This window comes from Arthrobacter sp. DNA4, assembly GCF_024362385.1.
Taxonomy (GTDB): Bacteria; Actinomycetota; Actinomycetes; order Actinomycetales; family Micrococcaceae; genus Arthrobacter.
On the sequence record NZ_CP101466.1, the window covers coordinates 2047308 to 2505968 of the forward strand.

Below are 458661 nucleotides of genomic sequence, written 5' to 3' on the forward strand. Positions count from 1 at the left end.
TGCTGCATAGCGGCTACGTCCACCACTTTGAGGTTGACCTTGATGCCTACCTTCTTCAGCTGCTGGGCGATGAGTTCATCCTCGGCCTTGGTGGAGGGGACGTAAGGGTTGGGCGTGAGCGTGAACTCGAGGGTCTTGCCGTCCTTGGCGCGGTACCCATCGGAACCCTTGGTCCAGCCGGCCTCGTCCAGCACCTTGTTGGCCTTCCCGGGGTCGAACTTGAAAGAGTCGCTGAAGTCGCCGGCTTCGGGGACGTTGCCCTGGATGAATGTGGTGGCGGCGTTCCAGTCGTCCGTGTAGACCGTCTTTCGGATCTCTTCGCGGTCGATGCCGTGCTGGATGGCTTGGCGGACGGCGAGTTCGTTGGTGGGGAAGGCCGTGGTGTTCACCTGGAATCCGTCGACGAAACCAAGATAGCGGGGCGTGCCGACGGTGAAGCCCTGGGCCTTGAGGGATTCAATTTCCTGCGGCTCTACGTTGAAGGCGACATCCGCCTGGCCGGAAACCACAGTGGAAGTGCGGACCGAGGTGTCCTTGATGACCTTGTAGGTAAGGGTGTCCAGACGTGCCGGGCCGGTGTGGCCGAGTGCCGCCGGGCCCCAGTTGTAGTCTTTGCGCTTCTCGAGCACGTAGCTGTCGCCCTGCTTCCACGACTTGACCACGAACGGACCGCTGCCGATTTCCTGGCTGAGGTCCGCCTGGGCTTCGACCGGCAAAGCCAGGGTCTTGGGGGAGAGGAGAATGCAGCCGTGGTAGGCCAGTGTGGCAATGAAGCCGAGGGCCGGGGAGGAGAAGCTGACCTTGACTGTTTTCGGATCGGTGGCTTCGGCGGATACGAAGTTGGTGGAGGGGAACAGGCCGACCTTGCTGATGCCGCGGGCAGAGTCACCCTTTGCCCAGGCGTTCAGGTTGGCAACCACGGCTGCCGCGTCCAGCGGGGTCCCATCGGAGAAGGTCACACCTTCCTTCAGGTGCAGGACAAAGTCCTTGGCACCGTTAAGTTCCTCCCACTTCTCGGCAACCCACGGGCTGAGCTCACCCCTCTCATTGACGTAGACCAGCTTGTCCGTGATCTGGCCCCAAAGGTTGCCCTCGTAGCTGGAGATTGCGGTCTTGCTGGGGACCCAGCCGGTGTCGTAGCCCTGGATCAGGAAGGTGATGTTGCCGCCCTCCACCGGTGTTCCGCCGTTCGCGGCGGTGCTGGCCGCAGGGCCGCCGCAGGCAGTGATCAGGGCAGAGGTGGACAGGGCGCCCAGACCCGCGAGGAAGGCGCGCCTGCGGAATTCAGGGGTGTTGAACGAGTTCATGGAGTGCTCCTGGATGCGTTTGGGGGACTGCGTGGGGTTGTTTTGGGGTTTCCTGGCCGGTCCTAGATGGCCTTGCCCGGATTAAGCAGCTGTTGGGGGTCGATCGCTGCTTTGATGGCGTGTTGGAGTTCGCGGCTTCGCGGGGACAGTTCAAGCGCGGCCCATTCCTTCTTGATGGTGCCCACGCCGTGTTCACCGGTGACGGTTCCGCCAAGCGAAAGCGCCACCTTGACGAGTTCAGTGGATGCTTCCAGCAGGGCGGCTGGTGGGTTGAGGCCGTCGTCGGGCGTTTTGTCCAAGGTGATGAGTGGGTGAAGGTTCCCGTCGCCGGCGTGGGACACCGCAGAAATGTCGACTCCGAACCGGGCTTCGAGCGCTGGAAAAGCGGCGTAGACCTTGCCTAGTTGGGACTTTGGCACGGCGATGTCCTCGCCGATGTACCACTTTTCCGACGGGAGTCCTCGGCCGCTGCGCCGCAGTTCCCAAAGCCGCACAGCGTCGTCGTCCGCTTCCACAGTGACCCGTCCGGCCACGGCGGCCAGGGCGGTTGCGAGGTCTGCGGCTTGGTCGTCGATGCCGTAACCGTCCAGCTCGATCAGGATCAACGCGGCGCCGCGGTCACGAAGGGTGGTGCCGGAGTGCGCGTCGATGTTTTGAAGGCTCGGGGTATCGAAGAACTCGATCGCGGCCGGGCGTACCTGTGAAAGTGTGATTGCGGCGAGACCTGCCGTTCCCTCTTCGGTGCTGTCGAAGAAGGCGCTCACAGTCTTGCGCGCCACAGGGATGGGTCGCAGCCTCACCGTTGCGCTTACGACGACGCCCAGGATGCCCTCGGAACCGACAAACAGCGAGGTCAGGTCCAGGCCGGTGACGCCCTTGATGGAGCGGTGACCGACAGTGATGAGACTTCCGTCGGCGAGTACGACGTCGAGTGACAGGACCGATTCACGGGTCACCCCGTACTTGGCGCACCGAAGTCCGCCGGCGTTGGTGGCAATATTGCCGCCGATTGAGGAAATGTCGAAACTAGCGGGATCCGGTGCATAGAAAAGGTTGTAGGGTTCGAGGTGTTTGTTGAGTTCTGCGTTGATAACGCCCGGTTCAACTACTGCTACTTCATCCAGTGGGGAAACTTCGATAATGCGATTGAGTTTTTCCGTGGAAATGACCACTTGGTGTGGCGTAGCAGTTGCACCCCCCGAGAGACCGCTGCCGGCACCGCGGGGGACCACCGTGATGCCGAGTTCCGCGGCGAGCTTCACGGCCTGCTGCACGTCGGCTGCTGTCGCAGGAAGCACGACGGCGGGACCTTCCGTTTGCGCTGTAGAGGCGGTTTTGGCGGTGGCGGCGTCGTGGCTGTAGCGGGTTGTCTGCGGGCCAGGTTTGATGACCTCGATATTTTGCAGCTGCCCAAGGTAGGCGTGGATGGTTGATGCCTCGGTTTGCTGGATTGTCATGCCGGTTTCTTTCTGTCCGGGTGCATGACAAGACAGAGGTTCCCTGCAGCGAAGCACCCAAAGGCTTTGATGATTATCCCGGCCTGCTAAATGGCTGGGTCATTAGAAATTACCTGCCTTCGGAATTCGGATGCGAGTTCCGTGAAACTTCGATAAACAGTTCTCAACAGGGCGACGCGGTGATTCCATTTTCGTTATATCGCGACGATTTAGGACGCCATGTTTCCTTGTGGGTGCACGCAAAACGTCATGTGACGGGGCCCAAGCCGACTGGATCGCTGTGCGCTTATGAGCGTGCTTTACAAGGGGGGCTATCGCGTTAGGAAGATCGACACATGACGCTCGCAGTCATCGTTGTAGACGGACGCGGTGTGGACCTCGGGCGGTGAACAGAGGCTGGAAGGGCCATACATGAACAAGCTGCCTGTTATGGCCTTCTCCTTCTTGCGGTCCATTGCGATCTTCTAGGTAACGCCGACAATGGAGACTCTGTCAGCCTCGACAGGGCGTAACTTGCTCAAAAGTAGGAGTGTGCACATTGTCCACACTCTCCGCTTCTGATTCGGTGATTCTTCCGTCGGACTGGCTCGAATTCCGCATATTTTCGCCGGTTCCCAGTGTTTGCAATGGCTGGAATGTAGTTCGAGTCCCACCTCGGGCACAGTGTTTACGCAGGTCAGAAGCCTTTTGGCTTTTTACTGTTGACAAAGCTTGACTTTTCGGAGTTTTTAGACGGAACAATCTATCGCGTCGAGGGTAGGAGATGTCGCTGGAGAAGAGATCACTAGGCAGAGCACGTCAGGCGTTACTCGAAAACTTGCGTCCGAGTTCCGCTCTGGGTGAGAGCTGCAATCAGGGCACGCGGTCATACACTGCATGGAGCCGTCCCCCGCTGCGAACCTCGACAGTGGTCCGATTTAGGAACCCGGGTAACGGGACCTTCGGATTCGTGATGTCGAACGGATCGGGAAAACCACAAAACCATCGGACCTCACGACAGGGCTCGCCTTCCGCGCAGATTTGCTTTACGTCCCCAACTAAGGGCTCCGGAGTGCTCGGTTCAAATGCGTTTGCTCGCCCTGGACGGCTGCAACACTCTCTTCAATCACCGAACCATGCTTGTTCTCCCTTGGGAGTAGGAAAGTACGGCGCCCAGTGATGTCGAGCGCAGTTCACCAGCGCTGTGTTCTATGTCCGACGAAGCGTGATGGCCCGCACTCGTTAGGGTCACGTCGTGGCGTCGTCAATCAATCCGATGGGGGCTGATCTGCTCGCTCTATTGCCAAATTCGGCACATAATCGTTCAAGTGCCGGTGGATTGCCAGTCGCTTGCCTTGGGTATGCTTCCATAAATTTGCGCATTTCTCGCTTTCGCAAGTGCATTCTAGGAATATGGCAGTATCCGGCCCCTAGTTCTCCGCCCCCCAATCGACCACGAGCCAAGCGTCGCGAAGCGCGTGCTCAGGATCGAACAACGAGACGCTCCAGATCCCCACAAAAGAGGGCAGCGGTGCCTTGCTTAGCTCGGTGCTGCGCAGGTCTCCGATGATGGGATCGAGGTTGTCCACTGTATCGGGTGCGTGGTCCGGCCCGGCGATTTTTACATCCTCGGCGGACAGGGCGAGGAGGCGCGCACCTAGCACCGCAGGCTGAGGGTGCACGACTCGGCTCCAGAAGGGGAAATGCGCCCGCGTTAATTCAAGGCGAAGCGGCCGGAATCCGCCGTCGTTGGGCGCCGCTCGCCATGCCGCCCATGCATTGGGAAAGTCGTGGCGCAACGAGAACAAGCGGTGGGAGGCAGTCGCCTGCCCCGCGTCGATCCGCGCGCGCAGGTCCTCCATCGCCTTCGCACGTAATGCTTGGCCGCCCTCGCGGGCGGTGTAGCGCAGGTGCAGCACGACGTCCGAGATGGTCGTGTAGTCGAACTGGGTGGGCTCGCCCGCACTCGGGTCAGCCGGCAATGAGATGTTCCAGCTGCTGATCGCGCCGGAGTTCTCGAAGGGGAGGTAGCGCTCGTCGCGCAGGTTGGTCTCGAAGAGGCCAGGGTCGTTCTGGCCGGAGCTCGCGACGATGGATGTGACGGGGGCGAGGTCGTCGCTGAAGCGGTCGTCCTCCACTCCCACCTCCCGGGCGAACTCGCGCTCGCCGAGGGTCGCGGTGGTGCGGACGCTGCTGCGGGTGAGCGTGAGGGTGGCGTTCACGCCGGCGTACGGCCCGGTGACGCACGGGACGCTGACGGCGACGGACTTCAGGCGGCGGAAGTAGTGGCTCGGGCCGTCGAGGGTGAACACGTCCTCGGTGAGGTCGAGGTGGCAGCGGCCGGTCGTGCGCAGCTCGAGCAGGGCGCCCGGGTCGAGCTGGAGGAGGCTGACGTGCTTGGTCAGCTCGTACTCGCGGCGGTTCAGGTCGAGGGCCGCCAGTTGCATCCGCTTGATGTCGAGGGCCAGCCGCTCGCCGGCGAGCAGGCCCTCCTTGCCGTCCAGGTAGCTGAACCGCAGGTAGCGCAACGACGGGTCGCCGATCTCGTGCCCGAGCGCCCGCTCCGCGCGCTTAGCGGCGTCGAAGGCGAGCTCGAAGCACTGCGCGTAGAGCCCGCGGACCTCCCTGCTCAACCAGGTGTAGAGCGACTTGCCGGTGATCTTGCCGGTGCGGTCGGTGCCGTTCTCGTTGAGGAAGGCATCCATCGCCCGGGTCTGGGTGAGCTGGGTGCGGTGGTTGCGCAGCTCGAGGTCGGCGGCGGCGGTGCGCAGCTGGGCGGCGCGCAACTGCTTGAGGGTCTGGTTGATCTCGGCGGCGGCGAGGTTCGACTGGTATTGCCAGTCGCGCTCGCGGCGGGCGAGGCCGTCGATCCGGGAGGCGCGGCGGGCCTCGAAGTTGAGGCGGTCGGCGACGCCGCGGGCGGCGGTGGCTCCGGCCTGGAACCCGCTGCCGACGTTCTGCCCGCCGAACGAGGTCGCTCCGCCCATGCCCCACGGCTCGGCCGACACCTCGAACTGCGGCACGACGGCCGCGGCGGAGCCGAGTGTTCCGAGCACGGCGCCGATGTCGCTGGACAGCTGCGCGAACTCCAGGAACATGGTCTCGCGCACCTCGTGCGAGCTGAGCTTGTGGCCGCCCATGAGGAAGCCGGCCGCGTCGGCGAACGCGTCGGTGGCGATGTCGACGTCGATCTCGCGCGCGGCCATCGACGCCTCCACCTCCTTCAGGCGCTGCTTGACGAGAGCGGTGAGGTCCAGGTCGGAGAGGTCGGGCAGCGCCTTCTCGATCTCGGCGTCCGCGCGCCCGAGTTGTCGCTCGAAGAAGGTGTACCTGGCCTTGGCGGAGGCGAGGCCCTCGCGCAGCGCCTCGCTCGTCTTCAGCGCCTCCTGCGCCTGCGCGTACTTGACCTGCTCGGCCAGCTCCAGCAGCGCGATCTCCTGCTTGGACCGCAGCAGGGCGAGGGCTTCGCCATCCTGCTTCTCCAGTGCGCCGAGCAGGGCGGCGCCGAGCGACTTCACCTCGGCGGCCAGATCGGCGGCGCGGTCGGCGAGCACGGTGAAGCGGACGAGCGGCAGCGGCTGGTGCAGCCCGCCCACCGCGGACGCCACATCCAATCCAGCCGCGGTGGCGCGCACGAGCAGGGCCGGATCGATCGGCGGCTCGAACAGCGCGAGTTTGCGGAAGACGCCGCTCAGGCTGAGCGAGTTGCGGATCTTGAAGAGCCGGTCCGCAACGGTGTCCCAGTAGCCCATCAGCTTGTCGTTGCGCGGCACGCAGAAATAGAGCGCCTGGCCGAGCGAGCGGATCACCGCGGTCTGCGGGCTGCCGGTCCCGACGTCGGCGGGAGGGAGGGGCATGAGGTCGTACGGGATCTCGGCCTCCATCGTACGCATCACGGTGCCGAACTGCTTCAGGTCGGCCCGGAGGTTCGCGTAGGTCGAGGGCTTCACCGTGCCCTTCGCGGGCACCGCCTGCGGACGCGGCCCCAGGATGGACGCGGCGAGCATGTACAGGTTCAGGGCCTCGTCGATCGCCTCGCCCGTGTCCTGCCGGAACAGCGAGTCCCCCCAGGCGATGAGGTTGTCGAGGTACGCCATGACCGTGCGGTACATGTACGCGGATACCCGGAAGCGCGCCACCACATCCGGCCGGAAGGGCGCGCGCTGCCACGCGGCAACCGTGTTGGCCGTCTCTTCGGCGAGGTCGGGATCGGTGCCGGAGGCGAGGTTCACCAGCAGCTGCTCGACCTTGGCGACATCGGTGGACTGGAACGGGCGCACCTTCCAGAACCGCTCCGGGGTGGGCCCGTCGGAGTCGTCGGTCGGGTCGAAGATGTAGTGCAGCCAGCGCTGCGCCTCCGCGTAGTGCTGGTTGCGGCTGAGGTGCAGGGCCATGGTCAGCGGCGCATGGAAGAACAGTTCCCAGTTGTAGAGCGAGTACGCGCCGGCGGTGCTGAAGTCGAGGTCGCGCACCGGGCGCGGCCGGTCGACGAGCGCGGTCGGTGCGTAGGGCGTGAGGAGATCGGAGTACAGCACCGGCTGCGGGAGCGCGCGCTGCAGCGTGGCGGGCGCCGCATCCGGGAGGGTGACCACGGTCTCTCGAGCCAGCACGACCGTCGTATTCACGGGCAGCGTGCCGTCCGCGCCGCTGAAGAGCGTGACCCCGACCGTGCCGGCAAGCGTCAGCAGGGTCTCGGCGGCGAGGAACGCGGCTGCGCGCAGCGCGAGCACGGTGCCGGGAGCAGGAGTCGCGGGGAGCGCGTTCACGAGCACGGCGAGCGCGCCGCCGTCGGCCGTTCCGGACCCGGCGGCGCGGACGCGCAGGCGCATCCCGGCGGCGAGCGCGATGCTCCCGCCGGCGGCGAGGGCGATCTGCGTCTCGGCGGTGAGTGTCAGCGTCGCTCCGGCGGGGACGGGCAGCGCGGTCCCGGCGGGGAGGGCGACGCGGACGCTCTCCGGCAGCGACATCCCTCCGCCGACGTACTCGGTGTCGGCGGACTGGAGCGACGGGAGGCCGTTGCGCATCATCCGGGCGAGCAGCGGCCCGACGTAGGGGTGGGAGTGCAGGCCGACGCGGTAGGAGATGTCGCGCTCCTGGACGACGAAGTACTTGGTCTCGGTGGTGGTGACGTACCGCTGCGCGTGGAAGACGGTCGCCTGGTCGAGCAGGGTGTGCATGTGCGCCGTGACGGCGCTGGTGGTGATCATCCTCACAGCTCCTAGCGGGTCGCGCCGAAGATGCCGGCGCCGGAGAGGAGATCGCTGCCGATGCCGGCGATCCCGTGCAGGGTGGGGTTGAGGCCGGCAGCGCCGACCAGGACGACACCGGTCCCGAGCGTCGTCGCGTCGACTGTCGCGGCGGGCGCGGTGGTGAGGAGCACCTGGTCTGTGCCCAGACCGCTTCCGGCGGCGACGGGGACGGTGACCGCCCCGTGGGCGGAGGCGACATCGGCCGCCTGGACGAGCTGCACGTCGAGTGCGCCGCGCTCGCCGACGACCTGGCCGTCGAAGAGGAGGCCGGTGCCGGCGTTGGTGATCCAGTCGCGCCCCTCGGGCTGTGTCAGCACCGAGTACGGCAGCCCGCTGTGGAAGACCTGGTCGATCGGGTCGACCACCCAGTCGCCGGGTTTGACGGGGACGACCTTGGGCACGCGCGGCTTGACGAGCTCCGTCCACCAGCGGTCGTCATCGAGCCAGTCCGGTCGCGGGCTGCCGGGCACGGGCGTGGTGGTCACCCACTCCTGCCACTCCTCGATGGTGCGCTCGGTGACCTCCGGCTCCAGGAAGAGCGTGGTGTTGCGGTCCGCGAAGAAGGCGGGTTTCATCAGGCTCTCGATCTCGCCGATGCCCGCGGCGATCGCCGCCTGGACGGCCGCCGGGTCGTCCGCATCCTCATACGCTTCGGCGGAGACGCCCAGCGTGATGAGGTTGTTGACGGGCAGGAGGGTGTACTGCCCCGTCGCTCCGAGAACGTCGAGCGTCACGGGCAGGTCGGGGGCAGGCTCAGAGCTGATCCGGGTGCGGATGCTGACGGAGAGCGTGCCAGAGGTGCCGATGTACGCGGTCGGCCGCACTTTGCCCGGATCCGTCCCGACGAGGAACGGCGTGGAGGGGCGGGGTCGTGCCGCCGTCGGCTCGGGCGGGCTGTTGCGGCTGGTGAGGTGCAGAGCCTTGTTGAACGGCGCGCCCAGGTTGAGGTAGACACCCGCGGTCGCGAGGGTCGCGGCGGTTTCGGTCCCGAGCGGCGGATCCGGGATGACCGTTACCCACACCGGGATGGACGCGGTGCTGAATCCCGCGCCGACGGTCACGCGGAGGCGGCGGTCCTCCGGCACCTCGTAGCCGGCGGTGCGCGGCGTGCTCCAGGCGCCCTCGACCAGCTCGCTCCAGTGCAGCTGGGCCTCGATCGTGAGGTTGACGGTCGGCAGCGTGATCGGTTTGCTGGTGTCGACGGAGGCGGCGCCCGCGGGCGAGCCCTGCTCGAGGAAGGTGACCCAGAACAGGAACAGCCGGTCGCGCCACACCACCGGCATGAGGTGGTTCCCCTCGATGGCCACGTCGATCGGCTCCCACGCCGACCAGAGCCGGTTCGCGTATCGCCGTGCGAAGTACTTGTGGGGTTGCGAGAACGTGCGGCCGATCACATGCAGGGTGTTGCGGGTGAAGTCGACGTCGTCCTCCAGGTGCATCGCGACGATGTCGAGCCTGGCCAGCTCCTCCAGCTGGCGCAGGTAGGAGAGGAACGCGTCCTCGACGATCTCGGGCGAGACGTCGTTGGCGAGCAGCTTGCCCTCGAGCTCGGTGAACAGGTGCGACTTGTCGCTGCGGAACTCGGGCTCCAGCCAGTTCTCTGGGAAGAGCCAGATCTTACGGTTGGCTTCCCACACCCGGTAGCGCTTCATCCACTCCCACTGCTCGGCGTTCACGATGGCCGACGGGTGCACCCGCGCCTCGAGGTTGAGCAGGATGCGGGTGATGAAGAGCTGGACGCTGCCGAGCGCCGCCCGGATGCGGGACGTGGTCAGCACCGGCTCGCTGAGCGGGTCGAGCAGCAAGAGTTCGTAGAGCTGCTCCACCCGCGACAGGGACTCGGCGTGCAGGACGAAGGCCACGAGGGCGTCGCGCTGGCGGGAGCGGAGTTGATCGGAGACGGGCTTCACCGCGGTGGTCCAGGTGGTGTCGTCGTAGTTGGCCTTGACCGTCTCGCGGATGTCGGCGGCGAGGGCCGCGCGGCCGGTGTCGTCGGCGGTCAGGTGGACGACCCCTGTCCAATTGCGCAGCCGATCGGGCGTTGTCCCGAAGCGCGCGGCGAGGGCGAGCACCTCCCACAGCCGGCGGAGCGTCAGGTCGTCGTCGATTACGGGTCCTGCGGGCCACAGCAGTGCGGCCGCAGCGATCTCGTCGGGCATGCGCCGCAGCAGGGCGGCGAGCAGCTCGGTGACGTGCGGCCACGGGTCTGCGGGCGCCGCCGCCGCTTCGAAGACGTCGATGAGTTCGCCCGGGCCGGCACCGAGCTCTGCGCGGAGGGATGCGTAGCCGGCGAGACGGAGGACGGCCGCGAACCGGTCGCGCGCCGCCGCCAGTTCGGCCGGGGAGTCGCCGACGGGCGCGGTGGGCAGGCCGCCCAGGTCGAGCCCGCCGAACTGCGCCGGGTGGGAGAGCAGGTGGCGTGCCTCGCGCAGGTCGAGGTTCAGGGCGGTGAGCAGCGATGCGGCCGAGCGCACCCGGGTCAGCGTCACGAGGGCCTGGTCGAGGGCGCTCGCCGGGTAGAGCCGGAGACTGCCGAACGGCGCGCTGGGAGCAGCGGCCGAGTGCACCAGGACGCGGGCGCGACCTCCTGCGAGCTGTGTCGCGGTGACGTCGAAGCGATACGGCACGCCCGCGTCCAGCTGGACGAACTCGTCCGGCCCTGTGCCCAGCACGGAGTCGTCGACCGCCGCCGTCCCGTCGAGGAACAGCGGATCGGACAGGTGCGGGAACGACAGCTGTGCACTCGCTCCCGCCTTCGCGAGCTCGATCGTGAAGCGGTTCGGTCCCGAGCGGTCCACGACGAGCGTTCCGGTGACTCGCATGCTGTTAGCGGCGGGCAGCGGGTCGCCCGCACTGTCGGTCGCGGCGCGGGCTGCCGTATCGGCATCGCCGACCAGCGACGGGGTGTCCTGGCGGGGCCCGGTGCCGTCGGCGCTCGGGAAGAAGTCGCCGTCGACGCCTGACTGTGCCAGGGACGTCAGGGTCGGCAGCACCGGTCGGCCGCCGACCGCGAGGACCGCCGGATCGGTGAGCAGTGCTGTCACGAGGTCGGCGTCCGCGTCGAGGGCGCGGGCGAGCGTGCCCGCGATGAGCTCGGTGGCCTGGCTGCGCAAGCGGGCCTCGGCGAACGCCGCCGCGGTGCGCGCACGACGGGAGGCGGTGGCGGCCGCGAGGAGGTCCGCGTTGGCGGCCGCCTTCTCGGCGAGCTGTTCGGCCGTGTCGGTGGGGAGGGGTGCGACGAGTCCGGGGACGGGCTCGAACAGTCCGGGGTAGTCGGACGCTGCCAGGAATCCCGTCGTCGCGCCGCCGCCGAGATCGCGCTGCAGCAGCTCGGTGTCGAAGAAGTCCTGAGTGGAGGGCGTGAGCGGTTCCGCGCCGCGCAGCATCTTGAGCAGGCGAGCGACGACGGGCGCGCCAAGGGACTGGCCGAGCAGCTCGGCGAGCCACTGCTCGGTGATGGCGCTCGCGTCGGCCGGCACGGCGGCGGCGGAGCGCAGGGCGCGCAGCTGGTCAGCGAGGCCGGTGATCAGCAGGGCGTCGCGGGCAGGATCGGGCTGGTCGGCGCCGGCCGTGCCGGCCGGGTCGAGCCGTCCGCGCAGCAGCCGGTCGAGCATCCCGACGTCGAGGTCGATCTCGGCGAGCCGCGCGGCGACGTCGACGAACGCGAGCGTCCCGCTGTACGGGTGGTCCTCGGCGAGGTCGTCGAGCGGTCCGGGCTCCACGCCGTCGAACGGGTCGAGGGCGCTGAGCGCGCTGAGCACGATGAGGTCGTCCACCGGTCGATGCATGGCCTTGGCGAGGAGGGCGTGACGGGCGAGGGTGGACACGTTCTCGAGCGTCAGGGGAGCGGTGTCGAGGGAGGTGCCTGCGTCGGCGAGGATCGCGGCCACCTGCGCGGCGCTCAGGCCGAGCGCTCCCTGCACGGCGGGGAGGTGCCCGGCGATCAGCCCGAACTCGGGGGGCTTGCCCTCGCCCTGCGCCGCGACCCAGGCCGGTGCGAGATAGTCGCCGAACGGGTGGTCGAAGACCGTGTCGAGGCCGGCGACCCTGCGGGTGAGGAACAGCGCGGCGTACGGGGAGCGGGCCCCGCGCACCGGGAGCGGCCCCCACAGGGTGAGCAGCGAGAGGCGCTTGGAGGCGGGGAGCTCGAGCGTCGCCGCGAGACTGACCAGGTGGGCGAGGTAGACGATCGCGGTGCGCAGCGGTCGGTCGGCGAAGACCAGCCGGCCGTCGGCATCGGTCGGCGTGAGGGCGCCGAGTGCGGTGTCCAGCTCCACGATCGACCAGCCCAGCCGCCGCCACAGCCGCACGAACCAGCTCAGCCGGACGAAGACGGCGGGGTCGGCGGCGGTGCCGTCGGCGTGCTGCAGGATGGTCCGGTCGAAGTCCGCACCGGTGTCGGGATCGGCGAGCACCAGGATCTGGTCCTGGGGCACATCGGCGAGGCGGTCGCGGACCTGCTGCGCAGTGATCCCGTACGCCGACGCGTAGGCGTCGATCCGGGCGGCGAACGCGGCGAGTTCGGTCAGGCGGTTCCAGTCGTCCACGCTCAGCGCCTTCTTGCGAGCCTGCTGAGCCGCGGTCAGGCCGTCGCCGAGCAGGTCGGACTCGGTGGAGAGGAAGGTCTGGTTCGCCGGGTCGAGGAACCAGCGGACGGTGCTCATCGCGGCGGGCAGTGCGGCGAGCAGAGGCTCCCGCGCAAATCCCGGGTTCACAAACCCGGTCTGGACGAGGTCCACCAGCTCGCGGTAGCTGATTCCGAGCCGGCGGGAGAGCGCCTTCGCCGAGTTCAGGTCGATGCGCTGGCCGGTGTCGGGATCGGTGGCGGCGGTCGTGGCGGCGCCCTCGTCCGGGTAGCCGTACAGCGTCCACCAGGCGGTCAGCGGATCCGGGTCGGTCAGCAGTGCCAGCTCGGGCGCGCTCAGCTCGAGCTGTTCGGCGAAGACGGCGACGCGGTCGTAGGCGGCGGCCGGGTCGATGAGCGCGTCGGTCGGGCGGAAGGTGTCGAGCAGCTCGGCGAGGGGCGCCTCGGCGTGCGCGGCGAAACGGCGGACGGTCTCCGTCCACAGGTCGAACGGCAGCCCGACGGGATAGACGGCCTCGCGCAGCGCGCGGTACGCGCCGGTCAGCACGTTCGCCGGCTCGGCCAGCAGGGACTCGGTGGCCGCGTCGCCGGTGTCGTGCACCGCGTCGGCGGCGAGCGCCCCGTGGGCGACCCGGTACTCCAGGATCTCGTTCACCAGGTCGATGTAGGGCAGCTCGGTGTTGGTGTTGGCGCAGTCGAGCTGCAGCTGCGGGAGGTCGGGGCGCCGGGCGACGAGCTCGTCGTAGGGGTTGCGGAACTTGTCGGTGTACGGGCTTCCGGTCCGCTCCTCCCACTCGGCCAGGAAGTTCGCCCAGGCGGCGGGCTCGCCCTCGCAGAACGCGAGCAGATCGACCAGGTAGGCGGCCGGGCTCAGCACGGAACGGCAGTGCTCGCACTCGCAGAAGTCGAGGGAGCCGAACAGCGACTCCATGGTCGGGTACCCCTTGAGGGACTCCTTCAGCCGGCTGACCTCGGCCGTGCGGGCGGGGGCGCCGCCGGAGATCGCCAGCAGCTCGGGGTCGCTGTCGACCTTCTTCACGACGCCGAACAGGTTGTACGACATCGCGGAGACCTGGTGCGCCTTGCGCCACACCAGCCGGGTCTCGGCGGCAGCCGGCTTGCGGCCGAACCGGTCGAGGTACGCCTTCTCGTACAGGCGCGAGAAGGCGTCGTAGGCGAGAGACGTCACGTCGTAGGAGGAGGTCAGGCCGAGGTCGAGCAACACGGCCATCGCGTCGTTGCCCGGTGTGATCTGGTACACCCGGTGCAGCGTCTTCACCGTCTCGGTGGCGGCAGCCCGCTCGTCGTCGCCGAGGCCGGCGATCGCGAGTCCAGAGGAGGCCAGATCGGACGTCTCCAGGTACGAGGTGACGGACTGCGCGCCGAGCTGGAACCCGGTCTGGGCGAGGGCGTCGAGCAGCTTCACGGTGGGCGCCGCGGACGGGCCGACGGGGAGGTCGCCCGCGTCGATCATCCTCGTCACCACCTGGGTGGGGTAGCTGATCCGCACCTTGCGCGCCATGTCCTCCGCGTATGCACCGAGCCGTGCCTCCACGTCGTCCCCGCCGTACGAAGCGGGGATGAGGGCGTCGAGTGCGGCGTCGTCGGCGGCGAGGTCGCGCACGGTCTGCGTCCACTGGTCGGCCCGGTAGAATCCCTCGGCGACCAGGGCGGCGGGGCTGGTCAGAGTCTGGTCGGCGCCCGGTGCGCCCTCGGAGAGCCTGCCCATGAGAGCCGTGGTCACCGGAGCGCTGTTGCTTACCAGGTAGGCGAGTTTGCCCTGCCACTGCAGGCGGGCGACAGTCGGCTCGTCGACGTTCTCGGCCCGCGCCGCATCCCAAAGGTCGCCGCCGTGCGCGCGGTCGGTTTGGGCGAAGAACGCGCGGGCGAACCGCGCCGCGTTTTCGTCGTCCGCCGCCGCGCCCAGGAGTTCGCCGTAGGTGCCGCTCGAGCCGGGCACGGGAGTGGCCAGCCGGGTGGTGTCGGCGAACTGCTGGAAGGAGGCGACCGCCTCCCGCACCGCCGCGTCGTCGAGATCGACGATTCCGCGCTCGCGCAGCTTCCCGAGGGCGTGGCCGACCGTGTCGGGCGAGAGCTGGGCGAGGGAGCCGTCGTCGGTGGGGATGCCCGCGCGGAAGAGTCCGTACAGCGCTTCGGCGGGCAGGCCGCTGCGCTCGCTCACGCGCTGCGCGTTGACGGCGAGGGCGGTGAGGCGCGCATCCCATCCGGTGCTGGTCGCGAGGCCGGTGAGGTCTCGACGGTCAGGGGCCTCGCTTGCCTTCGTCAGCGCGGCGGGATCGCCGATGAGCGGGATGATGTCGCCGAGCAGTCGCCGGTATTCGCCGGCCGCAGGCGCGAGTCCCGCCGGAGCCAGTAGATCGACGCGGGCGGAGGAGAGGGCGCTGACGGCGTCGAGCGGCGTCGAGAGCACCGTCTCGCCGCCGTCCGCTCCGACGCCGCGTACCTCGACGCTCCAGCCGCGAGGCCCCGGGTCGTACTGCATCCGGTAGCCGCCGGCGTCGTCCGTCGTCGTCTCGGTGACGAGGGTGCTGGTGCCGCCGAACCCTCGGCGGTACAGGCGCAGCGCGAGGCCGGAGGCCGGCAAGCCGGACGCCAGCAGGACCGTTCCCGCGAGGGTGCGTGTGGTCGGGCGCTGCTCCGGCGTGGGCTCCTCGTCGAACGCGCCGAGCCGTTCGAGCTCGGCGTTGAGGGCCTCCGCGGTCGGGTCGTCGACCGAGCCGTGCGCCTCGATGCGGTGGCGCTCCTGGAACAGCGACACGGCTTTCGCGGTGCCGTCGCCGTACGCGCTGCGGCGCGCCTCCCGTTTCAGGAGGGCGGTGAGCTGATCGACGTCGGGCGCGGGGAGGTCGAGGGCTCCGTGTTCGAGGAGCAGCAGCAGACCCTGCTGCAGGTCGGCGACGGCGGCGCCGGTGCTGCCGGCCTCGAGGCCGGGGACGATGCGGTTCATGGTGACCTCGCTCGGTGCTAGAGGTATCTGTCTGCTCCATAGAGCAGGGGGAGGATGGCGCGGTTGTCGCCCGTCGCCAGTGCGGCGCGTTCATCCGCGTCGCAGTCGTCGTAGAGCGCGGCCAGACGCGCCCGGTCGGTGAGCTCGTTGCGGTGGACGATGCGCGAGCTGCTCGCCGCGAGCTCGGCCATACGGGCGACGGCGTGGTCGCGGCGCTCGGTCTCGTCGGCGGCGCGCAGGGTGGCGGAGGCGGTGGCGAGGTCGTCGCGCAGGCTCGCCCCCGCTCTTGGAAGCCAGGTGCCGAGGAGGCCGCCGAGGGACAGCGCGACCACCTCCTCGAACGGGACGGCGCGGACGTCCGCGTCGACGTAGGTCAGGCCGTCGAGCGCATCCCACGCGTCCAGCAGCGCGTGGACGAGCGCGGCCGTCGACTCCGGCGTGCCGGGGCTCCTCCGCCCGGTGAGGAGGGTGAGGGCACCCCACGGGGTGCGGCCCAGCCGGTGGCGCACGCTGTCGGCGTCCATCGCCGGATCGGCGGGCGATACTGCCGCCCCCGCCCACGCGTCCGCCACCGCGCCCGCCCCCGCGCCCGCCCGGGCCGCAGCGAGCGCCGCGCCGAGGAAGTCCGCGGCGATGTACGCCCGCGGTCCCGTCCGCGCCGGATCGAGGTCGGCACTCGCCCCCACGAACACAACGTCCCCCTGCCCGACCGCTCGTGTGGGGATGTCGGCCTTGCAGCCGGACGCGACCCATTCCTCCCCGGCGTGGCGCGCGGCGACCAGGGCGCCCGCGTCTCCGCTGCGCCACGTCCACAGCGGGAACCCGACGGCGTTCACAAACCCGGCCTGATCGTCGGGGGCGGCGTTCCGCCGGGCGGCGGCAGCATCCACGGAGGCGGGACGTTGGCGGGCGGCGCGGGCACGGGCGCCGGCGGGGGAGGGGGCGGAGGCGTGACCGGCCGGATCCCCGGAGCGGGCGCCGGCACACCGGGACGCGGGGCGAGATTCGTGCGCAGCTGGCTCATCATCGCGCTCATGATCACGGTGGAGGCGATGGCTCCGACGATGGACTGCACGGTGTTGGTGATCTCCATCGTCTTGAACAGCGTCTGGCGCCGGCCGAGACCCCGCTCGACCTCGTCGTGCACCTCCTTGCCGAGCGCCTGGGCGTCGGCCTCGGTGATGTCGACCCACTGCCCTTCGCCGGCCTCTTTGATCTCATCGCGGTCGGTCTTGGAGGTCTTCTGCCACTTGTACAGGATGACGCCGTCCTCCGTGGTCTTCCACACCAGTCGCCAGACGGCACGGCCGCCCTGGAACTGCACGGCCAGCTGCCCGCTGGCACCCTGCCCGAGAAGGAACGGATACTTCGCCGGCCCGGATCGCCCGCGCCCGCCCGGGGGGACGCCCATCCCCTTGTTGAGCCAGCTCTGGTAGTCCTTCACCTCCTTGCGCGCGTCCGCCTCGCCCTGGCTGTTCCAGGGTTTGATCTCGAACACCTCGCGGCTGTCGACGTTGGTGATGTCGGGCTTGGCGTTCTGCTCGCTCGCCGACAGGCGCGACGGATCGCCGATCTCGGCATCGGTCAGGATCGTGGAGATCGGGATGTAGTTGGTGTAGATCCCGTCCTTCTCGTTCAGGTGCGACCCTTCGTAGTGATAGGCGATCAGCCGGTGCGCGGCGACGCCGAGGAACCACATGAACGGCTGATTCCCCGGCCGCCCTGGCGCGATGTAATACGCCTCGATCGCCCGGCCGTCCTGATCGCGGAGCGTGATCGGGTTGCCGCCTGCATACACGTAGACGTTCAGCCCGTCGGCCGTCTCAGTCGGGTCGGGACTCAGCCAGCGGCCCAGCCAGGGTGCGTAGTAGCGCACTCCGATCGAGACCAGCCCCGTCGCATCCCTCCGCTTGCCCAGCCAGCGGTCGCGTTTGGCGGTCTCGAGCGCGTTGCGTGCCGCCGCGTAGGACGTGCCGCCGTACGGGAAGTACTCCTCGTACGAGATCACGGCCGCATCCGCCGCCAGTTCGAGCGTCGTCGAGCCGAGGTGGTTGCGGTACTGGTGCCGCACGAGCTGAGACGGTCCGGCGTCCGCTCCGGAGGTCCGGGTCTCGACCAGGGCGACCGTGTCCTCGCCGATGTCGATGCGCAGGGTCTCCCGCACGGCCGTGGCAGTGCCGTCGGCTGCCAGCTCGCGGTCGATCTCGAGCCCGGGCAGCAGAATGCGCTCCGCACGTGGGGTGGGATCGGCGCCCGCCGCGGCCGCCCGGTCGACGGTCAGCCGGGTGCGCAGGCCGTCGCCGTCGTAGGAGTAGTACGTGATCTCGGGCAGAGCGCCCGGGACGACGACCACCTGCTGCCCGGTGCTCGCCAGCCGGTCGCCGAGGTCCCACCGCATGGTGGCCAGTTGGGGGAGCGCGGTCGTCTCGCCGCCGGGGCCGTATGCGCAGCGCTCCGCCCACGTCGCGGGGTCCGCAGCGGCCGGTCCCGTCGCCGACAGCCGGTTACCGCTGCGGGCGGGCTCCAGCACGGACGGCTCGTCGTACGCGTAGCCCTGCCGCCAACCCCCGCTCGCGGTCGCGTGGGCGATCTCGGCGAGGTTGCCCACGGCGTCGTACCGGTACGTCTCGGTGTACGTCACGAGCGCGTTGCCGTCGCCGGGATGCACGAGACCGGTGCGCGGCGCATCCGACGGACCGGGCGGGGTCGGCGGCCCGGCCACCCCTCCCACCAGTCCCGCGTGCTCGCGCCCGGTCGCGGTGACGAGCCGGTAGAGGTGGTCGTAGCCGTAGTCGGCGCCGGGCTCCACCCGCCGGTTGCGGAAGAAGACGACATTCGCGAGGTCGGCGGTGTCGCGGATGCGAGTGACGTTCCCCGCCGGGTCGTGCGTGTAGGCGAGCGCCTGGACGACCTGCTGGTCGGCGGGATACCCGGATCGAATGGTGGTCAGCGACGCCAAGCGCGTGCTCCGGGGGTCGTAGCGGTACTCGGTGACCGTTCCGTTGCCGCGCTCGCGGCGGAGCATCCGGCCGGACGCGTCGTAGTCGGTCCCGGTCACGACGTGGAGGCCGGCGGCATCGGGGTCGAGCAGCCCGGCGGGCGGTGCCGCCACATGCAGCCACACGTCGAGCCGTTCGAGGAGCCCTCCTGCGCCGTGACCGTAGCGCAGGACGCAGGTGGCCATCCCCGCGCTCGCCGGCGTGGTCGTCTGCACGGGGCGCCCGATCGCGTCGTACCAGGTGCGTTTGCGGTACTCGCCTGGTTCCAGCAGCGGTTCCGCGCCCGCGGCGACGGCCGCAGCGGTGGTCGCCGCGGCGGTCGGCGACCAGTCCGGCAGGTCGCGGTAGGCGCGTGCTGTCCGGTGCACCTGCTCGGTGATGTCGCCCTGGTGGTCGTAGTGGCTGTTCTCGCGCATCCCGGAGCTGTCGTACACGCGGTAGATCCGGCCGGCGGCGTTCGCGCGGGCGACACCCTCTCCGTAGACCCAGCGCTGCAGCAGCACCTCGGTCCCGCCCGCCGGCCGCGCGAACAGGTGGGTGGGCCGCCGGGCGGCATCGTAGAGCCAGCGCATCCTCACGCCGTGCGCGTCGAGCGTCCGTGCGGGATGCCCGTCCGCGGCAGGGAGGGTCAGGTGGCGTCCGGAGTCCATCGTGGCACGCACGAGCGTGCGGCCCAGACCGTCGAGGCCGTTGCGCGCCACCGCACCCGAGCGCACCACCTGCTCGACCACCGTCCGGCCGAGCGGATCGACGACGGCGAGCGGGCGTCCCGCCAGGTCGACCGCCATCCGGCTGGCCAGAACGCCGTCCGGACCGGCGTCCGCGAGCGCCGCGCACAGTCCGCCCGCCGCATCCAGCAGGCTGACCGCGGGCGTCCCCGCCAGAAGGGATGCCTTGGTCGCGGCGTCCTGCTCGGCCGCCACATCGGCGGGCGTCTCGCCCACGTCGCCGTCCAGGCGTCGGCGGCGCCACGAGACGTACGCGTCCGGCGCATCCCCCAGCAGGCGCGAGAGCGCGGGGCCGACGACCGGATCGGTGCGGTAGTCCTCCGCGGTCACCGTGTCCACGCGGTCCCAGCTCTCCTGACGCCAGGCCGCGATGACCGTCTTCTCCCAGGTGTCGTCGGGATGGAGGCGCCCGATCACCCGGCGCAGCGGGTCGCGCACGACCGTGGTCGCGAATCCCACCCGGCGGTCGCTCTCGAAGCGGTGACCGGCGCTGAAGAACGGCTCGAAGGTCTGCGCCGGGTCGCCCGCACGGTCGAGGATCACCCAGCTCGATCCGACCCAGCGCTCGGCGACCGCGCCGCCGTCGGCGAGAGGTCCGGCCTCGGCCTGCGTCTTGCGCTGCACCTCGTTGCCGAGCCCGTCGATGTGCGCGACGGCGATCTGCAGATCGGCGCCCGCCGGGTCGTCCGGAGCATGCTGGCGGCGGTTCAGCTGGACAGTGCAGACCGGCGTCGGGAACGGGTCGTCGCGGGTCCGGAGGAAGGCGGTCCGGTCGGAGACCGTCCGGGAGGTGGCGGCCTCGATGGCCGCGCCCGTGCCGTCGAGCGCGGTCGAGATCGCAACGATGTCGGCCTCGGCGAGATCGGGCTCGAAGCCCGCGAGGGAGTCGCCGGTCGGCTCGGCGGCGGTGCCGAGAAGTGCCACGCCGACCGGCAGGCCTAGGGCGTCGAAGGCGGCCTCGCTCCGCGAGCCCGAGGGTTCCGTCACCTGACGCGGTCCCAGCACGCGGAAGTCCAGCAGCGCGCGGCTGACGTTCCCCACCGGGTCGGTGGAGCTGACACGCAGCAGATCGCAGGGGTCGTACTCGATGCTGCCGACCCCGCCGAAGGCATCCACGAGCCGCCGCGGGAGGAAGAAGTGGGTTGTGGCGCTTTGCAGCTCCGTCGCGGGGGGATCGGCCGGATCGGCGGTGTAGCCGACCTCGCCCTGCGGGGCCCACCATCCCGTCTCCCCGTCCAGCCGCACGTAGCCCGCGTCGCCCAGCGCTGCCGCGTCGGCCAGCTCACCGAGCACGTCCTGAGCCTGACCGCCGGTCAGGGCGAGCACGTACTCCTGGCCGGGAAGCGCGCGCGCCTCGAGCGTGCCGGGCGGGAGCAGCGTGGTCAGGTCGTCGCTGCGGTAGCGGAGGATGCGATCCTCGGTCACGCGCCAGCCCGCAGCCGGCCCCGGGCGCAGCGGATCGAGGTCGCGCTCCGGGAGGCGGTCGCCGTCCGCGGGCGCGGCGACGGCGGCCGTCCATGCCGTCTGCGCGTCGTCCCAAGTGGTGAGGCCGGAGGCCGGGAGTCCGGGCCAGTACAGGGCGGCGACCGTCGTGCGTGCGGGCAGCGGCGCCCGATACGTGTCGGGGAAGAGCGCCGGGTCGACGAGGGGATCGGTGTACCCGGCGGCCGTCGCGCGCAGCACGGGCGTGGCCTGCAGCGCGACGGCGACCGCGGCGTCGGCGGGGGAGAGACCGGGCTCGGGATGCGGCGAGCGTCGCCCGTACGCGACTGACAGCGCGCGTCGCACCGCGCCGAAGTCGTCCACCTCCAGTGTGAAGTCGTGCCGGACGCGGGGATCGCCGGCCTCGCGCTCGTACGTCGCCGTCAGTGACTCCCGCGCGATCGCGCGGGTGACGGCCGGCCGAGCGGCGTCGCCCGCCTGCAGCTCGCGCGCCGAGAACACGCTCTGCACCACCTGGTACGGGATGCCCTCTCGCGCGCTCCCGTCGAGCCCGTACACCTCCGTCTGCAGCACCCGCCCGCGCAGCGCCCGGAGACTCGTGCCCGCCGGCGCCTCCTTGCGGCTCAGCGTTCCGTCCGGGTCGCCCTCCCAGCCCTGGCCCGCGGGCCAGTCTCCCGGGAGCGGGCTGTCGCCGCAGTGGTGCCAGGTGCGGGTCAGCGTGGGTGGGCGCCAGGGCGTCGCGGCATCCTCGTCCATCCGCTCGTCGGCCTCGATCGTCTCGACCATCCCGAAGCCGGCGAACTCGCGTTCCTCACGGTCGAAACAGCCTTCGTGATAGCGGTAGGTCGACGTGAAGCGCGTGCGCCCGACGAGATCGTGCACGTCGACGCGCTCGACCACGTGCACGCAGAACGGCAGCCGGGTCGTCCACGTCCGGCCCGCCATTCGGTCCGCCACTGCGAAGCGCGTGCTCGGGGCGTAAGCGACCTCCGTCCGGCTGCCGAGATTGTCGGTCGTGCCGACGAGCAGGTGCGGCTTCTCGGCGAGCAGCTGCACGTACCGCAGAGCGCGGCCCTGTGCGCCCGCGAGCGGCGACGACCAAACCAGTGCCGCCGTCCCGGTGCCGAGCAGATCGAGCACCTGGACGTCCGCGCTGTCGTCCGCAGACGGGAAGGCGAGCTGCACCGGGTCGCCCCAGCCGTTGCCCGACTGGTTGAACACGAGCCGGACGCCCTCGCGGTGCAGGTACACCAGGTCTGTCGTCCCCGAGCCGTCGATGTCGGCCAGGCGCACGCGACGCGGGTCGAAGTGTTCGGCGTCGTCGAGCAAGGGCGCGCGATCCATCGTCACCTTGGATCCGAACCGACCCCGGCCGAGGTTCGGCCAATAGCAGACCTCCCCGGCGCGGATACGGACCAGATCGGCCATCCCGTCGCCGGACATGTCTGCGAGCGCCAGCTCGTTCAGCTGGTCGCCGAAGCCTCCCGACGGGCCCTGCTCCTCGTCGGCGGGGAGGTCGACGCTCAGGCGCTCGCCGAAACCCGCCTCTCCGAGCGACGGGTGCCACCAGAGCCGGTCCCCGGCTGACACCAGAGCGTCCGCGCGCGCATCCCCGTCGAGGTCCACCAGCCGGAGGGACGGGTCGTCGCCGGGAACCGGCAGCACCGAGGTGAACGGCCGGTGCGCCTCCCAGGACTCGTCCTCGTCATGCTCGAAGAGGCCGGCGAGCGGTCCCTCCAGCTCGACGAGGTCGGGCAGCCCGTCGCCGGCGAGGTCCAGGATGCGGACGCCGCCTGCCCGGAGGGAGGGCAGATTCGCGACGGGAGCCGCGGCCGAGAACGCCGCCCGCGGCGCGCTGAGCGGACTCTCGTTGCGCAGGTAGTACCAGGCACCCGGTTCGCGGCGGAGCAGACCGGGGATGCCCTCCCCGTGCAGATCCGCCCATTCGAAGCCGAGGAGTCCAGCTGGGATGCCGCTGGAGTCGGTCTCCAGCTCGCGGACCTGCGGATCCAGTCGCGGCTCGCTGTAAGTGAACTCGACCGGCGGCAGCGACCGGCTCACATAGCCCGCGCCGTCACGACGGTGCCCGTGCTGGGTGACCGAGCGTAGCGAGCTGTAGACCGGGGCATCGACCGTCCCCGCGGCTATGTCTCCGGTATAGGCGAGCTCTAACGAGCGCACCAAGCCGTCATAGCCCGGCCCGTGCGGGGTGTCCGGTATGTGATGAAACATAAGGAAGCGGCGACACAGCCGCGTCGTACGCACCTCGAACCCGGCACGGTAGGTCGAGAACGGATCAGCCCGCATGAGCCAGTCGCCCCCGTCGCCGGGCTCAGGCGCGTTGGCGTCGTGCTCCCCATAGTCGAGCACAAGCTCAAACAGCCACTCTTGTGCGTCGAGGTCAGTGGACGAGACGAATCGGGGGCGACGGCCGGCGTCGTCGAGGAACGGTTTGCGATTGCCATAGCGGATCGACTTTAGGTACCTGTTAACCGTTCGTCGGCTGTCATCGCGATCGCCGCGATTCGCCTCGCTTGCGAGGCTGAGCAGGACGCCTGTACCGTCGTCGGCACGGTAGGTGTAGGCAATCACGTTGCCCCGGTCGTCGCGGCTGTAGCTCAGTAGCCAGCTGAATACCCGGGAGGGATCGGCGGGGTCGCTGATACGCGAGGCGGCATCGGCACCGTAGGTGTTGTGGATGTTCTCTGCCGTCAGCACCCGCCAGTGCGTGTCGCCATCGTCGCGGATCCACCGCTCGATGCGAACGGGGCGGTCCTCGACACGGGCACGGAACCTGGTAATGGAGTACCCGGCCTGCGTTTGGGTGTCGGGCGGAGCGGGGATCGGGACGAGGTCTTCCGATCCTGTGAGGAAAAACGTGTCGCCGTCGTTGTAGAGGGGAAGTCCACGATCCGTGCGGCGGGAGATGAACGGAGTGTGGACCGCCCAGCCAAAACCGAACGGGCCGTTGCCGCCTGCGCTATCATAATCGAGTGCCAAAGCGGGGCCGAATCCGGCGCGCCCAGGACTCGTGGGAATCGGTATCGTGAACGTGCCTGTTCCTGTCGCCACGTTGCTGGCGAACTTTTCGCCCATGGGCCGGATCGCACCGCCGCCTTTGGGCAGGCTGACCGGGGGTCCGAGTGGGCCCGCTGGACCCGGGTCGAGGGACGACACCCCCGCAGCGCCGTAGTCCGGAGCCGTCTTCAAGACGCTCGCCCCTGTTGCCCATGAGCGCTGCTGCCGGACTTGATCTGGCATCATGTCTCCCCTCAAAGCCGGTGTAAGCCCGCCTACGGCTCATGGATAGCTTTCTCTGTCAATCCGTCCAGCTCCATGTCAGTTCACTTCTCAATAGCGAGCCCGAACGCCTCGATTGACGGGTCCGTCAAACGAGAAGTCGTACTTTTGCTGGCGGCTTCACGTGCCAGTATCGGCACACGTCCGTTACGGCGGCGTTACCGATGCCAAGTTCGCGTCCCAGCAGAGGCTCCCGTGCCTGTTACTCCAGATGCATGGCCTCTTGCTGGCGCCCACGGGTCGGGGAGCGACGTCGGACCGCAGCCCAAACGCAGGACATTTTGTTGAGGGACTAAGCCCTCTGCAGTCGGGAGACTCCCGGCAGGCGGGGTCTAGACGATATGTAGCAGGAAGTGGCCGGTCCTGGGGCGTGCTAGCCCCCGGCGTGTCTGGTCCTTCTGAAGGCTATTGTCGCCGGACCGTATCTGGGAGCGTCCAGCTTTTTCGTGGTGCTCTCCGGGCGGGGAATGGTGGATGCTCCGGATCCTGTTTCCGGCGCTGACGCCTGTGTCAGAAGGCCCAAAAAGTGTGATCCAGTGGGGCTGGAACCTCATTTTCAAAGCAAGACGCGGGTTGCCTGCCACACTTGGCGGACAGGTAGAGCCACATTTGAAATTGGGAGGTTCCAGCTATGTTTGGGCGTCAACCGTATCCGCCGCAGCTTCGCCGTTTGTGGGGGACAGGGCAAGCCTTCCGCCTACGTTGCAATCCCTGGCTGCGGCGCCCTCTTCAGTAAGCATTACGAGCTGCAGGGAGCCCCTCTCAGCGCCAACTTTACATGAAGTCGGCTATCAGCTTTGAAGGTCGCAGAGTTGACGTTTGTAGGTGACCTGAAAAGCTTCCTTACAGCCGAGATGCAACGCCTACGACCTGCCCGCACCAACTTCCCCACCGATTCGTAAGCGGCGAATCTCGACAGGAAATCGATCGCGAATCGACTGGCTAGCTTCTCGGGGATTGTGATCTCGACACCGATGACCCCTGATGCTCGACTGAACGCCAAGACGTTGAGGAAGGATATTAGGTCGTCCGGGGTGACCCCCACCGTTTCGCATCCATTGATGAATACGAGGGGGTTGGGACTCGCTCATCGCACCTTCCAGTTGAATAGGTCCGAGGGAATTAGCCGTTGCTTGCGGCCGACGCCCAACCATACGTCGTTCTTTTCTCGGCCCCCATGACAATAGAAGTACACCAGGTGGAGATATGGTCGCTTCAACATCGAGCCGATCTCGACTCGGTCACTACGCACCTCAGTGTGGTAAGCCCGTATGGCTTCCACGTCGGTCTGATGGCTATGTAGCTGTTGTAGGTCCTCGCTGACTGGAGCTCATGCTGCCGAAGGCGTTTGCCCAAAGTCGTTAACGCCGGCAGCGAAGCTAGGAGTCAGTGCTGCCAGCGACCAGTTGGTAGTCGAATTGCCTCGTCGGTGCCCGGCCACCGAGGGATTGATAGCAGCACCAGTTGCAAGCCCTCGTACCCAGTGGTCCGAAATTGAAAAGTAGTGCCCGCCGGTATGTCCACGGCCACGCCGGGCCAAAGCAGGTCTACCCTTTCGGGTCCCTCCGGATCCGATCGCCAGACTTCTCCGTGCCCTCCTACCACGTACCAAACTTCGTAAATTGAACGGTGTCGAACAGGGAATGAACACATTCCTGGGCGCAAAATGCAGTGAGCCAAACTGCCGTTCTCAACTCCGCCCAGCAGTCGTATCTCGGAGTTATCTGGAGCGGTGTAGTCCGGGTGACGAGGGAGGTCCCCCGAGAGCCAGTAATCCTCACTCAGCTCGCTAGCCGGTGAAACGCCGGCCGCCCCGACCGACCAGGGCCCCGTATCGACGATGTTGAAGAGTTCGCGACGCCAAGACGGCAGCACGACGACGAGGAATACCAAGGAAGTCCCTTGGTTGGCTCGGTATTGAAACTGTGTACCACGCGGCATCCAGACAAACCTTCCAGGACGTAAGGCGATGATTCCCTCCCGCCCTTGATACCGGCGCCAGATCTCTCCCGAGCCCCCGAGCACAAAGTAGCCCTCGTCCAGCTCCGGAAGCTCATGTGTGGGCGCCACCTCACCGGCCGGACAGACAGCGTGCGTGAGATCACCGCCGCTGGACTTGAGGATGTAGCGGATTTCCGCTCCACCGCCCGGTGACACAGAGTCCGGAGGGCCTGCGAGCACCTGACGAGCGAACTTCACTCAGTCCACCTGCCTCCCGCCATAATCCTTGAGCCTTTCCAGATATCATGCTCCCGCTCGGGTGTTTTTGCCAGGAGATTGAGGAGTTGACCTGTAGCGGTTGCAGGAGGAACGGGAAAGGGACGTCTCCTCGACGACGCCGCTCATCTCGTTTCCACCTGGGTGGCGGGCTGCACTGCCCGACACCCGCTCGACTTCTCGACTGCGCGATGAGTCGGCACCTTAGGTAGGCCCCGTTTGAGGGGAAATCGAGTAGCCGGTGCTCGGGGCTTCCTTCTGGACCTCGTCCGGTGCTACTTTTGGCGCATCGCACGTCATAAGCTGCGCGAACCGGGGCTTAAATAGTTGATGTATCTCCCATCTCTGGATGGAGGTCAGAGATGACGCGCCCGAGCGCGGCTCGAACAGGAAGTGGCTACCGCCGCCAGAACAGCGGCATGAACATCCGTCACGGCAGAGCATGCACCAGGAACTGTAAAGAGCCGGTTAACTCCCATTTACATGACGCTGGGTACCGATAGGGGAGTGTCTTGGCCGATACCCTTTGCGCGGGGGGACCCGATGGCGACCTTGGTGTTCCGTGGCTGAGCGCGCGGAGTGCTGCCTTATCAGTCCTTTCGTAGAAAACCTGTCACCCCCGCGATCAGAAGCGCAGACAGCGCCCAACCTGCGCTCTTGATGGCTCCAAACAAGAGCGGGAGCCAAGTGTTCTCAGTTATCCGCCAAGCTTGGGATTGCCCTGTTGGGACAGGAGGAAGCGCAGTATCGACGGCGATGAGTTGCGGGCTGAAAGGGGGGTACTCTGTCGGCGGTGGCTGGCTGGTGCCGTCTACTCGGACAGTCTTCTCCGCTCCATCGATTGTTATCACTCTTGAAGATACACGAGTGTCACTGGGAGTGAAGCTAGCAGCATTTGTGGAAGCGAGAACGTAAACCAGGCCCCATAAAGCGGCCAGCCATAACAATACGAGAAGCGGATAATAGCCATAACCTACCAGCCAGGAATAGGCGACCCTGCGACCCTTGTGCCAGCCCTGAGATGTCCTAGTGAGGTGGGCAGCTGCCTTGTGACGGAGCCATCTTCCATCGTCCGGTTGGCCAATTTGATCGTAGGCGTGCGCTAGCTCTTTCCATGGTTGGAGAGAAGCGGACGATCCATGGTCAACGGGGATGCCGTTGAGCCACCCGAACGCAACCTTGCGGTCGGTACGCAGAGATCCATGAAGCATTCCCAGTTTCCACCCGACGGCCCTGGCTATCTTTGGCAGGCAATCTCTTGTTGGCCCTTCAGCAGGCGTGAACATGTTTTGAACTTCCGTGCTGGTGAAGTTGATCCCACCTTCTACGGAAAGTCCCGGAGAAAGACGTAGAGACTCTACGACGGCGGAAGAAAAATCGATGGCCGCCCCCGGCGGTTCCGCGTCAAAGTATGCATTTCTCATCGTCACATCGAAGAGCAGTGATCCAGCGGCATCAAGCATTCCTATGAATCGGCAGTGCTCGAGGCGAAGGCGGCTTACGATCGTCGAGCGTGAGATATCCAGGGAGCGTCGGGTATTAGTGGCACAGATGTAGACTCCAGATAGATCGAGGGGGCCACCTACATTTAGACCCGCAGCACGTATCGATCCCGAGGCACATAGTCCTATAAGTGAAGCCCTGCTTACCACAACGGCTCGGGACAGGTTGAGGGCCAGGGTCCGGTTCCCCTTGAGCACTGCCGCTTCCAGGATCAGCTGTCCAAACTTAGTGTCTGCTGCCGTAAAGCTGCCCGAGACTTGAATCCTTCGACATATGGCGGTTCCTGTGATTTCGGCGCGCGACAGTTCTATTGCTGTACCACGGTCGGAGAATTTTGCTGCAGAGAAATCTAGATGACCGATTTTTGCTGCGAAGAGATGTGCAGTACCTTTGCACTCGCTTTCGTTCAGGAGCAGGCTTCCTCGTATTACCGTTCTAGCCAAATTCAACACTCGGCCAGACCCACAGCCGTTGAACTCAGCGCCGCTGAGTATCAATTCCGCGAAATTGGTGTCAGCTGCCTGAACGCTTCCCTCAACCCGCAACTTTTCTGAGAAGGCGGTGCCCTTGACGCTGCAGCCCGACATTTCGATGGCGGTACCGGAACCCGCTTGGATGACGGTGTTTCTTAGATTGAGCTGGCCAAAAATGGCCCCGTGAACCGAGATGGTGCCATCGGAGTGCAAGAAGTTGAGGTTAGCTCGCCCTTTCACTTTGGCGTCGGAAAGGTTCAGCGTCTCAAGACTCGGGTTCACGAGCTTCGCGCAGGCTATGTCCATGCCGTTCATCGTGGCGCCGCGGGCAACGACCGAGCCGTGAATGCGCGAGTCGTCCAGGACTAGGTCGCCGGACAGGGCTGCACCATCGAGTTGAAGGGCAACCCCGTTATGGGGAAGAAGCCTGGCCTTTCTCATTTTGACATCGCCGGCGTGCAGGCTTCGTGCTTCAATCGTCGCGAAGGACGTCAATCTCGTGAAATCAACATCGGATTGAACAGAAGCGGCCATTAACCGTATTCCCGGGAGGCTTGAGTTAGTAATAGATAATCCAGGTGCTGTTGCGCCTTCGAAGGAGGGAGCGCATTCAAACTTGCACCTATCGAAGTGGAGGCGACAGCGCAGAGAAGCGTGGTCAAAGTTGAGGGTGCCGGTAATTACCGCTCTACAGATGTTCATTCCTTTGGGGTCTACCTGCAGGTTCGGCGATAGGAGAGCTGTTCGTATCGCCTCTGCGGGGATTCTGAGCCACCGGCCGGTCTGGCTGGATGCGCCTATGGGTTCGCCAGACCTTACAGCCTCACAGCATCGTTGAACCCAATCCTGTCCCTCGGTCATAACGTCACCTCTGTGACCTGTTCGTATTCCCTGGAACGTTTCTTATCGAAAAGGTTCTGTTCAATCTGCGCCCAAGGCTATAGCCTTTGTTCTTGGCGAAAACGAGGCATTGATGAAGCGGAGCCCTATCAATCTCTCGTTCCCCGGATTTGGGTAGCAAAGCGTCCATGGGTCTGTTGTAACGCCAAAGTGTTACTGCCGCGTTACTGTCGGGTTCCATCCGGCAATGGCCCTGTTTCCTCGTCCGGCACCGGTATCCCGGTGGGCTTGGAGTGGCCACATACTCGATAGGAGCATCCCTTGGCCTCGAGCGAACTGTATTCCTTCTCTTAAATGAAGTTGGGACTGACACGGGCCGGGGCGTCGCTCTACATAAGCGCCAGCAGAAGAAGAAGCCTGCCTGTTTGGCAACATTCTTACGTAATCTCCATTTGGCTGCGTCCAATGAGCCGGGATGTGGACCTGCTCACACGCTCAACTGTGACTGTAAGAAGGCCGCTTCTCGCGCTCGGTTGACGATGAAATAGAGTCGTCGACCTCAGTCCTTTTGGGATTGACCTAACAGTACTTTCCAGGAAAGTTGTTGCCACCCACAAGGGGCCATCACCGCCAACTCGAGCAACGCCAGGCTCCACTTTGAGCAGGCGGCCTCGGGTAAAGAGGTGCTCCCTACCTAGGCGCTCCACTTCCTTCCATGGGTACGCGCGGCGGTCGAATGCGGCCCAAAGGGAGGCGATCCCCCGGAAGTAAAGACACTTCTCGGTTCAGCAGCCCAGGGTCTTGAAAAACAACAGAGCTCTTCAGACCCGGCAGCCCTGCTCGGTGAGTCTGGTCCAATTAGCGAAGCGTGCATTCCAGACAAGGGCGGGTACCGGTTTGGTACCATGAGGTCATGGCTATGAATCTCCGTGTTCCTGAAGACCTCGATCGGCGGCTGGAGAAGTTGGCTGCCGAGGAACATACGTCCAAGTCCGCGCTTCTGTTGCAGGGGGCCGAGTTGGTTCTGCAGCGTCACGCCCGCCGGCGTGAAATCAGTGAGGGCCTCGATTTTGTCATGAGTCATGATGCTGAGTTGCTGAAGCGCCTTGAGGACGCGTGACAGCGTACCTGGACATTGAGGATGCGCTTCAAGTAGTCGATCGGCACGGCTTTCATATCCGTGATGTCGGCTTGTTGGCCTCGGCACTGGCCAGGCCGGCGGCAACTGTCATGGGCGCGGAGGCTTATCCGGAACTAGCCGTGAAGGCGGCAGCCTTGTTGGAGTCGGTCGCCCGGTTCCATCCACTCATTGATGGAAACAAACGGACGGCGTGGACGCTCATGGTGCTGCTGCTCTGGATCAACGGTTACCGGCATGCCTTCACGACAAATGAGGGCTTCGACCTCGTCGTCGGAGTCGCCGCGGGCACCATCGACTTGCTGGACTCTGCCGCCCAAATTTCCGGGCATTTGCAGCCCCGGTAGTCCTTTAACTCTACTGAACCGGGGTATGGGCAATGTCCACACTTTTCGTCTTGGACTTCCTCGTACAGCCCTCGGACTGCTTCGGATTCCGCATGTTTTCGCGGGTTCCCAGTGTTTTCAAGGGTTGGAATGTAGTTCGAGTCCCACCTCGGGCACGACAGATTCCCTCGTCAGAGGCGTTTTTGCTTTGACGTGTTGACAAAGCTTGTGGTCGCGTCGCTCTGACGGCTCGGGGTACGGGCTTTGGCCTGGCTGCCGCGATGGCTTGTTCAGGTGTGTGGGATGGCGGGTTCAAGTCTCTGGCTGGAGAGCCTTCCGCCTGCTGGGAGTGGGTTCTTGCGTTTCCTCGTTCCGGTTTTGTTGGGTGGGCCGTTGGTGGCCTACATCTATTCATGGGCCGGGGGAGTAGGAACTACATGACCGTGGGGAGAATGCTCCGCAGGACGTATTGGAAGGCGGCACCGCCAATTGTCGCCACCTTGAACGGCTCCTTTTATGGGTTTACCATTTCTTCTCTGCTGCGAACAGAGACGGTATTTAAGGTCGCGAGTGCCATGGCGAAGAATCCTTTCGGGCATCGGACCCATGAATCGAGAAAGCGTGAGAAGACCCGTGGGCATCACGGGCTGCATCTTACGGAGTGGCTAAGGCGTGGGGACGAGGGCATTGAATGTGCCTACAGCAGCATTTTCCTCACCCAGCATGACCGGCTTCTTGCCCCCGAGCGCACATGCATTCAGGGGCACGAGATCCGGCCGGGGCAGGACCACTGCTCGCACGGGCATCCAGTCGGATAAGAGCTTAGATACTTTCTCATGGCCAACGCGCACAGCCGGTCCAGGGTCTCGTTAAGGGTGGATTGGATTTGGCCGCTTAGGAGTTCACGCTTGTTCTCGGTGGACTTGTCCTCCAGCGGGGTGGGCAGTGGTGGTGTCGTGCCGGTCATCGCGGCCTGTTAGCGCCCGTCTGCGCTGCTGGCTGCCACAGTCGCGTAGCCCCAGAAGAGTCCCTGACTCATGTACCGTGACTGGTTTGAGCAGCCGTCCGCGTGCTCCCACACACCTAGTCCGCAGGGCGCGAAGTCGGGACTTGCCTTCATTTTTAGAGATGCCGCGAAATTGCCCGCCCTTGGAAGATGCTTACCATGAGGAGGTTGACGTCTGCCATCGTGGAGACCGCGCCTCCGTGGATCTCCGGTGAAAAAGATGTTGTCGGTGGTGTCGACCAACTCACCGTGGATGGAGACGTAGCCGTACAGAAGCCCAGTTTTGTGTGGGTCGGTCCAGGCTGGTGTGCTTCAAGCCGTGAGGATCAAAAACCTCTTCCCTCATGACCTGAACGAAGGGCTTGTGCCGCGGTGTCTGGACGAGGAGGCCGAGCGCAAAGTAGTTCGTGTTCGAGTACTTGAAAAGACCCCCCGCTTGATTCATCCCAGGGGAGGGTCCCGGCCAGGTTCAAACCACGCTCCATCCGTCTGAGAAGCACAGTGGCGGATACTGCGCCCTCGTCCATAAACACCTGGAGCTGACCTTCCAGGGAAGCAAAGGAGTTCGGCGAGCTTGATGACGGTGCGGGCTCATCGGTGGAATACGTACCCGGCATTCGCGTACCGCTTCATCGCCGACGAGCTCCCGGAGAAGGAAATCATGGCGGGCGAAAACAGGGTCCAGCACGTGTGCAGTTAAAAAGGTCCTAAAGGGGGCCGCGGAGAGACACCTGGCTGAGGAGCGCCGTAACCGCCTATCCATGATGGAGCCCATCCTGCCATGGCCGCCGCCCCACGGCCGGTGAGGAGCCGAGCCCTGCTACCGGCACGCTGCGCTCCAACGAGTATCGGCGTCCGCCGGCGCGGCCGTCTACTGGGTCAAGTGCTGTCCGTCGCAGGGCTCAGCCCGCCCTAGCTGCTCCTCACGCCTTCGACGGCTTTTGGTTGTTGCCCACGCTACGGTTGGGCATTGTCATGTCGGGGCGCATGGCTGAGATGTAGGTGGTGTAGCTCCACGTCAGGTTCGCATGCTGCGCTCATAGCCGGTGCCCCGTCGAACTGCTCGGAGAGCTCCAGGTGGTCCCACCGGAAGCTCCGTGAAAGCAAGCCCAAACCCAACGCCAATGCGCGCGACCACCGCTGCCGCCGCCTCTCCGCCGTGGGAGGCCAGTTCTGCTGCCTCGCAACAGCGTAGGGCAAACGGGGGCTCACTTATCAGCCGGCAGGGTCGGCGGCGTGGATGGCGGCGATCTGCCTTTGAGGCCCGTGATCGAACCAGGCGTCGAAGACTTCGAACAGTTGCGTAGACGTGGTGTCGCGGCGCCGATACAAGCGATGTGGTCTTTCCGCACCAGACAATTCTGGGCGTCCAGAAGCGGTGTCCCAACCGAAGAACCCAAGCAGCAGGTATTCGTTGTTCAGGAGGATCCCATGCACGGCAGGTAGATAACTATAGGCGTTCACTACCACCTCGTACCGTGGATCGGAGAACTGTTCTCGGACCCGCTGGAGAGTGTGATCGACCTCTGTTCCCCAGTGGCCAGGGTAGACGTCTGCGAAAGGCCCTGCATTATCGACTACGTTAAGAGTGATCCGGATCCGCTTTGCCGACGAGGCCTTGCAAATTGTTGGCAAGACTTGGCGGACGGTCGTCCACCCAGTCGCTGCGATGACATGAATATCTGTGACCTCGCGGTCATGCTCAACATATTTGGACAGTTCAGGCACTGCCTCCAGCGCTGTTGTGTAGGCTCCTGTGAAGCTCTCCAAACCCTGTTTTTCGAGATTCTGAAGCGACTGTATACCGAAGGCTAAGAGAACTCCGATAGCAGCCGGAAGGAGACCGTCTTTCACGGGCCCTAAGAATGAATCCAGATACAACACCGCCACAACGATGGCGATCGACGCGTAGACCAGTGGCAGGCGAAGCCGCTCATAGGCTACCTTCAACATGAGCAGGGGGCTTCTTGATGTGTCCTTACCAGCCATCGCGTTACCTTCCACTGAGCCACTGTCAGGACTGGCGCAATTATTCAATCAAGGAAGCGTTATCGAGGCGTTACCGGTCCACCTCGACGTCCAGATACTGTTGGCACTTGAGGAGGCTGTCCCAACAGGCTGCTTGTCGGACGAAAGGTGGGGTAGTTTGTCCACACGCGTACACGCGCCCGAACTGTTGGGTTTGGCCAGGGGAGCGCCCAGGCATGCTGCGCAACAGGCCGCGGCCGCGCTCCCATGGCGGATGTGTCGCCTGGAGCTGCACACCTGAATCCGCCCGGGCACTCAAGGCGAGTTCAGGTGCTAAGCGCAACACCCTGAATTCTGTGGGGTGTCGTCGATGGGCAGACCATTGTCGTCGCTGAGTGTTCGTTCAGAGTTCTGGGGATGGGCTGGACGCGGGGCTGTCGGTAGCCGTCGCGACGCGGGCCGCGGGGGTGTCGCGTCCGACTGGGTACCGGTGGTTGAGCGACCATCAAAAGGTGTTGAAATCCCCGGTTCAGAACCTCAGTGTGCCCCGTGCAGGGCTCTTGTCGTTGCGTGAGCGGGAAGAGATCGGTTTCCGGCTCACCCAGGGCCGTGGAGTGCGTCGTATCGCTGCCATTCTAGGCCGAGCTTCGTCCAAGATCAGTCGGGATGTCGCGAGGAACCGGATCATTGACCGGCATTCGCCGTCGCTCGTGCAGGAGCAGGGGTGGGCTCGTGCCCGCGGGCGTGGGCCCGGGAAGTTGGACACGTTAGCGTTGCGTAAAAAGGTGACCCTGATGCTCACCGACCGGTTCAGCCCTGAACAGGTCACTGGTCAACTCAAGGTGGAGCATCCGGACCATCCGGAGATGCAGGTGTCACACGAAACGACCTATCAGGCCCTCTACCTCCAGAGCCGCCGATTGTTGCGCCTGGAAGTTGCGACGACGCTGCGGTCCGGACGGGTGAGTCGGCGCATGGAAACGCTAGAACGCCTCGCCCGCAACGGTTCCGGGAGAGGGTGATGATCCTTCTTGTGGACAAGCTCGACTACCGCGTCATTGCCCATTGGGTGAAGTCCATGATGGCCAAGGGCAAGGCACCGAAGACGATCCACAACATCCATGGTCTGATTTCGACTGCGATGAACACCGCCGAGATGCTGGGCTACATTACTCGTAATCCCTGCCGCGGCGTGCAGCTGCCGAATATTGAAAAGGCCGAGGACGAGGCGATGTTCCGAACGCAATGCCGAGTACAGGCTCATCATGGAGGGGACGGGGGAGGGGTACAAGGCTTTCACGGACTTCCTGGTCATGACCGGCATCCGCATTGGAGAAGCCACCGCATTGGCCGTGGCGGACGTGGACCTGCTGTCCAAACCGCATACTGCGCGGATCAACAAGGCGTGGAAGCGGGATGGGCAGAACCAGTTTTATGTTGGGCCGACCAAGAGCGGGGTTGGTAAGAGGACCATCGGGCTGAACCCGGCGTTGGTGGAGCTGTTGATCCCGCTGGTGGCGAGCAGGCCCGGAAAGGATCTGGTGTTCACGACACCCATGGGTGGCCCGGATCGTCCACAACCTCTACTGGGCCGACTACTGGGTCCCGCTGTCCACACGCCCCAAGCAGTCGGCCAAAAGCCCACGGATCCATGACCTCCGCCACACGCATGCGTCCTGGCTGATGTGTGGCATGACAGCCGCCGAGCACTGAACGGACCTAGTTCTTGGACGCGGTCCACGGGTAATCTGCCTGCACATCGATGTGAACCGGGAGCAATAGCGGAGCTTCATGCAATTTGCCAGGCCTGCCGAGGCACATCGACGATACGGTCCGCCGCCCAAAAGGGGCAACGCAGTCATTCGATTTGTAGAGCGTACCTGCCCCATTGAGGACTATGCGGTTGCTTTCGGGTTCCACGCTCCACGCAGTGCTTTTTGTGAAAACGCTCGTCATCGCCTGCAACCCGAAGACAAACTCTCGAACTTCTGTCACCGGCGCATGGTTAGCTGCCCCTGCTCGCCGCCCAAGCACAGGAGTCACTCTTGGGAGGCGCCTTCAGGCGTGCCACGGCAGAGGCGTGCGGCGAGGCTTGTTCTGCCAAAGCGGATGTGGAGGTTGTCCGCGCCTAGCCTGCCTTACATGGGACGGCCGTGAGGGCTTGAACCCAGGATCCGTTGTCAGGCGCACAGGGCAGGACTGCTGTCGTGCATGTTTGGTTTGACAGACCAATGTATGTCGGGGCTTCTGCACACGGGGTACAAAGCACGGTAACGGCGTACGGTTAAAACTTAGCGGTCACGAAGGTGACTCGCCTTTCTCACTGTCAGTACTATGTTGGCCTTGCACCTTCATCCTTGCGAATAGGGTCTCAATCTCATCTTTGAAGCCCTTTACCAACCAGTCGCTCATGGCGCTATCGATCTGTTCCTGGTAATGCCGCCCTGTTAGAGGCCATTGTTGTAGCAACTGGGGGTTCTGTAATGCAGCAGAACGCGCCTTGTCGCGACTCTGAACCTGCTTTTCATATTTTGCTTTGAAAAGCGTATATGCCTTGTATCTTTCGTCGTTGGATATGCCCGCTGGAACAGCGGATCCGCCATGGAATGGATCATCGTTCATGGTCTTACCTATACTCGGCAACCGACATTGGGATTGATTTCTGATCGCATTTCACTCCGTGCCGCGCGGAGTTAGAGGGCGGTTGTGAGGGTACGCAACTGTGCTTGTCGGCTAAATCAATTGCAGTTATGGAATAATCAAGACTTGGCCAATAGAGAGCGCTTGAGGAGCAGGCACGCTATTTTCGTTAGCTTGTAGTATCTCAGGCCAGCGTGTCGGGTCGCCATACATTTTAGCGGCAATTGACCACAGGGTGTCTCCTTCAATAACAGTGTACGTTTTTCCGGAAGGCTGCTGCGGAATTACAGCTCCCACATCGTCTGTATTGGGAGGTAATTGAGGCATAAGCTGGAGCATCCACCCGACCACCTGCAGGCCGCTATGTGTGAGCTGGCCATGGCCATCGTCGGCTACCCGAAACGGGCCGATCGAAACCGCGGAGAGTGCGTTCCTCCGGTCTTCGTCGGACCACGGTGCTTGGATGCTGAGTTTGCGCAGTATCACGAATGCTATCGAAATCAGTGTCAGATTTCCCGGGCTACCTCCCGCAGTTAATTCACCCTTGCTGTGACCCGGGACGTACCAGGATGTGTCGTTTATGAAGGTATCGACGTACCAGGGTCGCTTGACACTAACCAGACAGTATTCGAATGAAACACTCATTTTGTCTGTGCGGACGATGTCCGTGGGCGTGTTTTCTTCTATGATCTGCTGGACTTGTAATCTCCTAGGTATGTCAAGGCCGACAAACCGGTCGGCAAGACGATGGCTTAGGACACTCGTGCTTTCGCTTTCCGCGTCCGCTTCATTAGGTAGGGCAACGCCGGTCCTGTGGTCTCGAATCCTGAGGCTGTCAGGAAGTGCTCCGGCGACGCCTGCGCGCGCGTTCAGCAGGCTGTGCGGCACGACTGATCGAAGGGACGCCGGCGTGCCGGAGAGATGCCCTGCCGCTTCTGGAAAATCTACGTCGTGCGGCTTATAGGCAGAGGCGGGCGATTCCTCCAGTTCCATGACATGTGCGAGGAATTGCTCGTCGGGCCTGAATCTCCAGAGTATCTTCTTGCCCGCGTCCCCCTTCGGTCCGCCCTCCTCTTTGCCCCCGATATCGAACGATGCGCTTGTCCACACCTCATCGTTTTCAGGATCGAACCAGTTTTCAGGGGTTGCCTCGGCAGGGTGGAACTCCTGCAAAAGCCCCTTGCTGGATTCCAGAGTCATCGATGTCCAAAGCAAGTTTGCCCGAGCCTTTAATTTACTAAAAGTACTGATTACGGACTCGGTAAGTTCTTGCGTGGCCCCCTTAGGAATATAGGGCCGAGACGGCGCGACTAGACGATCAAAGTAAGTGCTGTCTATCGAGTCTGCCGTCAGCACCACATTTATCCCATCCCCCACATCAACCGGAAGACGATTTACGAGCTCTGACAGCTCCTCTCGAGCAAGAGCGGAACTGTATGCCACGGGATCGCCGGGGTCGATGAAGTCCTTCTCGGAAATAACCGAACCGACTTTATCGAATCTGAAAAAAACCGGGCTGGTCTCGTCTGTCTCAAAGCGATTGATGAAATATGCACTAAGAGCCTGGTGCACGGAATCCAGTGATAAGGACATGTCGCTACTTCTCCAATGCTGGTCTCTAGGGGTGTACCGGTGTTGTCCCAGCATCTGCTGGTACCGGGTTTTGCAGATAGTCCTTTCCGTTTTTGCGTGGCGCAGCGGGATTTATTTGTGAGACGTAGCCCACCAGCTGGATACCGGGGACTTGAAGACCTTCAGATTCGTTATCAGTCGAAGCGTCAAAGGAATGGTTGCTGGATCCGTAGTGGCCGCTGATGGAGAACGGGCCGTACCCGAAACTTGCCGAGACATTTGTACTTGAGGTCTTTGATTCCCATTGAGACTTCCAGTCATCCCACTTTATTCGAAGGTCCTTAATCAGGATAAGGCTGGTAACAACTGAAGGTAGAAATGCCGGTTCTTTCCCGGCTGGTAGCTCCTGTGCCATAGTTCCGTTAGATATAGTGTTTGCTGGGTAGTCGCCAAACAGGAACCAGTTATCCAGGTTCAGCAGTGAAGTATCCATCCAGGGTCGGAAGATGTCCACTACCGCGTACATAAATGAAATATCAAGATTATTCGTCTGCATATCCATTGACGCCTGCTGCTGAGAATGATCCAGATTTGCGCCGGCGCTCCAAAGTCCCACGCTGAACCCCCCTCCTCCACCGTAGGAGGTACTGGACGCTTTGTAGTCAGTTTGAGAATGAAAGTCTGTGCTGGTGTATTCATTCCAGCCAGTATCATCATCAGGATCCGCCCAACTAGAAGGCAACATGGTGGTGAAGGGTATCAATCCCACGCCTGGAAAGTCGAACAGATTATCATTCAGTTTCTTCTTGGCTCTGCCGATTAAGGCTATTGCGGGGTCTGTTCCTCGCGCGGAAAGTATGGCTATGGCGTCATCAATTTCTTGTTTATGACCGAAGCTTTGCCAGCGGTCCATTGCCTCATCCACTTCATCATGGTATGGCCGCCCTTCAATGGGCCACATTTGCTTCTTCTTCGGGTCCGTGAAGGCCGCTGCGTAGGCTTTGTTGTACGCTTTGACCTTGCTCCGGTACTCATCCTGGTATTCTAAGTATTTGTCATAATGCTTAGTCGGATCGCCTTCTGCGTCCATTAGTTTTGCTGTCGCTGCATCATATGCTGCTTGTAGTTCTGGCGCGAGTTGGAGATCGGAAGGAACTCCGTTTGCGCCAGTTATGATGGCCCACCAAGAATCACTTACTTTGCTTGCGCCGGGCATCACCGAGTAATTCGCGTTGAGATTTAACTTACTATCAGTCAGCATGAAGCCATTGACATAGGCGCGTTGAGATTTTGAGATGTTTGCCAAAAGTGCATCGTCATACACTTTTTGCGGATCCAGTGAGCCACTGCTCGTCTTCGGGGCATTACTGGGATCGGTGTTGGTAAGCGTTGCAGGCACGTTTTTTCCTAGGTTTCCGCCGTCCGGTCCCCAAGGGTTATCGAAGTCCTCCTTACGTATAGGCAGACCAATACTGCGGAAAGCTACAAAGTAACCCTCCTGCATCTTTTTTGTGCTTTCATCCAGTCCTACGGCCTTCAATTCGAGGTCTTTCAGTATCTTGAATACGTCCGGCATGGCGACATCCTTGAGCTAAGGAGCGAGCATGCGCCCTCCTTGGCTTATTGAAGACAATCTAGAGGGAGGGTCCTGCATGATGGCTCGGTTTCTGATGGTGAAGGACGCTAGATCCTTCGACAAGACATCTTGGGCTCCGCAGTGTTATTGCCGCGTTACTGCGTCATGTGCAGGTGGAGATGTGCGGGCCCCAGGTGCGGAACCACGTGCAAGTTTCAATTGTGGCGCTGCCCGCTCAGCGCCCGTCTAGTTAGTCGCAAGCAAGAGGCCGCCATTCTTCAGCCGGGAGTTACAACAGATTGCATCAGGGGAACTTCAGGACATACGGCGCCAGTGCGGGTGCGCCAAAGAGCTGAAGAACTAGAGCACTGACGAGGTATCGGAATCCTGGGGCCGAGGAAGTGACAGGAACAGGCACCCATGTGAGACCTGCAACGGAATGACAAGTGGCAAGGCTAGTTGTACTGCCCGGGCAGGTTGGTTAAGCGGCTGATGGGCGAGTGGCCTCCGATTGCGGTGTGGGGCCTGTGGTGATTGTAGTGGTGCAGCCATGCCGGGAGGGCGTTTCTGCGGGCTGATTCGGTGGCGTAGAAGCGTTTGAATGCCCATCCGTCGGCGAGGGTTCGGTGGAAGCGTTCAATCTTTCCGTTGGTCTGGGGGTGGTAGGGCCGGGTCTTCTTTGCCTTGATATCCAGCTCGCGGCAGGTGTCCCCGTCAGAGGTGTGATTTGTAGGCCGCCCCGTTGTCGGAGAGAACCCGCTCGACGGTGACGCCGCGGGCGGCGAACCAGGACACAGCCCTTTTCAGGACTGCTACTGCGGTGGCTGCTGTTTCATCGCCGTGGCTCTGCATAGGCGACCCGGGAGTGGTCGTCGATGACCGTGTGGACGTAGGCGGTCCCGATCAGCGGCTCGCGGTTTCTGCTGCGCGGCTTATCCGGGGTTCCTGCCCGGTTCCGGCCTCCTTGCTGCTTACCGACGTAACGCCAGCCGCCGCCGTCGGGGATGTTGCCGAGCTTCTTCACATCGACATGGATCATCGCTCCGGGAGTTTCATGTTCGTAGCGGCGGATGACTTCTCCGGTGCGCTTGTCCACGTGATGAAGGCGGTTCAGCCGGCACCGGACCAAGACCGCGTGCACCGTCGAGGCAGGCATGGCCAGTTTCGCTCCGATCGCGACCGGTCCCAGCCGCTGCTTCCAGCGCAGGTGCACAACTTTGCGCACCAGCTGCTGCGGCGTCCGGTTCGCCACCCTGTAAGGGCGGGAGGACCTGTCAGCCATACCTGCCTCACCCATCGCGGCGTAACGGGCCGCCCACCGTTTCGCGGTCGGCCAGGAACAGTTGAACTGCTCGGCAGCCCGGGATACCGGCCAGCCGTGGTCCACGACCAGACGCGTGACGCGTAAACGTTGGCGTGGAGTCAAAGCGGCATTAGCGTGGGACATGAGGACCTCCTGGTCGCTGCAGCGGTTGTCTAAGCAACTCCACTGTGCAACCGGAGGTCCTCACCTTTGGCTCAACGACTCCAGCGAGTCATCACATTCACCGAACCAACGTCCCTGGGCAGTACAGCTAGTCCTGCTTCTGGTATGCCTTCAGCGCATTTTGTGCGTAGCTACGCCTTTGACGAAAGACCTCTTGCACGCGAGAGTCACCTCGCGGCAGCCTACGGCCGCCCTCGAGGATGGACCCCGGGACCTCGAAACTGTAGACAATCTCATCGCAAGCGTCGTCCACCGTGGTTTCGGCTGCAACCAAAACGTCGCGCACGCGCGAGTATGAGGTCTCCAACTCTTGCTGTAGGTAGTCCACCTGCGCGTCCATATCAAACAAGATGTCTGCTCCGAGCACTAGTCCAGCAAACTCGTGGGAAAACAGGCCCGTTCGGCGAGCGGGGGATGTCCATTGTGCCAGTCCTACGCCAGGTTTGGCTGGCCCTTCTTGCTTGGACGAGTTGCGAGCCATGATCTCCTGCGCCGTGAAGTCCCGCGGAACTCCGGAGAAGTCGCGCGACCGCATCGGCGTACTTGAGGAACTACCTTCTACCCTGTTAGGAATAACCCCCGACTCGGCCCATAAGTTACCGACCAATCCGGCAGCCCCACTGGTCGGATACTCATAGGTCTCGACCAACAGTTGCATAACGTGATACATCCGTTCATTCCCCGGTCGGGTCGCCCAATCGATAGTAGGTCCAGGGTTTGCAGGTACCGGCTCGGCCGACTCCGTTTCAAGTTCACCCCAGGTTGCAGGGCCCGCAATTCCGTCCGCGGAAAGGCCATGTTCCAACTGAAAGACCTTAACAGCTCCTTCGGTCTTGTCGCCAAAAATTCCGTCCACCGGACCCGGATCATAACCGGCGGTAGACAGTAGCTGCTGTAGATCCTTTACATCCAGACCGGATGAACCGTGACTAAGAGTCGGTCTTGACATCGCTTCTTACCTTCCAATGGCACTTGAATTGTCATAGGTGAGTGTCATGAGCCCCGTCGCTCCCTCAGCAAGGTGCGCTGCGCTTTAGTTTTACCCTGCTGTAGCCCAGCGGAGCGTCGAAGGCCTTGTGTTCGAGCTCACGGGAGGAATGTTTGCCCTTCTTTTTGTGGGGCCTTTCTTTGACCAAAATCTATAGCGATGGCGGTCATGTATTCCAGCTTGGAGGGCAGAGACATCAAAATCAGCCTCCCTGATGAATTCCACTCCAGGAATGATGGCCAGCCCGACAGCGCCGGCGTGGCCCGGAATCTTTCGAGCGATTTCGGCAAGGTCGGCGGAAGTATAGGTTTGCGGAGAGATTTGCTTGGCTGTCCCGGGTCAGTCCGCCACCTCAGCTTGTCGTTGCGCCTCTTTCAGATGAGCTGGAAACCGCCTGCGGATGATCTAATGGCATAGGGTTTCGCCTGGACTATGGGACGGCTCCTGGCTGTTGCCCAGCTACGCCCAATGGGCGGCTACATGGAGTCGTCCCAGGCCGCGAGGAACACTTGATCCATGCGGTTCTCCTGGCCTAGCAACGTAGGGGTCTGCTGAAGATTCAGGATGTTCAACATGTCATCTCGCAGAGCATCGACGAGTTCCCAATAGCTAGTCTGCTGATTCGTGGCATTGATACAATCGAGCAGCGCCGCCGTCAGACCGCCATGACCCTCCGCGCCGACGCTATCAGCGTCGACTTCATCGTACCGGCACGCTGCGAGGACGGTTGCCTTAGATTGCGGAACAAAGCTCTTGTTATCATCGACACTGCAGACGACCCCGTTACCGTCACCTGCAACATTGCTGACATTGCCGTCCATGCCCGTCGCTTCGGGCGGCAGGACCACTCCACATGGGATGACTGTATTCATGAGATTTACGCACATATCGATGAGATTAGACGTGTAATCGCCGGACCGAAGTCTCCCATCCGGTGATATTTGGGACAGCCCCCCAGAGTGGCAGCAATCCATGATGAGCGTGAAGTTGACGGTAGAAGGTTCGAGGCTGCTTACTAGCCTGTACAAGTCCTTGTCGGTTATGTAGTCGCCGCTATACGGGACAATGCAGTCATAAAAGCGGTAGTTCGCCGGGTCGTTGTAGTCATCAGGGTTAGAGGGTAGGCGGCCCCCGTGTCCTGCATAGCAGAAGGTGGCGACGTCTCCCGCGCCTGACGCGGTAAGCATTTCACCAACCGCCGCCATAATGGCTTCGCCGCTGGCCTGAGAGTCTGTCAGAAGGACCGTGCTGTCGAAGCCAAAGGCACCACGTAGGAGGCCGTCAAGAGAGCTGGCATCCGCAAGGCAGCCGCCGAGGTTCGGCCACATAAAGTACTTCGTTGCTGGCTGCTGGCTGTAGTCATTGATGCCGACGATGACTGCGCGCTTGGTCATCTGAACCACTTCTCTGTTTGGCTGGAGGGAATTCAACGTTTACGGCGAACTTGTGAAGAATAGGGAATAGGGCTACAAGCCAGATGTAAAACCGCGGGCGTTACTCTTGCGTTACCGTTGGCGCGGATAATATGCCTTCTCGAACCGCCGGTCGTGGGCCAGCGGCAAGAGACAATCTAGCGGGAACAGACAAAACAGACCGGCGAGGCGAGCTTGGCCGTCATCTGATGAAAGACGACCTCCGGCTTGCCGCCCTGCTTCCCGTCATACCGCTGCTTGTTGCCCTAACAGTGCTTGCTCACTGATCTGAGCGCGTCCTGTCCCTTGGCCGTGACGCTTCCCCGAAAGGGTGCAGCGGGGTACCTCTAACATGGCTTGTCGGCAGGAGATTGCCGTTCTGGCATCTCTAGCGGCCTTTCAGAAAGCAGGACGGGGTGTTTTTAACCCATTAGGTAGGCGCTTGGGGTCTTTAGGAGTTTGGTCTCTCGCCTGAGCAAATTAGGGGAGAAAGGCTCATTGACAGCGCTCATCGGAATGAGGATCCTCTTGTTACCAGTCCGACTATCGGAACGGACCCAAGCGAGATCAGGTTCCTATGAATGCCGATGGTAATGTGAAATTAGAACTGGATTTGCTGCGGTCGTGGCAATTGCGGCGGGACTCCGTACCTGTGCATATTGCAGCCAGGCAGCAGCGGGTCATCGCTGCCTTGGCCCTCCGGGGGCCTTGCCTTCGAAGCTTTCTCATTGGACTCCTGTGGCCCGAAAGTCCGGAAGGGAAGGCGCGAGAGAGTTTGAGGGTCAGCGTGCATCTAGTCTCGCGACAGGTTCCCGGCTTGATCGTGAATGACGGCCCGGTGCTGTCCCTCAGCGGCAGTGTTGATGTTGACCTCCACAGGCTTAGCTCCCGTATCAGGGCTGCAAGGGAAAGCCCGATGATGGTACAGGATGATCTTCTTGTGTTGCGCGCATGCCGCCACGCCAGCCTGCTTCCGGGCTGGTACGAGGACTGGGCACTGTTCGAGCAGGAGCGGCTGCGGCAGGACCTCCTTCATGCTTTGACGGTAATTTCCCGGAAGTGCCTGGTTGCTGGAGATTTAGAAAGGGGCGTACAGGCAGCTGAAGCAGCGTTGGAAATCGAGCCCCTTTACGAGGAAGCCGTTCGGGAGTTAATCGCCGCCGAGCTAAACCGGGGCAACACCTTCGCCGCGCTTCGAACTTACGAGCGCTTTCGCTGGCGCTTGGAAGAGGAACTGGGCCTCGTGCCATCCGAATCCATACGCGCTCTTATTGCTGACAAGACTCGGGGACGGCCAGTCCCAGTAAGGGGGAATTAGTTGCGATCACTGAATCCCGTCTGGGCGGCAATCCAACGCGTGACCACTTGCAGGACCTCGGCCGGGCCGGCGGTAGCGACCACATGCTTAATCTCCGAGGAGTACCCGTAGGTTACACGGGATCTAAACTTTTGGGGGTGACCTTGCTCATGCCATGTCCGTATAACCAACACGCCGTCGGAGTGGCCTGTCTCATCCTTGTCGTCTTGTTTGTCAAGGCTATCCCACTCGTCCTCGTCCACTGCGTGGCTCTCCCTTCCGATAAGTTGGCTTTGCCCACCGGAGGGGTGGGTTGTGGCTCTAAAACGTTCGCCTGATCGCGCGTCGTTCCTTTACGAGGCGCTGATTTCTTGTTGTCCTGATCCTGCCTCATCACGATCAGTGGTGCGCCTTGTCTTGGCGAAAGATTGACGCAAGATTGCTGGTCCGTGAACTTCTTGTCGAACTGGCCGGGGACGCCCCTGAACTGTGAGAAGGGCCTGGGCCGGTACCCAATTCAACGGACCTGCATGCGGTAATGGTGGTAACAGGAGAGCGTTTTTTCCACGCAATGGGTTCCGAAGCGAATGCCAATAACCCCCATTTTAGGGGTCGCTTGAGGCCTCGACGATCCGTCACCGTCACAACTGCGCTGGGCCGGTTCTCCTCGTTTGCCGCACGGTTGTTCTCTCGCTGAATACACGTTTTCCTCGCCTTGATTGAAGGCCTCACCTACGCGAATCACCATTCGGGTTTGCCTTGAGCGATCACGGCGTTGGCCAAGTGACGCAACGGGAAACCAGGGACTCCCTGCTTACGAGGTGATCAGTTGATCTTTGGCGACGGGATGCCCAGCCCCGAAAGCCATCAAGAGGCCCCAATGACATGGCTGCGATCGTCGGCAAGTCACCCCAAACTGCTCCAGCTGCAGCGCAGTTGTGCAAGCCCGAAGCCCAAGGGGCTGGAAATTTGAGCGGCAAGCCCAAGTCGCTTGCAGGAGCGCTTAGTGAAAAAGATAAACCCCCTTTCTGGATCGTACCCCGTTAACCAGTACCCTCAGGGCTTCCATCTTTGCCCTGGGCGGTGTTACTTTTGCCGCAACGCGTGTCAGAACTGCAGAGCCAGGGACGTGTGTAGCCGTCTTAATGCGTGGCTGGATGGAGGCATAATGGAGGCATTCAATGGACCTCTGGTCTCGACCCGCCGAGAGGACAGCTCCCGCGTGGCACCAGTCATTGGTGTCTACCTCTCAGGGCACGAGGCGCTCGGCGTGATCACCGGCCCCAAGGAACTTCTGCCGAAGGGTGGCGGGCGCACTAAAGCTCTGATTGCAGACAAAAGCGTCTCAGGAGTTGTAGCTGCGACTGACACCGTGGTGAAGGGGCTTGTGTCTCGTATCCCAAATGGAAATCGACACGGTGTCGAAATCGGTGTAGCCCTGAGTGGTCATCTCGATCCATCGACTGGCAGAGTAGTGCATTCGAGCGACTTTCGAGAGCGGGAGCGTTCCTGGTTTGACGTTCCGCTGTCCATGCGAGTAGCCGAGAGCACGGGCTTCCCTACGCATTTGATCAATGACGCAAATGCCTTGGCCATAGACAGCCATTACACCGCTCGGCAAGGGATGAGCAATTTTGCGTCAGTTCTCGTAGGGGAGTTTGGACTCGGGTGCGGCCTCATTGTAAATGGGAACCTAGTTTTGGGGGAAAACGGTGTATCCGGAGAAATCGGACATATTCCAGTAGCGTTGGGTCAGCCGCAGCTTTGCCGGTGCGGCGGCAGTTATTGCCTCGAGCGGATTGTAACTAGGGCGGCAATTGAGGCCAAACTGGCCGACGTCTTCGCGACTGAGGAACCGGACCCGGAGGTGATCGGAGCCGCAGGCCTAAAGATATACGAGGATGCCGGTCATGCACTTGGGATCGCGCTAGTGGTCCTGATCAACCTCCTAAACCCAAGCGCCATAGCCATACACGCGCCTGACGATCTCCTCGACGTACCGGCATTCATAGAGGAAGCCCAGACGACTGCGAAGCGCTGCTCGTTCTCGAATGTGGGAGCCTCCTGCAACATCTTCACCCGCCGCCTGGAACCTATCGGCATCGCCCGAGGCGCGGCTGTCTATGTTCAGTCGCTCCGGCAACCTGTAGATGCGTAAGATCTCAATGATCTCATCGAAATTAACAGTGCACCCAGACGCAGGCCGTGTCCGAGGCGGACGGCATAGGCACTCCTAGACTCTGGCCACTGGAACTCAAGCAAGCCGTCGTCCCGCTGCCACTTTTGAGCCTCTTTCTTTTCAGTAATCTAAAAGCTTGGTAGCCCAATGATGTTACGTCTGATGCCTTTCTTCGGTAATTAGTGCTTGACTGGCCCGGCTAACGCGAGCTATCGTTGTTAGGTAACGATAGGAGTAACCCCATGAGTCGACGTGATGATGTTTCCCAGGCCCGGAGCGCGGGTATCGAGGCCGCCAACGAGAACAACCGTGCCTTTCCTCTTGATCCGAGCCGTGGGGTCATGCTCTTCATCGGGGAGCCTCCTTCAGGAACGGAGACGGTAGCAGGGGTAAGCGCCCCGGAAACTTCGGACCCTGAGCAGCTTGCGACCCGGCTGCGTCGTGCCACGGCTACTGCAGCTCGCATTGAACGCGTCGGTGAACGGCTTAGGCTGAACGTCGAGCAATTTCTTGAGGCGATGGAAGCGGTGGCGGACGCGCACCCTGCCGTGGATGCCGCTGGTGATCCCACCAGTCATTTGTCTGCCCATGAGGAGGCCACATTGCGGGAGATGGGACTCTTGCGCAGCGCTCCACCAGCTGGTGCAACCCGCCCATCCACTTTGGCTGCCTTGCGGTACGGTGAATTGCTTGTGCGCACCCTCACGGTCAAGGAAGCCGCGGTACGGCTTGGGGTGACCGAGGGTCGCATCCGGCAGCGCCTAAATGAGCGATCGCTTTATGGCATTTCCACGAGCCAGGGCTGGCGGCTGCCCGAGTTTCAGTTTGCGGAGCATGGGGCTCTGCCCGGTATTGAGCGTGTGCTGCCTGCCCTTAATGCTGGATTACACCCGCTTGCAGTTGAGGGTTTCTTCACTCGGAGCCAGCCGGACCTGGAATTTGAAGGGGAAGCTGTTTCACCGGTGGAGTGGTTGGCAGCAGGGGGAGACCCAACGGTAGTTGCTGAACTCGCCAACGATCTGCTCCGTACCGCGTGAGTACTTGGCCCCCGGATGTTTCCCGGTTCCCTTTACTGACTGACGATTACGTCCGTACCCTTCCTTCAGGGCTCCTGGTCGGCCGAATCTTTTTCGCCGAGGGAGATTACCCAACGTCATGGAACGCCTTCCGAACATACGGTCCTACGCGCAGCCGTTTTGATCATCACCCGCCACCGCCCAAAGACCACCCGGTTCGGGGAATTCTCTACGCCGCTCCCTTGGTAACTGACGTAGATGGGGAACTTGTATCTCCTTTGGACACGGCCCTCGCGGAGGTCTTTGGGCCCATCGGCACAGTGGACACCAAGCTAGCTGCACCACACTTCGTTGGGTTCAGATTGTCGCGTGACATCAAATCACTTGATCTTGTCGACTCAAACTGGGTGACTGTCGCCGGGGCCACGGCTTCGCTGTTCAGCGGACCTCGCACCGGTACACGCGACTGGGCACGTGCCATTTATCGACATTACAAGGATCCGCTGGATGGGCTCTTTTATGGCTCATCGTATATGCCCAGGGGCCGTTCCGTTGCGCTATTTGAGCGCGCCAGAAACGGGTTGACTCATGCCGAAATCCTTCTGCCCCTTTCGGCGGCCGGATTGAGGGCCGATCTCGAAGCTGCCTGTTCTAGGCTCGGCTTCGGACTCCTATAGAAAACTGGCAATTAGGTCGACATAAACACGTGGAGTGATTGACCAGGGGCCTCATCAGATCATCCTGCCGTCCGCCGCACCCCCTGCCACAGGGGCAACCAATGACACTAAGTCACGGTGCTGTGCTCATCGTCGGTGGTCGCCGAGACGTGTATGAACCGCCAGTCCCTCATCGCGCTGGCATTTCAAAGTAGCAGCCACCGCGGCCTATCCTGCCATCCCACCTGCTCCCTGACCTGTCATTGCCGCATCACCAACGACACCTGCGACTCCAGCCGCAGTACCCTGCGCGCCGTCCTAGGTTGTGCTGCGTTTAGTTGCCCGCCGTTTAGTTTCACCACCACCTTATTGGCAGCGACCAAGGTGACTGCGATTTCACCCCAGAGCCCGAAAAGGCACTTTCGTTCTTGACTGGCCCGGCTAACGCGAGCTATCGTTGTTAGGTAACGATAGGAGTAACCCCATGAGTCGACGTGATGATGTTCCCCAGGCCCGGAGCGCGGGTATCGAGGCCGCCAACGAGAACAACCGTGCCTTTCCTCTTGATCCGAGCCGTGGGGTCATGCTCTTCATCGGGGAGCCTCCTTCAGGAACGGAGACGGTAGCAGGGGTAAGCGCCCCGGAAACTTCGGACCCTGAGCAGCTTGCGACCCGGCTGCGTCGTGCCACGGCTACTGCAGCTCGCATTGAACGCGTCGGTGAACGGCTTAGGCTGAACGTCGAGCAATTTCTTGAGGCGATGGAAACGGTGGCGGACGCGCACCCTGCCGTGGATGCCGCTGGTGATCCCACCAGTCATTTGTCTGCCCATGAGGAGGCCACATTGCGGGAGATGGGACTCTTGCGCAGCGCTCCACCAGCTGGTGCAACCCGCCCATCCGCTTTGGCTGCCTTGCGGTACGGTGAATTGCTTGTGCGCACCCTCACGGTCAAGGAAGCCGCGGTACGGCTTGGGGTGACCGAGGGTCGCATCCGGCAGCGCCTAAATGAGCGATCGCTTTATGGCATTTCCACGAGCCAGGGCTGGCGGCTGCCCGAGTTTCAGTTTGCGGAGCATGGGGCTCTGCCCGGTATTGAGCGTGTGCTGCCTGCCCTTAATGCTGGATTACACCCGCTTGCAGTTGAGGGTTTCTTCACTCGGAGCCAGCCGGACCTGGAATTTGAAGGGGAAGCTGTTTCACCGGTGGAGTGGTTGGCAGCAGGGGAGACCCAACGGTAGTTGCTGAACTCGCCAACGATCTGCTCCGTACCGCGTGAGCTTACTCGGCCTAGAATGAAGACTGCGTCAGCGTCGCGCCTTTGCTCTGCGATCACCTACAGGGTCCGCCCAGGGCGTTGTCCGAGGGCTTGACTGATTGCCTTAGCGAACGCTCCGGAACGGGCACGACCATGCCGGTCGATGTGCTTCCTGCAGGTTATCCGCCCCGGCTGATGATGAGCGCTTCGCGATTAAGCAGCACGGAGCATAACCTCCGTGCTTGGCTCCGCTTCCATTGGTACCAGCGGAGCTACAACGGCGTCTTCTTCAACTCCCAGGGCCCCAAAATCGTAGATATCAACTACCAGTAAGTAGCACTCACCCTGTTCATGGACCTTCAATGGAATTCACACAGCGCGGGGGAGGTCCACTGAGGGCTGGCTACTGGCACTCCCGTTGGAAACCTGCGGAAGCCTTGATGGAAAACTGCCCTTGGCAGGTGGTCTGTGCATGTACTCTAACCGCAATATCACTACGTCCTGGGGGATCCGATGACCGATAGCTACCCTCCGGTGCCGCCGGCACCGCAGCAGCCCAACAGCCAGCCCTTCTCCGCTCCCGGCCCGTTCCAGGGTCAGCCGTACAACTCGGCACCGCCGATGCCGTATCAGGAGCAGCCCTACCCGCAGCAGCCGTATCAGCAGCAGCCCTACGGACAGCCCCAGTACGCTTCCTACCCTCCCCAGCAGTACGCGCCGCAGTGGGGGCAGACGGCGCCCCGGCTCAAGTCTTCCGGTTTCCGCGTGGCCGCCGGCATCGTCGGCATCGTCCTGGGCTTCTTCCTGCTGATCGCCTCCATCGTCGCCTCCTCCTACAACGGCTTCGGCGGGTTCCTCCTCCTTGTCTCGGCCCTGGGCAACATCACCTCGGGCATCGTGCTCCTGGCCATGCAGCGCGGGCGAGGCCGCGGCGCACCCATCACTGCCATCAGCTTCGCGGGGTTCGCCCTTCTCGTCTCATTCCTGTCCACCACGTACATCGGGGCTGGCGCCATGGTCTTCGCCATCCTGTTGGGCACCCCGGTCCTCGTCGTCATGGGCATGGGCCTCTCCCGAGAAATGAAGGCTCCGTAACCGAGCTACGCGAAAGCTCAACTGCGGAAGGCGGGGTGAAGTTGACCAGATTGTTCGGGACGGTGGGAGTTCCAAGCCGCAATCGACTGAATCCTGCATTTGGGATTAACTGCTACTCGCACCGGTCGCCGATCCCCGAGTCTCAAGCAGCGGGGGGCGCACCAACATCACACTCTTGAAACTGGGGGACATGAAGTACTACCTCTCTGCCTTTTTGGCAGCTACAGTTCTGGCCACTCTTACGGCCTGTGGCGGGTCAGCGCAGACGGCACCTTCCACCTCGTCATCGGGCCCGACGCAAAGCGCCCTTTCCTTGACCGTGCCCGATGTGGCCGGAACAAAGTTCCAAGAGACCCGCGGGACCGTCCTGAAAGAATTTAAGGTCACCATCGTGGGCAGTGACGGCCAGAAATGGACGTCGTCCTACCCGGACAAGACTGTAGGAATTTTATCGACAGACCCGGCCGCTGGGACTGTCACGGGCAGCCGCGATCTTCTGGTCAAACTTGACGTGACTGAAAACGAAATGGAAGAGAGTGCCTCCGCAGCACGGGCTACCGCACAGGCGGCAGCCAAGGAGGCGGCTGATGCTGCCGAGCTGGCAAACAGGTATCGATTCACATGTGGGCCTAACCCGTATAGCACAACGGGCGTGAATGTCTACAGCTCTCTGAAGGAGGTGTGGGCCAGCAAGCACTATGCTCGGTCCGATACCTGCACCACCCAGATTGATGGTGTCTACGCCGATTCCAAGCCGGCGGTGCTGCCAAGCGAACAGGCCATCGTGGACGTAGTGGCATCTAGCGGGGGAGACGCCAGCGGCGCCCCGGCCCAAACCTTCGACAAGGTGCTCAGGCTCTGTGCCAAACCGCCCGCGGACTTCGCGGACCAGGTCTATGCCAAACCGGAGTGGAAGAAGGCTCAGGCGAAGGCTGCCCTGGCGCTGTGCCCGGATGCTCCTCACGCCGCCATGCTCCAAGAAGTCGTGACTGCAGTGAAGGTTTCCGACGGCACCCACATCGTCGGAAAGGAGATGGATCCTGGAACGTACAGGACCAAGACGAGCGCCAAAGATTGCTATTGGTCTCGCACGACCGGCGGCGGCAGCGTTATTGCCAATGACTTCGTAGGTTTTGCACCTGACGGTGTCACCGTGACCGTCTATTCGGGCGAAGGCTTCGAGTCCCAGCGGTGCGGTGTCTGGACGAAGATCGGCTAGAGCGACTGACAAAAATAGGGTCCCAGTCCGTTAATACTGGTGAACTGGTCCCCGGAAGTTGGACTGGCTAAATAAGAGCCTAAGCCGCGAGGGCCTGGGTCCGGTATTGCACCGGGCTCAGGCCCTTGAGCTTTGTCGAGATTCTTTCGGTGTTGTACCAGCGGATGTATTCATGCAGTGCCGCTGTCAAGGCGTCGGTGCTGAGGTATCGCACGTGATGGAAGAGCTCTTCCTTGAGGTGGCCGAAGAAGTTTTCCATCACGGCGTTGTCGTAGCACTTGCCCTTGCGTGACATCGACTGGCTCGCGCCGGATCCCTGTAAGAGTTTTCGCCACAAGGTGTGCTGGTACTGGAATCCCTGGATGCTCTCCTAAGTGTCAAGCGGCGTTTCGGTGTCGTCTGGTGTTCGGGACGATGTGCTGGCGGCCGGGGTTGAGAACGAAGTAGACCTCGTGGGCGAGGTACCGCTTCAGGCAGCGGATGATCTCCATCTTAGAGTGCCCCTCGGCGGTCTTTTTCGCCACGTATGCCTGCGTTCTTGGGTCGATCCTTATCCGGCTGATAACCGCGAGGTGCAGGGCGCGGTTGGCTTGGCGGTCGCCGCCGCGGTTGAGTCGGTGCCGTTGTGTCATTCCAGAGGACGCGGGCAGCGGTGAAACGCCGCAGAGCATTGCGAATGCGGCTTCGGATTTCATCCGTTCGGGGTTGTCACCGGCCGTCACGAGGAACTGTCCGGCGACTTCAATGCCGATTCCGACGCGTTCGAGGAGTTTGGGTGCGAGGGCTTCGACGATGGGGTTGATGAGCTCGTCCAGATCGGTTATCTCGTCGGTGAGTTCCAGGTAGCGGCGGGCCAGGGACTTCATCGAGACCCGGTATGCGGTGACGGGGTCGGTCGCGTTTGATACGTCAGGCCGCCATGCAGCCAGGGTACGAATGAGCTGCATCCGGGTCAGGTGGCGGACTTGGTCGCGAAGTACCTCCGGAGCGGAGACGATCGACATCCGAAGGAGCTGCAGGGTGCTGCGGCGCTCCCGGACCGCGTGGGCGCGGGTGACGCGCAGCACGCGCAGGGCTTCGACGGCTCCGTCCTTGCTTTTTGGGATGCTGGTGCGCTTACCATGCAGTGCGGCGCGGGCTGCATTGATCGCGTCCAGATCGTCGTCCTTGCCTTTGCGGCGGCGATCGGAGCGGTCAGGCCGGTCGACCTCCAGGATCATGACGCCGGCTTTGGCGAGGTGTCGGGTCAGGCCGGCACCGTAGGATCCGGTGCCTTCGACTCCGATCCGGGCCAGGTCACCGAACTCACCGATCCAGGCGAGCATCGCCCGGTAGCCGGTGCGTGTTGTTGGGAAGCTCCTGGTGCCCAACACTGTTTCTCCCGCGTCGATGACGGCGGCGACGTGGAGTTCTTTGTGTGTGTCGACGCCGGCGAAGACAGGTGTCGGTGCCTCGTCCGCGTCGCTGGTTGCGGGAGTTCTGGTCATGTCGTTTTCCTCCGGTCCATCCGGTGTGCAAGGGGCACGGCCCCGCGCGTCGACCGACCGGCGGACAAGACAGTGATGAGCACCCTTGGCGCAGGCTCTCCTTAGGTCACTCCGGCGGCGAGGCGTAGCGCCTCACCGGGTACGCCTCGGGGACTGACAGATCCGGGGAAAGACAAAAAGCTGTCGATCGGAGTGAGAGTCAAGAACCCCGGGGGCGCACTCGGCACCAGTATCCTGTCGCATCCATCACTGTGCGAGTCAAGGACCGTCCGGGAATACCGGTACGGACAGTCTCACTGTCCGAATGCACGAGCGGCTGCTGACCTTCCTCAAGGCAGGCAAGGGCCTGGCGCAGCGAACTGTTGGTGAGTTCCAGAGTTGGAGACGGGCTGATCGAGTAGGAGATGATCTGCCGGTCGAAAAGATCCATGACCGGCGAGAGATAGAGCTTACGGTCGCCCACGCTGAACTCCGTCACATCCGTTACCCACTTCCGGTTCGGGGCATCAGCCTCGAATTCCCGGTTCAACACGTTCGGAGCAACCCGGCCCTGCTCGCCCTGGTAGGAGTTGTAACGCTTCTTCCGCCGGACCTTGCACACCAGGGCCAGGGACCGCATGAGCTTCAGAACGGTCTTTTTCGCGACCGTCCACCCTTGCTTGACCATCTCGGTGTGGACTCGCCGGTGCCCGTACCGGCCATGGTTCTTCTCGAAAATTTCCCTGACAGCGGCCTTGATGGACTCCTGCGGATCAGCGCCCTGGATGCGCGCCTGATGATAGAAAAACGTGGACCTGAGCTGCTGCCTGCAGCAGGACCGGAAGCGGGAAGTCAGCCTTGAGGGCGATGAGGGCTTGGACCTTCACCGTCGTTCCTGCGCCCTCAAGGCCCGTAATTTTCCCAGGTAAGCCACTTCCGCCCGCAACCGTTCGTTCTCCCGCCGCAACCGCTCCAGTTCCGATACCTCGGCCGGCTGCGCGGCACCGGGGTGCCTTAGGCCTGCCCTTGGGCTTGGACCGCAACGCGTCCGGGCCCTCGCGGCGATACGCACGGACCCACGTCTTCAGTAGCGTGGGCGAGGACAAACCAACCTCCGCCGCGAGATCCGGGGCAGTCTCACCGGCGATAAACCGTTCAACCAGCGCGAGCTTGAATTCGAACGAGTACACCTGTTTCGTCGGCTTGGCCACCAGCGCTCCTCGACCATGGATCTTCCACCGCCGATAGAGAACCCTTACCGGCGGGCGGGACACCCCCAGCAACGTCGCTGCCGCACTATCCGCGATGCCCTTCTCAAACCACGATACAGCGGCATCACGCTGAAACTCAGACAACGAACTACGTGCATGCATAAAACTGCTCCCCGGAAGTCGGAACTGAATTTCTCAGTCCAACTTCCGGGGAGCAGTTCACTCGGACGGGGACTTCTTCGTTAAGCTCTTGCCGTTTAGGATCCTCCACCGGACGGTGGCCTACTTCGAATCTCAGCCCGGATTGGCTTGGTATCAGTTTGGTTCCAGTAAGAAAGCAGCTGGGAATTCCGCTGGAGGCGGGATTATGCTTCGGCAATGGGGAACCTGGAAGAACGGAAAGTCCCGCCGCGCTGGATGAATTGGTTATGGCTGGTTGCGGCGATCCCGCTTGGGTCGGGTGTCGCATGGATAGTCAGAAACTTCAGCCCGATAGCTCCCGATGCGTTGGCCGTGCCTGTAGCCTGCGTCGTGGTCTTTACTATGGCGATAGCCGTTTCGTCTCGCAACAGCGACAAAAGGTTGAACGGCAACGAGCCCTCCCGCCCCTCAGGGTCGCGGCTCGAGTGAATCGCTAGAGGGCCTATCCGCTTGGTACCGAGTGCGCTCGGTAGAGGATCCTTCACCGGACGCCGCACCGTCGCAATCGGTAAATTCCACTGCTGGCATCATGACACTGAGAACACTTCAAGCGCCTTCGGCCAAAGGACTATATAACGTTGTTCATCTACCGGCCTGTATGCCGCCCGTACGCTGGCCCATCGCTTGTCAGTGCTCAGCGATGTCCTCGCGTGATCAAAGGCTTCCAGTGGTCGGTCGGTTTCAATGAAGATGTTCATCTCGCCGGCGCCAAAGTCGTGCCCGTCTACGACGCCGCATTCATCCGGAAGATCAGACTGAAGCAGATCCTCCATCGAGATAAGCGCATCAAAGTCATTCTCAGATGTTGCTGGCCACTGCAAAACCAAGATGTATTTCCGGAATCCCTGTTCGTTGGACATCGCACCATGCTGAGCATTCGCCATGTCTGGAGTCTTTCACCTCTTGTCTTGACATCGGTAGCTGCCGGGCGTCGACCGCGCACCTGACTTTGAGTCGTCCCATAGGGATGGCTGCCAGTGGACCTATGCGGCGAGCAACTGAGCACAATACTGTACCGGGCTCAAACCCTTGAGCTTCGTGGAAATTCTTTCGGTGTTGTACCAATGCATGTACTCGTGCAGTTTGGTGTGGCGGCCTTGGCGTCCTGATATCGCTCTGGTCGTTGAGTTGGTTCGTCGTTCTAAAAGGGGAGCAGTTGCTGGGTTGAGGGGAGCTGGAGTGCAACTTGGGCAACCGGCGTCGGGCCCGCAAACTTCGTTCGGCTGAAGGAGCAGTCAGGTTGGGGGGAAGTTTCCGGTTGCCGCGGACGGCGCGGAAGCGCCCTGGTTGCGCGGAGGACGCGCCCAGCTATCGGGCCCTTCAGAACCACTATGCTGGCGTCCGAGTTCGTGGCCCGCCCATCGTTTTCGCAGCTAGGGGGGGTGGTGATCGGTGCACGAATTCGCCCAGAAGAGGACCAGCCGAGTTCGAGAAATTGGCCCCAGTGGTGGGTGTGGACAATGTCCACACTTTTCGTAGCGGAGTGCCTCGTACCGCCCGCGAAATGCTTCGGATTCCGCATGTTTTCGCGGGTTCCTAGTGTTTACAAGGGCTGGAATGTAGTTCGAGTCCCACCTCGGGCACAGTGTTTTCCCAGGTCAAGTGCCTATTGGCCCCAGTAGTGTTGACGAAGCTTAACATTTTCCCGCTTCGGGTGTCCGCCCGACATTGATAAGTAGCATCCGGCCGCCCCGTGTAGGGCTGCATGCTGCCGCCGACTCTGCAACGTGCCGTAGCTTTCTGGCTGCCGGTCCGATGTGTGGTGCATGACTAGGCCTTTTCTGGAGGCGATAGAGGTCGCTGGCACAAGCGCCGTGTTGCGACACGCTTTCAGGCACCTCAAGCCCAGGCCGTCGTCGCGTTTGAGCTGCATTCGGTTCCGGGTGCACTGGAGCGTCGCGTCGGCGACACGCAGAAGACCGGCACGGAGAATGAAGCGCCCGTTGAAGCCTGCGCCCCAAGAGTCTCGAAACCGCGGGAATTGGTACACACGGGCGCGAGGCGCGGCAAGTATCCCGCAACTTTGTTTGTTGGGCAGTTGCGCTCCCGCGGGGTGTCGGATTTCAACGTTTCCGCCAAGAGGTGACTCTGTGCGGCGGCATCGCAGCCTTTAGTGTGCCCCTCGCTCAAGATCTGATAGTTCAGATTCCAGTTGCTGGGTCAGGGTCCGAAGGCGGCGGATGTGCTCTTGGGAGACGCCTCCGGGCTGGGTTGTAACTTGTGCGTCGACATCGAAAACCGTGTTGGGGCTGTGCCAGACGTTGAACCACTCGAGGCCATGGCCGAGAGCGTCGCGGGTAACGCCTTGAAGCAGCAGCAGCGGTTCGCGCGTGTTGATGTTGAGCTTCCCGGCCACGTCGGTATCCGCTGAGACTGCCTGTACTTGGCGGGGTCCGCCGGCGGGGTGGTAGCCGTGGTCCCGCATCAGGCTCAACAGAGACGCATCTTCCAGCAGTTCGACGGTGAAGTGCGGGAAGAAGTCGCGAGGGACCCAGGTCCGCATGAATGCCACGGGAAGGTCGTCGAGGTAGCGGACCCGTTCGATTTTCCAGGTGTTGGTGGTGTTGAGGGCCTCGATGCCTTACCAGGGAGGCTCGGCCGGTTCCACGGTGAGGACGTGGGTGCGCAGGCGCTGGCCGTGTGCTGCGGCCTGTTCGTCCAGGCCACCCGCGCGCTGGACATGCCGGCGGAGGACTGGTGTAGCGGCTACGACGCTGCCGCGGCCGCGCTGGCGGCGAATCAGGCCCAGGTCAGCGAGGCCGGACAACGCCTGGCGTACCACGCTGCGGGAGACGCCGAACTGTCTTTGCAGTTCCTCTTCGGTGGGTAGCGAAGAGCCTGGGGAAAGTCCCATGTCCACGATTTGCCGGTGCAGGATGTCCCGGATTTGGGCGTGGAGAGGGCCCCCGCCTTCCCGGTTCAGAGGGCTGCTGCGTCCCGCCTGCTCCGCCGCTGACTCTGTTGATTCCACGCTCACATTGGCTCCTCTGTCGCTGTGCACATCTTAGCCCTCACGTTGGTTGCGCGGCGGCGGTTCAGTGTGGTGGGGCGGCCTTGACGTGATCCGCACCACCTATTATTGTACGTATCAAAGGTACGTACAACTTTGTTCCCGAATCACAGAAGATGCCGTGAAGCGAAGTCCCGAGTCACCTGCTTGAGCCGTCATCGGCGCGTGAGCGAAGTGAAAGTACCTGCAGGTGACAGTCGGATACGTAAGTTTCAAAACCCCACATTGGAGAGTTCCATGCGTGACCCGCGCTCGGTGCGTTGCACCTACTATCTAGAATCTGAAATTGACCCGGAAAAGGCCGCCGCCATCATGGCTTACGAACAGTCGAGCGGCACCTTCCTGCCCGTGCCGGGCGAATCCGCCCGGATCCGGGAACGGCACGCCGCACGGATATCGGATGTCCAGGAACTCGGCTTTTGCCGCCCCTCCCTGCCATCACGGGCGAACCCGGAAAAGGTCCGCGCAGCACTGGTCACCGTTGATTTCCCCATGGAGAACGTCGGCACCGACCTGGCAACGCTGCAGACAGCCATCGCAGGCAATCTCTTCGAACTCGGCGACCTATACGCCTGCCGCCTTCAGGACATCCAGCTGCCGGAGGACTTCATCGCCGCCCACCCCGGCCCCGCCTTCGGTATCGAGGGGACCCGCAAACTCATCAGCGACGTCCAGGGCGTCCTGGTCGGCACCATCGTCAAGCCCAACGTCGGGCTTTCCGAAGAGGAATTCCGACTGGTTGTCCGGGACCTGGCCATGGCGTCCATCGACCTGATCAAGGACGATGAACTCATGACTGACCCGGCCTATCTGCCGCTGGAACGCAGGGTCGCAGTCGCCACCGAAGAGATCCGGGCCGCCGAGCAGGTCACCGGCCACTCAACCATGTACGCCTTCAACATCACCGGTGACCTCGCAGGCCTGCAAAAACGCCACGACCTGGTCGTCGAGGCCGGCGGCCGCTGCGTAATGCTGAACATCCCTGTCATGGGGCTGCCCGCCCTGGCAATGCTGCGCAGCTTCGCCGAGGTTCCCATCCACGGCCACCGGGCCGGTCTCGCGGCCTCCATGAGGTCCAAGGCCCTCGGCATGGATTACCAGGTCTGGCAGCAAATGGCCCGCCTGGCCGTCGCCGACCACCTGCACGCCAGCGGACTGGGCAGCAAGTTCTACGAACTCGACGAAGAAGTGGCCTCTAACATCCGCAGCCTGCTCGCCCCTCTCGGACAGACCATCGCACCGCTGCCCGTGTTGTCGTCCGGGCAGAACGTCACCACCCCGGGGCCCACATTCGAAGCAGTAGGATCCACCGACCTGATGATGCTTGCCGGAGGCGGGGTCGCTGCCCACCCGGACGGACCAGGAGCCGGGGTCCAGAGCCTTCGCCAGGCCTGGGAAGCAGCCGTAGACGGAGTGCCGCTGCAGAGCGCAGCGGACACGCTCGCCCACACGGGGGACGAGGCTCTCCTGCACGCAGTCCAGACATTTGCGAAAGGTGCCTGAGATGCCCGCTTTCGGTTTTGTCGCCGACGACCTCACCGGAGCCGCCGATGTCCTCGCCCAAGCCCACCGTTATGGGCTCGAAGCCGCGCTGGTCATCGGGGACGCCCCACTGCCCACGGACACCGACGTCGTCGGGTTCGCCGGGCCGGCCCGTTCCCTGTCCGGCACAGCCTTCGACAACCTTGTCACCCGCGACCTTGCAGGCATCGCCACGCTGAACCTGGAGGTACTGCTCTACAAGGTCTGCTCCACCTTCGACAGCTCCACCACCATCGGGAGCATCGGCCGCGGTATCCAACTGCTCCACGAGCAGTTCCCGCTGCACGGACCAATCCCGGTAGTGCCAGCCCAACCCGCTTTCGGCCGATACACCGCTTTCAGCAACCACTACGCAACCTACGCCGGCCAGATCTACCGTCTGGACCGTCACCCGGTCATGTCCCGCCACCCTTCCACGCCCATGTCCGAAGCGGACCTGCGTCAGGTCCTGGCCGAACAGCTCGGCGGCGACAAGGTACCGGGGGCCATCCATCTGCCGGCTTATGACGACGGAACCTTCAAGGACGCCTGGGCGGACCGGCGGCGGGAACCCGGGGCGCAGGCCTTCGTGGTCGACGCCGTCGACGAACACCACATGGACGCCGTCGCAGAAGCGCTCACCCGCGAGGAACACGGTCACGGTCCCTCGATCGTGGTCGGATCCGGTGGCATCATGGCCGCGCTGGCCCGGTCCATCTCGGAGCAGGCCGCACGCAACCCCGGCCCGCAGAAGCCCTCGGGACCGGTACTGGCCGTCAGCGCCTCAGCCTCCAGCACCACAGCGGAGCAGATCAACGACGCAACCTCCCATGGCTGGGAGGACGTCCCGGTCCCTGCCGAGCTGCTGCAGCGCGACGACACCGCCCTGATTGCCGCCCTGGACGAGCGGGTTTCCGCCGCGCTCCGGGCCGGGCGCAACGTCGTCGTTCACACCACCCGCGGCGCGGCAGACCCACGCTACGGGGCAAGCACCCCAGTGGACGCCGGCTACGTCGGCACCTTGATCGGCGGCCTTGCCGCCCGCATGGCCGATGCCGGACTCACCCGGGACATCGCCGTCTGTGGCGGCGATACCTCCAGCCACGCCCTCATCGCCATGGGCGTCCGCCAACTGCGGGTCTCCGACCAGTTCGTCACCGCCGGCCCCATCCTTCGCGCCGATGGTGCCTCCGCCGTCGGCGGATGCCGGCTGCTGCTCAAAGGCGGACAGGTCGGACCCACCGACATCCTGCGCGGCTTCGCTTACCAGCTCCCCAGCTAACACCCCAAACTTTTCTTCCACGCATCAAGAACCAACGAAAGGCGGCCCCCATGCGGGCAGTAGTCAAAAACGCAGCCGAACGAGGCGTCACTTACGTCACCGACGCCGGCGACCCCAAGGCAACAGAAGGTTCCGTCGTCATCGAAGTCGGCGCGGCCTCCCTGTGCGGCACCGACCGCGAACTCTACGAATGGACCCCCTCAGCCCAGGCCTTTAACCTCAACCTCCCGGTCATCCTCGGCCACGAAGGCGCAGGAACCATCGTCGAGGTCGGCCCCGGCGTCACCGGCCTAAACGTCGGTGACCAGGTCGCCCTCGAAAGCCACCTGACCTGCGGCCAGTGCTTCCCCTGCCGCACCGGCGACGCCCATACCTGCGAACGCACCGGCATCCTCGGCATGCACATCGACGGTGTCTTCGCCGAATACGCCGCCGTCCCGCAGGACATCTGCGTCAAGCTCCCCACCGGCCTGTCCCTCGAATCCGGGGCCCTGCTCGAAGCCGCCGGCGTCGCCGTCCACGCCATCCAGCGCGCCAACTACTCCGTCGCAGGCCGGGCAGTGCTCGTCAGCGGCGCAGGCCCGGTCGGGCTCGTCGTCGTGAACCTGGCACTGCTCATGGGCGCCTCCCACGTCATCGCCGTCGACCCCAACCCCTACCGCCGCGCACAAGCCGAAAAGCTCGGAGCGACTGCCCTGCACCCGAACGACGGCATTGTCGAGCGCTGCCGTGAACTGACCGGGCGGCGCGGCGGCTTCGACGTCGCCTTCGAATGCTCCGGAGCCCCCGGTACCCTGACCGCTCTCTTCGAAGCCGTGCGCCGGGAAGCTACCGTCATCACCGTCGGACACCCCAGCCGCCCGGCCGAGGTCGACATCGCCGCCTACATCAACAAAAAGGGCATCACCCTGCGCGGCATCTTCGGCCGCAGGCTCTGGGAAACCTGGGAACAAAGCCTGTTGCTGCTGGACTCCGGAAAGCTCGAGCTCGACTGGCTCATCACCCACCGCAAGAAGCTCAGCGAAATTGACGACGCCGTGGAGCTTCTCACCGGCGACGCCTGCAAAGTCCTGCTCATCCCTGGCCTCGGCTAACCCCACAAGCAACGGAACTGACGGTCCGAACCGCAGTTCCCAACCACTCAGCTGTTCAATAGGAGAAATCAATGTCGATTCCCATCAAGAAAGCTCTGGAGAAGGTCCCCGGCGGGATGATGCTGGTGCCCCTCGGCATCGGTGCCGTCATTCATACCCTGGCCCCGGACGCAGGTAAGTTCTTTGGCTCCTTCACAGGGGCCTTCTTCACCGGCCTGGCTCCGCTGCTGGCCGTGTTCTTCGTCTGCCTCGGCGCCACACTCGAGGTCAAATCCACGCCCTACATCCTCAAAAAGGGCGGAGTGCTCCTCGGCTCAAAAATTCTCTTCGCGATCCTCATCGGCGTCATCGCAGGCCGCTTCCTCGGCGAGGCCCCCATCGACTCCGGAATTCTCGCCGGCCTGTCCACCCTCGCACTCGTCGCTGCCCTGAACGACACCAACGGCGGGCTCTACATCTCCCTCATGGGCCAGTTCGGCCGCAAACGCGACGCCGGCGCCTACTCCATCCTGTCCCTGGAATCCGGCCCATTCCTGACCATGGTCACCCTGGGCATCGCCGGCCTGTCCGCATTCCCCTGGCAGGCACTCGTCGGCGCCATCCTCCCGCTGGCACTGGGCATGCTCCTCGGGAACCTCGATAAAAACATGCGGCATCTCCTGGCCCCGCTGGTACCGGCCATGGTGCCGTTCCTGGGACTAGCCCTCGGCCTGACCATCAACCTCAACGCCGTCGTAGAAGCGGGCCTGCTCGGCATCGCCCTCGGCCTGTTCGTGGTCTTCGTCGGCGGAGCAGTGCTGCTCCTCGCCGACAAACTCACCGGCGGCGATGGCGTAGCCGGCCTCGCGGCAGCAACCACAGCCGGCAACGCAGCGCTTGTCCCTGCCATCATCGCCACAGCCAACCCCGTCTACGCCCCGGCCGCTGACCACGCCACCGTCCTCGTCGCAGCATCAGTCGTCGTCTCCGCTGTGCTCTGCCCGATCGTGACCTCAGCATGGGCAAAGCGGCTTCAGAAAAAGGCCCGTCTCCAGGACAGCGAAGTCAACGCCCCCGAGCAGGAGTCCCCAGCCCCGAAGCATGTAGGGAGTACCCCAGAACTGACCTAGCAGTACTAAAGGAAATGGACGGGGCGTGCACAATGCACGCCCCGTTTCCCTATATCCGTACTCGCCAAGGAACTCTGCTTACCAATGTGGCAGCCAGGTCCTGAAGCGTCCGAACCGAAGCACCGCGACATGCTGGAAGCAACTTACGAAAGGAGCAACGATGATTGCCGAACTACAAATGGCCGATCTGCCAACGGTCACAGCCGGAGCCCACCCCCTGAGCTATCACAACTGGATACACCTCAACCCCGGCGACAGAATCATCGTCAAAAGGAGTGGATTCGCACCCGAACACGGCAGCGTAGACGAAATCAGTGAGGATGCCAGTTACTTCTGGGTCTGGATCGACGGCCACAGCCGAATCCTGATCTTCCACGGCGACGGATCAGCCATACACAAACAGCTTGGCTAGCCTTCCACCTCCCGCAGTGAAGATTCCGTCAGCCCCAGCACGTCACTATCACCCCGATTTGGAGGTGTGGAGACTGTCCACACTTACGGCCGCGGATCGACTCGTACTGCCTGCGGATGGGCCCGTATTCCCTAAGTTTGCTTGACAGCAGCAGGTCTTCGGGCCTATTTGCTCGGGGCTGCTGCGATAACAGTGATCAGGATGGCAAAGGACGACGGCGGGAATCCCGCCGTCGTCCTTTGTTTGGTTTTCAGGCTCTATAAGCCCATTGTGCGAGCAGCCGCCCGTCGTCGTACTTTTGGACGGCCAGTCCTGGGCCGTGGTAGCTCATTCCGGCAAGAGGGTTGTGGTGGTCATAGGTGAAGGCGATCAACGGCCCGTGCGATGTGACTTCCTGCAGGTGAAACCGGGTTTGTCCCGCCCCTTGCGGGCCAGGGCGCTGACTTCCTCGAGGCCTCGGTATGTCCTGTCGAGTTCGACGATGGTGTATTGAACGTCGTCGTGGAAAGTGGAAATCAGGGGTTCCGGGTTCCGGTTGTTGTAGGCCGCCATCACGGTCCGGACTGTCTCGGAAAGGGTGCTCACTACTGGACACCTGCTTTCCCTTGAGGTGCCGGTTCCAGGGCGGTGTCACGCCCTTCGTCGATGTGTTCCGGGTTCGTCCGGGTGCTGGGGATGGCAAGGGCAGCCAGTGCCCCGGCTACCGCCACGCCTGCGATGAACAGGAGGGGAACGATGACATTGCCGGTCCAGTCCTGGCCGAGCCCCATGACGTAGGGGCCAAGGAAGGACCCTATGGATCCCACGGTGTTGATAAGCGCGATGCCCGCGGCGGCCGCCGTCATGCCCTTGAGCTGGAGGTTGGTGACTGCCCAGATGATGGGGCCGGTTGCGGTGAAGAGCGCACTGGCAAGTGAGATGCCGATAAGGGTGGGGGCTAGCTGGTCGCCGGTGGCCACGCTGGCGACGAGTCCCAGTGCGGCCAGTACCATGCCCGTGACCAGTACCCGCCGGTGTGCCTGGCTGCTGTCGCAGTAGATGCCAAGGGCGATGGTCGCCACGACAGCGACTGCGAACGGGACCGAGGACAGGTACCCGATCGTCATGACATCGGTCACTCCGGTGTTTTTGATGATGGTGGGTATCCAGAACACGACGGCGTAGATGCCAATGTAGTTGGCTGCCAGGATAAAGCCGAGGAGCCAGATCCTTTTGTTGGTGACGGCCTTCTTGAACTGTTTTGAGGCCTTTTCACGTGCGCCGGCGGGGCCGAGGCTTGCCGCGATGGCAACCTTTTCCTCCGTGGTGAGCCAGGCGGCGTCCTTCGGCGTGCTGGTGACGGAAAAGAAGAAGATAATGCCAAGGAGGGCGGCCGGGATGCCCTGGATTATGAAGAGCCACTGCCAGCCTGCCATACCGGCGAGTCCCCCCAGGCTGGACATGACCCAGCCGGACAGGGGGCCGACGAACATGCTGCCGATGGGTCCTGCGATGACCAGCAGTGCCAGGGCCTGGGCGAGGCGTTTTCGTGGGAACCACTGGGACAGGAAGTAGACCATGCCTGGGTAAAAGCCCGCTTCTGCGATGCCCAGGAAGACCCGGGCAGTGTAGAACTGTTCAGTGTTTTGGACGAAGCCGGTAGCGATGGTGACGACGCCCCAGGTGACCATGATGCGGGCGATCCAAACTTTTGCGCCGACGCGTTCGAGGATCATGTTGCTGGGCACTTCAAAGAAGATATAGGCGAGGAAGAAGATGCCCGCGCCGAGGCCGTAGGCCGCGGCCGAGAGCCCGATGTCGGCACTCATTTCGAGTTTGGCGAAGCCGATGTTGACCCGGTCGATGATGGCTACGGCGTAGCAGATGGAGGCCAGGGGCAGGATTCGCCAGGCGAGCTTTTTGTAGAGGGTGGTTGGCAGGTCCCCGGTGCCTTCAGAAGCGGTGTTGTGGGTGTACGTCATTGTACGGACTCTTTCACTCGTCGGTGGTGGTGTTGGTTGGGTGCAGGGCGGGGAATGTCCACCAGGTGTCGGGTTGCCACTTTGCCGTTTCCCATGCCTGCCGTTGTTGCTGCCGGGGGTCCGGGACCACTGTCGGGGTGGTGTTCAGCAACATTGTCCAGCGTTCTGTTTGCCGGTATTCCGGCCAGAAGGGCAGATCGGCGCTTTCGGGTTTTCCGTGGTGGATGAAGCTTGTCCACGCCTGCCGGATTCCTGATGCCAGAGTCTGCAATGCCGGATCTGCCCCCTCGAGTCCAATGTCCCAAACGAAGGGAACATCGGCTCCATGGAACCCCCACTTCTCCTTTGGGTAGCCGGGGCTGGGGGCATCGAAGCGGTAGCGCCAGCAGGACGCATTGTCGGACTGGCTGTCGAGCAGCCGAATGGTGGGGATGCCGTACCGTTCGTCCGCCATGACAGTGCAGTGAAGTTGGCGCTCGTCCGCCCCCGGGAATGTGCATCGGTAGGTATCCAGCACGTGCTCCCCTTCGTCGCCAAAGATTTCACGGAGAACGCGTGGTGACTGTTCCGATGCACTCGGGTCGGCGAGGTCATAGCTCCCGGCCTCGTTGGCTGTCACGCTTACCATGATGTTGATCCCCTTGGCAAGGCCCTTGGCGAAGGCGTGGACGGGGGCTTCGGGGAGGACTGTCCCATCAACGGTTGGGCGCCAGACCCAGGTTGCCCGGACCCCGGCGGCAATCTCCTGCTGCGCGGCGAGGATGACGTCAACGGGCATTGTCAGGAGCTCTGCGGCGTTCGCCGGGCTAAGGCCCAGGGTGCGAAGCAGCCCGAGGGTGACCTGTTCAGCGGTGTCCGGGGTGTTGAGATGCTCACCGCCACTTTGGATAATTCCGCGCTGGAACAGACCTTCGGCCATTGGCGAGGCCATTAGATTAGCCACACTTTTGGCCCCGGCGGAAACGCCGGCGATGGTGATGCGCGAAGGATCGCCCCCGAATGCGGCCACGTTGTCCCGGACCCATTTCAGCGCAGCGATCTGGTCCAGCAACCCTGCGTTTGCGGACGAGGCGTACTGCTCTCCAAGGAGGTGGTCCAGCTTCAGGAAGCCGAGGGCCCCCAGCCGGTAGTTGACGGTGACCACGATGATGCCTTCGAGGGCTAGGGCCGTCCCGTCGCCGATGAAGTTGGCTCCTGATCCCCAGGTGTATCCGCCGCCGTGGAACCAGACCAGAACCGGGCAGGGCGAGTCCGTCGGTTGGGCCTGTGCGGTGATATTGAGGAAGAGGCAGTCCTCACCCATGGGCGAGTCATCGTCCGACGGCGTTGCCCCGCCAGGCGGGACGAGCTCGGTGGCGAGCACTTGCGGGGCGCGCGTGGGAAACCGGTCCACATCCAGGATGCCCTCCCAATGCTCTGGTGGCTGGGGAGCCAGCCACCGCAGGGGCCCCGTCGGGGGAGAGGCGTACCGGATCCCGCGCCAGCTGATGGTGCCGTCCTTGATGACGCCGCGTACTGCCCCCTGACGCGTAGTTGCCACAGTCTCTGACATTGCTTTTCCTTCGGTCGGTGTTGATTTCGTCAACAATCGTGTGCTGCGTCACGTGTTTCCGGCAACAATTTTCGAGATAAGTGGAAGAATCAGCCAAAAGTGTGGCGGGAAGTCTAGAATCGGAGGTGACGATGACGTCGTGACAGGAGCGGGACATGGATGTGCTGGACGAGCTCGACCAACGGATTGTCGGCGCCCTGCAGGTTGACGGGCGCGCTTCATGGGCGAAAGTGGCCGCGGCGTTGGGCGAGGCTGAACGGACGGTGGCGCGGAGGGGCTCCGAGCTCCTACGGGACGGGCGGGTGCGGATACGCGCGTTGCCCAATCCGAGCCGCTTCAGGCATCTGGAACAGTTTGTGCTGAAGGTTGCCTGCAATCCCGGCGCGGCCGTCATCGCCGCTGCCGCCCTCGCGCGGCGGCCGGAGACCTTGTACACCTACATCCTCACCGGTTCCGCGGATTGCGCGGCGGAGCTTTCCAGCCCTGCTTCCAAGTTTGCAGAACTGTTGATCCGGGACATAGGGAGCATCCCGGGCGTTAGATCGGCCGCCACGTATCCCGTCCTCAGCTATCCCAGAACGATGCACCAGTGGAATCCCGGCGTCCTGACGCCGGAAGAAATTGAGGTGATGGGCGGAACCCGCTACTCGGAGGCACCGACCGCCCTGGAACACGTGGAGCAACTGGGCAAAGAGGACCGGCAACTTCTCAGGGCACTGGAACGCGATGGCCGCGCCAGTTACGAGGAACTGGCGCGCATCACGGGACTCTCGGTGCAGACGACCCAGCGCAGGGTGGAGCGGATGCGGCGCGAGGGGACACTGTTCATCCGTGCAGTCTTCGAGCCTGCGCTGCTCGGATTGCCGGTAGAGGTGCTCCTATGGGTCAAAGTGCCGTTTCCGGAACTGGACCGCGTGGAAGCGGAAATGCTTCCTTCCCCGTCAGTCCGGTACGCCGCGGTCCTCGCCGGTGACTTCCAGCTTGTTGTCGATGCCGTCTTTCCCAGCCGCGCCGCACTTTCCACATACCTGAAAGGCTCAGAATGGGCCGCCCGGGCCCAGGCCATCGAGCCGGCTGTGGTGATAGACGCCCTAAAACGCAGCGGAACAATGGCACTGTCGTTCGGCGAAGACCTCGGCGGGTACAGCTCCTGACGCGTGGGTCGCCCTCGTGGTGTCTTTGAAAAGCGCGCGCCGGATGTTCACGGCTCGCTTTTCACTGGCTTATTGCGTCGTTCCTGCCGCTACTGCGGGACCTTCGCCAGCGTTTCCTGCTCTGCGGCGATGGTGGTGTTGTCGCCGTGGCCGGTGCGGACCACGGTCTGAGCCGGGAGCGTCAGCAGGCGTTCGCGGATGGACTTCAGGATGGTGGGGTAGTCGCTGTAGGACCGGCCGGTGGCACCCGGGCCGCCGTTGAACAGCGTGTCCCCGGTGAACACGGTCCCTTCGCTTTCGAGGTAGAAGCAGGTGGATCCCGGGGAGTGGCCGGGCGTGTGGATGGCCTTCAGCGTTGCCCCGCCCACCTCGAACACGTCCCCGTCGGAGTGGTAGCGGTCCGGCTTGGCGTCAGGGTAGACCTGCTCCCACAGCACCAGGTCCTCCTGGTTCAGGAGGATCGGTGCTCCCAGCGCGTCTGCGACCTCCCGGGCGGCACCGATGTGGTCGTTGTGCGCGTGGGTCAGCAGGATGGCCTTGACCTTGCGGCTGCGGACCTGGTTGATGATCGCGGCGGCGTCGTGGGGCGCATCGATGATGACGCATTCCTCGTCGTTGCCCACGATCCAGACGTTGTTGTCCACATCCCAGGTGCCGCCGTCGAGCGAGAACGTGCCCGAGGTAACCAGGTTCTCAATGGTGGCGCTCATGCCCGCGCCCCCGCCGGCTGGACCTCGACGACAGAGCGCAGCACTTTGCCCTCATGCATCCGTCCGAAGGCCTCCTCCACCTGGTCGATGGTGATGCGCTCGGACACGAACGCGTCCAGGTCCAGGTTGCCCTGCTTGTAGTGGGACACCAGCATCGGGAAGTCCCGGGAGGGCAGGCAGTCCCCGTACCAGGAGGACTTCAGCGACCCGCCGCGGCCAAAGACATCCAGCAGCGGCAGTTCCAGCGTCATCTCCGGCGTCGGCACACCCACCAGGACCACGCGGTAAGCAAGGTCGCGGGCGTAGAACGCCTGCTTGTACGTTTCGGGACGGCCGACGGCGTCAATCACCACGTCGGCGCCGTTGCCTCCGGTGAGGGCGCGGATGGCCTCCACCGCGTCCTCCTGCTTGGAGTTCACGCCATGGGTGGCGCCGAGGGACTTGGCCATCTCAATCTTGTTGTCGTCTATGTCAACGGCGATGATCGTCGTCGCACCCGCCAGCTTCGCGCCGGCGATCGCGGCGATGCCCACGCCGCCGCAGCCGATCACTGCCACGGACTCGCCGCGCTTGACCTCGCCGGTGTTGATAGCGGCACCGATGCCGGCCATGATGCCGCAGCCCAGCAGGCCCACCGCGGCCGCGTCGACGTCGGGGTCCACCTTGGTGCACTGCCCCGCGGCCACCAGCGTCTTTTCAGCGAAGGCACCGATGCCCAGGGCGGGAGAGAGGACCGTTCCGTCCTCCAGGGTCATCTTCTGGGTGGCGTTGTGGGTGTTGAAGCAGTACTGCGGCTGGCCCTTGGCGCACGCCCGGCACTGGCCGCACACCGCGCGCCAGTTCAGGATGACCCGGTCGCCGGGGGCCACCGAGGTGACGTCCGGGCCGACGGCGCTGACAACGCCGGTGGCCTCATGGCCCAGCAGGTACGGGAAATCATCGCCGATGCCGCCCTGCTTGTAGTGCAGGTCCGTGTGGCAGACACCGCAGGTCAGGATGTCCACGAGCGCCTCCCCCGGGCCCGGATCCGGCACCAGGATGGTCTCCAGCGACACCGGAGCGTTCTTTTCCTTAACCACTACTGCTTGGACTGTATGGGCCATGAGGCTGTGTTCCTTCGTTTGTGTTCTTGCTGTTGAACCGGCGGATCAGATGTCTTCGGTGCCGAGATGCCAGATTCTGTGGGTCCCGACGCTGAGGAGCTGGCGGTCACCACTGGAGAGTCTGCGGACCCAGATCACGCCGATGTCTGCTGCTGTTTCTTCTACTTGGAGCCCGTCCTGGTAGAAGAGGTCTTCTGAAACGGCGACCCTGTCGCCGGTCTGGAGCATGGACCAGTCCTCTACTTCAACTGCATGGGTGTGGCGGTTCATGGAATCCTCCGCAATATCGCTTGGCACTACCGGTAGCTGTATCAAGCAGGTGGCCCTCAGCCTTGGCCTTCCGCGGTGGGGGCACCGCTCGCGGCGGTGCCCCCACCGGTCAGTGGTGTTTCAGCCGTTGATGACCTGGGGCACGCCGAGGTGTTTGAGTCCTTCGACGCCGAATTCGAGCCCGTAGCCGGATTGTTTTGCGCCACCGAAAGGGATACGTGGGTCGACGGCGCCGTGCTTGTTGATCCAGACGGTGCCGGCCTGGATGCGCGTTGCGACGTCACGTGCCGTTGCCGGGTCGGAGGACCAGACGGAGGCGCCGAGGCCGACGTCGAGGGCGTTGGCTTTCTCGATTGCTTCGTCGATGGTGCTGTAGCGGATGATGGGCAGGGCGGGGCCGAATTGTTCTTCGGCGACGAGCGGGTTGTCGTTGTCGATGTCGGCCACAAGGGTGGTGGGGTAGAAGTAGCCGGGCTGGTCAGTGTCCGGGTTGCCGCCGAGGAGGACGCGGGCCCCGGACGCTTTGGCGGCCTCCACGAGGTTCGCGACGATCTCGTACTGTGCCTTGTTCTGCAGCGGTCCCAGGACGTTGTTTTCGTCCAGGCCGTTACCCATTGGCATGGCCTTGGCCACGTTGGTGAGTTCGTCGCAGACGGCGTCGTAGATGTCGTCGTGGACGTAGAGGCGTTTCAGGGCAGCGCAGGTTTGGCCGGTGTTGATGAAGGCACCCCAGAACAGACCTTCGGCGATGGCCTTCGGGTCAGCGTCGGGCAGGACGATGCCGGCGTCGTTTCCTCCCAGTTCCAGGGTGAGCCGCTTGACGGTGTCCGCGGAGGACTTGATGATCGCTTTGCCCGTGGCGGTGGAGCCGGTAAACATGACCTTCCCGATGGCGGGGTGGGAGGCGAGGGCTTCGCCGACGTCGCGGCCGCCGGAGACCACGGTGAGGAGACCGGATGGCAGGGCTTCGTTGATGGTTTCGACGAGGGCAAGCACGCTGAGCGGGGTGTATTCGGAGGGTTTGACCACTACGGCGTTGCCCATTCTCAGCGCGGGGGCGACCTGCCATACGACGATCATCATGGGCCAGTTCCATGGTCCGATGGCCCCGACGACGCCGATGGGCCGGTAGTGCAGTTCGGCACGGGTTTCACCGTCATCGACCAGGGTTTCTGCTTCGAGCGGGGTCCCGGCGGCGGCGCGGAGCCAGGCGGCGCAGGCGCCGACTTCGAAGCGGGCGTTGGGGCCGTTCAGCGGTTTGCCTTGCTCGCGGGAGAGCAGCTGGGCGAGTTCTTCCGCGCGGGCTTCGATGGCGTCGGCGGCCTTCAGCAGTGCGGCGGACCGTGCCTCGTGACCGAGTGTGGCCCACGCCGGTTGGGCGTCAACGGCCACGTCGATGGCGCGCTGCAGGTCCGCGACTGTGTGGACGGGCGCTTCGCCGACGGGTTCACCGGTGGCGGGATTGAAGATGGTCCGGGCAGCAACGGAGCCCTCGGTCAGGACGGGTGTGGTGTTCATGGCATTCTCCTCATTGAGTGGTTAGTTGTTGTTCCGTGCAGATCCGGATGGTCACCGTTGGTTTTGATCAGTTGGGCTATTGCGGGTTGCCAGTGACAGGCGGAGTTGCTCGATCATGTGTTGGGCGTCCTTGAGTTCGAAGACGAGCGGTGGCCTCATTTTGAGGACGTTTTCGTGGCGACCGATCTTTCCGATGAGAACGCCGCGGGAACGCATCTCTTCCGTGAGTGCCTTGGTGGCGGCAGGGTCCGGCGTCGCATCGTCGGGATTGACGATCTCCAGGCCAAAGAAGAGGCCCCGGCCGCGTACGCTCTTGATCCTGGGGTTGCCCTTGGCGAGGGCTGCGAGTTCGTCAGCGATGAACTTGCCGAGTTGGTGCGCATTTTCAACAAGCCCGTTCTCTTCCATGACCTGCAGCACAGCAAGACCGGCTGCGGACGAGACGGGGTTTCCAGCAAATGTGTTGAAGTAGGTGTTGTTTTCCCCGAATTCCTCCATCAGTGCTTGTGTGGTGATGACGCCGCCTACGGGGTGGCCGTTGCCCATCGGCTTGCCAAGTGTCACCAGATCAGGGGTGGTGCCGAAAGCCTGGTGGCCCCACATGTGGTTGCCGGTCCGTCCGAAGCCTGACTGGACCTCGTCCGCGATGATCAGTCCATGCGGCGGCCGGACCCGGTCGGTGACTGCCTCTATGTAGCCGTCGGGGGTCTGCAGGAGTCCTTCGGTTGAGAACAGCGGGTCATACAGGATGGCTGAGACTCCGTAGCCTTCGGCCTGGAGCGAGGAGATGGCTGCGTCGACGTCGCGCAGCGCTTCCTGGAGGAGGCGCTTTCGTTTAGCCGGTGTCAGCCCTGCTGCGTCCGGAATACGAAGGGGGCGTACGTGGGCGCCGAGGGGTTCTTTGACCTGGAGGCCGGTGGTCAATTCGGCAAGGGTCGTGGTGTTGCCGTGGTAGCTGTGGTCCGAGATAAGGATGCCGGTGTTGCCGGTGTGTTGCCGTGCGATTCGCAGCGCGAGCTCGTTTGCTTCCGATCCGCTGTTGGTGAAAAATACCCGCTCCAAGGGGGAATCGAAGAGCGCCAGCAGCTTTTCGGCGTACTCAACGACGCGTGAGTTGAGGTACCTCGTGTGGAGGTTGACGGTCTGCAGCTGGGCTGTGATTGCTTCGCGGACGACAGGGTTGGAGTGTCCGACGTGGGGAACGTTGTTGTAGACATCAAGGTAGGTCTTGCCGGTTGCGTCGTGGACCCACACGCCTTCGCTTACCACGATTTCCAGGGGAGTGGCATAGAACAGCGGGGAGTGGCGCCCGATGGTGCGTTCGCGGCGGTCAACGAGGCTTTCCTGAAGGCGCGCGTCGGGCGCCGGTTCTGTGGCTGTTTCGAGTGTCATTGCTGTCCTTGGCCGTTGGTGCGGATTTGAGTCCGGAACATGAGTCGGTGGGTGTTGCCGGGGTCGGACGGTCGATGGTAAGCCCTGGCAACCGGTTAGAGGGCGTTGGCGCCGGCAGTAGCGACCAGGTGGTCGTTTTCCACGGTGCTGCCGCTGACACCGATGGCGCCGATGGTGACCCCGTCTTTGGTCAGTGGGATGCCTCCGGGAAAGGAGATCAGGCCGCCATTGGATACTTCGATGTTGAACAGCGGTCCGCCGGGCTGCGAGATGGAGCCGATGTCTCCGGTGGGCATGTCGAAGTAACGGGCCGTGCGTGCCTTTTTGATGGCGATGTCGATACTGCCGAGCCACGCACCGTCCATGCGGGTGAAGGCCTTGAGGTTTCCGCCGGCGTCTACCACGGCAATGTTCATCAGGGTTTCCGAGGACAGGGCTGCCTCTCGTGCTGCTTCAACTATTTTGTGTGCTTCTTGCTGCGTGATGTCGTTCATCTGTTGCTCCGAAATCTTTTCCTGTTTAAGGGCGTAGTTGTATTGACTGGCGTAGAGCCAGCCCTGGTTAGGTGCTAACGCGCGCGGGGGTTTTGTTAGACGAGAGCTGCCGGTTTTGCGGCTGCCTTTATTAAGTCGGGGAAGTCAGGGGCTGTTATTTCAGTGATCAACCCTTCCCAACAGGTACGCAGTTCCCCTGCGTAGTCGGCGTCGTCGTTGGGTGCGGCGTTGCCCATTGCGGTGATCCACAGTCCGCTGTTGGACCAATGAGCCACCGCCATGAAGAGCCTGGCGCGGGCCATTTTTACTGGGTCAGTGTTGCCGAAGTAGGCTTCGAAGAGTGCCTGTGCCTTGTCTTTCCCGAATCCGTTTTGCGCTGCAATAAATCCGATCTCGTAGCACGGGTCCGAGTTGCCGGCGAGGTCCCAGTCGATAATGTTGTAGGTCATTAAGGAGGTGTCCTTGATGATGTTTGCATCCCAAATGTCCAGATGGCAGGGAACAAACTGGGAAGGATCCAGGGCCAGGACGGTCTCCAGACGGTCCATCAGGGCCTGGATGGCTGACGTTCCGGGCGGCAGCTCGATACCTTGTCTTCTGGCGGCCTCCATCCTTTGTCGGGCCAGGTTGAAGGGGTTGATGTCGTTGAGGAAGCGGCGGCCGGAGTGATGAAGCCGGTGAAGGGCAGGGACGAGTCGGGTGACGGAGTCATCGTCGTCGCTTAGCCTCGGGTGGCCTCCCGGAACAAAGTCGAGGGCCAGCGCCAAGGGTTCGTTTGAGACTGTTATGACGGGCGCGCCTACGCCGATCTCGGCGGCAATTCTCGTGTTTTCCAGAACCACGTGGGCAGCGGGCAGAACTCCTACCGTTTCCCAGTAGTTGTTCCAGAGCTTGACGACGCAGCGACGGGAACCGTCCTCGACGAGGTAGTTCTTATGGGCCTGGCCGCCGGAGAGGGAATGTGCGGTGACGTGACAGCCACCCCAGTCGGGGTTCGTCGAAAGCACCGCCTTAATGCTGGTGATTTCGGTATCAGGGACGATGGTCATTAGGATTGGATGTCCTTCGATGTTCGAATGCAGGTGCACTGTGTTGGGGTCGGAGGGGGTCCTGGCTGCACTGTTCGCACTGTTTAACGAGCTCCCACAAGCTCTGTAACGGTGCGGTCAGGACGTCTGCCGGTGTCACGGTTTATGCCTTTGCTGTGGCGAAGCGTGAAGGCAGGAACAGGTTTGTTTCTGGACGGGAAATGCCGTCGACATGATCAGCCAGCATTTCACCAACAACCGCTGCATAGCGGAACCCTCGGCCCATGTCTCCGGTGCCGATGACGACATTGGACGACTCCGGGTGTCCACCGATAACCCAATGGCCGTCCTCCACCTCAGACCACATGCATACGGTGGTAGATACCGGGTTGGTGTCGATGTCCGGGAGCCTGGCGCTGAGGACTTCCTGGATCCGTTCGAGGTCTCCGGGCCTGAGGTCCTGGCTGAGGTCCTCGGGATCGATCCAGTTTCCCTTCCCGGGGACAGAGAACTTCCATTCACCGTTAGGCTCGGAGCAACCGTAAGCCGGTGCCTCGTCCGATCCCGGGGGCTTGGCGAAGTAGATGGCCGGCTTCGGTGGCCCGTCCTGGCGGAAATTGGCCAGCACCTGACGGTCCACTTTGTAGGGCAGATCCAGTTGCATCAAATGGTTGGCGCGGGCACCCACGGTGACGACGACCTTGTCGGCTGAATAGTTACCCTGATCGGTGCTCACGACGATGCCCGAAGCGCTCTCATCCCAGCCTTGAACCGCTTCTCCCGTGCGCAGGGTTGCGCCGAGCCGGCGAGCCTCCGACTGCAGGGCCTTGATGGCGGGGTGAACGAGGGCAACGGTGCCGTTTGGCTCCCATACGGCGACTTCGTCGTCATCAATGGTGGCCCAAGGGAACCGCTTCCGTGCTGTCGAAGCGTCAAGGGCGTGGTACTCAAAATCGGACGCGCCTAGGGAGGCCACCGTTTTGTCGAACCACATTGATCCGGGTTCGCCGACGAACACAGTTCCCGAACGTTCCAACAGACGGGTCCCGGTTTTCGCGGCCAACTCGTCCCACAACTCAAAGGTCCGCTTTGTGAAGGTGGTGTACTGGGCTCCTGCACTGCTGGATTGCCGGGCCAGCCGTGTGGCGCCTCCGTGCGAGCCGTGCATGTGTGGCGGTGCGAACTTATCCAGGCCGAGCACGGACTTGCCGCGGGCTGCCAAGTGCCACGCCGCCGATGAGCCCCAGGGGCCCAGTCCAATTACGATGACGTCGTAGTGTTGTGTTGACACAAATTCCTCCGTTAGTGGTTTTCGAACCCTTGGCGGGTCAGACAGTGGCTCGTACTAGAAGTCCGTCCATGAGTAGCCGGATAGCCGTGACGGCTTACTCGGCGTCCTCCGGCTTACGTGCAGCAGCAGCCCCGGCAGCGCGGATTGCCCCGGTGATGGTTGCGGCCAAGGCTTCGGTGGGCGCGTCCTCAGGCAAAGTGCGTCTGTCTTTGGCATCCTTTAGATCGCGCGCGATGAGCTCTTCGAAAGAGCGGGAAGTCGAGCCCATGACGTCCGAGAGGGCCGACACCAGGTCCGGTCCCATCACCCCGTAGAACCTGCCTTTGGGCTCCTTTGTCGCCTCCACCAGCGCGGTGGCCAACGCCGTGATTCTTGCGGCGGGGTCCGTGAGGGGATCCCGCAGGCTGATGCCGCGTACGTACACTGCGTCGGCGATCCGCATATACACCTCGCGAACAATTTCGTCCCTTCCGCCGGGGAAGTGGGCATAAATGGTCCCCCTTGAAATACCCGCCTGCTGGCTAAGAACCTCGAGCGCGGTAGAGGCGTACCCCTCCGAACTCAGCAGCTCAGCTGCGGTGTCCAGGATGTCGCCGCGGGTTCTCATACGGTTTCGTTCCCGAAGGGAGAGGGGCTTGTTGGAGGCGCTCATTTCTGGTCCTTCGTGTGGGGTGCTGGTGATCTGCTTCACATGATTGCACATCGGATCCTAAAAGTGAACAGTCTGTGCAAACTTTGAAAAGGGGGTCCGCGGCCGCTCTGGAGCGGTTGAAAACATTGAACACTATGCCTAAGTTCTGAACTAGTCATGCAACAAATATTTAACTTGTTCTATTGCAGTACGAAACATTCAGTGTTTACCTTTTATGTATGAAACAGGTCACACCAGGCTTGGCTGGCCCTAACTGCCTTGAGGGCGTCCGGAACTTCCGAAGCCTCGGGGGACTGCCAGCGCACGGAGGATCCCGTGTGGCTGAAGGCCTGGTGTACCGGAGTGGACACTTCGGATACTCGACAGCCCCGGATCGTCAAAGGCTGGCGGCGGCACGCCTGCACTTCATGGATCTGCGAAGTCCTTGGGAATCCGAAACCGAAGACCGTTGCGTGCCTGCGCTAACGGCTGTACAAACGCCACTACAGGCTAAAGACAGCAGGGACGCGTGGCTGTGGTCTGCGGTTCGCGAAGGTCGCGTGAGCGAGCTTGGCAGGGCCCTTACGGCAGTGCGGGCTGAAGAGGCAATGCACCGGCTCTATGCCCGTGACATAGCAGGCAACCCACCGGTATTTGCCAATTTCCTTCAGTCATTGGCTCGAGTTGAGCTGCCTGTCGTCGTCCACTGCTCGGCTGGGAAGGACAGAACCGGATGGGCAATAGCCATCCTTTTGACCATCCTGGGGGTACCTGAAACCGCGATCCTCGAAGACTACGTTCAGAGTTCATTACCGGAGAACCAATACCTCATCAGAGACTCAGCGGGCAGCGTCACCAGCATCGACAAGCACCTGCGAACAGTCATCACACCCTTGCTGGAAGCGCGGCAAGGGTACCTCGAAGCCGCATGGCACAGCGTGGAGCACGCCTGGGGATCACGTCACTCCTACTTGGAAGACGGACTCGGCATCACTCCGGCGCTCACAAACAAACTCAAGGCACGGCTCCTCGTCTGAGGAAGCCCGAACACGGCTACGGCCATTATCTGCCCGAAAGAGAAAATCCATGATTGATAATGTCAGCGAGTTGCCGGCAACGACGCCGTCCAGCACACCTGTCCAACCGCAAGCAGGCCATCTCCGCTCAAATAAACTCGGCGTCTTCGCCATCGCCTTCTTCGTCATCGCAGCGGCGGCCCCCATGGCGGCTGTCGTCGGTACGGGTCCCGTGGTCTTTGCTGCGGTTGGACCTGCAGCCCCATTGATCTATGCGATCGCCGCACTGCTCATCGCACTCTTCGCCGTCGGATACCTACGCATGAGCAGGCATGTCACCAACGCCGGCGGCTTTGTCGCCTACATCGCCAAAGGCCTCGGTACACCCTGGGCCACCGCAGGAGCTGGTCTGGCGCTGCTGATGTACCTCAGCCTGCAGGTCGGGCTGTGGTCACAGTTCGGCGTCTTCGCCGGGCAGTTGCTGGAGAGCATCACGGGACTCTCCGTGCCCCCGCTCGTCTGGATCGTCGCGTTGCTCGTCATCACCACGGCACTCACCATGCGGGGCGTCGACACGAGCATCCGACTCTTGGCCGTCCTCATCATCGGCGAAACCCTCGTCGTTGCTGCTCTGGTTATTGTGCTCGTTGCCAGCAAGGGGCCGGGAGTCTTCACATTCTCCGGCTTCACCGCTGAGAACCTCTTCAGCCCGGGCCTGGGCATTGCATTGCTGTTCGCCTTCCTGTGCTTCACCAGCTTCGAAGCAACCGTGGTGTTCTCGGAAGAAGCAATCAACCCCCGCAAGACCATCCCGCGGGCCCTCTACGCCGTAATCGCCTTTGTCGGAATTTTTTACACGCTCTCCATCTGGGTTATCGGAGGGGCCATCGGGGTGGACAACATCCAACAGGCGGCAACGGATGACCCTGCAGGATTCATCTTCAACCTCGCCTCCGAAGGCGGAGGGAGCGTCTTGAGCATGGCCATGCAGGTCCTCGTCGTGACCAGTTACCTGGCCATGCTGCTGGGCCTGATGAACATGTTCGCCCGCTACCTTTTCGCCCTCAGCCGTGCCGGAGTCCTGCCGGCCAGGCTGGCCACCGTTTCCAAGGATGGGAGTCCCGCCACCGCAGCCCTGTCCAACGGCGTGGCCGTCGGCATCGTCGTGGTTACCTTCCTAGTCCTAGGCGCAGACCCACTGACCGTCGTGTTCGCCTGGTTCAGCGCCCTGGCAACGGCAGCCTTCATCACCATCCTCATCGTGGCGTCCGTATCCATCGTCGTGTTCTTCGTCCGAACCAAAGACAACGCCAGTATCTGGGCGACGAAGATCGCCCCCACGCTCTCCACCCTGATCCTTTCCTACATCGGGTACGTGACGATCGAGAACTACGACTCCCTCATTGGGCCTGACAACGCCGCCGCGAAGTGGCTGCTCATGCTCATTCCAGCGGTGATGCTCGCCGGCCTGGTGTTCGGCAAGAGCAAGCGCGATATCGACTACGCCAAAGAAGTTATCTAAAACGATTACCGTGCTGCCGCCTCCCGGGCGGCAGCACGGTAATTCGTTTCCTCCAGGACCACAACGTATTCACGAGGTGGCCCAGTGGTATGCCCGCATCGTCTTTGAAGTCTGACGATCGGTCCTCCACGAGTAAGCGAAAGCACACACCTTCGAAACAGAACCGGGAGATCAGAATGACCCCCAAAAATCAGTTGCAGTTATTACCGGCGGAGGAACCGGAATAGGAGCCGCCACTGCCGCAACACTCCGGGGCCAAGGGTGGGAAGTTGTCGTCTGCGGACGCCGCCCAGAAGCTGTAAGCCGAGTCGCTGACATGACCGGCGCCCGCGCTGTCGTCGCGGATGTTGCTTCCGCTTCCGACATGGAACGGCTGGTCGCCGATACCGTGGAGCAACTCGGCGCTATTAACGGCCTCGTACTGAATGCCGGAATTGTCCGCGCCGGGAGTGCCGGCGAGCTGTCCGATGAAGACTGGAACGCCATGGTCAGCACCAACCTCACCGGGCCCTTCCTACTAGTCCGTGCCGCCTTGCCGCACCTGATCAAAGCCAGCGGCTCGATCGTAGGGGTGGCCTCAGCAGCAGCGCTTCGCGCGACGGCTGGAATCGCGGGCTACGACGCCACGAAGGCCGGCCTTGCCATGTTGATGCAATCCATCGCGGTCGATTACGGACCGCTCGGGGTGCGCGCCAACGCGGTATGTCCTGGCTGGACCCGGACGGAAATGGCGGATATGGAGATGGGCGAATTTGCTGAACACAGCGGCATCCATCGCGAGGAAGCCTACAGCCTTGCCACTGCGTTCGTCCCCAGTCGGCGCCCGGCCGCGTCCTCCGAGGCCGCCGATGTCATTGCCTGGCTGCTCTCCGATCAGGCCTCGTACGTTAATGCAGCCACGATCCCGGTGGATGGGGGACTGATCGCGGTCGAACCCGGAGCCATCGCCTTCGACCCCCGTGTCAGTATCGGCACCGCTGCCGTAGACGGACCCACCCCGGCGATGCAGGCAATTCCTGACTAAGCGCTACAGTCCGTCTTTCAGGTGTTACTTGAAAAGAGGAGTGTGGACATTGTCCACACTCTTCCCTTCGGATCCGATGATACTGCCGACGGACTGCTCCGGATTCCGCATGTTTCCGCGGATTCCTAGTGTTTGCAGGGGCTGGAATGTAGTTCGAGTCCCACCTCGGGCACGACGTATTCCCTCGTCAGGGGCGATTTTGCTTTGACGTGTGTACATAGCTTGCGGTCGCGTCGTCTGACGGGTTGGGCTGCGGGCTGTGGTCTGGCTGCCGCGGAGCCTATTCAGGTGTGTGGGTGGCGGGTTCAAGTCCCTGGCTGGTGGGCCTTCCGCCTGCCGCAGTAGGGTTTCCTGCGTTACCTCCTTCCGGTCATGTTGGGTGGGTCCAGAGGGGCCCACACCTATTCATGGGGCGGGGGAGCGGGGACGACATGACTTCGGAGATCGCGCCAAAGAGCGCCCCGGGAGTCGGTCTTACGGCGTGCCCACAAGAGTCGCGCCCGAGGTTTGTCCTGCCAAAGAGGGTGGACAGTGTCCACACTTACGTCTGCTTTATCGAAGGCCGAGTGAACTTGAGTCCGATGTCAGTTGGGGCCCCCAACACGTGGTCTTCGGGTGCCCTCCGCGGGTGCAAGAGGCAGTCAGGCCAGGTCTCGCCTGCCGCCTCTATGCCTCGAAACGCTAGGGATTTGAGGCACTGAGGTTTCGAGACAGCGGCGACCGGCCATGTCCGCAACCTTAAGTCTCGGAGTACGGCCGGGGGCGCTGGTTTTCCTGTTTTATCTGTTTCGGAGTTCTGCTTGTTCCGTCAGCGAAGGAGATGGCTCAGCGGTGCCTTACGGGGGCCGTGGATCACACATGCGCGGAAGCCTCTGCTTCTGAAGCTTCGTCCCACTGAGCCTCAAGCGACGACTGGGTCTGTGTAGGCGCCTTCGGCATGGTGCTGTGACGGATGACCGGGGTGCGGGGCGTGTCGTCGAAGATTAGCCGTGTGACGTCGGCGCGGGCGTAGTGGCCTGCGGGGTCGACGGTGTTCTTGGCAAGGTCGATGTCCGCCAGGTCGAGGTCAGCGTAAACGATGCCTTCCTCGGTGGGGTCCAGAGGCTCTGTGATGAGGCTGGAGTGCGGACCGTACACTCGGGCGTAACCACCGCCGCCTGTGTAGACGGGCGTGGGTCCTCCGTCTGCTGTTGGGAACTTTAGGGCTCCGTCATCGGACATGATTTGCGTGGCGGTGATCACGAAGGCGCTGCCTTCGAGGGCGTATGTCTGGGAGCAGGCCATGATGGATTCGGGGCTCAGCGCCGGCACGTTGCCCAGGATTCCGAGGCAGGGCCAGCCGGCGACGTGGATCTGTTCGTTCTGCGCGTACATGGCATATTGTCAGCGGCTGGAGGTGTTCGAAGCGCTGTAAGGCCCCAACCCGGCCCAACGGCGTGTCGAGGACTTTGATGCTGCTGCCGTCGCCTTCGCCGAACAGTGTCCGCTCTGCATGGGTGGGCTTGGGCTTTCGTGAGCACGGCCAGCTGAGGACACTCGCCAGGATGGATGGCCGGTATCTTTCCACCGAGGTCGCGGGCGGGTTCACTGGCCGCGTTATCGGGCTGGCGGCAACCAGTGGCAGCGTTATCACCGAACGGTTCGAATACAACCATCGCGACTAGCACGGCCATGCTTGGTTCTTCGTGCCGGCGTGCTGTGCCGATGATCGGCTCCGCCGGGACGTGGTCGTCACAGAGAACTGGCGACACTGACCAAAGACAGAACGCCACCTATCGGCAAATTCCACAAGGTATGCGTCAGGTGGTTTCTGCCCTGACGGTGTTGGTGATGCTGCCAATCCCTTCCACGCTCACGGTGATGGTGTCACCGTCTTTGAGGAACAGTTGGGGGTCACGGCGGTATCCGACTCCGGCTGGTGTGCCGGTGAGGATGACGTCCCCGGGTTCCAGGGTGGTGAATTCGGAGATGGTGGCGATGAGTGTGGGGATGCTGAAGATCAGGTGGGAGAGGTCCGATTTTTGGACGACTTCCCCGTTCAGGTTGGTGCTGATGCCGGCCTTGCTGATGTCGGTTTCTGCCGGGGTGACGATGTGCGGGCCGAGCGGGGTGGTGTTGTCCCAGATCTTGCCCTGCAGCCATTGGCGGGACTTGTTCTGGAAGTCGCGCATGGTGACGTCGTTGGAGACGCAGTAGCCAAGGATGTGGTCCATGGCGTTGTGTTCGGTGATGCGGCGGCCTGTCTTGCCGATGATGACGGCGAGTTCGCCCTCGAAGTCGACTTGGGTGGATTCCGGGGGAAGGATGATGTTGTCGGCGGGTCCTATGAGGGTGGATGTGTACTTGGGGAAGAGGACGGGAAAGGTGGCCGTGCTGGTGTCGTCGGCATGGTCTTTGTAGTTCAGGCCCACGCAGAGGATCTTGCCGGCCTTTGGTGACGCCGCGCGCAGGGTGACTTCGGACAGGGGAACCCGTGATTCCCTCAGGCGGGCGGCACTGGCAAGGAGATCGGCGGTTGTTTCCGGTCCGATGTCGGTGAGCCCGGCCAGCGGGATGAGGTGTTCGCCGTGAACTTCGCCAAGGTAGTTGTGACCCTTGTATCGGTAGTTTGCGTAGGCCATTCGTTCTCTCTTCAGATCTTGGTTGCTGATTACGGCGGTGGGCGGACGTGCCGGACGGTAGCAGTTGTTCATCAGCGGCATCCGTGCCGCTTCGGTCCCCTTGGGCGCAGGCCCTAACCTGCCGGCTGCACTCCGAAGGCGACGGCGAGTTTCATGATCTTCTCGGCGCGGCCCAGGCGGGGCAGGTCGGAGCCGTCGCGGATGACGCGGCCGTTGGCTTCGAAGTCGTTCATGAAGTCGGTGGCCCAGGCGACGTCCGACGGCGTGGGGCTGATGACCTCGTTGATGACCGGTGTTTGGTCGATGGCCAGGCAGAGCTTGCCGGTCATGCCCATCATCACGGTGATGCCGGTCTGCTCGCGCAGGATGGGATGGTTGGTGCCGACGGTGGGGCCGTCGATGGGGCCGGGGAGGTTGCCGACGCGGCTGGCGACGACGAGCTTGGCGCGCGGGTAGGCCATGGCGTCGGGGGTGGCGGCCATGCCCGTGTCGCGGCGGAAGTCACCGGAGCCGAAGGCCAGGCGGAACGCGCCCTGGGCCTTGGCGATGTGGTTGGCTTCCTCGATGCCGAGCGCGGATTCCACCAGCGGGATCACGGGCGTCTTGCCGTCCATGCGGTGGTAGCTCTCGGTCACCTGGTCCGCGGATTCGGTCTTGGCGAGCATGACTCCCAGCAGGCCGGGCGTGCCGCGGAGACCGGCGAGGTCATCGGCCCAGAACGGGCTGGTGGCGTCGTTGATCCGGACCCAGGCCTTGCCACCGGCGGTCAGCCAGTCGATGACGTTGTTCCGGGCCTGGTCCTTCTGCGACGGGTCCACCGCGTCTTCAATATCCAGGATGATCGAATCGGCACGGGAGACGGCCGACTGGTCGAAGAGCTCCGGCTTCATGGCATTGACCAGCAGCCAGGAACGGGCGATCTCTGCAGGGATATTGCGTTCCGGAATGAAGCCCGGAAGCACATTGCCTGGCACCGGGGTGGAGTAGGAGGTGTCTTCGGTGCTTTGGGGCATGTAGGTGGGCTGCGTCATGGGTCTCCGTGCTAGGCCAAGTGCGGGGATGGTGCTGTCGATGTCAACCGGTGGCAGAGCCCGGCATCCACGGTTCCGGTGCGGATGATGTGGTCGTGCTGGAGGATCTGGACGGTCTCTCCGATGAGCCGGCGCCAGTGGAGGTGCTGGCGGAGCATGATCCGCTCTCCGAAGGCGGGTGTGCGCCCGTTGCTGGGGCCAGTCGAGGGGGTCATGATGTCGTCAGGGCCGATGCCACTGCTTTGCCCAGTTCCTCTGTGGTGGCATTGCCGCCCATGTCCGGTGTGAGTGCCTGATGTCCGTTGGCGAGCACGGTTTCCATGGCGGTGGTGATGGCGGCGGCGGCTTTGGGTTGTCCCAGGTGGTCCAGCATCATGGCGGCGCACCAGATCTGGCCGATGGGGTTGGCGATGCCTTTGCCGGCGATGTCCGGGGCGGACCCGTGGACGGGTTCGAAGAGGCTGGGGAATTTGCGTTCGGGGTTGATGTTTCCGCTGGGTGCGATGCCGATGGTTCCGGTGCAGGCCGGTCCGAGGTCGGAGAGGATGTCGCCGAAGAGGTTGCTGGCGACGACGACGTCGAACCAGTCGGGGTGCATGACGAAGTTCGCGGCCAGGATGTCGATGTGGTACTTGTCGACCTCCAGATCGACGAAGCCCTTGGCCATGGCTTCCACGCGTTCGTCCCAGTAGGGCATGGTGATGGAGATGCCGTTGCTCTTCGTGGCGGAGGTCAGGTGCTTCTTGGGCCGGCTCTGGGCGAGCTCGAAGGCGTACTTGAGGATGCGGTCCACGCCGGTGCGGGTCATGACGGTTTCCTGGACCACTGTTTCGCGGTCGGTGTCTTCGAAGATTTTCCCGCCGATACTGGAGTATTCGCCTTCGGTGTTTTCGCGCACGACATAGAAGTCGACGTCGCCCGGGTCCCGCCCGGTGAGGGGGCTGGGCACCCCGGGAAGGAGCTTGACCGGGCGGAGGCTGACGTACTGGTCGAAATGGCGTCGGAACTGCAGGAGGCTTCCCCACAGCGAGACGTGGTCGGGGACCACGTCGGGCCAGCCGACGGCGCCGAAGAAGATGGAGTCGAACTGGTTTAGTTCCTCGAACCACCCGTCGGGCAGCATTTTCCCGTGCCGGGTGTAGTAGTCAGCCGAGGCGTAATCGAAGTGCTCGTATTTGAGGTTGAGGTCGAAGGCGGCGGCTGCGGCGTCCAGGACGCGCAGTCCTTCGGGTACGACTTCGGTGCCGATTCCGTCTCCGGGAATGACTGCGATGCGGTGGGGTTTCGACATCAGGGAACCTTCTTCTTCTTTGTCGGTGTTTGGGGTTAGCGGTCGACCGGGTGGGCCGGTTCGCGGTTTTCGAGGACGTCGATGACGGCGTGTGCGGCTGCCAGCCCGGCCCGTGCCCGTGCCTCGATCGTTTGTCCGGCGAGGTGGGAGGTGATGAGCACATTCTCCAGGCCGCGTAGGGGGCTGTCGTCGGGTAGGGGTTCGCTCTCGAGTACGTCCAGTGCGGCGCCGGCGATAGTGCCGTCGGAGAGTGCTTTGGCCAAGGCTTGTTCGTCCACGAGGGAGCCGCGGGCGGTGTTGATAAGGACTGCGGTGGGTTTCATTCTTTGCAGCCGGGGCGCGTCGATGAGTTTGCCGGAGCTTTGGCCTGCGCGGGTGTGCAGGGAGAGGTAGTCGGCGTTGGCGATGACGGTGTCGAGATCCGTGTAGTGGAACGTGGTGTTTGCTGGGTCTGGGTGGGCGGTGTTGACCAGGACGTTCATGCCGAGCGCTGCGCCCAGGCTTGCCGTGGCGCGTCCGCTGGGCCCGTAGCCGACTATTCCCAGGGTGGAACCTCGGAGCTCATGGCCGGCTTCCCGGGGCCAGCCGCCTTGGCGGACGGCGGTGGTGACCTCCAGGAGGCGGCGTGCGGACATGATGATCAGTCCGATGGCCAGTTCGGCGACCGAGTGGTGGTTTGTTGCGGGGGCGTTGCAGACCCTGATTCCTTGTGCGGCCGCGGCCTCGACGTCGATGGAGTCGTATCCCACGCCGCTGCGGGCGATGACTTTCAGGGATGCGGCGGCGGAGAGCATGTCGGCGGTGACCGGTTCGCTGGCGAGGATGGCTCCGGAGATGCCGTCGAACAGTGAGCGGCGTTCCTCCAGTGTCCGTGAGCCTCTGGACGGTGCGTAGACGGGTTCCAGGCCATGGTCGCGGAGGAGGTCGTAGACGGTATCTCCGGCGTGCAGGTAGTCGGTAGTGATGAGTATGCGCCGGGCCATGGTGTGGTGTTCCTCGTCGGTATAGCGGTGGGCTGGTGCTGGGTGAAGTGCACAATGGGCAGGGCCGCCGCCCCGGGGAGAGAGGCGGCCCTGTCAGGGTTTAGTGGGCGTCGACCGTCTCGCTCTCGACGTGGTCGGCCGTCCTTGCAGGAAGTTCGTTTTTCTTTCGACCCGATGCGTGTATCACGTTGCGGGCCTGTGCCAGGTCGAAGTCTTTCTCCCATTTGCCGACGACGACTGTTGCCAGCACGTTGCCGATGACGTTGATGAAGACGCGGCCTTCGTTCAGGAGGCGGTCAACACCGACGATGAGGGCGAGGGCCGCGGTGGGGATGGCGCTGACGGCTCCGAGGGAGCCGGCGAGCACGATGAAGGCTCCGCCGGCGACGCCGGCTGTTCCCTTGCTGGAAATCATCATGATGCCGACCATGGCCAGTTGCTGTTCCCAGGAGAGGTTGATCCCGACGGCCTGAGCCAGGAAGACGGATGCCATGGTGAGGTAGATCGCGGATCCGTCGAGGTTGAAGGAGAACGCGGATGGGATGACGATGCCGACGGTCGGCTTGCCGACGCCCATGTTTTCGAGCTTCTTCATGACCTGCGGGAGCACGGCCTCGCTGGAGCATGTTGCCAGGGCGATCAGGAGCTCGTCTTTGAAGTAGCGCATGACGGTGAAGATGTTCAGGCCGCAGGTCCGGGCGATGATGCCGAGGACGACGAGGACGTAAACGATGCATGTGGCGGTGAAGAGCAGGATGAGGAAGCCGAGCTGCTGAAGGTTGGTGGCCCCGTACTTGGCCACGGTGGCGGCAAGGGCGCCGAAGGTGCCGATGGGTGCCAGGCGCATGAGCCAGCCAACGATCCGGAAAATAACGGTGGATAGGGCGCGGATGCCGCCGGTGAGCAGGACGCCGGATTCGCCCGAGAGGTTCAGTGCTGCGCCGAAGACGATGGAGACCAGGAGGGCGGCCGGGATGGCGCTGCTGGTGAGGGCGCCGAAGAAGGATGCCGGGATGAGGCTGTTGACGAACTCGATGCCGTCAAAGCTCTTGCCGGCGCCCGGGATCTTGTCGGCGTTCAGCTTGGAGACGTCGATGTTCATGCCTTGGCCGGGGTGGAAGACGTTCGCCACGACCAAGCCGATGAGCATCGAAATCAGGGAAAGGACGATGAAGTAGCCGAGGGCTTTGAGGCCGATTCGTCCTGCCTTGCGGAGGCTGTCCATTGACGCAACGCCGAGGGTCACGACGCAGAAGACGACCGGGATGATGATCATCTTGACCAGTGCGATGAACCAGTCGCTCAGCGGGGTCAGCTGCGAGCCGACCTGCGGGATGAAGATACCGACGAGGATGCCGAGGACTCCACCCAGGAGCACCTGGAACCAGAGTTCGCGGATCAGGCGCCCGAACCGAGAGAGCTGTTTGGGTGGGTGTGGGGAATGCTGGTGGTGCTGCATGGTGTGGGAAGACATCTTGGGTGCTCCTTTGCACGTCAGACAGAGAAGTTTGGGGTGGTTGCCTGGTCCCGGGCAGTTCTGCTGCCCGGGACAAGACAGGTGTGGGTGGTTTACTCGTGCAGTCCGCGCAGGACCTTGTAGAACTCGGCTTTGCCTTCCAGGCCGATGCCGGGAAGGTCGCCGGGGGCTACGCGGCTGTTGACGATGACTGCGTCGTCGGTAAAGCCGCCGGTGGGCTGGAATTCGCCGGGGTAGGACTCGTTGCCGCCGAGCTTGAGGGCTGCGGCGATGTGCAGGGAGAACTGGTGTCCGCCGTGCGGGATGCAGCGGCGGGAGGACCAGCCGTGCTGGGCAAGCATGTCCTGGATGCGGCGGTATTCGGTGAGGCCGTAGCTCAGGGCCGGGTCGACCTGGATGAAGTCGCGGTCCGGGCGCATGCCGCCGTAGCGGACCAGGTTCCGTGCGTCCTGGAGGGAGAACAGGTTCTCGCCGGTCGCGATCGGGTTCTTGTAGTGCTCGGAAAGGGTGGCGTTGAGGGCGTAGTCCAGCGGGTCGCCGACTTCTTCGTACCAGAACAGTCCGTACTTATCGATGGCTTTTCCATATTCCAGGGCGGTGTCCAGGTCGAATTTGCCGTTGACGTCCACCATGAGGCGGGAAGCATCGCCGTCGAGGACGTCGATGACGGCTTCGATGCGGCGGAGGTCCTCCGCCAGGTCGGCGCCGCCGATCTTCATCTTGACAATGTTGTAGCCCTGGTCGAGGAAGCCGCGCATTTCGTTCTGCAGGTCTTCCAGCGTCTTGCCGGGGGCGTAGTAGCCGCCGGCGGCATAAACGAAGACGTCCTTGTCCGGATTGCCGTCACCGTAGTGGTCCGAGATCCAGCGGTACAAGGGGACACCGGCGATCTTTGCGGCGAGGTCGTGCAGCGCCATGTCGGCCACACCCACGGCGACCGACCGTTCGCCGTGGCCACCGGGCTTTTCGTTGGACATCATGATGTCCCACGCCTTCTCCGGTGACAGTTCGCCGTTCTCATCCATGAGGTCCTCGGCAGGAGCATCCAGCAGGCGCGGCAGGATGCGGTCCTGCAGGATGCCCGTAGCGTTGTAGCGGCCGTTGGAGTTGAAGCCGTAGCCAACCAGGGGCTTGCCATCGACGAACACGTCGCTGACCACGGCGATGATCGTGCAGTCCATCTTGGTGAAGTCAATGAACGCATTCCGGATGGAGGAACTGATGGGGATAGAGCCGTTCGGGTCGATACCATCTGGCCGAGCATCAGGTGTTGTTTAGTAGCGAATATCTTATAAGACGATGAATCGAGGTTAGCTGGCCGTGAGCGCGGGCACAAGCCCGTGGCGAAATTTCTTATAAGATGCTGCCAGAAGGGCTACACTTGGAGGGGCGGGGGCAACGCTCCCGCAGATTTGGAGCGGCAGATGAGTACCAACGTCTTTTCGAGTAAGGGCAGCCTGGCGTACAGCGAACTACGCCAGATGATCCTCTCCGGCGCCTTAGCCCCCGGCTCGCGTATTTCCCAATACGAGTTGGCCGAGAACATGCAGATGAGCATCACCCCCCTGCGTGAAGCCATCCGTCGGCTCTCGAGCGAGGGGCTGATCACGATGGACACCCACCGCGACTCGAAGGTTGCCGACATGAGCGCCGCCGAAGCCCGCGAGCTGCTGGAAGTCCGCCTCTCGCTGGAGCCGTCCGCAACGGAACTGGCCGCCTACCGCCGGACCGACGCTGATGTCGCCATCATCCGGGCGGCCGCCGAAAAACTGCTCCCTGTAACACGCGTGTGGGGAGAGGACGCCATCATTGCTCATCGCGACTTCCACCGCGCCGTCTACACTGCTTCTCACAACGCGACCCTGATCAAGCTCCTGGATGACCTCTGGGACAAGTCCGACCGCTACCGGCGCATCGGCCTGGAGCTGCCTTCCGCTGACGAGCCCCGCACCATTGACCTGAACCAGCACCACCGAATCCTTGAACTCGTCACCGCGGGAGACGGGCCCGGAGCGGCGGAACTCGCTCGTACCCACATCGCCAACAGCCTCACAGCATCGGTGACCGGTGCCCTGCAGGAGCGGGAGAACGAATCCTCATCCGACCTTGAGAGAACCGCCTAAATCTCCGCCGGCTTTTGGTACGAGCTTCCACATTTGCAGCGTCATCTGGGGTGACATTCAGTACCGTGAAAACGCCGCCACATAGCGCCGCAAGTCGCACGCAGTAGTGGTCTCCGAATCGCTTTGGGGAAACACGCAACAACTCGCGCGCGCGATCGCAGCCGGAATCGGCGAAGGCGCCGACGTGGTCGACGCAGGCTCAGCACCGGGCGCACTGGACTCCAACCTGGATCTCTTGGTGGTAGGTGGTCGAACCGACGCTTTCTCCATGTCAACCGGGGCGACACGCGAGTCAGCGAAGCAATAGGCTGCAGAGCACATCCCAGCAGGCGGCATTTGGGAGTGGATCGAAGCGCACGCCTCGCCTGGTCGCCCTGTTCCTGTACTGACGTTCGATACGCGAGTCGTTGGCCCTCGGTTGCCCGGGTCTGCCGCGAAGAAGGCGATGAAACGCCTTGTCTCGCTTGGATTCCGACCCATCGTGAAGCCCGCGACCTTCGGCGTGCACGGTTATGCATGCCCGGTCGCCGACGGTGAGCTCGAACGCGCCAACGTTGGGGACGGAGCTCGCGGGCCTCGCGTCCCGTAGCTGAGCTTACGGGCCGAGGCGTGCCATCGGGCCGCCTATGGCACGCACAGATGCGAAGCTGAGCGTGTCCGCTAGTCTTTCGATATGGATACCGGCCCGTACCGCTCAGAGGCGGCGGTTGAACGACGCGGAACGTCGCTTTTCATGGCGTCCTTTGGTATTGCCCTGCTCGTCACTCTGGCCAGCCTGCTCGGGCTGCTTGCTTCTTGGCCGTATCAGAAGGAAACCGAGAACTGGCTCCTGCAGGCCCGAGGGCAAGACCTCGGCAATCTTCTGGCGGTTGTCGTTCTCGTCTGGAGTGCGACCAGGATACGCACAGGCTCAATGGGAGCGACGCAACTCTGGGTCGGTACCTTGTTCTATCTGCTGTATGCCTACATCGTGTATGCCTTTGCCGTGCACTTCGGTCGCCTGTTTCTTGTGTACGTCGCTATTCTCGGCTCTGTCTTCTACACCTTGATCGCTGGGCTCTCTACTAGGGTGCGCCCGGCGGCATACCCTCACGGCGCCGCACGGGCATTCGCTGCGTGGGTCCTGATCGGCACCGGCGCACTCTTTGCCCTGCTGTGGCTGAGCGAATTAGCTCCAGCAACCATTTCAGGGCAGCCACCGCCCAGCCTGGAAGTAGCCGGGCTTATCGTGAACCCGGTCCATGTCATTGACTTGTCTCTGGTCCTGCCGGGCATGGTCATCATCGGAGTGCTCGCGCTGCGCGGGAACCCGACGGGGTTGTTCTTGACAGTGCCCGCGTTAGTTTTTTCCGTGCTGATGGGATTGAGCATCATCGCCGCCATGGCGTTGATCGTCAGGAGCGGGGATACGAGCGCATTTGTTCCCATGGCGATGGTTTGTCTTGTTGTCGGCGCCAGCCTCGCAGCCGCCATCGCCTATTGGCGTCAGATTCCAGTTCATAGGTCGTAACCGAGGTCGTAACGTGAGGTGGGTAACATCCTCCTAACGCTACGACCAGACGAGGCACGGAGATTCATCGGAGGGACCAGACCGAGAACGACGATGCGCGCAGTCCTCACCGCGCATTCAACCGGGGAACCGGTGGTCTTGGTATCGCGGCTCCGGCGAGCCTGGTCTCCACACGACGGTTTCGCTATGGCCTCTCCTAACCCCACCCCGACCTCTGCAGTCCCCCCGAGGGTGCGTCGGAGCAGGGAAATTGTCCTCTCCACCTCTCTTGAACTGGTGGACGCTGAAGGCCTGGATGCCTTGACGATGCGACGGCTGGGCCAGGAACCCGGGCGGGACCCGATGAGCCTCCACCGCTACGCCGCCAACCGCACCGCCCTGCAGGATGGTGTCGCTGAAACAGTCCTCAATGAATTGGCGATCTTTGCCGATGACCCGGACTGGCAGGCACAGCTGCGCAAATCGCCCACGACCTGCGGCTTCTGCCCTGCGGCATCCCAACGTCGTCCCGCTGCTGGTCACCCGGCCACTGTCCACACCGTTGGGTCTGCACCCACTGGGCACCATCCGGCCCCTCGAACAGATCCTGGCACTGCTCATAGACGCCGGTTTTACCCCCGCCGACGCCCTCCACGTCTACCGGACGTACTAGGGATTCCTCTACGGGCACATTCGGAACGAACTGCAGGAATACGTTGCGGACCCGAACGAAAACGAAGCCATCCTCCGCCTCGGATTCCACCGGCTGCCGGCAAAAGACTTCCCACACCTGCGCGCCCTGGGACCCGTCCTCGCTGAGTATGACGGCGACCTTGAGCTGGACCAGGGACTGAGCATCCTCCTCCCCGGCCTCGCCACGCAACTTTCCGGCTCCAGTCCAAGGGTCGCCGACCAAAATACACAGCTACGGTTCCGACGAACAAAGCATGTTTCCAGAGCTCACAGGATTGGGCGTCCGTTGGCGCGGCGGGCTGGGAGGGCCGGGGCGCACCGCCGCAGAGCTCCCAACCCGAGTGCTACAGGAGACGGCCTTTGTCTTCCACTAGCGATATGTCCTAGGAGGCGTGTAGTTACCGGTTGCCGGGTTTTGCATGGCGTTGGAGGCGAGCAGTTGAACGATGGCTTGCAGTTCCTTGCGGAGATTGCCGCCATCCGCTGCCGAATGAGTCAATACTGTGCGGTCCACTTCACGGGCCTCGCTGATCACCCGGGCGCCGAGGTCGGTGATGGAGACGACCTGGCTTCTGCGGTCGGAAGGGCTGGGCTGTCGGCGGATGTAGGCCCATGCCTCCAGGCGGGTCAAGGTCTTGCCCATTGTCTGGTTCTGGACACGGACCCTTTGGGCAATTTTCGCCTGGCTCATGGGCTCCTCGGCTCTGGATAGTACATCGAGGGCTATCACTCCGGCGTGGGTGAGCCCGGCATGGGCCAGTTTCTCGTTCCATGAATGTTCGACGAGCCTGGCCGCGGTTGATAGGAGGCGGCCGGTAGGCCAGGAATTCATGTCGGGCATGAGCGGAGTATAGACCTTCGGCCTGCACGGGGCCTGGACGTGGTGTTCAGGGTGAAGTGGAAGCCTGGGGTGCGGAGCCTGCGAAGGCACCATTCCCTAATCGGTTTGGAGATGCGGGGGATCAGAAGCGACTCTCAGGAAGTCGTCTAGCCGAGTGCGGCGATTCAAAGGCAATGCCATAGGTCGTGTCGCTGCAGCAGCTCGGCGGAGGCCCCCCTTTGCGGCTAGGCGCCCGCTCTTCGACAGCCATGAAGGCCACTGTGAGGGACCGAAGTATTGAAGCGGTCCTTCGGGGCCACGAGCAGCGGATTAGTCCTCGCGCTGCTCGAACTCCGCATCAAGCTCGTAGTGGCGGAACTCGGTCTCCGGGTGAGACTCACCATCGGTCACGATTTCGTGGTCGATTTGGCGTTGGACCTGGCTGTCGAGAACCTGCAGTTTCTCGTCTTTTAGTGTTTCCAGATCCTCGGGAAACGGGTCGGCAGGGGTGATGCGCAGATTGCTTGACATTGGTGTCCCTTTCACTAGCGGCACTCCATTTCATCGGACACCCGCAACGAGAGTATTTTAGTCGAGCCCGTCAGGTCCACGCGCCTGAGTTGGCAGAAGCCTTAGTCAGACCAAGCTTGGTTGGCTGGCGAGGATGTAGTCCAGAGCGGCCGGACCGGTCATTCGAAGTCCCGGCCGTATGCACCGGTCGTCGTTGGCGCGTCGTTCGTGGATGCCCTGCTGGAACATCGCCGCCCAAAACGATTCGCAGGGGCCGGGGATTTGTGCTTGCAGTGCGCACCAGCTCAGGTACACGCCGTAGAACTGGTCTTCCGTGAGTATGTGGTCATCGGCCGCATCGGCGGCAATGCATTCCTGAACAAAACGGGCGTAGTCCGGGGTTTCCATTTCTAATGGCTCCTGTTCCTTCAACGGAATGGTGGATAAAGGGGCTGCAGCATCTTGGAACCGCCAAGAGAACGGAGAACAATGTCCGCGGATAACGAAACGTCAGGGGGCGATCGGGACCTCACCTCCGTGGTCTCGGATGAGGGAAGCAGCCATGCGTTTGGCGAAGACCGCTGACTCCCGGTCTCCCTCGACCGCTGAAATAATCGAACCCTTTGTCAGGATGTGGCAAGAGCGGGCGAAAATGTCGGGTTGTTCAAGGCCGGCCTCCACGGCCAGGGCCCGTATGAACACCCGGACCTGCGCTAAATACTCGATGGATGCAATTCCCAGTGGGTGGGCGGGGCCCATTTCCAGCATGGTGCTGACGAAGGCGCAGGCCTGGAAGTCATCCTGGCGGAACCACCCATCCAGGACATCAAAAATAGCCAATATCCGGCCAGCGGGGTTCGCGGTCCGCCTTCCGGTGTCGGCGATGATCGCCTCAACGGTCAGGTCCTGGTGGCAGCGCTCCAGGTAGGCAAGGACCAGTTCATCCTTTGACGTGAAGTGCGTGTAGAACGTGGCTTTGGCGACCCCGGCCCTTGAGATCAACTCATTGATGCCGACATCGCGGATGCCCCGGTGTAGGAACAGCTCGTAAGCGGCGTCCAGGATGCGTTCCCTGGCGCTACCAGAGGCCCTCCGCGGGGGAGCAGAGGCGAGATCATCGACGGCGGTCGGTAAGTCATATGTGTGGACCATCGCCAGCAGACACTACACGAAAACCAGACAGACAAGTCAGTACGCCCGAAGCTGAAGCCGGGCCCCGGCTCCCATGAACAAGCCGGTGCCGATCGCACCGCCGATGACGGTCACCTGGGTCCGGCGGGGCTTGGGGTCTTGTGGTAGCCCTGTTCCTCGCTGGAAAAGTCGGGGACGGCACTGGCGACGTCGCCGGTGAGTTCCCGCTCATTTTCCATTCGGGGCCAACGCGATAATGAGGCTGGCTGCCGGGCCGTGCAAGGAAAGCGACAGCTTAGTCTCGAGGCCAAGTCTTCCCTTTTCCGGCGTCTACGTCCGGTTTGAGCGTACCCAAGGAACATCAGGGTCCTAATTCACTGGGATTCGGGAGGGCAATGTGATGGGCACTAGATAGGGAGTAGAGGTGTCGGGCTGCCTGTCCAAGCTCTTCACCACGCTTTCCAGCTCCACCGGATGGGGAGACGCAAGCGTGCAACTGCAGAGCAGGGCCAGCTGGCTGGCCCTAAGTCCGGCGCCAAGGACCCCTGCTGATCGTATTGGCTCTGCTTCGTTGGCTGCTGCGTGGGCTTGTCGGGTTTGGCCTCACTTTGAGATAGCCGAAAGGCATATCCTGGGTCGCTGTCACAGAGTTCGGACCTATTTCAGGGGCGAGGGGTGTTTGATCCCCATCGGCTCGGCGGTGCCCGCGGTGACTGGGGCCGGTTTCCCTGAGTATGGGGACGGTGGGTGGATGCCCTGGTAGCTGTGCCGCCTGCCCATTCAGACGGCAGCCATTTCTGCAGTGTTTGATAAGGACTCGAGTGCAGTTCGACGCTTCCACTGCGTTTATGGAGATGTGATCCGACGCCGCCACCGAAGGTGTTGGCGCTGTAGGAGACGACCTCCCGAAGCGGGACTCCCAAGGGGTAGGGTGTGCCCTAGCCGACGAAGGAGCCATGATGAGCTACAAATATCGAACTGTTCGGGTTCGCGGTACGGAGCTGGTCGGAACAATTGCCAGGAAGCACGGGGGTGCGGCTGAAATCTACGAAACTTCCAAAGACTTGAGCACATCAGTAGTTCCGGTGTTCTTCGAGGCAACGGGCGAGATCCGTTTCTTCGACAGGTCAGTACTGGAGGACGTTGTGGCGCCATCCACATAGCTCTCCGGATACCGGGCCGGCCATGCCGGGCTGGCGTGTGGGACACATTTCAGGGGCAAATGGGGGCGTGGACAACGTCGACACTTCCACCGTCGAAGTGGGTCGCACACCGGTTGGACTGTTTAGGATTCCACATGTTTTCCGGAGTTTCCGGTGTTTTCCAGGGTTTGAATGTAGTTCGTGTCCCACCTAGGGCACAGCATATCCCCTCGTCAGAGGGGTTTTTGCTTTTAACGCGGTGACAAAGATTGTGGTGGCGTCACTCACACGGGGTTGGTTCGCCGGCTGTGGCCTGGCCGTCGCGTGGCCTATCCAGGTGTGTGGGTGGCGGGGTCAAGTCCCTGGCTGGTGGGTTTTCCGCCTGCTGTCACAGGGTCCTTGCAGTGCCTCGTTTCCGTTCCTTCGGGTTAGCTCGGTGGCACGCACCTGTCGACGGCACGGGGCTGTGGGTGCGACATGACGCACCTCCGTGACTCGGAACGGACTTGGGAGGCCGCTATTGTTACCCGGGGGAGTTGCGGTGAGTGTTGGTCCGGCCGAATGAGGTGTGAAAAGTCCACACTTATGTCTTCCTTATTGGAGTGCCTGTAGGCCCCGGTCAATTGTCAGGGTTGGGCATATGAAATTCTGCCACCCTTGTCAGAAAAGAAAGGCCAGACGGCATTACGGGCGGAACACGAAGACCTCTTAGTCGTTGGCGGTGTGTAACGGCCACCAAGACTAAGAGGTCTTCACGTATTCACGACGTAACGAATGTTGCGCCCCGTACAGCCAGTTCGCGATCAGCTCAGGGGCGGATTACCCGTCACATCTGCATTCCAGGCTAACCAGCGAGGCCGTGGGTAGCTGTAGCTGTGCCCGCGGACACGGTCGCGGCCGTGAGGACGGCCGTCTCCCGCTCACTCTGCTGCACCTCGTCGAGTTCCTTGAGCGTGTACTTTTTGGTCTCCTTCGCGGTGAGGGCTGAGATCCCTGCCAGGACCATGAACCCGAGCGCGACCATGGACGGGCCGACCCAATCTTTCAGATCGGGGCCAGCGAGTGCTGTCGAGAGTACGGGGCCGATGACGCCCGAAATGGCGAAGCCGATCTGGGTGCCAAGGGCGAGCCCGGAGACGCGCAGCCGGCCGGGGAACATCTCGGCGAAGAACGCGGGCCAGGACGCATTAACCATTGAGTAGAAGAGGGAGTAGTTGACGATGCCAAACAGGAAGATCAGCGACCAGTTGCCGGTCGTGATTGACCAGAGGTAGGGCACCATCGTGATTCCTACGCCGCCCGTTGCGATGAGGAACATCGTTTTGCGGCCGATCTTGTCCACAAGGAATCCTGCCAGGGGCGTGATTCCGAGGGCGATCACTGCCGAGACTGTGGTCGTCAGGAGCATGGTCGGCTTATCCAGCTTGTATCCGGCGGTCCCGAACGCCACCGAGAAGGTCTGCATCATGTAGCTTGTGCCCGCGATGAGCGCACAGAATACGATCCGCAGCACCGCGCGCCAGTGGAAGCGCAAAAGGTGCCTGAGGGGGGCGACGTTCACCTTGGCGGTCTGGACCTTTACGAACTCAGGCGGCTCCTGGATGTGGCGGCGGATCAGGTATGCAGCGACGACTACGACGGCAGAGGCCCAGAATGGAAGCCGCCAACCCCAACTCAGCAACTGCTCCGAGGGCATGGCTGCGATCGGGATGAAGACCAGCAGTGTGAGCAGCGTGCCGGAGGAGGATCCCAACGTGGTGAAGCTCGCAAGGAAGCCGCGTCGGCCCTCGGAAGCATGCTCCAGGCTCATGGTGATGGCACTGGGCTGCTCGCCGGAAAGGCACAGTCCTTGGATGACGCGGATCAGCACGAGCAGGATCGGAGCAAGAGGACCGATTTGGGCGTACGTGGGCAGGCACCCGATCAGGAAGGTACAGCCGCCGATGCCGAACAGCGTGATCATCATGACGAACTTGCGGCCGCGGCGGTCACCCAGCGGCCCCAGGATGAGAGAGCCGAGCGGGCGTACCGCGTAGCCGACCGCGAAGGTGACCATGGCGAGCAGCACGCTGATGCCCTGGGGGAGCTCGGGCGAGAAGAAGAGGACGTTCAGAATCAACGCGGACGAGGTGCCGTACACGGCGAAGTCGTAGTACTCCAGCGTCGTGCCGATCCAGGCCGCGACCGCGGCCCTGACCGGGGTCTTCTTCGGAAGTAAGGTTTCAGTCATTTCGTCTCCGTGGGTGATTGGGTGAACACCGGCTGCCGCTACACCTGGGCTCTGGGAAAGAGATTTCGAGTGGAATATCCGGTTGGTCCTGCTGTGAGCTCTCTCGCAAGTCGTGTTTACGGCTTTGCGGACCGGCCCCAGACATCAAGTTAACGTTTGCGGTGTGGGTCACACAAAGTCCGCTTTTATGTACCTACATAGCGATTCGTTATGGCATAGAGGCGAAGAACGGGAGGCCTTGGACAACAGGAAGCTCGACGTGGTTCCCTAACGAAGAGGGTTTGACGAGGGGCGACTATTTCCACGACGCTGCACCGCTTCCTCCACCAATTCGGACATCCACGCTCGGTGTCCCCGGTGAAGGGCCATCCCCGGGGGTAGTCCCTGGACGGACGGGACTGAGCCGGCGATGTCGATGGTGATGCGGCCATTGCCAAGCGGGGCGTTGGAGATGTGCAGGTCCCCGAAGGATTCGGGGAGGACGGGATCGAGCCACACGCCGCCGGCAGACACGACCGGGTCGTAGCGCATCAGGCTGGACACGATCTGGATGGGTGCGGTGGCTGCCCATGCCTGAGGCGAGCAGGCGGTGGGGTAGGGAACGGGAGTGGCGAGGTGGTCCCGGCTGAAGCCGCAGAACAGTTCCGGGAGGCGGCCGTCGGAGAACTCTGTCGCGTCCATCATCCCGGTGGCGATTTTCTGCGCTTCGGCGACGAAGCCGTACCGGAGGAGCCCCGCCGTGATGATGGCGTTGTCGTGGGGCCAAACGGACCCGTTGTGGTAGCTGGCCGGGTTGTAGGCGCCCATGTTGCTGGCCAGGGTGCGTACGCCCCAGCCGCTGAACATTTCCGGTGACATCAGGTGCGCGGCGACTTGCGGTGCTTTGTCTTCGTCGATCAGACCTTGAAGCAGGCAGTGCCCCATGTTCGAGGCACAGGCATCAACCTGCCGTTTCCTGCCGTCTAGCGCGATGGCGTAGTACCCTCGCTCCGGGATCCAGAATTGCTCGTTGAACTGCTTCTTCAGCCGGGCAGCGCGATCGGTGAGGTCGTTGCCCAATGCCATGTCACCGGCCTCGTAGGCCAGCCATGCCCGTGACAGGTAGGCGACGTAGACGTAGGCCTGTACCTCGCAGAGCGCGATTGGTGGCTCGGCCAGGCTGCCGTCGGCAAAGTTGATGCCGTCCCAGGAGTCTTTCCAGCCTTGATTGACCAGCCCCTGATCGTTGAGCCGTTGGTACTCGACGAAGCCGTCGCCGTCCTTGTCGCCGTAGTTCACGATCCAGTCCAGTGCGCGGTCGGCGTGGGGCAGCAGGGCCTTGATGGTGTCCGCGGCGAATCCCCAACGACTGACCGCACCGAGCACCATCAGGAACAGGGGAGTGGCGTCCACGCTGCCGTAGTAGTTCGACTTGCCGCCCAGGGACAGGCCGCTGGAGACGTCGAGCCGTACCTCGTGGAGGATCTTGCCGGGTTCCTCTTCCGTCATGGGGTCCACCACGGTGCCTTGGCGATCGGCGAGGGTCTGGAGTGTGCCCAGGGCCAGCGAAGGGTCTACCGGCAAAGCCATCACCGAGGCCCACAAGGAGTCCCTTCCAAACAGGGTCATGAACCAGGGCGCCCCGGCGGCGACGACGACGCGCTCCGGATGGTCGGGGTCCTCGATCCGCAGAGCGCCCAGGTCGTCATAACTGCGGCGCAGGGTCCGTTCCACGGAGCGGTTGGCTACCTGCAGTTCGGGGATTTTCGCAACCCACTCCCGCCGGCGGCGGTCTCGGGGGGACAGGCTATCCCCCTCGGAATGGGCGAAAGCCGGTGCGTGGGCTCCATCGTTGGTGGGCAGAACGGTCAGGACTGTGCTCCATTGCCCATGAGCGGGTACGGACACCCGATACTGGACGGTGTTACCGGAAATGTCGGCACCAGGTACGTGGATGGCGGTGCCTTTGCGGACGTCCTGCCAACTGGCCCGAATGGTGAGCATCCCGTCGTCGGCTTCCCGTGTTTGCTCCCACTGTCGCCGGATACGTGCCTCCTTCACCTCGAAGAGGTCCGCGTAGTCGGCCCCCGTTTCCAGAACGATGAGGCACTCAGCCGGCTCCTGGGAGTAGTTCTGGACGGTGAGCTGCTCCTGGAGGCCGGCCCCGACTTCCGCAGCCGTTCCACGATAAGTGGGCTGTCCGCGTAGCCGTCGGACCGGGGGATCCTTGCAACAAATGCGGCACGGAACGGCTCCTTTGTCTCCGCTGTGAGTGGTTCAAGCGCCTGTCCATTCACGGTGAGTCGCCAGGCAGAAAGGATCCTGACGTCGGCCACGAAGAGGCCGTGCGGACGGTCGGCCTGAATATCCCCGTTGGACGACGAAATACAGAAGGATGAGCCCTCGACCAACGTCACAGAGCCAGCCCCTAGTGGACCGGCCGCCGTATCCGCATTCCACCCCGCCATTCTGGCCTCCTCCGCGACCACCGAAGCGCCGCACAAGCAGACACCGTGCTCGCCGCGGCCTCTTCGAAATGACGCTACGCTTGGTTGCCAGTCGCCGCCAGAGCGGAGGCGTGAAGTAAGCCGGAACTCGTCTACGCCGGCGTTCGCCAGGGACAACGGGGTGAAGGACGGCGGGCAGCGGATCAGCCGGGACGATCCTTGCGGCTAGGCCACGCGCAAGCCCACGCCCCTGGTCACTTTGCGGATCTCGTCGGACTTCAGGCCGCTTGCCCCGGCAAGTTGGTAGTCGTCAAGCAGTCGGGATTTCCTGGCCAGGGCCAGTACCTGCGTGCGTTGTTCCTCTGCGGCACTCCGGGTGCCCTCGGCTGCCGCCAACTCCGCGGCCAATCCTGCAATGAGGTCCAGATGGCGGTTTCGGGTTTGGCCCGACGGGTACAGCTCGCCGCGTGCCAGCGCGGCAGACCGGATACTGGCGGCAGGCAGGCCCGCGGCCTTTGCGACGGCGGCAACCTTCACGCCGTCGCACACGGCCTGGGCAACGCAGTCACCCAGCTCGGCGGTGAGGGCACGCACCCGGCTGGACCGGAGCGCGATAGTCGTCCGCAGTTGGGCCAGCATGGCCAGCGCTTGTTGGGCGCGGGCAGTAGCGGGGTCCGGCTTCGGCACGCCCCGGTACCGGTAGGCGGCCACGCCGGCACCGCCCGTCCCGGTGCCGGCCGTACGCGCAAGTATCCGTTCCTGAATCTCTCTACTGGGCACCTTTGCTCCTTGTCTTTCGTTGGTGGTGTTTCCATGTCAACGCGGCTTCCCAGCAGCAGGGGCACCTTTCCCGCGGTTTGTCCCGGCGGTCTGGAAGGAACGTGCCGGGGGCCGGCGCTGTGCCTTCCTCAGGTCTCTCCACCCTGCAGGTTACGCCGCGGGCAAGCCCGCCAGGCAATACCGAAAGTGCATGGAGCAATACGCGAAAGTTCTGGCCTGCCCCGTCATAAGGGCTGCTTATCTGTCCACGCACTTTAGGTCTTATCCAAGAGCATGGTTCCTTCCCTAGGCTCGAATGAACCACCCTCATCCGTACCGGAAGCCTGGAAGAGAACATGCCTGAATTCGTGCCCGCATCCCGCGTTACCCGTATCAAATCCTCACCCAGCGTTGCCGCGGCGGCACGCGTGCGGGAGCTCAAGGCCGAGGGCCGCCGGATCCTGGACCTGACGGTCGGCGAGCCGGATTTTGATACACCGCAGCACATCAAGGACGCTGCCATCGCAGCCATCGGCCGGGGTGAAACCAAATACACGTCGGTGACTGGGACGCCCGAATTGCAAAAGGCCATCCTGCAGACGCTGCAGCGCAAAACCGGCCAGCAGTACACGCCGGGTGAGATCACCATCGGCGGCGGCGGGAAGCAGGTCATCTTCACCGCATTCATGGCCACCCTGGACCAAGGCGACGAGGTTGTCATCCCCGCACCCTACTGGGTCTCCTACCCGGACATGGTGCTCGCCAACGAAGGCACCCCTGTGATCGTTTCCTGCGGCGAGGATACTGGCTTCAAGCTCACCCCCACGGCCCTGGCAGGGGCACTGACGGAGCGCACCAAGTGGGTCATCCTCAATACCCCCTCCAACCCCACAGGAGCGGTGTACTCCCGTGAGGAACTGGCCGCACTGGCGGCCGTCCTCAAGGACCATCCGGCCGTCTACGTCCTCACGGATGAAATCTACGACGAGATCCACTTCGGCGAAGAGCACACCACCAGCCTGGTGGCCGTTGCCCCTGAGCTCAAGGACCGTGTGCTGGTTACGAATGGCGTCTCCAAGGCCTATGCCATGACGGGCTGGCGCTTGGGCTATGCCGGTGGGCCGGGGCCCTTGGTGGCTGCCATCAACAAGCTGCAGTCCCAGATGTCCTCCTGCCCGTCTTCCATCAGCCAGGCAGCTGCTGCCGCGGCTCTTACCGGAGACCAGGCATTCGTCCACGAAAGCGTGAACGTGTACCGCGAACGGCGCGATGCGGCAATCAGCGGGCTGAACGCCGTCAAGGGCCTGCAATGCGCGACGCCGGATGGCGCCTTTTACGCCTACGTCAACTGTGCCGGGGTCATCGGCAAGACGACCCCCGATGGCAAGCAGATCACCAACGACGAGGACTTCACGCTGTACCTGCTGGAAGCAGCCTCTGTTGCCGTTATCCAGGGTTCGGCCTACGGGCTAAGCCCCTACTTCCGGATCTCCTACGCCACCGGGCTGCCGGTGATCGAGGAATCCATTGCCGCCATCGAAAAGGCCGTCACGGCGCTGGCCTGACCCAACCTTCCCCTTGCCTACTCTTTCCAACAACAGGAGCTCCCCATGATCCACGTCAAAACGAAATTCGACCGGCCCTCGGAGGACGCCATTCAGCGCCTTTCCAAGTTTTCCTCCGCCACAGTGCATGAAGCACAGGGCCGCAAGGGCGCCCTGAGCTCCAGGATTAAGCCCATCGACCGCAGCATGTCCTTTTGCGGACCCGCCGTCACCGTGGTCTGTGCACCCCGGGACAACCTGATGCTCCAGGTGGCCATCCACTATGCGCAGAAGGGCGATGTTGTCCTGGTGTCCGCCGGTGAGTACGAAGAGGCGGGGACTTTCGGCGATGTGCTGGGCAACGCCATGAAGGCAAAGGGCCTGGCCGGTATGGTCACGGACTCCGGCGTCCGCGACACCAAGGACCTGATCGAACTTGGATTGCCGGTGTTCTCCGGCAGTATCTGCATCAAGGGGACGGTCAAGGAAACCATTGGGCCCATCAACCATCCACTGGTGTTTGGTGATGAGATTGTCTACCCGGGCGATGTCCTCCTGGGTGACGCCGACGGTGTGGTGGTGGTCCGCAAGGATGAGATCGAGCAAGTCATCAAGCTGTCGCAGGCACGCGTTGACGCGGAGGACGACCTCATTCGCCGCTACAAGGAAGGGGGGACCACCATCGAGTTGTGCAAACTGACGGATGTGCTGAAGGCGAAGGGCCTGCTGGTCGAGGATGCTGAACTGCAACCTGCGATGTAGCTCCTGCGTTGCTGCGTAACTGCCGTCATGACTCCTTCGTTGTGACGACAGTTACGCAGCAACTCTCTGTTAAAACCAAGAGGCCCGGGTTCCTTTCGGAACTCCGGGCTTTGCCTCTTGCTGCCCCCGTGCGGCCGGGTACTGGCTTAGTTCATACCGGGCAGGAGGTAGGCGGGCGGACCCACCTGAGAGTCGTCCAGGTACCACATGGTGGAGCCGTTTTTGCCCGGCGGCATCATGCTGCCCTCAAACACGAATACCGGCTCCGCGGACGGGCCGTCCTCCGGCCGCCAGAAGCCGTTGGTGGGGCAGTGTGAACCGGTGCTTGCTTTGAGCTGGATTCTTCTTTCCGCTGTTTTCCGGTATCGCAGGCTGGTGATCTTTTTCATGGTGGGCTCCGGGAATTTATTGCCGAGGTGAACGCTGTTTCAGCGGACCTTTATGGCTTTTATCCTAGAACTTCGGTTAAGCCTTGAATAAGACAAAACAAAAGTGCCCTGATAAGCCGCCCTTATGATGCCCTCCGGTCACTGACCGGGAATGGGCGGGTATTTGCTGCGGAGCATTTCCTGGAGCATTTCCTTCAGTACCAGCAGGACCGCTGAACCGGCTTCGGACAGGGGCTCATGGTCCGGGGTGCACAGTGCGATTTTGCACTGCAGTGCGGGTTCGACGATCCGCAGGACCCGGAAGTCCTCCTCGTGGAACAGGGCATCCGCGGCCGACTTTGGCAGGATGGTTGCCCCGAGGTCCGTGCGCAGCAGTCGGGTGAGGGACGGGACCGATTCCACTTCACCCACCAGCTTCAGCTCCAGGCCCTTGCCTTCGATGCCTTTCTGAACCACCTGCCGCAGCGTGTGGATTTGTTCGGGCAGGAAGAGCCCAACCGTGGCCACCTCTTCGAGCGTGATGCTGTCGGCGTCCCCAGCTACCGGAAGCTCCCGCCGGGAGTTAACAATCAGGTACAGGTCCTCGACGATGAGGGTGGTGAACTGCACCCCGCGGATCGGTCCGGGTTCATAGATGAGGGCCATGTCCAGCCTGCCGTTCTTGATGGCCTCGCTGAGCACACCACCGTAGATCTCGGTCAGGTGCAGCACGATGTCCGGGTAGCGCCGGCCCACCTCGCTGATGATCCGCGGGGTAAGGCTGGACGCCATGCTGTACGGCGCAATGGCAATGGAGACGCGGCCCGAGGGGGCAGCGCCGGAGGCTGCAACGTCGATTCTGGCCTGCTCTACCAGCCGCAGGATGGTCTGCGCGTGCCGGTACAGGGTGTGGCCGGTCGCCGTGGGCTCCACGCCCTGCTTGCTCCGGATCAGGAGCCGCTGTTTCAGCTCCGTTTCCAGGGCAGACACCTGCTGGCTCAGCGCGGGCTGGGCCACGTGGAGGGCGGCGGCCGCCTTGGTGATGCTTCCTGAGTCGACGATCTTGACGAAGTACGCCAGCTTCCGGGTGTCCATAGCGCTCCTCTTTTCCGGCGGGGACGGCACAGCATGCGGGGTCATACGTTGGCGCTATGGCGGGACAGGCATTACGTCTTTGTGTGATCCTAGTCTCGGGCATAGGTTAATTACAGATGACTTTCCAATGACCAAGACATTCTATCCCCGCCAAGCCATCGCCGATTTTGATGACTGCATATGTTTCTTGCATAGGCGGGGAAAGAATTTATTGGCCGCACGATTTTTACAGCTACGAAACAAGGCGTACATTCTTTGGGCACGCGCCAATAGCGCCGGTGAAGGTCATAGCTGTTCCCTATAGGGAGATACCGCATTCGTCTTTGTGTAGCTCAAATTCCGATGCCACACTTATTTACACCCGCAGTACCCGGCAGAGAAAGGCCCGTAATGCCCACAGTCGATCTCGTAGCGGATCTTGGTGAAGGTTTTGGAGCCTACTCGATCGGTGACGACAAAGCCCTGCTGGAGATCGTGTCCAGCGCCAACATCGCCTGCGGCTTCCACGCAGGGGACCCCGCCATCATGGACGCCACGGTGGCCGAATGTATCCGAAGGGGAGTCGGCATCGGCGCCCATCCGAGCTTCCCGGACCTCCGCGGCTTCGGCCGCCGGGCAATGGACCTCACCGCTGACGAGGTCCGCACCGACGTCATCTACCAGCTGGGAGCCCTGTCAGCGTTTGCCGCCTACCACGGCGGTTCCGTCTCCCACCTTGCCCCGCATGGCCGCCTGGGCAACCTGGTGGCGACACGCGCCGATTATGCAGGAGCCGTAGCGGATGCCGCCGTGCGCGTGGATCCCGCCCTGATCATCCTGGCGCAGGATGGTGAACTCGCCACCGCCGCCGCGGAGCGCGGCCTGCGGGTGGCCATCGTCGGCATCGCGGACCGCGCCTACCAGGATGACGGCACACTGGTGCCGCGCAGCCAGCCCGGCGCCGTGATCCATGACCCCGCCGTCATCGTCGAGCGCACCGTGCGGATGGTACGTGAGGGACTGATCGAGACTGCCTCTGGCAGGGACATCGCCATCCAGGCAGACACGGTGCTGCTGCATGGTGACAACCCTGGCGCCGTCGAACTGGCCCGCCTGATCCGCAGCGAACTGATTGCCGCGGGCGTCACCATCGCCCCGTTGGCAGAGGTGCTCGCCGCAAAGCAGAAGGTGTCCTGACGATGGCCGCAACGACAACGCCGACAGCCCTGGATATTTTCGAATCCGGAGACGCCGCCCTGCGGCTGGTGGCACGGTCCGGTGATGCGGAAGCGAACTGGGCCACGGTGCACTCCCTGGCTGGCTGGCTGGCCACGGCCGGCGTCGACGGAATTTACGGCGCCGTTCCCACCTACGACTCGGTCCTGGTGGAATTCGACCCCTACGTCACCTCAGCCCGGCAGGTCCGGGCGTTCGTCCTCCTGGGAATGCGCCAGCTGGACTTCACCGGCCCCGCACCACGGGAACCGCGCCGCTTCGAGGTTCCCGTGGTGTACGGCGGCGACTACGGGCCCGACCTGGACCGCGTGGCGGACCACCAGGGCCTGAACGTTGAGGACGTCATCGCCCGGCATACGGCCAAGACCTACGTCATCCGCTGCCTGGGCGCGCCGGCAGGATCTCCCATGATGGACGGACCCGACTTCCCGGTCCCCGTGCCCAGGCTCAAGGACCCACGGCTGTCCGTTCCCGCAGGTGCGGTGTCAGTTGCCGGACGCCAGGCAGTGATCGCGCCCGCAGTGGCTCCGGGTGGCTGGTGCGTCATCGGGCAGACCCCTTTAACAGTCCTGGACGCGGCACGCGAACCCCTGGTGCCCTATGTTCCGGGTGACGAACTGCGCTTCTACCGCATTCCCGCGGAGGACTTCGGAAACTTCACGGGGAAGTTCCTGGAGGCCCGGCCATGACCGGCTCGCTGATTATCCTTCAGCCTGGCCACTCCGTGGTCACCGACCTCGGCCGGACGAAAGGCCCGGCGTTCGGGCTGCCCGTTAACGGCGCCCTGGACCAGTACTCCGCCAAAGCCGCAAACATCCTTGCCGGCAACGAAGACAACGACCCGCTACTGGAACTCACCGCGCTGGACTTCCGGATGCGCGCCACCACCGACCTGCTGATCGCCGTCACCGGAGCGCCCCTGGACCTCACCGTGGGCGGCCGCGAATGCCCGCAATGGGAGCCGGTGTCCGTCCGGGCCGGCGAAGTCGTGGCCGTTCGGGGAATCCGGACGGGACTGCGCGCCTACATCGCCGTCCACGGATCCTTCACGGTCCCCAGCCTGCTGGGCAGCTGTGCCCCTGACACTGTGGTGGGCTTCGGGTTGAAGCTCGTGGAGGGCTTCCGCCTGGAAACCCGGAAGACCACAGCGCCCATCACCCAGCCGCACTTTGGCCTGCCGCTGTTCCGGCTGGGCCTCACCAAACCCGCCTTCACCACCAATCCGGTCATCGATGTCACGGACGGGCCGGACGTGGCGGAATTTGGTGACACGGCGGACCTGCTGTTCACCACGCAGTACACCGTGAGCCCCCGCAGCAACCACATTGGGCTGCGGCTCGGTGGTGCCCTTCCTGAGCGTCAGCTCACGTCCGAAGTGCTCTCCCGCGGTGTTCCGGTCGGGGCCATCGAGATCCCGTCCCGCGCGGAACTGCTGGTGCTGCACCGGGGACGCGGCGTGACGGCGGGCTACCCGGTCCTGGCCGTGGTCACGAGCCGCTCACTGGACGTCCTGGCGCAAGCCAGACCTGGACACACCGTCACCTTCAGAAAGACATCCGTTGCTGAGGCAACAGCCATGCACCGCGCCGCCTGCCTTGAACTGGACAGGCTCCGGAACACTATCAACACAGTCTTCGGACTCCTCGGCATCGGCGCCGGTCAGCGCTGGCATGAACTCAGCCCAGCGTCAGGAGCCTGAACATCATGAACGCTTTTTCCACCGCCAAGGACCGCGCCCACAAACCGCTGCGCGATCCCTAACCCCTGCCAACCGGGGCTCCTGCGTCCGACCCCTTGCCGGACACAAGAGCCCGCCCGAATTCCACCACTTTGGAGTACCAATGCCTTTTTCCGACTACACCACCGCCCTCGTCACCGGAGCTTCCACCGGCATGGGCGCCGCCATCGCCGAACGGCTGGCCAAGCGCGGCCTTACCGTCCATGCGGTGGCCCGCAACGAGGAACGCCTCACCGAGCTTGCCGACCGCACCGGAGCAGTCCCGCATGTGGTGGACCTGACCGACACCGCCGCCCTGACCGCCGTCGTCAATGACCTGAAAGTGGACGTCCTGGTGAACTGCGCCGGCGTCTCCAGGCCGGGCAACATCCTGGATTCCTCCGAGCAGGACATCGACGAACTCATCGACGTCAACCTCCGCGGGCTCCTGCAGCTCACCCGGCTGGTCCTGCCCGGCATGGTGGAACGGGACCTCGGCCACGTGGTCAACATCAGCTCCATCGCGGGCATCTACAACTTCTACGGCCACACCGTTTACCACGCCACCAAGGCCGCAGTGCACCAAATTTCCCGGCAGCTCCGCAACGACACCGTGGGCAAGCGGATCCGCGTCACCGAAATCTGCCCCGGCCGCGTGGAAACCGAGATCTTTGGCCGCAACATGGGCGGCAGCCCCGAGGCCATGGAAGAAGCCTGGCAAACGTACTACGAGGGCTACGAGTCGCTGACCACCGACGACATCGTCAACGCCCTGGACTACGCCATCGAAACCCCGCGCCACGTCAACGTGGGCATGCTGGAACTCATGCCCACCTTCCAGGTCCCCGGCGGCCTCACCTTCGACCGTCGCGGGGACTCCGACTAAAGCCGCCCGCGACGCCCAAACCCGGGAACTACCTTTCCACCGCCCAACCGATAGGCCCTCAAGATGCAGTTAGTACGAACCGTTAGTTTCCCCGAACCCCAGCTCCTGGCTGACCTCTCACCACTCCCCGAAGGCCTGCGGGGCGTGGTGTGGGACATGAAGGACGAACCGCGGGAGGAACTGGGTGACATCGACGGCGTCATCCTGCCCTACATCGACGCGGGGGCAGTGATGGGTTCCCTGGCCAAGGTTCCGAACCTTAAGTTCGTGCAGACCCAGTCAACAGGGTACGACGGCGTCCGCGAGGCTGCGGGGCCGGGCGCCGCAGTGGCAAACGCCTCAGGCGTCCACGCAGCTGCCACGGCCGAGCTGGCCGTGGGGCTCATCCTGGCCAAGCTGCGCGGCATTGACCAGGCCGTCAAGGACCAGCAGATTGAAAGCTGGAAGCCGCAGCGCCGCCAGTCCCTGGCCGACCGCAAGGTCCTGCTGCTGGGCATCGGCGGGATCGGCAAGGAACTGGCCCGCCGTCTCGAGCCCTTCGAAGTCACCGTGACCCGGGTGGGAAGCACGGCCCGCACGGACGCCGACGGGCAGGTCCACGGCCCGGACGAACTGGTGGCCCTCGCCGCCGGCCACGACATCCTGGTCTCCGTCCTCCCGCTGAACGACAAGACCCACCACCTGGTGGGCCGGGACGTCCTGGCCGCCCTGCCAAACGGCGCCCTCGTGGTGAATGTGGGCCGCGGCGCCGTGGTGGACACGGACGCCCTGACCCGGGAAGTGGCGTCCGGCCGCCTGCAGTGCGCCATCGACGTCGTCGATCCCGAACCGCTGCCCGCCGGCCACCCGCTGTGGTCGGCGGAAAACGCCCTCATCACCCCTCACATTGGCGGTAATGCCTCAGCCTTCGAACCACGGATCCTCAAACTCCTGAAGCGCCAGCTCGAGGCCCTCGCCGCCGGCGAAACCCCCGCCAACCTCGTCCAGCAGGGGCCGTTCGCATGAGCGCGTTGTTTGACCTGACGGGCCGTGTTGCCCTGGTGACGGGTTCGAGCAGGGGTATCGGTTCGGCGCTTGCGCGGGCGTTGGCCGACGCCGGAGCAACAGTGGTGCTGAACGGCATCAGCGAGGAGCGGCTCAAGGCTGCCGCGGCGGCAATGGCGGCTGATTTTCCGCCGGGCCGGATCCACAGCATTGCCTTCGACGTGACCGACGACGGCGCCGCCGCCCGCAGCATCCGCTGGATCGAAGAGAACGTGGGTCCGCTGGAGATCCTGGTGAACAATGCCGGGATCCAGCACCGCGTCCCCATGCTGGATCTCGATGTGGCCGACTGGGAACGCGTCCTCTCCACGGACCTCACCAGCGCCTTCCTGGTGGGCCGCGAAGCCGCCCGGCACATGATCACCCGGGGCCGCGGCAAGATCATCAACATCTGCTCTGTCCAGGCCGACCTGGCCCGCCCCACCATCGCCCCGTACATCGCGGCCAAAGGCGGACTGCGCAATCTCACCCGCGCCATGACCGCAGAATGGGCCGCCTCAGGGCTGCAGATCAACGCCGTCGCTCCCGGCTACATCCACACCGAAATGACCCAGAACCTGGTGGATGACGAGGAGTTCAACTCCTGGATCCTCGGCAGGACACCCGCGCACCGCTGGGGCACCGTGGAGGATCTGGCCGGACCCGTGGTGTGGCTGGCCTCGGACGGCTCCAACTTCGTGAACGGGCAGACCATCTTCATCGATGGCGGAATGACGGTGGTGGTCTGATGGCTTCAATCACCGAGGAACTCCCGGCAACCGGCCCGGCCCTGGTGGCCCATGCCGCCGGCGACCTGCGCATCGACGAGGTCCCGCTGCCCCAACCCGCCCCGGATGAGGCGGTAGTGGAGGTCCGGTACGGCGGCATCTGCGGCTCGGACCTGCACTACTGGCTGCACGGCGCGGCCGGGGAGTCCATCCTGAAGGCCCCGCTCGTCCTGGGCCACGAAATCTCCGGGACCGTGGTCCGGGCCGCGGCCAACGGTACCGGCCCGGAGGCCGGGACCGCAGTCGCCGTCCACCCCGCCACCCCGGGCCCAGGCGCGGCAAAATACCCGGCGGGCCGGCCGAACCTGTCCCCTGGCTGCACGTACCTTGGCAGCGCGGCCCGCTACCCGCACACGGACGGGGCGTTCAGCCGCTACGTGACGCTGCCGGTACAGATGCTCCGGGCGCTGCCCAAGGGCGTGGACCTGCGCACCGCGGCACTTATCGAGCCCGCGTCCGTGGCCTGGCACGCAGTGTCGCGCGCCGGTGACGTCAAGGGCAAGACCGCGCTGGTCATCGGCTCCGGCCCCATCGGCGCCCTCACCGTCGCAGTCCTCAAACGCGCCGGCGCCGCCCGGATCACCGCCGTCGACCTCCATCCCAAGCCGCTGGAAATCGCCACGGCCGTGGGCGCGGACCAGGTCATCAACGCCGCGGACACCGAAGCCATCGCCGCCGTGGAGGCCGACGTCGTGATCGAATCCTCCGGCAACCATCACGGGCTGGCCTCGGCCATCCGCGGCGCGGTGCGCGGCGGCACCGTAGTCATGGTCGGCCTGCTGCCTACCGGCATGCAGCCGGTGCCCATCTCGCTGGCGATCACCCGCGAACTGCAGCTGCTCGGCTCGTTCCGCTTCAACAACGAGATCGACAACGTCATCGCCGCCCTCGCCGACGGGTCCCTGCACATCGAGCCCGTCATCACCCACGAATACCCCCTCGCGGAGGCGTTGTACGCCTTCGAAATCGCCAAAGACTCCACAACCTCCGGCAAAGTCCTCCTCAGCTTCGGGGAACCAGGGGGAGACCAGTGAGCGGGAAGCTGGCGCCACTGGTAGTGATGGGCGTTTCCGGGTGCGGCAAGTCCACAGTCGGGGCTTGGCTGGGCCAACAACTGGGGATGCCGTTCTATGACGGGGACGACTTCCACCCCGCAGCCAACAAGCAGAAGATGGCCGCTGGGGTTCCGCTGACGGACACGGACCGGGAGCCATGGCTGGGCCGCGTGGGGGAGTTGCTTGCAGGGAAGGACGCCAGCGGCGCGGGAGTCCCGCCGATTGTGGCCTGTTCGGCACTGAAGCGCCGGTACAGGGACTTGTTGCGCAGCTACGCCCCGGATGTTGTCTTCATCCATTTGGTTGGCACTCCCGACACTATCGGCGCCAGGATGGACGCCCGTTCCCATGAGTTCATGCCGCGCACGCTGCTCGACTCCCAGTTCGCCGCGCTGGAGGAGCTGGAAGCGGACGAGGCCCATGTGCTGGGCGACATCACCCAGCCCTTGGACGTCCTGGTGGAGTCGCTCAAGCTGAAGCTGAAGTCTGCGGATGCGGTCACGGTTGGGCCAAAGGCGACGCTTCCGGGAGCCGCCCAAACTGCCTGAAATCGGAGAGGGTTCCCTCCCCGGCTCAGGCCGCTGGAATCTGCGCCTCACTCCGCGCCGCTACCTCCTCACGAGCCTCTCTCCCACCCGTATGGCCGTGCCGAATGGGCCAAAAGCTGCGGCCGGGAGGGTATTCCCGGGTGCCCCAGGACCAGACCTGGCTAACACTACGCACGGCACGGCATCATTGCGGTGCCTAGCCTTTGGGATCTTTCTGCCCGACTTATGGTGTGCATGTGCTGGGCAGCCTCCTGGAGATGGAAGTAAGTTTGCTGGCCGGTTCACACTCTTCGTTCGGGTCGTCCGAGAACCGCACAGTCCAGGCTGCTTCGAGTGCTGTGACCCTGGGTCAGATCGAAGCCCCTGGCTGGCACCTTGAGCACGCTGGTTATGTCTTCGTGGAAACCGGGTCCACTTCTACTAACCGTGTGCTGGCAACTGGATAGGGCGTGGTCACCAAGGGGCATGTCGCCGGAATCTATCTGTTCAGGCGTGTGGAGCAGCAGAAGATCTGAGGCCGCTGAACCGTAATAGAGGTGCTTCGGCCGTGAGGCCAGCCCTACCGGAGGGGCTGTCAAGGGGTTGTCCCCCCTTAATCACATTTGCAGAGACCAATAGCGGGCGTTCCGTCAGACTGAACAGCCTACCGTGAGAGCTAAAGAAAAGAGTGTGGACAATGTCCACATTCTGGGCTGCGGACCAAGTCTTACCGCCCTCGAACCGCCCGGTTTCCGTATGTTTTCGGGGGTTCCCAGTGCTTGCAAGGCTCGTTTAGCGGGACCCATCTGGAGGACCAGCCGAGCCAGTAGGAGCTGCGGATCCATTCCTCACGAACAGGCACTTTACCGTGGGTCAATCCGCCCTCCAGATGCAGCCGGTACAGTTCCGCGTCAGTTCCGACAGCCAGGCCTTTGTCGGGAAACAGGACCCAGCCGAAGACCGAAGTGCGGTACCTCCGGTGGCCGCTGTAGGTCTCCAGGGGCAGGGGATGGATGTCGCGGGCCTGGGCGGTCTGGACGAACTCAATCAGCCGGCGCCTGTATGCCTGTTGCCGTTCCGCCTCATCGGAGTCGTGCGCCAGGGCACGGTGGCGCTCCATTGGTCTGTCCGGGTCCTCGGGAAGTCCCATGGCCGCGTAATTCCACAACCGGTGCCGCCTGTGTACCGGTAAATGCCCCTTGTATCCGCCTGGATGGCATGGGCCACAGGTTGGGCTCGCTTGTTTCAGGAAGGGGTCGGCTACCTCCTGCGGTCAAGGAACCAGGAGGCGTCCATGTCCGGTGCGGGCTGGTGTCGGAGCCTTTTGACCAGGGCGATGAACGGCAGCAGCAGCAATTGCAGAACCCCGCCAGAGATCAGCAGTGCGACGAGCAAAACGATGACCGGCAGGTAGAGGAGGAACACCCCGCCCATTGCGGCAATGTAGCTTACCGTGTAGCTGAGGATGGTCCCGGTATCCATGCTTGCTTCCTAATGCTGGTGCGGACGGGGGATTCTCTGGGGCCTCAGTCGGCGGCGCGGCACCGGGTTGTGCCCTGTTACGGGCGGGACCCGTCGCCATGGCTTGTGTGGCCGATAGCTGGTGAGCCCCGGGGACGGGGGAGCCGTGGCGACCGCTGAGGACCCTTTCCTGCGGTGGCGCAGCGTCAGGAGAACAATCAGGGTCAGGCCGATCCACACGAAGGCTACAACGAAGATCAGCGCCACCATCTGGGCCGGGCTCATGACGGGACTGTCTGAAGAAGCGCGTGATGCACGAGCGGAAGGATGGATGCTGGGTTATGGTCAGCGTTGGTCATGGTGCCCCGGCTCTGGGTGGCTACCGTTGGGCTGACTGCATAACTCGGTAGGTCAAGTGTCCGCCCATCGCTCCGGGGCGGCAAGGGCACCAGGCCTGGACACCGCCCCGTTACCAAACTGCGGCTTTAGTGACGGACTGGGGACTCCGCGGGCCCAGCATGCGATCATCAGCCGCGCAGTGGCGGCGCCGCCTGCGCGGGTCCAAGGGCCAACCGGACCAGTGGAATGACGGGAAGCAGGAACAGGCCCAGGCCCGAGATCGGGTAGATGGCGTTGAACGTGAAAATAATCAAGCCCAGCACCAGCAGTCCCAGGAAATTCAGCAGCTGGATGGGCTTTGGCTGTGGCCTTCCGGTTGTGGCATAGCCCAGCTCGACCGATGACTCCAGGTACGCTCCGGGGAGTATGACACTCGCGCCGGTGTCCCGCCGTCGAGCCAGCAGCGAGCCGTCGCGACGAATAATCTGTTGGACGTCGAACAGCGTGCCATTGCTCACGAAATTACCGTCAGTGTCGACTAGCTTTCGGTTATTTCCGCGGGCGATGACCGTGTCACCGGAACCGGCTCGTAGGCCATCGCTGAGAAGCAATGTGTGCTCGGGATCCACTTCACCCTGGGCAACCCGGTCCGCCTGCGCCCGTTCCTTGAGCAAGCCGACCGTTTCATTGTCGGCGCCGATGAGGATGGACGACTTTCCTGCCCGAGTATCTGCCTGCCACGCGAGGTACGCCTTGTCAGCCATATCCAGGTAGCTACCGTGCCGGATCCGCCCATGTCGGGCGTAATCGGCAATGGCTGAGTACTCACCCTTCTCACCGACAGCAGCCAGGCGAAAGAGGCCGTATACGCCTACGACTCCTGGGGACTGACCACCACCAGCACCGGAACCCAAGCCGGTACCATCCCGTGGCAATAGGCCGGCGGAAACAACGACACCACCGGCAACCGCATCAAATTCGGTGCCCGCTGCTACAACCCCTACCGCGGACGCTTCACCCAACCCAACCCCTCCGGACAAGAACAAACCGCTACTCTTACGCTGCCTGCAACCCAATCAACAGCACCGACCCAACAGGTCTCGTCACGCAGGAACGTATTCGGCAGCGGGTGTAACGGGGTTCAACTTGTTCGTCGCTGTTGCGGCAGCAGCGGCAGCGACGGTGGTTACTGGAGGAGCAGCCCTTGCCACAGTGGGCGTTGCAATCGGAACCTATGGAACGGCGTCTTTTGAGGAATCGGAGCGGCAGCAGCACGCAGGAACTAAAGAAGAGTTATTGGAGAAAGGAATCAGCATGACTGATCTAGGTTCCGCGCAAATGCGCTGAGTGCTTGGGCTGGTTCTAGCTATAAGTGGAGTTCTGGCGGCCTTGTTTTCGGTTGCGTGGATCTTCTGCCGGCGTGGGGTTTGGGCTGACAAAGCCGGGCGGGTTCGCTGGTGTAGGCGGCAAAGAGCAGTGACGTGGCGGTGGTATCGGACGTGAGGTAATGCGCGACCGTCCGAGCATAATTTGGGGTAGCGAGGGGCCCATAGCGACTGGAACCGGCCGTCACCGCACGCAATGGGTATCGACTCACGAGGCGTGGGGATACGGGAATGCCGTGTGCACCGGCAATAAGGGACGCAGGGGAGACCCTTTCCGGGCGGTTGGCTGCAGGGGAAGCGCGGTGTTCCGGCGGCTCAGTTGCTGGTAACGGAGTAGCCAGGGGAGGTGACTGCCTCACGGACAACGGCAATGTTGGCTTGAGCGTTGACAACCAGACGCGAACGGCCGCCGCGGACGAGCTCAACAGATGCCGGTGCCACACCTTCGAGTGCCGAGACCGCCTTCTCCACAGTCTGGACACAGTTCCGCAGTTTAGGCCTTCAGACGCCCCGCGGCCTGTCACGATTGGGTGTCGAGGTAGTCCAATATCGCCTGTGCAGTTTCTTTCGGGGCGCTCATGTGGGGGCAGTGCCCGGTGGCCTGAAGCTGCACCAGGGTGCTGTGTTCCAGGTTCTTGTGCAGGTAGGCGCCCACTTCGGGCGGGGCAAGGCGATCGTTGGAGCATTGCAGAATAAGGCAGTTGGTGTGCAGTTTTCCAAGTTCAGGCCGGGTGTCGGAGAAGAAAGTTACTTCGGCGAAGTGCCGTGCGATGGCCGGAGTTGTCCGGCAGAAGCTGGCCCGCAGGTCCTCCGCTAATTCCGGCTCTTGTGGGTTGCCCATGACGATGGGGGCTAGAGCCGCGGCCCAGGCAAAAAGATCGCTGTCCAAAGATGCCAGCAGGCCCTCGATGTCTTCCCGCGAGAAACCGCCGACATAGCCGTCGTACGGGTCGTTGGTATGACGGGGTGATGGAGCAAGCAGGATCAGGTGCGAAAACCTTGTTGGTTCCTGCGCTGCGGCGACCACGGCGATCATCGTGCTGACACTATGTCCGACCAGGATGACGTCCTCAAGTTCGAGGGCGGCGCAAATTTCCAGCAGATCCGTCGCATACCCGTTCAGGGACCCGTACTTCTCCCAGTCATAGGCGCTGATGTCGGAGTGTCCTGCGCCAACATGGTCAAAAAGCACCAGCCGGTAGTAATTCATGAAGTAGGGGAGCAGCTTCTGCCACATGGTCTGATCGCAGCCGAAGCCGTGGGCAAACATCAATACAGGCCCGTCCTCCCGGCCCAATAAGGTGACGTTGTTTCGGGCGATTACCGCAGCATCTGCTTTGACCACATTCTCACTGACCCTCACGTGGGGTGGCATTTCTTCCCAGACTATCCACGGAAAATAGAGAAATCCTAGGCTCCAGCCACTATGACGTCCAAGGGCCGCCTGCTGATTGCGTGACTTCGGCCCCTACAAGCGTCGCTGGCCGCGCGCCAAGGTCCCATTTATTGCACGGCTCTTCACTAGGCCCTCGCTAAGGCGGACCACGAGTCGAAGGGATTACCGTGCATAAGTGCCATCCTGCCCCAGCCGGCTTTGAGCTCCTCCATCTGACGGCGGTGGGCAACGTGCTGGTGCCGGACCTGAGGCTAGTGTGCCGCTGACTTCTTCAGCTCCTGCAGGATTTCCAGTTGGATGCGGTTGATGGATATCAGGAGTTCAATCTCTTCTTTGGCCTCGGTGTTGGTGTCGTAATCGTGTTGGGCCATGGCCGCGGCGATCGCGTCCTGTCGTTTCGCGGCGATGAGCAGAATTGCGCCTTGGAGACCTGCCAGCATGGAAAGCAGAAGGTTCAGGAGAATATATGGGTATGGGTCCCACGCGTTCGAGGCGAGCGCCCAGGTATTAATGGCGGCCCAGACGAGCATGAAGCCGATGAAGCCCGAAACGAAGGGCCAGCTCCCCATCCCATTGCGCATGATGTCAGCAGCGCGTTGTCCCCTGCTTAGCGTGGCTTTGTGTTTGTCGTGCCAGGTTTTCTGTTGGTGGCTCATGACTCAGCGTAGACCTGGACAGGGAGTGCTGCGGCCCGACCTGATCTTAAGAGGGAGCTGCCAGGACGGCCTTCATGCGTCGGCGGTGGTGGCGGAACAAGAATTCAGTGGCGACGCAGCCCAGGAACGCGATTGCAGCAGGAGCTGCAAGGTGTTCCCCGGCAAATGGAGTGAGGTCGAAGAATTCTTGGATAGGGGGCACCGTCACAATGATCGTAAGCGCAACGTACATAGCACCAATGATCAACACGCGCCACACATTCAGAGGCCGGGATAGGACCACCAGCACCCACAGGGCAATCAATGTCAGCACAACCACGGACATGGTCCGAACCGTGGTGCCGGTACCGTAACCGCCTGCCAGGGACAAGGCATTGATGCTTAAGACGGCCAGGCAGATGATGAGGCCTGCGGGTATGGCAAAGGACAGTGAGCGCTTCAGGAATCCGGCCTGGTAGCGGGTGGCATTGGGCATCAGGGCGAGGAAGAAAGCCGGGATCCCGATGGTGATTCCGTCCGTTGCCGAGAGCTGCCGCGGCAGGAATGGAAACCCCCAGAGCAGAGCCCCGAAGGTAACGGAGAGAAGGACCGCATAGGCGGTTTTGGTGAGGAACAGCATCGAAACCCGTTCGATATTGGCGATGACCCTCCTGCCTTCCGCGACAACATTCGGAAGCCTGTCGAACCGGCCATCAAGCAAAACCAGCTGTGAAACTGCCTTGGTCGCAGCTGCGGCTGAATCCATGGCGATTCCCAGGTCGGATTCCTTTAGCGCCAGCGCGTCATTAACGCCGTCACCGGTCATGGCGACGACGTGTCCCCGTCTTTGCAGCGCCTGGACCATTTCCTTTTTCTGGGCTGGAGTGACCCTGCCGAAAACGGTTTGGCGCTCCATGATATCGGCCAGTTCTTCCGGGTCTTGCGGCAGTTGACGGGCGTCGAATCCACCGTCGGATACCACGCCGACTTCGCGTGCAACCGCGGCGACCGTTCGGGGATCGTCTCCGGAAATGATCTTGACTTTGACGCCTTGGTCCGAGAAGTACGACAGGGTCTGCGCTGCATCCGGGCGGACTTTCTCCCGAAAGGTCAGGAGAACAACGGGAGCAGGAACGGGCGGAAGCGCTGCTTCGTCCCCGTCCAACCCGGAAGCTGCCACGCCTGAATGGGCCAGGACCAGCGTCCTTAAGCCAGTGGCGGCGAGCACGGATGCGGCGCCAAGTGCACGATCTGCGGCGGCGGTACCCGCGGCAAGGACAATTTCCGGTGCTCCCAACAACCAAGTCCCGGCGACAGAGGTGCCGGAGGGGAAGCTGACCGCACTCCATTTCCTGGCGGAGGAAAAGGGGACGGAGGAGAGAGGGAGCAGGGTGCCGTCATCCCGGAAGCCCGCTTGGAGGCACCGGGCGGTTGCGTTGCCGTTCGGATCTGCCCCGAACCAGCCGAGTACTCGCTCCCAGCCCGGCGGTGGGGGTTCGCCGAAATCGTGAGCCGAATCAAAAACGATCCTGCCCGCGGTGAGGGTGCCGGTCTTATCCAGGCACAGCACGTCCACCCGGGCCAGCCCCTCCACCGCGGCCAGCTCCTGGATGAGCACCTTTTGGCGCGCCAACCTGACCGCACCCACGGCGAAAGCAACACTGGTCATAAGCACCAGGCCCAAAGGAATCATGGCGATAACGCTCGCCACGGCGCCGATGGAGGCAGTTTGCCAGCTTCCGGTCGCGATGGCCTGCTGCCAGCCGCCCTGGCCCTGCATCTGACCGTTAATAACGATGGCCATAATGGGCACCAATGCGAATGTGATCCATCGCAGGATCCGGTTCAAAGCCTGACGGATTTCAGATTGGACCAGCGAGAAGCGCTTGGCTTCAGCAGTCAGCCTGCTCGCGTAGGACTGCGCGCCTACCCGGATAACGCGGGCCCTGCCCTGTCCGGTAACGATGCTGGAACCGGAGAGAACTTCAGTGCCGACGCCCTTTTGCACCGCGTCGGATTCACCCGTCAAAAGTGACTCATCCACTTCCAGGCCGGTTTCGTCAATCACGACAGCGTCCGCAGGGGCCTGGTCTCCCGCGCGGAGTACCAGGATGTCGTCGAGTACGACGCTCTCGACGCCAATCTCCTGAACAACCCCGCCCCGGATCACCCGGGCCCGCGGGGACGTCAGGACGGCGAGGTTATCGAGCGACTTCTTGGCCTTGTATTCCTGCACCACTCCGATCAGGGCGTTGCTGACGGCCGCGAATCCAAACAGTGCATCCCGCCATTGGCCAAGCAGCATGAGCAACAGGAAGCTGGCGGCGACAATCGCATTGAAAAGAGTCAGGACGTTGGAGCGGATAATGTCCCAGGCGCTTCGGCTGGAAGGATTGGTGACAAGGTTGGTCAAGTGCCCGTCGATGCGCAGGGCAACCTCGTCGGCCGAAAGTCCCTCAGCCTGGGGCTTGGCCGCCTGCCGGAAGACAGTACGGTCCTGTTTGGTCATTCCGCCCTTCCCGCCTGACGAACAATGGACAGCAATCGGGATCATGCCCGAACCGCGTTTAACGTGCACCGACGCCCAAGACGGTGGCCGGAAGGCCCGCCGGGTGGAGAGAACCGGATGTTCACTCACGACGCCCGGGATACCGAGTCTAGCCCCTGAAGCGCAGGTCGGACCCGGCTGACATCTTCCGAGGTGCTCTCAGTGGGCCGGGCGCCAAGCTGCACCCGCGCAGGCCCTAAGCTCTCACCCAGACGGCGCGGGGCCTCCAAACGACGCGGTGGCGTCCCAGGCATCATCGGCGCCGGTACCAGAATCTTCACCGCCCTCGCTGACCTTGGCAGCAGGGCGGTCTGCACTGTTGTTGAGGCAGGCAACGCCAATGACCAGCACCGAAGCCTGCCCGTGCTGCCGAACTGGAAACTGTCCGCGTGGCCGGGCCGGCTGTTGGGTCCAGGACGCGCCGTCGAAGGACTCCGGACCGCCTCGACATGTTTGTCTTCGACGATGCTCCGGTAGGCGCCGAATTGGCGGTTCACTCATGTGGCATAGGACTTGATATTCGCGCCCCGGGGCGCTGGACACGTTGATTCTCGAAAAGACATTGCCCGGGGCTCGGACGCAGTCCGTCGAAACCGCTGACTGCGTAACGGATCCGATAGGGAACTGTGAACTCGTCGTTAATCAGCGCCTGAGGTTCACGATTCCAAGGCCATTGGCTGGACCAATTCATCGCTGTGCTCTAGACCAGCATGCGCGTAGTACCGCTTAATAGCGAACGGGCCATCCTTAACGGCTACTGGCTGGAGGTAGTTACGGCTGCTGGACGGAGCCGAATGGCAGCCGGGGATGTGGAGACTTGTTTCCTTTCCCGACGATCGGTCGAGGCTGTCTCTCATTCTGCGGCAGAGCGTTTAGCGATACCAGGCGACGATGCATCCAAGGTTGGAAGCGAGTGTCCCAGTTCACGGTGGTGGGCATCCGCTTGACAGTCCCCCTTACGGCTTTCCGGACTGGCTGCTGGGGCCGTCTGGTCGCGCCTACTGATCAGGACCTGCGCGGAGGCCTGAAGAATTACAGGCTCCACAAGGTCATTGCCGCGTCCGTGCCTCTCCCTCCTCATTCGCGAGACTACGCTCTCCACGGTGTCTTCATCACATACCATGCACCCAGGTCCGGTGACGTCAGCCTCTGAACCACCCAGACTTTTCAGGTACAGCATGAATTGTTCAGAGCTGGACTGGTTGGAGTTCATGCACTCTCCCTGAGGGTAGTTGCGCGGCATGTGCCTGCACACCCCACACTAGGCGCGGGCAACCGCGTTGCACATGAAGTTCTCCAAGAAGATCGTTCCTGGAACTTTATTTCGTCCGCAGGTACTCTGGCGCAGCCGAGGGGCTCCCAAAGGCGCATAGTTGGACGATGGCAACTTTTGATAGCCGGAGTTTTTACACCCGTGGTGACTCCTTCAGCGTTGGGGATTCACGAGAACACGTCGAGCGGGCGCTCTTGGACTTTGGGGCCACGGATGTTCTTTTCAATCAACGCGGGCGCCTCGGCGCCATCGCGTTCAGGGCCTGCGGAAGACAGTTCCGCATCCTCATCTCTTTACCGCAGCCTCATGGAATTCCCGCTGTACAAGGTGACGTCTCGGCGGTCCCTGGCCGGGAAGTTACAACAAAAGCCCTGGAACTCGTCGCGCGAAGGTTTTGGCACGCTTTCGCCTTGTCGACAGACGCCAAACTCGCAGCGGTGGCCGCCGGTGTTGCTACGCTCGAATCAGAATTTCTCGCCCATGTGGTTCTCCCGGGGAACCATACCGTGATCGAGGAACTGGAACCAGCCATCGCGTCTGCCTACCAGTCCGGACAGGGTCCCTTAATCGGCAATGCTGCTGCGCGGGGCCCCGATCAGATGTACTGATCAGGGGATGATGACACTAATGGCTTCGTGGTTTTCGAGCACGCAGCGCGCCCGGGGTAGTAGTCCCAGCTCTTTCGCCGGTCCGGGGTCATCACAGCTGGCGCGCTACACGCGAAGGCGGACAACCGGCCGTCCAAGGCGGGCTACAGGGTGACGTAGCCTTCAGGCGGGCCGTGGGGAGTGCGGGTAGTCCGGTTCCCGTTGCTGGAACTGCAGCACGTCCTGGTTCAGGATCACGCCGTCGCGGATTTCGATCGCGCGGCTGATGGTTTCGTTTCCTGCCCAGGCAGTGGGACCGGAGATCACGGTTTCCAGGAAGGGCAGCAGGGCTTCGCTGATTTCCCAACTGGAGGACTTCCAGAGGCAGGAGGGGCGGTGGCCCACCGCGTAGTAATTGATGTGGTCACCCACGGTGAACATTGGCTCACATCCACGATCAGGCTGCCGGGCCGGAAAGCGTCCAGGTCCTCGGTCCGAAGGTAGGTCAAGGGTGCGTTGGGGTTTTGCAAAGTGCAGTTGACCACCATGTCGCTTTCGGCCAAGAACGGAGCCAACAGGACCCGCCCGCGTTCGGTGATGACCTCGCTGAGGAACGGCGCTTTGGGGTCGTGATCGAACTGGACAATCCGCACCGAATAGATGGGCGAACCCACGGCCGCCACCCCGCGGTTGGTCAGGACTTGGACGTCATGAATGCCGTGGGCGTTGAGGGCGGTGATGGCACCCCGTGCGGTCGCGCCGAAGCCTATGACGACGGCGCTGAGTCTCGGGCCGTAGTCTCCGGTGGAGCCGGTCAGGGCCGGGGAGTGAAGCACGGAGCAGTAGCCGGTCAGTTCGTTGTTTTTGTGGAACACGTGCAGCCCGAATCCGCCGTCGCTGGCCCAGTGGTTCATCGCCTCGAAGGCGATCAGCGTGAGCTTCTTATCGGTTGCCATCTGGGTGATGGCGCGGTCCTGGACGCAGTGCGGCCAACCCCAAAGGACCTGCCCGTCGCGGAGCTCCGCGGAGGACGATGTCTGCTTCCGCCAGCAGTCGTGCGCGGGACGACCCGTCCGACGAGTGGCGCCAGATGGGAGTCCGAGACGCCGAAACGCTCGCCGTAGCCTTCCTCAAAAATGAGGTGCTGCCGGATATCGGGGGCGATGCGCTTCAAATGCAGGGGGTGTATGGGAAGGCGCCGCTCATCGGGTTTCCGGGTGCTGGAGAAGATGCCGAGGGTCAGGTGCTCGCTCATACCGGTCACTTCTTTTCCGGCTTGTCGACTTGGCTGCTAGGCCCTTGTCTGCTGAGCTGGGGGTGCCGCGGCGGCCTTCTTGTCGGCTCGTTTCTCCTTGATGGTCTTGGCGGATTTCTTGGCTGCGGTTTGGCGGGGGGATTTGTCAGCCACGAGCCTACGCCAAGGCCTACAGCTCAGAAGCCGAACGGCAATCCTGCTACCCGGACTTCATCGAGTACTACAATCAGCGCAGGCCCCACACCGCACTCAAAGGCGCCTCCCCCGCCAGTCGTGTCACCAACCAACCGGGTTAGTACAGCTAGACGGTGGATTCCAAACCAGAAACGTAAGTGGCAATAGTCACTCAATTGTTCGTTCCTGGCGTGCGCCTGCTCAACTGGCCCGAGCATGTCCGAAATGTGTCTACCCCGGCCCGTCAGGAAGTTCTCCGCCCTGGCGCGCAAATATGCCGGTACATGGTTGATGGGCCCCATTCGGTGAACGAAGTGAGGATGGACTTCTCGTTCCGTGTTGGTCTCTTCGGCTCGGGTGAAAGTAACTCTGCCGACTTCATCCTCAGCAACTACATCGAGAATGTACGTGCTTCGGCAGGGAACGTCGTTTCTGCGCTGGCGATCAGAGGGCCGTATATCTACGTTCCCCAAATGTAGAGGAGCTCCTGCCGAAACAGCGACTCGCCGACGTCGAGAAGCGCCCTTAGATGCTTGCCGCCTGACGGTCTGCGGAGACCCTCGTGAGGAAGTCCTCGACTACGGCCGCGAACTCGTCAGGCCGTTCGATCTGCGGCATGTGTCCGGTCTTGGCGAAGACGTGCGACTCGGCGCGGGGCAGCGCCGCGGCGGCCGCTTCAAGGTGGCTGAACGGCAGGATGTGGTCGTGGTCGCCCCACACCACCAGCGCCGGAACGTCGGACTTGGCGAGCGCTCCGATCAGAGCTGCGCGCCACTCGGCCCGGACACCGGAGACCGTTCCCAGGTCGCGGGCGACGTCGAGCAGCGTCCGGCGGTGCGCCTCCCGCTGCGACAGGGCGAGCGCGTGGCCGATGCGGTCGTCCGTGACCAGCGCTTTGTCGTAGAAGAGCGACTGGACGGTCCGGCGTGATGCTTTCTCGTCGGGCCGCAGGAGCAGGGCCGCGAGCGGGCGGACCGAAAGGAGGCGAAGGACCAGTGCCACTTCCTTGCCGAATCCGGCGCTGTTGGCCAGCACGAGCGCGGAGACGCGGTCCGGATGGTCGGCGGCCAGCTTCATGGCTACGGCACCGCCGAGTGAGTTGCCCATCACGGGCAGCGGCCCGGAAACCCCGACGGCGTCCAGGAAAGCCGGCAGGATCCCGGCCAGCTTCGCGAGCGTCGTCGTGCCGGGGAGCCGTTCGGAGTACGCGAAGCCGGGAAGGTCGACGCTGTAGACCGTGTGGCGGTCCGAGAGCCGCTCGTGCTGTTCGTTCCAGTCCTCGAGGCTCTGGCCGATGCCGTGGAGCAGGAGGACCGGATCCCCGCTGCCGGTCCTCCGGTAGCGCAGGCGTGTCCCCGCGACGGTGACATGGCTCGTTCCCGGCAGCGCGAGGGCATCCCTGGCCGGGGTCGCGGGTTGCCGGACGGTTTCCCGCACCGGCTGCCCGCGCTACCGAACCGGACGTGGTCGGTCAGCCTGCCCGCCCGGAGCAGGGCGAAGTCGCGGAAGTAGTTCTGGTGCAGCCGCCACGGCGAGCCTGCGCCCTGCCGGGGCAGTTGGTCGGCGCCGCGGAAAATGTAGCCGGCCTTCAGGTCGATCAGTGAGGACAGCGTGCCGTTGGCGACGTCGGCGGGTGCCACGGGTACCACCCACTGGAGGTTCCTGCGGTCGAGCTGCTTGATCAGCCTGCAGATATAGCCGGCGACCAGGTCCGCCTTCAGAGTCCAGGACGCGTTGGTGTAGCCGATGGTGAGGGCGAAATTCGGGACGCCCTCCAGCATCATGCCCTTGTAGGTGAGGGTTCTGCCGACGTCCACGGGCTCGCCGTCGACGGAGAGCTTCATGCCGCCGATCACCAGCAAGTTCAGTCCCGTCGCCGTGACAATGACGTCGGCGGGCAGCGATGTGCCGGAGATCAGGTCAATCCCGTCCGGGGTGATCCGGGAGATCGTGTCGGTCACGATCCCGGCAGTGCCGGCACTGATGGCCCGGTACAGGTCCCCGTTGGGGATCGCACAGACCCGCTGGTCCCACGGCTGGTACGACGGGGCCAGGTGCGTGTCCACCGGGAAGCCCGCCGGCAGTTTGGCTGTTGCCGACTTGCGCAGGATCGCCTTCATCGTCTCCGGCCGCCGTCGGCTGAGCTGGTAGGTGAACATGGAGAAGAGAATGTTCTTGAAGCGTACGACGTCGTACGCCAGTTGCGCGGGCAGCTTGCCCCGGAGGCGGTCGGCCAGGTGGTCCCGCGCGGGCACGGGGGCGATGTAGGTGGGGGAGCGCTGCAGCATCGTCACCTTGGCCGCCGACTTTGCCATGGACGGCACCAGCGTCACGGCCGTGGCGCCGCTGCCGATGACCACCACCTGCTTTCCCTCATAATCGAGGTCGGCTTACCAGTGCTGCGGGTGGACGATCGTTCCGGCAAAGGTGTCGGCCCCGTCGATGGCCGGGGTGAAGCCCTCGTCATAGCGGTAGTAGCCGGAACAGACGGACAGGAACGAGCAGGTGAAGGTGACCGGCTCGGGGGAGGAGGCGGTGTCGCCGGACCGGAACTCGCCGCCGGAGGTGTGGACCGCCGTCACGGTCCACAGTGCGGTTTCGCTTGACCATGCGGCGGACATGACCCGGGTGTTTAGCCGGATACGCGGCGCCAGGCCCTCGTCGGCGACCGTTGCCTCGATGTACTCGCGGATGGACTCGCCGTCCGCGATCGCCTTGGCGCCGGCCCAGTGCCGGAAGGAGTAGCCGAGCGTGTACATGTCGCTGTCGGACCGGATCCCGGGGTACCGGAACAGGTCCCAGGTCCCCCCGACGGCGTTCCGCGACTCCAGTACGGTGAAGGTTTTTCCGGGTACCTCGCGCTTCAGCCGGCTGGCGAAACCCACGCCGCTCAGCCCGGCGCCGACAATCAACACATCCACGTGCTCGCTCATGCCGCCAAGTTATCGACTTAATGTTGAGATAGTCAACACTGTGTTGAGAGCCGCGGCTAGGATGGGCGCATGGCTCAAAGAGGAAGACGCAGTGCGAGGGTTTCGGGTGATGAGCGGCAGGACGCAATCCTGGTCACCGCGGAGGCACTCCTGGCCAGCCGTGCCTTTGACGAGGTCTCCATCGAGGATCTGGCCCGGGGTGCCGGCATTTCGCGCCCCACGTTCTACTTCTACTTCCCCTCGAAAGATGCCGTGCTGCTGGCCCTGCTGGACCGGGTCATCACCGAGGTTGAGCACCGGGTGGGGCACCTGCCGCGCGATTTCGAGAGCGACCCCGCGGGTGCGTGGACCCGTTCCATCGGAATGTTCGTTGAGGTGTTTGTCTCGCACCGCGCTGTGTCGACCGCCGCCATCGGGGCGCGCGCCCGCAACGACGAGGTGCGCGGGCTGTGGTCCAGATCAATGCAGTCCTGGGTCGACTTCTCAACCGACGTCATCCGTGCCGAGCAGGCCCGCGGTGCCGCGCCGGCGGGCATCGACGCGCACGACCTCGCGGTGAGCCTGAACCTGATGAACGAACGGGTCATTACCGCTGTCCTCAACCGGGAGAGTCCCGCCATCGCGGAGACCGCCGCCCTGGACGTTCTGTCAACCATCTGGATCCGCAGTATTTACGGGTCCGAAAACCCGGGCAGCCGCTAAGGCCCGCGCCGAAAGGAAAACGATAATGCCCTCCATCAAGACGCTCACCGTGCTCGGCACCGGAGTGCTCGGCTCCCAGATCGCCTTCCAGGCCGCATTCCACGGTTTCGCGGTCACCGCCTACGACGTCGACGAGGACGCGCTTGCCAAGGCGCGGGACCGTTTCACCCGCCTCGCCGGCATCTACCGGGCACAGGCAGCCGGCACCTCCGGGGGCAAGACCGAAGCAGCCCTGGCAAACCTCCGCCTCACCGCAGACCTCGGGGACGCCGTCGTCGACGCGGACCTCGTGATCGAAGCCGTTCCCGAACTGCTGGAACTCAAACGCGTCGCCTACCGCAAGCTCGCGGAGCTGGCGCCGGTCAAGTCCATCTTCGCGACTAACTCGTCCACCCTGCTGCCCAGTGACTTGAAAGACTTCACCGGACGCCCGGACCGTTTCCTCGCGCTCCATTACGCCAACAACATCTGGGCGCAGAACATCGCTGAGGTCATGGGCACCGCGGAGACGGACCCGGCGGTGTTCGCCGCTGTCGTCGACTTTGCCCGGAACAGCGGACTGGAACCCATCGAGATCAAGAAGGAGAAGGCCGGCTACGTCCTGAACTCGCTGCTGGTTCCGCTGCTGAACGCGGCCGCCGGCCTGCTGCTGCAGGGCGTCGCCGACCCGCACACCATTGACAAGACCTGGCGCATCGCCACGGGGGCCCCGAGCGGACCGTTCCAGATCTACGACGTCGTCGGCCTCACCACGGCGTACAACATTGCCTCGGCCTCGCCGGATGCCGGTTCCCAGGCGTTCGCCCAGTACCTAAAGGAGCACTACATTGACCAGGGCAAGCTGGGCGTCGCCTCGGGGGAGGGCTTCTACAAGTACTGAGCCGCGGACCTTAAGTGTTCATTTCATTCGGCCTTGTTCGATTCTGGTGTAGTAGCCGCGCTGACATCCGATGCGCGGATACTTCCTCCCCACGTGGCTCGTGGGCCTGGCCTAGAGGGGCCCACGAGCAGTCAACTCGAGTTATTCCTGTGTCAACCCCGAAACGTCGGGGGCTGGGGGCTACTGCTGAAGGGTCGGCCGGACGACGAGCTCATTGATGTCGACATTTGCTGGCTGCGCGACGGCAAAGGCGATAACGTCGGCCACAGCTGTAGCGGGAATCCCGAACTGTTCGGCTGCGGCGTGGGCAGCCGCCCGGACTTCGGGACTGCCGCCCCGGTCCGTTAGTTCAGTCAGCGTGAAGCCGGGCGAAACCACGGTTACGCGCACGTCGGTGTTCTCCTGGCGGAGCCCTTCGGAGAAGGCCCGGACGGCGTATTTTGTAGCGCAGTAGATTGCTGCGGTCGGGTCAACGCGCAGGCCAGCGACTGAGGCGACATTGATGATGTGACCTGCCCGCCGGGACCGCATGCCGGGTAAAGCACTTGCCACACCATGAAGTACGCCGCGCAGATTCACATCGATCATGGAGTTCCACTCTTCGATGCGCAGATCATGCACGGGGGACAACGGCATCACACCCGCGTTGTTCACGAGAACGTCGACTGGACCAAAGCGCTCTTCGGCGGCTTTCACGAAATCCTTGAAGTCGGCAAGGTCTGTTACGTCGAGCCGGCGGCACTCTGCCTGGCCTCCATTGCGCTGGATGTCAGCCACGAGGGTCCGCAGTGAATCCTCACGCCGCGCGCCGAGGAATACCCTGTGGCCCTGGGCCGCCAGCGCGCCAGCAGTGGCTGCCCCGATGCCACTGCTGGCACCTGTGACGATGATGTTCTTTTGGTTTTCATGGTTCATGTTTTGATACTCATTCACTTGAGGATGCGGGAAAGGACAGGTCTGCCTGGGAGTGCCGCACCTTGTCAGTACTTTCCAATGGTTTGATGGCTGCTTACAGCAAGAATGAGCCTGCCCGTGACGGTCCGTGATTCCATTTGTGCGTGTGCTTCGGCAGCTTCTTCCAACGGGAGCACGCTCACCGGGAGGGTCAGCTGACCGCTTGCGATGAGAGGCAGGACAGTTCGTCCGGCGGCTGCCCCGCGTTTGGGATTTTCGGAGAGCGCCAGCCCGGCGCTGAAGCCCAGGATGCCGATGTTGCTGCGCCAGATCCTGTTGGTGTCGACCATGGTGCCCCCGTCCTGTGCGGCGCTGCCGACGACAAGCATGCGTGCATGCTGTGCGATGACGTCCAGTGTGGTGAGGCGCTGCTCTCCTCCTACGGGGTCGATAACGAGATCGAACGCTTCGTCGTGGAGTGCGTCGGGAAATTCGTCGGAGACAATGACACGGTCCAGCCCGAGAGACATAGCAGCTTCAGCCTTGTCCCTGGTGCGGACGGTACCAACTACCCGGCTGGCTCCGAGCATGCGGGCGACGGCGGGAAACGCGGAGGCGAGGCCGCCAATGACGCCGTGGACCAGCACGCGGGATCCGGCACGGATGTTGCCCAGCTCGGTCAGTGCCATATAGGCGGTCGCGGCGTTGCCAAGTCCCGCGACGACCTGGACCGGATCAGCGCCGGATCCTTCGAGTGAGACGACCAGCGCGGCCGGGGCGGCTACGACTTCTGCGTATCCTCCGCTGTTCGGAAGGGTCACCGTTGCGACGTGCTCACCGATCGAGAGACCGGTAACCCCTTCCCCGAGGGCGCGGACCGTCCCGGTGACTTCGAGTCCCGGTACATAGCTGGGCTTGGGGACGTAGTCGAGGTCGGCGAATATTCCTCGGCGGATGATGGCATCGATGAGGCCCACGGCTGCGTACTGGACGTCAATCGTTATTTCCCCCGCGGCCGTCTCGGGAGTGGGAAGGTGGACTTCCTGGATGACTTCGGGGCCGCCGTAGGCCGTGCTCGACATGCTTTTCATTGTGGTTGTCCTATCGGTGTTGGTTCTCGCCGGCATTGCTTAGACGTGCTCTGGCACGGTGCGTAACGACAGCTGGTTCCTGTAGTCCTGCGCCAGGTCCTGCAGCTGTTCGTCCGTCAGGTCACGTACGCCGTGAAGGATGAAGGGGCTCAGCCATTGCATTCCGAGCCGGCGGGCTGTGGCCTGCAGGGGGATGAGGATGTCGTTGTAGTCCCACCCGTGGAAGCCTTCCGGGGAGTAAGCCTCCCCGGCGCCGCCGGTGCTGGTGGCGACCCGGAGTGTTTTGCCTGCAAGTGCTCCGGGTGCTCCGGTGCCGTAGGCCCAGCCGCGGACAAGCACCTCGTCGAGCCAGGTTTTGAGGAATGCTGGAGGGGCGTACCAGTGGGTTGGGTATTGCAGGACGATGTTCTCGGCCGCTTCCACCGCGGCCCGCTCGGCAGCGAGGTCGATGTGGCCGTCGGGGTAGAGGCGTCTCAGGTCGTGCACAGTAAGACCCGGTGCATCCTCGAGCGCGGTTGCCAGAGCCCTGTTGATACGGGAAGTGGAAAGGTCGGGATGGTCCAGAAGGACCAGAGTCTTGTGATGTACAGCTGTCATGGTCGTGGTTCCATTTCATTGGCGGGGAAGCCGCAGCAGGGTGTGGACAGCGGTCGGTTCCACACCCTCCTGTCGGGTGCCAGGGCTGGGTTACTTGTTCAGGAAGCGGAGCAGGATTTCGTTGATCTCGCCACTGTGCGTCCAGAGCATGCCGTGCGGGGCGCCTTCGATCTCCACGTACTCAGCGGAGGGAACACACTTGGTGAACTGTCGGCCTGTTGCGCCTATTGGGAGGATGGGTCCTCCGTTCCGTGGACAATCAGGGCCGGGACGGTGATCTTCCCGACGTCGGCACGGAAGTCCGTTAGCCACGAGTCGACGACAGCGAACGAGGCGTACCAGGAGGAGCGGGCCGCAACGTTCCATGCGCTGCGCAGGGCTTCCTCGCTGAGACGACTTCCAAGGAAGGTGTCGGTGTTGAAGAAATCCTCATAGAAACGGGCGAACCAGGCGTAGCGGTCTTCGGTGGCGGCGTTGCGGATGCCGTCGAACACTGAGGAAGGAACGCCGGTGGCGTTGTCCTCGGTTTGCAGGAGGAATGGTTCGAGGGAAGCAAGGAACGCTGCCTTGGCTATCCGTGCCTCGCCGTAAGTGCGGATGTACCGTCCCACTTCGCCGGTGCCCATCGAGAAGCCAACCAGGACGACCTTCTGCAGGTCCAAGGTTTCGAGGACGGTGTTGAGGTCTGCGGCGAAGGTGTCGTAGTCGTAGCCGGTGGTCGGTTTGCTTGACTTGCCGAAGCCCCGGCGGTCGTAGGTGATGACGCGGTAGCCGGCCTTCAGGAGGGCTGCGCTTTGTTTCTCCCATGACCCGCCATCCAGCGGGTAGCCATGGATCAGGACAACCGGCTGCCCCGTGCCGTGGTCCTCATAGTAAAGCTCGACGTCCGTGCTGTTTTCCATACCGACTTTGATGAAAGCCATAATTCTGTTTCTTTTCTTGAGGGGAGAACGAACGGTGGTTCTCCAGCTGTCTGCACATCGAATTGAGAGATGTGGCTGGTAAGGGCTGGCTGTCCGGTTCGACGAGGGCGCATTACCCAAGCAGATGCGTCACTGAACCTTCAGGCCGGTTACTTGTCCCGAACGGGTGCTTTTTCGGCCAGTTCGGTCCGGGTCAGCGGATGGCCATCGATGGACTCGTAGAGGCCCTTGGAACGTGCGAGGCCGTCCATCAGGCTGGCTGGTCCCCGGAAGGGAAGACCGCCGATGTGCCAACCGTCAGTGTGCAGTTCTTCGATGAGGACCCAGACGACCTCGCGGAAAGCTTCGGACCCTTCGAACTGCACCATTACGTCGGTCAGTGCTGCCGCCATACGGTGCTTTTCGTCTTCGGTGAATACCCCGTCGACGAGCTTGACGTTTACGAAGGGCATGGCCTTCTCCTTTTGTTGTGGGTGCTCCGGTTTGCCCCGGTACGTCAAGCATCGTTCCTGGAAGGAATCAGCGGACCCGCTGATTCCGTCAGGAAACCCACAATTAGCGTCAGGCTGTAGAAGTTACGTGGGGAGGTGTGCGGTGCCGTCGTGGCGCGGCGTGAGGCGCTCAAGATATAGGGAGGGACTCATTCCGACTTTTTGCGTGAAAACGCGCCTCAATGTCTCTGCACTTCCGAATCCGGTTGCGGCTGCCGTTGTGGCAACAGTAGCTCCGCGTTGGAGCATTGCCTGCGCGGCTTCGATGCGTACCTTTTCGACATACCGTGCTGGACTGGTCCGGGTTGCCTCTTGGAACCTGCGGGTAAGGCTGCTGGCGCTGAGATTTGTCATGGCGGCCATGGCGTCGATCGAGTAGTCGGCGGCTGGCTCAGCTGTGATGCGGTCCAGCAGTTCCCTTAGGACGTGGTCCCGGGAAGTGCTCGCACCGACGGCCACGGAGCGCTGTGATTGGCCGCCGGGCCGTTGGTTGAATATGACCATTTGCCGAACGACGGCGCGGGCTACGTCCGGACCATAGTCGTCCTCAACCATGAACAACGCCAGATCCACGCCGGAACTGATGCCAGCGGAAGTGATGATCGGATCATCCTGTACAAACAACGCATCGGGGACCACGTTAACCAGGGGAAATGACTTTCTGAACCGCTCGACCTGGGTCCAGTGCGTTGTCGCGTTCCGGTAGTTCAACAAACCCGCGTGCGCCAGGAGAAAAGCACCAGTGCAAACGGATGCAATCCTTTTGGCATCGTTCGTCAGTTGGGCAACGGCGTCGACCAGTTCCTGCTCGAAAGGCTTGGCCACCATGCCGTAGGCCCCAGGAACGAGCACTGTGTCCAGGGCACCTGCCCGCGCGGCGGTGGTTTCCACCATCAGATAGTGGCCGTTTGCAGCCCGTTTGGCTTGGCCGTCCGCTGAAACCATAACCGTCTTATAGTCGGCGCCAAAGGCATTGGCATGATGGAACACGTCAGCTGGCCCGGCGACGTCCATCATCGTGACGTTGTCGTGAACCAGGAACCCGATGGTTCTGCCACGTTCACTCACTTCTCACCGCAGTTCTCGCATCCGGCGCTGCACACGCCTACAAACACTCGTTTGGGCGCCTTTCCCATCATGAATGCTGAACCCATAAGTTCGCAACGGCTCGACCAGAAGCTAGAAAGCAGGATTAACCCCCTGGCCGCGGCTTGTGCCCAGGTGAGCCTGCAGCAGCCCACCGGGCCAGGAGGATGGAGGTGCCTTCTCCGGGTTGCGCAGTGCCTGGTCAACGACTCTCTGGCCCAGGCACTGCTCGATCATCAGCCGGGGATACGTCGCTTGGACCTCGGAACGGTGCTTATCCGCGCGAGGCAGCAGGGTGTCGTCCCCGAAGTCGGCCCGAACGCCAAGGCGGAGGTACCTTGCCACCGGTCCCCGGCGTTCAGCGATCTGAGGTGAGGTGTGTAGCGCAATCGCTTCCCAGACCGAGTCAACCCGGGTGGCTTCCCATCCGTGGGTGGTCAGGAACGCCGCGGCCGCGTCCGCGCCTTCGACTTCAAACCGCTGCGGGCCGTCATACTCATCAGCGGTCCCGGCATCGTGGAAGAGGGAAGCGATCCGCAGAGCTGCCACATCAACAGCGCAGCCCTCACCGACAGCGATGGCTCGGGCGTACTCGAACACCCGCGCGCTGTGGTTGAAGATGGGCGGCTGCAAGAGCTGAACCAAAAAATCCTCGGCAGCAGCAAGTACGGCGTCCTCGGTATCCGGGGGAGTGGACCCTCTTGTGCCTGAGTTCGTCATGTATCTTCCTTTTCGTTGCTGCGGGGTCGGCGTGTCACTCATCATCATGGACTACCCAAACCAAACAGTCTGAAGATCGTCGGACACTTCGCCTAGCGGGGTAATTCTTAGCGTAAAGGAGTCCTCGCCTTGCGCCGCCAAGGACCGCGGAGAGGCTCCGCCACCTGTCCAGGGCGAGCGTACATTGGGAAGGTGGCGCCAAATCAGGCTTTCAGCCAATACCTGCAGCCCCGTCGGGGGCTTGTTAGCCCGGAAGACGTTGGTCTCGGCTTTGGCCGGTGTCGGGTCCCGGATTTTCGGCGTGAAGAGGTCGCAGGACTGGCGGGAATCAGCGTCGATTATTGTGTGTGGCTCGAGCAGTGAAAAGACCACCACCCGTCACCGCAGATCCTCGATGCCCTTGCCCGGGCCCTTCGCCTGGATCCACCCTCGACCCTGCATCTACACCGCTTGGCGCACCCCGGCTTCGTGCAGGACCGCTTCATGAACGTCCCCGCTGCCAATCCATTGGCAGTCGCCCTGTCACCCAGGAACAAAGTGGGGACCAACGTGCTCCGAGACGCGTTTCTGGGCCCTGCCGAGCGGGAGCTTTACGAAGACTGAAAACAGGTCATCGCGGTGACCATCGCAGGCTTGTGGGCCTCGGTGGGTGAGCGGGTCAAGGACCCCGCGCTTGAGGCGCTGGTCTCTGACCTGTCAAAGAGCAGTCCCTACCTCCTGCCATTGTGGGGCCGCCACGATGTGCGCCCGAAAGTGGCAGGGAAACCTCTTCTGCACCATCCACTGGTGGGAGACATGGGGCTCTTCCACGAAAAACTCGCAGTTACCTGCACCGACGGGCACCTTCTGGTCGTTCATCCGGGACATCGCGGAGCTAACAGGCCTGGACCTGGACCAGCTCATCGCGGTCGACAGAATGCCCATCGCCCGGACGTTGGGGGCTGCGCCCGTGGGCTCCACCTGGCCGGAACTGGGAGTCTTCGGGGACCTCGATCTGGACTTTGACCTGAGGAGCCAGGGCAGCCCCCGACAGCGCAGGCGGAAGCGTGCAGTTGGGGTGTTCACAGCCACGGCGGCAGGGGCATGTCCAACCGGGTCAGGAGCCTGTTGAGCGTGTCTTCGACGAAGGTGTCCAGTGGTTCAGCGACGTCTTCTTCTGCCATTATTGCCCGCACTTCCTGCGGGGAGATGTCCTTGCCCAGGACCAAGGCGGCCCACCCCGAGAAGTTCTCGGATTCGTCAGCCAGGTCCACGGGGTCATGGTCGTTTGGGTCGTCGAAATAGTCACGGGGCTGGAAACCCAGAAAGAAGCGTCCGGTGGCTGAGCCTGAGGGCTGGTATTCGATGGTGGCAATGTCACTGTCGTAAACGGAGACCCGCAGTTCCCAGTCGTTGCCACCGTCGCTGTTCATCCATTGGCCTGACCTATAGGCGGATGATTCAAAGTTGCCCACTGGTTCCCCTTGTCACCGGAGTGGTCTTCTGGCTCTCCATTCGGCTGTTGACGCCCCGTCGCTGCCTGCCCTGCTGCCGCTCGGGGATGCGCTCATTCAACTGCTGCTCCTTGGCTGCATCCTCAAGGTTGCCACAATAAGTGCCGATGATGGACGAAATCCCTTCCGCCGCATCCAATGGTCTTCCTGGAGTGTCCCTAACGACACGCCCGGGGTTCCTCCCCGGACGAGCCAGGTCAAGGGGGACCTTTATGGGCACAATCCCTGTCGCAGCCGAGGAAGCACCAAGCGCGACAGCATCCAATAACCTGGTGCCTGTTCCAGCTCCACCATAGTCACGGCTGGAAAGCCCAAGCATCGTCCAACAGGCTTCGTTTTCCGCTTGTCGGCAACACCAAGTGCAGCAGGTGATCCGCGATCCCGCCGCCTTGCAAGTGCTCGGTCTTCCTGGGTTCCGTAGTCCTCGCTGACCGTGGCGGTGACTGTGCTGGTCTCCGTCCCGAGAACCCTGTCAAAAAGCCCCAAAGGCCCTTCCCAGGCTCTTCCGGTGGGCCTAGCCTGTCCCCACCACCATCCACAGGAGGCATCAATGCGGACAGCAAAACCACTGACGGAATCCGAGCAGGTTCATCGTCTTTCCGAGAACCTCATGACGCAGCTGGCCAAGGGCAGAGAATGGGCCACCCCTGGCGTCCAAGCAGCCCTCCAGAGAGCGGTAGCCGGACTCGATACCGGCATCGAATCTGCCTCCCCGCGGCTCCAGGCGCTGTTGCGGCGGTTGGCGGATGAACTAGCCGTCAGCGTGGAAACCATCACTCCCAGGGTCCATGAACAACTGAGGCGGGTCGGGCCACAAGCTGCTGCGCCGGTCCCGATCGAGACCAGGAAGTCCCCGTCCCGGATCTGGTGGTTGATCGCAGGATTCGCCGCCGCTGGAGCCGGGGCAGCCGTGTGGCGGTCCATGAAGGCTTCCAAGCCCGAATCATCACCATGGGTCAACACCGAGGAACTGAAAGCCAACCGCACTGATCCCAACGTCGATGCAGACCTGGCTTCCGGCCGGATGTAGAAGCATGTTCCGGGGGAGTAAGCAAAACGATCCGGGCGCTGTCACGGCACCCAGCCACCTAACAGCAGACCCGCAGCTTCACAGAATCATCAGCGATCCCAGGGGTCCTGACGCGGTTACCTCCAGCCTGTCCAATGAGGAACTGGCGCAGGTGCTGGATGCTCTTTACCGAAGCCTTGATACTCCTGCGCCTGAGCCGGGGACTGTCTATTGGTACGAAGCGTGCCTTGAGGAGAGTCTGCGCAGGCATGGGCGGGAACGGACGCGATCGGATGAGGAGTCATCGCGCACATGAAACGCCCCCGGAAGGAGAAGTTCACTTCCGGGGGCACTGTTCACACTGCCAGGGCAGGCGGGTAAGCCTGCTTTAGGCTGTTGGCGTCGGTCGTCGTCGATGCCGTTTGTGTCGATGTGTTCCTTGCGGACTTCTTCGCTGACGGTTTCCTCGTCGCGGACCACGTCCTTGTCCGGCCGAACGCGCTCGACGGGGACGGTTTCTCCTTTGAAAACGGGAAAGGCGCGCCCCGTTCGCTGAGCACGCCCTTCACTCGAGTGACGCGATTCCCTACCGTGTACAAGCCACGGCTGAACGGCGCTAACGGAGATTCTGTCAACCTGCCGATTCGGGGAACTGACAGAAAACTCCTGCCAGACGGGCACACACGCTCTCATGGCATCGCTAAAACTGCGAAATCCCGCTAAGGCCCCTGATCAATGATTCTGACCTGCGCAGGCTACGTGGCCCTGGCTTGACGAAGGTACTTATTGATCGTTTCACGGCTGATGCCGTAGTCGCGGCCCAGGACGGCCCGGAACAGGGTTCTCAGCGCGATTCATGAGTTCGGCTGCCCGTTCGGGGGTCAGGGCCATCTTCCGCCAATTCTGGGCTCCCTGCTGCTTCGACTGGCCAATCTTTCTCGCTGCCGTTCCCTGATCAGGGAACGTTCGAACTGGGCGAAGGTGCCCATGACGGAGAGCAGGTTGGCCACGGGGGAGTCCTCGCCGGCGAAGACCAGGCTTTCCTTCACGAACTCGGCCCGTACACCTCTGGGCGTGAGGCCTTGGAACGAGAGCTCTGCAGGGCAGGTCGCTGGTTTGTGGCAATTGATCCATAGATCGTCGGCGCAGTCGTGGCTTCGCTACAAAATGACCGTCGAGAGGGCTCTGTAGCCTTCTTCGGAGGACCCGACCACCATTCACAGGAGGAACCATGAGCCACCAGACGACCTCGACGTCGGCACCGCGCCGCCCCGCCGAGAACAACCCCCGCACGCCGCGTCCATTGTGGGATGCGCAGTCGCTGGCGCTTATCTCCGTGTTCGCAGCGTTGATCGCGGCCTCGGCGATCATCCCCGGCATTCCCGTGGGCGGCTTCGGGGTGCCGATCACGCTGCAGACCCTCGCCATCATGGTGACGGGCCTCGTCCTTGGCGGATCACGTGCCGCCGCAGCGGTAGCGCTCTACCTGCTCCTTGCGTTCGCCGGGCTGCCGATCTTCTCGGGCGGCCGGGCTGGCCTGGCCGTCCTCGCCGGCGGATCCGCCGGATACATCGTGGGGTTCCTCCTCGCCGCCCTGCTCGTTGGCATAGCCGCCGAGCAAATCATCCGGCGCCTCCCCGCCAAACGGCGCGGCCTTTGGCTCTTCCTCGCCGCGGTCGTGGTCACCGTGGTCGCATCGCACCTGCTCGGCGTACTCGGCATGATGGTCATCCTCAAGCTGTCATGGCAGGCTGCCTTCGCCAGTGACCTCATCTTCTACCCGGGCGACATCCTGAAGGACGCACTGGCATCCGCTGCCGCGGTAGCCGTCCACAGGGCCTTCCCCGACATCCTCGTGCGCCGAGTGAAGTAAGCGAGGCCTGAGCATGGCTATGAGGATCTTCGGGAAGACCGTAGACGACCAAACCCGCTGCATTCACTATCACACTGACGTAGATGTGATAGCCATAAAGTTCAAGTGCTGTCTTCGGTACTATCCCTGCCATCTCTGTCACGAGGAGGAGGCAGACCACCCGACCCAAACATGGCCAAGGAACGAGTGGGCAGAGCCAGCAGTGCTGTGCGGTGTATGCAAAGGCGAGATGTCCATAAACGCTTATCTGGCGACCACATCGTGCCCCAACTGTGCCGCTCGACTGAACGAGCGGTGTGCCGCCCACAGGCATTTTTACTTCCAGAGCTGAACGGAACCGCTTTCAGCAGCTCTACGGGACGGCGTCCACGAGTCGCTAATCCCCTTCTGCTCGTTCTGATTAATAGCCGATAATGAAGATTTTGTCAGCCAAAGCTGGGGGAGAGGCCCGCTCGCGGGGCGCGCTTTTTGAAGAGTTAGCTAGCGCGGCTTGTTTGCGTCGCATTTGCCGTTCGGCCCTCCTGGAATAGCGTGCGACGCACAACGCGGAAACCTTTGGACTGCATCCTCGTCGTTGTCAGGAAGTGACTGTATCGCCGTGGCGGTGGGCTACCTTCCAATGGCCGTCCTCGCGCCGGTAGATCTGGGTTGCCCGGAGGGTGTAGCTCCGCGGCTCGCCGTCTACGGAGGCGGAGGTGTGCTCCAGGCCGGCGGTGTAGGCAATGTCCCCGACCACGTCGTACGCCATCAGCTCGAAGCGGTAGGAAGTGCAGTTGGAGAACTGTCTGGCGAGACCGGTGAACAGGTCATCGAGCTCCTGCCGACCCAGCGCGTTGCGCCAGGCGCCAAGGACGCTCACGGGCTCATTGCGGGACCAAATGGCTCGGCGTGGTCCGGCGTCGCCGTTGTGGAGCGCCAATTCCGCCTCGTAAAGGGTCGACCGTACCCAGGCCAGAAAGTCATCGGAGTCAGCCATGTCTCAGTATGCTCCCGGCCACGGGCGACGGGAAGAGACGGACAGATTGAGGATCGATAGTTACTGTCGCCATTGCCTGGCGCTAGCTTAGCGGCACCGAACAGGGCCCGTATGCGGAATCAATCGTTCAGGACCGGCCACTGGCCTGCCGCCCGTGAAGATCCCGCAGGTATTCGCCAGGCTCACAGCACGTCCGAGACTAGTGACAGCGTAGGAAATCGACGCAGACAGAAAGACCCGCCAAAACCAGCCCGCAGGACCCTCAGCGGGCAGTTGAAACCAGCTCTTTCCGGGTTCCTTCCCCATCAATTTGAATGCCGGTAATGGCGAGTCCGTAAAGGTTGCTTAGCGCCTCGACGATCCTTCACCCCTGCTCGACGGCGGGGACTCACTCCGTGGCGGCGACCCCGAGGTCCGCGGCGTGGCCGCTGATAGTGCGGGCCAGGTCGATGTCGCGGCTGGTAATCCCGCCGACGTCGTGGCTCGAGAGCGTGACGCCGACCTCGGGGTAGGTAAGCGTGAGGTCAGGGTGGTGGTTGGCCTCCTCGGCGGAGGCGCCGATGCGGTTCACGAGCTCCAGCCCGGTGGAGAACTTCCGGGTCCTGAAGGTGGCGGCGAGGGCCTCGCCGGTCACGCGCCACCCCGTGAGCCCGGCCTCGGCGAGCTCGGCGGCGGACAGCTTCCGTTGGGGATCAGTCATAGTGCCATCATGACTCCGGAGGGCCGCCGTGGGCTACCCCGGGAGGCGCCACGCCTCCCCGGGTGATGGCCGGCGGGCCACTGCGGGTAAGACTCCGCACTGGGCGGGGATAACACTGTCGCACCCTGGGTGGGGGAACGGGCCAGTCACGATGCCAGGCGCGTCCTTCTCTGGGCCCCCAGACCCTATGCAAAGGGGGCCTAGAGCGTACTTTCCGTCAATTAGCCGTTGAGAGCTGGTCTGGTAGCGGTGCCGTCGGGGTGGAATTGTTGACCGGCTACCGTTTTCGGAGCTACGGGGTGGTGGTGACGGGCTAATGAATTCGCCCAGAAGACGACCATCTGAGTTCGAGAGTTTGGCGCCTGGGAGGGTGTGGACAATGTCCGCACTTTTCGTATCGGAGTGCCTCGTACCGCCGTCGAACTGACCCGGATTTTGTAGGCTTTCAGGAGTTCCGCATATGTTTTAAGGTCGGGAATGTAGTTCGAGTCCCACCTCGGGCAGAGTGTTTCCGCAAGCCAGCGGCTATGCACCTGGTCAGTCACGCTCCATATGAATGGTGACTTCATAGGAATCTGGGCCTTCCGGAGATGCATCGATACAAAGTGATTCCCGGCTTACTCCAGCAGTCGCGGTCCTGACGCACCCCACAGACCGTTCCAGGGCGGGGCCTCCCTTTCCGGACGTCATCCCGAACCTGCTTGCCGCACTTTCAATGCTGACCTTATGAGTCACGGACCATCGTGCGTTCAGCCGCAAACAGGATGTGTCAATGGAGAGACATCCGGGATCCACCTTGGGGTCGAAGCGGAAGACCTCCACCCAATCATGCTCCGGTACGTTGTCCGCGCGGGCCCTCATGGCACTCGCCTTTTCTTCCTGGGAGCCGCCACCACCATTAATCTCCTGGGCCAGTGCCGAGCATCCCGCGAAGACAAGAATGCACAGTAGGGCTACTGACAGCCCGACTCCGCCGAGGATCCATCCAAGCCAGCTATTCTTAGGCGGCGGAGGCCCCGGCCAGCCTGGCTGAGGGTATCCGTACGGCTGGTGCTGATACTGGACCTGGGGAGAATGGCGCGGCTGAGGGGGATGGGCTGGCTGCTGCTGGTCTGAATTCACTTCAGCACCCCAGTGAGGACCGGCCGCGGCCGCCGGAAGAGGAAGCCAGCCTTGTGGGAGGCGGCCGTGCTCCCGTGCGGTCCAGATGTCTGCTGGAGGTCCGGTGATGAATCCGGGTGGCCTGAAGACTACTCATCGTCTTGGCTTGAGGGACGGGGTGTTAGGTCCGCGCTGCCGCCGCATCATCAGCTTTTTGGGCTTCCGCACCCCCAGCGCCATGGTAAGCCCGGGTCCGCGACCGCCGTCGGGCCTTCGCCAAGGACACCAGCAGGATCACCACGGTACCCATCCAGGCAAATCCGGTGAGGAACACCAGACCGATCGACACTAAGGGGTGCATATCCAGAGCATAGGACCACGCGGCTGGGACATCCGGGTGAAACTCCGCACCATCGGCGCCGGGATCTGCACGGGCAGGCGCGGGCGGTTGCCGTCCTGGCAATGGACACAGAAAAGGCGCGCCCCGTTCGCTGAGCGCGCCTTTCCCTTGATCCGGTCAGTGCTTGAAAGCATCCTTGACCTTTTCGCCGGCCTGCTTCAAGTCACCCTTGGCCTGGTCTGCCTGGCCTTCGGCCCGCAGGCTCTCATCGCCGCTGGCTGCGCCGGCAGCTTCCTTGGCCTTGCCGCCCGCCTTCTCGGCAGCGTTATCAATCTTGTCACCCAGTCCCATGGTCTTACCTCCTGTGGTGTGGCAGCCGTTCGCATTCGGCTGCATCCATAGTAAGCATGCTTAGGTTCCCCATTTCAAGTGTTGTCACTGCCTGCGGCCAAGGCACCCACACCTGGATCACCACCGCCCAGCTCTCCGCCTACGTGCGGGCCGAGGTGCGCCATCCCATGGCCGACGGCACGGCGAGCAACGGGACCAATATGGGAACGACGCTGCTGCTGGGTCCAACGGCAGCATTGACCAACCCGATCTTCCTCGGCGCCAAATAGGGGTCGATAGGCGGAAAAGGCCCTAGGGCCGGGTCCTGCGAGGGACCGGCCCCAGAACCTTCTTCAGCTGTTGGGCTCCCTTATTGCTGCGCCGGGAGTGGGGCCCTGAGGGTGTCGGTATTGGAGGTTAGATAATTGTGTACCTCATGGAAAGTCAGTTTCGGGGGTGCCGCAAAGCCCAGTTCCATGCTGAGAGGTCCGATCTTCTCCTGGGCGAAGGCGTCGAACTGCTCACGGCTTTCCCAGACATCGGTGACTTGGAATCCTTTATCCGTAGCCGTGGCCCAGTGGGATATCGAACCTGCGGGACCGGCGCCGCCGGGCGTCAAGCCCATTTTCTTGTTGATCTCGTCATATTGTTCAAGCGTCGACCCGTCGAACTCCATGATGATTGCGACTGCCATGATCTTCTCCTTCTTGGGTCGGGTCCGTTTTTTGCAGACGCGCGGGTGGATGGCCTGCCACGTCCGGCAAGGCGAATATAGAACCCCTTGCATGGGGCTTATATACGCAATTCTGCGCATCGCGGGTGCGGACCAAATGGGGTAGCCCCCTACAACTGGCAAACCCTTGAATGTGCTGAATTCCGGCCCCTAGCCTTGAAAAACGAACCATTCGTTTATGGTGGGCAGAACAATGGATGCTGTTGGTGACCTTGCTTACGAACTCGTCCGGCTGCCGGACCGCGGGACCTATCTGAAAGCGGCCAGCGAGCTCCTGTCGAAGCTTTTCCCCTGCGATGGGCTGGCATGGAATGAGCTGGATATGCAGCAGGTCCGAGCGGAGGTCTACGCCCGCCCCGGGAACCACCCGTTCGGTGATCTTGCCCGGAAACTGCTTGAAATCCGAAACGACCATCCGCTCGTCACAAGCGACGTAGGCGATTCCATGGCCGGCGTGTGGCGCCCGCGGCGCCTCAGCGACATTGTTTCCGACCGGGAGTTCTACGAATCGAGGCTTTATCGTGAAGGCTTCCGGGAGATGCGGATTAACCGACAATTGTCGCTACGGACGGCACAGGCGGGCCCCGGAATATTGCACAGTTGGGTCATGAACCGCTGGAATCATGATTTCAGCGACAGGGAAATGGACCTTGCCAGGGAAATCCAGCCTGTGCTGTGCCTCCTCGACACGGCCTATTCACAGCCGCCAACTGCAACGAACAATCCGTGGCGTGCCGACGAGTTCGGTCTGACGGACCGCGAGGCAGAGATCCTTGCGCTTGTGGCGCAAGGCCTGAAAAGCACAGCTGTCGGCCACCTGCTGGGAATCAGCCCGCGGACTGTGTCCAAACACCTGGAACATTCCTACTCGAAGCTCCGGTGCACCAACCGCGTGGACGCCGTCAGGCTGTTTACAGCGGCCCCCAGCAAGGCCCCGGGTACCGGTAACTTCAGCGTCCCGGCGTGAGCCGCGCATCCCCGTTGCGCCGGTCAACCCACATGAATGCCGGGCCTGGCCGCCTTGTCAGGTTCCGTCTCGCGGAGGATTTCCCGCACCAGCGGAGGCGTATCGCCCTGGCCAAGGAACAGGTAGCGCATGAGGTGGTTGACCGGGCTGCCCTCAGACCATTCGAAGTAGCACTGCGGCATGACCCCGGTCGAGTCCCGGAGGGCCAGCAGGACTGCTGCGATGGCGTTCGGCACGGCGGGGGACTGCACGCGGAGGACCCGGTAGCCGTCAACCTCGATGCCCTCGACCCGGAGCGTGTGGCTGAATTCCGAGGGGTCGGATATCTCAACTTCCAGGAAGATGACGTCGGCGGGGCCGGGGACGGGGTTCAGCCCGCGCTGCTCGAACTCCTTCTCGGCGTATTCCGTCCCGTCCCCGGTCTGGCGTTTGTTCGCGATGATGTGGAGTTCCCGGTCGTACGCGATGGAATCGGTAATGAACTGGCGTGCGGGTTGGTCGAATTCGATGGTGTCGACCCGCAGTTCGGTGGTCCGGGTAACGCGGGAGACCAGGGAGACAGCGATGATGCCGCCGATGAAGAACGCGGAGATAAGGAGGCCGTCCGGCTTTTCGATGACGTTATCGGCCAAGGCGTAAAGCAGGATCAGGGTCAGTACGGTGAAGCCCACGGCGCTGGCCCGGCTGCGACGCCGGATGGCCGAGACGGTGACGGCGACCGCCCCCGAGACCATCATGGCCAGGATCCCTGTGGCGTAGGCACCGGCTTGGGCGTTCACGTCCGCCTTGAAGGCGATCGTGATGCCGATGCTCACCACGGTGTAGACCAGCACAACAGGCCTGACGGCGCGGCCCCACTCGGGCGCCATGCCATAGGCGGGCAGGTAGCGGGGCACGATGTTGATGAGCCCGGCCATTGCAGACGCGCCGGCGAACCAGAGGATCAAGGCGCTGGAGATGTCATAGACGGTGCCGAATCCGGCGCCGAAGAGTTCGTGGGCCAGGAATGCCAAGGCCCGTCCGTTGGCTTGGCCGCCGTCCTGGAACTCGCTGGGCGGGATCATGACGGTGGTCAGGAAGCTGGTGGACATGAGGTAGACGCTCATGATCAGTGCAGCGGTGGTGAGCAGCTTGCGGGTATTCCTGACCCGTGAAGCCATGACGTCGTCCGGCGTGCTTCCGGAGGACTTGATCAGCGGCATCATGGAAACCCCGGTTTCGAACCCTGACAGGCCCAGGACCAGCAACGGGAAGGCGATGATGGCCGGGCTGACCAGCCCCATCGGGCCGCCGCCACTGGAGAGCAGCCGGTCTGTCCAGCTTACCACCAGGGACGGGTCGGCCGCGAGGTGAATGAATCCGGCCACCACGACGGCGGCGTTAAGCAGCAGGTAGATGGCAACCAGCGGGATGGCGACCCCGACGGCTTCATTGAATCCCAGCAGGAACACTCCGCCCAAAATCAGCAGCAGGACCACCGTGATGATTACTGCTCCGCCTTTGAGGGCTTCGGGGATCAAGGGGTTTTCCAGCAGGTGGACTGAGGCGTCGGCGCCCGAGAGCGTGATGGTAATGATCCACGAGGTTGCCACGAAGCCCAGGAGCAGCAGGACGAAGAACTTGCCGCGCCAGAATGGCAGTAGTTTCTCCAGCATGGCCACCGATCCTTGACCATGGGGGCTTTCCTGGGCGACCCTGCGGTACATGGGCAGCATACCCAGCAGTGTCAGGGCCACGATCAGCAAAGTGGCCAGCGGCGACAGCGCCCCAGCGGCCAGGGCTGCAATGCCGGGCAGGTAGGACAGTGTGGAGAAGTAGTCGACGCCGGTCAGGCACATGACCTTCCACCAGGCGTTGGGCTTGTGGTCCTCCTTGGCCTCCGGGCCGCTGGGAGCCACCTGGTTGGCGAGCAGCCAGCGCACCAGAGGATTGCGGTCCGGGCCAGGTGCCTGCTTGAGGTCAACATGCGCGGGGACGACGTGGTCAGAGGGGGTTGTCATCGGGTCTTTCCCTTGGGATCTGGAACCACGGGCCCGAAGCGGAGCCCATGGAGCCGGGCAGGACTGGTTCGGATCGCCGGACCTAAGCTGCTCTTACCCGGCGGTCAGGAGTTCCAGACACTATAGAGTGGCATGTTGTTTTGGGGCTGGCGGAGTGCAGTGCCGGAAACCAGGCTCGGCTCCACGGGCAAGCTGCTTGGTTGGCAGAAGAGTCTTCAGTGCGGTGCACCCTAGCGATGGCATTCCAAGAGCCACGCCGAATCCACCTGGGCTTCCGGGAGGTGCCACAGTCTCCTGACCAGGATGGCGAACGGCAACAGCTGGAGCATCCCGCCTGCGAGAAGCAGGGCAACGAGCAGGAGGATGTCCGGAAGGTAGAGGAGGAAGACGCCGGCGATTGCGGCGAAATATCCGGCGATGAACCCGAGGGTCGTCCTGGTATCCATGATTGCTCCCAAGAACTGGTCACCCGCACTGGGTGATGGACAGTGTTCTGTTGGCGGCCCGGCTCTGTGCAGTACGGAACCGCACTCGCTGGGCGATGCTGCCCGTGGTGGATGACTTCACCGGCGGACTTTTCTGAGCCTCAACCTGCGTCTCGGTCCAGGGCTTTGGCCTGTGACGGAACGGACCCGGCGCCATGGCCTGTGGTGCCGGGGAGCGGTGGCGGCAGGGGGAGGTGGCGCGGAAGCCACGAGTGATGAACTTCTCCTGCGGCGGCGCAACTTCAGGAGGACGAAGACAGTCCCGCCAACCCACATGAAGGCGGCGCCGAGAATCAGAAAGACGGCCTCAACTGTGTTCACGGCTGTTACTTCGGGGAACTTCGGATTGCACCAGCGCCAGCGTGAGCGGGGGCTGAAGATCAATGCTGGTCTTGGGAAGGTGCATACTTTGGAGATGAAATTTACCACTACCCTTCGAGGGAGCGGCAACAAGGTGGGCATCGAGGTTCCCGAGGACGTCGTTCGGGCGCTTGATGCCGGAAAGCGGCCGCCCGTGGTCGTGACTCTCAACGGAAAGAGTTACCGCAGTACCGTCGCGGTGATGGGCGGGCTCAACATGATCGGGCTCAGCGCCGCCAACCGGGAGCTTACCGGTACGTCGGCCGGGGAAGTCGTGGAGGTGGACCTGGAGTTGGACACCCAGCCGCGGAGCGTCGACGTTCCGGCAGACCTTGCCGCCGCCTTGGATTCCGACCCCGAAGCGAAAGCTTTCTACCAAACGCTGAGCTACAGCAGCCAGCGCCGCTACGTGGAACCGATTGCAGTGTCTAAGACCGCAGAGACGCGGTCACGCCGGATCGCAAAGGTTGTAAGTGACCTGAAGGCCCGCAGAAAGTAGGACCATTAGGGCCGTCGCGGTTTAAATGCAGTGAAACGAACTTTCAGTGCTGGCGGGTTCTTAGTGAGGATGTTGCTGAGGGGCGGGTGCCGGAGGCCGCAGGACAACTGCGCAGTGGGCGAAGTGCCCCGGACCTCCGGCTTCCCTTTGCTTCCTACTAAGCCTTCACATAGCCGTTGGGGTTCAGCACGAACTTTGTCGCCGCTCCGGCGTCAAATTCGGCATAGCCGCGGGGGGCATCTTCGAGCGGGATGGCCTTGGCGTTGACGGCCTTTGCAATCTGGACCTTGTCATGGAGGATGGCCATCATCAGTTGACGGTTGTACTTCATCACCGGGCACTGGCCCGTAGTGAAGGACAAGGACTTCGCCCAGCCGGTGCCCAAGGACAGTGAGAGGGAGCCGTGCTTGGCTGCTTCATCAATTCCACCGGGATCCCCGGTCACGTAAAGGCCGGGAATGCCAAGGGCGCCGCCGGCGGCCGTGATGTCCATAAGGGAATTCAGGACGGTGGCAGGCGCCTCGTGGGAGGCATCCTTTCCGTGGCCGCGGGCTTCGAAGCCGACGGCGTCCACGCCACAGTCCACCTCGGGAACCCCCAGGATCTGTTCAATCTGTTCCTTCGGGTCGCCCTTCGTCACGTTGACGGTTTCGCAGCCGAACGACCTCGCCTGCGCCAGGCGGTCTTCATTCATGTCGCCCACAATCACGACGGCGGCGCCAAGGAGCTGCGCGCCTACGGCCGCAGCAAGGCCCACCGGTCCGGCGCCTGCCACGTAAACGGTGGAGCCAACACCGACGCCGGCGGTCACGGCCCCGTGGAAGCCGGTGGGGAAGATGTCCGAGAGCATGGTCAGGTCCAGGATCTTTTCCAGGGCCTGGTCCCGGTCCGGGAAGCGCAGCAGGTTCCAGTCGGCGTAGGGGACCAGTACATACTCGGCCTGTCCGCCCACCCAGCCTCCCATGTCGACGTAGCCGTAGGCGCTGCCCGGGCGGTCCGGGTTGACGTTCAGGCAGATGCCGGTCTTTCGTTCCTTGCAATTTCGGCAGCGGCCGCAGGAGATATTGAACGGCACGGAGACAATGTCGCCCACTTTGATGAATTCGACGTCGGGCCCCACCTCCACCACTTCGCCAGTGATTTCGTGGCCAAGGACCAGGTTCTGCGGAGCGGTGGTGCGCCCCCGGACCATGTGCTGGTCCGAGCCGCAGATGTTGGTGGTCACCGTGCGGAGGATCGCGCCATGGGGTACCTTGCGGCCAACGTTCGCCGGGTTTACGCCCGGGCCGTCCTTGAGTTCGAACGTCGGATAGTCCGTGTCGATGATTTCGACGACGCCGGGTTCCTTGTAGGCAACTGCTCTGTTTCCTGACATGGTCACTTCCTTATCGGTAGGTGTTGCGGGGCGTGTGGAGAAGCCGGGATATCCGGTCATGGACGTTGGACTCCATGCCGGGCGGGTCTGGGATGGAGCAAAGTGCTGTCCCGGGGATGGCCGCGGGTAGTAGGGGAAGGCGCGGAGGGGGTGTGCAATTACCAACCCCCTCAACGATATATTCGGGCTACGTCGACTGATATACCAGGCTGGTGTCAGCGTATACGGGGTATTACTGCAGGTCAACAGGGTTTGGGTACTTGCTGCGGCGTCCTTCACCAGCCGGAGCGCGCGACCCCCGGGTCATGAGGGGCGGTGTTCGTTCTGTGTTTCAGGCAGCGCCGGATGGCAGGCATGCCCTGAGCGTCAAAGTTCACCCAACTCCTCAGGCGGGGACTGCCTGCCCCACGCTGCGTCGGGTCTTTCCGTTCAGCATTGCGGCTTCACAGGTCGTCTTCCGGGCGGGCGGCGAGGATCCGCTTGGCGTTGGTCTGCAGGATGCTGAGTGACTCCTGGATCAGGGGGGATCCGATACTCCCTCGGCGCGCGACAGCCACGATCCGCCGGACGGGCCGCCCTTTGCCGGTTATGCGCAGCCGGACCACGTTCTCTGCGCTATGGAGAGGCGCCAGTCGTGGCAGCAGGCCCACGCCCAGCCCCGCACCCACGAAAGCGATCTGGGTCTCCCACTCCACAGCCTCGTGGGCAATCCGCGGGGTCACTCCAACTGCGGTGAACGCGGCCGTGAAAAGGGCGTGGTAAGTGGAACCGGCGGCTTCGGTGATCCAGGGTTCCGAGGCCAATTCTTCAAGCGTCACAGTTTCCCGCGATGAGAACGGATGGTCGGACGGAATGATCACGTCAAGGGGATCGTCGAGCAGAACGGTCTGCTCGAAGCGCAAATCATCGTCGCTGTAGGTGTTGGACTGCATGGCGACTATGACCGCAAGATCGATCCGCTCGGCCACCAGCAAATCGAAGCAGCGGGCCGGGTTGGCTTCGAGTACCTGTACCTCCAACTGGGGGCGCGTGGAGCGGAGGGTGGCGGCCAGAGGGGCGAGCAACTGCGCGGCAGCTGTGGAAAATCCACCGAGGCCGAAACGGGACTGTACTTGGTCGCCGGCTTCCATTGCCGCCGCGCGCAGGCTCTCCCAATCCGCGATGAGGGTGTCCGAACCCGCCACGATGAAGCGGCCTGTGGCGGTCAGCCGGACACCCCGGCCGTCCTTCGTCAGCAGCTGCAAACCGAGCACGCGCTGGAGCTCACGCAGTTGGGCTGAGACTGCGGAAGGAGAGTAGCCCGTAAGCTCCGCGGTTCCGCTGACAGTGCCGCATCTGGCGAATACGCGAAGCGTTATAAGCCGTGGATCAATCATGCATCCATTGTGCACGGTTATCCGCTGATTCTTGCGCTTTTGTTGCAGACCCGGCAGCCCTAATGTGACTACAACGACTTTTGGCGACGGGCTGCGGAAACGCAACCCTTGTCTACGCAAACCAGCACACTCACCCACGCCTCTCGGGAGAAAAACCATGACTGCTCCAGTGCACCAGCCCCTCAACGCACGCGGAAAACTCGCTTCATCCTTGCCTGCAGAGCAGCTGGCGGAGATCACTGAGTTGTTTGCATTGCGTCGCACGGGATATTCACTCGACGCCCCTTTCTATACGGACTCCACGATTTTCAAAATCGACATGGAAGCCATCTTTGGCCAGCACTGGATTTTTGCAGCGAGCACCGCTGAACTTCCGGAGCCCGGCGACTACGTCACGGTCGACTATGGGCCCTACTCGCTGATCGTGCTGCGCAACGACGATGGCGGCGTGAACGTCCTGCACAACGTGTGCCGGCACCGCGGTGCCCGCGTCCTGACTGAACCCACCGGGTCAACGGGAAACCTGGTTTGCGGATACCACTCCTGGACTTATTCACCCAGCGGCGATCTGATCCACGCCTCGGCACCGGGAGAAACGAAGTTCGATAAGAGCTGCTTCGGGCTCAAGCGGGCCCACGGCCGCGAGGTGGCTGGGCTTATCTTCGTATGCATCGCTGACGAGCCGCCGACCGACTTCGATGAAACCTCAAAAATCTTTGAGCCCTACCTCGCGCCCCACGATCTGTCGAAGACGAAAATTGCCTACCAGCAGAACATCATCGAAGAGGGCAACTGGAAGCTCGTCATGGAGAACAACCGTGAGTGCTACCACTGCGACGGCCACCCTGAGCTCGCCTGCTCGCTCTTCCCCACCTGGGGCCTCACCGAGGGCCTCATCCCGGCCCACCTTGAGGAAGTATGGGACCGGAACAAGCAGGCGCAGTCATCCCTTGAGGAGCGCTGCCGCCGCTATGGTCTTCCCTACGAGGTGGTCGAGGAGCTTGACACCCGCATCGCGGGCATCCGCATCTCCCGCGAATCACTCGACGGAGAGGGCGAATCATTCTCTCCGGACGGCCGCAGGCTCTCCAAGAAGCTGCTCGGCGATCTGCCGGACTTCCGGCTTGGCCGATGCTCGATGCACCTGCAGCCCAACAGCTGGTTCCACTTCCTGGGCGACCACGTCATCACGTTCGGCGTCTTCCCCATCAACGAGCACCAGTCACTGGTACGCACCACCTGGCTGGTAGCGGACGACGCCGAAGAAGGCGTCGATTACGACCTCGAGAAGCTCACGTACACCTGGAAGCAGACAAACCTGCAGGACAAGGCGTTTGTTGAGCTCTGCCAGCAGGGTGCCGGGAGCCCCGCCTACCAGCCCGGCCCCTACATGAAGAGCGAATACCAGGTCGAGGCTTTCATTAACTGGTACGTACAGCGTGTGCAGGAGCACCTGGCATGACGGAACTCCTTATCGAGACACCGGTCCGGGAACCCCAGCGCATCCGCGGTCTTGAAATGCCGTGGAACAGGGTGATGGGCAGCACTGAAGCGCCCGCCCGCGCCGCCCGTGCCTTGGGGCCCTGGCATCCGCAGGAGTTCATGGCGGAATGCGTCGAGACCATCCCCGAGGCCGGCGGCATGATGACGTTAGTGTTCCGCCGCTGCGACGGTGCGCCCCTGGCGTTCCGTGCGGGCCAGTACGTAAACATTGCCTTCCCGGTGAACGGTGAGGAGCACGAGCCGGTGGACCGCAGCTACTCGCTGTCCAGTTCGCCCACGGAACCGTGGACCTTCAGCGTCACCGTCAAACGCGACCCGGGCGGACTGGTGTCGCCGTGGGTGCACGACAATGTCAGGCCCGGCACTGTCCTGGACATGCTGGGACCCGTGGGGGCCTTCCACCTGCCGGATGCCGACCGGCGCGCGCGCTACCTCTTCCTGGCCGCGGGCGCGGGCATCACCCCCATCATGTCGATGCTGCGGACCATTCACTCGCTGCCCGGGACCGCCAACGTGGTGGTGCTCTACCACGGCGCCGAAGCCGGCGGCTTTGCCTTCCACCGGGAGCTGGCCTATATCGCTTCCGTTGACCCGCGCGTCAAGGTTTTCTATGCCCTGGGCGACCGCGGCAGGCCTGAGGAGTGGGAGGGCTTCAGCGGACGGCTGAGCTCGGCAATGATCGAGGAGGTGGCCCCCGACGCCAACGGCCGACAGGTCTACGCCTGCGGCCCGGAGGGTTACCTGAACACCGCTACTGAACTGCTCAAGAAGGTGGGCGTCGACGACACCTCGATTTATATGGAGTTCTTCTCCGGAGATCGCAAAACCCTCCTTGAATACCAGGCAGAGATCGCACTGGCATCGGACATCGCGGAGGAAATTGCCGAGGAAATCGCAGACTCGGCTGAGGACTACTACGAAAGCCAGCCCTCAGCGTTCGGGCTATACGAACCCGGCTATGACGCTGAGGGTACCTTGAAGGCATCCGGGCTGCCGCTGGAAATTGTCGAGCCGGAGGCGCCCTCGAGCGAAGCCGGTAAGGGTACTTCAGAGGCGGATTCCGCGGCCCCGTCCCCCGATGCGTCAAGCTTTGACACCGTGGGGACGGGAAGCCTCACCCTTTCCTTCATGCGCACCGGCATCAATGTACGGATCGACCCCGAAGAACACATCCTGGGTGCGGCCCAGCGCGCGGGCGTCCGGATCGGTGCTAACTGCAAGGAAGGCATGTGCGGCTCGTGCAAGGTGGTCAAGCTTTCGGGTGAGGTCGAAATGAACCACCAGGGCGGAATACGGAAGCGGGAAATCGATGCTGGCAAGTTCTTGCCCTGCTGTTCCACCGCTCAGACGGATCTGGTGATTGATGCCTAGAAGTACTGGCCGGTCGGGGCTCATTTAGCCGCCAAAGGGGCCCCGACTGCGCCATATCTGCAAAGCGGCCCAGGTGTTCCAACAGATTCTGATGCCGCCATGGATGCCGAAAGCCTCTGACACGGCACCGGATACCGTGTTTGTGTTGATGGCATGAAAACGAGTCATGCCGCCCTTCGGGCGGTGAAAGCCTTCCACACAGCCGCCTGGTTCAGCATCGAGGCCTGCATGGTCTATTTGCTCTATGCCGGATTCCGCGGCGAGACCGGCAGGCGGGCGGCCATGGCTGCTGCAGTTGTGGGCGGGGAGACCCTGGTCTTCGTCGTGAACGGCTTCCGCTGCCCCCTGACGCCGCTCGCGCAACGCCTGGGTGATGCCCGCGGGTCCGTTACCGACATTTACCTGCCGCGATGGTTCGCCCATAACCTGCTTACCATCCACGTACCCCTTATCGTCCTCGCGGTGGCCCTGCATCGAAGAAATTTCAGGAATCTGCGCGCAGGGCAGCCCAGGCCTGGAAGCCGCCAATGAGGTCGGTCGCACGGCGCAAACCCAGCCGCTGCAGGGTATGTGCAGCCAGGCTGGAGCTGTAGCCCTCATTGCAGACCACCACTATCCGCCGGGTGGGGTCGTCAGCGATGGGGAGCCGGTGGGGGCAGGAAGGGTCGAGCCGCCACTCCAAAACGTTTCGGTCAATAACCACCGCACCCGGTAGATCGCCGTCGCGGTCCCGCTGGTCAACGGGCCGGGTGTCAACGACAAGTGCGCCCGCGGCCATCTCCTTCTCAAGGTCTGATGGCTGGACCCGCTCGAGCCCGGCGCGGCTCTCGAGCAGCAGTTGGTCAATTGTAAGAGGTTCATGCGAACTGCCCGGATCTGAACTGCATGGGCAGGCTGCGGTGCCGTCCTTGACGATATGAGGCTGATCCACCGGGTTCCTCGCTTTACCTTCTGGTCGGTTGGCGTTCCGCGATGCAGCGGAACGTCGCTCAATTCCTAAGGTATGGGCAGAGCCACGGTCAACATGCTTCCGCCCTGCGACCGCGGCGCTGATTGTGGCGGAGCGCGGGGCGCTCTTCCTGGTGGGAGCGTTCGACGGCGCCCGCTGCTCTAAAGGGCGCGGCCGTCCCCGCGCCGTGGCAAAAGGCTGCCCAGGCGGCCGGGCGCCCGGGCAGCTTATTCCACGACCGCAGATCAACTGACTTTTCCGGCATGCCTTTTCTGGGGTTCGTGCCCGTGGCCCCCGGCCACCGGCCTGTCGCCTCCGCGGCGCAGGGTCAGCATCACCAGGCCGGCGGCGAGCAGGCAGCATGCCAGGAAGATGGACGTGGCCAGGAAACTGCCGTGCGTAAGATCCTGCAGATACCCTCCGACATAGGGCCCGACGAATCCGCCGAGGTTACCTACTGCATTGATCAGCCCCATGGCGGTGCTTACCACGGCGACCGGCATGGCACGGGATGCGGAGGCCCAGAAGGGGCCGTCGTATGCCAAAGCTCCCGCGACGGCGACGCTGATCAGGGTGACAGCAAGGAACGGAAGATTGTCCCCTGTTGCCACCGAGACGACCAGGGCGACGGCACCGATGGCCATCGACAGCAGCACGTGCGTGGAGTACCGGCCGGAACGGTCGGCTGCTTTGGCGTTGTACCAAAGGCCGAACATCGCCAAAACATAAGGAATCGCAGTGATCAGGCCGACCTCTATGGAGGACCCGGAGGTGATCGTCTTGATCACGTGGGGGAGCCAGATGTTGATGCCGTAGAAGCCGATCTGGATGAGGAAGTACACCAGGGTCAGGCGCCACACCACTGCGTTGGACAGGACATGGCGCAGGCCGAGCTTTTCCTGCTGGGGATGGGCCGCAGCGTCGGCAGCCAACCCTTTCTCGATGTACTCGCGTTCCTGCACCGAGCACCACTTCGCTTCACGCGGGTGATCGGCGATCAGGGACCACCACAGGGGTGCGGCGATGATGAACGGGAAGATGCCTTCGATGATGAACAGCCACCGCCAGTCCGAGAAAGAGAGGATCCACCCGGAGAGGGGCGCAGTGATGATTGACGCGATGGCGATGTTCATCATCCAGAACGCATAGGCCCGGGCCCGTTCGGCGGCGGGGAACCAGTGGCTGATCAGGACAAGGATGGCGGGCCAGATCCCGGCCTCTGCGACGCCAAGGAAGAAGCGCACCACGAGCAGCTGGGTGAAGTCCTGGATGAATCCGGAAAGGACGGCCAGCACGCCCCACACGAGCACCATGATGCCCACAAATTTCTTGGCACTCCAGTGCTCGGCCAGATGGCCGCCCGGTATCTGCAGGACGAGGTAGCCGATAAAGAAGATCCCGGCGGCCAGTCCCTGTTGGGCCGCGTCGATGCCCAGGTCCTGGTGGAGTCCATTGAGGGCGAACCCGATGTTGGTTCTGTCCATGAACGAGATGATGTAGACGATGATTGCGACAGGGATCAGCCTCTTCCACCGGGCATTGCCCACTGCCGGCGCTGACGTGACGTTGTATGCCATCGGATTTGCTCCTTCGCAATATGGCTTATGGGTAGCACCCCAGCATGCTGTTGCTCTTCCGCGGTCCCAGGGGTCCGGCATTACGTACAGGACGCAAGGATCAGGACTCTTTCAGGAAGCCGGCAGCGGGGCGGCGAATCCGGGGACCGTCAGTGGTCCTCCCATATGGACCACTCTTTTATTGAATAGCAACTGTTGCGCAAACGCAAGAGTTAACCTGGGCCGCCTGTCAGCCTGTTCTTTCGCGGGCTGGCCGGTCACCGGACTGATGGGAGCCGGGCAAGGGCGTGTCGCTGCAGCCCGGCCGCCCATGGCCGAGTTGCAGGGCGCAGTGAATAAGGGGGAAGTGGCTGAAAGCCTGCGGGGTGTTTCCAAGTTGACGATGGTTCCGCGGGTCCCATTCTTCACTGAGCAGGCCTACGTCATTGCGTAGTGCGAGCAGGCGTTCAAACAGTTCCGTGGCCTGGCCGCGGCGGCCGATCCCCAACAGCGCGTCCACCAGCCAGAAGGAACAGGCCAGGAATACGCCTTCGGTACCGGGCAGCCCATCATTGGCCGCTTCGGGGTGGTAGCGCAGGACGAAGCCGTCCTGCGTGAGGTTTTTCTGGATTGCCTCAACGGTGCCCGTGACGCGTGGATGGTCGTGCGGAAGAAACCCGACCCGGGGGATGAGCAGCAGGCTGGCGTCGAGTTCGGTGCTGCCATAGGACTGGACGAAGGTGTTTTGTTTCTCATTAAAGGCGTGGGTCATGACGTCATCGTGGATGTGCGTGCGCAGCGCGGCCCAGCGGTCCCGGGGACCTGGCAGCCCGAACTGCTGCACTCCTTTGACCATCCGGTCCGCAGCCACCCAGGCCATGACCTTTGAGTGGGTGAAGTTGCGGCGCGGGCCGCGCATTTCCCACAGGCCGTTGTCCGGCTGGTCCCATGCCCCTTCAAGGTATTCCATGAGGGCCACCTGGATGTCCCAGGAGTCATCAAGGGCGCCCGCAGGGGCAGCGGCCCGGGTGAGGGCCAGGCCATCGAGTACTTCACCCCACACGTCCAGTTGCAGTTGCGGCGCCGCTGCGTTTCCTGTCCGCACTGGCTTGGAGCCTTCGAATCCCCCCAGCCACGGCAGTTCCGTTTCCGGCAGGCGGCGTGTCCCGTCCAGCCCGTACATGATTTGCAGGTCGGCTGGATCACCGGCGACTGCCCGCAGCAGCCATTCCCGCCAGGCAGCGGCTTCCTCGGTATACCCGCAGGCGAGCAAGGACTGCAGCGTCAGGGTGGCGTCCCGGAGCCAGCAGAAGCGGTAGTCCCAGTTGCGGCTTCCCCCGGGGTCTTCGGGCAGGGAGGTTGTGGGGGCTGCGACGATCCCGCCAGTAGGTGCGAAGATCAGTGCTTTAAGCGTGATGAGGGACCGTTCCACGGCGTCCTGGTAGTCGCCTGACATGGTGTTGCGGCTGATCCACTGATCCCAAAACGCCTGGGTAACGGCCAGGGCGCGTTCAGGGTCGGTCCGGTCCGGGACCGGCTTATAGCTGTGGGCCCAGCGCAGGACGAATGGGATCCGGTCTCCGGCTTTGACCGTGAACTCGCTGATGGTCCGCATGTCCTCGCCCTTCAGCGGAGCGGGGGTAGTGAGGTAGGCGGCGTCCGGTCCTGCGACGGCACTGATGCCGTGGTCCATGCGGCGGACCCACGGAATGATCCGTCCGTAGTCGAAGCGCAGCAGCAGTTCCCCTTTCATGGGGACGCTCCCTTTCAGGCCCTCCACAATGCGGATCATGTCTACTGAATCATCGCGGGCGGGCATGAAATCCGTCACCCTGACGCTTCCCCCTGGAGTGTCCCATTCCGTCTCCAGGATCAGGGTCCCGGGCCGGTAGCGGCGCCTGGTGCAGTTGCCCGCACCGGCCGGTGCCAGGAGCCAGCGTCCCGCCTCCGGGGAGTCCAGCAGGGCCGCGAAGCAGGCCGGCGAATCGAAATTGGGCAGGCACATCCAGTCTATGGATCCGCTGCGGCCCACCAGGGCAGCAGTATGCAGATCGCCCACCATCGCATAGTCGCTGATCTCTGGCATCAGGCGCTTTCCTGCACATATTCCGGTAACGGTGGTTCGGCCGGTCCACCTCGCGGGTTCTTCATGGGTGAGTCCTTTCCGTGTGTGTCCGGCTCCCTCGCAGCGGGTCGCTTCGGCGCCGGCGGGCGTGTCACTGGACCCGGTATTTCCCGGCCTCTGCCGCGCGCAAGGCGAGCCCGTTGCCAGGGCCGTCGCCCGGGCTCAGTGACCCGCCCGCGGGATCCAGCGTTCCGTCGAAGAAGAGATTCTCAATGCGGACGTGGTCGTGGAACCACTCCAAATGCCGGAAGTTGGGAGTGGCGGCGGCGACGGCGGCGCTGAGGTGGGGAGCGCAGTGGCCTGATACTTCCAGCCCGTGGGCAGCGGCCAGGGCAGCGATGCGGAACCATTCGCTGATGCCGCCGCACCGGCTGACGTCCGCCTGAAGGCAGTCGACGGCATCGGCGGCACACATGCGCTGGAAGTAGGGGAGCCCGGTGCCGTATTCACCGGCGGCAACGTCCGCTTCCACGGCGTCCCGGACCACCCGCAGCCCGGCCAGATGGTCGCTGGAGACCGGTTCCTCAAACCAGGTCACGTTCTCCGCATCAACCTCGCGCATGACGCGGACGGCCTGCTTGGCGGTGTAGGCGCCGTTGGCGTCGACAAAAAGTTCCGTGTCAGGGCCGACGGCGGCACGCGCCTGGCGGATGCGCGCCAGGTCCCGTGGCACGTTCGTTCCGTTGTCCTGGCCGATCTTGATCTTCACGCGCGGGATCTGCTGGCCCTGGGTCCAGCCTTCGAGCTGGTTCCGCAGCTGTTCGTCCGAATAGCTGGTGAAGCCGCCGCTGCCATAGATGGCCACTTGGTCGCGTACCGCACCGAGCAGCTGGTGCAGCGGCAGGTCCAGGAGGCGGGCCTTCAGGTCCCAGAGCGCGCAGTCGACGGCGGACACGGCATAGGACGCCAGCCCCGTACTTCCGGGGTTCCGCACCGCACGTGCCATCGCCCACGCCGCGGCCGGCACGGCGAGAGCATCCACGCCCAGGACGGCGGGGCCGAGGAGTTCCTCCACCAGGGCGGCTGCCGCCGCGGGTGCGTAGGTCCAGCCCATGCCGGTCTTCCCGCCCGCTGCTGCCTGGACCAGCACCATGGTGGTGGACTCCCACCAGAACGTGCCGTCCGCTTCCGGGCCGTCCGTAGGCACCGTGTAGGCGGCGGCCTGGACTGCGGTGACGGGCGCTTCGGCACTGGCCAAGGGTCAGCCCTCCTTGTGCGGGAGGAATTCCTGGATCTTTGTCTTGACCCCTTCTTTCACCACACCCCAGGCGCTGTCGTCGCCTTTGACCATTGCCTCGGCGGTCTTGCGGGCCTGCTCCAGGGTGGCGTGCGGGGGGATTGGCGGGATGTCGGGATCGGTGCGGACATCCAAAAGTGTGGGCCTGTCCGCGGCAAGGGCTTTCTCCCAGGCCGGTCCGACGTCGTCGGGATTATCCACGTGGATTCCCTGCAGCCCCAGGCTGTCCGCGAAACCGGCGTAGTCGACGTCGGGCAGCGCCTGGGACTCGCGGAAGGCGGGTACGCCGCCCATGGCGCGCATTTCCCAGGTGACCTGGTTCAGGTCGTTGTTATGCAGGACAGCCACGACCAGGCGTGGATCGTCCCATTCACGCCAGTAGTGTTTGACCGTGATGAGCTCTGCGAGCCCGTTCATCTGCATGGCGCCATCTCCGGCGAAGGCGATGGCGGGCCGGTCGGGATGGGCGAACTTGGCGCCGATGGCGTATGGGACACCGGGTCCCATGGTGGCAAGGTTGCCGGACAGCGAGCCGCGCACCGAACCGTGGAATTTCAGCTGCCGCGCATACCAGTTGGCCGACGAGCCCGAATCGGCACTCAGCATGGCGTTGTCCGGAAGCCGGGTGGAAAGTTCAGCAAACAGTCGCATGGGGTTGACGGGATCGGCGCTGACCATAGCCTCGTCGTGCATGGTTTCCCACCAGCGGCTGATGGATGCTTCGAGGCCCTCTTGCCAGGACCTGTCCTTCTTGCGGTCCAGGTGCGGGATCAGCGCCCGCAAGGCGGTGCCGGCGTCCGCGACGATGTTGAACTCGTTGGTGTAGCGCAGGCCGATCATTTTGGGGTCGACATCGATCTGGACACCCCGCGCCTGCCCCGGTTCGGGCAGGAACTGCGTGTAGGGAAAGCTGGATCCCACAGTGAGCAGCGTGTCGCAGTCCCGCATCATCTCGTAGCTGGGGCGCGTCCCCAGCAAACCAATGGAGCCCGTGACATACGGCAGGTCATCCGGGAGGGAGTCCTTGCCCAGCAGCGCCTTGGCCACGCCCGCGCCCAGCAGTTCAGCCACTTCCCGGACCTCATTTGCCGCGCCGCGCGCGCCCTGACCGATGAGGACAGCCACTTTTGTCCCCTCGTTCAGGAGCTGCGCGGCGCCCCGGATGGATGCGCTGTCCGGCTGGATGTCGGGCCAGTGGATTCCCAGGCTGGAAGGCACCATCTTGAACTCGTGGGTGGGCGGGGCATAGTCGAGTTCCTGGACATCGGCGGGGATAATCACGGCGGTGGGAGCCCGCTGTGCATCCGCGATCCGGATGGCCCGGTCGATGACGTTGGGCAGCTGCTGGGGAACGGTGACCATCTGGACGTAGTCCGACGCTACGTCCTTGAACAGGGTCAGCAGGTCAACTTCCTGCTGGTAAGACCCGCCCATGGCGCTCCGTGCCGTCTGTCCCACGACGGCCACCACCGGAACATGGTCCAGTTTGGCGTCGTACAGGCCGTTGAGCAGGTGGATGGCCCCAGGGCCCGAGGTGGCCATGCAGACGGCCGGGCGCCCGCCGAACTTGGCATAGCCCACGGCCTCGAAGGCCGCCATCTCTTCGTGCCGGGCCTGGATGAATTTCGGCTGGTTTCCCGCCTTGCCGAAGGCGGCGAGGATACCGTTGATGCCGTCTCCGGGGAAGCCGAAGACCTTGTCCACGCCCCACTCGGCCAAGCGGGAGAGCAGGTAGTCAGCCACTGTTGTTGCCATGATCAGTCTTCCTTCGTGCTCATCGGGGCACCCCTGCGGGCACCTTGGATCAGGTCGCGGGCGGCCCGGGCCGCCAGGGCCATGATGGTCAGGGCGGGGTTCGCGCTGCCCTGCGTGGGCAGGACGCTGCCGTCGGTGACCAGCAGGTTGGGTACCGCGAAACTCCGCAGGTTGCGGTCCACAACTCCATCCCGCTCGCCGGCGGCCATCCGGGCACCACCCACCAAATGTGCGTAGCGGTTGATGGTGATCACTTCTTCCGCTCCCGCCGCGGTCAGGATCTGCTCCATGACCTTTTGCGCTGCGGACATCAGCTGCCGGTCGTTGTCGCACTGGCTGTAGCTGAAGCAGGCCACCGGGATGCCGTTGCGGTCCGTCTCGTCCGCCAGGGTCACCCGGTTTTCCTTCAGGGGGAGGAACTCGCAGAGGGCCCCAAGGCAGGCCCAATGCGGGTAGTCGCTCATGTAGCGGCGCAGCGCAGCACCCCAGTGTCCCTGCGCCGCAACATGTTCCGCCCAGGTGATGGGAAGGGGGGAAACGGTCTGGATGGAGAAGCCACGCTTGTACGGTTGTGCCGGGTCTGTCTCGTAGAACTCCTCCGTGCTGACCTCCGGGGGCGGGGCCTTCCACATCCGTACTTCGGCCTGGAACCGTCCGGCCGTCTGCGGCGCCCCCTGGACCATCAGGTAGCGGCCCACCTGGTCGAAGTCGTTGCACATCCCATCCGGGAACCGCGGTGACGTGGAGTTCAGCAGCAGCCTGGGCGTTTCGATCGAGTAGCTTACCACGGCCACCATTCGGGCGCGCTGGAACCTGTGCACGCCCCCTTGGACGTACTCGACGCCGGTCGCCAGGCCGGTGGACTCGTCGAACCCTACGCGGGTGGCCATGGAATCGGCCCGGATTTCGGCGCCGTGGGCCAGGGCGTCCGGGACATGGGTGATCAGGGGAGAGGCTTTGGCATTGACCTTGCAGCCTTGGAGGCAGAAGCCGCGGTAAATGCAGTGCGGGCGGTTGCCGAAGCGGCCGTTGGCGATGGCCACCGGCCCCACCTTTGCGGTGATGCCGCAGGCGTTGGCGCCTCTCAGGAACAGCTCCCCGTTGCCGGACAGAGGGTGTGGCCGGTGGGGGTAGCTGTGCGGGTCGCCCCACGGCCAATGCTCTCCGGAGACCGGCAGTTCGGCCTCGATGTCCTCGTAGAACTCCCGGAGTCCGGCGTACTCAAGCGGCCAGTCGGCGCCTACTCCGTCCGCGCTGAACGTGTGGAAGTCACTCGGATGGAACCGGGGAGTGTAGCCAGCGAAATGAACCATGGAGCCGCCTACTCCCCGGCCCGAATTGTTCGAGCCCAGCGGAACAGGATCCTTCCCGGTGATGACCCGCGGCTCGGTCCAGTAGAGATGGTGGGAGCCGGCCTCGTCGCTGACCCAGTCCTCTTCGGGGTCCCAGAACGGCCCTGCGTCCAGGCCCACGGCCCGCCACCCGGCCCGTGCGAGTCGCTGGAGCAGTGTAGCGCCACCGGCACCGCAGCCCACGATGACAATGTCCACCTCGTCGTCCTCGCGGAAACGGCGCATGTCAGCGCGCAGGCGCTGGTTGCTGCCGGGCCCGGCGGGCAGCAACCACGCCGACTCGTTGCGCCTGCGCAGGCTGTTCACCGGCCGGTCCTTCGGGTGGGGTCTGCACCAGGTTGGACGTCGCGCACTTCGAATGGCTCCAGCCGGTCCACCCCGAGGTTTTTGTAGCCGCGGGGGTACGCAGGGCCTGCAAAGCCGATCTCGTCCCAGGCCAGGGGGTGGGAGTAGAACGCGGTGCAGGCGTACCGGGTCCACAGGCTCCAGACCCGGTCGGCGGGGAGGCCGTGCCAGAGGCCCTGCTCCAGGTCACAGATGTCCTGCAGCAGTCCGGCCTGCCTCTCGCGGCTGAGCTGGGCGAAGGTGCAGTCTTCGCGGGAGCGGGCCTCCTGGTCGAGCGCTGCCAGGGAGGCGCGCCATGCCTCGCCGTCGCGGGGCATGTTGTCATAGTGCCAGCCGTCTGTCTGCTCCTCGGCCAGGCGGGCGTCCACCATGTTCACCAGCGGCACCCGCGGCTCCGCATCCTGGTCAAGCAACTGGTCCAGGAGCGCACGCGCCGCTGCCTCCTCCTCCGGGGTGAAGAAGCGCACGTCCGGAGGCAGCGCCATCCTTGACTGCACGACGGCGGCCGTCACCGGATCCCAATGCCGCACCTGCGCAAGGGTGCTGAAGCCCGGATACCGGCCGCCGCCGTCATCCTCGGCCAGGGGGAGCGCGCTCACGGCTCCCGCCTCAGGATCGACGCCAGGACACCCATGCCGCCCACCATGGTGACCAGCAGCGGTGCAAACAGGGGCGGCCCCATCTCCAGGTTGTAGCGCAGGTTGGACAGGCCCCCGGGCTTCTGCCGGATACCCTGCAAGTGAAGCCAGGTGCCCTGCAGGCCGTTCACCACGATGGCAGCGCTGGCCAGCGGAAGCGCCGTCTTGGCCATGCGGCGGCTGAAGACTGCGGCCACTCCTGCCGCTGCGCCCACCGGGCCCAGGGCCACGGGGGCCCACATCCACTTGTTGCCGAAACTTGCCTTGTCATGCTCAAGGAAGATCTCCGCGGCGGTCACCAGGGCGCCTGCCGCCGTCAATGCGGAGAGGGAACGTTCAAAGCGGCCCGTTTGTACGTTTCTGATCAGCCGGTCGATGCCGTTGACTGTTCCCGCCACGGTACGTTCTGCCTGGTGTGTTCTCACGATTCTCCTTACTGATGGGATTCCCCGCCTGGATCCAGTGGAACCTTCAAACTTTGCGGGAAAGCAACTATCGGAGGAAACTGGTGCGCATGGATGCAGCTGATGGGTCTGACCCAATCCCGGAACCGTCGAGTCGGGAAGTGGAGGCAGTGCTGCGCGCTGCGGACACCCTTCTGGGTGTTGTGGCCCGGTCAGTTGCCGAGGTTGAGGACGTGGTGAACACGCCGCAGCTGCGGGTGCTGGTCCTCATCCACACCCGCGGACCGCAGAACCTCGGCGGGGTGGCCGCTGAACTTGGGGTGCATGCTTCCAACGCCACCCGCATCTGCGACCGCCTCGTCGCGGCTGACCTGCTCGAGCGGCGCGAAGACCCGGCAGACCGGCGGTACGTCCGGCTGGAGCTGACCCCAAAGGGAAAATCTCTGGTGGATTCCGTGCTGGACCACCGGCGGCAGGCGATCGCGGAGGTTATCTCGAGGATGCCGTCAGGTCGCCGTCCGGCACTGGCTGCTGCACTGGAGGCCTTCGCCGCTGCCGCCGGTGGCCAGGGCACCTCCGACGGACGCTTTACCTTGGGAGTAAGCACGTAAACTGACCGGATTATGCTGCCGCAAGCCATGCTTACATTGAACTCCGATAGTTGCGGTGGCGCAATAGTTGGCGGTTTGCTTTTGACTGGTTCTTCTTCCCTGGCAGCATGCCGGCGAAAGGCACTCAAAGCGGTCTGATGCCCCACTCGCCGGTGTGGGATTGCCCGGGCTCAAGGATGATCAGGCCTTCACCGGAGTTAAAGGCGTCAGGGGCGCATGTCATGGGTTCCACTCCCAGACCCGTGCGCCGCCTGTCCAGCTGTGGGAGGGTGTCCCCGGTGAAGATTTCCAGGTACGGATAGGACTCATCCACCCACAGCTCGACACCTCCGGAGCGGTCCGGCCGCAGGATTTTTACCCTGGCCCGTCCGTCCGCATCACGCGTCAGGTCCGTATAGGCAACATCGATGTGCCGACCTCCCAGCTGCTGGAGTTCCCGCAGGTCGTACTCTGTGCCATCCACGCGCTCATGGCCGGTGGGGATGCCGTGTTCGTCAACCGGCAGGAAGGTGCGCCCGGGCACCTGCACCAGGCCGGCGTTGATGGCGCCCGCGGGCCCGGAACCGGTACTGAGGTAGGGATGCGCCCCCGTTCCGAACGGGCAGGAGGATGCACTGCGGTTGACGACTGTGGTCCGCACGCTCAAGCCGTGATCGCCGAGCTCATAATCCAGCCTGGCATCGAGAACCCACGGCCAGCCCTGGCAGGCGTGAAGGGTATAGGTGAAGGAAATCCTGTCCTTCACATGCTCCACGGCCGGGACGTCCCAGTTCCGCCAGCGGGTCAGGCCATGGATTGCCCCGCCTTTGTCCGGCTCACTCAGGTCCAGCTGAAACTCCTTGCCGTCCCACTCGTACCTGCCGTCCTTGACTCTGTTGGGCCAAGGAATCAGGGACTGCCCGCGCGCGCCCGTGCACATGTCGTCCGGCCCGTACCCATCCAACAGGTTCCGGCCGTCGCACAAGTACGCGCGAAGGGCGCCCCCCACTTCGGTCAGCATGACACTTTGCCGGCCGGCGGTGATTTCATACTGTCGGCCCGAGGGAAGCCAGCGTGCTGCCCCTGGGCCGTCCGGCGCTTGCCCCGCATTCATGGTGGTCCCCCTTCAGTCCAGCAGCTCGAGGACGACCTTGACGTCGTCGGGTTGGTGGCCGAAAGCCTCACGGAAGCTTTCCAGCGGAAGCCTGCGGCTGATGAGGCGGCGCAGCCAGTCACGGTCCGCTTTCGCCAGGGCCTGCGCTCCGGCGTCGTAATGGCGGCGGTTGGCGTTGACGCTGCCGAACACCACGCCGTTCATGAGCACCTCCTCCCGGTTGAGGGCCCCGACGTCCACTTTCGTCTGTTTCCCGGTTCCCGAGACGCCGGTGAGGCAGGTGATGGCATCCTGGTCCCGGCAGGTGAGGGCATCAAGAACCACCGGTGTGACTCCCGTGCATTCGACCAGGACGTCGGGCTTGAGGCCCGATTCCGGGAGGGGTTCGCGGTGGTAGGTGGCGCCCAAGTCGCGGACAAGCTGTGGCTTGGGGCCCTCGGTGACGACGTCGAAGACGTGGACGTCCAGGCCCTGTTGGACCCCCACCAGTGCCGCGAGCAGCCCGACGGGCCCCGCTCCGGTAACCACGGCGGTGTGGGGATCGAAAAAGGCCCGCTGCCCGATCCTGTTGATCTGTTCCCAGGCCTTGGCGACGATGGTGGTGGGCTCCAGGAGGACGCCCACGTCCTCCATCCCGGGATCGAGTTTCACCATTGCATCGGGGTCCGCGCGCCAATGCTGCCGCGCGAAACCGTCGAGGCCCTTGATCCCGTGCTCGGTGTATTTCCCGTTCAGGCACATGTCCCATTCCCCGGCGGCGCAGGCCTTGCACGGTTCCGGGTCAGGCCTGCGGACAATGCCCACCACCAGGTCTCCCTTTGCCAGGCCGGAATCCGGGGGAGCGTCGAGCACCCGGCCCAGGTTCTCGTGCCCCAGTACCAGGAAGTCCTGGCCGGGCGGCGCTTCCCCGTATTCCGCCGCGATGATCTCGCTGTCGGTTCCACAGAGTCCCACGGCCAGCGCCTCCACCAGCACCTGGCCCTCGCTGGTAAGCGGCTCCGGTATATCGCGGAGGTGGATTGAGTCCTTTTTTCCAGGTGTAACTGCCAGTGCACGCATCGTCTCTCCTCAAGCGGAAGGTCCGTACTGCCAGTCTCACCCATTACTTGCGCATGCGCAATAATCATCGAGTGGCAAAGGCGTCGGCGACGTCCGTGACGTCCGCTTCCTTTGGGCCGGGGCGGGAATACCAGAACGTGCTCTTGCCTTGTTATGAGTGAGGCGCCCACCGCAGGCTGCCTCGCTCGAAAGGACCCCCTTGCCCGTAGCTTTCATTCCATTCACCATGCATGCCTCTGCCCGGCATGACCACCGGCGCACCTTCCGCACCGACATCGAACGCTTGACCGACGGACATCTCCGGTCAACGCCGCTGGACGTACTCAGGTCGACGAACACCCAGGCTGTGTTCCGCGGCGCCGTTCCAAAAGGCGCACATACCGCCACTGATGCCAGCCTCGCCAAGTACCTCCAGGACCGTCTCGCCAGCGAGAACATCCACCTGGATCTCAGCGTCAGCATCGAGCGGTAAAACACATTTGCGACGCCCGGCCGCCGGGCGTACGGAACGGCCATTGCGGCACCGGAACCTCCGGGACCTGCAATGGCCGTTTTCCTTGTTGGGACGGCAACCGGCCGCCGGCGTTCCGGCTGCGCAGGTCCGTGCAGGCTCTCCTGCCGCCTACCGGCCCAGGCGGGACCTCCCCGCGGGACACGCCCAACCTTGTCCTGTTGCTCCCGCCGTCGTCTGGGATATGCTCCAGAAATGGCACCGCGAAGTTTTCTTCAATGGCCGGTCGTCCGTCAGCTAAGCACGGGCGACCTGTTGGGCCGTGGGCCGTCGGTGACGTCGGCCAAGACAAAAGCAATAGCCCCCCGGACCGCCACTGCCGACCGCGTCGTGCAGAGCGTGTGCCCTTACTGCGCCGTTGGATGTGGACAGCGTGTCTACGTCAAGGACGAGAAGGTCGTCCAGATCGAGGGAGATCCGGACTCGCCGATTTCGCGCGGCCGCCTGTGCCCCAAGGGCTCTGCGAGTGAACAGTTGGTCAACTCGCCCGGCCGGCAGACCAAAGTGCTTTACCGTGCGCCCCGTTCCACGGAGTGGCAGCGCCTGGACCTGGCGACGGCCGTCGAGATGGTGGCCGACCGGTTCATCGAGACGCGCCGCAGGACCTGGCAGCAGGAAGACGACCAAGGCCGGCTGTTGCGCCGCACCATGGGCATCGCCTCACTGGGCGGCGCAACCCTGGACAACGAAGAAAACTACCTGATCAAGAAGCTCTTCACAGCCGCAGGGGCGGTGCAGACCGAGAACCAGGCCCGCATATGACACTCCGCCACGGTTCCCAGTTTGGGAGCCTCGTTTGGACGCGGTGGTGCTACGCAATCACTGCAGGACATGGCCAACGCCGACTGCATCGTCATCCAGGGTTCCAACATGGCCGAGTGCCATCCCGTGGGGTACCAATGGGTGGCGGAGGCTAAGGCCCGCGGAGCGAAGGTCATCCATATCGACCCCCGCTTCACGCGGACGTCGGCGGTCTCGGATAAGCACATCCCTATCCGTGCGGGTTCTGACGTCGTGCTGCTTGGTGCGCTCATCAACTACGTGATCACCAACGATCTCTGGTTCAAGGAGTATGTCAGCGCCTACACGAACGCTGCCACGCTGGTCCATGCCGACTACCGCGACGCTGAGGACCTGGGCGGACTGTTCTCCGGCTTCGACCCGGAAAAGGGCGCCTACGACACATCCTCCTGGGCCTATGCCGAGAAGGGGGAGGGCGCCATCGACGAGCCGGGACCCGGTTCCGAACATGGCGCCGATGCCACGGCGCGCGCCGCCGGCCACGCCTTTGGCAGTGGCGGGCCACCCCTGGAGCACGCCGAAGTGCAGCGGGACGACACGCTCGAGGATCCACGGACCGTTTTCCAGATCGTGAAGCGGCACTACGCCCGCTACACGGCGGAGATGGTGCAGGACATGTGCGGCATCAGCGTCGCCGACTTCGAGTATTTGGCCCGTACCATCACGGAAAACTCGGGACGCGACCGGACCACCTGCTTCGCCTACGCGGTCGGCTGGACCCAGCACTCCCTGGGGGCGCAGTTCATCAGGGCCGCCGCCATCCTGCAGCTCCTGCTCGGAAACGTCGGACGCCCGGGCGGCGGCATCATGGCCTTGCGGGGCCACGCCAGCATCCAGGGTTCCACGGACATCCCCACCCTGTTCAACCTCCTGCCCGGGTACCTCCCAATGCCCAGCGCCGGACGCCATGACAGCCTCGAGGAATACCTGTCCGTTATTGGGTCGAAACAGCAGAAGGGCTTCTGGGCAGACGCCGATGCCTACACCATCAGCCTCCTGAAGGCCTGGTGGGGCGACGCTGCCACGGAAGACAACGACTGGGCCTACGACTACCTGCCCAGGCTGACCGGAGCTCACGGCACGTACGAGACAGTGATGGGCATGCTCGATGACGAAGTCGAGGGCTACTTTATCCTTGGCCAAAACCCGGCAGTGGGCTCCGCCCACGGCCGGATGCAGCGCCTCGCCATGTCCCATTTGAAGTGGCTTGTGGTGCGTGACCTGAACCTCATCGAGTCCGCCACCTGGTGGAAGGACGGCCCGGAGATCGAATCCGGCGAACTGCGCACTGAGGACATCGAAACCGAGGTGTTCTTCCTGCCCGCCGCGACCCACGTGGAGAAGGCCGGCTCCTTCACCCAGACCCAGCGGCTGCTGCAGTGGCGGCACCAGGCAGTGGCCCCGCCGGGGGAGTGCCAAAGCGAACTGCAGTTCTTCTACGAGCTGGGCCAACGGATCCGCGAGAAGCTCGCCGATTCGGAGGACGAACGCGACCGGCCGCTGCTCGACCTGACGTGGGACTATCCCACCGACGAGCACGGTGACCCGGACGCCGAAGCGGTGCTTGCCGAGATCAACGGCCGTCACGTGACCGGTCCGGACGCCGGAAAGCCCGTTTCCGCATACACGGAACTCCGCGCCGACGGTTCCACGGCGGCCGGCTGCTGGATCTACACCGGCGTGTACGCTGACGGTTTCAACCACGCCGCCAACCGCAAGCCGGGCCGGGAGCAGGGACCGGCGGCTCCGGAATGGGGCTGGGCATGGCCCGCCAACCGCCGGATCCTCTACAACCGCGCGTCCGCCGATCCCGCCGGCAAACCGTGGAGCGAGCGGAAGAAATACATCTGGTGGGACCAGGAGCAGGGTAAATGGGTCGGAGACGACATTCCGGACTTCCCGATCGACCGGGCACCGGGCAGCAAGCCCGATCCCTCCGTGGGTGGACCGGCCGCGCTCAGCGGAGACGATCCGTTCATCATGCAGGCCGACGGCAAGGGCTGGTTGTTCGCGCCGAAGGGCCTGTTGGACGGCCCCCTTCCCACCCACTACGAGGCCCAGGAATCACCGGTGGCCAACGCGCTGTACCCGCAACAGCAAAGTCCTGCGCGGCTGGTGTTCCCCCGTGCGGACAACCTCAGCGCGCCCAGCGCCGGCACCAGCGGGGCGGACGTTTACCCGTTTGTCTTCACCACGTACCGGCTCACGGAGCACCATACGGCGGGCGGGATGAGCCGCTGGCTCCCGTACCTGTCGGAGCTGCAGCCGGAGATGTTCTGCGAGGTGTCGCCTGAACTGGCAGCTGAGCGCGGACTGGAACCGTACGGGTGGGCCACCATCATTTCGCCCCGCTCTGCCATCGAGGCGAAGGTGCTTGTGACGGACCGCATGAGGCCGCTGGCAGTTGGCGGCCACACCGTGCACCAGATCGGTCTGCCCTACCACTGGGGCGTGGGCAGCAACGCGGTGGTCAGCGGTGACGCGGCCAACGACCTGCTGGGTGTGACGCTGGACCCCAACGTCCAGATCCAGGAATCCAAGGTGGCCTCCTGCGACATCCGTCCGGGCCGCCGCCCGCGTGGCGAAGAACTCCTCGCCCTGGTTGCCGAGTACCAGACGAGGGCCGGTCTGACCCCCGAGACCGGTAACCAAGCGGTCACCGACCCCGCGGCGGAAGGCATTGATCCTCGGGGGAAAGATGGCGACGCCGATGGTGGGCCGGGATGATGAGCGTCATCGTCGGGCACATACATTGACCGGCCCGGAACGCTGTCTGCCGGCAGCGTTCCGGGTATCGACGCGACGTTGGAGAACTAGATGGGCCAGCTGTCCGGACCGACCGACCCCACCGCCGATGCCCATTGGGAGCACAACCATCCGCGCAAGGGGTTCTTTACCGACACCTCGATCTGTATCGGCTGCAAGGCCTGCGAGGTCGCCTGCAAGGAATGGAACCACAACCCGCAGGACGGCAACCTGGAACTGCTCGGATCCTCCTACGACAACACCGGATCCCTGGGCGCCAGCACCTGGCGGCATGTTGCCTTCATCGAGCAAGGCCAGGACCGCATCGTCGAGGCACGGGAATCGGGCCGGGCCCTGGTCAGCCTCGGCATGCCCCGCATCGGTCCCCCCACCCCCGCAGCGTCCGCCCCGGCGGATCTGGCGGAGGCGGACACCACGCCGCCTGACACAGCAGACTTCCGCTGGCTGATGTCCTCTGACGTCTGCAAGCATTGCACCCACGCCGGGTGCCTTGACGTATGCCCCACGGGAGCGCTGTTCCGGACCGAGTTCGGCACCGTGGTGGTTCAGGACGACGTCTGCAACGGCTGCGGAACGTGCGTGGCCGGGTGCCCCTTCGGCGTGATCGAGCGCCGCAGTAACGGCACAGTGAAGGTGGCCACCAGCAGGGAAGACCAGCACGCCGGGCATCCCGACGTCCCCAACGTAGGCATCGCCCAGAAGTGCACCCTCTGCTACGACCGGCTGGTGGCCGACGAGACGCCCGCCTGCGCCAAGGCCTGCCCGACGACGTCCATCAAGTTCGGCGACCACGACGACATGGTGGAGGCAGCCCGGGAACGGGTTGCCGACCTGCACGCCAAAGGCCTCACCGAGGCAAGGCTTTACGGTGCGAACGAAAATGACGGCGTCGGCGGAACCGGCTCCGTCTTCCTGCTGCTCGATGAACCGGAGGTCTACGGACTTCCGCCGGACCCGCGCGTACCCACAGCTGATCTGCCAACGATGTACCGGCGGGCCGGGATGGCGGTAGCAGGCATGGCCGCCGCCGCTGCGCTGGCCTTCCTGGGAGGACGCGCGTGACACTTTCCGAGTTCGATAGTTTCCGGCCAGCAGAGCCCGCACGCCGCCGTCGGGAGGGCGGCAAGCGGGGGACGGGCCGCCGCCGGGACAACGGTGACGGCTCCCGGGAAATGCCGATGGTGCCCGAGCCGGAATTCACCTCGTACTACGGCCGTTCCGTAGTGAAACCTGCTCCCTGGGGCGACGACGTGGCGATCTACCTCTTCCTGGGTGGCGTGGCAGCCGGTTCGGCCCTCCTGGGCGCCGGCGGCCAACTGACCGGACGCCCGGCGCTGCGCAGGAACGCCCGGCTGGGCGCCCTGGCAGCGGTGAGCGCTGGTGCGGTTGCCTTGGTGAAGGACCTGGGCTTACCGGAGCGTTTCCTGCACATGCTGCGGACTTTCAAGGTCACCTCCCCGATGAGTGTGGGCTCGTGGATCCTCAGCGCATTCAGCGCCGGCGCCGGCGTCTCGGCCGTGGCGGAAATCGACCGGATGAGCGGCGACCGGCTGCCGCTGGGTCCGTTGCGCAAGGTGCTGCGCGCTGTGGAAGGACCGGCAGGCATCGAAGCTGCGGTGTTCGCCGGGCCGCTGGCGGCGTACACGGCCGTCCTGCTCGGTGACACAGCCACACCGACGTGGAACGCGGCCCACGAGGAATTGCCTTTCGTTTTCGTGAGTTCGGCCTGCCTCGCGTCTGCCGGGCTCGCCATGGTCACCACGCCGGTGCGCGAGACGGGTCCTGCGCGGAAACTGGCCGTGCTCGGCGTCCTGGGAGATGTCGTGGCCATGAAGGTGATGGAGCACCGGATGGACCCGGTGGCCGCGGAACCACTGCACCACGGCAAGGCCGGCGCCATGCTGAAGTGGAGCGAGCGGTTGGCCGTGGCCGGCGGCCTGGGCACACTGCTGGGCGGACGAAACCGGATGGTCGCCGCCGCTTCGGGGCTGGCACTGCTGACCGCCTCGGCCCTGACCCGGTTTGGTGTGTTCGAGGCAGGGCTCGCCTCTGCCAGGGACCCGCGGTACACCATCGAACCGCAGAAGAACCGGCTCGCAGCCCGCCGCGCCGCCGGTGTTACCGGCGACGCAATCACCACCGGCAGCTGAGGCAGCTGCCGGGTTTCAGCGGATCTGAATACCCTGCCCCGCAGTGGTATGGCCGATTACGGGGTGGCCCGGCAGCTCGCCCACCACCAGCAGGCCGCCGGACGTCTGCGCATCGGCCAGCAGCAGCAGATCATCCTCGGTGATGCCCGGTGCGGCCTCCAGGTGCGGACGTACCCAGTCGAGGTTGCGCCGGGTCCCGCCCGAGACGAAGCCGTCCTGGAGTGCCTCGCGGGCTCCATCGATCAGCGGTACGGCTTTCAGGTCGATGACGGCGCCCACTTCCGAGGCGCGGACCATCTTGTAAAGGTGCCCCAGCAGGCCAAAACCGGTTACGTCAGTGGCTGCACGAACGCCGGCGGCCACCGCCGCCTCGGAGGCGTCGCGGTTCAGTGCCGCCATCGTCTCCACGGCTTCGGCAAACACCTCACCGGTCTGCTTGTGCCGGTTATTGAGGAGACCGACGCCGAGTGGCTTGGTCAGAGTGATGGGCAAACCCGGCCGGGCGGCGTCGTTGCGCAGCAAGCGGTCGGGATGGGCGACGCCGGTGACGGCCATGCCGTACTTGGGCTCCGGATCATCAATGGAGTGCCCGCCGAGCACGGGGCACCCCGCCTGGGACGCCACGCTCAGGCCACCGCGCAGGACCTCGGTCATCAATTCCATCGGCAGGACGCCGCGGGGCCAGCCGACGAGGTTGATCGCCGTGACGGGCTTACCGCCCATGGCGTAGATGTCCGACAGGGCATTGGCGGCGGCAATGCGGCCCCAGTCATATGCATCGTTGACAACGGGGGTGAAAAAGTCGGCGGTGGTCAGGACCGCAAGATCATCGCGCACCAGGACCGCCGCAGCGTCGTCGCCGCTGTCAAGGCCCACAAGGACCTCCGCGCCGGGTTGGCCGATGAGGCCACGGACCGCATCTTCGAGTTCGCCGGGAGGAATTTTGCACGCGCAGCCGCCGCCGTGGGCATAGTCGGTGAGCCGGAATGCGCCGGTGGCACCATGATCGAGTTGCTGGACTGACATCTGAGCCTCATTCACCCGCCCAGCGTACCCTCCAAGGCAACCCTGCTATATTGAGGCGCGGTGGCGTCCGGGTCCTGGTGGGCCCCCCGGTCTTCAAAACCGGTGAGGCTGAGCATCTCGGCCTGGCGGGTTCGATTCCCGTCCGCCACCGCCAACTTTCGGCAGCGAATGCCGCGATATGAGGAGGGCTGTGGACCACGTCGATCCCCGGCGCCTGATTCCCCGCACAAATGACCTGCTGGCCTTGCCTGCCGTCCGCGAAGCCCGCACCCGGCTGAACGAGCGCGTCATCCGCGAACTTGTCCGGGACGTCCAGGAGCAGGCCCGGCGCGGCGGGCTGCCCCCCGGCCAGGTGGAACCGGCCCTGCTGGCGGCCGTCGCTGCGCGTGCGGCAACCACCCTGCGCCCGGTGCTGAACGCCACCGGCGTCATCGTCCACACAAACCTTGGGCGCGCCCCTCTTTCTGAAGGTGCAGTGGAAGCTCTCGTCGCGGCCAGCGGCTACGTCGATGTGGAGCTGGACCTGTCAGACGGCAGCCGCTCCCGCCGGGGCGCCGGTGCCCGGGCGGCACTGCTGGCCGCCTGTCCCGCCGCCGAGGACGCACTGGTGGTCAACAACGGAGCCGCGGCGCTGGTGCTGGCCACGACAGCCTTCGCCGCTGGCCGGGAAGTGGTGGTGAGCCGCGGCGAACTCGTTGAAATTGGTGCCGGATTCAGGCTGACGGACCTGATGGAATCCACCGGTGCCAGGCTTCGCGAGGTGGGCACCACCAACCGAACGCACCTGCACGACTACGCCGGAGCCCTCGGTCCTGACACCGGATGCGTCCTAAAGGTCCATCCAAGCAACTTCCGGGTTGACGGTTTTACCTCAGCTGTTCCCATCAATGAGCTGAGCCGCCTGGCCTCGGCCAACGGCGTCCCCCTCGTGGCCGACCTGGGCAGCGGACTGCTGGCCCCCGACCCGTTCCTGCCGGATGAACCGGATGCCGCCTCCGCCCTGGCGAGCGGCGCCGACGTCGTCATCGCCAGCGGGGACAAACTCCTGGGCGGCCCCCAGGCGGGGTTGCTGCTGGGCCGCAAGGAGGTCATCGCCCGGCTGGCCCGCCACCCGCTCGCCCGCGCCGTCAGGGCAGACAAACTTGTCCTCGCCGCCCTGGAAGCAACGGTTGCGGGCGGGCCGCCGCCCGTCGTGCAGGCGCTGCACACCGACGTCGGGCAGTTACGCGGCCGTACGGACCGGCTTGCCCGGGAACTGGGCGTACCCGTGGTCCCGCATGACGGCAGGGTAGGGGGTGGCGGCGCCCCCGGCGTACCCCTGCCCGGGTGGGCACTCCGGCTCCCCGAAGGACTTGCGCGTCCCCTGCGGACCGGCGACCCGGCCGTGCTGCCGCGCGTCCACGACGGCTCCTGCCTGGTCGATCTGCGCTGCGTGCCCGAAAAGGACGATGACCGGATTGTCGAGGCGGTACGGCGTGCCCTGGCAACCCTTGATGTTGCGGATGCAGGGAGGGCGGGCTGAACCGTGCACGTCATTGCCACAGCCGGGCACGTCGATTCCGGTAAAAGCACACTGGTCCGCGCCCTCACCGGCATGGAGCCCGACCGCTGGGAGGAAGAACGGCGCCGCGGGCTGACCATTGACCTGGGGTATGCCTGGACCACGCTGCCGTCCGGACAGGACGTGGCGTTCGTCGATGTACCGGGCCACGAACGTTTCCTGGGCAACATGCTCGCCGGCATCGGACCTGCGCCGGTGGTCTGCTTCGTGGTGGCCGCCGACGAAGGCTGGCAGGCGCAGTCGAGCGACCACCGGGACGCCGTCGCTGCACTGGGCATTGAACACGGCGTCGTGGTGCTGAGCCGCGCGGACCGGGCATCCGGGCAGCGGGTTGCGGAGGTGCTCGCGCGGACCCGAACGGAACTGGCCGGGACCGGCCTGCAGGACGCGCCCGCAGTAGCTGTATCCGCCATCGACGGCACGGGCCTGGCTGACCTGCGTGCAGCGCTCGACGGCGTACTGGCCAACGTGCCTCATCCCACCACGGATGGGCGGGTCCGGTTGTGGGTGGACCGTTCGTTCACCATCACCGGTTCCGGGACGGTGGTGACCGGGACACTGGCAGCAGGAACGCTCGCCCAGGGTGACCGGCTGGAACTGATCGGCCACGTCGATTCCCGGCCGGTGGTGGTCCGTGGCCTGCAAAGCCGGGACACCTCGTACGCCTCGGTGGAACCGGTCAGCCGGGTGGCGCTGAACCTGCGCGACGTTGCCGCAACGGATATCCGCCGCGGTGACGCGCTGGTTACCCCGGACGCATGGCCCACCACAGCAGTGGTGGGAATCCAGCGCACCACCGGGGTGGCCTACACCGAGGTCCCGGAACAGCTCATGGTGCACGTTGGCACGGCGTCCGTGCCGGCCCGGCTGCGCCCCTTCGGCGCCGACCATGCCCGGCTGGTCCTCGACAGGCACCTGCCCCTCGTCCTGGGGGACCGCCTGGTGCTGCGCGATCCCGGAAGCCGTTCGGTGCTGGGCGGCGCGCGTATCCTCGATGCCGACCCACCGGCCTTGCGGCGGCGCGGTGACGGCGCCCACTGGGCGGAGCGTCTTGCAGGAATGGACCCCGCCGGAGACGTACTGTCAGAGGTTGCAGCCCGCAGGGCTGTGCAGGCGGAACACCTGCGCCGGCTAGGACTGCTGCCCGGGCATGACGCGGAGGCACCCGCCGGCGTACAGGTCATCGAGGACTGGTGGGTGCACGCTCCCGTCCTTGAGGCCTGGCAGCATCAGCTGCGCACCGCGGTCCAGGCGCTGCAGGAGCGGGACGCCCTGGCCCCAGGCCTTTCCATGGGTGCGGCGCGGGACCTGCTCACGTTGCCCGACGAGAAGCTGCTTTCCCACGTCATCCGCGGTGCCGGCCTGGAACAGGACGGCGGACACGTCCGGCTGCCTGGCAGCCAGGGCAACCTTGGTCCCATCGAGCGGCAATCGCCACACTGGAGGGCAGGCTCAGCGCGGATGCCTTCCGTGCCCCCGAAGCCGATGAGCTGGCGGCACTCGGCCTCGGTGCCCGCGAGCTCGCAGCCGCTGAACGCACCGGGCGCCTGCTGCGCCTGCGCGACGGGGTGGTGCTGCTGCCCACCGCCCCGGCGCTTGCCATGCGCACCCTCGCCACTTGGACCAGCCCTTCACCACGAGCCAGGCCCGCCAGGCGCTGGGCACAACACGCCGGATCGCGGTTCCGCTGCTGGAGCACCTGGATTCGCGCGGCTGGACCAAGAGGCTGGATGCAGGACACCGCACGGTGGTGCGCTGACCCGCCGTCGGCCAGGAAGAGCGGTGCCCGGCCTACTGAGGGTTAGGCAGGGTCCGCTGCCTGCACGTGGTGCAGGATGTCGTCCACGACCCGGGAAAGCGGCGCGGTGGCGTCGATCGGAATGCCGCCCGGCGGGATCTCTTCCCGTGTTCCGTGCAGGTGTTCGATCAGCTGCCGCTCCGCCGGCTGCCCTCCCCATTCGTCTGCCGGACGCTGGTCGAGGCGCCGCCTCAATGTGCCCAGGTCCACCTCAAGGACGAAGACGCCGTCGAACAGATCGATGAACTTGGCGAGGTTTCTCGACCCGCCGCAGAAGAACGTCACCGCGTCCCGCTGGTCTGCTGCCTCGGCCCGGACGTCGGCGACTCTCCAGATGTGGTGCCTGTGCACAGCGACGCCGGTGACGCCCCCCAAGGGTTCGCCGGTTTCCGGATCACCCTGATAGGCAAGTTCACGGTCTCCGTTGATGGCGTGGTAGCCGCGCCGCCGCAATTCGTTGCAGACCGCGGTCTTGCCCGTGCCCGAGCCGCCCTCGATAAGGTAATTCTTCCTGCCCATGCCTGATGGTACCGATGAGGGAGAGCCCGGAATGGTTTGATTGGTCAGTGCTCCGTGTAAAACGCTTTGTGGCCCTTAGCCTGTTCGTGGTCTGCGCGAGCGCAGTTTTCTCGTTCTGGCTGCTGGGCCAGCCCGGCGCCGGAGCCCGTACGGCCGTTTTCCTGCCCCCGCGTGCGGGAGCCAAGCTTCAGCCGGGGCCCGATGGCATCGCCACCGCCGTGAACGTCACGCGAAGCCCGGACGCCGAGTGGCTTGGCACGGCTGCCGCCCACACCGGAATCCCTGCACCGGCGCTGCGTGCCTATGTCAATGCGGCCCTTGCCGCCAATGAATCCGCTCCGAAGTGTGGCATCGGCTGGAACACGCTCGCCGCCGTCGGCTTCGTCGAATCAGCCCACGGCACGTACGGTGGCGGCAGCTTGAGCCCCGCCGGCCAGGCCAGCGGCCCGATCGTGGGCCCCAGCCTCAACGGCGCGGGATTCGCCGCCATAGCCGACACCGACGGCGGCGCCCTGGACGGCGACGCGAGTTGGGACCACGCGGTGGGACCGATGCAGTTCATTCCCTCCACATGGCGGATCGCAGGCAGGGACGGGAATGGAGACGGGGCGGCGGACCCGTTCAACATCGATGACGCCGCCCTCAGTGCGGCCACGTATCTTTGCGGCCACGGGCGCGACCTCACCACAGCGCAGGGCTGGACAGCTGCCATTTACGCCTACAACCAGTCCGACGCCTACATCCGCCAGGTGAGCTCCCAGGCCACCTCCTACGCCGCGAAAACGGGCACCGCCGGTTGACTGGATCCCGCGGCGTCCCCGGATCCGTTCCACGGGCCGGTCAGGCAGGCTGCCAGGTGACGGGAAGTTCCTTCAGCCCGTAAACGATGCTGCTGTCCATCCGCTCCAGTTGCGCTCCGGGAGCCACGGAAAGTCCCGGGAGACGGGACAGCAGCGCTTCCAGCGCAATCCTTGCCTCGAGCCGGGCGAGCGGTGCCCCGAGGCAAAAGTGGATGCCATGGCCGAACGCCAGGTGCCTGTTGGGGTTGCGGTCCACATCGAACTCGGACGCCCGGTGGAACTGCTGCTCGTCACGGTTGGCCGAGCCGATCCAGGCAACGATTGGAGCACCGGCGGGAATCAGTTGGTCACCCACGACGGTGTCCGCCACCGCCACCCGGTACATGGACTGCACCGGCGACCGAAAGCGGAGCACTTCTTCGAGGGCCGCGGGAAGCAAGGCCGGCTCGTCGATGAGCCGCTGGAGGGCGCCGGGAGACTCCGTCAGGCACAAAACGGCGTTGCCGATCAGATTGGTGGTGGTCTCGTTGCCGGCTACCAGCAGCAGGGCACAAAACCCGAGCAGTTCGGGCACCGTCAGTTTGTGCCCGTCAATCTCCGCGGACAGCAGGCTGCTGATGAGGTCCGTGCCGGGAGGGCTCCTGCGCTGGTCGATCAGGGCAAGGAAGTACTCGACCATCTCCGAAGTGGTGGAGTCCTGCGTTTCGCCGGCGGGGAGGGTCCGCGTCTGGCTGACAATCACGTCAGACCAGTGCTTGAAGCGCTCGCGGTCCTCGCTGGGGATGCCCATCAGCTCGGAGATGACGATGACCGGCAACGGGTAGGCAAGGTCCTTGATCAGGTCAGCGCTTCCCTTGCCGCTGATCTCCGCCAGGAGCTCGTCGGTGAGTCCGGCGATGCGGGGAGCCAGCGCGTCAACAGCCTTGGGCGTGAAGGCCTGCGTAACCAGCGAGCGTAACTGGCGGTGCCTCGGGGGATCGGTGGTGATCAGGCTGGACGCGAACAATTGCCCGGTGCCGGAGGGATTGTCACCACCCATGCGCGACGAGAACGTTGCGTGTTCGGACAACACCCGCTGGACGTCGTCGTACCGGAACACGTGCCAGCTCCCTGACTGGTCATCCTGGAAGACGGGGGCCGTTGCCCGCATGCGTTCATACTGCGGAAAGGGATCAAGCGGGTATTGGGCGGACTGGGTGACATCCATGGTGGCCTCCCTGCTCACCTGGCGCCGTGCGGTCCACGGACGGCGCCAGGCCGTCAAATGACTGACCGTAGAACCTCGATCCTAGCCAAAGCGTTTCCCTGCGTCACCACGATGTCGTAAATGCCGGCGCTTCCTGGTGGACTCCCGGCCCCGGGGTGCGCCTGCCAGTCGCCGGCGTTCGCGCCTGGCGGCAAACCAGATGGCGGCAACCATGACTCCCAACACGTCCGCGAAACCCAGGATGGCCTCCCACGGCATTTGGATGGAACTGCCCCGCAGGTTGTTGTAAAAGGATCCGAGGGGAAGAAGCAGGGGCCAGAGGACGATCAAGTTCCGGACAACGCAGTAGGCCACCGCGTAAACCACGCCGAGGCCGAAGAGGAAGAGCATTTCCTGCGCGTCCATTCCGTAGCCGACATGGTAGGCCGCATAAAGGGCAGCCGCCCCGGCCACCCCTGCTATCGGGCCGAAGCTCGCTTCCAGGCGCGCCTGGATGAAGCCCCGGAAGAATACGGCCTCAAAGAATCCCACGGTGATCGCCAAGGCTGCCAGGGGCACCCAATCGACCGGCCTGGGAAGTGGGTATCCCCACAGCGTGATGGCGAACTGCACGGCGGCAAGGATGAGCCCCAAGGCGACTGCCTGGCGCAGGTTGGCGCGGCCGATGCCCAATTCGGCCAAAGCCCTGCGGCGGATCCATGTGGTGTAGGCGAGCGGGCCGAGGACGCCGAGGAGCATGCTTACCGCGAAGCAAAGGAACAATCCGAGTGTGTTTCCCTGGGTAAAGACCCTGAAAGCCAGCCAGAAGAGGGCCACAACACCCACATACAATGTGGCAACGGCGCCCACGTCGCGCCAGTCCGGATGTCCGGTCCAACGAGGCCGGGACATGGGCATGACGAGCGCCAGAACCAGTGCTGCGAGCGGGACGCCGACGCCGTAAACAGTAGGGTTTCCCAGCGCGAGCAGCAGGATTGCGCCCACGAGGAATACCGGCCACGCGTACCTTGGCAGGAGCTGGGCCGTTCCACTCAAGTTCGTTCCCGACATGGCTCCCCACTCCACATAACTGCCTGGTTCATGGCTCAAGTCTTCTCCCAGCCGGTGGCCGTCCGTAGGGGCCAAGGGCCCAACTGAACCCACGACGTACGGCCAGTGAGCGGCCTAAGCCAACCGGGCGCCGGTTTTTGTGGTAGCGATGAGGGGTCCCCTAAGGTTATTGCTCGATGAAAGCCCCTGAAGATACATCCGGTCAGTCGCCCGCCATCTCCCCGCGTGGACCCGTGTTTGTCGACGCGTCAGGCCGCCGGCTCCGGCGGGTCAAGATGATCGGCCTCGGGGTCGTCGGGCTTGTAGCGGCATACGTCATCCTCGTACTGGCCGCCTTCATCGGCGGGTCAGGATCCTCGGCACCATTCCTTCCCCTGCCGGCCGCCGCCGGACCCCGCGATACGCCAACAAGTCCGCCCTCTGCCGATCCTCGGGCCGCCTGACCGGGCCCGCCGTTCCGGTTGTTGAGCAGTCGCCGCGGCCGTCCCGGTGCCCGTCTCTGCTGTTACTGCCGTACCTCCGGCGGAGGGCGCCGCCGTCGTGCCCGCTGCGCCCGCCGCCCCCGCCGCTGCTCCTGCCCCGGCTCCGGCCGCCGCCCCCGCAGCCCCCGGAACGTCGGGAACCGCCACCGGCTCCGGTGCAACCGCCCCCGGCTCCAGCGGAACAGCGCCGGGCTCCAGCACGACCGCCCCCGGCGCGAGCGGCTCGGCGCCGGGCCAGGCCACACGGCCCACCGCCCCCGCGCACCAGTAACATGACCCGCCGGAATAAAGGTTCCCGACCCGCCGCAAGCAACGTCCCCGCTACTGTCAGGGCGCATTGGTTTGTCCTTCTCGCCACCCTGATGGCCCTGGGGCTCGCCCTGGCCGTGCAGGGATACATCCATCATCTGGGCGGAGCGCCCGGGGACTCTTTGCCGGCGGACACAGCCGCAGGCGCCGTCCCCACAACGCTCTCGCACGGCGGCCCCGTGGTGGATTCGCGCGGCGGCTCCGTGACAACCGTCAGCCCGCCGGACCGGACCATCGCCCTGACCTTCGACGACGGCCCGGACCCGGTTTGGACGCCCCGCATCCTGGACGTACTCCGGGAACACCACGTCCATGCCACCTTCTTCGTCGTTGGTTCCGCGGCGGTGGACCACCCGGACCTGGTGCGCCGCATGGTGGCGGAAGGCCACGAAGTGGGTGTCCACACGCTGACCCACACCGACCTTGGCACAGCCCCGGACTGGCGCCGCGAACTGGAGGTGCAGGGCGGACAGGATGCGATTGTCGGAGTGACGGGCCAAGCGGCTTCCCTGCTGCGCCCGCCTTACACCGCCGGCAACAGCGCCATTACGAACGGCATGTGGTCCGCGCTCCATGGAATGGCGGACGAGGGCTACCTCACCGTGCTCAGCAGCCTGGACAGCGAGGACTGGCAGACCCCGGGCACCAAAGCCATCGAAGCCAACCTGACCCCGTCGGGGCCGCAGGGGCAGGTGGTCCTGATGCACGACGGCGGCGGAGACAGGGAACAGACCGTCGCCGCGCTGGACTCCGCCCTGTCGCGCTTCTCCGCACAGGGGTACAAGGTCACAACGGTCGGGGAAGCCGTGGGCGTGGACAGCATGCGCCCCGCTTCCAGCGTTGAACAGCTGCGCGGCTCTGCCCTGGTCTGGGGGATCCGCCTCAGCGATTTCGTCGTCTGGGCGATCTCCTTGGGGCTCGTCGCCGCCGGCGTCGTGACTTTCCTCCGTGCCGTCCTGGTGATGTTCTTCGCAGCACGCCACAGCCGTGCTGCACGCCGCCTCCCCGGTTCGGGACGTGGTAAGCGCCGCGTCGACGTGATGGTGGGGCCCGTGGTGACTGAAGCGGCGACCGTGATTGTCCCGGCCTATAACGAATCCGCGGGAATTGAAGCCGCCGTCCTGTCGATCCTTGCCTCCACGCACCCGGTCGAGGTCATCGTTGTGGACGACGGGTCCACCGACGGGACGGCGGACATCGTGGAGGCCCTCGACCTGCCTGGCGTCACCGTCATCCGCAAGGAGAACGGCGGCAAACCGTCCGCGCTGAACGCAGGGATCCAGGCCGCCAGCCACGACCTTGTGGTCATGGTGGACGGCGACACGGTCTTCGAGCCTGATACGGTACGTGCCCTCATCCAGCCGTTTACCGATCCCCGGGTGGGAGCGATTTCCGGCAACACCAAGGTGGCCAACCGGGGCGGCATCCTCGGCGCATGGCAGCACATCGAGTACGTCGTAGGGTTCAACCTTGACCGCAGGCTGTTCGACGTCGCCGAATGCATGCCCACCGTCCCCGGGGCCATTGGTGCCTTCCGGATTGAGGCCCTCCGCAATGTCGGGGGCGTCAGCGACGACACACTCGCCGAGGACACCGACCTGACCATGGCACTGTGCCGGGACGGCTGGCGGGTGGTGTACCAGGAGGACGCACGGGCCTGGACGGAGGCACCCGCCACCCTTGGCGCCCTGTGGCGACAGCGGTACCGCTGGTGCTACGGCACCCTCCAGGCAATGTGGAAGCACCGGGGTGCCGTGGTTCAGGGAGGTGCGGTAGCAAGCTTGGCGGCGTGGACTGGGCTACCTGCTGGTACTGCAGGTGCTGCTTCCCCTCTTCGCGCCCATCGTCGACGTCTTTGCCCTCTACGGCCTGATCTTCCTGGACCCGCTGCGGATCGGGGCTCTGTGGCTGCTCTTCCTGGCGGTCCAGTTGCTCATGGCCGCCTACGCGTTCCGGCTCGACAAGGAACGGCTGGGACCGCTCTGGACACTCCCGCTGCAGCAGTTCGTCTACCGGCAGCTCATGTACCTGGTGGTCATCCAGGCCGTTGTCACGGCAGTTGCCGGAGTCCACCTTCGCTGGCACCGGATGGAGAGGTACGGCAGCCTGCGCGTCCCGCAGACCCAAAGCCAGGGCTAGGGTAAGTTCGGGCCCATGGAATGTGTCGTGATCTACAGCTTGCGTGAGGGCGTGGACAGATCCACGGTCATGGACGTCTACCCCCGCCACAAGGCGTACTACGAGGCTTTCCGGGCCGCCGGGGGAGGACTGCTCGCCCTTGGCCCCTTGCAGTCCCCGGAGCCCGGCCTGAGCTCGCTGGGCATCTTCACGTCGTACGGGGAGGCCGAACGTTTCATTGCCGGTGATCCCTTCGTGACGGAGGGTCTCGCGGACCCTAAGCTGCTCGAATGGAACGCCGTGCACCTGGCGTAGGCGGGCATGGCAAACAACCTGGACGGCGAAGGGGCTTTCTCATGGGTGACGGACTGACGACGGGCGTGCTGGAGCGCCTGTACACCGGCACGGTGTGGGCGGAGGGTCCATTGTGGGTGCCGTCGTCGCAGACGGTGCGGTGGAGCGATATCCCCAACGACCGCATTCTCGAGTTCCACCCGGACACCGGGATGACGCAGGAATACGCGACCGGCGTGGAGTTCACCAATGGCCGTACCCTCGACGCCGACGGCAGCGTTGTGCAGTGCAGCCACGGCCGGCGCCGGGTGGAGCGCGACCGCGACGGGACCGTCACCGGCCTGGTCGACTCCTTCCAGGGCCACCGGCTGAATTCACCCAACGACGTGGTGATTGCCCGCGACGCCGGCATCTGGTTCACGGACCCGCCCTACGGGATCCTTCCGGGAACAAAGGAAGGGCATGAGGGCGAGCAGGAATACGGGGGCTGCCATGTGTTCCGCTTCGACCCCGCCTCCGGAACGTTGACCCCTGTGGTGACCGACCTCGTGCATCCCAACGGACTGGCCTTCTCGCCTGACGAATCCATCCTCTACGTTGCGGACACGGTAAGCAGCGCCTACGGCGTCCCGCTGCGGATCGCCACCTACGCTGTGCGCGACGGCCACTGCAGCGCCAGGACCGGCACGCTCGAGTTGGAGGACGGCCACGCGGCCGACGGGTTGCGGGTGGACGTCGAGGGAAGGATCTGGACCTCGGCCGGCCCCTCCGTGCGGATTTACTCACCGTCCTTCAAACTCCTGGGCACCATCCCCGTGCCGGAGACCGTCTCCAACCTGTGCTTTGGCGGTCCCGACGGGCAGGACCTCTACCTGACCGCGACCACCAGCCTGTACCGGATCCGCACCACCACCACGGACGCGGCCGCACGCAACCATCCCACCGACCGCAACTGAACGCGAGGACACACCATGCAGCACCGGACACTGGGCCACAGCGGCACCGTCGTCACCAGCTTCGCGCTGGGCACCATGACCTTCGGCGCGGAAGCGACCGAAGAAACATCCCACGACATCCTGGACAGCTACTTCGAAGCGGGCGGCAATTTCATCGACACCGCCGACGTCTACAGCTCGGGAGTGTCCGAGGAAATCATCGGCCGCTGGAGGGCCCGGCGTCCCGGCCTGCGGGACACTGCGGTGATTGCCACCAAGGGGCGTTTTCCCATGGGGACGGCACCGAACGACGTCGGAACATCCCGGCGGCACCTGACCCGCACCCTGGATGATTCGCTCCGCCGCCTGGGCGTGGAGCAGATCGACCTCTACCAGATGCACGCGTGGGACCCCATCACCCCCGTGGAGGAAACCCTCCGGTTCCTGGAAGATGCCGTGACCCGCGGCAAGATCGCCTACTACGGCTTCTCGAACTTCCTGGGCTGGCAGCTCACCAAGGCTGTCCATGTTGCCCGCAGCCAGGGGTGGAACCCGCCGGTCAGCCTGCAGCCGCAATACAGCCTCCTGGTCAGGGACATCGAGTTCGAGATCGTGCCGGCCGCCCTTGACGCGGGAATCGGCCTGTTGCCGTGGTCGCCCCTGGGCGGCGGATGGTTGTCGGGCAAGTACAGGCGTGACCAGAGTCCCTCCGGAGCAACCCGTTTGGGGGAGAACCCCGAACGCGGCATGGAAGCCTGGAAGGCACGCAACGACAATCCTCGCACCTGGACGGTCATCGAAGCCGTGGAAGGCATCGCGGCCGACCACGGCGTGAGCCCCTCCCAGGTCGCCCTGGCCTGGCTGGTAGACCGGCCTGCCGTAACGTCCGTGATCCTGGGTGCCCGGTCCACAGAGCAACTTGCGGACAACCTGGCGGCCGCCGACCTGAGCCTCAGTGCGGACGAAGTCCACCGGCTCACCGAGGCCAGCCGGTCAGAGGCAGGGGTGTATCCCTACGGACCCATGGCCGAGGAGCAGCGCAGCCGCAAAATGGAGGGCGGAAGGTAGCCCCACCCCGGGAGGGGACGCCGCCGGGCCTCACTGATCGTGCTTCAACACGTCCGGCAGCTCCTCCACGTACACCGTTTGCGGCGGGTCGAAATAGATCACCAGCACTTCCGCGCCCACCGGATAATCGCTTTTCTTGTCGAATGGATGCGCGTGGAAGGCCATGGTGCCGCCAAGGTAGGGCAGCATGACTTCGCCGATGGTGCCCGGGCCGATACGCCCGGTTACCCGGCCGATCTTCCCGGTCAGGCTCCGGTCAATGTTCCTGCGGATCATGACGTGGCTGGAGTTCCTACGCGCCCGGCGCCTTGGGCTGGCGCTTGGCGTCTTCACCCTTCCGGAGCGCCGATGCGAGCGCCGGCAGGTAGTCGCCTGCCTGTGCCAGGATTCCGCCCAGCATCTTGTTGACGCCCTCGCCGCCGTTCAGCACGGTCATGTGGCCAACATGGGAGAACGGCTCGGCCGCTGCGGCGATGATGGCCGGCATGTTCTCGGCGAGCTGCTGGGAGATAACCGCGTCCTGGTTGGTACCGAGTGCTTCGGCGCGGGCCTTGATGCCGTCCGCCTCGGCCAGCGCCTTGGCCTTGATTGCAGACGCCGCGGCGTCACCTTTTGCCCTGGTCGCCGCGGCTTCGGCCTCGCCCGTGACCTTGGTGGCTCCCGCGGCGGCAGCCGCGGCGGTGGCGTTGGCCTGGGCCTGGAGCTCCGTCCGGCGGGCATTCGCCTGGGCCTCAAGCTCCGTCCGGCGTGCCAGTGCCTCAGCGGCGCTGATGTCTGCCGATTTCTGGCCCTCCGCATCGGTGCGTTTGGCGTAGGCTTTCGCGTCCGCGGGTTTCCGGATGCTGGTCTGCAGCTTCTGCTCTTCCCGGTCCGCCTCAAGCTTGGCGACTTCGGTTTCCTGCACCACCACCTGCTGCCGCGCCGTGGCCTCGGCCAGCGGGCCGGCCTGGGCGGCATTGGCGCGGGCGCGTTCGGCGTTGGCCTGCGCCACTGACTGCCGGATGGCCGAGACGCTCTGCGCATCCGCGATCAGGGCCGCCGCCTCCGCCTCCTTTTCCGCCGCCTCCCGGTTACGGGTGGCCTCCGCGATCCGGGCCTCCATCTTTACTTGGGCGATATGGGGCTTTGCGATGTTCTGGATGTAGCCGGTGGGGTCCTGCAGGTCCTTGATCTGCAGCGAGTCCACCACAAGGCCCAGCTTCTCCATCTCCACGCCGCTGGCGCCGCGGACCTGCGACGCGAGCTTGTCCCGCTCGCGGATGATCTCCTCCATCGTCATGCTGCCAATAATGGAACGCAGGTGGCCCTCGAAGACGTTGTATACCTGGCTTTCCATCTTTGGTTGCTGGCCCAGGAAGCGGCGGGCGGCATTGGCGATAAAAGGCGGCGCGTCCCCAATCTTGTAAATGACGACGCCCTCCACAACGACCTGGATTCCCTGTGAGGTGACGCATGAAACCTTGAGCTCGGTTTCATTCAGGGTCAGTGACAGGGGCCGCACGGTCTGGAGGCCGGGAAGGACCAGGGCACCCTTGCCCGTGACGATTTTGAAATCCATTCCTTCCCGGGTTTCCAGGGTTCCCCGGGTCAGCCCGGAAATGATCAGGGCCTCGTTTGGCTCAGCCACCTTCCACATCAGCTTCGTGGCAACCCAAATGAAACCAACGGCAAACAGCACTCCGAGAATAATGGCGATAAGTGGAAAGAACGGTGCAAAGTCCGGCATGGCCAGGTCCTTTCGACGCCGCAAACGGCATCACGGTAAAAACCCCAATAAATGCAGCCGTCCAATCACCCGACCAATGAAAGTGCCGTCAATTCCGGTGCACCTGGTAAGCTGTTGTAGACAGTCTGATTGGGCCCCGCCCAAGAGTCCAGAGCCGTGCCGATATTTGCCTGCGGCAACGGAATAAGGCGTACGACGGCGGCACCTGGCATCCGCCGCCGCCCGCGGCCGGGAAGCCGTTGACATGGGCAACTACTGCTCGCACGATGGGAAGACGAACCGCAATGCGGGTCCAGCGCCTGGTTTCACTATTCCTTATCCTTGTTTTGCCGTTCAAACCGGGCGTTCTACTACATCTGACCAATGGAGTGATGATGAGTATTCAAGGAGTGACCCGGGAGCAGGCCGTCAGGCGCGCCACCGTGGCAAGCGTGGTGGGCACCACCATCGAGTGGTATGACTTCTTCCTCTACGGGACTGCCGCCGCACTGGTGTTTCCCCAGCTGTTCTTCCCGGGCCAGGTGGCCTTTGCCGGTGTGCTGGCCGCATTCGGCACCCAGTTCGTCGGCTTTGTGGCCAGGCCAATCGGCGCCGCCATTTTCGGCCATTTCGGTGACCGGATCGGCCGCAAGACAACACTCATGGCCACGCTGTTCCTGATGGCGTTCGGAACGGTACTGATCGGCTGTCTTCCGACATACCAAAGCATCGGCGTGGCCGCGCCGGTACTGCTGGTGGTCCTCCGCATCATCCAGGGCATCGGCGTGGGCGGTGAATGGGGCGGTTCGGTCCTCCTGAGCATGGAATGGGGCGACCCGAACCGCCGCGGCCTGTCCGCTTCCTGGCCGCAGATCGGAGTGCCACTGGGCCTGGTGCTGTCCACCGGCGTCGTCAGGATCACCACAGCCGCCACCGGCACTGACGGATTCGTTGCCTACGGCTGGCGGATCCCGTTCATTTTGAGCATCATCCTGATCGGCGTGGGCCTGTTCGTCCGGCTCCGCGTCATCGAGAGCCCGGAGTTCGACGCGGTCCGGAAGTCGAACAAGGTGGTGCGGGCCCCGATCATCGAGGTGATCCGGCGCCAGCCCAAGGAAATCCTCCTTTCCGCCCTGGTGCGTACATCGGAGCAGGCTCCGTTCTACCTGTTCATTACCTTCGTAATTACCTACGCCACCAAGCAGCTGAAGCTGGACAGCAACTCAATCCTTGATGACACACTGATCGCGGCCGCACTCGGGCTGATCAGTGTTCCCCTGTTCGGGCGCCTTTCAGACCGTTTCGGCCGTCGCCGCGTGTATGGAACCGGCATCGTGCTGACGGCGCTGTTCGCTTTCCCCTATTTTGGGCTGCTCAACACCAGGGACGCCCTGTGGGTTGGTGTTGCCGTCGTGGTCAGCCTGATCCTGCACGACATCCAGTACGGGCCGCAGGCCGCCTTGATCGCCGAAAGTTTTGACACCGACATCCGCTACACGGGCGCCGGTCTGGGGTACCAACTGGCCAGCGTCGTCGCCGGTGGTCCCGCGCCCCTCATTGCCGCCGCCCTGCTGGCGACCTATGGGAACTCGACGTCGATCTCGCTGTACATCATCCTCTGCTGCGTGATCGCCATGGCCGCCCTGGTCTTCCTGCCGAGGGCCAAGGGAGCCCTGGCCAAGGATGCCGCTGCCGCCGCCACGCCAGGAAGCCCGTAGGACCGGATGCGGACAGACTTCGATCCTGAACAACTGGGTCCGCGGGACTTCTACAAATTCCTCACGTCCGTGGTGGTTCCGCGGCCCATCGCCTGGGTTTCGAGCACCTCCCCGGCGGGGGTGGACAACCTGGCGCCCCATTCGTTCTTCACGGTCGCCTCGGTGGACCCCCCGATCATCCAGTTCACCTCCGTGGGCGAAAAGGATTCGCTGCGGAATATCGAGGCAACCGGGGAGTTCGTAGTGAACCTCGCCCCGGCAGCGCTGATCCAGGAGGTCAACGCCACCGGGACCAACTTCAGCGCAGATGTGAGCGAATTCGACGCCGCCGGCCTGGCCCGTGAGCCCAGTGCTGCGGTCCGGCCGCCCAGGGTTAAGGAGTCTCCGGCTGTTCTGGAATGCTCGCTTCACCAGACCTTGCGGATGGGCGACTGCGTCCTGGTGTTCGGGCTGGTGGTGCACGCGTCCGTCTCATCCCAGGTGCTCAGCGGCAACCACCCGGAGGTGGCCCGGCTTGATCCGCTGTCCAGGCTTGGCGGGGACGAATGGGGGAGCCTGGGCCCCGTCCACCACCTGCCTCGGATCCGGGCATCGCAATGGCCTGGCCCGTTCACACCGCGGGCCACGGGAGACAGGACGCGTGATACCCCGGATGGATGACGAATCAGGGTCTGTTGCGACGCTTTCTATTGGCAGCGGGGAACGGCTCAATGCCCTCGGCCTGAAGGACTGGCAGGAGCTGCGGCTCGCCGTCCACCGTCTGGCAGCGGTCCCTTCACTCCGCGCCGTCGTTGTGCGGGGCAGGGGAGGGGTGTTCTGTTCCGGCTTTGACGTCCGCGAATGGGAGGGAGCGCCAGACAGCGAGGTCAACCAGACATTCGGCATCATCGAAGCAGCGCTGCAGGCGCTCGAGGACCTGCCCGTTCCCACCGTGGCTGTCGTTGAGGGGGTGGCCGCCGGTGCCGGCTGCCAGTTGGCCCTCGCCTGCGACCTCCAGCTGCTCACCGCCTCAGCCCGCATCGGGATGCCCGTGGCACGCCTTGGACTGCTGGTGCCGGCAACCTTCGCAACCCGCATGGCATTGCGCGTCGGCCCCTCCCGCAGCAAGGACCTCCTTTACGCGGGCCGTATGTTGACCGCGCGCCAGGCGTGGGACATGGGGCTGGTCACCACCCTGGCCCCGGACGACAACGCGGATGCTGCGCTCGCTGCGGTCCTCGACCCGTGGAAGGGAGCCTCAGCGGCCTCCCTGAGGGCATCGAAGGCAGCGGTGGACGAGGGCCTGCGCCTGCTGACGGAAACCGGCCGCCGCGCACCACAGGGACCGGCGGTGGATCCCCATGAGTTCCGGAGCCGGGTCTCAGGCTTTCTCCATCGCCGCCGGGGCAGCCTGTAGCCCGGCTCGGCCGGCGCCGAGGATGCCGGGTCCGGACTAGGACGGGTCGGGTGGCTCCAGGACGGTGATGTCCAGCGGCATCCTGTTTGCACGGCGCAGGCGGCCGCCCAGCACGTTGCGCAGGCCGTGCGTGACCATCCGCCGCCGGGTCAGGAACCGGAATTCCGCGGCATCTGAGGTCACCAGGTCCAGGATCGGTAGCGCCGCCTCACGCGGGGCCTGTCCCCACAGCCCGACCACCACCTGCAGGCCCGTGAGGCGCTGCTCGTACCCTGCCTGCGACGCCACACGCCCCAGGAGTTGGGTCTCCACCAGTCCTGGGTTCATGCCGTGCACCCGGACGCCGGTGCCTTTGGTTTCCAGCCGCAGGGTCTCCGTGAACTGGCGGACCCACCGTTTGCTCGATGCGTAGGCGTTCTGCAGGGCCACCGGACCGCGGTCGCCCTGGCCGTACAGGTTGACCAGGTCGCCATGGCCCTGACCCAGGAACACAGGCAACGCCATCCTGGCACCATGGAACGTGCCAAGGACGTTGGTGCGAACCACTCGCGTGAAGTCATCGATGGGTGTCGACGCCGTGGGCCCGAAAACCCCGGAGGTGCCGGCGTTGTTGACCCAGATGTCCAAGGTCCCCCGGGCCAGGGCCTCGTCCCGGAGCGCCTCAACGTCTCCCGGTTCGGCGGTGTCGCAGCGCTTCCCGGAAGCCGCGATCCCTTCAGCACGCAGGCGCCGGACGGCGGCAGCAACGCCGTCGTCCGCCCTGGCTGCCAGCACCACCTCTGCGCCGTGCAGGCCCAGGACCCGGGCCATTTCAAACCCCAGCCCGCGCGAAGAGCCGGTCACCACCGCCACGCGGCCGCGAAGGACATCGTGGGTGGGCACCGCCCGTCGGGTACGCATTCCTCTGTCCTACGCCCCCGCACGCACGGGGGCAAGAGGGGCCGCCCTAGCGGTCCTTGCCGGCGGACGCGGCCTGCAGTGCTGCGGCGAGGTAAGGGGCCGTGCGGCTGCTGCGGGAACGGGCGACGGCGGCCGGGTCACCGGCGGCGACGATCGTGCCGCCGGCATCGCCACCAGCGGGTCCAAGGTCCATGACCCAGTCGGCGTCGGCCACCACGTCCATGGCGTGTTCCACCACGATTACGGTGTTCCCGGCGTCCACCAGGCGGTTCAACTGCGCCATCAGGAGCTGGACGTCGGCAGGGTGCAGCCCCGTCGTGGGCTCATCCAGGAGGTAAAGGGTGTGCCCGCGCCGGGCCCGCTGCAGTTCGGTGGCCAGCTTGATCCGCTGCGCCTCGCCGCCGGAAAGTTCGGTGGCGGGCTGGCCCAGCCGCAGGTAGCCCAGGCCCACTTCCTGGAGGGTCTGCAAGGACCGTGCGGCCGCGGGAACCCCGGCCAGGAAATCGGCCGCGGCATTGACCGTCATGCCCAGTACTTCCGCGATGTTCCTGCCCTGGTAGGTGACCTCCAGGGTCGCAGGGTTGTATCGGGTGCCGCCGCACTCCGGGCACGGGCCGTAACTGCCGGGAAGGAACAGCAGTTCCACGGCCACGAATCCTTCGCCCTGGCAGGTCTCGCACCGTCCACCGGCCACATTGAAGGAAAAGCGTCCGGGGCCGAACCCGCGGCTCCTGGCGGCATCGGTGGCGGCGAATTCCTTGCGGACGGCATCGAACAGCCCCGTGTAGGTGGCCAGGTTGGACCGCGGCGTGCGTCCGATCGGTTTCTGGTCCACTTTCACCAGGCGGTCGATCCGTTCCAGCCCGGAGACGTGCCCCACGGTCAGTGGTCCGCCCTGTTCCTCGACGTCGTCGTCCGGCTCCCCGGCGGGTGTGGCGGTACCGGCCTCACCGGTGCCGTGGAGTGCGGCTCCGGCAACGTCGGCGAGGACCCGGCTGACCAGCGTGGATTTCCCGGAACCCGAGACGCCCGTGACCGCTGTCAGGACGCCGAGCGGAAAGGCGGCGTCCAGGTCCCGCAGGTTGTGGCGGCTGACGCCCCGCAGTTCCAGCCAGCCGGAGGGTTCCCGCAGGGAATCCGTGCCCGCGCCCTCAGTTGCCGCCCCTGTTTCTTTCGCACCTGTTGCGCCGGGGAACAGGAACGGACGCGTTACCGACTCCGGTACCTCATCGAGGCCCTGCACGGGCCCGCTGTACAGCACCTCTCCGCCGTCCTCGCCGGCCCTGGGTCCAACATCCACAACCCAGTCAGCCCGGCGGACCATGTCCATGTTGTGTTCCACCACGAACACGGAGTTTCCCGACGATTTGAGCTGGTCCAGGACGGCCAGGAGGGGTTCGGCGTCGGCCGGATGAAGACCCGCCGACGGCTCATCCAGCACGTAGATCACGCCGAACAATCCCGACCTGAGCTGGGTGGCGATCCGGAGGCGCTGCATTTCCCCCGGCGAGAGCGTGGGCGTGGCCCGTCCCAGCGCCAGGTACCCCAGGCCCAGTTCCAGCAGTACGTTGATGCGCTGCAGCAGGTCGCGGGTGATGGCCACAGCCACCTCATTGGACTCGGAGGACTGCTTGCGGGACGCGGTTCCCGCTGTGGCCAGCCTGGTGGTGGGGCGGATGATGTCCGCGAGTTCGGTTATGGGCACCGCGTTGAGCCCGGCGATGGTCTGCCCTGCGAAGGTCACCGCGAGGGCCTCGGGCCTGAGCCCGGTTCCACTGCACCGCGGGCAGGGCCCGGTTTCCATGAAGCGCAGCACCTTTTCCCTCATGGCGGGGCTTTTGGAGTCGAGCAGCGTGTGCATGACGTAGCTCCTGGCGCTCCAGAACCGGCCCTTGTAAGGTTTGGCAACCCGGTCCCGCTGCGGCGTTACTTCCACCACCGGCTGTTCTTCGGTGAAGAGGATCCAGTCCCGCTGTTTCCGGGGCAACTGCCGCCACGGGATGTCCACGTCGTAGCCCAGGTGGGTCAGGATGTCGCGCAGGTTCTTGCCCTGCCACGCCCCGGGCCAGGCGGCAATCGCCCCGTCGCGGATGCTCAGGGACGTGTCCGGAACCAGGGATGCCTCACTGACGGTGTGGGCGGTGCCCAGGCCGTGGCACTCCGGGCAGGCGCCCGCCGCGGTGTTGGGGGAGAAGGCATCCGAGTCCAGCGGCGCTGCGCCCTCCGGGTAGCTGCCGGCACGGGAGAACAGCATGCGCAGCGAATTGGACAGCGTGGTGACGGTCCCCACGGTGGACCTGGAGGTCGCCGTTCCCCGGCGCTGTTGGAGTGCGACGGCGGGCGGCAGCCCGGTGATCAGGTCCACCTTGGGGTTGTGGCCCTGCTGGATGAGGCGGCGGGCGTAGGGCGCCACTGATTCGAAGAACCGCCGCTGCGCCTCCGCGTAGATGGTGCCGAAGGCCAGGGACGACTTGCCGGAACCGGAAACCCCGGTGAACGCCACGATCGCATCCCGCGGCACATCCACACTGACGTTCCGCAGGTTGTTTTCGCGGGCGCCGCGCACGCGGACGAACCCGTCTTCCGCGTGGTCGGCCGTGGGTTCGGAGATGTTCAGCTCGGTCAGTTCATCAAAGTTCTGTTTGGCATGCACCGCTTCGACTGTAGTAGCCAACAGTGCGTGGCCGGAACTTTCCCGGACCTGTCGGGACGGCGCGGACGGATTTACACTGAAGCATTCCGCGGCGCAGGCATGCGAAGCCGGCGGCGGAACAGGACATCAACTACATATGTGGAAGGGCTTACCATGGGCAACGCGTCGCAGGGAGCTAATAGGGCAGTATCCGAGGCGGCCTCGGCGGGCCGCAGCCCGGCAGTTCGCGTGCTGGCCCGTGCCGGATATGTCTTCATTGGCCTGCTCCATATCCTGATTGGCGCCATCGCCCTGCAGTTGACCCGGGGCCAGGGTGGAGAAGCTGATCAGTCCGGGGCCCTGGGAAGCCTGGCATCCAAGCCGGGGGGCGGGATCCTGCTCTGGGCCGGCGCTGTTGCCTGTGCGGCGCTTGCCCTCTGGATGCTCAGCGAGGCTGCTTTTGGGGCGCGCACCGAGCCGGATTCCAAGAAGAAACTGAAGAAAGCTGCCGGTGCTGCGGGGAAAGCTGTGATTTTCGCTTTCCTTGCCTTTACCTTCGGAGTCTTTGCCGCCGGGGGCAGCAAGAACTCCAGCCAGTCGGCCAGCGATTTCACCGCAAAGCTGATGGGAGCGCCCGCCGGGGTGGTGCTTCTGGTGGTGCTGGGGCTGGCGATCATTGCAGGCGGCGTCCTTTACGCCTACCGGGGCGTTTCCAGGAAGTTCATGAAGGACCTGCAGGACCCTGGCAACGCACGGACCGCCGTGGAATGGCTGGGCATCATCGGTTACGCAGCCAAGGGTGTGGTGCTCGCCGTCGTGGGTGTCCTGGTCATCGTGGCGGCAGTAACCGCCGATCCGTCCAAATCCTCCGGCCTCGACGGCGGCTTGAAGACCCTCGGCGCACAGCCCTACGGCGGGTTCCTCCTCGCCGCCATCGCCGCGGGCCTCATTTGCTACGGCGTGTACTCGATGGCCCGGGCGCGGTACGGGAAGTTCTAGGCGCGGTACGGAAAGTTCCACCCACGGCAGGGGACGCTCCAGGCGTCCGGGACCTGAGAACTGCCAGCGCTTCCGCCAGCGGGGCGCCCAGGGCGGGGCCGTGGCCGGGAAGGACAGCCGCGGATTCCATGCCGGCCAGGTTCTGCAGGGCGGCCAGCGCGGCGGCCGGATTTTCGTGGTACATCGGGTGCAGCATCTGCGGTCCGGAAATCCGGCTGATCGGGTGGCCGCTGACAAAGCAGTCGCCCACGGCGATGGCACCAGCCCCGGGCAGGTGGATGGCTGCATTGCCTGGCGTATGGCCGGGCATGGGTACGGCAACGGGCCGCCCAGGCAGGGCCCGGAGCCTGGCAGCGTCCCACGCTTCGGCCGCCGGCACTGGCTTGGCACCCAGGGCGCCCGCCCTGATGACGTGCACCATCCAGCGGAAGATGCGCGGCCTCCAGGCGCGGCGGATGACCTGGCCAAAGGTGACCTGGTGCTTCTCCTTTCCCTGAACGTGGGCCAGTTCCCCGGGGGCGCACAGGACCGGGGTTCCGAATGACTCCGAAAAGAAGGCGGCGGAGCCCGTGTGGTCCACGTGTCCATGCGTGATCAGCAGTGCAAGGGCGTCGCCCGGTTCCAGGCCCAGGTGGCGGATCGACGCAAGGGCGTTGCTGCGGTCACCGGGGTAGCCGCTGTCAATGAGGATGAACCCGGAAGGGTCCTGCACCACGATCCAGTTGGAGGCCGGCCCTTCGGCGAAGTAGACGCCGGGCGCCTGCTCGGAAACACTGGTTGCGGGGTTCCACCCGGTTGCCTGCCGCTGCACGGATACAGCGTAGCCCCGGCTTCAGTGCAGCCCGGTAGACACCGGCATCGACCCCGCACGGCGGCAAGCAGGGTACCTAATGCCCTAAAGGTTCCTGTGCAGTCGCTGTGCATCCTGTTGATCCTGGTCACCTTGGCCCTAAAGTATTCCCACAATTGCCTACGATGGGACACGGACAAGTAGATAAACGGCCGCGGTCAGTTCCCCGGCCACCCGGAAATTCCAGGCGGGAGGAGGTGCCATGCAGGACAGTGCGCTGCTGCACGGGCATCCCGGGCTGGTGACTGCCGGTGTCGCTGCCCTCCTCCTGGCCGTGACGTCGGGAAGTGCAGCCCGGACCCAGCCCCCGGCCACGGCGGCGCCCCCGGTCCGCGTTGTGGTGGTGGGGGACTCTCTGAGCACCGGTCACGGCACGTCGCCGCAGCAGGCGTGGCCGGCGTTGATGCGCACGGACCCGGAGGTGGCGGGCCTTGAGGTGGTCAACGCAGCCGAGGACGGAAGCGGTTACCTCAGCCTGGGCGACTACAACGGAACCTTCGGCACCCAGGTGGATGATTACGTCACCCCGGACACCGGGATCGTGGTCTTTTTCGGTTCGGAGAACGACCTCGGCTACGCCTCTGCCGACGTCGGCGACGCGGCCCTGGCCGCCATGGACAGGGCAGAAGCCCTTGCCCCGGACGCCAGGATCATCGTGGTGGGGCCGCCGTCGTACACAACGGACCCTGACCCCGGGCTCCTGGATATCAGCGACCAACTCAAGACTGCCACTGCGCGGGCGGGCGGTGAGTACGTGGACCCGATCGCCGAGGGCTGGATCAGCGATGACTTTGATGACCTGATTGGCCCGGACGGCGACCACCCCACAGTGCTGGGGCAGCATTACCTGCTGGACCACATCGGGGCGCACCTTGAGCAGGCTGCACCGGCGGCCGCAGCCGCACTGGAAGCGCGCCAGGACGCGCACAGGCCCGCCGCCTGAACCTGGGACCCCTGAACTCCCGCCATCCACGCCTGGGACGCCCACATCTGGGACGCCTGGACTTCGCTGCCTAGACCAGCGGCCAGGGGTAGCGCCTGCCGGTGTGGTCAACGGGCAGCACCATCTCCTGCAGCATTCGCTGGACCCGGCGTTGAAGGGCAACCATCTCGCCGGGATGGAGCAGCGCTGCCACGTCAGCCGGAACAGTGTCCGCCAGAGGACTGATGTCCGCCAGCAGGTTGTCCGGAATCGGGTCGCCGGCGAAGTCCCAGATCACCGTGCGCAATTTGAAGGCAGCGGAAAAGCACAGGCCGTGGTCAATGCCCCAGATGCGGCCGTCCGCTCCGCGCAGGACATGCCCGCTTTTGCGGTCCGTGTTGTTAGCCACGTAGTCGAACAGGGCCATCCGGGCCAGCTCGTCGTGCGTTTCCGGGGAGTCCGCATACAGGGTGAAGTAGTGCTCCTCGTGGTCGCCCTCAATGAACCATTGCAGCGACCCCACGCCAAGCGGGGCATCCGTGCGGACCACCGTGGCCGGCACCATTCCCCAGCCCAGCGCTTCGCTCAGCAGGTACGCGGCGCGCTCCCGGCGGTACAGGCCGGCGTCGAAATCCGCCAGCGGCCGCTCTCCTGCCTCCGGCTTGTAGACGGCCCAGGCGGAATCGTCACCGCAGGAAAGCTCCGCGAGGAACGTGGCATTGCTGCCGCTCATGATGCGGCCCAGCAACTCCACGCGGCCCTCGGTGAGGAGGGTCAGCTCCCGCCCGGACACCGCATGCCCCGTGCCGCCGCGTCCCGCGGCGAGTCGTTCCCTGCCGGTCCGGATGGCATCACGGCGACCTCAGCCCGCTCAGGGGCTCCGACATCGAATTCACCGTGAGCACCGCCGGCGCCTGGCCGTCGGCATAGGAGATCACCGAGACCGACGCCGGGCTGATCATGATCCGCTGGAACAGGTCCAGGTGGGTGCCCAGCGCGTGGGCCACGGCCGCCTTAATGGGATCGGCATGGGAGAAACAGACCACGACGCCACCACGGTGGGCCGCCCGAAGATCCTCCAGCGTCCCAACCATCCGCGCCTGCATTCCGGAAAAGCCCTCGCCATTGGGGAAGCGGAACGCCGACGGGTTGTGCTGGACAGTCTGCCACTCCGGCAGGCCCGCAAGCCCGGCGAGCGCGGCACCGGTCCAGTCACCGAAATCGCATTCCAAAAGCCCGGCTTCTTCCTTGACCGTCCGGCCGGTGCGGGCGGCCGTAGGCTCCGCTGTCTCCCGTGCCCGCTCCAGGGGTGACGAATACAGCCCGTCGACGGGCAGGCCCGCAAGGCGTTCGGCAACAGCTTCAGCCTGCGTGCGGCCGCGCTCGGAAAGATGCAGGCCAGGGGCCCGCCCCGGCAGGACGGTGCCAGTGGTGGGCGTCTCGCCGTGCCGCACCAGGAGGATCAATGTGTTCTGTGTCATTGGGTCTAAGCGTAGCCGCGCGGGGAGCGGCAAGCGGTACCCGCGGGCGCAGGAATCTGGAGGAATCTATCGATTAGCCGCAGGGCGGGGATTACCGTAGAGGAGTGACTGATCGCCCCGATATCTACACCGTTGGTGAACTGCGCGCGGCAGGATACGTCCACAAGGACCTGCGGCACGAAATCCGCGACAACCTCCTCGCCGCCCTGGCTGCGGGACGTGACCCCTGGCCGGGCCTGTACGGCTTCAGCCGGACGGTGATTCCGCAGCTCGAGCGCGCCCTGCTCGCCGGCCATGACGTTGTCCTGCTGGGTGAGCGCGGGCAGGGCAAGACCCGCCTGCTCCGCACCCTGGCCGGACTGCTGGACGAGTGGTCGCCGGTGATCGAGGATTCGGAGCTGAACGAGCATCCCTTTGAACCGATCACCGAACAGTCCCGTGCCCGGGCACTGACGGAGGGGGACCGGCTGCGGGTGGCCTGGCGGCACCGTTCGGAGCGCTACGTGGAGAAGCTCGCCACACCGGACACGTCGGTCGCTGACCTGATCGGTGACGTGGATCCGATGCGGGTGGCCGAGGGCCGCCGCCTGGGGGACCCGGAAACCATCCACTACGGGCTGATCCCACGCTCCAACCGCGGCATCATCGCCATCAACGAGCTCCCGGACCTGGCTGAACGCATCCAGGTGGCCATGCTCAACGTCATGGAGGAACGGGACATCCAGATCCGCGGCTACGTCCTGCGGCTCCCGCTCGACGTGCTGGTGGTGGCATCAGCAAACCCGGAGGACTACACCAACCGCGGGCGCATCATCACACCCCTGAAGGACCGCTTCGGTGCGGAGATCCGGACCCACTACCCCATCGAACTGGAAGACGAAGTAGCGGTGATCCGGCAGGAGGGCCGGCTCGTTGCGGACGTCCCGCCGTTCATCCTGGAGATCCTGGCCCGGTATACCCGGGCGCTCCGCGAGTCGCCTGCCATCAACCAGACTTCCGGCGTTTCGGCCCGCTTCGCCATTGCCGGGGCGGAGACGGTGGCCGCGGCGGCACTGCGGCGGGCCAGCCTGCGGGGGGAGGAGCAGGCGGTGGCACGCATCATCGACCTGGAGCCCGCCGTGGAGGTGCTGACGGGCAAGATCGAGTTCGAATCCGGCGAGGAAGGGCGGGAACAGGGTGTCCTGGACCACCTCCTGCGCACCGCCACTGCGGAAGCTGTCCGGGCGCACTTCCAGGGTTTGGACATGGGGCCGCTCGTGGCCGCCCTGGATGGGCACCGGACCGTCACCACGGGTGAACAGGTCACGGCGCAGGAGTTCCTGGGCAACCTTCCGTCGCTGAACGGCTCGGGCCTCTACGACGAAATCGGGCGGCGCCTGGGTGCGGCCAATGACGGACAACTCGCCGCCGCCGTCGAACTGGCCCTTGAAGGGCTGTACCTGGGCCGCCGGATCTCCAAGGAATCCGATGACGAGGAAACCATCTACGGTTAGGCACAGGAGGCACCATGGCCATCCACAAGCGGTCCGCCAAGTACGGCCGGTATACCGGCGGCCCGGACCCGCTCGCCCCACCCGTCGACCTGGCCGAGGCGCTTGACGCCGTCGCCGAAGACGTGATGGCCGTCTACTCGCCCCGCCACGCCCTGCAGGAATTCCTGCGGCGCGGGGGCCGGAACCGGGACGGGCTGGATGACCTTGCCCGGCGCGTCCAGCAGCGGCGCCGCGACCTGCTCAGCCGGCACCGGCTGGACGGCACCCTGGACGAAGTAAAGAAACTCCTTGACACCGCCGTGCTGGAGGAGCGTAAGCAACTGGCCCGGGACGCCATGATGGACAATACCGACCGCGCCTTCCGGGAAATGCAGCTGCAGAACCTCCCGCCCTCCACAGCTGCGGCGGTCAATGAGCTGGCATCCTACGACTGGCAGTCAGGCCCCGCCAGGGAAGCCTACGACCGGATCAAGGACCTCCTGGGCCGCGAAGTCCTCGAGCAGCGCTTCGCCGGCATGAAGCAGGCGCTGGAGAGCGCCACCGATGAGGACCGGCAGGCAGTGAATGACATGCTCCGGGACCTGAACGAGCTACTGGGCAACCACCGGCGCGGGGAGGATACCGACGCCGACTTCCAGGACTTCATGGCCAAACACGGCCAGTTCTTTCCGGAGAACCCGGAGTCGGTGGAAGAGCTGGTGGACGCCCTCGCCCAGCGCGCCGCCGCCGCCCAGCGGCTCCTGCAGTCGATGTCCCCGGAGCAGCGCGATGAGCTGATGCGGCTCTCCGCCCAGGCCTTCGGCTCGCCCGAACTGATGGCCCAGCTCAGCGAACTCGATGCGACCCTCCAGGCCCTCCGCCCGGGGGAGGACTGGACAGGCTCGGAACGGTTCGAAGGGCAGGAAGGCCTGGGACTGGGCGATGGCACCGGGGTGCTTCAGGACCTCGCCGAACTCGACGAACTGTCCGAACAGCTCTCCCAGTCCTACAACGGCTCCCGGCTCGATGACCTGGACCTGGACGCGCTTACCCGGCAGCTTGGCGAAAATGCCGCCGTTAGTGCCCGGACCCTCGCGGAGATCGAGCGCGCCATGCAGGACGGCGGCTTGTTGCGGCGCGGCACCGACGGTGACCTCAGGCTGTCCCCGCAGGCCATGCGGCGGCTCGGGAAGTCCCTGCTCCGTGATGCTGCCAGGCAGCTGTCCGGCAGGCAGGGAAGCAGGGACACCAGGATGGCCGGGGCCGCAGGAGAACAGACGGGTTCGAGCCGGCAGTGGGAGTTCGGGGACGCCGAGCCGTGGGATGTCACCCGTACCATGACCAATGCCATCCGGCGCACCATGGCCGACGGCGGTGACCCGGCCCGTGGACTGCGCCTCGCTGTCGGCGACATCGAGGTATCGGAGACGGAGGCCCGCACGCAGGCCGCGGTTGCCCTGCTGGTGGACGTGTCCTTCTCCATGGCTGCAGAAGGGCGGTGGGTTCCCATGAAGCGGACCGCGCTCGCACTGCACCACCTGGTGTCAACCCGCTTCCGCGGTGACCGGCTGGAGCTGATCACCTTTGGCCGTTACGCACAGTCCATGGACATCGGAGAACTTACGGCGCTGCCCGCCCTCCGCGAACAGGGAACCAACCTGCACCACGGCCTTCTGTTGGTAAGCCGGTTCTTCCGCCGGCACCCCTCCATGCAGCCCGTCCTGCTGGTGGTCACCGACGGCGAGCCCACGGCGCACCTCCTGCCGGACGGGGACTCCTGGTTCAACTGGCCGCCGGACGCAGAGACCATCCGCGCCACGGTTGCCGAACTGGACCGCCTTGGCCGCGCCGGCGTCCAGGCCACTTTCTTCCGCCTGGGCAACGACCCCGGCCTGGAGCGGTTCATCCAGCGGATGGCGCGGCGGATCGACGGCCGCGTTGTGGCGCCCGAAGTGGGCGGCCTTGGAGCTGCCGTGGTGGGGGAGTACCTGCGCGCCCACGTCCGCAGCGCCTACGCCGACGGCGACTGGGAGGTTTAGCCTTTGGCGTCCAGTCCGGCCTGCGAGATGAGCTCGGTCAGCCAGGGCCGGTGTTCGCGGTGGAACGTCAAGCCCTCCGGCAAGCCCTGCACCGCAGGTTCGCCGTCTCTGATGTCGATGGTGATGCGGCCGCTACCAGGGAGCGTTGGTGATGTGCAGGTTCCCGTATGACTGGGGCAGCGCCGGATCCATCCAGAAGCCACCGCGGGAGACGTGGGCGTCGTACCGCATCAGGCAGGTGATCAGCATGATCGGCGCGGTGGCCGCCCAGGCCTGCGGGGAGCAGGCCGTGGGGTATGGCACCGGCTCGGCCACCTGCTCCCGGCTGAAGCCACAGAACAACTCCGGCAGCCGGCCGCCGGAAAAATCCGCGGCTTCGAGCAGGGCGGTGGCGATGCGCTGCGCCTCCTCGACGAATCCGTACCGCATCAGTCCGGCCGCAATAATGGCATTGTCATGCGGCCATACTGAACCGTTGTGGTAACTGGCAGGGTTGTAGGCCCCCATATCTGAGGCGAGGGTCCGGACACCCCAGCCACTGAACATCTCCGGCGACATTAGGCGTTCAGCCACCAGCGGCACCTTGTCATCGTCAACGATGCCGTGCCACAGGCACTGCCCCATATTCGAGGCGCAGGCATCAACCGGGCGTTTGCGGCCGTCCAGGGCTACGGCGAAGTAGCCACGTTCCGGCAACCAGAATTCCTCGTTGAACCTTTTCTTCAACTGCGCCGCCTCGGCGGTGAGCCGGGCAGCCAACGGCGCCTCCCCGCCGTCGTACGCCATCCATGCCCGGGACAGCAACGCTGAGTAGACCAGGGCCTGCACCTCGCAAAGCGCGATGGGCGGCTCGGCAATGGTTCCGTCCGCGAAATTGATCCCGTCCCAGGAGTCCTTCCACCCCTGGTTGATAAGGCCCTGGTCGTTGAGGCGCTGGTACTCAACGAACCCGTCGCCGTCCTTGTCGCCGTAGGTCCTGACCCAGTCCAGGGCCCGGTCGGCGTTGGGCAGGAGGGCGGCTATGGCGTCCTTTCCGAACCCCCAGCGGCTGACCGATGCCAAGGTCATCACAAACTGCGGGGTGGCGTCCACGCTGCCGTAGTAGACGGATTTGCCGCCGAGCGCCAGCCCGGAGGACACGCCCAACCGGACTTCGTGCAGGATCTTCCCGGGTTCCTCCTCGCTCATCGGGTCCACCACCTTGCCTTGCCGGTCCGCCAGCGTCTGCAGGGTGCCCAGGCCCAGGGACGGGTCCACGGGCAGCGCCATCTCCGAAGCCCACAGCGAATCACGCCCGAACAGGGTCATGAACCATGGTGCGCCGGCGGCCACCACTATCCGTTCCGGATGCTCGGGGTCCTCGATCCGGAGCGCTCCGAGGTCGTCATAGCTCCGCCGCAGCGTGCGTTCAATGGACCGGTTCGCCATCTGCAGCCTGGGGATTTTGGCGACCCATTCCTGGTGCCGCCGGTCACTCGGTGACACCCCGTGCCCGGCGGGGCGCGAAACGTTGTGCTGCCCTGCCGGTGCCACGCTCAACCGCGTGCTCCACTGGCCGTATCCGGGAACCACGGCGCGGTATGTGAGTGCCCCGGGGGAGGCGACGGCGCCGCGTCCCCTGACCAGGACAGCTTTCCGCAGGTCCTGCCAGGCCGCGCTGATAATCAGGGAATCGCCGTCGGCTCCGCGGGTGACGTCCCACCGCCGCTGGACCCTCGCCTCCTTCACCTCGAACAGATCGGCGAAGTCCGAGTCGACGGCCACGGAGATGCTGCATTCAACGGGGTTGCCGGAATAGTTGCGGATCGTAATCTCCTCAACCACTCCGGCCGCCACTTCCCGCAGCCGCTCCACGATCAAGGGGCTGTCCGCGTACCCGTCGGCCCGGGGAACGCGGCCAATGAACAGTGCCCGGTAGGGTTCCTTCGTCTCCGCCGCCAACGGCTCAAGTGGCTGGCCGTTCACCGTCATGCTCCACCCCGACAGGATGCGGGTGTCCTCATGGAAGACGCCGTGGGGCAGTTCCGGGTGGATATCACCATTGGCTGCGGAGATACAAAAACATGAGCCCTCGACCAGGGTCACGGTCCCTGCCCCCACAGGCCCTGCCGCTGTGTCTGCATTCCATCCAGCCATGTCCGCTCCTTAGACGGCTACGACGGTTCCGGCGCAATAGACGCTACGCCTGCGGCAGGGCTGATGAAAGGGCCCGACCCTTGTACCGCCGCCCTGGCGGGCATAGCATTGCCGCCAGATCAACGCCGATCAGTCCAAGGAGCCGGTCATGGGAGCCACACCTGCCGAACCGTCCCAGGCACCCCTGATGGTGGACCTGATCATTTCGCTGGACGGTTACGCCTCCGCAGAGGGCTGGCCGGGGTGGTGGGGACTGGAGGGTCCCGAATACCTTGCCTGGCTGGACCAGGAATCGGCGAAGAACTACACCTTCCTCCTGGGCGCGAAAACGTACCGGTTGATGTACGGCATGTCCGCGCAGGCCGCGGCGGACCGGTCCGGTTTTTCCGAGGAGGAGGGCGCCAGCCTCACGGGGCTGTCCGCCGTACCGAAAATCGTGTTCTCTTCCTCGCTGCAGTCTCCCCTGGACTGGCCGAACTCGACCCTGGTAACCGGGGACGCGGTTGACGCGGTCCGCGAGCTGAAGCGTAGGGGAACGGAGCCCCTGAGTACCTTGGGCAGCATCAGCCTGGCCCGGTCGTTGCTGGTGGCGGGCCTCGTGGACCGGTTCCGTCTGGTGGTTTTCCCCGTCATTACCGGCGCCACCGGGCGCGAGCGGATCTTCGATGGATATCCTGACGTCCGGCTGGACATGGTGCAGAGCAGGACGTTCGACGGCAGGCTCCAGCTGCTGGAGTACGTTCCCACGGTACTCACCGGCCCGCCCGGCACCGGGCAACCGTGACCGGTGCCCTTAGCACCCCGACGTCCGGCTGAACCGTAGTCAGCATTTCCGGTTCGAGCAGGCAGGCCGGGTCCTCCTGGGACTGGGAATCACCGCGCAGTCGTTCCAGGCGCCACGGCGGAGGTCGCGGCTGCTGCCCGGCCGGCCGTTTCCATGTGAGGATCGAGGTATGCCCCAGCGCCTCATGCTGCTCGACACTGCCTCCCTGTACTTCCGCGCCTTCTACGGCCTGCCGGACACCATCCGCCGACCGGACGGCACGCCGGTCAATGCCGTCCGCGGGCTGCTGGACATGATCGCCCGGCTCAGTACCGATTACGGGGCCACCCACCTGGTGGCCTGCTGGGATGATGACTGGCGGCCGCAGTGGCGGGTTGACCTGATCCCCACCTACAAAGCCCACCGGGTGGCCCGTGCAGTCCCGGGCGGCACGGACGTGGAAGTGGTGCCTGAGGGCCTGGAGGCGCAGCTGCCCATGATCCGCCGCGTGCTGGAGTTGGCGGGCATCGCCATTGTGGGGGCAGCAGAGCATGAGGCCGACGACGTCGTGGGCACCTATGCCAGCCGTGCCGGCCTTCCTGTGGATGTCGTCACGGGCGACCGGGATCTTTTCCAGGTGTGCGACGACGACCGTGGGGTCCGGGTGATCTACACGGCCCGCGGCATGAAGAACCTCGAAGCCATCACCGAAGAAACCGTCGTGGCCAAGTACAAGGTCCTCCCGCAGCAGTACGCCGATTACGCCACGCTGCGCGGCGACGCGTCCGACGGCTTGCCCGGCGTGGGCGGGATCGGCGAGAAGACGGCGGCATCCCTGCTGCTCAAGTACGGCACCCTGGAACGGCTGCTGGCGGCGGCGGAAGACGACGACGGCGGCGTGTCCAGTCCTGTCCGGGCCAAACTCTCCGCCGCCGGCGCGTACCTCGAAGCAGCTCCCGCCGTCGTCCGCCTGGTGCGCGACCTCGAGCTGCCCACGCTTGAGCAGGCGGGTGCCCTGCTGAAGCCGGTGACGGGTGACCGGCGCGCCGAACTTGAGCGGCTGGCCATCGACTGGAACCTCGGCGGCTCTGTCCGCCGCCTGCTCGCCGCGCTGGACCAGCGGACGCAGCCGGCATAAGGGCCTGGCCCCGATGACGCCGGATGTACGGCCGTGACCTTTCGTTGCGGTACGCGTCCGCGTGTTTCGGGCGGCTTGAGCGGGCCGCTTGGCTGATGGTTTGGTGAGGTAACGCTCCAGATGAGAGGCCACTCCATGACAGTCACTTCAGATCTTGCTCCCCGCCGGCTTCGGGATATCTTCGGAACATTCGCCAGCGGCCTGACCGTGGTCACCGGTTCCACCCCCGGCGGGCCCGTGGGTTTCACCTGCCAGTCCTTTGCCTCACTGTCGCTGGACCCGGCGCTCGTGACCTTCAGCCCGGCACGCACATCGAGCACGTGGCCCGTGCTGCGCAGGGCCGGTTCATTCACCGTCAACATCCTCCCCGCGGAACACCAGCACCTCGCCGGACAGTTTGCCCGCCCGGGAACGGACAAGTTCGCGGGCGTCGCGCACGCCCCCTCGCCGCTGGGGAATCCGGTGCTGGAGAACGCGCTCGCCTGGATCGACTGCGACCTCCATGCAGAGTACGACGGCGGTGACCACACTATTGTGGTGGCTGCCGTGCGGCACCTCCACGCGCGGGGCGACGCCGAGCCCCTGCTGTTCTTCAAGGGCCGGTACGCCGGTCTCGCGCCGGCCGGGCACCTGCTCGAAACGGCGGGCTGATTCCGGCCCCCGCCTCCGCACTCTTGCTTCCGGCCCATGTGGTAGTAAGCTTACTGAGCATTACTAGTAAGCTTGCTGATTAAATGGGATGGGAGCAGGAGCCATGGGCGCAATATTCGGTACGGCCCTGTCACTGGCGCTGACCTTGGGCGGTGCTGCGGTGGCGGCGGCAGGTGGCCCCGGGGCGGCCCAGCACTACCTGGCTTACCACGTGCTGCTCGGGGTTGGCATTGGCCTGCTGATCGCCACTGCCCTCCGAACTGCAGCCCGTATCCTCATGGCGCGGCCGGCCCCTCCGGTGCGCGTGGCTGCGGTGCCGACGCCCGCAGTTGATACCGCCACTGTCACGGTCCTGCCCGTGCGTTCCGCGTCCACCCTTCCGATGCGGGGCAGGCATGCGGCCTGACCCGGAGAAACCGGCCGGACCCGCTCCGGCGCGGGCGTCCACTCCCGTACCCCGCCGCCGGGTCCGCGCCCTGATTATCCTGTGCTGCGCCTTGGTCGCAGCCCTTGTCGCGGGAGCGGCAGCCGCCCGCCCGGGCGGCACGGACGACGACGTACTGCGCGGTTTCCAGATCCGCGTGCTGAGCATCAGCCAGGCTGCCTCGGAGAACAGGATGGACGGGGCGCTGGCCGCCTTGCAGGCGCTCGAAAAAGACCTCGGCGAAGCCGCGGCGGCAGGCCGTGTTTCGGCTGCCCGCTACCGCGGCATCGAGGACGCGCTTTCGGCCGTCCGGGCGGACATCGCCACGGAGGTGGCAGCTGCGTCCGCCCCGGCAGCGCCGGCCCCGGACGGCGCCGCCCCTGCGCCTGCCCCTGCCCTGGCAGACACCGCCGGGACCGGGCCCAGCCCGGTGGCCCCAGTTGTCGAGGCCGTCGCTCCGGCACCTGCCCCCGCCCCGGAAGCGCCCGGTTCACAACGGTCGGACACCGCAAAGGAAGCCAAAGGCAAGGGCAGGAGCCAAGGCAAACCCTGAGCGCGGCGGAGGAGTGCTTCCCCGTCAGGGCAGAATGGACGGATGATTCCTCCTGACGGCAACCCCGCCGCGGCGCTTTCGACCTTGCTGCCATCGGTGCCGGTCTAGCCTTCCAAGGCTCCCTGCCCGCACTGCGGCAGGCGTTGAAAAGCGGCGCCGCCGTTGTCCAGGCTCCGCCGGGAACCGGCAAAACCACGCTTGTTCCGCCGCTGCTCGCCAATTTGTATGGCCAGTCCGGCCGCGTCATCGTCACCCAGCCCCGCAGGGTTGCCGCCCGGGCCGCCGCCCGCCGCCTCTCCGCCCTGGACGGCAGCGGCCTGGCTTACCGCGTGGGCTACACGGTCCGGGGGGAACGCCAGGCGGGCCCGGCCACCCGGGTTGAGTTTGTCACCCCGGGCATCCTGCTGCGACGCCTGCTGGCAGATCCCGCGCTTGACGGGACGGCCGCCGTCGTCCTGGACGAAGTGCACGAGCGCGGGCTGGAAACGGACCTCCTGGTCGGCATGATCGCGGAGGTCCGTGCGCTGCGCGGCGACCTCGCCGTCGTCGCCATGTCCGCCACGCTGGACGCAACCCGGTTCGCGGCACTGCTGGCCGATTCCGACGGCGGTGGCCCGGCGCCCGTGGTCGGCTGTGCTTCAGTGAATTATCCGCTGGAAGTGCAGTGGCTCCCGGCACCGGCGGCGCGGCTGGACGCCAGGGGAGTGGCGCCTGCCTTCCTGGACCACGTTGCAGCGGCAGCGGCGGACGCCCACGCACGTGCGCTCACCGCGGACAACGCAGTGGATGCCCTCGTGTTCCTTCCGGGCGCCAGGGAAGTCTCGCACGTGGCCGCGGCGCTCCGCGGCCGGCTGGGCCGGAGCGTAGAGGTGCTCGAACTTCACGGCCAGGTGGCGGCATCGGAGCAGGACCGGGCTGTGTCGGGGCGGAATCCTGGAGATCCTCCGCGGATCATTGTCTCGACCCATCTTGCCGAGTCCTCCCTGACGGTGCCTGGCGTCCGGCTGGTGGTCGATTCCGGCCTGACCCGCGAACCGCGGCGTGACTCAGGCCGCGGCATGAGCGGGCTGGTCACGGTTTCCTGCTCCCGGGCGTCGGCAGACCAACGCGCCGGCCGCGCCGCACGGCAGGGCCCGGGGAGGGTGGTCCGCTGCTACACCCAGCAGGCCTACGGTGCGGCTCCGGCCCACGTCACCCCGGAAATCAACGTGGCGGACCTGACCGGCGCCGCCCTCACCCTTGCCTGTTGGGGAGCGCCCGGCGGGAAGGGACTCATGCTTCCGGACGCGCCGCCGCGCCTGGCCATGGACGACGCCGTCGAGGTGCTCCGGGAACTGGGCGCGGTATCGGACGACGGGCAGGTGACGGCCGCGGGCCGGGTCCTCGCCGCCATCCCCGCCGATCCACGGCTGGCCCGGGCACTGCTCGACGGCGGCGCCTCCACCGGCCACCGGCTCGCCGCCGAAGTGGTGGCCGCGGTCTCCGGAGACCACCGCGCACCTGGCGGCGACCTGCCCAGGCTGCTGGCGCAGCTCCGTGCGGACAAGGGCCCGGCGGGAAGGCGCTGGGCGGAAGAGTCCAGGCGGCTGGCTGCCATGGCGCAGCGGACGGGCGCGGTCGCCCTGCCGGATTCCCCCAGCGCCGCGGATTCCCCCAGCGCCGCGGGGAACCCCGACGCGGTGGGCGCCGTCGTCGCCCTCGCGTTTCCCGACCGCATAGCCCGCCGCGTGCCGGGCAGCGAGGGGGCAGGACAGTACCTGCTGACATCCGGCACCCGGGCAGGACTGCCCGCGGGCAGCACGTTGTCAGGCCACGAGTGGCTGGCCGTGGCCGAAGTGTCCCGGGCCTCGGGCCGGGACGCAGGGGGCACCGGCGCCGTGATCCGGGCCGCCGCGCCCCTGGCCGCCGCCATGGCCGAAACAGCGGCGTCGCACCTGCTGGCAGACACGGTGGAAGCGGACTTCAGCGGAGGCCGGCTGAGTGCGCGCAGGACACGGCGGCTGGGTGCCATCGTGCTCTCGGCCACACCGGTGCGCCCCAGCGCCGAACAGGGACGGAGGGCTGTGGCGGTTGCGTTGCAGTCCCAGGGGCTGGCGGCCCTGCCATGGTCGACGGCGGCGGCTTCCTTCCGGCGCAGGCTCGCATTCCTGCACCGCCAGCTGGGAGAGCCCTGGCCGGATGTGTCGGACACCGCGCTGCTGGAGCGGCTGGAAGAGTGGCTGGGGCCCGAACTGGAGGACCTTGCGGCCGGGAAACCGGTGGGCTCCCTTGACCTGGCGGACCCCTTGCGCCGCCTCCTGCCCTGGCCGGAAGCTGCCCGGCTGGGTGAGCTGGCCCCCGAAAGCCTTCAAGTCCCCAGCGGCTCCCGCATCCGGATCGATTACCCGGAACCCGGCGATGATGGTGCGGCGCCCGTCGTTGCCGTGAAACTGCAGGAGTGTTTCGGACTCGCCGAATCCCCGCGGCTGGTGGACGGCCGTGTCCCGGTGCTGTTCCACCTGCTCTCCCCGGCCCGGCGGCCCCTCGCCGTGACGGATGACCTGACCTCTTTCTGGTCCGGCCCGTACACCCAGGTCCGGGGCGAAATGCGCGGCCGCTACCCCAAACACCCCTGGCCCGAGGACCCCTGGTTAGCCCCCGCCACCGCACGCGCCAAGCAACGCAGGTAGCCGTGCTCCGGGCGCCCCTGTCATGAGGCGGACCGGCATGTGCGGGGAGGACCGCCTCCTTAGCTGTGCGCTGCGATGAACGCGGCCACAGGAGCTGCCAGGGATGCACCCACTTCCCCGGCCGGTCGCTTCTTTCCCGCCACCGCGAAGGAGTGGTCACCGCCCTCCGCCCACTGGAGCACGGCGTTGGGCCCGATCCGGGAGACGACATCCTCAAGGATCCCCGGTGTGGCAAACGTGTCCCGGGTTCCCTGCAGGAACAGCATCGGGGTGCCCAGCCCGTACAGGTGCTCATCCCGGAGCTTCTCCGGCTTCCCGGGAGCATGCAGGGGATAACCCAGGTAGACCAGCCCCGCCACGTCCATGCCTTCGGCTGCAGCCATGGAGGCCATCCTCCCCCCGAACGACTTGCCTGCCGCCCACACGGGGCCGCGGTCACCGTGGGCGTCTGCCTGCGCCCGCGCGGCGGCCACGGCGGCCCGCCAGGCGGCGATGGCCATGGGAGGACGGTCAGGGAACTTCCGCCCTGCCTCCCGGTAGGGGAAATTGAAGCGCAGGGTGGCCAGGCCCAGGCTGTTCAGGGCATCGGTGAAGCCGTGAAGGAAAGGGTGCTCCATGCCGGCACCAGCGCCGTGTGCCACCACCACGGTGGCGGTGGGCTCTGCGGGGCGGGCATAGACGGCGGAAAACGAGGCGTCCCCCACGGCGACGGTGAGCTGCTCATCGGATGCTGGCATGGCTCCATCATGCCGGAGGGTGGCGGATGTACCCATCCCCGCCGGTGGCGGGGTGTACGTTGTCCCCATGGCGAGTGAACAGACCACCATTACCGTGCAAGGCCCCAACGGACCGCGCGACATGCGCATTTCCAGTCCCAGCCGCGTTCTCTGGCCGGACCTGGGTCTCACCAAACTGGATTTGGTGAAGTACATCTGTGATGTGGGGGAGGCATTCATCGCCGCGAACGGCGACCGGCCCGTGGCGCTCCAGCGGTTCTCCGGCAACATCGACGGCGAACAGTTCTTCTCCAAGAACCCGCCCAAGGGCACGCCGGAGTTCATCCGCTCCGTCAAAGTGGTCTACCCCAGTGCGAGGTCCCACCCCCAACTGGTTTTCGACGAGCCTGCCGCAGCCGTGTGGGCCGTCCAGATGAACACCGTGGTGTTCCATCCCTGGCCCTCGCGGGCAGAAAACACTGACAACCCGGACCAGCTGCGGATCGACCTCGACCCGCAGCCCGGCACCGATTTCGACGACGCTGTCCCCGCTGCCCTGGTGCTGAAGGAAGTCCTGGCCGAGGCCGGGCTCACCTGCTTCATCAAAACCTCCGGGAACCGGGGCCTGCACGTTTACGCCCCGATCGAACCCACCCGCGAGTTCCTGGACGTCCGCCACGCCGTCATTGCTGCGGCCCGGGAAGTGGAACGGCGCATCCCGGACAAGGTGACCACCGCCTGGTGGAAGGAAGAACGCGGCCGGCGGGTATTCCTGGACTTCAACCAGGCCAACCGCGACCGCACCATCGCCGGAGCCTACAGTCCGCGGGCCCTCCCGCACGCCCCCGTGTCCTGCCCCCTGGGCTGGGATGAACTGGAATCGGCGGATCCGAAGAACTTCACCATCCTTACCGTGCCGGAGCGGCTGAAGACGGTGGGTGACCCGTGGGCGGACTTCAGTGCCGCTCCCGGCACCATCGACACCCTGCTGCAGTGGTGGGACCGTGACTGCAAGGCCGGCCTGGGAGAACTGCCCTTCCCGCCCGACTACCCCAAGATGCCGGGCGAACCGCCGCGGGTGCAGCCCAGCAGGGCACGCAAGCAGGACTGACCCGCTGCCCCGGCCGGCGGGTGGTCACTCGAAGCGGGACGGATCGCCCATTCCGCGGCGCACCACCTCGGCCACCCCGCTGGAGAAGTCGACAACGGTGGTGGGCTCGGCGCCGCAGTCGCCGGCGTCGATCACGGCATCCACCTGGTGGTCCAGGCGTTCCTTGATCTCCCAGCCCACGGTCAGCGGTTCCTCCTCGTCCGGCAGCAGCAGGGTGCTGGACAGCAGCGGCTCGCCCAGTTCGGCGAGCAGCGCCTGGACCACACGGTTGTCCGGGATGCGCACCCCCACCGTCTTCTTCTTGGGGTGGAGCAGCCGCTTGGGAACCTCCTTGGTGGCGGGCAGGATGAAGGTGTAGCTGCCCGGCGTGACGGCCTTGATGCTCCGGAAAACGTCGTTGCCGATGTTCACGAACTGTCCCAACTGCGCGAAATCCCGGCAAACCAGCGTGAAGTGGTGCTTGTCATCCAGGTGCCGGATGCTCCTGATCCGGTCCAGGGCCTCCCGGTTTCCCATCTGTGCCCCCAGCGCGTAGCAGGAGTCCGTGGGGTAGGCGATCAGGCCGCCGTCGCGGATGATCTTCACTGCCTGCGCGATGGCGCGTGGCTGGGGGTCGTGGGGATGAACGTCAAAGAATCTGGCCATCCCCCGAGCCTACGTTCCCGGGGGCCGCACCGCACCATGTTCCTACGGCGGCGGCTGGCGTTGGGTGGTGCGCGTTGGTGGGAGAATATGCGTCATGGCTAGGGAACGCATCGTCATCGGCCTCAACGGCAGCGACGACGGAGACCTCCTGGTGCACCGGGCCGCCAAGCTCCTTGAGCGGGCCGGCGGGGGCGAAATCCTGGCCATCCACGTCCGGACGCCCTCCGGCGCCGGGAGCGAATCGCCCCACGCACTCGAGTCCCAGCGGCGGCAGGTGGCGGAGCTGGGCGGAAGCTACCATGCACTGTCCGCCGGTGACGTGTCCGCGGCCCTCCTGGACTACGCCCGGGCTTCGCGCGCCACGCACATCCTTGTCGGGCAGAGCCGCCGCAGGTTTACTGTCCTGTCCGGTGGAAGCGTGGAAGCCAGGGTTGTGCGCGGGGCAGGGGACATCGACGTCCAGGTGGTGCCCCGGCCCGCGGCGGCCAGGACCCGCAGACGCCGCACCGGGCTGGGGCGGCGCAGGGTCATGGCCGGTTTCGCGCTCGCCGCCGTCCTGCCCGCGGGCCTGCAGTTGCTGCTTGCAGTCTTTGACCACAGCGTTGCCACGGCGGCACTGCTGCAACTGGCCGGTGCGGTTGCCGTAGCCCTGGTTGGCGGCTTGTGGCCGGCGGTTGCCGGTGCGCTGTGGAGCAGCCTGCTGGTGAACTATTTCTCCACCCCGCCGCTGTATGACCTTGCCATCCGTGACCCACAGGATGTCCTGTCCCTGGCGGTATTCGCCGGCGTGGCCGTAGCGGTGGCAGGGGTGGTGGACCGATCCGCCCGGCGGTCCAAGGAGGCATCAACGTCGCGGGCCGAGGCAGCCACGCTGGCCGACCTGGCCCTGGCCGCATCCCGTGAGGAGGACAACCTCAAAGGCCTGCTCGCGGAAGCGGTCAGCGTCTTCGGTGCCGACGGTGCCGCCGTCGTCACCCGCCGGGCCCCGTCCGGGGTAGTGGCAGAGCGCGGAGCAGCGGCGGAGGGCGGGTCCGTTGCCCGGAATGGGTCCGCGAATGAGGCGACGCCCGGCAGTGTGATGGTTGACGGCTTGATGGTGGACGACGCCGGGTGGGCTGACGACGCCGGGTGGGCTGACGACGGCGGGTTGGCTGGCGACGGCGGGGCGGGCCCTGGGCGCGGCGCATGGCAGGTGATCGCCGCGGCCGGGGATGCGACCGGCTGGCCGGTGATGCCGGGTGCTCCCGGAACCACGGTTGAACCGGTGGACGGGGAAACGTTCCTGGTGCTGGCGGGCCGTGTGGTTCCGCCGTCCGGGCGGCGGCTCCTGGCAGCCTTCGCAGTGCACGTCAAAGCGCAGCTCGAACGCCGGCAGCTGGCCGCAACCAGGAATGAAATCCTCCGCCTCGCCGAGGGCAACGTCATGCGGACCGCCATTCTCCGGGCCGTCTCCCACGACCTTCGAACGCCCCTGGCCGGCATCAAACTGGCCGCCGGGGGACTGCTGCAGAACGGCGTCTCCTACACCCGGGCAGAGCAGCAGGACCTGCTGGAGACCATCGACGCCTGCACCGACCGGCTGGACCTGCTGGTGGGCAATCTCCTGGACATGTCACGCATTACCGCCCAGTCGGTGGAACCCCTGCTGGGTCCGGTCCGCTGGACCGAGGTGGTGGACGCCGCCCTCCGCGGACTGCCGGCAGGGGCGGTGACGGTGGCGCTGCCTCCGAACATGCCACCCGTTGACGCCGATCCCGGCCTGCTGGAGCGGGTGGTCGCCAACATCCTGGAGAACGCGCTGAAATACGCCGCTGGAAGCCGTGTGGTGGTGGCGGGCGGTCCGGACGGCAACGTCCTTGGCGGCCATCCCTGCGGTGAACTGCAGATTATCGACCACGGCCCCGGGGTTCCTGCCCGCAAGGTGGTGGACATGTTCAGGCCTTTCCAGCGGCTCGACGACCGGTCCCAGTCCACCGGCATAGGGCTCGGCCTGTCAGTGGCCCAGGGCTTCATCCAGTCCATGCGGGGCACGCTTACAGCTGCCGAAACCCCCGGCGGCGGCCTGACCATGGTGATCCGGCTGCCCCTCTCCACCGGCATCCCGGCCGGTACCCCGGCTGGTGGGTTCCCAGGCAGCAGCGAGCCCACCACCGCGGCGGGCCAGCCATGACCGCCAACCACGCCGGCACCAAAGCCGGGGGCCTGCCCGCTGCAGCGCGGGTACTGGTCATCGACGACGATCCGCACCTCCTCAAGGCCCTTCGGATCACGCTTGCCGCGCACGGCTACGCCGTGGACACGGCCGTGGACGGCGCCTCCGCCCTTGCCGCGGCCTCGCGCCAGGCACCGGATCTGCTGGTCCTTGACCTCGGGTTGCCGGACATGGACGGGACCGAAGTCCTGCGGAACCTTCGCCGCTGGAGCGCCGCGCCGGTGCTGGTCCTGTCCGCCCGCCACGGGCCCCCGGACAAGGTGGGCGCACTGGACGCCGGCGCCGACGACTACATCACCAAACCATTCGGGCTTGATGAACTGCTGGCACGGCTGCGTGCCCTGCTGCGCAGGGTGCCGGAGCCTCAATCCCGCCCCGTGGTCAGCTCCGCCGGGTTCACCGTTGACCTTGTGGCCCGGCAGGTCCTGCGTGCCGGGCAGCCGGTAAGGCTCACCCCCACGGAGTGGAGCATCCTCGAAATCCTGGTCCGGAACCCGTCCCGGCTGATCTCGCAGCAGCAGTTGCTGTCCGAGGTCTGGGGGCCGTCCTACCGGAAGGAGGTCAACTACCTCCGCGTCTACATGGCCCAGCTGAGAAGGAAGCTGGAGGAGGACCCCGGCAACCCGCGGCACCTGCTGACCCAAGCCGGGGCAGGCTACCGTTTCGTACCCTGAAACGAGGGGTGAACAGGGGAGTCTTCCCCTACCCGCCCGCCGCCGGATGGGGCAGGATGTTGAGTGCCCCAGTCCCGGCCGCAGCAGTCCCGGCCCCTGTGAAGGAGATCCTGCCATGCCAACAATCCTCAATCCCTACATCAGCTTCCGTGACAATGCCCGCGATGCCATGAACTTCTACCAGTCCGTCTTCGGCGGCGAACTCACGCTCAGCACGTTCGCCGACTTCCAGGCCAGCGAGGACCCCGCGGAAGCGGAAAAGATCATGCACGGCATCCTGACCACCACCCAGGGCCTGGTTCTCATGGGCGCTGACACCCCGAACAGCATGGAGTACCACCCGGGGTCCTCCATTTCCATCTCGCTCAGCGGCGATGACGAGGTGGAGCTCCGCGGGTACTACGAGAAGCTGAGTGGCGATGGGGGAGCGGTGACCGTTCCCATGGAGAAGGCGCCATGGGGTGACGTTTTTGGCATGTGCACGGACCGGTTCGGTGTCGCCTGGCTGGTCAACGTCAACGCAGCCCGGGCGACGGCGGCACCCTGACCCCCGGGTGGGCGGCGGGCCGGCCGGACTGCTGCCTGACCGCCCGCCGGTGCCGTCCCTTGCTTTCCCACCCCGGGCCCGCTCCTTCAAGGCCGGGCCCGCTCTGTAAGGACGGCCCCAGTCCTTGAGGCACGGGCTTGGGACTGCGAGGATTAACGGGTGAGGTCCTTCATGGAGTTCCTGTCCGACAAATGGTGGATGGTGTTTCCACTGATGGCGTTCGCGGGCCGGTGGGCAGGCGGCTGGCGGCGCGCGGGAGAACGACGGCACCGGCGCCGGGTTGAACTGTACGAGCTCAAGAACCAGGCACTGGAGGCAGAGAAGGCTTCCGCTGCCGAGGTGCAGGCCCTAATGGCCACACACGACGCCACCAACCGCCGGTGGCTCGAGTACGAGCTCGACGTGGGCAAGCTCATCGACTTCCCACTCATGACCGATGTCCGTGAACCGCTCACCGTGGCCTTCCTTCGCGCCAAGCGGGACGCCGATGGCCAGCGCCCCGTCTCGCCCGGGGACCTTCGGTCCGCGTCCGGACTGGAGGCCTACCGGCAGGCGGTCAACAACTATGCCGTGGCCCTCGATGTTGCCGAGCGCGAAGCCCGCCGCATCCGGGACAGCAGGTTCAGCGGACCCGAGCGTGAACGGCTGGCCACGGCCCGCAAGCTGCTGATGCTCGCCGAGGACCAGGCGGCTACCCCGGCGGAACGGCAGGCAGCCTACAAACGGGCCCGGCGCGAGCTGGACGGCCTCATCGTCCTCCCTGACGTCACCCTGGCCGCCCTTGAGGGAAAGATCGCCCCGGAGCTGGATGCGGGCCCCCGCCCGGCACAGTTCCACCAGGGTTGAAGCAGCCGCGGGGTTGCGCCGTGGGCTGCACGCTTTACCTGGACGTCGACGGCGTGGTCTGCCCGTTCGGCCCCCAGGGAACCACCGGCTGGGGTTCCCCCTGGCAGCAGGCCGACGCCGGGCTGTTGCCCGTCACGTTCGCAGCTGAACTCGTTGCGGGGCTGAACACCCTGGCCCTGACCCCCGGGCTGCGTTGTGTCTGGCTCACCAGCTGGGAGGAACTGGCGCCCCAATACCTGTGTCCCGCCGTCGGGCTGAAGGGCAGCCGCTGGCCGTACCTGAGCGCGGACGGGGCGGCCGGTGGGACCGGCTGGTGGAAACTAAGGGCCATCCAGGATGACGTCGAAAGCACCGGGCCCGAAGCCGTCGCCTGGGTGGATGACCAGTTGGCGTTCGAGGCAGAAGCGCAGCGCTGGGCACGGTTCCTGGGCAGGCGGATCCTTACCGTCTCGCCCCATCCCCGGCGCGGAATCACGCCCGCCGAACTGGACCGGATCCACTCTTTCCTGGCGCAGCCCGTGTTTTGACCTCATGCCGGGGACGCGTACGATCGATAAGGTTTCCCGCCGGTTGTGCCAGCGCCGCAAGTCATTCCACGCAAACAGCTGGTGAACTATGCTGTCCAAGGCAGCCTGGTAGGAGAAACTGCTGAACGTCGACTCTGCAGATTGGGCAACAGGTGGATATCACCTTCATGGTGGCGCTGGTCATTGGACTGGCACTATTTTTCGACTTCACGAACGGCTTCCATGACACCGCGAACGCCATGGCAACGCCCATCGCAACCGGTGCCATCAAGCCCAAGACGGCGGTGGCCCTGGCGGCCGTCCTGAACCTGGTGGGCGCCTTCCTGTCCACCGAGGTGGCCAAGACAGTGTCCGGCGGCATCATCCGCGAAGGCTCCGGCGGAGTACAAATCACGCCGGAGATCATCTTTGCCGGTTTGATGGGAGCGGTTCTGTGGAACATGATCACGTGGTTGAAGGGCCTGCCGTCCAGCTCCTCCCACGCCCTCTTTGGCGGCCTGATCGGTGCCGCGGTGGTCGGGGCAGGATTCAGCTCCGTCAATTTCGAGAGCCTGCTCCAGAAAGTCATTCTTCCGGCGGTCTTCGCCCCCGTGATTGCCGGCCTCGCCGCCTACGTCTGTACCCGGCTGGCCTATGCCCTCACAGCACGCCACGATCCTGAAACCGGCACCAAGCTCACCCAGAAGCGCGGTGGCTTCCGTACCGGCCAGATCTTCACGTCCAGCCTGGTGGCCCTGGCCCACGGAACCAACGACGCGCAGAAGACCATGGGCATCATCACGCTGGTCCTGATCGCTGCCGGCAGCCAGACGCCCGGCTCCGGTCCCCAGCTCTGGGTGATCACCGCCTGCGCCCTGGCCATCGCAGTCGGAACCTACGCCGGCGGATGGCGCATCATCCGCACCATGGGTTCGGGCCTGACCGAGGTCAAGCCGGCGCAGGGTTTCGCGGCTGAGACCAGTACCGCCTCCGCCATTCTTGCTTCCTCGCACCTTGGCTTTGCCCTCTCCACCACCCAGGTGGCTTCGGGATCCGTCATCGGTTCAGGAATGGGACGGCGCGGCACCACCGTCCGCTGGAACATGGTGGGCAAAATCGCGCTGGGATGGCTCTTCACTCTTCCGGCCGCCGGCATCGTCGGCGCCCTGACCGCCCTGCTGGTGAAGACCGGCGTCGTGGGTGTCCTCATCGCGGCCATCGCCGGCACCGGGGCAGTACTGTTCATGTTCTTCTACTCACGCAAGTCCTCCGTCAGCCACCAGAACGCCGTCGAGGTCGAGGAAGCCGGACAGGCTGTCCGGTTCGCCAAGAAGAAGGCCATGGCCCGTGCCCGGGCCGAAGCAAAAGCCAAAGCGCAGGCCGACGCCAAAGCCAGGAATTCCAAGGAGAATCAGCGATGAAATGGTTGGAACTCCTGACCGTTGCAGGCACCACCCTCGTATCCGCGGCAATCGTGGTGACCCTCTACTCGCTCGGGGTCCGGTTCACCGCCATTGCCGCTGACGCCGAGCAGACGTCCCCCGGGGTCAAGCGCTCTTTTGCCTACGTATGCTTTGGGCTCTGCGTCGTGGCCGTCCTCTTCGGGCTGTACCTGATCATCCCGTACTTCTCCAAGTAGCCGCATCCAAAGGCTAGGCTGGGGCCATGCAGCGCATCCAGTACTTTGTGGCAGCGTCCCTTGACGGTTTCATTGCCACGTCCACGGACGACCTTGGCTGGCTGCTCCAGTTCGACGGCTTTGAGGGCGGAGCTGACAGCTACAACGACTTCATGGCCGCGGTGGGCTGCATCGTCATGGGCGGGGAAACCTACGCCTGGCTGATGGAGCATGAGCCCGGCGCGTGGCCGTATTCCGGCACGCCCTGCTACGTCTTCACGCACCACGAACACCGGGCGCCGGACGGGGCGGACATCACGTTTGTCCGCGGCGACGTGCGGGAGTTCATCGCAGACTTCCGGCAGGCAGCGGGAGGCCTGAACATCTGGGTGGTGGGCGGCGGCAACCTTGCGGCCCAGTTCGCCGATGAAGCCCTTTTGGACGAGATCATCCTCTCCGTCATCCCCGTGGTGCTGGGTGAGGGGAAACGGCTGCTGCCGATGAAGGGCCCCACCCCGCCGCTCGAGCTGGCTGCTTCCCGCACGCTGGGCCGGGGCATCGTCGAACTGCGCTACCTGCTGCTGCGCCCCGGGGCGGACCCGCAGTCCTGATCCGCTGCCTCAGCCGGCGTTGTCGCGGAGCATGTTGGTGATCCGGGCGGTTGACAGGCGCCGGCCCCGGGAGTCCGTCATGACGATCTCGTGGGTGGCCAGGGTCCTGCCCAGGTGGATCGCCGTGCAGGTACCCGTCACCAGGCCCTCAGCGATGGACCGGTGATGCGTGGCGTTGACCTCAATGCCGACGGCGTGGCGTCCCGGTCCTGCATGCATGCCTGCGGCGAAGGAGCCAAGGGTTTCCGCCAGCACCACGTGCGCGCCGCCATGCAGGATCCCCGCAACCTGGGTGTTGCCCTCAACCGGCATCGTGGCGACAGTGCGTTCCGGGCTCATTTCCAGGAAATGGATTCCCATCTTGACCACCAGGGCGCCGACACCGAAAGCGCCCAGCCAGTCATGCATATGGTCGGGAATCCCGGCGGCTGTCAGCTCTTCGGCGAAAGCGCCCGGCGTGAAATTGTCTGTCATGGCAACTAGGCTGGCACCTGTGAGTGAAACAACCAAACCGGCCCCTTTTCCGTCCCAGGCCATCGACGAGGGTGCTGCCGTGCAGCCTTCGTCCCCCGTCCGCAGGCCTGCTGCAAAGGCCGCTGCCCCCGCCGCCGGTGGGTCTGTTTCAGCTACCGAAGCTCCGGTCATTCCCATCACCGGCCAGCCCCGGCTGCTGGTCCTCGACGGCCACTCGATGGCATTCCGGGCCTTCTTCGCCCTGCCGGCGGACAAGTTCTCCACCTCGAACGGCCAGCACACCAACGCCATCCACGGCTTCACCTCCATGCTGATCAACCTCATCAAGGAGCAGCAGCCCACCCACATCGCCGTGGCGTTCGACGTCTCCGATGAATCCACCCACCGCAAGACCGAGTACAGCGAGTACAAGGGCGGCCGGAACGAAACCCCGCGGGAGATGAGCGGCCAGATCGACCTCATCGGCCAGGTCATGGAGGCCTGGGGCATCAAGACCATCAAGATGCCCGGCTACGAGGCCGATGACATCCTTGCCACCCTCGCCGCGATGGGTGAGAAGGCAGGCTTCGAGGTTTTGCTCGTCTCCGGCGACCGGGACGCCTTCCAGCTCATCACGGACAACGTGTTCGTGCTGTATCCGCGCAAGGGTGTCAGCGACATCCCGCGGATGGATGCCGCCGCCATCGAGGCAAAGTACTTCGTCAGCCCGTCCCGCTACTCCGATCTCGCCGCACTCGTGGGGGAGACGGCGGACAACCTTCCCGGCGTGCCCGGCGTCGGACCCAAGACGGCGGCCAAATGGATCAACCTCTACGGCGGCCTCGAAGGCGTCCTGGAGCACCTCGATTCCATCGGCGGCAAGGTGGGCGACGCCCTGCGGGAGAACGTTGACGCCGTCAAGCGCAACCGCCGGCTGAACCAGCTCCACACCGACCTCGCCCTCCCCGTCACCCTGGACGACCTCTACCAACCGCGCCCGGACCAGGCCGCCATCGAGGACCTCTTCGACCAGCTTGAGTTCAAGGCCATCCGGGGCCGGTTGTTTGCCCTGTACGGAGACGCCGACACCCCGGCCGCCGAACGGGAAAGCATCGAAACCCCGGACTACAGCACCCCCGCCAACGCCGCTGAGCTGGCCGCCTTCCTGGCTGCCGGCGCAGGGCAGCGGTCCGCCCTCGCCGTCGACCTCGTCCCCGGCCGGATCGGTGAGGACGCCGACGCATTGGCCATCGTCCGCGGCGACGCCGCCGTCTATGTGGAGCTCGCCGGCCAGGACGCGGAAACCGAGAACGTGCTGGCCGCGTGGCTGCGCGATCCTGAAGCACCCAAGGTGATGCACGGCTTCAAGGCCGCGCTCAAGGCGCTCACGGCCCGCGGCCTGGAACTGGAGGGCGTGGTGGATGACACTTCCATCTCCGGCTACCTCATCCAGCCGGACCGCCGCACCTACGAACTCGCCGAACTCGCCCAGCACCACCTCAACGTGGGCATACCCGCCGCCACGGCCAAGGCGGGGCAGCTTGAGCTCTCCTTCGACGGCGATGACACCGCCGCCGCCGACGCCCTGGTCCAGGCCGGCGCCGTGGTGCTGGCCCTGAGCCGCTTCTTCGAGGACGAACTCAAGGACCGCCGGGCCGAGGAACTGCTGTCCACCCTTGAGCTGCCTGTCAGCCGCGTGCTGGCGGACATGGAACTCGCCGGCATTGCGATCGACATGGACAAGATGGACGACCAGCTTGCCGATCTTGCCCGGGTCATCGACCAGGCACAGGAACAGGCGTTCGCCGCGATCGGCCACGAGGTCAACCTGGGCTCGCCCAAGCAGCTGCAGACCGTCCTGTTCGACGAACTGCAGCTCCCCAAGACCAAGAAGATCAAGTCCGGCTACACCACCGACGCCGCGTCCCTGAAGAACCTGCTGGAAAAGACCGGGCACGAGTTCCTGGTGCAGCTCATGGCGCACCGGGAGGCCGCCAAGCTGCGGCAGATGATCGAGTCGCTGAAGAAGTCCGTGGCGGAAGACGGCCGCATCCACACCACCTATGCCCAGAACGTCGCGGCCACCGGCCGGATCTCGTCCAACAACCCCAACCTGCAGAACATCCCCATCCGCAGCGAGGAGGGCCGGCGCGTGCGCGGCATCTTCGTGGTCAGCGACGGGTACGAGTGCCTGCTCTCCGCGGACTACTCGCAGATCGAGATGCGCATCATGGCACACCTCTCCGGCGACGAAGGCCTGATCCAGGCGTACAGGGACGGCGAGGACCTGCACCGGTTCGTCGGCTCCAACATCTTCCACGTCCCCACCGACCAAGTCACCAGCGCCATGCGATCCAAGGTCAAGGCCATGTCCTACGGCCTTGCCTACGGCCTGACGTCCTTCGGCCTGTCCAAGCAGCTCGAGATTTCCGTCGATGAAGCCCGCACCCTCATGAAGGACTACTTCGACCGCTTCGGCGCCGTCCGCGACTACCTCCGGGGAGTGGTGGACCAGGCCCGGGTGGATGGCTACACGGCCACCATCGAGGGCCGCCGCCGCTACCTGCCGGACCTCACCAGCACGGACCGCCAGCTGCGCGAGAATGCCGAGCGCATCGCACTCAACAGCCCCATCCAGGGCTCCGCAGCGGACATCATCAAGCGCGCCATGCTGGGTGTCCACGCCGAACTGCAGGCCCAGGGCCTGAAATCCCGGATGCTGCTCCAGGTCCACGACGAACTGGTCCTCGAGGTCGCCGCGGGCGAACGCGCCGCCGTTGAGAAGCTGGTCACCGAGCAGATGGGTGCCGCCGCCGACCTCAGCGTGCCGCTGGAAGTCCAGATCGGCGTCGGGCCCAGCTGGTACGACGCCGGACACTAGGGCCCGGCCCGTTAACCAGCAGGAATGTTTGTGCTGGTCAGGTGCCGGATTCATAACTAGGCTCGGGTAAATGGGTGATCTGAGCGGAAACTATGAAATCCGGCGCTTCGAGCCGGCTGCCAAAGAGGATCCTGCCTACCCGCAGACCGTCGACTGGATGCGGGCCGTTGCCTTCGGGTTCCATGATGCGCGCCGCAGCGACGAACGGGTGGACCGGGGCATCGGGATGCAGCGCGCCGACGGGCGGGTGATGACCGGCGCCTACCAGGCAGGGCCAGTGGCCGACCACGCCCTGGGAGCCCACGTCCCGGTGGCAACCTTCGGTACCTTCAATAAGACAATGAACATCGGCTTCGGCCGGATGCTCGACACCCGGCTGGTCACGGCCGTGACGGTCCGGACGTCACACCGGCGTAGGGGACTGCTGCGCCGGATGATGGCAGAGGAGCTGAGCCTGGCCCGCCGGGAGGGGCTGGCGATGGCGGCATTGACCGCGTCGGAGGCCTCGATTTACAGCAGGTTCGGTTTCGGGGTGGCCACCCGGGAGCAGTCAATCAAGGTCGACACCAGCCGCCGCTTCGTCCTCAACCACCACGCCACGGGCCGGGTGGAGGTGGCCGATCCCAAGGTCCTCCTCGACCTGGCGCCGAAGGTCTTTGAGCAGCTGCACCGCCTCACGCCCGGTTCGATCGGGCGCCACGAGTTCTACCGCCAGCTCGCGTCCGGATCCATCAGCCGGGCCGAGGACGAGGACCCCAAGGTCAAAGTTGCGCTGCACTATGGACCAGACGGCGCGGTCGATGGCTACGTCTCCTACAAGTTCGCAGGCTGGGACGCCCGGCCGTACACCATGGAAGTGGTGGACCTGGTGGCAGCCACCGACCACGCCTACCTGGAGCTCTGGCAGTACCTTGGCGCCATCGACCTGGTCGAGAGCGTCACGTGGGAAGAAGCAATGGTCGATGATCCGCTGCCATGGGCGCTCGAGGACTCCCGCTGCGTTGAAGCCTCCGAGCCCCGGGACATGCTCTGGCTCCGGATCCTGGACGTCCCTGAGGCCCTGGCGGCCCGGCACTACCCCTCGGACGGAAGGCTCGTCCTGGAGGTGGGGGACCCGTTGGGCTTCACGGCAGGAACGTTCGTGCTGGAGGTCGACGGCGGCCAGGCCGCCGTCGAACGTGCCGGCGCGGGGGAGCGGCCCGACCTGGCCATGGATGTCTCCGCGCTGTCCTCGATCTACCTCGGCGGCGTCTGCCCGGTGACACTGGCGGCAGCGGGGAAGATTTCCGAACACGCAAAAGGTGCCGCATTCAGGGCGCGGCAGATGTTCGCTGTGGAACGGGCCACGCACTGCATGACCCACTTCTGATACCGCGCGCCAGCTGCACGTTCCCCCTCCGCCGCCGCTTTGACCCCGATTGCCGGCAGCGACTAGAATAAACGGGCGTGTACCACGTGCACGCGCTTGCGGTCCTCTGCGGACTGCATTGAAAAGCAATCCACAAATCAGGATGACCCGGGGAATCCATCGGATTCACCGAGAATCGCGCCTGCGTTCCATAACGCGGGCGCGCCGGTTTGCCTGACCGACTAACTATCCACAACGGAGCCCCTACTACATGACCATCACCTCCACCGAGAAGCCCGGTACCCCCGTCGTCGCGATTAACGACATCGGTACCGCTGAGGACTTCCTCGCAGCTGTCGACGCCACCATCAAGTACTTCAACGACGGAGATCTCGTCGAGGGTACCGTCGTCAAGGTCGACCGCGATGAAGTCCTGCTCGACATCGGTTACAAGACCGAAGGTGTCATCCCCTCCCGCGAGCTGTCCATCAAGCACGACGTTGATCCCGGGGACGTCGTCTCCGTTGGCGATCAGGTCGAAGCCCTGGTGCTCACCAAGGAAGACAAAGAAGGCCGTCTGATCCTCTCCAAGAAGCGTGCTCAGTACGAGCGCGCCTGGGGCGACATCGAGAAGGTCAAGGAAGAAGACGGTGTCGTCACCGGTACCGTCATCGAGGTTGTCAAGGGTGGTCTTATCCTCGACATCGGCCTGCGCGGCTTCCTGCCCGCATCCCTCGTCGAGATGCGCCGTGTGCGCGACCTTGCTCCGTACATCGGTCAGCAGATCGAAGCCAAGATCATCGAGCTGGACAAGAACCGCAACAACGTTGTGCTGTCCCGCCGTGCATGGCTCGAGCAGACCCAGTCCGAGGTCCGCTCCACGTTCCTCAACAAGCTGGAAAAGGGCCAGGTCCGTCCCGGCGTCGTTTCCTCCATCGTCAACTTTGGTGCCTTCGTGGACCTGGGCGGCGTAGACGGCCTCGTCCACGTTTCCGAGCTCTCCTGGAAGCACATCGACCACCCGTCCGAGGTTGTCGAAGTTGGCCAGGAAGTCACCGTCGAGGTTCTCGAGGTCGACCTGGACCGCGAGCGCGTCTCCCTGTCGCTCAAGGCTACGCAGGAAGATCCGTGGCAGACCTTCGCCCGCACCCACGCCCTCGGCCAGGTTGTTCCGGGTAAGGTCACCAAGCTGGTTCCGTTCGGTGCGTTCGTCCGCGTCGAAGACGGCATCGAAGGCCTGGTCCACATCTCCGAGCTCGCCGTGCGCCACGTTGAGCTGGCCGAGCAGGTTGTCTCCGTTGGTGACGAACTGTTCGTCAAGGTCATCGACATCGACCTCGAGCGCCGCCGCATCTCGCTGTCCCTCAAGCAGGCCAACGAGGGCGTCGACGCCGACAGCACCGAATTCGATCCCGCTCTGTACGGCATGGCCGCAGAGTACGACGAAGAGGGCAACTACAAGTACCCCGAGGGCTTCGACCCCGAGTCCAACGAATGGCTCGAGGGCTACGAGAACCAGCGCGCAGCCTGGGAGCAGCAGTACGCTGACGCCCAGACCCGTTGGGAAGCCCACAAGAAGCAGGTTGCCCAGCACGCTGCCGACGACGCTGCAGCTGCAACGTCCGGCGACAGCGACTCGGGCGCAACCAGCTACTCCTCCGAGCCTGCTGCCACCGATTCCGGTGCCGGCACCCTGGCTTCGGACGAGGCACTTGCTGCCCTGCGTGAGAAGCTGACCGGCAACTAATTGCCGCCGGCCCGGACTTCCCGGGCTGACACAGTGGGCCCCCGCGAAAGCGGGGGCCCACTGTGCTTTAACGCGCCTGCTGTGCTTTAGGAGCAATAGGGGCCTTACGCCCTGACCGCCGTCTGGACGGGTCCCCGCCTCCGCGCTAAAGGTCGACGACGGCGAGGACCGTCCCGTCGTCGTCGTGCGTCAGTGCCGCGCCTGCTGCCGTGAGCAGCCGCTGGGCGCCCAAGTTCCCGGACAGGGTACGCGCGGTGACGCGTTTCAGGCCCGCCCGGCGGGCCTCCGCCAGGACGAGGTCCAGGGCGGCACCGCCGATCCCCCGGGAACGGAAGCTCCGGCCAAGCCAGATGCCGGTTTCCGCAGAGGGGATTTCAGCCGCGGGGTCGCGCTTGAGCCTGATAGAGCCGGCGATGTGGGGACCCTTGAAGACAGCCCAGGACTTTTCCGCCGCAGGTCCGTCCAGTCCTGCGGCTGCAGCGCGGTGATAACCGTAGAACCAGGCCGTGCGCTCCAGGTTCCAGCCGGGGCCTCCCAGCGGGGGTGCCACTTCATCGGGGGAGGCGTCGCGCTTGGCCAATTGGAGCAGCCGGTCCGCCACGGCCTCGTCGACGTCCGCCAGGGTCACATCAGTCGAGGGGCTCATCAATCCATTCCGTTCCGCCGGGAGTGAGCCCGGCGGACCCTGCCGTCAGCTGCAGCAGGCGGTCGGACGCGGCGGCGATGGCGTCAGCATTGTCAGCCACCGCAATCCGCAGCACCGTGTGCCGGTCCTGGTAGCTGGTGTCCGCCATGACCATGCCTGCGGCGCGCAGATCGTTCTCAAGCCGCCCCGCTGCCGCGTGCGGCACCGCCGTGGAACAGATCCGCCGCCTGCTGCGCCGGACAAGGGGTGCCAGGTCAAGGGCTGCGGAGACTGATTCGGAATACGCGCGGACCAGGCCACCCGCGCCGAGCAGGACGCCGCCGAAATAGCGGACGACGACGGCACTGATGTCGCTGAGGTCAGTCACCCCGGGGGCCGTTTCCCTTTTCAGCAGGGCTTCGAGCATGGGGATGCCGGCAGTCCCGGCGGGTTCGCCGTCGTCGCTGGAACGCTGGACGGTCCGGTCCGGCCCGATGACGAACGCCGAGCAGTGGTGGCGGGCATCGTGGAATTCGCGGCGAAGGCCGGTCACGAGATCGCGGGCCGCGTCTTCCGTGCCCGCCCTCCGGAGAACCGTGATGAACCTGGAGCGCTTGATCTCAAGTTCATGCCGGAAGTCCCCGCCCGCTGCCAGCGTGCTGTAGGAGGTGGCCCGGCTCTGCGCCTCTGCTGCTGGTTCTGCCGGTTTCCGCACCGGTTCAGTCTAAAGGACCCGGGTATGGGGGCTTAGGACTCATGACAGTGGAGGGTGTGGCCCCGAGAATTGAGCCATGTCCATACCTGTAACCATGTCCAGGCGAGGGAAACCGCGGCGGCTTGCCCTGCCAGCGGTGGTGCTTGCGGGGGTGGTGGCCCCGGCTGTGTGGTTCCCGAGGTACTACCTGCGCTGGGGCGCGACGGATGCGGAGGCAAACGGTGGCCTGCCAGGCGACGATTTCCTCCCGGTTGCTGACCTGCAGTCAACGCGGGCGGTCACCATCAAAGCCCCGGCGCATCGGGTCTGGCCCTGGTTGGCGCAGATGGGCCAGGGCCGGGGCGGACTTTACAGTTACGACGTCCTGGACAACCTCGCCGGCCTCGATATACACAGCGCGGACCGGATTCATCCCGAGTGGCAGGACATCAAAGCCGGCGACCGGTTTCACCTGGCACCGGATCCGTCCGCCGACCTGGAGGTGGGCGCCGTAGACCTTGGAAGCTCATTCGTCCTTCGAGTCCCGCCGGGCTCACCCGGCCCCTTCGACTTCTCCTGGGCGTTCGTCCTGCGGCCGCAGCCCGACGGCACCACCCGGTTGCTGGTCCGTGAGCGATATGCCTACCGCAGATGGTGGACGCTGCTCATGGTCGAGGCCGTGGAGATCGCGAGCTTCGTGATGTCCCGCCGAATGCTCCAGGGGATCAGGGACCGCGCCGAGAGCAGAGTCTAAGCCCTTGCGGCGGTGTGTGGATTCCGGCCCCCTGTGCCGTGCACCTCGGGAGGAATTCAGATGGTCGACCTGCCCCCACCCCGTTCGTGGCACGTGCCCGGCGGCTGATGCCGAAAGTGGATGCTTTGACGATTCCCGGTGCCGAACACGATTTGCCTGTCTCGAAGCCGGAACCCGTGGATGAGCTCATCATGGAGTTCCTGGCTGATGGCCGGGACTGTCCGGCTTTTGGCCCTAATGTGGGGGTGTGCTGAAGATCGGGTTGACGGGCGGGATCGCCTCAGGGAAGTCGGTGGTTGCCGCGCGGCTGCAGGAACGCGGCGCCGTGTTGGTGGATGCGGATGCGCTGGCCAGGGAGGTGGTTGAGCCCGGGACCGAAGGGCTGGAGCGCATCGTGGGGGAGTTTGGCGAAGGAATGCTCGGCGACGGCGGACGGCTTGACCGCGCGCGTCTCGGGGCGGCGGTGTTCGGCAATCCTGAGCGCCTCGCCGCTTTGAACGCCATCGTCCATCCCCTGGTGCGCGCCCGCGCCGCCGCCATCACGGCAGCAGCCCCCGCTGACGCCGTGGTGGTCCAGGACATTCCCCTCCTGGTAGAGACCGGCCAGGGGTCCGCTTTCCACCTGGTGGTGGTGGTGGATGCGCCGGACGACGTGCGGCTGCAGCGCATGCTCGAGCACCGGGGAATGACCGCGGAAGCAGCGCGTGCCCGGATGGACGCCCAGGCCACGCGCCAGGACCGGCTGGCCGCTGCCGACGCGGTCCTGGACAACTCCGGTACCGTTCAGCACCTGCTGGACCAGGTGGACCGGCTTTGGGATGAGCGCCTGGTGCCCTTCGCCCGCAACCTGGTGGCGGGGAAACGCGCACCCCGGAACGGGGGACCGGTCCTGGAACCGTACCGGACGGACTGGGCGCAGCAGGCGGCCAGGATAGCGGCACGGCTGGTGGCGGCCGCACCCGGGCTCATCCTGGCCGTGGACCACATCGGCTCCACATCTGTTTCCGGCCTGGCGGCGAAGGACGTCATCGACCTGCAGGTGACGGTGCCTGACCTTGCGGTGGCGGCCACAATTGCACCGCTCCTGGCCGCAGCAGGCTTTCCGGCAGTACGGGACGTAGAATCCGACACTCCAAAGCCCAATGCTCCGGACCCGGCAGCATGGTTGAAGCGGTTCCATGCCAATGCGGACCCGTGCCGCGCCGTCAACGTCCACGTCCGGGCGGCCGGTTCGGCCGGATGGCGCTTCGCGCTGATGTTCCGCGACTGGCTGCGGAACGATCCCTCCGCGCTCCGGCTGTACGCAGCGCACAAGGCTGACCTCGCGGCCCGGCACGCCGGTGCGGGGACCACCAGGTCCTACGCGGAGGCGAAGGAACCGTGGTTCACGGATGTCGCGTGGCCCCTGATGGCTGCGTGGGCCGAGGCAACCGGGTGGGAACCGCCGTCGTACGCGTCCTGACACCGGTCCGCGCACCGGCCGATGTTCGCCGGTAACGGACGGGGCCGTCCAGTGTCGGTGCCCGGCTGTAAATTAGATCCATGAGCCTTGCGCAGGAAATCAACCGTGTTGTAGCGCCCTTCGAAGTCATCAGCGAATTCAAGCCCGCGGGAGACCAGCTTACCGCCATTGCGGAGCTGACCGAGCGCATCAACAACGGTGAGAAGGACGTGGTGCTCCTCGGTGCCACGGGTACCGGTAAGAGCGCCACCACCGCATGGCTCATCGAACAGGTGCAGCGCCCCACCCTGGTGATGGTGCAGAACAAGACCCTCGCCGCCCAGCTGGCCAACGAGTTCCGGGAACTCCTGCCCAACAACGCGGTGGAGTACTTCGTTTCGTACTACGACTACTACCAGCCCGAAGCGTACGTGGCACAGACGGACACCTTCATCGAGAAGGATTCCTCCATCAACGAGGAAGTGGAACGCCTCCGCCACTCCGCCACCAACGCGCTGCTGACGCGCCGGGATGTGATCGTGGTGGCCACCGTGTCCTGCATCTACGGCCTGGGAACCCCCGAGGAATACATTTCCGGCATGGTCACCCTCCGAAAGGGTGCCGAAATGAACCGGGACGACCTCCTCCGCAAGTTCGTCTCCATGCAGTATGCCCGCAACGACATGGACTTCCACCGCGGCACCTTCCGGGTGCGCGGCGACACCGTGGAAATCATTCCGATGTACGAGGAACTGGCCATCAGGATCGAGTTCTTCGGCGACGAGATCGAGAACATCCACACGCTCCACCCGCTCACCGGCGAGGTCATCCGCGACGAGGAAGAGATGTACGTCTTCCCGGCTTCCCACTATGTGGCCGGCCCGGAACGGATGGCACGGGCCATCAAACGGATCGAGGATGAACTGGCAGACCGGCTGAAGGTGCTGGAAAGCCAGAACAAGCTGGTTGAAGCGCAGCGCCTGCGGATGCGCACCACGTACGACCTCGAAATGATGCAGCAGATGGGGTTCTGCAACGGCATCGAGAACTACTCGGCGCACATTGACGGCCGCGGGCCCGGCACCGCGCCGCACTGCCTGCTCGACTACTTCCCGGACGACTTCCTGCTGGTGGTGGACGAGTCCCACGTGACCATTCCCCAGATTGGCGCCATGTACGAAGGCGACATGTCCCGCAAACGGAACCTGGTGGACTTCGGCTTCCGGTTGCCTTCCGCCATGGACAACCGGCCGCTGAAGTGGGACGAGTTCCTGGAACGCGTGGGCCAGACCGTCTACCTCTCCGCCACCCCCGGCAAGTATGAGCTGGGCAAAGCAGACGGCTTCGTCCAGCAGATCATCCGTCCCACCGGCCTGGTGGATCCCGAGGTGGTGGTCAAGCCCACCAAGGGGCAGATCGATGACCTCCTCGGCGAGATCAAGACCCGGGTGGAGAAAAATGAGCGCGTCCTGGTGACCACGCTGACCAAACGCATGGCGGAGGACCTCACCGACTACCTGCTGGGCCACGGCGTGAAAGTCGAATACCTGCACTCCGACGTCGACACCCTGCGGCGCGTGGAACTCCTGCGTGAACTGCGGTTGGGATCTTTCGACGTCCTGGTGGGCATCAACCTTCTCCGTGAGGGCCTGGACCTTCCCGAGGTGTCCCTGGTCAGCATCCTGGACGCGGACAAGGAAGGCTTCCTGCGCTCCTCCACCTCGCTGATCCAGACCATCGGACGTGCCGCCCGCAACGTCTCCGGCCAGGTGCACATGTACGCAGACCGGATCACCGACTCCATGGCCAACGCCATTGACGAAACCAACCGGCGCCGCGCCATCCAGGTCGCGTACAACAAGGAACATGGCGTCGATCCCCAACCGCTGCGGAAGAAGATCGCCGACATCACGGACCAGTTGGCCAAGGAAGACGCCGATACCGATGCGCTGCTGGGCAGCTTCGACTACGGCAAGGGCAAACGCGGCATCACAGGGGCAAACAAAGCCGGGGCCAAGAAGGGCGCGGCCCAGGTCCGTTCCGACGGGCTGGCGGCCGCACCGGCGGAGGACCTGGTGGGCCTGATCGAGCAGCTGACGGAACAGATGCATGGCGCGGCGGCCGAGCTGCAGTTCGAGGTGGCGGCGCGGATCCGCGACGAGGTCAGCGAGCTGAAGAAGGAGCTGCGGCAGATGCAGGCGGCAGGCCACGCCTGACGTCCGCGGCCGGGTACCCGGCTGGGGTACAGTTAAAGCACGTAGGGGAGTATCCCAAGCGCTACGATCGTCAACACGCAGGGCACAGCTGCCCCGCCGGGCGTAGCGGGCCGCCACATCAGCACCAAGTGCACAGGCAGGCCGGAGAGACTTACACCACTTTGTGTACCCCGCGAAAGGCTGCCCTGTGCTCGACTTGCCCGTATGGTTCGAGGTTGGCTCATTTGCCGTCCTCGGCCTGATTCTCCTGATCGATCTCCTCCTGGTAGTGCGGCGCCCGCACGAGCCGTCCATGAAGGAGGCCGGTCTGTGGGTGGCCTTCTACGTCACCCTTGCCCTGGCCTTCGCCGGCGCCATGTTCGCCTTCACCGGCCCCGAATTCGGCAGCCAGTTCGTTGCCGGCTGGGTCACGGAGTACAGCCTCAGCATCGACAACCTGTTCGTGTTCATCATCATCATGGCCAGGTTCTCCGTGCCGAGGAAGTACCAGCAGGAAGTCTTGATGGTGGGCATCATCATCGCGCTCATCCTGCGCGGCATCTTCATCATGCTGGGTGCCATTGTCATCGAGCAGTTCAGCTGGGTCTTCTACATCTTCGGCGCATTCCTGCTGTGGACAGCCTGGAAGCAGGCCCAGGACGAAGGCGAAGAGGAAGAGGACCGCGAGAACCCGCTGATTGCGAAGATCCGCAAGGTCATCCCGATGTCGGAGAAGTTCGACGGCGGCAAGCTGCGTACCGTAGTCAACGGCAAGAAGGTCTTCACCCCCATGGTGATCGTCTTCATCACCATCGGCCTCACGGACCTGCTGTTCGCAGTTGACTCCATCCCCGCGATCTTCGGCCTGACCCAGAGCCCCTTCATTGTCTTCACCGCCAACCTGTTCGCCCTGATGGGCCTGCGGCAGCTGTACTTCCTGCTGGGTGGCCTGATGAACCGGCTCATCTACCTCAAGCACGCCCTGTCCTTCATCCTGGCGTTCATCGGCATCAAGCTTGTCCTGCACGCCATGCACGTCAACGAGCTACCCTTCATCAACGGCGGACAGCACATCGAGTGGGCACCTGAGATCCCCACCTTCGTCTCACTCGCCGTGATTGTGGGCACCATCATCGTCGCCGTCGTCGCCAGCCTGCTCAGCTCCAAGGCCCAGGCCGCCAAGGTGGATCCGCGGCTTGAAGAGGACGCCCGGAAGAGCCACAGCGACGCCGAGTAGGCGCGCCCCGGCGCATTCCCCTCCGGTAATCCCGGCCGCCTGGGCGGCCGGGATTACCCCTTTAAGCCTCCGCAGCACGGACGGTTTCCGCCTCCACCGTGGTCTGGGCTGTAACAGCTCCTGTTCGCCGGTCTTCGCCCGGATCCGCTGCTGCTGGCACGGCGGCTTGCCGCGGCCAGCCGTCCTGGCCGCCGCCGTCGTCACCCGCACCTCACACCGGCGGTCAGCGGCCGCCTGAGCGGGCCATGCCCAGGAGGCGGGCGAAGATCCTCTCGCCGTCGTCGGCGATCCCGTCATGGTGGAAGTCGGCAGTCTCCCAGACCTGCAGCCCGCGCACCGCAGCTGCCGTGCGCAGGGAAAGGTCCCGGTCAACGTAGATATCGTGCGAGTAGACCGCCGCTGCCACGGGAACGGTGTTGGCGGCCAGCACTTCCGGGTCATACAGCGGCTTCCAGTCCTGCTTTGCGGCGAGCAGGTCGGCCACCTCCCGCAGCGGCTGGAGGGCCGGGTCCTGCTCGAAGTACCACGGGTACACCATTTCGCCGGTCAGCAGCAGCGGTTCGGCGTCGGGCCTGAACCAGGGGTTCTCCCGGAGCATGCGCCAGGCTGACCAGTTGGTGGCCTGCTCCTGGCCGTAAATGGATTCATGCATGAGGGCGTACAGCGGGTTTGAACGCCGCGAGACCACACCCTGGAGCTGCTCCAGGAAAGTGTCGGACAGCCTGGGGCCACCCGCGGTGTCCACGAATGCGTCCTCCAGCAGGTAATGCAGGCTGTCCACCCGGGTGTTGCCGCCCAGGAATGCGCTTACCATCTGGAACCGCTCCACGGTGAGGGGGCTGCCGTCGGGCAGGAGTTCCGGTGTGCAGCGCAGGTGGCGGGCAATCCGCTCCACCGCATCCCGGTCCTCCGGATACCAGCCGAAGTATTCGTCGTTCCGTGCCGCTACGCGCTGGAAGGTGGCCCGGTACACGTCGTCCGCGCTGCCCGTGAGAGGTGCCAGGCCGCCAGTGATGAGGGCTTCGCGCAGTCCTTCGGGGGCGAAGGACAGGTATGTCAGGGCGCAGAAGCCGCCATAGCTTTGGCCGTAGATGGTCCAGGCGGGTGATTCCAGGGCACGGCGGATCAGCTCCGCGTCCGCCACGATCGAATCGGCCCTGAAATGCTCCAGGTAGGCAGCCTGTTCGGCAGCGGACCCGCGGGCGGGCAAGGTCCTGCGGTCGACGGGCGTCGAGAGCCCGGTGCCGCGCTGGTCCAGCATCAGGATGCGGAAGTCCTGCGCTGCGGCCTTGCTCCAGCCGCCCAGGGAGCCCCATCTGTTGCCGCGGCCGCCCGGGCCGCCCTGCAGGAAAAGGAGCCAGGGCAGCTGTGCGGCCGCCTCCGCGCTGTGCGCCGCCGAGACATACTCGCGGGCGAACACCGTGATGGTCTCTGCGGAGCCGTCGGGCGGTGCGGAATGGTCCAGGGGGACCGTGAAGTAGTGCTCCACGGTGCGCATGCCACGGAATTCGTGCGTTGCCCTGACCTCATGGCCCGCAGCGGGGACCGCTGCCCGGCGCACGTCAGCCCTGGGCATGGGCGGAAAGGGAGCCGCGGGAGGCCGCACATCCAAACTGGTCCAGCGCCTCCCCGGTGAGCCGGAAAGTGGACCACCCGTCCATGGGGCGGGCACCAAGGCGGCGGTAGAAATTGATGGAGGGCTCGTTCCAGTCCAGTACACTCCATTCCACGCGTGCGTAGCCGTTCTCCACGGCGATAGCGGCAAGGTGCTGCAGCAGGGCCTTGCCATGCCCTTCTCCCCGTGCCTCCGGGCTGACGTAAAGGTCTTCCAGGTAGATCCCGTGGACGCCTTCCCATGTGGAGTAGTTCAGGAACCACAACGCAAAGCCCTGCACGGTGCCTGCCGCGTCCTCTGCCATGGCAGCGAAGATCCGTGGGTTGTCGCCGAACAGGGCCTGCTCCAGCAATTCCGGTGTGTTCCGGACGGCGTCGGGTTCCTTCTCGTAATGCGCCAGTTCGTGGATCATGCGGAGGATGGCGGGAACATCGTGCCGGGTTGCGGGGCGGATTACACTCATTGTTCGAGCTTACCGCCGGGTCCGGCGGTACCGCCGCAGGCAGGGGAAGGGCTGGTCCGGGGCTAGAGCCGGTTCACATCCGTCACCCTCACCACGGCTGTTCCGGTCGCGTCGGAGTCCGCCAGGTCCACCTCCGCCGAGATGCCCCAGTCATGGTTGGCCGCCGGGTCGTCGAAGATCTGGCGGACCTTCCAGGTCCCCGGTTCTTCGGTGATGATGAGCAGGCCGGGACCCCGCGCATCCGGTCCCGTCCCGATGTCGTCGTGTTCGTCGAAGTAGTCGTCCAGCGCATCTTCCCAGCGCTCGGCACCCCAGCCGGAGCCGGCGTCGAGCTCTCCCAGCGCGGTGGCGTCCTCGTCGGCGAAAAGTTCCACGCGGCGGAACATCTCGTTGCGCACCATCACCCGGAACGCGCGGATGTTCGAGGTGAGCGACGGCGGCGGGGGCGGCGGCGCGTCGTGGGGCGTGGGCGCCGCACCGGACGCCAGCTCCTCCCACTCGTCCAGCAGGCTGGAGTCCACCTGCCGGACCAGCTCACCCAGCCAGGCCACAAGGTCTTCGAGGTCCTCCCGGAGCATGTCCTGGGGAACGGTTTGGCGCAGCGCTTTGAAGGCATCAGCGAGGTACCGCAGGACGATGCCTTCGGACCTGGCCAGGCCGTAGAACTGGACGAATTCGCCAAAGTTCATGGCGCGCTCGTACATGTCGCGGACCACGGACTTGGGGGCGAGCTCAAAGTCGCCCACCCACGGTGCGGCCTTCCGGTACACCTCGAACGCTTCGCCCAGGATATCGGCGAGCGGCTGGGGGTAGGTGACCTCGTCCAGCATGGCCATCCGCTGGTCATACTCGATGCCGTCGGCCTTCATGGCGGCCACGGCCTCCCCGCGGGCCTTCTTTTGCTGCGCCGACAGGATCTGCCGCGGCTTCTCCAGGGTCGCCTCTATGACGGACACCACGTCCAGGGCGTACGACGGCGACTCCGGGTCAAGGAGGTCCAGTGCGGCAAGTGCGAAGGGGGAGAGTGGCTGGTTCAGGGCGAAGTTCGGCTGCAGGTGCACCGTCAGGCGGACCGTGCGGCCATCTGGCCCCTGCTCCTCCGGCGGGATCCGTTCGATGACTTCGGCGGCGAGGAGTTCGCGGTAGATGCCCAGCGCCTTCTTCATGAGCCGCAGCTGGGAGGAGCGCGGCTCGTGGTTTTCCGTGAGCAGCCGCCTGGCCGCGGCGAAGGGGTCGCCGGGCCGTTCCATCAGGTTCATCAGCATGGCGTGCGTTACCGTGAAGCTTGACGTCAGGGGGTCGGGGACAGATTCCACCAGCCGCTTGAAGGTGGGCTCACCCCAGGAAACAAAACCCTCGGGCGGCTTTTTCTTGACCACCTGGCGGAGTTTCTTCTGGTCGTCACCGAACTTGGCCGTGGCCTTCGCCATGGCCTTGACGTTCTCGACCACGTGCTCGGGTGCCTGCACCACCACCGTCCCGGCGGTGTCATAGCCCGCCCTGCCGGCCCGGCCCGCAATCTGGTGGAACTCACGTGAGTTGAGCAGGCGGGTGCGGACGCCGTCGTACTTGCTCAGGGCGGTGAGCAGCACGGTACGTATGGGGACGTTGATACCCACGCCCAGCGTGTCCGTCCCGCAGATCACCTTCAATAGTCCTGCCTGGGCCAGCTGCTCCACCAGCCGTCGGTACTTGGGCAGCATGCCGGCGTGGTGTACGCCGATTCCGTGCCGCACCAGCCGGTTCAGCGTCTTGCCAAACCCGGCGGCGAACCGGAAATTGGCAATGAGCTCTGCGATCCGGTCCTTTTCCTCCCGGGTGCACACGTTGATGCTCATCAGGTTCTGGGCACGGTCAATCGCCTCAAGCTGGCTGAAGTGCACCACATAGACCGGCACCTGCTTCGTGGAGAGCAGTTCCTCCAGCGTCTCGTGGACCGGGGTCTGGTGGTAGTAGTAGTGCAGCGGAATGGGCCGCTCGGCAGAACTCACCGTGGTGGTGGCCCGGCCCGTCAGCGACGTCAGCCCCTCCTCGAAGCGGCTGACGTCACCCAGGGTGGCGGACATCAGCAGGAACTGTGCCTGCGGAAGCTCCAGGAGCGGGACCTGCCAGGCCCAGCCGCGCTGCGGGTCGGAGTAGAAATGGAACTCGTCCATGATCACTGCGCCGAGTTCGGCTGCAGCGCCCTCCCGCAATGCGATGTTGGCCAGGATTTCCGCGGTGCAGCAGATGATGGGTGCATCCTGGTTGACCCCGGAGTCACCGGTGATCATGCCCACGTTCTCCGCGCCGAAAATGTCGCAGAGCGCAAAGAACTTTTCGGACACCAGCGCCTTGATCGGGGCGGTGTAGTAGCTCCGCCGTCCCTGGGCCATGGCCTGGAAGTGCGCGGCGATCGCCACCAGCGACTTCCCGGACCCCGTGGGCGTGGCCAGGATGACGTTCGCGCCCGTTGCCAGCTCCATGATGGCTTCGTCCTGGGCCGGGTACAGCGACAGGCCGCGGGTTTCCGTCCACTCCACGAACCGGGTGTAAAGGGCGTCGGGGTCGACGGCGGCGGTGTTGGGGACGGACAGATCGCTCAGCTGGTCAACGAGTTTCATTGACTTAAACCTTAGTGCCACGTTGCGGGCGAATCAGGCGGTCCGGCCGGGTTAGGCTACGCCTGGCCGCCGTGCATGCCAGAACCTGGAGAAAATCATGAAATGGGACCCCGCAAAGTACGTCAAATTCGATGACCACCGGAACAGGCCGTTCTTCGACCTGACTGGCCGGATCCATGCTGACCGCCCCGTGCGGGTGGTCGACCTTGGCTGCGGGCCGGGGAACCTGACAGCTGCCCTGGCCGAACGCTGGCCCGGCGCCCAGGTGGTTGGCCTGGATTCCTCCGCGGAGATGTTGGCAAAGGCCGCCCCGCTGGCGCAGGCATTCCCCGCCCTGAGGTTCGAACATGCCGACATCGCCGAATGGATGCCCACTGGGGAGACAGACGTCGTGGTGAGCAACGCAGCCCTGCAGTGGGTGCCGGACCACCAGGACCTGATGCGCAGGTGGCTGAAGGCCCTCCGCCCGGGAGCCTGGTTCGCCATGCAGGTGCCGGGCAACTTCAACGCCCCCTCGCATTCCCTGATGCGGGAACTCGCGGCGTCCGACCGTTGGGCGGCCAAGCTGGGCGGCGTGCTGCGCGGCGGGGAGTCGGTGGGGGAGCCCGCGGACTACCTGGGCATCCTGCTCGACGCCGGCTGTGCGGCGGATGCCTGGGAAACGAGCTACCAGCAGGTCCTGCAGGGGCCCGACCCCGTGCTGGAGTGGGTCCGCGGCACGGCACTGCGGCCGGTTATGGCCGTCCTTCGCGACGACGACGCCAGGCATTTCGAAGCGGAGTACGCAGCCGCCCTCCGGGAGGCCTACCCCCAGGGGGCGCACGGCACCGTATTTCCATTCCGGCGGATCTTTGCCGTGGGCCGCAAGGAGGAGTAGGGGCCCGGACGCCGTGTTTTCCAGCACGTCACAGGACATGACAGCGCCTGAAAGTGATCTGGCTTACAATGGCCACTGTGCTTTGGGGTCAAGCCGCTGGCCCCCTCTTCGGCCGTAGGCATCTGCAGGGGGTATTTTGCTGGTCGGACTCTTAAAGCGGCAGCTTGCCGGCAAACACGCGCAGTTGTGGGCGATCGTTGTGCTCCAGCTTGTCCAGGCAGGCGCGAACTTGTTGCTGCCTACCGTGAACGCGGCCATCATCGATGACGGGATCGTGGCGGGCAAGCCCGACGTGATCTCACGGCTCGGCATGCTCATGGCCGCCATCGCCGTGGTCCAGGCAGCCTCCGCCATCGCGGCGGGCTACCTCGGAGCCGTCGTTGCCATGAGTATCGGGCACCGGCTGCGGGCAGAGGTGTTCAGCCGGATCCAGACGCTGTCCTCCCAGGACGTGGCCCTGTTCGGAACCCAAAGCCTGACCACCCGCGCCACGAACGATGTCCAGCAGATCCAGGCGTTCGCCCTGCTTGTCTTCACCATGCTCTTCGCGGGGCCGGCCATGGGCATCGGCGGGATAGTGCTGGCCGTCCAGCAGGACGTGGTGCTGTCCGTCGTCGTCATCGTCATCGTGCCCCTGCTGCTGCTGATCATGTATCTGATCGTCCGCCGGCTCATTCCGCTCTACCGGGAGGGCCAGGAACTGCTGGACCGGTCCGGCGGCATCCTGCGCGAACAGATCATCGGTGTGGATGTGATCCGCGCCTTCGTCCGCCAGGGCCATGAAGGGCGGCGTTTCGCGGCGGTCAACGCACGGTTGACCGCCAACAACCTCCGATCGGCGCTCCTGGTGGCCGGGATGCTGCCGATGATCATGCTGGTGGTCAACACCAGTTCGGTTGCCGTGGTGTGGTTCGGGGGCCACCGTATCCAGTCAGGACTCATGAACCTCGGAGCGCTCACGGCGTTCATCGCCTACATCATGCAGATCCTGCTGGCAATCATGATGTCCATGTATGTGCTGATGACGGCGCCGCGGGCAGCCGTCTGCGCCGAACGTATCCAGGCGGTGCTGGACACCGAGCCCTCCGTCACCAGTCCGGCCGGGCCGCAGCAGCTCCGGCCCGACCTGTCACAGCCGGCAACCCTGGCCTTCCACGGCGTTGGCTTCTCCTACCCGGGAGCAGAAGCTCCCGTGCTTGCGGACATCAGCTTTACCGCGGCTCCCGGTACCACCACCGCAATCGTGGGCGCAACCGGGAGCGGCAAGACCACGCTGCTGAACCTGATTCCACGGTTCCTCGACCCCACCCAGGGCCGCATCTTGCTGGCCGGCCACGACATTTGGGACCTGCCCCTGGACCAGCTGCGCGCAGCGATGGCCATCGTGCCCCAGCATTCCCACCTGTTCACCGGCACTATCGCCGACAACCTGCGGATGGCCGCGCCTGGGGCCACGGACGGGGAACTGTGGACGGCCCTGGAAACGGCGCAGACCATGCGGTTCATGGATGACCTCCCGCTGGGTCTTGCCACTCCCGTGGGCCAGGGAGGCGCCAGCCTGTCCGGCGGGCAGCGGCAAAGGCTGTGCATCGCCCGGGCGTTGTTGCGAAAGGCGCCCCTCTACCTGTTTGACGACAGCTTCTCCGCCCTCGACTACGACACGGACACCAGGCTGCGGCAGGCCCTGGAACAGGCGCTCGCCGCCGCGACGGTGGTCATCGTGGCCGAGCGCATTTCAGCCGTGGAGGACGCGGACCTCATCCTGGTGCTCGACGACGGCCGCCTCGTTGCGCAGGGAACGCACCGGGAGTTGCTGGAAACGTCCGCCACCTACCGCGAGATTGCAGAATCCCAGCTCGCGCTGGACGGCACGCTGTGACGGCTGGGGAAGAAGCCGGGGAAACGGCGTACAGGTTCTGGCCAACGGCCGACAGGCTCCTCGGCCTCCTGCGCCCCTTCCGGCTCCAGATGCTCGGAGCGGTGGGATCCACCTGTGCCTTTGCCGTCCTCAACGTCGCGGCACCCAAGTACCTCGGTGATGCCACCGACGAGGTGGTGGAGGGCGTCCTCCAGGGCAGCCTGGACCAACGCCTCGGAGCCCTCCTGGCAGCCGTGGCGACGATGTACGTCTTTGCTTCCCTGTTCAACTGGGTCCAGGGCGCGTTGACCGCCCGGGCCGTGCAGGGGCTCATGTACCGCCTGCGCGCGTCGGTGGAGGACAAGCTGCACCGGCTGCCCTCCACCTACTTCCGCGAACGCTCCCGCGGTGACGTGCTGAGCCGTGCCACCAACGACATCGACAACATCGCCCAGGCCCTGAACCAGGTCCTGACCCAGCTCATCGTGTCGGTCCTGATGCTGTGCGGCTCGCTGGCCATGATGCTGTGGATCTCACCGCTGCTCGCGGCCATCGCCATTGCCACCGTCCCCGTCTCCACATTGATCACGGTCCTGGTGGCCAGGCGGTCCCAGGAGCATTTTGCCCGGCAGTGGAAGGAGACCGGGGAACTGAACAGCCACGTGGAGGAATTCATCAGTGGCCACGAAGTCATCAAGGCTTTCGGCCGGCAGGAACAGGCGGCGGACGTCTTCACCCGCAGCAATGGACGCCTGGCGCGGGCGGCAGCCAAGGCGCAGTACTCAGCCGGGGTGGTCCAGCCACTGATGGTGCTGATGTCCAACCTCAACTACATCGCGGTTGCCGTGGTGGGGGCCCTGCAGGTCATCGCAGGCGCCATGACCATCGGGGGAGTCCAGGCCTTCATCCAGTTCAGCCGGCTGTTCACCCAGCCGGTGGGCCAGATCGGCGGGCTGTTGAACGTCATGCAGTCGTGCGCGGCGTCGGCCGCCAGGGTATTCGTCCTCCTGGACGCCGGCGAAGACCCGCCGGAGCCGGGCGGGCAGGGTGCCGCCACCCCGGCCGGCGGCCGCATAACCTTCCATGACGTCACCTTCGGCTACCCCGGATCCGTGCCCGCCGTCCGCAACCTCACCTTCACCGTGGAGCCGGGGCAGGCAGTAGCCATCGTGGGACACACCGGCGCAGGCAAGAGCACCGTGGTGAATCTCCTCATGCGGTTCCTGGAACCCTCATCCGGCGTGATCACCATGGGCGGGCAGGACATTGCCGCAATTCCCCGGGACCAGTTGCGGGCGCAGTTCGGTGTGGTCCTCCAGGATTCCTGGCTCTTCGACGGCAGCATCCGCGAAAATATCGCCTACGGCCTGCCTGGCGCGCCGGATGCTGCCATCGTCGCTGCCGCTGAGGCCACCCACGCGGACCGCTTCATCAGGTCGCTGCCCCACGGATACGGAACGGTGCTGGAAAACGGCGGGGAGCCGCTCAGCCAGGGCCAGCGGCAACTGCTCACCATCGCCCGGGCGCAGCTTGCGGGGCGGGCCGTCCTGGTCCTGGACGAAGCAACCAGTTCCGTGGATTCCAGGACGGAATTGCTCATCCGCCAGGCGATGCAGAGGCTCCGCCACGGACGGACGAGCTTCATGATCGCCCACCGTTTGTCCACTATCCGCAACGCTGATCTAATTCTCGTCATGGACCACGGACGCATCGTTGAGCAGGGTACGCATGCAAGCCTGCTTGCCGCCAACAGTTACTACGCCAAGCTGTACAACGCCCAGTTTGCCGAACGGGACGGCAGGGCAGAGGTCCTGGAGAACGGCCTGTGAGCGCCGCCGGAGAGTTTCCCGGTTCCTGGCGGCCCAATCCGGCCAGCAGCGTGGCGCTGTTCGAACAGCTGCGGCTCCAGGTCATCCATCTGGCGGACAACGGCGCCCTGGCGCCGGGTACCAGGCTCCCTGCGGTGCGGGCCCTTGCAGAGAAACTCGACGTCGCCCCGCACACCGTGGCAAGGGCGTACAAGGAACTGGAGGCGGCCGGCATCGTTGCCACCCGGGGACGCAACGGGACCGTGGTCTCGGCACGTGACGAGAGGCTGGGTGGCCTGTCCGAGGCCGCTGCCGCCTATGCCGCCGTCGCCAAATCCCAGGGCGCCAGCTTCGCCGAGGCCGTGAAACTCCTGGCCGCCGCCTACGATGTTCCCTGAGGGCGGAACCGTCGATGTTCGAAAAAGTTTTCGATTAGCATTATGGGGTGCCTAAAGCCTTAGCTGAAGAAACCCCTGCCCCCGCCACCTCCCTCGCCGTCCCCCCTGCTGCCTCCCTGCAGCGTCCGGACCTCTCCCGCCTCGTGGTGAAGGGCGCGCGGGAGCACAACCTGCGCAACGTGGACCTCGACCTGCCGCGTGATGCCATGATCGTCTTCACCGGCCTCTCGGGCTCCGGGAAGTCCTCGCTGGCATTCGACACCATTTTCGCCGAAGGCCAGCGGCGCTACGTTGAATCCCTCTCCGCTTACGCACGCCAGTTCCTGGGCCAGGTGGACAAGCCTGACGTCGATTTCATCGAAGGCCTCTCCCCGGCGGTCTCCATCGACCAGAAATCCACCAGCAAGAACCCCCGGTCAACGGTGGGCACCATCACCGAAATCTACGACTACATGCGACTGTTGTGGGCGCGTGTTGGCAGGCCGCACTGCCCGGTCTGCGGCGAGCCGGTGTCCAAGCAGACCCCGCAGCAGATCGTGGACCAGCTCCTTGAACTCGACGAGGGCACACGCTTCCAGGTCCTGGCACCGGTGGTGCGCGGACGCAAGGGCGAGTTCGTGGACCTCTTCAAGGAACTGACGGCAAAGGGATATTCGCGGGCACGGGTGGACGGCAACCTGGTCCAGCTGAGCGATCCTCCCAAGCTCGGCAAGCAGTTCAAGCACACCATCGAAGTAGTAGTGGACCGCCTGGTGGTCAAGGAAGGCATCAGCCAACGGCTCACGGACTCCATCGAAACAGCCCTTGGGCTGTCCGAGGGCCGCGTCCTGGCCGAATTCGTGGACCTCGAAGCCGATGCGCCGGGACGGATCCGGGCGTTCTCCGAAAACCTTGCATGCCCCAACGAGCACCCGCTCGCCATCGATGAGATCGAGCCCCGCTCGTTCTCATTCAACAACCCGTTCGGCGCCTGCGCCGCCTGCAGTGGAATCGGCACCCGGCTTGAGGTTGATGAGGAACTCATCGTGCCCAACCCGGAGCTGTCCCTGTCGGAGGGCGCCATCGCACCATGGTCGCTGGGCACGGCCACCACCGAATACTGGAACCGGCTCCTGGAAGGCCTGGCCAAGGAAGTGGGCTTCTCCATGGCCACGCCGTGGGAGAAGCTGGGCAAGGATGTACGCCAGACCATCCTGCATGGCAAGGACCACAAGGTGGTGGTGCAGTACCGCAACCGCTTTGGCCGCGAACGCAAGTACAGCACCGGGTTCGAAGGCGCCATCCAGTACGTCCACCGCAAGCACGGCGAGACCGATTCGGACTGGGCCCGCGACCGCTACGAGGAATACATGCGGCAGGTTCCCTGCCCCGCCTGCAACGGCGCACGCCTCAACCCGGCATCCTTGTCGGTGCTGATCAACGGCAAGTCCATCGCCGAGGTGGCCGCGCTGCCCATGCGGGATTGCGCGGAGTTCCTGAACAACCTGGTGTTGACCGGGCGCGAAGCCCAGATCGCCCACCAGGTCCTCAAGGAGATCCAGGCCCGCCTGACGTTCCTCCTGGACGTTGGACTGGAGTACCTCAACCTCGAGCGTCCGTCCGCCACCCTCTCCGGCGGCGAAGCGCAGCGCATCAGGCTCGCCACCCAGATCGGGTCCGGCCTGGTGGGCGTCCTCTACGTCCTGGACGAACCCTCCATCGGCCTGCACCAGCGGGACAACCGCCGGCTGATCGAAACCCTCACCCGGCTCCGCGACATGGGAAACACCCTCATCGTCGTGGAGCACGACGAAGACACCATCCACGTTGCTGACTGGATCGTGGACATCGGACCCGGCGCCGGCGAGCACGGCGGCCAGGTTGTCCACTCCGGGACCTACAAGGAGCTGCTGGACAACAAGGAATCGCTGACCGGCGACTACCTGTCCGGCCGCAAGGCCATCGAGGTACCGAAGAAACGCCGTAAATACGACAAAAAGCGTGAGATCAAAGTGGTGGGCGCGCGGGAGAACAACCTCCTGAACGTCGACGCAGCCTTCCCGCTGGGACTCTTCACCGCGGTGACCGGCGTGAGTGGTTCGGGCAAATCCACGCTCGTCAACGAGATCCTCTACAAGGTGCTGGCGAACAAACTCAACGGGGCCAAGCAGGTGGCGGGCCGGCACAAGACCGTGCAGGGCCTGGAACACCTGGACAAGGTGGTCCACGTGGACCAGAGCCCCATCGGCCGTACCCCGCGGTCCAACCCGGCCACGTACACGGGCGTGTTCGACAACATCCGCAAGCTCTTCGCCGAGACCACCGAAGCAAAGGTGCGTGGCTACCTTCCCGGGCGGTTCTCCTTCAACGTCAAGGGCGGACGCTGCGAGGCATGCTCCGGTGACGGCACGCTGAAGATCGAGATGAACTTCCTGCCGGACGTCTACGTGCCGTGCGAGGTGTGCCACGGTGCCCGCTACAACCGGGAAACCCTGGAGGTGCATTACAAGGGCAAGACCATCGCCGACGTCCTCAACATGCCCATCGAGGAGGGCGCGGAGTTCTTTGCGGCGTTCTCACCCATCGCACGCCACCTGAACACCCTGGTGGACGTGGGACTGGGCTACGTCCGCCTGGGCCAGCTTACCACCACCCTCTCCGGCGGTGAGGCGCAACGGGTCAAGCTTGCGGCAGAACTGCAGAAGCGGTCCAACGGCCGCAGCATCTACGTCCTGGACGAGCCAACAACAGGCCTGCACTTCGAGGACATCCGGAAGCTGCTCATGGTCCTGCAGGGGCTGGTGGACAAGGGCAACACGGTGATCACCATCGAACACAACCTGGACGTCATCAAGAGCGCCGACTGGCTGGTGGACCTCGGGCCGGACGGCGGCTCCGGCGGCGGCCAGATCGTCGCGGCGGGAACGCCGGAGCAGGTGGCCAAGTCCTCCACCAGCCACACCGGAAAGTTCCTGGCCGAAATACTCGGCTGACCGACGGAAACCGCATGGAAGTATTCCTGGACGGGAATGCGAGTTTCAGGCATTCCTGCTGTCGTGAGAAACTAACCCGGTGACTTCAACAACAGTGCCCGTGATCTTTGACCTGGACGGCACTCTTGTCGATCCGGCCGGTGGAATAACTGAAGGGATTGCCTCAGCCCTCCGCGGGCTGGGGCTCCCGGTTCCCGGCCAGGACCTGCTCGATTCGATGATTGGCCCCAAGCTGAGCGATTCCCTGCTCAACGTGGCAAACGTGCCCGCGGAGCGCGTGGAAGAGGTGGTCCACCGGTACCGCGAACACTACGTCGCCAGGGGAATTGCCCAGAGCCGGCTCTACCCCGGTATCCGGGAAATCCTGGAATCCTTCGCGGCGGCGGGACGCCCCGTTGCTGTGGCAACGCAAAAACCCCAGCGGCTGGCGCATAAAGTCCTGGCACACCACGGCATCGACGGCCTCTTCCACGGCATCCACGGCTCTGCCGACGACGAAACGCTGGTGGAAGGCGTCCCCCTGGGCAAGACCCAGATCATCGCCGCCGCCCTGAGGGACCTGGACACCCAGCACGCCATTATGGTGGGCGACCGCGCCCAGGACGTGTCCGGTGCCATCGCCAACGGGCTGGACTGCATTGGAGTTGTCTGGGGATTCGCGCCCGACGGGGAGCTGGAGGAAGCCGGATCCGTGGCGGTCGTCAGCACGGGCGAGGAACTGGTAGCGGTCATCGAGCGGCTGCAGGCGGTCCACACCGCGGCCATGAGCGGGGTGGTCAACGATGGAAATGTTTGATGCCGTCCGCTGGACCACGCGCAACCTGATCGCCGGCACCTGCCGGCCCACCGTCGTCGGACTCGAAAACGTCCCTTCCGATGGCCCCTTTATCGTGGCACCCAACCACCTGTCCTTCTTCGACAGCGTGATCGTCCAGGCCCTGATGCCGCGGCCGGTTGCCTTCTTTGCCAAGGCCGAGTACTTCACCACGGGCGGCGTCAAGGGCAAGGTCATGAAAGCCTTTTTCGAATCCGTCGGCTCCATCCCCGTGGAGCGGGGTGAGCAGGCAGCCAGCGTCCAGGCACTGAAAACCCTGCTGGACATCCTGGAGTCCGGCCGCGGCATCGGCATCTACCCCGAGGGCACGCGCTCCCGCGACGGCATCCTCTACCGGGGACGCACCGGCGTCGGCTGGCTGGCCCTCACCACCGGGGCGCCCGTGATCCCCGTCGGGCTGATCGGGACCGAAAAGCTTCAGCGTGCTTACGAAAAAGGGGTCAAGCCGCAGCACTTCACCATGAAGGTGGGGGAGCCGCTGTACTTCGACAAGACGGGACCGGACCACTCACTGCCGGCCCGCCGCGAGGTCACGGACAGGATCATGGACGCAATCGCCGGCCTCAGCGGCCAGGAGCGCTCCGCCAGTTACAACCAGAGCAAGTCCGCCGAGTAACCGGAAACCGCCGCACGCAGGCCCGGACCGGGTCTGGATGCTCCGGTTGGCATGGAGAGCCGGCGCGACTCAGTAGACTTGATAGGTGGCAAATCCAGCAAGTTACCGGCCCAAAACCGGTGAAATCCCCACCAACCCGGGCGTCTACCGGTTCCGTGATCCGCACGGCCGGGTCATCTACGTGGGCAAAGCCAAAAGCCTCCGGTCCCGGCTGAACTCCTACTTCGCCAACCCGGCGGGGCTGCTGCCCAAGACCTATGCGATGGTCCACGCGGCCAGCAGCGTCGAGTGGACCGTGGTGGGCAGCGAACTCGAATCGCTGCAGTTGGAATACACCTGGATCAAGGAATTCAAGCCGCGCTTCAACGTGGTGTTCCGGGATGACAAGACGTATCCCTACCTGGCCGTGACCATGAGCGAAAAGTACCCGCGGGTGCAGGTCATGCGCGGCGACAAACGGAAAGGGACCCGCTATTTCGGCCCCTACACCGCCTGCGCCATCCGGGAGACCATGGACACCCTGCTCCGGGTCTTCCCCGTCCGGAGCTGCAGCGCCGGCGTCTTCAAGCGGGCCGAGGCAAGCGGCCGGCCCTGCCTGCTGGGCTACATCGACAAGTGCTCCGCGCCGTGCGTCGGACGGATTTCGCCGGAGGACCACCGGGCACTGGCCGACGATTTCTGTGCCTTCATGGGCGGCGAAGCCAAACGCTTCATCAATAAGCTGGAAAAGCAGATGGGCGACGCCGTGGCGAAGCTCGACTACGAGCACGCAGCCCGGCTGCGTGACGACATCACCGCGCTGCGGAAGGTATTCGAACGCAACGCCGTGGTGCTCTCCGAGGACACCGATGCCGACGTCTTCGCCCTGCACGAAGACGAGCTCGAAGCCGCCGTCCAGGTGTTCCACGTCCGCGGCGGCAGGATCCGAGGCCAGCGCGGCTGGGTAGTCGAAAAAGTGGAGGACTTCACCACCCCGGACCTGGTGGAGCACCTGCTGCAGCAGGTCTACGGGGAGGACGGCGACACGCACGGCCGGCTGCCCCGTGAAGTCCTGGTGCCGGTGGCCCCCAGCAACCAGGAAGACCTGGCCAATTGGCTGGGCGGGATCCGCGGCGCCAAAGTGGACATCCGGGTGCCGCAGCGCGGTGACAAGGCGGCACTGATGTCCACTGTGCGCGAGAATGCCGAACACGCATTGAAGCTTCACAAGACACGGCGGGCAGGTGACATCACTGTCAGGTCGCAGGCCCTCCAGGAGCTGCAGGAAGCCCTGGACCTTCCGGTTCCCCTGCTCCGGATCGAATGCTTCGACGTCTCCCACGTCCAGGGCACCAACGTCGTGGCTTCCATGGTGGTGGTGGAGGACGGGCTGCCCAAGAAGTCCGACTACCGCAAGTTCTCCATCACCGGCCCCGCGGCCGCTGATGACACCGCCGCCATGCACGACGTCCTGACGCGCAGGTTCCGCCACTACCTCCAGGACAAGTCGGCGCAGGTGGACGAATCCGTGCTGGAAGCTGACGGCCCGGAGGCGGCACCGGGCGCGGAGGTGCTGGACAGCACCACGCCGGCGCCAAAGGCCAAGTTCGCCTACCCGCCCAACCTGGTGGTGGTGGACGGCGGCCAGCCGCAGGTGAACGCGGCCGCCCGTGCACTCAAGGACCTCGGGATCGACGACGTCTACGTCGTGGGGCTCGCCAAACGCCTGGAGGAAGTCTGGCTTCCGGACAGCGACTTCCCGGTGATCCTTCCCCGGACCTCGCAGGGACTCTACCTGCTCCAGCGGATCCGCGACGAGGCCCACCGCTTTGCCATCACTTTCCACCGGCAGAAGCGCGGCAAGGCCATGACGGTGTCGGCACTGGACGCCGTCCCGGGCCTGGGCGCCTCCAAGCGGAAAGCCCTGCTGGCGCACTTTGGATCCGTCAAGGGCGTGAAGGCCGCCACGGTGGAGGAGCTCGCAGAGGCGAAGGGCATTGGCCCTGCCCTGGCCGGGGCCATCGTCAACCACTTCGCGGCGGAGGGGGCCGAGGCCGTGACCGTGCCCGCGATCAACATGACCACCGGCGAAATCATTGAAACTTAGCTAGGGTAAAGGACGGGGCAGTGCCACAGCGGCGGCCCCGGGAACAACGAGGAAACGGGGCAGGCTTCATGGCAGACACGACCGCGGGATCCGGAGCGGGCCACGACGGGCTGGAGCCCGTCAAGCCGCTCGAAGCGGAACTGCTGGTGGTCACCGGGATGTCCGGCGCCGGACGGAGCACCGCCGCGGACGCGCTGGAGGACCACGGCTGGTACGTCGTGGAGAACCTGCCGCCGCAGATGCTGGGAACGCTCGCGGAGCTGGTCTCGCACGCCCCGCAGTCGATTCCCCGGCTGGCAGTGGTGATCGACGTCCGCAGCAAGGGCCTCTTCGCGGATATCCGTGCAGCCCTGGGGGCATTGGCCGCCAGCGGTGTGACCTTCCGCGTCCTGTTCCTCGACGCCAGCGACAACGTCCTGGTCCGGAGGTTCGAACAGGGCTTACGCCCGCACCCCCTGCAGGGCGGCGGGCGCATCCTTGACGGCATTGCCGCCGAACGTGAGCTGCTGCAGGAACTGCGCGACAGCTCCGACGTCGTCCTCGACACCTCCAACTACAACGTCCACGGGCTGGCCACGGCCATCACGGAACTGTTCAGTGAAACCGGCCCGGTGGCCCTGCGGCTCAACGTCATGAGCTTCGGCTTCAAGTACGGCCTGCCGGTCGATGCCAACTATGTGGCCGACGTCAGGTTCATCCCCAACCCCCACTGGGTGCCGCAGCTGCGCCCGCAGACCGGCCTGGACAAGGACGTCAGCGACTACGTCCTGGAGGCCGAGGGCGTCAAGAACTTCGTGGACCGCTACGTCCTGGCCCTGGAACCCGTCCTGGAGGGATACCGCCGGGAGAACAAGCACTACGCCACCATCGCCGTCGGCTGCACGGGCGGCAAGCACCGCTCCGTCGCCGTCGCGGTTGAACTCTCCAAGAAACTCGCGCAGTATCCGCGGGTCACGGTGACCACCGCGCACCGGGATCTGGGCCGCGAATAATGGCCCTGTTCACCGGAGCCCTGCCCCTGGTGCCGCCCGCCACCGGCAAGGGCTCGGGCCAGCAGGACAAGGGCCCCAACGTGGTGGCTTTGGGCGGCGGGCACGGCCTGGCGGCCTCGCTGTCCGCGCTGCGCCTGCTCACCTCCGAACTCACCGCGGTGGTCACGGTGGCGGACGACGGCGGCTCCTCCGGGCGTCTTCGCGAGGAGTACGGCGTCCTTCCGCCGGGAGACCTCCGGATGGCCCTGTCCGCGCTCTGCGATGACACCGACTGGGGCCGCACCTGGCGCGACGTCATGCAGCACCGGTTCCGTGCCGGGAAGGGGCCCGGCGGTTCGCTGGACGAGCACGCCATGGGCAACCTCCTGATCGTCACCCTGTGGGAGCTGCTGGGCGATACCGTTGCCGGGCTCAAATGGGCCGGCGCCCTGCTCGGCGCCCGCGGCCAGGTGCTGCCCATGTCCACGGTCCCGCTCACCATCGAAGGCGACGTCCGCGTCACCGCACCCGACGGTGGAACTGCCCTCCACACCATCCACGGCCAGGCACGCTGTGCCGTGGCCGGCTCGCTGGAGGAGGTCCGGCTCCTCCCCGAAGCTGCACCTGCCTGCACCGACGCACTGACGGCAATCGAACTGGCGGACTGGGTGGTCCTGGGCCCCGGCTCCTGGTACACGTCAGTCCTTCCGCACCTGCTCCTCCCGGAGATGCGGCAGGCACTGTGCAGCACCCCTGCCAAACGCTGCCTCACCATGAACCTCGCCACGGACACCAAGGAAACCAGCGGCATGTCGGCGGCCGACCACCTCCACGTCCTCCGGCGCTACGCCCCCGAGTTCAGCGTGGACGTGGTCCTGGCCGATCCCGCGTCGGTACCGGACCGGCAGGAGTTCGAGAAGGCCGCCGGCATGATCGGCGCGGAGGTGGTCTTGGGTAAAGTAGGGGCGTCGGGACGCCGCCCCGTCCATGAGCCGCTCCGGCTGGCCACGGCGTACCAGGACATTTTTGGGAACAGTTAGGAAGGTGCCATGGCACTGACAGCATCGGTCAAGGAAGAACTGTCCCGTCTGGACATCAAGAAGTCATCAGTGCGCAAGGCTGAAGTCTCCGCAATGCTCCGGTTCGCCGGGGGACTGCACATCATTTCGGGCAGGATCGTCATCGAGGCGGAAGTTGACCTCGCGTCCACTGCACGCCGGCTCCGCGCCGCCATCGCCGAGGTCTACGGACACCAGAGCGAAATCATCGTGGTCTCCGCCGGCGGGCTCCGCCGCGCCAGCCGCTACGTGGTCCGCGTGGTCCGCGACGGCGAGGCGCTGGCCCGCCAGACCGGACTGCTGGATGGCCGCGGCCGCCCCGTGCGCGGCCTGCCGTCCGCCGTCGTCAACGGCTCGGCCGCAGACGCCGAAGCCGTGTGGCGCGGGGCGTTCCTGGCGCATGGTTCGCTCACCGAACCCGGCCGGTCGTCTTCGCTGGAAGTCACCTGCCCGGGTCCGGAATCGGCCCTGGCCCTGGTGGGCGCCGCCCGCCGGCTGGACATTCAGGCCAAGGCCCGCGAGGTCAGGGGAGTGGACCGCGTCGTCATCCGCGACGGCGACACCATCGCCGCGCTCCTGACACGCATGGGCGCCCACGACGCACTGATGGTGTGGGAGGAACGCCGGATGCGCAAGGAAGTCAGGGCCACGGCCAACCGGCTCGCCAACTTCGATGACGCCAACCTGCGCCGCTCCGCCCAGGCGGCCGTGGCCGCCGGCGCACGCGTGGACCGGGCGCTGGAAATCCTGGGCGACGACGTCCCGGACCACCTGAAGTACGCCGGCGAGCTGCGCGTGGCCCACAAACAGGCGAGCCTTGACGAGCTGGGCCGGCTCGCCGACCCCGTGATGACCAAGGACGCAATTGCCGGCCGGATCCGCCGCCTGCTCGCCATGGCGGACAAGCGGGCGCTTGACCTGGGCATTCCCGGAACGGACGCCAATGTGACGCCTGAAATGCTGGACGAGTAGGCGCCCCATAGAATCAGAAATAATTCCGGGCACCAGCTGCCCGGATGCACAATCCAAGAGTTACCAACCGGGCCTTCCTGGTCCACGATATTGGAGGATTTTGTGACCGAGTACGTATTGCCGGAACTCAGCTACGACTACGCCGCCCTCGAACCGCACATCTCTGCGCGGATCATGGAGCTGCACCACAGCAAGCACCACGCCACCTACGTGGCAGGCGCCAACAACGCCCTGGCCCAGCTGGCCGAGGCCCGCGAGAAGGGCGACTTCGCCAACATCAACCGGCTCTCCAAGGACCTCGCGTTCCACACCGGCGGCCACATCAACCACTCCGTGTTCTGGAAGAACCTCTCCCCGGACGGCGGCGACAAGCCCGAGGGCGAACTGGCCGCAGCGATCGATGACGCCTTCGGCTCCTTCGACGCGTTCCGCGCCCAGTTCTCCGCCGCGGCCCTCGGCCTGCAGGGCTCGGGCTGGGGCTTCCTGGCCTACGAGCCCATCGGCGGGAACCTGGTCATCGAGCAGCTCTACGACCAGCAGGGCAACGTTGCGCTGGGCACCACCCCGCTGCTGATGCTGGACATGTGGGAGCACGCCTTCTACCTGGACTACGTCAACGTCAAGGCCGACTACGTCAAGGCGTTCTGGAACATCGTCAACTGGGCCGACGTCGCCCAGCGCTTCGAGGCAGCACGCACCAACGCCACGGGACTTATCACTCTCCCGTAGTGACGTGCGATATACATCGCTGTAACAAACTTCACATTCTGACTTAAACGGGCCGGGATGTGGACCGTCCGCCCCCGCACTTGCGGGGGCGGACCCAGTTAAACGTAAGATAGGTCACGGAAGGCGGTTAGCCTTCAGCAATGAGGCTGGTCGCCCTCCGTGTAAATCATCTCTGCCCAATGGCGTGCGGGATCTGTTAGTTGGCTTCAACGCCCGCTCAACTAGTAGTGCTTTTCAAAGCACCAAGGAGACTGTAAAAGTGACGACCCGTATTGGTATCAACGGCTTTGGCCGCATCGGCCGCAACTACTTCCGCGCAGCGCTTGCCCAAGGCGCAGATCTCGAGATCGTTGCCGTCAACGACCTCACCAGCCCCGAAGCCCTGGCCCACCTGTTCAAGTACGACTCTGTCGGCGGCCGGCTGAAGGAAACCATCGAGGTCAAGGACGGCAACATCGTCGTCAACGGCAACGTGGTCAAGGTCCTGGCCGAACGCGATCCCGCCAACCTCCCCTGGGGCGAACTGGGCGTTGACATCGTGATCGAATCCACCGGCTTCTTCACCAAGGCTGCCGACGCCAAGAAGCACATCGATGCCGGCGCCAAGAAGGTCCTGATCTCCGCTCCCGCCTCGGACGAAGACATCACGATCGTCATGGGTGTTAACCACAACCTCTACGACAACGCCAAGCACAACATCATTTCCAACGCGTCCTGCACCACCAACTGCCTCGGCCCGCTGGCAAAGGTCGTCAACGACGAGTTCGGCATCGAGCGCGGCCTCATGACCACCGTGCACGCCTACACCGCCGACCAGAACCTCCAGGACGGCCCGCACAAGGACCTGCGCCGTGCACGCGCCGCAGCCATCAACATGGTTCCCACCTCCACCGGTGCCGCCAAGGCCATCGGCCTGGTCCTGCCTGAGCTCAAGGGCAAGCTGGACGGCTACGCCATCCGCGTTCCCGTGCCCACCGGCTCCGCCACCGACCTCACCGTCACCGTCTCCCGCGAAACCACCGTCGAGGAAGTCAACGCAGCCCTCAAGCGTGCCTCCGAGTCCGACGAGCTGCAGGGCTTCCTGACCTACACGGAAGAGCCGATCGTGTCCTCCGACATCGTTGGCGACCCCGCTTCGTCCATCTTCGACGCCGACCTGACCAAGGTCATCGGCAACCAGGTCAAGGTTGTTTCCTGGTATGACAACGAATGGGGCTACTCCAACCGCCTCGTCGACCTCACGGAGCTTGTAGCAGCCAAGCTGGGCTAGGGTTAGACACATGACATCACACACCCTCAACGAACTGATCGCTGAAGGTGTCCGCGGGCGGTACATTCTGGTTCGAAGTGACCTGAATGTGCCGCTCGACGGCTCTACAGTCACTGACGACGGCCGCATCAAGGCCTCACTCCCAGTGCTGGCAAAGCTCACGGACGCCGGTGCCCGCGTGCTGGTAACAGCCCACCTCGGACGCCCCAAGGGCGCCCCGGAGGACAAGTACTCCCTTCGCCCCGCAGTGGACCGCCTCGCCGAGCTGGCGGGCTTCAAGGTAACCCTGGCCGCAGATACCGTCGGCGACGCCGCCAAGGCTGCCGCTGCATCCCTGCAGGACGGTGAAGCACTCGTTCTGGAGAACGTTCGCTTCGATGCCCGGGAGACCAGCAAGGACGACGCCGAACGGGGCGCCTTCGCCGACGAGCTGGTGGCACTCACCGGCAGCAATGGCGCGTACGTGGATGACGCCTTCGGTGCCGTCCACCGCAAGCACGCCAGCGTCTACGACGTCGCCACCCGGCTCCCGTCGTACCAGGGCGACCTGGTGCACACCGAGGTCGAGGTCCTGCGGAAGCTGACCGCCGACACCCAGCGCCCCTACGTGGTGGTTCTGGGCGGGTCCAAGGTCTCGGACAAGCTCGCGGTGATCAACAACCTGATCGGCAAGGCGGACACCATCCTGGTGGGCGGCGGCATGCTCTTCACCTTCCTGGCGGCACAGGGCCACAAGGTTGCCTCAAGCCTCCTTGAAGAGGACCAGATCCCGGTGGTCCAGGACTACCTGAAGCGCGCAGCGGACGCCGGCACTGAGTTCGTGGTTCCCACGGACGTGGTGGTGGCAGAGAAGTTCGCTGCCGACGCTGCGCACGAAACGGTTGCAGCCGACGCCATTGAGGGCAGCAGCTTTGGTGCCCAGGGCATCGGCCTGGACATTGGTCCCGATACCGCTGCCGCCTTCGCGGAGCGGATCAAGGGAGCCCGGACGGTCTTCTGGAACGGCCCGATGGGCGTCTTCGAATTCGAGGCCTTCTCTGCAGGCACCCGCGCCATTGCACAGGCCCTGACCGGCACCGAGGGGTTCACCGTGGTGGGCGGCGGAGATTCAGCCGCGGCAGTACGCACCCTGGGATTCAGCGATGACCAGTTTGGCCATATTTCCACCGGCGGCGGCGCCAGCCTGGAGTACCTCGAAGGCAAGGAACTCCCCGGCCTCAGCGTCCTGGACCGCTAGAACCAGACCGGTAAAGCGGGACTGCAGAACCACCGCTGCTGTCCGCCAGAAACGGACTTCGCAGTCCTCCGGCCAGCAGGTTGCCCATGGCAGCCTGCCTACCGAACACATATCAAGAACTTTTTGGAGATTACGTGACTACGTCAACGAACGGCGCTTTCGACCGCAAGCCCTTCATCGCGGGCAACTGGAAAATGAACATGGACCACGTGCAGGGGATCACCCTCCTGCAGAAACTCGCCTGGACGCTGTCCGACGCGAAGCATGACTACAGCCGCGTCGAGGTGGCCGTCTTCCCGCCGTTCACCGACCTCCGCGGGGTCCAGACCCTGGTGCAGGGCGACGACCTGCAGGTCGCGTACGGCGGCCAGGACCTCTCGCAGTTCGACTCAGGCGCCTACACCGGCGACATCTCCGGGCAGTTCCTGAACAAGCTCGGCTGCAAGTACGTGCTGGTGGGCCACAGCGAACGCCGGACCATCCACAACGAGTCCGACGACGTCCTCAACGCCAAGGTCAAGGCAGCGTTCAAGCACGGCGTCACCCCCGTCCTTTGCGTGGGGGAAGGACTGGAAATCCGCCAGGCCGGAACCCACGTCGAGCACACGCTCCAGCAGCTCCGTGCCGGAGTGGCTGGCCTTAGCAACGAGCAGGCAGCCGAACTGGTGGTCGCGTACGAGCCCGTCTGGGCCATCGGCACCGGTGAAGTTGCCGGACCGGAGGACGCCCAGGAGATGTGCGCCGCCATCCGCGCAGAACTCGAGAGCCTTTTCGGCGCCGACGTGGCAGCCAAGACCCGGCTGCTGTACGGCGGCTCGGTCAAGGCCAACAACGCTGCCGCCATCCTGAAGGAGCGCGATGTGGACGGCCTCCTGGTGGGCGGCGCCAGCCTTGACCCGGCTGAGTTTGCTAATATTGTCAGGTTCGAGAGCCACCTGGTCACGGACTAGTCCGTAGCCAGCGCATACTCCCGCAATTCCAACTTCCGAAAGGCCGTCGTGGACGTTCTTCATGTCATTCTGCAGATCCTCCTGGGTATCACCAGCCTCCTGCTGACGCTGCTGATCCTCCTGCACAAGGGGCGCGGCGGCGGACTGTCAGATATGTTCGGCGGCGGCATGAGCTCAGGCCTCAGCTCCTCGGGCGTGGCAGAACGCAACCTCAACCGCTTCACCATCATCCTGGGCGTCACTTGGGGCGTGGTGATCATCGGGCTTGGTCTGATCATGCGCTTCAGCGGCGCCGGTGACTCCTAAAGGGTCCGCTGGATAGGGTCCTGCGGCACTCCCGCCGCCCGGCCCGGGCATCTAAACTGTGGCTGTCGGTTTACCCGGCAGCCACAGTTTTTGTTTAAGCTGCAGGGCTCCGGTGTCCGCGTCGAGGCAGGAGTTTCCATGGTCCATCCAGCATCAGGCTTTCGAGGCACCCGTGCCGGGGTTGTCGCAGGCTCCGGATCGAGCCTGCAGTCCAACGACTCGTCCTCCCGGCCCCTCCCGCGCATCCGGGTGTCCTACTGGTGCGCGAGGGGCCACGAGACCCAGCCGGTGTTCCTGAAAATGCCTGACGACCAGATTCCGCAGACGTGGGACTGCCGGCGGTGCGGCGCGACCGCTTCCCGGGACGGCCAGGCGGCGGCGCCGGATGACCCATTCGACGACGGCTACAAGAGCCACCTGGAATACGTTAAAGAACGGCGCTCCGGCCAGGACGCCGAAGACGTCCTGGCCGGAGCGCTGGAAAAGCTACGCGCCCGCGGCGTCCTTCCGGACCAGCTGCTCGGGGACGCGTGACGCTGCGTTCTCGTCGATAAGCCACAGGGTCCGGGACGTTCCCCGCGGGCCGGACGCAGGAACCTGCACCGGGTTGGCCCCGGCCAAAGCGAGTCCCACGGCTCCAGCCTTGTCCTCGCTTACCACAACCATCCAAACCTCCGCCGCCGTGTTGATGGCAGGCAGGGTCAGGGAGATCCGCAGCGGGGGCGGCTTGGGGGAGTTCCGCACACCAACCACTGTGCGCTCTTTCTCGCGGACTCCGGCCTGCTCCGGGAACAGCGAAGCAATGTGGGCGTCAGGACCCACACCCAGCAGCACCACGTCCAGGCGGGGGAGCGCGGACGGTTCATCGGGCCTGTCGTCGGACATGTCCGCCGCGTGCTCGGCCGCCGCGGCATCCCGCAACTGGCGGGCGTAGTCCTCAGCCGCTTCCTCGGGGGTATCGAACTCATCGGAAGAACCCGGCGAGTGGACGCGCTCCGGGTCCACTGAAATGTGGGACAGCAGCGCGTCGAATGCCTGCTTGGTGTTCCGTTCCGGATCTGCGGAAGCGAGGAAGCGTTCGTCACCCCACCAGAAGTTGACCTTGGACCAGTCGACGGCGGGCGCCGCCGGGGAGTCCGCCACAGCCTTCAGCGTGCCGATTCCCACGGTTCCCCCGGTGAGCACCACCGTGGCTTCGCCGTACTTGTCCTGGACATCAACGAGCTTGGTGATCAGGCGTGCCGCTATGGCGGCCATGAGGACGGACGAATCAGGATGGATGCTTACTCGTGGGTCAACGCTCACTGGGTCGGACGCTCCTTAGATTGGTACGTGGCAGTCCAATAGTAATCACTTCGCCAAATACTTCGTCGGGGTCCAGACGGCGCAGTTCTTCGGCGAGGCAGTCACGGAGGCTGCGGCGCGGGAGGGAGATCCGCTGGGCGGGCTGGCCCGGCTGGGTGAGTTCGGCGATGGAAAGTCCCGGCCGGAAGAGCTGGACGTCGCCGCCGGGGCGGGTCAGCCGCACACGTCGGATGCCGGTCCCGGCGGGGTCCGCGACGATGGTGACGGGGGCGTCCAGCGTCAGGGTGAGCCAGGCTGCCAGCAGGATGGTGGAGGGTGAGTCCGAGGCCCCTTCAACCGCTACCGCGGTCACGGGCGAGGAGTCCACCTCGTCCAGGGCGGCTGCAAGCTGGATGCGCCAGTTGGTAAGGCGCGTCCAGGCGAGGTCGGTATCACCGGCTTTGTAGGTCCGGTGGATCCGTTCCAGTGCGGCCTGCGGATCGGGTTCGTTCGCGGAGTCGGTGATCCTGCGGTGGGCGATCGCACCGATGGACGTTTCGCAGGCGTTCTCGGGGGCGCCGTGCGGCCACCAGGCCACGATCGGCGCGTCCGGGAGCAACAGCGCCGCGACCAGGGACTCACTTTCGTGGGCGAGCTGGCCGTAGCCGCGCAGCACGATGACTTCGGAGGCACCGGCGTCCCCGCCGACCCGGATCTGGGCGTCGAGCCGGTCCTCGTTGTCCTTCCCGGCATCGGCGAGCACGATGATCCGGCAGGGGTGTTCCCGGCTGGCGTCGTTGGCGGCCTCGATCGCTTCTTCCTCAAGCCCGGACTTGGTCACGACCACGAGGGTCAGGACGCGGCCCAGGGCGATCACGCCGCCCTGCTCGCGCAGGGACATTAGTTTCTTGGACACCTTTGAGGTGGTGGTGTCGGGCAGGTTTACGATCATGGCCTTCTCCAGGTTCGTCCGTCGCGGGCCAGCAGCTCATCAGCAGAGGCCGGGCCCCAGGAGCCGGGTGCGTAGGGTTCGGGCTGCTCATCCAGGGACGCCCAGTAGTCCTCGAACGGGTCAAGGATCTTCCAGGAGAGCTCCACTTCCTCATGACGGGGGAACAGCGGCGGCTCACCCAGCAGCACGTCCAGGATCAGCCGCTCGTAGGCTTCCGGGGAAGACTCGGTGAATGAGTGCCCGTAGCCGAAGTCCATGGTCACATCCCGCACTTCCATCTGCGTTCCGGGGACTTTGGACCCGAACCGGATGGTCACGCCCTCGTCCGGCTGGACACGGATGACCACCGCGTTCTGCCCGAAATCGTCCTCACCATGGTCGCGGAACAGCAGGTTCGGGGCGCGTTTGAACACCACCGCGATCTCCGTCACCCGCCCAGGCGCGCCCGCGCAGGTAGAACGGCACCCCGGACCAGCGGCGGGTGTGGATGTCCACCCGGACCGCGGCATAGGTTTCCGTGGTGGAATCGGCGGGAATGCCTTCTTCCTCCAGGTAGCCCAGGACCTGCTCGCCGCCCTGCCATCCGCCGGTGAACTGCCCCCGCGCCGAATGCGTCGACAAATCCTCCGGGAGCTTGACCGCTGCCAGGACCTTTTCCTTCTCCGCCCGCAGGTCATCGGCGTTGAACGAGATGGGTTCCTCCATCGCGGTGAGCGCGAGCAGCTGCAGCAGGTGGTTCTGGACCACGTCGCGGGCCGCACCCACGCCGTCGTAGTACCCGGCCCGGCCACCGGTGCCGATGTCCTCGGCCATGGTGATCTGGACGTGGTCTACATAGTTGGCGTTCCACAGGGGCTCGAACAACTGGTTCGCGAAGCGCAGCGCCAGGATGTTCTGCACCGTTTCCTTGCCCAGGTAATGGTCAATCCGGAACACCGCGTCCGGCGGGAACACCGACTCCACAATGTCATTGAGCTGCCGCGCCGATTCCAGGTCATGGCCGAACGGCTTCTCGATCACCACCCGGCGCCACTTATCGCCATCGGCCTGCGCCAGGCCATGCTTGGAGAGTTGCCGGCAGACCTGCTCGAACGCCTTCGGCGGGATCGACAGGTAGAACGCGTGGTTGCCCCGGGTGCCCCGGACATCGTCGAGTTCCTTGATCGTCTCGCCCAGACGCTCAAAGGCTGCGTCGTCGTCGAACTCGCCCTGCACGAACCTGATGCCCTCGGAGAGCTGGTTCCACACCGCCTCGTCGAACGGCGTGCGGGCATGGGCCTGCACCGAGGCCTTCACCTCGGCGGCGAAATCCTCCTTGTCCCACTCCCGGCGGGCGAAGCCCACCAACGCGAAACTCGGCGGCAGCAACCCACGGTTGGCCAGGTCATACACCGCCGGCATCAGCTTCTTCCGGGCAAGATCGCCCGTCACCCCAAAAAGGACCAACGACGACGGACCGGCGATCCGGTTCAAACGGCGGTCACGCGGATCACGCAACGGATTACGCCCGCGGCCCGCGCCCTTCCTGCCGTATTCAGTTTCTGGCATGGTTACTTTTGCGCCTTAGCTTTCGGTTGCGGATGCGCGGGTGGACAGTGCAGCGACGACGTCCTGCAGCTGCGCCACGCCGGCGGCACGGTCGGTGAGGTGGAGGCGCAGCACGGGACGGCCATGCTCACCCAGGACCTGGGCGTCGCCTGCAGCCTGGGCAGCGATGAGCTCACCAAAGGTGAACGGCTTGGCCGGAATGCCCAGGTCCTCCGCCGGGGCGGCAGTGACCTGGAGGAACACGCCGATGGCAGGGCCACCTTTGTGGAACTGTCCGGTGGAGTGCAGGAAGCGCGGGCCCCAGCCGAACGTCACCGGACGGCCGGTGGCAGCAGCCAGTTCATCACGGATACCTTCGAGCCCGGCGAAAGCCAACCGGTCGAAGTACGCCTGGACGCTCAGGTAGCTGTCGGAGGACAAGGTGCCCAGCAGGGCCTTGACGGCACCCTCTGCGGTAGCGGCCTCGCCAAGCCAGTCGCCGCCGCGCACCTCGATGGCGCCGTCAACGAATGCGGCCGGCGTAGGCTCCGGCTGGGCGTCCAGCAGTCCGCGTGCCGCTACCTTGGCGGCCTCGACGTCGGGCTGGTCGAAGGGGTTGATCCCCAGCAGGCGGCCGGCAACGGCGGTGGCGAACTCCCACACCATCATTTGGGTGGCAAGGCCGCCGGCGATGGCCACCTGGTTGTCGCCGAGTTCGATGTCGGCATCAGCGGCCACAAGCCGCACCACCAGCACGTCAGCCGCGCCGGAAGTGACTTCCGGGGACTGCGGGCCTGCGACGACCGGCAGGATGCCCGTGCCCAGCTTGCCGGTGGATTCGGCGATGAGCTGTTCAGCCCAGTCAGCAAATCCAACAATGCCGGACCCGTCCTCGGCGATGACAATCTTGTTCCGCAGCGGGTTGGTCCCGCCCAGCGCAGTACCCAGGGCGAGCCCGATGTTTTCCGGTGCATCGTCGTTGAGGATTTCGGCAGCTTCTTCTGCCTCGTCCAGGAACGCCTGGATGTCCACCCCGGCCAGGCCGGAGGGTACAAGGCCGAACGCGGTCAGCGCCGAGTAGCGGCCGCCGACGTTGGGATCGGCATTGAAGACTGCGCGGTAGCCGGCTTCGCGTGAGGCCTTGTCCAGGGGTGAGCCGGGGTCGGTCACGATGATGATCCGGCTCTTGGCGTCCACGCCTGCCTCGGTGAAGGCCTGCTCGAAGATCCGCCGCTGGGAATCCGTTTCCAGGGTGGAACCGGACTTGGACGAGACCACGATGGCGGTGGCGGCCAGCCGGTCTGCGAGGGCAGCACGGACCTGGTCCGGGTCCGTGCTGTCCAGCACTGTCAGCTCGACGCCGGCCGTGCCGGCGATGACCTCGGGGGCCAGCGATGATCCGCCCATGCCGCAGAGGACGATCCTGCTGACGCCTTCGGCGCGCAGGGCGTCACGGAGTTCCAGGATGTCCTTGACCAGGGGCTGTGAGACGGTGGCGGCCTCCACCCAGCCCAGGCGGATTGCGGACTCGGATTCGGCGTCCGGACCCCACAATGTGTGGTCCTTGGCGAAGATCCGGGTGGCGATCCGGTCCTCGACGAGGGCGGGGAGGTGCTGTTCAAGCGCCTCCTGGGCAGCGCCGGTGGCGTCGTAGCTGAGAGTGCTCATAGGTGTTAGGAAGCCTTTCGTGCAGAGGCGAGGGCGCCTTCGACGTCGGCCAGCAGTTCCTTCCAGCTGGCCACGAACTTGTCCAGGCCTTCGGTTTCAAGGAGCGCGACGACCTCGTTGTAGGAGATACCGAGCTTCTCCAGGGCGTCGAGGGTTGCGTTCGCCTCATCATAGGTGCCGGTGACGGTGTCGCCGGTGACCACGCCGTGGTCGAAGGTGGCGTCCAGCGTCTTCTCCGGCATGGTGTTCACGACCCCGGGGGCCACGAGTTCGGTGACGTACAGGGTGTCCGGGTACGCCGGGTCCTTCACACCGGTGGAGGCCCACAGGGGGCGCTGGGGGAGTGCACCGGCGTCGGCCAGCAGGGCCCAGCGCTCGGTGGAGAAGAGTTCCTCGTAGACCTGGTAGGCCAGGCGGGCGTTGGCCAGGCCGGCCTTGCCCTTGAGGGCCTTTGCCTCGTCGGTGCCGATCTTGTCGAGGCGCTTGTCGATCTCGGTGTCCACGCGGGAAACGAAGAAGGACGCAACGGAATGGATCTTCGAAAGGTCGTGGCCGTTTTCCTTGGCCCGCTCCAGGCCGGACTGGAAGGCGTTGATGACGGCGCGGTAGCGCTCCAGGGAGAAGATCAGGGTCACGTTGACGCTGATGCCCTCGGCCAGGGTTGCCGTGATGGCTTCGAGGCCTTCGAGCGTGGCCGGGATCTTGATGTGGACGTTGTCCTTGTTGACGCGCTGGTAGAGGTGCTTGGCCTCGGCGATGGTTCCTGCGGTGTCCCAGGCAAGGCGCGGGTCGACTTCGATGGAGACGCGGCCGTCGACGCCCCTCGTGGCGGCAGCGACCGGGGCGAACAGGTCGCAGGCGTCGGCAACGTCGGTGGTGGTGATCTCAAAGATCGTGTCCTCCACGCTGGCGCCCTCCGCTGCCTTGCCGGCGATGATGTGGTCGTAGTCGGTACCGGAGGTGATGGCGGCGTGGAAGATGGACGGGTTGGTGGTCACACCAACCACGTTCTTCTCTTCGATGAGCTTGCGGAGGGTGCCGGTTTCCAGGCGTCCGCGGGAAAGGTCGTCGAGCCAGATGGAGACGCCGGCATCGGAAAGCTGCTGGGTGGGAGTAGTCATTGTTATATCTCCTAAAAGATGAGGTTTCAGGCCTGCAGGCTGGACAAGGAGTCCTTGGCGGCGGCGGCGACAGCTTCTGCCGTGATGCCGAACTCCTGGAAGAGGCGCTTGTAGTCAGCGGAAGCGCCGTAGTGTTCAAGGCTGACGGAGCGTCCTGCGTCGCCGACGAATTCGCGCCAGCCCAGGGCCAGCCCGGCCTCGACCGAGACACGTGCCTTGACGGCTGCGGGCAGCACGGATTCGCGGTAGGCAGCGTCCTGCTTCTTGAACCACTCAACGCAGGGCATGGACACCACGCGGGCGGCGATGCCGTCGGCCTGGAGGGCTTCGCGGGCCTGGACGGCCAGCTGGACCTCGGAGCCGGTGGCGATCAGGATCACGTCAGCCGGAACCGTGGCGCCGTCCTTCGAAGCCTCGGCCAGGACGTAGCCGCCCTTTGCCACGCCTGCCGTGGACGCGAAAGTATCGCCGTCGGCGTCGCCCGTGCCGCGTTCCCAGGTGGGAATGTTCTGGCGGGTCAGGACGATGCCTGCCGGGTTGGCGTGGTTCTCCAGCATCGTCTTCCAGGCTGCTGCCACCTCGTTCGCGTCACCGGGGCGGACGACGTCCAGGCCCACGATGGCGCGCAGCGAAGCGAGCTGTTCCACGGGCTGGTGGGTGGGGCCGTCCTCACCCAGGCCGATGGAGTCGTGCGTCCAGACGTACAGCGACGGGACACCCATGAGGGCGCCGAGGCGGATGGCGGGGCGCTGGTAGTCGCTGAAGATCAGGAAGGTTCCGGAGAAGGCACGGGTGTTGCCCGCAAGGCTGATGCCGTTCACGATCGACGCTGCAGCGTGCTCGCGGATGCCGAAGTGCAGGACCCGGCCGTACGGGTTGCCGGACCAGGCGCCGGTCTGCTTGGAGGCAGGCACGAAGGACGGGGAACCTTCAATGGTGGTGTTGTTGGACTCAGCAAGGTCGGCGGAGCCACCCCAAAGTTCGGGGAGGACCGGGCCCAGGGCGTTCAGGACCTTGCCGGATGCCGCGCGGGTGGAGACGTCCTTGCTTACCGGGAAGACGGGAAGGGCTGCGTCGAGGCCTTCGGGAAGCTCCTGTGCCTCGATGCGCTCGAGGAGTGCGGCGCCTTCCGGGTTGGCTTCGCGCCAGGCATTGAAGGATTCTTCCCAGGCCTTGTGTTCTGCCGCGCCGCGTTCCACCACTGCGCGTGCGTGGTCCAGGACTTCCTGGTCCACCTGGAAGGACTTGGCCGGGTCAAAGCCCAGCACCTCCTTCAGTGCGGCCACCTCTTCGGCGCCGAGGGCGGAACCGTGGATCTTTCCGGTGTTCTGCTTCTTGGGGGCGGGGTAGCCGATGATGGTGCGCAGCGAGATGATGGAGGGCTTGGACGTTTCGGCCTTGGCGGCGAGCAGGGCGCTGTAGAGCTCCTGGACGTCTTCCTTGTATTCGCCGGTCCGGGTCCAGTCCACGCGCTGGGTGTGCCAGCCGTAGGCCTCGTAACGCTTCAGGACATCCTCGGTGAAGGCAATGTCGGTGTCGTCTTCGATGGAGATGTGGTTCTCGTCGTAGATCACCACGAGGTTGCCCAGTTCCTGGTGTCCGGCCAGCGAGGACGCCTCGGCGGTGACACCTTCCTGGAGGTCGCCGTCTGAGGCGATGACCCAGATGGTGTGGTCAAAGGGCGACTCGCCGGCGGGAGCATCGGCGTCGAACAGGCCACGCTGGCGGCGCTGGGAGTAGGCGAAGCCCACCGAGGACGCCAGGCCCTGGCCCAGCGGGCCGGTGGTGATTTCCACGCCGGCGGTGTGCTTGTACTCGGGGTGCCCCGGGGTCAGTGAACCCCAGGTGCGCAGGGCCTCCAGGTCCTTGAGTTCCAGCCCGTAGCCGGAAAGGAAAAGCTGGATGTAAAGCGTCAGGGACGTGTGGCCCGGGGAAAGAACGAACCGGTCCCGGCCGAGCCACTGCGGATCGCGCGGGTCATGGCGCATCAGCTTCTGGAAGAGAAGGTATGCGGCCGGGGCCAGGCTCATGGCAGTTCCGGGGTGGCCGTTGCCCACCTTCTCCACGGCATCCGCGGCCAGGACGCGGATGGTGTCCACGGCGCGCTGGTCCAAGCTGGTCCATGACAGTTCTTGCTCTTCCAAATGTGGCACGAAAACCGGGCCCCTCTCTGTGCTGATGGCGGCGGTACACCGGATCCGGCCAAGGGCGCGCTGTTCGGCGCCCGCTGCGGTGTGTACCAGCCGTTCACCATCGAAACGTTGATCCTTGCATTCAGTCACGAACAGCAAGCGGGAATGCGTTTTCCACCGCTTTCTTGCTGCGTGCTGATCTGGTGACAGCTTAGCTCTTATCCATACTGCGGGCGGCGCAAATCTCACGTTTTGGACGCAATTTCCCCTTTTGTGAATCACCTTTTCGGAGGGTTGAGTTAATCTGCTCGAATGGGCCCGCGACCAATCAATTGCGCATATTGGAGGGCGGGGGCAGGGCCGGCGGCGCGGTATGATAATCGGAGGCCAACGCCGGGCGCATCCCTAACGCCGCCCGGGGTGTCCCGGCTGTTGCACGCACGTGAAGTGTTTCCTTCCTTAAGTGCCGTGCCCGGGTTCGGGCCGCACGACCGGAGCTGCCTGCCAGCCTCAACTGCCACACAGAACGGGTGACTGCCACCGTGAGCACAACAGATACGCCGCTGAACGCATCCCGGGCCTCCGGCATCGGGTTTGCCCGTAAGGCCAAGGCGTATCTCGCCCTCACCAAGCCGCGCGTGATCGAGCTGCTCCTGGTGAGCACTCTGCCCACCATGATCTACGCCGAGCGGGGCTTTCCGTCCATCGGACTGATCCTTGCCACACTGGTGGGCGGCGCCTTTGCTGCCGGCAGCGCCGGAGCCTTCAACTGCTACATCGACCGGGACATCGACAAGCTGATGCACCGGACGGAAAACCGGCCGTTGGTCACAGGGGAAGTCACCCCGAGGGAAGCCCTCGTCTTTTCCTGGCTGCTGGGAGCGGCTGCCATCGTGATCCTATGGTTCGGCGCCAATCCGCTCTCCGCCTGGCTGGGCCTGGGCGCCATCTTCTTCTACGTGGTCATCTACACGATGATCCTCAAGCGCCGCACTGCGCAGAACATTGTTTGGGGCGGCGCCGCCGGCTGCTTCCCGGTGTTGATCGCGTGGGCTGCCGTGACCAACTCCGTGGAGTGGCCCGCCATCATCCTGTTCCTGGTGATCTTCCTGTGGACGCCGCCGCACTACTGGCCCCTGTCCATGCGCTACGGCGAGGACTACCGAAATGCCAATGTCCCCATGCTTGGGGCCATCGCCGGGGCCAAGGTCGTCTCTGTCCAGGTGGTGCTGTACGCCTGGGCCATGGTGGCCTCCTCCTTGCTCATGATCCCGGCCGGCGGGGCAGGCTGGGTGTACACGGTGACGGCCCTCGTCGCGGGCGCCTGGTTCCTCTACGAATCGCACGCGCTCTACTCGCGCGCCCACCGCGAGGATATTTCCGACAAGCGCGCCATGAAGGTGTTCCACGGTTCCATCAGCTACCTGACGCTGCTGTTCATCGCCCTCGCGGTGGACCCCTTCGTTGGAAGTGCTGTCATGCCGGGCTAGCGGTCTAGCGTCGCTGGCGCGCCGTGTTCGGAGATAGTTTGCGGCTGCCTCGCCCCGGGCTCTGGCCGGGGATGAGGTTTTGGGCAGATCATGGAGGTGTCTGCCGCGGTGGACGCCGGTTTGTCTATGGTGCCGTGGTTGAGCCTGTGGGCTAGCGTGGCGCGGAGGGCTTCCACGGGAACCGTGGATTGTTGCCTTTGGAGCACGAGTGTTAGATTCCTCTGTTTTCCCTGTCCTCCCCTCGGCAGACGTCACGAAGGTCGAGTAGGGGTGTCAGGAGGAACAGTCATGGATATCGTGCACGAGCGGGCTGCCGGTTTGGACATTTCCAAACGCGACGCGAAGGTCTGTCTCCGGTTGCCCGGGCAGCGGGCCGGAACGTACACCTCCACGGTCACAACGTGGGGCGCAACCACAGGCCAGATCCTCGCCCTGCGGGACTTCCTGGAGGGCGAGCACGTCACCACGGTCGTCATGGAAGCCACGAGCGATTATTGGAAACCCTTCTTCTATCTCCTCGAAGAAACGCTTCCGGTGATGCTGGTCAACGCCAAGGCCGCAAGGAACATCCCGGGCCGCAAAACCGATGTCTCTGACGCGGCCTGGCTGGCTCAGTTGGGCGCGCACGGGCTGCTTCGGGCCTCGTTCGTTCCACCCGAGCCAATCCGGGAACTGCGGGACCTGACCAGGGCCCGGGCCATTGCCATCCGTGACCGGACCCGCGAGATCCAGCGCCTGGAGAAGTTCCTGGAAGGCTCCGGGATCAAGCTCTCTTCGGTGGTCTCGGACCTCACCGGTGTTTCATCCCGGGCGATGCTCGAGGCCCTTGTCAGCGGTGAACGTGACCCGGAGGTCCTCGCCGGCCTCGCCAAAGGCACCCTCCGCTCAAGAGTCCCCGAGCTCGTGGAGGCCCTCACCGGCCGCTTCAAGGCCCACCACGCGTTCATGGCCCGGCTGCATTTGGACCAGATCGATGCCCAGTCCCGCATCATCGAGGCGCTCACCGGACGGATCGAGGAAGCGATGGAGCCCTTTCGTGCCGCCAGGGAATTCCTGGCCACCATCCCCGGAGTCTCACTCAAAGTCGCCGACGTGATCATCGCCGAAACCGGTGCGGACATGTCCCGCTTCGAAACACCTGGCCGGCTCGCTTCCTGGACCGGCGTCTGTCCCGGCGCCAACGAGTCCGCCGGACGGATCAAGTCAGCCCACATCCTGCCCGGCAACAAATACCTCAAAGGCGCCCTGGGCATCGCGGCCATGTCCGCTTCCCGAAGCAAGGACACCTACCTGGCCGCAAAATACTGGCGCGTCGCCGCCCGCCGCGGACCCATGAAAGCCACCGTGGCCATAGAACACTCCATCCTCACCGCCGTTTGGCACATGCTCGCCGACGGCGAATGCTACGCCGATCCCGGCGCCGACCACTTCACCCGTCTGGACCCGATCAAAGCCAAAAACAACGCGATCAAAAAGCTCAACAACCTCGGCTTCAATGTCACCATCACCCCGGTCACCGCAGCCTGACGAACCCTACTTTCGTATTAGGCACTTCGATTTGGCCCACGGCGGCTCCTGCTTCAGGCGGGAGCCGCCGTTGTTCTTTAACCCAACGGCAGACGAATATGACAGATTTGTCATATCCGTCACTTTAACTGTCATTGCCAGTGACGGGATGCTTACGGTAGAGCGGACCCCTCCCGCGACCAAAGGAATCCCCATGGAAGCCCATCCCTCTGCCGTCCCCGCCCCCAGCCACAGCCCGCCCGGAGGAGGCGGCGGAGGCCGCCGCCGCTTCCTGTCCCGCCCTCCGTTCTTCGCCCACCTTGGCGCCGACGTGCCGGCATCGCTGGTGGTGTTCCTGGTGGCACTCCCGCTCTCGCTCGGGATTGCAGCGGCCTCCGGGGCGCCCATCATGGCGGGACTTATCGCCGCCACCATTGGGGGCATCGTGGCTGGAAGCCTCGGCGGCTCACCCCTCCAGGTGAGTGGACCGGCGGCCGGACTGACCGTCGTCGTGGCCGGCCTCGTCCAGGAATTCGGCTGGCAGGTGACCTGCGCCATCACCGCGGCCGCCGGCGTCGTCCAGCTTTTGTTGGGCTTCAGCCGGGTGGGCAGGGCCGCCCTGGCGGTGTCGCCGGTAGTGGTCAAGGCCATGCTCGCCGGCATCGGCGTCACCATCATCCTGCAGCAACTGCACGTGATTCTCGGGTCCCGGGCCGCCGGATCCGCCCTGGAGAACCTCGCCGGACTCCCGGCGGCCATTACCAACCTCGAACTGCACGCGGCACTGCTGGGGCTGGCCGTCGTGGCGATCCTGCTGTGCTGGAAGTTCCTGCCCGCCGCTGTCCGGCGGATTCCCGGGCCCTTGGCCGCCGTCGCGGCAGGAACCGCTCTGGCCGTGGCCTTTGCGCCCGGCGTTGAACGCATCTCCCTGGACGGGTCCATCTTCGACGCCATCGCCCTGCCGCAGCTCCCTGACGGAAACTGGCGCGCCTTCGCGTTCGCCGTCATGACCATGGCGCTGATCGCCAGTATCGAGTCCCTCCTGTCCGCGGTGGCCGTGGACAAGATGCAAACCGGTCCGCGGACCAACCTCAACCGGGAGCTTATTGGGCAGGGCACGGCCAACATCCTCTCCGGGTCGGTGGGCGGCCTGCCGGTGACGGGTGTGATCGTGCGCAGCGCCACCAACGTGGAAGCGGGCGCGGCCACGCGCACGTCCGCGGTGCTGCATGGGGTGTGGATCCTCGCGTTCTCGGCCCTCTTCGCCGGCCTGATCCAGCTGATTCCGTTGGCTGTCCTGGCCGGCCTGCTGGTGGTGATCGGTGCCCGCCTGATCAAAGTGGCGGATATCCGCACCAGCCTGCGGACGGGGGATCTTCCGATCTATGCGGTAACCCTGGTCTGCGTGGTGTTCCTGAACCTGCTCGAGGGCGTCATGATCGGCCTTGCCCTCGCCGCCGCCAACGTCCTCTGGCGTGTCCTGCGGGCACAGATCCAGTCCCACCCGCCGGCCGCCCCGTCGTCGCCCTGGCGCGTGACCATCGCCGGTTCCTGCAGCTTCTTCGCGCTGCCAAAGCTCAACCCCGTCCTCCAGGCTGTACCGGCCGGCAAGAACGTGGTGGTGGAGCTGAACGCGGACTACGTCGACCACTCTTTCCGTGAAGCCCTGCTTGCCTGGCAGCTGCAGCACCAGGCCACCGGCGGAGCCGTGCGCCTTGAGGAGCACGGCAACACCGTCTTCCAGGATGCCGGTCACCAGGCACCCAGGCGCGAGGAAGCCACCGAACTGCCGCTCCCGCCGCGGAAGGAACCCCTGCTGGTGGGGGTCAACAAGTACCACCGCCGGTTTGCCCACCAGGTCCGTCCGCTGGTCCATGACCTGACGGAAGGCCAGAACCCTGACAGCCTGTTCGTGGCCTGCGTCGATTCCCGCGTCAACCCGAACCTGATCACCAGCAGCGGCCCCGGCGACCTGCTCACGCTGCGGAACATCGGCAACGTGGTGTGCAGCCACGGGCGGGACGCCTCGATTGATTCGGCCCTGTCCTTTGCCGTCAACGGCCTGCGGGTGCAGTCCCTGGTCATCTGCGGGCACTCCAACTGCGGCGCCATGAAGGCGCTCCTTTCGGAAGCCGACGGCGGAGACAACAGTTCCCTGGGCCCGGCGTTCAACCAGTGGCTGGACCATGCCCGCCCCAGCTATGCGGCACTGCTGGCAGGGCACCCGGTGGGCAGGCAGGCCGCCGCAGCGGGCTACGGGACCGTTGACCAGCTCTCGATGGTCAACGTGGCCGTGCAGCTGGCAAAGCTGCAGGACCATCCAGTGGCAGGCCCCGCACTGGCCGTTGGGACGGTCCAGGCCACGGGACTTTTCTATGACATTGCCACGGCCCGGGTCCTCCAGGTCTCCGCCGACCGCATCAAGAACCTGGACCCTGACTTCGACGCCGACCGCCAGGGCAACGTCGCCGCAGCAGGCCGCTAGCCAGCGGCCTTAGCAGGCGCCCCGGTCCTGAAGCGGACCGGGGCGCCAGGCGCCAGCTGCGCTGGGGGCTATTTCACCTTGCTGGACCGCGCGATGTCCCAGGCATTGGTCGAGGCTGCCATGAGCAGCGCCGCGCCGAGCATGTGCGCTGCCACCAGCAACGCCGGGATGCCGTTGTAGTACTGCGTGAACCCGATGATGGCCTGCAGCACGGTGACGCCCAGGAGCATCAGGACAGCCGTCCGGAAGGGGCCTGTAATGCGGCGGCGGATGACCAGCACCAAGGCCACCACGGTGCCGGCGGTGACCAGATACGCCGGGACTGCGTGGATGTGGGAGAACAGGTCCCAGTCGAGGTCGTTACGGGGAGCGTCGGCGTCACCTGCGTGGGGACCTGCACCCGTAACCACCACGCCGAGCATGACGGCAACGGCAGAGAAAAGGGCGACGGCGGCCGTTACCGGGCGCAGCACGGCAGGGAGTTCCGCGGGGCGGCCTGCGGGGAAGCGGCCGGTCCGGCCGAAGGCGCGGTTCACCAGCAGGGTGGAGAACACCACGAGGGCCATCGACACCAGGAAGTGCAGGCCCACCACCCACGGGTTGAGGTTGGTGAGCACGGTGACGCCGCCGATGACGGCCTGTGCGGGGATGCTGGCGAGCAGTCCGAGGGCCAGCAGGAAGAGGTCCTTGCGTTCCTTCCGCAGGTTCCACAAGTAGACCAGCATGAGCGCGGCCACGGCGGCCAGCGCGAAGGTCAGGAGCCGGTTGCCGAACTCGATGAAGCCGTGGATGCCCATTTCCGGGGTATTCACCAGGGAATCCGACGTGCAGCGGGGCCAGGTGGGGCAGCCAAGGCCTGAGGCCGTGAGGCGGACAGCGCCGCCCGTGACCACCAGAAGCGTCTGGCCGATCAGGGATGCGACGGCGAGGCGGCGGATGCGGACGTCCACCGTGCGGGGGAGCCGCGACGCCAGGCGGCCGGCAAGCTGGGGAAGGCGTGAAGCCGTGGTCACGATTATCTCAATTCCACTTGAACCAACGGATGGCTGCGGCACCGGCAATGACTGTCCAGAGCAGCAGGATAAGGGCGGCGCCGCCGTTCACGGCCCCGCCCAGGAAAGCGGCGCGCATCGATTCACCGAGGGCGCCGGAAGGCAGGAAATGGACTACGCCCTGCGCCGCGGCAGGCAGCCGTTCGGCCGGGATGACGATCCCGCCCATGGCTCCGAGGAGGATCCACAGCAGGTTGGTGATCGCCAGCGTCGCTTCCGGCCGGACGGTTCCGGCCACCAGCAGCCCCAGCGCGGTGAAAGCCGCTGCGCCCAGTGCCAGCAGTGCCAGCCCGGGGAGCCAGCCGGCCGCCATCGGCTGCCACCCCAGCGCCAGGGCAGCAAGGCCCACCACCACCACCTGGAGGCACAGGACGGCCAGGACCGAGAGAACCTTGCCGGCGATCAGGCCGCCGCGCCCCAGGGGGGTCGTTGACAGGAACCGGAGTACACCGTAGCGGCGGTCGAAGCCGGTGGCGATGCCCTGGCCGGTGAAAGCCGTGGACATGGCGCACAGGGCCAGGATCCCCGGAACGGCCACGTTGATGCGGCTGGAGCCCATTCCGTCCAGGAAAGGCGTCACCGTCAGGCCAACCAGTGCCAGCAGCGGCAGCACCACGGCCAGGATCAGCTGTTCGCCGTTCCGCAGCATTGTCAGTGCCTCGTATTTGCCCTGCAGGAGGACGCGGCGCAGCAGGGACGCGGGCTGCTGCGTCTCCCGGATCGCTGCGGTACTCATCGGATGTCCTTTCCCGAGATATCCAAAAAGACGTCTTCAAGGCTACGCGCCTGGAGGCTCATCGACGCCGGCATGATGTCCTTTGCTTCCCACCACTGGGCAAGCGCGGAGAGGTGCCTGGGTGTGAGGGCGCCGGTGACGGCGTAGCTCCCGGCGCGGGTTTCGGAGACGTCGACGCCGTCGGGCAGCACGGCAGCCAGGTCCAGCCCGGCGGGTGCTTCGAACACCAGGGTCCGGACGTGCTCGCCGGCGTGGTCCGCCACCGGGCTGCGCTGCAGCAGCTCATGGACGGTTCCTTCGGCGACGTTGCGGCCGCCGTCAATGATGTACACATAGTCCGCAAGGCGCTGGGCGTCGTCCATGAGGTGCGTGGTCAGGATGATTCCCATGCCGCCGTCGCGCAGTTCGGCAATCAAGTCGAACACCAGCTGGCGGGACTGCGGGTCCAGGCCGGCGCTGGGCTCGTCCAGGAACAGGACTTCGGGCCTGCCGATCAGGGCTGCCGCGAGTGCCAGGCGCTGCTTCTGGCCGCCGGACAGCCGGCGGACGCTGGTGCGGCTGAAAGTATCGATGCCGAGCCGGCCCACCAGGTCCTCCAACGGCCAGGGGCGGGCGTAGAGCCCGCCGATATGCCGCAGCAGCGGCAGTGGCCTGGCCGACGGCGGGAGCCCGCCGTCCTGCAGCATCACACCGACGCGGGAGCGCAGGTCGGCGCCTGCCGTGGCGGGGTCCTGGCCCAGCAACGAGATGCTGCCGCCGCTGCGCTTCTGGAGGCCCTGGGCGCACTCAAGGGTTGTCGTCTTTCCGGCGCCGTTCGCGCCCAGCAGGGCGGTGACCTGCCCGCGCTCCGCCGTGAGGGAGACGCCGCTGACAACCCTGAGCATCTTTCCGTCCAGGCTGGAAAGGGGGCCTACGTCCTTGATGAGCCCATGGATGGACAGGACGGGGGACTGGGGGGATCGCACCACAGTATTCTACGGGATGTAGTATATGGAGCCGTCCGTCAGGAAGGTCCCCTATCCTTGGAGTTTTGCGCGCAGCTTACCAAGGTCAGCCTGCCCTTACTGGAGCCCGGGACTAAATTACGACATGATTGTGTTGTGTATTCCATGACCAACGCTACCGCTGTGCCTGTGGCCGGGCCGGGTCCCGCCCCGTCCGGTCCTGTGGCGGACGCCGACGAGCGCACCCGGGACCGGGTCCTTGCTGCCGTCCTGGAACACGGGCCCGTCAGTGCGGCCGAGCTGGGGGACATGCTGGGGTTCACCCCGGCCGCTGTCCGGCGCCACCTCGACCACCTCTCCCGGGCCGGCATCATCGAGGTCAAGCGGGTTGCCAAGCCGGGAGCAGGTGCCGGCCGGCCCGCACGCCGCTACGTCCTCAGCTCCCAGGGCCAGTCCAGCCTGGGCAATGACTACCTTGACATTGCAGCCCTTGCGCTCCAGCAGCTGCAGAAGGTGGCCGGTCCTGACGCCGTACGGGCGTTCGCCGAGGAGCGGTTCGCGGACATGGAACGGCGCTACGCGCCCGAAATGGAAAAAGCCGGGCCGGACATCAGGGACCGCGCCACCGCCCTGTCGGCCGCCCTGAGCCGCGACAACTTTGTGGCGTCGGCCGCCTCCATCGAGGCCAAGGCACCCCTGCCCGCGGCGCTTTCCAGCGTGCAGCTCTGCCAGGGCCACTGCCCCATCCAGCAGCTCGCCGCCCGCTTCCCGGTATTCTGCGACGTTGAAACGGAAGTCTTCTCAAGGCTGGTGGGAGTGGACGTACGCCGGCTTTCCACCCTGGCCCGTGGTGGCCACGTCTGCACCACCCACATTCCCACAGGCAGGCTGTCTGCCGGGCTTACCAAAGTGCCGGCGGCAGCCCCCGCCCGCCTGGACGAAGTAACCAACCATCAGCAAGAAAGGCCGTGATGACGGACCAACTATCAGAGAAAGCAGTAGCCGAAAACACTGTGATCTCGGAGATTCTGGAGAAGAATCCCGAGCTCCACGGCATCGGCAACTACGAGTACGGCTGGGCCGACAAGAATGACGTCGGCGCCAATGCACGGCGTGGTCTCGATGAAGAGGTAGTCCGGGACATCTCGTCCAAGAAGAGCGAGCCGGAATGGATGCTCGACCTCCGCCTCAAGGGCCTGAAGTACTTCGACCGCAAGCCCATGCCCACCTGGGGTGCAGACCTCTCCGGCATCGACTTCGACAACATCAAGTACTTTGTCCGCTCCACCGAGAAGCAGGCTGCCACCTGGGAAGACCTCCCGGAGGACATCCGCAACACGTACGAGAAGCTGGGCATTCCGGAAGCCGAGCGCAGCCGCCTGGTTTCCGGCGTTGCCGCCCAGTACGAGTCCGAGGTGGTGTACCACCAGATCCGTGAGGACCTCGAGGCCCAGGGCGTCATTTTCCTGGACACCGACACCGCTTTGAAGGAACACCCGGAGATCTTCCAGGAGTACTTCGGCACCGTGATCCCGGTGGGCGATAACAAGTTCGCCTCGCTGAACACCGCAGTGTGGTCCGGCGGCTCCTTCGTGTACGTGCCCAAGGGCGTCCACGTGGACATCCCGCTGCAGGCGTACTTCCGCATCAACACCGAGAACATGGGCCAGTTCGAGCGGACCCTGATCATCGCCGACGAGGACTCCTACGTCCACTACATCGAAGGCTGCACGGCGCCGATCTACACCTCGGACTCGCTGCACTCCGCCGTGGTGGAGATCATCGTGAAGAAGGGCGCCCGCGTCCGCTACACCACCATCCAGAACTGGTCCAACAACGTGTACAACCTGGTGACCAAGCGCGCGGTCTGCGAGGCCGGCGCCACCATGGAATGGGTGGACGGCAACATCGGTTCCAAGGTGACCATGAAGTACCCGGCTGTCTACCTGGTGGGCGAGCACGCCAAGGGCGAGACCCTGTCCATCGCGTTCGCCGGCGAGGGCCAGCACCAGGACACCGGTTCCAAGATGGTGCATATTGCCCCGAACACCAAGAGCTCCATCATCTCCAAGTCGGTGGCCCGCGGCGGCGGCCGTGCCGCCTACCGCGGCCTGGTGCAGGTCCGCGAAGGCGCCAAGCACTCCGCCAATACCGTGCGCTGCGACGCGCTCCTGGTGGACACCATTTCCCGCTCGGACACCTATCCGTACATCGACATCCGTGAGGACGATGTGCAGCTGGGGCACGAGGCCACCGTTTCCCGCGTCAGCGAGGAACAGCTGTTTTACCTCATGTCCCGCGGCATGCCCGAGGACGAGGCCATGGCCATGATCGTGCGCGGCTTCATTGAGCCGATCGCCCGCGAACTGCCCATGGAATACGCCCTTGAGCTGAACCGCCTCATCGAACTCCAGATGGAAGGATCCGTCGGTTAATGACTGCCGAAGCAACTACCGAAAAGGCGCGCATCGGCGCACCGTCGATCTCCGGTTTCACCGAGGAAGGCGAGCACCTGGTCGCCTCCAAGGTTGACCGCCACCACAGCCACGGCACCCAGGTCATGGCCTCCCGGGCCGAGCGGCTCACCAGCCATGACGTGGCCGACTTCGCCCTGCCCAACGGCCGGGAAGAGGAATGGCGCTTCACCCCGGTGCGTGAACTGGCCAACCTCCTGTCCGACTCCCCGTCGGAGGAGGGCGCACTCGGCGTTTCCATCGAGGCGCCCGCCGCTGTGGCGCAGCGGAGCCTCCGCGCCGGTGAGGCCCCCCGTGGTGCCACCTTGGTCCCGGCCGACCGTGCCGCCGTCGTGGCTTCCGCCAACACGGAGGAAGCCCAGCTGATCTCCATCCCAGCCAACGCAGAGCTGGACGCACCCGTGCGCCTTGTCCTCACCGGCAACGGGGCGGGCCGCCGCACCAATTCCCACGTCGTGATCGAAGCCGGGCCCAACAGCCGCGGCGTCGTGATCATCGAGCATGACGGCACCGCCGACCACAACGGCAACGTTGAGGTCCTGGTCCGCGAAGGTGCCCACCTCACGGTGGTTTCCGTGCAGCTGTGGGGAGATGACGCCAAGCACCTGGCACAGCATGACGCCGAGGTCGCCAAGGACGCCGTGTACAAGCACATCGCCGTAACCCTCGGTGGCAAGATTGTCCGCCTGAACTCCAACGTCCGGTTCGCCGGGGAAGGGGCCGAGGCCGAACTCCTGGGCCTCTACTTCGCCGACGCCGGACAGCACCTGGAACACCGCTCCTTCGTGGACCACAACGTGGGCAACTGCAAGTCCAACGTCCTGTACAAGGGCGCACTTCAGGGCAAGGGCGCACACACCGTCTGGGTCGGCGACGTCCTGATCCAGAAGCAGGCCGAAGGCACCGACTCCTACGAGAAGAACCAGAACCTGGTCCTCACTGACGGCTGCCGCGCGGACTCCGTGCCCAACCTCGAAATCGAGACCGGCCTGATCGAGGGTGCCGGCCACGCCAGCGCCACCGGCCGGTTCGATGACGAGCACCTGTTCTACCTGATGGCCCGCGGCATCCCCGAGGATGTTGCCCGCCGACTGGTGGTCCGCGGCTTCCTGAACGAGATCATCCAGCAGATCAAGGTCCCGGCCCTCGAAGAGCGCCTGACCGAGGCTGTGGAACGCGAACTCGCAGCAACCGAGAACTAAAGGCAGGCAGGAACGTATGAGCGGCACACCCAAGGGCGAGCTGGTTTGCAGCGCCAATGACATCCAGGTCAAGCAGGCGCTGCGGATCCTGATCGACGGCTTCCCCGTAGCCGTCGTCCGGGATTCAATGGGGGAGATCCACGCTATTGGAGACACCTGCTCGCACGCGGACATTTCCCTGTCCGAAGGCGACGTGGAAGGCTGCGCCATCGAGTGCTGGGGCCACGGCTCCCAGTTCGACCTGCGGAGCGGCCAACCATTGCAGCTTCCCGCCTACGATCCTGTTCCGGTGTTCGCCGTCGAACTCGACGGCGACGACGTCTACGTGGACGTCACCAACGTTTTGAACGGCGCAGCAGTAAACAACTGAGCGCCTGCAGCACCAGACTTACGAGCAAAGAGAAAGAAGAGCATGTCAACTCTTGAGATCAAGGACCTGCACGTCAGCATTGACACGGAGCAGGGCACCAAGGAGATCCTGAAGGGCGTCAGCCTGACCATCAGGACCGGCGAGACGCACGCCATCATGGGCCCCAACGGCTCCGGCAAGTCCACGCTGGCGTCCACCATCGCCGGACATCCCCGCTACACCGTCACCAGCGGCACCATCACCTTGGACGGCGAAGATGTCCTGGCGATGAGCGTTGACGAGCGCGCCCGGGCCGGCCTCTTCCTGGCCATGCAGTACCCGGTAGAAGTCCCCGGCGTCACCATGACCAACTTCCTGCGCACCGCCAAGACCGCCATCGACGGCGAAGCACCCAAGCTGCGTACCTGGACCAAGGACGTCAAGGACGCCATGGAGAAGCTGCGCATCGACGCCGACTTCGCCCAGCGCAACGTCAACGAAGGCTTCTCCGGCGGCGAGAAGAAGCGTGTGGAGATCCTCCAGCTGGAGCTCTTCAAGCCCAAGTTCGCCGTGCTCGACGAGACCGACTCCGGCCTTGACGTCGACGCGCTGAAGATTGTCTCCGAGGGCGTTAACCGCGCACACTCCGAGGGCAACATGGGCACGCTGCTCATCACCCACTACACGCGTATCCTGCGCTACATCAAGCCTGAATTCGTCCACGTGTTCGTGGATGGCCAGGTTGTCGAGGAGGGCGGCCCCGAGCTGGCCGACCGTCTCGAGGAAGAAGGCTACGACCGTTACGCAAAGGGCGCCGGCGCAGCTACCATCGCGGCCGAGGCCGCAGCACAGGCCTAGTTAGGACTTGTCATGACCGAAATCAAGCCGGGCCGTACGGCCCTGGAGGACGTCGAAGAGGCGCTCAAGGACGTCATCGATCCTGAGCTTGGCGTTAACGTGGTGGACCTCGGGCTGCTGTACGGCCTGAAGTACTCCGATGAGGACGGCGCGCTCCTGATCGACATGACCCTCACCACCGCCGCCTGCCCGCTCACCGACGTGCTCGAGGAGCAGGTGGTCCAGGCCCTGGACGGCGTCGTGGACGACTGGCGCCTGAACTGGGTATGGATGCCGCCATGGGGTCCCGAGCGGATCACCGATGACGGCAAGGACCAGATGCGGGCCCTCGGCTTCAACATCTGACAAACCCGAAGTACGACGACGGCCGGTCACCTTCTCAGCGAAGGTGACCGGCCGTCGTCGTCGGTTCGTCGATTGCTCCGTAACCGCCGTTTTGGGGTGCCAAAAGGGCCGTTACGGATCAATCGATGGGGGTGAACCGGGTTAGAGGGTTGCGGCGCTGAACGTGTCGCACTGGTTGATGTCGCCGGACTGGTAGCCCCGCGAGAACCAGCGCTGGCGTTCCTCGCTGGAGCCGTGCGTCCAGCCTTCGGGGGAGACACGCCCGGTGGCGGCCTTCTGGATGCGGTCGTCACCCACCGACGCGGCGGCGGACAATGCGTCGTTCACATCCTGCGGGGTAAGGGGCTCCAGGTACGGCTGCCCTGTGGCCGGGTCCGGCGTGGTGGACGCGTACTTGGCCCACAGCCCTGCGTAGCAGTCAGCCTGCAGTTCGGTCCGCACGGAACCGGATTCCGGACCCTGCGGATCCTGCTGCGCCCGCTTCAGGTCGCCGAGCAGGTTCTGGACGTGGTGGCCGAACTCGTGTGCCACCACGTACTCCTGCGCCAGGGGGCCGCCAGAGGACCCAAAGCGGTCCACGAGTTCCTGGAAGAACCCGGGATCGAAGTACGCCGTGGTGTCCGTTGGGCAGTAGAACGGGCCCACCTCTGAGGTCGCGGCACCGCATGCGGTGTTGGTGCCGCCGCTGAAGATGACCGCCTCCGGGCGGGGGTACTGCACGTTGTACTGCTTCAGGTAGCCGGGCCAGAAGGCGTTGAGGCTGTTCACGGTGCCCGTGATCCGGCAGTCCAGCCGGGCGTCGGCGTCGGCGCCCGTGTTGCAGGCCGGCGCCGTACCCTGCGACTGCCCGGCATTGCCGCCGTCGGTCAAGCCACCAAGCATGTTGGGGTTGATGCCCAGCAAAAGCGCAACGAGCAGGACCAGGCCGCCGCCGATGCCGCCGCCGACTTTCACCCCGGTGCCCATGCCCCGGCGGTCCTGGACCTGGGAGGGATCCAGCTGAACGTTGTCATTGAAACTCATAACGTCACATTACCCGCGGGCCGGGCGCTCAATCCTCCCGGCAAGTAAAGTTGGTCCGTGCCTTTCCTCGACAAGCTCCAGCGCTGGGCCGGGCAGCGGCCGCACGACACCGCCGTCGTGATCGCCGGACGCCGCCTGGACTGGGAGCAGCTGCGGGACGCCGCCGCTGAACTGGTGGCCGGGACCAAGTCCGTCACCGCGCTGTGTGAGGCCAACTCCGTGGATTTTGCGGTGAAATTCGCAGCCGCCGTTGCGGGCGGCCGGCAATGCGCCGTCCTGGATCCCGCGTGGTCCGCCCCGCTGCAGGAAGACATCGTCCGGCGGGTGGAAGCATGCGCCGATCCGGCCCCGGTGTCCCCGGATGACCAGCTGGCCGACGGGCCGCCGGACTCCAGCTTCCTGATCGGCCTCACCTCCGGAACCACGGCTGTACCCAAGGCGTTCACCCGCTCCCGGCAGTCCTGGCAGCAATCCTTCGACGCCTCGATCGAGTTCTTCGGGCTTCGGCAGGATGACGTGACCCTGGCACCCGGTCCGCTGGCAGCCAGCCTGAACCTCTACGCCCTGGCTGAGTGCCTGTACGCCGGTTCGGAGTTCCAGACGCTGGAGACGTTCGACGTCGGCGACGTCCATGCGGCCATAACCCACGACCGTGTCACCCGCCTGGTCCTGGTGCCCACCATGCTGCGGATGCTCAGCGAACGCGGAATGACCGGATGCGTCGATGCCTCCGGCGTGCGGACCATCATCTGCGCCGGTTCCAAACTTGATGCCCGCACCCTTGAGGCGGCCAGGCGCTGGGCCCCCAATGCCACCATCTACGAGTACTACGGCGCCTCCGAACTGAGCTTCGTGTCCGGCCTGGGCCTGGCACCCGGCCAGGCTGCCGCCGCAGGCGGCACCGGAATCGGCTTACCGTTACCGGGGGTCGACGTCCGGATCCTGGATGACGACGGCGCACCGGTCCCCGACGGCGGCTACGGCAACATCTGCGTCCGCAGCGGCATGGTGAGCAACGGTTACCTGTGGGGCGATGACGGCGAAGCGCTGCGGTCGTTCGGCGACTGGTACACGGTGGGGGACCAGGGCTACCTGGCGGACGGCGGGCTGCACATCCTTGGCCGGCGTGCCGACATGATCCTCACGGCGGGGAGGAACGTCTACCCGCATGAGGTGGAACTGGCGCTGGCGGCCGTTCCCGGAGTTGCGGCAGCAGTCGCCGCGGGGATGGCCGATGATTTGCGCGGCCAGCGCGTGGTGGCAGGCGTGGTGCCTTCCCACGGCGGAATCAGTGCCACCCAGCTGCGGGCCGGCCTGGAGGACATCCTGTCGCGGCACAAGCGGCCCTTGCAGTACTACCTGCTCCAGGAGCTTCCCACCACGGACCGGGGAAAGGTCAGTCGGAACCTCCTGCTGGAGTGGATCAATGCCCGCGACCCCAGGGTGCGTGCCCTTGGTGCCTGACCTCCTGCCGCCCGAACGCCAGCCGGTCATCATCGACGCGCGGCGGACCCCTGTCTGCCCCGTCAACGGCGCCCTGCGGAGCCTGCGCGCCCACGAACTCCTGGCTCCGGTCCTCCGGAAGCTGGTGACCGCAGTGGCGCTCGACCCCGGGTCCGTCACTGACGTCGTTATCGGCAACGCCGTGGGCGGCGGCGGGAACGTAGCCAGGCTGGCCCTGCTGGCGGCCGGACTTCCGGTCTCGGTGCCGGGTATCACCGTGGACCGGCAGTGCGGGTCAGGACTGGATGCGATCGTGCTCGCGTCGCGGCTGGTGGGGGCTTACGGCAACCCGGTGTACCTGGCAGGGGGAGTGGAGAGCACCAGTACTGCGCCCCTGCGGGCGCACAGGAAGGACAACGGCGCCCCGGAGTTTTACCGCCGCGCCCAGTTCGTGCCGGACAGCTTCGGGGACCCGGACATGGGCGTGGCCGCGGAAACGGTGGCCAAAGAGTACGGTGTTGCCCGCGAACGCCAGGATGATTTCGCGCTGGCCAGCCACCGGAAAGCCCTCGCTGCCATCCGGGACGGACGCTTCACCGACGAACTCGTGCCGCTGGAGACCCCGGCCGGGGCCGTCTCTTCGGACGGCGGCCCGCGGGCCGGCCTGACCCCGGCTGTCATGGCACGGTTCCCGGCCGCCTTTGTGCCGGGAGGAACTGTCACCGCCGGGAACTCCTGCTTTGACGCGGACGCCGCCTCCGCCGTCGTCGTAACGTCCCTTGCCCGGGCCCGCCAACTGGGGGTGCGTGATGGCCTGCTGGTGCGCGGCACGGGTACCGCCGGGGTGGCTCCGCAGGTGCTGGGGATGGGCGCTGTTCCGGCTGCCAGTGGTGTGATGGCTGCTGCAGGCGTGAAAGCTGACGAGCTGGACCTGGTGGAATTCAACGAGGCGTTCGCTTCGCAGACACTCGCGTGCCTCGAACAGCTGGGCATCGACCCCGGCCGTGCAAACCTCGACGGCGGGGCGCTGGCGCTGGGGCACGCCTACGGTGCGTCGGGTGCCGTGCTGGTCACCCGGCTGCTGGCCCAGGCGCGGCGGGCGGACACCGAGGGTGCCCTGGGGCTGGCGATGATCAGCATGGCCGGTGGCATGGGCACGGCGGCGCTCCTGGAGTACCGGCGGCTGTAACGCCGCCTGGCGTCCCAGCCCGTCAGTCTTCCGCTTCGCCCAGGCCGCGGGCGGCCAGTGCCTCACCTGTTTGGCGGGCGTAGGCCACGGACGTGATGAAGACCGGCAGGACCAGCGCGCGGGGGTTGCGCTCAAGTCCCCGGGCCTTGGCGGAGTCGCGCACGTCGGCGAAGGTTCCGGCGATGAAGGGGATGCTGCGGAGCATGATGCCGATGGTCAGCGCGAAGCGTTCGGGATCGGCGCCGAACCTTTTGAAAGGGCGCGCCAGGTGGACCACACCGTCCAGGAGCCGCTGGATCGGCGTGGTGGCGGTGAGCAGGGATGCTGCCACGACGCAGACCAGGATGTTCAGCACGATCCGGCCCGCTGTGGGGCCGCCAAGCTGCCACCACTGGAAAAGTCCAATGACCAGGAGCACGGGGGCCAGCGGGCGGACGGCGTGCCACAGCCGCTTCGCCCCCGCGCCTGTGGCGAGGAACAGGCCGCAGAGGACGGCCAGGATCACCCCGGAAATGCGCCAGTCCACGATGAGGAAGGAAAGCAGGCCACAGCCGATGACCAGGAGGAACTTCAGTGCCAGCGGGGCCCGGTGTACCAGTGAGGTGCCGGGCACGTAGTTGGCCAGGAGGAAGCCGTGGCCCCTCATGGGGAATCCCGCCTTGTGGCGTCGAGCCCCTGCAGGCACCATGAGCGGTAGGCCGCCACGGCGTCCGCCGGGGCGCCGTCGAAGGCCACGCGGCCCTGGTCGATGACCAGGACACGGTCCATGTCCAGTGCCAGGTCAAGGTCGTGGGTGGACATGATGATCTGCTGGTCCAGATCCGCCAGGGTCCTGCGGAGCAGCTCGCGGTTGCGCAGGTCCAGGAGCGTGGAGGGCTCGTCCAGCACCAGCACCCGGGGGTTCACGGCAAGCACAGCGGCGAGCGCCATCAGCTGCCGTTCACCGCCGGACAGCTCGTAGATGCTTTGGTCCGCCAGGTGCAGCAGGCCCAGGCGTTCGAGGGCTTTGTCTGCCAACTGCCGCCGCTCCGAACCGTTTTTTGTTGAACGGCGGAGAGACAGTTCCACGTCTTCCCGGCCGGTGGGCATCACCAGCTGGGACAGGGGATCTGTGAAGACGAACCCCACGTTGCGCCTGACCTTCCGGACGGCACCCACCGTGTCGTCGCCGTCGACCGTGACGGTGCCGCTGGTGGGCTGGATGAGTCCGTTGATGAGGCGCAGCAGCGTGGATTTGCCGGATCCGTTGGCACCGATGACGCCCACCCGTGCTTCGTCCAGCCTGAGGCTGACCGCGTCCAGGAGGACCTTGGGCTGCGGGGAGTTTTCGCTTTCGACGGCGACACCCACCTGGTCGAACGTTACTGCCGGCATGCGTTGTCCCTAGGCGCTTTGTGTGGGCTGGGTGCGGCGGCGCACGCGGCGGACCAGGACGTCGGGGAAGGCCCGGTGGAGGGCGACAGCGACGGCGGCGGCGAGGAGGTTCTTGATGATGTCTCCCGGGTAGAAGACCAGGTCGCTGAGGAAGGCCTGCTCCAGGGTGGCCTTGGAGTTGAGGGCAATTCCCAGGACGCCCAGCGTGTGCACAAAGACAACGCTCGTGACCGTGGCGGCCAGGAAGAACCACAGGGCGCGCGCCTTCGTGGTCCGCCGGATGACCACAGTGGCCAGCCAACCCACTACTGCGGCGGCGATGGGGAAGGCGATGATGTAGCCGGCCGAGGGCCCGGCAAGGATGGCCAGGCCGCTGCGGCCCTGGCTGAAGATGGGCAGGCCGGTCAGGCCCAGGAGGGTGTAAAGTCCGACGGCGGCGAATCCGCGGGCGGGGCCCAGCACCAGGCCGGTGAGCATCACGGCCAGGGTCTGGAAGGTGATGGGGACGCCGAAGCCGTTCAGGGCCAGCCCCGGCACCAGGGCTGCGCCGGCAACGAGGGCGGCGAAGACGGCGATCAGTCCCAGGTCGGTGCCGTTCCAGCGGCGGCGCTCCGTCCGTTTGCCGGTTTCTGGGGTGGTCTCGGTGTTGCTCATGATGGTCCTGTCGGGGTTGTACAAGCGGAATCTAATGTACAGCCGACGCTACCGGGGCGGAATGGGGACCATTTTGTAGGGGTCCTACTAAGGGAGGGTGTGGGTGCTTTCGGGTGGGCACAAGCGGGCCACGCAGCGCTATCCGTCCGTTGTTATGGAGCGGAGCACGGACTGGAAGCCTGGACTGACGTGGACGGTGAGCGTGCCGTCGTCGCGCACGTGGGTAAGTTGCCCGTCACCCGTGCCGTTCCACCAGTAGACGTGCGGGCTTCGCGGTGGCGGCAGACAGGCCGGCACTATGCTCATCTGAGGATTTTCTTTCAATATCGGTTTGGGGGCAGGTATATGCGGTTTACCGCGGGCGTGGCAGCGGGTGTCGCTGGGATCATCTTGTTGACTGGTGGTGTCCCTGCAGCAGCCTCGGGGGACCTGATTTACGTTGGTCGAGAGCCTCTCAGCGTCGTCATCGACGCGGAGGGGACCGCGTATATCGGCAATTACTCCCCCGGTGGAGGGGTCAGCGTTCTTCCTGCGGGGGCGGGTCAACCAGCCACGACCCTGATACCCGGTTTCAGCCCTGCCGGCATGGCCTTGTCTGGAGACGGGACCTTGTTTGTCGAAGGGTGGGATTACACCCAGCAGGAGGAAAGGCTCGCCGTGATCCCGAAGGGCTCCTCTGAGGTTGCCCGTACCATTCCCCTCAGTCGAGGTGCCCACCTTATAGCCGCGTCCCCGGACGGTACTGTCTTTGTTCCCAACCCTAACCTGGGCACAGTCTCGGTCATCCCTCCCGGAGCAGGCGCACCAGCTTACGCGATTACCGTCGGAGGTAATCCCAAGGAAGTGGCCGTGGCCAAGGACGGCACCGCCTATGTGACCAACCAGAACGACGGAACGGTCTCGGTCATCCCTCAAGGTGCCGGCAGGGTTTCACGCACCATTGATGTCAGCCCGAACCCCGGTCAAACCGGTAACCCGCACGGGATCGCGGTCGGCCCGGACGGCGCCGTCTATGTCACCAACATCACCACTAACGACGTCGCCGTTATCAAGCCCGGAGACTCGGCCGTCGCTTACCGCGTGGCGGTGCCAGGCGGCCCCAAGGAAGTCGCCGTGGGCATCGACAGTACGGTCTATGTCCTTTACGAGGCCAACGGCCTCTCCGTCATCAAACCCGGCGGAACCAACGTTTCACTCGGCCTGCCCACAGGTAAAAATCCCGGACACCTCGCCATCGCTCCCAACGGGTCTGTCATCGTAACCAACACCGCCGATGCATCTGTAACTGTCTTCCCGGCCCAGGACCTACGCGTATCCGGGCCGCCTGTGACCACAGCACAAGCGGAACAGCCTGAGGTCAAAGAAGCAGGACCCACGGCCCAGGCCACGTCCGGGAATGACGGGACCGATATCGGGTTCGACGTTCCCTTATTCTTCGGCGTATTGGCCGCAGCCATGCTGTTGGGTGCCGCCGCACTGGTCCTTGCAGCCGGACGGCGCCACCGTTCACAAACTGCCGGGGAAGAAGCACCGGCAGAGGATCTCGAGGACATGCATGCGGTCCCGGATCAGAGGCAGCGTTGACAGGTTATGTTCCTGCGCTGACTGGGAGGATCGGGTCATGGATTCAATTTTCGTCAATGGAACCGTCGGTGCAGGAAAGTCCACCCTTGCTGATGCGCTAAGCGCGGCTGAACGGGGACGTCACGCTGTCATCGATCTGGACGCAATTCGGAGGCTGGTCCCCGCGCCCGAAACGGACCGGTTCAACCATGAACTCGCACTGCTCAATCTCCAGAACCTCACGAACAACTATCGGGCTGCGGGAGCAACTCGGTTCATTCTCGCAGGGGTCATCGAGTCAGAAGCTGAAATACCCCGCTACGTCGCAGCCCTGGGTTCCGTTCGAATGTTCGTCTGCCGTCTCGTGGCTCGTCCAGAGGTGCTGGAGTCGCGCTTGCGCTTCCGCCATCGGGACGATCCGGAAGGCCTCGCCTGGCACCTGGACCGCGTCAACGGATTGTCAAAAATCCTTGAAGCTGCAGAGACCGATGATCTGGTACTGGACTCCTCCGACATTCCTGCCGTAGAGCTGGCGGTGGCTGTTCGGCGGGCTGCTTACTGGGACTGATCCCGGGAGCGCCGGCCCCACCGAACACGAACTCTGCTGGTCTGTACAGAGGCTGCCGGCGCACGGGAGACTGGCGCCATGCGGAAACTGACCTTCGCCATGAATGTGAGCGTGGACGGCTACATCGCAGCGCCCGGCGACGACCTCGGCTGGAGCGTACCGAGCGATGAGCTGTTCCAATGGTGGTCCGACCGGGTCGCAGCGACGGGCCTGGCGCTGTACGGCCGCAAACTCTGGGAGACCATGAGCTCGCACTGGCCGACCGCCGACCAGCAGCCTGGCGCCACACCGGCGCAGATCGAGTTCGCCCACCGCTGGCGGGACATGCCGAAGGTGGTGTTCTCCTCGACGATCAGCACCGTCGACTGGAATGCACGCCTGGTCACCGGCGATCCGGTCGCCGAAATCATCCGCCTCAAGGCCGGCGAGGGCGGTCCCATGGACATCGTCGGCGCCACACTCGCCGCGGCGGCCATGCGCGCCGGGCTGATCGACGAGTACGTGACCGTCACTCATCCGGTCCTGCTGGGAGGCGGCACACCGTTCTTCACGGCCCTGGAAGGCAGGATGAACCTGGGCCTGGTGGAGACCCGGACATTTCCCGGTGGCGTGATCCTGACCAGGTACCAGGCCAGGCGCTGAGTTCCCCGCGTCTCATCCAGCAAGGGCCGCGACCGGTTGAGCTCCCGGCTAGGCTCGGTGCGTGGAGATACGCGAGGCGACGCTGACTGATCTGCTTACTGTGAATGCAATTTGTGATGCGAGCGGCCGCCCACACTGGAAAGCGGAGGCGTTTGACCACTCAGGTGACCGGGCCATCCTGGCAGCGGCCGTACGGGGTGAAATTGTCGGGATGGCCAAAACGCACTTTCATGGCGAGCCTGATGCCGACGTCCCCGCGGGGCACTTCCTCGGCGGGATTGAGGTCGCCCCGGATTTCCGGCGGAGGGGAATTGGCTCCGCTCTCACTCGGGCACGGATGGATTGGATCTGGGCCCGCGCCACCAGCGTTTTCTACTTTGCGAACGAGCACAACACCGCGTCAATCGCGATGCACGAGGCTTTGGGCTTCCGGCCGGTTGGCCGCTTCCCGTCGATTCACGGGGTGACCGCGGACGACGGCCGGTCCGGGTTAATCCTCTTTGCAGCCTCACGCCGGGGGATAGAGGCCGGACGTCCCGGAGACACCTTTACAGCAGTCCGCCTTCCAGACGCTTGGTGGCAGCACGTTCCACAAGGATGGGTACCAAGCTCCGCACGGGGCCGGCGTTGAAGACCGAGTATTCCTCGCAGACGGCGTCTTCGACGTCCGTCCGGGAACGTCCGGGAAACTTGCCCGCAAGCGTGTTGATGACGGATACCAGTGCTTGTTGTTCCTCACCCCGCTCCATGCCCACCTCTTCGTCGAATTCCAACTTGCCTAGCCTGTCTAGTATTTAGGGTGTCAAGCAAAAAGTCCAACACCAAGGTCCCGCTCATCACCAACTTCCGGTGGGGGGAGGCCTCGACCCGGACAACGCGGGCTTGGTAGCGTGTGGCCCATGCCCATCAAACTCGAGAATGTAGGCATCGCGGTCCGCGATTTGGAAGAGGCCGTCGCCTTCTTTACCGACCTGGGGCTCACTGTCCTGGGCCGGCAGACTGTGAGCGGGGAATGGGCCGATACCGCCGTCGGGCTCGACGGCAATCACGCCCGGATTGCCATGCTCCAAACGCCGGATGGCAACGGCCGCCTCGAGCTCTTTGAATACATCCACCCCGACGCGATCGAGACTGGGCCCACCCTGCCCAACGAGATCGGCATGCACCGCGTTGCCTTCTCGGTTGACGACATTGGCCAGGCTCTCGAGATCGCCGCACGGCACGGCTGCCATCCCCTGCGTGGCGTCGCAACGTACGAAAACGCCTACAAGCTCAGCTACGTGCGGGGCCCCAGCGGCATCATTGTGATGTTCGCGGAGGACCTGACGAAGGGCTGAGCCTGCAGGCGGCCTGCAATATACTCCGAATATGCCCATCACGCACCCAGCCCCCAATGCTCAACGCCCTGATCACAAGATTCGCGGGGGCCAGCTGTGAGCGGCGGCCTCGTAGCCTTGCTGGATGACGTCGCAGCCCTGGCGCGCATCGCGGCAGCATCAGTGGACGACGTCGCAGCCGGCGCAGCCAAGGCAGGGGCCAAAGCTGCCGGCGTCGTCATCGACGACGCCGCGGTCACACCGCAGTACGTCTCAGGTGCGGACCCGTCACGCGAACTGCCGATGATCAAGAAGATCTTCTGGGGCTCCATCCGGAACAAGCTCCTGATCATCCTGCCCGCCTTGCTGCTCATCAGCGCCTTCATCCCCTGGATCATCCCGTTCATCCTCATGCTCGGCGGCACCTACCTCTGCTACGAGGGCGCCGAGAAGGTCTGGCACAAGCTCCGCGGCGGCCACCACGAGGAGGAAGAAGCGCCGGCAGTGGAACGCGGGCACGACGCCGAGGCCAAGGTCGTCAAAGGCGCCATCACCACCGACTTCATCCTGTCCTGCGAGATCATGGTCATCTCCATGAACGAGGTGGCGACAGAATCCATCTGGGTCCGTGCGTTCATCCTGGTCCTGGTGGCATTCGCCATCACGGTGCTCGTGTACGGCGCCGTCGCGCTCATCGTCAAGATGGACGACATCGGTGTGCACTTGGCTGCCAAGGACTCTCCCCGCTCCAAGCGGTTCGGGAGGTTGCTGGTCAGGGGAATGCCCGCCGTGCTGGCCACCATCACCTTCGTCGGAACGATCGCCATGCTGTGGGTTGGCGGCCACATCATGCTGCAGGGCGCGCATGACCTCGGCTGGCACGCACCCTACGACCTGGTCCACGCGCTTGAGCACCCGGTGGCCGCAGTCGCGGTTGTCGGCGGTCTTTTGGCCTGGCTTGTCAACACCCTGTGCTCAACGGTCGTCGGGCTCGCCTGGGGCCTCATCGTCATGGCGGTGGTGGGCCCGCTTCTGAAAGTGCTGCCGTTCGGCAAAGCCAAGGGCGGCCACAATGAGGCGGCCGCGCCTGCCGGGAACGGCGGACACCGGCCCGCCGAGCACAAAGACTGACAGGTGCCGCATCCGCCGCGCGTTTCAGAACGCGTAGCGGATGCGGCAGTACGGCGCGATGTCCTGAATGAGCGCGGTCAGCTGCCGCACATAGCCTGCCTTGGCCCGTGACCGGTAGCGGACGTTGTTGAAACCGTTGGACGAGGTTTTCGACTCCTGGAGGTCGGGACGCCACAGGACGTTCTCAGCCTGCGGATGCCAGCCCAGGTTGACCTCGTGCAGCTGCTCGTTGTGGGTCAGGAAAATGACCTCCGCCGCGAGCTGGGCCTTGGCTGCCTCCGTCAACGTCGCGTCGAGTTGGCGGAGCAGCGCCTCCCAGTCGGCCAGCCAAGTGTCGGTGATGATGACGGGGGAGAAGTTCACATGCACTTCGTAGCCGGCCTCGACAAACTCGTTGATCGCTGCCATCCGTTCCGCCACGGGCGACGTCCGGACGTCAATGGACTTGGCCAGGTCCGCCGGCATCAGGGAGAAGCGGATCCGGGTGTGCCCGCCATGGTCCCACCCCAGCATCTCCGGATTGACGAACTTGGTGGCGAAGGACAGCTTGGCGTTGGGCAGTTCGCGGAAAAGCCCCACAAGCTCCTCGACGTTGGGGCTGATCAGCGCATCCACCGAACAGTCGCTGTTTTCGCCGATGTCGTAGACCCACAGCTCCGGGTCGCACTGGTTGGGCTCCAGCTTGAGCCCCTGGCGGGTGGCGTGCCGCTCCAGCGTCGCAGCGATCTGGTCGATGTTGGCGAACACCGTAATTGGATTGCTGTAGCCCTTGTGCCGGGGAACGTAGCAGTAGGCGCACGCCATGGCGCAGCCGTTCGCCGTGGAAGGTGCAATGAAGTCCGCCGAGCGGCCATTGGGTTTGACGGTCAGCGACTTTTTGATCCCCAGGACCAGCGCCTCCGTCTTGATCCGTGACCAGCGCGGCACGTTGGTTTCGTCACCGTGCAGGTCCGGGATGTTCCAATGGCTGTCCACCAGTACGACGTCGGCGTCCGGCCAGCGCGCTACGATCTGCCGGCCCCGGGGCAGCTCCAGGGCGGCTGGCTGTGCGTAAATACGCCGGATCTGGAGCAGCCGATCGAATTCCATGACCCCATTCTGCTTGAACCTCCGGGGCGCAGCCGGCAGTTAAGCCCACGGCACCAAGCACCGGACTGCCGGAAGTTTCTGCTGCTGAAACTGGCGTGGCCCGCCGGACGGTAGACTGGACTGTGCCGTTCTCCGGCCACTCTGCCCCAGCGTCCCTTCGCACACAGTGCGCGGACCGTGGCGTTCCCTGTTGTGAAAGGCCTTACCTGCTGTGATTACTGTCCAGGATCTTGAACTGCGCGCCGGTGCCCGGCTCCTCATGGACCAGGTGAGCTTCCGCATCGATAAAGGGGACAAGATCGGCCTGGTGGGCCGGAACGGCGCTGGCAAGACCACGCTGACCCGTGTCCTCGCGGGCGAAGGCCTGCCCGCCGCCGGCAAGGTGACCCGCAGCGGCGAAATCGGGTACCTGCCCCAGGACCCACGGACCCCCGACATGGAACAGTTGGCGCGGGACCGGATCCTTTCCGCCCGCGGCCTGGACATTGTCGTCGGCAAACTGCGCAAGGCGCACGACGAAATGGCAAGCGAGGACGCCGACGTCCAGCGCAAGGCCATGAACCGGTACGACCGGCTGGAATCCGAGTTCCTCGCCGCCGGCGGCTACGCGGCCGAGGCCGAAGCAGCCTCCATCTGTTCCAACCTTGCCCTCCCTGACCGGCTGCTGAACCAGCCGCTCAAGACGCTTTCCGGCGGACAGCGGCGCCGTGTGGAGCTTGCCCGCATCCTGTACTCGGATGCCGAGACCATGCTCCTGGACGAACCGACGAACCACCTCGACGCCGATTCCATTGCCTGGCTGCGTGACTTCCTGAAGAACCACCAAGGCGGCCTGATCGTGATCAGCCACGACACGGACCTGCTGGAAGCCACCGTGAACAAGGTGTTCCTGCTCGATGCCAACCGTGCCCAGATCGACTTTTACAACATGGACTGGAAGCGCTACCTGCTGCAGCGGGAAACTGACGAGCGGGCCCGGAAGCGTGAACGGGCCAACGCCGAAAAGAAGGCACAAGTCCTCATGGACCAGGCCAACAAGATGCGGGCGAAGGCCACCAAGGCCGTCGCCGCGCAGAACATGGCCAAACGCGCCGAGCGGCTGCTCAGCGGACTGGAAGCTGTCCGCGAACAGGACCGCGTGGCAGCCCTGCGGTTCCCGGATCCGTCACCCTGCGGCAAGACCCCGCTCACCGCGGACGGGCTCAGCAAGTCCTACGGGTCGCTGGAGATCTTCACGGACGTGGACCTGGCCATCGACCGTGGCTCCAAAGTGGTCATCCTTGGCCTCAACGGTGCCGGCAAGACCACCCTGCTGCGCATGCTCGCCGGTGTGGACACCCCCGACACCGGTGAGGTCATCCCGGGGCACGGCCTCAAAGTGGGCTACTACGCCCAGGAACACGAAACCCTGGACCACAACCGCACCGTGCTGGAGAACATGCGCTCGTCCGCACCGGACATGAAGGACGCCGAGGTACGGGGCATCCTGGGCTCATTCCTGTTTTCCGGTGACGACGTCGACAAGCCCGCAGGCGTGCTCTCCGGTGGTGAGAAGACCCGCCTGGCCCTCGCCACCATCGTGGCCTCAAGCGCCAACGTCCTCCTCCTCGACGAGCCCACCAACAACCTGGACCCCGCCAGCCGCGCCGAGATCCTCGGCGCCCTCCGCAACTACACCGGCGCCGTCGTCCTGGTCAGCCACGACGAAGGTGCTGTCGAGGCCCTGAACCCCGAACGGGTTGTCATGCTTCCGGATGGCGTTGAAGACCTCTGGAACGAGGACTACCTGGACCTGATCACCCTCGCCTAGCGCACCGTCAGTTCCAGGGCCCCGGTCATGCGGAGCAGCTCCTGGTAGGTGATGCTGAACATCGAGTTGTGGTCACCTGCTCCAGCCCACAGCAGACCGTGGGCCTGCAGGGTTTCGTCCAGCAGGGTCCGGATTCTCTGTGGGTGGCCTACAGGGGCGACCCCGCCAACTTCCTGCCCGGTATGGTCCAGGACGAAAGCGGGGGAGGCGCGGCGGATTTTGCCGGTGCCAAGCTGGGCCGCCACCAGCGCAGTGTCCACCCTGGCCGCCCCGCTGGCGAGGATCAGCAGGGGTACGCCGCCGACGTCGAAGATGAGGCTGTTGGTGATGGCCGCAAGATCGCATTCGAGCGCCTGCGCTGCTGCCGCCGCCGTGGGAACTCCGGCCGGAAAGGTCCGCACAGTATCCCCGACACCGGCCTCCACCAGGGCCGAGCGCACCAAGGCGACCGGGCCGCCGTCGTACGTTGCCATGCTTTAGTACCCCTGCGCGTCCAGGAGGGCGTCTTCTTCTTCCTCCGCTGTCGCCTTCCGGCGCTTGCGCGGAGGTGCCGGCTGGCGGCGGGCCGCAGGGACAGCGGAGTGGACCCCCCGGTCCAGGACCATCTCTTCCTGGTCCTCGGCGTCGATGGCTGCGTTGCGTGCCTGCTGCCGCGCCGCATAGCCGAAGCCCACGAACATCAGCACCCCGAAAGCGAACCACTGCAGCGAGTAGGACAAGTGCGTCCCCTCATCCGTGGACGGCTTGGGGAAGGCAACCGGCATCTCCGCCGGTGCCGGCGTTTCCGAGGCCAGCTGGCCGTACGCACCCGTCATCAGGGGATAACCCAGCTGCGACGAGTAGGTGGGAAGGTCAATGGATGCCAGCTGCCCCTCGGGCGCCCCGCGCTGCAGTTCCGGCTCACCATGCTTCAAACGTACGACGGCGGTCACGTCACCGGAGGGCGGGGCCGGCACAGAGTCGGGGCTACCTGGATTCTTGTTGCCGATGGGCAGCCAGCCGCGGTCAATGACAACGGTTTCACCCGTGGTGAGGCGGAACGGGACCACCACCTCGTACCCGGGCTGCCCATTGAGCGGCCGGTTGCGGACAATCCGCTGCCCGGCGGCATCGTAGGAGCCTTTCAGCTCGACCTGGGTCCATTCCTTGGCCGGGTCCAGCTGGGTGAACTGGTCCCGTGCCTGGGCAAAGGGAATGGGAGTCGCCGAGTAATTGCTGACGACGCGGTTGATTTCGGCCAGGGTCTCCGCGCGCCGGTCCATCTGCCAGCGGCCCAGGAAAACGCACGCGGTGGCAAAGATGGCGGCCAGCAGGAGATAGCCCAGCCACTTGCTGGAAAAGAGGAAACGGTACATTCAGATGTCCTGCTCCAGCGGGGCGTCCCCGGCGGCTTCCAGCGGGAGGGTTTCCTTCCACAGGCCACGCGTCTGCAGGTAGTCCTCCAGCCATTCCCGGTGGTCGGCGCAGGCCAGCCAGGTTTTGCGCCGCTCAGGAGCATGGATTTTCGGGTTGTTCCAGAGAAGCTGCCAGGACGCCTGGGCCCTGCACGCCTTCCGTGAGCAGACGGCGGCAGCCTCCGATGCCACGTCCGTTCCTGCTGCGAAATCGAAAATGCTCATGATGCCTGCCGCTCCTCCCCGTGCTCCGGGTCCTCGTCCTTCACCAGTTCGCCCTGCAGCACGGCGCTTCCCGGTTCTTCATCCGCCACCGGAGGGGCAGGGCTTTCCAGCTCGGCCAGCGGCGCGGAATCCAGCAGCAGGTCACTGGGCGTTTCTGCCTTGTCGCTGCCGTTGGCAATCACCACGGCGAACCACGGCAGGAAGACTGCGCCCGCCACCGCAATGATCTTGAACCAGCCGTCCACCACGAAAATGAGGATCAGGCAGACCATGCGGATGCCCATGGCCAGGGCGTACTTGATCATCCGCTGGCGCATATCCTCCGAATGGGCGGCGGCGGCATCCGTAATGCTGTGGACCTCGCTGTCGCCGGAGAACCGGCCCGGTTCTTCGGGCGCCGGACGTCCCGCATGGTTTTCAAGGGTCACGGTGAATGATCACGCTCCAAAGGCTTCCCTTAATTCTCGCACCATCGGCAGTGCTGCCCAAACCCGCGGCAGGGCTGCCGCTAAGATCGGTTCCAGCCAAACCACACCCTCTACCGCGGCGCAGCCAGCCGCAGAATCCCGGAGCACCTCCATGACTGAAGCAGTTACCGCACCGCGCAGCGTCCTCATCACCGGCGGCAACCGCGGTATCGGGCTGGCCATCGCGCAGGCGTTCCTCGCCAACGGCGACAAGGTGGCTGTGACCTACCGCAGCGAAACCCAGCTGCCCGAGGGCATCCTCGGCGTCAAGGCCGACGTCACCGACGAGGCTTCCGTGGATGCCGCCTTCAAGGAAGTGGAAGCTGCCCACGGTCCGGTGGAAGTCCTCGTGGCCAACGCCGGCATCACCAAGGACACCCTGCTGCTGCGCATGAGCGAGGATGACTTCACCTCAGTGATCGACACCAACCTGACCGGCGCCTTCCGGGTGATCAAGCGTGCGTCAAAGGGCATGATCCGGCTGCGCAAGGGCCGCGTGGTCCTCATTTCCTCGGTCTCGGGCCTGTACGGTGCGCCGGGACAGATCAACTACTCCGCCTCCAAGGCCGGCCTGGTGGGCATCGCCCGCTCCCTCACCCGCGAACTGGGCTCCCGGGGCATCACCGCCAACGTGGTCGCACCCGGATTCATCAACACGGACATGACCGCCGAACTCCCCGAGGCCACCCAAAAGGATTACCTGGCCAGCATCCCCGCCGGTCGTTTCGCTGAAGCTGCCGAGGTAGCCAACGTGGTCCGCTGGATCGCCAGCGACGAGGCCGCGTACATCTCCGGTGCCGTCATCCCCGTGGACGGCGGCCTGGGCATGGGCCACTGACCCTTCAGCCTCCGACGCTGCAGGGAACTAGCCCCGCGGTCCTTATTTGTCGAAGTCAGACAACGGATATTGGCCATGGCCGCTGGCATGATGGACTGCAGGCCACAACGATTTAGATGTTTCGAACAAAGGAAGCTCGTATGGGACTGCTGGACAACAAGACGGCGATCGTCACCGGATCATCGCGGGGCATTGGCGCCGACGTAGCCAAGATCCTCGCCTCGGAGGGCGCCGCCGTCGTGGTCAATTACCGCCAGAAGGCGCCCCGCGCCAACAAAGTGGTACAGGGCATCGAAGCCGGTGGCGGGCGGGCCGTCGCGGTCGGCGCGGACCTCACCACGCAGGAGGGTGTGCAGGCCCTGGCCAGCGCCGCCATGGAGAACTTCGGGTCCCTGGACATCCTGGTCCTGAACGCCTCCGGCGGCATGGAGACCGGGATGGGGGAGGACTACGCGCTCAAGCTGAACCGCGACGCGCAGGTGAACATGCTCAACGCGGCAGTGCCCCTGATGAAGGAAGGCTCGCGCGTGGTCTTCGTGACCAGCCACCAGGCCCACTTCATCAACACCGTCCCCACCATGCCGGCATACGAGCCGGTGGCCCGCAGCAAGCGCGCCGGCGAGGACGCACTCCGGGACCTGATCCCCAACCTGGCGGAGAAGGGCATCTCCCTGGTGGTGGTGTCCGGCGACATGATCGAGGGCACGGTCACCGCCACGCTCCTGGACCGCTCCACCCCGGGCGCCATCGAAGCCCGCCGCGCCGAAGCCGGGAAGCTTTACTCGGTGGAGGAGTTCGCGCAGGTTGTAGCCGGAATGGCAACGGCCGACGTCGAGTCCGGCCACACGGAGTACGCCGGCGGTGCCGACTACTTCGGCAAGAGCGCCGGGCAGGCTTCCAGCTAAGCAGCAGCGGGCAGATGGCCCCCGCCGCCGGGTAATCCGGCGGCGGGGGCCGCCTTTGTTATGAGGCGTTGCGGGGGCTTAGACCCCGGCGATGTGGCGGACGGCGTCCAGGTACGGCATGTTCAGGGCGGCGTCGGCCACGGCGCGGACGGCGGGCTTGGCGTTGAAGGCCACCCCGATCCCGGCGGCGCCGAGCATGTCCAGGTCGTTGGCGCCGTCGCCCACGGCAATGGTGTGCTCGAGCGCGATGCCTTCGGCAGCAGCCCACTCCCGCAGGTACTTTTCCTTGGCTGCCCTGTCCACGACCGCGCCCAGCACCTTGCCGGTCAGCGCGCCGTCGACGATTTCCAGTTCGTTGGCCTGCCAGTAGTCCAGGCCCAGATCCCCGGCAATCGGCTCAAGGATCTGGTTGAAGCCGCCGGATACCACAGCCACCGTGTGGCCGGCGGCTTTGAAAGCGGCCACGAGCTGATCGGCACCTTCGCTGAGCTTCACTTCTTTGCGGACGGAATGGACGACGTCGGCGGGCAGCCCCGCGAGTACCGCCACCCGGGCGTGGAGGCTTTGGGCAAAGTCGAGTTCGCCGCGCATGGCAGCTTCCGTTACGGCCGCCACTTCCTCGCGCTTGCCGGCGTAGGCGGCCAGGAGTTCGATGACCTCCTGCTGGATGAGGGTGGAGTCCACATCCATGATCAGCAGCTTTCGGGCCGCAGAGCGGAGCCCGGAGGGCACCAGGGCCGTGTCAAAACCATCGGTTGCGGCATCCGCCACAGCCCGGCGGAGGGCGGCCAGGCCGGTCGCGGTGGCGTCGGGAAGGGCCAGGTCAAGAACCTGGACCCCATACCGGCTGTCACCGGCGGAGGATTCGGACAGCAGCTCTGCGCCGTGTGAGGCGAGGACGGAACGCAGCTGCTCCAGCCCGGCGGGGGTCATATTCAGGCCATAGCTGACCGCAGTCACGTTCGAAGTCATGCCTGCAATCTTAGTCAGCGCGGGTTGGGTGTCCTGAATTCGTTGCGGACGGCCGCGGCCGAACCCTTAGGGAGCCTTCACACCGGTTATCAGTCATCTTCTGTTTTGTCCTAGTGTCTACTCCTATGAGTGATGTTCTGGAACTGGACTCCGTCAGCGTTGTCCGTGGTAAGAAGACCCTGCTGGACAAGGTTGACTGGCAGGTCAACGAGGGCGAACGCTGGGTCATCCTGGGACCCAACGGGGCCGGCAAAACCACCCTTCTCCAGATCGCGGCCGCGCGCCTCCACCCCAGCAGCGGCACCGCCGGCATCCTCGATGAAGTCCTGGGCCGTGTTGACGTCTTCGAACTCCGGCCCCGCATCGGCCTTTCCTCGGCAGCCCTTGCCACCCAGATTCCGGAGCACGAGAACGTCCTCAACGTGGTGGTCACGGCCGCCTACGGCGTCACGGGCCGTTGGCGGGAGGGCTACGAGCGCGATGACGAACGGCGCGCCTTCCGGCTCCTGAACGACTGGGGTATGGGCCCGCTGCTGAACAGGACGTTCGCAACTCTTTCCGAGGGCGAGCGCAAGCGTGTCCAGATCGCCCGCGCCCTCATGACGGACCCCGAACTGCTGCTCCTGGATGAGCCGGGTGCGGGCCTGGACCTGGGCGGCCGCGAGGAACTGGTCCACAAGCTGGGCGAGCTGGCCCGGGACGAGTCGGCTCCGGCCATGGTCCTGGTCACGCACCACCTTGAAGAAGTCCCGCCCGGCTTCACCCACGCCATGCTGCTGCGCGACGGCGGCGTGGTGGCCGCCGGCCCCATCACCGACGTCCTGACCGAAGAGCACCTGAGCACCACCTTCGGGCTTCCTTTGGATGTCTCCGAGAACGCGGGACGCTACACCGCCACAGCACGCCGCTAGACGGGGCCTGCGCTACTACCTTGGAACTCTTCAGCAGCATCATTGTGTTCATCGCCGGCCTGTGGGCCGGCACCATCAACGCGGTGGTGGGCTCCGGCACGCTTGTGACCTTTCCGGTGCTCATCGCCCTGGGCGTGGCACCCGTCACCGCCTCCATGAGCAATGCCATGGGCCTGGTCTTCGGAACGGGCGCCGGGGCCTTCGGATACCGCCGCGAGCTGGCCGGCCGGGGACGGCAGGTGCTGCGTCTTCTTCCCGCTTCGGTCCTGGGCGGCGTCACCGGCGCCTGGCTCCTGCTGCACCTGCCGGAGAAGGTCTTCCACTACGTCGCCCCTGTCCTCCTGGTCCTGGCCCTGCTGATGGTGGTGTTCCAGCCCCGGCTCCAGGACTGGGTGCGCAACCGCGAGGCCAACCCCGAACACGCAGTCCGGGACAAACGCCACGGCGTCCTCCTGGTGGTCCTGGTCTACCTGGCCGGCGTGTACGGCGGCTACTTTGTGGCGGCGCAGGGAATCCTGCTGGTCGGCATCCTGGGCATATTCCTCACGGGCACCATCCAGAACGCCAACGCCATGAAGAACATCCTGGTCCTCGGCGTGAACATGGTGGCCGCCATCTCCTACCTGCTGTTCGCCTTCGACCGGATCAACTGGCTGGTGGTGCTGCTGATCGCCATCAGCTCCACCATCGGCGGCCTTATGGGTTCGAAGGTAGGGCGGAAACTCTCGCCGCGCGTCCTGCGCGCCGTGATCTTCAGCCTGGGCATCGTGGCCCTCGGCGTGATGATCGCCAACCTGCTGAAATAATCACCCGGTGACCTTCCACTACCTCGAATCCGCCGATGACCCGCGCGTCAGCGACTACACCACGCTGACCGACGTGCACCTGCGCAAGCTCCGTGAACCCGCCGAGGGGATGTACATCGCCGAGTCCTCGCGGGTCCTGCGCCGGGCCCTTGCAGCAGGGCACCAGCCCCGGTCATTCTTCCTCGCCGAGAAGTGGATGGCGGACCTCGACGACGTCTTCCAGGCGTACCCGGACGTTCCGGCGTTCATCGGTTCGGCTGCCCTGCTGGAGGAAATCACCGGCTTCCACCTGCACCGCGGCGCCATGGCGGCCATGCAGCGCCCGGCTCCGGTGCCGCTGCCCGACCTCCTCGCCGGGGCGCGCCGCGTGGCTGTGCTGGAAGACATCGTGGACCACACCAACGTGGGAGCCATTTTCCGCTCCGCGGCGGCGCTGGACATCGACGCCGTGCTGGTCTCGCCACGCTGTGGCGACCCGCTGTACCGCCGCAGCGTGCGCGTCAGCATGGGCACCGTGTTCCAGGTTCCCTGGGCACGTCTGCAGGACTGGCCCGGGGACCTCCGGGTGCTCAAGGACCACGGCTTCACCGTCGCGGCCCTGGAACTGACACCGGATGCAGAGGATGTCGACGCCGTTGCCTCCCGCAACGTGGACAAACTCGCCCTGGTGCTTGGCACCGAAGGTGCCGGCATGAGTCCGGAGACGCTCGCCGCCGTCGACCTCGCCGTCAAAATCCCCATGCGCAACGGGGTGGATTCACTGAACGTGGCCGCTGCCTCGGCCGTCGCCTTCTGGGAGTTGCGCGCCCGGGACTGACCTGCGGCGCCACCACCTGCCGCCAGCGGTGCTGGTTCGTCAGCCCCGTACGGATCGGCTATGATTGATAGCTGGTTGTCCTGCTTTTTCGGCTTCGGCTGATGCGACAGACCGCAGCCATCCCATTCATACCTGGCAGCTGGCAAAATCCAGTTGCGCGAACAAAGGTCCCATTATGAAGTCTGATACCCACCCGAAGTACGAAGCTGTTGTCTTCAACGACCTGGCCTCCGGCACCAAGTTCCTGACCCGCTCCACCGTGTCTTCCTCGAAGACCATCGAGTGGGAAGACGGCAACACCTACCCGGTCATCGACGTCGAAATCTCTTCCGAGTCCCACCCGTTCTACACGGGCAAGCAGCGCATCATGGACTCTGCAGGCCGCGTCGAGCGCTTCAACGCTCGCTTCAAGGGCTTCGGCGGCAAGAAGTAATTCCTTCGCCAAGCTTGTTTGCAGAAGGCCCGCACCGGAAACGGTGCGGGCCTTCCGCGTTAACCGCGCACCGGTTTTCTGGGGCAGGATGGGAAGCATGAGCGAGTCCGGATTTCCTGCCAGCAATGCCGACAGCAACCAGCGCCTGCACGGGGAGTACAAGGTTCCCGGCGGCAAGCTGGTGGTGGTGGACCTGGCCGTGGTGGACGGCGCACTGGCGGACGTCTCCGTCAGTGGGGACTTCTTCCTGGAGCCGGACGAGGCCCTGGAGGACATCAACCGGGCGCTGACCGGGCTTCCGGAAACCACACCTGCCGCAGACCTCGCCGCCGCCGTCACAGCCGCCCTGCCGCCCGGAGCCGTGCTATTCGGCTTCTCCGCGGACGCCGTTGCCGTGACGGTCCGGCGTGCCCTGGCCAAGGCGACCTCCTGGGGAGACCACCAGTGGAACGTCATCGCGCCCACCGTGCTTCCCACGGAAATCAACGTTGCCCTTGACGAGGTGCTCACCGAGGCCGTGGGTGCGGGGGCGCGCACGCCCACCCTGCGGTTCTGGGACTGGCAGGAACCGTCGGTGGTCATCGGCAGCTTCCAGTCCGTGCAGAATGAGGTGGATCCCGAGGGCGTGGCCAGGCACGGCATCAATGTGGTCCGCCGGATCAGCGGCGGGGGAGCGATGTTCATGGAGGCCGGCAACTGCATCACCTACTCGCTCTACCTGCCCCAGACCCTGGTGGACGGACTGAGCTTCGCGGACTCCTACCCGTTCCTTGACGCCTGGGTCATGGCCGCGCTGGAAAAACTCGGCATCAATGCCTTCTACATCCCGTTGAACGACATCGCCACGGACCAGGGGAAGATCGGCGGCGCCGCGCAGAAGCGCCTTGCCAACGGCGGCATGCTGCACCACGTCACCATGAGCTACGACATCGACGCCGACAAGATGGTCGAGGTCCTCCGGATCGGCAAGGAGAAGCTGTCCGACAAGGGCACCCGCAGCGCCAAGAAGCGGGTGGATCCGCTCCGCCGCCAGACCGGCCTGGCCCGCCCGGCTATCATCGAGGCAATGATCGAGGTCTTCAGCGAGCGTTACGGGGCCACACCATCAACGCTCGCGGGACACGAGCTGGCAGCTGCCGAGGACCGGGTGGCCGCCAAGTTCGGCACCCCGGAATGGCTCCACCGCGTCCCCTAGACCCATCGATTGCTGAGTAGCTGCCGTTTTGGGGCCCCAAACCGGCAGTTACGGAGCAATCGATGGCCGGTGGGGAACGACGGCGGCCTGTGCCGTGAGTGCGCGCAGCAGGTGGCTGCGCTGCTCCACGATGATCCGGCGCAGTGCGTGCGGCGCGTCCGCGTTGGCGTCCAGCCAGGCATCCGTCCGCCGGACCACGGGGTGGTCCTTGGGCTCCATGCCGTCCGCGAGGTCCTGGGCTGCAGGATAGAGGCCCCGGACAATCCGGCTGGCGATCTCGATGCTCCGCGAGTCCCACGCAGCGCGCAGGCATGCGAAGTAGGGCTCCACGTAGGGTTCCAGCAGCGCCGGCGGCGCGGTGGTGAAGCCGCTGATGGTCGCGGTCAGAAGCTGGTTGGACAGCCCGGTCCCGTGGACGGCCGCATCCCAGGCGGCAGCCTTGACGTCGCGGTCGGGACGGGACGCCGTGGCTGTTGCGTGCCCTGCCCGGCCGGAGGCGGTGGTGTCGCGGGCCAGCTCGGCGTCGAGCTCGGCCGCGGAGGCCTGGCCATTGGCTGCCAAGGCATGCCAGAGGTGCCAGCGGAGCTCGGCGTCCACCGCCAGCCCCTCGACGGCGGACGTTCCATCCAGCAGGCCACGGAGCCGGGGGAGCAGGGCACCGTCCTGCCTGCTGAGCGTGCCGAGGGTGCGGGCCCAGGCGAGCTGCTGGTCCGAGCACGGGGCGGCCTGGTCCAGTTCGGCGGCGGCTGCCGCCAGGAAGGACGCGCGCACCCTGCCGCGGGTGGCGGCGGGCGTATAGCGTTCGACGGCGGTCGCGGCGTTGTCGAGGACGTTCAGGAGTACGCCGATGCCCGTCTCAGCCGCAGCGAAGGCTGTCACGGCGTCCACGTACATGGGTGCGGGGCTTTCGCCGTCCCGCGCCGAGTTCCACAGCGCCGTCCAGCACAGGGCCCGGGCCATGGGATCGGTGATGTGGTCCAGCGAGGCACGTACTGTGGCTTCTGACACCGGATCCAGCCGCACCTTGGCGTAGGTCAGGTCGTCATCGTTGACCAGCAGGAGCGCGGGCCGCGGCTGGCCGGCAAGCTGGGGGAGTTCAGTCCGGGCACCGGCCACGTCGGTTTCGATGGTTCCGGTCCGCACCAGGGCGCCGTCGGTGTCGAAGTCGTAGGAACCGACGCGGAGGCGGTGCGGACGCAGCTCTTCCCGTCCCGTGACCGGGTCCACCGCTTCCTGGACGATCGCCACCTGTCCCAGCACGCCGTCGTCGCCCGTTGCTGCTCTCTCCGAGGCGGGGTCCTTGGACGAACCGTCCACGGTGGAAATATCCAGGGACAGCATCGAGATGCCGGACGTCTGAAGCCACTGCCGGGCCCAGCCGGACAGGTCGCGGCCCGAGGCGGCATCCAGGGCCGCCAGGAGGTCGGCCAGCGACGTGTTCCCGTAGGCGTGTTTCCGGAAGTACTCCCGGGACCCTGCGATGAACGAATCAAAACCCACGTACGCCACCAGCTGCTTGAGGACCGAGGCGCCCTTGGCGTAGGTGATGCCGTCGAAGTTCTGCTTGGCCGCTTCAAGGTCGGGGATGTCAGCCACGATGGGATGGGTGGTGGGGAGCTGGTCCTGCACGTAGGCCCAGGCCTTGCGTTTGTTGGCGAAGTTGACCCAGGCGGTCTCCCAGTTTGTTGCCCGGTCCACGCCAAGGGTTCCCATGTAATCGGCGAAGGACTCCTTCAGCCAGAGATCGTCCCACCACTGCATGGTCACCAGGTCGCCGAACCACATGTGCGCCATCTCGTGCATCAGGGTGTTGGCGCGCGCCTGGTACTGCGCGTCCGTGGCGCGGGAAGTGAACACATAGCTCTCGGTGAACGTCACCAGCCCCGGGTTCTCCATGGCGCCCAGGTTGTACTCGGGCACGAACGCCTGGTCGTATTTGCCCCACGGGTAGGGGTAGTCGAAAAGGCGGTTGAAGAAGTCCAGGCCCTTCTTCGTGAGGGCAAAGAGCTCTTCCGTGTCGAAGGAATCCGCCATGGACGCCCGGCAGTAGAGGGCCAGCGGGACGTCCAGGCGCGTGCCGTCGCCGAGCGTTGCCTGCCACCGGTCCTCGGCGCTGAAGTAGGGCCCGGCCAGGATGCTGGTGATATAGGTGGACATCGGCAGGGTGGTGGCGAAGTCCCAGCAGGCAGTGGCTGGATCGCTGGTCAGCAGCGTGCGGTTCACCTCTGCGCCGTTCGAGGCCACCTTCCACTCCGCCGGAGCCATCACGTGGAAGGTGTAGGTTGCCTTCAGGTCGGGCTGTTCGAAGTTGGCGAAGACCCGGCGCGCGTCAGCCGGCTCGTACTGGGTGTACAGGTAGCACTGGCCGTCGGCGGGGTCCACGAACCGGTGCATGCCCTCGCCGGAGCGGCTGTACAGCGCCGTGCCGGTCACGGTCACCTGGTTTTCGGCCCGCAGGTTCTCCAGCATGATCCGTGCGCCGTCCACCACGTCCCCAACAGGCAGGCTCCTGCCGTTGAGGATCACACTGTGGACGCTGCCGCCGATGAAGTCCAGGAAGGTGCTGGAGCCGGGTTCTGCGGTGAAGGTGATGACGCTGCGGCTGGTGTAGCCGGGAACCGCCGGATCTGCTGCCTGCCGCACATCGAGCGAGACGTCGTAGCTGGTGGTGCTGATCAGGGCTGAACGTTCGGAGGCTTCGCTGCGCTGCAGATTCTCATGTGACACCCGGCTATCTAATCACGCGGCCGGTGCGTCCGCTCAGCCCGCGATCAGGAAGGCAGCCGCCAGGCCCAGCACGGCAATCAGAAGCCAGGATGCCACCGCCGCCAGGAGCGCCTGCCCTCCTGTATGGAGCAGCGTTCTGATCCTGACGGCCGAGCCCAGCCCGAACAGGGCCGCCCCCAGGAGGATGTCCTGCAGCGTGGCGCCGGTATCGAGCCAGGCCGGGGCCAGCCAGCCGGTGGAGCGGAGAGCCACCATGGCCACGAAGCCCAGCACGAACAGGGGCACCACCGGCGGCATTTTCGAGGTGGTGCCGTTGGCGGCGCCCAGGGCGCGCGCACCGTTCCTGTGGTGCGCGCCGGCCGCGGCAACAATGGGCGCCAGCAGCAGCACACGGGTGAGCTTGACGACGACGGCGATCGCCAGGGCGGCGGTCCCGGCGATTTGCGCCGTGGCCACCACCTGGCCCACGTCGTGCACGGACGCGCCGGTCCAGGCACCGAACACCGTGGCCGTCAGGCCCAGGGGGTGTGCGAGGAGGGGCAGGACGCCGATGGCGAGCGTTCCGCAGAGCGTCACCAGGGCCACCGGCAGGACAGTTTCGGCGTGCCGGATGCGGCGGACGGCGGCCATGGCGCCGATGGCCGATGCGCCGCAAATGGAGAACCCGGTGGCCACCAGGAGCGAGGTTACCGGCGGGAGGCGGAACAGCCGCGAGATTGCGTAGGTGCCGCCGAAACTGGCCGCGACGACACCCACGATCAGGACCAGGGCTTACCACCCGAGGTTGAGGACATCCATGACGCTGACTTTCAGGCCCAGCAGCACGATCCCGCCGCGCATCAGATGCTTGCCCGCGAAGTCGAGCCCTGCACGGGCCCGGCCCCCGGTCCAGCTGCCGGCACCGGGCAGGTTGGCGGCCAGGACACCCAGGACCACAGCCATGGTCATCGCAGGCAATGCCGGCAGGATCCCGTGCACCAGGAAGGCAACTGCCACGGCGGCCGCCGCCGTCAACAGGCCTGGAACCAACCGCGCCAAAAGGACCCGGAACCTGCCGTGGCCCGGCACGGGGAGGCTTCTGCTGCTTGGCACTCACCTACTGTGCCTGAAGAGGCCAGTAAAGTACGAACCGGGCTGCCGGCGACAACACGCCAGAATGGATGGCAGTAATGAACTCGAAACAAAAAGATGGTTGGCTATTGGACATGTCAGACCTATTCCAGGATTACTCCGAGGCCGCGGGCCGCACCGGAGCCTACGACGAGATGTTTGCCCCCGGGCAACAGGCCAGGGACTCGTACGGGCAGGTGGCGGAGGCGCTCCGGAAGCTCTCCCTGGCGGATGTGAGCGCACGCGCCGACTCCATGGCCCGCACCTTCCTGGACCGGGGAGTGACGTTCGACTACGCGGGCGAGGAACGGCCCTTCCCCCTCGACATCGTGCCCCGTGTCATCCCCGCGGCTGAGTGGGATGTCCTGGAACGCGGCGTGGCGCAGCGCGTCCGCGCCCTGGAAGCGTTCCTGAACGACGTCTACGACAAAATGACCGTGGTCTCCGACGGCGTGATTCCCCGCCAGCTCGTGACCACCAGCGCCCACTTCCACCGGCAGGTCCACGGCTTTGAACCCGCGGGCGGGGTGCGGGTCCACATCTCCGGCATCGACGTCGTCCGCGACGCCGCCGGCACCTTCCGCGTCCTGGAGGACAACGTCCGCGTCCCTTCCGGTGTCAGCTACGTGCTGGAAAACCGGCGCGCCATGGCCAAGGGCCTGCCCGAGGCATTCGGCCAGCAGCTTATCCGGCCCGTGGAAGAGTACCCCCGGCGGCTGCTCTCGGCCCTGCGCAAAACCGCGCCCGCCGGCGTGGACGATCCCACCGTCGTCGTCCTGACCCCCGGCGTGTTCAACAGCGCCTACTTCGAGCACACCCTCCTGGCCGGCCTCATGGGCGTGGAACTGGTGGAGGGCCGCGACCTCATCTGCCGCGGAAACCGCGTCTACATGCGCACCACGGCCGGCGAACAGCGCGTGGACGTCATCTACAAGCGGATTGACGACGACTTCCTGGACCCGCTGCAGTTCCGGTCCGACTCAATGCTTGGCTGCCCCGGCCTGGTCAACGCCGCCCGTGCCGGCGGCGTTACCATCGCCAACGCGGTAGGCAATGGCGTGGCAGACGACAAACTGGTTTACAGTTACGTGCCTGACCTGATCCGCTACTACCTCAGCGAGGAGCCCATTATCGCCAACGTGGACACCTTCCGCCTCGAGGAAAAGGAGGCCCGGGAGTACACCCTAGACAATCTGGCGGAACTGGTGGTCAAGCCGGTGGATGGCTCCGGCGGCAAGGGCCTGGTCATCGGTCCCGATGCCTCCAAGGATGAACTGGACGCCCTCCGCCAGCGGATCATCTCCGATCCCCGCGGCTGGATCGCCCAGCCGGTGCTGCAGCTCTCCACCGTTCCCACCCTCGGTGGTGACAAGTTCGGGCCCCGCCACGTGGACCTGCGGCCCTTCGCCGTGAACGATGGTGACGACGTCTGGGTGCTCCCGGGCGGCCTGACCCGCGTCGCGCTGAAGGAAGGGTCCCTGATCGTAAACTCCAGCCAGGGCGGTGGGTCCAAGGACACCTGGGTCCTTGCCGACTCACCCCAGATGCCGGTCGAAACCGTTCCACGCCAGTCCGTCACGGTCCGCGAACGCGTCTCTGTGTGGCCGGTGGAAAGCAACTGGCGCGACCGCCAGTCGGAGCAGCAGCAGTGAGCCCGGCACGTGAAGACCTGGCCGCCGTCGCACATTTCTTTGATAACGTTCCGGGCGCGCAGGAGGTAGCCGCGAATGCTTAGCCGTATTGCCGAGTCCCTGTTTTGGATCGGCCGCTATGTGGAGCGGGCGGACGGTACCGCCCGCATTTTGGATGTCCACCTGGAACGCCTGAACCACCTCCCCATGGAGGAGCGGAAGAGCGTGGCACAGGAACTCCTGGCCGTCATGGGCGCCAAGCCGCAGAGCGAGGATTTCGGTCTGCCGGAACTGCTCCACGCCCTGGCCTATGACAAGACCAGCGCCACGTCCATTGCCGGTTCCTTGGGTGCCGCCCGCGAGAACGCCCGCCGTGCACGCGAGACCGTGTCCTCCGGGCTGTGGGAAAGCCTGAACACCACCTACTACGGGCTGAGCCAGCACCGCAAGGACGTGGTGGGCACCTACCGTTTCTGCAACTGGACCCTGGAGCGCACCGCAATGGTCAGCGGCCTTGCCGACACCACCGTGAGCCATGACGAGAGCTGGCTCTTCCTGGTCCTTGGCCGTTCGCTGGAGCGTGCCGACATGACGGCGCGGATGCTCTCCACCCGGGACGTCCTCTCCGCAGGCATGTCCTGGGTGAACATGCTCCGGTGCGCCGGCGCATACGAATCCTTCCTCCGCACCCGCCGCGCTGCGTTCGGAGACCAGCACGCTGCAGAGTTCCTGCTCCTGGACCGGCTGTTCCCGCGGTCCATCGTCTATGCCCTGCGGGACGCGGACGAGTGCCTGGCCAAACTTGACCCGTCCGCCCAGCGCGTGGGTTTCATCAACGATGCCCGCCGCATCGTGGGCCAGGCCCGGACCTTCCTTGAGTTCCACCGCACGGATGACCTCATGTCCGAACTGCCGGAGCACATGGAGCGGGTGCAGAAGGCGGTGTCCCAGGCCTCGGACGCCATTTCCCGTAAGTACTTCAATCAGGCGGACGAACTTGCCTGGGTGGGAGAAGTGTCATGACCCGGTTGAGCATCGTCCACAGGACGGCCTACAAGTACAACAAGCGGGTGACGCTGTCCTATAACGAGGCACGGATGACGCCGCTGACGGATTCACAGCAGGTGGTCCTGGAGTCCGTGGTGAAGGTCTCCCCGTCGCAGGCTGCCGTGAGCACCTACCGCGACTACTGGGGGACCAGGGTCACGGCCTTTGACATGCAGATGCCGCACGAAAACCTCGAGGTGGTCTCCAACATCACCGTCGAGGTGCACCGGGCTGAGAAGATCCCCGCCGAGGCAGACATCGTGGGCTGGGATGAACTGGCGTCGCCGGAGACGCTTGACGCGTTCAGCGACTGGCTGCCGCAGTCCCGGCTGAGCGGCCCGGGGGACGAGGTCCTGGGCATCATCCCCGGCGTCGTGGCAGGGAAGAATCCGCACGAAGCTGCCATGGCGGTCTTCGCCTGGATGCGCGGGGAGATGACGTACATGTCCGGCTCCACTGCCGTCACCACCAACGCGGAGGAAGCCTGGGGCCAGCGCCAGGGGGTGTGCCAGGACCTGGCGCACCTGGCCATCGGTGCACTGCGCAGCTGTGGCATTCCGGCGCGCTACGTCTCCGGCTACCTGCACCCGCGCTCCAGCGCCGGAATCGGTGAGACCGTGGCCGGGCAGTCGCACGCATGGCTGGAATGGTGGGACGGGGACTGGCGGAGCTGGGACCCCACCAACCACAAACCCGCCGGTGACTTCCATGTCACGGTGGCCAGGGGCCGCGACTATCGCGACGTGTCCCCGCTGAAGGGCATCCTGTCCGGCGGCGGCGGCTCCGCCCTGAAAGTCAGCGTGGAGATCACCCAACTCGCCTGACGGACCGGGTTCCCCGGCCTCCGTGGCCGGGGAACCCGCCGTCGGCCTATTCCGATGCCGACCTGGCGGAACTGCTGATCTGCGTCCACCACGTCATCGGGTCGGTGACCTTGAAGCGGCGGCCCGTGACACTGTCCGGGGAGATGCGCACAAACGCGTCCTTCCGTCCCGCCTGCCAGGGGAAGAGGTACAGGCGGGAAGTCTCCAGCACTTCCTCAGTGCTCTTGACCAGGGCAGCGGTGCCCTTGATGACCACGCTCCATGCCAGCCCCGTGTCAGGGTCCACTCCGTCCGCCTCCACCGCCACCGGGGCATCCCCGGAGGCCGCCGACAGCTTGGTTCCCTGGCTGGTGCGGAACACCAGCGTGCCGCCGTCCACGGTGAAGTTGACCGGGAAGATGTCCGGCCGGCCCTCCACGAGGACCGCCAGCCTGCCCACGGACACCGTCCGCAGCAACGCCCAGCATTCGTGGTGTTCGAGATTCTGCACTTGGGTGGATGACTCGTTGCTCATGCCGTGAGCATACCCGCATCACCAGGGGCTGGGCTTGTAATCCTTCAGGAAGACGCCGTACTGGTCCTCGCCCTTTTCACCCATGACGATCGGATCGTAGACCCGCGCCGCACCGTCCACCAGGTCGAGGGGTGCATGGAAGCCTTCCTCCATGAGCCGGACCTTGGTGAAGTGCGGGCGCTCGTCCGTGATCCAGCCGGTATCCACGGCCGTCATCAGGATGCCGTCCGTGTCCAGCATCTCCTGGGCGCTGGTGCGGGTCATCATGTTCAGCGCCGCCTTGGCCATATTGGTGTGCGGGTGGCCGGGGCCCTTGTAGGCGCGGGAGAACTGTCCCTCCATGGCAGAGACGTTCACGATGTACTTGCGCCGCGCCGTGGACCGCTTCATGGCGCCCCGGAGGCGGCTGACCAGCAGGAAGGGCGCCGTGACGTTGCAGAGCTGCACCTCGAGCATCTCCAGGGGATCCACTTCGTCCAAAACCTGAGTCCAGCTGTTGATCGTGGCAAGGTCCGGGACCAGGCCGCCCGCGTCAATCGCGGTTCCGGAGGCGATGCGTTCCAGTGACGCAGAGCCGGTGGAGAGCGCCAGCGAGGTGATTGCGTCGCTTACCAGGACCGGGTGTTCAGTGACGCTGCCGGCAAGGGCCAACGGGTGCTTGTCATGGGCGTGGCCGAACGTCAGGAGCTCAGGGCCGCCGTTGGCCTGCTCCAGGGCCGCCGGAAGCTGCTCGTCCTCTGCGTCCACCAGCGGCTTGTAGGCGTTGCCGGACCGGCGCACGGTCTGGGCCGCGTTGTTGATGATGATGTCCAGCGGTCCGGCCTTATCCAGGGAGTCAGTCAGGGCCATGACCTGGGCAGGATCGCGGAGGTCGATTCCCACAATACGGAGCCGGTGCAGCCAGTCCCCGCTGTCTTCCATCGCCGCGAAGCGCCGGGCCGCGTCCTTGGGGAACCGGGTGGTGATGGTGGTGTGCGCACCGTCCCGCAGCAGCCGGAGGGCGATGTACATCCCGATCTTGGCCCGCCCGCCGGTGAGCAGGGCCCTGCGGCCGGTGAGATCGGTCCGGGCATCACGCTTGCTGTGGCTGAAGGCCGCGCATTCCGGGCACAGCTGGTGGTAGAAGGCGTCCACCTGGGTGTAGTGCTGCTTGCAGATGTAGCAGGGACGGGACCGGATGAGGTGGCCGTCGATCTTCCCGGTGGCGGACGGCGCGAGCTTGTTGCCGCGGGTCTCGTCGTCGATCCGGTCCGGGGCGGCCGTGGCTGTCTGGGCAATCACGGCCCGGTCGGCATCGGCGATTGAATCGCGCTTGGTGACCCTGCGGTGGCGCTTGACCGCCTTGAACATTTTTCCGGTCGCACGGCGCACCGCGACGTAGTCCGGGTGCTCCTCGTCGTACGCGTGGATGGTGTTCAGGACCTTGAGGCAGGCCTGGATGTCCTCAGGGGTCAGATCGGGGGAGCTCATTGGGAAAATTTTACAGCGTACGCGGCAGGCCGGGGCACCACTGGTGGTGCCCCGGCCTGCAACTTCCGTTGGGGAATTTACCTGCGGATCAGCGCAGCCTGGCGCCGGGCGCGGCTTCCGCTGCTGCGGCGGCGTGGGCGCCGGTCACCTTGTCCGCGGCCTCGCGCATGTCGGGGTACTGGTCAGCAGCCGCCTTAACGGCAGCGGGCAGCTGGCTCAGGTGCCGTGCGGAGAGCCGGCGCTCCTCGTCTCCGGGTTCCGGGACCTGCTGGCCCTTGGCGAGGACGGTGATGCCGGAGTCCGTGACCTTGAACCCGCGTGACCTGTCCAGGTCCGCGTCGAGGCCGATGGCGGCACCGGCAGGGACCTTGACGTTCTTGTCGAGGATGGCGCGGTTGATGACTGCCCCTTCGCCCACCTGCACTTTGTCCATCAGGACAGAATCGATGACCCGGGCGCTGGTTGCGACGTAGACGTCGTTGGACAGTACTGAGCCCTCCACCACGCCACCGGAAATCACCACGCCGTTGGCCACGATGGAGTCCAGCGCCGTGCCCACGGTGTTGTTCTTGCCCCGGACGAACTTGGCGGGCGGGGAGATGCTCTGGCGGGTGTAGATGGGCCACTCGGAGTTGTAGAGGTTGAACACCGGCAGCGGGGAGATGAGGTCCATGTGGGCGTCGTAGAACGAGTCGATGGTGCCCACGTCGCGCCAATAGGTGCGGTCGCGCTCGGTGGAGCCCGGAATGTCGTTGAGCGTGAAGTCGTAGACGCCGGCCTCGCCCCTGTTGACGAAGTAGGGGATGATGTCCCCGCCCATGTCGTGCTTGGTGTCCAGACGCTCGGCGTCCACATGCAGCGCAGCAACCAACGCATCGGCGTCGAAGACATAATTGCCCATGGAGGCCAGGAACTGGGAGGGGTCTGCAGCAAGCCCGGGGGTGCTGGAAGGCTTCTCCACGAATGCTGCGATCTTCTGCGGATCGTTCTGGTCCACCTCGATGACGCCGAACTGGTCCGCCATGTGCAGCGGCTGCCGGACGGCCGCCACGGTGGCTTTGGCCCCGCTGAGCACGTGTTGTTCCACCATCTGGGCGAAGTCCATACGGTACACGTGGTCTGCGCCAACGACGACGACGATGTCGGGGTTGGCGTCATGGATCAGGTTCAGGGACTGGTAGATGGCATTTGCGCTGCCCAGGAACCAACTCTTGCCTACGCGCTGCTGTGCGGGAACGGAGGCGACATAGTTACCCAGCTGGGTGGACATCCGCCACGCTTCGGATATATGCCGGTCGAGGCTGTGGGATTTATATTGCGTGAGAACCACGATTTGCAGATAGCGGGAATTCACCAGATTGGAGATGGCGAAATCGATAAGGCGGTAACTGCCGGCAAACGGCACGGCAGGCTTGGCCCGGTCTGCCGTCAGTGGCATCAGCCTGTTTCCCTCGCCGCCTGCGAGGACAATGGCCAGGACTTTTTTGGTCAACGGCATAATGGTCGCTCCTGTACGCCTTCGTAACTCCCCAAGACAGTCCGGTAGGCCCGGACTCCTTCACACTAGAACAGTTATCCGTGAACGACTACCTTGGGTCTTGTGCGAATAGACATTGTGACTAAAGAGTTCCCGCCCGAGATCTACGGTGGCGCCGGAGTGCACGTAGCCGAACTGAGCAGGGTGCTTAGTAAGCACGTTGACCTGCAGGTTCGTGCTTTCGGTGCTCCCCGCGACGCCGACTACCACGGTGCCACCGTGACGTCGTACCAGGTTCCCGAGGACCTTGGCGGGGCCAACGCGGCCGTGCAGACCCTCGGCGTGGACCTGCGCATTGTGCCGGATGTGCAGGGCGCGGACCTGGTCCATTCGCACACCTGGTACGCCAACATGGCCGGTCATCTGGCCTCTCTGCTGCACGGAATTCCGCACGTTCTCAGCGCCCACAGCCTTGAGCCGCTGCGGCCCTGGAAAGCCGAGCAGCTGGGCGGCGGCTACGCGCTGTCCTCCTGGGTGGAGAAGACGGCCTATGAAGCGGCGGCGGCGATCATCGCCGTATCCGAGGGCATGCGCCAGGACATCCTGCGCAGCTACCCCAACGTTGACCCGGAAAAGGTCCGGGTAGTCCACAACGGCATTGACGTGGAGCTTTGGCAGCGTGACGAAAACGACGACGCCGTCCGCGCCCTGGGCATCGACCCCGCCAAGCCGAGCGTCGTCTTTGTGGGAAGAAACACACGCCAGAAAGGCGTTCCCTACCTCCTGCGCTCTGCAGCGAAACTTCCGGCTGACGTCCAGCTGGTCCTGTGCCTGGGCGCGGCGGACACCCCGGAACTGGCGGCCGAAACCGCAGCACTCATCGACGATCTGAAAAAGCAGCGCACAGGCGTGGTGCTCATTGAGCGGATGCTGCCGCGGCACGAGCTGATCCAGGTCCTCAGCCACGCCACCGCCTTCGCCTGCCCCTCCATCTACGAACCGCTGGGCATCGTCAACCTTGAAGCCATGGCCTGCGGCGCCGCAGTGGTGGCCAGTGCCACCGGCGGCATCCCCGAGGTGGTCCAGCATGGTGAAACCGGCCTGCTGGTGGATCTGGAACAGGTCACCGACGGCACCGGAACGCCCCTGGACCCGGAGAAGTTCGTTACCCAGTTCGCAGCCGCCCTCACCGAAGTGGTGTCCGATCCCGCACGTGCCCGGGCTATGGGGCAGGCAGGCCGCGAGCGCGCCGAAAAGCACTTCTCGTGGGAATCGATCACGGAAACCACCCTCGAGGTGTACCGCTCGGTGCTGCCGGTCGGAGCCTGAGCGTCCCGGCAGTAGAAACAACGACGGCGCTGCTCCCCTTGGCTGGGGGAGCGGCGCCGTCGTTGTTTGCCCGGTTGGTGGTGTCCGCCGGGTTAGGCCTTCCGGCCCGCCGTCCTGGCAATCAGGACTTTCTCGTCCACCGGGGCCTGCCCGCTGGCCCGCTGGCTGCGGAAGTGCGCACGCGCCTCGTCCTGGCGGCTCTTTTCGGCGCCTGTGGCGATGACCGCGCGGACGTGCTCCTCGCCGTACCCGAAGGCCTCCACCAGGTCCAGGGCGTGCGGGCGGATCTTCTCCAGCAACCTGTTGATATAGCCGCCCACCGTGCGGGCCCGCTGCATGGAGAGGCGGCCGTTCATGAGGTACCAGGACAGGTTCTTCTCAATCAGGGACAGGCCGAAGAGGTCACGCAGCCAGGTGAGGACCGTCCTGGTACCCGCATCTTCCACCTCGCGGAGGGCGTCCGTGAACGCCTCCCACTGCAGCAGTTCAGCGTGCGCCTGGGCGGCGTCGATGAGTTCATTCTGGTGTCGGTTGAACAGGGCCGCGCCCTTGTCCTGCGACAGGCGCTTGCTGCCCTTCAAAGCAGCACCGGCCTCAGCCACCATGGTCTGCACCCGGTCAGTGAGCAGGGCGCGCTGGCCTTCCTCGTCACGGAGGGCGATTGCGGCCTTCTGGACCGACCCCGTGTCAGCCATGAACTGGGCCACCTGGCGCAGGCCGGTGCGGTGCACGGCAGCTCCGGCGGCCTGGTTCACCACATAACGGGCCAGCACTCCGAAGTCCACGTTCCGGAACTCCTTGGCGTAGTCGGCCAGCAGGCGCTTGGCTACCAACTGGAGCAGCACCGTGTTGTCTCCCTCGAAGGTGACGTACACGTCGAGGTCGGCGCGCAACGAGGCGAACCGGTTTTCGATCAGGAAGCCGGCACCGCCGCAGGCTTCACGGCATTCCTGCAGGGTGTCCAGGGCGTGCCAGGTACTGAGGGGCTTCAGCGCTGCGGCCAGGGTTTCCAGGTCCTGGCGGTCTGCGTCAGTGTCGTGGGCGCCGGAGAAGACGTCGTCGAACTTCTGCAGCAGCTGCTCGTGCGCAAAGCTGGCCGCGTAGGTGGTGGCCAGACGGGTGAACAGGCGCCGCTGGTGCCGCTGGTAGTCGAGCAGGACTTCTTCCTCGGTGTGCGAGGACGCGTTGAACTGGCGGCGTTCGGTGGCGTACTGGATGGCGGCTTTCAGGGCCACCTTGGAGGCGGCCACGGCCGCGCCGTCCAGTGACACGCGGCCCTGGACCAGGGTGCCCAGCATCGTAAAGAAGCGCCGGCCGGGGCTGGCGATGGGCGACGTGTAGGTTCCGTCCGCGTCGACGTTGCCGTACCGGTTCAGGAGGTTTGTCCGGGGGACCCGGACGTTGTCGAAGTGCAGCCGGCCGTTGTCGATGCCGTTCAGGCCGCCCTTGACGCCGTCGTCCTCCCCGCCGATGCCGGGCAGGAACGCCTTGGTCTCCGGATCCCGGAGGTCCACGTAGAAGGCGTGGACGCCGTGGTTGACGCCGCGGGTGACCAGCTGGGCGAACACGACGGCGCCGAGGCCGTCATTGGCCGCGTTGCCGATGTAGTCCTTCCAGGCGGCGCGGAACGGGGTGTGGATGATGAACTCTTCGGTGGCAGGGTCATAGGTTGCAGTAGTGGCAATGCTGGCCACATCCGAGCCGTGGCCGGTCTCGGTCATGGCGAAGCAGCCGGGGATTTCCAGGCTCATGATTCCGGGCAGCCACTTGGTGTGGTGCTCCGCGGTCCCCAGGTGCATCACGGCGGATCCGAAGAGCCCCCACTGGACCCCTGCCTTGATCTGCAGCGACGGGTCCGCCACCACCAGTTCCTCAAAGCCGGCGATGTTGCCGCCGTGGTCGTCCGAGCCGCCCAGTTCTGACGGAAAGGCCCGGTGCACCGCCTCATTGTCCACGAGGTATTTGAGCTGGCCGAACACGCGGGCACGGTGTTCCGTGTGCGTCAGGCCTTCGATCTTGTGAAGCTCCGACCTGGCGGCCAGATCCCGTGCCTGGAGCCGTACATCGGCCCACTTGCCCAGGAGTTGCCTGCCCAGTGCCTCGACGTCGACGGCGGGCGCGGGGCTTTCGTCCACGGGCTTGGCTGCAGGGGTTGCGGCGGGACGGAGCCCCTTGCGCGCGGGGCGGTCCACTACGTCAGTCATGTCACAGTCCTTCTTTGGCGGATAACTTGGTGGTCGGTGAAGCGGGAGTGAGTTCGGGGACGATGCCCACGCACAGCCACGCCGTGATCTGGCGGGCCATGGTCTCCTGGTCAGGTTTGGCAGCGGAATCCGGGGTGCTCAGCCATTGTTCGCCGGCATTCCGTACCAGGCCGATTGCCGCCTTTGGCCAATAGCCGATGACGGTTTCCCTGACGTCGCCGAGGTGTGACCGCATGGGAGTGGCGATCATGTCCGCGATGGCGTCAAAAAAGGGGCCCAGCGGTCCGCCGGGCGCAGCTGGGTGCGCGGGGCCGGCGGTATCACCTGGCGCGTAGCTGGTGACGAAGGTGTAGACGTTGGGGCTGGTATCGGCCATCTGGAGGTAGGCCGAAACCATGGCGAGCAGGCCCTCCCGCGGCGTGAGGGCACTTTGGGCGGCCTCCTGGATACGGTGCTGCATCTGGCTGAGCACCACCTCACCCACCGCCTGCTGCAGCCCTGCCTTGTCCCCGAAGTAACGGTAGAAGACGGACTTCGACGTTCCGGCTGCTGTGGCGATGTCCTCCATGGAAGCGTCGCTGCCCAGGACGTGCACCGCGCGGCGGGCCTGCTTGATAAGTTCCCTGCGCCGTTCCTCGCGGTGGCTCTGCCAGCGGGAAGAACGCCCGTCGGGGCTGGTAAGCGAGGGCACTTCGATGGTGAGGGGGGAGTGCGTGTCCTGAAGGTTCACGATACCCAGCGTATCAGGTACGCTGGGTATCGGTAACCACTTGTGACCAGAGGAGCCCTCCATGTCCACAGAAGGACAGTCCATCCCCGCAGGCGGATCAGCCATGCCTGCCGTCCCGGCAACCCGCAGGGCGGTGATCGTCGGCGGCAACAGGATCCCGTTCGCCCGGGCCGGGGGAGCCTACGCCAAATCCTCCAACCAGGACATGCTGACGGCAGCCCTCGATGGCCTGATCGCCCGCTTCGGCCTTCAGGACGAACGCATCGGCCAGGTGGCGGCGGGCGCGGTACTCAAGCACTCGCGTGACTTCAACCTCACCCGGGAAGCCGTCCTGGGATCGGCGCTTTCTGCCGAAACCCCCGTGTACGACCTCCAGCAGGCGTGCGCCACAGGCCTTGAAACCGTGGTTGGCCTCGCCAACAAGATCAAGCTGGGACAGATTGATTCCGCCATTGCCGGCGGCGTGGACTCCGCGTCCGATGCACCGGTGGTGGTCAGCGAGGGGCTCCGCGAGGTCGTCCTGGACCTTCACCGGGCCAAAACCCTTCCCCAGCGGCTCCAGATCCTCAGCCGGCTCCGGCCCAAGGACCTGGCCCCTTTGGCCCCAGGCACAGCGGAGCCGCGTACCGGCCTGTCTATGGGCGAGCACCAGGCCCTGACCACCGCGCAGTGGAAGATCTCCCGGGAAGCGCAGGACGAGCTGGCATTGAACAGCCACCACAACCTTGCTGCCGCCTACGACTCCGGGTTCTTCGACGACCTGATGACTCCCTACCGGGGACTGACGCGTGACGGGAACCTGCGGGCTGACACTTCACTGGAGAAACTCGCGTCCCTGAAGCCGGTCTTCGGCCGCAACCTCGGTGCAGACGCCACCATGACAGCGGGTAACTCCACCCCGCTGACCGACGGTGCTTCCACGGTGCTGCTGGCCTCCGACGAATGGGCTGATGCCCGCGACCTGCCCAAGCTGGCATCCGTGGTGGACGCCGAAGCCGCGGCGGTTGATTTTGTCCACGGCAAGGACGGGCTGCTGATGGCTCCGGTGTTCGCCGTGCCCAGGCTCCTGGCCCGGCAAAACCTGACGCTGGCCGACTTCGATTACTTCGAGATCCATGAAGCCTTTGCCGCCACCGTCCTCAGTACCCTGGCAGCATGGGAGGACGCCGAGTTCGGCCGCACCCGCCTCGGCCTTGAGGGTGCGTTCGGCAGCATCGACCGTTCCCGCCTCAACGTCAACGGGTCCTCGCTCGCCGCAGGCCACCCCTTTGCCGCCACCGGCGGCCGCATCATAGGCACCCTGGCCAAAATGCTCCACGCCAAGGCTGCTTCCACCGGGCGGTAGCGCGGGGCCTGGTGTCCGTATGCGCCGCGCGGCCAGGGCGTCGTCGCGATCCTGGAATCTCTGTAGGAGGCGGCCATGGCGGACACATACTCACAACTGGTCAACAGCGGCCTTGGCCGCAACCTGGCAAAGAAGCTCGGCCTTCCGCAACCCGCGGTCCTTCGCCGCTACCAGCCCGGGCAGCCACTGGTGACCGGACCCGTCGTCGTCCTCGGTGATACTCCGGGGGCGGACAAGCTCGCTGCAGAACTGCTGTCCTGGGACCTCGACGTTCGGCGGCACGCCGTCCCGGCCGAAAAGCTGGGAGCCATCATCCTGGTCCTTGATGAGCTCGGACATCCGGCAGACCTGGAAAAGCCGGTGCTGGCGGCGGCAGGGTCCCTCCGGGACCTGCGGGCCGGCGGCCGGATCATCACCTTGTCCCGCCCGGCGTCGGAAGCGTCCTCGCCCGCAGCCGCGGCAGCACGGCAGGGGGTGGACGGCTTTCTACGGTCCCTGGCCAAGGAACTGCGGGCAGGTGCAACAGGGAACGGGGTCGTCCTTTCTGACGGCACCACCGCCACCAGCCCCAGCGCCCTGGGCGCCGTAAGGTTCCTCCTCTCCGGCCGGTCAGCGTTCGTTGACGGACAGTTCCTCACGGTGTCAACGGAGGACGGCAGTCTTCCCACAGACCCGGAGCAGCCGCTGTCAGGCAAGGTGGCCGTTGTGACCGGCGCGGCCCGCGGCATCGGTGCCCAGATCGCCAGGACGCTGCACCGCGATGGTGCCACCTTGATCCTGGTCGACATTCCTGCGGCAGGCGACCAGCTGGCCACGGTAGCAAACGGGGTGCGCGGCACCGCGCTGCAGCTCGACATCACCGGCGCGGATGCGGGCCAGCGGATCATCGACCATGCCGTGCAGCGGCACGGGCGGCTGGACATCCTGGTGCATAACGCCGGCGTCACGCGGGACAAGCTCCTGGCCAACATGGACCAGGCACGGTGGAACGCGGTGATCAACATCAACATTGCCGCCCAGCTCCGTATCAATGAGGCACTGCTGGCATCCGAACACTTCCGGGTGGCACCGCGTATTGTTTCAGTGGCCTCCACCAGCGGCATCGCCGGAAACCGGGGACAAACCAATTACGCCGCGTCCAAGGCCGGAGTGATGGGAATGGTGCGTGCCACAGCACCCCTGCTCGCGTCCCACGGCGGCACCATCAATGCCGTGGCTCCCGGATTCATTGAAACCGAGATGACGGCGCGCATTCCCTTTGCCGTCCGCGAGGTGGCACGACGGCTGAACTCGCTGCAGCAGGGCGGCCTGCCGTCCGATGTCGCGGAGACCATCGCGTTCCTGGCCAGCGACGCCGCGGGCGGGATCAACGGGGAGGTGCTGCGGGTGTGCGGGCAGAACCTGGTGGGGGCATGACAGTCCAGCAACCGGTGGTCCTGGCCGAGATGCCGTCATTGTCCAAGCTCTACGTGAATGCGGCCGCGCAGGCGGCACGGCGCAGGCTCCTGGGCACGCATGACTCTTCCGTCCTCCCGGCGGAGAGCCATGAAGTCAGGGACGTCACGGTGGGGGTCGAGAACCTTACGGCCTATCAGCACCTGATCGGCGAGACGGCCAGTGACGTCCTCCCTGCAGGCTTCATCCACGCCATCGCATTCCCGTTGGCCATGAGCGTCATGAACAGGGACGATTTCCCGTTGCCCCTGCTGGGGATGATCCACCTGCGCAACAGCGTTGAGCAAAGATCACCGCTGGTGTTCACCGATGTTCTTGACATGACCGCCCGCGTGGAAAACCTCCGCGGCCACCGTGCGGGGACGCAAGTGGACGTCGTGGCGGAAGTGCGGCGTGCTTACTCCAGTGATGTGCATTGGTGCGGGGTTTCTACTTACCTGGCCAAGGGAGTGTTCCTGCCGGGGATCGACAAGCCCACAGCCACCCCGCCCAAGGCGGATTTCACTGCACCTGACCCAACGGCCCTGTGGCACCTGGGCGTGGACACCGGCCGTGCGTACGCAGCAGTCTCGGGGGACTTCAACCCCATCCACCTGAGTGTGCTCTCGGCCAAAGCCCTGGGAATGCGGCGGTCGATAGCGCACGGCATGTACCTGGCGTCCCGGGCGCTCGCGGACGTTGGCCCCGCCCGGGGCGACTCGTTCAGGTGGGACGTGGAGTTCGAGGCCCCGGTCTTCCTGCCCTCCCGGGTCGCCCTGGAGATCGCGACGGAACAGGGCGGGTCCGGGGCGTGGAAGCGCTCCAGCTTTGTCGCCTGGAGTCCGCGGTCGGGGCGGCGCCATTTCAGCGGGACGGTTTCGGCCCTGTAATCACGGCCGTGGAGCCTCGGCTCCGTCTCCAGGACCCGGGCGGCCGGCCTGGTCCTGGGGACGGACCGCCCGGAGGATCCGGTGGAGGCTGAGGAGGACCGATTCCGACGCAGGGACCGTTCCCTGTTCTGCGGGCCTGCGCGCGGTGGCAGCCATACAGGCTTCCACCGCCGCCTTGGCGGCGTCATAGCGGTCCCTCCGGTCCTGGTCGTCACCATCGGTGTCCGTGGACACCAGTTGTCCGGTTGCGGTGATGGCGTCGGCCAGGGGCTCGCTGTCCTGCAACGGGATGGCATACGGCACGTCATCTTCCCAGATCACGTCAGAGAGCACATCCGTCATGTCCTGGATATGGAACGTGACACGCTCCAGGTCCTGCAGGTCGCGAAAGTCCTGGTCCATGTCACGCGGATGGAGCTTCCGGCGGGGGTTGGCCCTGCGGCTGGCATCGGCTTCCTTGACCAGGTGGCGCACTGATCTTGCGGCCTCGGCCAGTTCGTCCGACCTGCGCGACCAGTCTTCGTGCTCAGGAGGCCACTTTTCCTTCAAGGCGGCGCCCATGTCCAGCAACTGCTTGCCCAGGGCGACCCTTAGGTCGGCGAGGCTGGACGCCGCGGCGTTGAGGTGCAGGGGTGGGAAGATCAGGAAGTTCACCGCGATGCCCACCGCCACTCCGGCTGCCATCTGCACAAGGTATCCGTAGGAGAAATCTTCGGCATTACTGCCGCCGACCAGCAGAACCAGCAGGGCCGCCGTCGGAATCCAATCACTGCCTGAACCTATGCCCGGCAAGCCGCCCAGCAGGACGCCCACCCCCATGAATACGGCGACTGTCAGGGGTGAGGGCGCACCGATGCTCACCAGGACGAAGGCAAGGCCGATTCCCATCGCCAGCCCCGCCAAGGCCTGCGCTCCCTGCTTTACGGACCCGGCGACATTGTGATACATCGCCACCAAGGCGCCGAGCGGCGCGTAGTACGCGTAGTGCGAGGCGGCGCCCGGCATAAGGGGTGCGATGGCGAACGCCAGCCCTGCGGCTATGGCTGCTTTCCCTGCCAGTTGCAGCCGCTGCGCCGCGAAGGCAGCAGAAAGCCCCGCCACTGATTGTCTAAGAAGTTGGGTCCCCCGAGCCCACCGTGCATCCGGCCGTGCCTGAGTATTGCCCATCCGGACAACAGTAGGGCCGGGGATGCGTCAGGACAAACCGGCTGCTGAACGCCGGACCGCAGCGGCCAGGCGGTGGGCCCGGCCCGGAGTACGCCCCTCTTCCGCCCGCCGGGGGATGTAGCCAAAGCCCAGGCCATAGGACGGGTCGGCAAAACCAAGGGCCGCGTTGGCCCCCTCGTGGCCGAAGGCGCGGTGGCTGCCAAAGTTCCGCGAGGGGTGGGGCTTCATGAAGACGACGGCGAAGGCATTGTCCAGGCCCGAGGACCGGTCCAGGCCCCACACCTGCTCCCGGGTCATGGCTGTGATGGTCCCCGCTGTGAGGAACGGCTCGCTGCCCTCGACGCCGGTGGTGGCTGCCGCATACAACCGCGCCAGCCCGTCGGCGGAGCCCACCCCGCCGGCCGCGGACATGCCGGCGGCGCGCACCGAGCGGATGTTGGGCAGCTCCATGATGGTGCTGACCGGGGCGTTGCCGTTCATGCCATCGAGGCTGAGCGGATCGACCCACGCCTCCGCCGGGTCTGCTTCATAGAGGACATCCCGGTACCTGACGTCCTGGTCCTCCGGCAGCCCCAGGAAGAAATCCACGTCCTGCGGCTTCCGGATTCTCTGGTCATAGATATCCTGCAGGGCCTCGCCCGTGGTCCGCCGGCACAGTTCCTCCATGAGGATGCCGATGGTGAGCGCGTGGTAGCCGAACTGGCGCCCGGGCTCCCAGGAGGGAGCGGCATCCGCAAGCCGGGCGGCAGCCTTGGACGTGGTGAACTCGTCCAGGCCGAAGCCGCCCTCAACGCCCAGCAGCCCCGCCTGGTGCGACAGCGCCTCCCTGACCAGGAGCCTGTCCTTTCCGTGCGCGGCAAACTCGGGCCAGTAATGCGCCACGGTCTGGTCCAGGTCAAGGACACCGTCCTGGACCAGCAGGGCGATGACCAGTGCGGCGACCCCTTTGGAGCAGGAGTAGGCGCCGGTCAACGTATCCGGTGCCATGTCCGGGCCGCCGGTCAGGCGTATCACCGCGCGGCCGTTCCGGTAGGCGGCCAACTGCGCGCTGTAGCGGGAGTCCTCCGCGAGGAAAGACTCAAACAGTGCCAGGGCACCCTCGTACCCCGGCGCCACGAAACCCAGAGAAGTCTGCATGCCATCCAGTGTAGGAGGAAAGCGGTTTCTAGCCCTGTTTTGGCTCAGGCGCCTGCGCCGTGTCCCGGGGCGACTTCCTCGCCCGGCCGGACCGGCCCCGGCGGTGTGCCCTCGCCAAACGGCCGCCCGCCCAGCGACTCCCGCCCGTGATCAGTCAACCACCCTGACAGATCCGGGCCCGCCGGGACGATCCCCGTGGGGTTGATGTCCTCATGCACGACGTAGTAATGCCGCTTGATCTGCACGAAGTCGATGGTGTCTCCGAAGCCGGGCGTCTGGAACAGGTCCCGTGCATATCCCCACAGGTTGGGCATTTCGCTCAGCTTCTGGCGGTTGCACTTGAAATGACCGTGGTACACGGGATCAAACCGTGCCAGCGTGGTGAACAGCCGCACGTCCGCTTCGGTGATGGTGTCGCCCACCAGGTACCGCTGCTGCGAGAGGCGCTCCTCAAGCCAGTCCAAAGCGGTCCACAGCCGCTGGTACGCCGAATCGTAGGCCTCCTGTGATCCGGCGAAGCCGCAGCGGTAGACGCCGTTGTTGACCTCAGTGAACACCCGCTTGTTCACTTGGTCGATTTCTTCGCGGAGATGCACGGGGTAGAGCTGCGGAGCACCCGGCCGGTGGAATTCTGTCCACTCGGTCGAGAAATCAAGGGTGATCTGGGGGAAATTGTTGGTCACCACTTCACCGCTATGTACGTCGACGATGGCGGGCACGGTGATTCCCCTCGGATACCCCGGGAAGCGCTTAAAGTAGGCCTCCTGCAGGCGCTCTATGCCCAGGACCGGGTCCACTCCGCCCGGATCCAGGTCGAAGGTCCAGGAACGCGCGTCGTGGGTGGGGCCGGGCTGGCCCAGCGAAATGGCTTCTTCGAGCCCCAGCAGCCTGCGGACAATGACCGTCCGGTTCGCCCACGGGCAGGCCCTGGCGGCAATCAGGCGGTAGCGCCCCGCTTCCACCGGCCACCCCGGCTCGCCGTTGCTGCCGGGCGAAGCATCCCTGGTGATGCGGTCCTCTATGTAGTTGGTGTCCCGGGTGAATTCGGCTCCGCCTGTCACATAGGCTCCGCGGGTGCTGTGCCCCTTGGTGTGGTCGGTCGCTGCGGTGGTGCTTTCCGTTTCCTGGCTCATGCCACAAGCCTATGCGCCACCCCTGCGCCCTAGGCGCCTTACAGCAGGATTATCGAGATGGGCTGCCAGGCCACCACCCATGCGCCGGCCACCACGAGCGTAAACAGGGCAATCCAGATTCCGGACGGAACAGACGTGGCACGGTACAGGAGATACGCGTCGGAACTGCTGAGACGGTCCCGACGGCGGAGGTGCACGTGGGTGAGTTTGAGCAGGTCCCGCACTGCGGCGACGAGCAGCGCAAGGCCGAAAATGACGGCCACATGCCCCACGGCGGAAGGCGGCGCAAGGAAGGTGAGCGCGCCTGCACCGCCGATGGCAGCGCCGGTAATCACAAACCCGGCAAGGTTGCGGAGGAACAGGAGCGAAACCGCCAGCACCAGCGCACTGACGGCCATGGCTGCGGGTCCCCATCCGTTCAGCCCGCACCACACAAAGGCGGCGCCCGCCAGGGCAGGCACGGGGTACCCCCAGAAGCAGGACCAGGCGGCGGCCAGCCTGCTTCTGCTGTAGGTGGTGGTGGTTCCGGAGTGGTCAAGCCGGAGGCGGATGCCGGACAGCCGCTGCCCGGAGGTCAGGGCAGCGAAAGCATGGCCGAGCTCGTGGGTCGCCGTGGCCAGGAGGCCGAAGTAGCGCCAACTGCGCCGGGGGATGGACAGCACGACGGCGGCCGCCACCGACAGCAGCATTTCCGCCCATGTGACGGTGGGAACGTTCGCCTGGGTAAATGCCGCGGCGAACGTCTCCCATAAGCTGGCGGGGCTGGCCACCGTTGCCTCCTTGCTGCCGGGCGGGCATGGTAGGTACCGACGTCGTCTGTACTGTCCCCAACGCTACCCAGCTGAGCTGGGTGAAGGCTTAAAAGGCCACGGGGACCGGCGGCCGGTTTAGCGCTTAAAGCCGAAAGGCACGCCTGATGCGGCGTGCCTTTCGGGCGGGACCGGCCGAACCTGCCCCTCGGAAAGCTTCTTGACTAGCCTTCGCACTCGGTGCAGTAGCTGTGGCCGTCTTTTTGCCGGGCAATCTGGGACCGGTGGCGGACCAGGAAGCAGGAATAGCAGGTGAATTCATCCTCAGCCTGGGGGATGACCTGGACTACGAGCTCCTCAGCGACGAATTCGCCACCAGGGACCCCGGCGCCGTCCAGCCCGTCAGCCTCGTCCAACTCCTGCACAACACTGCGGGCGTCGGGAGCATTTGCTGACTGGAGCTGCTCGAGTGAGTTGTCCTGCGATTCCTTGACGTCGGAACGCAGTTCATCGTAATCGGTTGCCACTTTGGGTGCTTCTCTTTTCTTTGATTGGCTGTCGGGTATGAAACGTACAGCATCAAGCCGGTATTCCCCAACAGGGAGCGTAGATCCACTGCCGATTGGGTAAAGGATCAAAGGAGCGGCCGCGGGTTTTAAACCGCTGTGCGGCTGCATGGGCAGTGGAGGGACAGCCGGGCCTGTTCCCTCCCGGTGACGGAAGGGGCAGTTTGTGGAGCAACTCAGTGCAGAGTTTGGCGGTGCCGAACAAATCGGGGTGGGCGTCGGTCCCGTGCTGGAAAAGTTTGATGATGTGTCCAGGATCGTTGTCCTGCGCGGAGGCGGCCTGGGGGACCTGATCTTCGCGATTCCGGCAATGGCTGCGTTGAAGGCGGCCTATCCTGCATCGAGGATCACCTTGTTGGGCACGCCGATTCACAAGGCTCTGCTCGGAGCGGTGGAAAGCCCGGTGGATGAGGTAGTTGTCCTGCCGTTCGCGGAAGGCGTACGGCCCGGGGAGGAAAATGCCGGCAAACTGGACCGCTTCTTTGCTGACATGCGCGGGCGCCACTTTGATGTGGCCGTCCAGCTCCACGGCGGCGGACGATACTCGAACCCCTTCCTGCTGAGGCTGGGGGCGCGCCACACGGTAGGGACCCGGACGGCCGACGCCGCAAGCCTTGAGCGCACCGTCCCTTACCTCTACTACCAGCACGAACCCCTCAGGGCTTTGGAGGTGGCCGGCTTCGCGGGCGCCTTCCCCGTGGACCTGGAGGCGCGGCTTGCACCCTCCCCGCTGGCAGCAACCTCCCAAGCCGGCAGCGGCGACCGCGCCCAGCCGCTCGTAGTGATCCACCCCGGCGCCACCGACCCCCGCCGTCGTTGGCCCGCAGCCAAATTCGCGGAACTTGCTGCTGCCTGCGCGGCTGATGGTTCGCGGGTGGTCATCGTCGGCGATTCCAGTGAACAGGAGCTGGCAGCGGAGATTGCCTCCCGGGCGGCCTCCTCAGCAGTTCATTCCGCGGCAGGCGAACTGGAGATGGCAGGCCTGGTGGCGCTGCTGGCGGAAGCCGGCGTTGTGGTGGCAAATGACAGCGGACCAAGGCACCTGGCGCAGGCCCTTGGTGTGCCGACTGTCGGCATCTTCTGGGCAGGCAACGTGATTAATGCCGGGGCGCTGGGGCGGAGCCTTCACCGCGTCCACGCCTCATGGGTCACGGCCTGCGCCACATGCGGCATCGACGTCACCCAGGTTGGCTGGACAGCACCGCGCTGCGTCCACGACGACTCAGTGGTGGCCGGTATAGGTGTCACGGAAGTCTACGAGGACGTCCGCAGCCTCACTGCCACCACGTTCCCGAAGCAGAACGCATGAGCGGCCCGGTTATGGCGGAGGAGGCAGGTGCTCCGATACCCGCAGACGGCAAACCCGAGCTTTTGGTCCTGCGCGCCTTGAAGCTGGGCGACCTGCTGGTGGCCGTACCGGCGTTGAAAGGCATCCAACGCGCGTTTCCCGGGCACCGGCTGCGCTACGCCGCGCAGGGGTGGTTGTCAGAGGCCCTGGGACTGGTGGGTGGCTACGAGCTGCTGCCCACGCACGGTCTTGACGAGCCGCTGGCGATGGATCCGGGCGTGGTGGACGTGGCCATCAATCTGCACGGCAGCGGCCCGGAGAGCCAAGGGAGGATCGAGGCGCTTAAGGCCCGCCAGACCCTGGGCCATCGAAGCGCTTACCGGGACGGGCCGCCGTGGCGGCCGGAACTGCACGAGCGCGAGCGCTGGGTCCGGCTCCTCGAATGGCATGGAGTAGAAGCCGATCCGCTGGATGTGCAGTTGAACACACCGCACGTCCCCAGTCCCGTCCCCGGTGCAACAGTCCTGCATGTGGGAGCCGCCTACGGCAGCAGGCTGTGGCCGGCGGAGCGGTTTGCCGCGGTGGCGACTGCACTGACGGAAGCCGGACACCAGGTGGTCTTCACGGGAGGCCCTTCCGAGAGGGACCGCGCGGAGGAAGTGTGCCGCCTTGCAGGACTGCCCGGCACTGCCGTACTGGCCGGGGTATTGGGCCTGGCGGAGTTCGCTGCCACGATCGCCGCCGCCCGCCTGGTGGTCTCGGCCGACACCGGGGCCGCGCACCTGGCATCTGCTTACGGCACCCCATCCGTGGTGCTCTTTGGTCCGGCCCCACCCGAGATCTGGGGTCCACCGCCGGGACCCCATGTTGTCCTGACCCGGGCCGAACTGCGGCGTGGGGACACCTTCGCGGCCCAGCCGGACCCTGCCCTGCTCGCTGTCCAGGTCTCCGATGTTATAGCTGCTGTCAAAGGACTGGGCTTGTTCTGAACCCTGTGGGTTTACGCGTCGATGCTGTGGGTCTGCAGGGGTTGGAACCTGCGCCGCGGGCCTAAAATTGAGTGCATGAGCACTGAGCTGGAGATCGCCTTGGTGTTGGGGACGGCGTTCCTATGGGTCACCGTGACGCTGACCATCCTGTCCGCCATCGACCGGCCGGAAAGGAAGGCGCGGCGGCAGGAGCGGCGCGACATCCGGACGGAGAAGCGGCGGATTGAGTACCGTCCGGTGGCGGCAGGGACGCACGCCCAGGGACGGAACCGGCACCCGCGGTCCCGGAGGCTCCACCCGCACTGACGACGGCGGGACTATCGCGGGTGCGTCGGTGTGGAGCATCTGCCCAAACCCTCCGTGCGCAGCCGGCCGCCCGCCGTCGTACGCTGTCCTGTGGTGGGCGCGCGCTCCACGTCCCGGCCCCCGTTAGTCAAGTCTTGACGGGGTTGGCTGGATCCCTGACACTTCCCCAATGGGAGTAAGCGAAGAGTTGCGGGCGCTGGGCGATGTGGTGGACAGGCTCGCGGCGAAGTTTCCCGCCCTGTCCAGGGAGCACATTGAGGACGTGGTGCAGCAGGAACACAGCCTCCTGGACACGGGCAGGGTCAGGGCGTTCATACCGGTCCTGGTTGAGCACGCAGCCAGGGACCGCCTGTCCCGGTAATTCGCGGTAAGGCCTCAGGTGGCCGTCGCGACGTCGATAAGCACCTTTCCAATGGTCTCCTGTTCCACCGCATCGTGGGCTGCAGGAGTCTGCTCCAGCGGGAAGCGCGTCAGTGGCAGCCCGTGTTCTTCACCCACCCGGAGCGCGCCGGCGGCGAGCGCTTCGGCCACGGCGGCCACGGCGCGCTGCTTCTGTTCGTCGGTGACTGTGTAGGTGAGGATGAACTGGTACCGGACGTTCTTGGTCATGCTTTCGCGGATGGGGAGCGTGAGTGATTCTCCGGGGTTCGCCGCGTAGATGGAGATGGTTCCGCCCGGTTTGAGGATCTCCAGGTCCGTTTCGATGTTGGCGGGCGCGTTGACGTCCACAATGATGTCGACGCCGTCCGTGGCCACTTGGTGGACGGCGTCGACAACGTCGTCCGTCCGGTAGTTGATAACCGTTCCGGCGCCGGCACCGCGGGCAAGCTCAGCTTTGCGGTCCCCGCTGACGGTCGTGATGACGGCGGCACCGGCCCATCGTGCGAGCTGGATGGCCGCATGGCCTACGGCTCCGGCGCCTCCCGTGACCAGGACGGTTCGCCCCGCCAGGGCACCGGGGGAGAGCCGGCCCGTCCTCGTTCGAGGTCAGGGCCCGGTGCGCCGTCAGGGCCGGGATCCCCAACGAGGCGCCGGTGTCGAAGGACTCGGCGTCGGGAAGGGCCACTGCTTTGTGGTTCGGCACCACCACGTATTCCTGGGCGGTACCTTCGTTGCCGCCCCAGGCGACGTCCCACAGCCAGACGCGGTCGCCCACGGTGAAGCCGGCCACTCCGGCGCCCAGCTGGTCGATGACTCCGGCTCCGTCCTGGTTTGGAACCTTCGGGGCGTCCAGCTTCCTGCTTCCGCTTCCGGACCGCGACTTCCAGTCGGTGGGATTCACTCCGGACACCACCACCCGGACGCGGACCTCTCCCGCTCCTGGCTCCGCCAATGGCTTGTCCTGGAGCTTCAGCACGGATGCGGGCCCAGTTTCCTCGTACACGATTGCTTTCACGTTGTCTCCCATGTCCGGTTGCGGATGCCCTTACCGCTCCAACCTACCGAAAGCGCCGCTTGCGGGCAGCGCCCGGTCCACCGGCATTCAGTCTTCCTGCAGGTTGGCGGTGCCCAAGGCGGTCTTCCCGGCGTAGTCATAGATCACCACGCTGCGGATAGGTTCCCGCAGGGCGGCCCATCTGGCGGCGTCCATTTCCACCCGCTGGCTGGCCCCCGTGAGCGGCCCCAGTTCGATCAGCCTGGCCGATGACAGTCCGGCGCCGCCGCCCGTCCCTGGGACCAGCGTGCCCGGGCTCAGCATCAGGCGGAGATCGTCGCCGGCGCCGGTTGCAAGGTTCTCCAGCTGCAGGACAGCGCCGGCTTGGGTGATGTGGATCGCCACCGTTCCCGTCGTGACTGCTCCCTGGGACTGGAACTGCCCCCTCAACGTCACAGGCCCCGCAGAGGGGTAACACCGGGAGCAGTTTCCGCCGTGGGGCTTCCCTGCTCCGGTCCACGCATGGGGCTGGAATCAGTGCAGCCGGTCAGGCTTACCGCCAGCACTACCGAGAGAACCGCGTACTGTATCAACTTCATTTTTCCCCCAATGTATTGTTTCCGCCTTCCTAGAACCGGGACGTGCCACGCAGCGGGCGCGGCCGTCCATCCGGGTCCACAATGAACCGGTAAACGGGATCGGCCCACAGGCGGTGGAACGGCGGTACGGGCTGGGGTGTGTGGTGACGCACCTGCCCGGCCGGGCGGGGTTCGGAACGGCCGGTGCGGTGCCACTGGTCCAGGCCATCGGCTGCGCTGTTCCACAGCTCCAGTTCGCCCCCGTCCGCAAGGAGCCGCGGGTCGTCCTGGTCAAGGCCCAGATGCTCGGCCCAGAGCTGGAGCCGCAGCATCCTCGCGAGCGGGTGGGTCCCTGGTGCGCCCTTGTTATCGCCGGGCGTCCCACCAGCCGATGTGTCGATTACTGCACAGGTGAGCTCGCTGTCGGTTGTCCAGGACCGGCGGTTGAAGTTGTCCGACCCGCAGGTGAACCAGGTGTCGTCGATGATGCAGATCTTGGCGTGGACATAAATCGGCGTCCCCTCACTGTTCTCCAGGTCGAACACCCCCACCCGGTCCGGTGCGGCCCGGCGAAGCATTCCGATGGCACGCAGTTGCCCCAGGCGCCTGGGCGGTCCGCCAAGGAAGCCGTCAGAGTCCGGGTACCGGGGCACCACGATGATGACGTTGAGCCTGCGGTTGCGTTTTAGGGCCTCTGCAATGCCGGCGGCGACCTCTGTTGACCACAGGTACTGGTCCTCGATGTAGATGAGCGAGCGGGCCTGGGCGAAGGCCTTTGCGTACGCCCTGGCTATGCTTCGTTCTCCATTGGGGGCGAACGGGAATGGCGGGTGCTTCACACCGTAGGTGCGCAGCAGTTGAACGGCGTGTGGGTACCGGTGGAGGGGCGGAGCGGCCTCCGGCAACGGTTTAGGGTGCCTCGGCATGCGGGCCAGGCGCTGCAACAGCATTCGGTATGGGGTTCTGCGGTCCAGCGGGTGGGGGTCGTTCCATCGTTCTGCGAACACGGCAAGCACATCGGCAACTATGGGACCGCGCAGTTCAAGGGCGGCATCGTGCCAGGGAGGCCGCTGCCCGTAGCGGGAATCCATCTTCACTGCCTGCGGGTCTCCCGCATGGTAAGCGTCATCGCGGCGGCTGTGTGAAAGGTCGATTCCCCCTACGAAGGCTACGTCGCGGGAGGGGTCGTCACGGCGGCGGATGACCACCAGTTTCTGATGGTGGGAACCGAAGAGACGGACGCGCTGATCCAACAGCGCCTCCCCGCCGGAGTCGTTGATCTGGCGGCTGAGGAGCTCGTTTGAGCGTCCACTGATGGGGGCTGACACCCGCTCGCCGTGTGACCTCCAGACAAGGCCGCGTACTTCGACGCCGGACCGGGCCAGTTCCGCGAGCAACCCGCCAATCGTCGTACCACCGGGTTCCAACTGCTCATCACCGTCGCCGCGCCAGTCGGTGAACCATACCCGGTCTCCAGCCTTCAGGGCGGACAACTCCGCGTGCAGCCTGGAGAAGTAGGCAGCCCCATGCACCAGGGGCGTGACCAGGTTGCCTTCCGACCAGGGTGGTGATTCTGCACCGCCGGCGTGGATCAAGGAAGCCGGGTTTCCGCGCTCGGCCCCATTCAGGAACCACTTGCCAACCGTGCTGTCCACTCGGTGCTCCTTTCGGGGCCCGGGGGACCAGGCCACTGCGGATTCCAAACTAGCCTATGGCCGCGCGCAAACTGTCTGTCCTCCCGGGGCGGGGGAAACAAGCCGCGATGCGGCAGCGGTCCGGCCAGGTGGGAATAGGCTTGTCCCAGGCCGCTTCCAAACCCGTAAGAATGAGGCAAAACATGTCATTGAAGGAAAAGCTGAAGGGCGACGTCGTCGCCCACATGAAAGCCGGCAACAAGGTCGCCCTCACCACGGTGCGCAACGTCCTTGGTGAGATCGAAACCCGGGAGAAATCAGGAAAGACCCCGGTTGAGCTTGATGACCTTCAGGTCACGGCGTTGCTGCAGAAAGAGGCCGCCAAGCGCCGTGACACCGCCGCCACCTATTCCGCCGCCGGGCACGATGACCGGGCACAGGCCGAAATCGCCGAGGCTGAGGTCATCGAGGCCTACCTGCCCAAGGCCCTGACCCGCGAGGAAGCCGAAGCGATCATCGACGGGGTCATCGCGGACATGGGAGCCGGGGGAACCGCGCTGACAATGCGTTCCATGGGTGCGGTCATGAAGTCCGTAACCCCCAAAATCGGCGGACGCTTCGACGGCAAAGCCGTCAGCGAGATCGTGAAGGCACGCCTGGCTTGATGGCAGGGCGACGATGCAGTCCGGAAACGACGTAGTTCCCGCGACCCTGCGCGTAATTAGGCCATGGGGTTCCGGGCTCACCGAGCCGATACGTCGCGGAAAGGCGTGGCAGTGATGGCCACGGCCGGTGTGCTTGTGTCGTGTCTTTCATCCGCCTGCGGCGGGTCCTGGCAAGGAGAGCCGCCCTGTTTGCCTCCAAGCTATGCCGTGAACCCGGCCGTCGCGAAACCGGGTGACGCCGTCACAGTGCACGCGGCCGACGCTGACTGCAATCCCCGGTACGGACAGAACGCCCGGATTTACGTCTCGGTCACCGATGCCGCCGGTCACGCCTTCATCAGCACGACTGCCGCGATGAACGACGCCGGCGGGTTTTCTTACCAGTTTGAGGTGCCGCTGACGGCAGCGCCGGGGGAGGCCAGCGTTGAGGCCTACCCTTTCGGCGTGGATTGGTGTGACGATACCGGGACGAATAACCGTATTCGCCATGCGGAAGGTTTCAGCCGGGTGTCGTGCGCTGCAAGGACAAGGCCGCTGACAATTACCGCCTAAGCGCACAGGGATCGCATCCCCGTGACGGGGTTCAGGAGGGGCCGTAGTCGATCCTGGCCGCGCCGTCCTTGGGAACGGTGATCCGTCCGCCCTGGAAATCCTGGACGGTGCTGCCGTCTGCCGTCACGTAGTTGTCCGTGGTCGGGTAACCAAGCCTGCCCCACTCGAAACCGGTCCCTGCCCAGGCGTCGCGGGTCTTGCCGACGGAGAGGCGAACTCCGGTGGCCGGGCTGGAGATCAGGGCGCCCTTCTGGAAGTTGATGAAGGAGCCACCGTCCTTCAGCCCGGTCACCCGGTTGGTTCCGGGAAACCCCAAGGTGGTTAAACCGTTCACAGCATCGAATTTGGTGCTGAACTCTGACGGCATGGAGAAGGCCCCGAGGGCTGCGGTCCAGTAGATGGATCCACCCTGGTAGGTCTGTTTGACACCACCGCTGACCGGGATTTCATCACTCGTTGGGTAGCCGAGGAACCCGTTCTCGTATCCGGCCTGGGCCCAGGCTCCGCGGGTTGCACCAATGGACACGTGCGCGCCGGTCGCAGGGGACCAGAGGATGGAGCCGTTCTGGAAGTTCTGGTAAAGGCCACCGTTCTTGATGGCCACCTGGGGGCTGACGGCAGCGCCGAGTGAGCGGCCCATTGCCTCATGCTTTGTGAAGATGGCACCGGATACCGCGTAGGTTCCGACGTTGGGCACGAAGTAGATGACTCCGCCCTGGTAGTTCTGGGCAACACCGCCTCCTGACGTGCCGTACTCATCCGTGGTGGGGTAGCCGAGGACACCGTGCTCGAAGTTCTGTCCGGCCCAGACGTTGCGGATGGCTCCCACGGAGATGATGCCGCCGTTTGCCGGGGTCCACAGGATGGAGCCTCCCTGGTAGTTCTGGAAGGCACCTCCTTCCTTTAGCCCGGTGATCACATCGGTGACCGGGTAGCCCAGGCTGCCCCACTCGAAACCCGTGGAGGCCCATTTATCACGGATCGGGCCGGCGCTGACTGCAGCTCCGGACGCTGGGGAAAACATGATCGCCCCGCCCTGGAAGCCCTGCCAGGAGCCGCCATTGCGGAGCCCACGGAACTCATCGGTTGTTGGGTATCCCAATGGGCCACCTTCAGCTCCCTGGGAGCGCCACTTGCCGTAGATGCCAGCTGTGACGGCGTGCGTTCCCGCAGCGGGTGAGGAGAAGATCGCTCCATACTGGTACGCCTGGTAGGAGCCGCCGTCCTTGAGGCCGGTGATGACGTCACTGACGGGGTATCCCAAAGCACCGTTTTCAAAGCCGGTTTCTGCCCACTTGTCCCGAATTGGCCCGAAAGACGAAAGGTACGCTCCGCTGGCGGGGGAAAACATGATGACGCCGCCCTGGTACACCTGGTAGACACCCCCGCCACGCAGGCCTCCAACTTCGTCAGTGACCGGGTAGCCGAGGGGGCCGTTTTCATAACCGAGGGAGGCCCACTTGCCGCGGGTGGCTCCCCACGAGAAATGGGCTCCGGAGAGGGGAGACCAGATGATGGCTCCTCCCTGGTAGTTCTGGAAGGCGCCACCGTCCCTCAGTCCGCCCACCTCGTTGGAGACCGGGCTGCCAAGCTGGCCCTCCGCCCTGGCTGTATTTCTGCGTGATGGCGCCAAAGGGATCCGCTGAATACGGGGTGAAGATGTCATCGACTGCACCCATGATGATTCGATCGCCGGGGCGGCTGCTGCGCAGGAACCTGTTGACCGTCTCAAGGCTGGTGGACAGGCAGCCGGCGGAAGTAGTGCGACCGGCGTGCAGGAAGATTGCGTAGGAGGCCCCCTGCACGGTATTCATGTCCGGCCGGCGGTTGTAGTTGATGACCGCCGCCTGTTCGTAATACCCCTGATTCATGTAGGTGTAGAGGTTCTCGTCAGAGGGACCGCCGCTGCCTTCGAAGTACTGGTTGTAGGTAGGCCCGTACTCACCGCCCCAGCGGGAGTTTGCGTTGACCGTGTGGTAGGCAAGGGCTGTGCCCGGGTTGGAGCGGCCCAATGCCTCGGTGACGCTGTACGAACCGGTCGGTGACTTGAATGTGTCCTCCCAGGTCAGTCCTGGCGGAGCGAAGCCTTTTAGCCCTGCGTAGCCCCAGTCCTGCCATTCCTGGACGTAGCCATTGCCGGAACGAACGCACCCGGTGATGGTGACGACGTTGGATTCACGGCCCGTGGCGGTAGCGAACGTCACCCGGTTTGCACCGAAGCTGTTGTACTTCACCTGTCCCGCAGACAGCCGCTGGCAGGGGTTGTTCTCCTGGGATCCAGCCTGGGCACTGCCGGTGCCAAGGAAGGCACTGCCCGCGACTGCGCTCACCGCCAAGGCGAGTGATAGTGGCCTGGTCCTCTTCACGGGTCCTTCTTCCTGGAAGGCGCAGCATGGCGCCTTGGTGACAAATAGTCCATGCCAGGACATAAAACCCGCGTTGACGTGGGACGATGCCGGGTCTGGCGCGGCTGCCCCTAGGCTACCGGGCTGATTGCGCATCCCACGGCACCAGGTGTGGATACGCGAATGAGCGAGTCGGCCCGCGCTGTCCACCGTTGTGCTGATGAGGCAGGAAATCAGGCTCGCTTTGGGCCATCTGCCTGGCGCTTGCGGCGCTCGCCGAATTGGCCCCGGCTGTGGACTACGGATGGCGATACGTGCCTGTCGCTACTGGCGCCTAGGGCCAACCGCTGTACGGGTCGGCGTTGTGGTTCGTGGGCGGCGGGTTCTTGTAGACCCGGCCTCGTTGTGATTGCGCCTTGCCCCGGTGCCTGGGCGGCCGGGTACGCCAATGCTTGCGCTGCCAGTGGGCGTTCAGCAGCCGCAGCACCACCATGGCAAGAATGACGGCAAGGAAGCCGTAGAGGTACTCCATCAGTTCCCCTGTCCGTTCGTCTTTTCCCGTTCGCGAAGCCAGCGGCTGCGCTTCACGGCGGTCCTGAACGCGAAGGCGGACATCACTGCCATCGACCATACCTCCGGTACACCGCCCGGACCGTAATGCTCCTCGAATTGGCGGATGTTGAAGCTGCTGGGGTCATAGGGCGTTCCGTCGGGCCTGCGGAACTGCTTGTCCTGGTTGAACACGGGCCGAATCCTAACGGGACGTGCCGGGCTGGTCCCGGCGGTTCTGGCCGAGTTCCAGGAGGTTGATGTCGACGCTGCCGCTGGAGCTCGGCTTCGGGGAACCGCGGAGTTTGCGCAGCTGGGTGGCCCGGTACTCGTCACGGGCGAGGTTGAACGTGTAGAGCGTTAGGAGCCCTCCGAAGCCGATCAGCCACAGGGCACCCCACTCCGGACCGCTCCCCTCCCAGAGAGGACGCTGGAAGAGCCACACGCCGGTGGCCAGGATGAGAACCATGACGACCATCAGGATTCCCATGCCCCACCAGGTGCTGACCTGGGCCTGTCCGCCCCCGGGCGTGAACCCGATCTCATCGGCCGGGTAGCTGTGCAGCCCGCCCGTGCTGGTCTTGCGGAGCACGCGCTTCTCTCCGGCGGCGACCGCCCTCTTGTGTTCGGCGTAGACGGCGTCCTCGCGCGCAAACCGTTCCCGGTCGTAAACCATTGTCAGGCTCGTTTCTCGTGGCTGGGCAGGTAGTGGGGTTCGCCCGGGAACGGGCAGGTGCTGAACGGGAAGTTCTCCCGGGTGATCTCCAGAGTTCCCGGATGGTCCTCAAACCAGCGGCGGGCCTGGTCGTCGGTGACACCGTACCTTGGCTTGGGCAGGCCCCTGTCCTTGCGGCGCTTTCGGGTCTTAAGCTCGCCCCGAAGGGCGCGGAGAGTCAGCAGCCAGCCACCTGTGAACAGGGCCGTGCAGACGATGGATACGACGAACCAGATCAGTCCCTTGCCCATGTCGCCCAGGTCAGGGAAGGAAGTGATGATCCCGTAGATGCTGACCAGGATGAAGAGTGGAGCGAGGATCGCCGGGACGGTTGCGATGAGGGCGACAATGGCCAGAGCGGTGAATGTTCTTGCCTGGTAGTTGCCCCCGCTGGGCAGTGACCCACCAAGTCCCCACTCCTCATGGGTGTAGGCGTAGATGACCGTTTCCCTGCCCCGGCCACCTGTGGCGTAGAAGTACTTGGGGACCTGACCGTCCCTGGTGTTCCGGGTGCCGGTCGTCATTCCCCCTGCTTCCGTCCCGAGGGCCCGCGTGAAGTGCGGGCTGCGAACTCTGATGCGTGCGGTCCATAGGGGCCGTCACCCCTGGCTTCGGGTGAGAAAGCATTTTGCTGCCGCACGCGTAGCTCTCACCCTAACGAAAACCAAGGCGAAACCATGTTGCTGGAGACGTCCGGTTCGATGCTCCGCTCCAGTAAAGGATCAGGAACGGGACCACGGTTGGATTCTGGTCACGACGCGGTTGGAGACACAAGAAAGCCCCGGAACATCAATGATGTTCCGGGGCTTCCCATTGTGCGCGGAGGGGGACTTGAACCCCCACCCCCTTTCGAGGACTAGCACCTCAAGCTAGCGCGTCTGCCATTCCGCCACCCGCGCAGGTGGTAATTCGGGAAGCGTCTCCGCCTTTCAGCGTTTCGCGCCTCTCCGAAGCAGCGAGAAAAACTCTAACACGAACTTTCCGGGAACAACGAATCGGGCCAAGTAGGTAGGCTGAGGGCAGCGATTCAGCTCGTGCCACCCAGTCATTCCCTACCAAGGAGCCACCAATGCCTGACGTCCTGCCCGAGGATGAAGTTGTCCGGATCTGCCAGGAACTCATCCGGATCGACACTTCCAACTACGGCGACGGATCGGGGCCGGGGGAGCGGGCGGCGGCAGAGTATGCCGCGGGGCTCATCGAGGAAGTGGGGCTGGACGCCGAGATCTTCGAGTCAGCGCCCGGCCGCGCGAACGTAGTCACCAGGATGGCAGGGGAGGACCCCTCGGCCAGTGCGCTGGTGGTCCATGGCCACCTGGACGTCGTTCCGGCGCTCCGGGACCAGTGGTCCGTGGACCCGTTCGGGGCAGAACTGAAAGATGGCCTCATTTGGGGACGCGGCGCCGTCGACATGAAGGACATGGACGCCATGATCCTTTCGGTGCTGAGGAGTTTTGCCAGGGAGGGCAGGAAGCCCAAACGGGACATCATCTTCGCTTTCTTCGCGGATGAGGAGGCCGGCGGCGTCTATGGCGCCCGCTACGCCGTCGACAACCGGCCCGAACTTTTCGAGGGCGCCGCCGAAGCCATCTCGGAGGTGGGGGGCTTCTCGGCCACCATCGGCGGCCAGCGGACCTACCTGCTGCAGACGGCGGAAAAGGGCATCTCCTGGCTCCGGCTCGTAGCGCACGGACGGGCTTACCACGGTTCGCAGATCAACACCGACAATGCCGTGACCCGGCTGGCCGCTGCCGTGACCCGGATTGGCGAATACAAGTGGCCCATCGAGCTCACTCCCACCACCCGGCAGTTCCTTGACGGGGTGACGGAACTCACTGGAGTGGAGTTCGACGCCGACAACCCCGACCTGCTGCTCAACCAGTTGGGTACGGTGGCCCGGTTTGTCGGCGCGACCCTGCAGAACACCACGAATCCCACGCTCCTCAAGGGCGGCTACAAGCACAACGTCATTCCCGAGTCCGCCGAAGCCCTGGTTGACTGCCGGACCCTCCCGGGCCAGGAGCAGCAGGTCCTCGAAATCGTGCGCGAACTCGCCGGCAACGGCGTGGACGTCAGCTACGTCCACAACGACGTCTCGCTTGAAGTCCCGTTCGCCGGCAACCTTGTGGACTCGATGATCGACGCTCTCCACAAGGAGGATCCCGGTGCCAAGGTGCTGCCCTACACGCTCTCCGGCGGTACAGACAACAAGTCGCTCAGCCGCCTGGGGATCACCGGCTACGGGTTTGCGCCCCTCATGCTGCCGGACGAGCTGGACTTCACGGGCATGTTCCACGGGGTGGACGAGCGCGTCCCGGCGGATTCCCTGAAGTTCGGTGCCCGGGTGCTGAACACCCTGCTCACCAACTACTGAGAGGAGCTTACCGTGAGCCCCGAGGAACTCCTGCCTGATGAGCTCCTGCAGCGCATCCGCAGCCGCGCCGCCGGATATGACCGTGATAACGCCTTCTTCCATGAAGACCTGGAGGAGTTGGCAGCGGCAGGCTACTTGAAGCTTTTCGTACCAGCGTCCGACGGCGGTGCCGGGCTTGGGCTTGAAGCGGCGGCGCAGTGCCAGCGCAGGCTGGCAACGGCTGCCCCGGCCACCGCTTTGGCCGTCAACATGCACCTCGTCTGGACCGGCGTCGCGCACGTACTGGCGGCGCGGGGCGACAACTCGCTCGATTTTGTCCTCAAGGAAGCTGCCCGGGGCGAGGTCTTCGCCTTCGGCAACTCGGAAGCCGGGAACGACTCGGTCCTCTTCGACTCACGGACCACTGCCACACCGGAACAGGATGGCGGCTACTCCTACACCGGTACAAAGATTTTCACCAGCCTCTCGCCGGCCTGGACCCGGCTGGGCATCTTCGGGAAAGACGCTGCAGCCCGGGACGGTGCCGGGGAACTGGTCCACGGATTCATCACCAGGGAAACTCCCGGCTACCGGATCCTGGACGACTGGGACACCCTGGGCATGCGGGCCAGCCAGTCCGCCACGACGGTCCTGGAAGCCGTGAAAGCCCCAGCCGACCGCATCTTCCGCAAGCTGCCGGTCGGCCCCAACGCCGACCCCCTGATCTTCGCGATCTTCGCCTGCTTCGAGAGCCTCCTGGCCGCCGTCTACACGGGCCTCGGAGAACGCGCCCTGGCCGTGGGAGTGGATAACGTGAAACGGCGTACCTCCTTCAAAAACGGCGGGCGAAGCTACGCGCAGGACCCCGACATCCGCTGGAAGGTGGCAGAGGCCGCCATGGCCATGGACGTCCTGTACCCGCAGCTCAGGACCGTCACTGCCGACGTCGACGCCCTGGTTGATCACGGAAGCCAGTGGTTTCCCAAACTGGTGGGATTGAAGGTGAACGCCACCGAAACCGCCCGCCGCGTGGTGGACCTGGCCATCCGGGTCAGCGGGGGATCAAGCTATTTCAGGGGCGCGGAACTGGAACGGCTCTACCGGGACGTGCTGGCCGGGATGTTCCACCCCTCCGACGACGAATCTGCCCACAACACCATAGCCAACGCGTGGCTGGGGCCGTTGGAAGACTAAACGGTCCGCTGGACCGCACCTTCCTAAACGGTCCGCTGGACCTGCATCACCCGGCGCCGCAGCCAAAAGCGCCTGCCGCCGCCCACATAGAGCTTGCTGCGTTCGAGTTCCCACTTGCCGTATTCGGAGTGTTCAACGAGCCGTCGCCGCGCCTCCGGCAAGGAATCATCAGGGCTGACCGTCAGTACGAGGTACTCGTACTGACGCAAATAATCCCGCTCCCGCTGGACCGAGCTGGTGAGAAATTGTTCCTTCATTTGCTCTCCATTTTCGTCCTTTTCCGGCTAACGTGAAGTCATGAGCATCGATCCGCGTGTCGCGCTTTCGTCCCTGACCACCGCTTTGGAAGAACACCTTATAGCAGCATCGAACCGCCGCGGGGACGGTGATCCCTCCGTTGAGGCAGCGTTTTTCGCAGTTGCCGATGCCTTCGAAGTCTACGAGGACGCCCTCTACGAGGCCTATAACGAAGTAACGCCCCTGCAGGTCTTTGACGACGAGGACGATGAGGACGAAGAAGCCGACGTGGACGAGGACGAAGACCTGGAAATCGTCGAGGAATAGCAACGCCGCCCGGACCGTCCCGGGACACGGGAAGTTCGGCAACAGAACCTAAGACACCGCGGAAACATCCTCCAGCGCGCGTGCAATCTGCGGCGGCAGGGGTGCCAGCTGGGAGTCGAGGATCTCCTTCAACTGCACCGGTGTCCGGGCGCCCACGATGGCCGTGGCAACGCCATGCTGTGACAGCAGCCAGGAGAGCGAAACATCCTGCGGAGTCCGGCCCAACCCGTTTGCAGCCATGCACACAGCATCCACGATCCGCGACGGCTTCTCCTCGAGATACGGCTCCACGTACCCGGCTTCGCTGACCGAGGCTCCCCGTGAACCGGCGGGGATGCTGCCACGGTACTTCCCCGTAAGCACCCCCCGGCCCAGAGGAGCCCACGCCATCAGGCCCAGGCCGGCATCCTCAGCTGCGGGGATCAGTTCCGCCTCCGTCGACCGGTTAAGGAACGAGTATTCTGCCTGGACAGCCACCAGCGGCACACTGCTCGTGGCGGCGGCCTTCGCCGCCTGCCAGCCCCGATAGTTCGAGATGCCCGCGTACCTGGCCCGGCCGGTGCGGACGGCAAACTCCAGCGCCGCCAGGGTTTCGTCGAGGGGAACGTTGCCATCCCACGTTTCGGCGAACCACAGGTCCACGTAGTCAGTGCCCAGACGGGCCAGGCTTGCATCCAGCCCGGTGAGCATCGCATTGCGTGAGGCGTCCACCGCACGCCGGCCATCCGGCGTCGTCATCCCCGCTTTCGTGGAGATGGAAATCTCCGTGCGGGCCACCACATCGCCCAGGAGCGAGCCAAGGATCGCCTCCGAGCCGCCGCCCGCGTAGGACGCCGATGTGTCCACGTGCCGGCCGCCGGCATCCAGGAACGTCCGCAGCAACTCCGACGCGTCCTGTTCGTCAGTGTCGCCACCCCAGGAGCGGGTGCCAAGGGAGAGGGCGGAAACTCGCAATCCACTGTTGCCGACGTAACGCTGCTGCATAGCAGCAAGCTTACGGCCAGGAGCGGCGCTGCCATGCCGTAGGGTCTTAGCGTGAACTGGTTTGAAGCGGCCCTGCTGGGCCTAGTGCAGGGACTGACCGAATTTCTACCGATTTCATCAAGCGCACACCTGCGGATCGTGGGCGAATTCCTCCCCAACGCAGAGGACCCGGGGGCAGCCTTCACGGCCATTACCCAGCTCGGCACGGAGACCGCCGTCCTGATCTTCTTTTGGCGTGACATCGTCCGCATTGTCAAGGCCTGGGCGGGCTCCCTCACCGGGCGCGTGCCGCGGCAGGACCCTGACGCCCGGATGGGCTGGCTGGTGATTCTGGGCAGCCTGCCCATCATCGTTCTGGGGCTCCTCTTCCAGGACCAGATCGAGTCCGTACTCCGCAGCATGTGGATCGTGGCCACCATGCTGATCGTCTTCGGCCTCATCCTTGCCGTGGCAGACGCAATTGGCGCCCAAAAGCGGGACCTTGCCCACCTGACCTACAAGCACGGCATGCTGTACGGCCTGGCGCAGGCCCTGGCCCTCATTCCCGGCGTCTCCCGCTCCGGCGGGACGATCACCGCGGGCCTGCTGATGGGCTATACCCGTGAGGCCGCGGCACGGTACTCCTTCCTACTCGCCATCCCCGCAGTGTTCGGCAGCGGGCTGTACCAGCTCTACAAGGTGGTCACCAAGGAAGGGATCTCCGGCCCGTTCGGCCTGCCGGAGACCGCGCTTGCCACCGTGATCGCCCTGCTGGTGGGCTACGTCATCATCGGATGGTTCCTGAAGTTCGTTTCCACGCGCAGCTACCGGCTCTTTGTCTGGTACCGGATCTTCCTCGGACTCGCCCTGTACCTCCTGCTCGGTTTCGGCGTCATCAGCGCCTAGGACTAGGCTTGGCATGTGAAATCCTGGACTTCCCGCCCTGTGCCTGCCCTGCCTGGAAACATCCCCGCCATCCGGCTGTTCGATACCGCGGCGGGCCGCGAAGTGGCCCTGGAACGGGAGGCCAGGCCTTCCATGTACGTCTGCGGCATCACCCCCTACGACGCAACCCACATGGGGCACGCTGCCAGCTATGTCGCCTTTGACCTCCTGAACCGTGCCTGGCGCGACGCCGGCAGCGAGGTCTCCTACGTACAGAACGTCACTGACGTGGATGACCCCCTGCTCGAACGGGCCACCGCCACCGGCGTCGACTGGCGGCAGCTCGCCGCAGAGCAGGTGGAACTCTTCCAGACCGACATGGAGGCGCTGAACGTCCTGGCGCCGGACAACTACGTTGGCGCCGTCGAATCCATTAACCTGATCGTCCCCGAGGTGGAACGCCTGGTCAGCATGGGGCTGGCATACCGCGTGGCCGTCACCAACGGCGAGCCTGACGGGGACGTCTATTACGACGTCGAAGCCGCCGGCAAGCAGTCAACGGCACCCGATGCCTGGGCCCTGGGATCCATTTCCCACCTTGGCGAAAGCGCCATGCTGGAGCTCTTCGCCGAGCGCGGCGGGGATCCGGGCCGCGCCGGAAAGCGGCAGGCCCTCGACCCGTTGCTCTGGCGGGTGGAACGCGAGGGCGAGCCGAGCTGGCCCGGTGGAAGCCTGGGACCGGGACGGCCGGGCTGGCACATTGAGTGCACCGTGATCGCGCAGAAGTACCTGCCCGCGCCCTTCACCGTGCAGGGCGGCGGATCGGACCTGATCTTCCCGCACCACGAAATGGGCGCCGGTCACGCGTACTCCCTCGCCGGCGTGCCCCTGGCCAAGCACTACGCGCACGCGGGCATGGTGGGCCTTGACGGCGAAAAAATGAGCAAGTCCAAAGGCAACCTGGTGCTGGTCTCCAGGCTCCGCGCAGCCGGCGAGGACCCTGCAGCAATACGCCTGGCGATCCTGGCCCACCACTACCGCTCCGATTGGTCTTGGACCGACGAAGGCTTCAATGCCGCCAAGGCCGACCTGGCGGCGTGGCGGAAAGCACTTGACCATACTCCCGAGGGCTCGGGCCAGCAGTTGCTGGCCGAGATGCGGGAGGCGCTGGCAGCAGACCTGAATGCGCCCGCAGCGGTGGCCGCGGTCTCGCGCTGGGCACGGACTGCCAACGACGCCGGTGCTGCCGCCAGCCCCGCTGACGGGGCACTGGTAAAGGACGCGGTGGACGCCCTCCTGGGCATCCGGCTCTAAGGCGTCCACACCTCACGGCAAACACGAAGGGCCCGGCCGGGATTGCTCCCGGCCGGGCCCTTCGTGTTAAGGCATGTCAGTACGTCAACGTCAGGGCCGGTCCTGGCCCCGCCGCTTCAGGTACCGCTCAAATTCACGGGCAATGGACTCGCCACTGGCTTCAGGGAGGTCGGCAGTGTCCTTGGCTTCCTCCAACTGCCGCACGTAGGCAGCGATCTCCGGGTCTTCGGTAGCGAGTTCGTCCACGCCGCGCTCCCACGCATCCGCTTCCTCCGCCAGCTCGTGGGTGTCCAGCGGCACCTGCAGCAGCTCCTCGATGCGGTGCAGGAGGGCAAGCTGCGCTTTGGGGGAGGGCGCCTGGGCCACATAATGCGGCACGGCGGCCCACAAGGACACGGTAGGCAGTCCCGCCAGGAGGGCCACCTCTGACAGGACGCCCACAATCCCAACGGGGCCCTCATACTGGGAGGCCTCCAGGTTCATGCGCTCACGCAGCGGAGCGTCATCCGAGGACGTGCTCACCGGAATCGGGCGGCTGTGCGGAACATCCGCCAGCAGCGCACCCACCAGCACCACATAGTCGACGTTCAGCGCCTCGGCATGGACCAGCAGCTCTGCCGTGTAGGCCCTCCACTTATAGGACGGCTCCGTCCCCTGCACAAAGATGACATCCACATTGGAGTTGGGCGCACTCGCCTTGTAGATCCTGGTGGAAGGCCATTTGATCTTGCGCTCACCGGCAGCATTCCTGCGCACGGTCGGCCGCGTGAACTGGAAGTCGTAGTACTCGTCAGCATCGATGGAAGCGACTTTCTTGCCGCCCCACAGTTTGTTCAGGTAGCGCAGCGAATCGCTGGCCGCTTCTCCGGCATCGTTCCACCCCTCAAAGGCGGCAAGCATCACTGTTACGCGCTGTCCGTCAGCCACTGGCTGCAGGAACCGTTCCCGCTCGGGTCCGGCACCCTGTTCGGCGGTGTCTCCCTCGAAGCTATTCATTTCTTCACCCTACGTCCAAGGTGGTTGCCCGCGCATGGAATGATGCGCCGCAAATCCCCTGAATCCCGTCCAAAGCGGGCCCGGTCCTTGGCATATTCGCCAAGGGCGTAGCCCACAGCCTCCGCCCAGCCATGCCCCGTAGACTGGCGTTATGCCAATTCCTGCCACCAGTTCCCCGCTCAAAGCCGTCCTGTGGGACATGGACGGGACCATTGTGGACACCGAGCCATACTGGATTGCCGCGGAGCATGGGCTGGTGGAGGCACACGGCGGAACGTGGAGCCATGACCAGGCGATGCAGCTGGTTGGCCAGTCACTGACATTCTCCGCGGGCCTGCTCCAGCAGGCCGGCGTCGAATTGGAAATCCGCGAAATCATCGACACCCTGACTGCCCAGGTCATCAGCAGCGTCCAGCAGGAAGTGCCGTGGCGCCCTGGCGCCCGCGAACTCCTCGAGGAACTGCACCTCGCCGGCGTGCGCTGCGCCCTGGTCACCATGTCCGAGGGCCCACTGGCCCGCGAGGTGGTAGCGAACCTTCCCCGGCCGTACTTCGACGTAGTGGTCACCGGCGACACCGTGAGCCAGGGCAAGCCGCACCCGGAGGCGTACCTGACCGCCGTCGAGCTCCTGCAGGAGAACGATCCCGACCTCGGAATCCACCACTGCGTAGCCCTCGAAGACTCCGTACCGGGCGTGGCTGCGGCCGTAGCCTCCGGCGTCGCCACGGTTGCCGTGCCGCACATTGTCCCGCTGCCTGAGCACCACAGCTACGAGCTCTGGGACACCCTTTCCGGCCGGACACTGGTGGAGCTGGAAGCACTCCTCCTGCAGGCCGGCGCCACCAATGCGGCCGCCTCCCAAGGTGGTCCACGTGGCTGACCCCGGCGCCGGACAAAGCCCTGCATCGGGCACTCCGGCGCGCCGCGAAGGCATCCCGCTGGGCCGCATCGCCGGCGTCCCCATTGTCCTCGCGTACTCGTGGTTCGTGATCGCGGCCTTCACCGTGATCGTGTACGGGCCGGTTCTGGCGCGGAACAACCCCATGCTGGGCGTAAGCGCCTATCTCGTGGCCTTTGCCTACGCCGTCCTGCTCCTCATCTCGGTCCTCGTCCACGAGCTCGCCCACGCGCTGACGGCGAAAATCTACGGCTGGCCCACCCAGAAGATCGTCCTGAACCTTTGGGGCGGCCATACCCAGTTCGAAAGCTTCACCTCGTCACCGGGACGATCTGTTCTGGTTGCGCTGGCGGGCCCGGCCGCCAACTTCGTCCTGGCCGGCGGAGCCTGGCTGCTGCTCGGCACCAACAGCCTGGGAAGTGTCGCCGAAATCCTCACGAACATCTTCATGTGGGCCAATTTCCTCATCGGTGTCTTCAACGTCCTGCCCGGCCTGCCGCTGGACGGCGGTAAGCTGGTCGAATCCATCGTCTGGAAGGCCACCGGCAGCCAGGCGAAGGGAACCGTGGCGGTAAGCTGGGGCGGCCGGATCATCGTCCTCGCCATTGCCTACTGGTTCCTCCTGCGTCCGTTCCTCGCCGGTGACCAGCCGGACTTCAGCCTGCTGATGATCACCATCCTGGTGGGCGGATTCCTGTGGATGGGCGCGTCGGCGTCCATCCAGCAGGGCACCCTGCGGGGGCGGCTGCCGCTGGTCAGCGCCGCAGCCTTGGCGACCCCGGCGGCCGGCGTTCCCTCCACCGGTACCGTCCGGGACGCCCTCCGCCTGGCAGCAGCGGGGACGAAGTCCGTGGTGGTTTGCGGACCGGACGGACGGCCGCAGGGCGTGGTGGACCCGGGAGCACTTGCCTCGGTGCCCGGTGCTGCGGCGGATACCACGCCCGTCACCGCCATTTCATTCCCCCTGGCTGCCGGAGCCTACATTCCGGAGTGGTCCAAAGGGCAGGAGTTGATCCAGTTCCTTTCCCAGCTTGAGGGACGTCATTACGCTGTTGTGGACCACAACGGAACGGTCACCGGACTGCTGACTCAGGAGGCTGTCCTCGCAGCCATCACCGGAAAACGCCCGCGCAACGATAGGCACCCGCAAGGCCAGACCCGGTAGAGTTACCTGCCGGTCGTGCATTGCCGCGGAAGCCACAGCGTCCCCAGGGACCAGCAGAGCCGCGGCACAACAGGTTTACAGGAGCGAGGAACAATCATGAGCAGCGAAACTGCCGTCAACGACGCCAAGGGAGCAGCGCAAGCCGGTGCTGCCGCCAGCGGCTCGCAGCCGGTGGGCGCTGCCCGTCGCCGGGGCCCTTTCCGGGAGGGCGAACGCGTCCAGCTCACGGACGAACGTGGCCGCATGAACACCATCACGCTGGAACGTGGCGGCGCCTTCCACACCCACCGCGGTTTCCTGAACCACGACGAAATCATCGGCAAGGTTGACGGCTCGGTCGTGGTGAACAACGTGGGCCAGCAGTACCAGACCCTCCGGCCCCTGCTGTCCGACTTCGTGCTCTCCATGCCGCGCGGTGCCGCCGTCGTCTATCCCAAGGACGCCGACCAGATTGTCACCATGGCGGACATCTTCCCCGGCGCACGCGTAGTGGAAGCCGGCGTGGGCTCCGGTGCCCTGTCCATTTCCCTGCTCCGCGCGGTGGGGGACAACGGCTACCTGCACTCCTTTGAGCGGCGTGAAGAGTTCGCTGACATCGCCCGCGGCAACGTTGAAACCATCTTCGGCGGCCCGCACCCCGCCTGGCAGATTTCCCTTGGCGACTTCCAGGAGGAAGTGGTCAAGGCCGAGGAACCGGGCTCCGTGGACCGCGTCGTCCTGGACATGCTGGCACCCTGGGAGTGCCTCGACGCCGTCGCCACGGTGCTTGCCCCCGGCGGTGTCTGGATCAACTATGTCGCCACGGTCACCCAGCTCTCCCGTACCGCGGAGGCCATCCGGGCCGACGGCCGGTTCACCGAGCCCGATGCGTGGGAGTCGATGGTCCGCGGCTGGCACCTTGAAGGCCTCGCCGTGCGGCCGGACCACCGCATGGTGGCCCACACAGGATTCCTGCTGGTCACCCGGCGGCTCGCAGACGGCGTCACCGGCATCTCGGTCAAGCGCCGTCCGTCAAAGACCGAGTTCAACGAAGAGGACGTGAACGCCTGGACTCCCGGCGCGGTGGGGGAGCGGGCGGTGTCGGACAAGAAACTCCGGCGCGCCGCCAGGGACGCCATCGCCGGAACCAATGTGGTCGACAACCCCGAGGTCACGAACTAGTCCACATTTCGGGAGTCTCCATCCCTACCCGCCCTCTTGGGACTAATGTCTTAAGAGAAGCACAGGAAGGGGCTGATACATCATGGAGACACCAAACCAGGACTCCGGACGTACACCGGCAGAGCAGTCTGCCGCCAACGACCTCTCGGTTGCTGACCGCCAGGTCAACATACTTCGGGACAAGCTCAGGCACATCGACCGCCAGTTGGCAGCGGCAACGCAGAACAACTCCAAGCTGGTCAGCATGCTTGAAACCGCGAAGGCTGAGATCCTCCGGCTGAAAAATGCCCTGGACCAGGAAGGGCAGCCGCCCTACAGCTTCGGCACCATCCTCCAGATCAACCCGAAACGCCAGGCGGCGCCGGGCAACAGCGGCCAGGCCGCCTCCGAGGAGTCGGTGGACATCTTCAACGCGGGCCGGAAGATGCGCGTGGGCATCAGCCCGCTGGTGAACATCAACCAGCTTGCCGTGGGCCAGGAAGTGCTGCTGAACGAAGCCCTCCTGATCGTCGCGGGCCTGGGCTACGAGCGCGCCGGTGAGTTGGCCACCCTGAAGGAAATGCTGGGGCGTGACCGCGCCCTGGTGGTAGGCCGCGCGGACGAAGAACGCGTGGTGCGGCTTTCCGGTGCCCTCCTGTCCGAGAAGCTCCGGGTTGGCGATGCCCTGTCCGTGGATTCGCGGACGGGGTACGCGCTGGAGAAGGTGCCCCGCTCAGAGGTGGAGAACCTGGTCCTTGAGGAAGTTCCGGACATCACCTATGAGGACATCGGTGGCCTCGGCCCCCAGATCGAGCAGATCCGCGACGCCGTGGAACTGCCGTTCCTGCACCCGGACCTTTACCGGGAGCATGGGCTCAAAGCGCCCAAGGGCATCCTCCTGTACGGCCCTCCAGGCTGCGGCAAGACCCTCATTGCCAAGGCGGTTGCCAACTCCCTCGCTGCCCGCGCCGCGGAGCGCTCCGGGAACGTGGACCTGAAGAGCTACTTCCTGAACATCAAGGGACCCGAGCTCCTGGACAAGTACGTCGGTGAAACGGAGCGGCACATCCGCCTGATCTTCTCCCGCGCCCGGGAAAAAGCATCCGATGGCAGCCCTGTTGTGGTGTTCTTCGACGAAATGGACTCACTGTTCCGCACCCGCGGCACCGGCATTTCGTCCGACGTCGAAACCACCATCGTGCCCCAGCTCCTTAGTGAGATTGACGGTGTGGAACGCCTGGACAACGTGATCGTCATCGGCGCTTCCAACCGCGAGGACATGATCGACCCCGCCATCCTCCGTCCGGGACGGCTGGACGTGAAGGTCAAGATCCAGCGGCCCGACGCGGAAGCCGCGGCAGATATTTTCAACAAATACATCACGCCGGACCTGCCGTTCCACGAATCGGATCTCGCCGAACACAACGGTGACGTCCAGGCCACCGTGGACGCCATGGTCCAGCGCACCGTGGAAGCCATGTACTCCACGGATAAGTCCAATGAGTTCCTGGAGGTCACCTACGCCAACGGTGACACCGAGATGCTGTACTTCAAGGACTTCAACTCCGGCGCCGTGGTGCAGAACGTGGTGGACCGGGCCAAGAAGTACGCCATCAAGGACCTGCTGACCTCGCACCAGAAGGGGCTCCGGATCGAGCACCTGCTGCGCGCCGTGGTGGACGAGTTCCGTGAGCACGAAGACATGCCCAACACCACCAACCCTGACGACTGGGCACGCATCTCCGGTAAGAAGGGTGAACGGATCACCTACATCCGGACCATTGTGCAGGGCAAAGCCGGTCAGGAGCCCGGCAAGTCCATCGAAACCATGCCCACCACAGGACAGTATCTGTGACGGGTCCACAGGGAACAGCCGGCGGGGAAGCCCTCCCCGCCGGCGGGGCCATGCGGGTCATGGGCGCCGAAACCGAATACGGCATCCACGCTCCGTCCGCCCCCTCCGCCAACGCCACGATGATGAGCGCCCGCGTGGTCCAGGCGTACGCCCAGGTCACCCGCCAGCGGGCGGCCGGCGGAGCGGAGACCCGGTGGGACTACACGGATGAGGAGCCGCTGCACGATGCCCGGGGCTGGACCGTGGACCGCGGTACCGCCCATCCCAGCCAGCTGACTGACCAGCCGCCGGTGCTCGACGCCGAGGCGGTGGCCCTGGCGTACGGCCGAGAGGAGCTGGAGCTCGACGGGCAGGACGAATCGGGGACCCTCCTCATGAACATGGTCCTCGGCAATGGTGCTCGGCTGTATGTCGACCACGCCCATCCCGAGTACTCGAGCCCGGAGGTCACCAATCCCCGTGACGCCGTGGCCTGGGACGCTGCCGGCGACCTGGTGGGTCTCGCCGCCGTGCGCCGGCTGGCCGGGGATCCCGCGCTGCCGCCGGTCAACCTTTACAAAAACAACACCGACAACAAATCCGTGTCGTACGGTTCACACGAGAACTACCTGATGCCCAGGTCAGTACCGTTCGGAGACATCGTGCGGGGGCTGACACCGTTCTTCGTCAGCCGCCAGGTGGTGTGCGGGGCCGGCCGGTTGGGAATAGGCCAGGACAGTTCCACCCCCGGCTTCCAGATCAGCCAGCGGGCCGACTTCTTTGAGGCCGAAGTGGGCCTGGAAACCACCATCCGCAGGCCCATCATCAACACCAGGGATGAGCCCCACGCCACAGCCGACAAATACCGGCGCCTGCACGTGATCATCGGGGACGCCAACCTCAGCCAGGTGTCCAATTACCTCAAATTCGGCACTACCGCCATGGTCCTCAGCCTCATCGAGGCTGGACTCGCTCCCAAAATCGAAGTCTACGAGCCCGTCGCAGCACTCAAGGCGGTCAGCCACGACACGTCGCTGACCGCCAGGCTTCGCCTGCTGGACGGCAGGCGCGTCACGGCCCTGGACCTTCAGTGGATGTACCACGAAGCCGCAGCAAAGCTCGCCCAGGACACCGGAGTGGGTGACGCCGTGGACGGCGACGGACATACCCATGAGGTCCTGGAACGGTGGGCGTCGGTTCTGACCCAGCTCGACAGCGACAGGGGGGCCGCCGCCACCTCGGTGGAGTGGCTGGCCAAACTCTCCCTGTTGGACGGCTACCGCCAGCGCGACGGACTGGAGTGGAGCGACGCCCGGCTGGGCCTGGTTGACCTCCAGTGGGCTGACATCAGGCCCGAAAAGGGCCTCTACTACCGGCTCCTGTCCCGGAACCGGATGCAGCGCGTGGTTGATGATTCCGCCATTGCCGCTGCCGTCGCGGAGCCTCCCGCCGATACCCGGGCGTTCTTCCGGGGAAAGTGCATCAGCAGCTTTGGCAAGGACGTTGTGGGGGCCAGCTGGGACTCGGTCATCTTCGACGTGCCCGGCTACGGGAGGCTTCAGCGCGTGCCCACCAGGGAGCCACTGAGGGGAACCAAAGCACTGACCGGAGCGTTGTTCGAGCGCTACCGGGAAGCGGGACCGTTCCTCGGCGAGCTGCTGGGACACAACAGCACTCCGCCTGCGGCGTAAACCGCGCCGGAACGCCCGTCCCGTGGCAGGATGGGCATATCGGAGGATCCGCCGGATCCACCGACGGAAGAAGGAGGGAAACCAATGGCAGGCCAGGAGCAGCAGCAGCCGCAGTCACGTGACAGCCAGGTCGACGAAGACATCCCCGAGGCACCCCCGGCACCGCCCGAGGCGCAGGCCTCGGCATCGACCGAAGGCGTGGACGACCTTCTCGACGAGATCGACGGTGTCCTGGAATCCAACGCCGAGGAATTCGTCCGGGCATTCGTCCAAAAGGGCGGCCAATAACCCGGACGGCTGGGTGGCGGAAGCCGCGGACGGCCGGGATCTGTACCGACGTTGAAGTACCACGTTCAAGGAGTGATGAGTGCAGGAATCAACCGCCAACCAGGTAGCCGCCAACGCCACCTCGTCCTTTACCGAGCACCTGCAGCGGGACCGGCCTGAGTTACTGCCTTTCAGCCGGTCCCTTCAGGGCGGTGCGTCGGTGGCTGCCACGGTCCAGGTTCCCCATGCCACCACCATCGTTGCCATGAGCTACGGCGGCGGTGTCCTGATGGCGGGGGACCGGCGGGCAACCATGGGGAACGTCATTGCGAGCAGGCACATCGAGAAGGTCTTCCCGGCTGACCACTTCTCTGTCCTTGGCATTGCCGGAACAGCCGGCATAGCAATTGACCTGACCCGGCTTTTCCAGGTTGAACTTGAGCACTACGAAAAGATAGAAGGAACCCAGCTCAGCCTTGAAGGCAAGGCCAACCGGCTGGGTGCCATGATCAGGGGCAACCTTCCCTTGGCCCTGCAGGGCCTTGCAGTAGTGCCCCTGTTCGCCGGTTTCGACACCAGCGCAGGCGTTGGTAAGCTGTTTTCCTATGACGTCACCGGCGGCAGGTACGAGGAACACGAACACCACACCGTCGGCTCCGGATCCGTCTTCGCGCGCGGTGCACTGAAGAAGCTTTGGCGGCCCAATCTCACGGCCGAGCAGGCCCTTTCCGTTGCGGTCGAATCACTGTATGACGCTGCCGACGACGATTCCGCCACGGGCGGCCCCGACACGGTCCGGCAGTTGTGGCCGGTGGTCTACACGGTGGACAGGACAGGGGCCCGGCGGGTGCCCGAGCCGGAACTCGCGGCTGCGTCGCGCGGCGTAATCGAAGCACGCACCATCGCCGGACGGGAGGCCTGAGATGACCCAGCAGTTTTATGTCTCACCCGAACAACTGATGAAGGACCGCGCGGATTTCGCGCGGAAAGGCATCGCCCGCGGCCGCTCAGTGGTTGTCATCAGCTGCGCCGACGGCATCGCCCTCGTAGCCGAGAACCCTTCGCCGTCCCTGCACAAGATCGGCGAGATCTACGACAAAATCGCGTTCGCCGCCGTCGGCAAGTACAACGAATTCGAGAGCCTCCGCCAGGCCGGCGTCCGCTACGCCGACGTCCGCGGATACTCGTACGACCGCGAGGACGTGACCGCCCGTGGCCTGGCCAGTGTGTACGCCCAAAGCCTGGGGGCTGTCTTCACCGCCGAGCAGAAGCCCTTCGAAGTGGAACTCGCGGTTGCCGAAGTAGGTTCCTCGCAGGCCGAAGACCACCTCTACCGGCTGACGTTCGACGGCTCGATCGCCGACGAGCATAGCTTTGTCGTCATGGGTGGACAGGCTGAGAAAGTGTCATCGGCCATCGACGCAGGATGGCAGGCCTCGCTGGGCTTCGCCGACGCTGTCCGGCTGGCACTCAAGGGACTGACGCCCGTCAAGGAGGGCGAGCAGCCCGCGGCGCCGTTGCCGCCAGGTGCCTTGGAAGTGGCCGTCCTGGACCGGCTTTCCGAAAGCTCCCGCGGCACCCGGCGTGCCTTCCGCAGGCTGAACGACGCGGACATCACAGCACTGCTGGCCTAGGAGGACCACATGGACAAGAGAATCTTCGGCATCGAAACCGAGTTTGGGATCTCCTACTCGAGCCCGGACTCGAGGCCTCTTGCCCCGGAGGAGGTGGCGCGGTACCTGTTCCGGAAGGTGGTCAGCTGGGGGCGTTCCTCCAATGTGTTCCTCACCAACGGTTCCCGGCTGTACCTCGACGTCGGCTCCCACCCCGAGTACGCCACGGCGGAGTGCGACGACCTTGCGCAGCTGATCGCCCACGACCGTGCCGGCGAACTCATCCTTGACGATCTGGTGGACGAGGCCCAGGCGCGCCTTGCCGCTGAAGGCTTCAACGGCACCGTGTACCTGTTCAAGAACAACACCGATTCCGCGGGCAACTCGTACGGCAGCCATGAGAACTACTTGATTCCGCGCCGCGGGGAATTTTCCCGCCTGGCCGAAATCCTGATTCCGTTCCTGGTCACCCGGCAACTCATCGCCGGCGCAGGAAAGATCCTGAAGACGCCACACGGCGCCACCTATGCCTTTTCCCAGCGGGCCGACCACATCTGGGAAGGCGTCTCTTCCGCCACCACCCGTTCCCGGCCCATCATCAACACCCGGGACGAGCCGCATGCCGACGCCGAGTTCTACCGGCGGCTGCATGTCATCGTGGGGGACTCGAACATGTCCGAGGCCACTGCGCTGATGAAGGTCGGCACCGTGGACCTGGTCCTCCGGATGATCGAGGCCGGGGTGATCATGCGGGACATGCGGATGGAAAACCCCATCCGCAGCATCCGGGAAATCTCCCATGACCTCAGCGGCCGCGCGCTGGTCCGCCTGGCCAACGGACGGCAGCTCACCGCACTTGAAATCCAGCAGGAGTACCTGACCAAGGTGACCGCCTTCGTGAAGGAGCATGGCGCCCACAACCCGCACGTTCCCGTGATTCTGGATCTGTGGGAACGGACGCTCCATGCGATCGAATCCGGCGACACCCGGGGGATCGACACTGAAATCGACTGGGCCATCAAGAAGAAACTGATGGACAACTACCGCGAACGCCACGGCCTGGGCCTGGAGGCACCGCGGATCGCCCAGCTTGATCTGACCTACCACGACATTTCGCGCAGCCGGGGGCTTTTCTATCTCCTGCAGTCCCGGGGTGCGGTGCGCCGGATTGTCGACGACACCGTTATCAAGGGTGCGGTGGACGCGCCGCCACAGACCACCCGCGCCAAACTGCGCGGTGACTTTGTCCGGCGGGCGCAGGAACTGGGGCGGGACTACACCGTGGACTGGGTACACCTGAAACTCAACGACCGCGCCCACCAGACAATCCTGTGCAAGGACCCCTTCCGCAGCGTCGACGAGCGGGTGGATGCGCTGCTGGACTCTATGGGCTGACGTCCAGCTTCAGGGTCTATTCTGGATAAGGTCCCTTTTAAGGGGGCCTTCCACGGCACTGTCCGCCGCCTGGCGGAAAGCCGTCTCCACCCTGCCCCGACGAAAGTTTTACTACGTGCGCCGACTACTAGCAATCCTCCTTCCCGGCCTGCTGCTCCTGACCGCCTGCGGAGGTACAGCCTCGCAGCCCGAGCCGAGCAGCCAGTCCGCCGGGGAGACTGCAAAGTTCGACTCCCTCAAGCTGACCGACAACGGGGACAAGAAGGCCCCGGGTGTGGATTTTGACAAGCCCCTGGCCGTTTCCCAGCCGACCATCAAAGTGGTCTCCGAAGGCAGCGGCGACGCCGTCAAGGCAAATCAGGTAGCCAAGATCTCCATCCTGGCCCTGAACGGTACGGACGGTTCCCAGCTGGAGGATACCTTCCCCAATGAGCCTGAAAGCCTTGAGCTGAACGATGAGCTCAAAACCGGCAGCGCCGTCATCTACAACGCTTTCGTGGGCGCCAAAGTAGGATCCAGCCTGGCCCTGGCCGTCCCCGGCCAGCAGAGTGGACCTTCGGCAAGCCCCAGCCCCTCCGACGGAGCCACCCCCAGCCCCAGTGCCGCTGCCGCACCCACGCAGCTGCTGATCATCAAGGTACTTTCCGCCTCGGACCCCACTCCCGTCCTGGACAAGCCGCAGGGCGATGCTGTGACGCCGCCGCCTGCCGACTGTGACGGAAAAAGACGGCGTACCTGAAATCAACGTTGCAGGTGCGCCCGCCCCCACGGCACTCGTGTCGCAGGACCTGATCAAGGGCACGGGCGCCACCGTCAAGGAATCCGACACGCTGACTGTGAACTACGTTGGCGTCAACCTCTCCGACGGCACCAAGTTCGATTCCAGCTTCGACCGCGGCCAGCCCGCCACCTTCCCGCTCTCGGGCGTCATCAAGGGTTGGACCCAGGGCCTCGCGGGTAAGACCGTGGGCTCCCGCGTCCTGCTGGTCATCCCCAAGGACCTGGCCTACGGAGACGCCGGCCAGGGCCAGGCGAAGGGCGACCTGGTCTTCGTAGTGGACATCCTCGGGGTCAAGTAGCAAGACTTACAGGGACGCCGCGTTCTTCGCGGCACCCATCACCACTCACTCAATAGGAGCAAGCATGTCGTTTGGACAGCGGGAATTCGACCGCCAGAAGCCCGAGATCGACTTCCCGGAAGGCGACGTCCCCACGGAACTCGTCATCACGGACCTCATCGAGGGTGACGGCAAGGAAGCCAAGGCTGGGGACACCGTCTCCACCCACTACGTCGGCGTTGCCTGGTCCACAGGCGAAGAATTCGACGCTTCCTGGGGCCGCGGCGCACCGCTGGACTTCCGGGTCGGCGTCGGCCAGGTCATCCAGGGCTGGGACCAGGGCCTCCTGGGCATGAAGGTCGGCGGCCGCCGCCGCCTGGAGATTCCCTCCGAGCTGGCCTACGGCTCGCGCGGTGCCGGCGGAGCCATTGCCCCCAACGAGGCACTGATCTTCGTCGTGGACCTCGTCGCCGTCCGCTGACGACGTCCGGGGACACAATTCAGGTACGCAGTCCCCAAATCAACGCAGTACCCAGGTAGTGCAACTGGAAGCGCGGCAGCACGGAGGATACTTCTCCCGTGCTGCCGCGCTTTCTGCTTTCACCCGGGGAGTTTAGTAACGTAACCAAGGTGTCCGTATCCCGCACTGAACGACTCCTCAACCTGCTCATTGCCTTGCTGAACACCCGCTACGGGTTGCGCCGCAGCGAGCTGCGCGAGAAGGTCTACCACGACACCTCCGGCAATGACGTCGCCTTCGGGCGGATGTTCGAGCGGGACAAGAACGACCTGAGGGCCATGGGGTTCGAGGTGGAAACCCTGACGGACCTGGGCTGGAGCGAGGATGACCCAGCCACCACCAGGTACCGCATCGGCAAGGAGTCCAGCCGCCTCCCGGACGTCCAGCTGGGGCCGGAAGAGTGGACGGTCCTCCTGCTTGCTTCCCAACTTTGGGAGCGCGCCGCATTGGGGACAGCTGCCCAAAGCGCACTCCGCAAACTCCAGGCATCGGGAAGGCTGGCCGAGGTGGAACTCCCGGCAGGCGTCCAGCCACGCATCAAACCGGCCGGTCAGGCCTTCGACGACATCGTTGCAGCCATGCATGCCCGCCATCCCGTGAGCTTCACATACCTGGCCGGAAGCACCGGCAAGGAGGAGGAACGGTCTGTAGAGCCTTGGGGGTTGGGCAGCCGGTTCGGCCAGTGGTACCTCATGGGCTACGACCGGGGCCGAAACGCAGCCAGGCACTTCCGCCTGTCCCGCTTCACGAGCGCCGTCACAACCCTCAGCAGGGAGCAGTACGTCCCGCCCGCCAACTTCAGCATCCGCGCTGAACTGGACAGGTTGCCTGAACTGCCGCTGCGCACCGCCGTCGTGGATGTCAGGCAGGGGCGTCTGCTGGCGCTGCGCAGCCGGGCCGTTGAAGGCGCGCACCACCAGGCGCCCGGCCGGCCTGCCGACGGCGACGACCGGGTGGTCGTGGAATACCGTGATCCGGAGGTCCTCGCCGAAGAGTTGGCCAGCTATGGACCCGATGCCCTGGCAGTGGAGCCCGCGGAGCTGGTGGGAGCGGTGCGGCGCCGGCTGCAGGCCGCTGCCCGCTTCAGCGCTTCGCCTGTCCCCGTCTACTCGTTCCCTGATGCCCGGGCGCGGACGGCCCGGAAGGGAACCTCGGAGGACCAGCTCAAGCGCATGCTGCAGTTGGTCCCATTCCTGGTCCATAACCAGGGCCTGCACATCCAGGACGTGGCAAAGCACTTTGGCGTCACCCGGGACGAGCTGGAGGCAGACCTCCGGATCCTCATTTGCTCCGGATTGCCCGAGGGGTATCCGGATGACCTGCTCGATATCCAGTGGGAGGATGACCACGTCTTCATCACCCAGGACCTTGACCTGAAGAAGCCGGTCCGGTTTACGGTGGCGGAGGCTTGTGCCCTGCTGACCGGACTTGAGACGCTCAATGGGCTGCCGGACCTGCCGGGCGGAGGCGCCCTGGAATCGGTCACGTTGAAGCTGCTGGCCGCGGCGGGGGAGGAAGGACTCCGTGCTGCCTCCATCGCCGGGCCGCAGGTGGCTCCCGCGGACGCCGCGACCCACGCCACGGTCCGCCAGGCCATCGGGACCGGCGCGCAACTCCACCTGACCTACCTCTCACCCCAGCGTGACGCGGTCATCGAGCGCGACGTAGACCCGCTGCGGCTGTACTCCCTGGACAACACCTGGTACTTCGAAGCCTGGTGCCATCTGGTGGACGGGCTCCGGAATTTCCGGCTGGACCGGGTCCAGGACGTGCGGCCCAACGGCCGGGCCGCCACGGTGCACGGGCCGCCCGAAGGCGGGGTTCCCGCCAAACTTTTCACTGCGAACGACGACGACACAACAGTCACTGTCCAGCTCACCCGGCAGGGGAGGGGGCTGGCGGATGACTATTACGCGGAGCGCACCGCAGAGTTGCCCGACGGCGGGCTGGTGGCCCAGCTCACGTTCGGCAACACCGCGTGGCTGCCGATGTTCGTGGCCCAGCACGGCGGTTCGGCCCGGATCCTGGCTCCTGCCGGGCTGGCTGACGCCGCGCGGGACTGGCTTGCGGCATCGCTGGACAGGTACGCCGGATAGACTTCTCAGCATGCCTTGGTGGTCCTGGATTCTCATATGGGTGGCGCTCGTTGCAGTGTCCCTGCTGTTCTATGTCCTGCTGGGCATCCGTCTGTTCCGCCAGTTCATGGCGACCGTCAAGGACCTCAGTGCTGCCGGTGAAAAGCTGGGGCACCTGAATCCCGTCGAAGCGCAGGAATCCGCGGACCAGGAACGGCCGCTTCCGGGTTCCGCCGTTTTTGCCTCACCCGCCGTGATGCGACATGATTACGAGGCATCCAAATCGGCCCGGCGCGAAGACCGCCGCCGCCGGCGAGTGCAGCGCAAAAAGGACCGGGGCCAGCCGCAGGCGCTCGGAGATCTCGACTTCACATAGAAGTAGGATGTATTTAGAGGAAAGGATTTCCCGTGGGAAGACTCTTTGATGGCCCCTGGCCGATCGTAATCATTATCGTCGTTGCTTTGCTTCTCTTCGCCGCCCCCAAGCTTCCGGCCATGGCCCGCAGCCTGGGACAGTCAATGCGGATCATCAAGTCCGAGGTCAAGGAAATGAAGAACGACGGCAAAGCCGAGTCCACCGAGGCCACCGGCCCGGTGGAAGGCACCATCGTGAACCACCCCAAGGCGAAGCCCGGTGAGCCGACAGACGGCACTGACGTTCCGCCGTCGACCCGCGCCTGACCTCCCGTGGCACTGTCGCGGGCCCGTAAAGCCAATCCCGAGGGGCGGATGTCCCTTTGGGAGCACCTCAAGGAGCTGAAGAACCGGCTGATCAAGTCGGCTATCGGCGTCGTCATCGGCGGTATTGGGGGCTGGATACTTTACGATCCGCTGTTGAAGGCACTGGCCGAACCGGTAAACCGGATTTCGAGTGAGACCGGGGGCCTTGCGGCCATCAACTTCGGAACCATCGCGTCGCCTTTTGACTTCAAGCTGCAGATGTCGCTCCTCATCGGGGCGGTCATCTCCAGCCCCATCTGGATCTACCAGCTCTGGGCGTTCATCACGCCCGGTCTGACGTCCAAGGAACGCCGCTACACCCTGGGCTACATGGCCGCTGCCATCCCCCTGTTCCTTGCCGGAATCTGGGTAGGGTGGCTGGTGGTGCCCCAGGTGGTTCACGCCTTGACCCAGTTCACTCCGGAGGGGTCCTCCAGCGTCATCGACGCCCGGACCTACATTGAATTCGTCACCCGCATGGTGCTGATGCTGGGCCTGGCCTTCCTGGTCCCCGTGGTGCTGGTTGGCATCAACATGGCGGGCATCGTTTCGGGCCGCACCATCCTGAAGGCCTGGCGCATCACCGTCTTCCTGGTGTTTGTCCTGGCAGCAATCGCAGCGCCGGGTGCTGATGCCATTTCGATGTTCATGCTGGCCGGACCGCTGTTGGCGCTCTTCTTTGCAGCGATTGGCATTTGCATCATGAACGACAAACGCCGCGAACGCCGGCAGGCCCGGCAGGTCGAAGAGACCGAGGCCACAGCCGATATCGCCACCCCCGGCAGTGAACTCAAGAAGCTGTAGCGTGCCGCTAGGCTTGGGGTATGTCCTCCACCACCGGACCCTTCTCCACCGGCCCCGTCGATCCTGAAGAACTTTCTCCAGCCGAGAGATACCGTGCCAGCGCCGAGCGCCGGGCAGAGGCGGCCACGTATCTTGGGTCCTTTATCCGGACCCTCGAGTTCGAACTTGACGACTTTCAACGGCAGGCGTGCCGTTCGCTTCAGGAAGGCAGGGGAGTCCTGGTGGCGGCCCCGACCGGAGCCGGGAAGACCATCGTGGGGGAGTTCGCCATCTACCTCGCCCTGCAGCGGGGCCTGAAGGCCTTTTACACCACCCCCATCAAAGCCCTCAGCAACCAGAAATTCACTGAACTCAGCGAAAAGTACGGTGCAGAGAATGTGGGCCTCCTGACCGGCGACACCAGCATCAACGGCGACGCGCAGGTGGTGGTGATGACCACCGAAGTCCTACGGAACATGCTGTACGCGGATTCTGCCACGTTGGAGGACCTCGGCTACGTGGTCATGGACGAGGTCCACTACCTCGCCGACCGGTTCCGCGGGGCAGTGTGGGAGGAAGTCATCATCCATCTGCCCAGCGAGGTCCAGGTCGCCTCGCTCAGTGCAACCGTCTCCAACGCCGAGGAGTTCGGCGCCTGGCTGGACACCGTCCGCGGGGACACGGACATCATCGTCTCCGAGCACCGGCCGGTGCCGCTGTGGCAGCACGTCATGGTGGGCCGGCAGATCATGGACCTGTTCGCCGGAGAGACCACCTTCGACGAGATCGCCCCGCCCGTCGAGGAAGAGGGCCGGCAGCCTGCCGCGACCGGCAAACCCGTTGACACCGCCAAGGGCCGCGGCTTCGACGTCAACCCGGACCTCCTCACTGTTGCCCGCAGCGAAAGCCAGCAGAGCTTCCGCAGCCGCCCCGGCGCCGGACGCCGCGGCCAGCGTGGCCGCAACGGTTATGACCGCCCGGGCAGGAGCGAACAAACGGGGGTCCGCCCCGCCAGCCGTCCGCAGGTGATCGCCAGCCTGGACCGGATGGACCTGTTGCCTGCCATCACCTTCATCTTCTCCCGTGCCGGCTGTGAAGCGGCCGTGGCGCAGTGCGTTGGTTCGGGCCTGTGGCTCACCACGGAAAAGGAGCAGCGGATCATCGCCCAGCGGGTGGACGAGGCCGGGCAGGACATCCCGCCGGACGACCTCGACGTCCTGGGTTTTTGGACGTGGCGGGACGGCCTGCTCCGGGGTTTCGCAGCCCACCATGCCGGCATGCTGCCCACCTTCAAGGAAGTGGTGGAGAAACTCTTCGCCGACGGCCTGGTCAAGGCGGTTTTCGCCACTGAGACCCTCGCCTTGGGTGTCAACATGCCCGCCCGCTCAGTTGTCCTGGAAAAGCTGGACAAGTTCAACGGCGAAGCCCACGTGGACATCACCGCGGGCGAATACACCCAGCTCACCGGCCGCGCCGGGCGGCGCGGCATCGACGTCGAGGGCCACGCCGTAGTGCTGTGGCAGCCGGGGACGGACCCGACGGCGGTGGCAGGCCTGGCGTCGCGGCGGACCTATCCGCTGAACTCCAGTTTCCGGCCCACCTACAACATGAGCATCAACCTCCTGGCACAGTTTGGGCGTGCCAGGGCCCGGGAAATCCTGGAATCGTCCTTTGCCCAGTTCCAGGCCGACCGCTCGGTGGTTGGCCTGGCCAGGCAGGTGCGGAGCCGTGAGGAGTCCCTTGCGGGTTACGCCAAGTCCATGACCTGCCACCTTGGCGACTTCACGGAGTATGCCCGGCTGCGCAGGGAGCTTTCCGATGCCGAGAGTGCCACCTCCCGGACCAAGTCCCGGGTTCAGAAGTCACTCAGTGACGACTCCCTGGCCCGCCTCCTGCCCGGGGACGTGGTCAACGTTCCCGGCGGGCGCGCCCCGGGGCCCGCCGTCGTCCTCAGCTCTGACCACAGCAGCCGCGAACCCCGGCCTGCCGTACTGACCCTGGACAACCAGCTGCGCCGGATAGGAACCGACGACCTGGAAGGACCCATCGCTCCGGTTACCCGCATCCGCATTCCCAAATCCTTCAACGCCAAGGTGCCCAAGTCCCGGCGGGACCTTGCCTCCAGCGCACGGAACGCCCTGCGCGAGAACCGGCCGCCTGCTCCCGGGCAGAACCGCAACCACGATTTCGGCCGCGGAGCTGCCTTTCCCAACCAGGAGCGGCGCATCGCCGAACTGCGCCGGGCCCTCAAGGCACACCCCTGCCACGGGTGCAGCGAACGCGAAGACCATGCCCGGTGGTCGGAGCGGTGGTGGAAGCTGCGGCGTGAAACGGATGGCCTGGTCCGCCAGATCCAGGGCCGCACCAACACGATCGCCAAAACCTTCGACCGGGTGTGCGACGTCCTGTCCGCCTACGGATACCTGGAGGACACCGGCGACGGCCGCCTGAACATCAGCCCGGACGGCCAGCGGCTGCGCCGGATCTACGGCGAGAAGGACCTGCTGATCTCGCAGTCCCTGCGGCTGGGCGCGTTCGATGACCTGGACGCCGCCGAAGTTGCTGCCCTGGCCAGTGTGCTGGTCTACCAGGCCAAACGCGAAGACCGGGGTCTGCGGCCGCGCATGCCCAGCGTCTCCCTGGAGAGTTCCGTAGACGTCGTGGTCAAGGAATGGTCCGTCCTTGAGGACGTGGAGGAGGAGAACAAGCTTCCGCTGACCGGCGAACCTGAACTGGGACTTGTCTGGCCGCTGTACAAGTGGGCCCGCGGACGCCACCTCCAGGACGTCCTGAGCGGCACCGACCTTGCCGCCGGTGACTTTGTCCGCTGGGTCAAGCAGGTGGTGGACCTGCTGGACCAGCTTGCCAAGATCCCTGGCCTTGATCCGCGCCTGGCACGGCTCTGTGCCGAAGCGATCAACCTGATCCGCCGCGGCGTCGTGGCCTATTCTTCCGTGCTCTAGTCCCACCTCAACCCTTGCCGGCTGCAACCGGCGTGCCCTATCCCAGGAGTCCTGCCTTTATGCCCCGCCCTGCTGCCGCACCCCGCAACGCCGACCGTCCCGTCCCGGTGCTGTACCGCAATGGATCCGTCTACACCGCGGCTGACCCGTTCGCCACGGCAATGCTTGTGGATGGGGACACTGTTGCATGGGTTGGATCGGAGCAGGCGGCCTCGTCAATTGCCGACAGCTCCATGGAAGTCATCGACCTCCGCGGCGCCCTGGTTGCGCCGGGCTTCGTTGACTCGCACGTGCACCTGACCGAAACCGGAATCGCCCTGGAGTCGCTCCAGCTTGGGACGCTCAAGTCGGCCCGGGAAGTGCTGGACGCAGTCGCCGGGGCCGCCGGGAACGGACCGGTGCTCGGCCACGGCTGGGACGAAACCACCTGGGCGGACCCCGCCCTGCCCAGTGCAGAAGAAATCGACCGGGCCGCTGGAGGCAGGCCGGTCTATCTCTCCCGGGTGGACGTGCACTCGGCGCTGGTGTCAACGTCCCTGGCACAGTCCGCGGACCTTCAGAACCGGGACGGGTACGACGGCGGTGCCAGGGTGACGCGGGCCGCCCACGAGGCAGCACGGCTGGCGACCCGGCAGCTGCCGCAGGATGAGCTGAAGCGGCTCCAGGCCCAGGCCCTGGCGGAAGCGGCCGCCAACGGCTACGTCGCCCTGGCCGAAATGGGCGCACCGCATATCGGCGGCGCCGATGACCTGCGGCTCGCGGCAGCATGGAACGCCTCCGGAACCGGGGAGCCCCGTTTTCCCGAAGTCATGCCGTACTGGGGAGAGCTGGTGTCGTCCGAGGAGCAGGCCCGCGCGCTGGTGGCAGAGCTGGGGGCGGGAGTCCGCGGCCTTGCAGGAGACCTGAACATCGACGGTTCCCTGGGCTCGCGCACCGCTGCCCTGCGCGCCGGTTACAGTGATGCCGGCCACGAGCGCGGCACTTTGTACCTGAGCGTGGACCAGGCAGCAGCCCACCTTGCCGCCTGCTCCCTCGCCGGGATCCAGGGCGGGTTCCACGTGATTGGTGACGCCGGACTGGATGCTGCGCTGGAAGCGCTGGACCTTGCCGCCAGGGAAGTGGGGGAGCAGCGGGTGCGCGCCGCAGGCCACCGGTTTGAGCATGTGGAGATGGCCGACGCCGAAGCCGTGGGCAGGTTGGCGCACTACTCCGTGACCGTCAGCGCCCAGCCCTCCTTCGACGCTGCCTGGGGCGGCCCCGGTGGCCTCTACGAGCAGCGGCTGGGGGACCGAAGCCGGTCGATGAATCCGTTCGCCGCGTTCTACTCGGCCGGAGTTCCCGTCTGCTTCGGCAGCGACAGCCCCGTCACGCTCCTGCGTCCCTGGTCGAGCGTGCGCGCCTGCGTGGAACACCACAACCCCGACCAGCGTATTTCCGCGCGGGCAGCCTTCCTGGGCCACACCCGGGCCGGCTGGCGGGCCGCGCGGCACCCGAACCCCATGGCCGGGCAACTGGTGCCCGGGGCTCCCGCGAGTTTTGCCGTGTGGGAGGTTGAGGAGCTGATGGTCCAGGTGGCTGACGGGCGGGTTCAGTCCTGGAGCACCGATCCGCGCGCCAGGACCCCCTTGCTGCCCGCACTGGACACCGGCTCAGACCCGGTATGCCTGCAAACCGTAAAAGACGGTGCCGAACTGTTCGCCAGCCCGGCCCTGCGTTCCTGACCCGGGAATCCTCCGCCCTATAATGGGGAGTTGCGCCTGCGGCCGGCATGCCCGGCACCAGGTGCACCGACCACTTCCACCAGGAAAGGCCCTCTGTGCGCGTCCTTACGATCATTCCCACCTACAACGAACTGGAATCGCTGCCCAAGACGCTCCAGCGCCTGCGGAAGGCCGTTCCGGCGTCGGACGTGCTGGTGGTCGATGACAACAGCCCTGACGGCACCGGCCAACTTGCCGACGGCTTCGCTGCCGAGGACTCCCAGGTCCACGTCCTGCACCGCAAGGGCAAGGAAGGCCTGGGCGCTGCCTACATCGCCGGTTTCAAGTGGGGCCTGGATGCCGGCTACGACGTCCTGGTGGAAATGGATGCGGACGGTTCCCACCAACCGGAACAGCTTCCCCAACTGCTTGAAGCCGTGGAACAGGGCGCAGACCTGGCCATGGGCTCGCGCTGGGTCCCCGGCGGCAGTGTGGTCAACTGGCCGCTGTACCGCCAGGCGATCTCCCGGGTGGGCAGCACCTACGCCCGGTTGATGCTGGGCCTGCCGATCCGGGACGTGACCGGCGGATACCGCGCGTTCCGCAGGACCACCCTGGAAAAGCTCAACCTGGACCAGGTGGATTCTGTGGGCTACGGCTTCCAGGTGGACCTCGCCTGGCGCGTCGCCAAACTGGGCCTGCGCATCGAGGAACGCCCCATCACTTTCGTCGAACGGGAACTCGGCGCATCCAAGATGAGCGGCAACATCGTGGTCGAAGCCATGATCAACGTCACCAAATGGGGCGTGGCCGCGCGCTGGAACACGCTGGCCGGAAAGCTGAAGAACAAGCAGGCATAGCCTGCGGGTACTGCCGCTGACGATGTCCGGGCGGTACCAAAAAATGGGGGCGGCCCCGCACCAAGGTGCGGGGCCGCCCCCATTTTTTGCGGCTGGCCTTATGCCGAGCGGCGCTCTCCGCGGCGTTCGCGCAGGATGGTCAGGCGGTCCTCGAGGATCTGTTCGAGTTCAGGCAGGGAGCGACGTTCCAGCAGCATGTCCCAGTGGGTGCGGACTGCCTTGTCGTTGCTGGTGTCCGGCTTCTCGCCGTCAACCAGGAGCGCTTCCTTACCGGTCTTGGAGACCCACACCGGAGGAATTTCCGCCTCGGAGGAGAACGTGACGAAGACCTGCTCGCCATCCGCGCAACGGTATTCGACCCGCTGGCGCGGAGCCGGCTCAACTCCGGACTCGGTCTCCATGCTCTGCGCACCAAGGCGCATGCCCCGCAGGCTGCGATCGCTCATGTTTTCTCCCTCTGGTCGGTTCGCGGATGAAGTCTCCGCGCTAGCCGGTGGCGCCACGGCACCGCCGGACTACTTTGTGCACTGTGCTGCATCATAGGATTCAACGCACTGCGAAGCTTGGTTGTTCCAGCTGGTAGTCTCCTGCCGGACAAATACCCAATTATACGTTGGTTATCACTGTTGGAACAAAACGGGGAGGGTTTGGCGTCAACCGCCAGGCCCTCCCCGTTCTCCCGTTCAGCTTATGGCTGGGCGCGTTCGGTGGGTGCGTCCTGGAAGAGCGGCCCGCTTACTGTGCCTTCAGCGTTGGTGCCTCCGAGGGCGTTGCCAATGCCCTTCAGGGCTTCCCCGACTTCGCTCGGGATGATCCACAGCTTGTTGGCGGAGCCTTCGGCGAGCTTGGGCAGCGTCTGCAGGTACTGGTAGGCCAGCAGTTTCTGGTCCGGGTTTCCCTTGTGGATGGCGTCGAAGACCTTCTGGATGGCCTGCGACTCGCCGTCCGCGCGAAGGATGGCAGCCTTGGCTTCGCCCTCTGCGGCCAGGATGGACGCCTGGCGCTGGCCCTCGGCGGTGAGGATGGCCGACTGCTTGGTGCCTTCGGCCGTGAGGATTGCTGCGCGCCGGTCGCGTTCGGCACGCATCTGCTTCTCCATGGAATCCTGGATGGAGTGGGGCGGATCGATGGCCTTCAGTTCCACCCGTGAAACGCGGATGCCCCAGCGGCCTGTGGCCTCATCCAGGACGCCGCGCAGCTGTCCGTTGATCTGGTCCCGCGACGTGAGGGCTTCCTCCAGGTTGAGGCCACCCACCACGTTGCGCAGGGTGGTGGTGGTGAGCTGTTCCACGGCCTGGATGTAGTTGGCGATTTCATACGTGGCCGCCCGCGGGTCGGTCACCTGGAAATAGACCACCGTGTCGATGGACACCACCAGGTTGTCCTCGGTGATGACGGGCTGGGGTGGAAAGGACACCACTTGTTCACGCAGGTCCAGCAGCGGCAGGAGCCGGTCCACAAAAGGAATCAGGATGGTCAGGCCCGGATTGAGCGTCCGCTGGTACTTGCCGAGCCGTTCAACAACGCCGGCGCGGGCCTGCGGAATGATCCGGACGGACCGGACCAAAACTATGATGACAAAGACGATCAGAACCACCAGCACAATGGCCAGTGCGGTTCCGCCTGCGTTTTCCATACAACTCCTTGTTCCCCAATTGTCAGGCTGTATCAGGCCCGGTGGCCGCCGTGGGCGGTACCGAAACCACTGCTGTTGCGCCGTCGATGGCCGCTACGACCACCGTCTGGCCTGCGGGAAGCACTCCCGCAGCGGAGCGCGCACTCCATATATCGCCGCCGATTTTCACGAGGCCGCCGTCGGACGTCACGGCCTCCATCACCACGGTAAGCTCACCGATCAGCCGGTCCACGTTGGTCCGCTGCTCCGAGGGGCCCTTCTTCAGGTGGGACAGTGCCACGGGCCGGACAAAGGCCACCATGAGCAGCGACACGATGCAGAAGATGACTACCTGGAGCCAGGGCTCGGCGCCTGCGAAATCGGCTACCAGTGCGGCGAGCGATCCGCCGCCAAGCATGATGAAAAACAGGTCAAGGGTGATCATCTCGATCACTGCAAACGCCAGGAAAGCCGTGAGCCACAACGCCCACCAGTTTTCCCCAAGCCATTCGAACATTCCTGCTTCCCCCTTCGTCACGGGGGAGCCGCGTCCGCGGACCCGCCAGCAACTGTCTTTTCATCCTAGTCCGCGGACCTGGCCTGTGTGCCGGTTCACAGCGGGTGCCGGGGGATAGTGGCCAAGTCGTTACGGGGCACCGTGGGCAGCAGGCCGAAACACGGAAAGCCTGAATTTTGCGTCGGCTTCCACCGGTTCCGGGGAGTCTTCGAGGCGGGCGGCGATCTGGTCCCGGTCCAGGTGGTGGCCCGCCGGTCCCATGAACGCCAGGTCCGCGGCGGCCGCGCGGCCCAGCTTGAGCGGTATGTCTACGTCAAGGGTCTTTTCGGGCTCGAAGTGCCCGGCCATCGCCTCCGCCAGCCGCTCATCCTTGCCCTCTTCAATGCCAAGCATTCCGGTCACGGCCGCGATGCCCGCCAGGTGTCCGGGCCGCGGCGTCACCACTGCCAGCACGCCCTCCGGGCACAGGACCCGGGCGAACTCGGCGGGGTTCCGCGGTGCGAAGACCACGGTGACCGCGTCCACCGAGTTGTCCCCCACCGGCAGCGGCCGCCAGATGTCCCAGACCAGGTTCACGGCTTCCGGGTTGAGGCGGGCAGCCCGCCGGAGCGCGAATTTCGAGATGTCCAGGCCAATGGCGGACGCCTGCCGCCCCCCGGCAGCTGCAGCATCGAGGATCGCACGCAGATAGTGTCCGGTCCCCGTTCCCGAGTCCAGCACCACCGCGCCTTCCGGCCGCAGGACGGGTACGACGGCGGAGGCCAGGGCCTGCTGCAGCGGCCCGTAGTGCCCGTTCCCCAGGAAGGCGTACCGTGACGCCACCATCGCGGCGCTGTCCGGTTCAAAGGGTGTGCCTTTGCCTACCAGCAGGTTGAAGTAGCCCTGGCGGGCGGCGTCGAAGCTGTGCCCGGACGGGCACACCAGGCGCGGCTGGCGCGTTGCCTCCGCTTCCAGGTACTCCAGCGGATGTGAGCAGACGGGGCACAGGAGGGGAAGGTCCGCGGAAGGCATGGGAACCAGTTTAGGGCGGGCTGGGCATTCAGCCCCGCCGGCCCTGCATGCGGAGGGAAGCGGTGACTGTCAGCCGAGGGAGATCCCCGCAGGCCCGTCGTCGAAACCCAGCCCTTCCCGCGCCTTGTCAATGCCCGCCTCTGCCCAGTGCGCTGCGTATTCGGCGTTGCTGCTCAAAGATCGAAGCTGGGCGCGGTCTATGTACAGGATGCCGTCGAGGTGGTCCGTCTCATGCTGCACGATACGCGCCTGCCAGCCGGAGAACTCACGCCGCTCCGCCGCGCCGTCGGGCGTAACGTACTCCAGCAGCACGGCCTCGGGACGCGCCACCACCGCCTGCAGCCCGTTGAGGGAAAGACAGCCCTCGTAGAACGACGCGTGTTCCTGCCCAAGCGGCGTGTAGCGGGGGTTGAGGATGGCCAGGAAATCCAGCGGGCTCCGGTTGCGCAGGGCAGCGGCAGCGGGATCGATGTCGAACTGGTCCTCCAGGACGGCGAGCCGCAGGGGGATGCCCAGCTGCGGCGCGGCGAGACCCACGCCGGGGGCTTCGTGCATGACCTGGCGCATGATCCCGATCAGGCGGCCCAGCTGGTCCTCTGACAGCTGGCCGTCGAAGTCCGCGGCGCGCTGGCGGAGCGCCGGGTGTCCGGCCTGGACGATGGGCGGGAGCGATCCGGCGGACAGGATCCGCTCAACAAGCTCACGGATCTGGCCGGCGCCGGCGGTGGTCGGGGGAACAGTCTGGGTCATGGGGACAGCCTACTGGCGGACGGCGTGCGGGGACGTTGGGTAGGGTCTACTGCATGGCTGAAGATCCCCTCCCTGCAGCGTCGCCGCTGGAACACGTCCTTGAATTCATCCGGGTCCTTGAAGCGGGCGGCGGGGCGGCGGACATCCGGCCGTTCCTCTCTGAACAGTTCGTGCTGACGGAGGCACCGCACCTGTTGGCCCCGGAAGGCTCCACGCGGACGCTGGCGGCGGTGCTTGCCGGCGCTGACCAGAGCCGCGACGTCGTGAGGGACCAGCAGTTCACTGTCCGGCGGACCACGTGTGAAGGCGGCAGGGTGGCGGTCGAGGCGGATTGGTCTGCCACGGTGCTGATGGATCTGCGGTATTGGGACCGCGGCGAAACAATCCGGGCCAGGACCTCGTCCGTCTTTGAGGTCAGCAACGGCGTGATCGTAAGCCAGGACAGCTACGACTGCTACTTCCGGTAACCCGGCAACCGGCCTGTGGTGCGGCGGCTAGTTCATGGTGAAACGCCTGGCGGCCCACTGGTTCACCGCCGGAATAGCGGCAGCCGCGGCAACGCCGGCGGTACGGATCCGCAGGAGCGGGCCCGGCAGCGGCCTGCCCAGCATCATGTTGATTTCGGCCTGCCGGCGGGCCAGGACGGCAGCCTGCCGCCTGCTCTGATCGAATTGCCTGAGTTGAGCGCCCGTGGGTTCCCCAGCCAGTGCCGCGCACGCCACCGGCACCAGGTCCCGGGCGCCCAGCCAACCGAGGTTCATGCCCTGGCCACCAATGGGGCTGATCTCGTGGGCGGCATCACCGAGCAGCACCGTCCGTCCGGCGACCGTCCTTTGGGCGATCCCGGACTGCACATTGAAGGCGCTGAGCATGGAGTTCGTGGACGGATTCGGGCGAATCCCGGTCCTCCGGTGCACCAGCTCCGCGAGATGGCCGGACCCTGCCGCCGGTCCGGCCGGCGCGCCCAGCCGCACCACCCAGCGCCGGACGCCGCCGGGCAGCGGGAACGACTCAACGATTCCGTCCGGCTCCAGGAACAGGACGGCTTTGTCCCCGAAGTCCGTGCCGTCGTCGAAATCCCCCATGAGGTAGTGGTCGGGGTACGTTTTCCGGACCACCGGGACCCCGAGCGCATCCCGCAGCCGTGACCGGGCACCGTCGGCCAGGACCAGCAAAGCCCCCGTCGCACTGCCGCCGGGACGCGCGGCACCCGCGCCGGCATCCACCGCGACGGTGACCTTGCCGCCGTCGTCCCTGACGCCGGTGACGTTCGCACCCCTGACAATTGCCCCGGGGTCCAGAGCGAGGACGCGCTCTTCCAGGAGCTGCTCCGTCCTGTACTGCGGGAGTGCCAGCACGAACGGAAAGTCCCTGGAGACGTCGTCGAACGCCATGGTGCCCACCGTCTTCCCGCGGCTGACCGCCATGCCGGACCGGATGCGGACACCCTCCTCCACCATGGCAGAGGCCACATGCACCGCGGCCAGTGCCTCCAGGGCCGGCGGGTGGATGCCGATGGCCCGGGTATGCCGGTTCCGCGACTGCCGTTGCTCAAAGACCCTTACCGAAACGCCTTCCTGCAGCAGGGCGGCCGCCAGGTAGAGGCCAACGGGACCACCGCCGGCGATCAGGACATCGGCATCCATCTCAGCCCTTCCGGTAGGCCAGGACCTGGTGGAAGACCGACGAGTGCTCCACGGACCAGCCCGGGGGAGCGGCTGCGGCAAGCTCGGCACGCGTGTAGCTGCGGCGAATGGACGTAAGCCCGTCTTCCCGGATGAAGGACCTCCGGAACGGCAGCGCGGCCACACCGAAGAGGGAGAATGCGATGGTGCTGCGGATGAGATCGTTGTGCAGCGCCTTCTGGCCGGCGAGGATTTCCGAGTCTGCCAGCAGTTGCTTGAGCTCTCCCGACTGGAGATGGTGCAGCACGTGGTTGGAGATCACGACGTCGAACCTGGCACCTTCGCGGACCAGGTCACCGCTGTGCGCCTGGCGGAATTCGACGCCGGGCATGGGGGAGCGCCGGCTGGCGAAGGCGGCAGCTCGGGGATCCGGATCGATGCCGGTCACGTAAATGGACGTGCCGTCCCGGTGTGCCCAGCGGGCCAGCATTATGGCGAGGTCACCACCGCCGGACCCGATGTCCAGCACGGTTACGGGGCTGCGGTCCGGTTTGACGATGGCGCGAAGCTCCCTGTTATAAAGGCCCCGCCAGCCGGACAGTGCCCGGTTGATGACCCAAAACTGCCGGTAGGTATTGTCCAGGAGCTTTTCATCGCAGTCCGCGCGGTCCATCTGCTCGATGTCCCCGGCGGCGCGCGTTCGCAGCAGAATCCCCATGCCCTGGCGTCCCAGTCAGGCCACAGGTGCTTCTGCGGGCGTCCGGTCCTGCCGGGCCTCCAAAGCAGACCCGGCAGCGTTGTCCTGCCGCGCGGGGTCCTGGGTTGCGGTGATGGACTGCCGGAGCTTAGTGAACAGCCCCGTTTCCACGGTCAGTCCCGGGCCGAAGGCCATGGAACAAATACGCCCGCCACCATTGGAATCCCCGGGCAGCAGCGGCTGTTCCAGGATGTACTTGAGGACGAAGAGCACCGTGGCACTGCTCATGTTGCCGTAGTTCCGGAGAATGTCCCGGGCCGGAACCAGTTGCGCGTCGCTGAGGCCAAGCCGGGACTGGACCTTGTCCAGGATGCTGCGGCCACCGGGATGGATGGCCCAGTGGGGGATCGCGGTGTAGGGGAGTGCCGCCAATTCCGGGTCCTTTGCCAGCAGGGGCTGCAGGGCACCCACGATGTGGTCATCGATGATGTGGGGCACATAGTTGCCCAGGACCATCTCGAACCCGTGATCGCCGATGTTCCATGCCATGGAGTCTTCACCGACCGGGGTGAGGACTGTTTCGAAGTGGTCCAGCTTCAACAGCGCGGCTTCTTCGGCGCCGGGCCGTGCGGTCACGACGGCGGCAGCGGCGCCATCGGCGAAAAGGGCCGAACCCATGATGGTGTCCGGATCATTCGACGTGCGTACGTGCAGGGAGCAGAGTTCGGCGCAGACCACCAGGACCACCGCCTGCGGGTCGGATTCACAGAACAACTTCGCTGCGCGGAGCGCCGGAAACGCCGCGTAGCAGCCCATGAAGCCCAGGTGATACCGCTGGACGGAAGGACTAAGCCCGAGCTCGCGGACCACCTTATAGTCGGGGCCCGGATTGAAAAAGCCCGTGCACGACACCGTCACAAGGTGAGTTATGTCAAGTAAATCCAGTTCGGGCGCCGCCTTCATGGCAGCGCGGGCAGCCTCCACGAACAGCTTGGTGGCTTCCCGGGCAAAGATATCGTTACGGACCTTGGTGCTGGGGTTCAGCAGGAGTCCGGTGTCAGGGTCATAGAACTGCGGGCTTTCCGAGCGTGACGTGTTGGTCAGTTCGCTCACTGCCGTGAATCTGGTCTCAATGGCTGCGCCGTCAAAGCAGGTGGTGACCAGGCGCGAACCGAGCCGGGAAAGACCCGGCTGCGCGGCGAATACATCGCGGGCTTCGGACTGGATCAGTTTTGTCGTCGGAACTGCAGTTTCAAGTGAACGCACGTAGACCGTCATCACGTCATTCTTGACGTGCGCTTTGATAAAGACAATGGGCCCGGTGGTTTGAACAGCGGTTTCGCCACGTAATTGTCCTGGGATGCAGGCGTAACTGTCCCGAACTGCAGGGCGTAGATGGCATACGTCCTGCCCCGCTCGGGAACTCTTTCCATTGCGCCGATAATCTACATTATGTCAAGTGATGTTCCGAAGACCCTGGAAGGGAGCCATTACGACCCGATCCCCCGACCGCCGGATACGATGCGTGCAGCAATGGCCCCGAACCAAACGCTCCTGTTCCTGGCCTTGATTCCTGACGGCAGCGCAGTCATTGCTGCTGGAAAGGAGGCCGCCATGCCTTGGCAGGAGACCTCATGGTGGTCAATGACGCCTTTGCATCGACGCGCCGACGACAGCTCCGACTCCGAGCCCCAGCGCAAAGCCCCAGAACGGTGTGTGGAAAATCGCCAGCCCCAGGCTGATTCCCAAGGCGGCGCCCACCAGGCTGCAAATCCATAAGGCTTTGTTCACGATCTCTCCGTTATGACCGGGGTGGGCTCAACTACTGCAGCGACCTTACTTCATCCCTATCCGCCACGTGACCAAAAACGGGGAGATCCACATCGAAGTTGGGTAGCTCCCACCCATGCGCCAACGGCCTTGCGCGTCTTAACCTTTTGGACATGGCGGCAGGCCCACCCGGTCCGTCGCGGGCGCACGATGGGGCGGTCCCTGGATCCTCCTTTGGTCATGCAGACGGCGGCGGCGCCCGGTACTCCTTTTACTTCCCAGGACACCCCATGCGCGAACTCCCCCGCCCCCACACCTGCCCGCATTCCACGGTCACCTGCCCGGCTTGCCGTTCCGAGATGCGCGACGAAGCCCTGCGGCAGGCTCCCGGCAGACCCATTATTCTGCTGCGCCCCGCACCCGTCACGGTGCGTTCCATGCCGGCAAACGCTTTGGCCTATACCGTGACCGATGTCCTCATTGAGTGGGACGCGGAATCGGATTACCACCTGCGGTGGGAGGCAAGTTGGCTTGTCCACCGGGTGCAGGCGGCACCCGACGACAGCCACCTCCAGGAAGCAGTCTGACCGCCCGCTCCCCCGCCGCGGGCACCCGGACATCCGCACACGCCCGCCCCCCCCGTCGGCGGCTAAGCTCGAAGCCATGAGTTCGTTGAAAACCAAGCCTGCACAGACATCACCGGCACGGGCAGCAGTGGTGGCGGCAGCGGTGGATATGGTGCTGATCCTCGTTTTCGCCGCGATTGGCCGCGATGCACACCACCGTGAGGAGCCTATCCTTGGTGTGCTGTTGACTGCCTGGCCGTTCCTCGCGGGCGCGGCCGCCGGATGGATGATCGCCCGCGTATGGCGCAGCCCCTTCTCCATCACCCGGGCAGGCGTTCCAGTCTGGCTCGGAAGCCTGGTGGGCGGCATGCTCCTGCGGGCGCTGACCGGGCAGACAGTTGTCCTCCCCTTCATCATCGTTGCCACGCTGGCCCTGGCCGTATTCCTTGTGGGCTACCGCCTCCTGCTGGCAGGCGCCGCACGCCTCCGCCGCCGGTCGGGCAGATAGCGGGCAGCAGAAGTCGGGCGAACGGGTGGCGGCAGGGAAACGGCACCCGTGTAATAGGCTGGCTGGAGAGAAAAGCCTGCCGTGCCCCAGTGCGGCGGCACCGATTGAAGGGGTTCAAACGTGGTTACCGCATTTGTTCTGATCAAGACCGACGCCGCCCGCATTCCGGAGACGGCGGAAGAAATTTCGGCCATTGAAGGCATCAGCGAAGTGTATTCCGTCACCGGCGAATGGGACCTCATTGCGGTAGCCAGGGTCCGCAGGCATGAAGACCTCGCGGACGTCATCGCGGACAGGCTCTCGAAAGTTCCCGCCGTGGTCCACACCACGACCCACATCGCATTCCGGGCGTACTCACAGCACGACCTCGACGCTGCCTTTTCGCTGGGTTTCGAACAGTAAAACCCCCAACCCGGCCGTCAGGCGCGGGAGAGGGACACCCAACGGTCCAGGACGGCAGCGGCAGCACCGGAGTCAATCGAATCCGCAGCACGGGCGAAGGCTTCCTGCATCCGTGTCAGGAACGGGCCCTCTGCTTCAAGGTCGAACGCAACAAGGCCGGCCGCGGCGTTCACCAGGACTGCATCCCGGGCCGGACCTTTGCTGCCAGCGAGGACGTCGCGGACAACTCCAGCGTTGGCCGCCGCATTGCCGCCGCGAAGCTGTTCAACAGTGGCCAGGCTGATGCCAAGGTCCTGTGGCGAGAAGTGCAGTTCATTGACGGCTCCGTGACGGATTTCCCACACGGTTGATGGGCCAGTGGTGGTCAGCTCGTCCAGGCCGTCGTTGCCACGGAAGACCAGGCCCCTGCTCCCCCGGCGGGCCAGGACGCCGGCCACCAGCGGCGCCATCCGCGCATTCGCAACGCCCACCGCCGAAGCCTGTACATTGGCGGGATTGGTCAGGGGGCCCAGGAAATTGAACGCGGTCGGCACTGCCAGTTCCCGCCGGGGCACGGCGGTGTGGCGGAATGACGGGTGGAACACCTGCGCGAAGCAGAACGTTATTCCCGCCTCCTCAGCGTTCCGGGCCACCCGCGCGATAGGCAGGTCAAGCCGGACACCTAGCGCTTCAAGAACGTCAGCAGACCCGGACGACGACGACGACGCCCGGTTCCCGTGCTTGACCACCTTCGCGCCGGCCCCGGCAGCGACCAGGGCGGCCATCGTGGAGATGTTGATGGTGTTAAGTTGGTCACCACCTGTGCCGACGATGTCCAGTTTTTCCCCGGTGATTGTCACGGGGTTGGCGTGGGCGAGCATCGCCTCAACCAGGCCGGAAAGCTCGTCCACCGTCTCGCCTTTGGCGCTGAGGGCCACAAGGAATCCGGCAATCTGCGCTGGCGTGGCTTCACCGGACATGATGGTGTCCATGGCCCAGGAGGTGTTCTCCGCAGTGAGGTCATTGCCCTTGATCAGGGCCGAGATCAACCGGGGCCAGGTGTTGCCGGACGCTGTAGTTGCCTGAGAAGTCACGTGCTGATGCTATCGACCGACGGCGGCCACTGACCAATGTGAACGGTTGCAGGAACTTTTCAGGGCGATTTCGCGTCTTTGTAGAAAAAGTCCTCCGAAAAGGCGGTTTGCGTTGGGCAGCACGGACTTTTACAGACATAATGTCTATGTGACATCTGCGACCCATGCCCCCAGTACCCCGGCGCACCCCACGCTGAACCGCCCCAATATGGTTTCTGTCGGAACCGTTGTGTGGCTGTCCAGCGAGTTGATGTTCTTCGCCGGTCTCTTCGCCATGTACTTCACTCTGCGCTCCACCAGTGGGCAGATGTGGGCGGAAGAGACAGCCAAGCTCAACTTCCCCTTTGCGCTCGTAAACACGATCGTCCTCGTGGCCAGTTCCTTCACTTGCCAGATGGGCGTCTTCGCCGCAGAGCGGCTGCAGCCGCGGCGCACCGGAGGTGCACTGCAGTTCGCCCGCTGGGGAATGAACGAATGGTTCACCCTGACGTTCCTCATGGGCGCGTTCTTCGTTGCTTACCAGACCACCGAGTACGCAATGCTGGTTTCCGAGCACGTCTCGCTCTCCTCCAACGCTTATGGCTCGGCTTTCTACATGACCACCGGCTTCCACGGCCTCCACGTCATCGGCGGCCTGATTGCCTTCCTGCTCATCATGGGCCGGTCCTTCGCCGCGAAGAAGTTCGGGCACTTCGAAGCAACGTCCGCGATCGTCACCTCTTACTACTGGCACTTCGTTGACGTCGTGTGGATCGGCCTCTTCCTGGTCATCTACGTACTCAAGTAGCCAGCTTTGATTCTTTTTCTACAAGAGGCAGAATTTCAGGTAGCGGCTCCCGGAGCCGTCGCAGGATCGAATAAAGGAACCACCACGTGAAGGCACTCTCACAAAAGCGGCGTCACCCACTTGCAGCAATAGCGCTGCTCCTGATGGGGCTCCTCATCACGGGTGGGCTGTACGCCGTGGCAACCACCGTCAACCAGGCCAAGGCTTCGACCACCACGTTCAGCGCAAGCGACACAGAGGAGGGCGGCAAGCTCTTCGCCGCCAACTGCGCCACCTGCCACGGCATGGGTGCCAGTGGTTCCAAGGACGGACCCTCGCTGGTGGGTGTCGGTGCAGCCGCTGTTGATTTCCAGGTGGGCACCGGCCGCATGCCGATGCAGATGAACGGCCCCCAGGCCATGAAGAAGCCCGTCCAGTTCAACGACGAGCAGACCCACCAGCTTGCAGCCTACGTCGCCTCCCTGGGAGTAAGCCCGGCAGTTCCTGCGGAAGACCTGACAAACGGCGGCGGCGATGCAGCCGCAGGCGGTGAGCTCTTCCGGACCAACTGCGCTATGTGCCACAACGCCGCCGCTGCCGGTGGCGCGCTGACCCGCGGCAAGTTCGCGCCCGCGCTTGCCGATGTATCCGGCAAGCACATCTACGAGGCCATGGCCACGGGTCCGCAGAACATGCCGGTCTTCAACGACGCCAACATCACTCCTGAAGGCAAGAAGGACATCATCACCTTCCTGAAGCAGATCGAGACCACCGGTTCACCGGGCGGTGCCGACCTTGGCTCGCTGGGTCCGGTTGCTGAAGGCCTGTTCGTTTGGGTTGCCGGTCTTGGCGTCATCATCGCCTTCACCATCTGGCTCACCTCCAGGACGTCCTGACGTTCCGCAGGAACACACAACTTCTGCTGCCCAGTCAGCAGCTTGAAATTAGAAACTAACCCGGCAACTGCCGGGACGAGAGAAGGATGAGGCGAATTATGGGCAACCATAGTGACGGCAGTCCGAACCACTCGGGCACCGTAGCTACGGCTGGTCAGAATGAGGTGGAGAAGTTCCAGGATCCTGGAATTCCCCCGCATCGTTTGCGCCTGGCTGACACGGACCCGAAGGCCGCAAAGCGGGCAGAACGGCAGGTCGCCTTACTATTTGGCATTTCTGTTGTTGGAACCCTGATCTTCCTGGTGGCGTACTTCGCCATTGATCTGGGTGATGACTCCAGCATCGCCACCATCCGGCTCCAGAACGCCCTGCTCGGCGTTGGCACTGCCTTCGCAATGCTGGGTATCGGTACCGGTATCGTGCACTGGGCCAAGGCCCTGATGCCTGACCACGAAGTCTCCGAGGAACGCCACGCCATCCGTTACGAAGAGGACCGCCAGGCTGCGGTGCGCATCGTTGACGATATCGTGGAAGAGACCGGCATCAAGCGCCGCCCGCTGATCCGCAACACCCTCCTGGGTGCGGTCGCACTTGCCCCGCTTCCCGCCGTCGCCATCTTCGGTGACCTCGGACCCCGCCCTGACGACAAGCTCGCACACACCATGTGGGCTCCCCAGGACGGAAAGCGCAAACGCCTTACCCGCGACCCCGATGGAACCCCCATCAAGGCCTCGGACGTCACCATCGGTTCTGCCTTCCATGTGATTCCTGAGGGCCTGAACGAACTGCAGGAGGGCAAGCTCAACGAAAAAGCAAAGTCCGTTGTGCTCCTCATGCGCCTCGATCCCGCATCGCTGAACCCCTCCAAGGGCCGCGAAGAGTGGGGTTACAACGGAATCGTTGCCTACTCGAAGATCTGCACCCACGTTGGCTGCCCCGTTGCTCTGTACGAGCAGCAGACGCACCACCTGCTGTGCCCGTGCCACCAGTCCACCTTCGACCTCACGCAAGAGTGCAAGGTGATCTTCGGCCCCGCCAGCCGTCCTCTCCCCCAGCTGCCCATCGCAGTTGATGACGAGGGCTACCTCGTCGCTACAAGCGACTTCCATGAACCCGTTGGACCTAGCTACTGGGAGCGTGCTGAGCATGAGCGCAACATCAACAGCTGAGCCGGCTTTCGTCGCCAAAACCAAGACAGGCCGGATCACCGACTTCGTCGATTCACGTGTTGGCGGCTCCGGGATCCTCCGCGAGTTCGGCCGCAAAGTCTTCCCCGACCACTGGTCATTCATGTTCGGCGAAGTTGCGCTCTACTCGTTCGTCATACTGCTGCTGTCCGGAACGTTCCTGACGTTCTTCTTTGATCCGTCCATGGCGGAGACTCACTACGACGGCGGCTACATTCCCCTCAAGGGAGTGGAAATGTCGGTGGCGTACAGCTCCTCGCTGAACATCTCCTTCGACATCCGCGGCGGACTGTTCATGCGCCAGGTGCACCACTGGGCAGCCCTGCTGTTCGTGGCATCGATCGCAGTCCACATGCTGAGGGTCTTCTTCACCGGCGCATTCCGCCGCCCGCGTGAAATGAACTGGGTGGTGGGCAGCGTCCTGCTGATCCTGGCCATGGCCGCAGGCTTCACCGGGTACTCGCTGCCCGATGACCTCCTGTCCGGCAACGGCCTGCGCATCATCGACGGCGTCATCAAGTCCATCCCGGTCATCGGAACGTACATCTCGTTCTTCCTGTTCGGCGGGGAATTCCCCGGCACGGCCATCATCAGCCGCCTCTACATGCTGCACATCCTGCTGGTGCCGGCGTTGATCCTGCTGATGATCGTCCTCCACCTGTTCATGGTCGTGGTGCACAAGCACACGCAGTACCCCGGTCCCGGCCGCAACGACAACAATGTTGTCGGTTACCCCCTGGGTCCCGTTTACGCAGCGAAGGCCGGTGGATTCTTCTTCATCGTCTTCGGCGTGATCGCCCTGATGGCGGCATTCTTCACCATCAACCCGATCTGGAACTACGGTCCGTATGACCCCTCCCCTGTGTCGGCCGGTACCCAGCCCGACTGGTACATCGGTTTCGTCGACGGCGCCCTGCGACTCATGCCCGGAACGCTCGGCAACTGGCACGTGGAACAGGTCTTCTTCGGTCACGTATTCACGTTCAACGTCCTCCTCCCCGCCCTGGTCCCCGCCGGCATCCTGTTCACCGTGATGTTCACCTACCCGTGGATCGAACGCTGGATCACCAAGGATGACCGCGAGCACCACGTCCTGGACCGCCCGCGCAACGCCCCGACCCGTACGGGCATCGGTGTTGCCGGATTCATCTGGTACTGCGTGATGTGGGCAGCTGCAGGTTCCGACCTCATTGCCACGCACTTCCACGTGTCCCTGAACGACGTTACGTACTGGCTCCGTGCCCTGTTCTTCGTCGGACCGATCATCGGCTTCATCGTTGCCAAGCGTGTTGCCCTTGCACTGCAGCGCAAGGACCGGGAAATCGCCCTTCACGGCCGCGAGACCGGCCGTATCGTCAGGCTCCCGCACGGCGAATTCATCGAGGTGCACGCCCCGCTGGATGAGTACAAGCGGTACAAGCTTGTTGGCTTCGAATCACCCGAGGTCATCCCGGCCCTGCCCAACGAGCACGGTGTGGTGACCCGCAAGGAGAAGCGCCGCGCGTTCCTCTCCCGCTGGTTCTTCGAGGACCGCGTCGCTCCTGCTACGCCTGCAGAGCTTGAAGCAGCCCATGGCCACGGCCACGAGGCAGTTGAAGCAGCAGAGGGTTCCAAGAGCCTGACGCACTAAGCAACGGTTGATAAAGGAAAGGCCCGATCCATAGGATCGGGCCTTTCCTGTCTCAAGAGTTCTCCTGCCTGCGCCGCCGACAACCCACAGCTGTGACGGCCGGGGTGCTGTCAGTGGTTGCGGGCGCGCCGGGCTCCCGGTCGCTGCAGTGGTACCCACAGCTTGTACCGGTCGGCCCTGTAGTAGGACACGGAATAGTCAACCATCGCCCTTGCCACAAACGCGTGCCGCTGGATCTTCAGCAAGGGCGCACCCACCTCCACGTTGAGCAGGCGTGCCGTTGACGGGGAGGCGGCGGTCGCCTCGATCATGTCCTCGCCCCACTCCATCACCAGGCCAAACTGTTCGCTCAGGACGTTATAGAGCGACGTGGGCGGCTCGCCGTCGAGCAGGCCCGGGACGCGGTGGGCCGGGATGAAGTTCTCGTCCACGCTCATCGGTTCCCCGTCAGCCAGCAGGAGCCTGCGGAACCGGACCAGGGGTGTGCCCTCGTCCAGCTGGAGTTCGCGGGCCAGGAAGGCGCTGGCGCCGATTTGCTCAAAGCTCAGCACCTTGGCAGCAGGCACCATGCCGCGCCTTTGCATCTCTTCACTGTAGGACGTGAGCTTCACCTGAAGGTCGAGTTTCGGGCGCCGGACAAAGGTTCCCAGGCCCACTACGCGCTCGATGACCTCCTCCCCCACCAAGGCGTCGATGGCCTGCCGGACCGTCATCCTTGCCAGTCCGAACCGTTCGGCAAGGTCGCGTTCTGATGGCAGCGCCGACCCGGGCGGGCATGACTGTGCGATGTAACTGCGCAGGATCTCCCGAAGTTGGACGTAGATGGCTGTTCCGCTGGTGCGGTCTATTTCACCCGTGATTGCCGTGGCGCCAGCTGCCATGATTTTCTCCTGCCGTTGGTTTCCCTCAATTTTAGGACGGTCTAGACCAGTCCCGGGACGCCGGCGCTCTTTCGCCCGGCAGGCATGGCAACCGCTATATTGGGTCTGGAAATTTTGCCAGCAGACGGAGGGGCCGTCTTCCGAAAAGGAGTCCCTTTGCCAACACAGAAGGCCGTGGTGGCAGCGCCGGTAGGCCTGCATGCACGTTCCGCCGCGGTATTTGTCCGGGCTGTCACCGATACGGGGCTTCCCGTCACCATCAGCAAGGCGGGTGCGGCGAAGGTGGACGCCCGGTCCCTGCTCCAGGTGATGGCCGCCGACTTCGCGCAGGGGTGTGAGGTGGAGCTGTCGGTCAATGAAGCCGCTCTGGAGGACGTCCTGGGGCTTGAAACGGTTGAGGCGGCCCTCCGGGACCTTCGCGTACTCCTCGAGTCGCAGGGGGCTGGCTGAAGGCCGTAAATACACAATAACGACGTCGGGCCCCACCAATCTGGTGGGGCCCGACGTCGTTATTCTCTTGGCTTGCTTAGTGTGCGTGGTCTCCCCGGCTGTACTCGTACACCCAGCCCACGAGGGCTACGATGGCGAGGCCGCCGGCGATGAAGATGATCCAGGCACCAACTGCCAGGCCCAGGAAGCCAGTGGCGCAGGCGATGCCCAGAACCAGGGGCCACCAGCTCCAGGGGCTGAAGTGCCCCTGTTCACCGGCGCCCTCGTGGATTTCCGCATCGCTGCGGTCCTCGGGACGGAGGCCTACGCGCTTACCGGTGAAGCCCAGGTAGGCACCGATCATGCTTACCAGGCTTACCACGAGCAGGATGCCCAGGATGCCCACCCATTCGCTCCAGTTGGTCAGGAATCCGTAGACCAGCGAGACGGGAACGAAGAAGAAGACTCCGGAGCCAAAGATCCAGGATTCGATTTTCACTGTGCGGTGTCCTTCTGGTCGGCGTTGCCGAGTACTGCCGCTGCGGGAGCCGGCGAATCAGCGGTGTGGACTTGGCGGAGTTCCGGGTGGTGCAGGTCCAGGGCGGGACGCTCGGAACGGATCCGGGGAAGGGACGTGAAGTTGTGGCGCGGCGGCGGGCAGGACGTGGCCCACTCAAGCGAAGCACCAAAGCCCCACGGATCATCAACCTGGACCTTTTCGGCCTTGCGCCAGGTGATGTAGACATTCCAGAAGAACGGGATGAGGGACGCGCCCAGCACGAAGGATGCCACGGTGGAGAACTGGTTCATCCAGGTGAAGTTGTCCTCCACGAGGTAGTCCGCGTACCGGCGCGGCATGCCTTCGACGCCCAGCCAGTGCTGGATCAGGAAGGTGCCGTGGAAGCCCAGGAACAGGAGCCAGAAGTGGATCTTGCCCAGGCGCTCGTTGAGCATCTTGCCGGTCCACTTGGGCCACCAGAAGTAGAAGCCTGCGAACATGGCGAACACCACGGTACCGAACACCACGTAGTGGAAGTGTGCCACCACGAAGTAGGAGTCCGAAACGTGGAAGTCAAGCGGCGGTGAGGCCAGGATGATGCCGGTAAGGCCACCGAAGAGGAAGGTGATCATGAAGCCGAGGCTCCACAGCATCGGTGTCTCGAAGGTCAGCGACCCGCGCCACATGGTGCCGATCCAGTTGAAGAACTTCACGCCGGTGGGCACTGCAATAAGCATGGTCATGAACGAGAAGAACGGCAGCAGGACAGCGCCGGTGACGTACATGTGGTGGGCCCACACCGTTACCGAGAGGGCTGCAATGGCGATGGTGGCGTAGACCAGGCCCTTGTAGCCGAAGATCGGCTTGCGGCTGAACACCGGGAAGATCTCCGAGACGATGCCGAAGAACGGCAGCGCGATGATGTACACCTCGGGGTGTCCGAAGAACCAGAAGAGGTGCTGCCAGAGGACGGCACCGCCATTCTCGGGATCGAAGATGTGTGCACCGAACTTGCGGTCCGCGCCGAGTGCGAACAGGGCGGCGGCCAGCGGCGGGAACGCCATCAGGACCAGGATCGCGGTGATCAGGGTGTTCCAGGTGAAGATGGGCATACGCCACATGGTCATGCCCGGGGCGCGCATGCAGATGATGGTGGTGATGAAGTTGACCGCACCGAGGATGGTGCCGAAGCCGGACAAGGCCAGGCCGAAGACCCACAGATCGCCACCGATGCCCGGGGTGAACGTGGTGTTGGACAGCGGCGCGTAGGCGAACCAGCCGAAGGATGCAGCACCCTGCGGGGTGATGAAGCCGGACACTGCGATGGTGGAGCCGAACAGGAAGAACCAGAACGCCAGCGCGTTCAAACGCGGGAACGCCACGTCGGGCGCGCCGATCTGCAGCGGCATGATCACGTTGGCGAAGCCGGCGAACAGCGGGGTGGCGAACATCAGCAGCATGACGGTGCCGTGCATGGTGAACAGCTGGTTGTACTGCTCCTTGGTCTGCAGGATCTGCATGCCGGGCTCGAAGAGCTCCGCACGGATCAGCAGGGCCATAACGCCGCCGAGGCAGAAGAACACGAAGGAGGCGATCAGGTACATGTACCCGATGGTCTTGTGGTCAGTGGAGGTGATCCAGTTGACGACGATGCGCCCCTTGGATTTGGGTACCACGGGAGCCGACAGGACCCCCGTGGGTGCGGATTGGGTGTACGTAGCCACGTCGCTCCCCTTACTTGGTTTCGTTCAGGTTCGGGTTGCGGTCGTACTCCACGCCGAGCAGGCCGGTGTTGCCTTCAGCCTTGAGCTGGTCCATGTGGGCCTGGAATTCGGATTCCGACACCACCTTGACGCGGAACAGCATTTCGGAGTGGTACTCGCCGCAGAGTTCGGCACACTTACCGTCGTAGGTGCCCTCTTTAGTGGGGGTGAACCGGATGTAGTTGGTCTTGCCGGGAATCATGTCACGCTTCTGCAGGAAGGCGGGAACCCAGAAGGAGTGGATGACATCGCGGGCGTTGAGCTCAAGGTCAACGGACTTGTTCACCGGCAGGTACAGCGTGGGGAGCTGTTCCTTGTCGATGGTGTTGCCGGTGAGGTGCGCCTGGACGCCGGCCTCGTGGAGGTCTTCCTGGATGACATCGCCGGACTTGTAGTTGAAGTCCCAGGCCCACTGCTTGCCGCGGACGTCCACGACGACGTCGGCCGTCTGTGAGCGGTCATCGATGGCCTGCTGGTCACGGTCGGTGAAGTAGAAGAACACCAGGACCATGAAGATCGGGATGGTGAGGTAGAAGACTTCCAGTGGAAGGTTGAAGCTGGTCTGCCGCGGGAAGCCCACGGTTCCCTTGCGACGCCGGTAAGCGACCACGCACCAGATGATCAGGCCCCACGTAATGGCGCCGACCACGAGCGCAGCAATCCATGAGTTGACCCAGAGGTCCATGATGCGGTCGGTGTTGCTGGTGGTGCCACGTTCAGTGGGCATCCACCCTTTCTCTACCTCTGGCGAACATCCGGTCAAAACCAACGCGCCGGCTATAGCCAAGCTTGAGATCGTGGTGATCGTTTTGCGTCGGCTGCCGGTTCGGTTCTGCGAACTCACAGACGGCCCTTCCTACTTGTTGCTGTTGTCCGGGCAGCCATCGGCGCTCCGGGCACAAAAAAGTTTTACTACTCGGTGTAGAGCTTACCGCTCCCCGGGCGTTTCGCCCACATGTCGGCGCCGAGCCCCCGTGCCGTTTTATGCGGCAGGAAGCCCGGCGCCGACATCAGGCGAAATAACCGGCCTAGTGGAATGAATCGCCGCAGGCGCACGAGCCGCGGCGTTGGGATTGTCGATGGTGAAGCCCTGCTTCGAGATGGTGTCCTCGAAGTCGATGCTTGCGCCGCTCAGGTACGGCACGCTCATTTTGTCGACGACGACCTCGACTCCGTCAAAGTCGCGGACGGCGTCTCCGTCAAGGAGCCGCTCGTCGAAGTAGAGCTGGTAGATCAACCCTGAGCATCCACCGGGCTGCACGGCCACGCGCAGGCGAAGGTCCGTGCGGCCTTCCTGCTCGAGGAGGCTGCGGACCTTGCCGGCGGCGACGTCGGTCAGGTTGACCTCGTGAACGGGCAGTTCGTCGCTGGCCACGGTGGTGGCGGTGCTGTTTTCGTTGGTTGAGGTGCTCATTGGCCTACCTTCTTAGGACGGTCTGGCGGCGTCGCCGTAACGGCGCCTGCCCCTACAAATACGGTATGGGCTATAGCTACATGCTACGCGCGGCAGTCCTGTAGCTCTAACTCCTGGCGTAACCGTCAAAGCACGCCGGTTGTTCCCTGGAAGCAGGGCGTCCGCCCGCACGCCAAAAGCTGCTCACTCCCCGGCGTTGAGGCCCCCGCTGTTCAGCCGGGCAAGCATGAGCGCCTCCGCCAGAATGGCATTGCGGAAGTCACCGATGTGCAGGGACTCATTGGCACTGTGGGCCCGCGAGTCCGGGTCCTCCACGCCTGTTACCAGGATCTGCGCGTCGGGATACAGGTCAGTGAGGTCGGCAATGAAGGGGATGGACCCGCCAATGCCGGTTTCCACGGCTGGAACCCCCCAGGCCTCGCCCAGTGCCCACATGGCCAGCGTTGCTGCGGCGGACGACGTATCGGTCTGGAAGGGGTTGCCCGCCTCCCCCGGTGTGAAAACCACCTTTGCACCGAAGGGCGCGTTGGCCTCGACGTGCCTGCGCACCGCGTCCATGGCCTCCGCCGGAACCTGGCCCGGTGCCAGCCGCAGGCTGAACTTTGCCCGCGCTCGTGGAAGCAGTGTGTTGGAGGCGACGTCCACGGCGGGGGCATCGAAGCCGATGATTGACAGCGCCGGCTTGGTCCACAGCCGCGAGGCGATGCTTCCGGTCCCGGCAAGGCGGACGCCGTCGAGTACGGACGCGTCGGCCCGGTAGTCCGCCTCCGGCATTTCGACTGCAGCCGTGTCGGTGGCCACCAGCCCTTCGATGGCGACGTTTCCGTCGGCGTCGTGAAGTGTGGCAATCAGGCGGGACAGCAGGGTGGGCGCATCCAGGACCGGCCCGCCGTACATGCCGGAGTGCACCGCATGGTCAAGCACCTGCACCTCGATGGTGCCGTCCACCAGGCCGCGAAGGCTGGTGGTCAGGGCCGGTATCCCGACTTTCCAGTTGCTGGAGTCGGCCACCACAATGACGTCGGCCCGCAGCAGTTCCCGGTTCGCCTCCAGGAACGTCCGGAATGTGGGCGACCCCGCTTCTTCCTCGCCTTCGATGAAGAACGTCACGCCCAGCCCCAGCGAGCCGGCCAGGACCTCCGCAACGGCGGCGTAGGCGGCGACGTGGGTCATGATCCCGGCCTTGTCGTCCGCGGCCCCCCGGCCGTAAAGGCGTCCGTTCTTTTCGACGGCGGTGAACGGCTCCGTTTCCCACAGGGACTCGTCGCCCACCGGCTGGACGTCATGGTGGGCGTACAGCAGGACAGTGGGTTTACCTTCGGCGGCAGGACGGCGGGCGACGACGGCCGGGCCGCCGGGCGTACCGTCGGCTTTGTCCACGGTCAGCACCTGGACTTCACCGATCCCGGCACCCCGGAGGAGTTCCGCGACGGCCTCGGCGCTTCGCTCCAGGGGGGTGCGCTCAAAGCTGGGCCACGCAATCCCGGGGATGGCAACGAGCTCCTTGAGCCGTGCCAGCGTCTGGTCGAAGGAACGGTCTACCGCTGAACGAAGATCTTCCGTCCTGCCGGTAGCCTCAGGGCCCGGTCCTGCCGTGGTGGTGGTGCTGTGCGGGGTGGCCGCGGGTGATGGAGTCATGGCCAAAACATTACCCCCGTCACATTCGGCTGCTTACCAGGGCAGGCGCGGAAGCAAGCGGCGGGCACGCTCCTGCAAGGTATTCTGGTCAGGTGTTCGGACGTAGAAAAGAAGCGCCCTCGGCGCAGGAAACCATAGACCAGCAGGCAGCGGAGGCAGCGGCGCGGCAAAACAGTGTGGCGGGCAAGGGCGCCCCTACCCCCACCCGGAAGGCCCAGGAGGCCGCACGCAGGCGCCCGCTGGTGCCCGAGGACCGCAAGGCCTCCAAGGCCGCCGAACGCCAGGCCGTGCAGGACCAGCGCCTCAAGATGCGCCGGGCCCTGGACACCGGTGACGAGAAGTTCCTGCCCCTGCGTGACAAGGGGCCCCAGAAACGGTTCGCCCGCGACTTCGTGGACGCGCGTTTCAATCTCGGGGAGTACCTGATGTTCGGTGCGCTGGTGTTCGTGCTGGTGTCCCTGGTGGTCCCGGCCTCCAGCGACATGATGATCTACGTCCTTGGCGCTTTCTGGGTCATGTTCCTGGCGGTCTTCGTGGACGTCTTCATTCTGTCCCGCAAGCTCCGCAAGCGCCTGGCGGAAAAGTTCGGCCAGGTGGAGGGCGGCACGGTCTGGTACGGCTCCATGCGGTCCCTGCAGTTCCGGAAGCTGCGGCTGCCCAAGCCCCAGGTCCAGCGCGGACAGTACCCGGCCTGACCCACCCATCAACTTAAACCACGGACACCCCGGCGGAATCCCGCCGGGGTGTCCGTGGTTTAAGCTCCTCGCCCGTCACAGGCGCCTGTGGACGACGTGTCAGGAGCGGCGCTTTTGTGCCAGCCCTTTGTTGATCCGTGCCGCCCAGAACGGGCCCTCGTAGAGGAAAGCCGTGTAGCCCTGCACCAGGGTCGCGCCGGCGTCGAGCCTTTCCTGGACATCCCGTGCGGACTCCACGCCGCCCACCGACACCAGGGCCAGGGCGTCGCCGGTTGCGTGCTTGAGCCGCTTCAGCACTTCAAGGGAACGCTCCTTCAGGGGAGCGCCGGACAATCCGCCGGCACCGCATTTCTCCACGTCTCCGGCCGGCGAGGACAGCCCCGCGCGGGCGATCGTGGTGTTGGTGGCAATGATGCCGTCCAGTTTCAGGTCCAGGGCAAGGCGCGCCACGTCGTCGATGTCCTCATCGCTGAGGTCCGGTGCGATCTTTACCAGCAGCGGCACGTGCCGCCCGGCGGCTCGGTCAGCTTCCTGCCCTACGGCGGTCAGCAGCGGACGGAGAGTTTCCACGTCCTGGAGCAGCCGCAGTCCCGGGGTGTTGGGTGAACTGACGTTGACCACCAGGTAGTCAGCGGCAGGCGCCAGGCTGCGGGCGCTCACCAGGTAGTCATCCACGGCGTCGGCAAGTTCCACCACTTTGGTTTTGCCGATGTTGACGCCGATGACCGGACGCACCGCCGGGTAGCGGCGCTGAAGCGCGGCCCGCGCGGCTTTAAGCCTGGGCGCAACGGCCGAGGCGCCGTCGTTATTGAATCCCATCCGGTTGATGACGGCCCGGTCCTGGACAAGGCGGAACAGCCGCGGCTTTTCATTGCCCGGCTGTGCCTGCCCGGTGATGGTACCCACTTCAATGTGCCCGAATCCAAGATCCGTGAGCGCCTCGATGCCGTGCCCTTCCTTGTCAAAGCCGGCAGCAAGACCGAACGGCGACGGAAAAGTGACACCAAAGGCGGTGGTCTGCAGGGACGGATCAGGGGCGGTCAGCTTCTGCAGGACCCGTCCGGCGCCCGACGCATGCGCGAGCCGGATGCCCTTGAATCCGATCTTGTGGGCGCGCTCGGCGTCCATCCATGAAAAGGCCAGCCTGAAGAAAGTGGGATAAACGCGCATGCCTCCAGTTTCCCGTCTCCGGTGCCGCCACACCAAAACGGAGAAGCTGCCCAACGGGCGGCGTGCCCCTGGCGCGCCGGTCTAGCATGAGGTCATGCAGTGGCAGCAGGACATCCTGGGCGGGGATTTCGAGTCCCACACCTTCGCGGCCGCCGGCCCCGACGGGGTGGCACGGACGGCAACCCTGGTCCGGCTCCGGCCAGATCCGGACAGCCGCGTCGCCGGCGGCCGCCGCCGTGCCGTGCTTTTCCTGCACGGCTGGAGCGATTATTTCTTCAATGTGGACCTGGCGCGGTTCTGGGCGTCGGCCGGTTACGACTTCTACGCACTGGACATGCACAACCACGGACGCAGCCTGCGCCCGGAAGCACCGGGCGGTTATGTGGCGGACCTCGCCGCCTACGACGCCGAAATTGAAGAAGCAGCCCGCATCATCCGCCAGGAGGGCGCGCCTGGACCTTTGGCTCTAATGGGCCATTCCACCGGCGGCCTGGTGGCAGCCCTGTGGAGCAGCGGGCATCCGGAAGCAGTTTCACTGCTGATCCTGAACAGCCCCTGGCTGGAGATGCACGGGAGTTCGCTGGTGCGGCGCGCGGCGTCCAGCATGGTGCGTCCCGTCGCCCGGTTCCGCCCGCAGGCGGTTCTCCGCCTCCCGGAGCGGGGCCACTACTGGCGCACCATCAGCAGCGCGGCCGACGGCGAGTGGCCGGTTGATGAGCGGTACCGGCCCCGCATGGCTTTCCCTGTGCGCGCAGGCTGGCTGCGGGCGGTACTCGCCGGGCATGCCCGCGTGGCCCGCGGCCTGGAAATCGAGGCGCCGATTCTGGTCCTGCTCTCCAAGGGAAGCGCAAACGGCCTGCTCTGGTCCGAGGAAATGCGCCGCACCGATGCCGTCCTGGATGTGAATATCATCGGTACCCGGGCACTCACGCTCGGCCGTACGGTGACCATCGAGCGGATTGACGGTGCCCTGCACGACGTCTTCCTCTCGCCGGAACCGATCCGCACCGATGCCTACTCGCGGCTGGCCCGGTGGCTGCGGGCGTACGGGCAGGGCTAACCCGCCTGGGGATCCGCCGGGGCAGCGGTTGCATCAACGGCACCGCCGTACCGGCGGTCCCGCCTGGCATATTCTTCGACGGCGGCCCAGAGGGTCCGCCTGTCAACATCCGGCCACAGCGTGTCCATGAAGACGAACTCCGCATACGCGGACTGCCAGAGCAGGAAGTTGGACAGCCTCTGCTCCCCCGAACTGCGCAGGAAGAGGTCCACGTCGGGAAGGTCGGGTTCATCCAGGTACTTCTGGATGGTCCGCTCGGTGATGGCGCCGGGCTTCAGCCTGCTTACCGCGACGTCTTCAGCAATTGCGGACACGGCGTCGGTGATCTCGGCCCGGCCGCCGTAATTAACACACATGGTCAAATTACAGGTGGTATTTGCCGCAGTGAACTGCTCGGCATCCTCCAGCTCCCGGATGACTGAACCCCAGAGGCGCGGCCTGCGTCCCGCCCAGCGCACCCGGACACCCCAGTCGTCCAGCTGGTTCCGCTGCCTTCGAAGCACGTCCTTGTTAAATCCCATCAGGAAGCGCACCTCCTCCGGTGAGCGCCGCCAGTTTTCGGTGGAGAAGGCGTAGACGCTGACATACTCGATGCCCAGTTCGATGGCTCCTGCCATGACGTCGAGCAGCGCGGGCTCCCCCGCCTTGTGTCCCTCGATCCGCGGCAGCCCCCGCTGATTGGCCCAGCGGCCGTTGCCGTCCATGACGATTGCCACATGCCGGGGAATGAACTCAGCCGGGATGGACGGCGCCACCGCACCGGAAGGATGCGGGTAAGGGGCCACCACGGGGTGGGTACGCTTCCGGGGGGCGTTGTTCTTTTTTCCCAGGGCCACTGTCAGCTACGCTCCACATGTTTGAGGGACTTCAATACTCTTTCCAAATGCCACTGCAGGTAAGCGGCCACCAGGCCGGCGGCCTCCTTGCGATGCTGCGGCAAGGACGCGTCCGCAGTGGTCCAGTCCCCGGTCAGAAGGGCCGCCAGCAGGACCACGGTTTCGGATGCGGGGGCAGGCGACCCGGGCGGCCTGCACTGTGCACAGACCATACCGCCAAGGGGAGCGGAGAACGCCGTGTGCGGGCCCGGCCTGCCGCAGCGGGAGCAGTCGGTGAAGCTGGGGGCCCAGCCGCCGGTGGCCAGGGCGCGCAGCAGGTAGGAGTCCAGGATGAGGCCCGCAGCATGCTCGTCACGGCTCAGCGCAGCGAGGGCTCCCACCAGCAGGTTGTACTGCGCGGTGCCGGCCTCACCGTCCACGTCCGTCAGTTTCTCGGCGGTCTCCGTCATGGCGGCGGCAACCGTGTACCTGCCGTAATCCGCGGCGATGCTTCCGCCGTAGGCACCTTTGGCGACGGCCTGCGTGACGATGTCCAGCGTGCGGCCGGATACCAGTTGCAGGTCCGCCACCATGAAAGGTTCAAGCCGGGCACCGAAGCGGCTGCTGGTGCGGCGCACACCTTTGGCGACGGCGCGGACCTGCCCATGGTGCTTCGTCAGGAGGGTGATGATCCTGTCCGCCTCGCCCAGCTTGTGGGTACGGAGCACCACGGCGTCGTCCCGGTAGGCCCGGGAGGCAAAAGACTGTTGGACCACGCTCTATCTTCCCATCCTGCCCGGCGGCGCGCTGCCAGGCTACGGTGGTGCCGCCGGTTTGTCCCGGCGGCACCACCTGCAGGTATCAGGCCCGAGCATCCCGGATGGCGCGGTTGACCGCCGAGATGACGGCCTTTAGGGACGACATGCTGGTGTTCGCGTCGATGCCGACACCCCACAGGACCCGCTCCCCCACGGCGCATTCGACATAAGCAGCCGCCGCGGCGTTGCCGCCTTCGGACAGTGCGTGCTCGCTGTAGTCCAGCACCCGGACGTCCACGCCGTCCTCATGGAGGATGTTCAGCAGTGCGGCAATGGGACCGTTGCCCGTGCCGGTACGGCTGACCTGGGCACCATCGATGGTGAGCGCGGCGTGAAGCGTCATGCCGCCGTCGGCATCCGTTTCCGTCTTGACCCCGCCCAGGGAGTAGCGTCCCCACTGCCCTTCGGCCTGGCCGGACGGCAGGTACTCGTCCTGGAAGATCTGCCACAGCTGTGCTCCGCTGACCTCGCCGCCCACGGTGTCGGTGCGGCGCTGGATAACGCCGGAGAACTCGATTTGTGCGCGGCGCGGCAGGTCCAGGCTGTGCTCGTTCTTGAGCAGGTAGGCCACACCGCCCTTGCCGGACTGGGAGTTCACGCGGATGACGGCCTCGTAGCTGCGGCCCAGGTCCTTGGGATCAACCGGCAGGTACGGAACCTGCCAGGTGAAGTCGTCCACGGCCTTGCCTGCGGCGGCGGCGTCGCGCTCCAGGGCTTCGAAGCCCTTCTTGATCGCATCCTGGTGGGAACCCGAGAAAGCCGTGAATACCAGGTCGCCACCGTACGGCGAACGTTCCGGTACCGGCAGCTGGTTGCAGTACTCAACGGTCCGGCGGACGTCGTCGATGTTGGAGAAGTCGATCATGGGGTCGATGCCCTGGACGAACATGTTCAGGCCCAGGGTGACCAGGTCCACGTTTCCGGTCCGTTCGCCGTTTCCGAACAGGCAGCCTTCAATGCGGTCGGCGCCGGCCATGTAGCCCAGCTCGGCGGCAGCCACCCCGGTTCCACGGTCATTGTGCGGGTGCAGCGAGAGGATGATGCCTTCGCGCGGGTGCAGGTGCCTGCTCATCCACTCGATTGAATCGGCGTAGACGTTGGGGGTGGCCATTTCCACCGTGGTAAGCAGGTTGATGATCACCTGGCGGTCGGCGGAGGCTTCGAACACATCGGCCACCGCGTTGCATACCCGGACGGCATACTCGAGTTCGGTACCGGTAAAGGACTCCGGCGAGTACTCGTAGGTCACGTGCGTGTCCGCGAGCGTTTCCTCGTACTTTTTGCACAGGCGGGCACCCTGCAGGGCGATGTCCAGGATGCCGTCTTCGTCCTGGTTGAATACGACGCGCCGCTGCAGGACGGACGTGGAGTTGTAGAGGTGGACAATGGCCTGCTTGGCGCCGACCAGGGACTCGTAGGTCCGCTCAATCAGGTGTTCCCGGGCCTGGGTCAGGACCTGGATGGTGACGTCATCCGGGATGTGGTTGCCCTCGATGAGCTGGCGGACAAAGTCGAAGTCCGTCTGCGATGCGGACGGGAATCCGACCTCGATCTCCTTGTAGCCCATGCGGACCAGCAGGTCGAACATCTTCATCTTGCGGGCGGGGCTCATGGGGTCGATCAGCGCCTGGTTGCCGTCACGCAGGTCAACGGCACACCAGCGCGGGGCCTTGGTGATCACCTTGTCCGGCCAGGTGCGGTCCGGCAGCTCAACCTTGATCTGGTCCTGGAACGGCGTGTACCGGTGGGCGGGCATTCCTGAGGGCTTCTGTGCGTTTCGCATGATGTTCGTGGCCTTTTCTATCGATCTTCAGTGAAAGGGTGGCCGGGCAACACAAACTCCGCAGCGAGGGTGGGCCGTGCGCTAGATAGCGTCTGTGGCCTCGCCGCGGCAGCTAAGGAGAAGGAGCTCTGCACGCACACTTTGAGGGTAACACGGGTGCGTAAGATGAAAGGGCACTACCGTCCGTAAAGTCCAGCATGCAGACGCATTCCGGTGTACCGCCCGGCAGTGGCGTCCCAGCAAAGGAGTTGCAGTGCCCATTTCGGGGATCGATCTTTCCACTATTGATCACACAGTCCGGCCGCAGGATGACCTCTACCAGCACGTCAACGGCGCGTGGCTGAAGGCCACCGAGATCCCGGACGACCGGCCGCTGGAAGGCACTTTCACCGCCCTGCGGGACGGCTCCGAGATCGCCGTCCGGGACATCATCGAGGAAGCGGCGGCCAAGGGCGACGACGCCACCGGGATCGAGCGGAAGATCGGCGGGCTGTACAACAGCTTCATGGACGAAGCCACCGTCGAGGGCAAAGGCATGGAGCCCATCCGCGGGCGGCTCGCGGAGGTTTTCGCCACGGCCTCGGTCCCGGAGCTCATTGCCCTAGCAGGCCGGTTGTTCCGAGCCGACGTGGGTGGGTTGTTCTACATCTACCCCGCCCCTGATGCGGGCAACCCCGACCGGGTCCTGCTGTACACCGGGCAGGGCGGCCTGGGCCTGCCCGACGAGTCCTACTACCGGGAAGAGAAGTTTGCCCCGATCGTTGCCGCCTATACGGCGCACGTGGAGAAGATGTTTGAACTGGCTGGACTGCCGGATCCGAAGGGTGCCGCGGAGCGCGTGGTCGGGCTGGAGACAAGGCTCGCATCCCACCACTGGGACAACGTCACCCTCCGGGATCCGCAGAAGACCTACAACCTGAAGACGGCGGACGAAGCCACCGCACTCTTCCCCCTCTTCGCCACCTGGTTCGAGGCTGCGGGAATCGACGCTGACAAGCGCACGGAAATCGTCGTCAGCACCCCTGACTTCTTTGCCGGCGCCGCCGGGCTCCTTGACGAAGTCCCGGTGGCCACCTGGCAGGAGTGGCTGGCCATGCGCGTCCTCAGCGCTGCGGCGCCGTACCTGTCCTCCGGGTTCGTGGATGCCAACTTCGCGTTCTACGGCACCACCATCAGCGGCACGCCCCGCAACAAGGACCGGTGGAAGCGTGGAGTTGCCGTCGTCGAGGCCGGCCTCGGGGAGGCCGTCGGCCAGATCTACGTGGCCCGGCACTTTCCCGAATCCCACAAGGCACGGATGCAGACCCTGGTGGCGAACCTCATCGAGGCATACCGCCGCAGCATCAATGACGTCAGCTGGATGGGCCAGGACACCAAAGCCGAGGCCCTGCGCAAGCTGGAGGCGTTCCGCGCGAAGATCGGCTACCCGGACGAGTGGATCGATTACTCGGCCGTGGAGATCGACCCCGACGACCTGCTGGGCAATGTGGAGCGCGCTCACAATGCCGACGTCGACCGTCATCTGGATGAGGTGGGCAAGCCGGTGGACCGGAATAAGTGGCTGATGACGCCGCAGACGGTCAACGCCTACTACCACCCCATGATGAATGAAATTGTGTTCCCGGCGGCCATCCTGCAGCCGCCGTTCTTCACCGCCGACGCCGACGACGCCGTGAACTATGGCGGGATCGGGGCCGTCATCGGCCACGAGATCGGGCACGGCTTTGATGACCAGGGTTCACAGTTCGACGGCGGCGGGGCCCTTCGCAACTGGTGGACGGAGCAGGACCGCCAGGCCTTCGAGGCGCTGACGGCCCGCCTGGTGGCACAGTTCGATGCGCTCTCCCCCACGGCCGCGCCCGGGCACCACGTCAACGGCCGGCTCACGCTCGGCGAGAACATCGGCGACCTGGCCGGGCTGACCATCGCCTACAAGGCATACCGGATCAGCCTGGACGGCAAGGAGCCGGAGGTTCTTGACGGCCTGACCGGGGATCAGCGCTTTTTCGCGTCCTGGGCAGCAGGGTGGCGCCAGGTCATCCGGCAGGAGGAGGCCATCCGGCGGCTTGCCACCGATCCCCACTCCCCCAACGAATTCCGGACCAACGCCATCGCGAAAAACCTCGACCCGTTCCACGAGGCATTCGATGTCACCGAGGACGACGGAATGTGGATGCCTGCCGCTGAGCGCGTCAGCATCTGGTAGCTGAACAGCAAAAATGGGCCCCGCCATTGGCGGGGCCCATTTTGTTGCGGCACGGGTTCGTCAGTGCGGGGAAGACCGGTTGTTACTGCCGCACGATCAGCTCAGGATTTGCCTGCTGGCACACCTTGTCCCCTGCCGTCTGGTTCACAATGTCCTGGGGCAAAGCCGCGGCGGCTCCGCCTCCTGCCCCAAAGGCGGTGCCGGTGGTGAAGTCGCTGCCGACATACACCTGCACGCCTGCCACGCCCGGAGCAGGGATCATGAGGGTGGCAGGAATTCCCAGCAGCGCCGCCACATCGGCAGCAACGTCGGCAAAGCCATTGCCGTAATACACCGCGGTCTTGGCCACCGGCTGCGCGAGGAACTGGCCGGTCTGGGCGAAGCCGCCTGCAACCAGCGCCTGGACAAGCTCCTGGGCACGGCCGTTGATGCCGCTTCCGTTGGCGACGGTCACGGGCTGGATCGCTTTGTTGTAGGGCGGCACGGGCGTCGCCGTCTCAGTGGGGGCAGGAGGTGCTGCCGTTTCGCTGGGCGACGGCGTGGTGGGTGCAGTGGGATCCGTCAGGTCCACATTCTTGCGCATAGCCGAAAAGAGCTGCGCACCCGCGGGTTCTGCGATGACCAGCCTGTTGGGGTCCACGGGCGCCGGCGTCGTGGGCACCGCGACAAACGCCACCTTGCTGATGTCGATGTCCTTGAGCCGGTTGCCGATGGTCAGCAGCGTGGGAACAGACGCCAGCCCGTTGTCCACTGTCAGGTTCTGGGTCACGACGTCGGCGATCTTCAGCATTTTCGCGGGGTCGGACAGCGTCCCGTCGTCCTTGATCTTGCGGGTCAACGAAGAGAGGAAGCCCTGCTGCGCCTTGATGCGGCCCAGGTCGCCGCCGTCGGCAAAGGCATGACGGGTGCGCAGGTAGGCAAGTGCCATTTCGCCCTGCACGGACGACGTTCCGGCGGGCAGCCGCAGCCGGGAGTCGGGATCGTACACCGCGTCGCTGATGCACACATCCACCCCGCCCACGGCGTTGGACAGTTCCTTCACGGCGTTGAAGTCGGCCATCATGAAGTGGTCGACCTGCATGCCGGTGAGCTTGTTGACCGTGTCCACGGCGCAGCCGATGCCGGCCTCGCTCATGGCCTCATTGATCATCACGCCGGTGCGGGCAGGGTAGTCCTTGTTGGTCTTCCGGTCCTTGCAGTCCGGAATGTCCACCAGCAGGTCCCGGGGAAAGCTGATGACGTTGACCCGCTTGTTGTCCTCGGAGATGTCCATCAGCATCATGACGTCCGACTTGCCGTAGCCGGTGGAATCGTCCGCGGTTCCGTACTCTGAGTTCTTCCCGTCGCGGGTGTCCGAGCCGAGAATCAGGATCTGCAGGCGTCCGGTGGCATCGTTTCCCGGGGACTCCGTGCTTTCCCCACCGGCGTTCAGCGGGGCCTTGGAGATGTTGTTCTGGAGCCGGAAGAACCAGAACCCGGCGAACGCGGCAGCCGCCACGAGGACCAGTGCCACCACGCCAGTGACGGCCTTCAGCCACAGGGGCATGCTGCGCAGGGGGCCAAGGTGACGTGCGGCACCCACATCATGGCTGTCCGCATGACGGGACGCCGGTCCCGGTCCGGATGACAAGTCAGCCTCGTTGTCGCGGTTATCGCGGCCTCGACCCACGTGGTGAACCTTCCTCTAAAAACGAAATCCGGTCCATTTTAGTGGTCCAGGCTGGAGAACATGACGGGAACGCCCGCGCGGAGGGCGCTTATGCGGGTCAGAAACCCAGTTTGACCAGCTGTTTCGGGTCGCGCTGCCAGTCTTTTGCCACCTTGACGTGGAGGTCCAGGTAGATGCGCGTGCCCAGGAGAGCCTCGATGCCTTTGCGGGCGTTGGTGCCGACTTCCCGCAGCCGGGCCCCGCCCTTGCCAATGATGATGGCCTTCTGGGAGGGACGCTCGACGTAGAGGTTGACGCGCACGTCCAGGAGGGGGTTGTCGTCCGGCCGGTCCTCCCGGGGGACAATCTCTTCCACCACGACGGCGAGGGAGTGCGGGAGCTCGTCCCGGACCCCTTCCAGGGCTGCTTCGCGGATCAGTTCAGCCACCATCACGGCTTCGGGTTCATCGGTCAGTTCCCCGTCCGGATACAGGGGAGGCGACGGCGGCATGTGGCTGATCAGCACGTCGGCGACCGTTTCCACCTGGAAACCGTCGGCAGCGGAAACGGGAACGATGTCTTTCCAGCCGTCCTCGCCCATCACCTCGCGGCCGAGCGCCGCCACGGCAAGGAGCTGTTCGGTGAGCGCCTGCTTGTCCACCAGGTCAGCCTTGGTGACGATGGCGATCACGGGTTTGCGGCCGACGGCGGCAAGCTGGGCGGCGATGAACTTGTCGCCGGGTCCGATCTTCTCGTTGGCAGGCAGGCAGAACCCGATGGCGTCCACCTCGGCGAGGGTGTCTGCCACGAGGTCATTCAGGCGCTTGCCGAGCAGGGTACGGGGACGGTGCAGGCCCGGTGTGTCCACCAGGATCAGCTGGGCGTCGTCGCGGTGGACGATGCCGCGGATGGTGTGCCGCGTGGTCTGCGGCTTGGCGGAGGTGATGGCCACCTTCTTGCCCACCAGCGCGTTGGTCAGGGTGGACTTGCCCGCGTTGGGCCTGCCGACCAGGACCGAAAAACCGGCGCGGAAACCGCCAAAGTCGTCCGGTTCGGCAGCCTTATTTTTCTTGCTCACGTGGAACTCCCTGCTGGGTTGCTTCGGCCTCTTCCAGGAGGCCTTCAAGGTCAGTCTCTACTCTTGGTACGGGTGCCGCAATGATGTGGCTGACCCGGTTCCGCCGGCCTTCCAGCCGGTCCGCCCGCAGCGATACGCCCTGCACATCCACGCTGCTGCCCACGATGGGAACGCGGCCCAGCGCCTTGGCGAGGAGGCCACCCACGGTGTCCACCTCGTCGTCGTCGATCTCCAGGTCGAACAGCTCGCCGAGGTCGTCGATGCCCATCCGGGCGCTGACCCGGTAGGAGCCGTCTCCCAGGGCCACGGCTTCGGCGCTCTCGGTATCGTATTCGTCCACGATCTCGCCCACGATCTCCTCGATCAGGTCTTCGAGGGTCACCAGCCCTGCAGTGCCGCCGTACTCATCAATCACGATGGCTACGTGCGTGGATTCCTTTTGCAGCTCGCGCAGGAGGTCGCTGACGGGTTTCGACTCCGGCACGTAGCGGACCTCGCGCGCCAGCGACTCCACCAGGGGCGGCGCCTGGTCCGCTCCCAGCTGGTGGACGACAGCTGCAACATCCTTCAGGTAGACGATGCCGAGGATGTGGTCGGTGTTCTCGTTGATGACCGGGATCCGCGAGTATCCCGAGCGCAGGAACAGGGACATGGCCTCGTGGAGGCTTGAGCCGGCGTCGATGCTGACAATGTCCGTCCTGGGAACCATGACGGCGCGGACCAGGGTGTCCCCGAAATCGAAGACCGACTGGATCATCTCGGCTTCGGTGTCCTCGATCATGTCGGACTCACTGGCCCGGTCCACAAGTTCCCGGAACTCCTGTTCGCTGAAGAACGCGTCGTCACCGCCGGGCGCACCGGGAGCCGCGGAGCTCCCGATGGCCACCAGCCACCCTGGGATGGGCCCCAGCACGCTGGTGAGGAACCGGACCATCGGCGCGGTGAAGCGGACCACCGCGGTGGAGTGCAGCCTGCCGAGCTGCCTGGGTGACACACCTACGATCACGAACCCCAGGAGGGCCATAATGCCGGTGGCCACCAGGCCGGCGAGCCAGACGTTGTCCAGCAGGCTTGCGATCAGGACGGCGACGGCAACCGCCGAGGCCATCTCAAACCAGACGCGCCAGAAGCGGAGGGCCCGGGTATGGGCAACGGGTTCCGCAAGGATGCGGCGCATGGCGGTGCCGCGGCTCCTGTGCAGTGCCTCTTCAGCGTCGTGCCGGGGAAGGAAACTGAAGGCGGCCTCGGCCGCTGTCAGCAGGGCCGCGACGGCAAGGAAGACCAGTGCCACCGCGACCAGGAGCAGTTGCGTCACTGGGTCGTCTCTGCAGGTGCTTCTTTGCCGGTAAAGCCGGACAGGAGTTCCCGCTGGAGCCCGAACATCTCCGCCTTCTCTTCTGGTTCGGCATGGTCGTAGCCCAGCAGGTGAAGGATGCCGTGCGTGGTGAGCAGCAGCATCTCGTCCTGCAGCGAGTGGCCCGCGTTCCGGGCCTGCACTGTGGCCACCTGCGGGCAGATGGCGATGTCGCCCAGCATGCCCTGGGGCGTGGGCCGGTCAGGGGTCCCTGGAGTCAACTCGTCCATGGGAACCGAGAGCACGTCCGTGGCCCCGGGTTCGTCCATCAGCTCGATGTGCAGCTTCTCCATGGCCGGTTCATCCACCAGGAGGATGGACAGTTCGGCCTGCGGATGGATGTAGAGCTGCTCAAAGATGTACCGCGACAGGGCTACGAGCCCGGACTCATCCACCTGGACGCCGGACTCGTTGTTCACCTCGATGCTCACGCGTGTTCCCCCCGTTTTTCGCGGCTTGCTGAATGTTTGACGCGGTTCCGCTGGGCTTCGTCCCAGATGCTGTAGGCGTTGACGATGTCGCCAACAAGCCTGTGCCGCACAACGTCGGCGGCATCCAGGACAGAGAAGCTGACGCCCTCGATGCCCTGCAGGATTTCTTCGACGATCCGCAGCCCCGAACGCGTTCCGAAGGGCAGGTCCACCTGGGTAACGTCTCCGGTGACCACCATCTTGGATCCGAAACCCAGCCGTGTGAGGAACATCTTCATCTGTTCCGGCGTGGTGTTCTGGGCTTCGTCAAGGATGATGAAGGCGTCGTTGAGGGTGCGGCCGCGCATGTAGGCAAGGGGCGCCACCTCGATGGTGCTTACCGCCATGAGCCGCGGGATGGATTCGGGGTCCATCATGTCGTGCAGGGCGTCGTAGAGCGGCCGCAGGTAGGGATCGATCTTGTCGCTGAGCGTGCCGGGCAGGAACCCGAGCCGCTCCCCCGCCTCCACCGCAGGGCGCGTCAGGATGATCCGGCTGACCTCTTTCTGCTGCAGGGCCTGGACAGCTTTCGCCATGGCCAGATAGGTCTTGCCGGTGCTTACCGGGCCGATGCCGAAGATGACCGTGTTGGCATCGATGGCGTCAACGTAGTTCTTTTGGTTCAGCGTCTTGGGCCGGATAGTCCTGCCGCGGCTGGAGAGGATGTCGTGGGTGAGCACATCCACGGGATTCTGGAGTGACTGGGTGCGCAGGAGGGCAACCAGCTGCTGCAGCACCGCGGGCGTGATGACTGTGCCCCGGGCCACCAGGCCCCGGACTTCCTGGAGGAGCCGCATGATGCGGGGAACGTCACTGACGGGGCCGCTGATGGACAGTTCATTGCCGCGGGCATGGAAGTTGACGTCCGGGAACTGCTCTTCGATGAACCGCAGCGCCTCGTCATGGCTGCCGAGCGACTGAACCATTTGGTCGGAGTTCTCAAAGAGGACTACTTCGGTCCGGATGCCGGGCAGGGAGTGCGGGAATTCCCCCGGACCGCCGTCGCCCGTGTTGAGCCGTCGCTTACCATTTGCTGATTCAGTCATGGTGCTGGCCCGCAGGCCCGTGGTCCCCTCGAAGATCGACATCATTTGTTTGCTTTGGCTGATGCCGGCGCCCGTTGCACGGTGCTCCTTGCCCAGCGATCCCTTTATCTTACGCCAGCACCCGCCCTGGCCGGGTACTGGACCGGATTCCAGGCCGGTCACCCGGCCGGTCACCTGGCCGGGACCGGCACCGGCCCTTCAGCCAGGGAATTGCAGCCGCAAACGGGTAAGAATGCAGCGTTAGGTATCAACTTCATATCGGCCTCATATCGTTCCCGTTGCAGTTACGGCCAGGGAGGCCAAAGAGCGGCTGGGGGAACCCTCCCCTGTGCAATGCTGGAAATCCAGCGTCTGCTGGAACGCCAGGCCGCCAGGGGGATCGGCCCGCCACGCCAGGAAAGGACTAGGCAGGACAGTGCCGGAAACCTCTGTGCCCGAACGGGCAGGACGATCGGTGGGCCGCATGCGCCCTGCCGTCCTCGCAGGAATCCTGGTGCTCGTTCCCGCCCTCGCAGCCTGCACCGCCGAGAACGGACCATCGCCCTCTCTCACCTCTGCCTCAGTCCCGGCCACCGGCGGCACCATGCCGGACGCGCCCGCCACCAGCGCCCCGCTGGAAACCACCCAGTCCTCCAACAAGGCCCCGGTGTACTGGATTGGGCGCAGCGGCGGGAACATCTTCCTCTACCGTGAGTTCCGGGACGTTCCGGAACAGGAGAACCCGGTGACGCGGGCACTGCGCGCCATGATGTCGGAGAAGCCGCTCGACCCGGACTTCTTTACGCCTTGGCAGAACCCGGACAAACTTGCCACCTCCATCTCGGGCAAGGACGTCATCACGGTCGACGTCTCGGCTGACGCCTTCAACAGCAACCTCGACGCCGACATGGCCGCCCGCGCCATCCAACAGCTGATCTACACGGCAACCGCTGCCGCCGCCAGTTCGGGCCTGATCGACACAGGGCAGCAGGTCCGGGTGCGGATCCTCGTAGACGGCCATACGGACTACGTCGCGTTCGGAAAAGTCCAGCTGGGCGCACTGATGACCCGTGCTGCCGGGCTGGTGGCGCCGGTGTGGATCATTGATCCGCAGGAAAACACGGAGGTGCCTGCCGGCAGCGTAAAGATCACCGGCCGCAGCACGTCGCCGGGAGCAAAGCTCCGCTGGCAGATCCTGCAGTCCGGGGACGGCGGAAGCAAGGCCCCGTTCCTGACCGGTGAAACCACGGCCGGCGCCGGGCAGGGGCAGGCGGGCGTCTTTACGCTGGCACTGAACTTGCCGGCGGGCGACTATGAGTTGCGGGTGGCGCAGGCAGGTTCCGGCGGGGAGCCGGACCGCAACGAGGACACCAGGTCCTTCAAGGTCAGGTAGCTGTCCACCGGCCAAGGATGTCGCTTGCAAGCACGACGGCGGCCGGCCCGGCCGTGGAGGACCGCAGGACGTGGTGCCCCAACAGGGCGGTCACAGCGCCTTTGTCGCAGAGTTTCGTTACTTCCCGCGGGCTGATTCCGCCTTCCGGGCCGACGATCAGCAGGACTTCCCGGATGCCCTCGTGCCCACCCCCCTGCCACGCTTCCAGGACGGTGCGCAGCGGACGCACGGCATCTTCGTGGAGGATGACGGCCAGGTCTGCACCCTCCACGGCGGCGGAAAGCCCGGCAGTATCGACGGCGGCCCGGACCTCGGGGATCCAGGCGCGCCGCGCCTGTTTGGCGGCGGCGGCCACAGTGGACTCCCACTTGGCATGGGCGCGGGCGGCCCTGTCACCTTTCCAGCGGACGATGGACCGTTCCGACTGCCAGGGTATGACGGCATCGATGCCCAGCTCGGTGGCGGTTTCAATGGCCAGTTCGTCGCGGTCGCCCTTGGCCAAGGCCTGAACCAGGACCAAGCGGACGTCCGGCCGGTCTTCCATTGCCAGTGCGCCGCACTCCACTCCAAGTCCCGAGGGCGCGGCGGAGACGACCTTTCCGCTCATGCGGGCGCCGGCGCCGTCGACAATGTCCACCGGCTCGCCCGGAGACAGGCGTTTGACGGTCACTGCATGCCGGGCCTCCGCCCCTTCGAGGACAAAGATCCGGCCGGGCACCATGCCCGCCAGTGAACCGGCGGAGGTGAAGAAGACGGGGTTGCTCACCGCTACAGGTTACCGAGCCGGTCCCGAAGCTTGGCGAACATGCCGCCGCTGGCGGCGAGCTTGCCCTCGGTGAGCTGTTCGCCGCGGAGCTTGGCGAGCTGCCGGAGGAGGTCCTCCTGTGCCGGGTCGAGCTTGGCCGGAGTGTCCACCTGGAGGTGGACCTTCAGGTCCCCGCGGCCGTATCCCCTCAGGTGCGTGACACCCAGGCCACGCAGGGTGATGATCTCGCCGGACTGTGTTCCGGGCTTGACCTCGATGTCCTGCGTACCGTCGAACGTTTCCAGGCTGACGTCCGTGCCCAGTGCGGCCGCCGTCATGGGGATGTGCAGGGTGGCGTGCAGGTCATCGCCTTCCCGTACGTAGGTGGCGTCATTGTTGACGCGGATTTCCACGTAGAGGTCACCGGTCGGTCCACCTGCAGGTCCGGCTTCGCCCTGCCCGGCGAGCTGGATCCGGGTTCCGGTGGCCACACCGGCGGGAACCTTGATGGTCAGCGCCCGCCGGCTGCGGATACGGCCCTGGCCGCTGCATTCGTTGCAGGGATCCTTGATGACCGTGCCGAAGCCTTCGCAGGTGCCGCAGGGGGCGGCCGTCATGACCTGGCCCAGGATGGAGCGCACGGCCCGCTGGACCTGGCCGCTGCCGCCGCAGATGTCGCAGCGCTCCGGGTGGGTGCCGGGCCGGCAGCAGGATCCGTCACAGGTGGGGCAGACCACGGCAGTGTCCACTTCGAGCTTCTTGTTCACGCCGAACACGGCGTCGCGAAGGTCGATCCGGACGCTGATGAGGGCGTCCTGGCCGCGGCGGACGCGGGAAGCCGGGCCGGAGGTGCCCCCGGCGCCGAAGAAGGTGTCGAAGATGTCCTGGAATGCGAAGCCCTGGCCTGCGTAACCGGCACCGCCGAAGCCGTTGTCCGTGCCGTTCTCGTTGCCCGTGGTGTCGTAGATCCTCCGCTTTTGGGGGTCGGAGAGGACCTCGTAGGCGTGAGTTACTGCCTTGAAGCGTTCTGAAGCGTCCGCACCGGGGTTTACGTCCGGGTGAAGGGTGCGGGCCAGTTTGCGGTAGGCCTTTTTGATCTCTTCGCCCGTAGCTTCGGGTGAGACTCCAAGGACGTCATAGTGGCTGCTCAAAGTTCGTATCTCTTCCTTGTTGTACTGCGTTCAGTGTGGGCGGCCCCGCTCTGTGGTCCGGTCCCGAAAAGGCTCCGGCGGCGAAGAGTCAGGGCCCCAAAATCCTGGAAAGGTAGCGGGCCACAGCCCTGACGGCGGCCATGGTGGTGGGATAGTCCATCCTGGTTGGGCCGAGGATCCCTACCTTCGCGGCGCTGTCCGGGCCGTAGCCGGTGGCCACCACGGAGGCTTCGGCAAGGCCGTCATAAGGGTTTTCCCTTCCGATACTGACGGCCACTCCCCGGTGGTCCTGGGCCATTTCGCTCAGGAGCCGCAGCATCACCACCTGCTCCTCCAGTGCCTCGAGCACGGGGCCGATGCTGAGGGGGAAATCCACGTTGGACCTGGCCAGGTTCGCCGTTCCGGCCATGACCATCCGGTCCTCCCTGGTGTTTTGTGCCAGGCCGTCCAGTCCATGCGCCAGCGCGTGCGCGGCCTGGCGCTGGCCGTGCGCAGTTCCGGCTACGACGGCGGGGAGCGCCTTGGCCAGCTGGCTTAGCGGAGTTCCGGCCAGCGCGGCAAGGAAGCGGGTACGGAGCGCGGCCAGTGCGTCGTCGCCAAGGTCCTGGCCGACGTCGATGACCCGCTGCTCCACCTTGCCGCTGTTGGCAATCAGCACCACCAGCACCTTGCGGGGGGCCAGGAGCACGAACTCGATGTGGCGCACCAGTGCCTTGCTGAGGTGCGGATACTGGACCACAGCCACCTGGTTGGTCAGCTGCGACAGCAGCCGGACGGTGCGGTCCAGGACGTCGTCGAGGTCGTCTGCGCCTTCCAGGAGGGACTGGATGGCCCGGCGCTCCGCTGCCGACAGGGGCTTGACTGCCGAGATCTGGTCGACAAAGAGCCGGTAGCCCTTGTCCGTGGGAATTCGCCCTGCACTGGTGTGCGGGGCCGTGATCAATCCCTCGTCTTCAAGGGCCGCCATGTCATTGCGGATGGTTGCGCTGGAAACGCCCAGATGATGCCGCTCGACCAGGGCCTTTGACCCGACCGGTTCGCGGGAGTGGACGTAGTCCTCCACGATGGCCCGCAGCACTTCCAGTTTGCGTGGCTCGCTCACTCTCCACCTCCATCCATGGTCCGGGGCGCATACCCCGCCAGGTGCCACCAGTGTTAGCACTCGACATGCCTAAGTGCTAACAGTCTATTATGCCTCGGCCCGTTGTTAGCATTGGTACCGCTCCGGGCGAAATTCCGGTGCGGAGGACCTAGCGCTAGGCGGATCGAATCCATGGATTACCAAAACTGGGGGCCCCGCGGCATTTCCGCCCCGGCCAAGGCGGAATTGCCCGAGGTTCCGGTGGAGCGGGGCATGGTGCTCGAGGATGTCCAGTCAGGCTGGGTCGGCGCCGTCACCCGGGTGGAAAAGTCCGGCGGCATGCACGTCGTGGCCCTGGAGGACCGCCGCGGGAAGTCCCGGTCCTTCAAGCTCGGCTTCGGTTTCCTCCTTGAGGGCCGGCCCATCCGGCTGATGCCTCCCGCCGCCCGGCCGGCAGCCGCCGGCCCCGCCGCCGGCAGGACAGCCTCAGGCTCCGTCCGGGTCTCCGGCCAGCGGGCCCAGGTCGCCAAGGCAAGCCGCATCTGGGTGGAGGGCAAGCACGACGCCGAACTGGTGGAAAAGGTCTGGGGAGACGACCTCCGGGTGGAAGGCATCGTCGTCGAACCCCTGCACGGCATTGACGACCTCGCCGCCGCAGTTGCCGCCTTCAAACCCGGTCCGGGCCGTCGCCTCGGCGTGCTCGTGGACCACCTCGTCCCTGACTCCAAGGAGTCCCGCATAGCCGACGCCGTCATGGCATCCCCCGGCGCGGCCGGAAATGTCCTGATCGTCGGCCACCCCTATGTGGACGTCTGGCAGGCGATCCGCCCCGCTGTCCTGGGCATTGACAAATGGCCGGTCGTGCCCCGCGGACAGGACTGGAAGACCGGAATCCTGAAGGCCTTTGGCTGGCCGCACGCCACCAAGGAGGATATCGGCCTGGGATGGCAGAAACTGCTGGGCGCCGTACGTACGTACGCGGACCTGGAAGCGTCCCTGCTGGGGCGGGTTGAGGAAGTCATCGACTTCCTCACCGTTCCCTGAAGGCCGGGCACCGGCCCGGGAGCCAGTATTCTTGGTAGTGCAGCGCCTTTTCCCAAGGCCGCTGCACACCGCGCCCATATATGAAGTCAGCACCACTTGCACCTCCGAAGGAACAGACTGTGGCAGAAAACGCACGTGATCACAGGGACGGCCAGGGCCGCTCCGAGTACCATGGCGTCCCCGCCAATGCGCTGCCGCTCACGGCCAGCGAAGACCGCCAATGGGCCACGCTCGCGCATTTCGGCGGGATCCTGGGGTGCGTCCCCTCGCTGCTGATCTACCTGATCTTCCGTGACCGCGGGCCATTTACCGCGCAGGAATCCAAAGAAGCGCTGAACTTCAGCCTGCCGCCCACCATCGCCGCTGTGCTGGCCAACATCCTGGTGTTCATCCCCTATGTGGGAAACATCTTCGCGGTCATCGCCACCCTGATCTGGGTGGCGCTCACCTGCTTCTCCGTGGCAGCAGGGATCCACGTCAACAAGGGCCAGCCGCACCGCTACCAGTACAACCTGCGCTGGATTAAGTAGCCGCTCAGAGCTGCGGGGCCACTGGTCCCGCGGCGCGGATCCGACGGGCGTCCGCCCAGTCAGTCGGGCAGGATACGGCGGACCACCGCGTCCGCCAGGAGCCTGCCCTTGAGCGTGAGGACCAGACGGCCCTGGAAAGCAGCGACGGGCTCCACCAGGCCGTCAGCGATCAGGGGCCACTTCGTGCCGTACTGAGCTAAGAGTGGAGACTTCAAGCCCTGACTGCAGGCGCGCCTCCAGCATTACCCGCTCCAGGTTTCTGGTCCCGGCATCCAGGGTCTCCCTGCCCGCCGCAGGCGAATGCCCCTGGGCCAGACGGTTCGCATAGGCGGACGGGTGCTTCACGTTCCACCAGCGCACCCCGCCCACGTGCGAATGTGCGCCGGGGCCGATGCCCCACCAGTCGTCGCCACGCCAGTAGGCCAGGTTGTGGCGGCACGCGTGCTCCGGGCTTCGCGCCCAGTTGCTGACCTCATACCAGCCGAGTCCGGCTTCGGTGATGAGCTGGTCGGCGAGTTCGTACTTGTCGGCGTGGTCGTCGTCGTCAATTCCCGGCACCTCGCCGCGGCGCATCTGGGCGGCCAGCTTGGTCCCGTCCTCGACAATCAGGGCGTAGGCGCTGATGTGGTCCGGCTGGTAGGAGAGGGCAGTTTCCAGGGAGTGGCGCCAGTCGTCCAGCGACTCCCCCGGTGTGCCGTAAATCAGGTCCAGGCTGACGTCCAGTCCGGCCTCCCGCGCCCACTGCACCACCTGCGGAACCCTGCTGGGCGTGTGGGTGCGGTCCAGGACCTTGAGCACGTGCGGGACGGCGGACTGCATGCCGAAGGAGACCCTGGTGAAGCCCGCATCCTTGAGGACGGCGAGGGATTCGGGGGTGACCGAATCGGGGTTGGCTTCGGTGGTGACCTCGGCGCCGTCCTCGATGCCCCACTGGTCGATGGCTGCGCGAAGGATCAGGCCGAGGTCATCTGCCGGCAGCAGGGTGGGCGTGCCGCCCCCGAAAAAGACCGTGCTGAGCTTGCGCTGCGGCAGCCCGGAACGTGCCATCACGGTGCTTACCAGGGACACTTCCGACACGGCGGTTTTGGCGTAGGCATCCTGTGAGGCGCCGCCGCCCAGTTCCGTGGCGGTGTAGGTGTTGAAGTCGCAGTACCCGCAGCGCACGGCGCAGAACGGGATGTGGACGTACAGGCCAAAGGCCCGGGCCGCCGCACCGTCCGCTGCCTGTGGAGGCAGCAGACCGTCCGACGGCGCCGGGTCGCCGAGGGGAAGGACGCTGGGCATCAGCGGGTCCCCGCCTGCGCGGTGGTCACTTCTTCTTGGCCTTGTCCTTTGATTCGTCGGTGGTGAGGGCGGCGATGAACGCTTCCTGCGGAACCTCCACCGTTCCCACCATTTTCATGCGCTTCTTGCCTTCTTTTTGCTTCTCCAGCAGCTTGCGCTTTCGTGAGATGTCACCGCCGTAGCACTTGGCAAGCACGTCCTTGCGGATGGCCCGGATGCTTTCGCGGGCGATGATCCTGGAGCCGATGGCCGCCTGGATGGGCACCTCGAACTGCTGCCGCGGGATGAGTTCGCGGAGCTTTCCGGTCATCATCACGCCGTAGGCGTAGGCCTTGTCCCGGTGGGTGATGGCACTGAAGGCGTCCACTTGTTCGCCCTGGAGCATGATGTCGACCTTCACGAGGTCGGCAACCTGCTCGCCGTCGGCCTTCCAGTCCAGGGAGCCGTAGCCACGCGTTTTTGACTTCAGGATGTCGAAGAAGTCGAAGACGATTTCCGCCAGCGGCAGCCGGTAACGGATTTCCACCCGGTCCTCGGAGAGGTAGTCCATGCCGCCCATCACGCCTCGGCGTGACTGGCACAGCTCCATGATGGCGCCGACGAACTCGTTGGGGGCGAGGATGGTCGCGGAGACCATCGGTTCGCGCACCTCGGCGATCTTGCCCGTGGGGTATTCGCTGGGGTTGGTCACGCGGACCACCTTCTTGTCCTCCAGGGTCACCTCGTATTCCACGTTGGGTGCCGTGGAGATCAGGTCAAGGTTGTATTCGCGCTCCAGGCGTTCGCGGGTGATCTCAAGGTGCAGCAGGCCCAGGAAGCCCACACGGAAGCCGAAGCCCAGCGCAGCAGAGGTCTCCGGTTCGTACACCAGCGCGGCGTCGTTGAGCATGAGCTTTTCGAGGGCGTCGCGCAGTACCGGGTAGTCGGCTCCGTCCAGGGGGTACAGGCCGGAGAACACCATGGGTTTGGCATCGGCGTAGCCGGGCAGCGACTCGGCGGCCGGCTTGGCCAGGTTGGTGACGGTATCGCCGACCTTGGACTGGCGGACGTCTTTCACACCGGTGATCAGGTAGCCCACTTCGCCAACGCCCAAGCCCTTGGAGGGTGTGGGTTCCGGGGAGCTGACGCCGATTTCCAGGAGTTCGTGCGAGGCCCTGGTGGACATCATCTGGATGCGTTCACGCGGGTGGAGCATCCCGTCCACCACGCGCACGTAGGTGACCACGCCGCGGTAGGTGTCGTAGACCGAGTCGAAGATCATGGCACGGGCCGGCGCATCGGGGTCGCCCTTCGGCGCCGGCAGGTCGCGGACGATCTTGTCCAGGAGGGCTTCCACGCCAACGCCGGTTTTGCCGGACACCCGCAGGACATCCTCAGGATCGCCGCCGATCAGGCTGGCCAGCTCGGCTGCGTACTTTTCAGGCTGCGCCGCCGGCAGGTCGATCTTGTTCAGGACCGGGATGATGGCGAGGTTGTTTTCCATGGCCAGGTACAGGTTCGCGAGCGTCTGGGCCTCAATGCCCTGGGCTGCGTCCACCAGCAGGATTGCGCCCTCGCAAGCCGCCAGTGACCTGGAGACCTCGTAGGTGAAGTCCACGTGTCCCGGGGTGTCGATCATGTTCAGCGCGTAACTGACACCGTCCACCTCCCACGGCATGCGGACGGCCTGGGACTTGATGGTGATGCCGCGTTCGCGCTCGATGTCCATCCGGTCCAGGTACTGGGCCTTCATGTCGCGCGCCTGGACCACCCCGGTGGACTGCAGCATACGGTCAGCCAGGGTGGACTTGCCGTGGTCGATATGCGCGATGATGCAAAAGTTCCGAATAATTGCCGGATCTGTCGCGGCGGGCACCGGTGCGGTGCGGGCCATGGGAGACACGCAGGGTCCTTACTGTTGGCTTTTCTGCAGCCATCCGCCAGGCACGCGAAAAGGCGCCTGCGGTCCAGCCGCACATCTTTAACGTCCAGTGTCCCACGTCTGCGACCCCGCCACCGCATCCTGGCTCGCCCGTGCACGCTGTTTCAACGCCAGCCCCGCCGATAGGCTGTCGGGATGGCCATTGATCTCCGCTCCCTGGGAAACGCCGTCCGCCGCGGCCTGCGTATGCTGCAGAAACGGCCCGTGGCCCCACGGCCGGTCCAGGACCAGCGCCCGGGCGGCAATCGGCGCGCCGCCGGCGAAGGTGTCCCTGCCGAAGCGGCGGCCTATCCCGGCGATTACCGCGGCCGCGCCTCCGTCCGTTACGCCCCGCAGCCCGACGGCGATCCCGATCCGGGCGAGGTGGTGTGGGCCTGGGTGCCCTATGAGGAGGATCACGGCAAGGGGAAGGACCGGCCGGTGCTGCTGGTGGGGCACAACGGCCCTTTCCTCCTGGGGCTGATGCTGACCAGCAAGGACAGGGTTCCTGCCGGGACGTCGTCCGCGGACTACGTGGATCTCGGCTCCGGGGGTTGGGACAACCAGGGCAGGGCAAGTGAGGTGCGGCTGGACCGTATCCTGCAGATCCGTCCGGACAGCATCCGGCGCGAAGGCGCGGTATTGGACAAGGCGCGCTTTGAACAGGTGGCGTCCGGGCTTCGGCGGCGACACGGCTGGGCCTGACCCGCTGAAATGGCCAGAGCCGCCGCTGACCTGCTAATCTTTATTGCTGTGTGTCCGTGCAGGTCGACGGTCACTGATGGTTGGCCGCCATAGGTATCCCCACGCCGCTCAGTCAAGGCCAGCCTGAAAGCCCTCTAGACCATTTCCGCATTACAAAGAGAGTTCACACGTGGCGAATATCAAGTCCCAGAAGAAGCGCATCCTGACCAACGAGAAGGCCCGCCTGCGCAACAACGCAGTCAAGTCTGAGCTGAAGACGGCCATCCGCGCCGTCAACACCGCTGTTGAGTCCGCTGACAAGGAAGCTGCTACTACTGCGCTCGTTTCTGCCAGCCGTAAGCTGGACAAGGCTGTCAGCAAGGGTGTTCTGCACAAGAACAACGCAGCGAACCGTAAGTCGGCGATCTCCAAGAAGGTCAACGCACTCTAAGGTTTCCAGTTCCCATGAACTGATGGTGTGGCCGGTACCCTCGGGTACCGGCCACACGCTTTTAAGCGGCCAGTCCGGCGAGCCGCGGCAGCACGCCGTCGAATGCCACCGGGACCGTGCCGAGCCGGATGCGAAGAGCGTCCGGGCCTGTTGGGCGCTGCGGGGGCTATCTGCCCTGGACGGACATGGCAATCACGGTGACGGCGTGCTCCACGGCGTACACCGGATCCCTGGACAAGCCCTTGACCTGCGCATCGGCTTCCGCCGTGGCCTGGATGGACCGCACCAGGCCTTCAGGGGTCCAGCGCCGTACGTCGCGCTGCGCCTGCTCCACCAGCCAGGGCTGCATGCCCAATTCCGCAGCGATCTGCGCGGACGGGCCGGAGGCGCCTGCCACCCGTGCGACCGTCCGCAGCTTCGAGGCGAGTGCAGCCACCAGCGGTACCGGGTCAGCGCCGGTGGCGAGGGCGTGGCGCAGCGTCGACAGTGCAAGGGGGGCATTTCCGGCCATGGCCGCGTCGGCCACCTTGAACGCGGTGGCTTCGACCCGTCCGCCGTAATACTTGTCGACGGTGTCAGTGGTGACCGTGCTTCCCGCGTCGGCGATCAGCTGGGCGCAGGCGGCAGCGAGCTCTGACAGGTCTGCTCCCACGGCATTCACCAGGGCCTGCACGGCGTCCTGGTTGATCCGGCGTCCGGCCGCCTTGAACTCCGCGGTGACGAACTGGACCTTGTCCGCGTCCTTCTTCAGCGGCTGGCACTCTACTACCGGCCAGCCCCCTTTCCTGACGGCATCGAGGAGCTTTTTGCCGCGGACCCCGCCTGCGTGGCGCAGCACGACGACGGCGTCCTCCTCCGGGTGCTGCAGGTAGCCGAGGGCATCGGCAAGGAAGGCGTCATTCATCCCTTCCACAGCCTCCACCTCGATCAGCTTGCTCTCGCCGAACAGGGATGGACTCACCTGCATGGTCAGGGTGCCGGCCTCGTAGCCGGTCGCGTTGATGCGGCTCACCTCCACGTCCGGTGCGGCCGCCCTGACCTGGGACCGGATCCTGTCCATCGCCCTGATTCCCAGGTACTCTTCCGGACCGCTCACCAATACGATCTGGGCCGGGGTTACGTCCCGCCAGGAGGCTGTGTTGGACGCTTGGGAGCGGGGTGCCCGCTTTTGCGCAGCGGCCATCGGCAGTTCCTTCCGGAGGTTTTATTGCAGTATCCCAGCCTGCCACGTCTGTGCCCGGGGTCCAAGCTGCGGACACCGCGGAAGCGATGCATGCGCACCTCCAGCAACTCCAGGAATACGACAGTTCCTGCGTGCGCCGTCCGGACCCAGCGGATGAGGCGGAGCGGCCTGGCCGCCGCCCCGACGGCGGCCAGGGACAGGACCGACAGCAGCACCATGGACAGCATCCCGGGCACCCCTTCCGGCCATGGGAGCGCCGACCCCGGCAGCTGGGCTGCGATCCTGGCCGTAGCCGCGACGCCCCCGCTGAAGGTCCCGGCAACGGCTATCAGCGCTGCGGCGCCCCATGGCAAGACGACCACCAGGGGCACCGCTGCTGTTCCCAGCAGGGTCACGGGAGCCACCAGGGGCGAGGCGACGACATTCGCCGCCAGGGAATAGGTTGAAAACTGGGGTTGCAGGAGCACGATGACGGGCCCGCAAAGCAGCTGGGCGGACAACGGAACCGCTATCGCGGCAGCGAGCCACCGTGGGACCGCCGCGGGAATCCAGCTGATGATCCGCCGGCCTATAAGAATGATTCCCAGTGTGGCCAGGACAGAAAGCAGGAAGCCAAAACTCGTGCCAAGAGCCGGATCCGCCAACAGCAGCCCCAGTACAGCCAGGCAAAGGAAGCTCAGACCGCGCCCTGAACGTCCACCGGCCAGAGAGGCGACGCCAATGGCTCCCATCAGCGCTGCGCGCAGAACGCTGGCATCAGGCCCCACCAGGACCACGAAAAGAGCCAGGCCGCCAAGGGCAACAGCTGCGGCAGGGGCACGCGGCAGCCGGAACCACCGGCACAGCAGCAGCAACGCCCCCAGCACCAGGCTGCAGTTTGCCCCGCTGACTGCCGTCAGGTGCGTCATGCCAACCGCTTTCATGGCGTTGTTCAATCCCTCATCCAGCGCACTGGTGTCACCGGTGACCATCCCCGGGAGGAGCCCGCGGGCATCCGGTTCGAGGAAAGCCGAGGCAGAAACGAATCGGCCGCGGAGCTCCCTGGCTGACTCTTCCAGCAGTGAGCCACCCGAGGGCTTGCCTGGAGCCGTCGAAGCGGCCAGGTTTCCCGCCTCCTGCCCTCCGGGGTCTGCCGGCCGCAGCTTGCCGGCAGCCCGGAGCGTCTGCCCCGGCACCACGCCGCCCCACCCCTGCCCGCCCATCACCACGAGCCGGGCGCGGGTGCGAACCAGGATGCCACCCGTTGTCACTTCCCGCGTCCACACCGGGACCGACCACCTCCCCGCCGCCCCTCCGGGTCCGGCCAGGGCCCGCGGGTTTCCGGCTACCTCGACAATGACGACGGCCGACTTTCCGTCCACGATGGCCTCAGCGAGCGGCCCCTCGAACCGCTGGCTTGAGGTTGTCGCGGAATGGGCTGCCGCCGCGGCGGCCAGCATCAGGGAGACGCCCAATGCTGCCCGAAAGCTTCGGCCCCGGACACCGAGCCTCCATCCCGGCCCCGAAGCGCGGGCGGCGGCACGCAAGCTTCCCCTCCGTCCTCCCTTCGCGGTGAGGGCCAGGAAAAGGCCGCCAACTGCCGCAAGCGCGCAGCACACGGCGGCCAGCCACGGGGGCGGCAGCCAGAGCCCCGCCACCGAGGCAGCCCACACCGAAACTGCGGGGAGGGCAAGCCGGAGGTCCGTGCGGCGCCGCGGTCCCACATGGCCGGAGTCACTTTCCTCCCGCTCGTGGCCGCTTTCAACCAGCCGCCTGAGAGCGCGGTCCAGGCACTGCGCCCAATAACTTTTCACGTCCGCGGCTTTCAGGGGCCGGCCCTTCAGGGTCCCGACCTTCAGGGGCCCACCTTTCAAGGGCCCGCGGCGGCGTACGGGCAGACCTGGCGGTTGCAGGCGTGCCAGTCCCACCGACGGTGGGACTGCTCCGGGACGCGAACAGGATCCGGACGGTTGCGTTGTCGATGGGTGCACCCTCCGTGCGGGACCCCCGGTGTCTGGCCCCCGGCCGGGCCCCTGCACCGCCGAGTCCACGAACCGGTTCCAAGGACTCGTGGCTCCCTCTCCCCCGGCGGGGCCTCCCCGCCTTTCCGGGCCGTCGGGCCTGCCTGTGCTGCTCCTTCCGCTTGCCAACCGGGATGCCTTAGACCGTCACAAAGGGCAGCAGGGCCTCGAGCAGCTTCGGCCCGACGCCATCCACCGCGTCCAGTTCTTCGACGCTTTTGAAAGGTCCATGGTCTTTTCGCCAATCCACGATCCGCTGGGCTAGTACCGGACCGACTTTGGGAAGCGTGTCCAGCATGGCAACGTCAGCGGTGTTGAGGTTGACCTTCTCGCCCGCAGTGCTGCCTCCTGACCCCTGTGTTCCGGTAGTGTCCGCGCCGCTGCCGCCGGAGCCAGGGGCGTACGGCGGCGCGGTAGCCGGCTCGCCCTGCAGCGGGACGACGATCTTCTGGCCGTCCTCCATCACGAGTGCAAGGTTGAGCTGGTTGGCGTCGGCCTCCGGTAGTGCTCCGCCCGCAGCGGCAATGGCGTCCTCAACGCGGCTTCCCTGTTGAAGCCGTACTACTCCTGGTTTGGCCACGGCACCGGCCACATGGACCACCAGCAGGGCCGCAGGGGCGGACTCCGCGTGGTGTGGCCCGGCATCCGGTTGATCTGCTTCGGCCTCATGTGGGGTATTCCCCCTTTCCTGGGTTTCGGCGGTTGTCCCGGAACCAACGCCTGCCAACGGCAGGACTTCCGGTGCGGCAGCGGCTGCCTGCCACCAGAACCAGGCGCAGGCGGCGGCAGCGAGGGCAGCCAGCAGCAGGGCAACGCGCAACCCCACCCGCCAACGCAGCGTAGGCGCAGTACTGGACGTGCATTCCGGACCAACGGCGCCTGGAGCCCCACCTGTTTCTGCAGGCCCCCGGTACTCGAAACCGCCCAGGCCCAGGTCGTCCTCCGAAACCCCTGCCGTTGCCTCCCCCAGGGCGGCCTGCAGCCTTGCCCTCACAGGCCGCGCCTGCTGACCTGTTGCTGCAGCGTCCCGGCGTGACATAGCTCCACCCTAAGAATCCTGCCCGCTGCCCGGCAGGCGCCAAAGCCCCTATGTGGAAACTTGGGCCCCGACGCCCGATTGCCAGAAGCAATCAAGGACGACCGAAAGCAGCATAATTTCCTGATCTCCGCAGCAAACTGGTATCTGGTTGTGACATCAAGCTGCAGCCTCATCAACGGTCATGGCCCCCTGCTTCCCGGTCCAGCCCCGCCGCCGATGCCGCCAGGCCCGAATGACCTCGGCGCCGCCACGGGCCAGCAGTTGAGCCTCGAAGGCGTCCACGTGCGGGAGCAGCTAGTAGCGAAGCTACTGCTGGACTACCGAATGCACACGGTGAGTCAACGTTTCTGCGCCCGTGGCTTAGGGCTTCCAGGGAGTGATCCGGACACTGGTAAGGGCACGGTCCCCGGATGGATTCATCCTGGCTGAGGCACAGACGCTGAAGGCGTAGCGCGTCAGGGCGACGTCGATACATCCTGGCATTCGCACCGGCCAGAGCCGGGCAAAGCTGCCAGAACAGCCCGCGGTAATGCTGTGGTACTCCCCCAAGTTGTGACAGAGCGGGAGCCTGCGACGGGTCACTGCGCGCGGTTTAGCAATACGTGGCTGCTCAATACTGCGCGACCGCGGAAAGCATGACCGCGCCGGTCACCACCGCCATTGCGAGAGAGGCCAGGGTGATTGTCCAGCTGAGTACCGAGCGTTCTTTGTGATGGATAACGCTGACCAAGCCGAGCACCGCTGTGGCCGCAGCAGGGGCTATGACTGCCTGACCGAACCCGTACCAGACCCAGTTGAAGAACGGATACTCCATCATCGGCCCGAGCGTGATCCACGCGATAAGGGTCGCTACGACGGTGATGGCAGCGAAGAGCAGGCTCCAGCGCCCGGACGCTGAGCGGGGTGTAAGTGTGATGGACATTTCTTCTGCCTAGGGGTGTGGTGTAAACAGGCTGATGAAAAATGCAAGGTAGAAGTACGCCAGCTGCGCCGGTCCGGCGACCAGTGCGACGACCGAAAGCACTGAGCGCTCCCGGTAACTGAACATGGCCGCCAGTGCCAGCGCTGGTCCGGACATCGCTATTGCCGGGCTCAGGGCAGCCCATGGGCTGTACTGAAGAACCTCACCGACTGCAAGAAAGGCCGCGGCCCACCACCCGAGGGGTGTCGTGGGCAGGAACCGTGTCACTGCTCTTTCAGCCCGGAATCCCGCGAGAATACCCAGCACCGCCGCCGCAGTGAGAGCAATGGTCCCGGCGAAGATGAACACGTCGGGGGTCACGGGCATCTGTTTGCCCGGTGAGAAAGCTACCGAGGCGGCAGCCATGATCGCGGCCGAAAGAACAAGGAAAGCAAGCGCGCAGTAGCCGAACGCCGTGCGGATAAAGCGGTGCTTTCGCGCCTCGGCCGCGATCGCTGAGACGATGCTGAGAACAAAGGCACCGACGGCGACAGTAGCCCAAATGGTAAGCCCGGCGGGCGGAGGCCCCGACGGGAGAAAACAGGCCGTGAGGGCCACAATGAACAGCCCCACAGCCGTCCGGATAAGGGAGATACGCGGCACGGCACGCCCGGCTGCGTACGGGGACTGAAGCGGAACTGCCATCGGAGGCTCCAAATGTGGTGGAAATTCACCCTAAGAGGCGAACCGTGGGATGGGAAAACATTGCAGTGGACAATAAGGCCTTGTGCAGCCACATCACTGGTCGACTTCCTGCGGCCGCTTCTGAGGCTCATCGCGTCCTTAATAAAATGATTGGCTCGGCAACAAGCCCGGGATAGGGCTCAAAGACCTACCATCCCGGCAGGGTACTTCGCCGCATGATCGACGCCGATGCGGTGGGCCCGGACGCCAGTTTCATTGAGGACACCCTGGAACTGAGCCTGCTGGCCCCGGGTGTGATTTGCGGCGATAATTGGCGGTCTTTTTTCGGCGCTCAATGTCGCTGTCAGTTTCAGGAGTGGCTTGCACAGAATGTCAGAAGTGCCGTTTACTCTCTTGAACCAGCTGGCGGAGGGGCAACAGAGCCGTTGGTCACAGAATCATCCGCTGCGTTCCCGACCCCGAGAGGCATCCTGCGGTTGGTGGTGCATGTGACCAGCCGAGTAGAGACGGAAGCGGAACAGCATGACGAGGAGCATGAGGGGGCAGGCAAGCAGGCCGGTCTGCAGTGGGATCAGCTCGCTCCGGGCCACAAGGTCGAACCGGTACGCCATGATCAGCAGAAGGCCAGCGACCATCGTTGCGCCGGACATTTCCAGCGTCGGACGCCAAGCCATGCCCATGAAGCGCATCCAGGCGAGCATCGGGAGGGAGAGGCTGATCGCGATCACCAGCACCGTCAGCTCAGGCGCCTGCTGGTCCAAGTTGTTGTAGCCCAGCAAGGCAGCGGAGCCGAAGAATAGGAGGCCTAGCAGAACCGCTCCCGCGCACATCACAAGGCACATCTGGATGAAGTGAAGGACGAAGCGCCCCAAGGGTCGGAACCCACCGGCAGGCGGGTCGGAACTCGGTAACGAACTCTGCCCACCATTTGGAAGTACACGCATGTCGATCTACCTCCTCGGAAATGACCGGGCTCCCTTTGTGTGGGCTTGGCGAGATCGGCAGCGACAGATGCAAGAGGGCCTTGCGGGTGTCCAAAGGGCAGTCGACGCTTTCCAGGCCAAGAGTCTCTTCTACTAACATGTGCTCCCCTTGCCTAGGCCAATAGGGCCGAAAGACCTCGTAAGACCGATGCCTATCCGTCACCGGCGACATTGTCACTTGCATGAGCGGCGGCGGCCTCGGCGGTGAATACCGGGGGCGACACAGAACTCCGGCGCCACCACATCCGAGACGCCACGGCAGTTTGGGAGCCGGCTTGCTTAGGTCGCGGAGTCGTGGGTCATTCGGCCCTACCTCGGCCTTTGAGGCCACGGCAAGGTTGAAATCAGCAATCATTCAACAGGAAAAAGGCCCGGAAGGTTTGACGATGTTTACTCTTCGCACCCTTGGGGGCGTCGCGCTGCTGATGGCCGGAAGCAGCTGGCTGTGGCTTACTCCCACTTTCGCTACTCGCGGCCTGGATACTTCCGGGGTCTTGTGGAGCATCACTATGGTTCTTTCCCTGCTGACCGTCCTCGGCTTCTGCGTCGCGACTTGGGGATTGTTCGCCCGGTGGAACTGGTGGGAATACGCCGCTCTCGCCTCCGCCGGATTGGGGCTTCTTGCTCTCTTACCGTACTGGTTCGCCGCGGTAGGCGCCGGCGAGACAATCGGAACGACCGCATGGAATGCTTTCGTGCACGTTTTGATGGTCGCCCTTGTGGCGGTGCTGCTGCTTGTACCGCCGCTGGAACGCTGGGTTGACCAACAGGTCATGAGCTAAGGGAGGAGCCGGGGAAATGACTTTTCCCCGCCACCCGCTGTCGCGGGTCAACATGGACGCAAACGGCGAGGTGCCTTTCCGCGCAGCACTCACGCTCGGGTTCTGGGCAGCACTTGCCACCGCAACCACCTACAGCATCTTCGAGCTCGGATTTCTCCTGGACCCGGTCCTGGTTTCGCCCTGGGATGTTTGGATCCCGATAGGGGCCTCGGCCCTTATCGCTCCCTCGTTCCTTCTGCTGACGGTGAGCATCCACTATTCCTCTCCAGGAGAGGGACGAGTCTGGACACACAGCGCGATGCTCTTCGCAACCCCCATCCGCCGGAGCAAAGTCCGGAGGTCCACCAGACTGTCTCCCATGGTTCCGGCCCCAGCTCCCCGCAGCGCGGGTGCTGCCAACCCGGCCATCCGAGGTGATCCGGTTACTGGCGTTTCACTGCAGCGACAAACTCCTGGGCTATCTGCGTCATCACGCTGACGGCCTCTTCCTCGCTTATCGCCATCCCGGTGTTGGATCCCATGTCGAGTGACACTGTTCCAGCAAGGACGCGGAGCCCAACGCCAGTGATGTTCCCGTTGAAGAATTGCCTGATCACGTAGGCCTTCTCCCCGATGTCCGGACCCGGAAGAAGTTGAATCGCGAACTTCCGGGTGCCGCCAGCTTCGGAGGGCATCTGGCCTAACATGGCGCAGCGAACCATCAGTTCCTGGCTGTAATCAAAGTCGGCTTTGACGAGGGTGACCCGGGGAGCGCTTCGCACATCAAAAAGGATCATGCCGTTTCCTTGATCGCCGGCGTTGAACACCTCCCCAAGGGCAAAGCCCATGGAGGGGTCCAACTGTGCCTCGTGCTGCCACGACCTGTGGAACACGGTGCATTCTGGTGGTTCGGTGGGACCCAGCAGGGCCGACGGCGACGCAGACGCCGGTGGCTGGGTCATCAACGCGTACGATTTGCGCGCCATGGCCGTGTCCTCGGCTCTTCCGCCGTGTGGCTCAAGGACTTTACTGCTGAGGGCCATGAGTTCCTGGTCCGTGAAGACCCTGGGCGACGCCGTGGAGGGCTCCGCCGCGGGGGCCGTGCTTGTTACATCTGCACGCGTGGTACTGCTGCCGGTCTGTGAAGGCGTGTCAGCTGGCTGGCCGGACCCGCATCCGGTGAGGATTAACAGTGCAGCGAACAACATTCCGGCTCTTCTGAACCGACCGGCGCACCTGGGCTTTTGCACGGAGCTGGCTTCTCTGGCCATCCGGATCCCCTCCTGCGTGTACAGCTGTGGAGTTTGTTGGCGCAGCGCGCACAGGCTGGCCTAGAAGTCGATGCCCTTGACCAGGGTGACGAACTGTTCCTTGACCTGCTCTTCGCTGGGCCCCTCCGGTGAGATCAGGATCTGCGCGGTGAAGATCGCCATGTTCTGCCCACGGGCGACCATGAGGGACAAGATCGTGACCGGAACATCGCTCGGGGGCCTAAGGGACTTCGGTCCGCCCGGTTCCGACCGGATGATGAGAGTTGCCTTGTCGCCAACGCCCTGGATGTTTTGGCCATCCGGCGGCAACGGCCCCGGGAGCGCAGCCGCACCTCCCTGATGCAGTTCGATGGCAAACACGAGCGAGTCCGGACCAGGTGTGCCCAACGCGCCAAAGCGGTACCGGCAGCTGCCCTCCCCCGGGAGAACCTGTGCCTGGGTGGTGGCACCGAAGGCCTGTTTGAGAGCATCAGCGCTGACCAACGCACAAACAGGGCTGTTTGTGGATGTCTGCGGACCGACAGATGGCGCCGGCGGAACACGAAGTTCAGTGCCGTTGCCCCACCCGGCCTCGACAACTGCCTGGGCCAGGGCGCGTGCCGACACGTTGCCGTCCGGTACCGGGGTTCCTGCTGCAATGGGTGGCATGGCCACGATGCGCAGGTCAAGGGACTCGTTGCCCCGGACGGCCTTGAGCACGGTGTTTGCCAATGCGCCTCCGGGCTCGCCGCGGAACCACCCCGTCCACTGCATGCAGGCGAAGTCCCCGATGCCATCCACCACAGAGCAGTCGGGGGCCTTTTTCGCGTCGGTGACGTCGGCGGCCGATGCGGGCGAGATGAGCGAGACGGAGAGCGCAAGGACCTTCTCGTACTTGCTCATGTAGCTGCACAGATAGGCCGGACTTCCCGCCGGCTTCCCGTTTTGCCCCATCTGGACCAGCCCGGGATCGACCTTGGCAGCGATGGCAGGAGTGATCAGGTCGCAGGCCGGGTTCCCTGATCCGGCTGGCTTGGCCTGGGTAGGCGACGAGGGGCTGCCACCCTGTGCGCATCCGGCCAGTCCGAATACCAGTGCGGCCAAGACCACTGGCAATGTCCAGGGAGCGCGGACTCCGGGAGCACGCATGATTTCCTCCGGCCTCTAACTGCCGTCCCGAACGGGAAAGTCGCTGATGGGGCGACGCTACGGACTCCCGCGAATGGCCGCCAGAGGCCAAGGACCCTGCAGTCAGTGCGGCATTAGGCCGCCCACAGTCACCCGCTCAGTTGGGGACCACACCGCCGTGAACCGTGGCCGACCTGCCAACGATCACCGCAAGGACCCCAAGGCCGGCGTGCGCTGCCAGGACCGCGGGAAGGGAGCTGATCTGTGCCGGAGGGCACTGTGGAAGGGCCGCCTCCAGCCGCACCGCCAGGCTCTCCGCTTCCTCAGGATTGCCGAAGTGGTGGACGGCCAGGACCACGGAGTCGCCGGGATGCGCCTCCGCTTCCGCCACCACAATTTCCTCAAGCCGGGCCACAGCCCTGGCACCTGATCGCACTTTTTCCAGCGGAACTATCCTGCCGCCGTCGACCGCCAGGATTGGTTTGATGGCAAGCATGGTCCCCAGGAGCGACGCGGCCGCCCCGATCCGCCCGCCGCGGCGCAACTGCTCAAGGGTGGGCACGTAGAAGAAGACCTTGGTACGTGCTGCCTGGGCCGCTGCCGCAGCGGCCACCGCGGACCGGTCACCGCCGGCTGACGCTGCTTCCAATGCTGCCTGTACAGCCATGCCCTGCGCCATGCCAACGGTTTCCGTGTCCACCACGTCGACGGGAATACCCACCCTGGCCGCAGCCAGGCGCGCAGCGTCCGCGGTGCCGGAAAGTCCGCCCGAGATGTGGACCGAAACGATCCCTTCGTATCCCCGGAGTTCAGCGGCCCGGTAGGCCTGCTCGAACTGCCCCGGCGACGGCCTGGACGTCTTGACCGCCGTCCCCGCGGCCAGGGCCACCGCGATGGTCTCCAGGATGTCGTCTTCGCCCTCACCGTAGATTTCAGCGCCGACCATGACGGGCATCGGAGTCACCGTCAGGATCCCGTCCCGCGGCAGTCCGGCAACGTAGTCCGCCGGCAGGGCAGCAGCCGAGTCCGTGACGACGGCGGTGCGGGCGACAGGGCTGCCACCCGGACGCTGTGTTCCCGGCCGGGCCGCAGGACGGAGGCCCGACAGCCGGGCACGGACCCAAGGCCAGGCGGCGGCGTTACTGTCGGGCAAGGGGCCTCCTGGAGACGCTGTCCGGCTCAACCGGCGCCGGCCGCCGGAAAGTTTCCGGCGGCCGGTGCATCACTGCGGGTGCAGCAACTATGCCGGAACGATGTTGACCAGCTTAGGCGCACGGACGATCACCGTGCGGATGCCCCGGCCGTCCATGGCGCGTTGGACGTTCTCCGACGCCAGTGCCAGTTCGCGCAGCTGGTCTTCGGAGACGTCCGGGGACACCTCCAGCCGGTCGCGGACCTTGCCCTGGACCTGGACGACGGCGGTGACCGTGTCCTGGACCAGCAGGGCGGGGTCGTGGGACGGCCAGCCGGCGTTGGCAACCGATGCAGGGTGGCCCAGCAGGTTCCACATGTCCTCGGCGGTGTACGGCGCGAACAGGCTGAGGATCACGGCAACCGCCTCTGCGGCTTCGCGGACTGCGGGATCCGCTGCGCCCGCACCGGAGTCGATCGCCTTGCGGGTGGCGTTGACCAGCTCCATGAGTTTGGCCACCACCACGTTGAACTTGTTGGCGTCCAGCAGTTCTGCGGCATCGGCGATGGTGCGGTGCGTTACCGAACGCAGCCCGCGGTCTCCGGTTGCGGCGTCCACACCGGCATCACTGGTGACGTCCTGCGCCAGGCGCCAGGCCCTGGCCAGGAACTTGGCGGAACCGGACGGCGACACGTCGGCCCAGTCCACGTCGTCCTCGGGCGGGGACGCGAACACCATGGTCAGGCGGACAGCGTCCACGCCGTACTTGTCCAGCTGCTCGCCGAGGTCAACGCCGTTGCCCAGGGATTTGCTCATGGCCTTGCCGCCGTTGAGCACCTGGCCCTGGTTCAGCAGCGCGCTGAATGGTTCGTCGGCATCGATCATGCCGAGGTCGTGGATGACCTTTGTGAAGAAGCGGGCGTAGAGCAGGTGGAGGATGGCGTGCTCCACGCCGCCCACGTACTGGCCCACCGGCATCCAGTCATTGATCTTCTGCGGATCGAAGGGCCCCTCGGTGTAATGCGGCGACACGAAGCGCAGGAAGTACCAGGATGAGTCCACGAACGTGTCCATGGTGTCGGTGTCCCGTTTCGCGGGCCCGTGGCAGGTGGGGCATTCCACGTTGACCCAGGACTCCGCCGCAGCCAGCGGCGAGGTGCCCTTCGGTGCCAGGTCCTCACCGCGGAGGTCCGCGGGCAGGGTAACCGGCAGCTGCTCATCGGGAACGGGGACTTCACCGCAGGACGGGCAGTGGATGATGGGGATGGGGGTGCCCCAGAAGCGCTGGCGGCTCAGCAGCCAGTCCCGGAGCCGGAAGTTCACGAACTTCTCGCCGGTACCCTGCTGTTCCAGCATGGCAATGGCGGCAGGGATGGCCTCAGCCTTGGGCAGGCCGTCCAGCTCGCCGGAGTTGATCAGGGTGCCCTCGCCCGCTGTCGCGGTGCCGGACACAGCCGGATCCTCCTCGCCGGTGTCCAGGACCGCGCGGACCGGCAGGTCGAAGGTCCTGGCGAAGTCGAGGTCGCGCTGGTCGTGGGCCGGGACGGCCATGATGGCGCCTGTGCCGTAGTCCGCCAGCACGTAGTCGGCGGCCCATACGGGCAGCTTCTCCCCGTTCAGCGGGTTGATGGCATAGCGGCCGGTGAAAACGCCGGTCTTCTCGCGTTCCGTGGACTGGCGTTCGATCTCGGAGAGTGCCTTGACCCGTTCGCGGTATTCGTCCAGGGCGGCAGCGTGCTCGTCCGTGACAAGTTCGACGGCGAGTGGCGCGTCGGCGGCGACCACAAAGAAGGTTGCGCCGTAGAGAGTGTCCGGCCGGGTGGTGAACACCGTGACGTCCTTGGCGTCCTTGCCGCCGTCGGCCTCGATCACGAAGTTGACGTGCGCACCCTCGGACCGGCCGATCCAGTTCTTCTGCATGGCCAGGACACGTTCGGGCCAGTGGCCGCGGAGTTCGTCCATGTCGTCCAGCAGCCGGTCCGCGTAGTCGGTGATCTTGAAGTACCACTGGTTCAGGGACTTCTTGGTGACGGTGGTGCCGCAGCGCTCGCAGGCGCCATTGACGACCTGCTCGTTGGCCAGGACGGTCTGGTCCTTGGGGCACCAGTTGACCGGGGAGTTCTTCCGGTAAGCAAGGCCGCGCTCATAGAAGCGCTTGAACAGCCACTGCGTCCAGCGGTAGTACTCGGGATCAGAGGTGTGCAGGCGGCGCGACCAGTCGGCGGAGATGGCGTACCGCTTGAAGGAGGCCGCCTGGGTGTCGATGTTGGCGTACGTCCACTCGCTGGGGTGGGCGTTGCGCTTGATGGCGGCGTTCTCCGCGGGCAGGCCAAAGGAGTCCCAGCCGATGGGATGCAGGACGTCGTAGCCCTTCTGCCGCAGGTAGCGGGCCACCACGTCGCCCATGGCGAACGCCTCGGCGTGGCCCATGTGCAGGTCGCCGGACGGGTACGGGAACATGTCAAGCACGTAGCGGCGCTCCCGCGACCCGTCGTCCACCGGGGTGAAGACCTTGAGGTCATCCCACACCTGGGGCCATTTGGCCTCCATGGCGGCGAAACTGTAGGTGCCCTCTTCAGGCTCCGCCGATACTGTTGTTGTTCCGGTCTCTGTCTCCGGCTGAACGCCCACTGCTGCCCTCTTCTGTTCTGTTACGGCATCTGTGCTGCCATAACGGCCTGATCCTCCTGCTGCCGGCCCGGCGCCATGCCCCGGACACACAAAAGCCCCTCTCCATGGAGGGGCTGCCGCTCAGCTGTCCGATTATCGGAGCCGGCGGCTAACTAAGCAGAAGGATCGCACGCATGGATCTACTTTAGCGCACCGGCACGTCCCCCGCCTCAGCCAGGCCGAACGGCCCGTTGCACTGGCCGGGGCAAGCGCGCATGATCGTCCCACAACGTTGGGAGGCGGCACACCATGTCAGAAGCAACCACCGCCGGCCCTGCTGAAGGACAGCCCCTCTCCCTCTGGCTGGCAACCGCCGGCACCACTGACTTTCCGGGCCTGCGCGGCACCGTGGAAGTGGACGTGGCAGTCATCGGTGGAGGCATCGCCGGGCTGACCGCAGCGCTGGCCCTGAAACGTTCGGGCCGCTCGGTGGCAGTCCTGGAAGCCGGCCGGATCGGCACCGGCGTCACTGGCCACACCACGGGCAAGGTGACGTCCCTGCACCGCCTCGCCTACACGGATCTGCAGAGCAGTCATGGCGTAGCAGCGGCCAGGAGCTACGGATTGGCGAACCAGGCGGCCGTGGAATACATCGGTGCGGTGGTGGACGCTGAGAACATTTCCTGCGGTTTCCGCCGGGTCGCCAACTACACCTTTGCTGCAGGCCATGATGCGCTGCCGCAGGTGCGGGCAGAAGCCGGGCTTGCGGCGGACCTCGGCCTTCCGTCAACGTTCACCGCCGACGTTCCCCTGCCGTTTCCCGTGGCCGGTGCCGTACGGTTTGACGGCCAGGCCCAGATCCATGCCGTCCAGTACCTCCAGGGGCTCGCCGGAAGGGTGGACGGGGACGGCAGCTTCGTCTTCGAACGCACCCGCGCGCTGGAGCTGCGCGAGGGCAGTCCCGTCACGGTGGCCGCCGCCGACGGAACCGTGCTCGCCCGGGATGCGATTGTGGCCACGAACGTTCCCTTCGCCGACCACGGCCGGTTCGAAGCACTCTGCCAGCCGCACCGCTCCTACATCGTCGCCGCGCCGATCGGCACCCCTCCCCTGGACGCCACCTTCATCAGCGCGGATGAGCCCATGCGTTCGCTGCTGACGGTCCGCCTCAACGCGGTGACGTACCTGCTGACGGGCGGCGAGGGCCATCCCGCGGGCGCGCACGTAGACCCGGCACCGCGCCATGCCAGCCTGGCCCGTTATGCGCGCCTCCAGTTCGGGGCCGGCGGCGCGGCTTACCGTTGGTCCACCCAGGACGCGCTGCCTCTCGACGGTCTGCCCTATGCGGGGCCGTTGAACCCGGACAGCCGGCACGCCTTCGTCATCACGGGCCTGCGCAAATGGGGCCTGACGAACGGTACGGCCGCGGCGCTGATGCTGGCGGATCTGCTCAACGGCACGCCCAATGAGTGGGCGGCCCTGTTTGACAGCAACCGTGCGACGTCGCGGACCACCAGGGTGGCAGCGCCACCAGCAGCGCACGGGGACACCGTTCCCGGGAAAGGGACCACACAGCGGACAGCGGACCTTCTTCCCGGCGACGGCACTGTCATTGAAACGGACGGGACCAGCACGGCGTGCTACCGGGATCCTGCGGGACAGATCCACGCGGTGTCCGCGATCTGCACCCATCTTGGCTGCACTGTCGGGTTCAACCGGGAAGACCGCACGTGGGACTGCCCCTGCCATGGCTCCCGGTTCGATGTTGACGGCAAAGTCATCCAGGGGCCGGCAACCGAGGATCTCCCTGTGCGCCCGGCGCCGTGACGTGCCCGCGTGCTGCCGCCCGCACCCTGCCTGGCCCAAATCCAGGGAACGTCCGCCGGACATGGCAGGGGCCGCCCTGCAAGGAAAGGCAGGGCGGCCCCAAAGGTGTGAAGGACGCTACCTGACGTCCTCGTCCACCCACTCCATGGACTTGGTGACCGCCTTCTTCCACAGCCGCATCTGGCGTTCCTGCTCAGCCTTCTCCATCTGCGGCTCCCAGCGCTTGTCCTCGGACCAGTTGGCCGAGCACTCGCCCAGGTCCTTCCAGAAGCCAACCGCCAGGCCTGCCGCGTAGGCAGCCCCCAGCGCCGTGGTCTCAATGACCTTGGGACGGATGACCGGGACGCCAAGGATGTCCGCCTGGAACTGCATCAGGGCGTCATTGGCAACCATGCCGCCGTCGACCTTCAGCTCGCTCAGCGGCACGCCGGAGTCCGCGTTGACCGCGTCCAGCACCTCGCGGGTCTGGAACGCGGTGGCCTCCAGCGCTGCCCGGGCGATGTGGTTCTTGTTGACGAACCGGGTCAGGCCCACAATCGCACCGCGGGCATCGGAGCGCCAGTACGGGGCGAACAGGCCGGAGAACGCCGGGACGATGTACACGCCGCCGTTGTCCTTGACCGACGCGGCAAGGGTTTCCACCTCGGGGGCGCTGCTGATCATGCCCAGGTTGTCACGCAGCCACTGGACCAGTGAACCGGTGACGGCGATGGACCCTTCCAGGGCATAGTGCGGTTTGGCGTCGCCCAGCTTGTAGCCCACCGTGGTGAGGAGCCCGTTCTTCGAGTGGACGATTTCCTCGCCCGTGTTGAAGATCAGGAAGCAGCCGGTGCCGTAGGTGTTCTTCGCTTCGCCGGCGTCAAAAGCAGCCTGGCCGAAGGTTGCGGCCTGCTGGTCGCCCAGGATGCCCGAAACCGGCGTTTCGCGGAGCAGCTGGGAGCTATGGACGGTGCCGTACACCTCGGAGGAGGACTTGATCTCCGGCATCATGCTGCGCGGCACGCCAAAGATGCCGAGGATCTCGTCGTCCCACTGCAGGGTTTCAAGATCCATGAACAGGGTGCGGGACGCGTTGGTGACGTCGGTGACGTGCACGCCGCCGTCGACGCCGCCGGTCAGGTTCCACAGGACCCAGGCGTCGGTGTTGCCGAAGACCAGGTCCCCGGCCTCTGCCTTTTCCCTGGCGCCGTCAACGTTGTCCAGGATCCACTTGATCTTGGTGCCGGAGAAGTAGGTTGCCAGCGGCAGGCCCACCTTCTGTTTGAAGCGGTCGGCTCCGCCGTCCTTGGCCAGCTGGTCCACGATGTCCTGGGTGCGCGTGTCCTGCCACACGATGGCGTTGTAGACCGGCTTGCCCGTGGTCTTGTCCCACACCACGGCGGTTTCGCGCTGGTTGGTGATGCCGACGGCGGCAATATCGTGCCGCGTCAGGTTCGCCTTTGAGAGGGCCGAGCCGATGACCTCGCGGGTGTTGTTCCAGATCTCCGCAGCATCGTGCTCCACCCAGCCGGCCTGGGGGAAGATCTGTTCGTGTTCCATCTGGCCGGAAGAGACGATGGCGCCGCTGTGGTCGAAGATGATGGCGCGGGTGCTGGTGGTGCCCTGGTCAATGGCGATTACGTACTGGTTCATAATGACGTCCTTGTCTTGTTGTTCGAACTGGGTGCCGGGGGTTTAGGAAGCGGCGGTGACGATGATCGGGGCGATCCGGGCAACAACTCCGGCCAGGGCGCCGCCGACAAGCGGACCCACCACCGGAATCCAGGAGTAGCTCCAGTCACTGGAGCCCTTGCCCTTGATGGGGAGCACTGCGTGGGCGATGCGGGGTCCGAGGTCGCGGGCGGGGTTGATGGCGTAGCCGGTGGGCCCGCCAAGGGAGACACCGATGCCGACCACGAGCAGCGCGACGGCGAGTGGGCCGAGCCCCGAGGGGGTACCACCGAGGGTGAGGATGACGAAGACCAGGACAAAAGTGCCGATGATCTCGGTGATCAGGTTCCATGGCGTGGACCGGATGGCAGGGCCGGTGGAAAAGGTCCCGAGCTTGCCGGCAGGCTCCGGCTCGTCATCGAAGTGCTGTTTGTAGGCCAGCCAGCACACCACGGCGCCGAGGAACGCGCCCAGCAGCTCGCCTCCGAAGTAGGTCAGGGTGGAGGCGAAGTCGACGGCGACTCCCGGAGCGTATTCGGGCTTGCCGTTGAGCAGCAGGCCGAGGGTGACGGCCGGGTTGAGGTGCGCGCCCGACTTGGCGGCGACGAAGACACCCGCGAAGACGGCGATTCCCCACCCCCATGTGACCATCAGGAAACCGCCGTTGTTGCCTTTTGTCCCCCGCAAAGCCACGTTGGCAACGACGCCGCAACCCAACAGGGTCAGCATGCCCGTGCCAAAGACTTCGGAGAGGAAGACTATTCCTAGAGACATCTTTGACTCCTTCTTTGTTTAGTTGTCGGTCCTCCGCGGGTGAAGGACCGTGGGGCCGGGACGCTGGCGCGCCCCGGCCGACTGCCTGGCCTTAAGAGACCAGGCTGTGCGTTTCCACGCGGTGGAAACGCTGCAGCACGTCCTGGGCGTGCTTGATCTCAGCGGCGCGGGCCGCCGCGTCCCACTTGAGCGGGACGGACAGCACCTCCGCCACTTCGTTGAGGAGTTCTCCGGTCACGAGCCCCCGGAAGGCCAGTGAGGTACGCCGGATGAGGACATCCACCAGGTGCCCCACCTGCTCGTTTGCCGCCATGAATTCCAACTCGCGGACGCTGAGCTCCCGGGTGGACCGCAGCGCCTGGTCAGGTTCGGCGTCGAGGTATTCGATCACGGCTTCGGCCCGGGTCCCGTAGCGGGTCAGCAGGCCGGCCGTCCGGTCTGCGTCGCGGCCGTCGGCCATGTGGGCCTTGATCCACTTCTGCACGCCTGCCTCGTCGGAAGCGCCGCCGCCGATGGGGAGCTGCGCCGTCGAAAGCTTCCGCTGCACGCCGAGCTCGGTGAGGACCTCATTGGTCAGGTGCTCTGAGAGGGCGCGGAACGTGGTCCACTTGCCGCCCACCAGGCTCAGCACGAGTGCCCCGGTTCCGTTTGTTCCGGAGGCGCGGCGTTCGATGCGGTAGTCGCGGGAGACGAAGCCCGGCTGGGTGGCGTCATGGCTCGGCAGGGGGCGCACACCCGAGAACGTGTAGACGATGTCGTCAGGCGTGACGTCAATGGACGGGAACACGTGGCCGATGAGGTCGAAGAAGTACTGGATTTCCTCGTCGGTGCAGATGGCGTCTTCCGACATGTCCGCGTCGACGTCCGTGGTGCCCACCAGCACCCGGTCACCCATGGGGTAGATGAGGACAATCCGGCCGTCGGTGTGCTCAAAGAAGATCTCCCGGCCGCGGCAGGCCGCGAGGAGGCCCGGGTGGTCCAGCACGATGTGGGAGCCCTTGGTGCCGCCCATGAAGGCCGACGCGGCGCCCATGGCCTCATTGGTCAGGTCCACCCACGCCCCGGTGGTGTTCACGATGATGTCAGCCGTGAAATCGAACTCTTCCCCGGTGAGTTCATCGCGGAGCCGGACGGTGCTCCCCCGGCCGGTCCCCGGGTTGGGGGTGGAAGACATGGACTGCAGCGAGAGGTAGTTGCTGGCGCGGGCCGTGTCACCCTGCGCGCTGGTGCCCGTCACGTTGCTTGCGCGGCCGGCCTTTTCGCCGTCCTGGAGGACGTCGAGGGTCAGCCGTTCAGGGTTGTGCACCGAGGCGTCGAAGTAGGTTGCGGTGTATTTGACGTCCGGCCGAAGGGCGGGAAGTTCCTGGAGGGCTGCCTTGTGGGTGCGGAACTGATGCCGGGGCACCGTGCCGCCGTCCCGGGAAAACGAATCGTAAAGGCTGAGGCCCGCCTTGATGAGGAACGCACCGCGCTCCTTGGGCTTGCCCTGCTGCTTGTGGGTGAGGAAGCGCAGCGGCGCGGAGAGGATACCGGAGAAGGTGCTGAAGATCGGGATGGTCGTCTGCAGCGGCTTGACGTAGTGCGGGGCGATCTTCAGCAGCCGGTTGCGCTCCACCACGGATTCCCGGACCAGGCGGAACTCGCCGTTCTCGAGGTACCGGATGCCACCGTGGATCATGTGCGAAGACGCGCCGCTTGCGCCCTGGCAGTAGTCGCCGCGCTCCACCAGTGCAACGTCGACGCCCTGCAGTGCCAGATCGCGGAACGTGCCCACTCCGTTGATGCCGCCGCCCACCACCAGCACTTTTGCGTGCGGGCGGCGCCGCAGGCTGTGGACCGATGCGCGTTCGGCCCCTGGCCGGGGCGCAGTAACAGACGGTTGAACAGTTGAATCCTTGGGTCCCAAAACGACTCCCTTGGGGCTTTGTGTGATGCGGCCACCGCTGGTTGGCGCCGCCGTTCTGCTCTATTGTTTGGAGAATTGGAAAATGGAGTCAAGGACTATGCACAAACGTGCAGAACGGAAGTGAGATGGCACTTTCCCGGGACCAGGATGCCCTCCGAGCTGCACAAATGTACTATCTGCAGGACCTCACCATGGACGCCATTGCCCGCGAGCTGCGCACCTCCAGGTCCACCGTCTCGCGCCTCCTGTCCTCGGCGCGTGAGTCCGGCCTGGTGCAGATCCAGATCCGCAACCCGCTGGACACCGGGCCTGAACTTGAGGGCATGATCAGGCGCCGGTACAACCTGGATGTCCATGTGGTTCCCATCCTTGGGACGCTGAATGAAGCCGAGACCCTGGACCGGGTGGCCATGCAGGCAGCGCGGACCATCGGGCCCCTGGTGGACTCCAACGCGATCATCGGTGTGGCCTGGGGATCTACGCTCAGCGCGGTGAGTAAGCACCTCACCCGGAAGATCACCCACGACAGCGTGATCGTCCAGCTCAACGGTGCCGGGAACATGCATACCACGGGCATTACCTACGCGAGCGACATCATGCGCCGGTTCGGGAGCGCGTACGGGGCGCGGGTGGAGCAATTCCCCGTCCCGGCGTTCTTCGACCACGCCGACACCAAGACGGCCATGTGGAATGAGCGCAGCGTGCAGCGCGTCCTGGAACTGCAGGCCAAGATGAGCATCGCCATATTCGGCGTCGGATCCGTGCACGCCGACTATCCCAGCCACGTCTACGCGGGCGGGTACCTCGACGAGGACGACCTCAATGCCCTGGCCAACTCAGACGTGGTGGGCGACGTTGCCACAGTGTTCTTCCGGGCCGACGGGTCCTCTGACGGGATCGTCCTGAACGAGCGGTCCACCGGCACTGCCCTCGCCCAGCTCCGGGAGGTGCGCCGAAGGATCTGCGTGGTGTCGGGAGTCTCGAAGATCAACGGCCTGCGCGGGGCACTGGCAGCACGGCTCGCCACGGACCTGATCCTCGACGAAGCCACCGCACGCGGGCTGGTGGATTACGAGGGCCTCACCAGCTGAAGTGGGTAGAGTCGTTGCCATGAGAACCTCACCACGGCTCAGCCTGAACAACGGTGTGCTGATAGACCAGCTCGGCTTTGGGCTGTACAAGGTGCCGGCAGCAGACGCGGAAGGGCTGGTGGCAACCGCGCTCGCCGCCGGCTACCGGCACTTCGACACCGCCGCCATGTATGGCAACGAAACCGGCGTGGCGCGCGGCATCAGTTCCCAGCTGGATGCAGGGACCGGCAGCGGCGGCTCAGGCGAACTCTTTCCGTCCCTGACGCGTGAAGACGTGTTCATCACCACAAAGGTGTGGAATGACCACCACGGCTACGATGCGACGCTGCGCGCCTTCGACGATTCCATGGTCAACCTTGGCCTGGACTATGTGGACATGTACCTCATCCACTGGCCGTGCCCCCGCCGGGGCCTGTTCCCCGAGACCTACCGTGCCCTGGAGACGCTCTACCGCGAGGGCAGGGTCCGTGCCATCGGCGTCAGCAACTTCCAGCCGGCACACCTTGACCGCCTGCTGCAAAGCGCCGAAGTGGTCCCCGCCGTCAACCAGATCGAACTGCACCCATGGCTGCAGCAGGATGAGCTGCGCAACAAGCATGCGGAACTGGGCATTCGGACCGAAGCGTGGAGCCCGCTGGGCCGCGGCCAGGTGCTGGCCGATCCCGTCATCCAGGCCTGTGCCGCCGAGCACGGCCGGACCCCCGCGCAGGTGATCCTCCGCTGGCACATGCAGCTGGGACATATCGCCATCCCCAAGGCCAGCTCCGAAGCCCGGATCCGGGAGAACCTCGATGTCTTCGGTTTCGAGCTCTCCGGGCGCGACCTGGTGGCCATTAAGGCACTGGACCGCGGGCAACGCACCGGGTCGCATCCGGACAACGTCAACTAGGCCTCCGCCATGGATACTGTGAACCCGGGGCCTTCCCCTGCGCCTGCGTACCTGAGCCTCGCCGACCGCACCACCGCCTCCACCGTGAGCCTCGCCGGCAGCACAGTGGCTTTTTGGACCTATGAGCCCGTCGAGGAGACCCCGGAAACCCGCACCATCCTGGTGGTCCACGGGTTCCGCGGCGACCACCACGGACTCCTGCGCGTAGCCGACCAGCTTCCGGACATGCGCATCATCATGCCGGACCTTCCCGGCTTCGGCAGTTCGGACGCTTTTGCCCGCGGCCCCCACTCCGTGGAGCGCTACGGTCAGTTCATCACCGACTTCATGGTCAACCAGGGCCTGGGGCCGGACACCGTGCTCCTGGGACACTCGTTCGGGTCCATCGTGGCGTCCCACTTTGTGGCCAACAACCCGCAGGCCGTGCGCCCCCTGATCCTCATCAACCCCATCGCCGCTCCGGCTTTGGAGGGTCCAAAGGGCGTGATGACCCGGCTGGCCGTGTTGTACTACCAGCTCGCGGCACGGCTTCCCCGTGGCCCGGGACTCGCTCTGCTGCGCAATCCGCTGATCGTTCGGGTCATGAGCGAGACCATGGCCAAGACCCGCGACCGGGAGCTGCGGGCCTTCATCCACGGCCAGCACCACGCCTACTTCAGTTCCTTTGCCGACCGGGACAGCCTCCTGGAGTCCTTCACCGCCTCCGTCAGCAACCATGTAGCGGAGGTTGCCGGTCAACTGGACCTGCCCGTGCTGCTGGTCGCCGGTGAAAAGGATGAAATCGCTACGCTCCCCAACCAGCACCGCCTCCTGGAGTTGCTACCGGACGGGGAGCTGAAGGTGATTCCCGGCGTCGGGCACCTGATCCACTACGAGACGCCTGAGCCGGCCGCCCGTTACATCCGCAGCTTCCTGAAGGACCATCCCGCGTGAAGATCGTCATTGATGCACGTTTCACCCGTACCGACCACCACGACGGCATCAGCCGCTACGGAGCCAGCCTGATTGCTGCCACGGCAAAGATCGCGGACGTCTCCATGCTGGTGTCCGACGAGCGGCAGCTTGCCCTGCTGCCGGACGTTCCCTACACGCTCATCAGCAGCCCGCTCTCGCCGCTGGAGCTGTTCGTTGCCCGGAAAGTCAACGCCACAGGGGCGGACGTGGTGGTCTGCCCCATGCAGACCATGGGCACCTGGGGCCGGAAGTACGGGCTGATCCTGACCCTGCACGACCTCATCTATTACGAGCACCCCGCTCCCCCGGGGTTTTTGCCGGCGCCGGTCCGGCTGCTGTGGCGTCTGTACCACAAGGCGTTCTGGCCGCAGCGCGTGCTCCTCAACCGGGCCGATACTGTGGCAACGATCAGCCAGACCACGGCGGCGCTGATGGCCAAATACCGGCTGACGCGCAGGCCCGTGCGCATCATCGCGAACGCACCGCAGCCGCGCAGGAACCCCGTGACCCGGCGCGGCGCGGGCAAATCGATCATCTACATGGGGTCGTTCATGCCGTACAAGAACGTGGAAACCATGGTGGCCGGCATGGCCGGGCTGCCCGGCTACACCCTGCACCTGCTCAGCCGGATCACGCCGCAGCGGCGGGCGGAACTCGAAGCCATCGTGCCTGCGGGCGCTTCGGTGCTGTTCCATAATGGCGTGACGGATGCTGAGTATGACGGGCTCCTGCGCAGGGCCACGGCCCTGGTGAGCCTGTCCAAAGCGGAGGGGTACGGTCTTCCGTTGGTGGAGGCGATGGCGGTGGGTACGCCCGTAATCGCCAGCGACATTCCCATCTTCCGCGAAGTCGGTGCAGACGCCGCGCTGTACGTGGATCCGGAGTCCCCCGGGCAGTTCGCGGACGCTGTGGGTCAGCTGCAGGACGATGGGCACTGGCAGGACATGTCCCGCCGTTCGATTGCGCGTGCGGCGGAGTTCAGCTGGGATGAGTCGGCGCGCCAGCTGGTGGATGCTGCTCATGAGGTCGTGGCGAAAAGGCGCCGGGCCTAGAGCACGTCGACACCATCGAGCCGCAGCTGCACGGGGTCCAGGGTCCGCTTCGCAGCCACGGCTGCCCGGGTGACCCGCAGGACGCGGACGACGGCGGCAGCCTGGCCGTACGGGAAGAACAACAGGGTCCGGACGTCCTCGGCCGGGCGCCTGCCGGAGGGCGGTGCGCTGAGCAGCAGCGGCGCAGGGCCCGCCGTACGCACCGTGATACCCGCGCCGGCCAGGTCCGCTTCCACCGCACCCGTGAAGTGTTCAACGGCGGCCCGCGGCCCTGTCACCGATGCGATGCGCACCGCCGGTGGAAGCTGGAGTTCCATCCGCAGGGACAGTTCACGGTGGGCGTAGCCGGCCGGATCCCACCGCAGCAGCGCGCCCGTAGCAGCGGTGTCCGTAGCGGTGACCACCACCAGGCCTTTGTCCGGGGCAGGGCGCACCAGGGCGGCTGCGTTAAACCAGCGGCGAACGGTGTCCTCGCCCGCGCGGAGGGTCTCGCGGCGCAGCAGGGAATCGCCGTCCAGCAGCAGTGCGGCGGCGTACCCGCCGTCTGCGACGGGTTCGGCCCCCACCGTTGCCACCACCAGGGCCTTCCCGGCACCCACGTTGGCCTTCACCTGGTCCCCTGAGGACGTGATGACCGTCGTCCCCGGAAACGCGCGGCCAAGCTCTTCGGCGGTCCGCAGGACGCCGGTGGCCCCTTTTCGAAGCCGCCGGCCACCGCAGTGGGAGCACTTCCAGTCTGGGGCGGGGGTGGAACACCAGCGGCATTGGGGCAAAACGGAGGAGCCGGTCAAAGCCAGGGGCCCTTGGCAGTGTGCGCACCGGGCGGGTTCACGGCACGTCTCACACACAAGGGAGGGTGCATAGCCCGCCCTGGCGACCTGGACCAGGACGTGGCCACGCTCCAGCCCCTCCTTGGCCGCCTGCCACGCGGCATGCGGCAGGCGGGCGATGGTGGCCAGCGGGTCCCGTCCCTGCTCGAAGCTGTCGGCAGTGCTGACGACGCGGGGAACCGACGCGCGGACAGCGGACCGCCCGGCCTCCACGGGTACGGCCCAGCCGGCCTCCACCAGCCGCTGGACCTCGGTGCTGCGTGCGTGCCCGGCAAGGAGGCAGGACGTACCCTCCTGTTCTGCCCGCAGGAGCAGGACCTCCCGGGCATGGGCGTACGGTGCGCGCTGCTCGATGTGGAGGTCGTCGCCGTCGTCCCAGCAGGCAACCAGCCCCAGGTCCTGCACCGGGGCGAAGGCGGCCGAGCGCGTTCCGATGGCGACCCTGGCCCGGCTTACCAGGAGGCGCAGGAAGTTCCGGTAGCGTGGTGTGGGACCGTCGTCGGCCGTGAGCCTGGCCACGGCCTCCTCCGGCACCAGGCCCTTCAGGGCATCTTCAAGGCGGTCCAGGTCCCGGTAGTCGGGCACCACCAGGAGCGCGCCCCGGCCTGAGGCATAAGCGGCAGCCGCGGCCTGCGCCAGCAGGGCCGGCCATCCGGTGGGACCGTACCCGTGCAGCGGATTGATGACGGCGCGGGGGGCTCCCCCTGCGGCCAGGTGCCTGAGGAAGGCAGCGCCGGTGCGGTACGGCGCCCAGGATGAAACGCCGGGGGAACCGGGCAGGCCGGGGACGCCTTCCGCTTCCCCGGTGTCCAGTGACGCAGGGTATTCCTTCTCCAGCCTGGCAACCCGGGGCGGCACCGCTAGGCGGAGGACGTCGCTGACGGTGCCGGCGTACCGTGCAGCGACGGCAGCGGCGAGAGCCTTGACGGCTGGCGTGAGGACCGGCACCGGGGACACCACTTTTGCCAGCGGCACCAGGGCGTGTCCGGCGTCCGACTCAGCGACCCGCTCAAGGAGGAATCCGTTGAGGTCCTGGCCGTTGAACTTGACCTTGACCCTGACACCTGGCTGGGCCGCCTGGTCCAGCTCAGCCGGGACCGCATAGTCAAAGGGCCGGTCCAGATGGGGCAGCGAAGACTCAACGAGGACCCGGGCCACTGGAAGGTGCCCTGCCACGACAACGCCACTGGGCAGCGTGCGTGCCGGAAAGCCCTGCAGCAGGGACGGCTGCACGGAACTGTCAGCAACCACTGCGGTTACCTCCGTTCAGCTGCCGGCTTGGACAGGGACAGCAAAGCACGGGGCACTGACATTGGGCTTCCAGCCTGCGCCCATGGGACTCCCGCCTGCGCCTGGGACTCTCGGCGGAAGCGCTGCTAGGCGTTGAAGAATGCCTTCAAATCGTCCACCCGGTCAAGGCGTTCCCATGTAAAGTCGGGATCGTCGCGGCCAAAGTGACCGTGGGCAGCGGTCTTGGCGTAGATGGGCCGTTTCAGGTCCAGGGCGTCGATGATGGCCCGCGGACGGAGATCGAAGATTTCCGCGATGGCTTCGCTGATCCGGGCGGGATCCACGGTCTCGGTGCCGAACGTCTCCACGTAGGTTCCCACGGGGCGGGCCTGGCCGATTGCGTAGGCGATCTGGATCTCGGCACGCTTGGCCAGCCCCGCGGCCACCACGTTCTTGGCGACCCAGCGCATGGCGTATGCGGCGGAGCGGTCCACCTTGGACGGGTCCTTGCCGGAGAAGGCGCCGCCGCCGTGGCGGGCCATGCCGCCGTAGGTGTCGACGATGATCTTGCGGCCGGTGAGGCCGGCGTCTCCCACCGGCCCGCCGATGACGAATTCACCGGCAGGGTTGAGGATGTTCGCGGCGCGGGAGATGTCCAGGTTGGCGGCGGCGAGGACGGGCTCAATGACAATGGCGGCGAGGTCGGCGCGCAGCTGCTCAAGGCTTGCGCCCTCGGCGTGCTGGCTGGAGATCACCACGGTTTCAACGGATACCGGAACGTCTTTGTCGTAGCCCACGGTGACCTGGGTCTTGCCGTCCGGGCGGAGGTAAGCCAGCTGGCCCGTCTTCCGGACGTCGGTCAGGCGTTCGGAGAGCCGGTGGGCCAGCCAGATGGGCGTGGGCATGTAGGAAGGGGTCTCGTCGCTGGCGTACCCGAACATCAGGCCCTGGTCGCCCGCACCCTGGAGGTCATAGTCGTCCTCCTGGCGGCCTTCGCGGGCTTCCAGCGAGTTAAAGACGCCGCCGGCGATGTCATTCGACTGCTGGCCGATGGATACGGACACGCCGCAGCGGGCACCGTCAAAACCGTTGGCTGATGAGTCGTAGCCGATGCCGAGGATGGTCTCGCGAACGATCTGCGGGATTTCGACGTAGGCGTCGGTGGTGACTTCGCCTGCCACGTGCACCAGACCGGTGGTCGCCATGGTCTCCACGGCTACACGGGATTCGGGGTCTGCGGCCAGGAGCGCGTCCAGGATGGCGTCGCTGATCTGGTCACAGATCTTGTCCGGGTGGCCTTCGGTAACCGACTCGGACGTGAAGAGCCGGAGCGCGGAGGGCGTGGCCCCATGGGACTGGGGAAGGTGCAGCGGTAAAGTCACTCAACTACCTTACTGGTTGGAGCACGCCGGCCCTGCGGGAGATGTCTTCCCGCGAAGCAAACGTGGTGCGGAACACTCAGGTCCGGGGCGAAACCCGGTTCAGTTCAAAGCTGATGCGGGTAATGATGGCTTCGGCAACCTCAGTCTTGGTTCCCGACGCTTCCTGTGGTTCGGAGCCGGAGCGGGAGAGGATGACCACCGAGTTGGAGTCCTGCCCGAAGACCTTATCCGTCCCCACGTGGTTGACCACCAGCAGGTCGCAGCCCTTCCGCTGGAGTTTTGCCTCCGCATACTCCAGGACGTCGCCCTGGCTGTCCCCGGTCTCCGCGGCGAAACCGACGATGAGTTGCGCGGAAGCCGAATCCCCGGCATTGCGCTGTTCCACGAGCTCCTGCAGGATGTCCGGGTTGCGGACCAGGGCGATGACGGGGTCTGCTGTATCGTCCCGCTTTTTGATTTTGGTGTCAGAGACATCGGCCGGGCGGAAGTCGGCCACGGCGGCGGACATAATGACGACGTCGGACTCCGCTGCCGCGTCCAGTGCAGATTCCCGGAGTTGCAGGGCGGTCTCCACGCGGACCACCTCCACCCCGGCCGGTGGCGCAACATCCATGTGGGCGGCCAGTAACCGCACGGTGGCGCCGGCGTTCCGGGCAGCGACTGCCAGCGCCACGCCCTGCTTGCCGGAAGACCGGTTGCCCAGGAACCGTACGGGGTCCAGCGGTTCGCGGGTGCCGCCGGCGCTGACGGTTACGGTGCGGCCCGCAAGCGGAAGCTGGTAATCGGACCGTCCCTGGACCAGCGCCATGGCTGCGTCGAAGATCACCTGCGGTTCCGGGAGCCGGCCGGGGCCTGAGTCTGCGCCGGTCAACCTGCCGGAGGCCGGCTCCAGGACGGCGGCGCCGCGGCCGCGGAGCGTTTCGACGTTGGCGCGGGTTGCGGCGTTCTGCCACATTTCGGTGTGCATTGCGGGGGCGAACAGCACGGGGCCGTGCGCCATCAGCAACGTGTTGGTCAGCAGGTCCCCGGCCTGGCCGGTTGCAGCTTTTGCCAGGAGGTCCGCCGTGGCCGGTGCCACGACGACCAGGTCTGCCTCATGGCCCAGGCGGACATGGTTGACCAGGTGCACGTCATCGAAGACGCTGTTGCTGACCGGGTTTCCGGACAGCGCCTCCCAGGTGGCGGTGCCGATGAAGCGGGTGGACGCCTCCGTGGGGATCACCGTGACGTCATGGCCGGCTTCAGTAAAAAGCCGGAGGAGCGATGCCACCTTGTAGGCGGCAATCCCTCCCCCGACTCCGAGGACTATGCGCACTTGATCTCCGTCAACAGCAAGTCAGTTCAGCGGCAGGATTACTCTGCGGCTTCGATCGGCGTGGAAACCAGCTTGCCTTCGTTGATTTCGCGCAGTGCGATGGAGAGCGACTTCTCGTTCAGCTTGGTGTCAACCAGGGGGCCGACGTACTCGAAGAGGCCCTCGTGCAGCTGGGCGTAGTAGGCGTTGATCTGACGAGCGCGCTTGGCACCGAAGATCACCAGGCCGTACTTGGAGTCGGCTGCTTCAAGCAGCGAGTCGATCGGCGGGTTGATGATGCCTTCAAGGTTCGTGGACACGAATTCTCCAAATTCCTAGCGGGCTGACGGTTCCGGCAGGTGTGGATGCGGTGTCAGCCCCATGAGTGAAACAAGCTCGTCCGCTGCCCGGCGGACGTCGTCATTGATGACGGTGTGGTCGAACTCCGGTTCAGCAGCAAGTTCCAGTTTAGCGGTTTCCAGGCGACGCTGCTGTTCTTCGGGGGTTTCTGTGCCGCGGCCCACCAGCCGGCGCACCATCTCGTCCCACGTTGGCGGGGCGAGGAAGACGAACTGGGCGTCGGGAACGGCCGCTTTCACCTGCCGTGCACCCTGGAGGTCGATCTCCAGGAGCACCGAACGGCCCTCCGCGATGGCCGCGTTGACGGTGCTCTTGAGGGTGCCGTAGGTGTTCTGGCCGTGGACAACGGCCCACTCCAGGAGTTCACCGTCGGCGATGAGCCTCTCGAACTCCTCCTTGGTCTTGAAGAAGTAGTGGACACCGTCCACCTCGCCCGGCCGGGGCGCCCGGGTGGTGGCGGAGACGGAAAGCCAAACCTCCGGGTAGTTGTCCCGGATATAGGTGGACACGGTGCCTTTGCCAACAGCCGTCGGACCTGCGAGGACTGTCAGTCCAGGTTTCTTGCTCACGTATTCCTTTTGCCACGGTTGGGGAAGGGCAGGCGCCGCCTGCCTCAGTGCTCGTCTATAAAATCTACCAGCGCGCGGCGCTGGTGGACGCCCAGGCCCCGGACCCTGCGGGACGCTGCGATGCCCAGCTGCTGCATGATGGCGGCGGCCCGCACCTTTCCGATGCCGGGCAGGGCTTCGAGCAGTTCAGAAACCCGCATGCGGGCCAGGGCGTCGTCCTCCAGCGCGGAGCTGATGATGTCCGCCGCCGATCTGTCGCCGTTCCGGAGGCTCTCCTTGGCGGCGGCACGCGTTGCCCTGGCTGCTGCCGCCTTGCCCAGGGCGTCGGCCCGTTCCGACGCAGATAGAGGTCGCAGGACCATCACGGACACCCCCGAAGTCGGCGGATTCATCCAAGGGCGGCCGCCCTTGGACCTGTCCTGAAACTACCCTCTGGTGCAGCCTGAATCAATGCATCCGGACAATTGCAGGCCTATTCGCCCCGCAGTCCGTCCAGCGTCCGCAGCGCGGCCTCGCGCAGGCCCCGCGTTTCCGGTCCGGCCGACAGGATGTCCCGGCTGGAGGTTCCCAGGACCAGCGGGTAGGCAGCGCCGAAGGTGGCCCGAAGGTCAGCCGGCGTTGCCCCCTGGGCCCCGAGGCCGGGCGCCAGGATGGGGCCACGGACCGCAGCAAGGTCCAGTTCCAGGTCTGCCAGGGCGCTGCCGACGGTGGCGCCGACCACCAGGCCAACAGAACCGAGGCTTTCGGGGTACCGCGAGTTCTCCGCTGCCGCGGACTCCGTGATCCTGCGGGCCACGGAATCCTTTCCGCCCACGTGCTGGACCGAGGCTCCCTCGGGGTTGGACGTCAGCGCCAGCACGAACACGCCCCGCCCGGTTTCCGCCGCGAGGTCAAGCGCGGGGCGAAGGGACTCGAAGCCGAGGTAGGGGCTCAGCGTGACGGAGTCCGCCGCGAGCGGAGACTCGTCGCGCAGCCAGGCGTCCGCGTAGGCGGCCATGGTGGATCCGATGTCGCCGCGCTTGGCGTCGGCGATGCTGAGCACGGATTCGTCCCGGGCCGTGGCCAGGACCTCCTCCAGCACCGCCATGCCGGCAGAACCGTGGCGTTCGTAAAGTGCCACCTGGGGCTTCACGGCGGCAGCGAGCGAAGCCACTGCCTCCAGGACCGTCAGCGAGAAGCGCCGAAGCCCCGCGGCGTCGTCGTCCAGTCCCCAGCTCTTCAGCAGTGCCGGGTGCGGATCAATGCCAACGCAGAGGGGCCCACGGGCGGCCATGGCCGCGCCGAGCCGGGAGCCAAAGGACTCCCGGCCGGCAGTGGCTGCCTGCTCAGGCATGCTGCAGGGCCGCCTTCTGCGACTCGGCCAGCGCTGCAGCGTGCTCCTGCAGGCTGGTGACAGACCACTCGTAGGTGCGCATGGCCTCGATGGCCTGGACGGCGGCGTTGAACTCGGCCACCGTGGTGATGCACGGAATGCCGATGGACGTTGCCGCGGCACGGAGCTCGTAGCCGTCACTGCGGGCTTCGCCGCCGGAGGGCGTGTTGAAGACCATGTCGATCTCGGCCACGATGAGGTCGGCAATGGTGCCCTCCCCTCGGCGCTGCTGCCCTCGGCAACCTTGCGCACCGGGGTTGCCTGGATGCCGTTGCGGCGCAGGACGTCGGCGGTGCCGCCGGTGGAGACGATCTCGAAGCCGAGGTCGGAGAGCCGCTTGACGCCCATGATCACGGAACGCTTGTCGCGGTTGGCCACGGAGACGAACACCTTGCCCTCGGTGGGGAGGGCGTTGTTGGCGCCGGCCTGGCTCTTGGCGAAGGCGGTGTCGAAGTGCTTGTCGATGCCCATGACTTCGCCGGTGGAGCGCATTTCCGGGCCGAGCAGGGAGTCCACTACCTTGCCTTCAAGCGTGCGGAACCGGCTGAACGGCAGCACTGCTTCCTTGACGGCCACGGGGGCGTCCAGCGGCAGGGTTGAGCCGTCACCGGTTTCCGGCAGCATCTTGTAGGCGCTGCGGAGCTGGTTGATGGTCACGCCGGTGCCGATGAGGGCAGCGGCCTTGGCCATCTGGACGCCGGTGGCCTTGGATACGAACGGCACGGTGCGCGAGGCGCGGGGGTTGGCTTCCAGGACGTACAGCACGTCCGAGGCCAGCGCGAACTGGATGTTGATCAGGCCGCGCACGCCCACGCCTTCGGCGATGGCACGGGTCGCCACCCGGACACGTTCGATAACGTTGCTTCCCAGGGTGATGGGCGGCAGGACGCAGGCGGAGTCGCCGGAGTGGATGCCGGCTTCCTCGATGTGCTCCATGATGCCGCCCAGGTACATGTCGGTGCCGTCGAAGAGGGCGTCAACGTCGATTTCGACGGCGTCCTCCAGGAACCGGTCGATCAGTACCGGGTGGTCCGGGGTGATCTCGGTGGCGTTGGCGATGTAGCGGGAGAGGTTGGGCTCGTCGTAGACGATTTCCATGCCGCGGCCGCCCAGGACGTAGGACGGGCGGACCAGGACCGGGTAGCCGATCTCGTCGGCGATCGTCTTGGCGTCCTCGAAGGAAACGGCAGTGCCGTTCTTGGGCGAGACCAGGCCGGCCTTGTCCAGCACGCGGGAGAAGGCGCCGCGGTGCTCGGCCAGGTCGATGGCTTCCGGGGAGGTGCCCAGGATCGGCACGCCGGCGTCGGCCAGCTGCTGGGCCAGCTTCAGCGGAGTCTGGCCACCGAGCTGGACGAACACGCCCATGACGCCGCCGGTGCGTTCCTCGGCCGCGATGACCTCCAGGACGTCCTCGAGCGTGAGCGGCTCGAAGTACAGGCGGGTGGAGACGTCGTAGTCGGTGGAGACGGTTTCCGGGTTGCAGTTGACCATGACGGTCTCGTAGCCTGCCTTGCGCAGCGCCATGGAGGCGTGGACGCAGGAGTAGTCGAACTCGATGCCCTGGCCGATCCGGTTGGGGCCTGAGCCGAGGATCAGGATGGACGGCTTGGAGTGCAGCGCAACCTCGTCCTCCTCGTCGTAGGCCGAGTAGTGGTACGGCGTGTACGCGGCGAACTCCGCGGCGCAGGTATCCACGGTCTTGTAGACGGGGCGGATACCCAGGGCCTGGCGCACACCGCGGACCACGGCCTCGGAGTTGTGGGTCAGCGCACCGATCTGCTCGTCGGAGAAGCCGTGGCGCTTGGCGCGCTTAAGCATGTCTGCCGTGAGGGCGCCCGCCTGGCGGATCTCGTGGGAGATCTCGTTGAGCAGCTGGAGCTGGTCCAGGAACCACGGGTCGATCTTGGTGGCTTCGAAGAGCTGTTCCACGGTTGCACCGCCCAGGAGGGCGCGCTGGACCTGGTGCAGGCGTTCGGTGGTGGGGCGCTTGGCCTTCTCGATCAGTTCCTCGACCTGGTACTCCGGCACGGAGCTGAAGTCCAGCTGCGAGCCCTTCTGCTCCAGGGAGCGCAGGGCCTTCTGCAGGGCCTCGGTGAAGTTGCGGCCCATGGCCATGGCTTCGCCCACGGACTTCATGGTGGTGGTGAGGGTGTTGTCCGCCGCCGGGAACTTTTCGAAGGCAAACCGCGGGACCTTGACCACCACGTAGTCCAGGGTGGGTTCGAAGGACGCGGGGGTCTTCTGGGTGATGTCGTTGGGGATCTCGTCCAGGGTGTAGCCGAGCGAGAGCTTGGTGGCGATCTTGGCGATGGCGAAACCGGTGGCCTTGGATGCCAGTGCCGAGGAGCGGGAGACGCGGGGGTTCATTTCGATGACCACCACGCGGCCGGTGGCGGGGTCGATGGCGAACTGGATGTTGCAGCCGCCGGTGTCAACGCCTACCTCGCGGATGACGGCGATGGCAACGTCGCGCAGCTTCTGGTACTCACGGTCGGTGAGGGTCAGTGCCGGAGCCACGGTGATGGAGTCACCGGTGTGCACACCCACAGGGTCGAAGTTCTCGATGGAGCAGACGACAACCACGTTGTCGTTCTTGTCCCGCATCATTTCGAGCTCGTATTCCTTCCAGCCCAGGATGCTCTCTTCGAGCAGCACCTCGCTGGTGGGGCTGTACTGCAGGCCCTGGCCGACGATGCGGCGCAGGTCATCCTCGTTGTAGGCCAGGCCGGAGCCCAGGCCGCCCATGGTGAAGGACGGGCGCACCACCATGGGGTAGCCAAGGTCCACGGCCGCAGTGAGGGCCTCGTCCATGCTGTGGATGATGTGGCTGCGGGCGGATTCGGCGCCGCAGCGCTCAACGACGCCCTTGAACTTCTCGCGGTCCTCGCCGAGCTCGATCGCCGCGATGTTGGCGCCGATCAGTTCCACGTTGTACTTCTCCAGCACACCGTTCTTGTCCAGGGCGATAGCGGTGTTCAGCGCGGTCTGACCGCCCAGGGTGGGCAGCACGGCGTCGGGACGTTCCTTGGCGATGATCTTCTCCACCACCTCGGGGGTGATGGGCTCAACGTAGGTGGCGTCGGCGAACTCGGGGTCGGTCATGATGGTGGCCGGGTTGGAGTTCACGAGGATGACGCGCAGGCCTTCCTCCTTGAGGACCCGCAGGGCCTGGGTGCCGGAGTAGTCGAACTCGGCGGCCTGGCCGATGACGATCGGGCCGGAACCAATGACGAGGACGCTTTTGAGATCTGTACGTTTCGGCATTACTTCTTGTCCTCAGTCTTGTTGTCGTTTTTGTGGTCGGCGCCGGCGGGGTGTGCGGAGTCCACCGGGTCCTTGGACAGGTTGGCGTTCCGGCCGTCCCGCGTGCCTTGCATGAGGTCGATGAACCGGTCGAACAGGTAGGCGGCGTCGTGCGGGCCGGTCGCAGCCTCGGGGTGGTACTGGACGGAGAAGGCCGGGATGTCCAGGCAGGCGAGGCCTTCCACGACGTCGTCGTTCAGGCTGATGTGGCTGACTTCCACCCGGCCGTAGCGTGCCTCCGGAGCCTGGGTGGCGCCGTCGAGCGGGGCGTCCACGGCGAAGCCGTGGTTCTGGGAGGTGATTTCCACCTTGCCGGTGCGGCGGTCCATCACGGGCTGGTTGATGCCGCGGTGGCCGTAGCGGAGCTTGTAGGTGCCAAAGCCGAGGGCCCGCCCCAGGATCTGGTTGCCGAAGCAGATGCCGAAGTAGGGCAGCTTCTCGTCCAGGACGGAGCGCAGCAGCTTCACCTGCGCGTCGGCGGTGGCGGGATCGCCCGGGCCGTTGGACATGAAGAAGCCGTCCGGGTTGACGGCCTTGACGTCCTCCAGGGTGGCGGTGGCCGGGAGCACGTGGACGCGGACGCCGCGCTCGGCGAACCGCACCGGGGTCATGGCCTTGATGCCGAGGTCGATCGCCGCGATGCTGAAGCGGGGCTCGCCCTCCCAGCCATGGTCCTTCGGTTCCACCACGTAGGCTTCGTCGACGCTGACTTCCTCCGCCAGGCGCGAACCCTCCATGGGGGCACTGGCCAGGACGGCGTCGAGCAGTTCCTTGTCCGTGGCCTGCGCTGCCCCGCCGGAGAAGATGCCGGCGCGCATGGTCTTGTGCTCGCGCAGGTGGCGGGTGATGGCACGGGTATCCACACCCTGGATGCCGACGATGCCCTGGGCCACCAGCTCCTCATCCAGCGACCGCTCGGAACGCCAGTTGGAGGGCCGGCGCGCGGCGTCGCGGACAATGTAGCCGGCCACCCAGATGCGCCGGGACTCGGCGTCGTCATCGTTCACGCCGGTGTTGCCGATGTGCGGGGCCGTCTGCACCACCAGCTGGCGGGCATACGAGGGATCGGTGATGGTTTCCTGGTAGCCGGTCATGCCGGTCGCGAAGACGGCCTCGCCCAGGGCGGTGCCGGTGGCGCCGTAGCTGGTGCCGCGGAAGATGCGTCCGTCTTCGAGAACCAGCGCAGCCGGGGCCGATACAGGAGCGGAGGTGGTTGCTGTCAATGTATTCGCTTTCACTGTCTTACTTTCCACTGGTGGCACCAGCCGCTGGGGCTGACGAAATCAAATCCTGAAGGGCCTGGTACACCACGTCCTTGTCCGCGGCGCGGCGGGTTCGGAAGCCGGTATCCAGGTCGTGCGTGCCGTGCGTCCACCCGAGCACCAGGAGGCCGTCCTTTTCCACGAACTTCCCGGCCATGCCGCTGTCCTGCCGGACTTCCGTGAGGGATGCCGCGGGGATGTACAGGGCAGGGGCACCGGAGCGCTCATAGAGGACACCGTGCGGGTACACCTCAAGGGTGGCGTTGCTGCGGATGCCCAGCCCGTGCACTGCGATCCTGTCAAGCCAGTCACCGGCCGTTGTGGTGGCCACGTACTGCCCCTCGGCAACGGCGGTGGGCTCGCCCGGCGCTGCAGGCACCTGGGGCAGTTGCCCGACGTCGGACTGGCGCTTCAGGCGGTTGCGCCACCCCACTGCGAGGAGGACAAACACGACGGCGACCACCGCCAGCATGGCAAGGCCAGGAAGGATCTTGTCCATCAGGCAGCGCCTGCAGGGGTTGCGGCGGCATCCGGGTGGGGCGAGTTGAGCGCGCCGTCGAGGACGGTGGCGTGCCCCCTGAAGAAGGTTGCCACCACCTTGCCCGGAAGCTCCCTCCCCTTGAAGGGCGAGTTGCGGCCCATGGTTGCCATCTGGAAGGGGTCCACCGTCCAGCGCGCGGCCGGATCCACCAGGATGAGGTTGGCGGGTTCCCCGGCTTCGATGGGCCTGCCCTGGTCGCTCAACCGGCCGATCTTCGCAGCCGCCGTGGACGTGACCCGTGCGAAGTCCGCCCACGTCATCAGGCCGGTCTCGATCATGGCGTGCTGGACGACGGACAGGGCCGTTTCCAGTCCGGTCATGCCCATGGCGGCCTGCGCCCACTCGCATTCCTTGTGCTCGCTGGGGTGCGGTGCGTGGTCGGTACCCACAACGTCGATCGTGCCGTCTGCCAGGCCTGCGCGCAATGCCTGGACGTCGGCGTCGGTGCGCAACGGCGGGTTGACCTTGAAGACGGGGTCGTAGCTGCGCACCAGGTCGTCGGTCAGCAGCAGGTGGTGCGGGGTGACCTCGGCCGTGACGTCGATGCCGCGTTCCTTGGCCCAGCGGATGATCTCCACCGAGCCTGCCGTGGACACGTGGCACACGTGCAGGCGGGAACCGACGTGCTGGGCCAGGAGGACATCGCGGGCGATGATGCTTTCCTCGGCCACGGCGGGCCAGCCGGTGAGGCCGAGGACGGCGGAGACGTCGCCCTCGTTCATCTGGGCCCCTGCGGTCAGGCGCGGTTCCTGCGCGTGCTGGGCCACCACGCCGTCGAACGCTTTGACGTATTCCAGTGCGCGGCGCATCAGCACGGGGTCGTGGACGCAGATGCCGTCGTCGGAGAACATCCGCACCCGGGCGCGGGAATCGGCCATGGCACCCAGCTCGGCCAGTTGCTCCCCCGCCAGGCCCACGGTGACGGCGCCCACCGGGCGCACGTCCACCCACCCGGCGGCGCGGCCAAGCGTGTAAACCTGTTCCACGACGCCCGCGGTGTCGGCCACGGGCGTGCTGTTGGCCATCGCGTGGACCGCTGTGTAACCGCCCAGCGCTGCGGCACGCGTGCCGGTCTCCACCGTCTCAGCGTCCTCGCGGCCGGGTTCGCGGAGGTGGGTGTGGACGTCCACCATGCCGGGCAGGGCCACCAGTCCGGCGGCGTCGATGACGGTGGCACCATCAGCGGACAGGCCGTGGCCGACCTCGGCGATGATGCCGTCGCGGACCAGCAGGTCAGTGGGGTCGCCGCCCAGGATGGCGGCGCCCTGGATGAGGTACGTTCCGGTGTTGCCTGCCATCAGTTGCTCTCCTTGGTGGACGGGGCGGCGGCGTAGGCCGGTGCCCGGGTTGCGGCTGGTTCCCGGGTGTCCCCGGAGAGCAGCAGGTACAGTGCGGCCATCCGCACGGACACGCCGTTGCGGACCTGGGCCAGGACGGTGGAGCGGGGTGAGTCTGCGGCGGCTGCGCTGATCTCCAGCCCACGGTTCATGGGGCCCGGGTGCATGATGATGGTGTCCGTCATGCCGAGGTCATCGAGGGCCCGGAGCCGGTTGTCGTCGAAGCCCCAGCGGCGGGAGTATTCGCGGGTGCTCGGGAAGAACGATGCGTTCATGCGTTCGCCCTGGACCCGGAGCATCATGACGGCGTCAACGCCGTTTGCGAGGGTTTGGTCCAGGTCGTAGCTGACGCTGCAGGGCCACTTGTCGACGCCGACCGGCAACAGGGTGGGGGGCGCCACCAGCGTGACCTCCGCGCCAAGGGTACGGAGCAGCCATACGTTCGACCGCGCCACGCGGGAGTGCAGGACGTCACCTGCGATGGCTACCCGCATGCCTTTAAGGTCCGTTCCTTCGGAATCCGTGCCGGCAAGGCGGGCCCAGTGCCGGCGCATGGTGAAGGCATCGAGGAGGGCCTGGGTGGGGTGCTCATGGGTGCCGTCGCCGGCGTTGATGACGGCCGCGTCGATCCAGTCGGTGGCAGCCAGCCGGTGCGGTGCGCCAGAGGCCCAGTGCCTGATGACGACGGCGTCCGCCCCCATGGCGGACAGGGTCTGGGCAGTGTCCTTGAGGGACTCACCCTTGGAAACGGAGGACCCCTTGGCGGCAAAGTTGATGACGTCCGCCGACAGCCGCTTGGCCGCGGCTTCGAAGGAGATGCGGGTGCGGGTGGAGTCCTCGAAGAAGAGGTTGACGACGGTGCGGCCACGCAGTGCCGGAAGCTTCTTCACTTCCCGCTCCCCCACTGCCGACATTTCCTCGGCAGTGTCAAGGATGCGGATGGCGTTCGAAAGGCTGAGGTCGCCGGTGGACAGGAGGTGTTTCATGCGCCGCCCTCAATCACGACTTCGTTGACCGGCGCTCCGGCATCGGACGTATCCGTTTCCTCCAGCCGGACCCGGACCTTTTCGGCGGAGGAAGTGGGCAGGTTCTTGCCTACATGGTCCGCGCGGATGGGAAGTTCACGGTGGCCCCGGTCAATCAGGACCGCGAGCCGGACAATACGCGGGCGGCCGAGGTCGACCAGGGCGTCAAGGGCGGCGCGGATGGTGCGGCCCGAGTACAGGACGTCGTCGATCAGCACCACTACTTTGTTGTCGATGCCGGTCCGGGGCAGCCTGGTGGGGTACGGCGGCCGGGTCCCCTGGTGGGAGAGGTCATCACGGAACATGGTGACGTCCAGCTGGCCCACAATGGCAGCGGCGTCAACGGTGTTGTCCGCGGCAGCGATCTTTTCAGCCAGCCGGACAGCCAGCGGGTAACCGCGGCGGGGAATACCCAAAAGGACCAGGTCCCGGGATCCCTTGTTGGCTTCGAGGATCTCGTGGGCGATACGAGTGAGGGCCCGGTCAATGTCCGCCTGGCTGAGGACAACCCTGGCTGGAACCGGTGCGCTGGTGACAGATGTCAACGCTCGTCTCCCCTTTCCCCGCCTCACAGGACGGAATTAAAAAAGGAATGTTTGCTGTTCAAAATTACCACACGGTCCCTGCCGGGCCCGTGCCCGGACAACGCGGCGCTGATCACATTCCGGCGGCCCTGAGGCCGGGTCCTTTGTGGTGCGGCAGCACCCGCTTAGGCTTTCGGGTATGCCGACGTACCCGCAGCAGCCTCCCTCCGGCCTCCCCGACGACCACTACCGCGGCGGCTACCGTCCCCTGCCCCAGCAGGCCAACCCCAGCTGGATGGGCCATGTGCAGCCGGAACACTACCGGGCTGCCCCGGGCCACCAGGGCCAGCCGCTGGCCGTGATGGTGCCGGCCCAGGCCCAGGGAACGGTGCTGCATGCGACGCGGGCCCGCGGCGGGCTGGTGGGGTTGTCGATTGCCGGCGGCGTGCTCGCTTTCCTGAGCCTGTTCCTGGTGGTGCCGTTCCTTTTGTCCAACACGGGCGCCGCGGGATTCCTGATTGGTTTCCTGGCGTCCCTGATCCCGCTGGCGGTGGTCCTGACAGCGGTCCACATCATCGACAGGTGGGAGCCGGAGCCGAAACGCCTGCTGTTCTTCGCCTTTACGTGGGGCGCGGCGGTGTCCGTGGCAGTCACCCTGCTGATCCAGCCGTTCTTCGTCATCGCATTCCAGTTCACCGACCAGCCTGACCTGCAGACCTATATGGCAACAGTGCAGGCGCCCATCGTGGAGGAATTCGCCAAGTCCCTTGGGCTGCTGATCCTCCTGCTCACGGCGCGGCGGCAGTTCGACGGCCCCGTGGACGGCGTGGTGTTTGCGTTCACCATCGCCGGCGGGTTCGCGTTCACCGAGAACATCCTCTATTTCGGCCGGGCCATCTCGGAGTCCGCGTCACCGGCCAGTGACTTCGCGCAGATCTTCTTCCTCCGCGGCGTCATGTCCCCGTTCGCGCATGCCATCTTCACCGGCACCACCGGCCTTGTCATGGGCTTCGCCGCACGGCGCTGGCACACCGGCGCGTCCATTGGCGCCTTCTTCGTGGGCCTGCTGCTTACCATGTTCCTGCACAACAGGTGGAACAGCATGGGCCAGGGCTTCCTGCTGGACTACATCGTGGTCCAGCTGCCGATCTTCGTCCTGGCCGTGGCCGGCATCATCTTCCTGCGGGTGGCCGAGAAGCGGCTGACGCGGCAGCGGCTGATGGAGTACTCGGCGGCGGGCTGGTTCACCCCGGCTGAGGTCCAGTTGCTGGCCACTTTGGGCGGCCGGCGCACCGCCCTGGCCTGGGCTGCGAACTCCGGCCGGAAGCGGCAAATGAAGCAGTTCATGAAAGCCGCCACGCAGCTTGCCAACACCCGGCAGCGCATCCTCAGCGGACGGGACGTGCCGCTCCACCAGGCCGAGGAAAGGCAGCAGTTGCAGCGCATCCTCTCACTGCGGGCGGCCGTGGCCGCTGAACCTGCACCCGTGGGAACGCGATAGGGCCCCGCCTGCGGCGGGGCCCTATCGCGTTGTCCTGCGGGGAGGCTAGGCGAGCAGCGAAGGCTTCAGCTGCTGCAGCCGGCCCAAAAGGCCATTGATGAACTGCGGAGACTCGTCCGTTGACAGCGTCTTGGCCAGCGCAACAGCCTCGCTGACCGCTACGCCATCGGGGACGTCGTCGTTGTACAGAAGCTCCCAGGTGCCGATGCGCAGGATGATGCGGTCCACGGACGGCATGCGCTCCAGGGTCCAGCCCTGCGAGTAGGTCTCCAGGAACTCATCGATGGCGGCCTGCTGGGACACTACGCCTTCGACAATCTCCAAGGTGTAGGGGTTGACCACCTGGTCGGTCTTTTCCCGGCGTGCGCGAAGCACGTCGAACGCCGAAACAGAGCGCTGCTCCGCTTCGAAAAGAACATCCAGTGCCCTGCTGCGGGCTTTACCGCGGGCGCTCACTACTCAGAAACCCGGCCCAGGTAGCTGCCGTCGCGGGTGTCCACCTTGACCTTGGTGTTGTTCTCGATGAACAGCGGGACCTGGATTTCGTAGCCGGTTTCCAGGGTGGCGGGCTTGGTGCCTGCGGAGGAGCGGTCGCCCTGCAGGCCCGGCTCCGTGTAGGTGATTTCCAGGACAACGCTCGGCGGCAGTTCGATGTAGAGGGGGTTGCCGTCGTGGATGGCGATGTTGACCATCTGGTTCTCGAGCATGAAGTTGGTGGCGTCACCAACCGTGGCGCCGGACACGGTGATCTGGTCGTAGTCCGAGGTGTCCATGAAGACGAAGTCTGCGCCGTCCTGGTACAGGTACTGGTAATCGCGGCGGTCAACGGTTGCCGTTTCGATCTTGAGCCCGGCGTTGAACGTCTTGTCAACAACCTTGCCGGACATCACGTTGCGCATCTTGGTCCGGACAAAGGCGCCGCCCTTGCCGGGCTTGACGTGCTGGAATTCGATGACGTTCCAGAGCTGGCCCTCGAGCTTCAGGACCGTTCCGTTCTTAATGTCGTTAGTGGTTGCCACTGGTTTCCTCTGGTTTCTTTGTCTGGCCGCGTGGTCAGATGCTGTATGCCGGGCGGGCACGCCACAACGGCCCGCCTGCACGTGTTTGTCAAAAATCGCGTGGATGCAAAAATTCCACAACCATTCTACCGGTAATTCCGGGGCAGCCTTTCCGCGGCCACCGGGCTCCGGGTCAGCAGGCCAGGTCCAGGACGTCCCGGGCGCGCTGCAGGGCCACCGTGGAGGAGTAGATCTGGGCGGCATCCGCGGACTGCGCCACCCGCAGGTCCAGTGCCTTGGAGAAGGATTCAACGGCAGCGGAGGTGTGCCCGGCTGCATACTGTGTCCGCCCCAGGTATTGCAGGGCCAGCGCTTCGCGGGAGGTGCCATGCACCTCCGCCACAAGCTGGCGGAACAGTTCGATGGCACGGTCCATCCGGTGGGAGACGCTCAGCACCTCGGCCTCGAACACGCGCAGCCGGAACGATTCCGGGTCCTTGAAGCGGGCTTCGGCCAGCAGTTCGGCGGCGTCGGACGCGTGGCCCTCAACCAGCAGCACGAAGATCGGGTCGGCGGGATCGGTGGAGGCGGCCAGGGCGTCGCGGACGGCGTCCTCGTTCACGATCTGCGGCCGCAGGGTGTCCGGGTTGATCCGGATACCGGGGAACCCTGCCTCGGGCCAGTCGGCGGTGCCGCTCATGTCGCCCTTCATCAGGACGCAATTTCCTGGTAGGCCGCAAACAGCAGCGACGTGTCCGGGACGTCGAGGATTCCCGGTTTGGCGATGCCGTCCAGGACAACGAAGCGCAGGAGGTCCCCGCGGGACTTCTTGTCGCGGCGCATCCCGTCCAGCAGGCCCTGCCACCGGTCCCGCCGGTAGGTGACCGGAAGCCCAAGCCCGTCCAGGATGCTCCGGTGCCGGTCGGCGTCGGCATCGCTGAGCCGCCCGACGCTGCGGGCAAGTTCCGCGGCAAACATCATGCCCACGGACACCGCGGCCCCGTGCCGCCAGGAGTAGCGTTCCACCAGTTCGATGGCGTGGCCCAGAGTGTGGCCGTAGTTGAGGATTTCCCGCAGCCCGGACTCCTTGAGATCCTCGGAGACCACCTTGGCCTTGACGGCGATGGCCCGCTCGATCAGCTCGCGGAGCGCGTCGGAACGGGGATCCACCACTGCGGCGGGGTCCTTTTCCACCAGGTCCAGGATGGCGGGATCGGCGATGAAACCGCACTTGATCACCTCGGCCAGGCCGGAAATGATCTCGTTCTTCGGCAGCGTGTCCAGGGTGTCCAGGTCTGCCAGGACGGCGGCGGGCGGGTGGAAGGAGCCTACGAGGTTCTTTCCTTCGGCGGTGTTGATACCTGTCTTGCCGCCCACGGAGGCGTCCACCATGCCCAGCAGGCTGGTGGGCATGTGGATGACCTTGACTCCGCGCAGCCAGGTGGCGGCGACGAAGCCTGCAAGGTCGGTTACTGCTCCCCCACCCACGGCGACAATGGCATCCGAACGGGTGAAATCGTTCTGGCCCAGGACCTGCCAGCAGAAGGCGGCCACCTGGATGTGCTTGCCTTCTTCAGCGTCCGGGATTTCGGCGGTAAGCGACGTGAAGCCGGCCGCTGCGAGTTCGTCGCGGACGGTGTCACCGGTGAGGCGCAGGGCGCGGGGGTGGATCACCAGGACGCGGCGGACCCGCTCTCCGAGCAGCCCGGGAAGGTCACCAAGCAGGCCGCGCCCGACGACGACGCCGTAGTTGTTGCCGGCACCTTCGCCGGTGACGTTGATGACTGTTGATTGCGTTTTCACTTTTCAACTTCCTGTTTGGCAGCTGCGTGGTTCCGCAGTGCTGCTTCCAGCCGGCCGCCGAGCTCGGGTACCGAGCCGTGGCGGACGTCCAGGGTAATGTCGGCCAGCCTCTCGTAGACCGGCCTGCGGGTGGCGAACATTGCTGTCCAGCGGCCCATGGCGTCGCCGGCGAGGAGCGGGCGGCCCGAGTTCCGGGCGATCCTGTCCGCCACGGTATCGGCGTCGCACTCCAGGTACACAACCGTGCAGCGGCTGATGAGCTGCTGCGTGCCCGAGTCGAGCACCGCACCGCCGCCCAGCGAGATAACGGTCAGGGTCCCTTCAGCTTCCTCCACGGCATCGGCCACGGTGCGGGCTTCGATCTCCCGGAACGCGTGCTCGCCGCGCCCCGCGAAGATATCGGCGATGGAGCCGTGGCCGTCGACGATGACCGCGTCGGTGTCAATGAACCGGGCCCCCAGCTGCTGGGCGAGGTGCTGCCCGATGGCCGATTTGCCCACCGCCATGGGACCGATGAGTACTATCGGCCGGTCGCAGAGGGGTCCGGGACTGCTGCGGTGGAGCACTACTGGCCGATCGAGTCCAGGGATGCCGGGATGTTGTCCAGGTAACCCTTGATGTTGCGCGCGGTTTCCGCCACTGAGTCACCGCCGAACTTCTCGATGACGGCCTCGGCGAGGACCAGGGCTACCATGGCCTCGGCCACTACGCCGCGGCCGGTACTGCACAGACGTCCGAACGCTGGTGGTGTGCCTTGGCGGGTTCACCGGTGCTGACGTCGATGGTCCGCAGGGCGCGCGGAACCGTGGCGATGGGCTTCATGGCTGCGCGGACGCGGAGGACATCACCGATGCTCATGCCGCCTTCGATGCCGCCGGCACGGTTGCTGGTGCGGACAATGCGTCCTTCACCGTCCCGGACGATTTCGTCGTGGGCGGCGGAGCCGCGGCGGGCAGCGGTCAGGAAGCCGTCACCGACCTCCACCCCCTTGATGGCCTGGATGCCCATGAGTGCCGCGGCCAGCCTGGCGTCGAGCCGGCGGTCCCAGTGCACGTAGCTGCCCAGTCCTGGCGGGAGTCCGTATGCCAGGACCTCCACTACGCCGCCCAGGGTTTCGCCTTCCTTGTGTGCAGCGTCCACCTCGGCCACCATGGCGTCGGAGGTTTCGCGGTCGAAGCAGCGCAAGGGGTCTGTGTCCAGGGCAATGACGTCGCCGGGCACGGGCAGCGGGCGGCCTTCCGGCACCGTCACGCTGGCAATGGACACGGTGTGGCTGACAAGTTCAATGCCGAGGTGCTTGAGGAACTGCGCGGCCACCGTGCCCAGCGCCACGCGGGTGGCGGTTTCGCGGGCGCTTGCACGCTCCAGTACGGGACGGGCCTCATCGAAGCCGTATTTCTGCATGCCGGTGAAGTCGGCGTGCCCCGGGCGGGGGCGCGTCAGGGGCGCGTTGCGTGCCTGGTCGGCGAGGAGCCCGGGGTCCACGGGGTCGGCGGACATGATCTGCTCCCACTTGGGCCATTCGGTGTTCGCCACCTGGATGGCGACGGGACCGCCCTGGGTCAGGCCGTGGCGGACGCCGCCAAGGATAGTGACCACGTCCTGTTCGAACTTCATCCGGGCGCCGCGTCCGTAGCCAAGCCGACGGCGGGCCAGGGAGTCTGCGATGTGGCCGCCGGTGATTTCAACACCGGCGGGGACGCCTTCAATAATTCCCATCAGAGCCGGGCCATGGGATTCACCGGCAGTCAACCAACGCATAATTTCCATCCTGCCACGTAGGGCGGTCACAACGCCCGTCGGGCAAGGCCGACTGCGTCACACATCACATCTATGACAGGTGCGTTAACGTCTTCCCCGCGGCGGGTGAAGAGCCGCACCTGTTCCACGGCCTGGTACAGCAGCATCTCCAGGCCGGGCACTACGGCGCCGCCGCCGGACTCCCATACCGAGGCGATGAGGCTGGGCCACGGATCGTAGGCAACGTCGAGCAGGACGCCGGGCGTCCTGGTCTTGAAGGCCGCAATTTCCGCGGCGAGTCCATCTGCGGCGCGGGGCGGCAGGGTGGAAATGACGACGTCGGCCTCCGCCGTGGGGCGGGCCGCACCCGCCAGCGGACGGACCTCGAGGGCCACGCCAAGGCTGTCCGCGGCGGAGCGGACGTCTGCTGTCCGCGAGGCATCGCGGACAAAGACCTGCACACTGCTGGTGCCCAGTTCCTTCAGGGCCGCGACCGCCGATGCCGCTGTTCCGCCGCCACCGAGGATGACGGCGGACGGTGCTGCCCGGGTACCGGCGTGGCGCAGGGCGTTGACGATGCCGGTCACGTCCGTGTTCGAGCCCACAGTCTTCACCCTGCCGGCGGATTCCTCGAAGGTGACAGTGTTCACCACTCCGAGGGTCCGTGCCACGCCCCGCACCTCGTCCACCTCGCCGAGCATGGCCGTCTTCAGCGGCATGGTCACCGAGAGCCCGCGCCAGCCCGGCTGGTTCCGGATCTGGCGCATGAAGGACGGCAGCAAGGCCTCCGTGACGTCGATGGCCGTGTAACTGATGCCCGCACCCAGCCGCTCATAGGCGGACAGGTGCAGGGCCGGGGACTTCGAGTGGCTGATCGGGTGGCCCAGGACGGCAGCCCGCAGGCTCATGTGCAGCGGCCCGCGTTGGCCTGGCACCACGCGTTGTACTGCTCGACGTAGGCGTTGTGTTCGGCCAGCGTCTTGGCGAACTTCGTCTCCTTGGTGTCCAGGTTGATGGTCACCCAGTACAGGTAGTCATTGGTCTTTGGCCGGGCGGCCGCGTCAATGGCGGTCTTGCCGGGTGAGCCGATGGGTCCCGGTGGCAAGCCCGGATTCGCGTAGGTGTTGTACGGGTTGGATTTGTCCTGCCGCTGCTCATCCGTGAAGTTGAAGCTTCGGGTGCCAAGGCCATACGTGACGGCAGAGTCAACCTGCAGGAAGCCGCCGGTCTGGTCGTTGGGCTTGAGGCGGTTGTAGATGGCGCCGGTCACGTCGCCGTAGTCGGCCTGGCCGCCCTCTGCCTGGACGATGCTTGCCACAATGACGGCCTGGTACTGCTTGGCGGGGTCCGTGATGCCCTGCGATACCAGTTCGTCGGTGGTGGCCTTAACCAGCGCCTGCAGGATGTCCTTGGCCTGCGTCCCCAGCGGGAAGCGGTACTCGCCGGGGGCCAGGTAGCCTTCAAGGTTTTTCGCGTTGGTAAGCAGGCCGAACTGGGCAGGTTGGTTGCTGAGCGCCTGCAGGGTCTGCATCGACACGCCGGAGCCCTCCGAGATTGCCTGCAGGGACTCGTTGATCCGCAGGCCCGCGCTCAGGGCGAAGTAAATGACCTTGGTCTTGTCCTTGCCGAGCAGCACATTCACGGCGTCAGCGTTCTTCATCTCCGTCTTGAAGGTGTAGTCCCCCGGTGACAGCGTTCCGCCGGACGCGTGGAAGGCCTGCATGAAGGTATCTGCGTTGGCAACGACGCGCTGGTCTTCAAGCTGGGCGGCGACAGAGCGCGTTCCTTCACCGCTGGCTACGGTCACCTGGACCTCGCCCGATCCGGGGCCGGGGAAATCCGAGGGCTTGCCACTGCCCAGGAGTGGCTTGAGGAACTGGGCGCCCACGGCGACTGCCGTCACGAACACAGCGAGGGTCAGGACCAGGGCCAGCAGCCTGCGGCGGCGCCGGACCTTTTTGGACGGCCGCACCACCTGGGCGGCTGATGAGCCTGGCAGCAGTTCGTGGCCTGCGTCCTGGTGCGGGACGTCCGCGTGGGGGTCCTCGTGGTATCCGCCGGAGTGGTACGCATGGGCGTCGTGCACGCCTTCCTGGTGGCCGTGCACGTCGGCCCCGTGGTGCAGGTCCGCCTCGTGGTGCGCGTCGAAGTGGTGGTTGTCCAGTGGCTGCGAATAGGCGTCGTGATGTGCGGGGTCATGGTAGTCCGCCCCGGCATGGTGGACATCGTCCGGATGGTGCCCGACGGCGGCCGGGGCGGCACCGGGGTGCGCAGCATCCTCGTGCCCGGGGACGGCGTCGTGGTGCTGGAGAGGGGCCGGCACGTCGGTGCCGGCATCATTGCCGGGGGAACCGGGCGCAGGCTGGTCTTCCTGGATGGACGGCGGGGTCTCCGGAAGAGCCGGAACGTCTCCGGCGGCGGGAAGCGGAGCGAAGGTGGATTCGGCCGCGGGAGATGCGGCAGCCGGAGGAGCTGCCGGCGGCGGCGGGACGTCACCGGTTTCGTAGGCCTGCTCGGGCACGGCGTCGTGGCCGCCGGTGTTGAGGCTCTTCTCCCGGGCCCGCATTTCCTTGCGGGTCAGCGGCCTGGCGGCCCCGGGGTCCAGCGGACCGGAGGTGTCGTCAATGTTGGCAGGGCTCACTGTTGCCTTCCATTATGTGAAGATTGGGCCGTGTCTGCGGGGATGGCGCGGACGGGCTGGTCCACCCCACCGGCCCCCAGGTCCACGGACGGGGATGGCGCTGTCACGCGTGAGCCGACATCCGCTCCCCTGGCTTTCTGCATGTCGATGGCGTGCTGAAGAATACCCGCCGCCGCGACCTGATCAACTACTTTACGATGGTCCCTGCTGCTCATGCCAGCTTCGTGCAGGTTCCGGTGGGCCGAGACACTGCTGAGGCGTTCGTCTACAAGGTTGACCGGGACCGCCAGGCCACGGGCGGCAAGCTCGGCCGCCAGGAGCAGGGCGTAGTCGGTGGCCATCCTGGCCGAGGAGTGTTCCTCGCCCTTCATGGTCCGGGGCAGGCCAACAATGACCTGCACGGCTCCCAGCTCCTGCGCCAGTTTGGCGATGACGCGCACGTCGGAGTTTTTCCTGGCGTTCCGGTCAAGGGTTTTGTAGGGCGTGGCCAGGATCGAATCCCGGTCACAGATGGCCACCCCTACGCGGACGGTGCCGACGTCTACCCCCAGTTTGACGCCCTGGGGGTAGCCGCCGGCAGCAACAGCATCGGTCATGGCTGTGTTATCGCCTGGAGATAGCGTCGACGACGGCGGCCAGGGCAGCGCCGACCTTTCCGGCGTCGGTTCCGCCGCCCTGGGCGACGTCGTCCTTGCCGCCTCCGCCACCGCCGAGCACGCCGGCAGCGACCCGGACCAGGGCACCGGCCTTGACGCCCGCTTCGCGGGCGGCCTCGTTGGTGGCCACCAGGATCAGCGGGCGGTCATTGGCGACGCCTGCCACGGCCACGGCGGCCGCCGCGGAACCGAGGCGGTTGCGCAGGTCCAGGGCCAGTCCGCGCAGGTCGTCGGCACCGCTGACGGTTCCTGCATCGTGGGCCAGCACCCGGACACCGGCGGCATCCTTGGCGCTGTCCACCAGCTGGGCGGCAACAGCGGCCAGCTGTTCCTTGCGGAGCCGGTCCAGTTCCTTCTCGGTGGCCTTCAGCTTGGCAAGGGTGGCGGAGATCCTGTCGGCGAGCTGGCCGGACGGCACCTTCAGCAGGTCAGTCAGCTCGGTCACCAAGGCGCGCTCTGCCGCGAGGTGGCGGAACGCTTCCATGCCAACAAACGCTTCCACGCGCCGGTTGCCTGAACCTACGGACTGTTCGCCCAGGAGGGACAGGCTGCCGATCAGCGAGGTGTTCGCAACGTGGGTGCCACCGCACAGCTCGCGGGACCATGCGCCGTCGATCTCCACGACGCGCACTTCGCTGCCATAGTTCTCGCCGAAGAGTGCCATGGCGCCCATGGCCTTGGCTTCGGCCAGTCCCATGATCTTCGTTTCCACCGCGTAGTTGTTGCGGATGGCAAGGTTGGAGACCTCTTCGATCTCGGACCGGGTGGCCGTGCTCAGGCCCTCGCCCCAGGCAAAGTCGAAGCGCAGGTACCCGGCCTTGTTGAAGGAACCGCGCTGGGTGGCTTCCGGCCCCAGGATCTGGTGCAGGGCTGCATGAACGATGTGCGTTCCGGTGTGGGCCTGCTCGGCCGCGTGGCGGCGTTCACGGTCGACGGCGGCGCGCACCAGCGAGTCAGCACCGATTTCACCTTCGCGGACAATCGCCTTGTGCACGCTCAGACCCTTCACGGGGCGCTGGACGTCGAGGACCTCGACGACGAACCCGTCACCGGTGATCAGGCCCGTGTCCGCGGCCTGGCCGCCGGCCTCGGCGTAGAACGGTGTTTCGGCAAGCACAAGTTCGATCTCGTCACCGGTGGCTGCCTGCTGTACCTGGCGGCCGGCGCTGAGCAGGCCGCGGACGCGGGATTCGCCTTCGAGCTCGGTGTAGCCGGTGAAGACGGTCTCGCCCTGGCCCAGGAGCT

396 protein-coding genes, 2 tRNA genes and 20 pseudogenes (2 of these 418 running past the window's edge) are annotated in these 458661 nt (G+C 65.1%); 195 read left to right on the forward strand and 223 right to left on the reverse strand.

Annotation, left to right across the window (positions count from 1 at the left end; all coding sequences use genetic code 11):
• The 7 genes from NMQ03_RS09435 to NMQ03_RS09465 form a co-directional block, all read right to left on the reverse strand.
• On the reverse strand, positions 1-1307 hold the 5' portion of the coding sequence (locus NMQ03_RS09435) for an ABC transporter substrate-binding protein (RefSeq protein WP_255175351.1). Its footprint begins 76 nt before the window's first position; the window shows 1307 of its 1383 coding nt (coding positions 1-1307); the start codon lies at positions 1305-1307; its stop codon lies off the left edge, out of view.
• A 62-nt stretch (positions 1308-1369) separates the two neighbouring features.
• Positions 1370-2764 (reverse strand): FAD-binding oxidoreductase, encoded by a 1395-nt coding sequence (locus NMQ03_RS09440; protein ID WP_255175352.1) that lies wholly within the window; start codon positions 2762-2764, stop codon positions 1370-1372.
• A gap of 1409 nt (positions 2765-4173) precedes the next feature.
• Positions 4174-7950 carry a hypothetical protein gene (locus tag NMQ03_RS21045; protein ID WP_303695273.1) on the reverse strand — a complete coding sequence of 1259 codons (3777 nt, stop codon included), beginning with the start codon at positions 7948-7950 and terminating at the stop codon, positions 4174-4176.
• 11 nt (positions 7951-7961) lie between these two features.
• The gene (locus NMQ03_RS09450) at positions 7962-15545 is read right to left on the reverse strand and encodes a neuraminidase-like domain-containing protein (protein WP_255175353.1); all 7584 of its coding nucleotides are present in this window, start codon (positions 15543-15545) and stop codon (positions 7962-7964) included.
• A gap of 17 nt (positions 15546-15562) precedes the next feature.
• Positions 15563-16381: a hypothetical protein gene (locus NMQ03_RS09455; RefSeq protein WP_255175354.1), complete on the reverse strand. Its 819-nt coding sequence runs from the start codon at positions 16379-16381 to the stop codon at positions 15563-15565.
• Positions 16378-23811, reverse strand: a complete 7434-nt coding sequence (locus tag NMQ03_RS09460) for a SpvB/TcaC N-terminal domain-containing protein (protein ID WP_255175355.1) — start codon at positions 23809-23811, stop codon at positions 16378-16380. The genes NMQ03_RS09455 and NMQ03_RS09460 overlap by 4 nt, the downstream gene beginning before the upstream one ends.
• Before the next feature lie 3011 nt (positions 23812-26822).
• Positions 26823-29069, reverse strand: a complete 2247-nt coding sequence (locus NMQ03_RS09465; RefSeq protein WP_255175356.1) for a hypothetical protein — start codon at positions 29067-29069, stop codon at positions 26823-26825.
• An 892-nt stretch (positions 29070-29961) separates the two neighbouring features.
• Here NMQ03_RS09465 and NMQ03_RS09470 point away from each other — a divergent pair.
• Both NMQ03_RS09470 and NMQ03_RS09475 read left to right on the forward strand, forming a co-directional pair.
• The gene (locus tag NMQ03_RS09470; protein ID WP_240685144.1) at positions 29962-30168 is read left to right on the forward strand and encodes a ribbon-helix-helix protein, CopG family; all 207 of its coding nucleotides are present in this window, start codon (positions 29962-29964) and stop codon (positions 30166-30168) included.
• Positions 30165-30533 (forward strand): type II toxin-antitoxin system death-on-curing family toxin, encoded by a 369-nt coding sequence (locus NMQ03_RS09475; protein WP_255175357.1) that lies wholly within the window; start codon positions 30165-30167, stop codon positions 30531-30533. The genes NMQ03_RS09470 and NMQ03_RS09475 overlap by 4 nt, the downstream gene beginning before the upstream one ends.
• A 1229-nt stretch (positions 30534-31762) precedes the next feature.
• Here NMQ03_RS09475 and NMQ03_RS09480 read toward each other — a convergent pair.
• Positions 31763-31963, reverse strand: a complete 201-nt coding sequence (locus NMQ03_RS09480) for a serine hydrolase (protein WP_255175358.1) — start codon at positions 31961-31963, stop codon at positions 31763-31765.
• A 132-nt stretch (positions 31964-32095) separates the two neighbouring features.
• On the opposite strand from NMQ03_RS09480, the gene NMQ03_RS09485 reads away from it, so the two are divergent.
• Positions 32096-32218, forward strand: coding sequence for a hypothetical protein (locus NMQ03_RS09485; protein WP_255175724.1), 123 nt, complete (start codon positions 32096-32098; stop codon positions 32216-32218).
• Positions 32219-32733: 515 nt separating this feature from the next.
• Here NMQ03_RS09485 and NMQ03_RS09490 read toward each other — a convergent pair.
• Positions 32734-33507 carry a hypothetical protein gene (locus NMQ03_RS09490; RefSeq protein ID WP_255175359.1) on the reverse strand — a complete coding sequence of 258 codons (774 nt, stop codon included), beginning with the start codon at positions 33505-33507 and terminating at the stop codon, positions 32734-32736.
• Positions 33508-34046: 539 nt separating this feature from the next.
• Here NMQ03_RS09490 and NMQ03_RS09495 point away from each other — a divergent pair.
• The 3 genes and pseudogenes from NMQ03_RS09495 to NMQ03_RS09505 form a co-directional block, all read left to right on the forward strand.
• Positions 34047-34166: pseudogene (locus NMQ03_RS09495) on the forward strand (helix-turn-helix domain-containing protein); the annotation flags it as partial.
• A gap of 341 nt (positions 34167-34507) precedes the next feature.
• Positions 34508-34951, forward strand: a complete 444-nt coding sequence (locus NMQ03_RS09500) for a hypothetical protein (RefSeq protein ID WP_255175360.1) — start codon at positions 34508-34510, stop codon at positions 34949-34951.
• Positions 34952-35046: 95 nt separating this feature from the next.
• Positions 35047-35199: a hypothetical protein gene (locus NMQ03_RS09505; protein WP_255175361.1), complete on the forward strand. Its 153-nt coding sequence runs from the start codon at positions 35047-35049 to the stop codon at positions 35197-35199.
• A 585-nt stretch (positions 35200-35784) separates the two neighbouring features.
• On the opposite strand, the gene NMQ03_RS09510 is transcribed toward NMQ03_RS09505, so the two are convergent.
• The 6 genes and pseudogenes from NMQ03_RS09510 to NMQ03_RS09535 form a co-directional block, all read right to left on the reverse strand.
• Complete coding sequence (locus NMQ03_RS09510) at positions 35785-36108, reverse strand: hypothetical protein (protein WP_255175362.1); 324 nt, start codon at positions 36106-36108, stop codon at positions 35785-35787.
• 126 nt (positions 36109-36234) lie between these two features.
• Positions 36235-37719, reverse strand: coding sequence for a LysM peptidoglycan-binding domain-containing protein (locus tag NMQ03_RS09515; RefSeq protein ID WP_255175363.1), 1485 nt, complete (start codon positions 37717-37719; stop codon positions 36235-36237).
• A 25-nt stretch (positions 37720-37744) separates the two neighbouring features.
• Positions 37745-39274, reverse strand: a complete 1530-nt coding sequence (locus NMQ03_RS09520; RefSeq protein WP_255175364.1) for a hypothetical protein — start codon at positions 39272-39274, stop codon at positions 37745-37747.
• 455 nt (positions 39275-39729) lie between these two features.
• Positions 39730-40721 (reverse strand): annotated as a pseudogene (locus tag NMQ03_RS09525) (IS481 family transposase).
• A gap of 127 nt (positions 40722-40848) precedes the next feature.
• Complete coding sequence (locus NMQ03_RS09530) at positions 40849-41709, reverse strand: phage tail tip lysozyme (RefSeq protein WP_255175365.1); 861 nt, start codon at positions 41707-41709, stop codon at positions 40849-40851.
• Positions 41710-42224: 515 nt separating this feature from the next.
• Positions 42225-43142 carry a caspase family protein gene (locus NMQ03_RS09535; RefSeq protein WP_255175366.1) on the reverse strand — a complete coding sequence of 306 codons (918 nt, stop codon included), beginning with the start codon at positions 43140-43142 and terminating at the stop codon, positions 42225-42227.
• Between the two features lie 841 nt (positions 43143-43983).
• On the opposite strand from NMQ03_RS09535, the gene NMQ03_RS09540 reads away from it, so the two are divergent.
• The 6 genes from NMQ03_RS09540 to NMQ03_RS09565 all read left to right on the forward strand — a co-directional run bounded on the left by NMQ03_RS09540 (position 43984) and on the right by NMQ03_RS09565 (position 51879).
• On the forward strand, positions 43984-44478 hold the full coding sequence (locus tag NMQ03_RS09540; RefSeq protein ID WP_255175574.1) for a bacterial transcriptional activator domain-containing protein: 495 nt from the start codon (positions 43984-43986) through the stop codon (positions 44476-44478).
• 1147 nt (positions 44479-45625) lie between these two features.
• Positions 45626-46615, forward strand: a complete 990-nt coding sequence (locus NMQ03_RS09545) for an ROK family protein (RefSeq protein WP_255175367.1) — start codon at positions 45626-45628, stop codon at positions 46613-46615.
• Positions 46616-46878: 263 nt separating this feature from the next.
• The gene (locus tag NMQ03_RS09550; protein WP_255175368.1) at positions 46879-47673 is read left to right on the forward strand and encodes a hypothetical protein; all 795 of its coding nucleotides are present in this window, start codon (positions 46879-46881) and stop codon (positions 47671-47673) included.
• 1119 nt (positions 47674-48792) lie between these two features.
• On the forward strand, positions 48793-49548 hold the full coding sequence (locus tag NMQ03_RS09555) for a hypothetical protein (protein WP_255175369.1): 756 nt from the start codon (positions 48793-48795) through the stop codon (positions 49546-49548).
• A 530-nt stretch (positions 49549-50078) separates the two neighbouring features.
• The gene (locus tag NMQ03_RS09560; protein ID WP_255175370.1) at positions 50079-50660 is read left to right on the forward strand and encodes a hypothetical protein; all 582 of its coding nucleotides are present in this window, start codon (positions 50079-50081) and stop codon (positions 50658-50660) included.
• A gap of 190 nt (positions 50661-50850) precedes the next feature.
• Positions 50851-51879, forward strand: coding sequence for a hypothetical protein (locus NMQ03_RS09565; RefSeq protein WP_255175371.1), 1029 nt, complete (start codon positions 50851-50853; stop codon positions 51877-51879).
• 79 nt (positions 51880-51958) lie between these two features.
• On the opposite strand, the pseudogene NMQ03_RS09570 reads toward NMQ03_RS09565, so the two are convergent.
• The 8 genes and pseudogenes from NMQ03_RS09570 to NMQ03_RS09595 all read right to left on the reverse strand — a co-directional run.
• Positions 51959-52246, reverse strand: a pseudogene (locus NMQ03_RS09570) (transposase); the annotation flags it as partial.
• A 10-nt stretch (positions 52247-52256) separates the two neighbouring features.
• The gene (locus tag NMQ03_RS09575) at positions 52257-53366 is read right to left on the reverse strand and encodes an IS110 family transposase (protein ID WP_255175372.1); all 1110 of its coding nucleotides are present in this window, start codon (positions 53364-53366) and stop codon (positions 52257-52259) included.
• A gap of 199 nt (positions 53367-53565) precedes the next feature.
• Positions 53566-54201, reverse strand: coding sequence for an IS3 family transposase (locus tag NMQ03_RS21165; protein WP_369693218.1), 636 nt, complete (start codon positions 54199-54201; stop codon positions 53566-53568).
• Positions 54119-54718: a helix-turn-helix domain-containing protein gene (locus NMQ03_RS21170; RefSeq protein WP_369693214.1), complete on the reverse strand. Its 600-nt coding sequence runs from the start codon at positions 54716-54718 to the stop codon at positions 54119-54121. Before NMQ03_RS21170 ends, NMQ03_RS21165 begins: the two co-directional genes overlap by 83 nt.
• A gap of 566 nt (positions 54719-55284) precedes the next feature.
• Positions 55285-55617 carry a hypothetical protein gene (locus tag NMQ03_RS09580; protein WP_255175373.1) on the reverse strand — a complete coding sequence of 111 codons (333 nt, stop codon included), beginning with the start codon at positions 55615-55617 and terminating at the stop codon, positions 55285-55287.
• Between the two features lie 123 nt (positions 55618-55740).
• A pseudogene (locus NMQ03_RS09585) lies at positions 55741-55839 on the reverse strand (IS3 family transposase); the annotation flags it as partial.
• Positions 55840-56867: 1028 nt separating this feature from the next.
• Positions 56868-57260 (reverse strand): UTRA domain-containing protein, encoded by a 393-nt coding sequence (locus NMQ03_RS09590; RefSeq protein WP_255175374.1) that lies wholly within the window; start codon positions 57258-57260, stop codon positions 56868-56870.
• A 78-nt stretch (positions 57261-57338) separates the two neighbouring features.
• Positions 57339-57734, reverse strand: a complete 396-nt coding sequence (locus NMQ03_RS09595; protein ID WP_255175375.1) for a GntR family transcriptional regulator — start codon at positions 57732-57734, stop codon at positions 57339-57341.
• 270 nt (positions 57735-58004) lie between these two features.
• Between NMQ03_RS09595 and NMQ03_RS09600 the strand changes: the two genes are divergently transcribed.
• From NMQ03_RS09600 to NMQ03_RS09620, 5 genes are all read left to right on the forward strand, one after another.
• Positions 58005-59270 carry a RuBisCO large subunit C-terminal-like domain-containing protein gene (locus NMQ03_RS09600; RefSeq protein WP_255175376.1) on the forward strand — a complete coding sequence of 422 codons (1266 nt, stop codon included), beginning with the start codon at positions 58005-58007 and terminating at the stop codon, positions 59268-59270.
• A gap of 1 nt (position 59271) precedes the next feature.
• Positions 59272-60570 (forward strand): four-carbon acid sugar kinase family protein, encoded by a 1299-nt coding sequence (locus NMQ03_RS09605; RefSeq protein ID WP_255175377.1) that lies wholly within the window; start codon positions 59272-59274, stop codon positions 60568-60570.
• Positions 60571-60620: 50 nt separating this feature from the next.
• Positions 60621-61664 carry a zinc-binding dehydrogenase gene (locus tag NMQ03_RS09610; protein ID WP_255175378.1) on the forward strand — a complete coding sequence of 348 codons (1044 nt, stop codon included), beginning with the start codon at positions 60621-60623 and terminating at the stop codon, positions 61662-61664.
• Positions 61665-61735: 71 nt separating this feature from the next.
• A complete protein-coding gene (locus NMQ03_RS09615; protein ID WP_255175379.1) occupies positions 61736-62773 on the forward strand; it encodes a 2-keto-3-deoxygluconate permease in 1038 nt (345 codons plus the stop codon).
• A 160-nt stretch (positions 62774-62933) separates the two neighbouring features.
• Entirely contained in the window at positions 62934-63185 is a 252-nt protein-coding gene (locus NMQ03_RS09620) for a hypothetical protein (RefSeq protein ID WP_255175380.1), read from the forward strand.
• Positions 63186-63554: 369 nt separating this feature from the next.
• Here NMQ03_RS09620 and NMQ03_RS09625 read toward each other — a convergent pair whose 3' ends face one another.
• From NMQ03_RS09625 to NMQ03_RS09635, 3 genes are read right to left on the reverse strand one after another with little or no spacing between them, the layout of a single operon-like run.
• Positions 63555-63770, reverse strand: coding sequence for a hypothetical protein (locus NMQ03_RS09625; RefSeq protein ID WP_255175381.1), 216 nt, complete (start codon positions 63768-63770; stop codon positions 63555-63557).
• Complete coding sequence (locus NMQ03_RS09630; RefSeq protein ID WP_255175382.1) at positions 63770-65146, reverse strand: MFS transporter; 1377 nt, start codon at positions 65144-65146, stop codon at positions 63770-63772. Before NMQ03_RS09630 ends, NMQ03_RS09625 begins: the two co-directional genes overlap by 1 nt.
• A gap of 13 nt (positions 65147-65159) precedes the next feature.
• Positions 65160-66698: a carboxylesterase/lipase family protein gene (locus tag NMQ03_RS09635; protein WP_255175383.1), complete on the reverse strand. Its 1539-nt coding sequence runs from the start codon at positions 66696-66698 to the stop codon at positions 65160-65162.
• A 155-nt stretch (positions 66699-66853) separates the two neighbouring features.
• Between NMQ03_RS09635 and NMQ03_RS09640 the strand changes: the two genes are divergently transcribed.
• Complete coding sequence (locus NMQ03_RS09640) at positions 66854-67852, forward strand: Lrp/AsnC family transcriptional regulator (protein ID WP_255175384.1); 999 nt, start codon at positions 66854-66856, stop codon at positions 67850-67852.
• An 89-nt stretch (positions 67853-67941) separates the two neighbouring features.
• On the opposite strand, the gene NMQ03_RS09645 is transcribed toward NMQ03_RS09640, so the two are convergent.
• From NMQ03_RS09645 to NMQ03_RS09685, 9 genes are all read right to left on the reverse strand, one after another.
• Positions 67942-68562 (reverse strand): MBL fold metallo-hydrolase, encoded by a 621-nt coding sequence (locus tag NMQ03_RS09645; RefSeq protein WP_255175385.1) that lies wholly within the window; start codon positions 68560-68562, stop codon positions 67942-67944.
• The gene (locus tag NMQ03_RS09650; RefSeq protein ID WP_255175386.1) at positions 68559-69665 is read right to left on the reverse strand and encodes an S-(hydroxymethyl)mycothiol dehydrogenase; all 1107 of its coding nucleotides are present in this window, start codon (positions 69663-69665) and stop codon (positions 68559-68561) included. The genes NMQ03_RS09645 and NMQ03_RS09650 overlap by 4 nt, the downstream gene beginning before the upstream one ends.
• A 45-nt stretch (positions 69666-69710) precedes the next feature.
• Positions 69711-69935 (reverse strand): hypothetical protein, encoded by a 225-nt coding sequence (locus NMQ03_RS09655; protein ID WP_255175387.1) that lies wholly within the window; start codon positions 69933-69935, stop codon positions 69711-69713.
• A gap of 120 nt (positions 69936-70055) precedes the next feature.
• Positions 70056-71453 (reverse strand): aldehyde dehydrogenase family protein, encoded by a 1398-nt coding sequence (locus NMQ03_RS09660; protein ID WP_255175388.1) that lies wholly within the window; start codon positions 71451-71453, stop codon positions 70056-70058.
• Between the two features lie 51 nt (positions 71454-71504).
• Positions 71505-72845 (reverse strand): aspartate aminotransferase family protein, encoded by a 1341-nt coding sequence (locus NMQ03_RS09665; RefSeq protein WP_255175389.1) that lies wholly within the window; start codon positions 72843-72845, stop codon positions 71505-71507.
• Between the two features lie 95 nt (positions 72846-72940).
• Entirely contained in the window at positions 72941-73339 is a 399-nt protein-coding gene (locus NMQ03_RS09670) for a heme-binding protein (RefSeq protein ID WP_255175390.1), read from the reverse strand.
• Between the two features lie 95 nt (positions 73340-73434).
• A complete protein-coding gene (locus NMQ03_RS09675; protein WP_255175391.1) occupies positions 73435-74388 on the reverse strand; it encodes a phosphotransferase in 954 nt (317 codons plus the stop codon).
• 142 nt (positions 74389-74530) lie between these two features.
• Positions 74531-75658 carry an N-methyl-L-tryptophan oxidase gene (gene solA / locus NMQ03_RS09680; protein ID WP_255175392.1) on the reverse strand — a complete coding sequence of 376 codons (1128 nt, stop codon included), beginning with the start codon at positions 75656-75658 and terminating at the stop codon, positions 74531-74533.
• 94 nt (positions 75659-75752) lie between these two features.
• Positions 75753-76310 carry a TetR/AcrR family transcriptional regulator gene (locus NMQ03_RS09685; protein ID WP_255175393.1) on the reverse strand — a complete coding sequence of 186 codons (558 nt, stop codon included), beginning with the start codon at positions 76308-76310 and terminating at the stop codon, positions 75753-75755.
• A 317-nt stretch (positions 76311-76627) separates the two neighbouring features.
• Here NMQ03_RS09685 and NMQ03_RS09690 point away from each other — a divergent pair, with 317 nt between their 5' ends.
• The 3 genes from NMQ03_RS09690 to NMQ03_RS09700 all read left to right on the forward strand — a co-directional run bounded on the left by NMQ03_RS09690 (position 76628) and on the right by NMQ03_RS09700 (position 79851).
• Positions 76628-77326 carry a tyrosine-protein phosphatase gene (locus NMQ03_RS09690; protein ID WP_255175394.1) on the forward strand — a complete coding sequence of 233 codons (699 nt, stop codon included), beginning with the start codon at positions 76628-76630 and terminating at the stop codon, positions 77324-77326.
• A gap of 49 nt (positions 77327-77375) precedes the next feature.
• On the forward strand, positions 77376-78827 hold the full coding sequence (locus NMQ03_RS09695) for an APC family permease (protein ID WP_255175395.1): 1452 nt from the start codon (positions 77376-77378) through the stop codon (positions 78825-78827).
• Positions 78828-79050: 223 nt separating this feature from the next.
• Positions 79051-79851, forward strand: coding sequence for an SDR family NAD(P)-dependent oxidoreductase (locus NMQ03_RS09700; RefSeq protein ID WP_255175575.1), 801 nt, complete (start codon positions 79051-79053; stop codon positions 79849-79851).
• Between the two features lie 852 nt (positions 79852-80703).
• Here NMQ03_RS09700 and NMQ03_RS09705 read toward each other — a convergent pair.
• Complete coding sequence (locus tag NMQ03_RS09705; protein ID WP_255175396.1) at positions 80704-81225, reverse strand: nitrilase-related carbon-nitrogen hydrolase; 522 nt, start codon at positions 81223-81225, stop codon at positions 80704-80706.
• Positions 81226-81302: 77 nt separating this feature from the next.
• On the opposite strand from NMQ03_RS09705, the gene NMQ03_RS09710 reads away from it, so the two are divergent.
• Complete coding sequence (locus NMQ03_RS09710; protein ID WP_255175397.1) at positions 81303-81515, forward strand: hypothetical protein; 213 nt, start codon at positions 81303-81305, stop codon at positions 81513-81515.
• A 135-nt stretch (positions 81516-81650) separates the two neighbouring features.
• Here NMQ03_RS09710 and NMQ03_RS09715 read toward each other — a convergent pair whose 3' ends face one another.
• The 7 genes from NMQ03_RS09715 to NMQ03_RS09745 all read right to left on the reverse strand — a co-directional run bounded on the left by NMQ03_RS09715 (position 81651) and on the right by NMQ03_RS09745 (position 88435).
• On the reverse strand, positions 81651-82472 hold the full coding sequence (locus NMQ03_RS09715; RefSeq protein WP_255175398.1) for a fumarylacetoacetate hydrolase family protein: 822 nt from the start codon (positions 82470-82472) through the stop codon (positions 81651-81653).
• Between the two features lie 113 nt (positions 82473-82585).
• Entirely contained in the window at positions 82586-83503 is a 918-nt protein-coding gene (locus NMQ03_RS09720) for a CoA ester lyase (RefSeq protein WP_255175399.1), read from the reverse strand.
• Between the two features lie 11 nt (positions 83504-83514).
• The gene (locus tag NMQ03_RS09725) at positions 83515-83718 is read right to left on the reverse strand and encodes a hypothetical protein (RefSeq protein ID WP_255175400.1); all 204 of its coding nucleotides are present in this window, start codon (positions 83716-83718) and stop codon (positions 83515-83517) included.
• Positions 83715-84794, reverse strand: a complete 1080-nt coding sequence (locus NMQ03_RS09730; protein ID WP_255175401.1) for a tartrate dehydrogenase — start codon at positions 84792-84794, stop codon at positions 83715-83717. The genes NMQ03_RS09725 and NMQ03_RS09730 overlap by 4 nt, the downstream gene beginning before the upstream one ends.
• Positions 84795-84829: 35 nt before the next feature.
• On the reverse strand, positions 84830-85777 hold the full coding sequence (locus NMQ03_RS09735) for a phosphoglycerate dehydrogenase (protein ID WP_255175402.1): 948 nt from the start codon (positions 85775-85777) through the stop codon (positions 84830-84832).
• Between the two features lie 100 nt (positions 85778-85877).
• On the reverse strand, positions 85878-87251 hold the full coding sequence (locus tag NMQ03_RS09740; RefSeq protein WP_255175403.1) for a cation:dicarboxylate symporter family transporter: 1374 nt from the start codon (positions 87249-87251) through the stop codon (positions 85878-85880).
• 95 nt (positions 87252-87346) lie between these two features.
• Positions 87347-88435, reverse strand: a complete 1089-nt coding sequence (locus NMQ03_RS09745) for an enolase C-terminal domain-like protein (protein WP_255175404.1) — start codon at positions 88433-88435, stop codon at positions 87347-87349.
• A 243-nt stretch (positions 88436-88678) separates the two neighbouring features.
• On the opposite strand from NMQ03_RS09745, the gene NMQ03_RS09750 reads away from it, so the two are divergent.
• A complete protein-coding gene (locus NMQ03_RS09750; RefSeq protein ID WP_255175405.1) occupies positions 88679-89377 on the forward strand; it encodes a GntR family transcriptional regulator in 699 nt (232 codons plus the stop codon).
• A 673-nt stretch (positions 89378-90050) separates the two neighbouring features.
• Positions 90051-90887: a hypothetical protein gene (locus NMQ03_RS09755; protein WP_255175406.1), complete on the forward strand. Its 837-nt coding sequence runs from the start codon at positions 90051-90053 to the stop codon at positions 90885-90887.
• A gap of 1042 nt (positions 90888-91929) precedes the next feature.
• Here the strand turns inward: NMQ03_RS09755 and NMQ03_RS09765 are convergent.
• From NMQ03_RS09765 to NMQ03_RS09800, 7 genes and pseudogenes are all read right to left on the reverse strand, one after another.
• The gene (locus NMQ03_RS09765) at positions 91930-92400 is read right to left on the reverse strand and encodes a MarR family transcriptional regulator (RefSeq protein ID WP_324645066.1); all 471 of its coding nucleotides are present in this window, start codon (positions 92398-92400) and stop codon (positions 91930-91932) included.
• A 309-nt stretch (positions 92401-92709) separates the two neighbouring features.
• Complete coding sequence (locus NMQ03_RS09770) at positions 92710-92910, reverse strand: hypothetical protein (protein ID WP_110543387.1); 201 nt, start codon at positions 92908-92910, stop codon at positions 92710-92712.
• Positions 92911-93015: 105 nt separating this feature from the next.
• A complete protein-coding gene (locus NMQ03_RS09775) occupies positions 93016-93297 on the reverse strand; it encodes a hypothetical protein (RefSeq protein WP_255175407.1) in 282 nt (93 codons plus the stop codon).
• Positions 93298-93399: 102 nt separating this feature from the next.
• A complete protein-coding gene (locus NMQ03_RS09780; RefSeq protein ID WP_255175408.1) occupies positions 93400-94041 on the reverse strand; it encodes a TetR/AcrR family transcriptional regulator in 642 nt (213 codons plus the stop codon).
• A 1965-nt stretch (positions 94042-96006) separates the two neighbouring features.
• On the reverse strand, positions 96007-97392 hold the full coding sequence (locus tag NMQ03_RS09790; RefSeq protein ID WP_255175409.1) for an MFS transporter: 1386 nt from the start codon (positions 97390-97392) through the stop codon (positions 96007-96009).
• A 267-nt stretch (positions 97393-97659) separates the two neighbouring features.
• Positions 97660-99839: pseudogene (locus NMQ03_RS09795) on the reverse strand (glycogen debranching N-terminal domain-containing protein).
• Positions 99840-100043: 204 nt separating this feature from the next.
• Complete coding sequence (locus tag NMQ03_RS09800) at positions 100044-100598, reverse strand: hypothetical protein (RefSeq protein WP_255175410.1); 555 nt, start codon at positions 100596-100598, stop codon at positions 100044-100046.
• Between the two features lie 335 nt (positions 100599-100933).
• On the opposite strand from NMQ03_RS09800, the gene NMQ03_RS09805 reads away from it, so the two are divergent.
• Both NMQ03_RS09805 and NMQ03_RS09810 read left to right on the forward strand, forming a co-directional pair.
• Complete coding sequence (locus tag NMQ03_RS09805) at positions 100934-102142, forward strand: aspartate transaminase (protein WP_255175411.1); 1209 nt, start codon at positions 100934-100936, stop codon at positions 102140-102142.
• Between the two features lie 45 nt (positions 102143-102187).
• A complete protein-coding gene (locus tag NMQ03_RS09810) occupies positions 102188-102883 on the forward strand; it encodes a 4-carboxy-4-hydroxy-2-oxoadipate aldolase/oxaloacetate decarboxylase (RefSeq protein WP_255175412.1) in 696 nt (231 codons plus the stop codon).
• Positions 102884-103029: 146 nt separating this feature from the next.
• Here NMQ03_RS09810 and NMQ03_RS09815 read toward each other — a convergent pair whose 3' ends face one another.
• Complete coding sequence (locus NMQ03_RS09815; RefSeq protein ID WP_255175413.1) at positions 103030-103272, reverse strand: hypothetical protein; 243 nt, start codon at positions 103270-103272, stop codon at positions 103030-103032.
• Positions 103273-103410: 138 nt separating this feature from the next.
• On the reverse strand, positions 103411-104346 hold the full coding sequence (nac, locus tag NMQ03_RS09820; protein ID WP_255175414.1) for a nitrogen assimilation transcriptional regulator NAC: 936 nt from the start codon (positions 104344-104346) through the stop codon (positions 103411-103413).
• A gap of 390 nt (positions 104347-104736) precedes the next feature.
• Between nac and NMQ03_RS09825 the strand changes: the two genes are divergently transcribed.
• From NMQ03_RS09825 to NMQ03_RS09860, 8 genes are all read left to right on the forward strand, one after another.
• Positions 104737-105522 carry a LamB/YcsF family protein gene (locus tag NMQ03_RS09825; RefSeq protein WP_255175415.1) on the forward strand — a complete coding sequence of 262 codons (786 nt, stop codon included), beginning with the start codon at positions 104737-104739 and terminating at the stop codon, positions 105520-105522.
• Positions 105523-105524: 2 nt separating this feature from the next.
• A complete protein-coding gene (locus NMQ03_RS09830) occupies positions 105525-106250 on the forward strand; it encodes an allophanate hydrolase subunit 1 (RefSeq protein ID WP_255175416.1) in 726 nt (241 codons plus the stop codon).
• Positions 106247-107260, forward strand: a complete 1014-nt coding sequence (locus NMQ03_RS09835) for a biotin-dependent carboxyltransferase family protein (protein WP_255175417.1) — start codon at positions 106247-106249, stop codon at positions 107258-107260. Before NMQ03_RS09830 ends, NMQ03_RS09835 begins: the two co-directional genes overlap by 4 nt.
• Before the next feature lie 142 nt (positions 107261-107402).
• Entirely contained in the window at positions 107403-108164 is a 762-nt protein-coding gene (locus NMQ03_RS09840; protein WP_255175418.1) for an SDR family oxidoreductase, read from the forward strand.
• Between the two features lie 63 nt (positions 108165-108227).
• Positions 108228-109169: a 2-hydroxyacid dehydrogenase gene (locus NMQ03_RS09845; RefSeq protein ID WP_255175419.1), complete on the forward strand. Its 942-nt coding sequence runs from the start codon at positions 108228-108230 to the stop codon at positions 109167-109169.
• A complete protein-coding gene (locus tag NMQ03_RS09850; protein ID WP_255175420.1) occupies positions 109166-109936 on the forward strand; it encodes an SDR family oxidoreductase in 771 nt (256 codons plus the stop codon). The genes NMQ03_RS09845 and NMQ03_RS09850 overlap by 4 nt, the downstream gene beginning before the upstream one ends.
• Entirely contained in the window at positions 109936-111009 is a 1074-nt protein-coding gene (locus NMQ03_RS09855) for an L-idonate 5-dehydrogenase (RefSeq protein ID WP_255175421.1), read from the forward strand. The genes NMQ03_RS09850 and NMQ03_RS09855 overlap by 1 nt, the downstream gene beginning before the upstream one ends.
• Positions 111006-111578: a gluconokinase gene (locus tag NMQ03_RS09860; protein ID WP_255175422.1), complete on the forward strand. Its 573-nt coding sequence runs from the start codon at positions 111006-111008 to the stop codon at positions 111576-111578. Before NMQ03_RS09855 ends, NMQ03_RS09860 begins: the two co-directional genes overlap by 4 nt.
• 706 nt (positions 111579-112284) lie before the next feature.
• Here NMQ03_RS09860 and NMQ03_RS09865 read toward each other — a convergent pair.
• The 6 genes from NMQ03_RS09865 to NMQ03_RS09890 all read right to left on the reverse strand — a co-directional run bounded on the left by NMQ03_RS09865 (position 112285) and on the right by NMQ03_RS09890 (position 119282).
• Positions 112285-112707: a hypothetical protein gene (locus NMQ03_RS09865; protein ID WP_255175423.1), complete on the reverse strand. Its 423-nt coding sequence runs from the start codon at positions 112705-112707 to the stop codon at positions 112285-112287.
• A 110-nt stretch (positions 112708-112817) separates the two neighbouring features.
• Positions 112818-113039: a hypothetical protein gene (locus NMQ03_RS09870; protein ID WP_255175424.1), complete on the reverse strand. Its 222-nt coding sequence runs from the start codon at positions 113037-113039 to the stop codon at positions 112818-112820.
• A 506-nt stretch (positions 113040-113545) separates the two neighbouring features.
• On the reverse strand, positions 113546-114379 hold the full coding sequence (locus NMQ03_RS09875; protein ID WP_255175425.1) for a hypothetical protein: 834 nt from the start codon (positions 114377-114379) through the stop codon (positions 113546-113548).
• Between the two features lie 883 nt (positions 114380-115262).
• Complete coding sequence (locus tag NMQ03_RS09880) at positions 115263-116087, reverse strand: alpha/beta fold hydrolase (protein ID WP_255175426.1); 825 nt, start codon at positions 116085-116087, stop codon at positions 115263-115265.
• A gap of 302 nt (positions 116088-116389) precedes the next feature.
• Positions 116390-116794, reverse strand: coding sequence for a DUF1003 domain-containing protein (locus tag NMQ03_RS09885; protein ID WP_255175427.1), 405 nt, complete (start codon positions 116792-116794; stop codon positions 116390-116392).
• A gap of 46 nt (positions 116795-116840) precedes the next feature.
• Positions 116841-119282, reverse strand: a complete 2442-nt coding sequence (locus NMQ03_RS09890; protein ID WP_255175428.1) for a cation-translocating P-type ATPase — start codon at positions 119280-119282, stop codon at positions 116841-116843.
• Positions 119283-120701: 1419 nt separating this feature from the next.
• Here NMQ03_RS09890 and NMQ03_RS09895 point away from each other — a divergent pair.
• The gene (locus NMQ03_RS09895) at positions 120702-121202 is read left to right on the forward strand and encodes a hypothetical protein (protein WP_255175429.1); all 501 of its coding nucleotides are present in this window, start codon (positions 120702-120704) and stop codon (positions 121200-121202) included.
• A gap of 162 nt (positions 121203-121364) precedes the next feature.
• Here NMQ03_RS09895 and NMQ03_RS09900 read toward each other — a convergent pair.
• Positions 121365-122436 (reverse strand): annotated as a pseudogene (locus NMQ03_RS09900) (alanine dehydrogenase).
• A 140-nt stretch (positions 122437-122576) separates the two neighbouring features.
• Here NMQ03_RS09900 and NMQ03_RS21175 point away from each other — a divergent pair.
• Positions 122577-122732: an integrase core domain-containing protein gene (locus tag NMQ03_RS21175; protein WP_369693219.1), complete on the forward strand. Its 156-nt coding sequence runs from the start codon at positions 122577-122579 to the stop codon at positions 122730-122732.
• A 403-nt stretch (positions 122733-123135) separates the two neighbouring features.
• Here the strand turns inward: NMQ03_RS21175 and NMQ03_RS09905 are convergent, their stop codons facing one another.
• Positions 123136-124047, reverse strand: coding sequence for an alpha/beta fold hydrolase (locus tag NMQ03_RS09905; RefSeq protein ID WP_255175430.1), 912 nt, complete (start codon positions 124045-124047; stop codon positions 123136-123138).
• 405 nt (positions 124048-124452) lie between these two features.
• Here NMQ03_RS09905 and NMQ03_RS09910 point away from each other — a divergent pair, with 405 nt between their 5' ends.
• The gene (locus NMQ03_RS09910; RefSeq protein WP_255175431.1) at positions 124453-124761 is read left to right on the forward strand and encodes a hypothetical protein; all 309 of its coding nucleotides are present in this window, start codon (positions 124453-124455) and stop codon (positions 124759-124761) included.
• Between the two features lie 239 nt (positions 124762-125000).
• Here NMQ03_RS09910 and NMQ03_RS09915 read toward each other — a convergent pair whose 3' ends face one another.
• A complete protein-coding gene (locus NMQ03_RS09915; protein ID WP_255175432.1) occupies positions 125001-125543 on the reverse strand; it encodes an NAD(P)/FAD-dependent oxidoreductase in 543 nt (180 codons plus the stop codon).
• A 69-nt stretch (positions 125544-125612) separates the two neighbouring features.
• Here NMQ03_RS09915 and NMQ03_RS09920 point away from each other — a divergent pair, with 69 nt between their 5' ends.
• Entirely contained in the window at positions 125613-126245 is a 633-nt protein-coding gene (locus tag NMQ03_RS09920; protein ID WP_255175433.1) for a TetR/AcrR family transcriptional regulator, read from the forward strand.
• A 25-nt stretch (positions 126246-126270) separates the two neighbouring features.
• Entirely contained in the window at positions 126271-127125 is an 855-nt protein-coding gene (locus NMQ03_RS09925) for a 3-hydroxyacyl-CoA dehydrogenase (RefSeq protein WP_255175434.1), read from the forward strand.
• Positions 127126-127305: 180 nt separating this feature from the next.
• Here the strand turns inward: NMQ03_RS09925 and NMQ03_RS09930 are convergent, their stop codons facing one another.
• From NMQ03_RS09930 to NMQ03_RS09960, 7 genes and pseudogenes are all read right to left on the reverse strand, one after another.
• Entirely contained in the window at positions 127306-128058 is a 753-nt protein-coding gene (locus tag NMQ03_RS09930) for an SDR family oxidoreductase (RefSeq protein WP_255175435.1), read from the reverse strand.
• 47 nt (positions 128059-128105) lie between these two features.
• Positions 128106-129101, reverse strand: a complete 996-nt coding sequence (locus NMQ03_RS09935) for a zinc-binding dehydrogenase (RefSeq protein WP_255175436.1) — start codon at positions 129099-129101, stop codon at positions 128106-128108.
• A gap of 48 nt (positions 129102-129149) precedes the next feature.
• A complete protein-coding gene (locus tag NMQ03_RS09940) occupies positions 129150-129707 on the reverse strand; it encodes an NAD(P)H-dependent oxidoreductase (protein ID WP_255175437.1) in 558 nt (185 codons plus the stop codon).
• 90 nt (positions 129708-129797) lie between these two features.
• Positions 129798-130630: pseudogene (locus NMQ03_RS09945) on the reverse strand (alpha/beta fold hydrolase).
• A gap of 149 nt (positions 130631-130779) precedes the next feature.
• Entirely contained in the window at positions 130780-131082 is a 303-nt protein-coding gene (locus NMQ03_RS09950; RefSeq protein ID WP_255175438.1) for a tautomerase family protein, read from the reverse strand.
• A gap of 123 nt (positions 131083-131205) precedes the next feature.
• Positions 131206-132189: a GlxA family transcriptional regulator gene (locus NMQ03_RS09955; RefSeq protein ID WP_255175439.1), complete on the reverse strand. Its 984-nt coding sequence runs from the start codon at positions 132187-132189 to the stop codon at positions 131206-131208.
• A 111-nt stretch (positions 132190-132300) separates the two neighbouring features.
• Entirely contained in the window at positions 132301-132927 is a 627-nt protein-coding gene (locus tag NMQ03_RS09960; RefSeq protein WP_255175440.1) for an HD domain-containing protein, read from the reverse strand.
• Between the two features lie 483 nt (positions 132928-133410).
• Between NMQ03_RS09960 and NMQ03_RS21180 the strand changes: the two are divergent.
• A pseudogene (locus NMQ03_RS21180) lies at positions 133411-133932 on the forward strand (hypothetical protein).
• 56 nt (positions 133933-133988) lie between these two features.
• Here NMQ03_RS21180 and NMQ03_RS09965 read toward each other — a convergent pair.
• Positions 133989-134339: a hypothetical protein gene (locus tag NMQ03_RS09965; RefSeq protein ID WP_255175441.1), complete on the reverse strand. Its 351-nt coding sequence runs from the start codon at positions 134337-134339 to the stop codon at positions 133989-133991.
• A 28-nt stretch (positions 134340-134367) separates the two neighbouring features.
• Complete coding sequence (locus NMQ03_RS09970; RefSeq protein WP_255175442.1) at positions 134368-134559, reverse strand: hypothetical protein; 192 nt, start codon at positions 134557-134559, stop codon at positions 134368-134370.
• A 411-nt stretch (positions 134560-134970) separates the two neighbouring features.
• Between NMQ03_RS09970 and NMQ03_RS09975 the strand changes: the two genes are divergently transcribed.
• On the forward strand, positions 134971-135450 hold the full coding sequence (locus NMQ03_RS09975) for a hypothetical protein (protein WP_255175443.1): 480 nt from the start codon (positions 134971-134973) through the stop codon (positions 135448-135450).
• A gap of 207 nt (positions 135451-135657) precedes the next feature.
• Here the strand turns inward: NMQ03_RS09975 and NMQ03_RS21185 are convergent, their stop codons facing one another.
• A complete protein-coding gene (locus NMQ03_RS21185; RefSeq protein WP_324645101.1) occupies positions 135658-136122 on the reverse strand; it encodes a DUF2382 domain-containing protein in 465 nt (154 codons plus the stop codon).
• Positions 136123-136184: 62 nt separating this feature from the next.
• A pseudogene (locus NMQ03_RS09985) lies at positions 136185-136566 on the reverse strand (recombinase family protein); the annotation flags it as partial.
• 94 nt (positions 136567-136660) lie between these two features.
• On the opposite strand from NMQ03_RS09985, the gene NMQ03_RS09990 reads away from it, so the two are divergent.
• On the forward strand, positions 136661-137302 hold the full coding sequence (locus tag NMQ03_RS09990) for a biotin transporter BioY (protein WP_255175444.1): 642 nt from the start codon (positions 136661-136663) through the stop codon (positions 137300-137302).
• A gap of 19 nt (positions 137303-137321) precedes the next feature.
• Positions 137322-137633 (forward strand): CHY zinc finger protein, encoded by a 312-nt coding sequence (locus NMQ03_RS09995; protein ID WP_255175577.1) that lies wholly within the window; start codon positions 137322-137324, stop codon positions 137631-137633.
• Positions 137634-137879: 246 nt separating this feature from the next.
• On the opposite strand, the gene NMQ03_RS10000 is transcribed toward NMQ03_RS09995, so the two are convergent.
• The 3 genes from NMQ03_RS10000 to NMQ03_RS10010 all read right to left on the reverse strand — a co-directional run bounded on the left by NMQ03_RS10000 (position 137880) and on the right by NMQ03_RS10010 (position 140770).
• Positions 137880-138278 (reverse strand): nuclear transport factor 2 family protein, encoded by a 399-nt coding sequence (locus NMQ03_RS10000; RefSeq protein ID WP_255175445.1) that lies wholly within the window; start codon positions 138276-138278, stop codon positions 137880-137882.
• 388 nt (positions 138279-138666) lie between these two features.
• Complete coding sequence (locus tag NMQ03_RS10005) at positions 138667-138978, reverse strand: 4a-hydroxytetrahydrobiopterin dehydratase (RefSeq protein ID WP_255175446.1); 312 nt, start codon at positions 138976-138978, stop codon at positions 138667-138669.
• Between the two features lie 1618 nt (positions 138979-140596).
• On the reverse strand, positions 140597-140770 hold the full coding sequence (locus NMQ03_RS10010) for a CsbD family protein (protein WP_159633138.1): 174 nt from the start codon (positions 140768-140770) through the stop codon (positions 140597-140599).
• Between the two features lie 56 nt (positions 140771-140826).
• On the opposite strand from NMQ03_RS10010, the gene NMQ03_RS10015 reads away from it, so the two are divergent.
• Positions 140827-141039, forward strand: coding sequence for a hypothetical protein (locus tag NMQ03_RS10015; RefSeq protein WP_255175447.1), 213 nt, complete (start codon positions 140827-140829; stop codon positions 141037-141039).
• An 80-nt stretch (positions 141040-141119) separates the two neighbouring features.
• Here NMQ03_RS10015 and NMQ03_RS10020 read toward each other — a convergent pair whose 3' ends face one another.
• A complete protein-coding gene (locus NMQ03_RS10020; RefSeq protein ID WP_255175448.1) occupies positions 141120-141443 on the reverse strand; it encodes a hypothetical protein in 324 nt (107 codons plus the stop codon).
• A gap of 217 nt (positions 141444-141660) precedes the next feature.
• Between NMQ03_RS10020 and NMQ03_RS10025 the strand changes: the two genes are divergently transcribed.
• The gene (locus tag NMQ03_RS10025) at positions 141661-142449 is read left to right on the forward strand and encodes a helix-turn-helix transcriptional regulator (RefSeq protein WP_255175449.1); all 789 of its coding nucleotides are present in this window, start codon (positions 141661-141663) and stop codon (positions 142447-142449) included.
• 23 nt (positions 142450-142472) lie between these two features.
• On the opposite strand, the gene NMQ03_RS10030 is transcribed toward NMQ03_RS10025, so the two are convergent.
• Positions 142473-144449: an amino acid transporter gene (locus NMQ03_RS10030; RefSeq protein ID WP_255175450.1), complete on the reverse strand. Its 1977-nt coding sequence runs from the start codon at positions 144447-144449 to the stop codon at positions 142473-142475.
• A 230-nt stretch (positions 144450-144679) separates the two neighbouring features.
• The gene (locus NMQ03_RS10035; protein WP_255175451.1) at positions 144680-144895 is read right to left on the reverse strand and encodes a hypothetical protein; all 216 of its coding nucleotides are present in this window, start codon (positions 144893-144895) and stop codon (positions 144680-144682) included.
• A 454-nt stretch (positions 144896-145349) separates the two neighbouring features.
• On the opposite strand from NMQ03_RS10035, the gene NMQ03_RS10040 reads away from it, so the two are divergent.
• Positions 145350-145793: a YdeI/OmpD-associated family protein gene (locus tag NMQ03_RS10040; protein ID WP_255175452.1), complete on the forward strand. Its 444-nt coding sequence runs from the start codon at positions 145350-145352 to the stop codon at positions 145791-145793.
• 157 nt (positions 145794-145950) lie between these two features.
• Here the strand turns inward: NMQ03_RS10040 and fdhA are convergent, their stop codons facing one another.
• Both fdhA and NMQ03_RS10050 read right to left on the reverse strand, forming a co-directional pair.
• Entirely contained in the window at positions 145951-147168 is a 1218-nt protein-coding gene (fdhA, locus tag NMQ03_RS10045; RefSeq protein WP_255175453.1) for a formaldehyde dehydrogenase, glutathione-independent, read from the reverse strand.
• A gap of 443 nt (positions 147169-147611) precedes the next feature.
• Positions 147612-148544, reverse strand: a complete 933-nt coding sequence (locus tag NMQ03_RS10050) for a LysR family transcriptional regulator (RefSeq protein ID WP_255175454.1) — start codon at positions 148542-148544, stop codon at positions 147612-147614.
• Between the two features lie 157 nt (positions 148545-148701).
• Between NMQ03_RS10050 and NMQ03_RS10055 the strand changes: the two genes are divergently transcribed.
• From NMQ03_RS10055 to NMQ03_RS10065, 3 genes are all read left to right on the forward strand, one after another.
• Positions 148702-150006 (forward strand): SRPBCC family protein, encoded by a 1305-nt coding sequence (locus tag NMQ03_RS10055; protein ID WP_255175455.1) that lies wholly within the window; start codon positions 148702-148704, stop codon positions 150004-150006.
• Positions 150003-151418: a ferredoxin reductase gene (locus NMQ03_RS10060; RefSeq protein WP_255175456.1), complete on the forward strand. Its 1416-nt coding sequence runs from the start codon at positions 150003-150005 to the stop codon at positions 151416-151418. The genes NMQ03_RS10055 and NMQ03_RS10060 overlap by 4 nt, the downstream gene beginning before the upstream one ends.
• 153 nt (positions 151419-151571) lie before the next feature.
• Complete coding sequence (locus NMQ03_RS10065; RefSeq protein ID WP_255175457.1) at positions 151572-151949, forward strand: hypothetical protein; 378 nt, start codon at positions 151572-151574, stop codon at positions 151947-151949.
• On the opposite strand, the gene NMQ03_RS10070 is transcribed toward NMQ03_RS10065, so the two are convergent.
• The 8 genes from NMQ03_RS10070 to NMQ03_RS10105 form a co-directional block, all read right to left on the reverse strand.
• Entirely contained in the window at positions 151903-152349 is a 447-nt protein-coding gene (locus tag NMQ03_RS10070) for a rhodanese-like domain-containing protein (RefSeq protein ID WP_324645119.1), read from the reverse strand. The two genes, NMQ03_RS10065 and NMQ03_RS10070, sit on opposite strands and share 47 nt — an antisense overlap.
• A gap of 263 nt (positions 152350-152612) precedes the next feature.
• Entirely contained in the window at positions 152613-153944 is a 1332-nt protein-coding gene (locus NMQ03_RS10075) for an MFS transporter (protein WP_255175458.1), read from the reverse strand.
• A 229-nt stretch (positions 153945-154173) separates the two neighbouring features.
• On the reverse strand, positions 154174-156009 hold the full coding sequence (locus NMQ03_RS10080; protein WP_255175459.1) for a glycoside hydrolase family 15 protein: 1836 nt from the start codon (positions 156007-156009) through the stop codon (positions 154174-154176).
• 130 nt (positions 156010-156139) lie between these two features.
• Positions 156140-157246 carry an enolase C-terminal domain-like protein gene (locus tag NMQ03_RS10085; RefSeq protein ID WP_255175460.1) on the reverse strand — a complete coding sequence of 369 codons (1107 nt, stop codon included), beginning with the start codon at positions 157244-157246 and terminating at the stop codon, positions 156140-156142.
• Positions 157247-157249: 3 nt separating this feature from the next.
• Positions 157250-159040: a thiamine pyrophosphate-requiring protein gene (locus tag NMQ03_RS10090; RefSeq protein ID WP_255175461.1), complete on the reverse strand. Its 1791-nt coding sequence runs from the start codon at positions 159038-159040 to the stop codon at positions 157250-157252.
• A 2-nt stretch (positions 159041-159042) separates the two neighbouring features.
• The gene (locus tag NMQ03_RS10095) at positions 159043-160698 is read right to left on the reverse strand and encodes a GMC oxidoreductase (protein ID WP_255175462.1); all 1656 of its coding nucleotides are present in this window, start codon (positions 160696-160698) and stop codon (positions 159043-159045) included.
• Entirely contained in the window at positions 160695-161336 is a 642-nt protein-coding gene (locus NMQ03_RS10100) for a gluconate 2-dehydrogenase subunit 3 family protein (RefSeq protein ID WP_255175463.1), read from the reverse strand. Before NMQ03_RS10100 ends, NMQ03_RS10095 begins: the two co-directional genes overlap by 4 nt.
• Positions 161333-161800 (reverse strand): hypothetical protein, encoded by a 468-nt coding sequence (locus tag NMQ03_RS10105; RefSeq protein WP_255175464.1) that lies wholly within the window; start codon positions 161798-161800, stop codon positions 161333-161335. Before NMQ03_RS10105 ends, NMQ03_RS10100 begins: the two co-directional genes overlap by 4 nt.
• Before the next feature lie 89 nt (positions 161801-161889).
• Here NMQ03_RS10105 and NMQ03_RS10110 point away from each other — a divergent pair, with 89 nt between their 5' ends.
• Positions 161890-162390: a MarR family winged helix-turn-helix transcriptional regulator gene (locus tag NMQ03_RS10110; protein ID WP_255175465.1), complete on the forward strand. Its 501-nt coding sequence runs from the start codon at positions 161890-161892 to the stop codon at positions 162388-162390.
• Between the two features lie 124 nt (positions 162391-162514).
• Here the strand turns inward: NMQ03_RS10110 and NMQ03_RS10115 are convergent, their stop codons facing one another.
• Both NMQ03_RS10115 and NMQ03_RS10120 read right to left on the reverse strand, forming a co-directional pair.
• Positions 162515-163483 carry an aldose 1-epimerase family protein gene (locus NMQ03_RS10115; protein ID WP_255175466.1) on the reverse strand — a complete coding sequence of 323 codons (969 nt, stop codon included), beginning with the start codon at positions 163481-163483 and terminating at the stop codon, positions 162515-162517.
• Between the two features lie 12 nt (positions 163484-163495).
• Positions 163496-164542 (reverse strand): glucose 1-dehydrogenase, encoded by a 1047-nt coding sequence (locus NMQ03_RS10120; RefSeq protein ID WP_255175467.1) that lies wholly within the window; start codon positions 164540-164542, stop codon positions 163496-163498.
• 226 nt (positions 164543-164768) lie between these two features.
• On the opposite strand from NMQ03_RS10120, the gene NMQ03_RS10125 reads away from it, so the two are divergent.
• From NMQ03_RS10125 to nrfD, 4 genes are all read left to right on the forward strand, one after another.
• The gene (locus NMQ03_RS10125; protein ID WP_255175468.1) at positions 164769-165014 is read left to right on the forward strand and encodes a hypothetical protein; all 246 of its coding nucleotides are present in this window, start codon (positions 164769-164771) and stop codon (positions 165012-165014) included.
• 234 nt (positions 165015-165248) lie between these two features.
• Positions 165249-168581 carry a formate dehydrogenase gene (fdh, locus tag NMQ03_RS10130; protein WP_255175469.1) on the forward strand — a complete coding sequence of 1111 codons (3333 nt, stop codon included), beginning with the start codon at positions 165249-165251 and terminating at the stop codon, positions 168579-168581.
• Positions 168582-168671: 90 nt separating this feature from the next.
• The gene (locus NMQ03_RS10135; RefSeq protein WP_255175470.1) at positions 168672-169682 is read left to right on the forward strand and encodes a 4Fe-4S dicluster domain-containing protein; all 1011 of its coding nucleotides are present in this window, start codon (positions 168672-168674) and stop codon (positions 169680-169682) included.
• Positions 169679-170770: an NrfD/PsrC family molybdoenzyme membrane anchor subunit gene (gene nrfD, locus NMQ03_RS10140; protein WP_255175471.1), complete on the forward strand. Its 1092-nt coding sequence runs from the start codon at positions 169679-169681 to the stop codon at positions 170768-170770. Before NMQ03_RS10135 ends, nrfD begins: the two co-directional genes overlap by 4 nt.
• A 15-nt stretch (positions 170771-170785) precedes the next feature.
• Here the strand turns inward: nrfD and selD are convergent, their stop codons facing one another.
• Complete coding sequence (gene selD / locus NMQ03_RS10145) at positions 170786-171796, reverse strand: selenide, water dikinase SelD (protein WP_255175472.1); 1011 nt, start codon at positions 171794-171796, stop codon at positions 170786-170788.
• A gap of 59 nt (positions 171797-171855) precedes the next feature.
• Here selD and NMQ03_RS10150 point away from each other — a divergent pair.
• The 3 genes and pseudogenes from NMQ03_RS10150 (at position 171856) to selB (ending at position 175116) form a co-directional block, all read left to right on the forward strand.
• Positions 171856-171950, forward strand: a tRNA-Sec gene (locus tag NMQ03_RS10150).
• A 36-nt stretch (positions 171951-171986) separates the two neighbouring features.
• Positions 171987-173318 carry an L-seryl-tRNA(Sec) selenium transferase gene (gene selA / locus NMQ03_RS10155; protein ID WP_255175473.1) on the forward strand — a complete coding sequence of 444 codons (1332 nt, stop codon included), beginning with the start codon at positions 171987-171989 and terminating at the stop codon, positions 173316-173318.
• A 3-nt stretch (positions 173319-173321) separates the two neighbouring features.
• A pseudogene (gene selB, locus NMQ03_RS10160) lies at positions 173322-175116 on the forward strand (selenocysteine-specific translation elongation factor).
• A 42-nt stretch (positions 175117-175158) separates the two neighbouring features.
• Here the strand turns inward: selB and NMQ03_RS10165 are convergent.
• On the reverse strand, positions 175159-175674 hold the full coding sequence (locus NMQ03_RS10165) for a nucleoside kinase (RefSeq protein ID WP_255175474.1): 516 nt from the start codon (positions 175672-175674) through the stop codon (positions 175159-175161).
• Between the two features lie 47 nt (positions 175675-175721).
• Here NMQ03_RS10165 and NMQ03_RS10170 point away from each other — a divergent pair, with 47 nt between their 5' ends.
• Complete coding sequence (locus tag NMQ03_RS10170; RefSeq protein WP_255175475.1) at positions 175722-176474, forward strand: lytic transglycosylase domain-containing protein; 753 nt, start codon at positions 175722-175724, stop codon at positions 176472-176474.
• A gap of 40 nt (positions 176475-176514) precedes the next feature.
• Here NMQ03_RS10170 and NMQ03_RS10175 read toward each other — a convergent pair whose 3' ends face one another.
• Both NMQ03_RS10175 and NMQ03_RS10180 read right to left on the reverse strand, forming a co-directional pair.
• Positions 176515-177681 (reverse strand): cytochrome P450, encoded by a 1167-nt coding sequence (locus NMQ03_RS10175; protein WP_255175476.1) that lies wholly within the window; start codon positions 177679-177681, stop codon positions 176515-176517.
• Between the two features lie 81 nt (positions 177682-177762).
• Positions 177763-178731 (reverse strand): type II CAAX prenyl endopeptidase Rce1 family protein, encoded by a 969-nt coding sequence (locus NMQ03_RS10180; protein ID WP_255175477.1) that lies wholly within the window; start codon positions 178729-178731, stop codon positions 177763-177765.
• Positions 178732-179271: 540 nt separating this feature from the next.
• Here NMQ03_RS10180 and NMQ03_RS10185 point away from each other — a divergent pair.
• The 5 genes from NMQ03_RS10185 to NMQ03_RS10205 are packed head-to-tail and all read left to right on the forward strand — an operon-like array spanning position 179272 to position 183937.
• On the forward strand, positions 179272-179484 hold the full coding sequence (locus NMQ03_RS10185) for a hypothetical protein (protein ID WP_255175478.1): 213 nt from the start codon (positions 179272-179274) through the stop codon (positions 179482-179484).
• Position 179485: 1 nt separating this feature from the next.
• Positions 179486-181666, forward strand: a complete 2181-nt coding sequence (locus NMQ03_RS10190; RefSeq protein WP_255175479.1) for a bifunctional polysaccharide deacetylase/glycosyltransferase family 2 protein — start codon at positions 179486-179488, stop codon at positions 181664-181666.
• 22 nt (positions 181667-181688) lie between these two features.
• Positions 181689-181955, forward strand: coding sequence for a hypothetical protein (locus NMQ03_RS10195; protein ID WP_255175480.1), 267 nt, complete (start codon positions 181689-181691; stop codon positions 181953-181955).
• Between the two features lie 41 nt (positions 181956-181996).
• Positions 181997-182890: an SMP-30/gluconolactonase/LRE family protein gene (locus NMQ03_RS10200; protein ID WP_255175481.1), complete on the forward strand. Its 894-nt coding sequence runs from the start codon at positions 181997-181999 to the stop codon at positions 182888-182890.
• A gap of 15 nt (positions 182891-182905) precedes the next feature.
• Complete coding sequence (locus NMQ03_RS10205) at positions 182906-183937, forward strand: aldo/keto reductase (protein WP_255175482.1); 1032 nt, start codon at positions 182906-182908, stop codon at positions 183935-183937.
• A 30-nt stretch (positions 183938-183967) separates the two neighbouring features.
• On the opposite strand, the gene NMQ03_RS10210 is transcribed toward NMQ03_RS10205, so the two are convergent.
• Positions 183968-184210, reverse strand: coding sequence for a hypothetical protein (locus NMQ03_RS10210; RefSeq protein WP_255175579.1), 243 nt, complete (start codon positions 184208-184210; stop codon positions 183968-183970).
• A 19-nt stretch (positions 184211-184229) separates the two neighbouring features.
• Positions 184230-185663, reverse strand: coding sequence for a flotillin family protein (locus NMQ03_RS10215; protein WP_255175483.1), 1434 nt, complete (start codon positions 185661-185663; stop codon positions 184230-184232).
• Between the two features lie 374 nt (positions 185664-186037).
• Between NMQ03_RS10215 and NMQ03_RS10220 the strand changes: the two genes are divergently transcribed.
• From NMQ03_RS10220 to NMQ03_RS10230, 3 genes are read left to right on the forward strand one after another with little or no spacing between them, the layout of a single operon-like run.
• Complete coding sequence (locus tag NMQ03_RS10220) at positions 186038-187360, forward strand: MFS transporter (protein ID WP_255175484.1); 1323 nt, start codon at positions 186038-186040, stop codon at positions 187358-187360.
• A gap of 6 nt (positions 187361-187366) precedes the next feature.
• Positions 187367-188020 (forward strand): flavin reductase family protein, encoded by a 654-nt coding sequence (locus tag NMQ03_RS10225; protein WP_255175485.1) that lies wholly within the window; start codon positions 187367-187369, stop codon positions 188018-188020.
• A complete protein-coding gene (locus NMQ03_RS10230; protein WP_255175486.1) occupies positions 188013-188756 on the forward strand; it encodes an enoyl-CoA hydratase/isomerase family protein in 744 nt (247 codons plus the stop codon). Before NMQ03_RS10225 ends, NMQ03_RS10230 begins: the two co-directional genes overlap by 8 nt.
• A 36-nt stretch (positions 188757-188792) precedes the next feature.
• Here the strand turns inward: NMQ03_RS10230 and NMQ03_RS21050 are convergent, their stop codons facing one another.
• Positions 188793-189656 carry an SDR family NAD(P)-dependent oxidoreductase gene (locus NMQ03_RS21050; RefSeq protein WP_303695330.1) on the reverse strand — a complete coding sequence of 288 codons (864 nt, stop codon included), beginning with the start codon at positions 189654-189656 and terminating at the stop codon, positions 188793-188795.
• Positions 189657-189702: 46 nt separating this feature from the next.
• The gene (locus tag NMQ03_RS10240; RefSeq protein ID WP_255175580.1) at positions 189703-192282 is read right to left on the reverse strand and encodes an excinuclease ABC subunit UvrA; all 2580 of its coding nucleotides are present in this window, start codon (positions 192280-192282) and stop codon (positions 189703-189705) included.
• Positions 192283-192462: 180 nt separating this feature from the next.
• Here NMQ03_RS10240 and NMQ03_RS10245 point away from each other — a divergent pair, with 180 nt between their 5' ends.
• Entirely contained in the window at positions 192463-193287 is an 825-nt protein-coding gene (locus NMQ03_RS10245; RefSeq protein WP_255175487.1) for a DUF1206 domain-containing protein, read from the forward strand.
• On the opposite strand, the gene NMQ03_RS10250 is transcribed toward NMQ03_RS10245, so the two are convergent.
• Positions 193235-194098, reverse strand: coding sequence for an MBL fold metallo-hydrolase (locus NMQ03_RS10250; protein ID WP_255175488.1), 864 nt, complete (start codon positions 194096-194098; stop codon positions 193235-193237). The genes NMQ03_RS10245 and NMQ03_RS10250 overlap by 53 nt on opposite strands.
• 241 nt (positions 194099-194339) lie before the next feature.
• Between NMQ03_RS10250 and NMQ03_RS10255 the strand changes: the two genes are divergently transcribed.
• On the forward strand, positions 194340-195080 hold the full coding sequence (locus NMQ03_RS10255) for an SGNH/GDSL hydrolase family protein (RefSeq protein WP_255175489.1): 741 nt from the start codon (positions 194340-194342) through the stop codon (positions 195078-195080).
• Positions 195081-195150: 70 nt separating this feature from the next.
• Here the strand turns inward: NMQ03_RS10255 and NMQ03_RS10260 are convergent, their stop codons facing one another.
• Positions 195151-195852, reverse strand: a complete 702-nt coding sequence (locus NMQ03_RS10260; protein ID WP_255175490.1) for an SCO1664 family protein — start codon at positions 195850-195852, stop codon at positions 195151-195153.
• A 58-nt stretch (positions 195853-195910) separates the two neighbouring features.
• Positions 195911-196540: an MSMEG_4193 family putative phosphomutase gene (locus tag NMQ03_RS10265; RefSeq protein ID WP_255175491.1), complete on the reverse strand. Its 630-nt coding sequence runs from the start codon at positions 196538-196540 to the stop codon at positions 195911-195913.
• 104 nt (positions 196541-196644) lie between these two features.
• Here NMQ03_RS10265 and NMQ03_RS10270 point away from each other — a divergent pair, with 104 nt between their 5' ends.
• Entirely contained in the window at positions 196645-198033 is a 1389-nt protein-coding gene (locus tag NMQ03_RS10270; RefSeq protein WP_255175492.1) for a sigma 54-interacting transcriptional regulator, read from the forward strand.
• 14 nt (positions 198034-198047) lie between these two features.
• Complete coding sequence (locus tag NMQ03_RS10275) at positions 198048-200051, forward strand: VWA domain-containing protein (protein WP_255175493.1); 2004 nt, start codon at positions 198048-198050, stop codon at positions 200049-200051.
• On the opposite strand, the pseudogene NMQ03_RS10280 reads toward NMQ03_RS10275, so the two are convergent.
• Positions 200048-202187: pseudogene (locus tag NMQ03_RS10280) on the reverse strand (glycogen debranching N-terminal domain-containing protein). The gene NMQ03_RS10275 and the pseudogene NMQ03_RS10280 overlap by 4 nt on opposite strands.
• Before the next feature lie 148 nt (positions 202188-202335).
• Here NMQ03_RS10280 and NMQ03_RS10285 point away from each other — a divergent pair.
• The 6 genes from NMQ03_RS10285 (at position 202336) to hrpB (ending at position 208385) form a co-directional block, all read left to right on the forward strand.
• Positions 202336-202971: a dihydrofolate reductase family protein gene (locus NMQ03_RS10285; RefSeq protein ID WP_255175494.1), complete on the forward strand. Its 636-nt coding sequence runs from the start codon at positions 202336-202338 to the stop codon at positions 202969-202971.
• Positions 202972-203140: 169 nt separating this feature from the next.
• Positions 203141-204088, forward strand: coding sequence for a 5'-3' exonuclease (locus NMQ03_RS10290; protein WP_255175495.1), 948 nt, complete (start codon positions 203141-203143; stop codon positions 204086-204088).
• A 135-nt stretch (positions 204089-204223) separates the two neighbouring features.
• Positions 204224-204739 (forward strand): flavin reductase family protein, encoded by a 516-nt coding sequence (locus NMQ03_RS10295; RefSeq protein WP_255175496.1) that lies wholly within the window; start codon positions 204224-204226, stop codon positions 204737-204739.
• Between the two features lie 103 nt (positions 204740-204842).
• On the forward strand, positions 204843-205145 hold the full coding sequence (locus NMQ03_RS10300) for a hypothetical protein (RefSeq protein WP_255175497.1): 303 nt from the start codon (positions 204843-204845) through the stop codon (positions 205143-205145).
• Between the two features lie 91 nt (positions 205146-205236).
• Positions 205237-205716 carry a hypothetical protein gene (locus tag NMQ03_RS21055; RefSeq protein WP_303695336.1) on the forward strand — a complete coding sequence of 160 codons (480 nt, stop codon included), beginning with the start codon at positions 205237-205239 and terminating at the stop codon, positions 205714-205716.
• A 122-nt stretch (positions 205717-205838) separates the two neighbouring features.
• On the forward strand, positions 205839-208385 hold the full coding sequence (gene hrpB, locus NMQ03_RS10310) for an ATP-dependent helicase HrpB (RefSeq protein ID WP_255175581.1): 2547 nt from the start codon (positions 205839-205841) through the stop codon (positions 208383-208385).
• Between the two features lie 59 nt (positions 208386-208444).
• Here the strand turns inward: hrpB and NMQ03_RS10315 are convergent, their stop codons facing one another.
• Positions 208445-209122, reverse strand: coding sequence for an alpha/beta family hydrolase (locus NMQ03_RS10315; RefSeq protein WP_255175498.1), 678 nt, complete (start codon positions 209120-209122; stop codon positions 208445-208447).
• Positions 209123-209189: 67 nt separating this feature from the next.
• Between NMQ03_RS10315 and ligD the strand changes: the two genes are divergently transcribed.
• Positions 209190-210212 (forward strand): non-homologous end-joining DNA ligase, encoded by a 1023-nt coding sequence (gene ligD / locus NMQ03_RS10320; RefSeq protein ID WP_255175499.1) that lies wholly within the window; start codon positions 209190-209192, stop codon positions 210210-210212.
• Between the two features lie 24 nt (positions 210213-210236).
• Here ligD and NMQ03_RS10325 read toward each other — a convergent pair whose 3' ends face one another.
• A complete protein-coding gene (locus NMQ03_RS10325; RefSeq protein ID WP_141160539.1) occupies positions 210237-210857 on the reverse strand; it encodes an L-threonylcarbamoyladenylate synthase in 621 nt (206 codons plus the stop codon).
• Positions 210858-210951: 94 nt separating this feature from the next.
• Here NMQ03_RS10325 and NMQ03_RS10330 point away from each other — a divergent pair, with 94 nt between their 5' ends.
• The 8 genes from NMQ03_RS10330 to NMQ03_RS10365 all read left to right on the forward strand — a co-directional run bounded on the left by NMQ03_RS10330 (position 210952) and on the right by NMQ03_RS10365 (position 217871).
• On the forward strand, positions 210952-213027 hold the full coding sequence (locus NMQ03_RS10330; protein ID WP_255175500.1) for a DUF4118 domain-containing protein: 2076 nt from the start codon (positions 210952-210954) through the stop codon (positions 213025-213027).
• Positions 213024-213743, forward strand: coding sequence for a response regulator (locus tag NMQ03_RS10335; RefSeq protein WP_255175501.1), 720 nt, complete (start codon positions 213024-213026; stop codon positions 213741-213743). The genes NMQ03_RS10330 and NMQ03_RS10335 overlap by 4 nt, the downstream gene beginning before the upstream one ends.
• 115 nt (positions 213744-213858) lie before the next feature.
• A complete protein-coding gene (locus NMQ03_RS10340; RefSeq protein WP_255175502.1) occupies positions 213859-214290 on the forward strand; it encodes a VOC family protein in 432 nt (143 codons plus the stop codon).
• Between the two features lie 171 nt (positions 214291-214461).
• Entirely contained in the window at positions 214462-215136 is a 675-nt protein-coding gene (locus NMQ03_RS10345; protein ID WP_255175582.1) for a hypothetical protein, read from the forward strand.
• 20 nt (positions 215137-215156) lie between these two features.
• Entirely contained in the window at positions 215157-215663 is a 507-nt protein-coding gene (locus NMQ03_RS10350) for an HAD domain-containing protein (RefSeq protein ID WP_255175503.1), read from the forward strand.
• A 152-nt stretch (positions 215664-215815) separates the two neighbouring features.
• Complete coding sequence (locus NMQ03_RS10355; RefSeq protein ID WP_303695341.1) at positions 215816-217063, forward strand: inorganic phosphate transporter; 1248 nt, start codon at positions 215816-215818, stop codon at positions 217061-217063.
• Entirely contained in the window at positions 217060-217281 is a 222-nt protein-coding gene (locus NMQ03_RS10360; RefSeq protein WP_255175504.1) for a hypothetical protein, read from the forward strand. The genes NMQ03_RS10355 and NMQ03_RS10360 overlap by 4 nt, the downstream gene beginning before the upstream one ends.
• Before the next feature lie 26 nt (positions 217282-217307).
• Positions 217308-217871, forward strand: coding sequence for a dihydrofolate reductase family protein (locus NMQ03_RS10365; RefSeq protein ID WP_255175505.1), 564 nt, complete (start codon positions 217308-217310; stop codon positions 217869-217871).
• A gap of 9 nt (positions 217872-217880) precedes the next feature.
• Here NMQ03_RS10365 and NMQ03_RS10370 read toward each other — a convergent pair whose 3' ends face one another.
• Positions 217881-218345, reverse strand: a complete 465-nt coding sequence (locus NMQ03_RS10370; RefSeq protein ID WP_255175506.1) for a hotdog fold thioesterase — start codon at positions 218343-218345, stop codon at positions 217881-217883.
• Positions 218346-218562: 217 nt separating this feature from the next.
• On the opposite strand from NMQ03_RS10370, the gene polA reads away from it, so the two are divergent.
• The 3 genes from polA to rpsA all read left to right on the forward strand — a co-directional run bounded on the left by polA (position 218563) and on the right by rpsA (position 224300).
• Positions 218563-221205, forward strand: a complete 2643-nt coding sequence (gene polA / locus NMQ03_RS10375; protein WP_255175584.1) for a DNA polymerase I — start codon at positions 218563-218565, stop codon at positions 221203-221205.
• Positions 221206-221275: 70 nt separating this feature from the next.
• Positions 221276-222574 (forward strand): GNAT family N-acetyltransferase, encoded by a 1299-nt coding sequence (locus NMQ03_RS10380; protein ID WP_255175507.1) that lies wholly within the window; start codon positions 221276-221278, stop codon positions 222572-222574.
• A 250-nt stretch (positions 222575-222824) separates the two neighbouring features.
• On the forward strand, positions 222825-224300 hold the full coding sequence (rpsA, locus tag NMQ03_RS10385; protein WP_255175508.1) for a 30S ribosomal protein S1: 1476 nt from the start codon (positions 222825-222827) through the stop codon (positions 224298-224300).
• A gap of 145 nt (positions 224301-224445) precedes the next feature.
• On the opposite strand, the gene NMQ03_RS10390 is transcribed toward rpsA, so the two are convergent.
• Both NMQ03_RS10390 and NMQ03_RS10395 read right to left on the reverse strand, forming a co-directional pair.
• Positions 224446-224946, reverse strand: a complete 501-nt coding sequence (locus NMQ03_RS10390; RefSeq protein ID WP_255175509.1) for a GNAT family N-acetyltransferase — start codon at positions 224944-224946, stop codon at positions 224446-224448.
• Complete coding sequence (locus tag NMQ03_RS10395; protein WP_255175510.1) at positions 224930-225640, reverse strand: YigZ family protein; 711 nt, start codon at positions 225638-225640, stop codon at positions 224930-224932. The genes NMQ03_RS10390 and NMQ03_RS10395 overlap by 17 nt, the downstream gene beginning before the upstream one ends.
• A 76-nt stretch (positions 225641-225716) precedes the next feature.
• Between NMQ03_RS10395 and NMQ03_RS10400 the strand changes: the two genes are divergently transcribed.
• The 4 genes from NMQ03_RS10400 to NMQ03_RS10415 all read left to right on the forward strand — a co-directional run bounded on the left by NMQ03_RS10400 (position 225717) and on the right by NMQ03_RS10415 (position 231246).
• Positions 225717-226373: an SRPBCC family protein gene (locus NMQ03_RS10400; RefSeq protein WP_255175511.1), complete on the forward strand. Its 657-nt coding sequence runs from the start codon at positions 225717-225719 to the stop codon at positions 226371-226373.
• Between the two features lie 247 nt (positions 226374-226620).
• Positions 226621-227835, forward strand: a complete 1215-nt coding sequence (coaE, locus tag NMQ03_RS10405) for a dephospho-CoA kinase (RefSeq protein ID WP_255175512.1) — start codon at positions 226621-226623, stop codon at positions 227833-227835.
• 80 nt (positions 227836-227915) lie between these two features.
• A complete protein-coding gene (uvrB, locus tag NMQ03_RS10410; RefSeq protein ID WP_255175513.1) occupies positions 227916-230030 on the forward strand; it encodes an excinuclease ABC subunit UvrB in 2115 nt (704 codons plus the stop codon).
• 187 nt (positions 230031-230217) lie between these two features.
• The gene (locus tag NMQ03_RS10415) at positions 230218-231246 is read left to right on the forward strand and encodes a TerC family protein (protein WP_255175514.1); all 1029 of its coding nucleotides are present in this window, start codon (positions 230218-230220) and stop codon (positions 231244-231246) included.
• 223 nt (positions 231247-231469) lie between these two features.
• On the opposite strand, the gene NMQ03_RS10420 is transcribed toward NMQ03_RS10415, so the two are convergent.
• From NMQ03_RS10420 to NMQ03_RS10430, 3 genes are all read right to left on the reverse strand, one after another.
• Positions 231470-232822, reverse strand: coding sequence for an alpha/beta fold hydrolase (locus NMQ03_RS10420; RefSeq protein ID WP_255172151.1), 1353 nt, complete (start codon positions 232820-232822; stop codon positions 231470-231472).
• Positions 232809-233324, reverse strand: a complete 516-nt coding sequence (locus tag NMQ03_RS10425; protein ID WP_255172152.1) for a GNAT family N-acetyltransferase — start codon at positions 233322-233324, stop codon at positions 232809-232811. Before NMQ03_RS10425 ends, NMQ03_RS10420 begins: the two co-directional genes overlap by 14 nt.
• 62 nt (positions 233325-233386) lie before the next feature.
• Entirely contained in the window at positions 233387-235927 is a 2541-nt protein-coding gene (locus NMQ03_RS10430) for an RNA helicase (protein ID WP_255172153.1), read from the reverse strand.
• A 97-nt stretch (positions 235928-236024) separates the two neighbouring features.
• Here NMQ03_RS10430 and NMQ03_RS10435 point away from each other — a divergent pair, with 97 nt between their 5' ends.
• The 17 genes from NMQ03_RS10435 (at position 236025) to NMQ03_RS10515 (ending at position 255404) form a co-directional block, all read left to right on the forward strand.
• Positions 236025-236804 carry a trans-aconitate 2-methyltransferase gene (locus NMQ03_RS10435; RefSeq protein WP_255172154.1) on the forward strand — a complete coding sequence of 260 codons (780 nt, stop codon included), beginning with the start codon at positions 236025-236027 and terminating at the stop codon, positions 236802-236804.
• 136 nt (positions 236805-236940) lie between these two features.
• The gene (locus NMQ03_RS10440) at positions 236941-238683 is read left to right on the forward strand and encodes an ABC transporter ATP-binding protein (protein WP_255172155.1); all 1743 of its coding nucleotides are present in this window, start codon (positions 236941-236943) and stop codon (positions 238681-238683) included.
• On the forward strand, positions 238680-240491 hold the full coding sequence (locus tag NMQ03_RS10445; protein ID WP_255172156.1) for an ABC transporter ATP-binding protein: 1812 nt from the start codon (positions 238680-238682) through the stop codon (positions 240489-240491). Before NMQ03_RS10440 ends, NMQ03_RS10445 begins: the two co-directional genes overlap by 4 nt.
• The gene (locus NMQ03_RS10450) at positions 240488-240868 is read left to right on the forward strand and encodes a GntR family transcriptional regulator (protein WP_255172157.1); all 381 of its coding nucleotides are present in this window, start codon (positions 240488-240490) and stop codon (positions 240866-240868) included. The genes NMQ03_RS10445 and NMQ03_RS10450 overlap by 4 nt, the downstream gene beginning before the upstream one ends.
• 47 nt (positions 240869-240915) lie before the next feature.
• Complete coding sequence (uvrA, locus tag NMQ03_RS10455) at positions 240916-243840, forward strand: excinuclease ABC subunit UvrA (RefSeq protein WP_255172158.1); 2925 nt, start codon at positions 240916-240918, stop codon at positions 243838-243840.
• Between the two features lie 79 nt (positions 243841-243919).
• On the forward strand, positions 243920-244636 hold the full coding sequence (locus NMQ03_RS10460) for an HAD hydrolase-like protein (protein WP_255172159.1): 717 nt from the start codon (positions 243920-243922) through the stop codon (positions 244634-244636).
• A complete protein-coding gene (locus NMQ03_RS10465) occupies positions 244623-245291 on the forward strand; it encodes a 1-acyl-sn-glycerol-3-phosphate acyltransferase (RefSeq protein WP_255172160.1) in 669 nt (222 codons plus the stop codon). Before NMQ03_RS10460 ends, NMQ03_RS10465 begins: the two co-directional genes overlap by 14 nt.
• 85 nt (positions 245292-245376) lie before the next feature.
• Positions 245377-247377, forward strand: coding sequence for an excinuclease ABC subunit UvrC (uvrC, locus tag NMQ03_RS10470; protein WP_255172161.1), 2001 nt, complete (start codon positions 245377-245379; stop codon positions 247375-247377).
• Positions 247378-247445: 68 nt separating this feature from the next.
• A complete protein-coding gene (gene rapZ, locus NMQ03_RS10475) occupies positions 247446-248369 on the forward strand; it encodes an RNase adapter RapZ (protein ID WP_255172162.1) in 924 nt (307 codons plus the stop codon).
• Positions 248369-249388 (forward strand): uridine diphosphate-N-acetylglucosamine-binding protein YvcK, encoded by a 1020-nt coding sequence (yvcK, locus tag NMQ03_RS10480; RefSeq protein ID WP_255172163.1) that lies wholly within the window; start codon positions 248369-248371, stop codon positions 249386-249388. Before rapZ ends, yvcK begins: the two co-directional genes overlap by 1 nt.
• A gap of 9 nt (positions 249389-249397) precedes the next feature.
• On the forward strand, positions 249398-250378 hold the full coding sequence (whiA, locus tag NMQ03_RS10485; RefSeq protein ID WP_015937022.1) for a DNA-binding protein WhiA: 981 nt from the start codon (positions 249398-249400) through the stop codon (positions 250376-250378).
• A gap of 102 nt (positions 250379-250480) precedes the next feature.
• Entirely contained in the window at positions 250481-251107 is a 627-nt protein-coding gene (locus tag NMQ03_RS10490; RefSeq protein WP_159632062.1) for a superoxide dismutase, read from the forward strand.
• Positions 251108-251366: 259 nt separating this feature from the next.
• The gene (gene gap / locus NMQ03_RS10495) at positions 251367-252377 is read left to right on the forward strand and encodes a type I glyceraldehyde-3-phosphate dehydrogenase (protein ID WP_255172164.1); all 1011 of its coding nucleotides are present in this window, start codon (positions 251367-251369) and stop codon (positions 252375-252377) included.
• Positions 252378-252387: 10 nt separating this feature from the next.
• Entirely contained in the window at positions 252388-253614 is a 1227-nt protein-coding gene (gene pgk, locus NMQ03_RS10500) for a phosphoglycerate kinase (protein ID WP_255172165.1), read from the forward strand.
• Between the two features lie 134 nt (positions 253615-253748).
• Positions 253749-254564 carry a triose-phosphate isomerase gene (tpiA, locus tag NMQ03_RS10505; protein ID WP_255172166.1) on the forward strand — a complete coding sequence of 272 codons (816 nt, stop codon included), beginning with the start codon at positions 253749-253751 and terminating at the stop codon, positions 254562-254564.
• A gap of 48 nt (positions 254565-254612) precedes the next feature.
• Positions 254613-254870 (forward strand): preprotein translocase subunit SecG, encoded by a 258-nt coding sequence (gene secG / locus NMQ03_RS10510; protein WP_159632058.1) that lies wholly within the window; start codon positions 254613-254615, stop codon positions 254868-254870.
• A gap of 138 nt (positions 254871-255008) precedes the next feature.
• Entirely contained in the window at positions 255009-255404 is a 396-nt protein-coding gene (locus tag NMQ03_RS10515; RefSeq protein ID WP_255172167.1) for an RNA polymerase-binding protein RbpA, read from the forward strand.
• Here the strand turns inward: NMQ03_RS10515 and pgl are convergent.
• The 6 genes and pseudogenes from pgl to tkt form a co-directional block, all read right to left on the reverse strand.
• Complete coding sequence (pgl, locus tag NMQ03_RS10520) at positions 255357-256127, reverse strand: 6-phosphogluconolactonase (RefSeq protein ID WP_255175585.1); 771 nt, start codon at positions 256125-256127, stop codon at positions 255357-255359. The genes NMQ03_RS10515 and pgl overlap by 48 nt on opposite strands.
• A gap of 37 nt (positions 256128-256164) precedes the next feature.
• Entirely contained in the window at positions 256165-257106 is a 942-nt protein-coding gene (locus NMQ03_RS10525; RefSeq protein WP_255172168.1) for a glucose-6-phosphate dehydrogenase assembly protein OpcA, read from the reverse strand.
• Positions 257103-258654, reverse strand: a pseudogene (gene zwf / locus NMQ03_RS10530) (glucose-6-phosphate dehydrogenase). Before zwf ends, NMQ03_RS10525 begins: the two are co-directional and overlap by 4 nt.
• Positions 258655-258669: 15 nt before the next feature.
• Positions 258670-260301, reverse strand: a complete 1632-nt coding sequence (locus NMQ03_RS10535; protein ID WP_255172169.1) for a glucose-6-phosphate isomerase — start codon at positions 260299-260301, stop codon at positions 258670-258672.
• Between the two features lie 5 nt (positions 260302-260306).
• Positions 260307-261422, reverse strand: coding sequence for a transaldolase (tal, locus tag NMQ03_RS10540; protein WP_255172170.1), 1116 nt, complete (start codon positions 261420-261422; stop codon positions 260307-260309).
• Between the two features lie 26 nt (positions 261423-261448).
• Positions 261449-263566, reverse strand: coding sequence for a transketolase (tkt, locus tag NMQ03_RS10545; RefSeq protein ID WP_255175586.1), 2118 nt, complete (start codon positions 263564-263566; stop codon positions 261449-261451).
• Between tkt and NMQ03_RS10550 the strand changes: the two genes are divergently transcribed.
• From NMQ03_RS10550 to NMQ03_RS10565, 4 genes are all read left to right on the forward strand, one after another.
• Entirely contained in the window at positions 263567-263761 is a 195-nt protein-coding gene (locus NMQ03_RS10550; RefSeq protein WP_255172171.1) for a hypothetical protein, read from the forward strand.
• A 323-nt stretch (positions 263762-264084) separates the two neighbouring features.
• Complete coding sequence (locus NMQ03_RS10555; RefSeq protein WP_255172172.1) at positions 264085-265044, forward strand: heme o synthase; 960 nt, start codon at positions 264085-264087, stop codon at positions 265042-265044.
• Positions 265045-265332: 288 nt separating this feature from the next.
• Positions 265333-266571, forward strand: a complete 1239-nt coding sequence (locus NMQ03_RS10560; protein WP_255172173.1) for an IS110 family transposase — start codon at positions 265333-265335, stop codon at positions 266569-266571.
• A 193-nt stretch (positions 266572-266764) separates the two neighbouring features.
• Entirely contained in the window at positions 266765-269035 is a 2271-nt protein-coding gene (locus NMQ03_RS10565; RefSeq protein WP_255172174.1) for a bifunctional SulP family inorganic anion transporter/carbonic anhydrase, read from the forward strand.
• 68 nt (positions 269036-269103) lie between these two features.
• Here the strand turns inward: NMQ03_RS10565 and NMQ03_RS10570 are convergent, their stop codons facing one another.
• Genes NMQ03_RS10570 through NMQ03_RS10580 form a run of 3 tightly spaced genes read right to left on the reverse strand, consistent with a single transcriptional unit; the run spans position 269104 to position 271788 of the window.
• The gene (locus tag NMQ03_RS10570) at positions 269104-270048 is read right to left on the reverse strand and encodes a heme A synthase (RefSeq protein WP_255172175.1); all 945 of its coding nucleotides are present in this window, start codon (positions 270046-270048) and stop codon (positions 269104-269106) included.
• A gap of 7 nt (positions 270049-270055) precedes the next feature.
• The gene (locus NMQ03_RS10575; RefSeq protein ID WP_255172176.1) at positions 270056-270823 is read right to left on the reverse strand and encodes an ABC transporter permease; all 768 of its coding nucleotides are present in this window, start codon (positions 270821-270823) and stop codon (positions 270056-270058) included.
• Positions 270820-271788, reverse strand: coding sequence for an ABC transporter ATP-binding protein (locus NMQ03_RS10580; protein ID WP_255172177.1), 969 nt, complete (start codon positions 271786-271788; stop codon positions 270820-270822). Before NMQ03_RS10580 ends, NMQ03_RS10575 begins: the two co-directional genes overlap by 4 nt.
• 144 nt (positions 271789-271932) lie before the next feature.
• Between NMQ03_RS10580 and NMQ03_RS10585 the strand changes: the two genes are divergently transcribed.
• The 6 genes from NMQ03_RS10585 to NMQ03_RS10610 are packed head-to-tail and all read left to right on the forward strand — an operon-like array spanning position 271933 to position 276995.
• Positions 271933-272739 carry a metalloregulator ArsR/SmtB family transcription factor gene (locus NMQ03_RS10585; protein ID WP_255172178.1) on the forward strand — a complete coding sequence of 269 codons (807 nt, stop codon included), beginning with the start codon at positions 271933-271935 and terminating at the stop codon, positions 272737-272739.
• Positions 272739-274202 carry a Fe-S cluster assembly protein SufB gene (sufB, locus tag NMQ03_RS10590; RefSeq protein WP_255172179.1) on the forward strand — a complete coding sequence of 488 codons (1464 nt, stop codon included), beginning with the start codon at positions 272739-272741 and terminating at the stop codon, positions 274200-274202. The genes NMQ03_RS10585 and sufB overlap by 1 nt, the downstream gene beginning before the upstream one ends.
• Entirely contained in the window at positions 274202-275443 is a 1242-nt protein-coding gene (sufD, locus tag NMQ03_RS10595; protein ID WP_255172180.1) for a Fe-S cluster assembly protein SufD, read from the forward strand. The genes sufB and sufD overlap by 1 nt, the downstream gene beginning before the upstream one ends.
• Before the next feature lie 16 nt (positions 275444-275459).
• Entirely contained in the window at positions 275460-275813 is a 354-nt protein-coding gene (locus NMQ03_RS10600; protein WP_255172181.1) for a non-heme iron oxygenase ferredoxin subunit, read from the forward strand.
• 42 nt (positions 275814-275855) lie between these two features.
• On the forward strand, positions 275856-276650 hold the full coding sequence (gene sufC, locus NMQ03_RS10605; RefSeq protein ID WP_255172182.1) for a Fe-S cluster assembly ATPase SufC: 795 nt from the start codon (positions 275856-275858) through the stop codon (positions 276648-276650).
• Positions 276651-276662: 12 nt separating this feature from the next.
• Complete coding sequence (locus tag NMQ03_RS10610) at positions 276663-276995, forward strand: metal-sulfur cluster assembly factor (protein WP_255172183.1); 333 nt, start codon at positions 276663-276665, stop codon at positions 276993-276995.
• Between the two features lie 141 nt (positions 276996-277136).
• Here the strand turns inward: NMQ03_RS10610 and NMQ03_RS10615 are convergent, their stop codons facing one another.
• The gene (locus NMQ03_RS10615; RefSeq protein WP_255172184.1) at positions 277137-278018 is read right to left on the reverse strand and encodes a neutral zinc metallopeptidase; all 882 of its coding nucleotides are present in this window, start codon (positions 278016-278018) and stop codon (positions 277137-277139) included.
• A 57-nt stretch (positions 278019-278075) separates the two neighbouring features.
• Here NMQ03_RS10615 and NMQ03_RS10620 point away from each other — a divergent pair, with 57 nt between their 5' ends.
• Complete coding sequence (locus tag NMQ03_RS10620) at positions 278076-279482, forward strand: class I adenylate-forming enzyme family protein (RefSeq protein WP_255172185.1); 1407 nt, start codon at positions 278076-278078, stop codon at positions 279480-279482.
• Positions 279445-280650 (forward strand): thiolase family protein, encoded by a 1206-nt coding sequence (locus tag NMQ03_RS10625; RefSeq protein WP_255172186.1) that lies wholly within the window; start codon positions 279445-279447, stop codon positions 280648-280650. The genes NMQ03_RS10620 and NMQ03_RS10625 overlap by 38 nt, the downstream gene beginning before the upstream one ends.
• A gap of 22 nt (positions 280651-280672) precedes the next feature.
• Here the strand turns inward: NMQ03_RS10625 and NMQ03_RS10630 are convergent, their stop codons facing one another.
• The 4 genes from NMQ03_RS10630 to NMQ03_RS10645 all read right to left on the reverse strand — a co-directional run bounded on the left by NMQ03_RS10630 (position 280673) and on the right by NMQ03_RS10645 (position 282984).
• The gene (locus tag NMQ03_RS10630) at positions 280673-281296 is read right to left on the reverse strand and encodes an energy-coupling factor transporter transmembrane protein EcfT (protein WP_255172187.1); all 624 of its coding nucleotides are present in this window, start codon (positions 281294-281296) and stop codon (positions 280673-280675) included.
• On the reverse strand, positions 281293-282024 hold the full coding sequence (locus NMQ03_RS10635; protein ID WP_255172188.1) for an energy-coupling factor ABC transporter ATP-binding protein: 732 nt from the start codon (positions 282022-282024) through the stop codon (positions 281293-281295). Before NMQ03_RS10635 ends, NMQ03_RS10630 begins: the two co-directional genes overlap by 4 nt.
• Positions 282025-282033: 9 nt before the next feature.
• Positions 282034-282678, reverse strand: a complete 645-nt coding sequence (locus NMQ03_RS10640; protein WP_255172189.1) for a biotin transporter BioY — start codon at positions 282676-282678, stop codon at positions 282034-282036.
• A 138-nt stretch (positions 282679-282816) separates the two neighbouring features.
• On the reverse strand, positions 282817-282984 hold the full coding sequence (locus NMQ03_RS10645; RefSeq protein ID WP_255172190.1) for a hypothetical protein: 168 nt from the start codon (positions 282982-282984) through the stop codon (positions 282817-282819).
• Positions 282985-283527: 543 nt separating this feature from the next.
• Between NMQ03_RS10645 and NMQ03_RS10650 the strand changes: the two genes are divergently transcribed.
• The 4 genes from NMQ03_RS10650 to NMQ03_RS21190 all read left to right on the forward strand — a co-directional run bounded on the left by NMQ03_RS10650 (position 283528) and on the right by NMQ03_RS21190 (position 286082).
• Positions 283528-284262 carry a YncE family protein gene (locus tag NMQ03_RS10650; RefSeq protein WP_255172191.1) on the forward strand — a complete coding sequence of 245 codons (735 nt, stop codon included), beginning with the start codon at positions 283528-283530 and terminating at the stop codon, positions 284260-284262.
• A 37-nt stretch (positions 284263-284299) separates the two neighbouring features.
• Complete coding sequence (locus NMQ03_RS10655) at positions 284300-284809, forward strand: AAA family ATPase (protein WP_255172192.1); 510 nt, start codon at positions 284300-284302, stop codon at positions 284807-284809.
• A 78-nt stretch (positions 284810-284887) separates the two neighbouring features.
• Positions 284888-285451, forward strand: coding sequence for a dihydrofolate reductase family protein (locus NMQ03_RS10660; RefSeq protein ID WP_255172193.1), 564 nt, complete (start codon positions 284888-284890; stop codon positions 285449-285451).
• 100 nt (positions 285452-285551) lie between these two features.
• Positions 285552-286082, forward strand: coding sequence for a GNAT family N-acetyltransferase (locus tag NMQ03_RS21190; protein ID WP_369693220.1), 531 nt, complete (start codon positions 285552-285554; stop codon positions 286080-286082).
• Here the strand turns inward: NMQ03_RS21190 and NMQ03_RS10665 are convergent.
• The gene (locus NMQ03_RS10665; RefSeq protein WP_255172194.1) at positions 286000-286224 is read right to left on the reverse strand and encodes a three-helix bundle dimerization domain-containing protein; all 225 of its coding nucleotides are present in this window, start codon (positions 286222-286224) and stop codon (positions 286000-286002) included. The genes NMQ03_RS21190 and NMQ03_RS10665 overlap by 83 nt on opposite strands.
• A 126-nt stretch (positions 286225-286350) precedes the next feature.
• On the opposite strand from NMQ03_RS10665, the gene NMQ03_RS10670 reads away from it, so the two are divergent.
• Together NMQ03_RS10670 and NMQ03_RS10675 are read left to right on the forward strand one after the other, a co-directional pair.
• Positions 286351-286788 carry a VOC family protein gene (locus tag NMQ03_RS10670; RefSeq protein ID WP_255172195.1) on the forward strand — a complete coding sequence of 146 codons (438 nt, stop codon included), beginning with the start codon at positions 286351-286353 and terminating at the stop codon, positions 286786-286788.
• 96 nt (positions 286789-286884) lie between these two features.
• A complete protein-coding gene (locus NMQ03_RS10675; protein ID WP_255172196.1) occupies positions 286885-287898 on the forward strand; it encodes a DUF808 domain-containing protein in 1014 nt (337 codons plus the stop codon).
• Between the two features lie 24 nt (positions 287899-287922).
• Here the strand turns inward: NMQ03_RS10675 and NMQ03_RS10680 are convergent, their stop codons facing one another.
• Positions 287923-288987 (reverse strand): spore photoproduct lyase family protein, encoded by a 1065-nt coding sequence (locus NMQ03_RS10680; protein WP_255172197.1) that lies wholly within the window; start codon positions 288985-288987, stop codon positions 287923-287925.
• A gap of 211 nt (positions 288988-289198) precedes the next feature.
• Here NMQ03_RS10680 and NMQ03_RS10685 point away from each other — a divergent pair, with 211 nt between their 5' ends.
• Complete coding sequence (locus NMQ03_RS10685; protein ID WP_159632029.1) at positions 289199-290797, forward strand: ABC-F family ATP-binding cassette domain-containing protein; 1599 nt, start codon at positions 289199-289201, stop codon at positions 290795-290797.
• Here the strand turns inward: NMQ03_RS10685 and NMQ03_RS10690 are convergent.
• From NMQ03_RS10690 to NMQ03_RS10705, 4 genes are read right to left on the reverse strand one after another with little or no spacing between them, the layout of a single operon-like run.
• Positions 290794-291270 (reverse strand): YbaK/EbsC family protein, encoded by a 477-nt coding sequence (locus NMQ03_RS10690; RefSeq protein ID WP_255172198.1) that lies wholly within the window; start codon positions 291268-291270, stop codon positions 290794-290796. The genes NMQ03_RS10685 and NMQ03_RS10690 overlap by 4 nt on opposite strands.
• A gap of 3 nt (positions 291271-291273) precedes the next feature.
• Positions 291274-292152, reverse strand: a complete 879-nt coding sequence (locus NMQ03_RS10695) for an SURF1 family protein (RefSeq protein ID WP_255172199.1) — start codon at positions 292150-292152, stop codon at positions 291274-291276.
• Entirely contained in the window at positions 292153-292416 is a 264-nt protein-coding gene (locus tag NMQ03_RS10700; protein ID WP_255172200.1) for a hypothetical protein, read from the reverse strand.
• Entirely contained in the window at positions 292413-292844 is a 432-nt protein-coding gene (locus tag NMQ03_RS10705; protein ID WP_255172201.1) for a DUF3099 domain-containing protein, read from the reverse strand. Before NMQ03_RS10705 ends, NMQ03_RS10700 begins: the two co-directional genes overlap by 4 nt.
• A gap of 151 nt (positions 292845-292995) precedes the next feature.
• Here NMQ03_RS10705 and NMQ03_RS10710 point away from each other — a divergent pair, with 151 nt between their 5' ends.
• Positions 292996-293721, forward strand: coding sequence for a beta-ketoacyl-ACP reductase (locus tag NMQ03_RS10710; RefSeq protein WP_159632026.1), 726 nt, complete (start codon positions 292996-292998; stop codon positions 293719-293721).
• Between the two features lie 140 nt (positions 293722-293861).
• Positions 293862-294626: an SDR family oxidoreductase gene (locus tag NMQ03_RS10715; protein ID WP_255172202.1), complete on the forward strand. Its 765-nt coding sequence runs from the start codon at positions 293862-293864 to the stop codon at positions 294624-294626.
• 78 nt (positions 294627-294704) lie between these two features.
• On the opposite strand, the gene serB is transcribed toward NMQ03_RS10715, so the two are convergent.
• Positions 294705-295598, reverse strand: a complete 894-nt coding sequence (gene serB / locus NMQ03_RS10720; protein WP_255172203.1) for a phosphoserine phosphatase SerB — start codon at positions 295596-295598, stop codon at positions 294705-294707.
• 125 nt (positions 295599-295723) lie between these two features.
• Here serB and NMQ03_RS10725 point away from each other — a divergent pair, with 125 nt between their 5' ends.
• The 5 genes from NMQ03_RS10725 (at position 295724) to NMQ03_RS10745 (ending at position 299760) form a co-directional block, all read left to right on the forward strand.
• Positions 295724-296509, forward strand: coding sequence for an ABC transporter ATP-binding protein (locus NMQ03_RS10725; protein WP_255172204.1), 786 nt, complete (start codon positions 295724-295726; stop codon positions 296507-296509).
• A gap of 20 nt (positions 296510-296529) precedes the next feature.
• Positions 296530-297315, forward strand: coding sequence for a sulfite exporter TauE/SafE family protein (locus NMQ03_RS10730; protein ID WP_255172205.1), 786 nt, complete (start codon positions 296530-296532; stop codon positions 297313-297315).
• A gap of 7 nt (positions 297316-297322) precedes the next feature.
• A complete protein-coding gene (locus tag NMQ03_RS10735; protein WP_255172206.1) occupies positions 297323-298132 on the forward strand; it encodes an RNA methyltransferase in 810 nt (269 codons plus the stop codon).
• 175 nt (positions 298133-298307) lie between these two features.
• Positions 298308-298565 carry a type B 50S ribosomal protein L31 gene (locus NMQ03_RS10740; protein ID WP_018761303.1) on the forward strand — a complete coding sequence of 86 codons (258 nt, stop codon included), beginning with the start codon at positions 298308-298310 and terminating at the stop codon, positions 298563-298565.
• 97 nt (positions 298566-298662) lie between these two features.
• Positions 298663-299760, forward strand: coding sequence for a biotin/lipoate A/B protein ligase family protein (locus tag NMQ03_RS10745; protein WP_255172207.1), 1098 nt, complete (start codon positions 298663-298665; stop codon positions 299758-299760).
• A 48-nt stretch (positions 299761-299808) separates the two neighbouring features.
• Here NMQ03_RS10745 and pepN read toward each other — a convergent pair whose 3' ends face one another.
• Both pepN and NMQ03_RS10755 read right to left on the reverse strand, forming a co-directional pair.
• Complete coding sequence (gene pepN / locus NMQ03_RS10750) at positions 299809-302487, reverse strand: aminopeptidase N (protein ID WP_255172208.1); 2679 nt, start codon at positions 302485-302487, stop codon at positions 299809-299811.
• A gap of 33 nt (positions 302488-302520) precedes the next feature.
• Positions 302521-303525, reverse strand: a pseudogene (locus NMQ03_RS10755) (YeiH family protein).
• Positions 303526-303692: 167 nt separating this feature from the next.
• On the opposite strand from NMQ03_RS10755, the gene NMQ03_RS10760 reads away from it, so the two are divergent.
• From NMQ03_RS10760 to NMQ03_RS10770, 3 genes are all read left to right on the forward strand, one after another.
• Entirely contained in the window at positions 303693-305249 is a 1557-nt protein-coding gene (locus NMQ03_RS10760; protein ID WP_255172209.1) for a circularly permuted type 2 ATP-grasp protein, read from the forward strand.
• A 75-nt stretch (positions 305250-305324) separates the two neighbouring features.
• A complete protein-coding gene (locus tag NMQ03_RS10765; protein ID WP_141160461.1) occupies positions 305325-306251 on the forward strand; it encodes an alpha-E domain-containing protein in 927 nt (308 codons plus the stop codon).
• On the forward strand, positions 306248-307099 hold the full coding sequence (locus NMQ03_RS10770; RefSeq protein WP_255172210.1) for a transglutaminase family protein: 852 nt from the start codon (positions 306248-306250) through the stop codon (positions 307097-307099). The genes NMQ03_RS10765 and NMQ03_RS10770 overlap by 4 nt, the downstream gene beginning before the upstream one ends.
• A 46-nt stretch (positions 307100-307145) precedes the next feature.
• Here the strand turns inward: NMQ03_RS10770 and NMQ03_RS10775 are convergent, their stop codons facing one another.
• The 3 genes from NMQ03_RS10775 to glgC form a co-directional block, all read right to left on the reverse strand.
• The gene (locus NMQ03_RS10775) at positions 307146-307613 is read right to left on the reverse strand and encodes a pyridoxamine 5'-phosphate oxidase family protein (protein WP_255172211.1); all 468 of its coding nucleotides are present in this window, start codon (positions 307611-307613) and stop codon (positions 307146-307148) included.
• Between the two features lie 18 nt (positions 307614-307631).
• Positions 307632-309083 (reverse strand): SDR family NAD(P)-dependent oxidoreductase, encoded by a 1452-nt coding sequence (locus tag NMQ03_RS10780; RefSeq protein ID WP_255172212.1) that lies wholly within the window; start codon positions 309081-309083, stop codon positions 307632-307634.
• An 88-nt stretch (positions 309084-309171) separates the two neighbouring features.
• Entirely contained in the window at positions 309172-310581 is a 1410-nt protein-coding gene (gene glgC, locus NMQ03_RS10785; protein ID WP_255172213.1) for a glucose-1-phosphate adenylyltransferase, read from the reverse strand.
• 102 nt (positions 310582-310683) lie between these two features.
• On the opposite strand from glgC, the gene glgA reads away from it, so the two are divergent.
• Positions 310684-311889 carry a glycogen synthase gene (gene glgA, locus NMQ03_RS10790; RefSeq protein ID WP_255172214.1) on the forward strand — a complete coding sequence of 402 codons (1206 nt, stop codon included), beginning with the start codon at positions 310684-310686 and terminating at the stop codon, positions 311887-311889.
• A gap of 92 nt (positions 311890-311981) precedes the next feature.
• Here glgA and NMQ03_RS10795 read toward each other — a convergent pair whose 3' ends face one another.
• Positions 311982-314093: an acyl-CoA dehydrogenase gene (locus NMQ03_RS10795; RefSeq protein WP_255172215.1), complete on the reverse strand. Its 2112-nt coding sequence runs from the start codon at positions 314091-314093 to the stop codon at positions 311982-311984.
• Position 314094: 1 nt separating this feature from the next.
• The gene (locus NMQ03_RS10800) at positions 314095-314886 is read right to left on the reverse strand and encodes a TetR/AcrR family transcriptional regulator (RefSeq protein ID WP_255172216.1); all 792 of its coding nucleotides are present in this window, start codon (positions 314884-314886) and stop codon (positions 314095-314097) included.
• On the opposite strand from NMQ03_RS10800, the pseudogene NMQ03_RS10805 reads away from it, so the two are divergent.
• The 3 genes and pseudogenes from NMQ03_RS10805 to NMQ03_RS10815 all read left to right on the forward strand — a co-directional run bounded on the left by NMQ03_RS10805 (position 314885) and on the right by NMQ03_RS10815 (position 318492).
• Positions 314885-316234: pseudogene (locus tag NMQ03_RS10805) on the forward strand (acetyl-CoA C-acetyltransferase). The gene NMQ03_RS10800 and the pseudogene NMQ03_RS10805 overlap by 2 nt on opposite strands.
• A gap of 9 nt (positions 316235-316243) precedes the next feature.
• Positions 316244-317584 carry a 3-oxoacyl-ACP reductase gene (locus NMQ03_RS10810; protein WP_255172217.1) on the forward strand — a complete coding sequence of 447 codons (1341 nt, stop codon included), beginning with the start codon at positions 316244-316246 and terminating at the stop codon, positions 317582-317584.
• Entirely contained in the window at positions 317581-318492 is a 912-nt protein-coding gene (locus tag NMQ03_RS10815) for a MaoC/PaaZ C-terminal domain-containing protein (protein WP_255172218.1), read from the forward strand. Before NMQ03_RS10810 ends, NMQ03_RS10815 begins: the two co-directional genes overlap by 4 nt.
• Here the strand turns inward: NMQ03_RS10815 and NMQ03_RS10820 are convergent, their stop codons facing one another.
• From NMQ03_RS10820 to NMQ03_RS10840, 5 genes are all read right to left on the reverse strand, one after another.
• Positions 318493-319593 carry an aromatic acid exporter family protein gene (locus NMQ03_RS10820; RefSeq protein WP_255172219.1) on the reverse strand — a complete coding sequence of 367 codons (1101 nt, stop codon included), beginning with the start codon at positions 319591-319593 and terminating at the stop codon, positions 318493-318495.
• A gap of 93 nt (positions 319594-319686) precedes the next feature.
• Entirely contained in the window at positions 319687-320796 is a 1110-nt protein-coding gene (locus NMQ03_RS10825) for a serine hydrolase domain-containing protein (RefSeq protein WP_255172220.1), read from the reverse strand.
• Between the two features lie 44 nt (positions 320797-320840).
• Positions 320841-321929, reverse strand: coding sequence for a glutathione S-transferase family protein (locus NMQ03_RS10830; protein WP_255172221.1), 1089 nt, complete (start codon positions 321927-321929; stop codon positions 320841-320843).
• Positions 321930-321967: 38 nt separating this feature from the next.
• Complete coding sequence (locus NMQ03_RS10835) at positions 321968-322699, reverse strand: M50 family metallopeptidase (RefSeq protein WP_255172222.1); 732 nt, start codon at positions 322697-322699, stop codon at positions 321968-321970.
• 203 nt (positions 322700-322902) lie between these two features.
• Positions 322903-323205, reverse strand: a complete 303-nt coding sequence (locus NMQ03_RS10840) for a DUF4193 domain-containing protein (RefSeq protein WP_018761323.1) — start codon at positions 323203-323205, stop codon at positions 322903-322905.
• A 205-nt stretch (positions 323206-323410) separates the two neighbouring features.
• Between NMQ03_RS10840 and NMQ03_RS10845 the strand changes: the two genes are divergently transcribed.
• The 4 genes from NMQ03_RS10845 to NMQ03_RS10860 all read left to right on the forward strand — a co-directional run bounded on the left by NMQ03_RS10845 (position 323411) and on the right by NMQ03_RS10860 (position 326188).
• Positions 323411-324553, forward strand: coding sequence for a glycosyltransferase family 9 protein (locus NMQ03_RS10845; protein WP_255172223.1), 1143 nt, complete (start codon positions 323411-323413; stop codon positions 324551-324553).
• On the forward strand, positions 324550-325521 hold the full coding sequence (locus NMQ03_RS10850) for a glycosyltransferase family 9 protein (protein WP_255172224.1): 972 nt from the start codon (positions 324550-324552) through the stop codon (positions 325519-325521). Before NMQ03_RS10845 ends, NMQ03_RS10850 begins: the two co-directional genes overlap by 4 nt.
• Before the next feature lie 75 nt (positions 325522-325596).
• The gene (locus NMQ03_RS10855) at positions 325597-325827 is read left to right on the forward strand and encodes a hypothetical protein (protein ID WP_255172225.1); all 231 of its coding nucleotides are present in this window, start codon (positions 325597-325599) and stop codon (positions 325825-325827) included.
• A 169-nt stretch (positions 325828-325996) separates the two neighbouring features.
• Positions 325997-326188 carry a three-helix bundle dimerization domain-containing protein gene (locus NMQ03_RS10860; RefSeq protein WP_142133845.1) on the forward strand — a complete coding sequence of 64 codons (192 nt, stop codon included), beginning with the start codon at positions 325997-325999 and terminating at the stop codon, positions 326186-326188.
• 14 nt (positions 326189-326202) lie between these two features.
• On the opposite strand, the pseudogene NMQ03_RS10865 reads toward NMQ03_RS10860, so the two are convergent.
• The 4 genes and pseudogenes from NMQ03_RS10865 to NMQ03_RS10880 all read right to left on the reverse strand — a co-directional run bounded on the left by NMQ03_RS10865 (position 326203) and on the right by NMQ03_RS10880 (position 329435).
• A pseudogene (locus NMQ03_RS10865) lies at positions 326203-327223 on the reverse strand (NADPH:quinone reductase).
• An 87-nt stretch (positions 327224-327310) separates the two neighbouring features.
• A complete protein-coding gene (locus NMQ03_RS10870; RefSeq protein WP_255172226.1) occupies positions 327311-327607 on the reverse strand; it encodes a DM13 domain-containing protein in 297 nt (98 codons plus the stop codon).
• A gap of 47 nt (positions 327608-327654) precedes the next feature.
• Positions 327655-327801: a hypothetical protein gene (locus NMQ03_RS10875; RefSeq protein WP_255172227.1), complete on the reverse strand. Its 147-nt coding sequence runs from the start codon at positions 327799-327801 to the stop codon at positions 327655-327657.
• Between the two features lie 29 nt (positions 327802-327830).
• Complete coding sequence (locus tag NMQ03_RS10880; protein WP_255172228.1) at positions 327831-329435, reverse strand: phospholipase D-like domain-containing protein; 1605 nt, start codon at positions 329433-329435, stop codon at positions 327831-327833.
• A gap of 182 nt (positions 329436-329617) precedes the next feature.
• Here NMQ03_RS10880 and NMQ03_RS10885 point away from each other — a divergent pair, with 182 nt between their 5' ends.
• Together NMQ03_RS10885 and NMQ03_RS10890 are read left to right on the forward strand one after the other, a co-directional pair.
• Positions 329618-330079, forward strand: a complete 462-nt coding sequence (locus NMQ03_RS10885; protein WP_255172229.1) for a GatB/YqeY domain-containing protein — start codon at positions 329618-329620, stop codon at positions 330077-330079.
• A 207-nt stretch (positions 330080-330286) separates the two neighbouring features.
• Positions 330287-330631: a hypothetical protein gene (locus NMQ03_RS10890; RefSeq protein ID WP_255172230.1), complete on the forward strand. Its 345-nt coding sequence runs from the start codon at positions 330287-330289 to the stop codon at positions 330629-330631.
• Between the two features lie 31 nt (positions 330632-330662).
• On the opposite strand, the gene NMQ03_RS10895 is transcribed toward NMQ03_RS10890, so the two are convergent.
• The 7 genes from NMQ03_RS10895 to NMQ03_RS10925 form a co-directional block, all read right to left on the reverse strand.
• The gene (locus NMQ03_RS10895) at positions 330663-332189 is read right to left on the reverse strand and encodes a hypothetical protein (RefSeq protein ID WP_255175587.1); all 1527 of its coding nucleotides are present in this window, start codon (positions 332187-332189) and stop codon (positions 330663-330665) included.
• Positions 332071-332961, reverse strand: coding sequence for a hypothetical protein (locus NMQ03_RS10900; protein WP_255172231.1), 891 nt, complete (start codon positions 332959-332961; stop codon positions 332071-332073). The genes NMQ03_RS10895 and NMQ03_RS10900 overlap by 119 nt, the downstream gene beginning before the upstream one ends.
• Before the next feature lie 349 nt (positions 332962-333310).
• Positions 333311-333508 carry a hypothetical protein gene (locus NMQ03_RS10905; RefSeq protein WP_255172232.1) on the reverse strand — a complete coding sequence of 66 codons (198 nt, stop codon included), beginning with the start codon at positions 333506-333508 and terminating at the stop codon, positions 333311-333313.
• Positions 333508-333720: a hypothetical protein gene (locus NMQ03_RS10910; RefSeq protein ID WP_255172233.1), complete on the reverse strand. Its 213-nt coding sequence runs from the start codon at positions 333718-333720 to the stop codon at positions 333508-333510. The genes NMQ03_RS10905 and NMQ03_RS10910 overlap by 1 nt, the downstream gene beginning before the upstream one ends.
• Positions 333721-333730: 10 nt before the next feature.
• Positions 333731-334201 (reverse strand): hypothetical protein, encoded by a 471-nt coding sequence (locus tag NMQ03_RS10915; protein WP_255172234.1) that lies wholly within the window; start codon positions 334199-334201, stop codon positions 333731-333733.
• 2 nt (positions 334202-334203) lie between these two features.
• Entirely contained in the window at positions 334204-334764 is a 561-nt protein-coding gene (locus NMQ03_RS10920) for a hypothetical protein (protein WP_255172235.1), read from the reverse strand.
• A 292-nt stretch (positions 334765-335056) separates the two neighbouring features.
• A tRNA-Leu gene (locus tag NMQ03_RS10925) sits at positions 335057-335139 on the reverse strand.
• 170 nt (positions 335140-335309) lie between these two features.
• Here NMQ03_RS10925 and NMQ03_RS10930 point away from each other — a divergent pair.
• A complete protein-coding gene (locus NMQ03_RS10930; protein WP_255172236.1) occupies positions 335310-336614 on the forward strand; it encodes a M20/M25/M40 family metallo-hydrolase in 1305 nt (434 codons plus the stop codon).
• 12 nt (positions 336615-336626) lie between these two features.
• On the forward strand, positions 336627-337787 hold the full coding sequence (locus tag NMQ03_RS10935) for an acyl-CoA dehydrogenase family protein (RefSeq protein ID WP_255172237.1): 1161 nt from the start codon (positions 336627-336629) through the stop codon (positions 337785-337787).
• A gap of 23 nt (positions 337788-337810) precedes the next feature.
• Here the strand turns inward: NMQ03_RS10935 and NMQ03_RS10940 are convergent, their stop codons facing one another.
• On the reverse strand, positions 337811-338044 hold the full coding sequence (locus NMQ03_RS10940; RefSeq protein WP_018771130.1) for a DUF5703 family protein: 234 nt from the start codon (positions 338042-338044) through the stop codon (positions 337811-337813).
• Between the two features lie 40 nt (positions 338045-338084).
• On the opposite strand from NMQ03_RS10940, the gene NMQ03_RS10945 reads away from it, so the two are divergent.
• The gene (locus NMQ03_RS10945; protein WP_141160435.1) at positions 338085-338351 is read left to right on the forward strand and encodes a hypothetical protein; all 267 of its coding nucleotides are present in this window, start codon (positions 338085-338087) and stop codon (positions 338349-338351) included.
• A 48-nt stretch (positions 338352-338399) separates the two neighbouring features.
• Here the strand turns inward: NMQ03_RS10945 and NMQ03_RS10950 are convergent, their stop codons facing one another.
• Complete coding sequence (locus tag NMQ03_RS10950; protein WP_255172238.1) at positions 338400-339335, reverse strand: aldo/keto reductase; 936 nt, start codon at positions 339333-339335, stop codon at positions 338400-338402.
• Positions 339336-339386: 51 nt separating this feature from the next.
• Between NMQ03_RS10950 and NMQ03_RS10955 the strand changes: the two genes are divergently transcribed.
• Positions 339387-340220 (forward strand): undecaprenyl-diphosphate phosphatase, encoded by an 834-nt coding sequence (locus NMQ03_RS10955; protein ID WP_255172239.1) that lies wholly within the window; start codon positions 339387-339389, stop codon positions 340218-340220.
• A gap of 15 nt (positions 340221-340235) precedes the next feature.
• Positions 340236-341513, forward strand: coding sequence for a cysteine--1-D-myo-inosityl 2-amino-2-deoxy-alpha-D-glucopyranoside ligase (gene mshC, locus NMQ03_RS10960; protein WP_255172240.1), 1278 nt, complete (start codon positions 340236-340238; stop codon positions 341511-341513).
• 90 nt (positions 341514-341603) lie between these two features.
• On the opposite strand, the gene NMQ03_RS10965 is transcribed toward mshC, so the two are convergent.
• Complete coding sequence (locus tag NMQ03_RS10965; protein WP_159631987.1) at positions 341604-342509, reverse strand: PAC2 family protein; 906 nt, start codon at positions 342507-342509, stop codon at positions 341604-341606.
• A 151-nt stretch (positions 342510-342660) separates the two neighbouring features.
• Here NMQ03_RS10965 and NMQ03_RS10970 point away from each other — a divergent pair, with 151 nt between their 5' ends.
• From NMQ03_RS10970 to NMQ03_RS11055, 18 genes and pseudogenes are all read left to right on the forward strand, one after another.
• On the forward strand, positions 342661-343389 hold the full coding sequence (locus NMQ03_RS10970) for an HAD family phosphatase (RefSeq protein WP_255172241.1): 729 nt from the start codon (positions 342661-342663) through the stop codon (positions 343387-343389).
• Positions 343382-344572 carry a site-2 protease family protein gene (locus tag NMQ03_RS10975; protein ID WP_255172242.1) on the forward strand — a complete coding sequence of 397 codons (1191 nt, stop codon included), beginning with the start codon at positions 343382-343384 and terminating at the stop codon, positions 344570-344572. The genes NMQ03_RS10970 and NMQ03_RS10975 overlap by 8 nt, the downstream gene beginning before the upstream one ends.
• Positions 344573-344668: 96 nt before the next feature.
• On the forward strand, positions 344669-345733 hold the full coding sequence (locus NMQ03_RS10980; protein WP_255172243.1) for a tRNA (adenine-N1)-methyltransferase: 1065 nt from the start codon (positions 344669-344671) through the stop codon (positions 345731-345733).
• Between the two features lie 82 nt (positions 345734-345815).
• On the forward strand, positions 345816-347567 hold the full coding sequence (gene arc / locus NMQ03_RS10985) for a proteasome ATPase (RefSeq protein WP_255172244.1): 1752 nt from the start codon (positions 345816-345818) through the stop codon (positions 347565-347567).
• Between the two features lie 50 nt (positions 347568-347617).
• A complete protein-coding gene (dop, locus tag NMQ03_RS10990; protein WP_255175588.1) occupies positions 347618-349237 on the forward strand; it encodes a depupylase/deamidase Dop in 1620 nt (539 codons plus the stop codon).
• An 84-nt stretch (positions 349238-349321) separates the two neighbouring features.
• The gene (locus NMQ03_RS10995; RefSeq protein WP_015937113.1) at positions 349322-349525 is read left to right on the forward strand and encodes a ubiquitin-like protein Pup; all 204 of its coding nucleotides are present in this window, start codon (positions 349322-349324) and stop codon (positions 349523-349525) included.
• Positions 349526-349604: 79 nt separating this feature from the next.
• Positions 349605-350426, forward strand: a complete 822-nt coding sequence (gene prcB, locus NMQ03_RS11000; protein ID WP_255172245.1) for a proteasome subunit beta — start codon at positions 349605-349607, stop codon at positions 350424-350426.
• Position 350427: 1 nt separating this feature from the next.
• Positions 350428-351138 (forward strand): proteasome subunit alpha, encoded by a 711-nt coding sequence (gene prcA / locus NMQ03_RS11005; protein WP_255172246.1) that lies wholly within the window; start codon positions 350428-350430, stop codon positions 351136-351138.
• Between the two features lie 9 nt (positions 351139-351147).
• Entirely contained in the window at positions 351148-352512 is a 1365-nt protein-coding gene (pafA, locus tag NMQ03_RS11010; protein WP_159631981.1) for a Pup--protein ligase, read from the forward strand.
• A 115-nt stretch (positions 352513-352627) separates the two neighbouring features.
• Positions 352628-353591: pseudogene (locus NMQ03_RS11015) on the forward strand (FKBP-type peptidyl-prolyl cis-trans isomerase).
• A gap of 64 nt (positions 353592-353655) precedes the next feature.
• Positions 353656-354051, forward strand: coding sequence for an FKBP-type peptidyl-prolyl cis-trans isomerase (locus NMQ03_RS11020; RefSeq protein ID WP_159631980.1), 396 nt, complete (start codon positions 353656-353658; stop codon positions 354049-354051).
• 149 nt (positions 354052-354200) lie between these two features.
• The gene (locus tag NMQ03_RS11025; RefSeq protein WP_255172247.1) at positions 354201-356186 is read left to right on the forward strand and encodes a YafY family protein; all 1986 of its coding nucleotides are present in this window, start codon (positions 354201-354203) and stop codon (positions 356184-356186) included.
• A gap of 10 nt (positions 356187-356196) precedes the next feature.
• Positions 356197-356541, forward strand: coding sequence for a hypothetical protein (locus tag NMQ03_RS11030; protein WP_255172248.1), 345 nt, complete (start codon positions 356197-356199; stop codon positions 356539-356541).
• A gap of 32 nt (positions 356542-356573) precedes the next feature.
• Positions 356574-356846, forward strand: a complete 273-nt coding sequence (tatA, locus tag NMQ03_RS11035) for a Sec-independent protein translocase subunit TatA (RefSeq protein ID WP_255172249.1) — start codon at positions 356574-356576, stop codon at positions 356844-356846.
• A gap of 48 nt (positions 356847-356894) precedes the next feature.
• A complete protein-coding gene (gene tatC, locus NMQ03_RS11040; protein WP_224026104.1) occupies positions 356895-357689 on the forward strand; it encodes a twin-arginine translocase subunit TatC in 795 nt (264 codons plus the stop codon).
• A gap of 20 nt (positions 357690-357709) precedes the next feature.
• Complete coding sequence (locus NMQ03_RS11045; RefSeq protein ID WP_255172250.1) at positions 357710-360631, forward strand: RNA helicase; 2922 nt, start codon at positions 357710-357712, stop codon at positions 360629-360631.
• Positions 360632-360690: 59 nt separating this feature from the next.
• Positions 360691-362352 carry an amidohydrolase gene (locus tag NMQ03_RS11050; protein ID WP_255172251.1) on the forward strand — a complete coding sequence of 554 codons (1662 nt, stop codon included), beginning with the start codon at positions 360691-360693 and terminating at the stop codon, positions 362350-362352.
• A 95-nt stretch (positions 362353-362447) separates the two neighbouring features.
• A complete protein-coding gene (locus NMQ03_RS11055; protein WP_255172252.1) occupies positions 362448-363191 on the forward strand; it encodes a polyprenol monophosphomannose synthase in 744 nt (247 codons plus the stop codon).
• Between the two features lie 98 nt (positions 363192-363289).
• On the opposite strand, the gene NMQ03_RS11060 is transcribed toward NMQ03_RS11055, so the two are convergent.
• The 5 genes from NMQ03_RS11060 to NMQ03_RS11080 all read right to left on the reverse strand — a co-directional run bounded on the left by NMQ03_RS11060 (position 363290) and on the right by NMQ03_RS11080 (position 367084).
• Positions 363290-363637 carry an RNA polymerase-binding protein RbpA gene (locus NMQ03_RS11060; protein ID WP_026266052.1) on the reverse strand — a complete coding sequence of 116 codons (348 nt, stop codon included), beginning with the start codon at positions 363635-363637 and terminating at the stop codon, positions 363290-363292.
• 242 nt (positions 363638-363879) lie between these two features.
• Positions 363880-364827 (reverse strand): SPFH domain-containing protein, encoded by a 948-nt coding sequence (locus NMQ03_RS11065; protein ID WP_255172253.1) that lies wholly within the window; start codon positions 364825-364827, stop codon positions 363880-363882.
• Positions 364828-364849: 22 nt separating this feature from the next.
• Positions 364850-365323: an NfeD family protein gene (locus NMQ03_RS11070; RefSeq protein ID WP_255172254.1), complete on the reverse strand. Its 474-nt coding sequence runs from the start codon at positions 365321-365323 to the stop codon at positions 364850-364852.
• Between the two features lie 129 nt (positions 365324-365452).
• Positions 365453-366334 carry a putative RNA methyltransferase gene (locus tag NMQ03_RS11075; protein WP_255172255.1) on the reverse strand — a complete coding sequence of 294 codons (882 nt, stop codon included), beginning with the start codon at positions 366332-366334 and terminating at the stop codon, positions 365453-365455.
• 69 nt (positions 366335-366403) lie between these two features.
• On the reverse strand, positions 366404-367084 hold the full coding sequence (locus tag NMQ03_RS11080) for a peptide deformylase (protein WP_255172256.1): 681 nt from the start codon (positions 367082-367084) through the stop codon (positions 366404-366406).
• Positions 367085-367137: 53 nt separating this feature from the next.
• On the opposite strand from NMQ03_RS11080, the gene NMQ03_RS11085 reads away from it, so the two are divergent.
• A complete protein-coding gene (locus NMQ03_RS11085; RefSeq protein ID WP_255172257.1) occupies positions 367138-367551 on the forward strand; it encodes a nuclear transport factor 2 family protein in 414 nt (137 codons plus the stop codon).
• Between the two features lie 27 nt (positions 367552-367578).
• Here NMQ03_RS11085 and NMQ03_RS11090 read toward each other — a convergent pair whose 3' ends face one another.
• The 4 genes from NMQ03_RS11090 to NMQ03_RS11105 all read right to left on the reverse strand — a co-directional run bounded on the left by NMQ03_RS11090 (position 367579) and on the right by NMQ03_RS11105 (position 371197).
• Positions 367579-368730: an NAD(P)/FAD-dependent oxidoreductase gene (locus NMQ03_RS11090; protein WP_255172258.1), complete on the reverse strand. Its 1152-nt coding sequence runs from the start codon at positions 368728-368730 to the stop codon at positions 367579-367581.
• 1 nt (position 368731) lies between these two features.
• Positions 368732-369427 (reverse strand): class I SAM-dependent methyltransferase, encoded by a 696-nt coding sequence (locus NMQ03_RS11095; protein ID WP_255172259.1) that lies wholly within the window; start codon positions 369425-369427, stop codon positions 368732-368734.
• Between the two features lie 15 nt (positions 369428-369442).
• A complete protein-coding gene (locus tag NMQ03_RS11100; protein WP_255172260.1) occupies positions 369443-370684 on the reverse strand; it encodes a type III polyketide synthase in 1242 nt (413 codons plus the stop codon).
• Between the two features lie 363 nt (positions 370685-371047).
• Positions 371048-371197 (reverse strand): hypothetical protein, encoded by a 150-nt coding sequence (locus NMQ03_RS11105; protein ID WP_255172261.1) that lies wholly within the window; start codon positions 371195-371197, stop codon positions 371048-371050.
• A 269-nt stretch (positions 371198-371466) separates the two neighbouring features.
• On the opposite strand from NMQ03_RS11105, the gene NMQ03_RS11110 reads away from it, so the two are divergent.
• The 3 genes from NMQ03_RS11110 (at position 371467) to NMQ03_RS11120 (ending at position 372652) form a co-directional block, all read left to right on the forward strand.
• Entirely contained in the window at positions 371467-371763 is a 297-nt protein-coding gene (locus NMQ03_RS11110) for a hypothetical protein (RefSeq protein WP_255172262.1), read from the forward strand.
• A 76-nt stretch (positions 371764-371839) separates the two neighbouring features.
• Positions 371840-372250, forward strand: a complete 411-nt coding sequence (locus NMQ03_RS11115; RefSeq protein WP_255172263.1) for a DUF3054 domain-containing protein — start codon at positions 371840-371842, stop codon at positions 372248-372250.
• A gap of 120 nt (positions 372251-372370) precedes the next feature.
• Complete coding sequence (locus NMQ03_RS11120) at positions 372371-372652, forward strand: Lrp/AsnC family transcriptional regulator (RefSeq protein WP_141160402.1); 282 nt, start codon at positions 372371-372373, stop codon at positions 372650-372652.
• 17 nt (positions 372653-372669) lie between these two features.
• Here the strand turns inward: NMQ03_RS11120 and trpD are convergent, their stop codons facing one another.
• Positions 372670-373725, reverse strand: a complete 1056-nt coding sequence (gene trpD / locus NMQ03_RS11125; RefSeq protein WP_255172264.1) for an anthranilate phosphoribosyltransferase — start codon at positions 373723-373725, stop codon at positions 372670-372672.
• A gap of 229 nt (positions 373726-373954) precedes the next feature.
• On the opposite strand from trpD, the gene NMQ03_RS11130 reads away from it, so the two are divergent.
• The 4 genes from NMQ03_RS11130 (at position 373955) to NMQ03_RS11145 (ending at position 378204) form a co-directional block, all read left to right on the forward strand.
• Positions 373955-374512 (forward strand): heme-copper oxidase subunit III, encoded by a 558-nt coding sequence (locus NMQ03_RS11130; RefSeq protein WP_255175589.1) that lies wholly within the window; start codon positions 373955-373957, stop codon positions 374510-374512.
• An 86-nt stretch (positions 374513-374598) separates the two neighbouring features.
• Complete coding sequence (locus tag NMQ03_RS11135) at positions 374599-375387, forward strand: cytochrome c (RefSeq protein ID WP_255172265.1); 789 nt, start codon at positions 374599-374601, stop codon at positions 375385-375387.
• 98 nt (positions 375388-375485) lie between these two features.
• On the forward strand, positions 375486-376556 hold the full coding sequence (locus NMQ03_RS11140) for a ubiquinol-cytochrome c reductase iron-sulfur subunit (protein WP_255172266.1): 1071 nt from the start codon (positions 375486-375488) through the stop codon (positions 376554-376556).
• Positions 376534-378204: a ubiquinol-cytochrome c reductase cytochrome b subunit gene (locus NMQ03_RS11145; protein ID WP_255172267.1), complete on the forward strand. Its 1671-nt coding sequence runs from the start codon at positions 376534-376536 to the stop codon at positions 378202-378204. The genes NMQ03_RS11140 and NMQ03_RS11145 overlap by 23 nt, the downstream gene beginning before the upstream one ends.
• Before the next feature lie 110 nt (positions 378205-378314).
• Here NMQ03_RS11145 and NMQ03_RS11150 read toward each other — a convergent pair whose 3' ends face one another.
• On the reverse strand, positions 378315-379085 hold the full coding sequence (locus NMQ03_RS11150; protein WP_159631961.1) for a GntR family transcriptional regulator: 771 nt from the start codon (positions 379083-379085) through the stop codon (positions 378315-378317).
• Between the two features lie 156 nt (positions 379086-379241).
• On the opposite strand from NMQ03_RS11150, the gene NMQ03_RS11155 reads away from it, so the two are divergent.
• Positions 379242-379535: an HPr family phosphocarrier protein gene (locus tag NMQ03_RS11155; protein WP_255172268.1), complete on the forward strand. Its 294-nt coding sequence runs from the start codon at positions 379242-379244 to the stop codon at positions 379533-379535.
• Positions 379536-379611: 76 nt separating this feature from the next.
• Here NMQ03_RS11155 and NMQ03_RS11160 read toward each other — a convergent pair whose 3' ends face one another.
• From NMQ03_RS11160 to NMQ03_RS11180, 5 genes and pseudogenes are all read right to left on the reverse strand, one after another.
• Positions 379612-380013 carry a cytochrome c oxidase subunit 4 gene (locus NMQ03_RS11160; RefSeq protein ID WP_255172269.1) on the reverse strand — a complete coding sequence of 134 codons (402 nt, stop codon included), beginning with the start codon at positions 380011-380013 and terminating at the stop codon, positions 379612-379614.
• On the reverse strand, positions 380010-381737 hold the full coding sequence (gene ctaD, locus NMQ03_RS11165) for a cytochrome c oxidase subunit I (RefSeq protein ID WP_255172270.1): 1728 nt from the start codon (positions 381735-381737) through the stop codon (positions 380010-380012). The genes NMQ03_RS11160 and ctaD overlap by 4 nt, the downstream gene beginning before the upstream one ends.
• A 10-nt stretch (positions 381738-381747) precedes the next feature.
• Positions 381748-382620, reverse strand: coding sequence for a cytochrome c oxidase subunit II (gene coxB / locus NMQ03_RS11170; protein ID WP_255172271.1), 873 nt, complete (start codon positions 382618-382620; stop codon positions 381748-381750).
• A gap of 184 nt (positions 382621-382804) precedes the next feature.
• Positions 382805-383190: pseudogene (locus tag NMQ03_RS11175) on the reverse strand (HesB/IscA family protein).
• A 183-nt stretch (positions 383191-383373) separates the two neighbouring features.
• Complete coding sequence (locus tag NMQ03_RS11180; protein WP_255172272.1) at positions 383374-384828, reverse strand: dipeptidase; 1455 nt, start codon at positions 384826-384828, stop codon at positions 383374-383376.
• A 92-nt stretch (positions 384829-384920) separates the two neighbouring features.
• Here NMQ03_RS11180 and NMQ03_RS11185 point away from each other — a divergent pair, with 92 nt between their 5' ends.
• Positions 384921-385523 (forward strand): DUF3043 domain-containing protein, encoded by a 603-nt coding sequence (locus NMQ03_RS11185; protein WP_255172273.1) that lies wholly within the window; start codon positions 384921-384923, stop codon positions 385521-385523.
• A 99-nt stretch (positions 385524-385622) separates the two neighbouring features.
• Here the strand turns inward: NMQ03_RS11185 and NMQ03_RS11190 are convergent, their stop codons facing one another.
• Positions 385623-386693 (reverse strand): quinone-dependent dihydroorotate dehydrogenase, encoded by a 1071-nt coding sequence (locus tag NMQ03_RS11190; protein WP_255172274.1) that lies wholly within the window; start codon positions 386691-386693, stop codon positions 385623-385625.
• 94 nt (positions 386694-386787) lie between these two features.
• Between NMQ03_RS11190 and NMQ03_RS11195 the strand changes: the two genes are divergently transcribed.
• Positions 386788-387753, forward strand: a complete 966-nt coding sequence (locus NMQ03_RS11195; protein ID WP_255172275.1) for an alpha/beta hydrolase — start codon at positions 386788-386790, stop codon at positions 387751-387753.
• Here the strand turns inward: NMQ03_RS11195 and NMQ03_RS11200 are convergent.
• The 3 genes from NMQ03_RS11200 to leuA all read right to left on the reverse strand — a co-directional run bounded on the left by NMQ03_RS11200 (position 387750) and on the right by leuA (position 391169).
• The gene (locus NMQ03_RS11200; protein WP_255172276.1) at positions 387750-388589 is read right to left on the reverse strand and encodes an isoprenyl transferase; all 840 of its coding nucleotides are present in this window, start codon (positions 388587-388589) and stop codon (positions 387750-387752) included. The genes NMQ03_RS11195 and NMQ03_RS11200 overlap by 4 nt on opposite strands.
• Before the next feature lie 2 nt (positions 388590-388591).
• Positions 388592-389344, reverse strand: coding sequence for a DNA repair protein RecO (gene recO, locus NMQ03_RS11205; protein ID WP_255172277.1), 753 nt, complete (start codon positions 389342-389344; stop codon positions 388592-388594).
• A gap of 85 nt (positions 389345-389429) precedes the next feature.
• The gene (leuA, locus tag NMQ03_RS11210; RefSeq protein WP_255172278.1) at positions 389430-391169 is read right to left on the reverse strand and encodes a 2-isopropylmalate synthase; all 1740 of its coding nucleotides are present in this window, start codon (positions 391167-391169) and stop codon (positions 389430-389432) included.
• 253 nt (positions 391170-391422) lie between these two features.
• Between leuA and NMQ03_RS11215 the strand changes: the two genes are divergently transcribed.
• A complete protein-coding gene (locus NMQ03_RS11215; RefSeq protein ID WP_255172279.1) occupies positions 391423-393375 on the forward strand; it encodes a M13 family metallopeptidase in 1953 nt (650 codons plus the stop codon).
• A gap of 82 nt (positions 393376-393457) precedes the next feature.
• Here the strand turns inward: NMQ03_RS11215 and NMQ03_RS11220 are convergent, their stop codons facing one another.
• From NMQ03_RS11220 to NMQ03_RS11240, 5 genes are all read right to left on the reverse strand, one after another.
• A complete protein-coding gene (locus tag NMQ03_RS11220) occupies positions 393458-394921 on the reverse strand; it encodes an LCP family protein (RefSeq protein WP_255172280.1) in 1464 nt (487 codons plus the stop codon).
• Between the two features lie 220 nt (positions 394922-395141).
• Positions 395142-396101, reverse strand: coding sequence for a GTPase Era (era, locus tag NMQ03_RS11225; protein ID WP_159631946.1), 960 nt, complete (start codon positions 396099-396101; stop codon positions 395142-395144).
• Entirely contained in the window at positions 396085-397416 is a 1332-nt protein-coding gene (locus NMQ03_RS11230) for a hemolysin family protein (RefSeq protein WP_255172281.1), read from the reverse strand. Before NMQ03_RS11230 ends, era begins: the two co-directional genes overlap by 17 nt.
• The gene (ybeY, locus tag NMQ03_RS11235) at positions 397413-397886 is read right to left on the reverse strand and encodes an rRNA maturation RNase YbeY (RefSeq protein WP_159631944.1); all 474 of its coding nucleotides are present in this window, start codon (positions 397884-397886) and stop codon (positions 397413-397415) included. Before ybeY ends, NMQ03_RS11230 begins: the two co-directional genes overlap by 4 nt.
• Entirely contained in the window at positions 397883-398971 is a 1089-nt protein-coding gene (locus NMQ03_RS11240; protein ID WP_255172282.1) for a PhoH family protein, read from the reverse strand. The genes ybeY and NMQ03_RS11240 overlap by 4 nt, the downstream gene beginning before the upstream one ends.
• A 454-nt stretch (positions 398972-399425) precedes the next feature.
• Between NMQ03_RS11240 and NMQ03_RS11245 the strand changes: the two genes are divergently transcribed.
• Positions 399426-400343 (forward strand): GerMN domain-containing protein, encoded by a 918-nt coding sequence (locus NMQ03_RS11245; protein WP_255175590.1) that lies wholly within the window; start codon positions 399426-399428, stop codon positions 400341-400343.
• Here the strand turns inward: NMQ03_RS11245 and NMQ03_RS11250 are convergent.
• The 3 genes from NMQ03_RS11250 to hrcA form a co-directional block, all read right to left on the reverse strand.
• Positions 400336-401109 carry a 16S rRNA (uracil(1498)-N(3))-methyltransferase gene (locus tag NMQ03_RS11250; RefSeq protein ID WP_255172283.1) on the reverse strand — a complete coding sequence of 258 codons (774 nt, stop codon included), beginning with the start codon at positions 401107-401109 and terminating at the stop codon, positions 400336-400338. The two genes, NMQ03_RS11245 and NMQ03_RS11250, sit on opposite strands and share 8 nt — an antisense overlap.
• A gap of 2 nt (positions 401110-401111) precedes the next feature.
• Positions 401112-402239, reverse strand: coding sequence for a molecular chaperone DnaJ (gene dnaJ, locus NMQ03_RS11255; protein WP_255172284.1), 1128 nt, complete (start codon positions 402237-402239; stop codon positions 401112-401114).
• 88 nt (positions 402240-402327) lie between these two features.
• Entirely contained in the window at positions 402328-403341 is a 1014-nt protein-coding gene (gene hrcA / locus NMQ03_RS11260; RefSeq protein WP_255172285.1) for a heat-inducible transcriptional repressor HrcA, read from the reverse strand.
• A 171-nt stretch (positions 403342-403512) separates the two neighbouring features.
• On the opposite strand from hrcA, the gene NMQ03_RS11265 reads away from it, so the two are divergent.
• Positions 403513-404364, forward strand: coding sequence for a DUF3097 domain-containing protein (locus tag NMQ03_RS11265; protein WP_255172286.1), 852 nt, complete (start codon positions 403513-403515; stop codon positions 404362-404364).
• Positions 404365-404483: 119 nt separating this feature from the next.
• Positions 404484-404894, forward strand: coding sequence for a DUF4870 domain-containing protein (locus tag NMQ03_RS11270; RefSeq protein ID WP_141941485.1), 411 nt, complete (start codon positions 404484-404486; stop codon positions 404892-404894).
• A gap of 59 nt (positions 404895-404953) precedes the next feature.
• Here NMQ03_RS11270 and hemW read toward each other — a convergent pair.
• A pseudogene (hemW, locus tag NMQ03_RS11275) lies at positions 404954-406178 on the reverse strand (radical SAM family heme chaperone HemW).
• 25 nt (positions 406179-406203) lie between these two features.
• Entirely contained in the window at positions 406204-408060 is a 1857-nt protein-coding gene (gene lepA, locus NMQ03_RS11280) for a translation elongation factor 4 (RefSeq protein WP_043454334.1), read from the reverse strand.
• A 174-nt stretch (positions 408061-408234) separates the two neighbouring features.
• Between lepA and NMQ03_RS11285 the strand changes: the two genes are divergently transcribed.
• Together NMQ03_RS11285 and rpsT are read left to right on the forward strand one after the other, a co-directional pair.
• Positions 408235-408783, forward strand: coding sequence for a type II toxin-antitoxin system PemK/MazF family toxin (locus tag NMQ03_RS11285; protein ID WP_255172287.1), 549 nt, complete (start codon positions 408235-408237; stop codon positions 408781-408783).
• Between the two features lie 169 nt (positions 408784-408952).
• The gene (gene rpsT, locus NMQ03_RS11290) at positions 408953-409213 is read left to right on the forward strand and encodes a 30S ribosomal protein S20 (RefSeq protein WP_018761400.1); all 261 of its coding nucleotides are present in this window, start codon (positions 408953-408955) and stop codon (positions 409211-409213) included.
• Positions 409214-409379: 166 nt separating this feature from the next.
• Here the strand turns inward: rpsT and holA are convergent, their stop codons facing one another.
• From holA to NMQ03_RS11320, 6 genes are all read right to left on the reverse strand, one after another.
• Positions 409380-410396, reverse strand: coding sequence for a DNA polymerase III subunit delta (holA, locus tag NMQ03_RS11295; protein WP_255172288.1), 1017 nt, complete (start codon positions 410394-410396; stop codon positions 409380-409382).
• Positions 410330-412189, reverse strand: coding sequence for a ComEC/Rec2 family competence protein (locus NMQ03_RS11300; protein WP_255172289.1), 1860 nt, complete (start codon positions 412187-412189; stop codon positions 410330-410332). The genes holA and NMQ03_RS11300 overlap by 67 nt, the downstream gene beginning before the upstream one ends.
• 346 nt (positions 412190-412535) lie before the next feature.
• Positions 412536-413390, reverse strand: a complete 855-nt coding sequence (locus NMQ03_RS11305) for a helix-hairpin-helix domain-containing protein (protein ID WP_255172290.1) — start codon at positions 413388-413390, stop codon at positions 412536-412538.
• A gap of 655 nt (positions 413391-414045) precedes the next feature.
• On the reverse strand, positions 414046-414357 hold the full coding sequence (locus tag NMQ03_RS11310) for a hypothetical protein (protein WP_255172291.1): 312 nt from the start codon (positions 414355-414357) through the stop codon (positions 414046-414048).
• Between the two features lie 9 nt (positions 414358-414366).
• Positions 414367-414969, reverse strand: a complete 603-nt coding sequence (locus tag NMQ03_RS11315) for a hypothetical protein (RefSeq protein WP_255172292.1) — start codon at positions 414967-414969, stop codon at positions 414367-414369.
• A gap of 509 nt (positions 414970-415478) precedes the next feature.
• Positions 415479-415820, reverse strand: a complete 342-nt coding sequence (locus NMQ03_RS11320; RefSeq protein WP_255172293.1) for a hypothetical protein — start codon at positions 415818-415820, stop codon at positions 415479-415481.
• Positions 415821-416362: 542 nt separating this feature from the next.
• On the opposite strand from NMQ03_RS11320, the gene NMQ03_RS11325 reads away from it, so the two are divergent.
• The gene (locus tag NMQ03_RS11325; protein ID WP_255172294.1) at positions 416363-416806 is read left to right on the forward strand and encodes a hypothetical protein; all 444 of its coding nucleotides are present in this window, start codon (positions 416363-416365) and stop codon (positions 416804-416806) included.
• A gap of 422 nt (positions 416807-417228) precedes the next feature.
• On the opposite strand, the gene NMQ03_RS11330 is transcribed toward NMQ03_RS11325, so the two are convergent.
• From NMQ03_RS11330 to leuS, 4 genes are all read right to left on the reverse strand, one after another.
• Positions 417229-417633, reverse strand: a complete 405-nt coding sequence (locus NMQ03_RS11330) for a hypothetical protein (RefSeq protein ID WP_255172295.1) — start codon at positions 417631-417633, stop codon at positions 417229-417231.
• A 483-nt stretch (positions 417634-418116) separates the two neighbouring features.
• On the reverse strand, positions 418117-419145 hold the full coding sequence (locus NMQ03_RS11335) for a hypothetical protein (RefSeq protein WP_255172296.1): 1029 nt from the start codon (positions 419143-419145) through the stop codon (positions 418117-418119).
• A 175-nt stretch (positions 419146-419320) separates the two neighbouring features.
• Positions 419321-420316: a DegV family protein gene (locus NMQ03_RS11340; RefSeq protein ID WP_255172297.1), complete on the reverse strand. Its 996-nt coding sequence runs from the start codon at positions 420314-420316 to the stop codon at positions 419321-419323.
• 87 nt (positions 420317-420403) lie between these two features.
• Positions 420404-422926: a leucine--tRNA ligase gene (gene leuS / locus NMQ03_RS11345; RefSeq protein WP_255172298.1), complete on the reverse strand. Its 2523-nt coding sequence runs from the start codon at positions 422924-422926 to the stop codon at positions 420404-420406.
• 288 nt (positions 422927-423214) lie between these two features.
• Here leuS and NMQ03_RS11350 point away from each other — a divergent pair, with 288 nt between their 5' ends.
• Entirely contained in the window at positions 423215-424732 is a 1518-nt protein-coding gene (locus NMQ03_RS11350; protein ID WP_255172299.1) for an FAD-dependent oxidoreductase, read from the forward strand.
• A gap of 117 nt (positions 424733-424849) precedes the next feature.
• Here the strand turns inward: NMQ03_RS11350 and glpK are convergent, their stop codons facing one another.
• The 3 genes from glpK to NMQ03_RS11365 form a co-directional block, all read right to left on the reverse strand.
• Positions 424850-426364: a glycerol kinase GlpK gene (gene glpK / locus NMQ03_RS11355; protein WP_255172300.1), complete on the reverse strand. Its 1515-nt coding sequence runs from the start codon at positions 426362-426364 to the stop codon at positions 424850-424852.
• 42 nt (positions 426365-426406) lie between these two features.
• Entirely contained in the window at positions 426407-427156 is a 750-nt protein-coding gene (locus tag NMQ03_RS11360; protein WP_159631930.1) for an MIP/aquaporin family protein, read from the reverse strand.
• Positions 427157-427247: 91 nt separating this feature from the next.
• Positions 427248-429062, reverse strand: coding sequence for a glycerol-3-phosphate dehydrogenase/oxidase (locus NMQ03_RS11365; protein WP_255172301.1), 1815 nt, complete (start codon positions 429060-429062; stop codon positions 427248-427250).
• A gap of 125 nt (positions 429063-429187) precedes the next feature.
• Here NMQ03_RS11365 and NMQ03_RS11370 point away from each other — a divergent pair, with 125 nt between their 5' ends.
• From NMQ03_RS11370 to NMQ03_RS11385, 4 genes are read left to right on the forward strand one after another with little or no spacing between them, the layout of a single operon-like run.
• On the forward strand, positions 429188-430153 hold the full coding sequence (locus tag NMQ03_RS11370; RefSeq protein ID WP_255172302.1) for a sugar-binding transcriptional regulator: 966 nt from the start codon (positions 429188-429190) through the stop codon (positions 430151-430153).
• 19 nt (positions 430154-430172) lie between these two features.
• Positions 430173-431042, forward strand: coding sequence for an aldo/keto reductase (locus tag NMQ03_RS11375; protein WP_255172303.1), 870 nt, complete (start codon positions 430173-430175; stop codon positions 431040-431042).
• A gap of 9 nt (positions 431043-431051) precedes the next feature.
• Positions 431052-431975 (forward strand): alpha/beta fold hydrolase, encoded by a 924-nt coding sequence (locus NMQ03_RS11380; RefSeq protein ID WP_255172304.1) that lies wholly within the window; start codon positions 431052-431054, stop codon positions 431973-431975.
• Positions 431972-433048: a glycosyltransferase family 1 protein gene (locus NMQ03_RS11385; RefSeq protein ID WP_255172305.1), complete on the forward strand. Its 1077-nt coding sequence runs from the start codon at positions 431972-431974 to the stop codon at positions 433046-433048. The genes NMQ03_RS11380 and NMQ03_RS11385 overlap by 4 nt, the downstream gene beginning before the upstream one ends.
• Here NMQ03_RS11385 and NMQ03_RS11390 read toward each other — a convergent pair.
• The 13 genes and pseudogenes from NMQ03_RS11390 to pyrR all read right to left on the reverse strand — a co-directional run bounded on the left by NMQ03_RS11390 (position 433045) and on the right by pyrR (position 448098).
• Positions 433045-435129, reverse strand: coding sequence for a primosomal protein N' (locus NMQ03_RS11390; RefSeq protein WP_255172306.1), 2085 nt, complete (start codon positions 435127-435129; stop codon positions 433045-433047). The genes NMQ03_RS11385 and NMQ03_RS11390 overlap by 4 nt on opposite strands.
• A gap of 125 nt (positions 435130-435254) precedes the next feature.
• Positions 435255-436490, reverse strand: a complete 1236-nt coding sequence (gene metK, locus NMQ03_RS11395) for a methionine adenosyltransferase (RefSeq protein ID WP_255172307.1) — start codon at positions 436488-436490, stop codon at positions 435255-435257.
• Positions 436491-436566: 76 nt separating this feature from the next.
• The gene (gene coaBC, locus NMQ03_RS11400) at positions 436567-437805 is read right to left on the reverse strand and encodes a bifunctional phosphopantothenoylcysteine decarboxylase/phosphopantothenate--cysteine ligase CoaBC (RefSeq protein WP_255172308.1); all 1239 of its coding nucleotides are present in this window, start codon (positions 437803-437805) and stop codon (positions 436567-436569) included.
• 38 nt (positions 437806-437843) lie between these two features.
• The gene (gene rpoZ, locus NMQ03_RS11405; protein WP_003800778.1) at positions 437844-438104 is read right to left on the reverse strand and encodes a DNA-directed RNA polymerase subunit omega; all 261 of its coding nucleotides are present in this window, start codon (positions 438102-438104) and stop codon (positions 437844-437846) included.
• Positions 438105-438119: 15 nt separating this feature from the next.
• Complete coding sequence (gmk, locus tag NMQ03_RS11410; protein ID WP_255172309.1) at positions 438120-438713, reverse strand: guanylate kinase; 594 nt, start codon at positions 438711-438713, stop codon at positions 438120-438122.
• Positions 438714-438757: 44 nt separating this feature from the next.
• Positions 438758-439075 carry an integration host factor, actinobacterial type gene (gene mihF, locus NMQ03_RS11415; protein ID WP_201302514.1) on the reverse strand — a complete coding sequence of 106 codons (318 nt, stop codon included), beginning with the start codon at positions 439073-439075 and terminating at the stop codon, positions 438758-438760.
• 110 nt (positions 439076-439185) lie between these two features.
• Complete coding sequence (pyrF, locus tag NMQ03_RS11420; RefSeq protein ID WP_369693178.1) at positions 439186-440046, reverse strand: orotidine-5'-phosphate decarboxylase; 861 nt, start codon at positions 440044-440046, stop codon at positions 439186-439188.
• Positions 440039-443349, reverse strand: a pseudogene (carB, locus tag NMQ03_RS11425) (carbamoyl-phosphate synthase large subunit). The gene pyrF and the pseudogene carB overlap by 8 nt, the downstream one beginning before the upstream one ends.
• Positions 443349-444611 carry a glutamine-hydrolyzing carbamoyl-phosphate synthase small subunit gene (carA, locus tag NMQ03_RS11430; protein ID WP_255172310.1) on the reverse strand — a complete coding sequence of 421 codons (1263 nt, stop codon included), beginning with the start codon at positions 444609-444611 and terminating at the stop codon, positions 443349-443351. Before carA ends, carB begins: the two are co-directional and overlap by 1 nt.
• A gap of 19 nt (positions 444612-444630) precedes the next feature.
• Positions 444631-445149 carry a hypothetical protein gene (locus tag NMQ03_RS11435; protein ID WP_255172311.1) on the reverse strand — a complete coding sequence of 173 codons (519 nt, stop codon included), beginning with the start codon at positions 445147-445149 and terminating at the stop codon, positions 444631-444633.
• Complete coding sequence (locus NMQ03_RS11440) at positions 445149-446489, reverse strand: dihydroorotase (RefSeq protein ID WP_255172312.1); 1341 nt, start codon at positions 446487-446489, stop codon at positions 445149-445151. The genes NMQ03_RS11435 and NMQ03_RS11440 overlap by 1 nt, the downstream gene beginning before the upstream one ends.
• Entirely contained in the window at positions 446489-447514 is a 1026-nt protein-coding gene (locus NMQ03_RS11445; protein ID WP_255172313.1) for an aspartate carbamoyltransferase catalytic subunit, read from the reverse strand. Before NMQ03_RS11445 ends, NMQ03_RS11440 begins: the two co-directional genes overlap by 1 nt.
• Positions 447511-448098 carry a bifunctional pyr operon transcriptional regulator/uracil phosphoribosyltransferase PyrR gene (gene pyrR / locus NMQ03_RS11450; RefSeq protein ID WP_141160350.1) on the reverse strand — a complete coding sequence of 196 codons (588 nt, stop codon included), beginning with the start codon at positions 448096-448098 and terminating at the stop codon, positions 447511-447513. Before pyrR ends, NMQ03_RS11445 begins: the two co-directional genes overlap by 4 nt.
• Positions 448099-448276: 178 nt before the next feature.
• On the opposite strand from pyrR, the gene NMQ03_RS11455 reads away from it, so the two are divergent.
• The gene (locus NMQ03_RS11455; protein ID WP_255172314.1) at positions 448277-449578 is read left to right on the forward strand and encodes a PrsW family intramembrane metalloprotease; all 1302 of its coding nucleotides are present in this window, start codon (positions 448277-448279) and stop codon (positions 449576-449578) included.
• A 45-nt stretch (positions 449579-449623) separates the two neighbouring features.
• Here NMQ03_RS11455 and nusB read toward each other — a convergent pair whose 3' ends face one another.
• From nusB to alaS, 10 genes and pseudogenes are all read right to left on the reverse strand, one after another.
• Entirely contained in the window at positions 449624-450034 is a 411-nt protein-coding gene (gene nusB / locus NMQ03_RS11460) for a transcription antitermination factor NusB (protein ID WP_141160348.1), read from the reverse strand.
• On the reverse strand, positions 450034-450597 hold the full coding sequence (efp, locus tag NMQ03_RS11465; protein ID WP_141160347.1) for an elongation factor P: 564 nt from the start codon (positions 450595-450597) through the stop codon (positions 450034-450036). Before efp ends, nusB begins: the two co-directional genes overlap by 1 nt.
• A 172-nt stretch (positions 450598-450769) precedes the next feature.
• Positions 450770-451288 (reverse strand): tetratricopeptide repeat protein, encoded by a 519-nt coding sequence (locus NMQ03_RS11470; RefSeq protein ID WP_255172315.1) that lies wholly within the window; start codon positions 451286-451288, stop codon positions 450770-450772.
• Positions 451288-452379 (reverse strand): 3-dehydroquinate synthase, encoded by a 1092-nt coding sequence (gene aroB / locus NMQ03_RS11475; RefSeq protein ID WP_255172316.1) that lies wholly within the window; start codon positions 452377-452379, stop codon positions 451288-451290. The genes NMQ03_RS11470 and aroB overlap by 1 nt, the downstream gene beginning before the upstream one ends.
• Positions 452376-452945, reverse strand: a complete 570-nt coding sequence (locus NMQ03_RS11480; protein ID WP_255172317.1) for a shikimate kinase — start codon at positions 452943-452945, stop codon at positions 452376-452378. Before NMQ03_RS11480 ends, aroB begins: the two co-directional genes overlap by 4 nt.
• Positions 452945-454143: pseudogene (aroC, locus tag NMQ03_RS11485) on the reverse strand (chorismate synthase). Before aroC ends, NMQ03_RS11480 begins: the two are co-directional and overlap by 1 nt.
• A gap of 23 nt (positions 454144-454166) precedes the next feature.
• Positions 454167-455027: a shikimate dehydrogenase gene (locus NMQ03_RS11490; RefSeq protein ID WP_255172318.1), complete on the reverse strand. Its 861-nt coding sequence runs from the start codon at positions 455025-455027 to the stop codon at positions 454167-454169.
• Complete coding sequence (gene mltG, locus NMQ03_RS11495; protein WP_255172319.1) at positions 455024-456760, reverse strand: endolytic transglycosylase MltG; 1737 nt, start codon at positions 456758-456760, stop codon at positions 455024-455026. Before mltG ends, NMQ03_RS11490 begins: the two co-directional genes overlap by 4 nt.
• The gene (gene ruvX / locus NMQ03_RS11500; protein ID WP_255172320.1) at positions 456757-457356 is read right to left on the reverse strand and encodes a Holliday junction resolvase RuvX; all 600 of its coding nucleotides are present in this window, start codon (positions 457354-457356) and stop codon (positions 456757-456759) included. Before ruvX ends, mltG begins: the two co-directional genes overlap by 4 nt.
• 7 nt (positions 457357-457363) lie before the next feature.
• Positions 457364-458661, reverse strand: the 3' end of a protein-coding gene (alaS, locus tag NMQ03_RS11505; RefSeq protein WP_255172321.1) for an alanine--tRNA ligase. 1381 nt of this gene lie beyond the right edge of the window; only the last 1298 of its 2679 coding nucleotides appear in the window; its start codon lies beyond the right edge, outside the window — the gene reads right to left on this strand; it ends in the stop codon at positions 457364-457366.

What these genes read in the sequence shown, in the direction of transcription:
- NMQ03_RS09440 (WP_255175352.1), bottom strand. Translation starts at nt 2,764, where the DNA reads ATGACAATCCAGCAAACCGAGGCATCAACCATCCACGCCTACCTTGGG.
- NMQ03_RS21045 (WP_303695273.1), bottom strand. Translation starts at nt 7,950, where the DNA reads ATGATCACCACCAGCGCCGTCACGGCGCACATGCACACCCTGCTCGAC.
- NMQ03_RS09450 (WP_255175353.1), bottom strand. Translation starts at nt 15,545, where the DNA reads ATGAACCGCATCGTCCCCGGCCTCGAGGCCGGCAGCACCGGCGCCGCC.
- NMQ03_RS09460 (WP_255175355.1), bottom strand. Translation starts at nt 23,811, where the DNA reads ATGGGCGAAAAGTTCGCCAGCAACGTGGCGACAGGAACAGGCACGTTC.
- NMQ03_RS09465 (WP_255175356.1), bottom strand. Translation starts at nt 29,069, where the DNA reads ATGACCGAGGGACAGGATTGGGTTCAACGATGCTGTGAGGCTGTAAGG.
- NMQ03_RS09470 (WP_240685144.1), top strand. Translation starts at nt 29,962, where the DNA reads ATGGCTATGAATCTCCGTGTTCCTGAAGACCTCGATCGGCGGCTGGAG.
- NMQ03_RS09480 (WP_255175358.1), bottom strand. Translation starts at nt 31,963, where the DNA reads ATGAATCAAGCGGGGGGTCTTTTCAAGTACTCGAACACGAACTACTTT.
- NMQ03_RS09485 (WP_255175724.1), top strand. Translation starts at nt 32,096, where the DNA reads ATGACGGTGCGGGCTCATCGGTGGAATACGTACCCGGCATTCGCGTAC.
- NMQ03_RS09490 (WP_255175359.1), bottom strand. Translation starts at nt 33,507, where the DNA reads ATGGCTGGTAAGGACACATCAAGAAGCCCCCTGCTCATGTTGAAGGTA.
- NMQ03_RS09500 (WP_255175360.1), top strand. Translation starts at nt 34,508, where the DNA reads ATGATCCTTCTTGTGGACAAGCTCGACTACCGCGTCATTGCCCATTGG.
- NMQ03_RS09510 (WP_255175362.1), bottom strand. Translation starts at nt 36,108, where the DNA reads ATGAACGATGATCCATTCCATGGCGGATCCGCTGTTCCAGCGGGCATA.
- NMQ03_RS09515 (WP_255175363.1), bottom strand. Translation starts at nt 37,719, where the DNA reads ATGTCCTTATCACTGGATTCCGTGCACCAGGCTCTTAGTGCATATTTC.
- NMQ03_RS09520 (WP_255175364.1), bottom strand. Translation starts at nt 39,274, where the DNA reads ATGCCGGACGTATTCAAGATACTGAAAGACCTCGAATTGAAGGCCGTA.
- NMQ03_RS09530 (WP_255175365.1), bottom strand. Translation starts at nt 41,709, where the DNA reads ATGTCAAGACCGACTCTTAGTCACGGTTCATCCGGTCTGGATGTAAAG.
- NMQ03_RS09535 (WP_255175366.1), bottom strand. Translation starts at nt 43,142, where the DNA reads ATGACCAAGCGCGCAGTCATCGTCGGCATCAATGACTACAGCCAGCAG.
- NMQ03_RS09545 (WP_255175367.1), top strand. Translation starts at nt 45,626, where the DNA reads ATGGAGGCATTCAATGGACCTCTGGTCTCGACCCGCCGAGAGGACAGC.
- NMQ03_RS09550 (WP_255175368.1), top strand. Translation starts at nt 46,879, where the DNA reads ATGAGTCGACGTGATGATGTTTCCCAGGCCCGGAGCGCGGGTATCGAG.
- NMQ03_RS09555 (WP_255175369.1), top strand. Translation starts at nt 48,793, where the DNA reads ATGAGTCGACGTGATGATGTTCCCCAGGCCCGGAGCGCGGGTATCGAG.
- NMQ03_RS09560 (WP_255175370.1), top strand. Translation starts at nt 50,079, where the DNA reads ATGACCGATAGCTACCCTCCGGTGCCGCCGGCACCGCAGCAGCCCAAC.
- NMQ03_RS09565 (WP_255175371.1), top strand. Translation starts at nt 50,851, where the DNA reads ATGAAGTACTACCTCTCTGCCTTTTTGGCAGCTACAGTTCTGGCCACT.
- NMQ03_RS09575 (WP_255175372.1), bottom strand. Translation starts at nt 53,366, where the DNA reads ATGACCAGAACTCCCGCAACCAGCGACGCGGACGAGGCACCGACACCT.
- NMQ03_RS21170 (WP_369693214.1), bottom strand. Translation starts at nt 54,718, where the DNA reads ATGCATGCACGTAGTTCGTTGTCTGAGTTTCAGCGTGATGCCGCTGTA.
- NMQ03_RS09580 (WP_255175373.1), bottom strand. Translation starts at nt 55,617, where the DNA reads ATGTCCAACGAACAGGGATTCCGGAAATACATCTTGGTTTTGCAGTGG.
- NMQ03_RS09590 (WP_255175374.1), bottom strand. Translation starts at nt 57,260, where the DNA reads ATGCGGACCTGGGTCCCTCGCGACTTCTTCCCGCACTTCACCGTCGAA.
- NMQ03_RS09600 (WP_255175376.1), top strand. Translation starts at nt 58,005, where the DNA reads ATGCGTGACCCGCGCTCGGTGCGTTGCACCTACTATCTAGAATCTGAA.
- NMQ03_RS09605 (WP_255175377.1), top strand. Translation starts at nt 59,272, where the DNA reads ATGCCCGCTTTCGGTTTTGTCGCCGACGACCTCACCGGAGCCGCCGAT.
- NMQ03_RS09610 (WP_255175378.1), top strand. Translation starts at nt 60,621, where the DNA reads ATGCGGGCAGTAGTCAAAAACGCAGCCGAACGAGGCGTCACTTACGTC.
- NMQ03_RS09615 (WP_255175379.1), top strand. Translation starts at nt 61,736, where the DNA reads ATGTCGATTCCCATCAAGAAAGCTCTGGAGAAGGTCCCCGGCGGGATG.
- NMQ03_RS09620 (WP_255175380.1), top strand. Translation starts at nt 62,934, where the DNA reads ATGATTGCCGAACTACAAATGGCCGATCTGCCAACGGTCACAGCCGGA.
- NMQ03_RS09630 (WP_255175382.1), bottom strand. Translation starts at nt 65,146, where the DNA reads ATGACGTACACCCACAACACCGCTTCTGAAGGCACCGGGGACCTGCCA.
- NMQ03_RS09635 (WP_255175383.1), bottom strand. Translation starts at nt 66,698, where the DNA reads ATGTCAGAGACTGTGGCAACTACGCGTCAGGGGGCAGTACGCGGCGTC.
- NMQ03_RS09640 (WP_255175384.1), top strand. Translation starts at nt 66,854, where the DNA reads ATGGATGTGCTGGACGAGCTCGACCAACGGATTGTCGGCGCCCTGCAG.
- NMQ03_RS09645 (WP_255175385.1), bottom strand. Translation starts at nt 68,562, where the DNA reads ATGAGCGCCACCATTGAGAACCTGGTTACCTCGGGCACGTTCTCGCTC.
- NMQ03_RS09650 (WP_255175386.1), bottom strand. Translation starts at nt 69,665, where the DNA reads ATGGCCCATACAGTCCAAGCAGTAGTGGTTAAGGAAAAGAACGCTCCG.
- NMQ03_RS09655 (WP_255175387.1), bottom strand. Translation starts at nt 69,935, where the DNA reads ATGAACCGCCACACCCATGCAGTTGAAGTAGAGGACTGGTCCATGCTC.
- NMQ03_RS09660 (WP_255175388.1), bottom strand. Translation starts at nt 71,453, where the DNA reads ATGAACACCACACCCGTCCTGACCGAGGGCTCCGTTGCTGCCCGGACC.
- NMQ03_RS09665 (WP_255175389.1), bottom strand. Translation starts at nt 72,845, where the DNA reads ATGACACTCGAAACAGCCACAGAACCGGCGCCCGACGCGCGCCTTCAG.
- NMQ03_RS09670 (WP_255175390.1), bottom strand. Translation starts at nt 73,339, where the DNA reads ATGAACGACATCACGCAGCAAGAAGCACACAAAATAGTTGAAGCAGCA.
- NMQ03_RS09675 (WP_255175391.1), bottom strand. Translation starts at nt 74,388, where the DNA reads ATGACCATCGTCCCTGATACCGAAATCACCAGCATTAAGGCGGTGCTT.
- NMQ03_RS09685 (WP_255175393.1), bottom strand. Translation starts at nt 76,310, where the DNA reads ATGAGCGCCTCCAACAAGCCCCTCTCCCTTCGGGAACGAAACCGTATG.
- NMQ03_RS09695 (WP_255175395.1), top strand. Translation starts at nt 77,376, where the DNA reads ATGATTGATAATGTCAGCGAGTTGCCGGCAACGACGCCGTCCAGCACA.
- NMQ03_RS09705 (WP_255175396.1), bottom strand. Translation starts at nt 81,225, where the DNA reads ATGTACGCGCAGAACGAACAGATCCACGTCGCCGGCTGGCCCTGCCTC.
- NMQ03_RS09710 (WP_255175397.1), top strand. Translation starts at nt 81,303, where the DNA reads ATGCTGCTGCCGTCGCCTTCGCCGAACAGTGTCCGCTCTGCATGGGTG.
- NMQ03_RS09715 (WP_255175398.1), bottom strand. Translation starts at nt 82,472, where the DNA reads ATGGCCTACGCAAACTACCGATACAAGGGTCACAACTACCTTGGCGAA.
- NMQ03_RS09720 (WP_255175399.1), bottom strand. Translation starts at nt 83,503, where the DNA reads ATGACGCAGCCCACCTACATGCCCCAAAGCACCGAAGACACCTCCTAC.
- NMQ03_RS09725 (WP_255175400.1), bottom strand. Translation starts at nt 83,718, where the DNA reads ATGACCCCCTCGACTGGCCCCAGCAACGGGCGCACACCCGCCTTCGGA.
- NMQ03_RS09730 (WP_255175401.1), bottom strand. Translation starts at nt 84,794, where the DNA reads ATGTCGAAACCCCACCGCATCGCAGTCATTCCCGGAGACGGAATCGGC.
- NMQ03_RS09735 (WP_255175402.1), bottom strand. Translation starts at nt 85,777, where the DNA reads ATGGCCCGGCGCATACTCATCACTACCGACTACCTGCACGCCGGAGAT.
- NMQ03_RS09740 (WP_255175403.1), bottom strand. Translation starts at nt 87,251, where the DNA reads ATGTCTTCCCACACCATGCAGCACCACCAGCATTCCCCACACCCACCC.
- NMQ03_RS09745 (WP_255175404.1), bottom strand. Translation starts at nt 88,435, where the DNA reads ATGGACTGCACGATCATCGCCGTGGTCAGCGACGTGTTCGTCGATGGC.
- NMQ03_RS09750 (WP_255175405.1), top strand. Translation starts at nt 88,679, where the DNA reads ATGAGTACCAACGTCTTTTCGAGTAAGGGCAGCCTGGCGTACAGCGAA.
- NMQ03_RS09755 (WP_255175406.1), top strand. Translation starts at nt 90,051, where the DNA reads ATGGATACCGGCCCGTACCGCTCAGAGGCGGCGGTTGAACGACGCGGA.
- NMQ03_RS09765 (WP_324645066.1), bottom strand. Translation starts at nt 92,400, where the DNA reads ATGCCCGACATGAATTCCTGGCCTACCGGCCGCCTCCTATCAACCGCG.
- NMQ03_RS09770 (WP_110543387.1), bottom strand. Translation starts at nt 92,910, where the DNA reads ATGTCAAGCAATCTGCGCATCACCCCTGCCGACCCGTTTCCCGAGGAT.
- NMQ03_RS09775 (WP_255175407.1), bottom strand. Translation starts at nt 93,297, where the DNA reads ATGGAAACCCCGGACTACGCCCGTTTTGTTCAGGAATGCATTGCCGCC.
- NMQ03_RS09780 (WP_255175408.1), bottom strand. Translation starts at nt 94,041, where the DNA reads ATGGTCCACACATATGACTTACCGACCGCCGTCGATGATCTCGCCTCT.
- NMQ03_RS09790 (WP_255175409.1), bottom strand. Translation starts at nt 97,392, where the DNA reads ATGACTGAAACCTTACTTCCGAAGAAGACCCCGGTCAGGGCCGCGGTC.
- NMQ03_RS09805 (WP_255175411.1), top strand. Translation starts at nt 100,934, where the DNA reads ATGCCTGAATTCGTGCCCGCATCCCGCGTTACCCGTATCAAATCCTCA.
- NMQ03_RS09810 (WP_255175412.1), top strand. Translation starts at nt 102,188, where the DNA reads ATGATCCACGTCAAAACGAAATTCGACCGGCCCTCGGAGGACGCCATT.
- NMQ03_RS09815 (WP_255175413.1), bottom strand. Translation starts at nt 103,272, where the DNA reads ATGAAAAAGATCACCAGCCTGCGATACCGGAAAACAGCGGAAAGAAGA.
- nac (WP_255175414.1), bottom strand. Translation starts at nt 104,346, where the DNA reads ATGGACACCCGGAAGCTGGCGTACTTCGTCAAGATCGTCGACTCAGGA.
- NMQ03_RS09825 (WP_255175415.1), top strand. Translation starts at nt 104,737, where the DNA reads ATGCCCACAGTCGATCTCGTAGCGGATCTTGGTGAAGGTTTTGGAGCC.
- NMQ03_RS09830 (WP_255175416.1), top strand. Translation starts at nt 105,525, where the DNA reads ATGGCCGCAACGACAACGCCGACAGCCCTGGATATTTTCGAATCCGGA.
- NMQ03_RS09835 (WP_255175417.1), top strand. Translation starts at nt 106,247, where the DNA reads ATGACCGGCTCGCTGATTATCCTTCAGCCTGGCCACTCCGTGGTCACC.
- NMQ03_RS09840 (WP_255175418.1), top strand. Translation starts at nt 107,403, where the DNA reads ATGCCTTTTTCCGACTACACCACCGCCCTCGTCACCGGAGCTTCCACC.
- NMQ03_RS09845 (WP_255175419.1), top strand. Translation starts at nt 108,228, where the DNA reads ATGCAGTTAGTACGAACCGTTAGTTTCCCCGAACCCCAGCTCCTGGCT.
- NMQ03_RS09850 (WP_255175420.1), top strand. Translation starts at nt 109,166, where the DNA reads ATGAGCGCGTTGTTTGACCTGACGGGCCGTGTTGCCCTGGTGACGGGT.
- NMQ03_RS09855 (WP_255175421.1), top strand. Translation starts at nt 109,936, where the DNA reads ATGGCTTCAATCACCGAGGAACTCCCGGCAACCGGCCCGGCCCTGGTG.
- NMQ03_RS09865 (WP_255175423.1), bottom strand. Translation starts at nt 112,707, where the DNA reads ATGGGACTTCCCGAGGACCCGGACAGACCAATGGAGCGCCACCGTGCC.
- NMQ03_RS09870 (WP_255175424.1), bottom strand. Translation starts at nt 113,039, where the DNA reads ATGGATACCGGGACCATCCTCAGCTACACGGTAAGCTACATTGCCGCA.
- NMQ03_RS09885 (WP_255175427.1), bottom strand. Translation starts at nt 116,794, where the DNA reads ATGAGCCACCAACAGAAAACCTGGCACGACAAACACAAAGCCACGCTA.
- NMQ03_RS09890 (WP_255175428.1), bottom strand. Translation starts at nt 119,282, where the DNA reads ATGACCAAACAGGACCGTACTGTCTTCCGGCAGGCGGCCAAGCCCCAG.
- NMQ03_RS09895 (WP_255175429.1), top strand. Translation starts at nt 120,702, where the DNA reads ATGGCAACTTTTGATAGCCGGAGTTTTTACACCCGTGGTGACTCCTTC.
- NMQ03_RS09910 (WP_255175431.1), top strand. Translation starts at nt 124,453, where the DNA reads ATGCCGCCGATCACCAGCAAGTTCAGTCCCGTCGCCGTGACAATGACG.
- NMQ03_RS09915 (WP_255175432.1), bottom strand. Translation starts at nt 125,543, where the DNA reads ATGAGCGAGCACGTGGATGTGTTGATTGTCGGCGCCGGGCTGAGCGGC.
- NMQ03_RS09920 (WP_255175433.1), top strand. Translation starts at nt 125,613, where the DNA reads ATGGCTCAAAGAGGAAGACGCAGTGCGAGGGTTTCGGGTGATGAGCGG.
- NMQ03_RS09925 (WP_255175434.1), top strand. Translation starts at nt 126,271, where the DNA reads ATGCCCTCCATCAAGACGCTCACCGTGCTCGGCACCGGAGTGCTCGGC.
- NMQ03_RS09935 (WP_255175436.1), bottom strand. Translation starts at nt 129,101, where the DNA reads ATGTCGAGCACGGCCTACGGCGGCCCCGAAGTCATCCAGGAAGTCCAC.
- NMQ03_RS09940 (WP_255175437.1), bottom strand. Translation starts at nt 129,707, where the DNA reads ATGACAGCTGTACATCACAAGACTCTGGTCCTTCTGGACCATCCCGAC.
- NMQ03_RS09950 (WP_255175438.1), bottom strand. Translation starts at nt 131,082, where the DNA reads ATGCCCTTCGTAAACGTCAAGCTCGTCGACGGGGTATTCACCGAAGAC.
- NMQ03_RS09960 (WP_255175440.1), bottom strand. Translation starts at nt 132,927, where the DNA reads ATGACGAACTCAGGCACAAGAGGGTCCACTCCCCCGGATACCGAGGAC.
- NMQ03_RS09965 (WP_255175441.1), bottom strand. Translation starts at nt 134,339, where the DNA reads ATGAACAGCGACGGTGGCAACGACTGGGAACTGCGGGTCTCCGTTTAC.
- NMQ03_RS09975 (WP_255175443.1), top strand. Translation starts at nt 134,971, where the DNA reads ATGCGGACAGCAAAACCACTGACGGAATCCGAGCAGGTTCATCGTCTT.
- NMQ03_RS21185 (WP_324645101.1), bottom strand. Translation starts at nt 136,122, where the DNA reads ATGAGAGCGTGTGTGCCCGTCTGGCAGGAGTTTTCTGTCAGTTCCCCG.
- NMQ03_RS09990 (WP_255175444.1), top strand. Translation starts at nt 136,661, where the DNA reads ATGAGCCACCAGACGACCTCGACGTCGGCACCGCGCCGCCCCGCCGAG.
- NMQ03_RS09995 (WP_255175577.1), top strand. Translation starts at nt 137,322, where the DNA reads ATGAGGATCTTCGGGAAGACCGTAGACGACCAAACCCGCTGCATTCAC.
- NMQ03_RS10000 (WP_255175445.1), bottom strand. Translation starts at nt 138,278, where the DNA reads ATGGCTGACTCCGATGACTTTCTGGCCTGGGTACGGTCGACCCTTTAC.
- NMQ03_RS10005 (WP_255175446.1), bottom strand. Translation starts at nt 138,978, where the DNA reads ATGACTGATCCCCAACGGAAGCTGTCCGCCGCCGAGCTCGCCGAGGCC.
- NMQ03_RS10010 (WP_159633138.1), bottom strand. Translation starts at nt 140,770, where the DNA reads ATGGGACTGGGTGACAAGATTGATAACGCTGCCGAGAAGGCGGGCGGC.
- NMQ03_RS10015 (WP_255175447.1), top strand. Translation starts at nt 140,827, where the DNA reads ATGCTTAGGTTCCCCATTTCAAGTGTTGTCACTGCCTGCGGCCAAGGC.
- NMQ03_RS10020 (WP_255175448.1), bottom strand. Translation starts at nt 141,443, where the DNA reads ATGGCAGTCGCAATCATCATGGAGTTCGACGGGTCGACGCTTGAACAA.
- NMQ03_RS10025 (WP_255175449.1), top strand. Translation starts at nt 141,661, where the DNA reads ATGGTGGGCAGAACAATGGATGCTGTTGGTGACCTTGCTTACGAACTC.
- NMQ03_RS10030 (WP_255175450.1), bottom strand. Translation starts at nt 144,449, where the DNA reads ATGACAACCCCCTCTGACCACGTCGTCCCCGCGCATGTTGACCTCAAG.
- NMQ03_RS10035 (WP_255175451.1), bottom strand. Translation starts at nt 144,895, where the DNA reads ATGGATACCAGGACGACCCTCGGGTTCATCGCCGGATATTTCGCCGCA.
- NMQ03_RS10040 (WP_255175452.1), top strand. Translation starts at nt 145,350, where the DNA reads ATGAAATTTACCACTACCCTTCGAGGGAGCGGCAACAAGGTGGGCATC.
- fdhA (WP_255175453.1), bottom strand. Translation starts at nt 147,168, where the DNA reads ATGTCAGGAAACAGAGCAGTTGCCTACAAGGAACCCGGCGTCGTCGAA.
- NMQ03_RS10050 (WP_255175454.1), bottom strand. Translation starts at nt 148,544, where the DNA reads ATGATTGATCCACGGCTTATAACGCTTCGCGTATTCGCCAGATGCGGC.
- NMQ03_RS10055 (WP_255175455.1), top strand. Translation starts at nt 148,702, where the DNA reads ATGACTGCTCCAGTGCACCAGCCCCTCAACGCACGCGGAAAACTCGCT.
- NMQ03_RS10060 (WP_255175456.1), top strand. Translation starts at nt 150,003, where the DNA reads ATGACGGAACTCCTTATCGAGACACCGGTCCGGGAACCCCAGCGCATC.
- NMQ03_RS10065 (WP_255175457.1), top strand. Translation starts at nt 151,572, where the DNA reads ATGAAAACGAGTCATGCCGCCCTTCGGGCGGTGAAAGCCTTCCACACA.
- NMQ03_RS10075 (WP_255175458.1), bottom strand. Translation starts at nt 153,944, where the DNA reads ATGGCATACAACGTCACGTCAGCGCCGGCAGTGGGCAATGCCCGGTGG.
- NMQ03_RS10080 (WP_255175459.1), bottom strand. Translation starts at nt 156,009, where the DNA reads ATGCCAGAGATCAGCGACTATGCGATGGTGGGCGATCTGCATACTGCT.
- NMQ03_RS10090 (WP_255175461.1), bottom strand. Translation starts at nt 159,040, where the DNA reads ATGGCAACAACAGTGGCTGACTACCTGCTCTCCCGCTTGGCCGAGTGG.
- NMQ03_RS10110 (WP_255175465.1), top strand. Translation starts at nt 161,890, where the DNA reads ATGGATGCAGCTGATGGGTCTGACCCAATCCCGGAACCGTCGAGTCGG.
- NMQ03_RS10115 (WP_255175466.1), bottom strand. Translation starts at nt 163,483, where the DNA reads ATGAATGCGGGGCAAGCGCCGGACGGCCCAGGGGCAGCACGCTGGCTT.
- NMQ03_RS10120 (WP_255175467.1), bottom strand. Translation starts at nt 164,542, where the DNA reads ATGCGTGCACTGGCAGTTACACCTGGAAAAAAGGACTCAATCCACCTC.
- NMQ03_RS10125 (WP_255175468.1), top strand. Translation starts at nt 164,769, where the DNA reads ATGCATGCCTCTGCCCGGCATGACCACCGGCGCACCTTCCGCACCGAC.
- NMQ03_RS10135 (WP_255175470.1), top strand. Translation starts at nt 168,672, where the DNA reads ATGGGCCAGCTGTCCGGACCGACCGACCCCACCGCCGATGCCCATTGG.
- selD (WP_255175472.1), bottom strand. Translation starts at nt 171,796, where the DNA reads ATGTCAGTCCAGCAACTCGATCATGGTGCCACCGGCGCATTCCGGCTC.
- NMQ03_RS10165 (WP_255175474.1), bottom strand. Translation starts at nt 175,674, where the DNA reads ATGGGCAGGAAGAATTACCTTATCGAGGGCGGCTCGGGCACGGGCAAG.
- NMQ03_RS10175 (WP_255175476.1), bottom strand. Translation starts at nt 177,681, where the DNA reads ATGGATGTCACCCAGTCCGCCCAATACCCGCTTGATCCCTTTCCGCAG.
- NMQ03_RS10180 (WP_255175477.1), bottom strand. Translation starts at nt 178,731, where the DNA reads ATGTCGGGAACGAACTTGAGTGGAACGGCCCAGCTCCTGCCAAGGTAC.
- NMQ03_RS10190 (WP_255175479.1), top strand. Translation starts at nt 179,486, where the DNA reads ATGACCCGCCGGAATAAAGGTTCCCGACCCGCCGCAAGCAACGTCCCC.
- NMQ03_RS10200 (WP_255175481.1), top strand. Translation starts at nt 181,997, where the DNA reads ATGGGTGACGGACTGACGACGGGCGTGCTGGAGCGCCTGTACACCGGC.
- NMQ03_RS10205 (WP_255175482.1), top strand. Translation starts at nt 182,906, where the DNA reads ATGCAGCACCGGACACTGGGCCACAGCGGCACCGTCGTCACCAGCTTC.
- NMQ03_RS10215 (WP_255175483.1), bottom strand. Translation starts at nt 185,663, where the DNA reads ATGCCGGACTTTGCACCGTTCTTTCCACTTATCGCCATTATTCTCGGA.
- NMQ03_RS10220 (WP_255175484.1), top strand. Translation starts at nt 186,038, where the DNA reads ATGAGTATTCAAGGAGTGACCCGGGAGCAGGCCGTCAGGCGCGCCACC.
- NMQ03_RS10225 (WP_255175485.1), top strand. Translation starts at nt 187,367, where the DNA reads ATGCGGACAGACTTCGATCCTGAACAACTGGGTCCGCGGGACTTCTAC.
- NMQ03_RS10230 (WP_255175486.1), top strand. Translation starts at nt 188,013, where the DNA reads ATGGATGACGAATCAGGGTCTGTTGCGACGCTTTCTATTGGCAGCGGG.
- NMQ03_RS21050 (WP_303695330.1), bottom strand. Translation starts at nt 189,656, where the DNA reads ATGCGTACCCGACGGGCGGTGCCCACCCACGATGTCCTTCGCGGCCGC.
- NMQ03_RS10245 (WP_255175487.1), top strand. Translation starts at nt 192,463, where the DNA reads ATGGGCAACGCGTCGCAGGGAGCTAATAGGGCAGTATCCGAGGCGGCC.
- NMQ03_RS10255 (WP_255175489.1), top strand. Translation starts at nt 194,340, where the DNA reads ATGCAGGACAGTGCGCTGCTGCACGGGCATCCCGGGCTGGTGACTGCC.
- NMQ03_RS10265 (WP_255175491.1), bottom strand. Translation starts at nt 196,540, where the DNA reads ATGACACAGAACACATTGATCCTCCTGGTGCGGCACGGCGAGACGCCC.
- NMQ03_RS10275 (WP_255175493.1), top strand. Translation starts at nt 198,048, where the DNA reads ATGGCCATCCACAAGCGGTCCGCCAAGTACGGCCGGTATACCGGCGGC.
- NMQ03_RS10285 (WP_255175494.1), top strand. Translation starts at nt 202,336, where the DNA reads ATGGGAGCCACACCTGCCGAACCGTCCCAGGCACCCCTGATGGTGGAC.
- NMQ03_RS10290 (WP_255175495.1), top strand. Translation starts at nt 203,141, where the DNA reads ATGCCCCAGCGCCTCATGCTGCTCGACACTGCCTCCCTGTACTTCCGC.
- NMQ03_RS10295 (WP_255175496.1), top strand. Translation starts at nt 204,224, where the DNA reads ATGACAGTCACTTCAGATCTTGCTCCCCGCCGGCTTCGGGATATCTTC.
- NMQ03_RS10300 (WP_255175497.1), top strand. Translation starts at nt 204,843, where the DNA reads ATGGGCGCAATATTCGGTACGGCCCTGTCACTGGCGCTGACCTTGGGC.
- NMQ03_RS10315 (WP_255175498.1), bottom strand. Translation starts at nt 209,122, where the DNA reads ATGCCAGCATCCGATGAGCAGCTCACCGTCGCCGTGGGGGACGCCTCG.
- ligD (WP_255175499.1), top strand. Translation starts at nt 209,190, where the DNA reads ATGGCGAGTGAACAGACCACCATTACCGTGCAAGGCCCCAACGGACCG.
- NMQ03_RS10325 (WP_141160539.1), bottom strand. Translation starts at nt 210,857, where the DNA reads ATGGCCAGATTCTTTGACGTTCATCCCCACGACCCCCAGCCACGCGCC.
- NMQ03_RS10330 (WP_255175500.1), top strand. Translation starts at nt 210,952, where the DNA reads ATGGCTAGGGAACGCATCGTCATCGGCCTCAACGGCAGCGACGACGGA.
- NMQ03_RS10335 (WP_255175501.1), top strand. Translation starts at nt 213,024, where the DNA reads ATGACCGCCAACCACGCCGGCACCAAAGCCGGGGGCCTGCCCGCTGCA.
- NMQ03_RS10340 (WP_255175502.1), top strand. Translation starts at nt 213,859, where the DNA reads ATGCCAACAATCCTCAATCCCTACATCAGCTTCCGTGACAATGCCCGC.
- NMQ03_RS10345 (WP_255175582.1), top strand. Translation starts at nt 214,462, where the DNA reads ATGGAGTTCCTGTCCGACAAATGGTGGATGGTGTTTCCACTGATGGCG.
- NMQ03_RS10360 (WP_255175504.1), top strand. Translation starts at nt 217,060, where the DNA reads ATGAAATGGTTGGAACTCCTGACCGTTGCAGGCACCACCCTCGTATCC.
- NMQ03_RS10365 (WP_255175505.1), top strand. Translation starts at nt 217,308, where the DNA reads ATGCAGCGCATCCAGTACTTTGTGGCAGCGTCCCTTGACGGTTTCATT.
- NMQ03_RS10370 (WP_255175506.1), bottom strand. Translation starts at nt 218,345, where the DNA reads ATGACAGACAATTTCACGCCGGGCGCTTTCGCCGAAGAGCTGACAGCC.
- polA (WP_255175584.1), top strand. Translation starts at nt 218,563, where the DNA reads ATGGCATTCCGGGCCTTCTTCGCCCTGCCGGCGGACAAGTTCTCCACC.
- NMQ03_RS10380 (WP_255175507.1), top strand. Translation starts at nt 221,276, where the DNA reads ATGGGTGATCTGAGCGGAAACTATGAAATCCGGCGCTTCGAGCCGGCT.
- rpsA (WP_255175508.1), top strand. Translation starts at nt 222,825, where the DNA reads ATGACCATCACCTCCACCGAGAAGCCCGGTACCCCCGTCGTCGCGATT.
- NMQ03_RS10390 (WP_255175509.1), bottom strand. Translation starts at nt 224,946, where the DNA reads ATGAGCCCCTCGACTGATGTGACCCTGGCGGACGTCGACGAGGCCGTG.
- NMQ03_RS10400 (WP_255175511.1), top strand. Translation starts at nt 225,717, where the DNA reads ATGTCCATACCTGTAACCATGTCCAGGCGAGGGAAACCGCGGCGGCTT.
- uvrB (WP_255175513.1), top strand. Translation starts at nt 227,916, where the DNA reads ATGAGCCTTGCGCAGGAAATCAACCGTGTTGTAGCGCCCTTCGAAGTC.
- NMQ03_RS10420 (WP_255172151.1), bottom strand. Translation starts at nt 232,822, where the DNA reads ATGCCCAGGGCTGACGTGCGCCGGGCAGCGGTCCCCGCTGCGGGCCAT.
- NMQ03_RS10425 (WP_255172152.1), bottom strand. Translation starts at nt 233,324, where the DNA reads ATGAGTGTAATCCGCCCCGCAACCCGGCACGATGTTCCCGCCATCCTC.
- NMQ03_RS10430 (WP_255172153.1), bottom strand. Translation starts at nt 235,927, where the DNA reads ATGAAACTCGTTGACCAGCTGAGCGATCTGTCCGTCCCCAACACCGCC.
- NMQ03_RS10435 (WP_255172154.1), top strand. Translation starts at nt 236,025, where the DNA reads ATGAAATGGGACCCCGCAAAGTACGTCAAATTCGATGACCACCGGAAC.
- NMQ03_RS10465 (WP_255172160.1), top strand. Translation starts at nt 244,623, where the DNA reads ATGGAAATGTTTGATGCCGTCCGCTGGACCACGCGCAACCTGATCGCC.
- rapZ (WP_255172162.1), top strand. Translation starts at nt 247,446, where the DNA reads ATGGCAGACACGACCGCGGGATCCGGAGCGGGCCACGACGGGCTGGAG.
- yvcK (WP_255172163.1), top strand. Translation starts at nt 248,369, where the DNA reads ATGGCCCTGTTCACCGGAGCCCTGCCCCTGGTGCCGCCCGCCACCGGC.
- whiA (WP_015937022.1), top strand. Translation starts at nt 249,398, where the DNA reads ATGGCACTGACAGCATCGGTCAAGGAAGAACTGTCCCGTCTGGACATC.
- pgk (WP_255172165.1), top strand. Translation starts at nt 252,388, where the DNA reads ATGACATCACACACCCTCAACGAACTGATCGCTGAAGGTGTCCGCGGG.
- NMQ03_RS10515 (WP_255172167.1), top strand. Translation starts at nt 255,009, where the DNA reads ATGGTCCATCCAGCATCAGGCTTTCGAGGCACCCGTGCCGGGGTTGTC.
- pgl (WP_255175585.1), bottom strand. Translation starts at nt 256,127, where the DNA reads ATGGCCGCCATAGCGGCACGCCTGATCACCAAGCTCGTTGATGTCCAG.
- NMQ03_RS10525 (WP_255172168.1), bottom strand. Translation starts at nt 257,106, where the DNA reads ATGATCGTAAACCTGCCCGACACCACCACCTCAAAGGTGTCCAAGAAA.
- NMQ03_RS10535 (WP_255172169.1), bottom strand. Translation starts at nt 260,301, where the DNA reads ATGAGCACTCTCAGCTACGACGCCACCGGCGCTGCCCAGGAGGCGCTT.
- tal (WP_255172170.1), bottom strand. Translation starts at nt 261,422, where the DNA reads ATGACTACTCCCACCCAGCAGCTTTCCGATGCCGGCGTCTCCATCTGG.
- NMQ03_RS10550 (WP_255172171.1), top strand. Translation starts at nt 263,567, where the DNA reads ATGTGGCACGAAAACCGGGCCCCTCTCTGTGCTGATGGCGGCGGTACA.
- NMQ03_RS10560 (WP_255172173.1), top strand. Translation starts at nt 265,333, where the DNA reads ATGGATATCGTGCACGAGCGGGCTGCCGGTTTGGACATTTCCAAACGC.
- NMQ03_RS10565 (WP_255172174.1), top strand. Translation starts at nt 266,765, where the DNA reads ATGGAAGCCCATCCCTCTGCCGTCCCCGCCCCCAGCCACAGCCCGCCC.
- NMQ03_RS10575 (WP_255172176.1), bottom strand. Translation starts at nt 270,823, where the DNA reads ATGAGTACCGCAGCGATCCGGGAGACGCAGCAGCCCGCGTCCCTGCTG.
- NMQ03_RS10585 (WP_255172178.1), top strand. Translation starts at nt 271,933, where the DNA reads ATGACCAACGCTACCGCTGTGCCTGTGGCCGGGCCGGGTCCCGCCCCG.
- sufB (WP_255172179.1), top strand. Translation starts at nt 272,739, where the DNA reads ATGACGGACCAACTATCAGAGAAAGCAGTAGCCGAAAACACTGTGATC.
- sufD (WP_255172180.1), top strand. Translation starts at nt 274,202, where the DNA reads ATGACTGCCGAAGCAACTACCGAAAAGGCGCGCATCGGCGCACCGTCG.
- NMQ03_RS10600 (WP_255172181.1), top strand. Translation starts at nt 275,460, where the DNA reads ATGAGCGGCACACCCAAGGGCGAGCTGGTTTGCAGCGCCAATGACATC.
- sufC (WP_255172182.1), top strand. Translation starts at nt 275,856, where the DNA reads ATGTCAACTCTTGAGATCAAGGACCTGCACGTCAGCATTGACACGGAG.
- NMQ03_RS10610 (WP_255172183.1), top strand. Translation starts at nt 276,663, where the DNA reads ATGACCGAAATCAAGCCGGGCCGTACGGCCCTGGAGGACGTCGAAGAG.
- NMQ03_RS10615 (WP_255172184.1), bottom strand. Translation starts at nt 278,018, where the DNA reads ATGAGTTTCAATGACAACGTTCAGCTGGATCCCTCCCAGGTCCAGGAC.
- NMQ03_RS10625 (WP_255172186.1), top strand. Translation starts at nt 279,445, where the DNA reads ATGCCCGCGACCCCAGGGTGCGTGCCCTTGGTGCCTGACCTCCTGCCG.
- NMQ03_RS10630 (WP_255172187.1), bottom strand. Translation starts at nt 281,296, where the DNA reads ATGAGGGGCCACGGCTTCCTCCTGGCCAACTACGTGCCCGGCACCTCA.
- NMQ03_RS10635 (WP_255172188.1), bottom strand. Translation starts at nt 282,024, where the DNA reads ATGCCGGCAGTAACGTTCGACCAGGTGGGTGTCGCCGTCGAAAGCGAA.
- NMQ03_RS10640 (WP_255172189.1), bottom strand. Translation starts at nt 282,678, where the DNA reads ATGAGCAACACCGAGACCACCCCAGAAACCGGCAAACGGACGGAGCGC.
- NMQ03_RS10645 (WP_255172190.1), bottom strand. Translation starts at nt 282,984, where the DNA reads ATGAGCATAGTGCCGGCCTGTCTGCCGCCACCGCGAAGCCCGCACGTC.
- NMQ03_RS10655 (WP_255172192.1), top strand. Translation starts at nt 284,300, where the DNA reads ATGGATTCAATTTTCGTCAATGGAACCGTCGGTGCAGGAAAGTCCACC.
- NMQ03_RS10660 (WP_255172193.1), top strand. Translation starts at nt 284,888, where the DNA reads ATGCGGAAACTGACCTTCGCCATGAATGTGAGCGTGGACGGCTACATC.
- NMQ03_RS10670 (WP_255172195.1), top strand. Translation starts at nt 286,351, where the DNA reads ATGCCCATCAAACTCGAGAATGTAGGCATCGCGGTCCGCGATTTGGAA.
- NMQ03_RS10680 (WP_255172197.1), bottom strand. Translation starts at nt 288,987, where the DNA reads ATGGAATTCGATCGGCTGCTCCAGATCCGGCGTATTTACGCACAGCCA.
- NMQ03_RS10690 (WP_255172198.1), bottom strand. Translation starts at nt 291,270, where the DNA reads ATGGCAACGTACGACGGCGGCCCGGTCGCCTTGGTGCGCTCGGCCCTG.
- NMQ03_RS10695 (WP_255172199.1), bottom strand. Translation starts at nt 292,152, where the DNA reads ATGTACCGTTTCCTCTTTTCCAGCAAGTGGCTGGGCTATCTCCTGCTG.
- NMQ03_RS10700 (WP_255172200.1), bottom strand. Translation starts at nt 292,416, where the DNA reads ATGAGCATTTTCGATTTCGCAGCAGGAACGGACGTGGCATCGGAGGCT.
- NMQ03_RS10710 (WP_159632026.1), top strand. Translation starts at nt 292,996, where the DNA reads ATGACTGAAGCAGTTACCGCACCGCGCAGCGTCCTCATCACCGGCGGC.
- NMQ03_RS10715 (WP_255172202.1), top strand. Translation starts at nt 293,862, where the DNA reads ATGGGACTGCTGGACAACAAGACGGCGATCGTCACCGGATCATCGCGG.
- serB (WP_255172203.1), bottom strand. Translation starts at nt 295,598, where the DNA reads ATGACTTCGAACGTGACTGCGGTCAGCTATGGCCTGAATATGACCCCC.
- NMQ03_RS10725 (WP_255172204.1), top strand. Translation starts at nt 295,724, where the DNA reads ATGAGTGATGTTCTGGAACTGGACTCCGTCAGCGTTGTCCGTGGTAAG.
- NMQ03_RS10740 (WP_018761303.1), top strand. Translation starts at nt 298,308, where the DNA reads ATGAAGTCTGATACCCACCCGAAGTACGAAGCTGTTGTCTTCAACGAC.
- NMQ03_RS10745 (WP_255172207.1), top strand. Translation starts at nt 298,663, where the DNA reads ATGAGCGAGTCCGGATTTCCTGCCAGCAATGCCGACAGCAACCAGCGC.
- NMQ03_RS10760 (WP_255172209.1), top strand. Translation starts at nt 303,693, where the DNA reads ATGTCAGACCTATTCCAGGATTACTCCGAGGCCGCGGGCCGCACCGGA.
- NMQ03_RS10765 (WP_141160461.1), top strand. Translation starts at nt 305,325, where the DNA reads ATGCTTAGCCGTATTGCCGAGTCCCTGTTTTGGATCGGCCGCTATGTG.
- NMQ03_RS10770 (WP_255172210.1), top strand. Translation starts at nt 306,248, where the DNA reads ATGACCCGGTTGAGCATCGTCCACAGGACGGCCTACAAGTACAACAAG.
- NMQ03_RS10775 (WP_255172211.1), bottom strand. Translation starts at nt 307,613, where the DNA reads ATGAGCAACGAGTCATCCACCCAAGTGCAGAATCTCGAACACCACGAA.
- NMQ03_RS10780 (WP_255172212.1), bottom strand. Translation starts at nt 309,083, where the DNA reads ATGAGCTCCCCCGATCTGACCCCTGAGGACATCCAGGCCTGCCTCAAG.
- glgC (WP_255172213.1), bottom strand. Translation starts at nt 310,581, where the DNA reads ATGCCGTTGACCAAAAAAGTCCTGGCCATTGTCCTCGCAGGCGGCGAG.
- NMQ03_RS10795 (WP_255172215.1), bottom strand. Translation starts at nt 314,093, where the DNA reads ATGACTGACGTAGTGGACCGCCCCGCGCGCAAGGGGCTCCGTCCCGCC.
- NMQ03_RS10800 (WP_255172216.1), bottom strand. Translation starts at nt 314,886, where the DNA reads ATGGAGGGCTCCTCTGGTCACAAGTGGTTACCGATACCCAGCGTACCT.
- NMQ03_RS10810 (WP_255172217.1), top strand. Translation starts at nt 316,244, where the DNA reads ATGGCGGACACATACTCACAACTGGTCAACAGCGGCCTTGGCCGCAAC.
- NMQ03_RS10815 (WP_255172218.1), top strand. Translation starts at nt 317,581, where the DNA reads ATGACAGTCCAGCAACCGGTGGTCCTGGCCGAGATGCCGTCATTGTCC.
- NMQ03_RS10825 (WP_255172220.1), bottom strand. Translation starts at nt 320,796, where the DNA reads ATGCAGACTTCTCTGGGTTTCGTGGCGCCGGGGTACGAGGGTGCCCTG.
- NMQ03_RS10830 (WP_255172221.1), bottom strand. Translation starts at nt 321,929, where the DNA reads ATGAGCCAGGAAACGGAAAGCACCACCGCAGCGACCGACCACACCAAG.
- NMQ03_RS10850 (WP_255172224.1), top strand. Translation starts at nt 324,550, where the DNA reads ATGAGCGGCCCGGTTATGGCGGAGGAGGCAGGTGCTCCGATACCCGCA.
- NMQ03_RS10855 (WP_255172225.1), top strand. Translation starts at nt 325,597, where the DNA reads ATGAGCACTGAGCTGGAGATCGCCTTGGTGTTGGGGACGGCGTTCCTA.
- NMQ03_RS10860 (WP_142133845.1), top strand. Translation starts at nt 325,997, where the DNA reads ATGGGAGTAAGCGAAGAGTTGCGGGCGCTGGGCGATGTGGTGGACAGG.
- NMQ03_RS10875 (WP_255172227.1), bottom strand. Translation starts at nt 327,801, where the DNA reads ATGAAGTTGATACAGTACGCGGTTCTCTCGGTAGTGCTGGCGGTAAGC.
- NMQ03_RS10885 (WP_255172229.1), top strand. Translation starts at nt 329,618, where the DNA reads ATGTCATTGAAGGAAAAGCTGAAGGGCGACGTCGTCGCCCACATGAAA.
- NMQ03_RS10905 (WP_255172232.1), bottom strand. Translation starts at nt 333,508, where the DNA reads ATGGAGTACCTCTACGGCTTCCTTGCCGTCATTCTTGCCATGGTGGTG.
- NMQ03_RS10915 (WP_255172234.1), bottom strand. Translation starts at nt 334,201, where the DNA reads ATGGTTTACGACCGGGAACGGTTTGCGCGCGAGGACGCCGTCTACGCC.
- NMQ03_RS10920 (WP_255172235.1), bottom strand. Translation starts at nt 334,764, where the DNA reads ATGACGACCGGCACCCGGAACACCAGGGACGGTCAGGTCCCCAAGTAC.
- NMQ03_RS10930 (WP_255172236.1), top strand. Translation starts at nt 335,310, where the DNA reads ATGCCTGACGTCCTGCCCGAGGATGAAGTTGTCCGGATCTGCCAGGAA.
- NMQ03_RS10940 (WP_018771130.1), bottom strand. Translation starts at nt 338,044, where the DNA reads ATGAAGGAACAATTTCTCACCAGCTCGGTCCAGCGGGAGCGGGATTAT.
- NMQ03_RS10945 (WP_141160435.1), top strand. Translation starts at nt 338,085, where the DNA reads ATGAGCATCGATCCGCGTGTCGCGCTTTCGTCCCTGACCACCGCTTTG.
- NMQ03_RS10950 (WP_255172238.1), bottom strand. Translation starts at nt 339,335, where the DNA reads ATGCAGCAGCGTTACGTCGGCAACAGTGGATTGCGAGTTTCCGCCCTC.
- NMQ03_RS10965 (WP_159631987.1), bottom strand. Translation starts at nt 342,509, where the DNA reads ATGAATAGCTTCGAGGGAGACACCGCCGAACAGGGTGCCGGACCCGAG.
- NMQ03_RS10970 (WP_255172241.1), top strand. Translation starts at nt 342,661, where the DNA reads ATGCCAATTCCTGCCACCAGTTCCCCGCTCAAAGCCGTCCTGTGGGAC.
- NMQ03_RS10980 (WP_255172243.1), top strand. Translation starts at nt 344,669, where the DNA reads ATGAGCAGCGAAACTGCCGTCAACGACGCCAAGGGAGCAGCGCAAGCC.
- arc (WP_255172244.1), top strand. Translation starts at nt 345,816, where the DNA reads ATGGAGACACCAAACCAGGACTCCGGACGTACACCGGCAGAGCAGTCT.
- dop (WP_255175588.1), top strand. Translation starts at nt 347,618, where the DNA reads ATGCGGGTCATGGGCGCCGAAACCGAATACGGCATCCACGCTCCGTCC.
- NMQ03_RS10995 (WP_015937113.1), top strand. Translation starts at nt 349,322, where the DNA reads ATGGCAGGCCAGGAGCAGCAGCAGCCGCAGTCACGTGACAGCCAGGTC.
- prcA (WP_255172246.1), top strand. Translation starts at nt 350,428, where the DNA reads ATGACCCAGCAGTTTTATGTCTCACCCGAACAACTGATGAAGGACCGC.
- pafA (WP_159631981.1), top strand. Translation starts at nt 351,148, where the DNA reads ATGGACAAGAGAATCTTCGGCATCGAAACCGAGTTTGGGATCTCCTAC.
- NMQ03_RS11020 (WP_159631980.1), top strand. Translation starts at nt 353,656, where the DNA reads ATGTCGTTTGGACAGCGGGAATTCGACCGCCAGAAGCCCGAGATCGAC.
- NMQ03_RS11030 (WP_255172248.1), top strand. Translation starts at nt 356,197, where the DNA reads ATGCCTTGGTGGTCCTGGATTCTCATATGGGTGGCGCTCGTTGCAGTG.
- tatC (WP_224026104.1), top strand. Translation starts at nt 356,895, where the DNA reads ATGTCCCTTTGGGAGCACCTCAAGGAGCTGAAGAACCGGCTGATCAAG.
- NMQ03_RS11045 (WP_255172250.1), top strand. Translation starts at nt 357,710, where the DNA reads ATGTCCTCCACCACCGGACCCTTCTCCACCGGCCCCGTCGATCCTGAA.
- NMQ03_RS11050 (WP_255172251.1), top strand. Translation starts at nt 360,691, where the DNA reads ATGCCCCGCCCTGCTGCCGCACCCCGCAACGCCGACCGTCCCGTCCCG.
- NMQ03_RS11060 (WP_026266052.1), bottom strand. Translation starts at nt 363,637, where the DNA reads ATGAGCGATCGCAGCCTGCGGGGCATGCGCCTTGGTGCGCAGAGCATG.
- NMQ03_RS11065 (WP_255172253.1), bottom strand. Translation starts at nt 364,827, where the DNA reads ATGGAAAACGCAGGCGGAACCGCACTGGCCATTGTGCTGGTGGTTCTG.
- NMQ03_RS11070 (WP_255172254.1), bottom strand. Translation starts at nt 365,323, where the DNA reads ATGTTCGAATGGCTTGGGGAAAACTGGTGGGCGTTGTGGCTCACGGCT.
- NMQ03_RS11075 (WP_255172255.1), bottom strand. Translation starts at nt 366,334, where the DNA reads ATGCCTTCCGCGGACCTTCCCCTCCTGTGCCCCGTCTGCTCACATCCG.
- NMQ03_RS11080 (WP_255172256.1), bottom strand. Translation starts at nt 367,084, where the DNA reads ATGACCCAGACTGTTCCCCCGACCACCGCCGGCGCCGGCCAGATCCGT.
- NMQ03_RS11085 (WP_255172257.1), top strand. Translation starts at nt 367,138, where the DNA reads ATGGCTGAAGATCCCCTCCCTGCAGCGTCGCCGCTGGAACACGTCCTT.
- NMQ03_RS11090 (WP_255172258.1), bottom strand. Translation starts at nt 368,730, where the DNA reads ATGGATGCCGATGTCCTGATCGCCGGCGGTGGTCCCGTTGGCCTCTAC.
- NMQ03_RS11095 (WP_255172259.1), bottom strand. Translation starts at nt 369,427, where the DNA reads ATGGGGATTCTGCTGCGAACGCGCGCCGCCGGGGACATCGAGCAGATG.
- NMQ03_RS11100 (WP_255172260.1), bottom strand. Translation starts at nt 370,684, where the DNA reads ATGACGGTCTACGTGCGTTCACTTGAAACTGCAGTTCCGACGACAAAA.
- NMQ03_RS11110 (WP_255172262.1), top strand. Translation starts at nt 371,467, where the DNA reads ATGCGCGAACTCCCCCGCCCCCACACCTGCCCGCATTCCACGGTCACC.
- NMQ03_RS11115 (WP_255172263.1), top strand. Translation starts at nt 371,840, where the DNA reads ATGAGTTCGTTGAAAACCAAGCCTGCACAGACATCACCGGCACGGGCA.
- NMQ03_RS11140 (WP_255172266.1), top strand. Translation starts at nt 375,486, where the DNA reads ATGGGCAACCATAGTGACGGCAGTCCGAACCACTCGGGCACCGTAGCT.
- NMQ03_RS11145 (WP_255172267.1), top strand. Translation starts at nt 376,534, where the DNA reads ATGAGCGCAACATCAACAGCTGAGCCGGCTTTCGTCGCCAAAACCAAG.
- NMQ03_RS11150 (WP_159631961.1), bottom strand. Translation starts at nt 379,085, where the DNA reads ATGGCAGCTGGCGCCACGGCAATCACGGGTGAAATAGACCGCACCAGC.
- NMQ03_RS11180 (WP_255172272.1), bottom strand. Translation starts at nt 384,828, where the DNA reads ATGACTCCATCACCCGCGGCCACCCCGCACAGCACCACCACCACGGCA.
- NMQ03_RS11190 (WP_255172274.1), bottom strand. Translation starts at nt 386,693, where the DNA reads ATGCGCGTTTATCCCACTTTCTTCAGGCTGGCCTTTTCATGGATGGAC.
- NMQ03_RS11195 (WP_255172275.1), top strand. Translation starts at nt 386,788, where the DNA reads ATGCAGTGGCAGCAGGACATCCTGGGCGGGGATTTCGAGTCCCACACC.
- leuA (WP_255172278.1), bottom strand. Translation starts at nt 391,169, where the DNA reads ATGCGAAACGCACAGAAGCCCTCAGGAATGCCCGCCCACCGGTACACG.
- NMQ03_RS11220 (WP_255172280.1), bottom strand. Translation starts at nt 394,921, where the DNA reads ATGCCCCTGTGGCTGAAGGCCGTCACTGGCGTGGTGGCACTGGTCCTC.
- NMQ03_RS11240 (WP_255172282.1), bottom strand. Translation starts at nt 398,971, where the DNA reads ATGACTGAATCAGCAAATGGTAAGCGACGGCTCAACACGGGCGACGGC.
- NMQ03_RS11265 (WP_255172286.1), top strand. Translation starts at nt 403,513, where the DNA reads ATGGATTACCAAAACTGGGGGCCCCGCGGCATTTCCGCCCCGGCCAAG.
- NMQ03_RS11285 (WP_255172287.1), top strand. Translation starts at nt 408,235, where the DNA reads ATGGCCATTGATCTCCGCTCCCTGGGAAACGCCGTCCGCCGCGGCCTG.
- holA (WP_255172288.1), bottom strand. Translation starts at nt 410,396, where the DNA reads ATGGCCGCTGCGCAAAAGCGGGCACCCCGCTCCCAAGCGTCCAACACA.
- NMQ03_RS11310 (WP_255172291.1), bottom strand. Translation starts at nt 414,357, where the DNA reads ATGTCCATCACACTTACACCCCGCTCAGCGTCCGGGCGCTGGAGCCTG.
- NMQ03_RS11330 (WP_255172295.1), bottom strand. Translation starts at nt 417,633, where the DNA reads ATGGGCTTTGCCCTTGGGGAGGTGTTCAACGCCGGCGATCAAGGAAAC.
- NMQ03_RS11350 (WP_255172299.1), top strand. Translation starts at nt 423,215, where the DNA reads ATGTCAGAAGCAACCACCGCCGGCCCTGCTGAAGGACAGCCCCTCTCC.
- glpK (WP_255172300.1), bottom strand. Translation starts at nt 426,364, where the DNA reads ATGAACCAGTACGTAATCGCCATTGACCAGGGCACCACCAGCACCCGC.
- NMQ03_RS11360 (WP_159631930.1), bottom strand. Translation starts at nt 427,156, where the DNA reads ATGTCTCTAGGAATAGTCTTCCTCTCCGAAGTCTTTGGCACGGGCATG.
- NMQ03_RS11370 (WP_255172302.1), top strand. Translation starts at nt 429,188, where the DNA reads ATGGCACTTTCCCGGGACCAGGATGCCCTCCGAGCTGCACAAATGTAC.
- NMQ03_RS11375 (WP_255172303.1), top strand. Translation starts at nt 430,173, where the DNA reads ATGAGAACCTCACCACGGCTCAGCCTGAACAACGGTGTGCTGATAGAC.
- NMQ03_RS11380 (WP_255172304.1), top strand. Translation starts at nt 431,052, where the DNA reads ATGGATACTGTGAACCCGGGGCCTTCCCCTGCGCCTGCGTACCTGAGC.
- mihF (WP_201302514.1), bottom strand. Translation starts at nt 439,075, where the DNA reads ATGGTCCTGCGACCTCTATCTGCGTCGGAACGGGCCGACGCCCTGGGC.
- pyrF (WP_369693178.1), bottom strand. Translation starts at nt 440,046, where the DNA reads ATGCCTGAGCAGGCAGCCACTGCCGGCCGGGAGTCCTTTGGCTCCCGG.
- NMQ03_RS11435 (WP_255172311.1), bottom strand. Translation starts at nt 445,149, where the DNA reads ATGGACAAGATCCTTCCTGGCCTTGCCATGCTGGCGGTGGTCGCCGTC.
- NMQ03_RS11440 (WP_255172312.1), bottom strand. Translation starts at nt 446,489, where the DNA reads ATGGCAGGCAACACCGGAACGTACCTCATCCAGGGCGCCGCCATCCTG.
- NMQ03_RS11445 (WP_255172313.1), bottom strand. Translation starts at nt 447,514, where the DNA reads ATGAAACACCTCCTGTCCACCGGCGACCTCAGCCTTTCGAACGCCATC.
- NMQ03_RS11455 (WP_255172314.1), top strand. Translation starts at nt 448,277, where the DNA reads ATGCCGACGTACCCGCAGCAGCCTCCCTCCGGCCTCCCCGACGACCAC.
- NMQ03_RS11470 (WP_255172315.1), bottom strand. Translation starts at nt 451,288, where the DNA reads ATGAAGGGCGACATGAGCGGCACCGCCGACTGGCCCGAGGCAGGGTTC.
- NMQ03_RS11490 (WP_255172318.1), bottom strand. Translation starts at nt 455,027, where the DNA reads ATGAGCCTGCGGGCTGCCGTCCTGGGCCACCCGATCAGCCACTCGAAG.
- ruvX (WP_255172320.1), bottom strand. Translation starts at nt 457,356, where the DNA reads ATGACCGATGCTGTTGCTGCCGGCGGCTACCCCCAGGGCGTCAAACTG.